386 protein-coding genes, 3 rRNA genes, 7 pseudogenes and 2 riboswitches (2 of these 398 only partly in view) are annotated in these 461,373 nt (G+C 70.0%); of the genes and pseudogenes, 195 read left to right on the plus strand and 201 right to left on the minus strand.

Annotated elements, in window-relative coordinates; all coding sequences use genetic code 11:
- Window positions 1-543: the 3' portion of an NAD(P)-binding domain-containing protein gene (locus OG588_RS06200; RefSeq protein WP_405946402.1), read on the plus strand. The gene continues 534 nt to the left of window position 1, outside the view; only the last 543 of its 1,077 coding nucleotides appear in the window; its start codon lies off the left edge, out of view; it ends in the stop codon at window positions 541-543.
- A gap of 209 nt (window positions 544-752) precedes the next feature.
- On the opposite strand, the gene mltG is transcribed toward OG588_RS06200, so the two are convergent.
- Together mltG and OG588_RS06210 are read right to left on the minus strand one after the other, a co-directional pair.
- On the minus strand, window positions 753-1,610 hold the full coding sequence (gene mltG / locus OG588_RS06205) for an endolytic transglycosylase MltG (protein ID WP_405946403.1): 858 nt from the start codon (window positions 1,608-1,610) through the stop codon (window positions 753-755).
- Window positions 1,611-1,653: 43 nt separating this feature from the next.
- Complete coding sequence (locus tag OG588_RS06210; protein WP_405946404.1) at window positions 1,654-3,456, minus strand: ABC transporter ATP-binding protein; 1,803 nt, start codon at window positions 3,454-3,456, stop codon at window positions 1,654-1,656.
- Between the two features lie 130 nt (window positions 3,457-3,586).
- Here OG588_RS06210 and OG588_RS06215 point away from each other — a divergent pair, with 130 nt between their 5' ends.
- Entirely contained in the window at window positions 3,587-4,087 is a 501-nt protein-coding gene (locus tag OG588_RS06215; RefSeq protein ID WP_405946405.1) for a MarR family winged helix-turn-helix transcriptional regulator, read from the plus strand.
- A gap of 36 nt (window positions 4,088-4,123) precedes the next feature.
- On the opposite strand, the gene OG588_RS06220 is transcribed toward OG588_RS06215, so the two are convergent.
- The gene (locus OG588_RS06220; RefSeq protein WP_405946406.1) at window positions 4,124-4,762 is read right to left on the minus strand and encodes an HD domain-containing protein; all 639 of its coding nucleotides are present in this window, start codon (window positions 4,760-4,762) and stop codon (window positions 4,124-4,126) included.
- Window positions 4,763-4,892: 130 nt separating this feature from the next.
- Here OG588_RS06220 and OG588_RS06225 point away from each other — a divergent pair, with 130 nt between their 5' ends.
- Window positions 4,893-5,885, plus strand: coding sequence for a GlxA family transcriptional regulator (locus OG588_RS06225; protein ID WP_405946407.1), 993 nt, complete (start codon window positions 4,893-4,895; stop codon window positions 5,883-5,885).
- 43 nt (window positions 5,886-5,928) lie between these two features.
- Here OG588_RS06225 and OG588_RS06230 read toward each other — a convergent pair whose 3' ends face one another.
- Complete coding sequence (locus tag OG588_RS06230; protein ID WP_405946408.1) at window positions 5,929-6,612, minus strand: TetR family transcriptional regulator; 684 nt, start codon at window positions 6,610-6,612, stop codon at window positions 5,929-5,931.
- Between the two features lie 83 nt (window positions 6,613-6,695).
- Between OG588_RS06230 and OG588_RS06235 the strand changes: the two genes are divergently transcribed.
- Window positions 6,696-7,559, plus strand: a complete 864-nt coding sequence (locus OG588_RS06235; RefSeq protein ID WP_405946409.1) for an SDR family NAD(P)-dependent oxidoreductase — start codon at window positions 6,696-6,698, stop codon at window positions 7,557-7,559.
- Between the two features lie 98 nt (window positions 7,560-7,657).
- Here OG588_RS06235 and OG588_RS06240 read toward each other — a convergent pair whose 3' ends face one another.
- The 3 genes from OG588_RS06240 to OG588_RS06250 form a co-directional block, all read right to left on the minus strand.
- Window positions 7,658-9,043, minus strand: coding sequence for a cation:dicarboxylate symporter family transporter (locus OG588_RS06240; RefSeq protein WP_405946410.1), 1,386 nt, complete (start codon window positions 9,041-9,043; stop codon window positions 7,658-7,660).
- A 174-nt stretch (window positions 9,044-9,217) separates the two neighbouring features.
- Window positions 9,218-10,852 carry a peptide-N4-asparagine amidase gene (locus tag OG588_RS06245; RefSeq protein WP_405946411.1) on the minus strand — a complete coding sequence of 545 codons (1,635 nt, stop codon included), beginning with the start codon at window positions 10,850-10,852 and terminating at the stop codon, window positions 9,218-9,220.
- Window positions 10,853-10,862: 10 nt separating this feature from the next.
- The gene (locus OG588_RS06250; protein ID WP_405946412.1) at window positions 10,863-11,624 is read right to left on the minus strand and encodes a L,D-transpeptidase family protein; all 762 of its coding nucleotides are present in this window, start codon (window positions 11,622-11,624) and stop codon (window positions 10,863-10,865) included.
- 227 nt (window positions 11,625-11,851) lie between these two features.
- On the opposite strand from OG588_RS06250, the gene OG588_RS06255 reads away from it, so the two are divergent.
- The 4 genes from OG588_RS06255 (at window position 11,852) to OG588_RS06270 (ending at window position 16,771) form a co-directional block, all read left to right on the plus strand.
- Window positions 11,852-13,780: an ABC transporter ATP-binding protein gene (locus OG588_RS06255; RefSeq protein WP_405946413.1), complete on the plus strand. Its 1,929-nt coding sequence runs from the start codon at window positions 11,852-11,854 to the stop codon at window positions 13,778-13,780.
- The gene (locus OG588_RS06260; RefSeq protein ID WP_405946414.1) at window positions 13,777-15,558 is read left to right on the plus strand and encodes an ABC transporter ATP-binding protein; all 1,782 of its coding nucleotides are present in this window, start codon (window positions 13,777-13,779) and stop codon (window positions 15,556-15,558) included. Before OG588_RS06255 ends, OG588_RS06260 begins: the two co-directional genes overlap by 4 nt.
- A gap of 412 nt (window positions 15,559-15,970) precedes the next feature.
- On the plus strand, window positions 15,971-16,447 hold the full coding sequence (locus tag OG588_RS06265) for a DUF5709 domain-containing protein (RefSeq protein ID WP_019062674.1): 477 nt from the start codon (window positions 15,971-15,973) through the stop codon (window positions 16,445-16,447).
- A gap of 51 nt (window positions 16,448-16,498) precedes the next feature.
- Window positions 16,499-16,771 (plus strand): type B 50S ribosomal protein L31, encoded by a 273-nt coding sequence (locus OG588_RS06270; RefSeq protein ID WP_366498596.1) that lies wholly within the window; start codon window positions 16,499-16,501, stop codon window positions 16,769-16,771.
- Window positions 16,772-16,857: 86 nt separating this feature from the next.
- Here the strand turns inward: OG588_RS06270 and OG588_RS06275 are convergent, their stop codons facing one another.
- Window positions 16,858-17,649, minus strand: coding sequence for a metal-dependent hydrolase (locus OG588_RS06275; RefSeq protein ID WP_033278306.1), 792 nt, complete (start codon window positions 17,647-17,649; stop codon window positions 16,858-16,860).
- A 145-nt stretch (window positions 17,650-17,794) separates the two neighbouring features.
- Between OG588_RS06275 and OG588_RS06280 the strand changes: the two genes are divergently transcribed.
- Window positions 17,795-20,308, plus strand: coding sequence for a DUF3516 domain-containing protein (locus tag OG588_RS06280; RefSeq protein ID WP_405946415.1), 2,514 nt, complete (start codon window positions 17,795-17,797; stop codon window positions 20,306-20,308).
- A gap of 19 nt (window positions 20,309-20,327) precedes the next feature.
- On the plus strand, window positions 20,328-21,191 hold the full coding sequence (locus OG588_RS06285) for an acyl-CoA thioesterase (RefSeq protein ID WP_405946416.1): 864 nt from the start codon (window positions 20,328-20,330) through the stop codon (window positions 21,189-21,191).
- Between the two features lie 61 nt (window positions 21,192-21,252).
- On the opposite strand, the gene OG588_RS06290 is transcribed toward OG588_RS06285, so the two are convergent.
- Both OG588_RS06290 and OG588_RS06295 read right to left on the minus strand, forming a co-directional pair.
- Entirely contained in the window at window positions 21,253-22,239 is a 987-nt protein-coding gene (locus OG588_RS06290; RefSeq protein ID WP_405946417.1) for a DUF6397 family protein, read from the minus strand.
- A gap of 126 nt (window positions 22,240-22,365) precedes the next feature.
- Window positions 22,366-22,779: a roadblock/LC7 domain-containing protein gene (locus OG588_RS06295; protein ID WP_019062680.1), complete on the minus strand. Its 414-nt coding sequence runs from the start codon at window positions 22,777-22,779 to the stop codon at window positions 22,366-22,368.
- A gap of 92 nt (window positions 22,780-22,871) precedes the next feature.
- Here OG588_RS06295 and OG588_RS06300 point away from each other — a divergent pair, with 92 nt between their 5' ends.
- Window positions 22,872-23,300 carry a PPOX class F420-dependent oxidoreductase gene (locus OG588_RS06300; RefSeq protein WP_019062681.1) on the plus strand — a complete coding sequence of 143 codons (429 nt, stop codon included), beginning with the start codon at window positions 22,872-22,874 and terminating at the stop codon, window positions 23,298-23,300.
- A gap of 10 nt (window positions 23,301-23,310) precedes the next feature.
- Here the strand turns inward: OG588_RS06300 and OG588_RS06305 are convergent, their stop codons facing one another.
- The 5 genes from OG588_RS06305 to OG588_RS06325 form a co-directional block, all read right to left on the minus strand.
- Complete coding sequence (locus OG588_RS06305; protein ID WP_019062682.1) at window positions 23,311-23,916, minus strand: ATP/GTP-binding protein; 606 nt, start codon at window positions 23,914-23,916, stop codon at window positions 23,311-23,313.
- A 182-nt stretch (window positions 23,917-24,098) separates the two neighbouring features.
- Window positions 24,099-24,512, minus strand: a complete 414-nt coding sequence (locus OG588_RS06310; protein WP_398850922.1) for a DUF742 domain-containing protein — start codon at window positions 24,510-24,512, stop codon at window positions 24,099-24,101.
- Between the two features lie 22 nt (window positions 24,513-24,534).
- The gene (locus tag OG588_RS06315; RefSeq protein ID WP_019062684.1) at window positions 24,535-24,972 is read right to left on the minus strand and encodes a roadblock/LC7 domain-containing protein; all 438 of its coding nucleotides are present in this window, start codon (window positions 24,970-24,972) and stop codon (window positions 24,535-24,537) included.
- Window positions 24,969-27,494 (minus strand): nitrate- and nitrite sensing domain-containing protein, encoded by a 2,526-nt coding sequence (locus OG588_RS06320; RefSeq protein ID WP_405946418.1) that lies wholly within the window; start codon window positions 27,492-27,494, stop codon window positions 24,969-24,971. Before OG588_RS06320 ends, OG588_RS06315 begins: the two co-directional genes overlap by 4 nt.
- A gap of 50 nt (window positions 27,495-27,544) precedes the next feature.
- Window positions 27,545-28,318, minus strand: coding sequence for an MHYT domain-containing protein (locus tag OG588_RS06325; protein ID WP_405946419.1), 774 nt, complete (start codon window positions 28,316-28,318; stop codon window positions 27,545-27,547).
- A 152-nt stretch (window positions 28,319-28,470) separates the two neighbouring features.
- Between OG588_RS06325 and OG588_RS06330 the strand changes: the two genes are divergently transcribed.
- From OG588_RS06330 to OG588_RS06340, 3 genes are all read left to right on the plus strand, one after another.
- Window positions 28,471-29,070, plus strand: coding sequence for a class I SAM-dependent methyltransferase (locus OG588_RS06330; RefSeq protein ID WP_405946420.1), 600 nt, complete (start codon window positions 28,471-28,473; stop codon window positions 29,068-29,070).
- A gap of 257 nt (window positions 29,071-29,327) precedes the next feature.
- Window positions 29,328-29,624 (plus strand): hypothetical protein, encoded by a 297-nt coding sequence (locus tag OG588_RS06335; RefSeq protein ID WP_393045968.1) that lies wholly within the window; start codon window positions 29,328-29,330, stop codon window positions 29,622-29,624.
- 135 nt (window positions 29,625-29,759) lie between these two features.
- Entirely contained in the window at window positions 29,760-30,746 is a 987-nt protein-coding gene (locus tag OG588_RS06340; protein ID WP_405946421.1) for a hypothetical protein, read from the plus strand.
- Window positions 30,747-31,083: 337 nt separating this feature from the next.
- Here OG588_RS06340 and OG588_RS06345 read toward each other — a convergent pair whose 3' ends face one another.
- Window positions 31,084-31,266, minus strand: coding sequence for a hypothetical protein (locus OG588_RS06345; protein ID WP_019062690.1), 183 nt, complete (start codon window positions 31,264-31,266; stop codon window positions 31,084-31,086).
- Window positions 31,267-31,399: 133 nt separating this feature from the next.
- On the minus strand, window positions 31,400-32,464 hold the full coding sequence (locus OG588_RS06350; RefSeq protein ID WP_405946422.1) for a fatty acid desaturase family protein: 1,065 nt from the start codon (window positions 32,462-32,464) through the stop codon (window positions 31,400-31,402).
- 376 nt (window positions 32,465-32,840) lie between these two features.
- On the opposite strand from OG588_RS06350, the gene rox reads away from it, so the two are divergent.
- Window positions 32,841-34,265 carry a rifampin monooxygenase gene (rox, locus tag OG588_RS06355; RefSeq protein ID WP_405953061.1) on the plus strand — a complete coding sequence of 475 codons (1,425 nt, stop codon included), beginning with the start codon at window positions 32,841-32,843 and terminating at the stop codon, window positions 34,263-34,265.
- Here rox and OG588_RS06360 read toward each other — a convergent pair.
- Together OG588_RS06360 and OG588_RS06365 are read right to left on the minus strand one after the other, a co-directional pair.
- The gene (locus OG588_RS06360) at window positions 34,262-34,639 is read right to left on the minus strand and encodes a sterol carrier protein domain-containing protein (protein ID WP_405946423.1); all 378 of its coding nucleotides are present in this window, start codon (window positions 34,637-34,639) and stop codon (window positions 34,262-34,264) included. The two genes, rox and OG588_RS06360, sit on opposite strands and share 4 nt — an antisense overlap.
- A gap of 101 nt (window positions 34,640-34,740) precedes the next feature.
- Window positions 34,741-35,319 (minus strand): annotated as a pseudogene (locus OG588_RS06365) (GNAT family N-acetyltransferase); the annotation flags it as partial.
- Window positions 35,320-35,553: 234 nt separating this feature from the next.
- Between OG588_RS06365 and OG588_RS06370 the strand changes: the two are divergent.
- Complete coding sequence (locus tag OG588_RS06370) at window positions 35,554-36,900, plus strand: esterase-like activity of phytase family protein (protein WP_405946424.1); 1,347 nt, start codon at window positions 35,554-35,556, stop codon at window positions 36,898-36,900.
- Between the two features lie 23 nt (window positions 36,901-36,923).
- Here OG588_RS06370 and OG588_RS06375 read toward each other — a convergent pair whose 3' ends face one another.
- Together OG588_RS06375 and xylA are read right to left on the minus strand one after the other, a co-directional pair.
- Window positions 36,924-37,379 carry a hypothetical protein gene (locus OG588_RS06375; RefSeq protein WP_405946425.1) on the minus strand — a complete coding sequence of 152 codons (456 nt, stop codon included), beginning with the start codon at window positions 37,377-37,379 and terminating at the stop codon, window positions 36,924-36,926.
- A 138-nt stretch (window positions 37,380-37,517) separates the two neighbouring features.
- Window positions 37,518-38,684: a xylose isomerase gene (xylA, locus tag OG588_RS06380; RefSeq protein WP_033278292.1), complete on the minus strand. Its 1,167-nt coding sequence runs from the start codon at window positions 38,682-38,684 to the stop codon at window positions 37,518-37,520.
- 187 nt (window positions 38,685-38,871) lie between these two features.
- Here xylA and xylB point away from each other — a divergent pair, with 187 nt between their 5' ends.
- The 7 genes from xylB to OG588_RS06415 all read left to right on the plus strand — a co-directional run bounded on the left by xylB (window position 38,872) and on the right by OG588_RS06415 (window position 48,301).
- Complete coding sequence (gene xylB / locus OG588_RS06385) at window positions 38,872-40,317, plus strand: xylulokinase (RefSeq protein WP_405946426.1); 1,446 nt, start codon at window positions 38,872-38,874, stop codon at window positions 40,315-40,317.
- Between the two features lie 28 nt (window positions 40,318-40,345).
- Window positions 40,346-41,602 (plus strand): ROK family protein, encoded by a 1,257-nt coding sequence (locus tag OG588_RS06390; protein WP_405946427.1) that lies wholly within the window; start codon window positions 40,346-40,348, stop codon window positions 41,600-41,602.
- A 189-nt stretch (window positions 41,603-41,791) separates the two neighbouring features.
- Entirely contained in the window at window positions 41,792-43,276 is a 1,485-nt protein-coding gene (locus tag OG588_RS06395) for an APC family permease (RefSeq protein WP_405946428.1), read from the plus strand.
- Window positions 43,273-44,286: an acetamidase/formamidase family protein gene (locus tag OG588_RS06400; protein WP_405946429.1), complete on the plus strand. Its 1,014-nt coding sequence runs from the start codon at window positions 43,273-43,275 to the stop codon at window positions 44,284-44,286. Before OG588_RS06395 ends, OG588_RS06400 begins: the two co-directional genes overlap by 4 nt.
- 67 nt (window positions 44,287-44,353) lie before the next feature.
- The gene (locus OG588_RS06405) at window positions 44,354-44,953 is read left to right on the plus strand and encodes an N-acetylmuramoyl-L-alanine amidase (RefSeq protein ID WP_405946430.1); all 600 of its coding nucleotides are present in this window, start codon (window positions 44,354-44,356) and stop codon (window positions 44,951-44,953) included.
- A 207-nt stretch (window positions 44,954-45,160) separates the two neighbouring features.
- Entirely contained in the window at window positions 45,161-46,438 is a 1,278-nt protein-coding gene (locus OG588_RS06410) for a GAF domain-containing protein (protein WP_405946431.1), read from the plus strand.
- A gap of 339 nt (window positions 46,439-46,777) precedes the next feature.
- Window positions 46,778-48,301, plus strand: a complete 1,524-nt coding sequence (locus tag OG588_RS06415; protein ID WP_405946432.1) for an aldehyde dehydrogenase family protein — start codon at window positions 46,778-46,780, stop codon at window positions 48,299-48,301.
- 163 nt (window positions 48,302-48,464) lie between these two features.
- Here OG588_RS06415 and OG588_RS06420 read toward each other — a convergent pair whose 3' ends face one another.
- The 3 genes from OG588_RS06420 to add form a co-directional block, all read right to left on the minus strand.
- Entirely contained in the window at window positions 48,465-48,980 is a 516-nt protein-coding gene (locus OG588_RS06420; protein ID WP_405946433.1) for a hypothetical protein, read from the minus strand.
- A gap of 199 nt (window positions 48,981-49,179) precedes the next feature.
- Entirely contained in the window at window positions 49,180-49,950 is a 771-nt protein-coding gene (locus tag OG588_RS06425) for a transposase family protein (RefSeq protein ID WP_405946434.1), read from the minus strand.
- 86 nt (window positions 49,951-50,036) lie between these two features.
- Complete coding sequence (gene add / locus OG588_RS06430) at window positions 50,037-51,074, minus strand: adenosine deaminase (protein ID WP_405946435.1); 1,038 nt, start codon at window positions 51,072-51,074, stop codon at window positions 50,037-50,039.
- A gap of 58 nt (window positions 51,075-51,132) precedes the next feature.
- Here add and OG588_RS06435 point away from each other — a divergent pair, with 58 nt between their 5' ends.
- Entirely contained in the window at window positions 51,133-51,900 is a 768-nt protein-coding gene (locus OG588_RS06435; protein ID WP_405946436.1) for a transposase, read from the plus strand.
- 100 nt (window positions 51,901-52,000) lie between these two features.
- Window positions 52,001-52,771, plus strand: a complete 771-nt coding sequence (locus tag OG588_RS06440; protein ID WP_405946434.1) for a transposase family protein — start codon at window positions 52,001-52,003, stop codon at window positions 52,769-52,771.
- An 80-nt stretch (window positions 52,772-52,851) separates the two neighbouring features.
- On the opposite strand, the gene OG588_RS06445 is transcribed toward OG588_RS06440, so the two are convergent.
- The 7 genes from OG588_RS06445 to OG588_RS06475 all read right to left on the minus strand — a co-directional run bounded on the left by OG588_RS06445 (window position 52,852) and on the right by OG588_RS06475 (window position 61,667).
- Window positions 52,852-53,511, minus strand: coding sequence for a class I SAM-dependent methyltransferase (locus OG588_RS06445; protein WP_405946437.1), 660 nt, complete (start codon window positions 53,509-53,511; stop codon window positions 52,852-52,854).
- A gap of 153 nt (window positions 53,512-53,664) precedes the next feature.
- Complete coding sequence (locus tag OG588_RS06450) at window positions 53,665-55,533, minus strand: RICIN domain-containing protein (RefSeq protein WP_405946438.1); 1,869 nt, start codon at window positions 55,531-55,533, stop codon at window positions 53,665-53,667.
- 54 nt (window positions 55,534-55,587) lie between these two features.
- Window positions 55,588-57,342, minus strand: a complete 1,755-nt coding sequence (locus OG588_RS06455) for an amylo-alpha-1,6-glucosidase (protein WP_405946439.1) — start codon at window positions 57,340-57,342, stop codon at window positions 55,588-55,590.
- Between the two features lie 85 nt (window positions 57,343-57,427).
- Window positions 57,428-58,267, minus strand: coding sequence for a carbohydrate ABC transporter permease (locus OG588_RS06460; protein WP_405946440.1), 840 nt, complete (start codon window positions 58,265-58,267; stop codon window positions 57,428-57,430).
- A complete protein-coding gene (locus OG588_RS06465) occupies window positions 58,264-59,235 on the minus strand; it encodes a carbohydrate ABC transporter permease (protein WP_405946441.1) in 972 nt (323 codons plus the stop codon). The genes OG588_RS06460 and OG588_RS06465 overlap by 4 nt, the downstream gene beginning before the upstream one ends.
- Before the next feature lie 20 nt (window positions 59,236-59,255).
- Window positions 59,256-60,503 (minus strand): extracellular solute-binding protein, encoded by a 1,248-nt coding sequence (locus tag OG588_RS06470; protein ID WP_405946442.1) that lies wholly within the window; start codon window positions 60,501-60,503, stop codon window positions 59,256-59,258.
- Between the two features lie 132 nt (window positions 60,504-60,635).
- The gene (locus OG588_RS06475) at window positions 60,636-61,667 is read right to left on the minus strand and encodes a LacI family DNA-binding transcriptional regulator (RefSeq protein ID WP_405946443.1); all 1,032 of its coding nucleotides are present in this window, start codon (window positions 61,665-61,667) and stop codon (window positions 60,636-60,638) included.
- Between the two features lie 298 nt (window positions 61,668-61,965).
- Here OG588_RS06475 and OG588_RS06480 point away from each other — a divergent pair, with 298 nt between their 5' ends.
- Complete coding sequence (locus OG588_RS06480) at window positions 61,966-64,638, plus strand: cellulosome protein (protein ID WP_405946444.1); 2,673 nt, start codon at window positions 61,966-61,968, stop codon at window positions 64,636-64,638.
- 74 nt (window positions 64,639-64,712) lie between these two features.
- On the opposite strand, the gene OG588_RS06485 is transcribed toward OG588_RS06480, so the two are convergent.
- The gene (locus OG588_RS06485) at window positions 64,713-65,555 is read right to left on the minus strand and encodes a dienelactone hydrolase family protein (protein WP_405953062.1); all 843 of its coding nucleotides are present in this window, start codon (window positions 65,553-65,555) and stop codon (window positions 64,713-64,715) included.
- A gap of 49 nt (window positions 65,556-65,604) precedes the next feature.
- Window positions 65,605-66,258 (minus strand): Tat pathway signal sequence domain protein, encoded by a 654-nt coding sequence (locus OG588_RS06490; protein WP_405946445.1) that lies wholly within the window; start codon window positions 66,256-66,258, stop codon window positions 65,605-65,607.
- 301 nt (window positions 66,259-66,559) lie between these two features.
- On the opposite strand from OG588_RS06490, the gene OG588_RS06495 reads away from it, so the two are divergent.
- The gene (locus OG588_RS06495) at window positions 66,560-67,261 is read left to right on the plus strand and encodes a TetR/AcrR family transcriptional regulator (RefSeq protein WP_405946446.1); all 702 of its coding nucleotides are present in this window, start codon (window positions 66,560-66,562) and stop codon (window positions 67,259-67,261) included.
- A gap of 31 nt (window positions 67,262-67,292) precedes the next feature.
- Here the strand turns inward: OG588_RS06495 and OG588_RS06500 are convergent, their stop codons facing one another.
- The 14 genes from OG588_RS06500 to OG588_RS06565 form a co-directional block, all read right to left on the minus strand.
- Complete coding sequence (locus OG588_RS06500) at window positions 67,293-68,069, minus strand: endo alpha-1,4 polygalactosaminidase (protein WP_405946447.1); 777 nt, start codon at window positions 68,067-68,069, stop codon at window positions 67,293-67,295.
- Window positions 68,066-68,728 carry a spherulation-specific family 4 protein gene (locus OG588_RS06505; protein ID WP_405946448.1) on the minus strand — a complete coding sequence of 221 codons (663 nt, stop codon included), beginning with the start codon at window positions 68,726-68,728 and terminating at the stop codon, window positions 68,066-68,068. The genes OG588_RS06500 and OG588_RS06505 overlap by 4 nt, the downstream gene beginning before the upstream one ends.
- Window positions 68,725-69,624: an NAD-dependent epimerase/dehydratase family protein gene (locus tag OG588_RS06510; RefSeq protein ID WP_405946449.1), complete on the minus strand. Its 900-nt coding sequence runs from the start codon at window positions 69,622-69,624 to the stop codon at window positions 68,725-68,727. The genes OG588_RS06505 and OG588_RS06510 overlap by 4 nt, the downstream gene beginning before the upstream one ends.
- 7 nt (window positions 69,625-69,631) lie before the next feature.
- Window positions 69,632-70,345 (minus strand): NDP-sugar synthase, encoded by a 714-nt coding sequence (locus tag OG588_RS06515; RefSeq protein WP_405946450.1) that lies wholly within the window; start codon window positions 70,343-70,345, stop codon window positions 69,632-69,634.
- Between the two features lie 52 nt (window positions 70,346-70,397).
- Window positions 70,398-71,399, minus strand: a complete 1,002-nt coding sequence (locus OG588_RS06520; RefSeq protein ID WP_405946451.1) for a GDP-mannose 4,6-dehydratase — start codon at window positions 71,397-71,399, stop codon at window positions 70,398-70,400.
- A 70-nt stretch (window positions 71,400-71,469) separates the two neighbouring features.
- The gene (locus OG588_RS06525; protein WP_405946452.1) at window positions 71,470-72,888 is read right to left on the minus strand and encodes a hypothetical protein; all 1,419 of its coding nucleotides are present in this window, start codon (window positions 72,886-72,888) and stop codon (window positions 71,470-71,472) included.
- On the minus strand, window positions 72,885-74,387 hold the full coding sequence (pelF, locus tag OG588_RS06530; protein WP_405946453.1) for a GT4 family glycosyltransferase PelF: 1,503 nt from the start codon (window positions 74,385-74,387) through the stop codon (window positions 72,885-72,887). The genes OG588_RS06525 and pelF overlap by 4 nt, the downstream gene beginning before the upstream one ends.
- An 85-nt stretch (window positions 74,388-74,472) precedes the next feature.
- Entirely contained in the window at window positions 74,473-76,599 is a 2,127-nt protein-coding gene (locus OG588_RS06535; protein ID WP_405946454.1) for a hypothetical protein, read from the minus strand.
- A 475-nt stretch (window positions 76,600-77,074) separates the two neighbouring features.
- On the minus strand, window positions 77,075-78,313 hold the full coding sequence (locus OG588_RS06540; RefSeq protein WP_405946455.1) for a PucR family transcriptional regulator: 1,239 nt from the start codon (window positions 78,311-78,313) through the stop codon (window positions 77,075-77,077).
- 131 nt (window positions 78,314-78,444) lie between these two features.
- A complete protein-coding gene (locus OG588_RS06545) occupies window positions 78,445-79,446 on the minus strand; it encodes an alpha/beta hydrolase (RefSeq protein ID WP_405946456.1) in 1,002 nt (333 codons plus the stop codon).
- A gap of 42 nt (window positions 79,447-79,488) precedes the next feature.
- A complete protein-coding gene (locus OG588_RS06550; RefSeq protein WP_405946457.1) occupies window positions 79,489-83,556 on the minus strand; it encodes a beta-ketoacyl synthase N-terminal-like domain-containing protein in 4,068 nt (1,355 codons plus the stop codon).
- On the minus strand, window positions 83,553-85,355 hold the full coding sequence (locus tag OG588_RS06555; protein ID WP_405946458.1) for a fatty acyl-AMP ligase: 1,803 nt from the start codon (window positions 85,353-85,355) through the stop codon (window positions 83,553-83,555). Before OG588_RS06555 ends, OG588_RS06550 begins: the two co-directional genes overlap by 4 nt.
- A 66-nt stretch (window positions 85,356-85,421) precedes the next feature.
- Window positions 85,422-87,029, minus strand: coding sequence for an acyl-CoA carboxylase subunit beta (locus OG588_RS06560; protein WP_405946459.1), 1,608 nt, complete (start codon window positions 87,027-87,029; stop codon window positions 85,422-85,424).
- A gap of 326 nt (window positions 87,030-87,355) precedes the next feature.
- Window positions 87,356-87,727, minus strand: a complete 372-nt coding sequence (locus tag OG588_RS06565; protein WP_405946460.1) for a winged helix-turn-helix transcriptional regulator — start codon at window positions 87,725-87,727, stop codon at window positions 87,356-87,358.
- 105 nt (window positions 87,728-87,832) lie between these two features.
- On the opposite strand from OG588_RS06565, the gene OG588_RS06570 reads away from it, so the two are divergent.
- The gene (locus OG588_RS06570; protein ID WP_405946461.1) at window positions 87,833-88,201 is read left to right on the plus strand and encodes a DoxX family protein; all 369 of its coding nucleotides are present in this window, start codon (window positions 87,833-87,835) and stop codon (window positions 88,199-88,201) included.
- A 256-nt stretch (window positions 88,202-88,457) separates the two neighbouring features.
- Here OG588_RS06570 and OG588_RS06575 read toward each other — a convergent pair whose 3' ends face one another.
- Window positions 88,458-88,646: a hypothetical protein gene (locus OG588_RS06575; RefSeq protein ID WP_405946462.1), complete on the minus strand. Its 189-nt coding sequence runs from the start codon at window positions 88,644-88,646 to the stop codon at window positions 88,458-88,460.
- Window positions 88,647-89,227: 581 nt separating this feature from the next.
- Here OG588_RS06575 and OG588_RS06580 point away from each other — a divergent pair.
- Complete coding sequence (locus OG588_RS06580; RefSeq protein ID WP_405946463.1) at window positions 89,228-90,577, plus strand: hypothetical protein; 1,350 nt, start codon at window positions 89,228-89,230, stop codon at window positions 90,575-90,577.
- A gap of 26 nt (window positions 90,578-90,603) precedes the next feature.
- Window positions 90,604-90,780 (plus strand): response regulator transcription factor, encoded by a 177-nt coding sequence (locus tag OG588_RS06585; protein WP_405946464.1) that lies wholly within the window; start codon window positions 90,604-90,606, stop codon window positions 90,778-90,780.
- Window positions 90,781-90,927: 147 nt separating this feature from the next.
- Here the strand turns inward: OG588_RS06585 and OG588_RS06590 are convergent, their stop codons facing one another.
- Both OG588_RS06590 and OG588_RS06595 read right to left on the minus strand, forming a co-directional pair.
- The gene (locus OG588_RS06590) at window positions 90,928-92,073 is read right to left on the minus strand and encodes an FAD-dependent oxidoreductase (protein WP_405946465.1); all 1,146 of its coding nucleotides are present in this window, start codon (window positions 92,071-92,073) and stop codon (window positions 90,928-90,930) included.
- Between the two features lie 64 nt (window positions 92,074-92,137).
- Window positions 92,138-93,688 carry an MDR family MFS transporter gene (locus OG588_RS06595; protein WP_405946466.1) on the minus strand — a complete coding sequence of 517 codons (1,551 nt, stop codon included), beginning with the start codon at window positions 93,686-93,688 and terminating at the stop codon, window positions 92,138-92,140.
- A 150-nt stretch (window positions 93,689-93,838) separates the two neighbouring features.
- Here OG588_RS06595 and OG588_RS06600 point away from each other — a divergent pair, with 150 nt between their 5' ends.
- Window positions 93,839-94,453, plus strand: a complete 615-nt coding sequence (locus tag OG588_RS06600; RefSeq protein WP_405946467.1) for a TetR/AcrR family transcriptional regulator — start codon at window positions 93,839-93,841, stop codon at window positions 94,451-94,453.
- Window positions 94,454-94,821: 368 nt separating this feature from the next.
- Here OG588_RS06600 and OG588_RS06605 read toward each other — a convergent pair whose 3' ends face one another.
- Window positions 94,822-95,322 carry a MarR family transcriptional regulator gene (locus OG588_RS06605; RefSeq protein WP_405953063.1) on the minus strand — a complete coding sequence of 167 codons (501 nt, stop codon included), beginning with the start codon at window positions 95,320-95,322 and terminating at the stop codon, window positions 94,822-94,824.
- Between the two features lie 452 nt (window positions 95,323-95,774).
- Here OG588_RS06605 and OG588_RS06610 point away from each other — a divergent pair, with 452 nt between their 5' ends.
- Entirely contained in the window at window positions 95,775-96,689 is a 915-nt protein-coding gene (locus OG588_RS06610; RefSeq protein WP_405946468.1) for a helix-turn-helix domain-containing protein, read from the plus strand.
- Between the two features lie 25 nt (window positions 96,690-96,714).
- On the opposite strand, the gene OG588_RS06615 is transcribed toward OG588_RS06610, so the two are convergent.
- Window positions 96,715-96,954 carry a hypothetical protein gene (locus OG588_RS06615; protein WP_405953413.1) on the minus strand — a complete coding sequence of 80 codons (240 nt, stop codon included), beginning with the start codon at window positions 96,952-96,954 and terminating at the stop codon, window positions 96,715-96,717.
- Between OG588_RS06615 and OG588_RS06620 the strand changes: the two are divergent.
- The 15 genes and pseudogenes from OG588_RS06620 to OG588_RS06690 form a co-directional block, all read left to right on the plus strand.
- Window positions 96,847-97,601: pseudogene (locus OG588_RS06620) on the plus strand (Mu transposase domain-containing protein); the annotation flags it as partial. The gene OG588_RS06615 and the pseudogene OG588_RS06620 sit on opposite strands and share 108 nt — an antisense overlap.
- 253 nt (window positions 97,602-97,854) lie before the next feature.
- Window positions 97,855-98,421, plus strand: coding sequence for a GNAT family N-acetyltransferase (locus tag OG588_RS06625; protein WP_405946469.1), 567 nt, complete (start codon window positions 97,855-97,857; stop codon window positions 98,419-98,421).
- 31 nt (window positions 98,422-98,452) lie between these two features.
- Window positions 98,453-98,994 (plus strand): annotated as a pseudogene (locus OG588_RS06630) (winged helix-turn-helix domain-containing protein).
- Window positions 98,919-99,521: a transposase gene (locus OG588_RS06635; protein ID WP_405946470.1), complete on the plus strand. Its 603-nt coding sequence runs from the start codon at window positions 98,919-98,921 to the stop codon at window positions 99,519-99,521. Before OG588_RS06630 ends, OG588_RS06635 begins: the two are co-directional and overlap by 76 nt.
- An 828-nt stretch (window positions 99,522-100,349) precedes the next feature.
- Window positions 100,350-101,576 carry a cytochrome P450 gene (locus OG588_RS06640; RefSeq protein ID WP_405946471.1) on the plus strand — a complete coding sequence of 409 codons (1,227 nt, stop codon included), beginning with the start codon at window positions 100,350-100,352 and terminating at the stop codon, window positions 101,574-101,576.
- Window positions 101,573-101,767, plus strand: coding sequence for a ferredoxin (locus OG588_RS06645; protein ID WP_405946472.1), 195 nt, complete (start codon window positions 101,573-101,575; stop codon window positions 101,765-101,767). The genes OG588_RS06640 and OG588_RS06645 overlap by 4 nt, the downstream gene beginning before the upstream one ends.
- 1,031 nt (window positions 101,768-102,798) lie before the next feature.
- Entirely contained in the window at window positions 102,799-104,280 is a 1,482-nt protein-coding gene (locus OG588_RS06650; protein WP_405946473.1) for an NAD(P)/FAD-dependent oxidoreductase, read from the plus strand.
- Between the two features lie 330 nt (window positions 104,281-104,610).
- Window positions 104,611-105,513: an aminotransferase class I/II-fold pyridoxal phosphate-dependent enzyme gene (locus OG588_RS06655; protein ID WP_405946474.1), complete on the plus strand. Its 903-nt coding sequence runs from the start codon at window positions 104,611-104,613 to the stop codon at window positions 105,511-105,513.
- 42 nt (window positions 105,514-105,555) lie between these two features.
- The gene (locus OG588_RS06660) at window positions 105,556-106,638 is read left to right on the plus strand and encodes a cupin domain-containing protein (RefSeq protein WP_405946475.1); all 1,083 of its coding nucleotides are present in this window, start codon (window positions 105,556-105,558) and stop codon (window positions 106,636-106,638) included.
- A gap of 26 nt (window positions 106,639-106,664) precedes the next feature.
- Window positions 106,665-108,515 carry a pyridoxal phosphate-dependent decarboxylase family protein gene (locus OG588_RS06665; RefSeq protein ID WP_405946476.1) on the plus strand — a complete coding sequence of 617 codons (1,851 nt, stop codon included), beginning with the start codon at window positions 106,665-106,667 and terminating at the stop codon, window positions 108,513-108,515.
- A 74-nt stretch (window positions 108,516-108,589) separates the two neighbouring features.
- Window positions 108,590-109,420, plus strand: a complete 831-nt coding sequence (locus tag OG588_RS06670; RefSeq protein WP_405946477.1) for a methyltransferase domain-containing protein — start codon at window positions 108,590-108,592, stop codon at window positions 109,418-109,420.
- A gap of 62 nt (window positions 109,421-109,482) precedes the next feature.
- Window positions 109,483-109,676: pseudogene (locus OG588_RS06675) on the plus strand (IS5/IS1182 family transposase); the annotation flags it as partial.
- A 218-nt stretch (window positions 109,677-109,894) separates the two neighbouring features.
- Window positions 109,895-111,373 (plus strand): APC family permease, encoded by a 1,479-nt coding sequence (locus tag OG588_RS06680; RefSeq protein WP_405946478.1) that lies wholly within the window; start codon window positions 109,895-109,897, stop codon window positions 111,371-111,373.
- Window positions 111,374-111,870: 497 nt separating this feature from the next.
- Entirely contained in the window at window positions 111,871-113,091 is a 1,221-nt protein-coding gene (locus tag OG588_RS06685) for a metallophosphoesterase (protein ID WP_405946479.1), read from the plus strand.
- A 181-nt stretch (window positions 113,092-113,272) separates the two neighbouring features.
- Window positions 113,273-113,800: a hypothetical protein gene (locus OG588_RS06690; RefSeq protein ID WP_405946480.1), complete on the plus strand. Its 528-nt coding sequence runs from the start codon at window positions 113,273-113,275 to the stop codon at window positions 113,798-113,800.
- Window positions 113,801-113,855: 55 nt separating this feature from the next.
- Here the strand turns inward: OG588_RS06690 and OG588_RS06695 are convergent, their stop codons facing one another.
- Window positions 113,856-114,542: a DUF2848 domain-containing protein gene (locus OG588_RS06695; RefSeq protein ID WP_405946481.1), complete on the minus strand. Its 687-nt coding sequence runs from the start codon at window positions 114,540-114,542 to the stop codon at window positions 113,856-113,858.
- 160 nt (window positions 114,543-114,702) lie between these two features.
- On the opposite strand from OG588_RS06695, the gene OG588_RS06700 reads away from it, so the two are divergent.
- From OG588_RS06700 to OG588_RS06710, 3 genes are read left to right on the plus strand one after another with little or no spacing between them, the layout of a single operon-like run.
- Window positions 114,703-116,094 (plus strand): MFS transporter, encoded by a 1,392-nt coding sequence (locus OG588_RS06700; RefSeq protein WP_405946482.1) that lies wholly within the window; start codon window positions 114,703-114,705, stop codon window positions 116,092-116,094.
- A 48-nt stretch (window positions 116,095-116,142) separates the two neighbouring features.
- Window positions 116,143-116,934 (plus strand): carbon-nitrogen hydrolase family protein, encoded by a 792-nt coding sequence (locus OG588_RS06705; RefSeq protein ID WP_405946483.1) that lies wholly within the window; start codon window positions 116,143-116,145, stop codon window positions 116,932-116,934.
- Window positions 116,931-117,260, plus strand: a complete 330-nt coding sequence (locus tag OG588_RS06710; RefSeq protein WP_405946484.1) for a cupin domain-containing protein — start codon at window positions 116,931-116,933, stop codon at window positions 117,258-117,260. Before OG588_RS06705 ends, OG588_RS06710 begins: the two co-directional genes overlap by 4 nt.
- A 16-nt stretch (window positions 117,261-117,276) precedes the next feature.
- Here OG588_RS06710 and OG588_RS06715 read toward each other — a convergent pair whose 3' ends face one another.
- Window positions 117,277-117,903 (minus strand): GntR family transcriptional regulator, encoded by a 627-nt coding sequence (locus OG588_RS06715; protein WP_366094213.1) that lies wholly within the window; start codon window positions 117,901-117,903, stop codon window positions 117,277-117,279.
- Between the two features lie 247 nt (window positions 117,904-118,150).
- On the opposite strand from OG588_RS06715, the gene OG588_RS06720 reads away from it, so the two are divergent.
- Entirely contained in the window at window positions 118,151-118,645 is a 495-nt protein-coding gene (locus tag OG588_RS06720; RefSeq protein ID WP_405946485.1) for a peptidylprolyl isomerase, read from the plus strand.
- Between the two features lie 87 nt (window positions 118,646-118,732).
- On the opposite strand, the gene OG588_RS06725 is transcribed toward OG588_RS06720, so the two are convergent.
- The 5 genes from OG588_RS06725 to OG588_RS06745 all read right to left on the minus strand — a co-directional run bounded on the left by OG588_RS06725 (window position 118,733) and on the right by OG588_RS06745 (window position 123,741).
- Window positions 118,733-119,782 carry an alpha/beta fold hydrolase gene (locus tag OG588_RS06725; RefSeq protein WP_405946486.1) on the minus strand — a complete coding sequence of 350 codons (1,050 nt, stop codon included), beginning with the start codon at window positions 119,780-119,782 and terminating at the stop codon, window positions 118,733-118,735.
- Window positions 119,783-119,840: 58 nt separating this feature from the next.
- The gene (locus tag OG588_RS06730; RefSeq protein ID WP_405946487.1) at window positions 119,841-120,698 is read right to left on the minus strand and encodes an alpha/beta fold hydrolase; all 858 of its coding nucleotides are present in this window, start codon (window positions 120,696-120,698) and stop codon (window positions 119,841-119,843) included.
- Window positions 120,699-120,739: 41 nt separating this feature from the next.
- A complete protein-coding gene (locus tag OG588_RS06735) occupies window positions 120,740-121,918 on the minus strand; it encodes a DUF5624 domain-containing protein (RefSeq protein WP_405946488.1) in 1,179 nt (392 codons plus the stop codon).
- 42 nt (window positions 121,919-121,960) lie between these two features.
- The gene (locus OG588_RS06740; RefSeq protein WP_405946489.1) at window positions 121,961-123,067 is read right to left on the minus strand and encodes a hypothetical protein; all 1,107 of its coding nucleotides are present in this window, start codon (window positions 123,065-123,067) and stop codon (window positions 121,961-121,963) included.
- Between the two features lie 65 nt (window positions 123,068-123,132).
- Window positions 123,133-123,741 carry a TetR/AcrR family transcriptional regulator gene (locus OG588_RS06745; protein ID WP_405946490.1) on the minus strand — a complete coding sequence of 203 codons (609 nt, stop codon included), beginning with the start codon at window positions 123,739-123,741 and terminating at the stop codon, window positions 123,133-123,135.
- A gap of 260 nt (window positions 123,742-124,001) precedes the next feature.
- Here OG588_RS06745 and OG588_RS06750 point away from each other — a divergent pair, with 260 nt between their 5' ends.
- A complete protein-coding gene (locus OG588_RS06750) occupies window positions 124,002-124,361 on the plus strand; it encodes a DUF779 domain-containing protein (RefSeq protein WP_405856789.1) in 360 nt (119 codons plus the stop codon).
- Window positions 124,362-124,523: 162 nt separating this feature from the next.
- The gene (locus OG588_RS06755; protein WP_405946491.1) at window positions 124,524-125,675 is read left to right on the plus strand and encodes a phosphodiester glycosidase family protein; all 1,152 of its coding nucleotides are present in this window, start codon (window positions 124,524-124,526) and stop codon (window positions 125,673-125,675) included.
- Between the two features lie 2 nt (window positions 125,676-125,677).
- Here the strand turns inward: OG588_RS06755 and OG588_RS06760 are convergent, their stop codons facing one another.
- The 6 genes from OG588_RS06760 to OG588_RS06785 all read right to left on the minus strand — a co-directional run bounded on the left by OG588_RS06760 (window position 125,678) and on the right by OG588_RS06785 (window position 131,081).
- Window positions 125,678-125,872 carry a hypothetical protein gene (locus OG588_RS06760; RefSeq protein WP_026150825.1) on the minus strand — a complete coding sequence of 65 codons (195 nt, stop codon included), beginning with the start codon at window positions 125,870-125,872 and terminating at the stop codon, window positions 125,678-125,680.
- A gap of 140 nt (window positions 125,873-126,012) precedes the next feature.
- Window positions 126,013-126,876 carry a phosphatidylinositol-specific phospholipase C/glycerophosphodiester phosphodiesterase family protein gene (locus tag OG588_RS06765; RefSeq protein ID WP_405946492.1) on the minus strand — a complete coding sequence of 288 codons (864 nt, stop codon included), beginning with the start codon at window positions 126,874-126,876 and terminating at the stop codon, window positions 126,013-126,015.
- Window positions 126,877-127,058: 182 nt separating this feature from the next.
- Window positions 127,059-128,132, minus strand: coding sequence for an acyl-CoA dehydrogenase family protein (locus OG588_RS06770; protein ID WP_405946493.1), 1,074 nt, complete (start codon window positions 128,130-128,132; stop codon window positions 127,059-127,061).
- A complete protein-coding gene (locus OG588_RS06775) occupies window positions 128,129-129,334 on the minus strand; it encodes an acyl-CoA dehydrogenase family protein (protein WP_405946494.1) in 1,206 nt (401 codons plus the stop codon). The genes OG588_RS06770 and OG588_RS06775 overlap by 4 nt, the downstream gene beginning before the upstream one ends.
- Window positions 129,331-130,308: an NADPH:quinone oxidoreductase family protein gene (locus OG588_RS06780; protein WP_317773482.1), complete on the minus strand. Its 978-nt coding sequence runs from the start codon at window positions 130,306-130,308 to the stop codon at window positions 129,331-129,333. The genes OG588_RS06775 and OG588_RS06780 overlap by 4 nt, the downstream gene beginning before the upstream one ends.
- A 191-nt stretch (window positions 130,309-130,499) precedes the next feature.
- Window positions 130,500-131,081 carry a helix-turn-helix domain-containing protein gene (locus tag OG588_RS06785; protein ID WP_405946495.1) on the minus strand — a complete coding sequence of 194 codons (582 nt, stop codon included), beginning with the start codon at window positions 131,079-131,081 and terminating at the stop codon, window positions 130,500-130,502.
- Window positions 131,082-131,127: 46 nt separating this feature from the next.
- On the opposite strand from OG588_RS06785, the gene OG588_RS06790 reads away from it, so the two are divergent.
- The 9 genes from OG588_RS06790 to OG588_RS06830 all read left to right on the plus strand — a co-directional run bounded on the left by OG588_RS06790 (window position 131,128) and on the right by OG588_RS06830 (window position 139,618).
- A complete protein-coding gene (locus tag OG588_RS06790) occupies window positions 131,128-132,090 on the plus strand; it encodes an NAD(P)/FAD-dependent oxidoreductase (protein WP_405946496.1) in 963 nt (320 codons plus the stop codon).
- A gap of 29 nt (window positions 132,091-132,119) precedes the next feature.
- Window positions 132,120-133,658 carry an ATP-dependent DNA ligase gene (locus tag OG588_RS06795; protein ID WP_405946497.1) on the plus strand — a complete coding sequence of 513 codons (1,539 nt, stop codon included), beginning with the start codon at window positions 132,120-132,122 and terminating at the stop codon, window positions 133,656-133,658.
- Window positions 133,655-134,131 (plus strand): NUDIX domain-containing protein, encoded by a 477-nt coding sequence (locus tag OG588_RS06800; protein WP_405946498.1) that lies wholly within the window; start codon window positions 133,655-133,657, stop codon window positions 134,129-134,131. The genes OG588_RS06795 and OG588_RS06800 overlap by 4 nt, the downstream gene beginning before the upstream one ends.
- Window positions 134,132-134,212: 81 nt before the next feature.
- The gene (locus tag OG588_RS06805; RefSeq protein WP_405946499.1) at window positions 134,213-135,598 is read left to right on the plus strand and encodes an NADP-dependent succinic semialdehyde dehydrogenase; all 1,386 of its coding nucleotides are present in this window, start codon (window positions 134,213-134,215) and stop codon (window positions 135,596-135,598) included.
- Window positions 135,599-135,623: 25 nt separating this feature from the next.
- Window positions 135,624-135,860, plus strand: a complete 237-nt coding sequence (locus OG588_RS06810; RefSeq protein ID WP_366094196.1) for a DUF6213 family protein — start codon at window positions 135,624-135,626, stop codon at window positions 135,858-135,860.
- A 263-nt stretch (window positions 135,861-136,123) separates the two neighbouring features.
- Window positions 136,124-137,188, plus strand: a complete 1,065-nt coding sequence (locus OG588_RS06815) for a type III polyketide synthase (protein WP_366094195.1) — start codon at window positions 136,124-136,126, stop codon at window positions 137,186-137,188.
- A gap of 7 nt (window positions 137,189-137,195) precedes the next feature.
- Window positions 137,196-138,410 carry a cytochrome P450 gene (locus tag OG588_RS06820; RefSeq protein ID WP_405946500.1) on the plus strand — a complete coding sequence of 405 codons (1,215 nt, stop codon included), beginning with the start codon at window positions 137,196-137,198 and terminating at the stop codon, window positions 138,408-138,410.
- A 7-nt stretch (window positions 138,411-138,417) separates the two neighbouring features.
- On the plus strand, window positions 138,418-138,939 hold the full coding sequence (locus OG588_RS06825; protein WP_317773475.1) for a cupin domain-containing protein: 522 nt from the start codon (window positions 138,418-138,420) through the stop codon (window positions 138,937-138,939).
- A gap of 61 nt (window positions 138,940-139,000) precedes the next feature.
- Complete coding sequence (locus tag OG588_RS06830; protein ID WP_405946501.1) at window positions 139,001-139,618, plus strand: GNAT family N-acetyltransferase; 618 nt, start codon at window positions 139,001-139,003, stop codon at window positions 139,616-139,618.
- Here OG588_RS06830 and OG588_RS06835 read toward each other — a convergent pair.
- Window positions 139,615-140,844, minus strand: coding sequence for an acyl-CoA dehydrogenase family protein (locus OG588_RS06835; RefSeq protein WP_393049134.1), 1,230 nt, complete (start codon window positions 140,842-140,844; stop codon window positions 139,615-139,617). The genes OG588_RS06830 and OG588_RS06835 overlap by 4 nt on opposite strands.
- Window positions 140,845-141,014: 170 nt before the next feature.
- Here OG588_RS06835 and OG588_RS06840 point away from each other — a divergent pair, with 170 nt between their 5' ends.
- The 4 genes and pseudogenes from OG588_RS06840 to OG588_RS06855 all read left to right on the plus strand — a co-directional run bounded on the left by OG588_RS06840 (window position 141,015) and on the right by OG588_RS06855 (window position 144,352).
- Entirely contained in the window at window positions 141,015-141,659 is a 645-nt protein-coding gene (locus OG588_RS06840) for a TetR family transcriptional regulator (protein WP_019070916.1), read from the plus strand.
- Window positions 141,660-141,913: 254 nt separating this feature from the next.
- Complete coding sequence (locus OG588_RS06845) at window positions 141,914-142,303, plus strand: VOC family protein (RefSeq protein WP_405946502.1); 390 nt, start codon at window positions 141,914-141,916, stop codon at window positions 142,301-142,303.
- A 272-nt stretch (window positions 142,304-142,575) separates the two neighbouring features.
- Window positions 142,576-142,899 carry a hypothetical protein gene (locus OG588_RS06850; protein ID WP_238575850.1) on the plus strand — a complete coding sequence of 108 codons (324 nt, stop codon included), beginning with the start codon at window positions 142,576-142,578 and terminating at the stop codon, window positions 142,897-142,899.
- 218 nt (window positions 142,900-143,117) lie between these two features.
- A pseudogene (locus OG588_RS06855) lies at window positions 143,118-144,352 on the plus strand (IS701 family transposase).
- Between the two features lie 33 nt (window positions 144,353-144,385).
- Here OG588_RS06855 and def read toward each other — a convergent pair.
- Complete coding sequence (gene def / locus OG588_RS06860) at window positions 144,386-144,931, minus strand: peptide deformylase (protein WP_405946503.1); 546 nt, start codon at window positions 144,929-144,931, stop codon at window positions 144,386-144,388.
- A 154-nt stretch (window positions 144,932-145,085) separates the two neighbouring features.
- Between def and OG588_RS06865 the strand changes: the two genes are divergently transcribed.
- From OG588_RS06865 to OG588_RS06895, 7 genes are all read left to right on the plus strand, one after another.
- Window positions 145,086-146,324, plus strand: coding sequence for a MurT ligase domain-containing protein (locus OG588_RS06865; RefSeq protein WP_405946504.1), 1,239 nt, complete (start codon window positions 145,086-145,088; stop codon window positions 146,322-146,324).
- 21 nt (window positions 146,325-146,345) lie between these two features.
- Window positions 146,346-147,074: a type 1 glutamine amidotransferase gene (locus OG588_RS06870; protein WP_033278256.1), complete on the plus strand. Its 729-nt coding sequence runs from the start codon at window positions 146,346-146,348 to the stop codon at window positions 147,072-147,074.
- A gap of 190 nt (window positions 147,075-147,264) precedes the next feature.
- Complete coding sequence (locus OG588_RS06875) at window positions 147,265-148,290, plus strand: 6-phosphofructokinase (protein WP_405946505.1); 1,026 nt, start codon at window positions 147,265-147,267, stop codon at window positions 148,288-148,290.
- 163 nt (window positions 148,291-148,453) lie between these two features.
- Entirely contained in the window at window positions 148,454-149,404 is a 951-nt protein-coding gene (locus OG588_RS06880) for a cytochrome c oxidase assembly protein (protein WP_405946506.1), read from the plus strand.
- A gap of 117 nt (window positions 149,405-149,521) precedes the next feature.
- Window positions 149,522-150,829, plus strand: a complete 1,308-nt coding sequence (locus OG588_RS06885) for a DUF6777 domain-containing protein (protein WP_405946507.1) — start codon at window positions 149,522-149,524, stop codon at window positions 150,827-150,829.
- A 24-nt stretch (window positions 150,830-150,853) separates the two neighbouring features.
- Window positions 150,854-152,701 carry a protein kinase domain-containing protein gene (locus tag OG588_RS06890; protein WP_405946508.1) on the plus strand — a complete coding sequence of 616 codons (1,848 nt, stop codon included), beginning with the start codon at window positions 150,854-150,856 and terminating at the stop codon, window positions 152,699-152,701.
- 13 nt (window positions 152,702-152,714) lie between these two features.
- Window positions 152,715-152,873: a hypothetical protein gene (locus OG588_RS06895; RefSeq protein WP_019059551.1), complete on the plus strand. Its 159-nt coding sequence runs from the start codon at window positions 152,715-152,717 to the stop codon at window positions 152,871-152,873.
- 6 nt (window positions 152,874-152,879) lie between these two features.
- Here OG588_RS06895 and OG588_RS06900 read toward each other — a convergent pair whose 3' ends face one another.
- The 4 genes from OG588_RS06900 to OG588_RS06915 form a co-directional block, all read right to left on the minus strand.
- The gene (locus tag OG588_RS06900; protein ID WP_405946509.1) at window positions 152,880-154,085 is read right to left on the minus strand and encodes a sensor histidine kinase; all 1,206 of its coding nucleotides are present in this window, start codon (window positions 154,083-154,085) and stop codon (window positions 152,880-152,882) included.
- 67 nt (window positions 154,086-154,152) lie between these two features.
- On the minus strand, window positions 154,153-155,865 hold the full coding sequence (locus OG588_RS06905) for a cation acetate symporter (RefSeq protein ID WP_405946510.1): 1,713 nt from the start codon (window positions 155,863-155,865) through the stop codon (window positions 154,153-154,155).
- Between the two features lie 4 nt (window positions 155,866-155,869).
- Window positions 155,870-156,229, minus strand: a complete 360-nt coding sequence (locus OG588_RS06910; protein ID WP_405953064.1) for a hypothetical protein — start codon at window positions 156,227-156,229, stop codon at window positions 155,870-155,872.
- Between the two features lie 2 nt (window positions 156,230-156,231).
- Entirely contained in the window at window positions 156,232-156,981 is a 750-nt protein-coding gene (locus tag OG588_RS06915; RefSeq protein WP_405946511.1) for a LytR/AlgR family response regulator transcription factor, read from the minus strand.
- Window positions 156,982-157,058: 77 nt separating this feature from the next.
- Between OG588_RS06915 and OG588_RS06920 the strand changes: the two genes are divergently transcribed.
- The 3 genes from OG588_RS06920 to rocD all read left to right on the plus strand — a co-directional run bounded on the left by OG588_RS06920 (window position 157,059) and on the right by rocD (window position 159,721).
- Window positions 157,059-157,562, plus strand: a complete 504-nt coding sequence (locus OG588_RS06920; protein WP_366094184.1) for an Lrp/AsnC family transcriptional regulator — start codon at window positions 157,059-157,061, stop codon at window positions 157,560-157,562.
- A 123-nt stretch (window positions 157,563-157,685) separates the two neighbouring features.
- Window positions 157,686-158,498, plus strand: a complete 813-nt coding sequence (gene ddaH / locus OG588_RS06925; RefSeq protein WP_405946512.1) for a dimethylargininase — start codon at window positions 157,686-157,688, stop codon at window positions 158,496-158,498.
- The gene (gene rocD / locus OG588_RS06930; protein ID WP_405946513.1) at window positions 158,495-159,721 is read left to right on the plus strand and encodes an ornithine--oxo-acid transaminase; all 1,227 of its coding nucleotides are present in this window, start codon (window positions 158,495-158,497) and stop codon (window positions 159,719-159,721) included. The genes ddaH and rocD overlap by 4 nt, the downstream gene beginning before the upstream one ends.
- A 237-nt stretch (window positions 159,722-159,958) precedes the next feature.
- Here rocD and OG588_RS06935 read toward each other — a convergent pair whose 3' ends face one another.
- Window positions 159,959-160,198 (minus strand): hypothetical protein, encoded by a 240-nt coding sequence (locus OG588_RS06935; RefSeq protein ID WP_405946514.1) that lies wholly within the window; start codon window positions 160,196-160,198, stop codon window positions 159,959-159,961.
- Between the two features lie 459 nt (window positions 160,199-160,657).
- On the opposite strand from OG588_RS06935, the gene OG588_RS06940 reads away from it, so the two are divergent.
- The 4 genes from OG588_RS06940 to OG588_RS06955 all read left to right on the plus strand — a co-directional run bounded on the left by OG588_RS06940 (window position 160,658) and on the right by OG588_RS06955 (window position 166,183).
- A complete protein-coding gene (locus tag OG588_RS06940; RefSeq protein WP_405946515.1) occupies window positions 160,658-161,959 on the plus strand; it encodes an EfeM/EfeO family lipoprotein in 1,302 nt (433 codons plus the stop codon).
- The gene (efeB, locus tag OG588_RS06945) at window positions 161,956-163,176 is read left to right on the plus strand and encodes an iron uptake transporter deferrochelatase/peroxidase subunit (RefSeq protein ID WP_405946516.1); all 1,221 of its coding nucleotides are present in this window, start codon (window positions 161,956-161,958) and stop codon (window positions 163,174-163,176) included. The genes OG588_RS06940 and efeB overlap by 4 nt, the downstream gene beginning before the upstream one ends.
- 205 nt (window positions 163,177-163,381) lie before the next feature.
- Window positions 163,382-165,259: a phospholipase C gene (locus OG588_RS06950; protein WP_405946517.1), complete on the plus strand. Its 1,878-nt coding sequence runs from the start codon at window positions 163,382-163,384 to the stop codon at window positions 165,257-165,259.
- A 204-nt stretch (window positions 165,260-165,463) separates the two neighbouring features.
- Window positions 165,464-166,183, plus strand: a complete 720-nt coding sequence (locus OG588_RS06955; RefSeq protein ID WP_405946518.1) for a lysophospholipid acyltransferase family protein — start codon at window positions 165,464-165,466, stop codon at window positions 166,181-166,183.
- Window positions 166,184-166,291: 108 nt separating this feature from the next.
- Here OG588_RS06955 and OG588_RS06960 read toward each other — a convergent pair whose 3' ends face one another.
- The 8 genes from OG588_RS06960 to OG588_RS06995 form a co-directional block, all read right to left on the minus strand.
- Complete coding sequence (locus OG588_RS06960; RefSeq protein WP_405953065.1) at window positions 166,292-167,872, minus strand: alpha/beta hydrolase; 1,581 nt, start codon at window positions 167,870-167,872, stop codon at window positions 166,292-166,294.
- Window positions 167,873-168,036: 164 nt separating this feature from the next.
- Window positions 168,037-168,804: an urease accessory protein UreD gene (locus OG588_RS06965; protein WP_405946519.1), complete on the minus strand. Its 768-nt coding sequence runs from the start codon at window positions 168,802-168,804 to the stop codon at window positions 168,037-168,039.
- The gene (gene ureG, locus OG588_RS06970; protein WP_366094174.1) at window positions 168,792-169,469 is read right to left on the minus strand and encodes an urease accessory protein UreG; all 678 of its coding nucleotides are present in this window, start codon (window positions 169,467-169,469) and stop codon (window positions 168,792-168,794) included. Before ureG ends, OG588_RS06965 begins: the two co-directional genes overlap by 13 nt.
- A 195-nt stretch (window positions 169,470-169,664) precedes the next feature.
- Entirely contained in the window at window positions 169,665-170,339 is a 675-nt protein-coding gene (locus OG588_RS06975; protein WP_405946520.1) for an urease accessory protein UreF, read from the minus strand.
- Window positions 170,339-172,060 (minus strand): urease subunit alpha, encoded by a 1,722-nt coding sequence (locus OG588_RS06980; RefSeq protein WP_405946521.1) that lies wholly within the window; start codon window positions 172,058-172,060, stop codon window positions 170,339-170,341. The genes OG588_RS06975 and OG588_RS06980 overlap by 1 nt, the downstream gene beginning before the upstream one ends.
- Entirely contained in the window at window positions 172,053-172,364 is a 312-nt protein-coding gene (locus OG588_RS06985; protein ID WP_019059532.1) for an urease subunit beta, read from the minus strand. Before OG588_RS06985 ends, OG588_RS06980 begins: the two co-directional genes overlap by 8 nt.
- A 9-nt stretch (window positions 172,365-172,373) precedes the next feature.
- Window positions 172,374-172,676, minus strand: coding sequence for an urease subunit gamma (locus OG588_RS06990; RefSeq protein WP_393045786.1), 303 nt, complete (start codon window positions 172,674-172,676; stop codon window positions 172,374-172,376).
- Window positions 172,677-172,986: 310 nt separating this feature from the next.
- Window positions 172,987-173,265: a type II toxin-antitoxin system Phd/YefM family antitoxin gene (locus OG588_RS06995; protein ID WP_019059530.1), complete on the minus strand. Its 279-nt coding sequence runs from the start codon at window positions 173,263-173,265 to the stop codon at window positions 172,987-172,989.
- Between the two features lie 92 nt (window positions 173,266-173,357).
- Between OG588_RS06995 and OG588_RS07000 the strand changes: the two genes are divergently transcribed.
- From OG588_RS07000 to OG588_RS07010, 3 genes are all read left to right on the plus strand, one after another.
- The gene (locus OG588_RS07000; protein ID WP_405946522.1) at window positions 173,358-173,993 is read left to right on the plus strand and encodes an ATP-dependent Clp protease proteolytic subunit; all 636 of its coding nucleotides are present in this window, start codon (window positions 173,358-173,360) and stop codon (window positions 173,991-173,993) included.
- A gap of 7 nt (window positions 173,994-174,000) precedes the next feature.
- On the plus strand, window positions 174,001-174,309 hold the full coding sequence (locus OG588_RS07005) for a hypothetical protein (protein WP_019059528.1): 309 nt from the start codon (window positions 174,001-174,003) through the stop codon (window positions 174,307-174,309).
- 372 nt (window positions 174,310-174,681) lie between these two features.
- A riboswitch (cyclic di-AMP (ydaO/yuaA leader) is annotated at window positions 174,682-174,861 on the plus strand.
- A gap of 3 nt (window positions 174,862-174,864) precedes the next feature.
- Entirely contained in the window at window positions 174,865-175,338 is a 474-nt protein-coding gene (locus tag OG588_RS07010; RefSeq protein WP_405946523.1) for a C40 family peptidase, read from the plus strand.
- A gap of 91 nt (window positions 175,339-175,429) precedes the next feature.
- On the opposite strand, the gene OG588_RS07015 is transcribed toward OG588_RS07010, so the two are convergent.
- Window positions 175,430-175,888, minus strand: a complete 459-nt coding sequence (locus tag OG588_RS07015; RefSeq protein WP_405946524.1) for an ATP-binding protein — start codon at window positions 175,886-175,888, stop codon at window positions 175,430-175,432.
- A gap of 212 nt (window positions 175,889-176,100) precedes the next feature.
- Here OG588_RS07015 and OG588_RS07020 point away from each other — a divergent pair, with 212 nt between their 5' ends.
- Window positions 176,101-176,970, plus strand: a complete 870-nt coding sequence (locus OG588_RS07020) for a helix-turn-helix domain-containing protein (protein ID WP_405946525.1) — start codon at window positions 176,101-176,103, stop codon at window positions 176,968-176,970.
- 9 nt (window positions 176,971-176,979) lie between these two features.
- Complete coding sequence (locus OG588_RS07025) at window positions 176,980-177,213, plus strand: DUF397 domain-containing protein (RefSeq protein ID WP_026150819.1); 234 nt, start codon at window positions 176,980-176,982, stop codon at window positions 177,211-177,213.
- 41 nt (window positions 177,214-177,254) lie between these two features.
- Here OG588_RS07025 and OG588_RS07030 read toward each other — a convergent pair whose 3' ends face one another.
- Window positions 177,255-178,382: an 8-amino-7-oxononanoate synthase gene (locus OG588_RS07030; protein ID WP_405946526.1), complete on the minus strand. Its 1,128-nt coding sequence runs from the start codon at window positions 178,380-178,382 to the stop codon at window positions 177,255-177,257.
- Window positions 178,383-178,528: 146 nt separating this feature from the next.
- On the opposite strand from OG588_RS07030, the gene bioB reads away from it, so the two are divergent.
- The 4 genes from bioB to OG588_RS07050 all read left to right on the plus strand — a co-directional run bounded on the left by bioB (window position 178,529) and on the right by OG588_RS07050 (window position 182,438).
- The gene (bioB, locus tag OG588_RS07035) at window positions 178,529-179,749 is read left to right on the plus strand and encodes a biotin synthase BioB (RefSeq protein ID WP_405946527.1); all 1,221 of its coding nucleotides are present in this window, start codon (window positions 178,529-178,531) and stop codon (window positions 179,747-179,749) included.
- Window positions 179,742-181,034 (plus strand): adenosylmethionine--8-amino-7-oxononanoate transaminase, encoded by a 1,293-nt coding sequence (locus OG588_RS07040; RefSeq protein WP_405946528.1) that lies wholly within the window; start codon window positions 179,742-179,744, stop codon window positions 181,032-181,034. The genes bioB and OG588_RS07040 overlap by 8 nt, the downstream gene beginning before the upstream one ends.
- Before the next feature lies 1 nt (window position 181,035).
- The gene (gene bioD, locus OG588_RS07045; protein ID WP_405946529.1) at window positions 181,036-181,776 is read left to right on the plus strand and encodes a dethiobiotin synthase; all 741 of its coding nucleotides are present in this window, start codon (window positions 181,036-181,038) and stop codon (window positions 181,774-181,776) included.
- A 158-nt stretch (window positions 181,777-181,934) separates the two neighbouring features.
- Window positions 181,935-182,438 carry a DinB family protein gene (locus OG588_RS07050; protein WP_405946530.1) on the plus strand — a complete coding sequence of 168 codons (504 nt, stop codon included), beginning with the start codon at window positions 181,935-181,937 and terminating at the stop codon, window positions 182,436-182,438.
- Window positions 182,439-182,570: 132 nt separating this feature from the next.
- Here OG588_RS07050 and OG588_RS07055 read toward each other — a convergent pair whose 3' ends face one another.
- Entirely contained in the window at window positions 182,571-184,841 is a 2,271-nt protein-coding gene (locus tag OG588_RS07055; protein WP_405946531.1) for a LuxR C-terminal-related transcriptional regulator, read from the minus strand.
- A 115-nt stretch (window positions 184,842-184,956) separates the two neighbouring features.
- Here OG588_RS07055 and OG588_RS07060 point away from each other — a divergent pair, with 115 nt between their 5' ends.
- Window positions 184,957-185,643 carry an esterase/lipase family protein gene (locus OG588_RS07060; protein WP_405946532.1) on the plus strand — a complete coding sequence of 229 codons (687 nt, stop codon included), beginning with the start codon at window positions 184,957-184,959 and terminating at the stop codon, window positions 185,641-185,643.
- 94 nt (window positions 185,644-185,737) lie between these two features.
- Window positions 185,738-186,433 carry a class I SAM-dependent methyltransferase gene (locus OG588_RS07065; protein WP_405946533.1) on the plus strand — a complete coding sequence of 232 codons (696 nt, stop codon included), beginning with the start codon at window positions 185,738-185,740 and terminating at the stop codon, window positions 186,431-186,433.
- On the opposite strand, the gene OG588_RS07070 is transcribed toward OG588_RS07065, so the two are convergent.
- Both OG588_RS07070 and OG588_RS07075 read right to left on the minus strand, forming a co-directional pair.
- Window positions 186,434-186,808, minus strand: a complete 375-nt coding sequence (locus OG588_RS07070; RefSeq protein ID WP_019059515.1) for a hypothetical protein — start codon at window positions 186,806-186,808, stop codon at window positions 186,434-186,436.
- A gap of 4 nt (window positions 186,809-186,812) precedes the next feature.
- The gene (locus tag OG588_RS07075; RefSeq protein WP_019059514.1) at window positions 186,813-187,052 is read right to left on the minus strand and encodes a hypothetical protein; all 240 of its coding nucleotides are present in this window, start codon (window positions 187,050-187,052) and stop codon (window positions 186,813-186,815) included.
- Between the two features lie 219 nt (window positions 187,053-187,271).
- On the opposite strand from OG588_RS07075, the gene OG588_RS07080 reads away from it, so the two are divergent.
- From OG588_RS07080 to OG588_RS07115, 8 genes are all read left to right on the plus strand, one after another.
- Window positions 187,272-188,162, plus strand: a complete 891-nt coding sequence (locus OG588_RS07080; protein WP_405946534.1) for an ABC transporter ATP-binding protein — start codon at window positions 187,272-187,274, stop codon at window positions 188,160-188,162.
- A 4-nt stretch (window positions 188,163-188,166) separates the two neighbouring features.
- Window positions 188,167-190,737, plus strand: a complete 2,571-nt coding sequence (locus OG588_RS07085; RefSeq protein WP_405946535.1) for an ABC transporter permease — start codon at window positions 188,167-188,169, stop codon at window positions 190,735-190,737.
- Window positions 190,738-190,803: 66 nt separating this feature from the next.
- A complete protein-coding gene (locus tag OG588_RS07090; protein WP_405946536.1) occupies window positions 190,804-191,715 on the plus strand; it encodes an LLM class F420-dependent oxidoreductase in 912 nt (303 codons plus the stop codon).
- On the plus strand, window positions 191,708-192,133 hold the full coding sequence (locus OG588_RS07095) for a GNAT family N-acetyltransferase (RefSeq protein WP_405946537.1): 426 nt from the start codon (window positions 191,708-191,710) through the stop codon (window positions 192,131-192,133). The genes OG588_RS07090 and OG588_RS07095 overlap by 8 nt, the downstream gene beginning before the upstream one ends.
- A 149-nt stretch (window positions 192,134-192,282) precedes the next feature.
- Window positions 192,283-193,653: a hemolysin family protein gene (locus OG588_RS07100; protein WP_405946538.1), complete on the plus strand. Its 1,371-nt coding sequence runs from the start codon at window positions 192,283-192,285 to the stop codon at window positions 193,651-193,653.
- Window positions 193,650-194,663 (plus strand): hemolysin family protein, encoded by a 1,014-nt coding sequence (locus tag OG588_RS07105; RefSeq protein ID WP_405946539.1) that lies wholly within the window; start codon window positions 193,650-193,652, stop codon window positions 194,661-194,663. Before OG588_RS07100 ends, OG588_RS07105 begins: the two co-directional genes overlap by 4 nt.
- Before the next feature lie 611 nt (window positions 194,664-195,274).
- Window positions 195,275-196,057: an SGNH/GDSL hydrolase family protein gene (locus OG588_RS07110; protein ID WP_317775195.1), complete on the plus strand. Its 783-nt coding sequence runs from the start codon at window positions 195,275-195,277 to the stop codon at window positions 196,055-196,057.
- Between the two features lie 6 nt (window positions 196,058-196,063).
- Window positions 196,064-196,414, plus strand: coding sequence for a DUF4326 domain-containing protein (locus OG588_RS07115; RefSeq protein ID WP_405946540.1), 351 nt, complete (start codon window positions 196,064-196,066; stop codon window positions 196,412-196,414).
- 106 nt (window positions 196,415-196,520) lie between these two features.
- Here OG588_RS07115 and OG588_RS07120 read toward each other — a convergent pair whose 3' ends face one another.
- Complete coding sequence (locus OG588_RS07120; protein ID WP_405946541.1) at window positions 196,521-197,078, minus strand: hypothetical protein; 558 nt, start codon at window positions 197,076-197,078, stop codon at window positions 196,521-196,523.
- 66 nt (window positions 197,079-197,144) lie between these two features.
- Window positions 197,145-197,753: a hypothetical protein gene (locus OG588_RS07125; RefSeq protein ID WP_405946542.1), complete on the minus strand. Its 609-nt coding sequence runs from the start codon at window positions 197,751-197,753 to the stop codon at window positions 197,145-197,147.
- A 280-nt stretch (window positions 197,754-198,033) separates the two neighbouring features.
- On the opposite strand from OG588_RS07125, the gene purB reads away from it, so the two are divergent.
- Together purB and mug are read left to right on the plus strand one after the other, a co-directional pair.
- Window positions 198,034-199,476, plus strand: coding sequence for an adenylosuccinate lyase (purB, locus tag OG588_RS07130; RefSeq protein WP_405946543.1), 1,443 nt, complete (start codon window positions 198,034-198,036; stop codon window positions 199,474-199,476).
- Window positions 199,473-200,018, plus strand: a complete 546-nt coding sequence (mug, locus tag OG588_RS07135; RefSeq protein WP_405953066.1) for a G/U mismatch-specific DNA glycosylase — start codon at window positions 199,473-199,475, stop codon at window positions 200,016-200,018. The genes purB and mug overlap by 4 nt, the downstream gene beginning before the upstream one ends.
- A gap of 4 nt (window positions 200,019-200,022) precedes the next feature.
- Here the strand turns inward: mug and OG588_RS07140 are convergent, their stop codons facing one another.
- The 3 genes from OG588_RS07140 to OG588_RS07150 form a co-directional block, all read right to left on the minus strand.
- Window positions 200,023-200,466 carry a hypothetical protein gene (locus OG588_RS07140; RefSeq protein WP_405946544.1) on the minus strand — a complete coding sequence of 148 codons (444 nt, stop codon included), beginning with the start codon at window positions 200,464-200,466 and terminating at the stop codon, window positions 200,023-200,025.
- Window positions 200,467-200,547: 81 nt separating this feature from the next.
- Window positions 200,548-201,270, minus strand: coding sequence for an ABC transporter permease (locus OG588_RS07145; RefSeq protein ID WP_405946545.1), 723 nt, complete (start codon window positions 201,268-201,270; stop codon window positions 200,548-200,550).
- A 2-nt stretch (window positions 201,271-201,272) separates the two neighbouring features.
- A complete protein-coding gene (locus OG588_RS07150) occupies window positions 201,273-202,193 on the minus strand; it encodes an ATP-binding cassette domain-containing protein (protein WP_405946546.1) in 921 nt (306 codons plus the stop codon).
- A 108-nt stretch (window positions 202,194-202,301) separates the two neighbouring features.
- On the opposite strand from OG588_RS07150, the gene OG588_RS07155 reads away from it, so the two are divergent.
- The 3 genes from OG588_RS07155 to OG588_RS07165 all read left to right on the plus strand — a co-directional run bounded on the left by OG588_RS07155 (window position 202,302) and on the right by OG588_RS07165 (window position 205,387).
- Entirely contained in the window at window positions 202,302-203,456 is a 1,155-nt protein-coding gene (locus OG588_RS07155; protein WP_405946547.1) for a sensor histidine kinase, read from the plus strand.
- Between the two features lie 14 nt (window positions 203,457-203,470).
- Entirely contained in the window at window positions 203,471-204,133 is a 663-nt protein-coding gene (locus OG588_RS07160; RefSeq protein ID WP_405946548.1) for a response regulator, read from the plus strand.
- Between the two features lie 99 nt (window positions 204,134-204,232).
- The gene (locus OG588_RS07165; RefSeq protein ID WP_019059496.1) at window positions 204,233-205,387 is read left to right on the plus strand and encodes an ROK family transcriptional regulator; all 1,155 of its coding nucleotides are present in this window, start codon (window positions 204,233-204,235) and stop codon (window positions 205,385-205,387) included.
- 223 nt (window positions 205,388-205,610) lie between these two features.
- Here the strand turns inward: OG588_RS07165 and OG588_RS07170 are convergent, their stop codons facing one another.
- Together OG588_RS07170 and OG588_RS07175 are read right to left on the minus strand one after the other, a co-directional pair.
- Window positions 205,611-206,372 (minus strand): GntR family transcriptional regulator, encoded by a 762-nt coding sequence (locus OG588_RS07170; RefSeq protein ID WP_405946549.1) that lies wholly within the window; start codon window positions 206,370-206,372, stop codon window positions 205,611-205,613.
- 239 nt (window positions 206,373-206,611) lie between these two features.
- Window positions 206,612-207,496 (minus strand): RNA polymerase sigma-70 factor, encoded by an 885-nt coding sequence (locus OG588_RS07175; RefSeq protein WP_405946550.1) that lies wholly within the window; start codon window positions 207,494-207,496, stop codon window positions 206,612-206,614.
- A gap of 159 nt (window positions 207,497-207,655) precedes the next feature.
- On the opposite strand from OG588_RS07175, the gene OG588_RS07180 reads away from it, so the two are divergent.
- Entirely contained in the window at window positions 207,656-208,486 is an 831-nt protein-coding gene (locus tag OG588_RS07180; RefSeq protein WP_405946551.1) for an alpha/beta fold hydrolase, read from the plus strand.
- A gap of 45 nt (window positions 208,487-208,531) precedes the next feature.
- Here OG588_RS07180 and OG588_RS07185 read toward each other — a convergent pair.
- Window positions 208,532-209,434: pseudogene (locus tag OG588_RS07185) on the minus strand (DMT family transporter); the annotation flags it as partial.
- On the opposite strand from OG588_RS07185, the gene OG588_RS07190 reads away from it, so the two are divergent.
- From OG588_RS07190 to OG588_RS07210, 5 genes are all read left to right on the plus strand, one after another.
- The gene (locus tag OG588_RS07190; protein ID WP_405946552.1) at window positions 209,425-210,909 is read left to right on the plus strand and encodes a PLP-dependent aminotransferase family protein; all 1,485 of its coding nucleotides are present in this window, start codon (window positions 209,425-209,427) and stop codon (window positions 210,907-210,909) included. The pseudogene OG588_RS07185 and the gene OG588_RS07190 sit on opposite strands and share 10 nt — an antisense overlap.
- 135 nt (window positions 210,910-211,044) lie before the next feature.
- Window positions 211,045-212,628, plus strand: a complete 1,584-nt coding sequence (locus OG588_RS07195; protein ID WP_405946553.1) for an alkaline phosphatase D family protein — start codon at window positions 211,045-211,047, stop codon at window positions 212,626-212,628.
- A 141-nt stretch (window positions 212,629-212,769) separates the two neighbouring features.
- Window positions 212,770-214,197, plus strand: a complete 1,428-nt coding sequence (locus OG588_RS07200) for an SWIM zinc finger family protein (RefSeq protein WP_405946554.1) — start codon at window positions 212,770-212,772, stop codon at window positions 214,195-214,197.
- Window positions 214,194-216,857, plus strand: coding sequence for a DUF6493 family protein (locus tag OG588_RS07205; RefSeq protein WP_405946555.1), 2,664 nt, complete (start codon window positions 214,194-214,196; stop codon window positions 216,855-216,857). Before OG588_RS07200 ends, OG588_RS07205 begins: the two co-directional genes overlap by 4 nt.
- 144 nt (window positions 216,858-217,001) lie before the next feature.
- Entirely contained in the window at window positions 217,002-218,525 is a 1,524-nt protein-coding gene (locus OG588_RS07210; protein WP_405946556.1) for a GNAT family N-acetyltransferase, read from the plus strand.
- Here the strand turns inward: OG588_RS07210 and OG588_RS07215 are convergent.
- On the minus strand, window positions 218,494-219,741 hold the full coding sequence (locus OG588_RS07215; RefSeq protein WP_405946557.1) for a trans-sulfuration enzyme family protein: 1,248 nt from the start codon (window positions 219,739-219,741) through the stop codon (window positions 218,494-218,496). The genes OG588_RS07210 and OG588_RS07215 overlap by 32 nt on opposite strands.
- A gap of 60 nt (window positions 219,742-219,801) precedes the next feature.
- Between OG588_RS07215 and OG588_RS07220 the strand changes: the two genes are divergently transcribed.
- Both OG588_RS07220 and OG588_RS07225 read left to right on the plus strand, forming a co-directional pair.
- Window positions 219,802-220,296, plus strand: coding sequence for an Lrp/AsnC family transcriptional regulator (locus OG588_RS07220; RefSeq protein ID WP_398997977.1), 495 nt, complete (start codon window positions 219,802-219,804; stop codon window positions 220,294-220,296).
- A gap of 33 nt (window positions 220,297-220,329) precedes the next feature.
- Window positions 220,330-222,021 carry a DUF885 domain-containing protein gene (locus OG588_RS07225; RefSeq protein ID WP_405946558.1) on the plus strand — a complete coding sequence of 564 codons (1,692 nt, stop codon included), beginning with the start codon at window positions 220,330-220,332 and terminating at the stop codon, window positions 222,019-222,021.
- A gap of 146 nt (window positions 222,022-222,167) precedes the next feature.
- On the opposite strand, the gene OG588_RS07230 is transcribed toward OG588_RS07225, so the two are convergent.
- Window positions 222,168-222,686: an immunity 21 family protein gene (locus OG588_RS07230; RefSeq protein WP_405946559.1), complete on the minus strand. Its 519-nt coding sequence runs from the start codon at window positions 222,684-222,686 to the stop codon at window positions 222,168-222,170.
- A 118-nt stretch (window positions 222,687-222,804) separates the two neighbouring features.
- The gene (locus tag OG588_RS07235; RefSeq protein ID WP_405946560.1) at window positions 222,805-223,284 is read right to left on the minus strand and encodes a rhodanese-like domain-containing protein; all 480 of its coding nucleotides are present in this window, start codon (window positions 223,282-223,284) and stop codon (window positions 222,805-222,807) included.
- 141 nt (window positions 223,285-223,425) lie between these two features.
- Here OG588_RS07235 and OG588_RS07240 point away from each other — a divergent pair, with 141 nt between their 5' ends.
- On the plus strand, window positions 223,426-223,881 hold the full coding sequence (locus OG588_RS07240) for an Lrp/AsnC family transcriptional regulator (protein WP_405946561.1): 456 nt from the start codon (window positions 223,426-223,428) through the stop codon (window positions 223,879-223,881).
- A 38-nt stretch (window positions 223,882-223,919) separates the two neighbouring features.
- Here OG588_RS07240 and OG588_RS07245 read toward each other — a convergent pair whose 3' ends face one another.
- The 3 genes from OG588_RS07245 to OG588_RS07255 all read right to left on the minus strand — a co-directional run bounded on the left by OG588_RS07245 (window position 223,920) and on the right by OG588_RS07255 (window position 229,085).
- Window positions 223,920-226,910 (minus strand): AAA family ATPase, encoded by a 2,991-nt coding sequence (locus tag OG588_RS07245; protein ID WP_405946562.1) that lies wholly within the window; start codon window positions 226,908-226,910, stop codon window positions 223,920-223,922.
- A gap of 31 nt (window positions 226,911-226,941) precedes the next feature.
- Complete coding sequence (locus OG588_RS07250) at window positions 226,942-228,105, minus strand: exonuclease SbcCD subunit D (RefSeq protein ID WP_405946563.1); 1,164 nt, start codon at window positions 228,103-228,105, stop codon at window positions 226,942-226,944.
- Window positions 228,106-228,302: 197 nt separating this feature from the next.
- Entirely contained in the window at window positions 228,303-229,085 is a 783-nt protein-coding gene (locus OG588_RS07255) for an ArsR/SmtB family transcription factor (protein WP_405946564.1), read from the minus strand.
- A gap of 63 nt (window positions 229,086-229,148) precedes the next feature.
- Between OG588_RS07255 and OG588_RS07260 the strand changes: the two genes are divergently transcribed.
- Both OG588_RS07260 and OG588_RS07265 read left to right on the plus strand, forming a co-directional pair.
- Complete coding sequence (locus OG588_RS07260) at window positions 229,149-230,663, plus strand: MFS transporter (protein WP_405946565.1); 1,515 nt, start codon at window positions 229,149-229,151, stop codon at window positions 230,661-230,663.
- 241 nt (window positions 230,664-230,904) lie between these two features.
- Window positions 230,905-232,860 (plus strand): protein kinase domain-containing protein, encoded by a 1,956-nt coding sequence (locus tag OG588_RS07265; RefSeq protein WP_405946566.1) that lies wholly within the window; start codon window positions 230,905-230,907, stop codon window positions 232,858-232,860.
- A 24-nt stretch (window positions 232,861-232,884) separates the two neighbouring features.
- Here OG588_RS07265 and OG588_RS07270 read toward each other — a convergent pair whose 3' ends face one another.
- Window positions 232,885-233,511 (minus strand): YigZ family protein, encoded by a 627-nt coding sequence (locus OG588_RS07270; protein WP_405946567.1) that lies wholly within the window; start codon window positions 233,509-233,511, stop codon window positions 232,885-232,887.
- 125 nt (window positions 233,512-233,636) lie between these two features.
- Between OG588_RS07270 and OG588_RS07275 the strand changes: the two genes are divergently transcribed.
- Window positions 233,637-235,622 (plus strand): amino acid transporter, encoded by a 1,986-nt coding sequence (locus OG588_RS07275; protein ID WP_405946568.1) that lies wholly within the window; start codon window positions 233,637-233,639, stop codon window positions 235,620-235,622.
- Window positions 235,623-235,726: 104 nt separating this feature from the next.
- A complete protein-coding gene (locus OG588_RS07280) occupies window positions 235,727-235,978 on the plus strand; it encodes a hypothetical protein (RefSeq protein WP_405946569.1) in 252 nt (83 codons plus the stop codon).
- A gap of 65 nt (window positions 235,979-236,043) precedes the next feature.
- Here OG588_RS07280 and OG588_RS07285 read toward each other — a convergent pair whose 3' ends face one another.
- Both OG588_RS07285 and OG588_RS07290 read right to left on the minus strand, forming a co-directional pair.
- A complete protein-coding gene (locus tag OG588_RS07285) occupies window positions 236,044-236,586 on the minus strand; it encodes a SixA phosphatase family protein (protein WP_405946570.1) in 543 nt (180 codons plus the stop codon).
- Window positions 236,583-237,347, minus strand: a complete 765-nt coding sequence (locus OG588_RS07290) for a hypothetical protein (protein WP_405946571.1) — start codon at window positions 237,345-237,347, stop codon at window positions 236,583-236,585. Before OG588_RS07290 ends, OG588_RS07285 begins: the two co-directional genes overlap by 4 nt.
- 181 nt (window positions 237,348-237,528) lie before the next feature.
- Here OG588_RS07290 and OG588_RS07295 point away from each other — a divergent pair, with 181 nt between their 5' ends.
- On the plus strand, window positions 237,529-238,350 hold the full coding sequence (locus tag OG588_RS07295; RefSeq protein WP_405946572.1) for a carboxypeptidase regulatory-like domain-containing protein: 822 nt from the start codon (window positions 237,529-237,531) through the stop codon (window positions 238,348-238,350).
- A gap of 1 nt (window position 238,351) precedes the next feature.
- On the opposite strand, the gene OG588_RS07300 is transcribed toward OG588_RS07295, so the two are convergent.
- Complete coding sequence (locus tag OG588_RS07300) at window positions 238,352-239,230, minus strand: alpha/beta fold hydrolase (protein ID WP_405946573.1); 879 nt, start codon at window positions 239,228-239,230, stop codon at window positions 238,352-238,354.
- 161 nt (window positions 239,231-239,391) lie between these two features.
- Between OG588_RS07300 and OG588_RS07305 the strand changes: the two genes are divergently transcribed.
- The gene (locus OG588_RS07305) at window positions 239,392-241,371 is read left to right on the plus strand and encodes a BTAD domain-containing putative transcriptional regulator (RefSeq protein ID WP_405946574.1); all 1,980 of its coding nucleotides are present in this window, start codon (window positions 239,392-239,394) and stop codon (window positions 241,369-241,371) included.
- A gap of 13 nt (window positions 241,372-241,384) precedes the next feature.
- Here OG588_RS07305 and OG588_RS07310 read toward each other — a convergent pair whose 3' ends face one another.
- On the minus strand, window positions 241,385-243,343 hold the full coding sequence (locus tag OG588_RS07310) for a hypothetical protein (protein WP_405946575.1): 1,959 nt from the start codon (window positions 243,341-243,343) through the stop codon (window positions 241,385-241,387).
- 193 nt (window positions 243,344-243,536) lie between these two features.
- Between OG588_RS07310 and OG588_RS07315 the strand changes: the two genes are divergently transcribed.
- The 5 genes from OG588_RS07315 (at window position 243,537) to OG588_RS07335 (ending at window position 250,186) form a co-directional block, all read left to right on the plus strand.
- Window positions 243,537-244,532: a LacI family DNA-binding transcriptional regulator gene (locus OG588_RS07315; protein WP_405946576.1), complete on the plus strand. Its 996-nt coding sequence runs from the start codon at window positions 243,537-243,539 to the stop codon at window positions 244,530-244,532.
- A gap of 202 nt (window positions 244,533-244,734) precedes the next feature.
- Complete coding sequence (locus OG588_RS07320) at window positions 244,735-246,579, plus strand: right-handed parallel beta-helix repeat-containing protein (protein ID WP_405946577.1); 1,845 nt, start codon at window positions 244,735-244,737, stop codon at window positions 246,577-246,579.
- A gap of 81 nt (window positions 246,580-246,660) precedes the next feature.
- Window positions 246,661-247,080 (plus strand): CoA-binding protein, encoded by a 420-nt coding sequence (locus OG588_RS07325; protein WP_405946578.1) that lies wholly within the window; start codon window positions 246,661-246,663, stop codon window positions 247,078-247,080.
- Window positions 247,081-247,240: 160 nt separating this feature from the next.
- The gene (locus OG588_RS07330) at window positions 247,241-248,878 is read left to right on the plus strand and encodes an APC family permease (protein WP_405946579.1); all 1,638 of its coding nucleotides are present in this window, start codon (window positions 247,241-247,243) and stop codon (window positions 248,876-248,878) included.
- 84 nt (window positions 248,879-248,962) lie between these two features.
- The gene (locus OG588_RS07335; RefSeq protein ID WP_405946580.1) at window positions 248,963-250,186 is read left to right on the plus strand and encodes a 4-hydroxybenzoate 3-monooxygenase; all 1,224 of its coding nucleotides are present in this window, start codon (window positions 248,963-248,965) and stop codon (window positions 250,184-250,186) included.
- A gap of 40 nt (window positions 250,187-250,226) precedes the next feature.
- Here OG588_RS07335 and OG588_RS07340 read toward each other — a convergent pair whose 3' ends face one another.
- On the minus strand, window positions 250,227-250,586 hold the full coding sequence (locus OG588_RS07340; protein WP_405946581.1) for an ArsR/SmtB family transcription factor: 360 nt from the start codon (window positions 250,584-250,586) through the stop codon (window positions 250,227-250,229).
- Window positions 250,587-250,645: 59 nt separating this feature from the next.
- On the opposite strand from OG588_RS07340, the gene OG588_RS07345 reads away from it, so the two are divergent.
- Window positions 250,646-251,779, plus strand: a complete 1,134-nt coding sequence (locus tag OG588_RS07345) for a cation diffusion facilitator family transporter (RefSeq protein ID WP_405946582.1) — start codon at window positions 250,646-250,648, stop codon at window positions 251,777-251,779.
- Between the two features lie 24 nt (window positions 251,780-251,803).
- Here OG588_RS07345 and OG588_RS07350 read toward each other — a convergent pair whose 3' ends face one another.
- Together OG588_RS07350 and OG588_RS07355 are read right to left on the minus strand one after the other, a co-directional pair.
- Window positions 251,804-252,361: a YbaK/EbsC family protein gene (locus OG588_RS07350; protein WP_405946583.1), complete on the minus strand. Its 558-nt coding sequence runs from the start codon at window positions 252,359-252,361 to the stop codon at window positions 251,804-251,806.
- 31 nt (window positions 252,362-252,392) lie between these two features.
- Complete coding sequence (locus OG588_RS07355) at window positions 252,393-252,977, minus strand: helix-turn-helix domain-containing protein (protein ID WP_398851767.1); 585 nt, start codon at window positions 252,975-252,977, stop codon at window positions 252,393-252,395.
- A 116-nt stretch (window positions 252,978-253,093) separates the two neighbouring features.
- Between OG588_RS07355 and OG588_RS07360 the strand changes: the two genes are divergently transcribed.
- A complete protein-coding gene (locus tag OG588_RS07360; protein WP_405946584.1) occupies window positions 253,094-253,951 on the plus strand; it encodes an EamA family transporter in 858 nt (285 codons plus the stop codon).
- 386 nt (window positions 253,952-254,337) lie between these two features.
- Here the strand turns inward: OG588_RS07360 and OG588_RS07365 are convergent, their stop codons facing one another.
- A complete protein-coding gene (locus tag OG588_RS07365; RefSeq protein WP_405946585.1) occupies window positions 254,338-255,135 on the minus strand; it encodes an acyltransferase in 798 nt (265 codons plus the stop codon).
- A gap of 108 nt (window positions 255,136-255,243) precedes the next feature.
- Here OG588_RS07365 and OG588_RS07370 point away from each other — a divergent pair, with 108 nt between their 5' ends.
- Entirely contained in the window at window positions 255,244-255,771 is a 528-nt protein-coding gene (locus OG588_RS07370) for a gamma carbonic anhydrase family protein (protein ID WP_405946586.1), read from the plus strand.
- Window positions 255,772-255,835: 64 nt separating this feature from the next.
- On the opposite strand, the gene OG588_RS07375 is transcribed toward OG588_RS07370, so the two are convergent.
- Window positions 255,836-256,480 carry a DedA family protein gene (locus OG588_RS07375; protein ID WP_405946587.1) on the minus strand — a complete coding sequence of 215 codons (645 nt, stop codon included), beginning with the start codon at window positions 256,478-256,480 and terminating at the stop codon, window positions 255,836-255,838.
- Window positions 256,481-256,751: 271 nt separating this feature from the next.
- On the opposite strand from OG588_RS07375, the gene OG588_RS07380 reads away from it, so the two are divergent.
- The 3 genes from OG588_RS07380 to OG588_RS07390 all read left to right on the plus strand — a co-directional run bounded on the left by OG588_RS07380 (window position 256,752) and on the right by OG588_RS07390 (window position 261,502).
- Window positions 256,752-258,461, plus strand: a complete 1,710-nt coding sequence (locus OG588_RS07380) for an ABC transporter ATP-binding protein (RefSeq protein ID WP_405946588.1) — start codon at window positions 256,752-256,754, stop codon at window positions 258,459-258,461.
- Window positions 258,458-260,347, plus strand: a complete 1,890-nt coding sequence (locus OG588_RS07385; RefSeq protein WP_405946589.1) for an ABC transporter ATP-binding protein — start codon at window positions 258,458-258,460, stop codon at window positions 260,345-260,347. The genes OG588_RS07380 and OG588_RS07385 overlap by 4 nt, the downstream gene beginning before the upstream one ends.
- Window positions 260,348-260,425: 78 nt before the next feature.
- Window positions 260,426-261,502: an iron-siderophore ABC transporter substrate-binding protein gene (locus OG588_RS07390; protein ID WP_398851754.1), complete on the plus strand. Its 1,077-nt coding sequence runs from the start codon at window positions 260,426-260,428 to the stop codon at window positions 261,500-261,502.
- A 62-nt stretch (window positions 261,503-261,564) separates the two neighbouring features.
- On the opposite strand, the gene OG588_RS07395 is transcribed toward OG588_RS07390, so the two are convergent.
- Window positions 261,565-261,774: an MbtH family protein gene (locus tag OG588_RS07395; protein ID WP_266869299.1), complete on the minus strand. Its 210-nt coding sequence runs from the start codon at window positions 261,772-261,774 to the stop codon at window positions 261,565-261,567.
- Between the two features lie 65 nt (window positions 261,775-261,839).
- Window positions 261,840-283,802, minus strand: coding sequence for a non-ribosomal peptide synthase/polyketide synthase (locus tag OG588_RS07400; RefSeq protein ID WP_405946590.1), 21,963 nt, complete (start codon window positions 283,800-283,802; stop codon window positions 261,840-261,842).
- A gap of 235 nt (window positions 283,803-284,037) precedes the next feature.
- Between OG588_RS07400 and OG588_RS07405 the strand changes: the two genes are divergently transcribed.
- From OG588_RS07405 to OG588_RS07415, 3 genes are read left to right on the plus strand one after another with little or no spacing between them, the layout of a single operon-like run.
- On the plus strand, window positions 284,038-285,078 hold the full coding sequence (locus OG588_RS07405; RefSeq protein WP_266869321.1) for an iron ABC transporter permease: 1,041 nt from the start codon (window positions 284,038-284,040) through the stop codon (window positions 285,076-285,078).
- The gene (locus OG588_RS07410; protein ID WP_405946591.1) at window positions 285,075-286,157 is read left to right on the plus strand and encodes a FecCD family ABC transporter permease; all 1,083 of its coding nucleotides are present in this window, start codon (window positions 285,075-285,077) and stop codon (window positions 286,155-286,157) included. Before OG588_RS07405 ends, OG588_RS07410 begins: the two co-directional genes overlap by 4 nt.
- A gap of 4 nt (window positions 286,158-286,161) precedes the next feature.
- On the plus strand, window positions 286,162-287,046 hold the full coding sequence (locus OG588_RS07415) for an ABC transporter ATP-binding protein (RefSeq protein ID WP_366094083.1): 885 nt from the start codon (window positions 286,162-286,164) through the stop codon (window positions 287,044-287,046).
- Between the two features lie 86 nt (window positions 287,047-287,132).
- On the opposite strand, the gene OG588_RS07420 is transcribed toward OG588_RS07415, so the two are convergent.
- Window positions 287,133-288,086 carry a methionyl-tRNA formyltransferase gene (locus tag OG588_RS07420; RefSeq protein WP_405946592.1) on the minus strand — a complete coding sequence of 318 codons (954 nt, stop codon included), beginning with the start codon at window positions 288,084-288,086 and terminating at the stop codon, window positions 287,133-287,135.
- 83 nt (window positions 288,087-288,169) lie between these two features.
- On the opposite strand from OG588_RS07420, the gene OG588_RS07425 reads away from it, so the two are divergent.
- Window positions 288,170-289,492 carry a lysine N(6)-hydroxylase/L-ornithine N(5)-oxygenase family protein gene (locus OG588_RS07425; RefSeq protein ID WP_405946593.1) on the plus strand — a complete coding sequence of 441 codons (1,323 nt, stop codon included), beginning with the start codon at window positions 288,170-288,172 and terminating at the stop codon, window positions 289,490-289,492.
- Between the two features lie 92 nt (window positions 289,493-289,584).
- Here OG588_RS07425 and OG588_RS07430 read toward each other — a convergent pair whose 3' ends face one another.
- The 4 genes from OG588_RS07430 to OG588_RS07445 form a co-directional block, all read right to left on the minus strand.
- On the minus strand, window positions 289,585-290,265 hold the full coding sequence (locus OG588_RS07430; protein WP_405946594.1) for an isochorismatase family protein: 681 nt from the start codon (window positions 290,263-290,265) through the stop codon (window positions 289,585-289,587).
- A 61-nt stretch (window positions 290,266-290,326) separates the two neighbouring features.
- Window positions 290,327-291,820, minus strand: a complete 1,494-nt coding sequence (locus OG588_RS07435) for an amidohydrolase (protein WP_405946595.1) — start codon at window positions 291,818-291,820, stop codon at window positions 290,327-290,329.
- A 94-nt stretch (window positions 291,821-291,914) separates the two neighbouring features.
- On the minus strand, window positions 291,915-294,392 hold the full coding sequence (locus OG588_RS07440; RefSeq protein ID WP_405946596.1) for a beta-glucosidase: 2,478 nt from the start codon (window positions 294,390-294,392) through the stop codon (window positions 291,915-291,917).
- A 266-nt stretch (window positions 294,393-294,658) separates the two neighbouring features.
- Window positions 294,659-296,416: an RICIN domain-containing protein gene (locus OG588_RS07445; protein ID WP_405953067.1), complete on the minus strand. Its 1,758-nt coding sequence runs from the start codon at window positions 296,414-296,416 to the stop codon at window positions 294,659-294,661.
- A 478-nt stretch (window positions 296,417-296,894) separates the two neighbouring features.
- On the opposite strand from OG588_RS07445, the gene galU reads away from it, so the two are divergent.
- Window positions 296,895-297,893, plus strand: coding sequence for a UTP--glucose-1-phosphate uridylyltransferase GalU (gene galU, locus OG588_RS07450; protein ID WP_405946597.1), 999 nt, complete (start codon window positions 296,895-296,897; stop codon window positions 297,891-297,893).
- A gap of 97 nt (window positions 297,894-297,990) precedes the next feature.
- Here the strand turns inward: galU and OG588_RS07455 are convergent, their stop codons facing one another.
- A complete protein-coding gene (locus tag OG588_RS07455; RefSeq protein ID WP_405953068.1) occupies window positions 297,991-298,428 on the minus strand; it encodes a DUF4442 domain-containing protein in 438 nt (145 codons plus the stop codon).
- Window positions 298,429-298,581: 153 nt separating this feature from the next.
- Here OG588_RS07455 and OG588_RS07460 point away from each other — a divergent pair, with 153 nt between their 5' ends.
- Both OG588_RS07460 and OG588_RS07465 read left to right on the plus strand, forming a co-directional pair.
- Window positions 298,582-299,598 (plus strand): hypothetical protein, encoded by a 1,017-nt coding sequence (locus tag OG588_RS07460; RefSeq protein ID WP_405946598.1) that lies wholly within the window; start codon window positions 298,582-298,584, stop codon window positions 299,596-299,598.
- A gap of 95 nt (window positions 299,599-299,693) precedes the next feature.
- Window positions 299,694-301,040 carry an MFS transporter gene (locus OG588_RS07465; RefSeq protein WP_405946599.1) on the plus strand — a complete coding sequence of 449 codons (1,347 nt, stop codon included), beginning with the start codon at window positions 299,694-299,696 and terminating at the stop codon, window positions 301,038-301,040.
- On the opposite strand, the gene OG588_RS07470 is transcribed toward OG588_RS07465, so the two are convergent.
- The 4 genes from OG588_RS07470 to OG588_RS07485 all read right to left on the minus strand — a co-directional run bounded on the left by OG588_RS07470 (window position 301,002) and on the right by OG588_RS07485 (window position 305,224).
- Window positions 301,002-301,847, minus strand: a complete 846-nt coding sequence (locus OG588_RS07470; RefSeq protein ID WP_405953069.1) for a spermidine synthase — start codon at window positions 301,845-301,847, stop codon at window positions 301,002-301,004. The two genes, OG588_RS07465 and OG588_RS07470, sit on opposite strands and share 39 nt — an antisense overlap.
- Window positions 301,848-301,959: 112 nt before the next feature.
- Window positions 301,960-302,796, minus strand: coding sequence for a patatin-like phospholipase family protein (locus OG588_RS07475; RefSeq protein ID WP_405946600.1), 837 nt, complete (start codon window positions 302,794-302,796; stop codon window positions 301,960-301,962).
- Window positions 302,797-302,989: 193 nt separating this feature from the next.
- The gene (gene tuf / locus OG588_RS07480) at window positions 302,990-304,159 is read right to left on the minus strand and encodes an elongation factor Tu (protein WP_405946601.1); all 1,170 of its coding nucleotides are present in this window, start codon (window positions 304,157-304,159) and stop codon (window positions 302,990-302,992) included.
- 345 nt (window positions 304,160-304,504) lie between these two features.
- Window positions 304,505-305,224: a DNA alkylation repair protein gene (locus tag OG588_RS07485; protein ID WP_405946602.1), complete on the minus strand. Its 720-nt coding sequence runs from the start codon at window positions 305,222-305,224 to the stop codon at window positions 304,505-304,507.
- Window positions 305,225-305,274: 50 nt separating this feature from the next.
- Between OG588_RS07485 and OG588_RS07490 the strand changes: the two genes are divergently transcribed.
- The gene (locus OG588_RS07490) at window positions 305,275-306,141 is read left to right on the plus strand and encodes a TVP38/TMEM64 family protein (RefSeq protein ID WP_405946603.1); all 867 of its coding nucleotides are present in this window, start codon (window positions 305,275-305,277) and stop codon (window positions 306,139-306,141) included.
- A 4-nt stretch (window positions 306,142-306,145) separates the two neighbouring features.
- On the opposite strand, the gene OG588_RS07495 is transcribed toward OG588_RS07490, so the two are convergent.
- The gene (locus OG588_RS07495) at window positions 306,146-307,330 is read right to left on the minus strand and encodes a thiolase family protein (protein ID WP_405946604.1); all 1,185 of its coding nucleotides are present in this window, start codon (window positions 307,328-307,330) and stop codon (window positions 306,146-306,148) included.
- 129 nt (window positions 307,331-307,459) lie between these two features.
- Between OG588_RS07495 and OG588_RS07500 the strand changes: the two genes are divergently transcribed.
- Window positions 307,460-307,951 carry a winged helix-turn-helix transcriptional regulator gene (locus tag OG588_RS07500; protein ID WP_405946605.1) on the plus strand — a complete coding sequence of 164 codons (492 nt, stop codon included), beginning with the start codon at window positions 307,460-307,462 and terminating at the stop codon, window positions 307,949-307,951.
- Window positions 307,952-307,960: 9 nt separating this feature from the next.
- Here the strand turns inward: OG588_RS07500 and OG588_RS07505 are convergent, their stop codons facing one another.
- Genes OG588_RS07505 through OG588_RS07515 form a run of 3 tightly spaced genes read right to left on the minus strand, consistent with a single transcriptional unit; the run spans window position 307,961 to window position 310,877 of the window.
- Entirely contained in the window at window positions 307,961-308,713 is a 753-nt protein-coding gene (locus OG588_RS07505; RefSeq protein ID WP_405946606.1) for a cupin domain-containing protein, read from the minus strand.
- Window positions 308,710-309,642, minus strand: a complete 933-nt coding sequence (locus OG588_RS07510) for a PmoA family protein (RefSeq protein ID WP_405946607.1) — start codon at window positions 309,640-309,642, stop codon at window positions 308,710-308,712. The genes OG588_RS07505 and OG588_RS07510 overlap by 4 nt, the downstream gene beginning before the upstream one ends.
- On the minus strand, window positions 309,639-310,877 hold the full coding sequence (locus OG588_RS07515) for a Gfo/Idh/MocA family protein (protein WP_405946608.1): 1,239 nt from the start codon (window positions 310,875-310,877) through the stop codon (window positions 309,639-309,641). Before OG588_RS07515 ends, OG588_RS07510 begins: the two co-directional genes overlap by 4 nt.
- Before the next feature lie 318 nt (window positions 310,878-311,195).
- Here OG588_RS07515 and OG588_RS07520 point away from each other — a divergent pair, with 318 nt between their 5' ends.
- The 3 genes from OG588_RS07520 (at window position 311,196) to OG588_RS07530 (ending at window position 312,944) form a co-directional block, all read left to right on the plus strand.
- A complete protein-coding gene (locus tag OG588_RS07520; RefSeq protein ID WP_405946609.1) occupies window positions 311,196-312,071 on the plus strand; it encodes an undecaprenyl-diphosphate phosphatase in 876 nt (291 codons plus the stop codon).
- 53 nt (window positions 312,072-312,124) lie between these two features.
- Window positions 312,125-312,655 carry a DUF1877 family protein gene (locus OG588_RS07525; RefSeq protein WP_405946610.1) on the plus strand — a complete coding sequence of 177 codons (531 nt, stop codon included), beginning with the start codon at window positions 312,125-312,127 and terminating at the stop codon, window positions 312,653-312,655.
- Window positions 312,656-312,764: 109 nt separating this feature from the next.
- Window positions 312,765-312,944, plus strand: a complete 180-nt coding sequence (locus OG588_RS07530; protein ID WP_366094064.1) for a hypothetical protein — start codon at window positions 312,765-312,767, stop codon at window positions 312,942-312,944.
- Between the two features lie 35 nt (window positions 312,945-312,979).
- Here OG588_RS07530 and OG588_RS07535 read toward each other — a convergent pair whose 3' ends face one another.
- The gene (locus OG588_RS07535; protein ID WP_405946611.1) at window positions 312,980-313,720 is read right to left on the minus strand and encodes an SDR family NAD(P)-dependent oxidoreductase; all 741 of its coding nucleotides are present in this window, start codon (window positions 313,718-313,720) and stop codon (window positions 312,980-312,982) included.
- A 92-nt stretch (window positions 313,721-313,812) separates the two neighbouring features.
- Between OG588_RS07535 and OG588_RS07540 the strand changes: the two genes are divergently transcribed.
- The gene (locus tag OG588_RS07540) at window positions 313,813-314,316 is read left to right on the plus strand and encodes a nuclear transport factor 2 family protein (protein ID WP_405946612.1); all 504 of its coding nucleotides are present in this window, start codon (window positions 313,813-313,815) and stop codon (window positions 314,314-314,316) included.
- Between the two features lie 77 nt (window positions 314,317-314,393).
- Window positions 314,394-315,968, plus strand: a complete 1,575-nt coding sequence (gene lnt, locus OG588_RS07545) for an apolipoprotein N-acyltransferase (RefSeq protein WP_405946613.1) — start codon at window positions 314,394-314,396, stop codon at window positions 315,966-315,968.
- On the opposite strand, the gene OG588_RS07550 is transcribed toward lnt, so the two are convergent.
- The gene (locus OG588_RS07550) at window positions 315,886-316,797 is read right to left on the minus strand and encodes a Gfo/Idh/MocA family protein (RefSeq protein ID WP_405946614.1); all 912 of its coding nucleotides are present in this window, start codon (window positions 316,795-316,797) and stop codon (window positions 315,886-315,888) included. The genes lnt and OG588_RS07550 overlap by 83 nt on opposite strands.
- 106 nt (window positions 316,798-316,903) lie before the next feature.
- Between OG588_RS07550 and OG588_RS07555 the strand changes: the two genes are divergently transcribed.
- Both OG588_RS07555 and OG588_RS07560 read left to right on the plus strand, forming a co-directional pair.
- Entirely contained in the window at window positions 316,904-317,416 is a 513-nt protein-coding gene (locus OG588_RS07555) for a DinB family protein (RefSeq protein ID WP_405946615.1), read from the plus strand.
- 144 nt (window positions 317,417-317,560) lie between these two features.
- Complete coding sequence (locus tag OG588_RS07560; RefSeq protein WP_405946616.1) at window positions 317,561-318,049, plus strand: hypothetical protein; 489 nt, start codon at window positions 317,561-317,563, stop codon at window positions 318,047-318,049.
- 63 nt (window positions 318,050-318,112) lie between these two features.
- Here OG588_RS07560 and OG588_RS07565 read toward each other — a convergent pair whose 3' ends face one another.
- The 7 genes from OG588_RS07565 to OG588_RS07595 all read right to left on the minus strand — a co-directional run bounded on the left by OG588_RS07565 (window position 318,113) and on the right by OG588_RS07595 (window position 324,210).
- On the minus strand, window positions 318,113-318,670 hold the full coding sequence (locus tag OG588_RS07565) for a hypothetical protein (protein WP_405946617.1): 558 nt from the start codon (window positions 318,668-318,670) through the stop codon (window positions 318,113-318,115).
- A 101-nt stretch (window positions 318,671-318,771) separates the two neighbouring features.
- Window positions 318,772-319,455: a uracil-DNA glycosylase gene (gene ung / locus OG588_RS07570; RefSeq protein WP_405946618.1), complete on the minus strand. Its 684-nt coding sequence runs from the start codon at window positions 319,453-319,455 to the stop codon at window positions 318,772-318,774.
- Window positions 319,456-319,567: 112 nt separating this feature from the next.
- Entirely contained in the window at window positions 319,568-321,142 is a 1,575-nt protein-coding gene (locus OG588_RS07575; RefSeq protein WP_405946619.1) for an ABC transporter substrate-binding protein, read from the minus strand.
- 199 nt (window positions 321,143-321,341) lie between these two features.
- On the minus strand, window positions 321,342-322,103 hold the full coding sequence (locus OG588_RS07580) for an SDR family oxidoreductase (protein WP_405946620.1): 762 nt from the start codon (window positions 322,101-322,103) through the stop codon (window positions 321,342-321,344).
- A 39-nt stretch (window positions 322,104-322,142) separates the two neighbouring features.
- Window positions 322,143-322,904 carry a 3-oxoacyl-ACP reductase FabG gene (fabG, locus tag OG588_RS07585; RefSeq protein WP_329245464.1) on the minus strand — a complete coding sequence of 254 codons (762 nt, stop codon included), beginning with the start codon at window positions 322,902-322,904 and terminating at the stop codon, window positions 322,143-322,145.
- 140 nt (window positions 322,905-323,044) lie between these two features.
- Entirely contained in the window at window positions 323,045-323,461 is a 417-nt protein-coding gene (locus OG588_RS07590; RefSeq protein WP_405946621.1) for a DUF3037 domain-containing protein, read from the minus strand.
- On the minus strand, window positions 323,458-324,210 hold the full coding sequence (locus OG588_RS07595) for a HipA family kinase (protein WP_405946622.1): 753 nt from the start codon (window positions 324,208-324,210) through the stop codon (window positions 323,458-323,460). Before OG588_RS07595 ends, OG588_RS07590 begins: the two co-directional genes overlap by 4 nt.
- A gap of 297 nt (window positions 324,211-324,507) precedes the next feature.
- On the opposite strand from OG588_RS07595, the gene OG588_RS07600 reads away from it, so the two are divergent.
- The 4 genes from OG588_RS07600 to OG588_RS07615 are packed head-to-tail and all read left to right on the plus strand — an operon-like array spanning window position 324,508 to window position 329,599.
- Window positions 324,508-325,770, plus strand: a complete 1,263-nt coding sequence (locus OG588_RS07600; protein ID WP_405946623.1) for an ATP-grasp domain-containing protein — start codon at window positions 324,508-324,510, stop codon at window positions 325,768-325,770.
- 52 nt (window positions 325,771-325,822) lie between these two features.
- Complete coding sequence (locus OG588_RS07605) at window positions 325,823-327,073, plus strand: hypothetical protein (protein ID WP_405946624.1); 1,251 nt, start codon at window positions 325,823-325,825, stop codon at window positions 327,071-327,073.
- Entirely contained in the window at window positions 327,070-328,332 is a 1,263-nt protein-coding gene (locus OG588_RS07610) for an MFS transporter (protein WP_405946625.1), read from the plus strand. The genes OG588_RS07605 and OG588_RS07610 overlap by 4 nt, the downstream gene beginning before the upstream one ends.
- Complete coding sequence (locus tag OG588_RS07615) at window positions 328,310-329,599, plus strand: amidase family protein (protein WP_405946626.1); 1,290 nt, start codon at window positions 328,310-328,312, stop codon at window positions 329,597-329,599. Before OG588_RS07610 ends, OG588_RS07615 begins: the two co-directional genes overlap by 23 nt.
- Here the strand turns inward: OG588_RS07615 and OG588_RS07620 are convergent.
- A complete protein-coding gene (locus tag OG588_RS07620) occupies window positions 329,572-330,504 on the minus strand; it encodes a diiron oxygenase (protein ID WP_405946627.1) in 933 nt (310 codons plus the stop codon). The genes OG588_RS07615 and OG588_RS07620 overlap by 28 nt on opposite strands.
- Before the next feature lie 190 nt (window positions 330,505-330,694).
- Here OG588_RS07620 and OG588_RS07625 point away from each other — a divergent pair, with 190 nt between their 5' ends.
- Complete coding sequence (locus tag OG588_RS07625; RefSeq protein WP_405946628.1) at window positions 330,695-331,417, plus strand: class I SAM-dependent methyltransferase; 723 nt, start codon at window positions 330,695-330,697, stop codon at window positions 331,415-331,417.
- Window positions 331,418-331,439: 22 nt separating this feature from the next.
- Here the strand turns inward: OG588_RS07625 and OG588_RS07630 are convergent, their stop codons facing one another.
- The 7 genes from OG588_RS07630 to OG588_RS07660 all read right to left on the minus strand — a co-directional run bounded on the left by OG588_RS07630 (window position 331,440) and on the right by OG588_RS07660 (window position 338,364).
- Window positions 331,440-332,909 carry an aldehyde dehydrogenase family protein gene (locus OG588_RS07630; protein WP_405946629.1) on the minus strand — a complete coding sequence of 490 codons (1,470 nt, stop codon included), beginning with the start codon at window positions 332,907-332,909 and terminating at the stop codon, window positions 331,440-331,442.
- Window positions 332,893-333,834, minus strand: coding sequence for an isocitrate lyase/phosphoenolpyruvate mutase family protein (locus OG588_RS07635; RefSeq protein ID WP_405946630.1), 942 nt, complete (start codon window positions 333,832-333,834; stop codon window positions 332,893-332,895). Before OG588_RS07635 ends, OG588_RS07630 begins: the two co-directional genes overlap by 17 nt.
- Before the next feature lie 96 nt (window positions 333,835-333,930).
- The gene (locus tag OG588_RS07640; RefSeq protein WP_405946631.1) at window positions 333,931-334,473 is read right to left on the minus strand and encodes a thiamine pyrophosphate-dependent enzyme; all 543 of its coding nucleotides are present in this window, start codon (window positions 334,471-334,473) and stop codon (window positions 333,931-333,933) included.
- A complete protein-coding gene (locus OG588_RS07645; RefSeq protein WP_405946632.1) occupies window positions 334,473-334,988 on the minus strand; it encodes a hypothetical protein in 516 nt (171 codons plus the stop codon). Before OG588_RS07645 ends, OG588_RS07640 begins: the two co-directional genes overlap by 1 nt.
- Window positions 334,985-335,680 (minus strand): CDP-alcohol phosphatidyltransferase family protein, encoded by a 696-nt coding sequence (locus OG588_RS07650; RefSeq protein ID WP_405946633.1) that lies wholly within the window; start codon window positions 335,678-335,680, stop codon window positions 334,985-334,987. The genes OG588_RS07645 and OG588_RS07650 overlap by 4 nt, the downstream gene beginning before the upstream one ends.
- On the minus strand, window positions 335,677-337,605 hold the full coding sequence (gene asnB, locus OG588_RS07655) for an asparagine synthase (glutamine-hydrolyzing) (protein ID WP_405946634.1): 1,929 nt from the start codon (window positions 337,603-337,605) through the stop codon (window positions 335,677-335,679). Before asnB ends, OG588_RS07650 begins: the two co-directional genes overlap by 4 nt.
- Before the next feature lie 51 nt (window positions 337,606-337,656).
- A complete protein-coding gene (locus OG588_RS07660) occupies window positions 337,657-338,364 on the minus strand; it encodes an NTP transferase domain-containing protein (RefSeq protein WP_405946635.1) in 708 nt (235 codons plus the stop codon).
- A gap of 595 nt (window positions 338,365-338,959) precedes the next feature.
- Here OG588_RS07660 and OG588_RS07665 point away from each other — a divergent pair.
- Window positions 338,960-340,390 (plus strand): alkaline phosphatase family protein, encoded by a 1,431-nt coding sequence (locus OG588_RS07665; RefSeq protein ID WP_405946636.1) that lies wholly within the window; start codon window positions 338,960-338,962, stop codon window positions 340,388-340,390.
- Between the two features lie 125 nt (window positions 340,391-340,515).
- Here the strand turns inward: OG588_RS07665 and OG588_RS07670 are convergent, their stop codons facing one another.
- Window positions 340,516-342,222 carry an MFS transporter gene (locus OG588_RS07670; RefSeq protein WP_405946637.1) on the minus strand — a complete coding sequence of 569 codons (1,707 nt, stop codon included), beginning with the start codon at window positions 342,220-342,222 and terminating at the stop codon, window positions 340,516-340,518.
- Between the two features lie 331 nt (window positions 342,223-342,553).
- Here OG588_RS07670 and OG588_RS07675 point away from each other — a divergent pair, with 331 nt between their 5' ends.
- A complete protein-coding gene (locus tag OG588_RS07675) occupies window positions 342,554-343,030 on the plus strand; it encodes a Rieske (2Fe-2S) protein (protein WP_019059407.1) in 477 nt (158 codons plus the stop codon).
- 3 nt (window positions 343,031-343,033) lie between these two features.
- On the opposite strand, the gene OG588_RS07680 is transcribed toward OG588_RS07675, so the two are convergent.
- The gene (locus OG588_RS07680) at window positions 343,034-343,675 is read right to left on the minus strand and encodes a cysteine hydrolase (RefSeq protein ID WP_405946638.1); all 642 of its coding nucleotides are present in this window, start codon (window positions 343,673-343,675) and stop codon (window positions 343,034-343,036) included.
- A 151-nt stretch (window positions 343,676-343,826) separates the two neighbouring features.
- Between OG588_RS07680 and OG588_RS07685 the strand changes: the two genes are divergently transcribed.
- Window positions 343,827-344,294: a pyridoxamine 5'-phosphate oxidase family protein gene (locus tag OG588_RS07685; protein ID WP_026150808.1), complete on the plus strand. Its 468-nt coding sequence runs from the start codon at window positions 343,827-343,829 to the stop codon at window positions 344,292-344,294.
- Between the two features lie 23 nt (window positions 344,295-344,317).
- Here OG588_RS07685 and OG588_RS07690 read toward each other — a convergent pair whose 3' ends face one another.
- On the minus strand, window positions 344,318-345,220 hold the full coding sequence (locus OG588_RS07690) for a LysR family transcriptional regulator (RefSeq protein ID WP_405946639.1): 903 nt from the start codon (window positions 345,218-345,220) through the stop codon (window positions 344,318-344,320).
- A gap of 74 nt (window positions 345,221-345,294) precedes the next feature.
- On the opposite strand from OG588_RS07690, the gene OG588_RS07695 reads away from it, so the two are divergent.
- Window positions 345,295-346,245 carry a DMT family transporter gene (locus OG588_RS07695; RefSeq protein WP_405946640.1) on the plus strand — a complete coding sequence of 317 codons (951 nt, stop codon included), beginning with the start codon at window positions 345,295-345,297 and terminating at the stop codon, window positions 346,243-346,245.
- 39 nt (window positions 346,246-346,284) lie between these two features.
- Here OG588_RS07695 and OG588_RS07700 read toward each other — a convergent pair whose 3' ends face one another.
- The gene (locus OG588_RS07700) at window positions 346,285-347,616 is read right to left on the minus strand and encodes an aminotransferase class I/II-fold pyridoxal phosphate-dependent enzyme (RefSeq protein WP_405946641.1); all 1,332 of its coding nucleotides are present in this window, start codon (window positions 347,614-347,616) and stop codon (window positions 346,285-346,287) included.
- A gap of 94 nt (window positions 347,617-347,710) precedes the next feature.
- On the opposite strand from OG588_RS07700, the gene OG588_RS07705 reads away from it, so the two are divergent.
- Window positions 347,711-348,397, plus strand: a complete 687-nt coding sequence (locus OG588_RS07705) for a pyridoxamine 5'-phosphate oxidase family protein (RefSeq protein ID WP_405946642.1) — start codon at window positions 347,711-347,713, stop codon at window positions 348,395-348,397.
- The gene (locus OG588_RS07710) at window positions 348,397-349,032 is read left to right on the plus strand and encodes an FMN-binding negative transcriptional regulator (protein WP_405946643.1); all 636 of its coding nucleotides are present in this window, start codon (window positions 348,397-348,399) and stop codon (window positions 349,030-349,032) included. Before OG588_RS07705 ends, OG588_RS07710 begins: the two co-directional genes overlap by 1 nt.
- 39 nt (window positions 349,033-349,071) lie before the next feature.
- Here the strand turns inward: OG588_RS07710 and OG588_RS07715 are convergent, their stop codons facing one another.
- Window positions 349,072-350,019 (minus strand): DMT family transporter, encoded by a 948-nt coding sequence (locus OG588_RS07715; RefSeq protein WP_405946644.1) that lies wholly within the window; start codon window positions 350,017-350,019, stop codon window positions 349,072-349,074.
- Between the two features lie 287 nt (window positions 350,020-350,306).
- Here OG588_RS07715 and OG588_RS07720 point away from each other — a divergent pair, with 287 nt between their 5' ends.
- Both OG588_RS07720 and OG588_RS07725 read left to right on the plus strand, forming a co-directional pair.
- The gene (locus tag OG588_RS07720) at window positions 350,307-350,783 is read left to right on the plus strand and encodes a carboxymuconolactone decarboxylase family protein (protein ID WP_405946645.1); all 477 of its coding nucleotides are present in this window, start codon (window positions 350,307-350,309) and stop codon (window positions 350,781-350,783) included.
- A gap of 35 nt (window positions 350,784-350,818) precedes the next feature.
- Window positions 350,819-351,742, plus strand: coding sequence for an RNA polymerase sigma-70 factor (locus OG588_RS07725; RefSeq protein ID WP_405946646.1), 924 nt, complete (start codon window positions 350,819-350,821; stop codon window positions 351,740-351,742).
- A gap of 445 nt (window positions 351,743-352,187) precedes the next feature.
- Here the strand turns inward: OG588_RS07725 and OG588_RS07730 are convergent, their stop codons facing one another.
- Together OG588_RS07730 and OG588_RS07735 are read right to left on the minus strand one after the other, a co-directional pair.
- On the minus strand, window positions 352,188-353,198 hold the full coding sequence (locus tag OG588_RS07730; protein WP_405946647.1) for an EamA family transporter: 1,011 nt from the start codon (window positions 353,196-353,198) through the stop codon (window positions 352,188-352,190).
- Between the two features lie 61 nt (window positions 353,199-353,259).
- Complete coding sequence (locus OG588_RS07735) at window positions 353,260-353,811, minus strand: Clp protease N-terminal domain-containing protein (protein WP_405946648.1); 552 nt, start codon at window positions 353,809-353,811, stop codon at window positions 353,260-353,262.
- 219 nt (window positions 353,812-354,030) lie between these two features.
- Here OG588_RS07735 and OG588_RS07740 point away from each other — a divergent pair, with 219 nt between their 5' ends.
- The gene (locus OG588_RS07740; RefSeq protein WP_106971117.1) at window positions 354,031-354,198 is read left to right on the plus strand and encodes a hypothetical protein; all 168 of its coding nucleotides are present in this window, start codon (window positions 354,031-354,033) and stop codon (window positions 354,196-354,198) included.
- A 131-nt stretch (window positions 354,199-354,329) separates the two neighbouring features.
- Window positions 354,330-354,758: an SRPBCC family protein gene (locus OG588_RS07745; protein WP_393045521.1), complete on the plus strand. Its 429-nt coding sequence runs from the start codon at window positions 354,330-354,332 to the stop codon at window positions 354,756-354,758.
- Window positions 354,759-354,866: 108 nt separating this feature from the next.
- On the opposite strand, the gene OG588_RS07750 is transcribed toward OG588_RS07745, so the two are convergent.
- From OG588_RS07750 to OG588_RS07760, 3 genes are all read right to left on the minus strand, one after another.
- Window positions 354,867-355,514, minus strand: a complete 648-nt coding sequence (locus tag OG588_RS07750; RefSeq protein WP_405946649.1) for a PadR family transcriptional regulator — start codon at window positions 355,512-355,514, stop codon at window positions 354,867-354,869.
- A gap of 126 nt (window positions 355,515-355,640) precedes the next feature.
- Window positions 355,641-356,669 (minus strand): alcohol dehydrogenase catalytic domain-containing protein, encoded by a 1,029-nt coding sequence (locus tag OG588_RS07755; protein WP_405946650.1) that lies wholly within the window; start codon window positions 356,667-356,669, stop codon window positions 355,641-355,643.
- 45 nt (window positions 356,670-356,714) lie between these two features.
- The gene (locus OG588_RS07760) at window positions 356,715-357,692 is read right to left on the minus strand and encodes an aldo/keto reductase (protein ID WP_405946651.1); all 978 of its coding nucleotides are present in this window, start codon (window positions 357,690-357,692) and stop codon (window positions 356,715-356,717) included.
- A gap of 217 nt (window positions 357,693-357,909) precedes the next feature.
- Here OG588_RS07760 and OG588_RS07765 point away from each other — a divergent pair, with 217 nt between their 5' ends.
- The 3 genes from OG588_RS07765 to OG588_RS07775 all read left to right on the plus strand — a co-directional run bounded on the left by OG588_RS07765 (window position 357,910) and on the right by OG588_RS07775 (window position 360,375).
- Window positions 357,910-358,791 (plus strand): helix-turn-helix transcriptional regulator, encoded by an 882-nt coding sequence (locus OG588_RS07765; RefSeq protein WP_405946652.1) that lies wholly within the window; start codon window positions 357,910-357,912, stop codon window positions 358,789-358,791.
- 37 nt (window positions 358,792-358,828) lie between these two features.
- Window positions 358,829-359,494, plus strand: coding sequence for a class I SAM-dependent methyltransferase (locus tag OG588_RS07770; protein ID WP_405946653.1), 666 nt, complete (start codon window positions 358,829-358,831; stop codon window positions 359,492-359,494).
- Between the two features lie 71 nt (window positions 359,495-359,565).
- The gene (locus tag OG588_RS07775; RefSeq protein ID WP_405946654.1) at window positions 359,566-360,375 is read left to right on the plus strand and encodes a PhzF family phenazine biosynthesis protein; all 810 of its coding nucleotides are present in this window, start codon (window positions 359,566-359,568) and stop codon (window positions 360,373-360,375) included.
- 28 nt (window positions 360,376-360,403) lie between these two features.
- Here the strand turns inward: OG588_RS07775 and OG588_RS07780 are convergent, their stop codons facing one another.
- The gene (locus OG588_RS07780; RefSeq protein ID WP_019059387.1) at window positions 360,404-361,204 is read right to left on the minus strand and encodes a CPBP family intramembrane glutamic endopeptidase; all 801 of its coding nucleotides are present in this window, start codon (window positions 361,202-361,204) and stop codon (window positions 360,404-360,406) included.
- 186 nt (window positions 361,205-361,390) lie between these two features.
- Between OG588_RS07780 and OG588_RS07785 the strand changes: the two genes are divergently transcribed.
- Window positions 361,391-363,178, plus strand: coding sequence for a substrate-binding and VWA domain-containing protein (locus OG588_RS07785; RefSeq protein ID WP_405946655.1), 1,788 nt, complete (start codon window positions 361,391-361,393; stop codon window positions 363,176-363,178).
- Window positions 363,179-363,241: 63 nt separating this feature from the next.
- On the opposite strand, the gene OG588_RS07790 is transcribed toward OG588_RS07785, so the two are convergent.
- On the minus strand, window positions 363,242-364,759 hold the full coding sequence (locus tag OG588_RS07790; protein ID WP_405946656.1) for a glutamate-cysteine ligase family protein: 1,518 nt from the start codon (window positions 364,757-364,759) through the stop codon (window positions 363,242-363,244).
- A gap of 542 nt (window positions 364,760-365,301) precedes the next feature.
- Here OG588_RS07790 and OG588_RS07795 point away from each other — a divergent pair.
- Both OG588_RS07795 and OG588_RS07800 read left to right on the plus strand, forming a co-directional pair.
- Window positions 365,302-365,886 carry a hypothetical protein gene (locus OG588_RS07795; RefSeq protein WP_405946657.1) on the plus strand — a complete coding sequence of 195 codons (585 nt, stop codon included), beginning with the start codon at window positions 365,302-365,304 and terminating at the stop codon, window positions 365,884-365,886.
- Between the two features lie 283 nt (window positions 365,887-366,169).
- Complete coding sequence (locus OG588_RS07800; RefSeq protein WP_033283380.1) at window positions 366,170-366,361, plus strand: DUF5999 family protein; 192 nt, start codon at window positions 366,170-366,172, stop codon at window positions 366,359-366,361.
- A 92-nt stretch (window positions 366,362-366,453) separates the two neighbouring features.
- On the opposite strand, the gene OG588_RS07805 is transcribed toward OG588_RS07800, so the two are convergent.
- From OG588_RS07805 to OG588_RS07845, 9 genes are all read right to left on the minus strand, one after another.
- Window positions 366,454-367,905 (minus strand): glycoside hydrolase family 43 protein, encoded by a 1,452-nt coding sequence (locus OG588_RS07805; RefSeq protein WP_405946658.1) that lies wholly within the window; start codon window positions 367,903-367,905, stop codon window positions 366,454-366,456.
- Window positions 367,906-367,962: 57 nt separating this feature from the next.
- A complete protein-coding gene (locus tag OG588_RS07810; RefSeq protein WP_405946659.1) occupies window positions 367,963-370,509 on the minus strand; it encodes an ATP-binding protein in 2,547 nt (848 codons plus the stop codon).
- A gap of 1 nt (window position 370,510) precedes the next feature.
- Window positions 370,511-371,194 (minus strand): response regulator, encoded by a 684-nt coding sequence (locus tag OG588_RS07815; RefSeq protein WP_405946660.1) that lies wholly within the window; start codon window positions 371,192-371,194, stop codon window positions 370,511-370,513.
- A 100-nt stretch (window positions 371,195-371,294) separates the two neighbouring features.
- On the minus strand, window positions 371,295-371,963 hold the full coding sequence (locus OG588_RS07820; RefSeq protein ID WP_405946661.1) for a potassium-transporting ATPase subunit C: 669 nt from the start codon (window positions 371,961-371,963) through the stop codon (window positions 371,295-371,297).
- A gap of 6 nt (window positions 371,964-371,969) precedes the next feature.
- A complete protein-coding gene (gene kdpB, locus OG588_RS07825; protein ID WP_405946662.1) occupies window positions 371,970-374,066 on the minus strand; it encodes a potassium-transporting ATPase subunit KdpB in 2,097 nt (698 codons plus the stop codon).
- A 56-nt stretch (window positions 374,067-374,122) separates the two neighbouring features.
- Window positions 374,123-375,787: a potassium-transporting ATPase subunit KdpA gene (kdpA, locus tag OG588_RS07830; RefSeq protein WP_405946663.1), complete on the minus strand. Its 1,665-nt coding sequence runs from the start codon at window positions 375,785-375,787 to the stop codon at window positions 374,123-374,125.
- 7 nt (window positions 375,788-375,794) lie between these two features.
- Window positions 375,795-375,884, minus strand: a complete 90-nt coding sequence (gene kdpF, locus OG588_RS07835) for a K(+)-transporting ATPase subunit F (protein WP_016434100.1) — start codon at window positions 375,882-375,884, stop codon at window positions 375,795-375,797.
- On the minus strand, window positions 375,881-376,066 hold the full coding sequence (locus OG588_RS07840) for a hypothetical protein (RefSeq protein WP_405946664.1): 186 nt from the start codon (window positions 376,064-376,066) through the stop codon (window positions 375,881-375,883). Before OG588_RS07840 ends, kdpF begins: the two co-directional genes overlap by 4 nt.
- A 62-nt stretch (window positions 376,067-376,128) precedes the next feature.
- Window positions 376,129-377,961, minus strand: coding sequence for an APC family permease (locus OG588_RS07845; RefSeq protein ID WP_405946665.1), 1,833 nt, complete (start codon window positions 377,959-377,961; stop codon window positions 376,129-376,131).
- 260 nt (window positions 377,962-378,221) lie between these two features.
- On the opposite strand from OG588_RS07845, the gene OG588_RS07850 reads away from it, so the two are divergent.
- Window positions 378,222-378,737, plus strand: a complete 516-nt coding sequence (locus OG588_RS07850; protein WP_405946666.1) for a hypothetical protein — start codon at window positions 378,222-378,224, stop codon at window positions 378,735-378,737.
- On the opposite strand, the gene OG588_RS07855 is transcribed toward OG588_RS07850, so the two are convergent.
- Window positions 378,715-381,228 carry an ATP-binding protein gene (locus OG588_RS07855; RefSeq protein WP_405946667.1) on the minus strand — a complete coding sequence of 838 codons (2,514 nt, stop codon included), beginning with the start codon at window positions 381,226-381,228 and terminating at the stop codon, window positions 378,715-378,717. The genes OG588_RS07850 and OG588_RS07855 overlap by 23 nt on opposite strands.
- 183 nt (window positions 381,229-381,411) lie before the next feature.
- Between OG588_RS07855 and OG588_RS07860 the strand changes: the two genes are divergently transcribed.
- The 3 genes from OG588_RS07860 to OG588_RS07870 all read left to right on the plus strand — a co-directional run bounded on the left by OG588_RS07860 (window position 381,412) and on the right by OG588_RS07870 (window position 386,159).
- A complete protein-coding gene (locus OG588_RS07860; RefSeq protein WP_405946668.1) occupies window positions 381,412-382,986 on the plus strand; it encodes a Na+/H+ antiporter in 1,575 nt (524 codons plus the stop codon).
- A 543-nt stretch (window positions 382,987-383,529) separates the two neighbouring features.
- The gene (locus OG588_RS07865; RefSeq protein ID WP_405946669.1) at window positions 383,530-385,485 is read left to right on the plus strand and encodes an amino acid transporter; all 1,956 of its coding nucleotides are present in this window, start codon (window positions 383,530-383,532) and stop codon (window positions 385,483-385,485) included.
- 152 nt (window positions 385,486-385,637) lie between these two features.
- Window positions 385,638-386,159: a hypothetical protein gene (locus tag OG588_RS07870; protein WP_405946670.1), complete on the plus strand. Its 522-nt coding sequence runs from the start codon at window positions 385,638-385,640 to the stop codon at window positions 386,157-386,159.
- On the opposite strand, the gene OG588_RS07875 is transcribed toward OG588_RS07870, so the two are convergent.
- Window positions 386,137-386,727 carry a DUF1707 domain-containing protein gene (locus OG588_RS07875; protein WP_405946671.1) on the minus strand — a complete coding sequence of 197 codons (591 nt, stop codon included), beginning with the start codon at window positions 386,725-386,727 and terminating at the stop codon, window positions 386,137-386,139. The genes OG588_RS07870 and OG588_RS07875 overlap by 23 nt on opposite strands.
- Window positions 386,728-386,824: 97 nt before the next feature.
- Between OG588_RS07875 and OG588_RS07880 the strand changes: the two genes are divergently transcribed.
- The gene (locus OG588_RS07880) at window positions 386,825-387,220 is read left to right on the plus strand and encodes a molybdopterin-binding protein (RefSeq protein WP_019059368.1); all 396 of its coding nucleotides are present in this window, start codon (window positions 386,825-386,827) and stop codon (window positions 387,218-387,220) included.
- A gap of 55 nt (window positions 387,221-387,275) precedes the next feature.
- On the opposite strand, the gene OG588_RS07885 is transcribed toward OG588_RS07880, so the two are convergent.
- From OG588_RS07885 to OG588_RS07895, 3 genes are all read right to left on the minus strand, one after another.
- On the minus strand, window positions 387,276-388,436 hold the full coding sequence (locus OG588_RS07885) for an NAD-dependent formate dehydrogenase (RefSeq protein WP_019059367.1): 1,161 nt from the start codon (window positions 388,434-388,436) through the stop codon (window positions 387,276-387,278).
- A gap of 104 nt (window positions 388,437-388,540) precedes the next feature.
- Window positions 388,541-389,473: a LysR substrate-binding domain-containing protein gene (locus OG588_RS07890; RefSeq protein WP_405946672.1), complete on the minus strand. Its 933-nt coding sequence runs from the start codon at window positions 389,471-389,473 to the stop codon at window positions 388,541-388,543.
- A gap of 42 nt (window positions 389,474-389,515) precedes the next feature.
- Window positions 389,516-391,003 carry a helix-turn-helix domain-containing protein gene (locus OG588_RS07895; RefSeq protein WP_405946673.1) on the minus strand — a complete coding sequence of 496 codons (1,488 nt, stop codon included), beginning with the start codon at window positions 391,001-391,003 and terminating at the stop codon, window positions 389,516-389,518.
- A gap of 180 nt (window positions 391,004-391,183) precedes the next feature.
- Between OG588_RS07895 and OG588_RS07900 the strand changes: the two genes are divergently transcribed.
- Both OG588_RS07900 and OG588_RS07905 read left to right on the plus strand, forming a co-directional pair.
- Window positions 391,184-392,005 (plus strand): FAD binding domain-containing protein, encoded by an 822-nt coding sequence (locus tag OG588_RS07900; protein ID WP_405946674.1) that lies wholly within the window; start codon window positions 391,184-391,186, stop codon window positions 392,003-392,005.
- The gene (locus OG588_RS07905) at window positions 392,002-394,743 is read left to right on the plus strand and encodes a molybdopterin-dependent oxidoreductase (protein ID WP_405946675.1); all 2,742 of its coding nucleotides are present in this window, start codon (window positions 392,002-392,004) and stop codon (window positions 394,741-394,743) included. The genes OG588_RS07900 and OG588_RS07905 overlap by 4 nt, the downstream gene beginning before the upstream one ends.
- On the opposite strand, the gene OG588_RS07910 is transcribed toward OG588_RS07905, so the two are convergent.
- Window positions 394,658-395,146, minus strand: a complete 489-nt coding sequence (locus tag OG588_RS07910; protein WP_405946676.1) for a molybdopterin-dependent oxidoreductase — start codon at window positions 395,144-395,146, stop codon at window positions 394,658-394,660. The genes OG588_RS07905 and OG588_RS07910 overlap by 86 nt on opposite strands.
- A gap of 219 nt (window positions 395,147-395,365) precedes the next feature.
- Here OG588_RS07910 and modA point away from each other — a divergent pair, with 219 nt between their 5' ends.
- Genes modA through OG588_RS07925 form a run of 3 tightly spaced genes read left to right on the plus strand, consistent with a single transcriptional unit; the run spans window position 395,366 to window position 398,149 of the window.
- Window positions 395,366-396,187 carry a molybdate ABC transporter substrate-binding protein gene (gene modA / locus OG588_RS07915; RefSeq protein ID WP_405946677.1) on the plus strand — a complete coding sequence of 274 codons (822 nt, stop codon included), beginning with the start codon at window positions 395,366-395,368 and terminating at the stop codon, window positions 396,185-396,187.
- Window positions 396,184-397,041 carry a molybdate ABC transporter permease subunit gene (gene modB, locus OG588_RS07920; protein ID WP_366497349.1) on the plus strand — a complete coding sequence of 286 codons (858 nt, stop codon included), beginning with the start codon at window positions 396,184-396,186 and terminating at the stop codon, window positions 397,039-397,041. The genes modA and modB overlap by 4 nt, the downstream gene beginning before the upstream one ends.
- A gap of 34 nt (window positions 397,042-397,075) precedes the next feature.
- Entirely contained in the window at window positions 397,076-398,149 is a 1,074-nt protein-coding gene (locus OG588_RS07925; protein ID WP_405946678.1) for an ABC transporter ATP-binding protein, read from the plus strand.
- A 98-nt stretch (window positions 398,150-398,247) separates the two neighbouring features.
- On the opposite strand, the gene gcvP is transcribed toward OG588_RS07925, so the two are convergent.
- A complete protein-coding gene (gene gcvP / locus OG588_RS07930; protein ID WP_405946679.1) occupies window positions 398,248-401,133 on the minus strand; it encodes an aminomethyl-transferring glycine dehydrogenase in 2,886 nt (961 codons plus the stop codon).
- 187 nt (window positions 401,134-401,320) lie between these two features.
- Window positions 401,321-401,416, minus strand: a riboswitch (glycine riboswitch).
- Between the two features lie 114 nt (window positions 401,417-401,530).
- Here gcvP and OG588_RS07935 point away from each other — a divergent pair.
- The gene (locus OG588_RS07935; protein WP_398854946.1) at window positions 401,531-401,902 is read left to right on the plus strand and encodes a PRC-barrel domain-containing protein; all 372 of its coding nucleotides are present in this window, start codon (window positions 401,531-401,533) and stop codon (window positions 401,900-401,902) included.
- A 341-nt stretch (window positions 401,903-402,243) separates the two neighbouring features.
- On the opposite strand, the pseudogene OG588_RS07940 reads toward OG588_RS07935, so the two are convergent.
- From OG588_RS07940 to OG588_RS08000, 13 genes and pseudogenes are all read right to left on the minus strand, one after another.
- Window positions 402,244-403,629, minus strand: a pseudogene (locus OG588_RS07940) (DNA polymerase IV); the annotation flags it as partial.
- A gap of 57 nt (window positions 403,630-403,686) precedes the next feature.
- A complete protein-coding gene (locus OG588_RS07945; RefSeq protein ID WP_078622975.1) occupies window positions 403,687-404,331 on the minus strand; it encodes a MerR family transcriptional regulator in 645 nt (214 codons plus the stop codon).
- A 215-nt stretch (window positions 404,332-404,546) separates the two neighbouring features.
- Window positions 404,547-405,020, minus strand: coding sequence for a bifunctional nuclease family protein (locus tag OG588_RS07950; protein ID WP_006123076.1), 474 nt, complete (start codon window positions 405,018-405,020; stop codon window positions 404,547-404,549).
- Between the two features lie 85 nt (window positions 405,021-405,105).
- Window positions 405,106-405,846 carry a MerR family transcriptional regulator gene (locus tag OG588_RS07955; RefSeq protein WP_398854942.1) on the minus strand — a complete coding sequence of 247 codons (741 nt, stop codon included), beginning with the start codon at window positions 405,844-405,846 and terminating at the stop codon, window positions 405,106-405,108.
- 43 nt (window positions 405,847-405,889) lie between these two features.
- On the minus strand, window positions 405,890-406,771 hold the full coding sequence (locus OG588_RS07960; protein ID WP_078622974.1) for an FHA domain-containing protein: 882 nt from the start codon (window positions 406,769-406,771) through the stop codon (window positions 405,890-405,892).
- A 61-nt stretch (window positions 406,772-406,832) separates the two neighbouring features.
- The gene (locus OG588_RS07965; RefSeq protein WP_405946680.1) at window positions 406,833-407,669 is read right to left on the minus strand and encodes a DUF881 domain-containing protein; all 837 of its coding nucleotides are present in this window, start codon (window positions 407,667-407,669) and stop codon (window positions 406,833-406,835) included.
- Between the two features lie 5 nt (window positions 407,670-407,674).
- Window positions 407,675-408,007, minus strand: a complete 333-nt coding sequence (locus OG588_RS07970; protein ID WP_019059351.1) for a small basic family protein — start codon at window positions 408,005-408,007, stop codon at window positions 407,675-407,677.
- A complete protein-coding gene (locus tag OG588_RS07975) occupies window positions 408,004-408,840 on the minus strand; it encodes a DUF881 domain-containing protein (protein WP_405953070.1) in 837 nt (278 codons plus the stop codon). Before OG588_RS07975 ends, OG588_RS07970 begins: the two co-directional genes overlap by 4 nt.
- A gap of 167 nt (window positions 408,841-409,007) precedes the next feature.
- Window positions 409,008-411,503: a sugar phosphate nucleotidyltransferase gene (locus OG588_RS07980; protein ID WP_405946681.1), complete on the minus strand. Its 2,496-nt coding sequence runs from the start codon at window positions 411,501-411,503 to the stop codon at window positions 409,008-409,010.
- A gap of 114 nt (window positions 411,504-411,617) precedes the next feature.
- Window positions 411,618-412,226: a CDP-alcohol phosphatidyltransferase family protein gene (locus OG588_RS07985; protein WP_019059348.1), complete on the minus strand. Its 609-nt coding sequence runs from the start codon at window positions 412,224-412,226 to the stop codon at window positions 411,618-411,620.
- Between the two features lie 110 nt (window positions 412,227-412,336).
- Window positions 412,337-412,453 (minus strand): 5S ribosomal RNA (rrf, locus tag OG588_RS07990).
- A 92-nt stretch (window positions 412,454-412,545) separates the two neighbouring features.
- Window positions 412,546-415,668 (minus strand): 23S ribosomal RNA (locus OG588_RS07995).
- A gap of 315 nt (window positions 415,669-415,983) precedes the next feature.
- Window positions 415,984-417,511 (minus strand): 16S ribosomal RNA (locus tag OG588_RS08000).
- Together the 16S, 23S and 5S rRNA genes form the textbook arrangement of a ribosomal RNA operon.
- Before the next feature lie 567 nt (window positions 417,512-418,078).
- On the opposite strand from OG588_RS08000, the gene OG588_RS08005 reads away from it, so the two are divergent.
- Both OG588_RS08005 and ptsP read left to right on the plus strand, forming a co-directional pair.
- Window positions 418,079-418,528, plus strand: coding sequence for a PTS glucose transporter subunit IIA (locus OG588_RS08005; protein WP_405946682.1), 450 nt, complete (start codon window positions 418,079-418,081; stop codon window positions 418,526-418,528).
- A 79-nt stretch (window positions 418,529-418,607) separates the two neighbouring features.
- Window positions 418,608-420,278 (plus strand): phosphoenolpyruvate--protein phosphotransferase, encoded by a 1,671-nt coding sequence (gene ptsP, locus OG588_RS08010; RefSeq protein ID WP_405946683.1) that lies wholly within the window; start codon window positions 418,608-418,610, stop codon window positions 420,276-420,278.
- 71 nt (window positions 420,279-420,349) lie between these two features.
- On the opposite strand, the gene OG588_RS08015 is transcribed toward ptsP, so the two are convergent.
- Window positions 420,350-421,246 (minus strand): hypothetical protein, encoded by an 897-nt coding sequence (locus tag OG588_RS08015; RefSeq protein WP_405946684.1) that lies wholly within the window; start codon window positions 421,244-421,246, stop codon window positions 420,350-420,352.
- A gap of 22 nt (window positions 421,247-421,268) precedes the next feature.
- Complete coding sequence (locus tag OG588_RS08020; RefSeq protein ID WP_405946685.1) at window positions 421,269-422,477, minus strand: MFS transporter; 1,209 nt, start codon at window positions 422,475-422,477, stop codon at window positions 421,269-421,271.
- A gap of 111 nt (window positions 422,478-422,588) precedes the next feature.
- Here OG588_RS08020 and OG588_RS08025 point away from each other — a divergent pair, with 111 nt between their 5' ends.
- On the plus strand, window positions 422,589-423,914 hold the full coding sequence (locus tag OG588_RS08025) for an aminotransferase class I/II-fold pyridoxal phosphate-dependent enzyme (protein ID WP_405946686.1): 1,326 nt from the start codon (window positions 422,589-422,591) through the stop codon (window positions 423,912-423,914).
- 21 nt (window positions 423,915-423,935) lie between these two features.
- Here OG588_RS08025 and OG588_RS08030 read toward each other — a convergent pair whose 3' ends face one another.
- Window positions 423,936-425,903, minus strand: coding sequence for an acetoacetate--CoA ligase (locus OG588_RS08030; protein ID WP_405946687.1), 1,968 nt, complete (start codon window positions 425,901-425,903; stop codon window positions 423,936-423,938).
- A 213-nt stretch (window positions 425,904-426,116) separates the two neighbouring features.
- Between OG588_RS08030 and OG588_RS08035 the strand changes: the two genes are divergently transcribed.
- The gene (locus OG588_RS08035) at window positions 426,117-428,483 is read left to right on the plus strand and encodes a TIM-barrel domain-containing protein (RefSeq protein ID WP_405946688.1); all 2,367 of its coding nucleotides are present in this window, start codon (window positions 426,117-426,119) and stop codon (window positions 428,481-428,483) included.
- Window positions 428,484-428,485: 2 nt separating this feature from the next.
- Here the strand turns inward: OG588_RS08035 and OG588_RS08040 are convergent, their stop codons facing one another.
- On the minus strand, window positions 428,486-429,022 hold the full coding sequence (locus tag OG588_RS08040; RefSeq protein ID WP_366097343.1) for an NUDIX domain-containing protein: 537 nt from the start codon (window positions 429,020-429,022) through the stop codon (window positions 428,486-428,488).
- A gap of 235 nt (window positions 429,023-429,257) precedes the next feature.
- Between OG588_RS08040 and OG588_RS08045 the strand changes: the two genes are divergently transcribed.
- The 5 genes from OG588_RS08045 (at window position 429,258) to glpK (ending at window position 435,288) form a co-directional block, all read left to right on the plus strand.
- Window positions 429,258-429,683: a Zn-ribbon domain-containing OB-fold protein gene (locus tag OG588_RS08045; protein ID WP_405946689.1), complete on the plus strand. Its 426-nt coding sequence runs from the start codon at window positions 429,258-429,260 to the stop codon at window positions 429,681-429,683.
- Window positions 429,680-430,870 carry a lipid-transfer protein gene (locus OG588_RS08050; protein WP_405946690.1) on the plus strand — a complete coding sequence of 397 codons (1,191 nt, stop codon included), beginning with the start codon at window positions 429,680-429,682 and terminating at the stop codon, window positions 430,868-430,870. The genes OG588_RS08045 and OG588_RS08050 overlap by 4 nt, the downstream gene beginning before the upstream one ends.
- 100 nt (window positions 430,871-430,970) lie before the next feature.
- Window positions 430,971-432,623 carry an EAL domain-containing protein gene (locus OG588_RS08055; protein WP_405946691.1) on the plus strand — a complete coding sequence of 551 codons (1,653 nt, stop codon included), beginning with the start codon at window positions 430,971-430,973 and terminating at the stop codon, window positions 432,621-432,623.
- 336 nt (window positions 432,624-432,959) lie between these two features.
- Complete coding sequence (locus OG588_RS08060) at window positions 432,960-433,685, plus strand: MIP/aquaporin family protein (protein ID WP_405946692.1); 726 nt, start codon at window positions 432,960-432,962, stop codon at window positions 433,683-433,685.
- A 91-nt stretch (window positions 433,686-433,776) separates the two neighbouring features.
- Window positions 433,777-435,288 carry a glycerol kinase GlpK gene (glpK, locus tag OG588_RS08065; protein WP_019059637.1) on the plus strand — a complete coding sequence of 504 codons (1,512 nt, stop codon included), beginning with the start codon at window positions 433,777-433,779 and terminating at the stop codon, window positions 435,286-435,288.
- A gap of 101 nt (window positions 435,289-435,389) precedes the next feature.
- On the opposite strand, the gene OG588_RS08070 is transcribed toward glpK, so the two are convergent.
- Genes OG588_RS08070 through OG588_RS08085 form a run of 4 tightly spaced genes read right to left on the minus strand, consistent with a single transcriptional unit; the run spans window position 435,390 to window position 439,732 of the window.
- Window positions 435,390-435,995 (minus strand): ATP/GTP-binding protein, encoded by a 606-nt coding sequence (locus tag OG588_RS08070; RefSeq protein WP_366097347.1) that lies wholly within the window; start codon window positions 435,993-435,995, stop codon window positions 435,390-435,392.
- 48 nt (window positions 435,996-436,043) lie between these two features.
- On the minus strand, window positions 436,044-436,439 hold the full coding sequence (locus OG588_RS08075) for a DUF742 domain-containing protein (protein ID WP_393049457.1): 396 nt from the start codon (window positions 436,437-436,439) through the stop codon (window positions 436,044-436,046).
- A gap of 9 nt (window positions 436,440-436,448) precedes the next feature.
- Window positions 436,449-436,880, minus strand: coding sequence for a roadblock/LC7 domain-containing protein (locus OG588_RS08080; protein WP_019059640.1), 432 nt, complete (start codon window positions 436,878-436,880; stop codon window positions 436,449-436,451).
- Window positions 436,877-439,732: a nitrate- and nitrite sensing domain-containing protein gene (locus OG588_RS08085; RefSeq protein ID WP_405946693.1), complete on the minus strand. Its 2,856-nt coding sequence runs from the start codon at window positions 439,730-439,732 to the stop codon at window positions 436,877-436,879. The genes OG588_RS08080 and OG588_RS08085 overlap by 4 nt, the downstream gene beginning before the upstream one ends.
- Window positions 439,733-440,150: 418 nt before the next feature.
- Here OG588_RS08085 and OG588_RS08090 point away from each other — a divergent pair, with 418 nt between their 5' ends.
- Window positions 440,151-440,753: a hypothetical protein gene (locus OG588_RS08090; protein ID WP_405946694.1), complete on the plus strand. Its 603-nt coding sequence runs from the start codon at window positions 440,151-440,153 to the stop codon at window positions 440,751-440,753.
- Between the two features lie 37 nt (window positions 440,754-440,790).
- Here the strand turns inward: OG588_RS08090 and OG588_RS08095 are convergent, their stop codons facing one another.
- The 4 genes from OG588_RS08095 to OG588_RS08110 all read right to left on the minus strand — a co-directional run bounded on the left by OG588_RS08095 (window position 440,791) and on the right by OG588_RS08110 (window position 449,079).
- Window positions 440,791-445,680, minus strand: coding sequence for a hypothetical protein (locus tag OG588_RS08095; RefSeq protein WP_405946695.1), 4,890 nt, complete (start codon window positions 445,678-445,680; stop codon window positions 440,791-440,793).
- Window positions 445,681-445,729: 49 nt separating this feature from the next.
- The gene (locus OG588_RS08100) at window positions 445,730-446,608 is read right to left on the minus strand and encodes a hypothetical protein (RefSeq protein ID WP_405946696.1); all 879 of its coding nucleotides are present in this window, start codon (window positions 446,606-446,608) and stop codon (window positions 445,730-445,732) included.
- Window positions 446,609-446,744: 136 nt separating this feature from the next.
- The gene (locus tag OG588_RS08105; RefSeq protein ID WP_365309568.1) at window positions 446,745-448,271 is read right to left on the minus strand and encodes a hypothetical protein; all 1,527 of its coding nucleotides are present in this window, start codon (window positions 448,269-448,271) and stop codon (window positions 446,745-446,747) included.
- Between the two features lie 100 nt (window positions 448,272-448,371).
- A complete protein-coding gene (locus OG588_RS08110; protein ID WP_405946697.1) occupies window positions 448,372-449,079 on the minus strand; it encodes a GntR family transcriptional regulator in 708 nt (235 codons plus the stop codon).
- Window positions 449,080-449,248: 169 nt separating this feature from the next.
- Here OG588_RS08110 and OG588_RS08115 point away from each other — a divergent pair, with 169 nt between their 5' ends.
- Genes OG588_RS08115 through OG588_RS08135 form a run of 5 tightly spaced genes read left to right on the plus strand, consistent with a single transcriptional unit; the run spans window position 449,249 to window position 453,631 of the window.
- Entirely contained in the window at window positions 449,249-450,568 is a 1,320-nt protein-coding gene (locus tag OG588_RS08115) for an MFS transporter (protein ID WP_405946698.1), read from the plus strand.
- Window positions 450,565-451,386, plus strand: coding sequence for a putative hydro-lyase (locus OG588_RS08120; RefSeq protein WP_266869995.1), 822 nt, complete (start codon window positions 450,565-450,567; stop codon window positions 451,384-451,386). The genes OG588_RS08115 and OG588_RS08120 overlap by 4 nt, the downstream gene beginning before the upstream one ends.
- 12 nt (window positions 451,387-451,398) lie before the next feature.
- Entirely contained in the window at window positions 451,399-452,151 is a 753-nt protein-coding gene (locus tag OG588_RS08125; protein ID WP_405953071.1) for a LamB/YcsF family protein, read from the plus strand.
- Window positions 452,148-452,765: an allophanate hydrolase subunit 1 gene (locus OG588_RS08130; RefSeq protein WP_405946699.1), complete on the plus strand. Its 618-nt coding sequence runs from the start codon at window positions 452,148-452,150 to the stop codon at window positions 452,763-452,765. The genes OG588_RS08125 and OG588_RS08130 overlap by 4 nt, the downstream gene beginning before the upstream one ends.
- Window positions 452,762-453,631, plus strand: coding sequence for a biotin-dependent carboxyltransferase family protein (locus OG588_RS08135; protein WP_405946700.1), 870 nt, complete (start codon window positions 452,762-452,764; stop codon window positions 453,629-453,631). The genes OG588_RS08130 and OG588_RS08135 overlap by 4 nt, the downstream gene beginning before the upstream one ends.
- A gap of 14 nt (window positions 453,632-453,645) precedes the next feature.
- Here the strand turns inward: OG588_RS08135 and OG588_RS08140 are convergent, their stop codons facing one another.
- From OG588_RS08140 to OG588_RS08160, 5 genes are all read right to left on the minus strand, one after another.
- Window positions 453,646-454,506 (minus strand): SGNH/GDSL hydrolase family protein, encoded by an 861-nt coding sequence (locus tag OG588_RS08140; RefSeq protein ID WP_405946701.1) that lies wholly within the window; start codon window positions 454,504-454,506, stop codon window positions 453,646-453,648.
- Window positions 454,503-455,666, minus strand: a complete 1,164-nt coding sequence (locus OG588_RS08145) for a glycosyltransferase (protein WP_405946702.1) — start codon at window positions 455,664-455,666, stop codon at window positions 454,503-454,505. Before OG588_RS08145 ends, OG588_RS08140 begins: the two co-directional genes overlap by 4 nt.
- The gene (locus OG588_RS08150; protein ID WP_405946703.1) at window positions 455,663-456,790 is read right to left on the minus strand and encodes a glycosyltransferase family 4 protein; all 1,128 of its coding nucleotides are present in this window, start codon (window positions 456,788-456,790) and stop codon (window positions 455,663-455,665) included. The genes OG588_RS08145 and OG588_RS08150 overlap by 4 nt, the downstream gene beginning before the upstream one ends.
- Window positions 456,791-456,929: 139 nt before the next feature.
- Window positions 456,930-458,348, minus strand: a complete 1,419-nt coding sequence (locus OG588_RS08155) for a HEAT repeat domain-containing protein (RefSeq protein WP_405946704.1) — start codon at window positions 458,346-458,348, stop codon at window positions 456,930-456,932.
- A gap of 337 nt (window positions 458,349-458,685) precedes the next feature.
- A complete protein-coding gene (locus tag OG588_RS08160; RefSeq protein WP_405946705.1) occupies window positions 458,686-459,078 on the minus strand; it encodes an ankyrin repeat domain-containing protein in 393 nt (130 codons plus the stop codon).
- A 256-nt stretch (window positions 459,079-459,334) separates the two neighbouring features.
- On the opposite strand from OG588_RS08160, the gene OG588_RS08165 reads away from it, so the two are divergent.
- Window positions 459,335-459,529, plus strand: coding sequence for a hypothetical protein (locus OG588_RS08165; protein ID WP_019059657.1), 195 nt, complete (start codon window positions 459,335-459,337; stop codon window positions 459,527-459,529).
- 34 nt (window positions 459,530-459,563) lie between these two features.
- Window positions 459,564-461,141: a hypothetical protein gene (locus OG588_RS08170; RefSeq protein ID WP_405946706.1), complete on the plus strand. Its 1,578-nt coding sequence runs from the start codon at window positions 459,564-459,566 to the stop codon at window positions 461,139-461,141.
- Window positions 461,142-461,200: 59 nt separating this feature from the next.
- On the opposite strand, the gene OG588_RS08175 is transcribed toward OG588_RS08170, so the two are convergent.
- Window positions 461,201-461,373 carry the end of a PLP-dependent aminotransferase family protein gene (locus tag OG588_RS08175; RefSeq protein WP_405946707.1) on the minus strand. The gene runs 1,330 nt beyond the window's last position, so the window shows 173 of its 1,503 coding nt (coding positions 1,331-1,503); the start codon falls outside the window, past its right edge; its stop codon occupies window positions 461,201-461,203.

Raw genomic sequence — 461,373 nt, forward strand, 5'->3', positions numbered from 1 at the left:
GGCGCGTCCGGCACGCAGCACCTGATGGAGCTCGCTCCGTACGCCGCCGCGACGACGTGGGTGACCCGGCGTCCGCCGGTTTTCCGCGAGGGTCCCTTCAGCGAGGACGTGGGCCGGGCTGCCGTCGCGCTGGTGGAGGAGCGGGTACGGCAGGGGCTGCCGCCGAAGAGTGTCGTCTCCGTGACCGGGCTGCCGCTGAACGACGCGATCCGGCAGGCGATCACGGACGGGGTACTGGACCGCCGACCGATGTTCGACCGGATCACGCCGACCGGGGTGGACTGGAACGACGGCCGCCATGTGGACGCCGATGTCATCCTCTGGGCAACCGGATTCCGCGCCGCGATCGACCACCTGGCACCCCTGAAGCTCCGCGAGCCGGGTGGCGGCATCCGCGTCGAGGGAACCCGTGCGGTCGCCGACCCGCGTGTCCACCTCGTGGGCTACGGGCCTTCTGCGAGCACCATCGGCGCGAACCGGGCGGGGCGCGCGGCTGTGCGGGACATCAGGCGGCTGTTGGCCGGGGAGACGGTCGCCGCCTGAAGCTGTCCCGGCCCGTCACTTCACGGGGCGGCCGTCAGCATCCTCGCCGACGACGCGCCCACCGTCGCTCCCCCGAGGGCCCACCTCGCCGGTTACCAGCCACCCGCCCGCACCGTTACCGCAGGGTGTGACCTCGTACCGGGGGGCATCAGGCGACGGGGCGGCCGGAGAGCCGGTCGCCCCGTCGCCTGGTGTCGTCCCTGACGCAGTCACTTCGTCGGCTGGGCGCTGTTCTTCTGAGCGGCGTTCTTCTGGGCGGCGTTGAATTCGGCGACGTTGCGCTGGTGTTCCTCGTAGGTGGCCGCGAAGCGGGTGTCGCCGGGCTTGACCGTGACGAAGTAGAGCCAGTCGCCCGGGGGCGGGTTGATCGCGGCGCGCATCGCGTCCTCGCCCGGGTTGTCGATCGGGGTGGGCGGCAGGCCCATGCGCTGGTAGGAGTTGTAGGGGCTGTCGAGCCGGGTGTCGCTGCTGGTGGTCTTCAACGTGGCGCGGTTCAGTGCGTAGTTGATGGTCGAGTCCATCTGGAGCGGCATGCCGCGTTCGAGGCGGTTGAAGATGACCCGCGCCACCTTTCCCATGTCCGCCTTGGAGGCCGCCTCGGCCTGCACGATGCTCGCGATGGTGACCGCCTGGTAGACGTTCATCGCGTTGCGCTGGGCGCCGGCGGCGACCGGGGCGCCGTTGAACTTCTGGTTGGCGGTGTTGACCATGAAGGACAGCAGCGACTCGGGTGTCGCCTTCTCCTTCAGCGGATACGTCGCCGGGAAGAGATAGCCCTCGGGGTTGCCCTCCGCATCGTTCGGCAGCTTCAGGCCGGCTTTCGCGATCGACTTCTTGGTGGTCCCGACCGGCAGCGTGAGGACCTTGTCCACGGCTTCGTAGATCTGGCCCGAGCGCCAGCCCTCCGGGATCACCAGCGAGGTGGGGCGTGTGTCCCCCTCGCTCTCCAGGCTCAGCAGCGGCACCGCCACGGCGGTGCCGGCCACGACGGCCCCCGTCGCGATGAGGGCGACCCGGCCCCTGCGGGTCAGTCGAATCGTGCTCCGTGGCGGAGTGTTCATCTGCATGCGGGCACGGTAACCCGCACATCGTCACAAACCCGGCATATCTTCAGCTTGTCGGTTCCAGTTGGGCATCCCGGCGTACGAGAGCCGCGTACCGCCCGTCCTGGTCGAGCAGTTCCTCGTGCGTGCCCCGCTCCGCGATCTGCCCGGAGTCGAGGACCACTATCTGGTCGGCGCTCCGGATCGTGGACAGCCGGTGGGCGATGGTGAGCGTGGTGCGGTTGGCCGACAGGGCGTCGATGGCGTCCTGGACGGCCGCTTCGGTGCGGTTGTCCAGCGCGCTGGTCGCCTCGTCCAGGATGAGGACGGGCGGGTCGCGCAGGATGGTGCGGGCGATGGCCAGGCGCTGCTTCTCACCACCGGAGAACCGGTGTCCGCGCTCGCCGACGACCGTGTCGTACCCGTCGGGCAGGCCCGCGATGTGCTCGTGGATCTGCGCCGCGCGCGCCGCCGTGTACAGCTCCTCGTCGGTGGCGTCCGGCTTGGCGAAGCGGAGGTTGTCGGCGACCGAGGCGTGGAAGAGGTACGTCTCCTGGGAGACGACGCCGACGGCACGCGCGAGCGTGTCGAAGTCCAGGTCGCGGACATCGACCCCGTCGAGGGTGACCCGGCCGCCGGTCACGTCGTAGAGCCGGGGCACGAGATAGCCGAGGGTCGACTTTCCGGCGCCGGTCGGGCCGACGATCGCGAGGCTGTTGCCCGCCGGGACGGTGATGTCGATGCCGTCGAGGATCGCCCCGCTCTTGTCGTCGTAGTGGAACTCGACGTCCTCGAAGCGGACTTCGCCCTTGATGCTGTCGAGGTGGACCGGGTTCTCGCGCTCGGTGATGTCGATCGGCAGGTCGAGGTACTCGAAGATGCGGGCGAAGAGCGCCAGCGAGGTCTGGATCTGGACGCCGGTCGACAGCAGGCTGACGGCCGGGCGGAACAGGCCCTGCTGGAGCGAGACGAAGGCGACGATCGTGCCGATCGAGGCGTCCGGGCCACCCAGGTGAAGGGTCATGCCGGCTGCCCAGTAGATCACGGCGGGCATCGCGGCCATCACGATCGAGATGACGGACATGCGCCAGCGCCCGGCCATGTTCGACCGGACTTCGAGGTCGACCAGGCCCTCGGACTCCTCGGCGAAGGACCGGGTGAGGGAATCGGAGCGGCCCATGGTGCGGCCGAGCAGAATGCCGCTGACGGACAGCGACTCGGTGACCGTGGCGGCCATCTCGGCCATCTGCCGCTGACGCTGGGTGGCGATCTTCTTGCGCTCGTTGCCGACGCGGCGGCTGATCCACACGAAGACCGGGAGCAGCAGCAGCGAGACGACGGTCAGCCGCCAGTCCAGAGCGATCATCGCGATGATCGTGGCGACCACGCTGGTCAGGTTCGAGACCAGGGAGGTGGCCGTGGAGGTGACGGTGGCCTGCATGCCGCCGATGTCGTTGGCTATGCGGGACTGGACCTCGCCGGTGCGGGTCCGGGTGAAGAAGGCGAGCGACATGCGTTGCAGTCGGCCGTAGACCGCTGTGCGCAGGTCGTGCATGACGCGCTGGCCGACCGTCGTGGAGATCAGGGTCTGCAGCACGCCGAAGATGCTGGTCAGGACGGCGCTCAGGATCATGCCGAGCGCGAGCAGGCTCAGCAGGCCGGTGCGGTTCTGCGGGATGGCGACGTCCAGCGTCTCCTTCAGCAGGAACGGGGTCGCCACGGTGACCAGGGACGCGGCGCCGACCAGGAGGCCGACGACCGCGAGCCGGGCGCGGTAGGGCTTGAAGAGCTTGAGGATGCGGCGCACCTGCCGGGGTTGGTCGGTCGAGGCGCCGGGGGACGGTGTCCAGTTGATGTCGTCGCGGGGCATGGTCTCCTACGGATGGTGAGGCGATCAGGACTGGTCAAGTGCTCAGAACTCGTGGAGCGATGAGACCTGATGGAGCATAGCTCATTGTTACCTATACTCACAATGCACAAGGTCCTGATATTGTTCCCGTATGACCACCCCCGATTCCGACGGCCTGCTCGCGGATCAGCTGCTGCGGCTCACCCGCCGGGTGCAGCGCATCCAGAAGCGCCACCTGGAGCATCGCGACCTCGGCATCACCCCCGCCCAGTCCCGGCTGCTGCGCACCCTCGCGCACTTCGACTCCCCGCCGCGCATGGCCGACCTCGCCGAGCGGCTCGAGGTGGTGCCGCGCGCCGTGACGACGCTGGTCGACGGCCTGGAGGCGAGCGGCAAGGTGCGGAGGGTGCCCGATCCGTCCAACCGGCGGGTCATCCGGATCGAGATCACGGACGACGGCCGGAAGGCACTGCAGGAGTTGCGGGGTGCGCGGCGGGGCGCGGCACACGAGATTCTGGCGCCGCTGACGAATGTGGAGCGCGAGGTGTTGCGGGGGTTGCTGGACACCTTGGTGGACGGGCCGACCGGTGCGCACGAGGGACATGAGCATGCGGCGCAAGGGCAGGGGCCCAGGCACGGGCACTCCTGCTGACCCGCGCCGCCGTTCCCTCCAGAAGCCGGACTCTCCTCACTCGGGCCAGTTCGAGTCCTTGATGCGCTCGACGAAGTCGCCGCGTACGAAACCGGGCACGAAGTGCTCCAGCACATCCGCCTTGATGTTGCCGAAGGTGGTCTCGGGGCGGTCCTTGATGCCCTCGGTGAAGGCGGCGAGGATCCCGTTCTTGAAGTCCGGGCGGGGATGCGCCGCCACGACGGCCGCGCGCTCCTCGTCGGAGACGGCGTCGTAGCCGATGCCCACGACGTCCAGTGAGACACCCCGGTTGACCAGGGCGATCTCGGCCGACATGTGCAACGGGATCTCCTGTGTGGTGTGCAGGGCGATGCTCGCCCAGACCCGGTCGGCCGGCTCACCGGTGATGCCGTGGGAGTGCAGGAACCGGCGGGCCTCGTCGGCGCCGTCGATCTCGAAGCGCTGGTCGGTGCGGCGGAACTTCTCGGTGAGCCCGAGATCGTGGAACATCGCGGCCACGTAGAGCAGTTCGGGGTCGTATCCGAGCCCCTGCTCCCGGCCGCGCAGGGCTCCCCACAGGAACACCCGCCGGGAGTGGTCGAACAGCAATGGCGTCGCCGCCTCGCGGACCAGCTCGGTCGCCTCCCGCACCAGGGCGGTGTCCGGGATCTCCACGCCTGCGATCACTTCACTCATCGTTCTTGCCTCTCCTGGATGCCGTTGGATGCCGTATGCCTCCAGGATCGTCAGCGGCGTACGCTGGAGCCATGTCCTCACAGCCAGGAAAACCACAGATTCGGACATGGCTCCAGGCATGGCCTCAGGCATGGCTTCGGACGCGGCTTCCGGCATGACGCATCGGGTCGGATTCATCGTCTTCGACGGCGTGACCATGCTCGATGTCAGCGGCCCCGCCGAGGTGCTGCACCAGTCGGGCAAGCTGGGGCATCCCTACGAGCTGGTGCTGGTCTCGCCCCACGGCGGCGCGGTCACCGCGTCCAACGGGCTGACGCTGACAGGCACGGTGACCGCGGGCGATGCCGGACCGGTCGACACCGTCGTGGTCGCCGGAGGGGACCGGCTGGCCCAACAGCCCATCGAGGATGAGCTGTTGACCGCGACCCGCACCCTCACCGACAACACCGCCCGGGTCACGTCCGTCTGCACGGGCGCCTTCGTCCTCGCCCAACTCGGCCTGCTGGACGGCCGATCGGCCACGACCCACTGGCGGCAGGCCGAGACGCTGGCCCGCCGTTACCCCCTCGTGCGCGTCGAGCCGGACGCCATCCACATCCGCGACGGGCACTTCGTCACCTCGGCGGGCATCAGCGCCGGGATCGATCTGGCGCTCGCCCTCGTCGAGGACGATCACGGCGCGGACGTGGCCAGGGACATCGCGCGCGAGTTGGTCGTCTTCATGCAACGCCCGGGCGGGCAGTCCCAGTTCTCCGCCGCGACCGCCACCCCACCACCGCGCACCGATCCGCTACGGTCGCTGGTCGCCTCGGTGTTGGCCGACCCGGCCGCCGACCACAGCCTCCCCACGATGGCGGCGACCGTGGCAGTCAGCCCCCGCCACCTGACACGCCTCTTCCGTACCGAACTCGGTACCACGCCCGCCCGTTGGGTCGAACAGGTCCGTCTCGACCGCGCCCAACATCTCCTCCTCGAAGGCCACAGCGTCACCTCCGCGGCGCACCACAGCGGGCTCGGCACCGACGAGACCCTGCGGCGCGCCTTCGCCCGCCACCTGGACACGACACCGACGCACTACCGCAGCCGGTTCGCCAGTACGCGCGGCCAGACGTCCATGCCGTGAGCCGTGGCCTACCGGCTTCAACTCACGCCGGCCCTGCCTCGACTCACACCTGGGCGGGAGGCTGTGTTGGCGTCGCAGCAGCGCGCAGCCCGGTCAGCAACGCGGCCAGGATGCGCGTCAGTTGGGGTTCGACGTCGACCAGTGCGTGCACCAACTCGGGGCGGGATTCGTAGAGCGTGCGCAGGCGGGTCCCGGGGGCGGCCATCTGCAACAGCGCCCCGGCCATGCTCGTCGCCGTGGCGATCACATCGACGGCCGCACGCCCGGCGATCGCGAGTATCCGGCACAACTCGGTTGCCAGCGAAGCGACTACGCCGAGTACGACCGTCTTGAACTCGTACACCGAGTCGAGCGAGACGTTGCGTTCCAGGTTCAACGGCGCCTGAGCGAGCAGATCGCAGAAGAACGGCCGCGCAACGAGGGTCTGCGCGATGACGGCGGCGACCGCGTCGGAATCCCCGTCGGCGACTTCGCTCAACCGCACCCGAAGCTCCGCCGACCAGTCCTCCCAGCCTTCGGCGGTCAGCGCCAGGAAGATCTGCTCACGGGTCTCGAAGTACCGAAGCATCGCGGACTTGTGCATGCCCACGGCGGCGGCGATGTCCGTGAGGGTGACCTCGCGCACACTGCGTTCGGCGCCGAGGGACCGGGCGGCGTCGAGGATCGCCCGCTCGCGCTGCTGTTTGGCCGCCGCGCTGCGGGCGCGCTGGGGACTGGGCGTGCTCATGACCCAGAGCGTAGCGCAACTTGGTTGCATTAATTTAGCGCAACAGGGTTGCACTAATAACGAAACGGTGTTTTGCTAGCTGCATGACTCAGACATGGTTCATCACCGGTTCGTCCCGCGGCTTCGGCCGCAACCTCGCCGTCGCGGCCCTGGAGGCCGGCGACCGCGTCGTCGCCACGGCCCGCAAGCCGGAGCAGCTCGACGACCTCGTGGAGAAGTACGGCGACGACGTACTCCCCGTCGCGCTCGACGTCACCGACCGGGCAGCCGCGACGACGGCTCTACAGGCGGGGGTTGACCGCTTCGGCACGATCGACGTGGTCGTCAACAACGCCGGATACGCCAATCTCTCCCCGGTCGAGACGACGCCCGAGGACGACTTCCGCCGACAGTTCGACACCAACTTCTGGGGCGTCTACAACGTCTCGACGGCGGCACTCCCGTTCCTGAAGGCGCAGGGCGCGGGCACGGTCGTACAGTTCTCGTCCGTCGGCGGCCGGGTCGGCGGGAATCCCGGGCTCGGCTCGTACCAGGCGGCGAAGTTCGCGGTCGACGGCTTCACGCGCGTGCTCGCGGCCGAGACGGCGCCGTTCGGCATCAGGTACCTCGTCGTGGAACCGGGCGGCTTCGCGACCGACTGGGCCGGATCGTCGATGCAGATCCCGGAGGTTCCGCCGGAGTACGACGAGACAGTCGGCGCGGTGATCCGCCTCTTCGACGGTCCCGTGACCGCCGCGGGCGACCCGAAGCGGGCCGGGGAGATCCTGGTCCGGCTCGTCAAGCAGCCGAACCTGCCCTCCCATCTCCTCCTGGGTGTCATCGCGGTCGAGATGGCGCAGAGCTACTCACGCGACCAGATCGCCCAGGCGGCCACATGGGAGACGGTGAGCCGCTCGGCCGACTTCGACCAGGCCTACCCGGTCGACCTCATAGACACCGAGGCGTAGGAAACCGCCCCACCCGGGTCACCGAAAAACGGGCCGCGACTCCCCCACCGTAGAAACGGAGCAGAAGCCGCAGCCCGCCACGACGAACCGACTCACCCTCAACTGGCCTCGGGGGCAGTCTCCTTGACGCGCTGCGCGGGGATCTCCGCCTCTTCCGGCACACTCTCCCCTTCTACGGCTTCTTCTACGTCCGTGATCTCGCCGTCGAGGACCTTCTTGGCCCGCTCGATGTCGAGGGCGCCCTCCCAGCGGGAGACCGCGAAGACGGCGACGCAGTTGCCGAGGAGGTTGGTGACGACGCGCATCGAGTCCATGATGCGGTCCACGCCGAGGAGCAGGGCGACCGCGCCGGCCGGGATCGCACCCAGCGAGGAGGCGGTCGCGGACAGGGCGAGGAAGGCCGAACCGGGGATGCCGGCCATGCCCTTGCTGGTGAGCATGAGCACCAGGATCACGGTGATCTGCTGGCCGAGGCTGAGGTCGACGCCGACGGCCTGGGCGATGAACAGCGTGCCGATGGAGAGGTACAGCGAAGCACCGTCGAGGTTGAAGGAGTAGCCGGTGGGCAGCACCAGACCGACCGCGTCGTCCCGGGCGCCGGCCTTGCGCAGCTTCTGCATCACGCGCGGCATGACGGACTCGGTGGAGGCGGTGCCGAGCGCGAGGAGCATCTCCTCGCGGATGTAGCGGAGGAACTTCCACAGGCTGAGCCCGGTGACCATGCGCAGGGCGACGGCGAGCACCACGAGGAAGAGCGCCGCGGCGACGTAGCAGAGGATGATCAGCTTGGCGTAGGTCTTGATGACGCCGAGCCCGTACTGGCCGACCAGGACGGCCATCGCGCCGAAGACGGCGAGCGGGGCGAGCCGCATGACGAAGCCGACGATCGCGAAGATGATCTCCTGCGCCTGCTCGATCGCGGGCAGGACCTGCGGCACCTTGGTGTGGCCGAGGTGGAGCAGCGCGGCGCCCACCAGGCAGGCCAGGATGAGGACTTGGAGCAGGGAGTTCTCGGCGAAGGCGCCGATGAAGCTGGTGGGCAGCGCGTTGACGATGAACTCGGTCGTCGACGGCAGCGCGGCGCCGCCCGTCTTCGCGTCCACCGCCGAGGTGTTGAGCGTGGAGGGGTCGACGTGCATCCCGGAGCCGGGCTGGACGACGTTGGCGAGGACCAGCCCGATGATCAGCGCCGCGGTGCTCGCGACCTCGAACCAGATCAGCGCCTTGAGGCCGATCCGGCCGAAGGCCTTGAGGTCACCGGCCTTGGCGATGCCGACGACGACCACGCAGAACACGAGCGGCGAGATGATCGTCTTGATGAGCCGGGTGAATCCGTCGCCGAGCGGCTGGAGGTCCGTGGCCACGTCGGGCCACAGCTTTCCGACCAGGATTCCGAGGACGAGCGCGCAGGCGACCTGCGCGAAGAGTGAGGTACGCAGTATGCGTGCGACGCGTCGCGGCAGAGGCGGGACGGACGGCGGCACGGGCACTCCTTGAGGGGGGACGGTCGTTCGCGGAAGCCGATGGGGGGCGACTTCTGCGATACGGAAAGCGGCTTCCGAGTGGACACTTTGAAGCCGTTGTTGATCGCCCGGAAAACCTCCGTGTGACGGCCGTGTAAATCACACATCTGAGTGACGCATCGCACGCACAGCAGGTCAGCAGCCGCTGCGGTCCTCGGTGAGCACCCCCTGTGCGGTGCTCAGCGAACGGTCGTAGCAGCCGCCCGAGCCGTACAGCCGGTAGCGCTCACTCGATGTCCCGACCGCGTGCCGCTGGTCGCGGGGCACGTTCAGCGTGTAGGTCGCGTCCCCGGCGTAGGTGTCGTCGAGCCGCGACCATCCGGTCCGCCGTCCGTCCCGCGTGTCGACGACCGCCGCCCGGTCGCCAAGTGTGAGTACGGTACGCAGCCGGTCGTCCGTCCCGATCGTCGTCGCGCCGTTCATCGTGTACGTCCGGTGCGTGGCCGTCGTCCGGGCCGGTCCACGTCCGTCGACGGTCACCGACTCGTCGTCCGTCCAGGTCGCGTCGAGCCCGTCCATGTTCTCGCCGTCGATCCAACGGTGTACGGAGGTGTTCGCCAGCGTCCGGTCGACGGTGGTCCGCACCCGGCCGTGCGAGGTGTCGACGTACCCGGCGGTGGTCAGCCGGTGGCCCGCGTCGGTGTCCACGCGTTCCTCCGAACCGGGCGTGTACGTCGAGGAGTTGTTGAGCTCGCCCGCCCGGTCGAGGGTGAGTTTTCCGGTCACGTGGGCGCGCTGCGCGTCCTGCCAGACGAGCACGTTCACCGGCGCACTCCAACCGCTCTGCCCCTCGGGCACGCCCACGACGGAGACGTCGATGTGGTGCGGGCGGCCGTCGTTGAGGAGTCCGGCGAAGGGTGTGAGGTCGTATTCGATCGGCTTGACGGCGCGCGGGCCGGGAATGACGTACCAGAGGAAGGGGTCGGACCAGCCGCCGGTCCACACGTTCGGGAACGGGGCGGCGATTCCGGCGAGTTGGCCGTCGACCTTGATCTGCACCTCGCGGTAGGGGCCCTTGTCGGCCTGGCAGGAGTACGGCGCCGAGTCGGGCACCGCGAGATACCAGAACTCCTCGCAGCCGCCGCCGGATCCGGTGGCGTACACCTCGGCGACGATGCGTTCGGTGTTGCGCGGGGTGGTGAGGGTCGAGTCGGCGGCGAGGGTGAGGACGCGGTCGGGGGTCTGCGCCGCGGCCGGTCTGCCCTCGTAGAACGTCAGCGTGGCCTTGACGCCGATGACTCCGGTGTACGTGTCGTCGACGACGTTGCCGATGAGCATCTCGACGTCCTGCGCGGTGCGGAAGGTGGCGCTGTAGCGGGTGACGTCCTTCTCTACGGACCAGGCGATGCCGTCGGGGGACGGCTCCGGCGTCGACGTACGGAGGATCTCGACCCCGCCGACATGCAGATAGCCGAGTCGGTCGTACTGCCGTCCCTTGACCGTGCCGTCCAGGCGCAGCACGACCTTGCTCCAGTGGTCGCCGCAGGCCTTGGGCGGTGTGTAAGTGCCCTTGTACGGGGTGAAGTCGCGGAACTCGGTGTCGGCGAGGGTGACTTGGCAGGACTTCGTCGCGGGCTTGGCGATCGGCGGGGCGGCGGTGAGGGGATCGTGCCAGTCGGTGCCGAACTCGGCGGGGACGTCGGCGACTTGGGTTTTCGCGTCGACCGCTCGGGGCTTTGCGTCGGCCGCTTGTGCGGGGCTCACCCCGAGGAGGGTGCTCGCCAGGAGGGTCGCCCCGGCGAGCATGGACATGACTATCCGGTTTCTCATGGGCGGTGTTCTACCCCTTGAGGTCCGCCCTGTCCCCCATCAGCACCACGGGATGCCGGTCCGGGTCCAGCGTGCGCAGCAGATACTCCATCGCCTCTTTGGACAGGCTGACGCAGGCCGACGTACCGCTGCCGTGGTCCAGATGCAGCCAGATCCCGCCACCCTTGTCCTCGCCCTCGGGCTGCTCCGCGTCGTCGGGCGGGGTGCCGGGGACGCGGTTGTAGTCGATGGCGATGACGTAGTCGAAGTCGTGCCAGTGCGACTCGTCCCAGTCGCGCGGCGCCTCGTACGACTCGTCCTGGGAGTACGGGAGTGCGGTGCCGGGGTCGTCGAGCACACCGCCCGCGGCGGTCAGCGTGAACACGCCGACGGGGCTGCGCTTGTCGCCGAGGTGGTGGTCGGTGGTCCAGCCCAGCTTGCCGTTGTGCGCGGGCCAACTGGCGGTCCGGGACCAGGTGTTGCCGTCCTTGGTGAACAGGACGGCGGTGGAGTCCGGGGAGTCCTTGCCGTTGCCGTAGACCGTGAGGACCTGGCCGGTGTGGGCGGGGACGGCGCGCTGGAGCCGGTCGCCGACGTCCGGGATGCGGGTCGGGTCCGGGGCCGCGGTGGTGGTGACCGGTCTCGGGTGGGTCGCCTGTGCGCCGGGTCTTCCTTCCCAGCCGCCGGAGTGTCCGGTGTGCGCGCTGCCGCACGCGGACAGGGTCGTCATCGTCAGGAGGGAACCGAGAGCCGCCATCGCGACCGTCGCACGTCGTGTGCCGCCACTCTGCATCGGGCCATGGTCACATCGCATTCGGCGGCATTGCGTGAGGTCACGGACATCTCGCCCCTGATGGGTGAACGCCGGTTCTGACCCCTGGCAGGGAAAACCGCTTGCTTCCGACCACGCTGCGACGCGAACCTTTCACGGTTTGTTGCCGCGTTCCGCTCGCGGTCCGTCGCCGCGCTCCGCGGTTCCCTCCTCCCCCTTCCCGCCTGAACAAGAGCCACTGGGACGTCATGCAGATTCAAGACCTTCCGTATCCCGACCCGGGTGTGCCGGACGCGCGCTCGGGGCCCCGATTCCTGTGGTGGCTCGGCCGGAATCAGCTCGGTGGACAGTTCAAGTCCCTGGCCTGGGGGCTGCTGCACTTCGTGTCCGTCTCCGCGCTGCCGTTCTGTGTGGGGTTCGCCGTGCAGGCCGTGGTCGACCGCTCGGGGAGTCGGCTGGCCCTGACCGGCGGGCTGATGGTGCTGTGCGGGGCGGGCATCGCCGTGGGCGACACCTTCCTGCACCGGGCCGCCGTCACCAACTGGATCACGGCCGCCGCCCGCGTCCAGCAACTGCTGGCCCGCCAGGCGGCCCACCTCGGCTCGGCGCTGACCCGGCGGGTCGCCGCCGGTGAGGTCGTGGCCGTGTCGACGGGTGACGTCGAGAAGATCGGCTGGTTCGTCGAGGCGCTGTCCCGCTTCCTGGCCGCCGCGCTGACGATCGTCATCGTGTGCGTCGGGCTGTTCGTGTACCAGCCCGCGCTCGGTGTCGTCGTCGCCGTGGGGGTGCCCTTGCTGGCGGTCTCCGTGCTGCCGCTGCTGCCCCGCGCCACCCGGCGCGCCGACGTGCAGCGCGAGAAGGCGGGCCGCGCCACCGAACTCGCCTCCGACACCGTCGCCGGACTGCGGGTGCTGCGCGGGATCGGCGGCGAGGAACTGTTCCTCGACCGCTACCGCCGCGCCTCCCAGGAGGTACGCCACGCGGCCGTGCGCAGTGCCCGGATGTGGGCGGTCATCTCCGCGATCCAGGTGCTGATGCCGGGGCTGCTGCTGATCGCGATCGTCTGGCACGGCGTGCGGCTGGCCCGCGAGGGACGGATCACCGTCGGCGAACTGGTCACCGTCTACAGCGCGGTGATGGTCATGTCCTACCCGCTGCGGCACTTCGAGGAGATCGCCATGGCGTACTCCTTCTCCCGGCCCTCGGCCAAACGCGCCGCGCACGTGCTGTCCCTGGAGCGGGTCACCGACACCGGGGGAACGCGCGCGGCCGAGGCTCCCGCCGGGGATCTGTACGACCCGGACACCGGTCTGCTGGCCCCCTCCGGCCGGCTCACCGCCGTGGTGTGCGGCGACCCCGACGTGGCCGGGCGGCTGGCGGAACGCCTCGGCGGGCACCCCGCCGAGGAGGGCGTCTCCGTGCTCCTGGACGGCGTACCGCTCGACGAACTCCCTCTCGACTCGGCGCGCACCGCCGTCCTCGTGCAGGACAAGGACCCGGTGCTGCTGTCCGGTTCGCTGCGCGAGCTGCTCGATGTGCCCTCCTCGGGTGCGGTCGGCGCGGAGGAGGCGCTGGCCGCCGCGCAATGCGGGGACGTGCTGGTGGCGCTCACGCAGGGGTCGCTCGACGCCGAGGACCCGATGGACGCCCGCATCACCGAACGCGGACGTTCGCTGTCGGGCGGACAGCGCCAACGACTCGCCCTGGCGCGGTCGTTGATCACGGACCCGGAGGTCCTCGTCCTGGACGAGCCGACGTCCGCCGTCGACTCCCACACCGAGGCCCGGATCGCCGATGGCGTACGGGAGTTGCGGACCGGCCGGACCACGGTGGTGTTCACCTCCTCGCCCCTGCTCCTGGACCACGCGGACCGGGTCGTGCTGGTGCACGAGGGCGCGGTGGTGGCAGTCGGCGCCCACCGCGAACTGCTGCGGAGCGAGCCCCGGTACCGGGCCGTGGTGACGCGGGAGACGGAGGAGGAGTCCGCGTCACGTGATGAACAGGCCGTGCTGCGGAGCGAGTTGGGATCCCGCGATGCTCCGCTCCGGGGTGCCGCGGAACACGACGAGGGTCCCCTCCGGGGTGCCTCGGACGACGACGATGCCTCCCTGCGAGGTGCCCTGGACGACGAAGCCGCTCTGCGGAGCGCACTGGAAGAAATCGAGGAGAGCGCATGATCGGCGTGGCGCCCCCGGCCTACGACCCGGCGGCCCCGACCACGGCGAACACCCTGCCGGTCGGCGCCCCCGCGACCGTACGTGCCTACGTGTCCGAACTGTTCCAGCGGCATCGCCGTGCCTTCCTCCTTCTCGTCGCCGTGAACACGGTCGCCGTGGTCGCCTCGATGGTGGGCCCCTATCTGCTCGGCGATCTCGTCGAGCGGGTGTCGGACGGAGCGGGGGAACTTCATCTCGGTCTGACCATCGGGGTGTTCGTGGTCGCGCTCGCCGTCCAGGCCCTGTTCATCCGGCAGGTGCGATTGCGGGGCGCGATGCTCGGCGAGCACATGCTGGCCGACCTGCGCGAGGACTTCCTCGTACGGTCGGTCGGACTGCCCCCGGGTGTGCTGGAACGGGCGGGCACCGGCGACCTCCTGTCCCGCATCACCACCGACATCGACCGGCTCGCCAACGCGATGCGGGAGGCCGTGCCGCAACTGGCGATCGGTGTGGTGTGGGCGGTGCTGCTGCTCGGCGGTCTGGTCGTCACCGTGCCGGAACTGGCGCCCGCCGTGCTGATCGCGGTGCCGGTCCTGGTGATCGGCTGCCGCTGGTACTTCAAGCGCGCACCGGCCGGCTACCGCTCCGAGGCCGCCGGGTACGCGGCCGTGGCCGCGGCCCTCGCCGAGACCGTGGACGCCGGCCGGACCGTCGAGGCGCACCGTCTCGGCGACCGGCGGATCGCCCTCTCGGAGCGCCGCGTCAAGGAGTGGACCGCCTGGGAGAACTACACGCTCTGGCTGCGGTCGGTGCTGTTCCCGGTCATCAACGTCACCCATGTCACGGTGCTCTGCTCGGTCCTGATACTCGGCGGGGTGTTCGTCCTGCGGGGCTGGATCGATGTGGGCGAACTGACGACGGGTGCCCTGATCGCGCAGATGCTCGTCGACCCGGTGAACCTGATCCTGCGCTGGTACGACGAGCTCCAGGTCGCCCAGGTCTCGCTGGCCCGGCTGGTCGGCGTCCGCGACATCGAGCCCGACGCCGGGGACGCCGGTCTGTCCCCCGAGGGCCGGGACGTGCACGCGGACCGGGTGCACTTCGGCTACCTCGAGGGCGTCGACGTGCTCCGCAAGGTGTCCCTGGAGGTCGCGCCCGGTACCCGGCTGGCCCTGGTCGGCCCCTCGGGCGCGGGCAAGTCCACCCTGGGCAGGCTGCTCGCCGGAATCTACGCACCCCGGGACGGCCGAATCACCCTCGGCGGCGCCGAACTCTCCCGGATGACAGCGGAACACGTGCGCTCCCATGTGGCCCTCGTCAACCAGGAGCACCACGTCTTCGTGGGCTCCCTGCGCGACAACCTCCTGCTCGCCCGGACCGACGCGACCGACGCCGAGCTGTGGGCGGCGCTGGGCGCGGTCGACGCGGACGGGTGGGGGCGGGCACTGGACGACGGTCTGGACACCGAGGTCGGCTCGGGCGGGCTCGCGCTCACTCCGGCCCAGGCCCAGCAGATCGCGCTGGCCCGGCTGGTGCTGGCCGACCCGCACACGCTGGTCCTGGACGAGGCGACCTCGCTTCTCGACCCGCGTGCGGCCCGGCACCTCGAACGCTCCCTGGCCCGCGTCCTCGACGGCCGCACCGTCGTCGCGATCGCCCACCGTCTGCACACCGCCCACGACGCGGACGTCATCGCCGTCGTCGAGAACGGGCGGATCAGCGAATTGGGGAGCCATGACGAGTTGGTTGCGGCGGAGGGGGCGTACGCGGCGCTGTGGCAGTCGTGGCACGGGTAGCTCCGCTGGTCGAGCGGTGACTGGGGTGCGGGGCGGTGGGGCGGTGGTCGGGGATGGACGTGACTGGCCTGCGGGCCGGTGGGAACCTGCGGGCCGGTGGGGGCTGGTCGCGCCCACGCGGCGGAGCCGCACATGTCACAGCCCCGCGCCCCCTTCGGGGCGCCTTGTCGCGCCGGAACCGGATGCGTTCCGGGGTTGGTGAGAAGGGATATGGCTGGGGATGTGCCCGCCCCGGCCAAGGCTGTGCCGTTGCGCGGTGGGGAAAAGGGGTGGAAGGCTGGGGAGCGGCACCGGTTCGGGAAGTGCCCGGGGACCATGTGGTTCGCGCCGGGCGTCGCCTGTGCCCCGCACAGCGGCGCCCCGCCGCCGAGCGCGGTGAGAACGGGCCGGTCCCCACCACCTGGAGGTACCCGTGAACAGCGTCGACGGATGGGGAGACGATGTCTACCAGCCCGACGGATCCGAGGTGCAGGACGACGCGGGTCTGCTCGACGCGGAGGACACCCTGGTGGCCGACGGTGTCGAGGACCCCCTCGACCGCGGTTGGTCCCCACCGGACCGCCCCTGGGCGGTGGAACGCGACGACGTGACGGCGGCTGGGCGCGAGCACGGCGAGACGCTCGACCAGCGGCTCGCCGAGGAGGTCCCGGATCTCGCCGTGTCCGACGGCGACGGCCTCGGCGACTCCGAGGACACCGACGGCGAACTCCGGGACATCGAGGTCGGTGACGTCCGCTCCGGTCGGCTCGTGGCGCCCGACGAAGGGGCGCACGAGGACGAGGAGAGCGGCCTGATCGCCACGGACGTGGGCATCGACGGTGCCGCCGCCTCCGCCGAGGAGGCCGCGATGCACATCGTCGACGAGGACGAGGACTCCCTGTACGGCTGAGTTCGCCGCCCCTTCGCCGTCCACCGCACCATCGCCGCAGAAGGAGCAGCCATGCAGCAGGACAAGCAGCCCGACTACCACCCCGTGGTCTTCCGGGACCGCGCCGCCGGATACGCCTTCCTGACCCGGTCCACCGCGACCAGCGACCGGACCATCGAGTGGGACGACGGAGAGACCTACCCGGTCGTGGACGTGGAGATCTCCTCGGAGAGCCACCCCTTCTACACCGGCAAGGCACGGACGGTGGACACGGAGGGCCGCATCGCCCAGTTCGAGCGGCGCTACGGCGGCGGCGAGGCGGGCCAGGGTTCCGGCGGGGCGTGAGCCGGCACGGGGATGTGCGTAGGCGCAGGGGTGCGCACGAGTACTGAAGTGTGCGCGAGCGCCGACGCCGCAACTGAAGGCGGGCCTCAGATCACGTTGAGCGCCGCCGCGCAGCCCACTCCCCCGAGCAGTATGAACACCGGCATCAGCACCTTGAGCTCGATCCAGCTGCCCGCGCGGAACCGCATCACCTTCGGCGGGCCGATCGGGTACCAGCGCTTGCGGCCCAGCGGGATCGGCCACAGGATCGGGCAGCCGGAGACGGTCAGCGCGTCCCCGATGTCGTGCACCAGCGCACCCAGCACGACCGGCAGTCCCAGCCACAGGTACTGGTGCTGGTCCGTGAACAGCCAGTCCGAACCGTTGCCCGGCTTGTCCAGCACTCCGGCGAGGATCCACGCGCTGGTCGCCGCCAGCAGCCACACCAGGATGTCGCTGCTGGAGCCGCGGGCCGCCCGCCACAGCAGACCCTCGATGGCCAGCACCATGTGCACGAAGAGGATCGCCAGCACTCCCCAGCGACCGCCCAGGATCGCTACGCCCGCACTCCCCGCCCCGATCAGGACCGCCCAGAGCCAGGTGTGGGTGAGCGTGCGGTGCCCGCCGGAGCGGCGCGGGTCGCCCTGCTTCCTGGTCCCCTTGTAGACGGCGTACGAGAGCTTGTCGACGACCTCGCACACGGTCCGGGAAACGGGTCCGAAGGCCCGGGAGATGGTCGCCGCCTTGTGGTCGAGGTCCGGGGCGAGCGCGGCGCCGGCGCAGATCAGGGCGCCGACCAGGATCACCGGCCAGGGCATCGGATGCCCGGCCGCGGCAGTCGCCGCTCCGACGCCGAGCCAGGCCGCCGCTCCCGACAGTGAGTGTGCTGGTCCCATCATGGCCGTTCCCCGCCCCATTCCTCTTACGCCGCCGGTCAGTTGCTCGGGCGCCCTGACACTCTGTCGGCGACACAGCGTAGCGGTAGCGATCTTCGTCTCCGCAGCCGATTCCCCCATCGGCCACGGCGCCAGGCAAGATGGGGTCGTGACCCTCATCGACCAGTTGCCGCCGACCGCAGATCCAGACGCCCTCTACGAAGCCTTCGAGTCGTGGGCCACGGAGCGCGGTCTCACGCTCTACCCCCATCAGGAGGAGGCGCTGATCGAGGTGGTCTCCGGTGCGAACGTGATCGTGTCGACGCCCACCGGCTCCGGCAAGAGCATGATCGCCGCCGGTGCGCACTTCGCCGCGCTGGCCCGGGACGAGGTCACCTTCTACACCGCCCCGATCAAGGCGCTGGTCTCGGAGAAGTTCTTCGAGCTGTGCAAGATGTTCGGCACCGAGAACGTCGGCATGCTGACCGGCGACGCGTCCGTCAACTCCGACGCGCCCATCATCTGCTGCACCGCGGAGGTCCTCGCGTCGATCGCGCTGCGGGACGGCAAGCACGCGGACGTCGGCCAGGTCGTCATGGACGAGTTCCACTTCTACGCGGAGGCGGACCGCGGCTGGGCCTGGCAGATCCCGATCCTGGAGCTGCCGCAGGCGCAGTTCATCCTGATGTCGGCCACGCTCGGCGACGTCGCGATGTTCGAGAAGGACCTCACCCGGCGTACCGGACGTCCTACTTCGGTGGTCCGCTCGGCGACCCGGCCGGTGCCGCTGTCCTACGAGTACAAGCTGACCCCGCTCACCGAGACGCTGACCGAGCTGCTGGAGACCAGGCAGGCGCCGGTCTACATCGTGCACTTCACCCAGGCGCAGGCCGTGGAGCGGGCGCAGGCGCTGATGAGCATCAACATGAGCTCGCGCGAGGAGAAGGACCAGATCGCCGAGCTGATCGGCAACTTCCGCTTCACCACCAAGTTCGGCCGCAATCTCTCCCGTTACGTACGGCACGGCATCGGTGTGCACCACGCCGGCATGCTGCCCAAGTACCGGCGGCTGGTGGAGAAGCTCGCGCAGGCGGGCCTGTTGAAGGTCATCTGCGGTACGGACACGCTCGGGGTGGGCGTCAACGTGCCCATCCGCACCGTGCTGTTCACGGCGCTGGCCAAGTACGACGGCATCCGGGTGCGCACGCTGCGCGCCCGTGAGTTCCACCAGATCGCGGGCCGCGCCGGACGCGCCGGCTTCGACACGGCCGGTCTCGTGGTCGCACAGGCACCGGAGCACGTCGTCGAGAACGAGAAGGCCCTCGCCAAGGCGGGCGACGACCCGAAGAAGCGCCGGAAGGTCGTCCGCAAGAAGGCGCCCGAGGGCTTCGTCGGGTGGACGGAAGGCACCTTCGAGAAGCTCATCACCTCCGACCCGGAGCCGCTGACGTCCCGGTTCCGCGTCACGCACACGATGCTGCTGTCGGTGATCGCCCGCCCCGGCAACGCCTTCGACGCGATGCGGCATCTGCTGGAGGACAACCACGAGCCGCGCAAGCAGCAGCTGCGGCACATCCGGCGGGCGATCGCCATCTACCGCTCGCTCCTGGACGGCGGCATCGTCGAGAAGCTCGACACCCCGGACGCCGAGGGCCGCATCGTGCGCCTCACGGTCGACCTGCAGCAGGACTTCGCCCTGAACCAGCCGCTGTCGACCTTCGCGCTCGCCGCGTTCGAGCTGCTGGACCCCGAATCGCCGTCGTACGCGCTGGACATGGTGTCCGTCGTCGAGTCCACGCTGGACGACCCCCGCCAGATTCTGGCCGCCCAGCAGAACAAGGCGCGCGGCGAGGCCGTGGCCGCGATGAAGGCGGACGGCGTCGAGTACGAGGACCGCATGGAGCGCCTCCAGGACGTGAGCTACCCCAAGCCGCTGGAGGAGTTGCTCTTCCACGCGTACAACACGTACCGCAAGAGCCACCCGTGGGTCGGCGACCACCCGCTGTCCCCGAAGTCCGTGATCCGCGACATGTACGAACGGGCCATGTCCTTCACGGAGTTGACCTCCTACTATGAGCTGGCCCGCACCGAGGGCATCGTGCTGCGCTACCTCGCCGGCGCCTTCAAGGCCCTCGACCACACCGTCCCCGACGACCTCAAGTCCGAGGACCTGCAGGATCTGATCGCCTGGCTCGGCGAGATGGTGCGCCAGGTCGACTCCAGCCTGCTGGACGAGTGGGAGCAGCTGGCCAACCCGGCGGAGATGACCGCCGAGGAGGCCCAGGAGAAGGCCGACCAGGTCAAGCCGGTCACCGCGAACGCGCGCGCCTTCCGGGTCCTGGTGCGCAACGCGATGTTCCGCCGCGTGGAGCTCGCCGCCCTCGACCACGTCTCGGAGTTGGGCGAGTTGGACGCCGAGGCGGGCTGGGACGCGGACGCCTGGGGCGAGGCGATGGACAAGTACTGGGACGAGTACGAGGACCTCGGCACCGGCCCCGACGCCCGCGGGCCCAAGCTCCTGCTCATCGAGGAGGAGCCGCAGCACGGCCTGTGGCGCGTTCGGCAGATTTTCGCCGACCCGAACGGCGATCATGACTGGGGCATCAGCGCGGAGATCGATCTCGCGGCCTCCGACGAGGAGAGCCGTGCGGTCGTCCGCGTCACCGCCGTCGGCCAGCTGTGAGCACAGGAGAATCCCACCCATGACGAACCCGGCAGAGCGGCTCGTCGACCTGCTCGACCTGGAGCAGATCGAGGTCAACATCTTCCGTGGCCGCAGCCCGCACGAGTCGCTGCAGCGGGTCTTCGGCGGCCAGGTGGCGGGCCAGGCGCTGGTCGCTGCGGGGCGCACCACGGAGGGCGACCGGCCGGTGCACTCGCTGCACGCGTACTTCCTGCGCCCGGGCCGACCGGGCGTGCCGATCGTGTACCAGGTCGAGCGGGTGCGGGACGGGCGGTCGTTCACCACCCGTCGGGTCACCGGCGTGCAGCAGGGCCGCACGATCTTCAATCTCACCGCCTCCTTTCACAAGCCTGAGCAAGGTCCCTTCGAGCACCAGCTGCCGACCCGCGAGGTCCCGGACCCGGAGTCCCTGCCGAATGTGTCGGAGGAGGTCCGGGCCCATCTGGGCGTGTTGCCAGAGCAGTTGGAGCGGATGGCGCGCCGTCAGCCCTTCGACATCCGGTACGCGGACGGGCTGCGCTGGAGCGCCGAGGAGATCAAGGACGCCGAGCCGCGCAGCGCGGTGTGGATGCGCGCGGTCGGGCCGCTCGGCGACGATCCGCTGGTGCACACCTGCGCGCTGACGTACGCCAGCGACATGACGCTCCTGGACGCCGTCCGGATCCCCGTCGAACCCCTGTGGGGACCGCGGAACTTCGACATGGCATCACTGGACCACGCCATGTGGTTCCACCGGCCGTTCCGCGCGGACGAGTGGTTCCTCTACGACCAGGAGTCCCCGATCGCGGCGGGCGGCCGCGGTCTGGCCCGCGGGCGCATCTACGACCTGGAGGGACGCCTGCTGGTCTCGGTCGTCCAGGAAGGGCTGTTCAGAGCGCTGTAGCCGGTGGATGGGCGCTGCGGTTGCGGAATGCGCACCACAGTTGGTGGGCGCGCGCTGCGGCTCACGCGTTTCTGCGGCGCAGCCAGCCCATCATGCCGCGTGATCGCTCGGGCTCCGGCGCGGATTCCGGCGCAGGCTCGGGCGGGTGCTCGGTCAGGATCGGCGGTGGTCCGACGGGTTCGGCGGTCGGCGGCGATCCGGCCGGTTCAGCCGTCGGTCGTGGGACGGCCGGTTGTGCGGTCGGCCGTGGTGCGGTCAGTTCGGCTGTCGGTCGTGGTGCGGGGCGGTGGCGGCGTGCCTCGTCCAGCACCTGGGTCAGATCCGCCCGCAGCCAGCTGATCTCGTCCGGGTCCTCCGCCGTCATGATGCGCTCGGCGATGTGTGCGGCGGGCGAGCCGGGAGCCCCGTGGGCCGGCGGGTCCGGCCGGAAGCGGTTCAAGTGGGCCCGCTCGTACGGGTCCTGGACGATTTCCGCGATCTGGACGGGGTCGAGCAGCGCGGCCAGGGCACCGGCGCGCTCCCACGGGCCGTCGGCCTGGCGGAGCAGGAACCCGAGATGCCGTCCGCGCCAGTTGCGGGGCCGTAGATCCAGGCCGGCCTGCAGTTGGTCCCTCAGTCCCTCGGGTGTGCGGCCGTTCAGCAGCGAGGTGTGGTTCTTGTCGGCCGCGAACTGCCGTAGTTCTTCGGCGAGATAGAGCCAGACCACGGCCCGGTAGCGGTTGACGTAGAACCTCACCGGCACCACCAGGCCCAGTCGGGCGAAGCGGGTGAACCTGGCGGAGGTGACCTCCATGAGGGCCGCGCCGTCCGTGGTGCCCACGGTCTTGACGCTTTCCAGGAGCGTTTCGGGGAATCCGTCCGCCGTGCGCAGTCGGTCGATCTCGGCGCGGCTGACGCGGCGGCCGCCGCCTCCTTCGTCGGGCGCGGTGCGGATGCGTCCGAGATGTACGGCGAGGTCGAACTCACCGCGCTTGAGCCCCAGTTCTCGTGCCGCGCGACTGGGCGTGCACGAGAGGTCGGACGGTTTGGTGATGGTGTTTCCTGCCATGGTCGATCTCCCCCGCGGAGTCCATTGCTCACGCTGTGTGCGCTTGTGATGAACAAACCGTAACCGGTTCGGCGGATCTCGTGGCGGGCCTGTGGATAACTCTGCGGAGGCCAGAGAAGTCGCAGGTCAGAGGTCTGTGACGGGGGTCCGCTCGGGCTGCCGTGCGTCCACGCCGAGGTGCTCGCCGACGCGGTTGACGAGGAGTGTCATCTCGTAGGCGATCTGGCCGATGTCCGCGTCCGCGCCGCTGAGGACGCACAGACAGCTGCCGCTGCCCGCGGCGGTGACGAACAGGACGGCGTCGTCGAACTCGATCATCGTCTGCCGCACGCCGCCCGCGCCGAAGTGGCGTCCCGAGCCCTTGGCCAGGCTGTGCAGTCCGGAGGAGACGGCGGCGAGGTGTTCGGCGTCCTCGCGGCGCAGCCCTGTGCTCGCGCCCGTCACCAGTCCGTCGTTGGAGAGGACCAGGGCGTGGCGTACGTGCTCGACACGCTCGGTCAGATCGTCAAGCAGCCAGCTCAGTCCCTGGTTCTGCGCCATGTTCCGGCCTCCCCGTGTCGCCTCTCCCCCTGGCCGGAGGATCTCCCGTCAGCCTTCCCCACCTCCGTCGCCCGGGCAAGGAGGATAGGGGCATGGCACAGAAGATGACCGACGAGGAGTGGCGGGCGTTCGTCTCGCACGGCACGCGCACCGGCAAGCTGTCGACCGTTCGCGCCGATGGGAGCCCCCATGTGGCACCGATCTGGTTCCTGCTGGACGGAGACGATGTGGTGTTCAACACCGCGAAGGAAACGGTAAAAGGGCGCAATCTTGCCCGTGACGGGCGAGTCGCCCTGTGCGTGGATGACGATCGGCCGCCGTTCGACTTCGTGGTGCTGCAGGGGCGCGCCGCGTTGTCGGAGGAGCCGGGCGAACTCCGGTACTGGGCCGCGCGGATCGGGGCCCGCTACATGGGCGAGGAGCGCGCCGAGGAGTTCGGTGCCCGCAACGGGGTGCCGGGCGAACTCCTCGTCCGCGTCACGGTCGACAAGGTCCTGGCGCAGAAGGGCATTTCGGAGTGAGACGCCCCTGTCAGCCCACCGAGTCGAGCATCCGGGCGGTGTGCATCCGCCCGGCGTACTCGACGAGCCGGATCAGCACCTCCTTCCCGGAGTCGCGGTCGCGGGCGTCACAGAGGACCACGGGCGTTCCCTGGTCGAGGTCCAACGCGCGGGAGACGTCACGGGCGCCGTAACTGCGGGCACCCGTGAAGCAGTTGACGGCCACCACGAACGGGATGTGCCGGTGCTCGAAGTAGTCGACCGCGGGGAAGCAGTCCTCGAGGCGCCGGGTGTCCGCGAGGACGACGGCGCCAAGCGCCCCCTGTGACAGCTCGTCCCACAGGAACCAGAAACGGTCCTGGCCCGGCGTGCCGAACAGGTAGAGGGAGAGGCCGGACCTGATGGTGATGCGGCCGAAGTCCATGGCGACGGTCGTCGTGACCTTCTGGTCCACGCCGTCGGTGTCGTCGACCAACTGACCGGCCTCGCTGAGCAGTTCCTCGGTGCGCAGCGGCCTGATCTCGCTGACCGCGCCCACCATGGTGGTCTTGCCCACGCCGAATCCGCCGGCGACCAGGATCTTCAACGCCAGGGCGGTCGTCTCGCCGTCCTCGGCGTCGGAGTGCTCGGAGACCATCGATCACTTCTCTCGGGAGTGCCGGCAACGCTCGACGTCCGTGGATACGCATCTTGGCAAGTGCGGCCTCCCCCTGGGCGGTTGGACCGCTATTTGCCCGATGTGACCGTCTCGCACCCGTTCGGTGAGCGAAAGGGTGCACAAGTCGGCGTCGTACGCGTTCGAGTGGTTCTGAAGTTTCTTCACAGTGCCCGTAGTCCCTCGATCACCTCGCGCAGAATCCGTTCGTCGGGCAGCTGCGCGGGCGGCACCGGACGGCTGACGGTGACGCAGCCGAGCTCCAGGAGGTCGCCCAGGAGCACCCTGACCACCCCCAGCGGAAGGTCCGCTCCGGCGGCTAGTTCGGCGACGGACTGCGTTTCGGGGCGGCACAGATCGATGAGGGCCCGGTGTTCCGGTCCGAGCCCGGTGTCGTCGTCGAAGTCGGGTGCGCCCACGTCCAGTGTGACGAGCGCGATCAGGTCGAAACGCACTCCTGTAGGGCCTGATTTGGTACGTCCGCCCGTCATGGCGTAGGGGCGGACGAGTGGTCCGGCTTCCTGGTCGTACCACTGGCTGCCCGGCTCTTGTTGGGCGCCGGTCGTGTCCTCGGTCATCGGAGCGGATCGCCCTCTCGCCTCATCCGGCTGCGGGCGGCCGCGCACCGACGCGCGGCGGCGTGTAGAGGTGCTCGCCGACACGCTTGACCAGCCGTGCCATCTCGTACGCCACCAGCCCTATGTCGGCCGTGACGGCGGTGAGGACGGCGAGGCAGGAGCCGTCTCCGGCCGCGGCCACGAACAGGAAGCCGTCGTCCATCTCGACCATGGTCTGCCGTACTCCGCCGGCTCCGAAGTGCCGTCCCGCGCCCTTGGCCAGGCTGTGGAATCCGGAGGCGACCGCGGCGAGGTGTTCCGCGTCCTCGCGCTTGAGGTCGGTCGACGCGCCGACGGCGAGGCCGTCGTTGGACAGCACCACGACATGCCGTACTTCGCTCACGCGCAGCACCAAGTCGTCCAGCAGCCAGTCGAGTTCACCGGACCGCTGGGCGGCCCTCATGCTCGGGTCCTGGATCACGCGGGGTCTCCTTCGCTGCTGTCGCTGCCCGTTGCGGGGCCTGGGGTGGCACCACGGCCCGGTTGCCTGCCGCCGCCGCGCGTCCAGCCTTCGCGGTAGGCCGCCATCCGGTCCCGTACGACCTCCGGGGTGCGGTGCTCGTCGCGTGCGGCGGCCGGTGCCTGTTCCCGTTCCGCGGTGGGCTGCTCGCGGAGTTGGGGGGCGAGGTTCGCCTGGCGTACGCGGCGTGGGAGGTCGTCGCTCCCTTCGGTCCCTTCGGTGTCCTCGGGGGGACGGTGCAGTCGCAAGGTGGTTACTCCGGGAGGCGGGGTGTCGTTGGCCGACTCCGCCGCGGCCCGTGGGGAGACCGCCAGGGCGGGTCGGTCGGCCGGGGCCGGGACGGACTCCTGGTGCTGGGGCGCGGTGGGCACGCGCGCGTACTCGCGCTCCACGGCCCGCTCCCCGTCCTCGACCGCCGCGCGCGGGGCACGTTCCGCCGCTCCGCCGTGCAGCAGCGCCGTCGGCAGCAGGACGACCGCCGTCGTACCGCCGTAGGGCGAGGTCCGTAGGTGCACCTTGATGCCGTGGCGGGCGGCGAGCCTGCTGACCACGAAGAGGCCGAGCCGGTCGCTGTCGAAGAGGTCGAGGGCCTCCGACTGCTCGATGCGGCGGTTGGCGTCGCCCAGGGACTCCTTGCCCATACCGAGGCCCCTGTCCTCGACCTCGACGGCGTAGCCGTTGCCTACGGGTTCACCCGTGACCCTCACGCGTGTGTGCGGCGGCGAGAACTGGGCGGCGTTCTCCACGATCTCGGCGAGCAGGTGCGTGAGGTCGGCGACGGCGGCGCCGACGACGGACGCCTCGGGGAGTTGGCGTACCTCCACGCGCGCGTAGTCCTCGACCTCGGAGACGGCCGCGCGGACGACGTTGGTCAGGGAGACCGGCATGCGCCAGGCCCGGCCGGGTGCCGCTCCGGAGAGGATGATCAGGCTCTCGGCGTGCCGTCGCATACGGGTGGTGAGGTGGTCGAGACGGAACAGGTCACTCAGTTCGTTCGGGTCCTCGGAGCGGCGTTCCATGCTGTCCAGAAGGCTGAGTTGGCGGTGCACCAGGACCTGGCTGCGGCGGGCGAGGTTGACGAAGACCCCGGAGATGCCGCTGGCGAGTTCGGCGCGTTCGACGGCGGCGCGCAGGGCGGCGCGGTGCACGGTACCGAGGGCTTCGGTGACCTGTCCGATCTCGTCCTCCGAGGGCGACCCGGGCGGGGCCTCCGCCCTGACGTCGATCTCCTCCCCCGCACGCAACCTCCGCATGGCCTCGGGGAGTTTGTGGCGGGCGATCCCCAGGGCGTCGTTGCGCAGGCTCACGAGTTCGACGACGAGGCCGCGTCCGATGCGCACCGAGATGACGAGCGACGCGATGACGGCGGCGAGACCGAGCAGGACCGCGGCACCGGCGGCGGTGAGCAGCCCTCGGGTGAACGGATCGGCGCGGTCCGCGACTCCGCTGCCCGCGTCCGACTCGATGGTGCGCATGCCGGCCTGCACGCGTGCGTGCGCGTTGTTCCAGGTCGTCTCCGGAGCCGCGGCGATCGCCCGGGTACCCGAGCTGGTGGCGAGGACCTTGTCCTCGACGGTGCCGACCGCGGTGTAGGCGCTGGTGTCGGCGAGGTTCTGCCAGGCGGTACCTTCCGAGCCGGTCAGGTCCGCGACGGCGGAGTCGGTGAGGGTACGTCGGGTGTCGACGGCGCCGGTGAACAGTCTGAGCCGCTCCCCGTCGAGCCTGCCGTCAAGACGGGCGCCGGCGAGCATCACGTCCTCCTGGGACAGCGATTCCCCGGCCCGGGAGAATTCGAGGAGCACGCGCGCGTCGGATCCGAGGTCGGCGTCCTGGATTCCGGTGAGTGCCCCGCCCACGGCGAAGGCCGTCGCGATGGTCTTCGTGTACTGCCCGTAGGTCTCGTCCCATCCCGCGCGGTGACCGAGCACGTCGGCCCGCAGTGACCGCAGTTGCTCGGCTCCGGAGACGAAGGTCTTCAGTCGTCGGGCGACTCCGGCCGGCAGTTCCTCGCCGTCGGCAACGGTGTTGTCGTCGCCCAGCCGCAACCGTGCGACCGCCCGGTCCGTGCTCGCCGCCAGCTTCTTCAGGTCACCGCTCTGCTCGGCATCGGGGTCGGTCGCGTAGCGCACGGCGGCCGACCGCTCGTCCTGCAGAGCCGCGACGGCCGCCGCGACCGGGCTGCGCACCGCGGAGTCCACACGCTGCAACTGCCGTAGCCGGGAGACGTCCTGGGCGGTGCTGACGGTGGCGTACGCCCACAGGGCGAGCAGGGAGACGACCGGCACCATCAGGAGGCAGACGATCTTGGCTCGTACGGTGCGGGGACGCATCCGCCAGCGTCCCGCGCGCGGGGGTATGTCCTCCGACGGGGCGTCGAGGGGCTCGTCGAAGAGTTCGTCGGCGGGTGGTCCGGCGTGCGCGCGACGACCGCGCACGGGCGGCGTCTCGGCGCCGGCTCTCGGGGTCCTACGGGGGTTACGCATGGCCTCCTCGCTCGGAAGTGGTCCTCAGGGGCGTGCTTGCGCGGGCCGGGCTAGCGGGCGACGCTCTCGACCGGCCGCTGGGCCGAGGCGGTTGCCTCGCGTTCTCCCGTGGTCGGCGACAGTGCGACGAACGCCGAGGTCAGGAACAGGTAGGACCCGAGGCCTACGGCCAGCGGGAAGATGAACTGCATTGCCGTGGCACCCGGCAGGACCGCGCCGGAGGGGGTGACGTGGACGCGCACCGCGAACATGCCGGTGTAGTGCATGCTGCTGACGGCCGCTCCCATGACGAGGGAGGCGGCGGTCACCGCGACGGGCGACTTGATGTTGAGGGCCGCCCACAGGGCCGCTGTCGCCGCGACGACGGCGATGAGCACGGAGAGCCCGACGAGCATCGGGTCGTAGCTCACGTCGCCGTGCAACCGCATCGCCGCCATGCCCAGGTAGTGCATGCTCGCGACGCCCAGTCCGGTGGTCAGACCGCCGAGGAAGAGCGCGCGGCCCCGGTCGCGGCCGTAGCCGACCGCGAAGACACCCGCGCAGACGACGACCATGGCGACGAGGAGGCTGAGCACGGTCAGTGGCACGTCGTACCGAATGTCGGTGCCGCTGACGCCGAAGCCGAGCATGGCCACGAAGTGCATGGTCCAGATGCCGGTGCCGAGCGCGGAGGCCGCGGTGACGAGCCAGTTGCGGCGCGACCGGCCGGTGGCGCCGAGCGCGCGGACGGTGCAGCGCAGCCCAAGTGCGGAGCCCATGCAGGCCATCACGTACGACAGCGCGGGGGTCAGCCAGCCGAAGGTGGCGTGGTCCAGGTGTCCCATGACCAGGGGACGCTAGTAGGGGCACGGGTGCACAAAGGGGGCGCATTTCGAAAGGTGTTGCAATGTGACACAGAGAGGTACCTGAACGACCGGGTCACGCTCGAACATGTGCACCGAAGCGTCATCCGTGTCGGTGAGGGATCATGCCGAACATGAGCGACGACCACACACACGTCCAGGAGTTCTTCGGTGCACGCGCCGCCGACTGGGACAGCCGCTTTCCCGACGACGGCCCCACCTACGCCGCCGCGGTCGCCGAACTCGGGCTGCGCGCGGGAGACCGGGTGCTCGACGCGGGCTGCGGGACGGGACGCGCGCTGCCGCCACTCCGTGCGGCCGTGGGGCGGTCCGGAGTGGTCGTCGGGGCCGATCTCACCCCCGCCATGCTGGAGGCCGCCGTACGGGCCGGACGCGGCCGCGACGGGTGTCTGCTGCTCGCCGACGTCGCCGCGCTGCCGCTGCGGTCGGAGTCGCTCGACGCCGTGTTCGCCGCGGGCCTGATCGCGCACCTGCCCCAACCGGAGGAGAATCTGCGGGAGTTGGCACGGGTCGTGCGCCCTGGCGGCTCACTGGCCCTGTTCCACCCGATCGGCCGGGCGGCGCTCGCCGCGCGTCAGGGACGCCAGATCACACCGGACGACCTGCGCGCGGAGCCCAATCTCGGTCCGCTGCTTGCCGGTTCGGGGTGGCTCATGACGTCGTACGCCGACGAGGACGCCTGCTTCCTGGCACTGGCCGTGCGCGAGAGCTGAGCCCGCGCGCCACCCGGGAGTTGGACGGTGCCTTCCGGCGCGGCAGCCTCACCATCTCGCGGGCTGCGAGCCGGGCCGAACTGACCTGACTCCGCGCCACGTTGGTCTCACTCGACGGCTCACGCGTTTGCGCGCGGGGCGCTCTACGCGCTTCACCGCAACGTTCCTCTTCTGTCGCCGCAACTCCAACTCTACGTTGGGTAGCAGTAGATGAACGGTCAGCGACAGAAAACCACGCAGGGGGAAGGGTGGTCAGCATGTTCGACAGGCCCCGCAAGACCTTCGCCAGATTTCTCACCTCCACGCGCGCGGCGGCGAGCAGCGCCCCGCAAGGACGCCCGCACAATCTCTTCGAGGCCGCCGCCGTCTATGTGTCGGCCCGCGCGGAGGACGATCAGGACCGGATCGACGAAGCCGCGGGCTGGGTGTCGCCGGAGGCGCTCTCCTTCGGGGTGAGCGAGCTGGCGTGCCGGGCCGTCGTCGCGCTCGCGAGGGAGCGTGACGAGTCGCCGCGGACGGTGGCTCGTGCGCTTCTTGGGCTCCCCGCGGCCTGACAGTTCGGGTTACCGGTGGTCATTTCGCCCTGTCCAGACGGAAAACTGCAGCTCCGGGTGTACTTGGGAGTCGTGACAAGGGGCTTCCGCGCACACTAGGGTGCGCGCGATTGGACGAATGATGGGGAGGCTGGGATGGCCGACACGGACGAAGAGGCCGTCGCCGCCGATGACGATGCGCTCTATGTGCTCACGGCGGTGCTGCTGACGCCGGCGAAGTTCCCGAGTGTGCTGGGCGACGACTACCCGGAGGCCTGTGCGGCGCTCGGTATGGCGCCGCTCGCCGACGGGTACGGCCTGGTGATCGGCCAGGACGGCGACGGGGCACGGTGGACGGTCGTCATCGACGACGTGTCGCTGGTCGCGGTCGCCATCGCGTCCTGGGACTGCGGCATGGAGTACGACCTGTCGCCGAGCGAGCGCACGGTGGTCGCCGCCCTCCCTGGCTGGCCGCTCGCGGTCGCCGTCGCGGCTCCCAATGTGCCCCCGCCGCACGACCCGCACCCCGACCTCGTGGACCGGCCGCCGCTGGCTCCGCCGGACACGACCATCTGGGGTCCGGCCCAACGACGGCTGGGCGCGGATGAGATCGCGCTGCAGTGGGCCATGTGGCGGGAGCAGATCGACGACTCGACCTTCTCGGCACAGGAGGCGCAGGGGCCGCAGAAGGCTCAGGACGGGGCAGGCGACGCGTCGAAGACGGACGAGGCTGCCTCAGACACCACCCAGGAGGACGCCACCCTCGCCACCCCGGTCACCTCCGCCGTCGCGTCCGAGACGGACGGGACGCCGTCGGACGACAACGCCTCGGACAGCACCTCCGCGGGCGGCACCGGGGAAGGCCCTCAGACGGGCCACAGCGGGATCCGCCGCGTGCTGACGGAGGTCCGCGCGTACGTCGACACCCCGCCGCCCCTGGGCCGCGTCAGATCGTCCTTCGCTGCGGGCGACGCACGCACACTGCGGGCCGACGGCCCCGGCTGGTCTTTGGTGGCCCGGACCGACGACATAGCGTTCGTCCTGCTCGACGACGAGCCCGGTGAGGTACTGCCGGTGGGCCGGGGCCCCGAACTGCCCGGCCTCCTGGAAGCACTCGACAAGCTGGCCGTACGGCCGAGTTGATCCCCTTGGGCGCGGATCCGGGCATGCGGGATCCTTGGTCCGGGGTCCAGTCGGCAAGATCCGACCAGGCTGAGCGAGCGGAGCCTGAACGGCCGCATCCGGCCGATGCGAACAGGGCTCTACGCACGCATGGTCGTGTGCTGTCCACTGGGCACGCGTGCCCAGTGCCCCCGCCGGTAGCCGTCCCGGGACGGCTACGGAACTTCACCCTCCTCGGTTCATGGACGGTGCTCGGCCGAGCACCGTCCACAGGGCTGTTGTCGGCAGTCCCGCGAACGGTGCTGTGCCGTGATCCGCCCTTGCGCGCCGGGCGGGAACACGGTCCGGCATGGGTGCGTCAGCGGCCGATCTCCTTGCCCGCCACGCGGCGCAGCCGACGCCGCTGCGAGGGGTCCAGTGTGAGATAGGCGGCCGTCGGCACTCCCACGACGATCAGGAATGCGACCCACCAGGGCAGCCAGATCAACAGGATCAGTCCGACCGCCACTCCTCCTACGGCGATCTTCGCGCTCTTCGACATATGTCGCCTCCTCCGCGGCCGCAGCCGCTCTCTGTTCTGAAAACGGGTCCGCGCTCCCCACAGTTCCGGATCGCGACCCTGAGACATCCCTGAGGCGCTTCCCCTACTGGTACCCGGGTCGTCGGCTGCTCCGTCACTCCGTCCACTCCATGCGCAGCGGCTCTCCCACCTCGTGGAGGTGGCGCAGGGCCTGCCGGTAGGAGTCGACGAGCCCGGTCTCCACGTAGGGGATACCCACATCCTGACAGTGGGCGCACACCAGGGGTTGTGCGAGGTGCAGATTGGGTCGCGGCATGCTCGGGAAAAGGTGGTGTTCGATCTGGTGGTTGAGGCCGCCGAGGAACCAGTCGGTCAGGACGCCGCGACGGATGTTCCGCGAAGTGAGGACCTGGCGGCGGAGATGGCCCCACCGTTCGCCGTTGGGGTCCGGCATCTCCATGCCCTTGTGGTTGGGCGCGAAGGCGAGGCCGAGGTGCAGGCCGAACAGGGTCTGGTGGAGCGCGGCGAACGCGAGCGCCTTCCCCGGGGACATCGAAATGAGCAGCAGCGTCGCGTAGACCACGACATGGCTCACCAGAAGAGCACCTTCGACGGCCCGCTCGCGACGGGGCTGGCGCCGCAGATCCTGGAAACCGTGAACCTTCAGGGCGACGCCTTCGAGCAGGGTGAGCGGGAAGAACAACCACGCCTGGTTGCGGGTGAGCCAACGCCGGAAGCCTGAGCGGTCCTTGGCCTGCTCGCCGGTGAAGACGAGGACGTCGGCGACGACGTCCGGGTCCTTGTCGATGTGATTAGGGTTGGCGTGGTGGCGGTTGTGCTTGTCGTTCCACCAGGAGTAGCTCATCCCCAGCAACAAGTTGCCGTGGATCAGGCCGATGAGGCGGTTGGCGCCTTTCCCGCCGGCGATCTGGGAGTGGCCCGCGTCGTGGCCTATGAAGGCCGTGCGAGCACCGAACACGGCGAGCAGCGGGGCCAGAAGCAGCGTCAGCCAGGAGTCGCCGATCAGGACGATGCCCGTGACGATGGCGCCCAGCGCAAGGGTGTTGGCGGCGATACAGCGGGCGTACCAGGCATACCGCCGCTCCAGTAGGCCTCTGCCCTTGACCGTGCGCAGGAGGGGCGCGAACTCGCTTCCTGGGGGCGCCGCGACGGCATCCCCCGGATCATGTGCGCCGACGACTGCGGTGGGCTGGGACATGTCCGGTCTCCGGCTCTCTCAGGCAACGGGCTGACCTGAGCAAACGTACGAATCGGTGACCGGTCGCGACCATGGCGGCACCCCCCGTGTCCCTACGGGGGTCAGCCGGGTCCTCACAGGGGGGTTGACGACACCCTCACCGACCCGGTCCCCGGAGGCCGGGCTTACGGAGAAGTGCCCGGAAAAACACGATGACAAGGAGCTCATCCACTCCTTGCCACACCCAAGGTATAGCCCACCGGGGGGCTTGCGGCAAGGCCCTGGGCGTCCCTCAGAATGGCCGACCAAGGCCCGGACCTGGGGAAACGAAAGATCCGCGAAGCACAGTCCCGCCGAGCGGGCGACCGGAAACCAATCTCGTTGGATGGACGTTCTGATGATTGACGTGATCGTGGTCGGCGGCGGACCGACCGGATTGATGCTGGCCTGCGAGTTGCGGCTGCACGGCGTGCACGTGGTCGTGCTGGAGAAGTTGACCGAGCCGACCGGGGAGTCCCGCGGGCAGGGCCTGCACGCGCGCAGTGTCGAGATCATGGACCAGCGCGGCCTCCTCGACCGGTTCCTCGCGGTCAGTGAGAAGTTCCAGGCGGGCGGTCTCTTCGGAGGCATCGTCAAGCCGTGGCCGGATCGGTCCGACACGGCTCACCCGTACGGCGTCGCCACCCCGCAGCCGGTCACGGAGCGGCTGTTGGAGGAGCGTGCCGTCGAACTCGGCACCGAGATCCGGCGCGGTTGCGAAGTGGTCGGGTTGAGTCAGGCCGAGGACGGGGTGACCATCGGGCTGGCGGGCGGCTCGCAGTTGCGTTCGCGCTACGTCGTCGGATGCGACGGCGGCCGCAGTGCCGTGCGCAAACTCCTCGGTGTCGGTTTCCCCGGCGAGCCCGCGACGGTCGAGACACTGCTGGGCGAGATGGAGGTGGCCGAGGATCCTGCCACGATTGCCGCGGTCGTCGAGGAAGTCCGCAAGACCCAACTGCGGTTCGGCCTCAGCTCGGGCGAGAACGGCGTGTACCGCGTCATCGTGCCCGCCGACGGCGTTGCCGAGGACCGTGCGACCGCGCCGACCCTCGACGACTTCAAGCAGCGGCTACGGGCCGTCGCGGGCACCGACTTCGGCGTGCACTCGCCGCGTTGGCTGTCCCGGTTCGGCGACGCCACCCGGCAGGCCGAGCGCTACCGGGTCGACCGGGTCCTGCTGGCCGGCGACGCGGCACACATCCATCCGCCGACCGGCGGACAGGGGCTCAACCTCGGTGTGCAGGACGCGTTCAACCTCGGTTGGAAGCTGGCGGCCACGGTCAACGGCTGGGCTCCGGAAGGGTTGTTGGACAGTTACCACACCGAACGACACCCCGTGGGCGCCCGGGTGATCGACAACACACGCGCGCAGATCACGCTCCTGGGGACCGGCCCGGGTGCGACCGCACTGCGGGAACTGTTCTCGACACTGATGGACTTCGAGGAGGTGAACCGGTATGTCACCGAGATGATCACCGCGGTCGGGATCCGCTACGACTTCGGCGAGGGACATGACCTGTTCGGCCGACGGCTGCGCGACGTGAGGCTGAAGCAGGGACGCCTCTACGAGTTGATGCGCACCGGCCAAGGACTCCTGCTCGACCAGACCGGCAAGCTCTCGGTCGCGGGGTGGACGGATCGCGTCGACTACGTAGTCGACGTCAGCGAGGAACTGGACGCACCCGCGGTACTTCTCCGGCCGGACGGCCACGTGGCGTGGGTCGGTGACGACCAGGAGGACCTGTTCAGTCGGCTCCCCCGGTGGTTCGGCGCCGCCCACTAGGCGCTTCCCCACCCGCTGTCGTCAGTACGCAGGGAACGCCCAGCCTCCCGGGTAGAACGGCTCCCGGTCCGCCAGAACGGCTCCGGGTCCGCGCGGAACGCCGCCGTCGCCCGGGACAGGGCTCCGGCTCGCAGCTCCTCGACGAGACCGGCCCCGGCGAGGGACGCGAGCGTGGTGCCGCCGAGGAAGGCCGCTCCGAGTCCGGCCGCCGTCAGCCGCAGGTCGGTCGGAGCGCGGGTCCGTACGCAAACGGCGGCGTCTTGGTCGGCCTCCAACCGGTAACGGCCCGTGTTCCAGGGGCAGAAGGCGTCCTCGACATCGAGGACGAGATCCAGCGTCCCCGCGTAACGCCGTGCCGCCGGCGCTCGGTCCACGCCGGCCAGGCGAACCCAGAGGCGATCGACCGGCGCGACAGCACGGCACGCGGATCGGTCAGCAGGTGCGCCAGCGGCTCGTCCACCGCCCCCTCGTACTCGATCCAGGAGACCAGGTCGATACCGGCCAGGAAGCGCCACAGGGCGGCGTACGCCTGCCGGGAGGCGTTCGCCAACTCGACGGACCTATAGCGCGTTCCCGTCGTCTCCTGACGCGTCCTGCTTGATCCGGTAGAGGGCGTATCCCGTCGTCCGGCCGCCCGCGTCGTGGTGCAGCGCGAAACGCGACGCGCTCGCGTCTCCGTGTTCCTCCGGGCAGCTAGGTCCATCGGACGTCCCAGGAGTCGGATGGTTCCGTCGCCGAAGTCGGTTCCGGGACGGAAGCGGACAGCGCGATTGTCGCAGCGGAGGCGTGCTCCTTGGGTGGCCGGGCCGTATCCGTAGCGACCGTAGATGACGGCTTCGGAGGGGTGGAGTGCCGCGATCGGCTCGGTGCCGGACGTGTGCAGGTCGGTGAGTTGTCTGCGCATCAGCGACGTGAGGATGCCGCGTCGGCGGTGGGTCGGAGTGGCCGGTGCGGGGCCGTCGAACGCGGCCATGGTGCGGGGCAGTTCGGGCGCGGCTCGCTCGTGGGCCAGTTGTTCGTCGGACAGGTCGCTTCCGTAGGTGCCGGCGATCATGCGGGCCCAGGTCTCGAACTCGTGCTCGGTGGCCGGGCGGACGGGTAGGGATCGTCCACGGCCCCTGTGTAGCCGACAGCGCCACAGGACGCGATCGAATTACGGTCGGCTCCTCGCAGACACCACGCCCGCCCGACAAGCGGCCGACACCTTGGATTCACCTCGCCGTCGAGCACCGTTCCTCATGACGCCCAACTCTGGCCGCTGTCAGCGAACTTGTCCTCAGGAGGCCCGATGTCCCCGCACGACCTCGTCCGACGCCGCGTCCGTCGTCCCGTCGCGGTGGGTGTGCCGCTCGCCGTGGTGGTCGCCCTCGTGGCGGCCGGTACGGCCGCTGGAGCCCCCGCGAAGGCCGAGGCCGCCCATGTCACGCGGACGGCGACGCTCGGCGACATCCCGCTCGGCGCGTTCAGCAACGCGCTGCTGCCCGGGACGGTGGACAACGACCGGGGAGTGAACCTCGGCGGTATCGGCAGCGACATCTACCCGGCCGGCCGCAAGGGCGAGTTCTGGACGATCACCGACCGCGGGCCCAACGGCCAGATCAAGGTCGCCGGGACGAAGCGCCGTACGTTCCCCGTGCCCGGTTTCGACCCGGCGATCGTGAAGATCCGTGTCTCCGGGGACACCGTGAAGGTCCTGGACGCCATCCCGATCACCACGTCCTCCGGGAAGGCCGTCACCGGGCTGTCGAACCAGCAAGGACGCGACGAGGCGCCGTACTCCTACGACGCGCAGACCGCACTGTCGTACAACCCGAACGGGCTGGACACAGAAGGCATCGTGCGGGCTGGGGACGGCTCCTTCTGGCTCGTCGACGAATACGGGCCCTCCTTGGTGCATGTCTCCGCGCGCGGGAAGGTACTCACGCGGTACGTGCCCAAGGGGCTGCACCTGACCGGTGCCGACTACCCGGTGGTGGAGGCGCTGCCTGCCGTCCTGCTGCACCGGAAGATCAACCGCGGCTTCGAGGGGCTCGCCCAACTGCCCGGCGGTGACCTGGTGATGGCCCTGCAGAGCCCGCTGTCGCTGCCGGACGGGGACGCCGGGGACGCGTCGCTCAACACCCGCCTGCTGCGCTTCTCGACGAAGAAGAAGGCGGTCGCGGCGGAGTACGCGTACCGCTTCGACCCGGTGAACGTGGTCGACCCCAGCGAGGACGACACCTCCGAGCTCAAGATCTCCTCGGTGGTCGCCGTGGGCGACGACCGGCTGCTCGTCGAGGAGCGCACCGACAAGGCGGCCCGGCTCCAACTGGTCCAGCTGGGGCGCAAGTCGAACATCCTCGGCGGTCGCTACGACGACGACACGACGTCCCCGTCGCTGGAGCAGCTCGACGACCCGGCCGCCACGGGTGTCCCGGTGCTGGCCAAGAAGCTGGTCGTCGATCTGGGGACCGTCTCCGGGGTGCCGCAGAAGATCGAGGGCGTCGCGCGCGTGGATCACGACACGCTCGCCCTGATCAATGACAACGACTTCGGGATGACGGACGGCGCGGGCGCGTTCGACGCGCAGGGGCGGTTGGTCGACAGCGGCATCGAGACGACGCTGGTGTACCTGAAGCTGCCGCACGGCATCTGAGTCCGCGTCGACTCCTGTGGCAGTCAGCCGAACAGGGACGGGAGCAGGGACTCGACGTCGCTGGGAACCTCGCTCGGCAGCTCCGAGGGGAAGTTCGACGGCAGCGCGGTCGGGAGCTTGGTCTGCAGGCTGGTGGGGAGTTTCGTCGGGAGGGTGAGGGACGGGCTGCGGCTCGCGCCCGAACTGCTCTCGGCGGGCGCCTTCTTGTCCGGTGAGTCGTGCCCCCCGGAGGCCATCAGCACGACGGCTGCGACGGCCCCGGCTGCCACGATCACGGCGAGCAGGACGAACAGCGGACGGGGGCGCCTGCGGGGAGGCGGTCCGTAGTCCCCGTAGTCACCTCCTGATCCGTACCCGAAGTCTTCGGGAGGTGGTCCGAAGCCGCCTCCCTGAGGCGGGGCGGCGTCCGGTGGCCCGGGCGGTCGAGGCGGTACGGGCGGCATGGCCATACCGTCAAGGGTCGCCTTCGTGGAGGTCATGGCGCGACCCCCGCGCGGTGGTTGATACGGGCTCATGCCATGGATCGCATGATTCCGGAGCATTCCGCGCGGGGGTCGGTCACGATCGACAACTCACGGACACCGACGGGCTCGTGAGTGACGCACGCGTGCGTGCGGTCAGCCGCGTGCTCCCAGGAGGTGGTCCATGGCGAGCTGGTCGAGCTGCTCGAAGGCCATCCCGCGCTGGGCGGCCGCCTCGATGTCGAAGTCCTCGAAGGCCGAGCGGTCCGCGAGCAGAGACTTGAGGCCGTCCGCCGCGGTCTGCTGCGCCAGCTCGTCCAGACGCGAGGCGCGCAGCGCCTCCTGGACCACCGGGTCGGCGCGGAACGCGGCCGAACGCTCCTTGAGGATCAGGTAGTTGCGCATGCAGCCGGCCGCCGACGCCCACACACCGTCGAGGTCCTCGGTGCGCGGCGGCTTGAAGTCGAAGTGCTTCGGGCCGGCGTAACCGGCGCTCTCCAGGAGGTCGACCAGCCAGAAGGCGGCACGCAGGTCGCCGTTGCCGAAGCGCAGGTCCTGGTCGTACTTGATGCCGGACTGGCCGTTGAGGTCGATGTGGAAGAGCTTGCCCGCCCACAGGGCCTGGGCGATGCCGTGCGGGAAGTTGAGCCCGGCCATCTGCTCGTGGCCGACCTCCGGGTTGACGCCGTAGAGCTCCGGGCGCTCCAGGCGCTCGATGAACGCCAGGGCGTGGCCGACGGTGGGGAGCAGGATGTCGCCGCGGGGCTCGTTCGGCTTGGGCTCGATCGCGAACTTGATGCTGTAGCCCTGGTCGGTGACGTACTCGCCGAGGAGGTCGAAGGCCTCCTTCATGCGGTCGAGGGCGACTCGGACGTCCTTGGCGGCACCGGACTCGGCGCCCTCACGGCCGCCCCAGGCGACGTAGGTCTCGGCGCCGAGCTCGACCGCGAGGTCGATGTTGCGGATCGTCTTGCGCAGGGCGTAGCGGCGCACGTCGCGGTCGTTGGCGGTGAACGCGCCGTCCTTGAAGACCGGGTGCGTGAAGAGGTTCGTGGTCGCCATCGGCACCTTCATGCCGGTCGCGTCGAGGGCCTCACGGAAGCGCTTGATGTGCGACTCGCGCTCGGTGTCCGAGGACCCGAAGGGGATCAGGTCGTCGTCGTGGAAGGTCACACCGTGGGCGCCGAGCTCGGACAGACGCTGCACCGTCTCGACCGGGTCGAGGGCACGGCGGGTGGCGTCGCCGAACGGGTCCCTTCCCTGCCAGCCGACGGTCCAAAGGCCGAAGGTGAACCTGTCCTCGGGGGTGGGCTGGTAGTTCATGACGCGGCTCCTTGTTGCTTCGCTGCGACTATTTCGTCATGGCGGTTTACAAATTAGTATGCACACGCAGCTCTGGGAAGGGACAAGGTGTCCCTGAAGGAGTGGGGTACGGGTCACCGCACCCCGGACAGCCTTGAGAACACCAGGTCAGAGCCCGCAGAGCCGCGGAAAAAACAGGGAGAGCCCGATGTCAGCAGCCGAGGGTCCGCTCGTCGTCGGCGTGGACACGTCCACCCAGTCCACGAAGGCGCTGGTCGTCGATGTGTCCACCGGACGGATCGTCGCGAGCGGCCAGGCGCCGCACACCGTCACCTCGGGGGCGGGCCGCGAGAGCGACCCCCGCCAGTGGTGGGACGCCCTGTGCGAGGCCCTGCGCCAGTGCGGGGACGCGGCCCACGAGGCGGCGGCCGTGTCGATCGGCGGCCAGCAGCACGGCCTGGTCACCCTGGACGCCCAGGGCGAGCCGGTACGCCCGGCGCTGCTGTGGAACGACGTGCGCTCCGCGCCGCAGGCCCGCCGGCTGATCGAGGAACTGGGCGGCCCGAAGGCCTGGGCCGAGCGCACCGGCAGCGTGCCCGGAGCCTCCTTCACGGTCACCAAGTGGGCCTGGCTCGCCGAGCACGAGCCGGAGGCGGTGCGCGCCACGGCGGCCGTACGTCTCCCCCACGACTACCTCACCGAGCGGCTCACCGGACAGGGCACGACCGACCGGGGCGATGCCTCCGGCACCGGCTGGTGGGCCTCCGGAACCGAGTTGTACGACGAGGAGATCCTCCGGCATGTCGGGCTAGACCCGGCGCTGCTGCCCCGGGTGGTGCGGCCGGGCGAGGTGGCGGGGACGGTGCGCGATGGCCACGACCTGCCGTTCTCCAAGGGCACGTTGGTCGCGCCGGGCACCGGCGACAACGCGGCCGCCGCCCTGGGTCTCGGGCTCCGCCCCGGCGTCCCCGTGCTCAGCCTCGGCACGTCGGGCACCGTGTACGCGGTCTCGAAGCACCGGCCCGCGGACCCCTCCGGCACGGTCGCGGGCTTCGCCGACGCGCACGGCGACTGGCTGCCCCTGGCCTGCACCCTGAACTGCACGCTCGCCGTCGACCGGGTCGCGGCCCTGCTGGGCCTGGACCGGGAAGCCGTGGAACCCGGCACCTCGGTCACGCTGCTCCCGTACCTGGACGGCGAGCGCACCCCGAACCTCCCCAACGCCTCGGGCCTGCTGCACGGCCTGCGCCACGACACCACCGGCGGTCAGCTCCTCCAGGCCGCCTACGACGGCGCCGTGCACGCCCTGCTGGGCGCGCTCGACCTGGTCCTCGACGAGGACGCCGACCGCACCACGCCCCTGCTGCTGATCGGCGGTGGCGCCCGGGGCACGGCCTGGCAGGAGACCGTACGGCGACTGTCGGGGCGCCCGGTCCAGGTGCCGGAGGCGAAGGAGCTGGTCGCGCTCGGTGCCGCCGCGCAGGCCGCCGGGCTGCTGACCGGCGAGGATCCGGCCGCGGTGGCCCGGCGCTGGAACACGGCCGCCGGGCCGGTGCTGGACGCCGTGGAGCGCGACGAGGCGACGCTGGCCAGGATCTCCGGGGTACTCTCCGACGCGGCTCCGCTGCTCGAACGGGGGCCGGACGCCCGTTGACGCACACCGACCGAGGACTGACGGAGGCATGACCGCACCGCTGCACGAGGCGCACCCCGCCGGGTCCGGGCGTGCCCTGCCCGACACCCAGCAGGGCATGCGCCGGCGCAACCTTGCGCGCGTGATGCACACGGTCAGCGCCGAGGGCCCGCTCTCGCGCGCGGCCGTGGCCTCGCGCATCGGGCTGACCCGTGCGGCGGTGTCGACACTGGTGGACGAGCTGATCCGGTCGGGGCTCCTCGAAGAGCTGGGCCCCGAGCGGCCCGGCCGGGTGGGCCGCCCCGGATCCGCGCTCGCCGTCAGCGGGCGCGGTCCGGCCGGGATCGGCGCGGAGATCGGAGTCGACCATCTCGCGGTCTGCGCGGTCGATCTGCGCGGCGAGATACGCGCGCGTGCCGTACGGCACGGCGTGAACCGCGGCCGCTCCCCCGAGCCGGTGCTCACGGAACTCACGGCGCTGGTACGGCAGGTCGTCGCCGAGGCGGACGCGGAGGGCCTGTGGCCGGCCGGGCTCGCGGTCGCCGTGCCCGGTCTGGTGGCACGCGACGGCCGTACGGTCGTCCGCGCCCCGAACCTTGACTGGCACGACATAGATCTCGGCGCCCTGCTGCCCGCCGAACTCCCGCCGACTGTGGACAACGAGGCCAATTTCGGCGGGCTCGCCGAACTCTGGCTGGGCCGGACCACTCCACGCGACTTCCTGCATGTGTCGGCCGAGATCGGCATCGGCGCCGCGGTCGTGGTCGACGGGGGGCTGCTGCGCGGAACCCGGGGATTCGCGGGCGAGTTGGGGCATGTCCCGGTGCGTCCGGACGGGCCGGAGTGCGCGTGCGGCGGGCGGGGATGCCTCGAACAGTACGCGGGGGAAGAGGCGGTGCTGCGCGCCTCCGGTCTGGAGCCCGGCGCGGACCGGGTCGGTCTGCTCGCGACACGTGCCGCCGACGGCGACCAGGCGGTACGGCGTGCCCTGCACGACGCCGGTACGGCGCTCGGCATCGCGCTCACCGGCGCGGTCAACCTGCTCGATCCGCAGCTGGTGGTGCTGGGGGGCGCGCTGTCCGGGCTCGCGCCCTGGCTACTGCCGTCGCTGGAGGCCGAGTTGGCGCGGCGCACGGCGGGGCCCGCCTGTCCGGTGTCGGTGTCGCGGCTGGGGCCGGAGGGTCCGCTGCTGGGGGCCGCGCACTCGGTAGTGCGGGCCGTCCTCGACGACCCGGCGGCGGTGGCCGAACGGGCTGGGGGAATCGTGGCCGGCCGAGCCGGGGACATCGCGGCCGAACAGGCCTGAAACACCGCCGAGTTCACCCGGTCGAGTGATCGAGTTATCCACAGTTCCGCCGTCGTCCACGGAAGCACGGCACGCCCTACTGCCCAACCTGCAAGCGCCGTACCGTGATTCACGCGAGGCGCAGCCGTCGGGTCGTGACGACGGTGTACCGATACCGGTGTGAACACGGGTGGACGAGGGGGGATTCACGTGTCGGGGGAGACAGTTCAGGGGCTGCGGCGGGATGCCGTCGGGCTGCGTGAGGTGCTGTTCCAAAGCGTCACGGCAATGGCACCGGCGGCCGCGGTCGCCGCGTCGATCCCGTCGGGCGCGGCCTTCGCGGGTGGCAGTCTGCCGCTGTCGGTGCTGATCGCTCTGGTGGCCTGCCTGTTCACCGCGTCCTGCGTGGCCGAGCTCGCGCGGGAGTTGCCTGCCGCCGGCTCAGTGGCCACCTACGCGGCACAGGGACTGCATCCGGCAATCGGCTTCCTGGTCGGCTGGGGCTACGTCTTCGTGGAGGCGCTGATCCCACCCCTTCTGCTCCTCCAACTCGGCTTCACCACGGCGGGCACCCTGCACCAGGAGTGGTCCTCGTATCCGGAGAGCCTGTGGTGGCCGTGGACGCTCGCGGGTGCCGCGATCATCGCGGCGGCGGGCTGGTTCGGCGCGCGTGCCTCGGCCCGCTTCGGCACGGTCCTCGGGGTCTTCGAGATCCTCGTCTTCCTGGTGTTCGCCGTCTGGCTGATCGCCAAGGCAGGTGCGAACAACACCCTCTCGGTGTTCGGCACTTCGCACACCGGCAAGGACTATTCGGGGCTCGGCGGAGTCTTCGCCGGCTCTGTCTACACGGTGCTCGCGTTCGCCGGGTTCGAGGCCGCCGCACCGCTCGCCGAGGAGACACGGGACCCGCGCCGGACGATGCACCGCGCGGTGCTCGGCGCGGCCCTCGGGATCGGCCTGTTCTACGTGCTGACGACCTACGCCATGACGGTGTACTTCGGGCCCGACCGCTTCAGCGGATTCGGCGCCTCCGGTACCGCGTCATGGGAGGGAGTGGCACGCGCGTCGTTCGGACTCTTCTGGGTGCTGGTGTTCCTCGCCGTGGTCAACTCGACGATCGCCAACGCCAACGCGTGCGCCACCGTCTCGACCCGCACCGCCTTCGCCCTGGCCCGCATCCGGGTACTCCCCCGCATCCTCGCCACACTGCACCCACGCCACCGCTCCCCCGTCGCCGGAATCGCCGTGCAGACCGTCGTCGCGGTGGGAGCCGTACTGGGTCTCGGTTTCGGCTACGACCCGGTGACGGCGTTCCTCCTCCTGGCCACGGTGATCGTCACGGTCGTCATCGCCGTCTACATCGTCGTGAACCTGGCCTGCGCGGGCTACTTCCTGCGCCGCAGACGCGAGTTGCTCAAGCCGGTCCGGCACCTGCTGGTCCCGCTCCTCGGGATCGTCGCGTTCGTCCCCGCCCTGCTCACCGCGGCAGGCCTCCCGGCCTTCGACTTCGTGACCGAACTGACCGCTCCCGTGTCCTACGCCGGTCCGGTCGTCGGCATCTGGATGGCGGCCGGGGTGGTAGTCCTGCTCGTTCTGCTACGGCGCCACCCCGAGCGAATAGCCGAAACCGCCCGTGTCCATCTCAACGAAACCGTCTCCACCGGTCATCCGCAGAACGGAGCAGTACAGCCATGAACGACCCCCGGATCCTGACGGTGCGACCCGAACCGGGCGAGTACGCCTGGACGTTCGGCGGCGCCCCGCCCGTGGCGCGCATCGCGCCCGGCACCGTCCTCGACCTGTATACGGAGGACTGTTTCGCCGGACGGGTGCGCTCCGAGAAGGACCTGGTGTCCGAGGTGTGCGAGTTCCCGTTCCTCAACCCGCAGACCGGCCCCTTCCATGTGGAGGGCGCGGAACCGGGCGACACGGTCGCCGTGCACTTCGTGTCGATCGAACCTGCCCGGGACTGGGCCGCCTCGACCACGGTTCCCCTCTTCGGCGCGCTCACCTCGACCCACACCACGGCGACGCTGCAACCACCGCTCCCGGAGACCGTCTGGATCTGGCAGTTGGACCGGACCCGCCGCACGGCGTTGTTCCGCGCGCGGGACAACGACATCGAGATCGAGCTGCCTCTCGACCCGATGCACGGCACGGTGGGCGTGGCCCCCGCCAATCTGGAGGTGCGTTCGGCGCTGGTGCCCGACGCACACGGCGGGAACATGGACACGCCCGAGATGCGGGCCGGCGTCACCTGCTACCTCGGGGTGAACGTGGAGGGCGCGCTGCTCAGCCTCGGCGACGGGCATGCCCGTCAGGGTGAGGGCGAGACCTGTGGAGTCGCCGTCGAGTGCGCGATGAACACCGTGGTGATCGTGGAGCTGCTCAAGGGGGTCGCCACGCCCTGGCCGCGCATCGAGTCGGACACTCACATCATCTCGACGGGTTCGGCACGCCCGCTGGAGGACGCGTTCCGGATCTCCCAGCTCGACCTGGTGCGTTGGCTGGTGCGCGACTACGGGTTCAGCGAGCTGGACGCCTACCAGTTCGCAACTCAGGCGGTCGAGTCGCCGTTGGCCAATGTGTGCGACACCAACTACACCTGTGTGGCGAAGATCCGGAAGGAATGGCTGCCCGCGCGTGAGACGCATCGCGGACTGCACGCGCGGCTGCGTGAGACCGCGGCGGCATTCCGGCACTGAGAGCCCGCCGCTCACCCCGAACACCCCTGACCCGAACACCCCGAACGCCCCTGAAAGGCAACCCGCAGTGGACCGCTCAAGACCGCTCCCCAGCAGGCGGCGCATCCTCAAGGGTGCCGCGCTGGCCGCCGTACCGTACGCGTTACTTCCCGACCCACAGGCCGGCGCGCAGACCCAGGCCGTCGACTATCCGGGGGCCGAGTGGCAGCCGGCGAGCACCTCCAACTACACGGCGTCCAACCGCCCCAGCACCTATCCCCTCGACTACGTGATCATCCACGTCACACAGGAGACGTATCCCAACACCCTGTCCATCTTCCAGAATCCGCAGAAGAAAGTGTCCGCGCACTACCTCGTGCGATCGGCCGACGGGCATGTGGCGCAGTGTGTGCGGGAGGCCGACGTCGCCTGGCACGCGGGGAACTGGGACTACAACACGCGCAGTATCGGCATCGAGCACGAGGGCTGGGTGGATCAACCCGATTGGTTCACCGACGCGTTGTACGAGCAGTCGGCCAAGCTGACGGCGGCTACCTGCGCGAAGTACGGGCTCCCGAAGGACCGCGCGCACATCATCGGGCACTACGAGGTGCCGGGCACCGACCACACCGACCCGGGGCCGAACTGGGACTGGACGCGTTACATAAGGATGGTCAATTTCGCCTGAGCCGAGGTGGATCCGGGCCGGTTCCGAGTCTGTTCCGAGCGCGATGGGGTTCGTTCGGGTCGGCCCCGGTCGAAACGGTTGTCCGGATCCGTCTGCGGAGTAACGATGTGCGCAGCCGTCGCGGCGCCGTATCGCTGTCGTGTCGCCGCGGTATCGCCGCCATATCGTCGTCGTATCGTCGCTGGATCGACCTCAGGGGAGGCCGAGTTGACCGATCCGTGGGTGGCCCTGGAGCCGGGGGCCGACCCTGCCGAGCGGGTGCGGGTGCTGCGCCGGGCGCACGAGACGTTCGCCGTGGCGGGTACGGTGCCGCAGCCGGTGCGGTCGGTGGTGGCCGATTCCTGGCGGCGTTCCGCGCGGGCCGGTGTCGGTCCCGAGGGCACGGCGAGTGTGGAGCTGACGGACGGTGACCTGGGTCTCTACCGCGCGGAGCATCCGCTGGCGCGGGTGATGCCGCTGATACGGGAGTTGGTGGGCACGTTCGCGGCGGACGGCGAGCATCTGCTGGCGGTGTGCGACGCGCAGGGCAGGCTGTTGTGGGTCGAGGGTGATCCGGCGACCCGGCGCAAGGCGAGCTTGATGAACTTCGTGCCGGGTGCGCGCTGGGCGGAGAGCGCGGTCGGGACGAACGCGCCGGGTACGGCGGTCGCCGTGGACCGGCCGGTGCAGGTGTTCGCGGCCGAGCACTTCATCCGGCGGGTGCAGCCGTGGACGTGCGCGGCGGCTCCGGTGCACGATCCGCGCACGGGACGGGTGCTCGGTGCCGTGGACATCACCGGCGGGAACGGACTGGCGCATCCGCACAGTCTGGGCTTCGTGCAGGCGGTGGCGCGGGCCGCCGAGTCCCAACTGGCGCTGCTCGCCCCGGAGCAGACGTATGCCGACGGGCCCGAGCTGACGGCGCTGGGCCGGGACGAGGCCCAACTGTGCCTCCACGGGCGCAAGATGAGGCTGAGCCGCCGCCACAGCGAGATCCTGGTACTGCTGGCCCGCCATCCCGAGGGGCTGACCGGCGACGAGTTGCTGTGCGCGCTGTACGAGGACGAGTCGGTGCCGCCGGTGACGTTGCGGGCCGAACTGGCGCGGCTGCGGCGACTGTTGGGCCCGGACCTGCTCGCCTCGCGTCCTTATCGGCTCACGTCACCGGTCGAGTCCGACGTGGCGATCGTAGAGCGGCGCCTGGAAGGGGGCGCGGTCACGGGAGCGGCGAGTGCATACACGGGTCCGTTGTTGCCCGGTTCGCAGGCACCGGCGGTGGTCCGGCTCAGGACCCGCCTGGCCGACGGCCTCCGTACGGCGCTGATCGCCCGTCGCGACCCCGACCTGCTGGCGGACTGGGCGCACGCGCCGTGGGGCGAGGACGACCTCGACGTCTGGCGGGCGCTCGCGGCGATACGGCCGACGGCACCGGTGCGTTCCCGACTCGACGCGCTGGAGTCCGAGCTGGCGGCACCGGCCGCGCGGTCGCACCGGGTGGGTCGCTGACGTAACTCGGGCTCGGCTCAGGGCACTTGGGGCACGGCCTGCCCTCCGGCTCCCGGCGCCCGGCTCCCGGCCCCCGGCCGACCTTTCGGCTTCCGCCCTCCGGCTCCTGGCTTCCGCTTTCCCGTTTCCCGTTTCCCGTTTCCCGTTTCCCGTTTCCCGTCTCCCCCTTCCGCGCTCCGGCTTCTGCCCTCCGACACCGGGCTCCCGCCCCCGGCACCCCAGCACCCGCGCACCCCGGCACCCCAACTCCCGCGCAACGTACATGCAACGTCCCGCCCCCTAGCCTCGCGCCGAGAGCTGCCCAATGGCGGGCAGCGCTGTTCCGGGAGGCAGACCAGGATGACCCGTTACGCGGCACCCGGCACCGAGGGCGCGATCGTCTCCTACCAGGCGCGCTACGACCACTTCATCGGCGGCGAGTACATGCCGCCGGCTCGCGGGCAGTACTTCGAGAACCCGTCCCCGGTGAACGGGCAGCCGTTCACGGAGATCGCACGCGGCACCGCGGAGGACGTGGAGCGGGCGCTGGACGCGGCGCACGCGGCGGCGCCGGGCTGGGGACGGACGTCGGTGACCGAGCGTTCCGACATCCTGCTCAAGATCGCCGACCGGATGGAGGCGAACCTGGAGCCGCTCGCGGTCGCGGAGAGCTGGGAGAACGGCAAGCCGGTCCGCGAGACACTCGCCGCCGACATCCCGCTCGCCATCGACCACTTCCGTTACTTCGCGGGGGCGATCCGCGCGCAGGAAGGTTCACTGGGCGAGGTCGACGACGACACGGTGGCGTACCACTTCCACGAGCCGCTCGGTGTCGTGGCGCAGATCATCCCGTGGAACTTCCCCATCCTGATGGCGACTTGGAAGCTGGCGCCGGCGCTCGCGGCGGGCAACGCGGTCGTCCTCAAGCCGGCCGAGCAGACCCCGGCGTCCATCCACTACTGGATGAGCCTGATCGCGGACCTGTTGCCGCCGGGCGTGGTGAACATCGTCAACGGCTTCGGAGTCGAGGCGGGCAAGCCGCTCGCGTCCAGCCCGCGCGTGGCGAAGGTCGCGTTCACCGGCGAGACCACGACAGGGCGGCTGATCATGCAGTACGCCTCCGAGAACATCAAGCCGGTCACGCTGGAACTCGGCGGCAAGTCGCCGAACATCTTCTTCGACGACGTGTCGTCGGCGCGCGACGACTTCCTCGACAAGGCGCTCGAAGGCTTCACGATGTTCGCGCTCAACCAGGGCGAGGTGTGCACCTGCCCGTCCCGGGCGCTCATCCAGCGCGGCCACTACGCCGACTTCCTCCAAGCGGCCGTCGCCCGCACCGAGTTGATCAAGCCGGGCCACCCGCTCGACACGGACACGATGATCGGCGCCCAGGCCTCCAACGACCAGTTGGAGAAGATCCTCTCCTATCTGGACATCGGCCGGCAGGAGGGCGCGAAGATCCTCACGGGCGGCGAACGACTCGACTACGACGGCGAGTTGAAGGGCGGCTACTACGTCCAGCCGACGATCTTCGAGGGCGACAACCGGATGCGGATCTTCCAGGAGGAGATCTTCGGGCCGGTGGTCTCGGTGACGTCGTTCGACGACTTCGACGACGCGATCAAGCTCGCCAACGACACGCTGTACGGCCTCGGGGCGGGCGTGTGGACCCGGGACATCAACACGGCATACCGCGCGGGCCGGGCGATCCAGGCGGGCCGGGTGTGGACGAACTGCTACCACGCGTACCCCGCGCACGCGGCGTTCGGCGGCTACAAGCAGTCCGGCATCGGTCGCGAGAACCACAAGATGATGCTGGACCACTACCAGCAGACCAAGAATCTGCTGGTGTCGTACTCGCCGAAGAAGCTGGGCTTCTTCTAGGCGCACGAGAAAAGGCGCCTGACGTGGGTCTTCACCCGTCAGGCGCCTTTCCGCTCAACACGTTCTCGACCAAGGCCGGCTTGCGTGCTAACTCCCAATTTCTCCCACTGCTGCACCCCTCCTGACCAGTGCCTCCGGACCAGTCACGGACCAAACCCTCGGTTCAGCCCTCGGGTGCGTCACCTTGGCTGACGCGCTGCCACTCGTTCATGGACTGCTCGATGAGCCGGTTCGCCTGCTCTCGAAGGCCGTCGAGGAACTTGGCGTAGTGGCGGAAAAGAACCTCGATGCTCTGGCCGGCGCGGCGGGCGCATTCGGCCGGGTCCACTCCGGAGTAGAGCCAGAACGAAATACCGGCGTGCCGGAGATCGTAAGGTCGCTTGGCCAGGCGAGAAGTGCGCTCGGTACGAGTCAGAGCGTGCTCCCGAGCCCGCGCCCACGTTATACCGTATGCGGCAGCGTCCACGTAGTTGCCAGCCTGGTTCCGGAAGAGTCGGCCGTCGGGTGCCACGTCGAACCGTTTCACATGGGAACGCAGCATGCGTACGAATTGCGGCGGGATAGGAACGGGCCGCGTCGCGCTTGCCGCGCGACGCTTAAGCGAGTGCACCTCGTGCACCTCACCGTCGTCGGTCCACTCCTTGCCAGACGTGACAACCCCGCCCGAGAGGTTGAGCATCCCCCATCCAGTCTTCGGCAGGTAGCATTGATCGATCCGAAGATGGATTACCTCGGCTGGCCGCATAGCCGCGAAGTACATGCAGCCGAAGAACGCTTCAAGATGAGGGCCCCGCCCACGCTGGCGAGCAACGGCGTCTAAAGGGTGTTGCACAAGGCCGTGTTCGGGCAGGCCAGAGTGGGTGAGCACAGTCTTCTGGTCATGATGCGTGGGCGAGGTTGTGCATGTGGGCGACGGCTTGGACCGCGTGATGGAGGCCGTCGCCGTGCTGTCGGCAGTCGCGGAGGATCTTGTAGTTCTTCAGGCGGCCGATGACGTGTTCCACGCGGGCGCGGACCTTGCGGTGGGCGGCGTTGTCGTCCTCCTCGCCCGGGAGCAGAGCCCGTCCGGGGCGTTTGCGGTGCGGTACCGCCATGGCGCAGTTGAGGTAGGCGCCGTCGCCGAGCACCGTCACGCCCTCACAGTGTCGGCTCAGCCCGGACGCACGCCAGGCGTGGGCGTCCGCCGTCGTGCCCGGCACCGGTCGTGCTGCCGCGATCACCAGCCGCGTGTCCGCGTCCACGACGACCTGCACGTTCGCCGAGAACCGGTAGTTGCGGCTGGATGCGGCCACCGACCGGTCGCGGAGCGGGATCAGCGTGCCGTCCACGATCCACATGCGTTCCGGGGCATCGGCCGGGCGGGAGACGGGCTCGATCGCGAGCAGCGGTCCCAGTCGTTGGATGACCCGGCACACGGTGGAGGAGGAGACACCGAACAGCGGGCCCAGCTGCCGCATCGTCAGATTGGTGCGGTAGTACACCGCGACCACCAGCACCCGCTCGGCCAGCGGCAGCGACCATGGCCGGCCCCGCAGGGTGCCGTTACCGCCCCGCTCCCGCACCACTTTCAACAGACGCGCGAACTGCGTCACTTGCAGCCCGGTGAATGTCTCCACCCACACCCGTTCGGCCCTCAACACCCCTGCCATACACCGGAGATGCCCAGTTCACGGCCTTGTGCAACACCCTTTAAAGGTTGTCCCGTAATCTCTGGCTGGTTGTCCCAGACGGCGTCCTATGGTGCGGCGGCCGACATGCTTGTTGGGTTGGGAGGCGTAGTTGCCTGGCCCGGGATGTCCAGCCATGCGCCGATGCGGGTGACTGCGTCTTCCACGGTGGCGCGCGGGGCGCCGGAGGCTTCGAGCGAGGTACGGGCCACGGCGGCGAGTTGGGGGTCGGTGAGGGCGAGCGCCGTGCGGGCTGTTTCGTACTCCTGCAGCAGACCCGGACCGAACAGGAGAGGGTCGTCGGCGTTGAGGGTGCACCGGACGCCTGCTTGCAGGAGCCGCGCCAGGGGGTGCGCAGACAGGGATGCGACGACCCCGAGGGCGACGTTGGAGGTGGGGCAGACGTCGAGGACTATGCCTTCCGCGGCCAGGCGGGCAAGAAGAGCCGGGTCTTCGACTGCCCGTACGCCGTGAGCGATCCGTCGGGCGCCGAGTACGTCGAGTGCGGCGCGCACGCCGGCCGGGCCGGCAAATTCCCCTGCATGCGGGGCGGGAATCAGCCCGGCATCGCGGGCAATGGCGAACGCCTCAGCGAACGGCTCAGGGGCGTGGCGGGCCTCATCTCCGGCCAGGCCGAAGCCGACCACCCCATTGTCTGATCGTCTAACCGCCAGGCGGGCGGCCTCGACCGCTTCCGACGGGTCCGCGTTGCGTCGGGCGAACACCAGGATGCCGAAGCCGATGCCCAGCGGCGCGCCCGCGCGGCGGCCCTCGTCGATCACCTCGTCCAGGACGTCGAGCGCGGCGTCCGGATCGCCCTCATAGGTCAGGGGGTTCAAGTGCGGCTCGATCCATACCGCTCCGTCCGCGGCGGCGTCCTCGACCACCTCGCGTACCAGCCGCAGAAGGTTCCTGCGCGGGCCCTCGCGCACCACCCGGGCAGCGGCGCCGTACAAAGCGCCGAAGTCCTCAAACGAGGTGAAGCCGTTTGAATCTGGCGGTCGTACGCCACGCTCGCCTGCCAGCTCCGCGAGCGTGGCGGGACGCATCGCACCTTCGAGATGCAGATGGAGATGGGCCTTCGGCAGATGGTCCAGGCTTCGCATGGCACCTAACTCTATGGCTACCCTCTTGACGGCCGTTGGGAGATGCAACCATCACTGCGTGGCTGATGTGATCACGGCGTCGGTGCCGTCATGGATAGAGCCCTTCACGGGTCTGACCCCGCGCTGCTTCGCCAAGCTGGTAGCCGAGGTTCGACGCGAGCAGGCTGCGGATCAACAGCGCGGGCGTCCCTGGAGTCTGCCGCTGGAGGACCGTGTTCTGCTGGTGACGGCGTACTGGCGCACGAACTTGACGATGCGACAGCTGGCTCCGTTGTTCGGAATTTCGAAGTCGGCCGCAGACCGGATCATCGACCACCTCGGTCCACTGTTGGCGCTCCGGCAGCGAAGACGGTTCCGTAAGGACACTGTGCTCATCGTGGACGGGACCTTGGTGCCGACCCGCGACCGCACGGTCGCCGAGCAGTCCAAGAACTATCGCTACTCCACAGCCCACCAGGTCGTTATCGACGCCGACACCCGCTTGGTCGTCGTGGTCGGCCGACCCTTGCCCGGTAATCGACACGACTCCCGTGGTTGGGAAGAGTCCGGAGCCAAGGCTGCCGTCGGTACCACCATGACGATCGCCGACGGCGGCTACCAGGTGACCGGCCTGGTCATCCCACACCGACGCGAAAAGGGAAGCGACCTGCCGACCTGGAAGGAGGAACACAACCGCTCACACAAACGAGTTCGCGCCCGCGTCGAGCACACCTTCGCCCGAATGAAGGGCTGGAAGATCTTGCGTGACTGTCGCCTCAAGGGCGACGGCGTCCACCTCGCCATGCTCGGCATCGCCCGTTTGCGCAACCTCGTCCTCGGCGGATAGACAGCGAACAGCCGGTCCCGTCCGCACCAACTCGAAGATCACTTACGGGACAACCTTTAAAGGGTGTTGCACAAGGCCGTGAACTGGGCATCTCCGGTGTATGGCAGGGGTGTTGAGGGCCGAACGGGTGTGGGTGGAGACATTCACCGGGCTGCAAGTGACGCAGTTCGCGCGTCTGTTGAAAGTGGTGCGGGAGCGGGGCGGTAACGGCACCCTGCGGGGCCGGCCATGGTCGCTGCCGCTGGCCGAGCGGGTGCTGGTGGTCGCGGTGTACTACCGCACCAATCTGACGATGCGGCAGCTGGGCCCGCTGTTCGGTGTCTCCTCCTCCACCGTGTGCCGGGTCATCCAACGACTGGGACCGCTGCTCGCGATCGAGCCCGTCTCCCGCCCGGCCGATGCCCCGGAACGCATGTGGATCGTGGACGGCACGCTGATCCCGCTCCGCGACCGGTCGGTGGCCGCATCCAGCCGCAACTACCGGTTCTCGGCGAACGTGCAGGTCGTCGTGGACGCGGACACGCGGCTGGTGATCGCGGCAGCACGACCGGTGCCGGGCACGACGGCGGACGCCCACGCCTGGCGTGCGTCCGGGCTGAGCCGACACTGTGAGGGCGTGACGGTGCTCGGCGACGGCGCCTACCTCAACTGCGCCATGGCGGTACCGCACCGCAAACGCCCCGGACGGGCTCTGCTCCCGGGCGAGGAGGACGACAACGCCGCCCACCGCAAGGTCCGCGCCCGCGTGGAACACGTCATCGGCCGCCTGAAGAACTACAAGATCCTCCGCGACTGCCGACAGCACGGCGACGGCCTCCATCACGCGGTCCAAGCCGTCGCCCACATGCACAACCTCGCCCACGCATCATGACCAGAAGACTGTGCTCACCCACTCTGGCCTGCCCGAACACGGCCTTGTGCAACACCCCTTAAGGGCTGTCCCGTAACCCCTCAGGCGGGCACCTCGGCCGAGACGAACAGAAAGTTAGGCAGGCGGACGTAACTGTCGATCGCCGGAGTAGCGGACTGTGCCGCTGCTGCTACGGCAGGGTCGAGCCCTGGTTCGGCGACCTCACGCAGGCGGCAGCCGAGGGAGGCGAGTTCGTTGAGGTATACCGAGAGTGGTCGGTGGAAATCAGATGCGGCGGGCCCGACGATCTCGTACTCCTCCAGGTACCGCTGTACTTGATATGCGTTGTGTTCCTGCCAGGTGCTCAGCAGTTGCTCGAAGGCGGGGTGAACCAGAGCGAAGACGAACAGGCCGCCCGGGCGCACCGTTTCCACGCAGGCGCGCATCGCCGGCTTCCAGTCGGGGATCGCCATCAGGACCATGCTGCACACCACCGCGTCGAAGGGGGCACCCAGGTCGGGCAGCCGTGTCAGATCTGCCTGGACGTAGGTGACTCCCTGCTTCAGCTCGGCTTCCCTCTCGCGGGCGAAGGAGCACATCACGTCCGTCGGTTCGACTCCTACCACCTGCGCTCCGCGCCCGGCGAGGATGCGGCTGAAATACCCGTTGCCGCAACCTGCGTCCAGCAGCCGCTGGCCACGGTGACGGGGGCGTCGCGACGGGACGCGGTTGTGGTCGTCATGGCCTATCACTATACACATGATGTATACGTTCAGTTTATAGTCGCCGAACCGGGGGCGGGTTCGACTCGAAGGAGGTGCCGTCGCGCGGTGTGGCGGATCAGGATCCGTTCCGCTCGAACGATGCGGAGAGGCAGGTGAATCGCCTCTCCGCATCGTCATTCGTGGCGGCGGTCAGTTCTTGCCGAGCAACCTCCAGATCTGGTTCTTCTTGGTGCTCAATACGCTCGCCGCGTCGCAGGTCCACTGGTGGATCAGCGCGCCGGCGGTGGTCGAGACGCCGGTGACGTCGACGCACTTGCCGCTGTGGACTGCGACGAGTTGGTAGTCGTGGCTGTTGCCGAGCGCGGTGACGGGGTTGAGGGTGAACTGCTGGTTGGTGGCGCCGTTGCAGGTGTACTGGATGACGGCGGCGCCGTCAGTGGTGGAGGCGCCCGAGACGTCCAGGCACTTGCCGCTCAGCTGGTTGACGACCGTATAGGTGTTGGTCGTGCCGCTCACCGGCTTGAGGTCGAGCATCTGCTGGTAGCCGCCCTCGCAGTAGTACTGCTGGTACTGCGTGCCATTGGCGGTGCTGACTCCGGTGTCGTCCAGGCACTGGCCGCTGTTCTGGCTGACGGCGACCGTGGAGACAGTGGTGTTGGACGGGGGCAGCAGGGTGACGGTGTAGCCGTCCTTGGCGTTCGTCCACGGCAGGCTCACCGAGGCAGCGTTGCCGCTGACCGTGAGGGTGGTGTCGGCGATGGTCTCAGGGCCGGTCACGGCGGCCCCGCTGTTGTACGGGATGCGCTGGACGACGGCGCGGACCTGACTGTTCGTCACGACGGACGTGGTGTTGAGCCCGGTCAGATTGACCGTGACAGTCCCGGTGTTGCCGCTGCTGCCGAGCAACACCTTGGCGTTGCCGGCCGAGTTGTCCTTGGTGGCCAGGCCGTCAGTACCCGTACCGGCGGTGAGCTTGACGATGTTGCCGGTCTGGGAACCGTAGTAGCGGTACATGAACCACTCGCCGAGCGGCAGGTACTGGCCCGCGCTGTTCTTGGTGAGCAGGTTGGCCTCGTTGTCGTGCAGGGCGGTACCAGAGGCCCAGTTGCCGCGCAGGCCGTCGGCACCGGCCCGCTCCAGGCGGCCGATGAACCAGGCGCCGCCGCCCGGGGACTGCATGGACAGGGTGGCGTACTCGTTGATCTGGTAGGCGCGGGTGTTGGTCAACCCGGCTGCCGCGAGGGTGGAGTTGGCGCGGCCGACATCGGTGGCGGGGTCACCGGGTTCGTCGTGCCAGCTGTAGATGTCGGGGGCGACGTTGTTCGCCTTGACGTAGGTCAGATACGTCGTCCACCAGCCGTTGGAGGAGTTGGGCTGGCCCGCGATGCTCGGCCCGACGATGAGCTGGGCCGGGAAGGCGGCGCGCACCTTGGCGTAGAAGCGCGACCACATCTGCAGGTACTGCGTCTGCGAGGCGCCCCAGAAGCCGCTGCCGTCGGGCTCGTTCCACAGGTCCCACTGGACCGTCATGTTGTTGGCCTTGACGTCACTGATGAGCTGGGCGACGAAGGCGTCGAACTGTGTCCAGTCGCCGTTGTCGCCGGGCCAGCCCTGGCTGGTGGTGCCGTCGGCGCCCCACAGGTCGTGCGGGAGGAGGACGAAGGTGCCGCCGAGGGCGGCGGTCCGCTTGTACTGGGCGAGAGTTGAGGCCCAGCGGGTCTGGTAGTCGGCGAGGCTGGTGGCGTAGCCGCCGGTGTTGAGCTGGGCGCCCCCGGCCCGCATGAAGTGCCACTTGATGTCGGTGAAGAAGTGGTCCTGCGGCAGTGACCCGTCCGGGGTCATCCCGTAGATCATCCCGGAGGCGTGGTAGGTGGGGGCGCCGCCGGCGGTGGAGAAGTCGACGGTGACGGAGGTGTCGGCGGCATGGGCCGTGGTCGCGGGGAGCGTGAGGGCCGCGAAGGAGGCGAGGATCGCCGCGGCAACGGCGGTCCTGCGGCCTCTCGGAGCGGCTGGTCTGCCGGTGCGTCCCGCTGGGGAACGGAATCGAGGTATGCGCATGTGCGGGTCTCCCGAAAGGGGTGCTTCCTGGGCGCGGCTCGCCCAGGGGGTCTGTCAGCCGACGGCCTCCGCGGCCTCGGCGCGCCTCAGCTCGTGGGCCTCGGCGAGGAGGAGGTAACTGCTGGCGGTCCAGGTGTAGGCGCGGTCGCGCAGGCCCACGCCGGTGAGGGCGTCGAAGTTCTCCGCGAAACCCGAGGTCTCGCACAGCGCCCGGAAACGGGAGCTGATCTCGTCCGCGAGACGGTCGTGGCCGGCGCGGCGCAGACCGTCCTCGATCAGGACGGTGGACGGGGCCCAGATCGGTCCGCGCCAGTAGCCGTCGCCCAAGTAGTGCGGTGAGGTGGCCAGTTCGGTGGCGAGGCCGTGCGCAGTGAGGTGGGCCTCGATGCGGTCGGCCAGCGCGTCACCGATGTGCTCGGGCAGGTGCTCGCCGAGCACGACGGGCATCAGGTCGAGCAGGCTGGAGCTGGTCCAGGTGGCCCCGCTGTGTGCCGAGCGGGCGACGAACCGGTCGCCGGTCCACAGCTCGTCGAACAGCGCCGCCTGCGTCGCGTCGGCCGTCCGGGTCCACCTGAGGGTTTCGTCCGGCAGCCCCAATTCCCCTGCCAGTAAGGCGAGTTCGCGCAGTTGGAGGATGAGGAAGGCGGCCAGGTCGGCGCTGACGATCACCCGCTCGGGGTCGAAGGTGGTGGCGTTGTCCCAGCCGCTGTCGTTGCCGTGCTGGTAGTGCGGGAGGGCGGCGCCGGGTGCGCGCCGCATGGTGAGCCAGAAGTCCGTCCAGCGGGCCAGCCGGTCGTAGATCTCGGTCAACTCGGCCTCGCCGAGCGGCTCTTGCAACCGTCTGCGCAGGTGGCGCAGCGCCCAGCCGTGGATGGGGGGCTTGACGAAGTTGTAGAGGATCTCCGAGTGGGTCACCGAGTCGGGGAGCGCGCCGGTCTCGTCCTGGTGGTCGAAGGGCAGCGAGAACTGGTCCAGGGCAAGCCCGGGTGAACCGGGCGCCAGGGCAAGGGCGTTGAAGCAGTGGTCCCAGCTCCACACCTTGTCCATCCAGTGCTTCGACATCAGCACCGCGGGCCGGGTGACGAAGCCGCGCGGCCGGACGGTCGCGGACCACAGCACGTAGGCGGCGAGTTCCGCAGCAGGGGTCCTGGATGAACGCCAGGGCGCGACGGTGTCGACGAAGGAGGAGAAGGCGCCGTGCGTGGCGTCCACGACCTGGCCGAAGGACGCCGCGGACGCGTACGGGCGGCGGGCGGTCTCGTACTCCTCGACCGCGACCTCCCAGGCCGCGCCGGCCTCGGCACCGATCGTGACACCTCGCTCGGCGCTGCCCAGGTTCTCTGTGCCGGACGTCTCCGTCACGGTCCCGGCCAGCACGGTGACGCGGTAGCGCCGACCCGTCTCGTACGAGGTGAACACATAGGCCCCGGTGCCGGGTTCGGGGTAGAAGTAGGTGCCACTGAACGGAGTCAGCGTGGCCGCCGCCGCGCCGATGTGGAGGCCCAGCCCGTCACCGCGCAGCCGTACGGTGTCCGGCGACTCGTAGGCGAGATCGATGCGGCCATCAACACCGGCCCAGCTGAGCAGGCTCGGTGTCGCGTGCGGCCCGGTGTGGGCGCGGTCGCCGGTGGTCGTGTCGAGCGGGACCAGACGCAGCACGGCGTGCATGCCGTTCTGGTGCGAGACGAGGTGCAGGTCTTCGGCGTACGTCTTCTCCGCCACCACGGGTGAGATGCCGAACCATGACCCGCTCGTGCTGAACGGGATGTCGTGGACGGAGAAGGCCGGGCCGGACGGGGCGGCGGTCATGCAGCGTGACTCGTTTCTGGAGCAGGGGTGATCGGCACGTGGGCAGGAGTGATCGGCACACGGACGAGCGGGAATCAGGGGGACGTCAGTCCTTGACGGCGCCCGCGGTGACGCCGGCGGCGACGTAGCGCTGGGCGAGGAGGAGGATCACCGTGGCGGGCAGCGAGGCCACGACGGCGGTGGCCATGATGGCGTTCCACTGTTGGTTGTTGTTGCCGATGTAGTGGTAGATGCCGAGGGTGATCGGCTCGTGTGCGCCGCCGTTGGCGAGGGTGCTGGCGAAGACGAAGTCGGACCAGGACCACAGGAACGCGAACAGCGACACCGTGACGACGGCATTGCGGCTCATCGGCAGCACGATCGACCAGAAGGTGCGCACGGGCCCGGCGCCGTCCGTCTTCGCGGCCTGGAGGAGCTCGCCGGGGATGCCGGACATGAACGCGGTGAAGATCAGCACGGCGAATGGCACCGCCAGCGTGGAGTCGGCGACGATCAGGCCGGGCACCGACTGGAGCAGGCCGAGGCTGAGGTAGATGGCGTAGAAGCCCATCGCCATGATGATGCCGGGGATCATCTGGGCGACCAGGAAGAGGAAGCTAAGGACGCCGCCGCCGCGCGGGCGGAGTTTGGCGAGTGCGTAGCCCGCGGGCGCTGCCAGTGCCACGGTGAGGACCACGGTGCCCAGGCCGATGACGAGGCTGGTGCCGAGGTAGGGCAACTGCTGGTCCAGGACGGCTCGGTAGCCCTCCAGGGTGCCGTGCAGGGGGATCAGGTCCGGTGGGCTCTTGCGCATGTCCTGGTCGCGGGTGAAGGACACGTTGAGCATCCAGTAGACCGGGAAGAGCATCACCGCGGTGAACAGGACGCCGATGGCCGTCTGCCACCACGTGCGGTTGGTGCGTCGGTTGATGACAGTGCCGCTCATGACAGTGCCTGCTTCCGCTGGACCCGGACGTAGACCAGGCCGAACACCAGGGCGGCGACCACCAGCAGGTTCCCTACGGCCGCTCCCGGGCCGAAGGCCGGCAACAGGTTGCCGAAGCCGAGTTGATAGGACCAGGTGGCGAAGGTGGTGGAGGAGTCGGCCGGGCCGCCCTTGGTCATGATCCAGATGATGTCGAAGACCTTGAGTGTGTAGACGAGACCGAGGAGAAGGGTGATCGCGGACACCGGGCGCAGCAGCGGGAAGGTGATGCGCCAGAACCGCTGCCAGGCGTTCGCGCCGTCCAGGGCGGCCGCTTCGTAGAGGCTCGTGGGGATGGACTGGAGGCCGCTGTGCAGGACCACCAGGTTGAACGGGACGCCGATCCAGATGTTCGCGATGATCACCGAGGCGAGCGACCAGCCCGGTGCGGTCAGCCAGTTGACCGGTCCGATGCCGACGGCGTGCAGTACGGCGTTGACGACACCGGAGTCGCTGTTGAGCATCCACGACCAGGTGGACGCCGACACGATCAGCGGCAGCAGCCACGGTACGAGGAAGAGGGCCCGCAGGGTCGCGGAGAGCCGGAAGCGCTGGTTGAAGAAGACCGCGAGGGCCAGGCCGATGGCGTACTGGAAGACCAGACACACGGTGGTGAAGACCACGGTGTGGAGCAGGGCCGGGGCGAAGGTCGGATCGTCCAGGACCGTGCGGTAGTTGGCGAAGCCTGTGAAGGGTGCGTCGCCCTGGACGAAGGACCGGACCGTGTAGTTGCGCAGGCTCAGGTCGATGTTGCGGTAGAGCGGATAGGCGTAGAAGAGGACGAGGTAGAGGGTCACCGGGGTCAGGAAGCCCCAGGCGGCCCACTGCTGGGAGGTGGGGCGACGCCGTGCCCGGGGCGGTGCGGTGGAGGCCGCACCGCTGTGGTGGCGCACGGGCCGCCGTTGTGGCACTTGGGTCATGTGACTCATCAACTGGCCCTGGTCTCTGGTTATTTGACGGCCGACTGAGCGGCGGACAGCGCGTCCTTCGGCGACTTCGAACCGCTCAGCGCGGACTGGACCGCCTTCCACAACTGCTCCGAGATCTTCGGGTACTTGGTGCCCAGGTCGTCGCTGGTACGCCCCTTGGCCGCCTTGACCGCGTCGACCCAGGGCTTCAACTCGGCGTTCGCGGCGACCTGTTTGTCCTGGACCTCGGTGGTGGGAGCGACGTAGGACAGTGTGGTGTCGGTGTTGAGGAGGTTGTCGGTGCTGGTCAGGCAGGTCACGATCTTCTGTGATGTCGCATAGCGGTCGGTCTTGCCCTGGACCGGGATGGTGACGAACTCGCCGCCGGTCGGGGCCGCCGCGTTGCCGCCGTCGGCGGCCGGGACGGGGACGACCCCGTACTCGAAGCCGGCCTTCTTGGCGTTGGCGAGCTGCCAGGTGCCGTTCTCGCTGAACGCGTAGTCGCCGGTCGCGAACTCCTGCCAGCTGGTGGTCTGGGTGTTGTTGAGGACCGAGTTGGGGGCGTAGCCGTCTTTCAGCCAGTCCTTCCACAGCGTCAGCGCGGAGACGGCCTTGTCCGAGTCGAGAGCGGTCAGTTGGGCGCCCGATCCCCAGTACCAGGGCAGGAACTGGAAGGTACCCTCCTCCGTGCCGATCGCGGAGAACGTGATGCCCTTCTTGCCGGCCCTCTTGACCTTCGCGAGCGCGGAGGTCAGCGACGCCCAGTCCTTGACCGTGGCTATGTCCACCCCGGCCTGCTTCAGCACCGCCTTGTTGTAGTAGAGGGCGAGAGTGTTGGCGCCGATCGGCATGCCGTAGGTCTTGCCGCCCGCCTGTCCGGCGGCGAGAAGGTTGGGGTTGACCTTCGAGGTGTCCAGCTTGTTGTCCTCGGTGGTGGTGAGGACGCCGGCCTCGGCCAGGGTCGAGACCACCGGGTTGTCGACGATGAGGACGTCCGCGGAGTTGTCCTGCTGGGCGGCCAGCAGTGCCTTGTTCGCCAGGTCGCTGGTGTCGAACGCGGTCCGCTTGATCTTCACCCCGGCCTTGGTGCCGCAGCTGTCGAGCAGCTTCGCCCACGCGGAGGTCTTGTCGAACTGCGGGTACGGGTCCCAGATCGTGTAGGTCCCGCTGTCCGCGGCCTTGGTGCCGGTGCTGCCCGAACCAGAGGAACAGGCGGTGGCGGTGCCCGCGACGGCGAGGACCGTCACGGTCGCGGCGGTGAGGCGGAGTCGTCTGAGGGAGCTGTGCATTGCGCGTTCCTTCGTTTTTGGCACGGGTGTGCCGAGGCGGGTGACGAGGGGGAAGCGGGCATGCCGAACAGCCACGGTGAGGGGGGAGTACGCCCGTGAAGCGTGATCAGAAAGTGGTGTCGGGGGTCGTGGTCAGCGCGCTTCGGTGGACGGCGTACCGGTGCCGGGCCCCGTGCTGGCACGGAGCGAGATCGGCGGTGCGAGCAGGTGGTGCCGGGGCGGCGCGTCGGGCTGGTCGATCCGCTCGACGAGGAGATCGACGGCGTGTCGGCCCATCTCCTCCGCCGGTACGTCCGCCGCGGTGAGCTGCGGGGTCACCGTCTCAGCCCACCTGGCTGCCACGACTCCGGCGACGGAGAAGTCGCGCGGTACATGACGGCCGGCCTGGGCCAGTCCGCGGTACAGGCCGCCGAGCGCGGCCTCGTTGAGGGTGACCAAGGCCGTCGTGGCCGGGTCGTCGTGCAGGATCTGTTCCAGACACGCCTGGCCGGACGCGGCGTCGTCCCCGCAGCAGTACGTCCGGACGGTGAGCCCGCGCTCGGCCGCGGCCTTGGTGAAGCCGTCCAACCCGCGGTGGGCGGACTCGTAGCCGGCCCGCAGGAGTTGCTCGGGCCGGTTGACGAAGGCGACCCTGCGGTGACCGAGGTCCGCGAGGTGGTGGACGCACGCCGCCGCCAGCGCGGTGTGGTCCAGGCCGACCCACCAGGTGCCCTCGGGGTGCGCGGTCCGGCCGATGGCGACGGAGGGGAAGTCGAGGGCGGCCAGGTGATCGACCCGGTCGTCCTCCAGTCTGATCTCCATCAGGATCGCGCCGTCGACCCGCCGCTCCCCCAGCATCCGCTGGAACGAGCGGTCGCTGTCGACACCGCTGGGAGACAGCAGTACGTCGTAGTCCTGGGCGGCGGCCGCCTCCACCACGCTGCCGATGAAGTCGAGTTGCATACCGGTGTAGTGGTTGCCGGCCGGCGGGAAGACCAGGCCGATCGTGTTGGTCCGGCCGTTGGCCAGTGCGCGGGCGCTGGCGTTGGGCCGGTAGCCCAGCTCGTCGATGACGCGCTGGATCTTCCGGCGGGTCTCCTCCGACACCGGGCGCTTACCGCTCAGCGCGACGGACACGGTGCTCCGCGAGACACCGGCCCGCCGGGCGATCTCACCGATGTTCACGGGCACTCCTAGGTCGAACCGGTTCGATGTTGCCAGAGCGCGACCACCGGTCATCGAACCGGTTCGCGTGAAGTGAAGGTAGGAACAACCCCGGGGGCTGTCAACACCTCTCACCGCATCTTCTCGTAACTCCCCTGGAACCCAGGGTGAGCTGACAGAACTCCCGCGTCAGAGGTATTGCCGCCGGATTTCCGCGGTGCTAGCTTCCCGGGCCAGCACTATCGAACCGGTTCGACAACACTCGTCCGGTGTCCGCACCCGCATGGAAACCACGGAGACCACAGTGCGACGAAGACGAATGAGAACGTCGAGAGCCGGCGCCGCGGTGGCGGCCATCCTCGCCACCCTGCTCGCCGCCCCTTCCGTCGGCACCGCTCACGCGGCGGACGCGGAACGGCTCGTCATCGACACGGCCGCCGACACCGGCGCCTTCCATGGCGGTGCCGCCGGCTCCCTGTACGGGATCTACGGCGATGGGGCACCCAGCCGCAACCTCATCGAGGGCATGCACCTGCAGACCGTGTCCACCAAAGCGCAGGACGGCCCCCAGCACCCCGGGGCGGACGCCCTGGAGGTCCTGCCGCCGCTCGTCGACTCGGGCGGCAAGGACGTCTACATCTACATGACCGACATCTACCGCGGGTTCCCGTACCAGTGGCCGGGCACGACCGGCCCCGAGCGACTCGCGGACTTCAAGGCGAAGATCAAGAAGCAGGTCGACCAGGTCAGGACGATGGGCGACTACAAGGACCACGTCGTCTACGTCCCCTTCAACGAGCCCGAGGGGAACATGTTCGGCTCGGGCTCGTGGAGCTACAACAACGTCTCCTGGCTCAACGACCCGCAGTACTTCTTCGCGGCCTGGAAAGAGGTCTACCACCTCATCAAGGACGAGGACCCGGACGCCAGGATCGCGGGCCCGAACACCTCGGTCCTCTACGACCAGGTCAAGGGCTTCCTGCGGTACGCCAAGGCCAACGACGTCGTCCCGGACGTGATGACCTGGCACGAACTGTCCTCGCCCGCCGCGGTCCGCACGAACGTGACCAAGTACCGGCAGTGGGAGAAGGACGCGGGGATCGGCCCCCTGCCGATCAACGTCAACGAGTACGGCCACAACTACCACCTCTCCGTGCCCGGCCAGGTCGTCCAGTGGGTCTCCGCCATCGAGGAGTCCAAGATCGACGCGGACCTGGCCTACTGGAACATCGACGGCAACCTCAACGATTCGGCCGTCGACGCCAACCGGGGCAACGGCCAGTGGTGGCTGTTCAACGCCTACGGCCAGATGTCCGGCCACACTGTGCAGGTGACCGCCCCGCACGCCAACCAGCAGTACACCCTCCAGGGTGTGGCGACGGTCGACCCGAAGAAGAAGCAGTCCCGGGTGCTGTTCGGCGGCAAGAGCGGTGACGCCGATGTCGTCTTCCAGAACATCGACCCCAAGCTGTTCGGCACGAGGGTGCACGCCACCGTGCAGGAGATCCCGTGGACCGGGCAGGTCGGCGACTCGGCGCAGCCGCTGCGGCTCGCGGACCAGGAGGTCGCCGTCGGCGAGGACGGCTCGGTGACCCTGCCGATGACCGGCATGAACGAGATGTCCGCCTACCAGGTCATCCTCTCTCCCGGCGGCCACGGCGGGAAGTCGGCTCAACCTTCGGTCAGTTGGCGTGGGACGTACGAGGCGGAGGACGCCACCTACACCGGCAAGGGTTACTCCAAGAACGGGCCCGAGGGCACACCCTCGAACGTGGGCGGGTTCGCGACCTCCGGCACCTACAACGTGGGCGGTCTGCGTACCGGTTCCGACGGTGTGCTGGGCTTCGACGTCGACGTCCCGAAGGACGGCCCGTACGACCTCAGTGTCTTCGCCAACTCCTACAACCTGTACGGCCTGGTGCAGGAACAGGGCCCCACGAACGTCTTCCTTCGCGTCGACGGCACGGACCCGAAGGAACTGCTCCTGCCGCTCGGCTACAAGTGGGTGGTCTGGGGACACACGGACACCACCGTGCAGCTGACCGCCGGCCGGCACCGGATCACGCTGGCGGCGCAGGACGCGGACCTGGGCGTCACCAAGGGCGACGCGATCATCGACAAGATCGACCTGGCGCTGCGCGACAAGAACGTGACCAGCCCCGCGATCTACGAGGCCGAGTACGCCACTCTCGCCGGGACTCGACCGCAGTACACGTACCGGGGCGCCTCGGGACCGGGCGCCGTACCACTGTCCAAGGGCGCGTCCGCGAGCTTCTGGGTCTACTCCCCCACCGACAGTGAAGCGACCCTCTCGGTCGACCAACTAGGCGGTGGCCGGGCGGAGTTGTCCCTCAACGGCGAGAAGCTGGGTGTTGCCAGGGCAGGCCACGGGAAGAAGGGCACCGACGTGGTGCGGGCGTTCCTGTCCGGTGGCATCAACAAGGTCACCGTGACCGGCGCCTCCCATGGAGTCGTACTGGACCGGCTCCGGGTCGCACCTGCCGCCAACTCATCGGCAACGAAGGTGTACCAGGCCGAGGACGGCACGCCGAGCGGGGCCGCCAAGGTCACCGACACGTACACGTTCGCCGACGGCGGCAAGGCGGTCACCGGCATCGGAGACGGCAAGGCGAACGCCCTCACCGTCGACGTCTTCGCCAAGCGGGCCGGGAGGCACGCGGTGACCATCCGCTACTCCAACGCCGAGCAGGCACCGGCCACGCACTACAACCCCGACCCGATCACCCGCCATGCCGACCTCTCGGTCAACGGCGGACCGGCGAAGCGGGTGCTGTTCCCGACCACCTTCCACTTCAACGCCTTCCGCGAGCTGACCGTCCCGGTGACGCTGAAGAAGGGAACCAATCAACTCACCTTCACAGCCGAAGAGTTGCCCGACTTCGACGGCGACACCTACAACCCGTACGACCAACGGTCCCCGTACGCACCGGTGATCGACCAGATCGCGGTCACCCCTCTGTCGGAGAGGTAGTCGCTGGAGACATGGGGGCGCGGCAGGCACGGGTGGCCGTCAGGGCCCGTACCTGCCGCGCTCTCCGGGGAGGCCTACATCGGGCAGGTGTTCTGGAAGGCAACGGTGTTGGCGTCGTTGGGAGTTGGGCAGATGAACTGGTCGTAGCGGGTGTCGTTGTCGACGAAGCGTTTGAGCCAGACGATGCTGTACTCGGCGACCGTGGTGTTCGGGCTGGCGAAGGTGAAGTGGTCGGCGTTCCTGAGCTCGATGAACGCCTTGTCGTGGTCGTTCGTCAGGGCGTTGTAGGCGGGCAGGGTGAAGGTGTCGACCGGGGCGACGGTGTCCCCGTCGGCGCCGAAGATCATGGTGGGCACGGTGATCTGGTCGCCGACGTTGACGACGTCCCAGGGCGCCAGCGCGATGGCCGCCTTGAGCGACGGGGAGCTCGCCGCGCTCTCCAGCGTGCCGCCGCCGCCCATCGACCAGCCCATCACGGCCGTCCGGGTGGGGTCGATCTCGTTCTTCACCGCGCTCTTGGTCGTCAAGTAGCTGAGCGCGGCGAGCTGTTGGTTGCTGCGGTCGGTCGGGAAGTCCCACAGCGCGTTGCTGTCCAGGGTCATCACCACGAAGCCCTGGGAGGCGAGCCGGGGCCCGTACCAGGCGATCTCCGCCTGCGGGGCGACGAAGCCCGGCATGATGACGACGGCGCCGAAGGTCCCCTGGCTGGTGTCGGTGGGGAAATAGATGGTGCCGTTGTTGAAGCCCGAGCCACTGCCCGAGGGGACGACGACCGAGGCGACGGTGAACGGGCCGGTCTCGGCGGTGACGCTGGCCTGGGTCGGGGCCGGGCCGCGCTGGTAGGGGTTGCCGGCGGCGGCCTGGGCGGGGGCGATGAAGGCGAGGGCGATCGAGGCGACGATCGCGAGGATCGCCATGAGCGCTCGGGGGCGGAGCAGTTTCACGGGAGTCCTCCCGGACGGGCTGTCAGTTGACGTAGATGGCGGGGGCGCCGCTGACACTGCTGTCGACCACGGGGGCGTAGGTCGCCGTGAAGTAGCCGTTGCCCGCGCACAGCACCGAGCCGGAGAACTTGGTGAACGCCTGGTTGGTGAAGGCCAGGCTGGTGGCGCTGTTGGAACTCACCGCGGAGAGGCTGGGCGCCCGGTAGACGCAGGTGATGGAGCCCAGCAGGGTGGAGAGCACCACCGTGGTCTGGATCGTGCTGCCCGAGGCCGGGGTCACGGTGACGGTGCCGTCGGAGGAGGCGGCGGTGCTGTAGGGCAGGTTGTTGACGGTGATGCTCCGCACCCCGGTGACGCCGAGGACGTTGCTCGTGCAGCCGCTGAATGTCTGGACGGTCGCGGACTCGGTGGCGGTGCCCGGGGCGGCGGGGTTGTCCGTCACCGTGGCGGAGAGCGTCGAACCGGTGCAGGTGATGCCGGATGTGCCGCCGCTGCTGGTGGCGAGGGTGGCATTGGTGCCGCTTGCCAGCGAGGCGGTGAGTACGTCGCCGACGGAGACGGCGTTGCCGGCGGCACTGCCGTAGGTGAGCACGGCGCTGTCCGCCGCGGCAGTGGTGGCGGGGAGGAAGGCCAGGGCCGCCAGGGCGGCGAGGACGGAAACGGTGTATCTGCGCATGCGGGGTCCTCAGACATGGAAGTGGGTGGCGAGGACGGGTCGCTGCCCCCGGCTCGGGGGTGAAGGCTGCGACCCGCGCAGGGCGGTTCCCCGACTGCGGGAACCACCGGACCGGTGCGCGTCCCCGACCTGACGTCGGGAGCGCGAGGGCACTTGTTGGCGGCCTTGCGGGTACGTGACACTGACGGCTCCGACGGCGTCCCGCCGCAGGTCCGCGCAAGAAGAAAACCTGTGAGAGTTGTAAACCTGACGGGTATTCAAGTCAATACAATGCGCGGAAGTTCGCGAGGAAGGACGTGGAATGGCGACAGGCCCGTCGGTGCCGCCCGCGCTCGTGCTGCCCGGTACCCGCATGGCACGCGACCCGGAGCGCTCGCTGCGGCGAGGGCCCCGCCGCACCTCCCCCGAGGTGGTCGCCGCCAACCAGCGCGACCGGCTGCTCGACGGCTTCGTGCGCACCGTCGCCCAGGTCGGCTACGCACACACCCGGGTCAGCGACATCTGCCAGGCCGCGGGCGTCACCAGGCCGGTCTTCTACGACCTCTTCAAGGGCAAGGAGGACGCCTTCCTCGCCGCCCACCGGTACGGCACGACCATGGTCATCGGCGCCATGGAGGAGGCCCACGCCAAGGCCCCGGACTGGCCGAGCGCGGTGCGTGCCGGGCTCGGCGCGCTGCTCGGCATACTCGCCGACGCGCCCGCGTTCGCGGTCATGGCCATCGTGGAGATCGACGCGGTCGGCCCCGCCGGATGGGAGGCACGCGAGGCGCTCCTGACCCGCTTCCGGGACTTCTTCACCGACCTGCCGAAGACAGAACTCCCCATCCCCACCGAGGAGTTGATCGACACGGTGGTCGGCGGGGTGTACTCCGCGATCTACCGCCGGATCGCCGCCGACCGGACCGCCGAGCTGCCCGGCCTGCTGCCCGGCCTGACCTACTCCGTGCTGGCCCCGTTCCTCGGTCCGGAACGCGCCGCCGCCCGCCTGACCCCGGACGCCTGATCCGAGGAACCTGTTCGCTTTCGCACCCGCTTCAGCACGGCTTGCGCCACACCCCGAGTTCCAGTTTCTTCTGCATCGACGACAGTTTCAGCCGCCGCGACTCGGCGCAGAAACGGCCCGTCGGCACGGCGTACTCGACATGGAACACCGCCTTGTCGGCCGCGATGAACGGGGTGAGTTCCGCGCACTCCTCGTACTGGGCGCACTCCTCGTTGACCGCGAAGTCGAAGTCGGGCAGGAGCTGGTGGATCTGCGGGAGGTCGTTCTTCAGGCCTACGGACAGGCCGCGTTCGTGCGCGATCGACGCGATCATCCGGTTGTAGCGGAGCTGGTCGGCGGCGGTGAGCGGGAAACCGGTGTCGTTGTTGTAGCCCTCCACCAGGTCCGGTTCCACCGCGTCGAAGCCCTTGTCGCGGCACATGTCGAACCGCCGTTCCATAATCGGCCGCAGTACGGACAACTCGCGGATGTCCAGCCAGCGTTCGCCCGCCCAGCCGTTCTCCTCGCCGAGCACCGACCGGGGGAAGTCGGCCTTGTCGGGCCGGAAGTTCTCCCACGCGCCGACGTTGACGTAACAGATGACCTTGCGGCCGTCGCGGTGCAGCCGGGCCACGTCCGCCGCCGCGTTCTCGAAGCCGTCGATGTCGTAGACGGGCACGTCCACCGACGGGTCCACCCTGCTGTCGAGCTGCCACTGCCAGGCCAGCCCGGGTTGGGGCTGCCAGCGGCTCCCTTCCGACTCCGTGCCGGAACAGCCCGCCAGTGCCAGGGTCAGCGCCAACAGGATCACTCGTGCCGTGTACTTCATCGATCCGTTCCGGTCAGTGCGGGCGTCAACTCGGCCCAGGGGTTGGGTAGTTCGCCGGTCACGGGTCCGCTGACCCCGGCGCCCCGCTCACGCGCGGTGCGCACCGCGAGCGGCACCAGCACCTCGGGGACGCCGTAGACGAGATGGCACAGTCGCTCGGGCGGCAGGCGCATGGCCCATGACGGGCGGCTGAACACCGAGACATACGTCGACCAGTGGCCCTCAAAGGTGACGGTCAGGTCGGCCAAGCGGGCGTAGCCACGCGCCGGATACATCCCGGGGTTGAGGACCACCGTCCCCGCGCCCAGTTTGCGCAGCGTTCGCACCAGCCGCCGGCAGCGGGGCAGCGCGTGCCGCGTCGTGGTCACCCGGTCGAGGAAGCAGCCGTCGACCCCGTACCACTCCTGGTGCCGGCGCAGGTCCACCGCGACCTCGGCCTGTGCGCGCAGCCCGTAGTCGGTGTCGACGTAGCCGAGCAGCCGCGCGCCTGCCCCCCTGAGCGCCCCGGCCGCCGCGGTGAACGCGGGGTCGGGGCGCTCGCCGGGCCCGTTCGCGGGGTTGAGGATCACGCCGTAGGTGCGCCCGGCCGCCTGGATCAACCGGTGCCAGGCGCCCGGGTCTTCGGCGGGGTGCACATACAGCGGAACGAGCAGGCTCACGGTGAGCCGTCGGCTTTCCACAGCGAGGCGAGCGCCTCGTCGAGGGCGTGGAGGGGGCGCCAGCCCAGGGCCTCCTCCGCGGCGCCGATCGCGGAACACTGCCACGACACCTCGCCCGAGCGGATCGAGCCTCCGCCCTCCGCGTTCTCTTCCATTCGGCCCCGGAAACCGGCCAACTCCGCGAGGCCGTGCACAAGTTCGCGCACCGGGACGACCCGGCCGGAGCCGATGTTCAGCACCGGTAACAGCGGTTTGGAGGCGGTGACCGCGAATTCGACCGCCCACGCCACATCGCGTACGTCCACGAAGTCGCGGTGGGCGGAGAGGTCACCGAGCCGCAGCACCGTGTCGGGGCCGCGGCCGGCCTGCCGCAGCAGCGCGGTGATACGGCCCGGCAGCCCGACGGTCGGCGCTCCGGGGCCCACCGGATTACCCACCCGCAGCACCACCGAGTCAAGCCCGGACGAGGTGACTACGAGCGTGCCCGCCAGTTTGGTCGCCCCGTACGGGCCGACCGGGCGGGTCGCGGCGGACTCCGTCACCGGGTTGCCCGGCTCACCCGGCCCGTACTCGGCGGCCGAGCCCAGGTGCACCAGCCGGGCCGCCGGGGCCCCCTCCCGCAGCGCGGCGCAAAGTACCGCCGGGCCACGGGTGTTGAGCTCGGCGAGGGTCACCGCGTCGCCGCCGGTCGCGCCCACGCAGTTGACCACCGCGTCGGGCGCGACCGAGGCCAGGGTCTTGGCCAGCTCCTCCGGACGGACGGAGGCGAGGTCGACCTCGTGGTCCGCGTCGGGAGAGCGGCCGGCCCGGAGGACCTGCGCACCCCGCAGGGTGCGCAGCCGTTCGGCGACATGGGCTCCGAGGTAGCCAGTGGAACCCAGGACAAGGATGCGCATGGGGTGCTCAGGCCCCCTTGAGGAGATGGGACTTGCGGGAGGTGAACTCGGCGTTGGCCCGGTCGTAGTCGTCGGGTCGGCCGATGTCGAGCCAGTAGCCCCCGAAGTCGTAGGCGTGCGGCTGGTTCTGATCCCGTATCAGGTCCAGGACCAGCTCGTCGAAGCCCAGTGGCAGCCCAGGCGTGTAGCCGTCCAAGGTGTCGCGGGAGACGCCGTAGACGCCCATGGAGACGCGGTAGTCGATGCTCGGCTTCTCGGTGAAGGCGGTCACCCTCGACAGGTCGGTGGTCAGCACCCCGAAGTCGATGTGCACCTTGCGGGCATACGTGGCGATGGTCAGCGGTGCCCCGGACTCCTCGTGCGTGTGCAGCATGTCCGCGTAGTCGAGGTCGGTCAGGACGTCGCCGTTCATCACGAGGAACGTCTCCGGCAGCTTCTCGCGCAAGGTGAGCAGCGGGCCCAGGGTGCCCAACGGGCTTTCCTCGGTGGCGTAGTCGATGTCCATGCCCCAGGCGGAGCCGGAGCCGACGTAGGCGCGGATGATCTCGCCCAAGTGGCCGATGGCGATGGTGACATGGGTGAAGCCGGCCGTTGCCAACTGGCGCAGCACGATCTCCAGGATGGCGTGCTGGTCGCCGATGGGGACGAGCGGCTTGGGCAGCGCCGTGGTGTACGGCCGCAGCCGGACACCCTTGCCTCCCGCCAGGATCACCGCATGCATGGGACTCCTCCTTCGTGAGATTGGTGGGGTTCGTGAGGGCGGTGCCGACGGGTCAGATGTTGTAGATGCCGGTCTTGTACCGGGCGAGGTTGGCCGGGTCGCGGAAGAACTCCACGGTGTGCGCAAGCCCTTCCTCCAGGGTGTGCGCGGGCTGCCAGCCGGTCGCGGCGGTGAGCCGGCTCGCGTCCGCGACCAGCCGCATCACCTCGGAGTTGGCGGGTCTGATGCGCGCGGTGTCCTCGCGCATGTCGAGGGCGGTGTCCATCACCTTGCCGATCAGCGCGACCAGGTCACCGACCGAGATCTCCTCGCCGGCACCGGAGTTGAAGGTGCGGCCCACCACCTGCTCGGCGGGTGCGGTGCCGACGGCCAGGAACGCCTGCGCGGTGTCCTTGACGTAGGTGAAGTCCCGGGTGGGGCGCAGGTCGCCGAGGGTGATCGTCCGTTCCCCGGCGGCCACTTGGCCGATGACGGTCGGGATGACGGCCCGCATCGACTGGCGCGGCCCGAAGGTGTTGAAGGGCCGCAGTGTCACCACGGGCGTCGCGAAGCTCGCGTGGTAACTGTCGGCCAGCCGGTCACCGCCCGCCTTCGAAGCGGCGTACGGGGACTGGGTGTTGATGGGGTGGTACTCGGTGATCGGCACCGTCTGGGCGGTGCCGTAGGTCTCGCTGGTGGACGTGTGCACCAGCCGGGGCGTGCCCAACGCGCGCACGGCTTCCAGCACGTTGAGGGTGCCGGTGACGTTGGTGTCCACGTAACTGTGCGGCGCCTGGTAGGAGTACGGGATCGCGATCAGCGCGGCCAAGTGGTAGGCGGTGTCGGCGCCTTCGAGGAGACCGCGGACCGAGCCGGGGTCGCGGACATCGCCGAGGACGATCTCCACCTGGTCGAGGACGTCCGGGTGCAGGGTCTCCAACCAGCCGTAGGAGGAGAAGGAGTTGTACTGGGCCATGGCTCGTACCCGGTGCCCGGAGGCGACCAGCGCCTCGGTGAGATGGGAGCCGATGAACCCCTCGGCTCCGGTGACGGCGGCGAGTGGTGCGGAGGTCAACTCTGTTGTCCTTCCGATGAGTTGATGTGTGTGGGGGGGTGGAACGGCGAACGGGTGTGGCGCGGGCCGCCTACGCGTGGGGCGCGGGACGGCCGAGCAGCCACAGCACGGACACCGACAGACACAGCGCGGCGGCTGCGCTGCACAGGGTGAGCGCGGCGACCGGGCCCGGCGACAGGTCGAAGAGCGTCACCGCCCCGGCGCCTCCCGCCGCGGTGAGAGAGACGAGCGCCGACAACCAGGCCGCCCCGAACGCCTGGAGCAGCAGGGCGGTCCACAGGGCTGCCCCGAGCGCGAGCAGCGCGACCGGTCCGACGCCGGTGAGCAGGGCCGCCGGCCACAGCGGCAGCAGATAGCCGAGCAGACAGAGCGTCAGGTTGTCGGCCGTGCGCAGCAGGAACCCGCCCGGTGTCGTGGCGGCGCGCAGTGCGGCCACCGACAGACCGCGGTAGCGGTACAGCAGCCACTCCGCGGGCCCCATGCTGACGGTCAGCACGATCACCGCGTACGGCTCCTGGCGCGCCTCCAGCAGCACCAGCACCGCGGCCGCCAGCCCGAACAGGCCGTACGGCAGGGAGGACAGCACGCGCGGCCGGGCCGCGCCGGGCACGGCGGGCGCTGCGAGGGGTTCCCTGAGTGCCCAGACGGTCACGAAGAACGTGGCCACCACGGCCAGCGTCGGCAGTTCGGCCCTCGCGAGGTCGCCCGGCTCCCACCAGGGCAGTACGGCGGCCCCGGCGATCAGCGGGGAGAGTGCGGCCAGCAGCAGCCGCTCGCGGGCCAGCACCAGGAGCACCCCGGCCGCCGCCAGATACGTCGACTGCGCTGCCGCGGCGAGGAGCAGCGGCCCGCTGTGGGCGAGCGGTGCGGCCGCCGCGGTGGCCACCAGTGCTCCGAGGGGCGCACCGGCCATGAGGGTACGGGCGCCTTCCCGCCGCCCGGTCGCCATCCGTAGGTGGGCGCGGTGCCCGAGCGCCTGGCCCCAGGCCCAGGAGATCAGCCCCGCCACGATCAGCGCGGAGGCGTGCCCCCTCGCGTTCCACAGCGGTGCGGTGAGCAGGTACGCGAGGCCCGGCAGGGCGAACAGCACCCCCCGCAGCAGACAGCGCACGGTGTCCGGACGCCATGGGTCGTCCGTCGGGGCCGGTTCCGGGAAGGTCCGCGGCACCTGCTCGTACAGCGCGGCGGCGAGCGAGAACAGGCTGGGATGGCCGTACCGTTCCCTGACCATCGGCGCCGTCAGGCCCTCCGCCTCCAGGAGAGCGGCCACTTCGTACGGGTGGACGGCGGGTCCGATCCGGTCGGCGAGTTCGGCGGCGAGCCAGCTGACCGCCTCCTGGTCGGGGCCGTGCCAGGGCAGTCGGATGGTGAGTGTGGAGTCGTCGACGGCCCAGCGCGGCCGGCGGCGTGGCGGATGGATGTCCGAGAGCCGCAGCATCAGCGTGTCCTGCTGGGAACCGCCCGGTTCCAGGGACATCGGCCCGCTCATCCGGCGACCGCGACGAGGTGTTCCGCCGGGACCGGTATGCGCTCGGACTCCCTTTGCAGCGTGGGCAGTTCGCGATAGATGGCGCGGAAGGTGTCGATGGTGTGGCGCAGCGTGAACCGGTCGATCACCCGTAGCCGCGCCGCCTCGCCCATCGCCCGGCGGCGCTCCGGGTCGCCCAGGAGTTCCAGCGCCGCCGCGGCCATCGAGGCGGGGTCGCGCGGTGGCACCACGAATCCGGTGTCGCCGACCGCCTCCCGCACTCCGCCCACATCGGTGGAGATGGTCGCCCGCCCGCAGGACATGGCCTCGATCAGGGTGAACGGGAAGCCCTCGCTGATGCTGGACAGCATCACGACATTGCCGGCCGCGTAGGCGTCCTGGATGTCGTCGACACGGCCCTCGAAGGTGACGGCGTCGGCGTGCCCGAGCGTGGCGGCCAGCGCCTCGCAGCGCTCCCGGTACGCCTCGCCGCCGCGCGGCGTGCCACCGAACAACCGCAGCCGGGCGTAAGGGAGTTGGGCCCGCACCAACGCGAAGGCGCGGATGAGGGTCTCCAGGTCCTTGATCGGGTCGACCCGGCCGGCCCAGCTGAGGGTGAACCCCTGCGGCTCGGGGCCGGCGGGGGGAAAGGCCGTGGGGTCCACGCCGTTGTAGACCGTACGGATCGACTCCGGTGCCGCGCCGCCCTGCTCCTCCCACACCCGGTTGTACCGGTTGCCGGGGGTGATCAGCGCGGCCCGCCGGTAGCTCTCCTGCGCCAGCAGCCGGAAGAAGCCGAGCAGGACCGCCTTCACCGGCCAGCGATAGGGCGCGATGCGGTAACCCAGATAGCGCTCGCGCAGATAGACGCCGTGCTCCGTCAGCAGCAGGGGCACACCGTGCTGGTCGAGTGCCGCGAGGCCCGGCAGGGTGGCGAGACCTCCGCTGACCGCGTGCGTGACACCGGTGCGCGGGAGCGGTACGGCCAGCGGGCGCAGGGCGTGTTCCAGGAGGGAGGTCGCGGTGAGCGCGTCGTGCAGGCTCGGGACGGCCTCGCGCACGGCGAGTCCCGGCCGGTTCCACACCGAGGTGAGGATCGCGATCGCCTTGTCTCCGCGCAGGAAGGCGCTGAGTGTCCGGCCCGTCGCCGCCCGGGCCAGCGCGTAGAGGGCGTGCGGGAAGCGGGCCTCGGCGCGCGGGTCGAGCAGGGCGGTGAGGAACTCCTCGTAGGCGTCGCCCAGTTGGGCGCGGGCGCTCCACCGGGGCTCGCGGCCCGCGGGCGGGTCGCCCCACATGGGCACGGACAGGACCCGCGAGACATGCGGGGGCAGCTCCCAGACGAGCGGTTCGCGTCCGGTGCCGGTGACGGCGATGACGTCGAAGTCGATCTCGGGCATGCCCTGGACGAGTTGGTCGCACCAGACGCTCACGCCACCGTGGCTGTGCGGGTAGGTGCCTTCGGTGAGCAGGGTGACGCGTACCCCGCTGCTGGGGCGTCGCGCGTCGTAGGGAACGTACATCGATGGGCTCCACGGCCGAGGTGTGGGGGTGGTTCCCGCCCGGTGCGCCCCGGGGGGCGGCGCACCGGGCGGTCCTGTACGCGGTTCAGTTGGCCGCGGTGTCCGCGACCTGCTCGGTGACGTCCGCGGGGACGCGGGTGGCCGGGGCGGGCTTCGTCGCCGTGAGACTCCCGGAGGAGGTGACGGCGGCCGTGGCCGTGGCGGAGGCCGGGAGAGTGAGGGTGACCGGGAGGCCGTTGGAGATGTTCCAGCCGGAGAGCCTGCCCGCGTACGCCGTGCCGACGGTGACGCCGCCCGCAGTGGTCCCGACCGGCGCGGAGCCGTTGACCGCGAGCCCGAACGGCGCCTGGATGGTGACCGCGTTGCCGATGCGGTAGGCGGTCACCTGGCCGGCCCTGAGTGCGGTCTGCCAGGCGATCCTGCGCTGGAGTTCGATGCCGATGTCCTCCATCCGCAGGTTCACCAAGGGGGTGTTGTCCGCGAACAGGGCCCGGTAGCCGTCGACGACACCGTTGAGGACCGGGTAGGCGAGGCGGTCCTCGGTGAGGTTCGACTGGTGGATGAAGTGCGGCTTGGGGTCGCCCGAGAGCACGTGCCCGAGCACGGCGCGGGTCTCCAGCGGCACGATGTAACTGGTGTACCCGGTGGCCGTGTTGAGGGGTGCCGGCAGGCAGGTGCTGGTGGCCGGGTTGTCCTCGCAGATGCCGCTGCCGCCCTGGGCGCGCTTGGTGTAGATCCAGTTGTACTCGTCGACCTGCTCGGCGGCGCGGCCCGCGTTGTAGAAGACGTTGACGGGGTAGCGCGGGACGGTGAGGGCGGGGCCGAGCTGACGCTGGGCGGGCTCACGGGAGTTGTCCGAGCCGAGCGAGGTGATGCCGTTCAGGCTGAGGGCGAGGGCCAGGTTGGGGTTGTCGACCGGCTGCTGCGGCAGCACCTTCATGCCGGAGTGCTCGCCGGTGACCAACTCCTTGGTGTTCAGCGGCAGTCCGTTGGTCTGGCCCCAGGCGCGGTTGGTGGCGATCTCGTTGGAGATGTCGGCCGTGCTGACCCACTTGATGGCGGTGCCCACGGTGTCGCACTTCCACGGCACCACGGTGATGTTCTGCACACAGCCCAGGAAGGCGTGGGTGTAGGTGTGGTTGATCCAGCGGAACTGGGTCTTCTTGGCGAGGAGCGCATCGGCCAGTGGGTCCGCGCCGTTGTTGTCGGCGCGCTGGTCGACGGTGCCGACCGCGTTGTAGGCCAGGTCCAGGGTGAGGCCCTGCCGGGTCTCCCAGTCGGTGGCGTAGGTGACATCCGCGGGGGCCATGCGGATCGGGTCGGGGGTGGCGTTCGGGTCGGTGCAGTCGACGTCGCCGGGCGTGCAGTTGAGGGTGCTGTTCCAGCGGTCGTCGGACGCGAACACGTCGTCCACGTGCACGGCGAAGTAGTTGCGGGTGGAGCCGAGATGGACCCCTCCGGTCATCCATTCCACGATGCCGCGGGCCAGCAGCCGGAACTGCTGCTGGTACTGGTTGTAGACGAAGGTGACGACCAGTTCGCGCCGTCCGTCGTGCCGGTACTCCCCCACAAGCGAACCCCGCGTCGACTTCCCGGGGATCGGGGCGTCCACGTACGGCGTGAAGTCGGCGCCCGCCGCGGGGGTCGACAGGTAGGCGTAACTCTCGTTCACCGCCGGGTCGTTGTTCTCGAAGGGGACCGGGCCGTCGAGGTAGCCGAAGGCGCTCGCCTTGCCGGCGGTGGTCACCGTGGCCTGTACGCCGTCGACGGTGCCGGAGTAGCCGCCCTGGGCGGCGTCCTGCAGTCCGGCAGCCGGGCGGGCGTAGGTGTACGCGTCGACCTGGGGGATCGCGTACGTCTGCTCGTAGGCCGCGAGCGCCGCCATCTCGGCCGAACCGGCCGCGAACGGGTTGTCGTTGGGCAGGACGACGGACTGGAACTTGGCGCGCGGTACGCCGAGCACGGTGTCCGCGAGGAAGGCCGCGTTGATGGTCGGCCGGCCGGCCGCGGTGAGGTCTATCTCGGTGTAGGGCGTGCCGGCGGTGTCGAGTTCCGCCGTGATGGCGTCGATCGCCGGTCCTCCGTCACTCACCACGAGAACCCGCAGGTCCACTCGGGGTACAGGGGCGGCGTGCGCCGTACCGACGGGGAGGCCGAGCGCGGCGATGAGCGCGCCCGCCGTCAGTGCGGCAGTGCGTGTGGTCCGCTTCATGCGGTGAAGTTCCCTCTCCGGGCATGGGGGGTGAGTACGGCTCTCGGGGAGCGGGCGTACTGCCTAGCGGAACGCCGGCAGCCCGCGAAGGGGTCGGCCGTAACCGCTTTCTGGTGCGCCAATGTAGTGGAGAGTCTGTGCACCTCTTGTGTCTGCCTTGTGAACCGTGGCGCAAAATCGCGGGTGCTCAATGGATTGACCGGAAACCAATTCGGACGTTTTCACTTCGGGGGTGCCGACAGGACGGGATGGACTCGAGGATTCGAATGCAGGTCAGCGCGCCATTCCACGGTCGGGAAACCCCGACGACCTCACTCGCCGAATACCATTGGTCCATACCGCAAAAGAGTGTCTGGAACCGGCTTAACACTTGCCTCGATAAAGCCCTGAACAGCAGAAACGGCCCGTCGGATGAACCGACGGGCCGTCACGAGAGATAGCTGCCAGGAATGCAAAAAATGGCGAACGGAGTTAGTCAGTCGCGTGACAAAGGCGAGCCCGGTTTTTGTTCGCCTGTGAGTAACGGGCGAGCTGATTCCGATGCGAAGGCGGAATTCGCCCGCAGGGCCAGTTCCAGTTCGAAACGGGTCTCTGAATCCTGTAGGGACTCGCCGAACAGTTTCTCCAACTGACGCATGCGATAACGCACCGTCTGCGGATGGATGTGCAGTCGCAGGGCGGTGCTGTTGACACTGCTCTCACACTGCAGCCAGGCCAATAACGTCTCCGCCAGCCGGTCGCGCTGTGGCGCCGGGATTCCGGCCAGCGGCGCCAGGACCCGGTGCGACAGCGCCCGGACCAACGGTTCGTCCGCGTAGAGGATCAGCGTCGTGAGGTGGTCGGCGCACCGGAGCACGCCCTCGCCCGGCAGGACACCGCGCCGCATGAGCGAGAGGGCTCGGGCGGCCAGGCGTAAGGAGTCCGCGGTCTGCGAGAGCGGGACCGTCGGCCCGACCGCGGCGGGCCGGCCCCGCAGCGCCGAGGCGAGAGCGTGTCCACGCGAGGAGCCGGGCACGTCCGGGTCCGGGATGACCAGGCGCGCCGGGCGGGCGGTCATGTCCGCCAACACCGCGGTGGGCAGCAGCAGTTCGTCACCCTGCTGCTGCTCGGTGCCGCCCACCGCTATGACGGCGGCCCGCTGCGGCAGGGGCCAGCTCGCGGTGCGGGCGAGTTCCGCGACGGCCTCCGCGGAGGCGGGCGGATCGGCGAACAGCAGGTCCAGCAGGCGCATACGGCGCCGTTGCAACTCGCCCGTGCTGCGCAGCTGAGCCTCGGTGTGGCCTTCCGTGGCCGCCTGCATGATCTCGTGCATATGAGTGAAGCCCGCGTCCGCGAGTGCGGCCACCTCGCTCGAATCCAACTCAAGCTCCTCGGCGGCTTTCATCATCCGTCGCCAGGCGGCCCGTCCGCCGAGCCGGAGCGCGGCCTGCAGCACTTCGAGGCCGCGTCCTTCGCCGGCTTCGCCACGCCCGATCGCCTGGTAGGTGTGGACGACGTGTCCCCCCTCCCGGCCGGTGTCGGCGATGCGGTCCACGAAGAGGGTCAGGGCCTGACGGACTCCGGCTCTGATCGTCCGCACGTAGGCGTCATCGGCCGGTCTTGTGTACTCGGGCACCTGAAGCTGTACCTCGCGCGCCACCTCCGCGGCTATGTCATCGAGATGGGGGCGCAGAAATTCTGCCAGTCGCTGAGGAACGGCGACGAAAGGATCCATGTGGCGTGCTCCTACCGCTCGGTCAAGGCGGTCCGAACGCCGACGATATCCCCCGCCGAACTCCGTTGGCCTGTACGCGAGTTACAAGGCGGAGCTTCGATTTTGTCCGTGCGTGACAAACCCGGTACGGGTCAGGCCGGCAGCCCGAGCGCACCGGCGAGAACCGGCCACGAGGTGGCGAACTCCCGCTTCCAGTCGCTCCATTGGTGTCCGCCGCCCTGATACAGGTGCTGGGTGGCCGGGACGCCCAGTTGCCCGAGTGCGGTGACGAAGCTCTGTGTGGAGGGTGCCACCAGACTTTCCAGGACCCCGGGCAGCAGAGAGCCGATGCCGCTGCTGATGAGCTGCGCGAGCGCGAGGATGGTGCCGAGCCCTCCGTTGAGACTGCCGCTGCCGACGGAGACGTAGAGCGCGGTGCCGCGCAGTGCGCTCGCGTGCGTCAGGGGGTTGAAGTCCTGCCAGGTGGCGGAGTTGAGCGTCGGGTCGCCCCACAGCGACAGGGGGTTGAGGCTCTCCCGTCCCACGATCGCCTCGATGATCGTCGGCATCGTCGTCGTGGTGGTGTCGGGGATGCCGCTGTACGACGCGGCGGCCACGAACGTTCCCGGGTGGCGGGCCGCGTGTGCCATGGCGCCGTATCCGCCGGTCGAGACCCCGGCGACGGCCTGCACGGTGGAGGCCCGGTATCCGGCGCGCAGGATCGCCGGGACCTCCTGGTGCTGGAAGGTCTCGTAGTCGAGGCCGGTCTGCCAGCGGGTGGGGATGCCGGTGGGCCCGCCGTCCGGCATGGCGACGATCAGGTCCCGGTCCGCGGTGAACGCCTCGATGTCGGTCTCACGGGTCCACGAGTTGTAGTCGTCGTGCGCGCCGTGCAGCAGATGGAGCACCGGCCAAGTGCGGCTCGGCTGGGCGGCGTACGAGGTCGGCAGGATGATCCGCACGGGCGCGGTGCGGCCCAGTGCGGCGGAGGGGACGCCCAAGTCGTAGGTGCGGGGCCCCAGTTGGGTGACGGTGACGTCGGCGGCCGAGGCTCTCCAGGCCCCGGTGAGCACGCCCGCGACACCGAGTGCGGCGGCCTTGGCGACGGTGCGACGGGACAGACCTTGGCGGGGAACGGACGGACGGTCGGACATGGCGGGCGGCTCCTTGTGAAGTGACGTCGGGGAGCTGGGTGTTCAGCCGAGCACCCGGTTGAGGTGATCGGCGATCGCCTGGGCGTGCGGCGGGTCGAGGAGCGACAGGTGGTGTCCGGGGATGCGGACGACCTCCAGGTCCGGGCACAACTCGTCCCAGCCGAGGGCGTCGTCCGTGCGCTCGTACGCCGGGTCGCGCACCGTGTGCGGGGCGGGCTCGGTGGCGCGGTAGAGGATCACCCGGCCGTCGTAGGACCAGGGGGTGTGCGCCTCGCCGGTCCGCAGGTCCAGGTAGGAGGCGCGCTGGTGACGGAGCGCGGCGGGCGGGATGTCTGCGACCGAACTCAGAGTCTCCAGTACCAGGTCGATCCGGCCCCGGTCGTCGAGACCGGCCAACTCCAAGTAGGGCAGCTCTAGTTGTACGTCGTAGGTGCGGGAGGCGTACGCGGCGAATCCCTCGAAGTGCTCTCGCGCCACGTCCCATGCCGTCCGTCCGAGCGGTCGGGGCAGCGGACGTACGGCGTCGATGAGCACCACCGCCTCAGGGGGTGCGAACTCGGCGGCAAGCAGCCGGGCGGTCTCCTGGGCGACGAACCCGCCGAACGACCATCCGCCGATCCAGTAGCGACCGTCGGGCCACGCCTTCCGGATCGCCTCCGCGCACAGCCTCGCCTTCTCGGCGACGGTGTCCGCCTCCTCGACACGGTCCAGCCCGTACACCGGCATGTCCGGTGCCAACAGCCCGGCGAGCGGCCGGTAGACGTCCGGGGTACCGCCAGCCGCGTGGGCCAGGATCAGCGGAGGGCGGTCGCCTGCCGGGCGCAGCGCACGCAAGGGATACGGCACGCGTCGGCCGGCCCGGACGGACACGATCGCAGCGGGCGGGGACCGGAGTTCCGACTGATCGTGGTGTGCGGCGTGGGTGATCGCGTCGGCGGCCGACTGGACGGTGTCGGCCCGCATCAGGTCGCGCGTCGAGGGCGCGGCGCCGAACTCGCGCTCTACGGCTGCGCGCAGGCGGACGATCATGAGCGAGTCGAGGCCGAGGTCGGTGAGCGGGGTGTCGGGGGTGATCCGCTCCGGCAAGTGGCCTGCGACGGCGGCGATATGGCGGATGAGCCGCTCGGTGACAGTGCCGTCGACGGCCAACGGGACTGGCCCGGACGGCAGTTCAGGGAGTCCGCGCCCGCCGTCCGGGAGAGGCTGCTCGGCCGTCCACCAGTGGCGGGTGTGGCGCCAGGTCGGGAGGGGGACGTCGATGACCTCGCCGTGCGGGTGGAGGAGGCGGGTCGGGAGGGGGTGGCCTGCGGCGTACAGGGCGGCCAGTTGGAGGCGGAAGGTGAGGGCGGGTTCGTTGCCTCTGCGCAGGGTGGGCAGGTGGAGGGCGTCGGGCAGGGTCTCGGCGAGGGCGTGCAGGAGCACGGGGTGCGGGGAGATCTCGATGAACGCGGTGTGCCCGTCGACCGCGGCGGCGGCCAGCGCACCGGCGAGCCGGACCGGACGGCGCAGGTTCTCCGCCCAGTGCCCGGCGTCGAAGACACACGGTCGGGTCGGGTCGTCGTGGACGGTGGAGTAGACCCGGACGGTGCCGCCGCTCCGGCCGCCGATCCCGCCGAGGGCGGCGGTCAGTTCGGGCAGCAGCGGTTCGACCTGGGGCGAGTGCCCGGCGCCCCGGACGGGCATGGTGCGGGTTTCGCGGCCTTGCGCGGCGAGATGCTCGACGAACCGCGCGACGGCGGCTGCCTCGCCGGTGACGATCTTCTGTGCGGGCGACGAGTCCACGGCGAGGTGCACACCGGGGAACTCCCGTTCCAGGTCGCCGAGTTCGTCGTCGGTCAGGTCCACGACGGCCATCGATCCGCCGCTCAGTGTGGCGAGGAGCCGGGACCGTACGGCGATGACGCGGGCGCCGTCGGCGGGGTCGAGCGCCCCGGCGACGACGGCCGCCGCGACCTCGCCCATGGAGTGTCCGATGACGGCGGCGGGTTCGACGCCGTAGGAGCGCCAGAGTTCGGCGAGTGCCAACTGGGTTCCGTAGAGGAGAGGTTGGGTGGTCTCCACCTGTCGTAGGTCGTCGTCCGTGCAGTCGTCGAGGAGTTCGTACAGGGAGATGCCGCACGCGGCGGCGAGCACCGGTTCCAGTTTCTCCACGGCGGCGGCGAACGCGGGCTCGCGGACGAGGAGTTGACGTCCCATCGCGGCCCACTGGGTGCCGTAGCCGGAGAAGACCCAGACCGGGCCGGGGGCGAGTCGGTCCCGGTCGCCGGTGCTGACGCGCGGGTGGGGGTGGCCGGCCGCCAGCGCGCGCAGTGCGGTGGTGAGGGCGTTGCGGTCGTGGGCGACGACGGCCGCGCGGGCGGGGCCGCGGCCGGTGCGTCCGCCGAGTGTGCGCCCGATGTCCTGGAGCCGGGCGGCGCTCCCGGCGGGTGTGTCGAGCCAGTCGGCGAGTCCGGCGGCGGTGTCCCGGACCCGGGCCGGGTCGGCGTCGCTGAGCTGCAACAGGCCGATGGAACCGTGGGTGTTGATGGCGCGCTCGGCAAGCCGGCTGGGCTGCCACTCCTCCAGTACGGCGTGCGCGTTGGTGCCGCCGAAGCCGAAGGCGGAGACTCCGGCGGTCGCGGTTCCGCCGTAGCGGGGCCAGGGTTCGGGTTCGGTGACCACCCGCAGTCGCTCGTCGTCGAGGGCGGGCCGGGCGCAGTGCAACGAGCCGGGGATGATGCCGTGGTGGAGTGCGAGGACTGTTTTGACCAGCCCTGCGACTCCGGCGGCTGCCTCCAGGTGGCCGAGGTTGCTCTTGACCGAGCCGAGTAACAGCGGCTGGTCCGGGTGGCGATCGCGACCCAGTATGTCGGCCAGCGCACCCGCTTCGATGGGGTCGCCGAGGGGCGTGCCGGTGCCGTGCGCCTCGACGTAGTCCACGGTCGCCGGATCGAGGCCGGCTCGCGCATAGGCCGCTTCGAGGAGAGCGCGCTGGGCCGTCGGGTTGGGTGCCATGAGGCCGTTGGAGCGGCCGTCGGAGTTGACGGTGGTGGCCGTGATGACGGCGAGGACCCGGTCGTCGTCGCGCAGCGCGTCGCTGAACCGCTTGAGCACCACCACGGCGCAGCCCTCGGCACGGCCGATGCCGTCGGCGGACTGGGAGAACGGTTTGCAGCGGCCGTCGGGCGCCAGGGCTCCGGCGCGGCCGAACGCGACGGTGACGGCGGGTGAGAGCAGCACGTTGGTCCCGGCGACAAGTGCCGTGTCGCATTCGCCGCCGCGCAATGCGGTGCAGGCCTGGTGGACGGCGACGAGTGAGGAGGAGCAGGCGGTGTCGACGGCGATGCTCGGGCCGCGCAGGTCGTACACGTAGCTGAGCCTGCCCGCCGAGACCGAGGTGGCGGCTCCGGTGGTCGCCCAGGGGTCGACGGTCGCCGGGTCGGCGCCGGTGAGGTGGCCGTAGTCGTGGGCCGAGATGCCGACGAAGACGCCGGTCGCGGTTCCCGCCAGAGACGCGGCGGGGATGGCCGCGTGATCGAGGGCTTCCTGGGTGACTTCCAGCAGCATGCGCTGCTGCGGGTCCATCGCGTCGGCCTCGCGCGGGGAGATGTGGAAGAAGGTGGAGTCGAACCCGGTGAGGGTGGTGTCGTCGAGGTATCCGCCCCAGATGTTGGCGTCCGGCGGGACCTGCGTGGCGAAGTCCCGCCAGCGTCCCTCGGGCACCCGGCCTATGGCGTCGGCGCCCTCGACGAGCAGCCGCCAGTAGTCACCGGGTCCGCGCACACCGCCGGGGAGGCGACAGCCGACGCCGACCACGGCGACCGGTTCGTCGTCGTCGACGGCAATCTCCCGGGGAACGAACGCGGTCTCCGGGACGGGCTCCAGGCTGTTACTGAGCAGAGCGACCAGACCGTCGACGGTGGACGTCTCCCACAGCAGGGTCGGGGGCAGTTCCCGGCCGAGTGCGTGGGAGAGCTCCGCGGCGACCACGACCGCGTCGCGGGAGGACATCCCGAGCTCGGCCAGCGGCCGGTCCACGGCGATGTCCGCCTCGGGAACCCCGGACCAGTGGGCGATCCGTTCGACGACCAGGCGCCGCAGGTCGGCGGAGTCGGCCGGGATCGCGCTCATTCCGTGCCTCCCTCGGGGCGGTCGTAGGAACCGTCGAGGAAGCGCGCGCGGGTCAGCGTGCGGGAGATCTTGCCGCTGGAGGTGCGGGGCACTGTGCCGGGTGGGAGGAGCAGCACGTCGGCCAGTCGCAGGCCGTGCCGGGCGGAGACGGCGGCGCGCACGGCGGTGGCGACCTCCTTGGGGTCACGGGCCGGTGCGTCCAGACCGCGTACATGCTCCGCGACGATCACGGCGCCCTCCGCCGCGATGGTGGCCCCGGCGCCGGGGACGTGCCCGGCGGGCACCGCGAAGGCCGCCAGACGGTCGGGGCGTATCGCCAGGTGGGCAGCTTGTGCGGTGTTCTCGATGTCCTGCGGGTAGTGGTTGCGTCCGTCGACGATGATCAGGTCCTTCAGGCGCCCGGTGACGAGGAGTTGACCGTCGAGGACCGTGCCGAGGTCGCCGGTGCGCAGCCAGGGGCCGGGAGTGTGCGCGAGTCGGGCCTGGAAGGTCTTGCGGGTCTGCGGGCCGCGCTCCAGGTAGCCACGCCCGATGTTGGGTCCCTGCACCCAGATCTCGCCCACCTCCCCCGCGGGCAGGACGGTGGCGGTGGCGGGGTCGACGATGCGTACCGCCTGGCCGACGGGTTCACCGCAGGCGGCGAGCAGAACCGCGGCGGGGTCATCGGGTGGGACGGGCAGGGCCTTGCCTGCCGCCAGTGCCTCGCGGTCCAGGGCGTATCGGCGCAGCGGCTGTCCGGGCCGGTGGGCGCTGACGAAGACGGTGGCTTCGGCGAGACCGTAGGACGGGCAGTGGACGTCGGCCGAAAGGCCCTGTCCGGCGAAGGCCGCGCCGAACCGATCGGCGGTTTCGGGCCGCACGGGTTCACTGCCGTTGATGAGCGCGGCGATCCGGTCCAGCCGTAACCCGGCCTTGTCCTCCTCGGCGACGACGGCCGCGCAGTAGTCGTACGCGAAGTTCGGTGCCGCGCTGAGGGCGTTGGGGTGCTCGGACAGCAACTGCAGCCAGCGGGCGGGCCGTTGGAGGAAGGCGAGGGGATCCATCAGGACGGACAGCAGTCCGCGCACGACGGGAGTGGCGACGCTGAGCACCAGTCCCATGTCGTGGTAGAGCGGCAGCCAGCCGACCATGGTGAGACGGCGGTCGTCGGCGCCGTACGCGGTGAGCGCCTGGCCGGCGTTGGCGACGACGTTCGCGTGCGAGATCTCAACGCCGGTGGGGAACCGGGTCGATCCGGAGCTGTACTGGAGGTAGGCGGTCGACTGTTCGTCCAGAGCGGGAGGCTGCCACGCGTCGGCCTGGTCGTCGGAGACGAAGTCCGTGACGATCAGCCGGTGACGCAGGCCGTGCGCGTCCAAGAAGGTGCCTACGGTCTCGGCCGCGGCGCTGGTGGTGAGTACGGCCGAGGGCTGCGCGTCGTCCAGGACTCCGGCCAGGCGGTCGCCGTGTCCGGGCAGATCGGGGGTGAACATCGGTACGGCGACGGTGCCGGCGGTCAGCGCGGCGAGAAAGCCGATGACGTATTCGGTGCCCTGGGGACAGAGAACGGCGACGCGTTCGCCGGGGGCCACGGTGTCCGCGAGCCGGGCGGCGACCGCCCGGGTCCGTACGTCGACGCGCTGCCAGGTGAGGGTGCGGTGGCTGCCCCGTAACCCGGACGAAGAGTGGTCGACGAAGGTGAACGCCGGTCGGATGGGGGCGTGTTGGGCCCAGTGCGCGAGGTAGGCGGGGAGCGTGGTCGGGCGGTCCGGCGCTGCTGAGGTTGTGCCGGGGGCGTGCGGAAGGGCGTGCGCGGGCATGGGGGAACTCCTCACGTCACAAGTGGTGTCCCCGTCCGGAGCGATGCGGTCAGGGCTTCGCGTCACTCACAGCGGGATGTTGCCGTGTCGCCGGTCGGGGACGGCGGCACGTTTGGTGCGCAGTGTGTGCAGGGCCCGGGTGATGTGCGCCCGGGTGGTGCTCGGTGCGATGACGGCGTCGATGTAGCCGCGCGCGGCGGCCGCGTAGGGGGTGGCCCAGGCCGTCTCGTACTCCGCCACGAGCTTCGCCCTCAGGTCCGCCGCGGTCCGCTCGCCGACCGCGGCCGCCGCGGCGAGTTCACGGCGGTGCAGGACGGTGACCGCGCCCTCGGACCCCATCACGGCGATCCTGGCGCTGGGCCAGGCGAGGTTGACATCGGCTCCCAGGTGCTTGGAGCCCATGACCGCGTATCCGCCGCCGTAGGCCTTGCGGACCACGACGGTGACCTTGGGGACGGTGGCCTCGGCGTAGGCGTACAGCAGCTTGGCGCCGCGCCGGATGATCCCCGTCTGTTCTTGTTGAGTCCCCGAGAGGTAGCCGGGAACGTCGGCGAAGGTCAGCAGCGGGATGCCGAACGCGTCGCAGAACCGCACGAACCGCGCGGCCTTCTCGGAGGCGTCGATGTCGAGCGCACCGGCGCTGTGCAGCGGCTGGTTGGCGACGACGCCGACGGAACGGCCCTCGATCCGGGCCAGCGCGCAGAGGATGTTGGGCGCGAACAGCTCGTGCACCTGGAGCAGTTCACCGTCGTCGACGACCGTGCGCAGGATCTCGCGCATGTCGTACGCCGTCTCGGGCCGGTCGGGGATGAGACCGTCCAGGCGCAGGTCGTCGGGGGTGGGTTCGAGGGTGCGGGGTGTCAAGGCGTACTCGGGCGGGCTGTCGCGGTTGTTCGCCGGAAGGTAGCCGAGCAGGACCCGGACGAGGTCCAGGGCGTCGTCCTCGTCCTCGGCGAGGAAGTGGGCGTTGCCGTTCCCGGAGCTGCTGGCGCGAGCACCACCAAGCTCCTCGGCCGTCGTACGCTCCCCCGTCACGGCCTCGATGACGTCCGGGCCGGTGACGAACATGTGCGAGGTGCCGTCGACCATCACGGTGAAGTCGGTCATGGCCGGCGAATAGGCGGCACCGCCCGCGCACGGGCCCATGATCACGGAGATCTGCGGGATGACCCCCGAGGCCTGGACGTTGCGGTGGGCCAGTTCGGCGTAGAGCGCGAGCGAGGAGACGCCCTCCTGGATGCGGGCGCCACCGGAATCGTTGAGGCCGATGATGGGGCACCCTGTCTTCAGGGCCAGGTCCATCGTGCTGACGACCTTCTCCCCGCACGCCTCGCCCATGCTGCCGCCGTAGACGGTGGCGTCCTGCGCGAAGACACACACCGGGCGCCCGCCGACGGTGCCTGAGCCAGTGACCACACCGTCGCCGTACGCCGCGTCATCGGGGCCGCTGCGGGCGCGTACCAGCGCGCCGGTCTCGACGAAGGATCCCCGGTCCAGCAATCGGGCGACGCGTTCACGGGCCGTGAGCCGGCCCCGGGCCGTCTGCCGGGCGACGGCTGACGCGGAGCCACCCGCGAGGGCTCGCTCCTGTCGGGCGGCGAGGTCCGCAAGACGTGCCGCCGTTGTACGCGCGACGGGCGCGGGTAATCCCAGGGTTTCCGCGGTCGAGGTCACAGCCACCTCCTTCGGGGGTTGCGAGCATGGCAGCTCCGCGAGGTGCGGTCTTCCTTTCCGCCGGCAATGTGAAGTTGTTGAGTGGTCTGGGGGTCCGCGTTCATAGAGGGACTACAAACGGACTGTGGTCTCTCGGTCCGGCCACAGTCACGATGGCGCGTCCGCGACCGAGCGCAGGCACTGTTGCCGGGGCCGGAGCAGTCCTGGCAGGCGACGGAGGCGTCCGCCCGTGAACTGGACGCAGAGCTGCCGCATCCACTGTCCGAAGTCGTCATCGCCGCCACAAACGTGCTGCGGCGCAAGCCACTTGGAGATCGGATCAAGGACTACTTACAGGACCTACGATTGGCATTGATGTGCTCGTGGTTGGCCATCGCCCACTCGGCGAGCGCCATCACCAGCGGCACCAGCGTGCGGCCCAACTCGGTCAACTCGTACTCGACCCGAGGCGGTACCTCGGCGTAGGCGGTGCGCACGAGCAGACCGTCCTCGACCAGGTTTTTGAGCGTGAGCGTCAGCATCCGCTGCGAGATGCCGGCAACGGCCTGCTCCAGCTCACCGAACCGCAGCGGGTCGGCACGCAGGGTGCCGATCACCAGCAGGCTCCACTTGTCGCCGATCCGGTCCAGTACCTCGCGGACCGCGCCGCCGTCCCGGATCCGCAGCGGGCTGTCGGCCTTGCGTGTGACCTTCGCCATACCTGAACCTCCTTCCTGGACACATACATCGATGTGCCTTTTGTGGCCGACCCCATGCGCACAGACCATCAGGCCACGCACAAGTGCCAACGATTGGGGAATACGGTGAACGTCGCACTGTGGACCGTCCAGGGCCTGCTCGCACTGGTCTACCTCGCCGCGGGCGGGCTCAAGGTCGTACGGCCGCGCGAGCAGTTGGTCGCGTCGGGCAACTTCGACTGGATGAAGGACTCGTCGGACACCGCGGTGAAGGCGGTCGGCCTGGTGGAGATCCTCGGCGCGCTCGGCGTGATCCTGCCCTGGCTGACCGGGATCGCCCCGATCCTCACCCCAATAGCCGCGACCGGTCTGGGCGTCGTGCAGATCGGCGCGCTCCGGGTGCACCTGGTCCGCAACGAACGCCGACCGTTGCCCGCCAACGTGCTCCTGCTGCTGCTCGCCGCCTTCGCCGCGGTCGGCCGCTTCCTGGGCTGACCGGTCGTTCCAGTGCGTCCCACCAGTTCCGCGTTGCTGACGATGTCGGTCAGCCGTCCGGCCGGATGGTCGGTCGCTGCGGGTGGCCGCGACCAGCTCGGTGGTGGTGCCGGCAGCAAGGCGTCGCTGCCCAAGGGCAGTTACGAACTCGGCACGTCCTGCGTCGGCAGCGACCGCGACGACGCCGTCGTCGGCGGTCACGGTATGCAGGGGCACCGCCCGGAGGATCGCTCCGGTCGGTGCCCCTGCGTGTCAGTCAGTCGCGCTGTTCCCGAGAGCCGAAGACCGATCGGATCACGGCGTTTCCACGGCGCCGTTTGTGCCAGTCGCTGCGGATGTCGAAGATCTCCTTCTCCAACGCCGCGTCCTGCGACTCGTCCGCCCAGACGACCGCCATCTCCTCGATCAGTTGAGGCGTGTCCTCGTCCGCGGCCCCAGAAGTCATCGGCCCTGAGCTGGTCAACCGCTGTGCTTCTTGGGTCCTCGCTGATGTAGAACGCCCAGGAGTCATTGATCTCGGCTGCGAGCAGCAGATACGACCCCTCGTACTCGCCTGCGGTGATCCGACCGACCCTGCCGTCCTCCGGCCAGGACTCACGGTCTATCGGTATAGTCCCCACCGCCAGATCCTCACATGGTCCCCGGTAGGCGCGCTGCCCCTTCGACCGCATTCTGGCACCGTTCTTCGCTACCCCTCGGACAGCCCGCGGCCGGTCCACATCCGCCCCGCGAGCCAAGCGGTGGAACGGGTGGCCCTGATGTTGGCACCGGCGACGTTGAGCCTTGTGCCATGCGGGCGACGCGCGCCTCGACCAGCGTGCGTCGAGTGTTTCCTGGAGTGCGCTCCCAGCGAGCGTCCATGTACTCCCGGGCCACCTCATACCACGTGGTCCGCTGGCGCAGCGCGCGCAGCTCCGACGTCGGCAGTCCCGTCTTCGGGTCGAACGGCTCACCGTCGCGCGCGGCGGTGATGAGCTTCGCTTTGCGGCTCTCCGCGAGGCCCTTAAAGCCCGTAACACGATCTTGTTGAAGTGTCCTGGCACCGACCTGGTCGGTGTGCTGACTGACGCCGCCGAGGCATGCATGCTCAGCGGCGACTCCGCCCGCGGCATCGAGCACGCCACCGCCGGGCTGGCGACGGTGGACGAGCGGCGCGACCCCGAGCGGGCCGGCCTGCTCCTTGAGCACCGGGGCAGGCTTCGGCACCGGCTGGACACCACCGATGTCACCGACTGGGAACGTGCCGTGGAACTGCTTCCTCCCGGCAGTTCCCAGCGGGGTCGGCTGCTCGGCGTGCTGGCGATGGGTCTTCTGCCCGAGGTGGACCGGGCCCGCGCGCCGTTCCAGGAGGCGCTTGCCATCGGCCGGGCCACCGGTGACGCCACGGTCACCGTTCGCGGGCTGCTGAGCGTCGGATCGATGACCGGCGACTTCGGAATGCTGACCGAGGCCCGCGCGCTCGCCGAACGGCTCGACAGCAGCGACCTGTTGATGACCGTGCCCATGTACGAGGCCATGCTGCACACCAGGGCGCGCGACCACCATCGCACCGTCGAGGTCGCGGGCGACGGGATCCGCCTCGCCCGCCGGTACGGTCTCGGCCGCAGCCGTGGGGCCGAACTCGCCCGCTACGCGGGAAGCGGCCTGATCCTGGCCGGGCGGTGGGACGAGGCGACCGCCGTGCTGGAAGAGGGCCTCCGGGCGGACGCGCCACCCCAGTCGCGGCGGGCTCTGCGTACCCTCGTCGGCCAGCTGTCGCTGCTGCGCGGTGACTTGGCGGCGGCTGCCGAGGCCACGGCGGCCACGGAGAGCTCCGGCAGTGGAAGCCTGTTCCCCCGCCATCAGTTGCTGTGCCTGCTCGCCGTCGCCCAGGGCGACCCCGAGCGGGCCGACCTGCTCCTGGACCGGGCGCTGACCGACCCGGCGCTCACCCGGATCCACAGCTGCGACGCCCGGCCGGTCCTGGTCGCCGACGCCCTGGTGCAGCGGTCCCGGCTGTCCGCACGCGCCGGCCGGGAACTGCGGGAACGGGTCACTGCCAGGCAGGCCCAACTCGCCGCGGTCGACGCCGCGCTGGGCGTCGACGGGGTACTCGACCGGGCCTGGCGGACCATGCTCCGGGCGCTGATCGAGGACGACGGCTGGGACCACGCGGTGGACTCCTGGCGCCGACTGCGGCAGCCGTACGAGCTGGCGCTGTGCCTGTTCCACGGCGCGCACACCCTGCTGGCCGCGGGCGACTGGCCGCGGGCGACCGGCCCGGCGCGACGGCCCGCCTCAGGGAGGCCGCCCGGTTGGCCGAAGAGCTGCGCGCCGCACCGCTCGCCCGGCAGATCACGCGGCTCCTACGGCCACGGCCTGCCCAGGACGGGCTGACGGAACGTGAGCTTGAGGTGCTCCGGTTGATCGCCGAAGGGCTGAGCAACCGGCGGATCGCCGCGCGGCTGCACATCTCGCCGAGCACGGCGGGTGTGCACGTGTCCCACATCCTGACGAAGCTGGGCGCGGCGACGCGCACCGAGGCCGCGGCCGTCGCCTTCCGTGCGGGGCTGGCCGGGTCGGGCCCCGACGAGAGGTGACGAAGGGGCAGGTCTCCCATCACGGCTCCGTGGGCGCGGGCCGGTCCCCCGCGAACACCGTTGCCGCACCGGACTCGCGGGCCGAGCCTGTCCCCCGGTCGGAGGGCAGCCTCGGCACGGCGAGGGTGAAGTGGACGGCTCGGCGGGTCAGTTGCTGTCGTCGGTGGCGAAGTCGGGCAGTTCGGTGGACAGCAGTTGCTCGGCACCGTTGTCGAGGAGCTGCTGCATCTCCTGGGAGCGGGGCAGCATCGTCTTCTCGTAGGCGTGGACGGCGTCGTCGATGCTGTGGTGGTTCGCGATGGCGAGGGCGAGTTCGCAGGCGTCGAGCATGGCGAGGTTGACGCCGACGCCGAGCGGGGGCATGAGGTGGGCGGCGTCGCCGAGCAGGGTGACGGTGGGGTTGTGCTCCCAGGTGTGCGGGACGGGAAGGGCGTGGATGGGGCGGTCCACGTAGCGGCCGTCGTTGTCGGCGATCAGTCGGCGCAGGCGCGGCGACCAGTCGCGGTACTGGTCGAGGAGGAAGGCGCGGATGCCGTCGGTGTCCTGGGCGGTCAGGCCCTGGGCGGTGATCCAGTCGACGGGGACGCGCTGAATGGCGTAGACGCGGATGTGGTCGCCACTGCTGCGCTGGGCGAACAGACCGCGGTCGCCGTCGGCCGCGGCGGCGCTGCCCTGGCCGACGAGTTCGGCGATGTCGGGGTGCCGGATCTCGACGTCGTCGAACCAGGCTTCGAGGAAGCTGACGCCGCTGTAGCGGGGGGTGGCCGGGGAGATGGCTGCCCGGACCTTGGACCAGGCGCCGTCGGCGCCGATGACGAGGTCGGCTTCGATCGTGGTGCCGTCGGTGAAGTGCAGTTGGCGGGGCCCTTCTGCGGGGCCGTCGACGGACCGAAGGGTGTGTCCCCAGTGCACGGTGCCGGGCTGGAGCGAGTCGAGGAGGAGGTCGCGCAACTGCCCGCGGTCGATTTCCGGCTTGAAGCTTTCGCCTTCTTCGGGGACGTGGTGGAAGAGGAGCGTGCCTGCCGCGTCCATCTGGCGCGACTCCTGGCCCTCGGCGCGGGACAGCCGGAAGAACTCCTCCAGCAGGCCGGCTTCGCGCAGGGCGATCTGGCCGTTGTCCTCGTGCAGGTCGAGGGTGCCGCCCTGGTTGCGGACGTCGGGACCGGTCTCGCGGTCGTGGACGGTGACGGTGATGCCGTGTCGCTGGAGGATGCGGGCGCAGGTCAGGCCGCCGGGGCCAGCGCCGATGATCGCGATGCGGGGGGTGGGGGTGGTGTTGGTCGTGGTGCTCATGGTGGTGCTCCGTTCGTTTCGCGCGGCGCTGTGCCGCCGTGTGTGTGGGGGGGGCGTGGTGGTGTCAGGTCGCGGCGCTGACTGCCGTGTTGCCCGTGTCGCCCGTGGTGTCGGCGGTTGCGGGGGCGCCGGCCGCCTTCAGCGGGACTTCGATGACGAACAGCGCGGCGAGGAAGGCGAGGGCGCACAGGATCGCGCCGGTGAGGAAGATGTGGCCGGTGCCGGCGGCGACCGCGTCGAGGTAGGCGTCCTTGACGCCCGCGGGAAGCTTCTGCGGAGCGTTCGCGCCCGCGTCGCTGCCGCCGGTGCCCGGCAGGTGTGACCGGGTGGCGCGGGTGAACAGTGAGCCGAAGACGGCGACGCCGAGCGAGCCGCCCAGGGTGCGGAAGAGGTTGACCGAGCTCATGGCGGCGCCCATGTCCCGCAGCGCGACGCTGTTCTGCGCGATGGTCGAGGCCATCTGCAGCGTGAAGCCCAGGCCGATGCCGACGAGCACCATGTACAGGCCGGTCAGGAGGCGCGAGGTGTCGGTGTGCATGATGGCCAGCAGTCCGAGGCCGACGGTCAGGAACGCGGTGCCGACGACGGGGAAGACCTTGTACCTGCCGGTGGCGGACATGACCTTGCCGGCGAGGGTGGACACGATCACGACGGGGATCATCATCGGCAGCATCAACAGCCCGGAGTTGGTGGCCGACGCGCCCTGCACGGTCTGCTGGAACAGCGGCAGGTAGAGGCCACCGCCGAACATGACCACACCGGCGACCAGGATCATGGCCATCGCCAGCGGGTAGTTGCGGTGACTGGTGAACACGCACAGCGGCAGCAGCGGTTCATCGACCCACCGCTCCACCCGGATGAACAGGGCCAGCCCGATCACGGCCGCGGCGCCGAGAGCCAGGATCTGCCAGGAACCCCACGCGTAGGTGCTGCCCGCCCAGGTGGCGGCCAGGACGACGGAGGTGATGGCGATGGTCAGCAGACCGATGCCGAGCCAGTCGAACTTCGCCTTGATGCGCTGGACGGGTATGTGCAGCATCAGCGCCAGCCACACCAGGGCGACCAGACCGAGCGGCAGGTTGATGTAGAAGGCCCAGCGCCAGTCCCAGTGGCCGGTGACGAATCCGCCGAGCAGCGGGCCGCCGATGGTGCCGATCGCCATGACGGAGGCGGTCATGCCTTGGTACTTGCCGCGCTCCCGCGGCGGCACCAGCACACCGATGAGGGCGAAGGCCCCCGCACCGATACCGCCGGCGCCGACGCCCTGCACGATACGGAAGGCGATCAACTCGCCCATGGACTGGGCCGCCCCGCACAGGGCCGAGCCGACGACGAACACGGCGATCGACGCCAGATACGTGCTCTTACGGCCGACCAGGTCGCCGAGCTTGCCCCACACCGGGGTGGTCACGGCGGTAACGAGCGTGTAGGCCGTCACGACCCAGGAGATGTGCTCCAGGCCGCCCAGGTCGCCGACGATCGTGGGCATCGCGGTGCTGACGACCATGTTGTCGAGCATCGACAGCAGCATCGCGAGCATGACGCCGAGCAGAACCCAGCGCACGTTCTTCGGTACGGCCGACTCGGCGGAGGGGAGAGAAACAGTCGCGGACATGGCTGATCACTCCTTTCAGACAGGAGGGGACGCGAGGGGAAGGAGGCGGGGCGGTGATCCGCACGCCGCCACTCCAGAAGAGCACACCGACTAAATAAGTGCAACCGATGCACTTTTGCATCCGGTCAACCGAAGGGTAAGGTTGTAGGCATGCCCGACACAGACACCACCCCGGCCCCGGCGGCACCGATCGGGCGCCGCGAGCGCAAGAAGGCCGCCACCCGCCAGGCCATCGCCGACGCCGCCCTGCATCTGTTCCTGGAGCGCGGATACGACGATGTGGGCATCCGCGAGATCGCGGACGCCGCCGACGTGTCCACCACCACGCTGTTCAAGCACTTCCCGGTCAAGGAAGCCCTCGTGTTCGACGAGGACGCCGAACAGGAGGCACGCCTGCTCGCCGCGGTACGCGAGCGGCCTCAGGGCCGGTCGATCCCCGCGGCACTGCGCGAACACGCACTGCACCACCGCATGGGCGCCACAGGCGGTGACGCCCACTTCGCCGCGTTCTTCGACCTGGTCAACAGCACCCCGGCGCTGCGCGACTACGTCCAGGCCATGTGGTTGCGCCACACCAACGCCCTGGCTCGCACCATCGCCGAGGAGAGCGGCCTGCCGGCGGACGATCCCACTTGCGCCGCCTTGGCCCACTTCGCCCTCGAAGCCCCTCGCGCGGCCCACGGCCACGACGATCCGCGCCAGGTCATCACCCGCGCCTTCGACCTGCTCGAAAACGGCTGGCACGCACCCGCCTCCGGCCGATGAGCGGCGTCACCGGCAGGCACTCCGCCCGGCCCGGACCGGGTCCCACCCGGAGGGCCGACCGGTGAGCCATTCGGCCGACAGCGCTCGGGCCGCACCGGCCACGACGTAGGCGCCGCCGCCACTGGCAACGACACCGTGCCGTCGACCACCGTTGCGAACGCCCGCTCGGCCAGGGCTCATAGGGACACCGGGCCGGTCTGCGCCAGGGGCAGGATCGAGAAGCCGAAGACAGGATTGGCGGCGGGCCCCAGCACCTCGCCCGGTTCAAGTCGGAACGAAGGAACCGGAGCGCGACGAAGCCCGCCGGACCACCGCATCGCGAAAAAGGACGACAGGCAGGCCCAGGACGCCCACACACGCCACCCCGATCAGGCATCCCGCCCGCCGTCGCCGATCGAGGGTCGGGCCAGCCGCCGCGTCGCCTCCGACTGCCGGCGTGCCGCCTCCTTCATGAAGGACGCGACCACCTCCAGTTGATCGTTCGTGTACTGCTCGCACAACTCCCGAAGTGAACCGACCAGGTCGTCGAAGTAGTGCATGTTGCTGGCCGCGAACTCCTGGTTGAAGTGCAGCACCACCTTCCGGCCGTCCTCGGGGTGCGGGGCCTTTCGGAGAGCCCCTTCGCCCTCCAGGCGGCCGACCAGGGCGGTCACTGAAGCAGGCTTGAGGGCCAGGTGACGGGCGAGTTCACCAGCCGTGCCGGAAGGTGATGGAAGGTGGTGGACTCGGGAACCCTCACGCCTCTGGCACGTGCGGCCTGTTTGGCCAGAGCTCCAACAGCCCCCGGAATCGCCGCAGTCCCGACCAGCGACGCGGATCCAAGACCGTCGCCGACCACCCCCTGCCGCAGCACACCGACTAGGCAGCACAGTGCCGACCAACGACCCTCATAGCATCAGGCGCCCACCACCTTCACCCGTACACCGGATCAGGCGACACCACAGACGCTGACGCGACGGCAGAAGCCCCGGAGCGGTGCACGATCTGGGCAAGGTCCTGCTGTTCGTAGGGCTGCTGCGGCCCGGGAACGCCCATTCCGACACCGCCGCCGACCACATCAAAGCCGCGAACCTCTCAGGTATTTTTAATTCACAACAGGTTTACTTGCCGCGAGGTAACCATATGCGGGCGATGAGATGGGGTGACTTTTCCATCCGATTTAATTCGTTCACGCAGGCCCGAAAGATGGCCGAAAATCGACTTCATATCATTGGCTGCATATCGAAATGATTACTTCCTTGAAAGTTGGATTACGTAAGAAAGTAAGTAAGCGAGTAAGTAAGAAAACAGGCTGAGCCTGCTCATTGGGGGGTGGCCCTCCGTGGTCAATCCTGAGAAGTTTCCCTTCCTTGCCGGCGAGCATTCTTACGGCAGTTATCTACACATGCCGATATCGCACATGGAAATGAATTCCACTAGTGCCGATGGACTTGAAGTGACGACCGTGGACTGCGGACCCGCCGCTATCAGGTTCGAGAATTGCTCTAGCGACCCCATCGCATCGCCACAATGCGTCATCTTTTACATGCTGTCGGGTACCGCATTCACGGTCCACGAGGGACGTTGTACGGAAATCGATGCGGGCACGCTGATTGTCACCGATGACTGTGCCGACTTCTCGTTTGACGCGCCGGGCGTCTCGCGCCTGCTCATCCTCCGCTTCGTGGGAGAGATGATGGACAGAATGCCAGCCGCACACCGGGGGTCCTTCCGCGTGGTACGCAGGACCGAGGAGTCACAGGCGGGATCGCTGTTATTTCCCCTCCTCAGAACTCTGGCCACGGAAATTTGGAACAGCGACGGTGAACTCGGTCCCGGCCTGGAGCATATCGTTAGCTTTCTCGGTATGTTCATGGCGAGAATCGCCTACGCCGAGGTGGGCGACTACCACCCCGTCGGCAGCGTCCCCCTCTTGACCGATGTGAAGGAATCCATCGAAAGGCAGCTCGGCCTTTTCGGGGTCGATCCGGCAACACTTGCGGCCGAGCATCACATATCAGTGCGGCAGCTGCACCGGCTGTTCGAACCTACCGGCGAGAGTGTCATGCATTACATAAAACGCCGGCGTCTGGAGGGTTTCGCGCACGACCTTGTCGATCCAGATCTGCGGCACAAGAAAATAAGTGAACTGGCCGCCGCCTGGGGCATGCCGGACTCAGCGATGCTCAGCAAGAATTTCCGGTCCGCCTACGGTGTGCCACCTCGGGAATATCGCAAAAAACACTGCCCCGAATGAGCTGGCGACAGTCGGACCTCGACGGTCAGTGGAACTGCGCCGCCTCGGTGGGCTCCGTCAATGCCACGGTGCTACCGCCCGGATTCGCCACAGTGCTGACCAGATCGAAACAGCTGGTGGGCACTTCGTGCTGGTGACGGATCGCGGTGTAGCCCTCAGGTTCGGCGGCAAATCCCTGTTCCTTCGGAACGAGAAGACGGTCACCACCGATCACATCGCCGGGATCGCGGTCCGCAACTCGGAGATCGTCGAGGTCGCCCGACACTACGGCACGACCATACGCACCTGCTTGCCCACGACCCCCGAGACGAAGGACGGTTCCGAGGCGACGGTCCGCGTCGCGAAGGCCGACCTGGTTCAGAGGGACGTCAACCTGCGCGAGCACTACAGGACCTTCGGCGAGCTGAAGGCGGCCTACCGCGCGTTCTGCGACGAGGTCAACTCCCGCACCGACCGGGCGACTCGGCGTGAGCCGGTCGAGCGGCTCGCCAAGGAACAGCAGCGGCTGCCCCCACTGCCGAGGAGATCGTTCACCACAGCGTTCTGCACCTCCCGGCGGGTGAACTGGGAGTTCACGGTCTCGGTCGAAGGGGTCCATTACTCCGTTCCGCACGAACTGATCGACAACCGGGTCTGGGCCCGGTTCCACCGCGACGAAGTGAACGTCACCACGGTCGGTGAGAACTGATCCACCCACGAGGCCGCCCGCCGCCGCGGCCAGCCGGGCGCCCCGGTCCCGGACGACGCCCCATACCCACGGCGGGAGAACAGGGACAACGGCTGCACCCCGAAGACCACTTCGGCAGAGGAGGTGACCTTCTTCCAGCTCGATCCCGGTGCGGCATCCTGTCAGCCGAGGCCGGCGGGGTCCGCCGCATCAAGGCGAAGACGGCCGAGGCCGTCGCCCTGTCAGGCCACCTGGCCGATCACCTCGCACCCGGACAACCTGAACGAGAGCAGCGCGCTCAAGCTCAACAAGTTCCTGTCCCGGTCTCCCGAACTAGAGATCTTTAATGGTGCGGGTTACTTCGGGTCGTGACGGGATGGTGTCCCGGCGGGTGGTGTAGGCCGTGAGGATCTGTGCAGCGGGTCTGGCGTGGACTTGGACCGTAGGGTTCGACATATCCGATCGACACCCTGATCTTGATCAGGTTGGCTGGGTGGCATGCGAGAGCTGCGAACCGATCGTCTTCTGCTCCGCCGGTGGCGGGAGTCCGACCTCGGGCCGTGGGCGGCTATGAACGCCGATCCTGAAGTCCGAGAACACCTGGGAGCACTGCTGACGCGGGAGCAAAGCGATGCAGCGGTGGCACTCATGCAGACGGAGTTTGACGAGCGAGGTTTTGGGTGGTGGGCGCTCGAAGCGCGGGAGACTGGTGAGTTCATCGGCCGTGTCGGCTTGGACGAGGTGGGCGAGGACATGCCGTTCGCGGGGGTGGATATCGGTTGGCGGTTGATGCGTTCGACGTGGGGTCACGGTTACGCCACCGAGGCCGCCCTGGCCTGCCTGGCTTTCGGCTTCGAGGCCCTCGCGCTGCCGGAATTGGTGGCGTTGACGACTGTCCACAACCTTCGTTCCCAGGCAGTGATGCGGCGGATCGGCATGACCCGGGATCCAGCCGACGACTTCGAGGATCCGAGCGTGCCCGAGGGGTCGCTTCGCCAGTGTGTGCTGTACCGGATCCTGCGAGATGCTCACGACTTGCACCACGGGGCAAGGCACGACCCGTGACGGTCGTCGTGGGCCGCGCTATGCCGGGAGAATGAGGTATCCCGATGGCGGTGGACTGACGGCCGAGGAACGGGCTCGGCGTGAGCAAGTCCGGCTCGCTGCCGCTGACCTGATCGAGGCCGGGGCCAGTGACCGGAAGGTGGCCCGACGGTTCAGAGTGACCCGGATGTCGGCGAACCGCTGGCGGCGGGCGGTAGCTTCAGGGGGGCGGCAGGCCCTGGCCTCCAAGGGGCCCGGCGGCGCCCGCTGCAAGCTCGATGCGGGACAACTCCGTGTTCTGGAGACGATGTTGGATGCTGGCCCGGCCGCCTCTGGCTGGAGTGACCAGTGCTGGACGCTGGCCCGGATCGCCGAGATCGTGCGCCGCCGGTTCGGCGTCGAGTACACCCTGGCCGGGCTGGACCGCTGCTGCATCGCATCGGCTGGAGCGTGCAGGTCCCCTCCCGTAAGGCCACCCAGCGCGATGAGGAGAAGATCGCTGCCTGGAGGGATGAGCAGTGGCCCGTCGTAAAGAGACGGCGGCGGACCTGGGCGCCTGGATCTGTTTCGAGGACGAGGCCGGCCAGGGGCTGAGGCCGCCCAAAGGGCGAACCTGGGGCCGACGCGGCCACACACCCGTCGTGCGGGTCACCGCCGCGGGCACCAAGCGGGTCTCGATGGCGGCGCTGATCTGCACCAGGCCCGGCCGCCGGTCCCGGCTGATCTACCGCATCCATCTTGACCGCGGCCCGGCGAAGGGGCGGCGCAAGGGCTTCACCGAGACCGACTACGCCCGCCTGCTCGACGCCGCACACCAGCAACTCGGCGGCCCGATCGTCCTGGTCTGGGACAATCTGAACACCCACGTCAGCCGCACCATGCGGCAGCTGATCGACGCCCGATTATGGCTGACCGTCTACCAACTGCCGCCGTACGCACCAGAGTTCAACCTGGTCGAGGGCATCTGGTCACACCTGAAACGGTCCCTGGCCAACCTCACCAAACACAACCTCGATCAGCTCACCGCGCTGGTGAAGACCCGGCTCAAACGGATGCAGTACCGACCCGGCCTCATCGAAGGACTCACCGCCAAGACCGGCCTCGACTTCCAACCGCCGTAACCCCAGCCATTGAAGATCTCTAGCCGCGTGCGTCCGCTCCTTCGCCGCGATGATGACCGAGCGAGATGGCCGTTGCTCCACATTTGCACAAAAGTGGGGGCGAAGCCATCGGCCCGTCGCATCTCCCGCAAGGGCACCTTGAACATCAAGGACCTGGGCAAGCTTCGCTAAATCGTCAAGCAGACCTTGGTCCTGCTTCACCAGTTCAAACGCCTGGCCGTGCGGTGGGAAAGATGGCTCAATCTGCACGACGTGCAGCTCTCCATCGCCTGCGGCCTCATCTCCTGCAGACGCCTCAAGAAAGCCCGCCCATGATCGTATTACGAGCTCTGTGCCGTCTCATTCCACGCTTTCAGCCGGTCCCGCGCGGCCTTTGGCGCGTCACCCCGGGAGGACCGAGCTACTGCGCCGGCCGCACTCAACGACCGGAACCACCGCCGACTCCGGTGACGTGGCACCTACCGACAGAAAATTGCGCACTGGATGACAAGTATCAGGAAAAATAACCTGACACCATACACGGAGCAGACGCGATTTGATCTTTCGAATAACTGCGACCGGACCGGCGGAATTGAACGAGCCGCACAACTCGCGTCCAGGATCGCTTCCTGTGCGGCAGAGCGCGACCTGTCGGCAAAAAACTTCATGGACTGTTCCGAGGCGCTCGACGTCCTTGCAGACGCCAGATTCATTTCCATCCGGATCGCTGACCAAGACTCCGCGACGGCGAAACTGCAAGACGCTCATATCGCCGTGACACCCGAGTCAGAGGGTTGGCACAACTGATTTCTCTCTGCCCCATTCGCATTCGCAGGAAGGCGAACACACGTGACCGAAGAGAATGTTACTCCGTTCACCCCCCACAATGCGGGTAACGTGGCCGATCCTGACGACTCTCTCGAAGCCGCGCGCCGCGATTGCCCAGTTAGTCAAGTCAGTGATGTCCTGTTCGTCGTGACCTCCGACAAGGATGTCCGTGCGATGTTCAAGGATAGCGCCGCCTTTTCGAACAGGGGGAACTTCACAATTGGCCGCGAAGATCGGAATCACGCATTTCCTGGTATTACGAACCTCGACCCGCCAGTGCACACGGAACTGCGGTCGAGGCTTCTTCGGAGCATGGCTCCCAAGAAGTTGCGATCACTCGGTCCACACGTCGCCCGAGTCATAGCGAGGGCGCTGGACGCGCTGCCACCCTCCGGCGAAGTGGAACTCCACAAGGACTACATATCGCACATCCCGTCGGCCGTTACGTACTCCATGATCGGCCTTCCAGAGGAGTATTGGTCCGAGGTCGAGGTTCTGGCGGACGCACTGGTCGAGGCGGTCCCTGCGCCCGAGACGAGTATGCCGGAATACGACAGACTGATGGAACTGATGGGTCAGGTGGTGCGCGATCGGCGCAAACATCCCGAGCACCGCCGGGACGACATCCTGGACAATCTCTGTTTCGCTACTCCGGGGGAACGCGAGATGGAAGACCTTGAGGTCATCATGCACTTGAGGCAGCTCTTCGCGGCTGCGACGGACACAACCCGTGCGTTGATTGCGAATTGCATCTACCGGCTCTTGGAGCATGGCGACTGGGCGCGCATCGTTGCCGACCGATCGCTGCTCAAAAACGCAATCGAAGAGTCTCTACGGTTCGACTCTCCAGCGCAGTTCATGACGCGATCCGTAGTACGGGACACCGTCATCGGCGAGTGTCCAGTGACCGTTGGTCACAAGGCTTACCTCAGCATCCAATCAGCCAATCACGACGAGGCTTCCTGGGGACCGACAGCTCGTCGGTTCGATATCACCCGACAAGTTGCCGTGCAACATGTCGCCTTTGGACGCGGTATTCACAGTTGCCTCGGTGCGCCGCTGGCCCGCATGGAAACGTATATGGCGATCGACGCCCTCATGAATCATTATCCGCGCATGACTGCTGGCCGCCGAGCGACGTGGGAGAAGTGCGAAGGGCTGCTTCTGAGGCGCCCGAAGGAAGTATGGGTCCAACTTGTGCAGGAAATGCCCGTGACCGGCACCAACACTGGGAAGACGGCTGAATGAAGCGGGTCGTACTGGACCGTGTCAAATGCGAAGGACACGGCATGTGTGAAGTTGCTGCACCGGCTTACTTCGAGCTTGATGATGAAGGTGAACTGTCGGTACTGGAGCCGCAGGTCAGCACTGATGATGAATCGCGGGTCCAGGAAGCGGTTCGAAGTTGCCCGGTCGGTGCTCTGAAACTCAAAGCATGAGACCGAGGGAGGTAATGATTGTCGGCGCTTCCGTCGCCGGCGTCAGGCGTGCTCGTACACTGCGCGATGAGTGGTATGACGGGCGATTACGACTCCTTGATGCGGAAGCTGCGCCATCGTCGATGAACAGCGGCTCTGGTCCAACCTCTCGGAACTGCGGACAAAGTCGTTTTCATCGCCATCAGCGCGGGATGATCCGGGCCAAGAGCTCCCGTGCCACTCGCCCCGCACCCGAGACCGACCGAGCCGCTGAAGGTTCTGATGTAGGCGGTGATGTCTGCGGCCGAACCCTCCATACCGACCTCGCCCCCGACGCCCTGGAGAGGGCGATCGCTGGTTCAGCCGGTGCCGCCTCCACCGCGAACTCGGCCGCATAGCACCCACCGAACACGAGGCCGCCCACCACCTCGCGGCCGAACCTCCTGGGTCACTCCAGGAAACCGGCTGACTCAGTCGCCACGAAACCCAGGGCTTGACATTCCGTCCCCGGCGACGACGGATCGGCAGGTCGCGCTGGGGCGTAGCCAGTGCTGCGACGATCGTCACTGCGCGCAGCGTCTCGGTCTGCCAGGTGCATCGCCTGATCAGTACGCGCTGACTGGAGGGCGCCCGGCACGATCTGGCCGATGCACGGTTTCGTCACCAGTCGATCAGCGCGATCACGGAGCGCTGGGGAATGGGCAATGCCGCGAAGTTCAGTCGGATGTTCCGTGCGACCTTTGGCGCGTCACCGCGGGAGGACCGGACTACCGCGCCGGACGCCCTCGACGACCGGAACCACCGCCGACTCCGGTGACGTGGCACCTACCGACAGAAAATTACGCACGGGATGACAAGTATCAGGAAAAATAACCTGACACCATACACGGAGCAGACGCGATCTGGTGTTTCAAATAACCGCGACCGGATTAGCGAGTGAATTGCGCAACCTCGACCGGTCCGGCGCATGCATCGTTGCGGTGCCCTGCGGGGCAGTTTGATTCTGTCGTTCTACCACTTCCGGGAGATGCCTTATGGCCGCTCGAAGTAGCATGGATATCGCCGTCGTAGGGAATGGCGTACTCGGACTGTCGATCGCTGTCGAAATCGCACGCCGGGCACCGAAGCTCAAAATTGCGGTAATCGGCCCTCCGGGACGGACCCTCGCAGCGTCCATGGCAGCCGGCGCAATGCTGAATTGCTTCGCCGAGGTGACAAAATACACCCATCAACATCCCGCTGCCGAAGCCAAATTCGCCATCGCACGCCAAGCGCTCGACGAGTGGCCCGCGTGGCTGGACCGACTCTGCGACGACGCCGGACACAAGGCCACGGCCCTGCGCACCTCGCGAACCGAGGGTACGTTCGTGCTGCTCAGTGGCAGGTCGGGGTACCTTGCCCAGGACAACTTCCAGGCCATGCGCGCAGCGCTCGTCAAGTACAACGAGCCGCACGAGCAGGTCGACCCCCAGGACATCGAGGGCCTGGATCCCAGCCCCAGCGCACGCCCCTCGCACGCCGTGCACCTGCCCCGCGAAGGGGCCATCGACGCACGGGCCGTCGTCGCCGCGCTGGAGGCAGCGGCACGCCGCCACGGCGTCCACATTCTTCCCGCCACGGTGCAGTCCCTCCTGGCCGACGCCGACACAGTCGCCGGCGTGCGGTTCGCCGACGGCAGCACGCTCACGGCCGACACAGTCATCCTCGCGGCGGGAAGCACGAGCAGCGCTCTCGCCGACAGTGTCCTGCCTCCCGGCGAGACCCCACCCATGCTGCACGGCAACGGTCTGTCACTGCTCACCCGGCGCACTGCCCCCCACCGCGCCCGCGAGGTACTACGCACACCCATTCGCGCCGGATCATGCGGCCTCCACCTCGTGCCCCTGGCCGGAGAAGACCAGGAGTACATCGGCGCCAACAACATGGTCACTCTCCATCCGGCACACGGGCCCGGGGTCGGCGACGGCCATGCGTTCCTACGCCAGATATGCGAGCACCTCGACCAGAAGATCGCGTCCTCGCAGGTCACCCAATGGCTGCACGGAGCGCGCCCGATGCCCCTGGACTGCTTCCCCCTGATCGGTGAGAGCAGCCTCCGCGGGCTCCACTTCGCCACCGGAACCTATCGGGACGGATTCCACTGCTCACCGGTCATCGCCCGCCACGTCACCGATACCGTCCTGAACCAGGCCGCCACCAACCCGAACTTCGACTGGTTCACCCCGAAACGCCTGCCGATCCAGACAATGACCGTCGAGGAAGCCATCGCGGAATTTGCTTCGCACGAAGTGGATGCCGCCTACGAATACGACCTGGCTCTCCCCTTCTGGCTCGACAGCGAAACGGTCGCTCAGCACTCGAAGCAGCGGGCCCGACGAGTTCATGAAGAGCTGGACGAACTCGTTGCTCTGCCTCCGGACAACCTCATGGCTCTCCAGGGCCTTACCGCCTCGGAAGGTCTGGCCGACTTGCGCCTTTACCTACACGCGGCGCGTGCTTACCACCAGAAACCCGCACAGGCCACGGCAGTTTAGCCCCTCCTCGTAAAGGGAGGCTCGGGGTGCTCCACTTTCGCGCCGCCGCCCCCCGTGCCCTGCTGCACGTCGCCATGGTCGACGACCGCTTCCACACGGCCGGCCCGCCCAGCGCTACGTCGCCGACCTGCGCCGCAACAAGTCGACTAAACTCCAAGACCCCGTAAAGGTAGCGGACCAGTGCGAGAATGTATTCAGTCCTTGGGATTGCCAGGCCCTTCAGGGCGGCGCCCCGAAGACTCTGGGTTCATCAATCTTCGATTCAATGAGAATCCTTTCGGCGGGCAATACCTTCGCTACCCCGAGCACTCACCAGATTTCCTTGCTCCCGTGTATCTGCGCGCACTGGAAATCCTCGATCCGACTACCGAAGGCAGCGTATATCGTCCCTCAGAAGCGGATGCGGTGATCACTCGGGGTGCCACGGAAGCGCTGGATCTGGTACTGCGGGCACTTTTTGAACCGGGGAAGGACGCCGTGGCGGTCACGTGGCCAAGCTTCGGCTTCTTCGAGCGACTCGCAACACTGCACAACGTCGCACAATATCGTGTGGCACTCGGCGGAGCTCGGTACGACCGATTGGATATCGATCGCCTGCTGTCGCTTCCGGTGAAAGGGATTTTCCTCTGTGACCCCAACAACCCGACCAGTACCTGTCTGGACGCCGACGACCTGGACTGCTTGCTGGATCGCTTTGACGGGGTCGTCATCATCGACGAGACCTATTCCGAGTTCAGCGCTCGACCTTCACATCGGCACAAGCTGGACGCCCACCCAAACCTGATCTCGGTGCGGTCGATGTCAAAAGCCCTGGGCATGGCAAATCTACGGCTCGGAGCATTGTTCGGAGGACCTGCCAGCCTTGACGCAGTGCGTAAGGTTCGACCGCCCTTCCCCATCCCGAGCCTGGTCACCGGGGCCGCCACAGCGGAACTTTCCCAACCCGCACAACTCGCGTCCAGGATCGCTTCCTGTGTGGCAGAACGCGACCGGTTGGCGAAAAACCTCACGGACTGTCCTGAAGTGCTCGACGTCTTTGCAGACGCCGGATTCATTTCCATCCGGATCGCTGACCAAGACTCCGTGACGGCGAAACTGCAAGACGCTCATATCGCCGTGACACTCGAGCCAGAAGGTTGGCGCAACCATCTGCGCATCTCCGTCGGATCCCCGTCCGAGAACGCGCGGTTGCTTTCTGCTCTCCAACGGAACGCTCAACGCAACACCCCCTGATTTCCCTCTGTCCCATTCGCGTTCACAGGAAGGTGAACACACGTGACCGAACAACTCGCCATCGATGAAAAGCAGTTGGACACCGCGGTCCTGACCGTCTCACGCAACGACATCCGACAGATTTCCTCCGTCATGGTCGAGGGCAATGCCCACCATCTCGGAGAGCAGCGGGACTTCCGGCGGAACGACCTTCTGGCCAACTTTCTTCCAGAAACAGGCCGCCTTTCAGTCGCCTGGGTACGCCTTGCCGACGGTGAGCAACTGGACGTCCACCAACATCCGATCAAGTCGATGATCATTGTCTGCAAGGGCTCGGTCCGACTCCTCGGGGACAGGGAGCAGGAGCTGACCGAGGGGGACACCGTCGCGGTTCCCCCGGGCGCCCGGCACGGGTTCGTGACCAGGCCGGGTGAAGAGTTCTGCGGACTCTCGGTGCAATTCGAGGGAGGCGGGCTCTACGAGAACGAACGTGTGCCACGAGTCAAGTTCGGCGGGGCCCCCGCACCACTGGCCGAACTGGAAGAATACAACGCCGAGCGGCTGCGCAAATTCAGCGAGCACCCCTTCTTCGACCTGTTCGACGGCGGCCATGTGGGACGAGACCGCGAAATGCGCGACCGCTTCGTATCCGCTCTCTACGTCTGGTCCGTCTACTTCCAGCGCATGCTCTATGCACGGCAGGCGACCTGCGCCGATCCAATGTTGCGTGAGGTGTACGCAGGCCATCTGCGCGAGGAGTTCGGACACGACCGCCTGCTCAAGGAAAGGCACGGCGTCAGCGACACGGTTTACGACCCCATTCTGGAAGCCGTCGGCAACTGGTTCGTGATGCAAATGCACGGAACAGACGAGGCGTCGAAGATCGTCATCGTTCACATGGCCGTCGAGACGTGCTGTCAGGTGTTCGGCGAACGCACCGGCGTGGCCTTCACCGAGGAAGACACAGCCAGCACCTCTTACTTCGATCTCCATTCCGAAGTGGACGAGGATCACCGGGAACTGGGCCGTGACTACCTCAGGGGGCTGTCTGCCGCGCAATTCCCGCAGCTCATGCAGGTCTGCACCCAGGCATGGGACCAGATCGATCTGCTCTTCGATCGCATCTCCGCTCACATGGTGCGCTGACGGGACAACGTGGGAAAGGAGGGCCAATGCGGCACACGCACTCGGGTGGCGGACTGTTTCCGCACCCGGAGAACCGCGACATGTTCACGAACCTGCTGGGGCAAGTCATCGACGACTACTACCGGTGGCACGCGCAGTGTGCGGAAGCTGCCGCACCGGCTCTCATCGACCCCACGCACGAGACCGTGGCGGACCGCACCGCGGGGCCGGCGGGGGAAATGGATGCCGTCGCGAGCCTGGTGCGCGAGTTGTCCGGGCGACTCGCGCACCAGGCGACGCCGTTCCCCTCGCCGTTGTATCTGGCCCACATGACGCCAGACGTCCCCATAGCGGCAAGCCTCGCTTACCTCTGCGCGATGCTCTACAACCCCAACAACGTCACACCGGAGACCGCTCCGGTGACCACCGAGCTGGAACACGAGGTCTCCGAAGACCTCTGCCGCCTGATCGGCTACCAGCCCGGCACCGGGTGGGCTCACCTGTCATCGGGAGGCAGCACGGCCAACTTCGAGGCCATGTGGATCGCCCGCAACCTGCGCAGCCTGCCCTCCGCAGCCGCGGCCCACCCCGCCGCAGCCGGCCTCGTCTCCGGTCGCTCCCCCTTGGTGCTCGCCAACATGCCAGTGCCCCAAATGCTGGATCTCGTCGAGTGCCTCTCCGCACGCGGGCTTCTCTCCGAGGTGGGGCGGTTGGCCGCCGAGCAGCGGCGGGAGGCGAACACATCAGGCACGCTGCTGCTCGCCCGCAGCGCGCACTACACATGGGACAGGTGCGCCGACCTGCTCGGGTTGGGCCCCGCCGATGTGGAGAAGATGGAACTGACGCCGACACACAGGGTGGACGTGCAGGCACTCGGCAGGCGAGTACGCGCCCTGTTGGCGAACGGGCAGCCGATCCTGGCCGTGGTGGCGATGTGCGGCAGCAGCGGAGAAGGCGCGGTCGACGACCTCGACGCCATCCTGCGGTTGCGGGCCGATTGTGAGCGGCGTTTCGGCGCATCGTTCTACGTCCATGTCGATGCCGCCTTCGGCGGATACTGCCGCACCCTGTGGCTGCAACCCGACGGCACGATGGCTCCTTTCGAGGACCGGCCGTTGGACGGGAGCGGCGCCCGCATGAAGCCAGAGGTCCACGCCGCTTTCCGTGCGATGCCCCTCGCCGATTCGGTCACTGTGGACCCCCACAAGAGCGGCCACAGCCCTTATCCCGGAGGCGGCTTGGTGTTTCGTGACAGGCGAGCCGTCTCCCTCGTGGCCCGGGAGTCGATGTACTTCGGTCAGGGGAACGGCAGTCGCCTCCCCTTCGGTCCACACACGCTCGAAGGGGGTCGCCCTGGAGCGGCGGCTGCCGCCGTATGGGCTGCCCACCGACAGATCGGGCTGCATTCCCAGGGCTACGGCCGATTGCTGGGCGGCTGCATCGCGACGGCTCAGAGACTGCACAAGCGGTTCTCCGTGGCCCGGCGGGCAGGGCCAACCGCTAGCTACGACATGGATTCCGAGGTCATCAGCTGCTTCGCCCCGGACCTGAACATCCTCAATCTGTCCGTCGGACCGCTGGACAGCGAATGCCAGCGCGTCCCCAGAGGCGCCTTCGGCCGCTTGGCACTCGACTCGATCCTTGCCGAGGCGGCCAGTGAACCGCTGACCAGCCTCTACGTGTCAGGAAACACCCTCAGCAGCCGTCCACAGCCCGGACGAGTGGAGCAGGTGATGCGGTTGTGCACGATGAAAGAGCTCGGGCCGGTGGCCTTGGACGTCGTTGAGCGACAGTTGCGAGCTGCCGTTTCCCGGTCCGTGGCCAAGGTGGGTACTGATGGTGCCGCCGCCCAACCGGTCTCCGTTCCTGCTGCTCAACCTGGGGTTGACCCGTTCTGACGGACAGGGTCGTTGAGTGTGATCAGGCCACGTGAGGCATGGCTGTTTCGTATCCCTCCAGCGAAGGAGTGGAAGTGACCACTGCACACACTGACAGCAGTGACAGGCACTCAGAAGTCAGCTGGGACCCGCAGTTGTACCTGCGTTTCCCGGAACACCGGATGCGCCCGGCGCTGGAGCTGCTGGGCCGCGTTTCGTTCGACGCGTCTCCCGCGGTTGTGTACGACCTCGGGTGCGGCCCAGGGACGCTCACGCGCGTGTTGACCGAACGCTTCCCCGACGCAGAGGTTCACGGCGTCGACAGCTCCCCGGAGATGTTGCGGACCGCGGCCGAGGCCGCGCCCTCGGCATCTCTGCACCGGGCGGAGATCAGCTCTTGGCGCCCACAGCACCGTCCCGATCTGGTGTTTGCCAATTCGCTGTTCCACCTGGTCCCCAACCACGGTGACATCCTGCGGCGCATGGTCCGCGGCCTCGCTCCCCGCGGCGTCCTGGCGGCACAGATGCCGGTGTTCCACCGGACGCCCTGGTTCCGGCTGATGACACAAACGCTGGAGGACGGTGGGCGGGGCGGTACGCCGCTGGGCGCCCCCGGTCTGCGTCGGACGCTGTACCGCCGGCACACGGTGGATGCGATGGGCTACTACGACCTGCTGGCCGGCCCGAACGCGGAAGTGGACATCTGGAGCACTGAGTATCTACACATCCTGGACGGTCCCGATCCGGTGTGGGCCTGGGTCGAGGCCGCTGGGTTGCGGCCCGTCATCGACGGACTGACCTCTGCCGAGTTCACTGCGTTTCGTAGCGCCTACCTGGAACGGCTACGCGCGGCTTACCCATCCCTGCCGGACGGTCGCACTCTCTTTCCTTTCCAGCGGCTCTTCCTCGTCATTCACCGCTCCTGAACTTCGATCCACAGGATGAATTCTGATCACGAGCGTCGGGCGGGTCCTGGATGGAGCAACGAGGTGCACGCATGGGTCCGAACCCCGTGAACCGAGGCAGGCCGGGTTCCAAGATGCACATCCGGTCGGACGCGAACGGCCTGCCCCTCCTCGTCGGCGTCCCGGCCGGCAACACCCACGACAGCGAAGGGCACAGCCCATGGTCGAGGGTCACCCAACGGGACACGTCCCGCACAGGGGTCGTCGCTTCAAACCCCCGGTGAACGACCAGGGCGACGCCGCCGGGTGATCGAACGGACTGTGATCCGATTTCCTACGTGGTGAGGCGGAGGAGTCGCTTGTAGCAGCAGACGGCTGCCGCCCTGTCGGGCTAACCCGCCGAAGCGGGGCGTCTCGCCAAAGGCCGACAGCGAGGGGTCCTTCGGCACACGGTCCCCGCCACTTCTGTCTCTACTCACAGGACAAGGTCACGGCATGAGTGACGAAACCGCTTTCAAGCCGCCGGAGGCAGCCTCCGGCATCGGCGCCCTCGAAGGGGCGAGCCCCCTGTTCCAAGGGCGCATGGGTGTCATAGAGGTCGCCTTCACCGTCCTGGCCTTCGCGGCTCCCCTTGCCAGCGTTGTGGGCGTAATACCGCTGGTCATCGGCTCCGCCGGTGCAGGAGCGCCGCTCGCCTTCGTCGCGGCGACCCTGGTGCTCGTTGTCTTCTCCGTCGGCTATACCACGATGAGCCGATACCTCCCTAAACCCGGCGCGTTCTACGCCTACATCACCGCCGGTCTGGGCCGGGTGGTCGGGATGGCCGCGAGTCTCCTCGCTGTCCTCGGGTATTTCATGATCGGTGTGGGCGCCTCCCTCTTCTTCGGGATCGTCGCCAACGACATGGTCGTCAACTCGTTCGGCGGCCCGTCGTCACCCTGGTGGTCATACTCGCTGGCTCTCGTCGTGGTCGTCGGGGTCTTCGGATACTTCCGGATCGGCCTGTCCGTCAAAGTGCTGTCGCTGGCGATGGTGCTGGAGATCGTGGTGGTCCTGATCTTCGACCTGGCTGTCGCCATCCAAGGGGGACCGGAGGGACCCTCGCTCACCCCGTTCGCCTTTGGCTCCTTCAGGTCAGGAGCGGTGGGGGTCGCCATGCTCTTCGCCGTGATCACCTTCATAGGTTTCGAGGCCACGGCGATCTTCCGTGAGGAGACCAAGGATCCGCAGCGGACGATCCCCCGGGCGACCTATCTGGCCGTGCTCTCCATGGGTGTCTTCTACATCGTCGTCACGTGGCTGCTCGTGGTCGCCTACGGCACGGCACATGCTGGGCACGTGGCCAGTACCAACCCGCCGGGCATGTTCTCGGACGCCATGGGGCGGTTCGTAGGAACATGGGCACGGGATGTGATCTCGGTGCTGGTGGTGACCTCTGTGTTCGCAGGGGTGCTTTCGTGTCAGAACATCATCGCCCGATACGGGCACTCCTTGGGCACCGACCGGGCGTTGCCGTCGTCCCTCGGCCGCGTGCACCCGCGTCACGGGTCGCCATACGTAAGTTCCCTCATGGTGAGCGCCATCTTCGTCATCGCTGTACTCGCGTTCACCGGCAGCGATCCGGCGACGGCGTATGCCTGGCTAACCGGGGCCGGTGGCTTCCCCATCCTGGTGCTCATGTTCCTGACCAGCCTGGCCGTTCTCGTGTTCTTCCACCGGACGCGCGGGAAGCTCGATGACTCGACGCGTTGGCACACCGTGATCGCTCCCGCGCTGGCCACAGTGGCCCTGGGCGTGGCGCTCTACTTGGCCTTCACCAATTTCGTCCTCCTGACCGGAGGTAACCGCGGGACGGCAGTCACCTTGCAGGTGGTCGTCTGGGTGGTCTTCCTCGCCGGCCTCGTCCTCGCCCTGGTGTTCCGGTCGCGGCGTCCGGACGTATATGCACGGATCGGCCGACAGTCGATCACCTGATCTGGCCCTCAGGTGCCCAGGGCCACACCGCACCCGCTACTGCAACAAGAAAGGCCGTCATACATGTGCGGCCTGCGCACCCAGGCCCTGATATTCGGCATCCGCGAGGATCTCCATGAACGGACCGTCAGCCAGGAGATCTCACCTCCGACCTGACGGCGACGGTACGGCTCAGGCTCCGCCGTCTGCTGGAGCAGGCCCCCGGCACCGCCGTGGAACTCCGGCGCCTCGTCGACGAGTTCGCCCCGCCGCCCCGTCCGGCACGGTGCACAACAGCATCACCGGTGGCACGCAACACGGTCCGGTGATCCAGGGTCACACTTTCACCAACCTCACATTCCACACCCGCGACGGACTGCAGCCCTGACCCACTCCGCTCGCCGTCCCGCGGAGAACCCTTCGCTCCGCGGGGCCGCACCCGTGAACGCCCGTCCGGACAGCCCGAGGGCGACCGGATACAGTGCGCGAGACCCGCAGCCTGGTGAGAGAGGGGAAGCGTGACCGACGCCAGCGACACCCGGCCCGCCGACGGTGAAGTGCAGACTCCGCGGCGAAGCCCACTGCACCGCCTGATGCGCTACCTCCCCCTGATCGCCCCCGTCCTGCTGTGGGCCGTGCCCTGCGGGGTACTCCTGTACACCGGCCAGCACTGGCCGCTGCCCGTCGCACTGGCCGGCACCGCCCTGTTCGTCCTCGGCCTCGTCGCCATGCCGCTCGCGATGGGACGCGGCCACGGCCGTCGCCAGCAGGACTGGGCGGCGATCATCGGTGACACGCTGCTGGGCGCCAGTTGGGTGCTGTTCACCTGGTCCGTCCTGCTCGGCGTCCTGCTGCGGCTCGCCCTGACCCTGGCCGGCGTCGGCGACGGCCAGGACCGGGCCCGCATCGTCACCTGGACGATCCTCGCCACCACCGCCGTACTGCTCGCCTGGGGCTACGCCGAAGCCCGCCGCGTGCCGCGCGTGCGCCGCCTCGACGTACAACTCCCGCGGCTGGGCGCCGGGTTGGACGGCACTCGCGTCGCCCTCATCACCGACACCCACTACGGCCCGCTCGACCGCGCCCGCTGGTCGGCGCGGGTGTGCGACACGGTGAACACCCTGGAAGCCGACCTGGTCTGCCACACCGGCGACATCGCGGACGGCACGGCCGAACGCCGCCGCGCCCAGGCCGTCCCCCTCGGTACCGTGCGGGCCACCCAGGCCCGGGTCTACGTCACCGGCAATCACGAGTACTACAGCGAGGCCCAGGGCTGGGTCGACCTGATGGACGAGTTGGGCTGGGAACCGCTGCGCAACCGCCATGTGCTGATAGAACGCGGCGGCGACACCCTCGTGGTCGCCGGCGTGGACGATGTCACCGCGGAGTCCTCCGGCCTGCCGGGCCACCGCGCCCACCTCGCCGGAGCCCTGAACGGCGCCGACCCGGACCTGCCTGTCCTGCTCCTGGCGCACCAGCCCAAGTTCGTCGACCGGGCGGCAGCCGCCGGCATCGACCTCCAGCTCTCCGGCCACACCCACGGCGGCCAGATCTGGCCCTTCCACCACCTGGTCCGGCTCGACCAGCCCGCCCTCGCCGGCCTCAGCAGGCACGGCACCCGCACGCTCCTCTACACCAGCCGCGGAACCGGCTTCTGGGGCCCACCGTTCCGTGTCTTCGCCCCCAGCGAGATCACCCTGCTCGTGCTCCGCTCCCCCGGCCCGCCCGCCTCGCCGTAGCACTGGGCGCCGGCGGATCAAGAACCGCCTGGTGTCGTGCTCCCCGAGCAAACCGGGCTTCTTCCAGGCCAAGTCCGTCAAGCGGGCCGTTTGCTCGATGTGCGTACGAGGGACGCCTACCCGACGGCCGAAATCGAAGGATCACCTGTGCCCCGGCCTTGATGTGACGGAAGATCCCCGTATGACTCAACATCAGAACGACCCGGCGCCGACGACCGGCGCGGCCGACTCCTACCTGGCGGGACTCCGCGAACGGCTCGCCGCGGACGGGTCGGTGGTGACCGGGACCACCTGGCGCGACCGCCCGGTGACGATAGGCAGCAGATCGGACCGGAAGGCCCGGTGGTTCGGCACCAAGGCGGAACTGTTCGTCCTGGCCGCCACGGTGCCCGAGGTCGACCAGGCCCTGCTGACCGAGTTCACCGGATGGGCCCTGGAGTACGCGAAGAACCTGCGGGGCGGGCTGGCCGGCGCCCGCAACGCCGCGCTGATCCTGCCCGCCCTGGTCACCGGCAACGCCCAGCCGGCCGCGCGGACGTGGGCCGCCAAGGACGCCCGGGTCCTTGGAACGTCCCTGATAGGGCGGCCCGTCACGGTGGAGACGACGGGATCGGGAGTCACCCGCGTCACGATGTACCGGGGCAGGAGCATGTACGGCGGGATGTTCACGGGGCACGTCCTGGAGAAAGCGGCGCTGTACTTCCCCTAGCAACTCCCTCGCCCCGTCAGCGACCCCCAACTCCCTCACCCTCACCCTCGCCTCGTCAGCCGATGGGCTCCGGCATCGGCCGGACGTCGTAGGCGAGGCCGATGACGTCCCCGCCCGCCGGGTCGGCCAGCTCGACGCGCCAGCTGTCGGCGAACTGGTCGACGCCGGGGGCCATGGGGATGGTGCCGGAGATCAGGACGGTCCCGGGGATCAGGTCGCCTCGGGAGCGCAGGACGTCGACCCAGTAGCCCGGGGTGAGGAGTTCGGCCAGCGTGCCGGTCTGGATCTCGGTCTCCGCGCCGGAGTGACCGACCCACGCACGCAAGGTGATCTCGTCGATACGGGACTCCACATCGGCCAGCCGCCAGGCGCGGCGGGCGAGAACGTCGGGGCCGGCGTTCTTGCTCCACGCCACCCCGTGCACCTCCAGCTCGCGGTCGGTGTGATCGCAGGCGGCGGTCAGCAGCAGCTCCCCGCCCTCCGCGACGACCAGCGCCCACTCCGCCTCGCCGGAAGTGCGGCCGTGCTGGACCGCGACGCGCTCGGTCTGCTGGGCGAGGTACGGGGACACGGGGTAGAGCGCGGGCGTCACGGACGGGCCCGGCACACCCAGCTCGGCGAGTTCCGCGACATGCGCGGCGACATCGTCCTGGCTGCGCCCGGCGTACCCGGCGTTGAGGACCTGGACGACGTCGACCTCGCGCGTCGATCCATCGGGCAGTTCGAAGGTCAGCACGGACATGAGGGCACTCCCAGGGATCGGGGAACAGGGAACGGGCACCGGTGAGGGGCCCGCGGAACCTGATTTCTCCACGGTTAACTTCCGGCGCAGGGCTTGCGCATACGACCTGTATACAAGAAGTATGCCGGAAGGTCGATGTCCCCGAGCAAGGATGGGCCCCATGCACGACACCCCGAAGAGCGACGCCGTCGCCCCGCGGAGCGACACCGACGCCGCGCTAAGCGACACCGCGGCGAAGCGCTCCGGCGTCCGCCGCGCCTTCGTCGCCAGCCTCACCGGCACGGCCCTGGAGTGGTACGACTTCGCCGTCTACTCCGCCGCCGCGGCCCTCGTCTTCGGCGATCTCTTCTTCCCCTCCGAGGACCCCCTCACCGGCACACTCCTGGCGTTCTCCACCTACGCGGTCGGCTACCTCTCCCGCCCCCTCGGCGGCTTCGTCTTCGGCCGCCTCGGCGATGTGATCGGCCGCAAGAAGGTACTGATCGCCACCCTCGTCCTGATCGGCGTGGCCACTTTCCTGATCGGCCTGCTGCCCGCCTACGGCACGATCGGCGTGGCCGCGCCCATCGCCCTGGTCGTGCTGCGCTTCGCCCAGGGCGTCGGCGTGGGCGGCGAGTGGGGCGGCGCCGTCCTGCTGTCCAGCGAGTTCGGCGACTCCCGCCGCCGGGGCTTCTACGCCTCCGCCGCCCAGGTCGGCCCGCCCGCCGGCAACCTGCTCGCCAACGGTGTGCTGGCCGCCCTCGGCGCCCTGCTGACCGAGGCGCAGTTCGAGTCATGGGGCTGGCGGGTCGCGTTCCTGCTGTCCGGTGTACTGGTCGGCTTCGGGCTGTGGATCCGGGCCAAGCTGGAGGAGACCCCGGTCTTCAAGGCGATGGAGGCCGAACAGTCCCGCCCCCAGACCCCGATCCGCGAGGTCTTCACCACCCAGCCCCGCGCCCTCACCGCCGCGATCCTGTGCCGGGTCGGCCCCGACGTCCTCTACGCGATGTTCACCGTCTTCGTGCTGACGTACGCCACCCAGGAACTCGACATGTCCCGCGGCTCCGCCCTCGCCGCCGTCCTCATCGGCTCCTCGGTCCAGGTCTTCCTGATGCCCCTGGCCGGCGCCCTCTCCGACCGCGTCAACAGGCGCCTGCTGTACGGCGTTTCAGCGATCGCCGCCGCGGTGTGGCCGTTCGTGTTCTTCCCGATGGCCGCAGGCGGCTCCTGGCTGCCGCTCGCCGCCGGAGTCCTCGTCGCCCTGGTGATCCACTGCTGCCTCTACGGCCCCCAGGCCGCCTTCATCGCCGAGCAGTTCTCGCCCCGCCTGCGCTACACCGGCTCCTCGCTGGCCTACACCCTGGCCGGGCTCATCGGCGGCGCCATCGCCCCGCTCCTCTTCACCACCCTGCTGAGCGCCTACGACAGCTGGGTACCGCTGGCCCTGTACATCGCCCTCGCCTCCACGATCTCCCTGGTGGGCGTCATGCTGGGCCGCAACCCCGAGGCCGCCGTGGACGAGGACGCACAACTCGCCGCACCGAAGACCCCGGTCACGGCAGACCTCCACTGACAACGCCCGCACCACACCACCCCGCCCCGGACAAGGAGTCACCGCGCCATGCGGATCGCCCTCAGCCAGCTCACCACCGGCCCCGACCCCGACAAGAACCTGCGCCTCGTCGAGGAGTGGACGCGCCGCGCGGCGGACGCCGGAGCCCGCGTCGTCGTCTTCCCGGAGGCGTCGATGGCCTGCTTCGGCACACCGCTGACCCCGCTCGCCCAGCCCCTCGACGGATCCTGGGCCGACGGCGTCCGCGAGATCGCCCGCTCGACCGGCACGGTCGTCGTCGCCGGCATGTTCACCCCGGCCGACGAGGGCCGGGTGACCAACACCCTGCTGGCCACCGGCCCCGGCGTCGAGGAGTCGTACGACAAGATCCATCTCTACGACGCCTTCGGCTTCCGCGAGTCCGAGAGCGTGGCCCCGGGTTCGCGCCCCGCCGTGATCGACGTGGACGGGGTCCGGCTGGGCCTGGCCACCTGCTACGACGTCCGCTTCCCCGAGCTGTTCCGGGCGCATGCCGACGCCGGGGCGGTGGGAACCCTGTTGGCGGCCTCCTGGGGTGCCGGGCCCGGCAAGCTCGACCAGTGGGAGCTGCTGGTGCGGGCCCGTGCGCTGGACGCCACCGTGTGGGTCGCCGCCGTCGGCCAGGCCGACCCCGGCACCCCTCCGGGCCCCGCGCCGACCGGCATCGGGCACAGCCTGGTGGTCGGCCCGGACGGGACCGTACGGGCCTCCCTCGGCGCCGAGCCGGAGCTGCTGGTGACGGACCTGGACGTCGAGGAGGTCGGCGCGGTCCGCGAGAAGACGTCCGTACTGGCGAACCGGCGACCGGAGGTGTGGCGATGAGCGGACCCGAGCTGGAGTTCCACCGCCCCGACGGGCCCTGGGTCGGCGCCGGACCCGGCGTCGAGGAGTGCGTGCTGGCCGAGGACCCCGAGAGCGGCAGACGCACCGCGCTCGTCCGGTGGGCGCCGGGCACGGACTCCTCGGCCGCGGGCGTGGCCCTCCACGACCTATGGGAGGAGGTCTATCTCGTCGAGGGAGCGATGCACGACCTGACGCTGGACCGCACCTTCACGGCGGGCATGTACGCCTGCCGTCCGCCGGGCATGCCGCACGGGCCGTGGACCTCGGCGGACGGCGTGACGATGCTCGTGATCACGTATCCCTGACTCCCGCGGAGTGGCCTCAGCCGTCGAGGAGCACCTTGAGGGTCGACTGCAGGTGGTGGTCGATGGCCGCGCACGCCGCCCGCGCGTCACCGGCGGCGAGGGCGTCCACGATGGCCTCGTGCTCGTCGAGCACGGCCTTCTGCCGGCCCTGCTGGTTGAAGACGGCGACCACTCCGGCGCGGACCTGGCGGCTGCGCAGACCGTCGTAGTGCCGGTCCAGAAGGGTGTTTCCCACGGCCGACACCAGGGACGCGTGGAACTGGTGGTCCACGGCGATGAACTCGTGGGCCTCCTCGGCGCCGGTGAGCGCGCGCTGCTGTTCCAGCAGGGAGCGCAGCTCCTCCAGGGGCACCCGCTCGGCCGCGACGAGCCGCTCGGCGGCGTACCGCTCGACCAGGCCGCGCAGCTCCATCAGCTCCCGGACCTCGCGCCCCGTCAGGGGGGCGACCCGGGCGCCGCGCTTGGGCACGAGCTCGACCAGGTCCTCCGCGGCGAGCATCAGCAGCGCCTCGCGGATGGGGGTGCGGGAGACACCGATACGATCGGCGAGCTCCTGCTCCGACAGGAACGCCCCCTGCATCTCGGGGTCCGTCAGTACGGTGTCCTTGAGATATGCGTAGGCCTTCTCCCGACCGGACGCCACGGCAACCCCCAGACATCGCATACAATTTGTATACAGACGCTATCACGCGCGTTCCGGCCCGACAGAGCCGGAAGGCGGCTCCCGGCACCCCGCCGCCGGAAGCCGGCGCCGACGCAAGAGCTCTGCTCTGTGGATAGAGTTCGACGGACTGGACTCCGATCAGAGCCCTTTGACGTAACGGCCTGGCGTACGGCACACGGCCACGCCGGGCAGAGGGTGCAACACACCGAAAGTGACAGAATTGACCATGAGCAACGTCTACTTCGACATCACCATCGACGGTGCCCCCGCAGGCCGCATCGTCTTCAACCTCTTCGACGAGGTCGTCCCGAAGACCGCCCGCAACTTCCGCGAGCTGGCCACCGGGCAGAACGGTTTCGGCTACGCCGGTTCCGGCTTCCACCGCGTCATCCCGCAGTTCATGCTGCAGGGCGGTGACTTCACCAACCACAACGGCACCGGTGGCAAGAGCATCTACGGCGAGAAGTTCGCGGACGAGAACTTCACCCTGAAGCACGACCGCCCGTACCTGCTGTCGATGGCGAACGCCGGCCGCAACACCAACGGCTCGCAGTTCTTCGTCACCACCGTCGTCACCTCGTGGCTCGACGGCAAGCACGTCGTCTTCGGCGAGGCCGTCGAGGGCACGGAGATCATCGACAAGATCGAGTCCCTGGGCTCGCAGTCGGGCTCCACCAAGGCGAAGATCGAGATCGCCGCGTCCGGCGTCGTCGAGAGCTGAACCCGACCCGTTTCCGGTCGTGACGGCGGGCCCCAGGGATGTCACATCCCCGGGGCCCGCGGTATGTCCGGGTCCCGGCGCACGCCCTCAGCCGCGCAGGGTCCGGCGCAGGAAGTCCGTGATCAGGTCCATCGTGCGGCGGGTCGACCAGGGCAGCCCGACCTCCTCGTCGTCGAGGACGGCCATGTCGCCGTGACCGGCGCCGAGGAGGACGACGCGGGTCGAGTCGGCGCCGTGCGCGCGCAGGGCCTCGTGCAGGATCAGCGTCTGGCTGGGCGAGACGATCGGGTCGGCGGTGCCGTGCAGGAGCAGGAAGGCGGGCAGCGCCTGCGCGGAGTCGAGGTGGCTGATCGGGTTCGCCTCGGCGGCGGCCTGCGGGGCGTCGGCCAACGTCGCGCCACTGGTACGGCCGTTGACGAACATGGCGGCGATGTTGTCCGCCCCCTCGAACGATGCCTGGGTCACCGGGTCGAAGTCGGCCGCGATCGTGGTCAGATCCGAGGCGCCGAAGTTGTCGACCACGGCCTGGACGGCGGCGTCGGGGTCCGTCGTCGCGGGATCGAGCAGTGACCGGCCGCCGAGTGCCCCGGTCATCGCGACCAGGTAGCCCCCGGCCGACTCGCCCCACAGCGCGACGCGCCGCGTGTCGATGCCGTACTCGTCGGCGTGGGCGCGGAGGTGGCGCAGCGCGTTCTGCACGTCGGCGACGGCCTCGCGGAAGGTGGTGCCCTGGGGGATGGTGCGGTACTCGATGCTGGCGACCGCGAATCCCGCCTCCGCCACATAGGCCCTGGTCTCCGGGGCCAATTCCTTCCTGGAGATCATGAAACCGCCGCCGGGGACGTAGAGCACGAGCGGCGCGGGTTCGTCCGTGTCGGGGACCAGCAGATCCATCCGCAGCGGGACCGGGTTGCCGTCGGCGTCCTGCGGAGTCGCGTACACGATGTCGTGCCGCTCGGAGAGCTTTCGCGCGCCAAGGGTGATCTGGGGCTCGCCCGTGGGGTCTACGACGATGCTGGTGCTGGTGTCGCTCGCCGCCACCGACGTGGCGTAGGCGAGGACGTCCCGGGGCTGCGGCGGGGCCGGTGATGCGGGGTCGGCGGCGAACTCGGCGCGCGGGGTGGTGGGTTCGGGCATGGTGTCACGTCCTTGAGGGGGGCCGGGAAGGTCTGGAGTGGGGATCCGTGGGGCGCCGTCAGCTGGCCAGGAAGGAGTGCAGGAGGCTGTTGACCAGCTCCGGGCGGGTGGCGAAGGCGAAGTGGTCCGCGCCGGGCAGCTCGGCCAGCCGGGCGCGGGCGATGGTGGTGCGCAGGTACAGGGAGACTCCACTGGGCACCTCCTGCCCGATGGTGCTCGTCATCAGGAGGGTGGGCGCCTCGATGTCCGGGAGCAGGGCCCGGTCGTCGTCCAGGGAGATGTCCTCGAAGAAACCGAGCAGGGTCCGTACGCCCGCGTCGCGGCTCATCTCCCGGAACCAGGCGCCGAGTTCGGCCGCACGGGCGGCGTCCACGTCGGCGAAGACGACCTCGGGGTCGAGCACGGCGTCGGTGATGCCCTCAATGCCGCCCTCGGCCGCCGCGTCGGTGAAGTGGGCGATGCCCTTCTCGTCGAAGCCGTAGGGCCAGTCGGCGGAGCGGCGGAACTTGGGCGAGCCGTTGATGACCGCCAACTTGCCCACGAGGTGCGGGTGTTCGGCGGCGAAGCGCAGCGCGACGTGTCCCGCGGAGGCGAAGCCGACGAGCAACGGGGCCGCGAGTCCCAGGTGTTGGATCAGCGCCGCGAGGTCGGCGACGTACAGGGCGGTGACACCTGTTACGTGGGGCGGGAGCTTGCTGGAGGCGCCGTAGCCGCGCAGGTCGAGGAAGACGTTGCGGGCCCGGGTGTCGAAGAACTCCCGCTGCGCCGCCCAGGATCGGGAGTCGAGCGGCAGGCCGTGCACCCAGACGATCACCGGTGCGGCGGGGTCGGTCAGGCCGGTCTCGTGGTACGCGATACGGCCGTCCGGTACGTCGAGGTGGCGGGCTCGGTCGAGGCTGAGAGGGGTCGCGGGCATGACGGGGTCTCTCCCGGAAGGTGTGCGCGGGTCTGCGCGGTCTACAGGTCGGTGGGATACGTGACGCCGTCCAGGCCGGGGACGACGACCTTGGCAGGGTCGTTGCCGGCCTCGACGAGTTGGCGTACGGCGAAGTCGGTGACGCAGCCGGAGAGCAGCTGGCGTGGGTCCTCCAGGACCATGCGCAGCCGGGTGGTCATGGCCCGCCAGTCGTCGGGGCCGTGGATCACCGGCATCTCGCTGATCTCCGTGACGGCGAGGTCCGCCACGTCGGGAGCCGTCAACTGCCCGGCGGCGTAACGGGGATAGCCGTCGAACATCACCTCCCCCAGTTCCACGGTGGCGCGGGTGTTGAACCAGATCCGGCGCAACGGCTCCTCCAGCGCGGCGACTTCCGTCAGGTCGCCGTCGACGGGGGTCGCGAAGGTCGGGGCGTGCGGCGCCATGTAGACCCGCTCCAAGGGCAGTTGGTACTCGGAGGCGCCCAGGATCATGGTGGCCACGCTGGAGGTGTTCCAGGTGACGCCCGCGGTGGGGCGGCCCTGCCGGCCGGCGATCACGACCATCGCGCGGGCCCAGTCGATCTTCTGGGTGCCGAACCAGCGCAGGATGCGATGGGAAATGTCCAGACCGGTGAGGAAGAACGTCGCGACCATCATCTGGTTGACCGGGACGGGTAGTTGGGCGTCGAGTCCTCCGCCTTCCAGGTAATCCTCGCGCAGGGTACGGGAGTTGAGGTAGGTCTCGTCGGCCAGGGCGGCGCGCAGATAGCGGGCGGTGACCGCGCACGCGTAGTCGACCATGTCGGCGATCGCCTGCTCGCGGCCCCGGTACGCCTCCACGGCGATGGTCTCGCGCCACAGCGCGGCGCTGTTGGCGGCGCGGGAGCGCTCGACCTCGCGCAGCAGCCGCTCGGCCTCGGCGCGCCAGCCGAAGTCGGCGTACCTTTCGCGGAGTTGAACGAGGGTGGCCACGGCGGGGCCGAGATGCGAGACGCCGGCCAGTTCCTTGAAGCCGCGGGTGGAGAGGCGGAAGCCTTCGACGGTGGGCGGCCGACCGTCGCCGGGGTAGAGGGCGAAGTCGGCGCTGGTGGCCACGATCAGCGGGTCGGCGCTGCCGTGCTCGACGGCGGCCCGGGTGAGGTGCGAGCCGATGCTGCCGGGCCCGGCGGTGTAGGTGGTGAACAGGTCGACGAGTTCGGGGCTTTGGTGGGACGGCATCGGCGGATCCTTTCTCCGGCGCGGGTAGAGCAGAGCCCCGGACTACTCGAAGCGATACAGCACAGTCCGGGCCGCGAAACGGACGTCCGCGCTGAGGCTGTTGCTGACGGCGACCAGCAGGCCACCGTCGCGGCCGCGCAGCACGGCGGCGTCGGTGGCGCCCGTGGTCGGGAAGGACTGCACGGAGATGAGGCGCCCGTCCGCGAACCGGTAGAGCTCGGAGTCCAGCGCGGTGACGGGCTCGGCCTGGGTGCCGAGGATGAAGTTGACGCGTACGACGTACAGCCCGTGCTCGGTGTCGAGGACGGCGAACTCGCGCGCCCCGAGCCCGTCGAGCATCTGGTGTTCGACGAAGCGTTCCCCGTCCCACCGCAGCAGCCGGGACGGGCTCGCCAGACAGGCGACCAGGAGGTAGGTCTCACCCCGCGCGTCGGTGAAGTGGGCGAAGGCGCGGCCGTGTTGGGGCGCGAGGTCCTGGACGTGCTCGAACTTCTCGCCGTTCCAGCGCAGCAGCACCGAGGGGCGCACATGGTCGGCGTAGGCGAGGAAGTGCTCGCCGTCGAGGTCGAAGGCGTGCCAGTTGTAGCCCCAGAGCGCGTCGACGTCCTGGAGCGCGGTGAAGCGGGTTCCGTCCCAGGCGTAGATGCGGGAGGGCTGGTTCTCGTCCTCGTGGCCCGGGACGGTCACGCCCTGGGCGAGCGCCAGGAAGTGCCGCTCGCCGATGGCGAAGTGGCGCCACTGCTTGGCCGCGAAGCCCAAGATGCTCTGGAAGGGCGTGAATTGGGTCCCGTCCCACTCGAAGACCGTGGAGTCGGTGGTGTATTCGTAGGGCCCCTTGCCCGAGCGGATGTCGGCCACGGCCAGGAACGCGCGCTCGCCGATCCGGAAGAACTCCGCGTCCTCGCCGCCGGGCGCCGGCAGGGTCTGGAAGGGCTCGTAGGTGTCGGTGCCCTCGGCCCGGCGCAGCAGGAGCAGTTCGGTGTCGCTGTCCCCGCCGTTCATGCCGGCCGGGGTCCCGGGGATGTCGTAGGCGAGTTGGGGGATCGCCAGCAGGTGCATGCCGTCGAGCTCGAAGGGCTCCACGGCCCGCGCCCCGGATGTGGGCAGCGCGCCTACCTCGGTCAGGCGGGGTGTGTGGGTGCCGGACATGTGGTTCCTCAATTCCGTTTCCGTGTACGTCCGTTTCCGTGTACGGCGGCGGGGGCGTGTCCTGACTAGCGAGGCGGGTCGGGCCGCAGCAGGCCGTGCGCCGCCAACCGGGTCAGCGCCTCGACCGCCGCGTCGCCCTCCGCCTCGGTCTCCGGCGGGGCCACGACCTGACAGAAACGCTCGATCATGGAGACGACCGCGAGCGCGGTCAGTCGTGCGTCCGCATCCGGAGCGGCGAGCCGACGTGCCTCCGCCACATGTGCGGTCCAGACAGTGACGTGGCGCGCCCGCATCCCGTCCCAGTGCGCGGCGAACTCCGCGCTGACCAGCGAGGCCTCGTATATGGCGGTCATCTCCGCGCGGTGGTCGCAGTAGATGTCCCAGTAGGCGCGCACGTGCCCGCGGATGTCGTCGATCCCGTCGAGGACATGCCCTTCCCCGGACTGCTCGACCACGCGCTCGCGCAGGGCGGCGGCGAAATCGTCCGCTATCGAGCGCAGCAGGTCGTCCTTGTCGGTGAAGTACCGGTAGAAGATGCCGGCCGACTTGCCCGCCTCGGCGGTGATGTCGCCGATCTTCGTCGACAGGTAACCCTGGCGCGCTATCACCCTCAGGGCGGCGGCCTTGAGCTCGGCCGCGGAGCGCTCGCCCTTGGACGTGGCGGTTGCGGGCATGGGTCCTCCGACGCTCTCGTCAGTAGAAAAATGAATCTGAATTCAGTTTTAGTTGCATCCGCGTACTTGTCAACCCGAGCGGACTCCGAGCTGGGCCGGACAGGAACCCGACGAGGGATCCGACGAGGAACTCGAAGAGGGACCCCGGAGAGGGACGCAACCCTCTCGCAACCTTGCGTGTGATGTGCTGCCCCACCGCTGGTGCGCCGGGTCACCACACCCCGCGCACCACCCGCATCCGGCTCCCTGGGACGGCTGACATGGACGACAACACCCCGCGCGTCGAACTCACCCCCGCCGCAGCCGACCTGCTGCGCCAACTCCACTCCCAGCACGGCCCGTTGATGTTCCACCAGTCCGGCGGCTGCTGCGACGGCAGTGCGCCCATGTGCTTCCCGGAGGGCGAGTTCCGCACCGGTGGTTCGGACGTGCTGCTCGCCGAGCTGGTGGTCGAGGGCGTGCCGGAGCCCGTGACGTTCTGGATCTCGCGCAGCCAGAACGAGGTCTGGAGCCATACCCGGCTGATCGTGGACGTCGTAGCAGGGCGCGGCAGCGGTTTCTCGTTGGAGGCACCCGAGGGGGTGCGTTTTCTCACTCGTTCCCGTGTAGTCGGCGCCTAGCAGCCCCGCCGGTCATCGCCATCTGCTGCACTTCCCCTGAGACTTGAGAGAGTTGACGAGACATCAGGGGATCCTGTGACGCACCGTCAAAAACGTTTAAGAGCAGGCAGATTCGTACTCACACATCTCACGGCACTCGGCGCACTGGCCGGTGCGGCCCTGGTGGGGGCGGCACCGGCCGGCGCCGTGCCGGACACCACTCAGCTCGCGCCGGGCGTCGCCTACCGGCAGTTCGACATCACGGCGGCCAAGGGTGTGACCCACGCCCATGTGGTCGTCGTGGACCTGCGCACCGCCCATGTGCGCGTCAACCTGCTGTACCCGGGTGCGGTGGCGGCCCGGGAGCCCGTCTCCGAACTGGCCGACTCGGCGGGCGCCGTCGCGGGCGTCAACGGCGACTTCTTCAACATCACCGAGACCCAGCACCCGGGCGTCGAGGCCACCGGCTCCACCGACGGACCGGCGATCGCGAGCGGCGTAGCGCTCAAGGCGGCGGTGCCGGACGGCCAGCGCTTCGGGCCCGAACTGCCTCCCGGCACGAACACCCGGAACGTGCTCGGCGTGGGCGTCGACCGCGTGGCCCGGCTGGACGGCCTCACCCTCAAGGGGACGGTCGACACCCCGCAGGGCAGGCTGCCACTCGGCGGGTTCAACCAGTACGCGCTGCCGGAGAACTCCGTCGGTGCGTTCACCACACAGTGGGGCAGCGTCTCCCGGGTGCGTGCCACATGTGGCACGGACACGAACCGGGCCGGCGCTTGTAGTGCCGACACCTATGAGGTGACCGTCCGCGGGGGTCGCGTCGTGTCGGCGTCCAACACGCCCGGCAGGGGTGCCATCGCCGCGGGCACCACCGTTCTCGTCGGCCGTGAGGCGGGTGCGCAGCGACTGCGGAAGCTGGACACCGGCCAGCGGGTCCAGGTGAAGCACCGTCTCGTGGCGTCGAGGTCCGGAGTTCCGTACCGCTTCGCCCTCGGCGGCTACCCCGTCCTGCGCAACGGCCGGCCGCTGGCCGGCCTCGACAACACGACCTCGGCCGTCCGCACCGCCGTGGGGATCGCCGACCACGGCCACCGTCTGCTGCTGTTCGCGACGGACGGCGCGGTCGCCTACCGCAGTGGCCTCACGATCGCCGAAGTCGCCACCCAGATGCGGAAGTTGGGCTCGACCGACGCCTTCAGTCTGGACGGCGGCGGCTCGACGACCCTGGTCGCCCGCGCACCCGGCGCGAGCGCCGTCACGGTACGGAACCATCCCAGCGGCGGCGCCGAGCGTCCCGTACCGAACGGCATCGGGGTCTTCTCAACCCGCTGACCTCATGGATGCAGTCCGCTCACCAGATCCGCGGTGGCCGTCAGGCCGCTGTGGATCGTGGGCGCCATGCTGGTGCTCGCCATGAAGAACCCGAGCAGTGCGCAGACCAGCGCGTGGGAGAGCTTCAGCCCGCCGCTGCGCATGAAGATCACCGCAAGGATCAGGAGCAGCAGCACCACAGAGATGGAAATCGCCATCGTCACCCTCCTCCGCCACGCCGCCACGTCTGGTTCGCGGCGTTCGGCCGCAAGTGTGGCGTAGCGGAGGGTTCGTCCGGGCTACTGACGTGTCCCCCGAACGTGTGGTGTCAGCACGTGTGCCGTCACCACATGTGGTGTCACGCCGTGCGGTGCGCGTCCAGGAACGCTTCCAGTCCTGCCAGGTCGTCGGTGTTGAGGAAGTCCACACCGGCGGCGAAGAGTTCGCCCCAGAGCGCGTCGCGGGCGGGGCCCGCCACGTCCGGGGTGTTCCAGAACCGCACGGTCTGCCCGGCCGCGTGCGCCCGCGCGACGATCGAGCGCAGCTTCTGCCGCTCGGCGTCGGGGAAGGTGCCGGTACCGAGCCAGGTGAAGTTGGCCTGCCAGTCGTCGCTGATGAGCGAGATGAAGGAGGCGGGCGCCGAGCTGCCGAGGTCGGCGAGCCGGCCGTCGTAGAAGGCGCGGCGTGCGGTCTGTGCCTCCATCGGTGTCCGGGCCGCGCGGTCGCCGGAGATGACGTTGGTGACGGCGCCAGGGTGGACGCGTCCGTGGGCGTGGGTCGTGAACAGGTGCTTGTAGCGCAGGAGATGGCGGTCGAGTTCGAGGTACGTCGAGGAGCCCTCGGTCTTGATGTCGATCAGGAGCTGGAGCGGATGGCGCCAACCCCGGTACACCGAGCCGTGGTTGGCCTTCACCAGCGCGGAGAGCGGGTCGAGGTAGAGGGATTCGAGGGTGCGGCTCGGGTCGAGTTCGGAGGCGTCGTGACCGATGAGGAGTTGGTCGCCGACGAGGAAGATGTCGGCCTCGACGCTGCCGAAGCGGTGGTCGAGGGCGTCGAAGAGCGGGCGCGGGTGCTCGTAGTCGTTGTGGGCGTGGGCGCGCCACAACGGCCGCTTGCGGTGTCCTTGTTCGCCGGCGAAGGCGCTGCCCGCGGGCGGGGCGAGGACAGCCGCGAGGGTGGCGCCGAGCCCGGTGAGAGCTCTGCGACGGGTGATGAGGGCCATGGTGTTCCTCCGTGTGGGGCGGGCCAGAACCACAGGGAGTATGAGGCTGCGAGGACTCCAACGAACCTGTACATGCCAGGAGTTGGCCGGACCGCCCTCGCTTGTTCACTCCTTCGGCGGGGGCGCACGGAAAAGCCCGCCCCAGGTGGGACGGGCTTTCCGCGGACTTCACCTCATGGCGCTCAGGGTGCGCGCAGGTCGACCAGTTCGGCCAGTGCCTCACGGTGGGCGCCCGCGGTGCCGTAGGCGATCGAGTCGGCCTTGGCCCGCTTCAGGTAGAGGTGGGCCGGGTGCTCCCACGTCATGCCGATGCCACCGTGCAACTGCACGGCCTCCTCGGCCGCGTGGACGGCGACGGCCGCCGCGTAGGCCTGCGCGACGGCGACTGCCACATCGGCGTCCTCGCCCGTCGCGAGGGCGTCGGCCGCATTGCGCGCGGCGGCGCGCAGGCTGACGACCTCCAGCCACAGCTGGGCAAGCCGGTGCTTGAGCGCCTGGAACCCGCCGACGGGCCGGTTGAACTGCTTGCGCTCCTTGAGATACCGGACTGTCTCCGTCAACGTCCAGTCGGCGACGCCCAGTTGCTCGGACGCGAGCAGCCCGGCCCCGGCCCGCAGCGCACGCCGTACGGCGGGTTCGGCGTCCCCGATCCGCCGCGCCGCGGCCCCGTCGAACACCACGCGTGCCAACGGCCGCGTCAGGTCCAGCGACACCTGCGGTACGACGGTCACGGCGCCCGCATCGACGGCGTACAGCCCGCCGTCCTCGCCCGGCACCAGCAGCACATCGGCGGCGGCCGCGTCCGCGATCCCGGTCAACTCCCCGTACAGGGAACCGTTTTCGTGCCGTACTGCCTTGTAGGCACCGCCCGGAGCGACGCTCAGGGAGACGGCGAGGGCGCCGATCTTCCGCCCCGACGCCAGCTCGGCGAGGAGATCCTCGGCATCGCACGCGAGGAGTGCCTCGGTGGCGACGACCGCGCTGGTGAGGTACGGGACGGGGGCGACCGCGCGACCCAACTCCTCCAGCACGACGGCGACTTCACGGTGCGTGGCGCCCTGGCCGCCCTTCTCCTCGGGCACCAGGAGACCGGCGAGGCCCATGCCGTCGGCGAGGGACTTCCACAGCGAGAGGTCGTGCGGGGCGTCCGACTCGGCGCGCGCGATGACACTCGCCGCGTCGCAGTGGTCGGTGAGCAGGTCCCGGACGGCGGCGCGCAGCGCCTCTTCCTCCTCCGAGTAGAGCAGATCCGTCATCGGGCGAGGTCCTTCCAGGCGACGTCCTTGTCGGTGCGCGGCTCGGCCGGGAGGCCCAGGACGCGCTCGGCGACGATGTTCAGCAGGACCTCGCTGGTCCCGCCCTCGATGCTGTTGCCCTTGGAGCGGAGGTAGCGGTAGCCGGCGTCGCGGCCGGTGAAGTCGACCAGTTCCGGGCGGCGCATGGTCCAGTCGTCGTACAACAGGCCTTCCTCGCCCCGGAGTTCGACCTCCAGGCCGCTGATCTCCTGGTTGAGGCGGGCGAAGGCGAGCTTCATGCCAGCGCCTTCGTGGCCGGGCTGGCCCGCCACGAGCTGCTGGCGCAGCCGCTCGCCGGAGAGCCGGGCGGCCTCGGCCTCGACCCAGAGTTTCAGGAGGCGCTGGTGGAGGTCGTGTGTGCGCAACTCCGGCCGTTCGCGCCAAGTCCTGCTGACCGGGCCGATCATGCCGCCCTCGCGCGGGATGCGCATGCCGCCGATGGAGACGCGCTCGTTCATGAGGGTGGTCTGCGCGACCCGCCAGCCGTCGCCGATCTCGCCGAGGCGATGGGCGTCGGGGATACGGACGTTGGTGAGGAAGACCTCGTTGAACTCGGCCTCGCCGGTGATCTGGCGCAACGGCCTGACCTCGACGCCGGGGTCGGTCATGTCGCAGATGAAGTAGGTGATGCCCGCGTGCTTGGGCACGCCCGGGTCGGTACGCGCGATGAGGATGGCCCAGCGGGCGAGATGGGCGCTGGAGGTCCACACCTTCTGCCCGTTGACGACCCACTCGTCGCCCTCACGGACGGCACGCGTACCGAGCGCGGCCAGGTCGGACCCGGCACCCGGCTCGCTGAAGAGCTGGCACCAGACCTCCTCGCCCACCCAAAGCGGCCTGAGGAAGCGCTGCTTCTGCTTCTCGGTGCCGAAGCGGAGAACGGTCGGCGCGGCCATGCCGAGGCCGATACCGATCCGGCGCGGGTCGTTGTCGGGGGCGCCCGCGGCCGCCAACTCGGCGTCCACGACGGCCTGGAGAGCACGCGGGGCACCCAGTCCGCCGAGGCCCTCGGGGTAGTGCACCCACGCGAGCCCCGCGTCGAAACGGGCCTTGAGGAAGTCGAGCGGGTCGGTCTCCAGCGGTGGGTGCGCGGTCAGCAACTCCTGGGTGCGGCGGCGCAGTTCGGCCGCGGCCGAGTCCGCTCCCGTGGTCTCCTCGCTCATACGGCGGCTCCGTTCTCCAAGGACGGTACGACGACGACCCGGCCGGTGGTGACACCGTCGCCGACCCGCTGCACGGCGGCGGCAGCGCCGCTCAGCGGGACGCGCTCGCTCACCAGCGGTTTGATGGCGCCGCGTGCGGCCAGTTCGGTCAACTGCTCGTGGCAGTCCAGGATCAGCTTCGGGTTCTTGATGGCGTACAGGCCCCAATGCAGTCCCAGGATCGAGTAGTTCTTCACCAGGGCGTGGTTGAGGCCGGGGCTGGGGATCGTCCCGCTCGCGAAGCCCACGACGACGATCCGGCCCTCGAAGGCGACGACCTTCGTGGACTGTGTGTAGGCGTCGCCACCGACCGGGTCGAAGATCACGTCGGCACCGCGCCCCCCGGTGGCCGCCTTGACGGCCGCGACGACGTCCTCGGTCCGCCGGTCGATCACTACGTCGCAGCCCAACTCCCGTGCCACGACCGCCTTTTCGGCACCGCCGACGACACCGATGACGGTGGCGCCGGCCGCCTTGCCGAGCTGTACGGCCGCGCTGCCGACACCACCGGCGGCGGCGTGCACGAGCAGGGTCTCGCCCGCTTCCAGGTGGGCGCGCTGGTGGAGAGCGAACCAGCCCGTCTGGTAGCCGATGTGGAGTGCGGCGGCCTCGGCGTCGTCCAGCGAGTCGGGGGCGGGCAGCAGACCGGCGGCGTCCGCGACGGCGTACTCGGCGAAACCGCCGTACGGCAGTGCGGGGTTGGCGATCACGCGGCGGCCGTCCTCGGTCTCGCCGCAGATCTCCACGCCGGGGGTGAACGGGAGCGGGGGCTTGACCTGGTAGTGGCCTCGGCACATCAGGACGTCGGGGAAGTTGATGTTCGCGGCGCGTACCTTCAGCAGGACCTGGCCCGCACCGGGTGTCGGCTGCTGCACCTCCTCCAGGCGCATCGCCTCACTCGGCTCGCCGTTCTGGTGCACTTGCCATGCCTGCATGCGGGGCCTCCACGGGACTGCTCTGTCTGACCGGGGTCGATTGCATACTAAGCGGTCGCTTGCCGATCAGGGAACCGTCGGGTTCGTCACGGTCCGGTGGGTGCGGGTAGTTCTTTCGGCGCGGGCCGGTGGGGGCTTGTCGCGCAGTTCCCCGCGCCCCTAAAAAGGGGCGCTCCAGGGGGCGGAATTTTTCACTGGTCCCTCTTTGGCCTTGCCCTTACGTGCATCCGCTCCCCCTGCGGGCCGAACAGGCTCAGGAATTCCACTGGGCCCTCGCCCGTCGAGCCGAACCAGTGCGGGACGCGCGTGTCGAACTCGGCGGCCTCCCCCGGCCCTAGCACCACGTCGTGCTCGCCGAGCAGGAGACGCAGGCGCCCGGACATCACATACAGCCACTCGTAGCCCTCATGCGTGCGCAGATCCGGCTCGACCTTCCGCTGCGGTTCCAGGACCTTGTATGCCTGGAGGCCGCCCGGCTGGCGGGTCAGGGGCCAGTGGGTGCGGCCACCTCTGACGATCGGCTCGGCGCGTACGCGGGGGTCACGGACCGCCGGGGCTCCGACCAGTTCGTCCAGGGGCACCTGGTGAGCCCGCGCGATCGGCAGCAGCAGCTCCAGGCTGGGCTTGCGCAGCCCGGACTCCAGCCGCGAGAGGGTGCTCACCGAGATCCCGGTCGCCTCCGAGAGACCCGCGAGCGTCGCGCCCTTCTCCTTGCGGATCCGTCGCAGCCTCGGGCCGACCTCCGCGAGTACGTCGTCCGTGTCGTCGTTCATGACCGATATTGCAGTTTCGGCAAAGGCATTTGTCAATACGGCAGAGATGGGGCGACTTTCGGGGGTGGAGGTGGTCACCGTGACCGACACATACGAAGTGATCGTCATCGGCGGAGGCACTGCCGGTCTGTCCGCCGCGCTGGTCCTGGGCCGGGCCCGGCGCCGCACACTTGTGATCGACGCGGGCGAGCCGCGCAACGCGCCCGCCGCGCACATGCAGGGCTATCTGTCCCGGGACGGCATGTCCCCCGCCGAGTTCCTCGCCCTCGGTCGCGAGGAGATCGCGCGCTACGGCGTCGACCTCGTCCGGGACCGTGCGGTGGACGTCACGAAGGGCGAGGACTTCGCCGTAGCGCTGGCGAGCGGGGAGACCGTGCACGCACGCCGACTCGTGATCGCCACCGGTCTCAAGGACGAACTGCCCACCGTCCCCGGAGTCGCCGAGCGCTTCGGGCGGGATGTGATCCACTGCCCGTACTGCCACGGCTGGGAGGTCCGTGACCAGGCCTTCGGTGTGCTCGCGACGACGCCGATGAGCGTGCACCAGGCGCTGATGGTCTCGCAGTGGTCCAAGGACGTGACCCTGTTCCTGCACACGGTCACCGAGTCCGAGCTGACGGACGACGACCTGCGCAGGCTGGCCGCGGCCGGGGTAGCCGTGGTGCCCGGTGAAGTCGCGGAACTGGTCGTCGAGGACGACCGGCTCACCGGCGTCCGTCTCACGGACGGAACCACGCACCCCCGCGAAGCCGTGTTCGTCGCACCTCGACCTATCCCGCAGACCGGCCTCCTGGAGAAGCTGGGCGCCGAGCTGCAGGAGACCCCGTTCGGCGCGTACCCCGTGGTCGACCCGACGGGCCTGACGACCGTGCCCGGGGTGTGGGCCGTCGGCAACGCGATGGGCTTCGGGGAGCAGGTCGTGAACGCGGCCTCCGCCGGTTACCGCGCGGGCGCCACGATCAACGGGGAGCTGCTGATGACCGACCTCGACGCCGTCGTCCGGGTGTAGACGGCCCGGCTCCGTTGCACGATGGCTGCATGCTGCTGACCCGGCTCGCGCATGTGTCCCAGGAAGTCGCCGCCACCTCGGCGCGGTCCCGGAAGATCGCTCTGCTCGCGGAGCTCTTCCGGGACGCGGAGGCGGACGACGTCCCGATCGTCATCCCGTATCTGGCGGGGCGCCTCCCCCAGGACCGCCTCGGCATCGGCTGGAAGGTACTGAGCCGGCCGGTCGAACCGGCATCGGAACCCACCCTCACCGTGCGCGAGGTGGACGCCCGCCTCACCGCCCTCGGCATAGTGTCGGGCCCGGGTTCGCAGGCCGAACGCGCCAGCCTGGTGGGCGAGTTGATGGGCGCGGCCACTGCCGACGAGCAGCGCTTCCTGTTCGGCCTGATCACCGGCGAGGTCCGGCAGGGCGCGCTGGACGCGGTCGCCGTGGAGGGACTGGCCGAGGCAACTGGCGCGCCAGCAAAGGATGTTCGGCGGGCCGTGATGCTGGCGGGTTCACTCCAGATGGTGGCCGAGGCCCTGCTCGCCGACGGTCCCGCCTCCCTCGACCGCTTCCAACTGACCGTGGGCCGCCCGGTCCTGCCGATGCTCGCGCACAGCGCCTCCTCCGTCGCCGAGGCGGTCGAGAAGCTGGGCGCCTGCGCGGTCGAGGAAAAGCTCGACGGCATCCGCGTCCAGGTCCACCGCGACGGCGATGTCGTACGGCTCTACACCCGCACCCTCGACGACATCACCGACCGCCTGCCCGAACTCACCGCCGCAGCCCTGGAGTTGAGAGGCGAGCGGTTCATCCTGGACGGTGAGGTCATCTCTTTCGACGCCGACGGACGGCCGCGTTCCTTCCAGGAGACAGCGGGGCGGGTCGGCTCCCGGGTGGACGTGGCCACGGCCGCCGAGACGGTGCCCGTCTCCCCCGTGTTCTTCGACGCGGTGTCCGTCGACGGCCGGGACCTGCTCGACCTCCCGTTCGCCGAACGGCACGCGGAACTGGCCCAGTTGGTGCCCGAACCGATGCGCGTCCGCCGGACTCTCGTCTCCGGCCCCGAGGACATCCCGACGGCGGAGGCCTTCCTCGCAGAGACGTTGAAGCGCGGCCACGAGGGGGTCGTAGTAAAAGGGCTCGACGCCCCCTACAACGCGGGCCGCCGGGGCGCCTCTTGGCTGAAGGTGAAGCCCGTCCACACCCTGGACCTGGTCGTCCTGGCCGCCGAGTGGGGCCACGGTCGCCGCACCGGCAAGCTCTCCAACCTCCATTTGGGCGCCCGGAGTTCGGACGGTTCCTTCGCGATGCTCGGCAAGACCTTCAAGGGCATGACCGACGCCGTGCTGACCTGGCAGACCGAGCGCCTCCAGGAGCTGGCCGTGGAGAGCGACGGCCACGTGGTGACCGTACGGCCCGAACTCGTCGTAGAAATCGCGTATGACGGACTACAGAAGTCGACCCGCTATCCGGCAGGTGTCACTCTGCGGTTCGCGCGGGTCGTGCGGTATCGGGAGGACAAGCGGGCGGAGGAGGCGGACTCGGTGGAGACGTTGTTGGCGGCGCATCCGGAGGTGAAGCCGTGAGTGGGGACGCGAGGGGGAAACGGAGCGCCGGGCTGTTGTTGTACCGGCACACCGATCGTGAGCTGGAGGTGTTGCTCGGCCATATGGGCGGACCGTTCTTCGCTCGGCGGGACGCCGGGGCGTGGGGTGTGCCCAAGGGTGAGTACGAACCCGACGAGACCGCCTGGGACGCGGCCCGGCGTGAGTTCCAGGAGGAGTTGGGGCTCGCGCCGCCCGAGGGCGAGGCGATCGCGCTCGGCGAGGTGCGGCAGACCAACGGGAAGGTCGTCACAGCCTGGGCGATCGAGGCGGATCTGGACCCGGCGGCCATGGTTCCGGGCACCTTCCGGATGGAGTGGCCGCCGAAGTCGGGGCGGTTCCAGGAGTTCCCTGAGCTGGACCGGGTGGAGTGGCTGAGCCTCGAACGGGCGCGGGAGGTCATCATCACGGCGCAGGCCACGTTTCTCGACCGGCTGGTGGAGCACTCGGGCTGAGCGAGCGCGACATGCGTACGCGTTGCGGTCCCCCGCGCCGCGCGGGAAGGTCGAAGCACAGCCCGCTCCAGGAGGTCAGCCATGCCCATCGCGACGGTCAACCCGGCCAACGGCGAGACGCTCAAGACGTACGAGGCCATGGGTGACGAGGAGATCGAGCGCCGGCTCCAGCTCGCGGAGGCCACGTTCCGCACCTACCGGACGTCCACCTTCGCCGAGCGCGCCCGGCTCATGCACCGGGCCGCCGATCTTCTCGACGAGGACCAGCAGGACATCGGCCGGATCATGACCACCGAGATGGGCAAGCCGGTCAAGCAGGCCCGCGCGGAGGCGGCCAAGTGCGCGAAGTCGATGCGCTGGTACGCCGACCACGCCGAGGAACTCCTCGCCGACGAGCAGCCGGCCGCGGCGGACGTCAAGGACTCGGGTGGCTCACGGGCGTCGGTCCGCTACCGGCCGCTGGGTCCCGTCCTCGCCGTGATGCCGTGGAACTTCCCGCTCTGGCAGGTGATCCGCTTCGCCGCGCCCGCGCTGATGGCGGGCAACGTCGGTCTGCTCAAGCACGCGTCGAACGTCCCGCAGACCGCCCTCTACCTGGAGGACCTGTTCCACCGCGCGGGCTTTCCCGAGGGCGCTTTCCAGACCCTCCTCGTCGGCTCCGGCGCGATCGAGGAGATCCTGCGCGACGAGCGGGTGAAGGCGGCCACCCTCACCGGCAGCGAACCGGCCGGGCGGGCGGTCGCGTCCGTCGCCGGGGACATGGTCAAGAAGACCGTGCTGGAGCTGGGCGGCAGCGACCCGTACGTCGTCATGCCGTCCGCCGACATCGACCGGGCCGCGCAGATCGCGGTGACGGCACGTGTGCAGAACAACGGGCAGTCGTGCATCGCCGCGAAGCGGTTCATCGTGCACACGGATGTCTTCGACGCGTTCACCGAGCGGTTCGTGGCGGGGATGAAGGCGCTCACGGTCGGTGATCCGCTGGAGGAGGAGACCGAGGTCGGACCGGTCGCGAGCGAGCAGGGCCGTAGCGATCTGGAGGAACTCGTCGACGACGCGGTGGAGAGCGGCGCGACCGTGCTGTGCGGTGGTGAGCGGCCGGACGGGCCCGGCTGGTTCTACCCGCCGACCGTCCTCACCGACATCACCCGCGAGATGCGGATCCACCGCGAGGAGACGTTCGGACCCGTCGCCACGCTGTACCGGGTCGGCGACCTCGACGAGGCCGTCCTCCTCGCCAACGACACGCCGTTCGGGCTGAGTTCCAACGTGTGGACGCGGGACGAGGCGGAGGTCGAGCGGTTCGTACGGGACCTGGAGGCAGGTGGGGTGTTCTTCAACGGGATGACCGCGTCGCATCCGGCGTTCCCGTTCGGCGGGGTGAAGCGGTCCGGGTACGGGCGGGAGCTGTCGGGGCACGGAATCCGCGAGTTCTGCAACATCACCACGGTATGGCACGGAGCGTGAGCGTTACGCGGCTACGATCCCCTCTGTGAACCGCGAAGTGACTCTGCCTCTGATCGTCGACGACCGCGGGACCCTGCAGGTGGCTGCCGCCGATGTCAGCAAGCTTTTGCGTACCGTGGGTGGGCGGTGGCTGCATCTTGTCGAGGCCGGGGATGAAGGGCTCGACGAGGACACAGTTGCCGCTTTGACCATTGAGCTGGCGAAGCTTGCCGACCGGATTGACGTTGCTTGCATTGCGCATAGCAGTGGGGGCGGCTCGTAGTTTGCTGAGTGGCGGGCCCGCTGTGGCTGGTCGCGCAGTTCCCCGCACCCCTAGGGGTCCGGCTGAACGGCGTCTGAAAGCTCTGGCCCCTGCCCTTTCACAGGAATTACTGATCCGGTCTTTATGAGCGGGTCCCTGAATTGGAGTAGTCCACCGCGAGATCGTCGTCCTCCCGGGTGATCGTGGGTGCACCACCCTCTGAGGTGAACCACCTTCTGACCGGCGGGCGAAGGCCTTCCGGAAGGCGAAAGCAGGGACGGTTCATGGCGACTTTGTGCAAGCCCTCGGTGTCGGTTCCCGAGTACGTGATCACGATGGAGGAGACGCTGGAGCTGGCGCGCTCCCGTCACGCGGACCACCCCAACCTGCCGCTGGCCCTCCGGCTGATCGAGAACACCGGTGTGCGCACCCGGCACATCGTGCAGCCCATCGAGGAGACCCTGAAGCACCCCGGGTTCGAGGACCGCAACAGGATCTACACGGCCGAGGCGAAGGCCCGGGTCCCGTCGGTCGTGCAGCGCGCGCTCGACGAGGCGGAGCTGCTCACCACCGACATCGACGTGATCATCTACGTCTCCTGCACGGGCTTCATGATGCCCTCGCTCACGGCCTGGCTGATCAACGAGATGGCGTTCGACGCCACCACCCGCCAGATCCCCATAGCCCAGCTGGGCTGCGCGGCCGGCGGCGCCGCCATCAACCGGGCGCACGACTTCTGCACGGCCTACCCGGACGCCAACGCACTCATCGTCGCCTGCGAGTTCTGCTCGCTGTGCTACCAGCCGACCGACCTCGGCATCGGCTCCCTGCTCTCCAACGGCCTGTTCGGCGACGGCATCGCCGCGGCCGTGGTGCGCGGGCGCGGCGGCACGGGCATCCAGCTGGAGCGCAACGGGTCGTACCTGATCCCCAAGACCGAAGAGTGGATCATGTACGACGTCCGGGCCACCGGATTCCACTTCCTGCTGGACAAGCGGGTGCCGGCCACCATGGAGCCCCTCGCGCCGGCGCTCCAGGACCTCGCGGGACTGCACGGCTGGGACGCGGCCGACCTGGACTTCTACATAGTCCACGCGGGCGGACCCCGAATACTGGACGACCTGAGCAAGTTCCTCCAGGTCGATCCGCACGCGTTCCGGTTCAGCCGGGCCACCCTCACCGAGTACGGCAACATCGCCAGCGCCGTCGTCCTGGACGCGCTGCGCCGGCTCTTCGACGAGGGCGGCGCGGAAGACCGGGCGCGCGGGCTGCTCGCCGGGTTCGGACCCGGTATCACCGCCGAGATGGCCCTGGGCCGCTGGCACAGCGACGACCGAGAGACGGCTTGAGTACGGCATGACTGAAGAGACGCTCACCGAGACCCTGCCCCCGGTCCGGCCCTGGCCGGCCCTCGATCTGACCGGGGTGGACTTCGACCCGGTCCTCGCCAAGCTGATGCGGGAGGGTCCGGTCAACCGGATCAAGCTGCCCAACGGCGAGGGCTGGGCGTGGCTGGTCACCCGGCACGACGACGTGCGGATGGTCACCAACGATCCCCGGTTCAGCCGCGAGGCGGTGATGGACCAGCCGGTGACCCGGCTCGCCCCGCACTTCATCCCGGCCCGCGGCGCGGTCGGGTTCCTCGACCCGCCGGACCACACGCGGCTACGGCGCTCGGTCGCCCCGGCGTTCACGGCGCGCGGGGTGGAGCGGGTGCGGGAGCAATCCCGGCTGCTGCTCGACGAGTTGATCGACGGGCTGCTCCAGCACGGACCGCCCGCCGATCTCACCGAGACCGTGCTGAGCCCCTTCCCCATCGCGGTGATCTGCGAGCTGATGGGCGTCCCGGCCGCCGACCGGCACGGTATGCACACCTGGACGCAGCTCATCCTGTCCTCCTCGCACGGCGCCAAGGTCAGCGAGCAGGCGAAGCAGGAGATGGGCGCCTACTTCGGCGATCTCATCGGTCTGCGGGAGGGCAACGACGGCGAGGACGTCGCCTCGCTGCTCGGTGCCGCCGTGGGCCGGGAGGAGATCACGCTGGAGGAGGCGGTCGGGCTAGCGGTGCTGCTGCAGATCGGCGGCGAGGCGGTCACCAACAACAGCGGCCAGATGTTCTACCTGCTGCTGACCCGCCCGGATCTGGTCGAACGGCTGCGCGCGGAGCCGGAGTTGAGGCCCCAGGCCATCGACGAGCTGCTGCGCTACATCCCACACCGCAACGCGGTCGGGCTGTCCCGGATCGCCATGGAGGACGTGGAGATCCGCGGGGTACGGATGCGGGCGGGCGACCCGGTGTACGTGTCGTACCTGGCCGCGAACCGGGACCCTGACGTGTTCCCGGACCCGGACCGGATCGACTTCACCCGCAGCCCCAACCCGCACGTGTCCTTCGGCTTCGGCCCGCACTTCTGCCCCGGCAACATGCTGGCGCGACTGGAGTCCGAGCTGCTGGTGGACGCGCTGCTGGACCGGCTGCCGGGGCTGCGGCTCGCGGTTCCGGCCGACGAAGTCCCGTTCAAGAAGGGCGCGTTGATCCGCGGGCCCGAGGCGCTGCCGGTGACGTGGTGAGGTGTCGATGACGGCGACGGAGGGGTTGCTGGTGCCGCCGGGTCACGGCCGGGTCGTCCAGACACCCGCGCAGCACGTGACGTTCAAGGTGACCGGCTCGCACTCCCGGACCGCGTCGACCTTCGAGGTGGTGGTGCCGCCGGGGTTCGATGTCGGGGCCCATGTGCACACCCGTAGCGAGGAGTTGTTCTACGTGCTCGAAGGCGAGCTGGATGTCCTCGCCTTCGAGCCGCGGATCCGTACCCCGGACAACTGGCAGCGCTGGGAGTCGAGTTCAGGATCCCGGGTGGTACGGGCGACACCGGGGACAGTGATCGTCGTACCGCCCGGGTGTCCGCACGCGTTCTCGAACCCGACGGAGACGGCGGCGAAGATGTTCTTCCAGGCGTCTCCGCCGCCGGATCACGAGCGGTATTTCGAGGAGCTGTTGGAGATTCTCGGGAGCGGGGGGCCGCCGGATCATGCGGCCATCGAGGAGTTGCGGGGGCGGTACGACATCGAGCAGCTGACGCCCCTCAAGCACCGTTGACCCTTCGACGCGGCCGGTAATCGAGTTGATCGGCGCCGAGCGGGTCGACTAAGAACAGGCCATGCTACGAGGAACCAAAATCGCGCTCCGGGCCCGGCACGAGTCGGATGTCCCGGTCCTGCACGCCGAGTTGTACGACGACGTGGCGACGAGATCGCGCGTGGACTCACGGCCCTGGCGCCCCGTCTCGCCGGGCTCCGAGGCTTCGCCCTTCGCGGTCACCGAACCTGACGACGATGCCGCCCCCTTCGCTGTCGTCTCCCTCGACAACGACGAGTTGGCGGGGACCGCGGGGCTGTGGGGCATCGACACCCACAACAGGAGCGCCCACTTGGGCATGTCGCTGCGACCGGGTTTCCGTGGCCGCGGACTCGCCGTCGACGTCGTCGAAGTGCTGTGCACCTACGGCTTCACCGTCCGCGGCCTGCACCGGCTCCAGTTGGAGACCCTGGCCGACAACACGGCGATGATCCGGGCCGCCTCCCGCGCCGGGTTCGTCCAGGAGGGGAGGCTCCGCCGCGCGGCGTGGGTCAACGGCGAGTTCATCGACGAGGTGATCCTCGGGTTGCTCGCCGAGGAGTGGAGTTCCGGTGCGCACCAGCGCCCTGAAGGGGCGCGGGGAACTGCGCGACCAGCCCCCACCGGCCCGCAGATCACCACGGCTCCAGCCGAGCGCTAGCGAATCGGCATCCCAGACAACGTCCGCGCAATCACCAGCCGCTGAATCTCACTCGTCCCCTCGAAAATCGTGTAGATCGCGGCATCTCGGTGCATCCGCTCAACTGGATACTCACGGGTGTAACCATTCCCGCCCAGGATCTGAATCGCCTGCCCGGTGACCTTCTTCGCCGTCTCACTCGCGAACAGCTTCGACATCGACCCCTCGGCCGCCGTGAACTGCTTGCCGTTGACCGCCATCCAGGATGCCCGCCACACGAGCAGCCGCGCCGCGTCGATGGACGTACGCATGTCGGCGAGCTGGAAGGCGACACCCTGGTTGTCGATGATCGGGCGGCCGAACTGCTCGCGGGTCATCGCGTAGTCGAGGGCGACCTCGTACGCGGCCCGGGCCGTGCCCACCGCCATCGCGCCGACCGCGGGGCGCGACGCCTCGAACGTGGCCATCGCGGCGTTCTTCACGCGCTCGCCGCCGCCGGCCTTCGCGCGCTCACGGGCGCGGGCGAGGCGCTCGTCGAGCTTCTCCTTGCCGCCGAGCAGGCAGGAACCGGGGATGCGCACGTCCTCCAGGACGACCTCGGCGGTGTGCGAGGCGCGGATGCCGTGCTTCTTGAACTTCTGGCCCTGGGACAGACCCGGCGTGCCCGAGGGGACGATGAAGGAGGCGTGGCCCTTGGAGCCGAGTTCCGCGTCGACGACCGCGACGACGACGTGGACGTTGGCGATACCGCCGTTGGTCGCCCAGGTCTTGGTGCCGTTGAGCACCCACTCGTCCTTGGCCTCGTCGTACACGGCACGCGTGCGCATGGAGGCCACGTCGGAGCCGGCGTCGGGCTCGGAGGAGCAGAAGGCGGCGACCTTCACGTCGTTGGCGTCGCCGTACATCTGGGGAATCCAGGTACCGATCTGCTCCTCGGTGCCGTTGGCGAGGACGCCGACCGCGGCGAGACCGGTGCCGACTATGGAGAGGGCTATGCCCGCGTCGCCCCAGAACAGCTCCTCCATCGCCATCGGGATGCCGAGGCCGGTGGGGTCGAAGTACTGCTGGGCGTAGAAGTCCAGGGAGTAGATGCCGACCTTCGCGGCCTCCTGGATGACCGGCCAGGGAGTCTCCTCACGCTCATCCCATTCGGCGGCGGCGGGGCGGATGACGTCGGCGGCGAAGCCGTGCAGCCAGTCCCGCACCTCCTTCTGTTCGTCGTTGAGTTCCATGGTGAACTCGGCCATGACTCCTCCAGCAGCGCACTAGCATGTTACTTGCGGTAACGACAGAGTCTGTTACCGACGGGTAGGAAAGTCAACTCCCGATGACCACTCGGCAGCCCGTTCGAGGCGTTGGGGCCATTGAGTGTTAGTTTGCGCAGGCGTCACCGATTCAGCACGGGTGGGGAGAGCTCATGGACACCACGCAGCGGACCGATCAGCAGAGGTCCGCCGACCGCCGACGGCGCGAGTTGTTGGAGGCCGCGGACAGAGTGGTGCTGCGTGATGGTCCGCAGGCCTCGATGAACGCGATCGCCGCGGAAGCGGGTATTACGAAGCCGATTCTGTACCGGCACTTCGGGGACAAGGGTGGACTCTACGCGGCCCTTGCCAAGCGGCATACCGATGCCCTGTTGTCCTCGTTGCGGGCCGCGTTGGATGCGCCTGCGGAGCGGCGGGAGCGGGTTGAGGCGACGCTCGATACGTACCTCGCCGCGATCGAGGCTCTTCCTCAGGTGTATCGGTTCCTGATGCATCCCGTGGAGGGTGGGCAGACCGCTGACCAGGGGTTCGACACGGGGAATCACTCGGTTCCGCTGCTTCGGCGTATGGGCGAGGAGTTGGCTCAGGTCATCGAGGAGCGGGTTGACCTTGGGCCCAACAGCCAGCAGCTGGCTCGGGTGTGGGGGCATGGGATCGTCGGGATGATGCACGCGGCCGGGGACTGGTGGCTGGGTGAACGGCCTTGTTCCCGGGCTGAGTTGGTGCGGAGTCTGGCTGACCTGTTGTGGGGGCGGTTGGCTGCCGCCGGGGACAAGGTTGGCGGGCCGGGGTTTTAGCCGGTTGCCTTCCGGGTGCGCGTCCGGCGGGAGCTGGTCGCGCAGTTCCCCGCGCCCCTTAAAAACCTTCGCTCGCCGGTGCTGACACAGCCCCGCGCCCCTAATACTCCAGCTGTAGATCGCGATCTTGCTGTCCTGTGCCTCGCGCCTTGAGTGGATACCGCCGAAGTCTGACTGCAGGGCAGCTCGCTCATCGAAGTCTGATTTCCGCTGGTCACAGCCGCTGCTGAGCGCCCGTTTGAGAGGACCGGGGCATGGCGGACTCATCTCTGCAGATCAATGCCCTCATCGTCGATGCCACAGACCCCGAGCGGCTCGCTGCGTTCTGGTCCGAACTGCTCGGCAGGCCGGTCGTGGGACGTATGGGCCCATACGTGTGGCTGCGGCGGGAGAACGGCCTGGGTCTGGGTTTTCAGCGAACTGCCGAACCCAAGTCGAGCAAAAACCGGATGCACTTCGACGTCACCTCTCCCGATCCCGCCGCCGAGCAGCAACGGATCGAGATGCTCGGAGGGCACAGGCTGGAGCAGTACGCCGGCGGTGGGTTCCTGGTGATGGCGGACCCCGAGGGCAATGAGTTCTGCATCATCCCTGAGGGCCCCTTCGAGCTCGACGACGAGGGGCGCGCGAACTACCTCGGCTGATGGTCGAACTTCGATGGCACAGGACCCTTGCTGGTCGGGGCCAGTCTGCGAACGGGTACGGCAGCTGTCCGTTCTCACAGAAGCCAGTCCCTGTCTCATCCAATCCAGTCGGGATACGGCTGGCTTCTCCGTCTCCCCCAGCGCGGGAATGGTGCCCGACGCCCGGTACTCATGGGTGGCGATCGCGGGGGGACGCATTGAGCATGTGTGCTCAGGGGAGTTGAGTACGCGACCGGATCACCACACGCGGGGCGATGCGCTGGGATGAGGACATGAACCCCGCTCCGCAGCCCGGCGCAGCGCGCGTCGTCACCAGATGGTCCGTCGCCGGACTCGTCCTGCTCGTGCCGACCGTCGTCGTCGCGTGGATCGCCGTACTCAGCACCTATCGCGGCGGCCGCTGCCTGACGTACGGCGAGCAGTGCTCGACGGTCCCGGGCGAGGCCCTCTACGGCTGCTTCTGGGGCGCCCTCGCGGCCGGTCTTCTGGCACTGGTGTGGCCCCGAGCCAGGTGGACGGGCGCCAGGGTGGGGGTCGTCCTGCTGCAGTGGGGCGCTCAGATCACGCTGGGCGCGCTCATCCTCAGTGGCGCGTGACGTCCCCCTCCGCAGGCCACGCCGATGGCCCGTGTGCTCTCACCGAAACCAGTCGGCGTGGCCCGACTCGTGTCGACTGGATTGGATGAGACTGCGACTGACTTCGTTGAGAACAGACAGCCGCCGTTGATCATCGGTGTGTGAAGACAGAAGATCAGACGGCGGCCGCGGGCCACAGCATAGATCCCGGCCGCTGGCAGGAGACGTTCGAGGTCCTGATGGGCCGTATCGCGGGAAGGTTCGTCCGGGTGGAACCACGGCGCCGGGCACGGGCGTTCGTGCTCGGATTGTTGTCTGACCTGCCGCGCAAGAACTGCTGGACGCTCGCCGAGTACGTCGGGGACGCGAACCCGTACGGCTTGCAGCACCTGCTGTCGAGGGCCCAGTGGGACGCTGACGCGGTACGCGACGACATCCGCGGCTTCGTCGTCGGGCAACTGCACGACACCGCGGCGGTGCTGGTCGTCGACGAGACCGGTGACCTCAAGAAGGGCACCGCCACGGTCGGTGTGCAGCGCCAGTACACCGGGACCGCAGGACGCATCGAGAACAGCCAGGTCGCCGTCTATCTCGCCTACTCCACCCGGCGCGGACACGCGGCGATCGACCGGGAACTGTACGTCCCCCGTTCCTGGATCGAGGACACGGCCCGCTGCAAGGCCGCCGGGATACCCGACACTGTCGGCTTGCCACGAAGCCCGCACTCGCCGCTCGCATGATCGGCCGCGCCCTGCACGCTGGCGTCCCCGCGTCCTGGGTAGCCGGCGACGAGGTCTACGGGGGCAACCCGCACCTGCGGACCGCACTCGAGCAACGGCAAGTCGGTTACGTACTCGCCGTTGCCCGTGACCACCAGATCGCCACCCACGCAGGCAAGTTCCGCGCCGACACCCTGGTCAAGAGGCTGCCGAGGCGGGCCTGGCAGAAACTCTCCGCCGGAGCCGGAACCAAGGGCCACCGCTTTTGCGACTGGGCCCTGGCAGACATCGCCGACGACCGGCCCGGCCACCACCAGCTGCTCGTGCGCCGCAACCGGCGCACCGGTGAACTCGCCTTCTACTGCTGCTATTCGGCCACCCATGTATCGCTGTCCACCCTGGTGCAGGTCGCCGGACGCAGATGGACGGTTGAGGAGACCTTCCAGTCCGGCAAGGGCCTCGCCGGACTGGACGAACACCAGGTCAGACGCTGGACGTCCTGGCACCGCTGGGTCACTCTCGCGATGCTCGTCCATGCTTTCCTCGCTGTCGTCCGCGCCGACGAACACGCCCGCCATCCCGGGCCGGACGAGCTGATACCGCTCACCTGCAACGAGATCCAGCGCCTGTTCAACGCGCTTGTCGTCCGGCTCGTCCACGACACTGCCCACCGGCTCCTCTGGTCCCAATGGCGACGCCGCCACCAGGCTCGATCCCAGACCAGCCACTACCAGCAACAAGCCGCTCAGGCATGAAGATCGCGATCTGCAACTGGAGTACTAAAAGCGTCACCCTGACCCATGCCAAGAGGCTCGGCTCACTTGTCGCATCAAGCGGTTGTGGCGCCAGCCCGTCACGCGGTCCGCGTAGACCGTGCCCTCCACGTGGTCGCACTCGTGCTGCAAGCACCGTGCGAACCAACCGGTGCCGTGCACGGTCATGGGTTCTCCCGCCACCGTGAAACCCTCGACCACCGCGTGGTCGTAGCGCTCCGTTCCCGCCTCCAGGCCCGGCAGGGACAGACACCCCTCCGGTCCCCGCAACACCACACCGTCCGTCTCCACCAGGCGTGGGTTGACCACATGGCCGAGGTGGCGGGTGTCCTCGTCGTCGGGGCAGTCGTAGACGAAGACCCGTAGGGATTCGCCTACTTGGTTCGCGGCGAGGCCGACCCCCTGGGCCGCGTACATCGTCGCGAACAAGTCCTCGACGAGGCGGGCGAGTTCCGGGCCGAAGTCTGTTACTTCCGCGCAGGAGGTGTGAAGCAATGGGTCGCCGAGCAGGGTGAGGGGGCGGACTCGCCCGTGGGCGCCCGGGATGGAGCCGTATCGCATGGCCGCAAGGGTACGGTTCTCTACGGCGCACGCCCGCCGCGAGGGGTTCGCGGTGCCGCGGTTCGGGCACCGATAAGGATCTCGATAGGCTGAGGTCCACACCACGTTGCCGGAGGCAGAGGCGCGGCGCGTACGCAAGGAGGATCGAGAACTGATGGCAGGCAACTCGGACCCGCTCACGCCGCGGGCCAAGCTGGCCGTGACGGCGGGCAAGGCGGTCGCGGCGGCATCGCGTGCCGCGGGGCGGGGCAGCGGATCGGTGATCGGCGGCCGAGTGGCACTCAAACTCGACCCCGACCTGCTCGCCCGGCTCGCACAGAACCTGGACGTGACGCTCGTCTCGGCCACCAACGGCAAGACCACGACGACGCGTTTGATCGCCGAGGCCCTCGGGGCCGCCGGAGAAGTCGTCTCGAACGCGCTCGGTGCCAACATGCCCGCCGGTATCACCTCGGCGCTGGCCGGCGGCTCGGCCGCCAAGTTCGGTGTCATCGAGGTCGACGAGAAGTACCTCGCCGGCGTCGCCCGTGACACCGACCCCAAGTGCATCGCCCTGCTCAACCTCTCCCGCGACCAGTTGGACCGCGCGGCCGAGACCCGCATGCTCGCGGAGAACTGGCGTGAGGGGCTGTCGGGTTCCAAGGCCGTCGTCGTCGCCAATGCCGACGACCCGTTGGTCGTGTGGGCCGCTTCCTCCTCCCCCAACGTGATCTGGGTCGCCGCCGGGCAGATGTGGAAGGACGACGCCTGGTCCTGCCCGTCCTGCGGTGGCGTGATGCAGCGGCCCGGTGACGACTGGTTCTGTGGCGAGTGCGGCTTCCGGCGGCCTACGCCGAGTTGGGCGCTCTCCGGGGATCATGTGCTTGATCCGCACGGCTCCGCCTGGCCCATTCACCTCCAGCTGCCGGGGCGCGCCAACAAGGCCAACGCCGCCTCCTCGGCCGCCGTCGCCGCCGTGTTCGGGGTGCCGCCGCAGGTCGCCCTGGAGCGCATGTACCGGGTGCAGGCCGTCGCCGGACGCTATGACGTCGTCCAGTTCATGCAGCGCGACCTGCGGCTGCTGCTGGCGAAGAACCCGGCGGGCTGGCTCGAAACGTTCAGCCTGATCGATCCGCCGCCGACCCCGGTGATCCTCTCGGTGAACGCGCGCGGCGCCGACGGCACCGACACCTCGTGGCTGTGGGACGTCGACTACACCCGACTGACCGGCCACCCCATCTTCGTCGTGGGCGACCGCAAGCTGGACCTCGCGGTCCGACTGGAAGTGGCGGGCCAACACTTCCAGGTCTGCGACAACCTCGACCAGGCCGTGCAGCAGGCGCCGCCCGGCCGCATCGAGGTCATCGCGAACTACACCGCGTTCCAAGACCTGCGCCGCCGCGTCGGCAACTGAGACTCAGAGGACGAATTGACCATGAGCGACAACCAGCTGCGTCTGGTGTGGATCTACCCGGACCTGCTGAGCACCTACGGCGACCAGGGCAACGCCCTGGTCGTGGAACGCCGGGCGCGGCAGCGCGGCCTCGACGTGGCCCGGCTGGACGTGCGCAGCGACCAGCCCATCCCGACCTCGGGCGACATCTACCTGATCGGCGGCGGCGAGGACCGCCCGCAGCGGCTCGCGGCGGAGCGACTGCGCCGTGACGGCGGCCTGCACCGGGCGGTCGGCAACGGCGCGATCGTCTTCTCGGTGTGCGCCGGCTACCAGATCCTCGGCCACGAGTTCATCAACGACCTCGGCCAGCGCGAGCCCGGCCTCGGCCTGCTCGACGTGGTGTCGACCCGCGGCGAGGGTGAGCGGTGCGTCGGTGACGTCCTCGGCGACATCGACGCGCGCCTGGGCCTGCCCCAGCTGACCGGCTTCGAGAACCACCAGGGCGTCACCCATCTCGGCCCCACCGCCCGCCCGTTCGCGCAGGTACGGCTCGGCAAGGGCAACGGCACGGGCGACGGCACGGAGGGCGCGTACAACGACACCGTGTTCGGGACGTACATGCACGGGCCCGTACTCGCCCGCAACCCGCTGATCGCGGACCTGCTGCTGAAGCTGGCCCTCGATGTGAACGCGCTGCCGCCGATCGACGACCGCTGGTACGAGGCGCTCCGCAACGAGCGCATCACCGCAGCTCAGCAGCCTGCCTGACCCTGCTGTCCAGCTCCTCTTCGGATACCGGCAACCAGCCCGTCTGACGGCTCGTCCGCGCAGGTGAGCGGGGTCGTCCAGCAGGCGGACGCACGCTACGACCCCGCCCCCTTCTGCCGCTAGGGTGGCGGGGTTCATACCGGACAACGTGGTCCGGTCCCGGTCCACGTCGAGAAGGTTCTTTCGGGCTATGCGCATTGGTGTCCTCACGTCCGGCGGCGACTGCCCCGGCCTGAACGCCGTCATCCGGTCCGTCGTGCACCGCGCCGTCGTCGACCACGGCGACGAGGTCATCGGCTTCCGGGACGGCTGGAAGGGCCTCCTGGAGTGCGACTACCTCAAGCTCGACCTCGACGCGGTGAGCGGCATCCTCGCTCGCGGCGGCACCATCCTCGGTTCCTCCCGCGTCCAGCCCTCCCAGCTCCGGGACGGCGTCGAGCGGGCCCGAGGGCATGTCGAGGAGCTCGGCCTCGACGCGATCATCCCGATCGGCGGCGAGGGCACACTCAAGGCTGCCAAGCTGATGTACGACGCCGGTCTCCCGATCGTCGGCGTCCCCAAGACCATCGACAACGACATCGCCGTCACGGACGTCACCTTCGGCTTCGACACGGCGGTCGGTGTCGCGACGGAAGCGCTCGACCGGCTCAAGACGACCGCCGAGTCCCACCAGCGCGTCCTCGTCGTGGAGGTCATGGGCCGCCACACCGGCTGGATCGCGCTCCACTCCGGCATGGCGGCCGGCGCGCACGCCATCGTCGTACCTGAACGGCCCTTCGACATCGAGGAGTTGGCCGCCCGCGTCGGCGAACGCTTCGAGGCGGGCAAGCGGTTCGCGATAGTGGTTGCGGCGGAGGGCGCCAAGCCGCGTGCGGGGTCCATGGACTTCGACGAGGGCAAGAAGGACGTCTACGGCCATGAGCGCTTCGCGGGGATCGCACGGCAGCTGTCCATCGAGCTGGAGGAGCGGCTCGGCAAGGAAGCGCGGCCGGTGATTCTTGGGCATGTGCAGCGTGGGGGGACTCCGACCGCGTATGACCGTGTGCTTGCCACTCGGTTTGGGTGGCATGCGGTGGAGGCCGCGCATCGGGGGGAGTTCGGGAAGATGACCGCGCTTCAGGGGACCGACATCGTGATGGTGTCGTTGGCCGATGCGGTGGAGACGTTGAAGACGGTTCCTGCTGATCGGTATGAAGAGGCTGAGTGCGTTCTCTGAGCGGTCTCCGGTAGTTCGTCGGGTGCGGGTCGTGGGGGCTGGTTGCGCAGTTCCCCGCGCCCTTAGGTAGGACCACTTGCCCCCAGTCGTAGAAGTGACCGGGGGCAGTTCTACTCTGGTGCGGACAGACAACGCACAACCCCCACGAATCAGGAGCCGTTCGATGGATCACGGCGGGCACGGTATGACCATGGATCTGCCGCCGTTCACCTTTGCGCGCGGGCTTGAGTGGTCGGCCGACCCGTTCTTCCTGATCGCCTGCCTGCTCGGGCTCGGGCTGTACGGGTGGGGGGTCGTGCGGTTGCGGCGGCGGGGGGACTCGTGGCCTGTGGGGCGGACGATCTCTTTCGTCATCGGTGTGCTGACCATCGGGCTGGTGATGTGCACCAAGCTCAATGACTACGGCATGGTCATGTTCAGCGTGCACATGGTGCAGCACATGGTCATCAGCATGTTGACGCCGATCCTGTTGCTGCTCGGCGCTCCGGTCACCCTGGCCCTGCGTGCGCTGCCTCCGGCGGCCCGGGGGCGCAAGGGGCCCCGTGAGCTGCTGTTGATGTTCCTGCACAGCCGGTACATGAAGATCATCACGCATCCGGTGTTCACGATCCCGCTGTTCATCGCGAGCCTGTACGCGCTGTACTTCACGCCGATCTTCGATTTCCTGATGGGGTCGAAGACCGGGCACATCGCGATGATGGTGCACTTCCTCGCCGTGGGTGTGGTGTTCTTCTGGCCGATCATGGGTGTGGACCCGGGGCCGAGTCGGCCCGGTTATCTGATGCGCATGTTGGAGCTGTTCGCCGGGATGCCGTTCCACGCGTTCTTCGGCATCGCGTTGATGATGGCGTCCGAGCCGATGGTCGAGACGTTCAAGAACCCGCCCGCCTCGCTCGGCATCGACGCGCTCTCCGATCAGAACGCGGCCGGCGGTATCGCCTGGGCGTTCAGCGAGGTCCCGTCCGTGCTGGTGCTGATCGCCCTGCTGTTCCAGTGGTACAGCTCGGAACAGCGGCAGGCCAAGCGGCAGGACCGGGCCGCCGACCGGGACGGCGACAAGGAACTCGCGGCGTACAACGCCTATTTGGCCTCATTGAACGCACGAGGCAATTGAACACATGCGGCAACTGAGCGGCAATTTCGTTCAGTAGCATAAAGCGCGTTGGGGTAACCGCCACCGGGGGGAGCGGTAATGACAATTCGCGCAGTTGTGCAAAGGACCGGAATTTCGGTGATCCGCAGGATCGCCGTGCTGCTCGTCTGCGTCCTGGTCGTGAGTGGATGCGGTGGAAGCGCACACGCGTTCGCCGTGAAGGCCGTCGCCACCGGAGTTCCGTCGCTCGCGCCTTTCTTCGACGAGAAACAGGGACTGGGGCAGGACGCCGTGGTGCGTTCGCTGCCGGTGCAGGGCACGTTGCAGCAAGGGGACACACCCGGTCTGTACGGCGGCACCAAGAAGCCGACCGTCTGTGACGTGGCGAAGCTCAAGAGGTTTCTGACCGATCCCGCGAACCACCAGAAGGCGGTCGCGTGGTCGGGTGTGCTGGGTATCACCACGGACCAGATACCGGCCTATCTGGATCGGCTCACACCCGTACTCCTCCGTCACGACACTCTCGTACAGAACCACGACTACAAAAAGGGAAAGGCCACGCCCTACAACTCTCTTCTCCAGGCGGGAATCGCGATTCTCGTCGACGAGCAGGGGGAACCCGCCGCGAAGTGCTCGTGCGGAAATCCGCTGCGGCCCTTCAAGGGCGACGCGAGTCGGATTTCCGTCAAGTTCGCCGACGGCAACAAGAAGTGGAGCGGATACAAGGCGTCCTCGGTCGTGGCCGTGCGTCCGGCCGCGCAGAGGATGGGGCGGCTCGTCCTCGTCGACATCGGTGATCCCGACCGCGGTATCGAGCGTCCGATCGGCACGGCCGGCAAGCACGACACCGCCTTCGACACCCGGCAGCGGCACGCCGTACCGGACCTGACCGGGGCGACGTTCGGGCAGGCCCGGCAGCAACTGGTGAGCAGCGGGCTGGCCGTCGGGTACAGCGGGAGCGCGCCGCCGTCCGACGACTCGAAGGTCACCGCGACCGATCCGCCGGCCGGGACCGAGCTGCGGTTCGGGGAGTATGTGCGGCTGAGCGTGGCCGGTGGGACGAGTGGCGGCGCTCCTTCCACTCCCCCGAGTCCGACGACCTCCGAGCCGACGACTTCCGGACCGACCCTGAGCCCGCCGACCTCCACGGCGCCACCATCCACGTCCACGCCTGCGCCGCCCACCTCCTCGCCCCCGCCCTCGTCGCCACCCCCGTCCTCGCCCGCGATCAAACCCCCGCCGCCGAGCAGTTCACCGTCCGGCAGTTCTCCTACGCCCGACTCGCCCACGGTGGTCACCGACCCGCCCTCGGCGAGCACACCGGTCACCAGCAGCGCCCCGGTGACGAGCGCTCCCGTGACCACCAGCACCTCCGTGACGAGCCGCGCCCCGGTCACCGGCGACCCGGTGACCGGCACGCCCACCCTCACCGCCACCGAGACGTGACGCGGACCCGGAAGGAGCCTCCGGATGCCACAGGGATCGCCGACCTCGGGCGTGGGCCGGGTCATCGCCGGTCGTTATCTCCTGCTGAACCGGCTGGGCAGTGGCGGAATGGGACATGTGTGGCTCGCACATGACCAGCGGCTGGCCTGTGAAGTCGCGCTCAAGGAGATCGTGTTCAGCAACCCGGCCTACGCCGAGGCCGAGCGGGAGGCCCGGGTCGCGCGGGCCCGGGCCGAGGCGCGGAACGCGGCGGGGCTGCGCGGGCACCCCCATGTGGTGACCGTCCATGACGTGCTGGAGCACGAGGGGCTGCCGTGGATCGTCATGGAGTACGTGGCGGACGCCGTCGACCTGCGCGACATGGTCGGCCGGCACGGTTCGCTGGCCCCCGCGGAGTGCGCCCGCATCGGGCTCGCCGTACTCGACGCGCTGACCGCCGGACACCAGCGGGGCGTGATGCACCGGGACGTGAAACCGGCGAACATCCTGCTCGCGCCGGACCGCACCGGTTCGCCGTACGCCCGCGTCCTGCTCACCGACTACGGCATCTCGGTGCAGCCGGACGCCGGGGAGACGCGGTACACGCTGACGTCCGTGCTCGTCGGTACGGCGGGATATCTGGCGCCGGAGCGGGCCACGGGCGGGCCGCCGACCGCCGCGGCCGACCTGTTCTCACTGGGCTGCACGCTCTACCACGCCGTCGAGGGCCACGGCCCCTTCGTCCGCGAGACCCCGCTCGCCGAGATCACCGCGGTGGTCATGGAGGACCCGCTGCCTCCGGTCCGCGCGGGCGCCCTGGCTCCGGTGCTCCACGCGATGCTGGAGAAGGATCCGCTACGGCGGATTCCGGCGGCGGAGGCCGAGGCGGCGCTGGCGCGGATCGTGACGCCGCAGACGGACCCGGGGGCGGGGTCGTACGCCCGGACGCAGACCGACCTGGGCTCGCCGTCGCCGTGGGAGGGGCAGGCGGTTCCGGAGCCGGCGCCTTTCGTCGCCGGGCCGGCTCCCTCGCACTCCCCCAGCGGCCGGCGCCGGCGCCCGCGCTCCCGCCTTCTGCGGCCCGTCCTCGCGTGCCTGCTCGGGCTCGTCCTCGCCCTGGGCGGCGTCTGGTACGCCATGGCCCACCAGCCACCCGGCGACACCACCGACACGGGCAAGGACAGCCCGCCATACGGCACGGCCATCGGGCTCGCCGCGCCGCTCAAGGACGGGGACTGTGTCACCGCCGACTGGCCCGGCGGGAAGCGGTTCGACGGGACACCCCGGCTCGCCCTCGACCCCACGTGCCGCAACTCGATACCCGACGGTCAGGTGATGGCGTTCGTGTCCACGGCCTCTGCCGGCGAGGCGCGCAAGGTCGGGGCGGACCGGTGTGCGCAGCGGACGCAGGAGATGCGGGAGAAGCTCGCGGACGTACGGGGCTTCGCCGTCGTACCGACCGACGCGGGTTTCGCGGCCGCCGGGCATCGCACCGCGTGTCTGGTGCTGGGCGCGCACGGGCCGGTCTACGGGCCTCTCGGCAGCCACCGGGCCATGGGGTCGCGTTTCGCGGACACGTCGACCATGCAGAAGCGGGACTGTCTTGACGTGCCCTCGGACCGGGCCGCGAGCCTGGTCTCCTGCGCGGGCAAGCACGATCAGGTGGTGCTCGGGTTCACCCGGTTGGGCGTGGGCGTCACGCCGGCCCAGGCCCGTACGCGGTCGGACGCTGCGTGCGCCCGGGACGTGCCGCCGGCCGACTACGGCTTCGATCCTTCGGTGTACGAGGCCGCCTCCTGGACGAGTCAGGGACCGTGGAAGTCGGGCACACATTTCGTCGTGTGCGCCGTTCGGAAGCAGAACGGGGGCACCATGGAGGGGACCGAACCATGAGGAGGGTGTTGCGATGCCCGGTTCCACGAAGACCATGGGGGTGATCACCGTCGGCGGTCTGGTGGTGGTGACGGCCTACACGGTGGCGCTCGGCAGTAACGGCTGGCTGTGGTTCGGCTGGGTCGTGCTCGGGCTGATCACCCTCGGGATGGCCGCCACGCGCAGCACCTGACGGCCGCTACGGCTCACTCCGCCGGCTCGCCGAGTGCACGCCCGGCTGGTACTTCGGCAGCCGGGCGGTGATCTTCATGCCCGCTCCTACGGCGGTCTCGATGACGAGGCCGTAGTCGTCGCCGTAGACCTGGCGGAGCCGGTCGTCGACGTTGGACAGGCCGATGCCGCCCGAGGGGCTGACCTCGCCCGCCAGGATGCGGCGCAGCAGGTCGGGATCCATGCCGGTGCCGTCGTCCTCGATGACGACGAGTGCCTCGGCGCCCGCGTCCTGTGCGGTGATGCTGATGTGGCTCTTGTCGGCCTTGCCCTCCAGGCCGTGTTTGACGGCGTTCTCGACGAGCGGTTGCAGGCAGAGGAACGGGAGCGCGACCGGCAGTACTTCGGGGGCGATCTGCAGGGTGACCGAGAGGCGCTCACCGAAGCGCGCCCGGACGAGTGCCAAGTAGTGGTCGATGGCGTGGAGTTCGTCGGCGAGGGTCGTGAAGTCGCCGTGCCTGCGGAACGAGTAGCGGGTGAAGTCGGCGAATTCCAGGAGCAGTTCACGGGCGCGCTCCGGGTCGGTGCGGACGAACGAGGCGATCACCGCGAGCGAGTTGAAGATGAAGTGCGGGGAGATCTGGGCCCGAAGTGCCTTGATCTCGGCCTCGATCAGGCGGGTGCGGGACTGGTCCAGATCCGCCAACTCAAGCTGTACGGAGACCCAGCGGGCGACCTCTCCGGCGGCCCGGACGAGGACGGCGGACTCGCGCGGGGCGCAAGCGACCAGCGCGCCGTGGACCCGGTCGTCGACGGTGAGCGGGGCGACCACCGCCCAGCGCAACGGGCAGTCGGGGGCGTAGCAGGTGAGCCGGAACGCCTCGCCGCGGCCGGTCTCCAGGGGGCCCGCGAGGCGTTCCATGATCTCGGCGCGGTGGTGGTCGCCGATGCCGTCCCAGGCGAGGACCTGCTTCTGGTCGGTCAGGCAGAGCGCGTCGGTGCCGAGCAGCGTACGCAGTCTGCGGGCCGAGCGGCGGGCTGTCTCCCCGGTGAGGCCGGCGCGCAGCGGGGGTGCGGCGAGGGACGCTGTGTGCAGGGTCTGGAAGGTGGCGTGCTCGACGGGGGTGCCGAGCCCGCCGAGGCTCTCGTGCCGCGCGGTGCGCCGCCCGAGCCAGAAGCCGGCGGTGAGCAGGGGGAGTACGGCGACGCAGAGGCCGGCCAGGAATCCGCTCATGTGGCCGTCTCCGTAGGGCAGTTGGGCGATCCGTTCACGGTGTCGCGAAGGCTCCCTTTGGTTTTCGTCACGCCTTCACCTCCGCCCGCAGTTCCTCCGGCAGATGGAACCGGGCCAGGATCGCCGCCGTCCCCGTCGGCACCCGGCCCGGGGTCGCCAGCGACACCAGCACCATCGTGAGGAACCCCAGCGGCACCGACCAGAGCGCGGGCCAGGCGAGCAGGGCGTGCAGCGGGCCCGTGCCCGGGAAGCCCGCCATGGTCGCGGCCACCGCGACGAACGCCGACCCGCCGCCGACCAGCATCCCGGCCGCCGCACCGGGCGGGGTGAGCCGGGTCCACCAGATGCCGAGGACCAGCAACGGGCAGAAGGAGGACGCCGACACCGCGAACGCGAGTCCCACGGCGTCGGCGACGGGCAGCCCGCCGACCAGCACGCTCGCCACCAGCGGTACGACCATGGCGAGGACCGTGCCGAGCCTGAAGTGCCGTACCCCGCGCGACGGAAGCACGTCCTGGGTGAGGACCCCGGCCACGGCCATGGTCAGCCCCGACGCGGTGGACAGGAACGCGGCGAAGGCGCCGCCCGCGACCAGCGCGCCGAGCAGATCGCCGCCGACTCCGCCGATCATGCGGTCGGGCAGCAGGAGTACGGCCGCGTCGGCGTCGCCGGTGAGGGTGAGTTCGGGGGTGTACAGGCGTCCGAGGGCGCCGTAGACGGGCGGGAGGAGGTAGAAGGCGCCGATCAGGCCGAGGACGGCGACCGTGGTGCGGCGGGCGGCGACTCCGTGCGGGCTGGTGTAGAAGCGGACGACGACGTGCGGGAGGCCCATGGTGCCGAGGAAGGTGGCCAGGATGAGGCCGTACGTCGCGTACAGCGGGCGTTCCTCGCGGCTCGCGGCCAGCGAGGTCGACATGCCGCCGTTGGTGCCGCGGTCGGCGACGGGCACCGGTGCGCCCTTGGCGAAGGTGAGGCGGGTGCCGCGTTCGATGTGGTGGGTGCCGGTGGGGAGTTGGAGCTTCGTCGCGTCGTGTACGTGGCCGTCGACCTTGCCGGTGACCGTGACCGTGAGGGGTCCGTCGATCCTGAGGTCGAGCGTCTCGTCGACCCGAACTGCCCGCTGTTCACGGAACGTTGCCGGTTCCTCGAAGGCGCGTCGGGGTGCTCCGTCGCTCTGCCAGGCGAGGACCAGGAAGAGGGCGGGGACGAGCAGCGCGGTGAGCTTCAGCCAGTACTGGAAGGCCTGCACGAAGGTGATGCTGCGCATGCCGCCGGCCGCGACGGTGGCGACGACCACGACGGCGACGATCAGGCCGCCGAGTGAGTCGGGCGCGCCGGTGAGGACGGTCAACGTCAGCCCCGCGCCCTGGAGTTGGGGCAGCAGGTACAGCCAGCCGACCCCGACGACGAAGGCTCCCGCGAGGCGTCGTACGGCGTGCGAGGCGAGGCGGGCCTCGGCGAAGTCGGGGAGGGTGTAGGCGCCGGAGCGGCGCAGCGGGGCGGCGACGAACAGCAGGAGCACCAGATATCCGGCGGTGTAGCCGACCGGGTACCAGAGCATGTCGGGGCCCTGGACCAGGACCAGTCCCGCGATGCCCAGGAACGAGGCGGCGGAGAGGTATTCGCCGCTGATCGCGGCCGCGTTGAGGCGGGGGCCGACCGTGCGGGAGGCGACGTAGAAGTCGGAGGTGGTGCGGGAGATGCGCAGGCCGAAGGCGCCGACGAGGACCGTGGCCACGACGACGAGGGCCACCGCCGGTACCGCGTAACTGGAGTTCACCGGGTCAGCGGTCCTCGACGAGGCGGACGAAGTCGCGTTCGTTGCGTTCGGCGCGGCGCACGTACCAGAGGGCGAGGAGGACGAGTGGGGCGTAGAGGCAGAAGCCGAGGACCAGCCATTCGAGGCGGTGGGAGTCGGGGGTCGCCGCGAAGACGAGGGGCAGCGGGCCGACCAGGAGGACCAGGACCCCGAACACCGTTAGGGCGGCGCGGAGTTGGGTGCGCATGAGGGAGCGGACGTAGGTGTGGCCGAGGGTGGTCTGTTCGTCGATCTCGGTGCGGGGGCGGGAGTAGCCCGAGGCACGGCGGGTGCGGCGGAGCGGGCCGGTGACGACAACCCTGCGTTCGGTGGGGTCTTGGGGCATCGTCATGATCTCCGCATCAGCAGGTCCCGCAGTTCGCGGGTGTGGCGGCGGCTGACCTGGAGTTCCTCGCCGCCCACGAGAACGCTCACCGTCCCTGCGTCCAGGCGGAGTTCGCCGATGTGGCGGAGGGCGACGAGGTGGCGGCGGTGGATGCGGACGAAGCCGCGGGCGCGCCAGCGATCCTCCAGGGTGGACAGCGGGATGCGGACGAGATGGCTGCCCCGGTCGGTGTGCAGGCGGGCGTAGTCGCCCTGGGCCTCGACGTGGGTGATGTCGTCGACGGTCACGAAGCGCGTGACGCCGCCGAGTTCGACGGCGATGTGGTCGGGGTCGGGTTCGTGCACGGGTATCCGCGGTGCGGAGCCGCCGAGTTCGGCGGCCCGGCGCACGGCCTCGGCGAGCCGTTCCTTGCGGACGGGCTTCAGGACGTAGTCAACTGCCTTGAGATCGAAGGCCTGTACGGCGAAGTCCTCGTGCGCGGTGACGAACACGACGAGCGGCGGCTGCGCGAATCCCGTCAGCAGCCGTGCCATGTCGAGGCCGTCGAGGCCGGGCATCTGGATGTCCAGGAACACCACGTCGATGGCTTCCGGTCCGTCCGGGCCCGATTCCAGGGCCCTGTTGATGCGGCGCAGCGCCTCGGTCGCGTCGCCCGCGCCCTCCGCGCTGCCGATGCGTGGATCGGCGTTGAGCAGGTACAGCAACTCCTCCAGCGAGGGGCGTTCGTCGTCGACGGCGAGGGCGCGCAGCATGAACGTGGAGTCTAGGAGCAATTCGTACGCCTGGACATGTGCCGGGCGTGGACGTTCGCGCTGGATACAGTGCGGGCATGAGCAGCAGGACCACTCCGTTCGACGATCTCGACCGCAAGATCATCACCGCGTTGATGGCGAACGCCAGGACCAGTTTCGCCGAGATCGGCGCGGCCATCGGGCTGTCCTCGACGGCGGTGAAGCGGCGCGTGGACCGGTTGCGCGAGACGGGTGTGATCACCGGGTTCACGGCGACGGTGCAACCGTCCGCGCTCGGCTGGCGCACGGAGGCGTACGTGGAGGTGTACTGCGAGGGCGCCGCGCCCCCCAGGCGGCTCGCGGAGGTGGTGCGCAACCATCCGGAGATCACGGCGGCGATGACGGTGACCGGGGGCGCGGACGCGCTGCTGCACGTACGGGCGACGGATGTGGACCACTTCGAGGAGGTCCTGGAGCGCATCCGGCAGGAGCCGTTCATCCGGAAGACGATCAGCGTGATGGTGCTGTCCCACCTCCTCCCGGAAAGCCCGGAGGCGGGCGCCACCCACCCCGCACCGGAGAGCGCACCAGACGTGCGCTGAAGCCGCCAAAGACGCAGCATTCCTGCGCAGACACGCAGCCTTCATCGCTTGTCGCGCGTATTGGTCTCTTCCTACCGTGGTGTCAACCCCAGTCGTCATCAAAGGAAGCGGAGGGACCCCTCTGTGCCCGACACCCGTGTGCGGCGCCGGCGGCGCTTTCTCGTCTGCGAACCCAGACACTTCGCCGTGCAGTACGCGATCAATCCCTGGATGCATCCCGATGCCCAGGTCGACGTGGACCTCGCCCAGGAGCAGTGGCAGACGCTGATCAGCGCCTACCGCTCCCACGGCCACACCGTGGACACCCTGACCCCGGTGGCCGGCCTCCCGGACATGGTCTTCGCCGCGAACTCGGCGGTCGTCGTCGACGGCCGCGTCTTCGGCTCCCTCTTCCACGCGCCCGAGCGGCGTCCCGAGTCCATCCACTACGACACGTGGTTCAAGGCGGCGGGCTACGACGTCTACCGCCCCGAGTCCGTGAGCGAGGGCGAGGGCGACCTGATCCCGACCGGCCGCTATGTGCTGGCCGGCACCGGCTTCCGTACGACCCGCGAGGCCCATCGCGAGGTGCAGGAGTTCTTCGGCGTCCCGGTGATCAGCCTGACGCTGATCGACCCGTACTTCTACCATCTGGACACGGCGCTGTTCGTGCTCGACGAGGACAACATCTGCTACTACCCGGACGCGTTCTCGCCGGGTAGCCGCGAGGTGCTGGCGCGACTGTTCCCCGACGCGGTGCTCGCGACCCGTGAGGACGCGATGACATTCGGCCTCAACTCCGTGTCGGACGGCCTGCACGTCTTCATCGCGCCCCAGGCCGAGGCACTGGCCTCGCGCCTCGCCGACCACGGTTACGTCCCCGTCCCCGTCGACCTGTCGGAGTTCCACAAAGCCGGCGGCGGCATCAAGTGCTGCACCCAGGAGATCCGCTCATGACCGCACCCGCCAGTGCCCGTACGTCCGCCGACCTCATCCGCGCCGAGGAGCCGGTCCTCGCGCACAACTACCACCCGCTGCCGGTGGTCGTCGCCCGCGCCGAGGGCACCTGGGTGGAGGACGTCGAGGGCCGCCGCTACCTCGACATGCTCGCGGGCTACTCGGCCCTCAACTTCGGTCACCGACACCCGGTGTTGATCGAGGCCGCCCACCGCCAGCTCGACCAGCTGACCCTCACCTCCCGCGCCTTCCACAACGACAAGCTCGCCGAATTCGCCGAGCGGCTCGCGGAGTTGACCGGGCTCGACATGGTGCTGCCGATGAACACCGGCGCGGAGGCGGTCGAGAGCGGCATCAAGGTGGCCCGCAAATGGGCCTACGACGTGAAGGGCGTCCCGGCCGACCAGGCGACCATCGTCGTCGCGGCGGAGAACTTCCACGGCCGTACGACGACGATCGTCAGCTTCTCGACGGACGAGACGGCGCGGGCGGGCTTCGGTCCCTTCACTCCCGGTTTCCGGATCGTGCCGTACAACGACCTCGCCGCGCTGGAGGCGGCGGTCGACGAGACGACGGCGGCGGTACTGATCGAGCCCATCCAGGGCGAGGCCGGGGTGATCATTCCGGACGCGGGCTATCTGGCCGGTGTGCGTGAACTGACCCGCCGCAAGGGCTGCTTGTTCATCGCCGACGAGATCCAGTCGGGGCTGGGCCGCACGGGCCGCACGCTCGCGGTCGAGCACGAGGGTGTCGTGCCGGACGTACTCCTGCTCGGCAAGGCGCTGGGCGGTGGGATCGTGCCGGTGTCGGCGGTGGTCGCGCGCCGAGAGGTACTGGGGGTACTGCGCCCGGGCGAGCACGGTTCGACGTTCGGCGGCAACCCGCTCGCCGCGGCGGTCGGCACGGCGGTCGTCGAACTCCTGGAGACCGGTGAATTCCAGCGCAGGGCAACGGAGTTGGGTGTCGTGCTGCGCGACGGACTGACCGAGCTGGTCGGCAAGGGCGTGGTCGGTTTCCGCGCGCGGGGCCTGTGGGCGGGCGTCGACGTCGACCCGGCGATCGGCACGGGGCGCGAGATCAGCGAACGGCTCATGCGCGGGGGCGTGTTGGCCAAGGACACCCACGGCTCGACGATTCGACTGGCGCCGCCGCTGACCATCACGGCGGACGAACTCCGGTCGGCCTTGGGCACGTTGGAGAAGGTGCTGACGCAAGGGGCGTGAGTCCGCGCGAGCTGTCGGGGTTGGCTGGATCGACGGACGGGGGTCGGTGGTCGGTCCAGCCAGGCCCGCAGGGAGGCGGGTAACTCCCCTGCGGCAGCGTCCACTTACCGGCCGCGCTCTGCTCCGCAGGAAGGCACTGGCCCGAGAAACGTGAGGTGTGGGGCTCGGCTGGATCCACGCACGGAGGTCGGTCCAGCCGCGCCCGCCGGGATACGCGTAACTCCCGTACGACAGCGGCTACTTACCCGCAGCGCCCTGCTCCGCAGGAGTACCGGTACCGGTACCGCTGTCGGCCAGAGCGGCCTGGGCGAGGAGGCGGCGGGCCAGGTCGCGGGCCTCGGCGACGGTCAGTGAGGCCCAGAGTCCGGGCTCGCCGCGCACGACCGGGCCCACGTCCAGGGTGACCCGGCTGATCGGCCGTTCCGGGATCGCCAACAGCAGTCGCTTCACCGCGACCTGTCGGCCGCAAGTAGTCACCAACGGTGCTTCACCTGACGGCGGGAGCGGCTCCTGCCCTGACCGATTCATCTCCTCCACGACCCTTCCCTGAGTACCCGGCGAGGTATCAGGAGCAGCGCCGAGCGGGCCCGGGTTGTTCCCGGGGACCGGCTGTCGCCACCCGTTCGGTCCGACGGCGACGGGTGCCCACGCCCTTGCACCACTCGCAGCACTCGCAGCACTCACAGCACTCACAGCACTCACAGCACTCACAGGGAGCGTCGACCTCGGTCTCACCGCAGACCCCGACCGGCCGTAGCCCACCGTGCACCCCTGCACACCGCACCGTGGCGGTCACGGACCGTCCGGTGAACCCCGGGCGAATTCTCGCCCGCCCTCCGGTCAGAACAGAGTCAAGGGACGCGGTGGGGGCCATAGCGCCCTCATAAGATCGCTGGTACCGCCATCTTTCGTACGACTCCCCTCTGGAGGCCCGGCGTGCCCGAAACCGCGCGCGGCGCCGAAGCCGATGCCGAGCCCGGTCCGACACCGGCCTCGGAGCTGACCCCGCCCACACCCGAACCCCGTACCGACCAGCCCCGTACCTCCCGCCGCCGCACCGTGCTGCTCGCGGCCGGTGCCCTGGTCGCCGTAGCGGCGGTGGGAGCCGGAGTGCTCACGGCCCGCGGCGCCGGATCGGACGGAAAGGCCACCGCTGCCGCCGGCGGGCTCCCGCACACCACCGTCGAGGTCGCGACCTCCGGGTGCGGGAGTGGCTGGACGCACCCGCAGGCCGGCCACCAGGTCTTCGAGCTGCACAACACGTCCAGTACGGCGGCCGAGGTGTATCTGACCGACGCGAAGACCGGTGCGGTCTACGGCGAGGTCGAAGGGCTGGCGCCGGGGACCGTCCGGCCGCTCGGAGTCACCCTCGGGAACGGGTCGTACGCCTTCAAGTGTCTGCCCGACGACGCCGACGCCGTGAGCGGACCCACCGTGCGGATCACCGGCTCGAAGGTGAAAAGCGGACCGGCCGCTGTGCCGATCACCCAGCAGGAGCTGATCCCGCCGACGCTCGCCTACCAGAAGTGGATTCAGGCCCGAACCGTCGAACTCGCCCGGAAGACCGACGTGTTGCGGGCCGCCGTCGATCGAGGTGACCTCGCCGCCGCCCGGAAGGCCTGGCTGCCCGCGCATCTCGTCTATGAGCGGATGGGCGCCGCCTACGGCACGTTCGGCGACTCCGACGGGGCGATCAACGGCACCACGGCCGGGCTCGCTGACGGGGTGCACGACGCCGGGTTCACCGGGTTCCACCGGGTCGAGTACGGGCTGTGGCACGGCGAGTCGGCGAGCGGGCTGCGCGGTCCCGCCGATCAACTCGCCAAGGACGTCCACGCGTTGGAGACCAGCTGGCCCGCCCAGCGGATGGATCCGGCCGACACCGGTCTGCGTGCGCACGAGATCCTGGAGAACACCGTGCAGTTCGAGCTGACCGGCCGCACCGACTACGGCAGCGGGACCAATCTGGCCACCGCCCGCGCCAATCTCGACGGCACCCGCGTGCTGCTCGGATACCTGGGCCCGCTGCTGAGGACGCGTGACGCGGGGTTCGCTGAACTCGGCGACTGGATGGACCGGGCGCAGCACACCCTGGACGGCCTCGACCGCTCCGGAAAGTGGACACCGCTCTCCCAACTCTCGCGTCCGCAGCGGGAGAAGGTCGACGCCGACCTCGGTGGACTGGTCGAGCGGCTGGCCGACGTGGCCGCCCTCACGGACGTACGGAGGACCGCGTGAAGCGCGGATACGAGGTGGGCCGCCGGGGTTTCCTGGCGAGTGCGGCAGCTGTGGCCGGTGGCGGTCTTGTCGCCGCCGATCGCGGTGCCGCCGCGGCTGCCGTGCAGACGCCGGCCACGACCGTCCCCTTCCACGGAGTTCATCAGGCCGGGATCGTCACCCCGGCGCAGCGCGCCACGGCGTTCGTGTCCTTCGACACCACTGCCGAGGACAAGTCCGAACTCACCGACCTGCTCAGGACGTTGACCGACCGGGCCCGTTTCCTGACCGCCGGTGGCAGCCCGGCCGACCTGGGCATCACCGCCCCGCCCGCCGATTCGGGCACGCTCGGCCCGGACCTCCCCGCCGACCGGCTGAGCGTCACGGTCGGCGTCGGGGCGTCCCTCTTCGACGAGCGCTATGGGCTCGCGAAGCTCACACCCCGTCGGCTGACCGCGATGCCGTCGTTCCCCGACGACGATCTCAACTCCGCCTGGTGTCACGGCGATCTGAGCGTGCAGTTCTGCGCCGACAGCGCGGACACCGTGCTGCACGCGCTGCGCGATGTCACCCGGCACACGCGCGGCGGGCTCCAAGTGCGGTGGCGGACGGACGGGTTCATCAGTCCGCCGCGTCCCTCGGGCACCCCGCGCAACCACCTCGGCTTCAAGGACGGCATCGCCAACCCGGAGGTGACCGACGCGCGCGCGATGAACGACCTTGTGTGGGTGGGCAGTAGCGGCGGCGAACCGGACTGGGCGACCGGCGGCAGCTATCAAGTCGTAAGACTCATACGGATGTTGGTGGAGTTCTGGGACCGGGTCTCGATCACCGAGCAGGAGCGGATGTTCGGCCGCGCCCGGGACACCGGCGCCCCGCTGGACGGGCGGCACGAGAAGGACACCCCGAACTTCGCGCAGGACCCGCAGGGCGATGTGATCCCGCTCGACAGCCACATCCGGCTCGCCAACCCGCGCACCACGCAGAGCGCGGACCAGCGCATCCTACGTCGCGGCTACAACTACGACCGGGGCATGGACAGCAACGGCAACCTCGACATGGGGCTGCTGTTCTGCTGCTACCAGCAGGACCTGGCCCGGCAGTTCGAGAACGTGCAGAAGCGGCTGGCCGGTGAACCGCTGGTCGACTACATCTCGCCGTACGGCGGCGGCTACTTCTTCGCGCTGCCCGGGGTGCGGGACGCGTCCGACTGGCTGGGGCGCACCCTGCTGACCTGAGGCACCTCAGACTCGCGACAGCGCCGATCTGAGACACGGGTCAAGAACAGGCCAACAGACCATGAGAATTTCCTGACCGGACATTCGCTCTCACGTCATTGCCGCTCCCCCGCCCCGCCGTCACCATTGCCCAGGCTACGGCGGTAGGTGCCACGGCCATGGACGGTGTGGCAGCAGAACCACTGCTCCCGGAAGGCGAGACAGCATGATCGGCAAAGGAAGAAACCCCGGTGCACGGCGCCGGTTGACGCGCGTGGGCGCCCTGCTCGGCGCCGCGGCCCTGGCCACCGCGGGCGGGGCGGTCCCCGCGTCGGCGGCCTCGAACGGCCATCAGCCCTCGGGCGGCACGCACACCTCGACGCCGATCAAGCACGTGGTCGTGATCTACGACGAGAACATCTCGTTCGACCACTACTTCGCCACCTACCCCCAGGCCGCGAACACCGACGGCACGAAGTTCAAGGCCGCGGCGCACACGCCGAAGGCCGACAACCTGCTCAACGCCGGGCTGCTGAAGAAGAACCCGAACCTCTACACGCCGACGCGGCTGAGCAGTTCGCAGGCGATGACCTGCGACCAGAACCACTCCTACGGCCCCGAGCAGTACGCGGCCAACGGCGGCAAGGCCGACAAGTACGTCGAGAACACCGAGGTCAACAAGTGCACGGGCCTCTTCGGTGAGCCCGGCCTGGTGATGGACTACTACGACGGCAACACCGTCACGGGCATGTGGAACTACGCCCAGCAGTACGCCCTCAACGACCGTTCGTTCAGCTCGAATTACGGTCCCTCGACGCCCGGCGCGCTGAACCTGATATCGGGTCAGACGCACGGCGTGATCTCCGTCGACCCTGCCTCCGGCACCGAGAACCCGAAGCAGACGACGACCCCGGACTCGTACGCCGTGGTCTCCCCGAACGCCAAGGGTGTCGGCACGGTCATCAACGACCCCGACCCTGCCTTCGACGACTGCTCCGACAAGGACCACACCGCGACCAGCGCGCTCGCGGAGATGCAGGGCAAGAACATCGGTGACCTGCTCAACTCCAAGAACGTGAGCTGGGGTTGGTTCCAGGGCGGCTTCCGGCCCAGCACCGCGTGGGACGGCAAGAGCGGTGACTACGCGCAGTGCGCCGGCACCACCCACACCAACGTGGGCGGCGCGGCGTCGGAGGACTACAGCGCGCACCACGAGCCGTTCGAGTACTACAAGTCGACGTCGAACCCGCACCACTTGGCGCCGAAGTCCGTCGCCGAGATCGGGCACAACGGCCGGGCGAACCACAACTACGACCTGACCGACTTCGACGCCGCGCTGAAGGCCGACAACCTTCCGGCGGTGAGCTTCCTGAAGGCGGCCGAGTACCAGGACGGGCACGCCGGTTACTCGGACCCGACCGACGAGCAGAATTTCCTGATCAAGGAGATCAACGCCCTTCAGAAGTCGCCCGAGTGGAAGTCGACGGCGGTCGTGCTCGCCTACGACGACTCCGACGGCTGGTACGACCACGTCTCCGCGAAGGTGCTCAACGGCTCGAAGGACTCGACCGTCGGCTCCAACAGCAAGGCCACGGACAGCCCGGCCTGCCAGGCGGGTCCGGCCGCGAAGGGCGGTTACGCGGACCGCTGCGGTCCCGGTACCCGGCAGCCGCTGCTGGTCATCTCGCCGTACAGCAAGGTCAACAAGATCGACCACACCGCCACCGAGCAGGCGTCGATCACGCAGTTCATCGAGGACAACTGGCACACCGGCCGCATCGGTGACGCATCCTTCGACCAGCGGGCCGGCACCCTCGGCGGCATGTTCGACTTCCGGCACCCCAACAACAAGCAGGTGCTGCTGAACGCGAACGGCTCGGTGAAGTCGGTGAAGCGGATCCCGCACTACACGCAGACGTCGTCGACGGCCACGAAGGCCCCGTACCCGGCGTACGTCCAGGACCTGAAGGCGCAGAACGTCGCCGCCAGCAGCGACTCCTCCACGGCTCTGCCGGTCGCGATCGGCGCCGGTCTGCTCACGGCGGTGGGAGCGACCACGGCGTTCGCCGTGTACCGCCGCAGGACGCGTACCGCGTCCCTGTAAGTCACCGTGAACGGGGGCTGGTTGGCCCCGTACCGAGGGCGGCGAGGATGATCTCCTCGCCGCCCTCGGTCGTGTCGGCGGCGACCTGATCGCCCCGGTTCCGCCCAGCGGCACCTGCCCCTACACTGGCAGCTCACGAGGTACCGGGTGACCTGCGAGAACAGGTCGGTCGAGCCGACCCGCCGGAGTGAGGAGCGACCCCCCTTGTTCTACTACCTCCTGAAATACGTCATTCTGGGGCCTTTGCTCCGGCTGACCTTCCGCCCCCGGATCGAGGGCCTGGAGCACATACCGGAGGAGGGCCCGGCGATCGTCGCCGGCAACCATCTGTCGTTCGCCGACCACTTCCTGTTGCCGGCGGTCCTCAAGCGCCGGATCACCTTCCTCGCCAAGGCCGAGTACTTCACCGGCCCCGGCATCCGCGGCCGTCTCACCGCGACCTTCTTCCGCAGCGCGGGCCAGATCCCGGTCGACCGCTCCGGCAAGGAGGCGGGTCAGGCCGCGATCCGCGAGGGCCTCGGCGTCCTGAGCAAGGACGAGCTGCTCGGCATCTACCCGGAGGGCACCCGCTCCCACGACGGCCGCCTCTACAAGGGCAAGGTCGGCGTCGCGGTCATGGCGCTGACGGCCCAGGTCCCGGTCATCCCCTGCGCGATGATCGGCACCTTCGAGGCCCAGCCCCCCGGCAAGGTCATCCCCAACATCCACCCCGTGACGATCCGCTTCGGCAAGCCCCTCGACTTCTCCCGCTACGAGGGCATGGAGAACGAGAAGGCGATCCTGCGCGCCGTCACCGACGAGATCATGTACGCGATCCTCATGCTCTCCGAGCAGGAGTACGTCGACCAGTACGCGGCCGTCGCCAAGGCGGAGCAGGCGGCCGCGGCGAAGGAACGCAAGTTCCCGCGCCTGCCGCTGAGTTGAGACCCCGAGAGTCCTGAGTCGATGTGAGTGAGGGGCGGCCGGTTCTGAACCGGCCGCCCCTCACCACGTACAACTACTGCCTACGACTTGCTGTTTACGACGTGCTGCTTACGGCACCGGCGTCGCGTGCGGGGTGCACGTGAAGTCGGCCTTGTCGAGCTTGCCGGTCAACAGGTAGGCGTCGACACGGGAGTTGATGCACGGGTTGACCAGACCGGTCACACCGTGCGAACCGGCGTCCTTCTCGGTGATGAGCCGGGAGCCCTTGAAGCTCTTGTGCAGGACGACCGCGCCCTCGTACGGCGTGGCGGCGTCGCGCTGCGACTGCACGATGAGGACGGGCGGCAGACCCTTGCCGGTCTTGACCTTGACCGGGGACTGCTGCTTGACGGGCCAGGTGGCGCACGGCAGGTTCATCCAGGCGTTGGACCAGGTCAAGAACGGGTACTTCTTGTTGAGCGCCGTGTTGTCCTTGTCCCACTTCGCCCAGCTGGTGGGCCACTTGGCGTCGGTGCACTCGACGGCCGTGTAGACGGCGTTGCCGTTCTCCGAGGAGATGTTGCCCGCAGTGTCCGACATGTCGGGCGAGGCCGCGTCGATCAGCGGCTGGGGGTCACCGGCGACGTACTTGCTGAACGCGGTGGCGACCGGCACCCACGAGGAGTCGTAGTACGGGGCGCCCTGGAAGAAGCCGAGCAGCTCGGCCGGACCGACGACCCCGCCGAGCGGGCTCTTCTTGGCGGTGGCGCGCAGCTGGAGCCACTTGGCCTGGACGGCGGCACGGGTGGTGCCGAGGTGGAAGGCCGCGTCGTTCTTGGCGACCCAGTCCTCCCAGTCCTTCCAGCGGCCCTCGAAGGCGACGTCCTGGCCCAGGTTGGCCTCGTACCAGATGTTGTCCTGCGCCGGGTTGACGACGCTGTCGACGATCATGCGGCGGAGGTGGCTCGGGAACAGGGTGCCGTAGACGGCGCCGAGGTAGGTGCCGTAGGAGACGCCCAGGTAGTTGAGCTTCTTCTCGCCGAGGGCGGCGCGGATGACGTCGAGGTCGCGCGCGGTGTTCGGCGTGGTCATCTGCGCGAGCATGGTGCGGCCGGTGCGCTTGGCGCAGCCGTCGGCGTACTCACGGGCCAACTTGCGCTGGGCGTTCTTGTCGGCGGTGCTGTCCGGTACCGGGTCCGCCTTGGGCGCCTTCACGAACTCCTGCGGGTCGATACAGGAGATGGGCGCCGAGTGGCCGACACCGCGCGGGTCGAAGCCCACGAAGTCGTACGCCTTGGACGTGTTGACCCACAGCGGGTTCTTGGTGGTGACCCGGAGCGGGAAGCGCATTCCGGAGCCGCCCGGCCCGCCGGGGTTGTAGACGAGCGCGCCCTGGCGCTCCGCCGCGGTGCCGGTGCTGACCGCACGGTCGACGGCGAGTTTGATCTTCTTGCCGTTCGGCTTGGTGTAGTCGATCGGCACGGTGACCCAGCCGCACTGGACCGGCTTCGCGAAGCCCCAGTCGGTGGGGCAGTCCTGCCAGTCGATCCCGGCCTTGGCGGCGCGGGCGGCGGTGAGCGCGGCGCCCTGGGCCGCCGCGCGGTCCTGCCCGTACCCGGCGCTCTGGTTGGTCTGCGCGTTGGCCGCGGGTGCCACCACGGCGCCGGCTATCAGTGCCGCCGCCGCGAATCCGGCCGAACCGAACGCCATCACCCGGCTCTTCGGTTTGTTGTGCCTCAAGTGGGCCCCTCCCCGTACATCGTTGCGAAATGGTCTCGGAGGATCCTCGCGGCTGTGAGCCGTCTGAGAACAGAGGCGGTTGACCTTCTTTACCAATCCGATAAGCGGAAACGACCGTCCCGCTCAGCGGATACTCACCCGAGGAACGCCAACGCCTCGTCCAATACCCGCCGCAGCCGCAGCGCGTCGGAGGCGATCGCGCTCACCAGCACGGCGGGCCCGGCGAGCGGCACGAGGCTCGCACACTCCCCCACCATGCGCGCCGCGACCGGCTCCTGGCTGAACTCCGGCCGTACGACGACGAGTTGCCCCACAGCGCGATGCCCGCCGAGCACGGCGGGCCCGTCCCAGCCACCCGGCGCCCCCGGCCCACAGGCCAACTCCTGATCAAGCACGGTACGCCCAGCAACCTTTACTGAGAGCCGACTGGTGAGCCGCCCCGGCTCCTCCCCCACCCGCCCGAGCACCTGTTCCTCACGCAGCACGAGCCGGGCGGATCCGGCGAGGTCGACACGCGTAGTCACCCGCAGATCACTACCTTGCACGGAGATCAACTGCTCGGGCAACCAGTGCAGTTCACCACCCTCGGCGACGTCGATCCGCACGTCGTACCGTGACTCGCCCTTCGCCTGCCCCGGCAGCGCGATGGTCGCGGCAGCGGACCCGACCCGCAACCGAGCCCCCCGCTCGACACCCGCCTCGACGGCGAAGTGATCCCCGCCGAGCGGCCCGCTCATGGCCCCGACCAGCATGACCCGAGCCTCGGACCCACTCGCCCGAGTCCGCCGCAACGCGAGCGGCCCGTCCCCCTCCAGCACGGGCAGCGCGGTACCGCCCCGCCCGTCGTCCCGGGCCACGATCCGCGCGGTGGCCCGCACCCCGGTCACGATCACGCCGTCCACGCGGCGAGCCGCTCCCGCACCCAGCGGGCGACCTCGCCGACCCCCGCCTCTGTCCTCAACGACTGGAACACGACGGGCAGTTCGGCCCGCTGAGCCTTGGCATCGGCGGCCATCCGCCCCAGATCGGACCCGACGTACGGCGCGAGGTCGGTCTTGTTGACCACGAGCAGGTCAGCCGTGGTCACCCCGGGCCCGCCCTTGCGCGGAATGTCGTCCCCACCGGCCACGTCGATCACAAAGATCTGCGCGTCGACGAGCCCCTTGGAGAAGGTGGCGGTGAGGTTGTCCCCACCCGACTCGACGAGGATGAGATCCAACGGCCCGACCTCGTCCTCCAAGTCCTCGACGGCTTCGAGGTTGGCGGAGATATCGTCCCGAATGGCGGTGTGCGGACAGGCCCCCGTCTCCACGGCGGTGATCCGCTCGGGCGGCAACACAGCCTCCCGCAACAGGAATTCGGCGTCCTCGCGGGTGTAGATGTCGTTGGTGACGACAGCGAGGGACAGCTCGTCCCGCAGGGCCCGGCAGAGCGCGGCGACGGTGGCGGTCTTCCCGGACCCGACGGGCCCACCGAGCCCGATCCGCAGGGCGCGGTGGGTTCCGTCGGGGCGGTGCGCGTCGGCACTGACGGCGGCGGGGCCGTCGTGGGTGTGGTCGAGATGCATGGGGCGGCTCCTAGGTCAGCTGGGGCGGCGTCGGTTTTCAACTGGGCCGGCACCACTTGGCCCGTCCGGCGTTTGAGGACGAGGCCGTCCAGGCCGATCGGGGGTCCAGGGGGCGGAGCCCCCGGGGAACGGGGTCGAAGGGGCAGCGCCCCTGGAGGATGGGACGGGTAGGGGCGGCGGGGGCGAGGAAATCCCCTACGACGCGAACAACCGCACAGCCCAAGCTGCATGTGCCTCCGCCCCGATCTCCAGGAACGGCGCGGACGCACAAGGAAGTTCATCAACCCCCTCGGCAAGAACCCGCCGCCCCGCCTCCACCGCCCGATCGGCGACAAGGTCCAACTCCGGCGCCAACCGGGCCAGTACGGCCGTAGCGTCGAAGGGGTCCAGGCTCAGCAACCGCACCGTCGCGGACGCCGGCCCACTCACACTCTCGTAGGCCGCGCAGTACGCCGCATCCTCCGCCCCCAGCCCGGCCGACCGAGCCACCAGCCCCAACACCACCGGCTGATGCGCCCCCTTGGGGAACTCCCGTGCGAGGGCGTCGAGTTCAGCGGACGGCCAGGTGGCCCGAGCGGCCCGCATCAACTGCCGCCCCAGCCTCCGCGAGGCCACCCGCAACGCGGGCGACGGAGTCCGCGCATCGACAGCGAGGTCCAACTCCCCCGGATCGGCACCGAGTACGGCCGCAGCGGCCACCGCGGCGGACACGAGACCGGCCGTATGCAACCGCCCCCGGCAGAACTCACCAAGAGTGGCCGCGCCGGTGACGCGCCCGGCCTTGACGGCGGCTTCCGCCCCGCCGGAGTGCGCATGCCCCCCGGCGGGAAAGCGCCCGTCGGCCAGAACCAGCAATGCTCCCCTGGACATCAGAAGAGGAAGTACCGCTGGGCCATGGGCAGTTCGGCCGCCGGAGTTGCCTCGACGAGCTCCCCGTCGATGTGCACGGCGAAGCTGTCGGGGTCGACCTGGACGCGAGGCCGGGCATCGTTCTCCCGCATGTCCGCCTTGGTGACCCCACGCGTGGACTCGATGGCGATGAACTTCTTGCCGAGGTCGAGCCGTTCGGGAAGTCCGTCCTCGATCGCCAACGGTGCGACGAAGTTGAAGGAGTTGGCGGCCGGTGCCCGTCCGATCGCGCCGAACATCGGCCGCGGCAGGATGGGTTGAGGTGTCGGGATGGACGCGTTGGCATCGCCCATCTGCGCGTAGGCGATCTGCCCGCCCTTGATGACGAGGTGCGGCTTGACACCGAAGAACGCCGGCTCCCACAGCACGAGGTCGGCGAGCTTGCCGGTCTCGACGGAACCGATCTCGCGGGCGAGGCCCTGCGCGAGGGCGGGGTTGATCGTGTACTTGGCGATGTAGCGCCGGACACGGTGGTTGTCCGCGCGCCCGTCACCCGGCAGCGCACCCCGCCGCCGCTTCATCACATGCGCCGTCTGCCAGGTCCGCATGATGACCTCGCCGACCCGCCCCATCGCCTGCGCGTCGGAGGAGATGATCGAGATGGCGCCGAGGTCGTGGAGGATGTCCTCCGCGCCGATGGTCGAGGGACGGATGCGGGACTCGGCGAAGGCCAGGTCCTCGGGGACCGCCGGGTTGAGGTGGTGGCACACCATCAGCATGTCGAGGTGTTCCTCGGCGGTGTTGACGGTGTAGGGCCGGGTCGGGTTGGTGGAGCTGGGCAGCACGTGCGGCTCGGAGACCACGGTCATGATGTCCGGCGCGTGCCCGCCGCCCGCACCCTCGGTGTGGTACGCGTGGATACCGCGTCCGGCGATCGCGGCGAGGGTGTCACCGACGAACCCGGCCTCGTTCAACGTGTCGGTGTGGATGGCGACCTGGACGCCCGTGCGGTCGGCGACGGTGAGCGAGGCGTCGATGACGGCCGGGGTCGAGCCCCAGTCCTCATGCAGCTTCAGCCCCAGCGCTCCCCCTCGGATCTGGGACATCATCGCGTCGTGCGAGACGGTGTTGCCCTTGCCGAGGAAGCCGATGTTGAGCGGGTACTGCTCCATCGCCGCCATCATCCGGGCGAGATGCCACGGCCCGGGCGTCACGGTGGTCGCCTTGGAACCCTCGGCCGGTCCGGTACCGCCGCCGACCAGCGTGGTGACCCCGGCGGAGAGCGCCTCGTCGGCGATCTGCGGGCAGATGAAGTGGACGTGCGCGTCGACGGCGCCGGAGGTGAGGATGCGTCCGTTGCCGGCGATGACCTCGGTCTCGGGGCCGATCACCAGGTCGGGGTGGATGCCGTCCATGGTGTCGGGGTTGCCGGCCTTGCCGATGCCGGTGATACGGCCGTCGCGGATGCCGACGTCGGCCTTGACGATGCCCCAGTGGTCGACGATCACGGCACCGGTGATGACGGTGTCGGGGGTGCCCTCCGCGCGGGAGGCACGCGCCTGGCCCATCGACTCGCGGATGACCTTGCCGCCGCCGAACACGGCCTCGTCACCGGCGAGTCCGGGACCGCCGCTGCGGTCCTCCTCGATCTCGATCAACAGATCGGTGTCGGCGAGCCGGATCCGGTCGCCGGTGGTCGGCCCGAACAGGTCCGCGTACGCGGCACGGGAGATCTCAGGCATCGAGGGCACCTCCGGTCTCCCCGCGCAGTCCGGGCACGATCCGGGCGCCGACCAGCGGGACGAGTTCGACGTCGACGGGGATCCCCGGCTCGAAGCGCACGGCGGTACCGGCGGCGACGTTGAGCCGCTGCCCGCGCGCGGCGGCGCGGTCGAACTCGAGGCCGGGGTTGGCCTCGGCGAAGTGGTAGTGGGAGCCGACCTGGACGGGCCGGTCGGCGGCGTTGAGGACGGTCATCCGTGTGACCTCGCGGCCCGCGTTGTAGACGATCGGGTCGTCCGCGAACAGGATCTCGCCGGGAATCATCGAGGCCTCCTACACGATCGGGTCGTGGACGGTGACGAGCTTGGTGCCGTCCGGGAAGGTCGCCTCGACCTGTACGTCGTGGATCATCTCGGGGATGCCCACCATGACGTCGTCCCTGGTGAGCAGCTTGCGCCCGGAGGACATCAGCTCGGCGACGGTCCGGCCGTCACGGGCGCCTTCGAGGATGTGCGACGTGATGAGGGCGACCGCCTCGGGGTGGTTCAGCTTCACACCACGGGCGCGGCGCTTCTCGGCCACGTCGGCCGCCACATGGATCAGCAGCCTCTCTTGCTCGTGCGGGGTCAGTTGCACGTCCCACCTCACAGTCCTCGCTCCGGACCGTGCGGGGTCCGGCTGCCGCCTAAACGCTCCGCTCGGAGTGCGGGACGTCTTCCGAAGGTCCGTCGTGGCTGGTCGCGCAGTTCCCCGCGCCCCTTCGGGGCGCTGCCGAACCGCAACGGACTTCGCCGGACCCGCTCAGCCTCCAGAGCAAAGTCCCTGGTGGCGTGGATCGGCAGGCTAGTTGGACGGCGTTTCAAGCAAGTTAACCGAGCTGTGATCAGGACAATCACATCTACGCCCGTAGAGCGGTCCCGCACACGACCCCTCGCGCGACCTCCCGCTACGAGGGATTCGAGCCCCGGTGTTCGGCCGCGATACCGAACCGCTGGTGTTCGCGAGGAGCGGACGCGACCTCACGCACGGCGGAGACGGCACTGATCACCCGCTCCTCACCGGCCCGGTCCAGCTCATTCAGTCGTTCCAGGTCAGCGGCAGAGACAAGGGCGACGAGCGGCTTCCCGTGCCGTGTCACGACAACGCGCTCGGCGCCGTACACCACCCGGTTGATCAGGTCGGCGAGCTCAGCCCTGGCTTGCGTCACCGGAATCTCGTAGGCCATGAGCCCATCATACGTTCCATACGTCCTGTACATTTTGTACAGAGCAAGCCAGAGCAGAGGCCAGCCAGCGCCAGCCAGTGAGGGACTACGCCATGACCCGACCGTCCGCCCGCCACGTCCTGCCCGAGTTCACCGAGCGCACCAGCGCCGGCCACCGGACCCTCGACCCGTACTCGAAGCTGCTGGAGGAGCGGATCGTCTTCCTCGGGACGCCGATCGACGACATCTCGGCGAACGATGTGATGGCCCAGTTCATGCACCTCGAGTACCAGGCACCGGACCGGGACATCTCGCTGTACATCAACTCGCCCGGCGGATCGTCCACCGCGATGTCGGCGATCTACGACACGTTGCGGTTCGTCACGTGTGACGTGGAGACGGTCTGCCTCGGCCAGGCCGGCACCTCCGCGGCGGTGCTGCTGGCGGCGGGCACGCCGGGCAAGCGGTCGGCGCTGCCGGGTGCGCGGGTGGTGCTCCACCAGCCCTCGTTCCCCGAGCCGATCCAGGGTCAGGCGAGTGATCTCGCCATCCAGGCCGAGGAGTTGGCGCGTACGCGGGTCCAACTGGAGGCGCTGCTCGCCCTGCACACGGGCCGGACGGTGGAGCAGGTGAGCGCGGACATCGAGCGGGACCGGATCATGGACGCCCAACAGGCCCTGGAATACGGCTTGGTGGACCGGATCGTGGCCACCCGCAAGACCTCGCTCACCGAGCCGGGCGGGGAGTGAGCCGACGATGCTGCCGCCGGAGCTGCCGCCACTCCCCGCGTTGACGCGCGCCGAGGGCGAGTTGATCGACCGTTACCTCGATGTGGCCGACCTGCTGGGCCGTATCAACCCCGCGCATCACGGGGACACCTACCGTGGCCTGAGGGCCGCTCAGGCGCTGGTGGCCAAGGCCACTCAATTGCGGGACGCGCTGGAGCTGATGCATCAGCGGGGCGAGACCGAGCTGCACGCTCCCACGCTTGCGCGGGCGCTGCGCGTGCTGGACGGGGAGCGCCGCACGGCCCGCGTCACCATCCCCGCGCCCTCCGACAGTTGAGGGACGCGGAGCCGTCCCGGGCGGACGCGTCTCGCCGAAGGCGCGTCCGGGGCCGAGTCGAAACGGACCAAACGGCGTACCCCCGTTCGGAGTAGACAACCCTCCTTCGACAAGGCCGTTGGGGTTGCGCAACGCGCGTAGTCCAGTGGGGGCGGTGAGGTGTTCCGACGCTGGTCCGGGGGCATTTGACCGCTTCGACATCTATTCGAACATCTCGGTGTCCACCCGAACGGGTGAGTGGTGAGTAACCCCACAAATCCCCGATTCCATTGGGATTTTCAGACATCAATAGGTCAAGATCCCTGTCTGACGACAAGACCCCGCCGCAGCGGCGGGGCGATCCGGGCGGACGCCGAGTCCTGCCGCCGCCCGGATGACAGGTCGACAGGATTGCATCGGCAGGAGTGGAGGACCCAAGCACGACGGGTCGCCGGGACGGTCACGCCATGACCGGGTCGAGCAGCCCTTGGGGTGAAGCCGCGTCAGCGGCCGGGCAACTTCGCCAGCCCGAATCCGACAGGTCATCCTTCACAGGCGGCTGACGAAGGGTTGCGCATGACTGCGCTCAATCGTGTCCCGTCGCTGATGGTCAGGGCCGGTACGGCCTCGGCTTTTGCCATCGCCGCTGTTGGCGGTTCCGTCGTGATACCGGGCGTCGCAGCCGACGCCGCGGCCGCGACACCCGCGACGAAGGCACTCCAGGTCGCGGCGTCCAAGAAGGGCGCTCCGTACAGGTACGGGGCCACCGGACCGGGCCGCTTCGACTGCTCCGGGCTCACGCTGTACTCGTACAAGAAGGCAGGCAAGAAACTGCCCCGTACGGCGGCCCAGCAGTACAACAAGTCCCACCACATCTCGGCCAAGAGCCGCAAGGCCGGGGACCTCGTGTTCTTCCACTCGGGCTCCAGCGTCTACCACGTCGGCATCTACGCCGGTAAGGGAAAGATCTGGCACGCCCCGAAGACCGGGGACGTGGTGAGGCTGCAGAAGATCTGGACCAAGAGCGTCTGGTACGGCCGGGTCAGCTAGGACCTGTCCGAATCTCCATCTCCCGAGGGGGTGGCGGCCACCTGACAGGCCGCCACCCCCTCGGGTGTCCAGGGACGTTCACCACGCTGCTCTACGGCTCCTGCTGGCCCGCCGCGGTCACCGGTCGGGCCGGTACCGTCCAGGGGACCTCTACGGAGACCGTCTTGCCGCCCTCCAGGGTGGGCCGGACCTTGAGTTTGCCGCCGCACTCCGCGGTCAGCCAGCGGATGATCACCATGCCCCGGCCGTTGTCCTGCTGGACGGCGGCCGGCAGGCGTTTCGGGAAGCGGGGATGGCTGTCGGTGACCCCGATGCGCAGCCGTTCGTCACGCTCCAGCTCGATGTCCACCGTGAAGGTGGGTGACTGCCCGAAGGTGTGCTGTACGGCGTTGGTGGCGAGTTCCGACACGATGAGGCGGATGGTGTCGGCGGCCTCCGTGTCGGCCGGCAGGCCCCATTCGGCCAGGGTCCCGACGACATAGGTGCGGGCGGCGGACACCGAGGCGGGATCGCTCGGCAGAGTGACGGATGCTTCCAGATGGTCTGCCATGGCGCGGTCGTCCCTTTCCCGCGGGACCGGTGTCCGACACGGAGCGGATGGTTCGAGTACGGTCCCGGACTGGTGCTTCTTCGCCAGACTGCCATTACGGCGCCGTTAACGGTGGCGATCCACCAAGATATGCATATATCTGTCGCTCGAAGCGGTGAACTCTGCGACCCCAGACCGTATTTGGGCGGCTCGGAAGGAGTAAGGAGAAACCCATGCAGTACGGTCCCGCGGTGCGCCGCCGGAAACTGGGCGCCGAACTCCGCACCCTGCGTGCGGAGGCGGGGCTCACCAGCGGTGAGGCGGCCCGGCTGGTCGGCTGGCACCAGTCGAAGGTGAGCCGCATCGAGACCGGCGCGAGTGGCGTGAAACCGCCCGACGTCCGGTTACTCCTGGACGCCTACCAGGTCGGCGACCCACAACTTCGGGACATGCTCCTCGTGTTGGCCGGCTCCGACGACGGCGGCGGCCGGCACCACTGGTGGCACGCGTATCGCGGTGTACTGCCGCCCGCCTACCGGGACTTCATCAGCCTGGAGTCACAGGCCAGCACGATCCGCACCCTGGAGACCTCAGTGGTCCCCGGACTGCTGCAGACGCCCGAGTACGCCCGCGCGGTGACCAGGGCCGCCGTGGGCGGCCTCGACAACGACGGCCCCGACCGGCTCGACGCGCTGGTGCAAGTACGGCTGGCCAGGCAGGACATCCTGCGCGCGGACCCCCCGCTGGACCTGAGCGTGGTCCTCGACGAAGCCGTGCTGCGGCGGGAGGTCGGCGGGCCCGGGGTGATGGCACGTCAGCTGGACCGGCTGACGGAGGCGGCCCACCTGCCCCAAGTGAGGCTTCAGGTACTGCCGTTCGCCGCAGGAGCACACATCGGCATCACCGGCCCTTTCGTAATCTTCTCCTTTCCGAGCACTTCTGATCTGGACGTGGTTGTTCTAGACCATTTGACGAGTAGCCTCTACCTCGAACGGAAAGAAGACCTAGAGGCCTACAGCGAGGCCTTCAAGACCCTTCAGTTCCACGCCCTTTCGCCCGAGGATTCGTTGGATTACATCGCCGGGATAGGTGACGGCGCGTAAGGAGGCACCATGTCTGCACTGCCTCGGAACGTACCTTCCAGTTCTGACAGCTCTGATCTGTCCGGTGTGCGGTGGCTGCGCAGCAGCTACAGCACGGGAGCGAACAACTGCGTCGAGGCGGCTCGTCCGCGCTCAGGCCCCCGCGCGGGGCTGCTCGCCGTACGCGACTCGAAGGACCCGCAAGGACCCGCCCTGCTCTTCTCCCCCGCGAGCTGGACGGGCTTCCTCGCCACGTTCCACTGACAGTTCCGCCCGTCAGCGACGCACGGCCGTGTAACGCCGACTCATGGTCGCGTCTCGCCGATCACATGTACAGCGCGTTCGATCTCGGCCCCGGAGAGGTCCGCTCGGGCGGTCAGCCTGAGCCGTGAGATGCCGTCGGGCACGGAAGGAGGACGGAAGCAGCCCACGGCCAGCCCTGCCGTACGGCAGTCGGCCGCCCATCGCACGGCCGCCTCCGGGGACGGCGCACGCACCGACACCACGGCGGCGTCCGGACGTACCGCTTCCAGACCCGCGGCGGTGAGACGCGCGTGCAGCTCACTCGCCACGGCGCGGGCCCGGGCGGCCCGCTCGGGTTCGCGCCGCAGCAGGGTGAGCGCCGCCAGCGCCGCACCGGCCGCCGCGGGCGCCAGCCCCGTGTCGAAGATGAACGTCCGCGCCGCGTTGACCAGATGGTCGATGACGCGGGCCGGCCCGAGCACGGCACCGCCCTGACTCCCGAGCGACTTGGACAACGTGACCGTCACGACCACGTCCGCACTCCCCGCGAGTCCCGCCGCGTACGGCGCCCCGCGCCCCCCGTCGCCCAGCACCCCGAGCCCGTGCGCGTCGTCGAGCAGCAACCCGGCCCCGAACTCCCGGCACGCCTCGGCGAGCGCCCCCACCGGCGCCGCGTCCCCGTCCACGGAGAACACCGAGTCGGACACGACCAGGGCCTGCCCGTCATGCGTCCGCAGCGCCTTGCGCACCCCGTCCGGGTCGGCATGCCCTACGACCTGGGTCGCACCCCGCGCCAACCGGCAGCCGTCGATGAGCGAGGCGTGGTTGCCCGCGTCGGAGACGATCAGCGAGCCGTGCGGGGCGAGCGTGGTGACCGCGGCGAGGTTGGCCGCGTAGCCGGAGGAGAAGACGAGGGCGGCCTCGAACCCGGTGAACTCGGCCAGCTCGCGCTCCAGTTGGGCATGCAACTCGGTCGTACCGGTGACGAGCCGCGACCCGGTGGACCCCCCGCCCCAGGTCCGCGCCGCATCGGCGGCCCCCTCGACGACCTCGGGATGATGGGCGAGCCCCAGGTAGTCGTTGCTCGCGAGATCGAGGAGCGGCGAGTCGGCGGCCCGGGGCCGCAGCGTCCGTACGAGCCCGGCGCGACGGCGCTGCTCCGCCTGCTCGTCGATCCAGCCGAACGCCATGGTTCCTCCGGGCTTTTGTAGGCAGTGCACAGACACTAATCGGACGACGAGCCCCCCATGGTGTGGTGATACCCACATGCCCAGCCCCAGGTCTTGTTCGTTCTCTCCTTGGCCGCGGGCGGTCCCGTAGGACAGGATCGGATCTCATGGACCTGCTGAACACGCTCGTGGACAAGGGGCTTCGGCGCGAGCTGCCGACCCGCGCGGAAGCTCTCGCCGTCCTCGCCACCTCGGACGACGACCTGCTGGATGTCGTGGCCGCGGCCGGAAAGGTGCGCCGGCACTGGTTCGGCCGACGGGTGAAGCTCAACTACCTCGTCAACCTGAAGTCCGGCCTGTGCCCCGAGGACTGCTCGTACTGCTCGCAGCGGCTCGGTTCCAAGGCCGAGATCCTGAAGTACACGTGGCTGAAACCCGACGCTGCCTCGAAGGCCGCGGCGGCCGGTGTGGCGGGAGGCGCCAAGCGTGTCTGCCTGGTGGCCTCCGGTCGGGGTCCGACCGACCGGGACGTGGACCGGGTCGCGGGCACCATCAAGGCGATCAAGGACCAGAACGAGGGCGTCGAGGTGTGCGCGTGCCTCGGCCTGCTCTCCGACGGCCAGGCGGACCGGCTGCGCGAGGCCGGCGCGGACGCCTACAACCACAACCTCAACACGTCCGAGTCGACGTACGGCGACATCACCACCACCCACACCTACGCCGACCGCGTCGACACCGTGCAGAAGGCGCACGCGGCGGGCCTGTCCGCCTGCTCGGGCCTGATCGCCGGCATGGGCGAGACGGACGAGGACCTGATCGACGTCGTCTTCTCCCTCCGCGACCTCGACCCGGACTCGGTGCCGGTGAACTTCCTGATCCCGATGGAGGGCACCCCGCTCGCCGCCGAGTGGCACCTCACCCCGCAGCGGTGTCTGCGCATCCTCGCGATGGTCCGCTTCGTCTGCCCGGACGTCGAGGTCCGCATCGCGGGCGGCCGTGAGGTCCACCTGCGCACGATGCAGCCCCTCGCCCTGAACCTCGCCAACTCGATCTTCCTCGGCGACTACCTGACGTCCGAGGGCCAGGCAGGCCACGCCGACCTGGAGATGATCGCGGACGCGGGCTTCGAGGTGGAGGGCGCGGGCGAGGTGACGCTGCCGCAGCACCGGGCGACGGTGTCGGCGGGCGGCTGCGGGTCTCACGAGGGCGCGGGCTGCGGATCACACGAAGGTGCCGGCTGCGGCGGGCACGAGGGCGCCGCAGTCTCCGGTTCCGCTCCCGCTGCCGCGTCTACGTCGGCTCCCGTGCCGCAGGTCGACGAGGTCCGCCGGGACCTGGTCTCCGTACGCCGTCGAGGTGCCGGAACGGACATCGCGCCCAATGCCTGACCCGATCGGCCACCTGCCCGTCCCGGAGCTGCTGGAACTGGACCGGCGGCACGTCTGGCATCCGTACGGTCCGATGCCCGGCCGGGTCGACCCGCTCGTCGTGGAGTCGGCGAGCGGGGTACGGCTCCGACTGGCGGACGGCGGGGGCGAGTTGGTCGACGGGATGTCGTCCTGGTGGTCGGCGATCCACGGCTACAACCACCCCGTGCTCAACGAGGCCGCGCAGGAACAGCTCGGCCGGATGAGCCACGTCATGTTCGGCGGGCTCACGCACGAGCCCGCCGTACGCCTGGCGAAGCTCCTTGTCGACATGTCACCCGACGGCCTGGAACACGTCTTCCTCGCCGACTCGGGCTCGGTGTCGGTCGAGGTGGCGGTGAAGATGTGCCTCCAGTACTGGCGCTCGCTCGGCCGCCCCGCGAAACAGCGCCTGCTGACCTGGCGCGGCGGCTACCACGGCGACACCTGGCAGCCGATGTCGGTGTGCGACCCCGAGGGCGGGATGCACGAGCTGTGGTCAGGGGTTCTGCCCCGGCAGGTGTTCGCCGACGCGCCCCCGACGGAGTACGAGGAGTCCTACGCCGACCAGCTGCGCGAGCTCATCGGTCGGCATGCTCACGAACTGGCCGCGGTGATCGTGGAGCCGGTGGTGCAGGGTGCGGGCGGGATGCGGTTCCACTCCCCCGCGTATCTGCGGGTGCTGCGCGAGGCGTGCGACGCGCACGACGTGCTGCTGGTGTTCGACGAGATCGCGACGGGCTTCGGCCGCACGGGCGCGCTGTTCGCGGCGGACCACGCGGCGGTGACACCGGACGTGATGTGCGTGGGCAAGGCGCTGACCGGCGGCTATATGACGATGGCGGCCACGCTCTGCACGTCACGCGTGGCCGAGGGCATCTCGCAGGGCGAGGTACCGATCCTGGCCCACGGCCCGACCTTCATGGCCAACCCGCTGGCGGCGGCCGTCGCCTGCGCCTCGCTCGAACTCCTCCTGAACCAGGACTGGTTGACGGAGATCAAGCGCATCGAGGCAGGCCTACGGGAGGGCCTGGCCCCAGCGTCGCAGCTGCCCGGCGTCCAGGACGTCCGCGTCCTCGGCGCCATCGGCGTGGTCCAGCTCGACCACGCCGTCGACATGAAGGCCGCCACGGACGCGGCCGTACGCGAGGGCGTGTGGCTACGGCCGTTCCGCGACCTCGTCTACACGATGCCGCCGTACGTCACGGGCGACGCCGACCTGGCTCGGATCACCCGCGCGGTGTGCGCGGCGGCGCGGGAGGGATGACATGCCGGTACTGGTGATCACGGGCACGGGCACGGAGGTCGGCAAGACGGTCACCACGGCCGCGGTCGCAGCGGCGGCGCTCGCAGCCGGCCGCACGGTGGCCGTCCTGAAGGCCGCCCAGACGGGTCTACGGCCGGAGGAGCGCGGGGACGCCGACGAGGTCGCGAGGCTCGCGGGTGCCGTGACGGCGACCGAACTCGCCCGATATCCAGAGCCGTTGGCACCGGGCACGGCGGCGCGCAGGGCCGGTATGGCTCCGGTACGCCCGCACGAAGTGGCGGAAGCGGCCCAGAAGTTGGCCACCGAGCACGACCTGGTGCTGGTCGAGGGCGCGGGCGGGCTGCTCGTACGGTTCGACGCGGAGGGCGGCACGCTGGCGGACGCGGCGCGGTTGCTGGGGGCGCCGGTCCTGGTGGTGGCGTCGGCGGGCCTCGGCACCCTGAACACGACGGAACTGACGGCCCGTGAACTCCGCTCCCGGGGACTTGACTTGCTGGGCGTGGTGATCGGCAGCTGGCCCAACTCACCTGACCTGGCGTCGCGTTGCAATGTGGCCGACCTGCCGGAGGTAGCGGGGGCACCGCTGCTCGGGGCGCTGCCGGAGGGGGCGGGGGCACTCGCGCCGTCCGACTTCCGTGCGGCGGCGCCTAGTTGGGTGGCGCCGCGGCTTGACGGGGTGTGGGATGCGGAGGGGTTTCGGGGGCGGGAAGCGGCGATCTCCTGGGACGGCGGCGCGTCTTAGGGTCCGCATCGGCGAACGGCTGGTCGCCAGGCCGGTCGGTCGACCAGGGGGAACGTAAGCGAAGCACGGCGGAGCGCCGGGCTGTCTCGGGCGTGGATCGGTGTCCACTTCGCGGTCCTGGGTGCCCTTGCAGGCCGGGCCCTTGACATGATCACTCGGTGACGGACTACCAGCGGACAGAACCTTCAAAGGTGGCCGACGACCGAATGTCGCTCACTTCGTTCCTCGACTACCAGCGCGCCACCTTGGCCATGAAATGCCAGGGGTTGAACGCCGACCAGCTGAAACGGCGAGCCGTTCCGACCTCAGGTCTGACTCTCCTCGGCCTCGTCCGGCACGCGGCCGAGGTGGAGACCAGCTGGTTCCGTTTCGTGCTGAACCAAGAGCAGCTCAAGCCCCGATGGCCTGCGGTCGATGGCGTCTACGGAGAGTTCCTTGTGTCCGACGCAGACGTCGACGAGTCATTCACGCTCTGGCTAGAGGCGTGCGAGCGATCCCGCGCCGTCACGGACTCCTTCGAGTCCCTTGAGGACACGGTGGCGTTTCGGGGCGAGGCCATCTCGCTGCGCTATGTCCTGACGCACATGATCGAGGAGTACGCGCGTCACAACGGCCATGCCGACCTGCTGCGCGAAGCGATCGACGGGGTGGTCGGCGAGTAGAACGGCGGGCGGGCCGGACCTGTGGAAGCCACCGATCCGGCCCGCTGCAAGTGCGAGATGATCGCACGATGGCTGGTGTGATCACGGCGCCGGAGCCGGCAACGCCGCCACCTCGATCCGACGCGGTCCCGTCTACGAGGCCTCCCCCTCCGCCAGCAGCCGTACCAGTTCGATCCGCGACCGGATGCCCAACCGGCTGAAGACACCCCGTAGATGATGGTCGATCGTGCGCGGGCTGAGGGCGAGGCGGACCGCGATCTCGCGGTTGGTGGCGCCGTCGGCGGCCATGCGGGCGACCATCAGTTGCTGGGCGGTCAGGCAGGTTGTGGGGGCTCCCGGTGTGGGAAGGGCAGTCGCGCCGACCGGTGTGCCGAGAGCGCGGAGTTCGGCTCGGGCCTGGGCGGCGCAGTGCGGGGCGCCGAAGGACTCGAAGGCCTCCAGCGAGGTGTGCAGGCGGTCGCGGGCCTCGGTGCGGCGGCGCAGTCGGCGCAGGGCGCCGCCGAACAGCAGCTCGGTGCGGGCCCGTTCGAAGTCGCGGGTGCCGCGTGCGTGGAGGTCGAGGGCGATGCGGTAGTGCTCGACCGCTTCGTCACCGGGCGCGAGCAGGGCCCGGCAGCGGGCGCTGAGGGCGAGGTCGTCGGGGCTGCGTACGGCACGTGCCCAGCGGTCGTAGTCGGCGTGTGCGGCGCGGGCGATACGGGTGTCGCCGCTACGGACGGCGGCCTCGACGTAGTGCGGGGTGGCCAGGTGCCGGATCGCCCGGTGGCCGTGGCCCGGCCCGAACCCGGCGAGCGCGCGCAGCCGGGCCGCCGCGGCGGCGAAACGGCCGCTGCTGAGATCGAGGTAGGCGAGTGCCCATTGCGCGAGGGCGGCCGGTAGGCCCAGGCCTCGGCCCAGGGCGTACGAGCGGGCCGCAGCGGCACGTTCCCGGCAGACGTCGCCGTCCCCCGTGAGCGCCGCGAACATGGCGAGCGCTGCTTGTAGATGGCAGGCGCCGTTGTCCTGGCCGGTCGCGTGGGCCTGCCACAGGGCGTCCGCCGTGGCCGTCTCGGCGGCCCTCGGATGCCCGGTCCAGAACTCGGCGTACGCCCGGAACTCCATCGCCTGCGCCACGACCACGGTCGCGCCCCGCGCTCTCGCCGAGGCCGCCGCCCGCACGGTGGCGGTGGTGGCGCGGGTGTGGTCGCCGAGCATCAGCGCGGCGATCCCGGCATGGATGAGGAGGGTGGGGTCACCCCCGGGCCCGCATCTCCCGGCGGCGGCCTTGAGCAGATCCCGCGCGTCCTCGTACCGCCCCTCGAAAGCCGCGGCCAGTCCCCCGAGCGTTCCGTGCGGCACGATCCCGACCCGGGAGGCGACGGCCGCCGCCTCCCGACACCGTCTCAGGTCCCCGGTGTATATGGCGGCTTCGGTGGCGCGGGCGAGGAGGTGAACGGCGTGGTCGGGGGCGGGAGTTCGGGGTACGGCGACCGTGCTGGGTTCCTCGGTCGACCCGGGCGCCGGTCTCAAGTCGGCGCCGGATTCGGCCAGTTCCCGTCGCGCCACGGCTGTCAGCAGCGCGTCGAAAGACTCCGCCGCGTTGCCCGCCCGCAGCGCGAACACCCCGTTCAACGCGTCGCTGTCCGTCGCGGCGGCGAGTCTTCGCGCCCGGTCGCCCTCGCCGGACTGCCAGGCGTCACCGGCGGCGCGGTTGAGGAGGCGGGACTGTTCGCGGGGGTCACTGGAAAGGGCTGCCGCGCGTTCCACCAGGGCGCAGGCGAGGGCGTGTTCACCCGTGTCCCGCGCTTTCTGCGCCGCTGTACGGAGTTCCGCCGTGAGCCGCACGCTGGGGCCGAGCGCGCCCGCGCCCCGGTGCCAGGAACGTCGCGGTGTCTCACCCTCGGCGCGCAACACCCGTGCCAGCAACCGGTGTACGTCCCGCCGGTCCGCCGGAGACCCGGTCTCGTACGCGGCGATTCTCGTCCACGCGTCGCGGAACACCACCCCGCCGGCCGTCGCGTGCGCGACCCCTGCAGTCTCGGCGGCTTCGAGGGGCCGGGTGTCGAGCCGGGCCGCCGCGACGGCACGCAGGAAGGCGTGGGTGGCGACCGGGTACTGGTCCGCCGCCGCGAGCAGCAACAGCAGACGCGTGTCGTCGGGCAGGGCACGGATCGCCCTGCGGTACCGGGCGAGCAACTCCGGTGCCAGGGACGCCGGTTCGGTCGGGAGGGGGTCGAGGCCCGCGGCCTGGCGTGGGGTCAGGCGCGGGAGGAGTTCGGCGGCGGCGCGCGGGTCGCCGTAGACCGCGCGCAGCAGCCGGATGCGGACCCCTTCGGGGAGCGCGGGGTCGAAGGTTCGCCCGGTGTCGGTGCGCGACGGGGGCGAAGTGCGGTCTAGGGAAGTGGGGTTCACCGGAGTCAGCACACAACTGACGTTACTGGCGAGTTAATTCACCCGTAAAGACCGGCGATTTCGCCGATGCGGCGCGCGTAGACCCGCGCCGACACTCCTGACAACCCCACCCGTATCAGGAGGCATCATGCAGCGCCGCAAGCGTCGCATCGCCACGGCTCTGTCGGCCGTGACCACCTCGCTCCTTCTGTCACTCTCCCTGGCCTCGACGCCCGCTCACGCGGCGAGCCACAACCCGATCGTGTTCGTGCACGGTCTGAGCAGCGACTCCACCAGCTGGGACGACTGGATCGCGGACTTCGAGGCGGACGGCTACTCGTCCTCCGAGCTGTACGCGATCTCGTACGACTGGACGAAGTCGAACGTCACGACCGCTTCGACGCTCTCGACCTACATCAAGTCCGTCCTCGCCAGCACCGGCGCCTCGAAGGTCGACCTGGTGGTCCACTCCATGGGTGCGCTCAACAGCCGCTACTACCTCAAGAACCTCGGCGGGACCTCGTACGTCGACGACTTCGTGTCGGTCGCCGGGGTGAACCACGGGACGAGCATCGCCTCGCTCTGCGGCTGGCTGTACACGTCCTGCAAGGAGATGCAGACGGGGAGTTCCTTCCTCACCGCGCTCAACTCGGGTGACGAGACGCCCGGCAGCGTGTCGTACGCGGCCTACTGGTCGGACTGCGACGCGGCGATCGACCCGGACACCTCGGCCGAGCTGAGCGGGGCGACCAATGTCGACGTCGGGTGCATCTCGCACACCGACATGAACAACGACCACGGCGTCTACGAGCAGGTGCGGGACTTCATCTCCTGACCGGCCCGGGGCGGCAGCGGGGGTGGTCAAGGGCGGCAAGGGGGACAATCCCGGTAGAGACCGGCTTCGGCCCGGTCCGGTCCGGGAGGTCGTCATGCCGCTCAGGTCCGCAGGCTCCGGCACGGTTGGCGCTGTGCCGCGGGACGCCGTCCACCACCCGCTGTTCGCCCGTTACTACGCCCGTTTCAGTGTGAGCGCCGAGTCGCGGTTCGGCCTGGCCGGGATGCGGGACCGGCTGCTCGCCGGGCTCTCCGGGCGGGTGATCGAGATCGGGGCCGGGAACGGCCTGAACTTCGCGCACTATCCGAGCGCCGTCTCGGAAGTCGTCGCGATCGAGCCCGAGCGGACTCTGCGGCAGCTGGCCGTGGAGTCCGCGCTCCGTTCCGAGGTGCCCGTCGACGTGGTGCCGGGTGCGGCGGAGAAGCTGCCCGTCAAGAGTGAGGCCTTCGACGCGGTCGTGCTGTCTCTGGTGCTGTGCAGCGTGCGCGATGTGCCACGGGCGCTCGCGGAGACACGGCGGGTGCTACGGCCCGGCGGAGTCGTACGGTTCTTCGAGCACGGCCGGGGCGGCGGGCCCGCGATGGCGTTCACCCAGCGCGCCCTGGACCGCACGCTGTGGCCACCGCTGAACGGCGGCTGCCATCTGGCCCGCGACCCGGTCGCCGCGCTGCGCGACGCCGGGTTCGAACTCGGGCCGTACCGGCGGGTGTTGATCCCCGAGAAGGGGCCCACGCTGCCGACCTCCTACTGCGTCCTGGGTACCGCGTGGCGCCCTGACGCCGAAGAGTGATCACAGGCTCCACTGTCGCAGTTCGCGCGCGATGTCGTCGACCGACGCCTCGCCGCTCTTGACCAACCGGGCCAGATCGCGGACCTGTTCGGGCGAGGTGACGACCTTCAGGCCACTGGCGACGAGGTAGGCGTATGCGACAGCGGAGGCGAAGAGGGCGTTCGAGCGCTCCAACGCGGGGACGTGGATGAGGAGTTGGAGTAAGGCGGCAGCGCGGGCGTGCGGGCTGTCGTAGACGGGGACGTCGAATATGTCGGCCTGGTGGCGTGCGACGGCGGCGACGAGCGCGCCCCAGTCGGTGACCTGGGGGTCTCCGGGTGTGTTGTGTTCGGCGAGCATCAGCAGCCAGGCGAGATCGATCCTGAGGTTGTTCAAGGGATCAGCGGCGACCTTCGCGGGTGCTCGACCCGTCGGCACCGAACTCGTCGGCGAAGACGGACTCGTACTGCTTCATGAAGTCGGCCGCGGCCTCGACGAACGTGTGGCCGACTTCGCCGGTGTCCTGTCTGACCAGCTCTTCTATGTAGCGGTTGACGCTCATGCCACGCGCCAGGGCACGTTCACGCGCCGCGCGGGCGGTGCCCTCGTCCACGCGTACGTTCAGCTGGGTCTTCGCCATACCTAGACGCTAGCGCCGGATCGCTAGCACCGGCAAGGGCTGCCGGTGGGCGGACGGCGGGGGTGGAGAGTGCCCCTTACACCGGTATCGGGGGCCCGACCTGGGGTGGAGACCGTCTCGGTCGCACGGGGGATATCGAGTGTGCGGCGCGTCACACTAGGCTCGGCCCGGAGTACGGAGTCGGCACGTCCACCAGTGCGGGAATCCGAGGGGGCTGTCTTGTCCACATCTACTGCGGAGCACGCGCCAGGCCAGGCCGCGGCCGGCGGGATCGCGGCCCGCGCCCGCAAGCTCACCAAGGCGTACGGCTCGGGCGAGACGGCCGTGCTCGCCCTGGACTCGGTGGACGTGGACATCGCGCGGGGCCGTTTCACCGCGGTCATGGGCCCTTCGGGCTCGGGAAAGTCCACGCTGATGCACTGCCTGGCGGGACTCGACACCGTCTCGGCCGGACAGGTGTGGCTCGGCGACACCGAGATCACGGGGCTGAAGGACCGCGAGCTGACGCGGCTGCGCCGGGACCGGATCGGGTTCATGTTCCAGTCGTTCAACCTCATCCCGACCCTGAACGCGGCCGAGAACATCACCCTGCCCATGGACATCGCCGGGCAGAAGCCGGACCAGAAGTGGCTGGACCAGGTCATCGACTCGCTCGGGCTGCGGGACCGGCTGAAGCACCGGCCGTCCCAGCTGTCCGGGGGCCAGCAGCAGCGCGTGGCCTGCGCGCGGGCGCTCGCCTCCCGCCCCGAGCTGATCTTCGCGGACGAGCCGACCGGCAACCTCGACTCACGGGCGGGCCTCGAAGTACTCGGCTTCCTGCGCAATGCCGTGGACGATCTCGGGCAGACCGTGGTCATGGTCACCCACGACCCGGGCGCCGCAGCCCACTCCGACCTGGTGATCTTCCTCGGGGACGGGCGGATCGTGGACGAGATGGAGCGACCGACGGCGGAGGGGGTGCTGGAGCGGATGCGCCTCTTTTCTGGGGGAAACCCCCAGACCCCCGGGTTCGACCCGACGCGGGCCCCATTCGACGGCCCCGGCCCCGGTACCAGCCCTGGACCCGGTTCCTCCGATGACATGCCCGACGTAACCCTCGACAAGGACTGAACCCGTGCTGAAGGCGACCCTCCGGAGCTTCCTCGCGCACAAGGGACGGCTGCTGCTCTCGGCGCTCGCCGTCGTGCTGTCGGTGGCGTTCGTGGCCGGCAGCCTGATCTTCTCCGACACGGTGACGCGCACCTTCGACCGGCTTTTCGCGTCCACCTCCGCCGATGTGACCGTCGAGCCGAAGCAGGACCTCAAGTCCTCGGTGCCCACCGGCGCGACCGAGACCGTGCCCGCCGCGCTGGCCGGGCAGGTGGCGAAGGTGGCCGGGGTCGCCGCGACCCACGCGGACGTGTCCGTCGAGAACATCGTGGTCGTCGACAGCAAGAACAAGTCCGTCGGCCCGACCACGGGCGCCCCCACCATCGCCACCGACTGGTACCTCACCGACCGCAGCCCGGTGAGACTGACCTCGGGGCACGCCCCACAGGGCGCCAGTGAAGCACTCCTCGACGCGGACACCGCCGACAACAAGCACGTGAAGATCGGCGACACGCTGACCGTGCAGGCACAGCCCGGCAGCTTCAAGGTCCGGATCGTCGGCATCGCCACCTTCACCACCACCAACCCCGGCGCCGCGCTGGTCTTCCTCGACCCCGCCACCGCGAAGGACCAGTTGCTCGGCGCACCCGACCGCGCCACGAGCATCTCGGTGGACGCGGCGAAGGGTGTCGACGACGCCGTACTCAAGCAGCGGGTGACCGCCGCGATCGACTCCTCCGGTACGTACGACATCAGGACCGCCGACGAGCAGGCGAAGTCGGCCGCCGCCGGTCTGGGCGGCTTCCTCGACGTGATCAAGTACGTGATGTTGGGCTTCGCCGGCATCGCGGTCCTCGTCGGCATCTTCCTGATCGTCAACACGTTCTCGATGCTGATCGCCCAACGCACCCGCGAACTGGGCCTGTTGCGCGCCCTGGGCGCCGACCGGAAGCAGGTGCGGCGCTCGGTGCTCACCGAGGCGCTGCTGCTCGGGCTGGTGGGCTCGACTCTCGGTCTGGCGGCCGGAATCGGGCTCGCGGCCGGGCTGATCAAGCTGATGACCGCGTTCGGGATGAACCTCAAGACCACGGAGATGGTGGTCGGTTGGCCGACTCCGGTGGCGGCCTACGTGGTTGGTGTGGGCGTCACGTTCGTCGCCGCGTACCTCCCGGCCCGGCGCGCTGCGACCGTCTCCCCGATGGCGGCCCTCGCGGACGCCGAAGTCGCGGGCGTGGGGCGGCCGTTGAGGGTGCGTGCGGTCGTTGGTTCGATCGTCGGGGCGATCGGGGTGGCCGCGCTGGCGGGCTGCGCCGCCGCGACGAGCACGGCCTCGTCCTCCTCCCTCCTGGGCCTCGGCATCGTCCTCACGCTGATCGCGACCGTGATCGCGGGCCCGCTGCTGGTCCGCCCGATGATCCGGGTGCTGGGCGGCGCCTTCCCCGCCCTGTTCGGTTCGGTCGGCCGGATGAGCCAACGCAACGCCCTGCGCAATCCGCGCCGTACGGGCGCCACCGCGGCGGCCCTGATGGTGGGGCTGGCCCTGGTCGGCGGTATGTCGGTGGCGAGCGCGTCCATGTCCAAGTCCTTCGACCAGCAGATCGACAAGACCCTGGGCGCCGACTTCGTGATCCAGAACGGCAACTTCCTGCCGTTCTCCAAGGAGGTCACGGACCATGTGCGCGCCACCCAGGGCGTCGGTCTCGTCGTACGGGCCCGCTTCGCGCCCCTCGCGGTCCGACTGCCGGACGGCAGGCGGGTGGAGACGACAGCCGCCGGTTACGACACCCCGCTCGACGACGTCGCCCACATCAAGTACGCGCAGGGCAGCACCAGTTCGGCACTCAGCGCCGGGCACCTCGCCATGGACGTCGACTTCGCGAAGAAGCACGGCGTACGGATCGGCAGTGTGCTCCCCGTCGAGTTCCCGGGCGGCCGCACCACGAAGCTGACGGTGGGCGCCCTGAGCGATCAGGGTTCCTCGGGCGGGTTCGGGACGCAGGGCGGGCTGTTCTTCGGGATCGCCACGGTCGAGAAGTACGTCCCGAACGGCCAGGACTCCTCGCTGTACGTGAACGCCGCCTCCGGTACGGGCGCCGACCAGCTCCGCAAGTCCCTTGAGACGACGCTGAAGCCCTATCCGCAGGTCCAGGTCCGCGACCAGGCCGACTACAAGAAACTGGTCCACGACCAGATCGCCGTACTGCTCTATCTCGTGTACGCGCTGCTCGGCCTTGCCATCGTCATCGCGGTGCTCGGCGTGGTCAACACCCTTGCCCTGTCGGTCGTGGAGCGCACCCGGGAGATCGGCCTGCTGCGCGCGATCGGACTCGGGCGGCGCCAACTGCGGCGGATGATCCGGCTGGAGTCGGTGGTGATCGCCGTGTTCGGCGCGGTGCTGGGGCTCGGTCTTGGCCTGGTGTGGGGCGTCTGCGCGCAACAGGTCCTGGCGCTGCAAGGCATGACGGCGCTCGCGATCCCGTGGACCACGATCGTCGCGGTGGTGGTCGGCTCGGCGGTGGTCGGCATCGTGGCGGCCCTGCTCCCGGCGCTCCGCGCGTCCCGGATGAACGTGCTGGCGGCGATCGCGCACGAGTGATGGAATCGCGACAGCGACTCACACCATGTGACGCTCGGTCAGGTCACCTGCCTGCGAGGAGAGTTCATGCCGCGCCCGTTCCGCTTCGGGGTCAGCCTGCTCACGTCCGCGCCCGCCGCCGAGTGGCACACCAGATGCCGCCGGGCCGAGGAACTCGGCTACGACGTGATCCTGGTCCCCGATCATCTGGGCATGGTCGCACCGTTCCCGGCGCTGGTCGCGGCGGCGGAGGCGACCGAGCGGCCACGGGTGGGCACGTTCGTGCTCAACGCGGGCTTCTGGAACCCGACTCTGCTGGCCCGCGAGGTGACGACGACCCACGACCTGACCGGCGGACGCCTCGAACTCGGGCTCGGCACCGGCTACGTACAGGCGGAGCACGACACGGCCGGCCTGCCCTTCGGCTCGCCGGGTGAGCGCATCGACCATCTGCGGCGCACCATCGCGGAGTTGGGGCGGCTGCTGGACGCCGCCGAGTGCCGGGTACCGCTGCTCCTCGGCGGCAACGGCGACCGCATGCTGCGCCTGACCGCCGAGCACGCGGACATCGCGGCGTTCGCGGGCGCGAGCCTGGAACCTGGCAGTACGACGGGCAGGCTGGCGCCGGTCGACGCCGCCGAGTTCGGCCAACGCGTCGCCCGGTACCGGGAGTTCGCGACCGACCGCGAAGAGCCCGCCGAACTCAACCTCCTGATCCAGCTGGTGGCCGTGACGGACGACCCCGCGAGCGCACTCCAGCCGCTGCTGGACCGCCGACCGGACCTGTCCCTGGAGCACGTGCTGGACCTGCCCGTCTTCCTGGTCGGCACCCTGGACGAGATCACCGCGAAGGTGCGCGGGCTGCGCGACCGGTACGGTTTCTCGTATCTCACCGTGCTGGAGCCGTACATGGAGGCGTTCGCACCGGTGGCCGCGGAATTGCGCCGAAACCCACTGGTTACACCCGCCGTTCCTCTGCTTGGCTCGCCCCATGAGTGATCTTCAAATCCGTAGCGCGACCCTCCCCGACATCGACGCCGTCCTGACCTTCTGGCGCGAGGCCGCCGAAGGCACGAGCATCAGCGACGACCGCGACGGCGTGGCCCGGCTCATCGACAGGGATCCCGACGCACTGATCCTCGCGGAACGCGACGGACGGCTCGTCGGGTCAGTGATCGCCGGTTTCGACGGCTGGCGCTGTCACCTCTACCGGCTGGCCGTGCACCCGGAGCACCGCCGCCAGGGCATCGGCTCTGCACTGCTCACGGCGGCCGAGGAGCGGTTCGTGGCGCTGGGCGGGCGGCGCGGGGACGCGATGGTGCTGGAGCGCAACGAGACCGGACAGCATGCGTGGCGCGCGGCGGGGTACGCACCCGAGGAACAGTGGCGGCGCTGGGTGAAGCATCTCACCACCTGATCACTTTGCTGATCCTTTACTATTGGCGGACGACTCGTAGTTCCAGAACTCCACGAAAGGTGTGAGCGTCCGCCCATGGGCGAGCCTCCCAGTACGCGACATCGCGCGAACCTCCCTGCCCTGTCCGATCATGGGACGGAGGTGACCCGATGACCGAAGTGCTTCTGCTGCTGGTGGCGATCCTGCTCTCGCTCCTCTGCGGTGCCTTCGTCGCGGCCGAGTTCTCGCTGACCACCGTCGAGCGCGGTGAGCTGGAGCGTGCGGTCGAGCGCGGCGAGCGGGGCGCCGCGGGTGCCCTGAAGGCCGTACGGAATCTGACGTTCCAGCTCTCCGGGGCGCAGCTCGGCATCACCGTCACCAATCTGGTCGTCGGCATGCTCTCCGAGCCGTCGATCGCCGCGCTGATCTCGGGCCCGCTGGAATCGCTGGGCATCTCGCACTCCGCGTCGAAGTCCGTCGCGCTGGTGCTGGGTACGGCGCTGTCGACGGTGTTCCTGATGGTCGTCGGCGAGCTGGTGCCGAAGAACTGGGCGATCTCGTCGCCGCTCAGCGTGGCGAAGCGGGTGGGGAACGCGCAGCGCTGGTTCAGTGCCGCGTTCCGCCCGTTCATCAGCCATCTGAACAACACGGCCAACCATGTGGTGCGGGCCTTCGGTCTGGAGCCGGCCGAGGAGCTGGCCTCCGCGCGCGGGCCGCAGGAGCTGGCCGCGCTGGCCCGGCACTCCGCCAGGGAGGGCGCCCTGGAGCCGGACACCGCCGAGCTGTTCGTACGGACGCTCAACCTCGCCGACCTCACCGCGGAGAACGTGATGACGCCCCGCGTCCAGGTCGTCGCCCTCGACGCCCAGGCGACGTGCGAGGACGTGGCGAACGCGACCCGGGCGACCGGGCTGTCCCGGTTCCCGGTCTACCGCGGCAACCTCGACGAGGTCGTCGGCACGGTCCACATCAAGGACGTCCTGGCGGTACCGGCCGACCGACGGGCCCGCTTCCCCCTCGCCGAGGTGATGCGCGAACCCCTCCTCGTCCCGGAGTCCCTCACCGTGGACCGCCTCCTGGACCGGCTGTCCGGCAAGCGCACGATGGCGGTCGTCATCGACGAGTACGGAGGGACGGCCGGGGTCGCGACCCTGGAGGACATCGTCGAGGAGGTCGTAGGAGAGGTACGGGACGAGCACGATCCGCACGAGACGCCCGACCTGGCTCCGGCCGGGGCGGACGACGACGGCCGGACGCTGTACTCGGCGGACGGCGCCGCCCGGATGGACCAGCTCGCGCGCGTGGGACTGCGGGCGCCGGAGGGGCCGTACGAGACGCTGGCCGGGCTGGCGGCAAATGAGCTGGGGCGGATTCCGGAGGTCGGGGACGTCGTCGAGGTCGCCGGGTGGCGGATCGACGTGGTGGACGCGTCCGGGCGGCGGGCCGCACGGCTGTTGCTGCACGCGCCGCTCGACGAAGCCGATTCCGGCTCCGGCTCCGATTCCGGATCCGGTTCCGACTCCGCCAAGGGGGAGCTGTGACCGCCGTACAACTGCTGATCGGGTTGGCGACGCTGGTCGTCAACGCCTTCTTCGTGGCCGCCGAGTTCGCGCTGATCTCGGTGCGCCGCAGCCAGATCGAGCCGTACGCCGAGGAGGGCGACCGGCGGGCCAAGAGCGTGCTGTGGGGTCTGCAGCACGTGTCGGCGCTGATGGCCGCGGCCCAACTCGGCATCACGCTCTGCACGTTGGTGCTCGGCATCGTCGCGGAACCGGCGATCGCGCATCTGCTGGAGCCGGTGTTCCACGCGGTCGGCGTCCCGGAAAGCGCGGGTCACGCGGTGTCCTTCGTGATCGCGCTGGCCGCGGCGACCTATCTGCACATGCTGCTCGGCGAGATGGTGCCGAAGAACATCGCCCTGGCCGAGCCGGTGCGCAGCGCGCTGGTCCTCGGACCGCCGCTGGTGACGCTGTCGCGGGCGCTGCGTCCGGTGATCTTCACGATCAACGCGTTCGCCAACACCCTGCTCAAGCTGCTCCGGGTCGAGGTCAAGGACGAGGTCACGGCGTCCTTCTCGGACGCCGAACTCGCCCGGATCGTAAGGGACTCCGGTGAGGCGGGCCTCATCGACGAACGGGCCCTGGAACGGCTCAACGACGCCCTGGAGCTGGGCAGGCGGCCCGTGCGCGATGTCGTACTCCCCCTCGAACGCGTCGACTACGTGGTCGCCGGCATCACCCCGGCCGAGCTGGAGGTGCTGTCGGCCGAGTCCGGTTTCTCCCGCTTCCCGGTGGTGGACGACGAGCGCCGGATCATCGGCTACCTCCACGTCAAGGACGCGCTGGACGCCTCACCGCACGACGAACCGTTCAGGGTCGAGGACATGCGGTCCATCGCGAACGTGAAGGAGGACACACCCCTGGACGACGTCCTCACCGCGATGCGCAGCAGCCGTACGCATCTCGCGGCGGTGCTGGACGAGGAGGGGCGGCTGACCGGGTTGGTGACCATGGAGGACGTACTGCGGGAGCTGTTCGGGCAGCGGGCGTAGGGCGGGGCGGGGGGACCGGCGAACGCCGGGCGGGTACCAGCGGAAGCCGGGCGGGTACTGGTAGCGGGCGGGTGGGTACTGGTGGCGGCCGGGCACGCGTGGCTTCGAGGCCGCCAGCCGCGGCTTGGGGGGCGGGCGGGCGCTGGCGGCAGCCAGGCGGACGCGGCTTGGAGGACCGGCGGGCGCCGGTGGAAGGCCGGCGGGCGCCGGTGGAAGGCCGGCGGGCGGCCGGAGGCCGGGCAGGCGCTGGTGGAGGCCGGGTGCGGGTGGGGCGAAGCCGTCGGACGGCAGGGAGGTCACCGTGGCGTGGTTGTGCACGGACGGCGACTGTGGCGGAGGCTGCACGTCCTGCGGAGCGGCCCACTGTCCGGGGGCGGGCTGCTTGGAGGACCAGCAGGCGCTGGTGAAGGCCGGGCGCGCGGCTTGGAGGACCGGCGGGCGCCGGTCGAAGGCCGACGCTCACGGCTGGAAGCCAGGCGGTCACGGCTGGAAGCGAGGCCGGCGCCGGTGGAGGCCGGCGGGCGTGGCTTCGAAGCCGGACGGGTGCTGGTGGCGGCCGGTGGAGGCCGACCTACCGGCGGGTATGGACGCGGGATATCATCTTCGTCGCCATGCAGACGAATCCCACGCACACCAGCCTGGTCGCGATCGGCGACTCCTTCACCGAGGGCATGTCGGACCTGCTCCCGGACGGTACGTACCGGGGCTGGGCCGATCTCCTCGCCGGGCGGATGGCCGCCCGGACGCCCGGCTTCCGGTACGCCAACCTCGCCGTGCGCGGCAAGCTGATCGCGCAGATCGTCGAGGAGCAGGTCGGCCCGGCCGCCGCCATGCAGCCCGATGTGATCACGCTGGTGGGCGGCCTGAACGACACCCTGCGCCCCAAGTGCGACATGGGCCGCGTCCGCGCTCTCCTGGAAGAGGCAGTCGAACGCCTCACCCCGGCCTGCAAGCACCTGGTGCTGATGCGCAGCCCCGGCCGCCAGGGCCCGGTCCTGGAACGCTTCCGCCCCCGCATGGAGGAGCTCTTCGCCTGCGTCGACGACCTCGCCGCCCGCCACGGCGCCCTCGTCGTCGACCTGTACGGCGCCCCCTCGCTCGGCGACCCGCGCGCGTGGGACGTCGATCGCCTCCACCTCACGGATGAGGGCCACCGCCGCGTCGCCGAGGCAGTCTGGCAGACCCTCGGCTACGAACCCGAGGACCCGGAGTGGCGCACCCCGATGCCCCCGACCCCGCCCCCGAACTGGACCGCCCGCCGCGTCGAGGACGCCCGCTTCACCCGCCAGTACCTCCTCCCCTGGATCGGCCGCCGCCTCACCGGCCGCTCCTCCGGCGACGGCCTCTCCCCGAAACGCCCGGACCTGCTTCCCTACGAGGGCCCGGCGGCGTAACTCCCCATGACCACGCGGGTGATCAACGTCAGGGGCCACATCCACGAGTACGGCCCCCGCCTCGAACTCGCCCCGAAGGACATCGTCTACGTCGGCCGCCGCTGGACTCTCGGCGGCTGGGACCTCCCCCGCCACCCGCTCTACAACCCCTTCGCCTACGACACCCCCACGCGCCGCCGGGACGGCACGCGCGCGGAGGTGATGGCGAAGTACCGGGCGTATCTGCTGGGGCGGCCTGATCTGCTGGAGCTGGTGCCGGCGTTGCGGGGGCGGGCGCTGGCTTGTTGGTGTGCGCCGTTGGTCTGTCATGCGGGGGTGCTGGCGGAGCTTGCCGACGGTGGGGACTGCGGGCCATGACGTGAGTCCCGTGGCCGGAGATCCCGGCCGTGACATGGGGCTGAAGACGGCCCCACCCGGGATGGCCCAGGAGCGGGGCCGTGTTGTTCACCCGACACGCGGGGCCTCACACCCCCTGGACCGAGACGTCCGTGATCTCCACTGACACCTTCGTGCCCGCTGAAGCAGTACTGATCACGGACGGCGTGTAGTTCAGGTTCGTCTCGTCCGACAACTCGGCCGTCTCGATGACCGGGCCGGACTCATCGCCGTGGATCTCGTAGGTGATCTCGTACACGGCGTCGGGATCGATCTCCTCGCTGTCTCCCAGATACGTCAGGTCCGGCTCGACCGTCACGTTGCAGCCGGCCGACCCGAAGCAGTGTTGGGCGGTGGTCTTGAGCCCGATCGCGAAACTGTCGGCGTCGACTTCGCTGTACGTCGGCTCCGGAGTTGGCTGCTCCGCAGGGACGGCGTCCGCGTCGGGTGCGTTCGACTCGGCGGTGGCAGCCGGTTTGCTCTCGCCGACCCCGGACTGCACGACCACGACGCCGGTCGCCACGATGGCGGCGATGACTGCGACGGCCGAGCCGATGATGACGAGGTTGGTGCGCGGCTTCTTCGCCGGTGGCGGCGGTTCGTTCGGCGGCATCGCCGGCATCGGCGGCACGCTGCTGTCGGTCATGGTCCCCCCAGGGATAGTCGTTCCGTTCGTGTTCCGGCGCGAACACCCTCGCGCCCGCGGAAACGGTTACGACCACCCCCCGGTGAAGTTGCTGCTCAGCTGCGCGTTGCAGATGTTGTAGCCGCCGGACGCGTGGCCCTTCTTCGTCCTTCCGTCCGCGGTGACCGAGCAGTTGATGTCTCCGGAGCCCTGGAGCTGGGCGTGCACGTCGTAGTACAGGGCGTCCTTGTCGAGGGTCAGCGTCGCCTCGAAACTGCCGTCCTTGAACGTGCCCTTACGCGTGTCCGAGTCGGAGCCGTAGCCGATGTCGAGACCGCCGAGGGCACCGGCGGGCGCGGTGCCCCACACCTTGAAGACGACCTTGCCGTCGGTGGCGTCCTTCTTGGTGTCGTTCTTCTTCGTATCGGCGGCCTTGTCGGAACTCTTGCCGGCGGGCGCCGCGCTCTTCGCGTTTCCGCTGCCGCTGGAGTCGTTGTTGCTGCTGCCGCCTCCGATGGCGGCGACGACGACGAGGATGACGACGAACAGACCGACGATGCCGAGGCAGCCGAGGCCGACGACCTTCCCGACCGAGCGCTTCTTCGGGGGCTGCGGCTGGAACGGGGGCTGCCCGTAAGGCTGTTGACCGTTGCCCCAACCGGGCTGCTGTGACGGGTAGGGCGGCTGGTTGCTCATGTGTCCCCCTGAGGTGCTCGCTGATGAATGCGAGATGTGTGACTTGTAAAGACGGCGTACGGTTTCCGCCTACTGGGGGTAATCACCCCATCGGGTCGGAGGCGGACGTGCGGTCTCGGGGGCGATGCCGATGGGGACTGACCTCTACGGTCGACCTCTCACACCCGGCTCGCGATCACACACATCTCGCGGCCGCCCGCCCGGAGCGTCCTTGACCTGGGATCTCCGGACCGAACTGACGGTCCGGACCCCTCAAGGACGCCGGGTAAACTCCGTACACGTGACTTCCGCTGCCGCCAAGCCCCGCATCCCGAACGTCCTCGCCGGACGTTACGCCTCCACCGAGCTCGCCACGCTCTGGTCCCCCGAGCAGAAGGTGAAGCTGGAGCGGCAGCTCTGGCTCGCTGTGCTGCGGGCCCAGAAGGACCTCGGGATCGAGGTGCCGGACGGCGCGATCGCTGACTACGAGCGGGTGCTCGACCAGGTCGACCTGGCCTCGATCGCCGAGCGCGAGAAGGTCACGCGGCACGACGTGAAGGCGCGGATCGAGGAGTTCAACGACCTCGCCGGGCACGAGCAGGTGCACAAGGGCATGACGTCCCGGGATCTGACGGAGAACGTCGAGCAGTTGCAGATCCGGCTCTCGCTGGAGCTGATGCGCGACCGTACGGTGGCCGTTCTGGCGCGTCTCGGCAAGCTGGCCGGTGAGTACGGCGAGCTGGTCATGGCCGGCCGCTCGCACAACGTGGCCGCGCAGGCCACCACGCTCGGCAAGCGTTTCGCAACCGCCGCCGACGAGCTGCTTGTCGCCTACGGCCGGGTCGAGGAGCTGCTTGGTCGTTATCCGCTGCGCGGCATCAAGGGGCCGGTGGGCACGGCGCAGGACATGCTCGACCTGCTCGGCGGCGACGCGGCGAAGCTCGCGGAGCTGGAGCAGCGGATCGCCTCCCACCTGGGCTTCTCGCAGGCGTTCACCTCGGTCGGCCAGGTGTACCCGCGCTCGCTGGACTACGAGGTCGTGACCGCGCTGGTGCAGGTCGCGGCGGCGCCCTCCTCGCTGGCGAAGACGATCCGGCTCATGGCCGGGCACGAGCTGGTCACCGAGGGCTTCAAGCCGGGGCAGGTCGGCTCCTCCGCGATGCCGCACAAGATGAACACCCGCTCCTGCGAGCGCGTCAACGGCCTCATGGTCATCCTGCGCGGCTACGCCTCGATGACCGGCGAGCTGGCGGGCGACCAGTGGAACGAGGGCGATGTCTCCTGCTCGGTGGTACGCCGGGTGGCCCTCCCCGACGCGTTCTTCGCGCTCGACGGGCTGCTGGAGACGTTCCTGACCGTGCTCGACGAGTTCGGCGCGTTCCCGGCCGTCGTGGCGCGTGAGCTGGACCGCTATCTGCCGTTCCTCGCGACGACCAAGGTGCTGATGGCCGCGGTCCGCGCGGGTGTCGGCCGCGAGGTCGCGCACGAGGCCATCAAGGAGAACGCCGTCGCCTCCGCCCTTGCGATGCGTGAGCAGGGCGCCGAGCGCAACAAGCTGCTGGACAAGCTCGCCGCCGACGAGCGGATCCCGCTGGACCGCGCCCAGTTGGACGCGCTGATGGCCGACAAGCTGTCCTTCACGGGTGCCGCGGCCGACCAGGTCGCCGTCGTCGTCGCCCGCGTCGAGGAGCTCGCGAAGCAGCACCCGGAGGCCGCGGGTTACACCCCGGGGGCGATCCTCTGACCCGCTTCACCCAGGCCGAGCTGGAGGCCGCCCGCGACCGTCTCGTACCGGACGTCGTCGCGGACGGCCTCGGCGTGCTGTTCTGCGGCATCAACCCCGGTCTGATGACGGCCGCCACGGGCCACCACTTCGCCCGTCCCGGCAACCGCTTCTGGCCCGTGCTGCACCTGTCCGGGTTCACGCCTAGGCTCATGAAGCCCGCGGAACAAGGGGAGTTGCTGTCCTATGGGCTCGGCATCACGAACGTGGTGGCACGGGCGACGGCTCGGGCCGACGAGCTGAGCCCGGAGGAGTACCGCGAGGGCGGCCAGCTCCTCGCGTCGAGGCTGACGGGGTGGAAGCCGCGCTGGCTGGCCGTCCTCGGGGTGACCGCGTACCGGGCCGCCTTCGACGACCGCAAGGCCCAAGTGGGGCCGCAGGAGCGGATGTTCGGGGACACGCGCGTGTGGGTGCTGCCCAATCCGAGCGGGCTGAACGCGCATTGGACCGCGGCGACGATGGCCGAGGAGTTCGGGCGGCTGCGGGTCGCCGCGCAGGACTAGAGCGTCATGGTGGGTCCATCTCCGTTACGACGGCCAGGAGTTGGAACGGGAGCTCCTTGTCCCACTGGGACACGCCGAGGGCGATCCATCGGCCGGTCTCCGGCGACTTCCACAGGTGTACGTCCGGCACGTGCGCGCTGAGCGAGGCCCAGGGCTCCGGTATGTCCTCGCCGTCCTGCGACCCCTCGAACGCGCTCTCCAGGCCGATGACTTGGGGCGGACTCCAGCGTTCGATCAGCCGCTCGCCGAGTCCGTCCCGGTCGATCTCGTACTGTGCCTCGGTCCCCTCCCGCTCCGTCCCGTCGTCCTCCCAGAAGTCGCCGCTCGTCTGTAGTTCGGCGATGTGATAGCCGGGCCCTCCCGTGCCCACGTCCGTCCTGCGTTGCTCCGCGGGGAAGTCCCGGGTGCACAGCAGGTCGATCGTCGCCAGCGAGTGCGTGATGTTCATGCCTCCAGTGAACCGGCTCCCACTGACAATGGGCGGAGCATCAGGCCCCGCGCAGGGGCAAACGTTCCGGCACTTCCGGGGTCAGGCGTCCCGGCGCCGCACACTCCACGCCCCCGCCGCCAGCGCCGCCGCAGTCCACAGCGCCGTCACCCCGAGTCCGGTCCACGGCCCCATCGCGCCGTCCCAGGTCTCGTGCAGCGCCACCTGGCCGGCCCGGTCGGGCAGCAGGTCCGCGAGGTCGCTCGACGCGTCGCCGACCACGAAGGACACGATCAGCAGGAACGGGATGACGATGCTCAGCGTCGCCACTCCGCTGCGCAGCACCGCCGTGAGACCGGCCGCGAGCAACGCCATCAGCGTGAGATAGACGGCGCAGCCGACCACGCCGCGCACCTGCTCCGCCCAGCCGAGCCCGTCGGCCTCGGCGCCCAGCACTGCCTTGCCGACCGCCAGCGTCACCACTCCGGTGACCAGGCCGACGGCGAACACGGGCACGGCGATCGCCGTCGCCTTCGCCGCGAACCAGCGCCCCCGGTGCGGCACCGCGGCCAGCGACAGCCGTAGTGCTCCGCCCTGGAACTCGGAGGACACGGCGGTCGTGCCGAAGGCGATCGCCGCGATCTGGCCGAAGGCCACACCGAAGAAGACCGCGAACAGCGGGTCGAAGTCGTCGCCGCCGGTGTCGGACGCGGCGAGTGCGGAGAAGAGCGTCGTCAGCAAGACGATCACGGCGAGGGCCGCGGCCTGTGAGCGCAGGGTTCGGATCTTGATCCACTCGGAGTGGAACACGGGCGTGAACGCCATGGTCAGGCCTCCTGGCTCTGTGCGGTGAACTCGGTCTCGGTGGACGTCAGATCGAGGTAGGCCTGCTCCAACGTGCCCTCGGCGGCGGTCAGTTCAAGGATCGGTACGCCGGCGGCGGACAACAGGGTGCCGATCTCCTCCACGCGTGCGTGCGTCACGGTCCAGTGCCCGTCCTCCTGCTCCACGGCGTCGAGACCGTGCCCGGCGAGTGTGCTCTTGAGGGCGCCGGCGTCCGTCGTACGGATGCGTACGTGGGGTTGCACGCGCGCGTCGATGAAGTCCCGCATCGGAGTGTCGGCGAGGAGTCGGCCGCGGCCGAGGACCACGAGGTGGTCGGCGAAGGACGCGGTCTCGTTCATGAGGTGGCTGGAGACCAGGACCGTGCGGCCCTCCGCCGCCAGTCGGCGCAGCAACTCCCGGATCCAGACGATGCCTTCGGGGTCGAGGCCGTTCGACGGCTCATCCAGCAGGACGACTTCGGGATCGCCCAGGAGGGCACCGGCGATACCCAGCCGCTGACGCATGCCCAGGGAGTACGTCTTCACCCGGTGCCGCGCGACCGACGCGAGTCCCGTCTCCTCCAGCACCGCGTCGGCCCGGGCGACCGGGATGCGGTTGCTCGCCGCCAGGGCGCGCAGATGGTCGCGGGCGGTACGGGAGCCGTGCGCGGCCTGCGCGTCGAGCAGGGCGCCCACGTGGCGCAGCGGCTCGGTGAGCGCGGCGTAGGGGCGGCCGCCGACGGTGGCGGTTCCGGAGGTTGGGCGGTCGAGGCCGAGGACGAGGCGCATGGTGGTGGACTTTCCGGCGCCGTTGGGGCCGAGGAATCCGGTGACCTTGCCGGGGCGGACGTCGAAGGTGACGTGGTCCACGGCCCGCCGGGTGCCGTACTCCTTGGTGAGGTCTCGTACGTCGATGCTGGTCATGGTCAACAGCCTCGCCGTTCAAGGGAGTTGGGGCCTCCCCCGCCGGTGGAGATCGTCTCCCCCGCCCGGGGGAGGCCGATTGTCGGTGCCGACTGTCACGATGTCGGAATGGCCCGCTTCCTGCGCCCGCTGCTCCGGGGGACGACGTATACGCGTCTGCTGCACCTCTGGGTGCCGATGTTGATCGTCAGCGTGTGGCTCTTCGTCAGCCCGGAGACGCCTTACGCACCCGCGCTCGCGTTGATCCCCGTCGCTCTGATCCCAGCGGTGCGGATGGGCGAGGGCGTGCAGGCGCGGCTGCTGCTGACGCCTGGCGACCGGGACTCGGGGATCTCCGAGGCGCCGTCGGCGACCTGGCGGGACCGGGGCCGCACCTTGTTGTGGCTGGAGGCGCGGATGGCGCTGGGGTGGGTGGTGGCGCCCGCGACCGTCTGGGGACCACTCCTGTCCGTCGCCCTCGTCGGGCTGGCGATGGGACATGTGCCGGACGACGTCCCGGTGCTCAGCAGTGCTCAGCCGCACTGGGGATACGCCCTCCTGGCACCGCTTCCCCTCATCGCGTTCTACGGCCTGGTGGTCGGCCTCGGCGAGTTGGCCACGCTGCTGGCCCGGAAGTTGCTCGGCCCCTCCCGCGCGGAGCAGCTCGCCGCTCTGGAAGAACGCACCGAGCAACTGCTGGAACGCAACCGCATCGCACGGGAGTTGCACGACTCCATCGGGCACGCTCTGACGGTGGCCGTCGTGCAGGCGGGCGCCGCCCGTGCGGCGGGCGACCCGGAGTTCACCGAGCGGGCGCTGGGTGCCATCGAGGAGACCGGTCGGGCGGCACTGGAGGATCTGGAGCGGGTGTTGGGCGTGCTGCGGGAGGCGGAGCGGCCGGTGAGCGGCCGGCCGACGCTGGTGGACGCCGACCGGCTGTTGGAGTCGGCGCGGGCCTCCGGGGCGAAGGTCGACGCGGAGGTGACCGGGCCGTTGGAGACGGTGTCGGGGCCGGTCTCCCGGGAGGGGTACCGGATTCTGCAGGAGGCGCTGACCAATGTGCTGCGGCACGCGGGGTCCGTCCCCGTGCGGGTCCGTATCCGGGTCGCCGACGACACCCTCGATCTGGAGGTCCGAAATCCACTGACGGCGGCGATACCGGGCCCGGGTCAGGGCAGTGGGCTGCGGGGCATACGCGAGCGTGCCGCGCTGCTCGGCGGGCGGGCGCACACGGGGCCGGACGAGGGTGACTGGCAGGTGCACGCGGAGCTGCCGCTGGGCTGATCTACGCTGACCGAATGCCGGTCACCGTTCTCCTGGTCGATGACGAACCCCTCGTACGCGCGGGTCTGCGGGCCGTGTTGGAGGCGCAGCCGGACATCGAGGTGGTCGGTGAGGCCGCCGACGGGGCGGCGGTGATCCCGCTGGTACGGAAGCTGCGGCCGGACGTGGTCGCCATGGACGTGCGGATGCCCCTCCTGGACGGCATCGAGGCCACGCGCGCGGTGCTGCGCACGGTCGACGACCCGCCGAAGATCCTGGTCATCACGACCTTCGAGAACGACGAGTACGTGTACGAGGCGCTGCGCGCCGGTGCCGCCGGGTTCCTGCTGAAGCGGGCCCGGCCGGCCGAGATCGTGCACGCGGTGCGGCTGGTGGCAGAGGGCGATTCGCTGCTTTTCCCGGCCTCCGTACGGCAGTTGGCCGCCGAGTACGGCGACGACGGCGGGAACCGGGCGGCGCGCGCGGTGATGGAGCGGGCCCAGCTGACCGAGCGTGAGGCCGAGGTGCTGCGGCTGATGGCGCGGGGTCTGTCGAACGCGGAGATCGCCGCCCGGCTGGTCGTCGGGACCGAGACGGTGAAGTCCCATGTGAGCGCCGTACTGGCGAAGCTGGGGGCGCGGGACCGTACGCAGGCGGTGATCGCGGCGTACGAGTCGGGGTTCGTGGCGCTGGGGTGATTCCGTGGGGCGGACGGGTCGGGGGCGCCCGGCACTCGCCGGGGTCCGCCGCGCCGAGTACGATCCGCCCAACACGCGCACGAGCTGGGAGGACAGACCTTGGCGGGGCTGACCGGCGGGGACCCCTCGCTGCTGCGGAGGATCAACTCCGCAGTGGTGTTGCACGCGTTGCGTGCCACGGACTGCGCCACGCTGACGGAGATCACCCGGGTGACCGGTCTGTCCCGGCCGACCGTCGAGGGCGTCGTCGAGGGACTGATGGACGCCGGGCTGGTCGTCGAGAAGGCGGCCGACGAGAGCGTTGTACGGCGGCAGGGGCGGCCCGCGCGACGGTTCAGGTTCCGGGCCGAGGCCGGGCATCTGCTGGGCCTGGAGATCGGCGCACATCGCGTCGCCGTGCTTCTCGCCGACCTGGACGGGCGGGTGCTCGGCGCGATCGCCAAGGACGTCGACGAGACGGCTTCGGCGGACGAGCGCCTGGAGCGGCTGCGGACGGCGGTCGCCGAGTTGCTGCGCCGGGCCGGGGTCGCCCGCGGTTCGCTGCGGGCGGTGGGCGTCGCCACGCCGGGCATCGTCGAGGCGGACGGCACCGTACGGTTGGGCACGGCGTTGCCCCAGTGGACGGGGCTGCACCTGGGCGAGCGGTTGAGCCGTTCCTTCAAGTGCCCTGTTCTCGTCGAGAACGATGCCAACGCGGCGGCGGTCGCCGAGCACTGGAAGGGTGCGGCCACCGAGTCCGACGACATGGTGATGGTGCTGGCCGGGTTGAGTCCGGGTGCGGGTTCGTTGATCGGAGGGCGGCTGCATCGGGGGTATCGGGGGGCTGCCGGTGAGATCGGCGCGCTGCATCTGCTGGGGCGGGATGTGACTCCGGAGACGTTGCTCTCCACCACGGACGAGCCGCTGCATCCGTTGGACGAGCAGGCGGTTGCGCAGGTATTCGCGCTGGCGCGGGACGGTGACCAGCGGGCGATGGCGGCTGTCGATCGGTTCATCCAGCGCCTTGTGCACGATGTCGCCGCGTTGGTGCTGGCGCTCGATCCTGAGTTGGTCGTCGTGGGTGGGTGGGCTGCCGGGTTGGACGGTGTACTGGAGCCGTTGCGGCGGGAGTTGGCTCGGTATTGCCTGCGGCCGCCAAAGGTTGCCCTGTCGTTGCTCGGCGAGGCTGCTGCGGCAACTGGGGCGTTGCGGTTGGCTCTTGACCATGTCGAGGAGCAGCTGTTCGCGGTGGAGGGCACGGTGACGCGGCGCTAGCTCGGCCGGGGTGGTCGTGTGCCGAGTGCGGGTTCGTAGTGGCCGGGCCTCCATGGTTGTCTTTCGACTGCGGCGCCGTTGGGGCTGAGCGCGCAGTTCCCCGCGCCCCTCAGGGGCGCTGCCGTGCCCGGCATCGAGAACACTCCCTGCACGCCCAGCACGTAGAACGCGTAGCGCCCCGGGTGGAGTTCCCGGGGCGCGACGCGTTCAGCCGTAACTGCGTTCAGGAGGCCTGGCGTTCTGGGCCGTGGTGGATTTCTACGTTGCCGGAGTCGGCGAAGGTCAGGCGGCAGGTGTCCGCGCGGTAGGTCGCGACGGAGACCGCCGCGGTGCGGCCCTCGGCGAAGAAGCGGGTCGTGACGACGAGGACCGGCGCCCCGGGGAGGCGGTCCAGTTCCTTGGCGTCGTCCGCGCGGGCCGAGCCGAGTTCTACGGCGCGGTCCTGGCCCTCCAGTTCGAGGCGCTGCAACTCGCGCAGGACGGCACGCGCGCGTGCCGTCGCGGACGGAGCGTCTATGGCGGAGAGGTCGGGCACCGACGACTCCGGGATGTAGAGAAGTTCGGCGGCGACCGGCTGGCCGTGGCTCACCCGGGAGCGCCGCACAGTGTGGACCAGTTCCTCGGAACCGGTCTCCAGGACGTCCGCGACGGCGGCCGGCGGGGCCGCCAGGACACAGTCGACGGACTGCCAGGCGTCCTCCCCGGCGCCCGGCCAGGCGTGCTGCTCGGTGCCGACGGCGACCCCCACGCGCGGCGGCGCGACGGTCGTACCGACTCCGCGGCGGCGCTGTAGCCGGCCTTCCAGTTCGAGTTGTTCCAGAGCCTGCCGGAGCGTGGCCCGGGCGACGCCGAAGCGGGCCGCCAGGTCTCGCTCGTTGGGCAGGATCTCGCCCACGGAGAACTCGGAGTCCAGTGCCTCACTCAGCACGGTCTTGAGATGCCAGTACTTCGGTTCCGGCACCGATTCCAACTGCGTGGTCCCCACCCTGTCCTCCGCAATCGCCGTGTTCCGGCGGCGTTTTAGCGCCCTTGTTTATTAAAGGTTGTTTCACTTATCTGCGACCATAGGACGGCCCCCACCCTTGGTCAAGACCAATCCTCCATGTCATATGCAACCCACAGTGGCTGTGCCGCAGAGCGTTCACAGGGCGTTCGTACTGGGTGTTCTTCGTGACGTAACAGCAAAGCCCCCGTCGCGAAACGGGGGCTGTGTGCGGGCAGCGGCTAAGCGGAAGCCAGTGATCGAAGCTTGTCGGGGTTGCGGACGATGTAGACGGACCGGATGCGTCCGGCGGATACGTCCACCTGGAAGACACTGTCGGGCATGTCACCCGAAAGGATCAGTACCGCGGGTCCGCCGTTGAGCTCCAGGAAGCGGAACGACATCTCCGGGATCCCCTTCCCGGCGACGGCGACCAGGAAGCGGCCCACATTGTCGGCGGTCTCCAGGATCCGCAGCGGCGCCTTGGACTTGCCGCCGCTGTCGCCGATCAGACGGACGTCCGGGGCGAGCATCTCCATGAGGCCCGCCAGGTCGCCCTCGGCCGCCGCGGCGAGGAACCGCTCGGTGAGTTCGCGGCGCTGGGCGGGGTCGACCTCGTAGCGCGGGCGCCCTTCGTCGACGTGTTTGCGGGCCCGTCCGGCGAGTTGGCGCACGGCCGGCTCGCTCCGGTCCAGCATGGCCGCGATGTCGGCGTGCGGGTAACCGAACGCCTCCCTGAGGACGAACACGGCGCGCTCCACCGGGGACAGCGACTCCAGGACGACGAGTACCGCGAGGGAGACGGAGTCGGCGAGGACGGCGCGCTCCACGGTGTCGGGGACGGTGTCCCCGAAGTCGGTGACGTAGGGCTCGGGCAGCCAAGGGCCTACGTAGGCCTCGCCACGCGCCTTGACCTGGCGGAGTCGGTCGATCGCGAGGCGGGTGGTGATGCGTACCAGGTAGGCGCGCGGTTCGCGGACCTCGGCATGGTCGGCGGCGGACCAGCGCAGCCAGGCCTCCTGGACCACGTCCTCGGCGTCGGCCACCCGCCCGAGCATGCGGTAGGCGACCCCCATGAGGACGGGGCGGTGCTCTTCGAAGACATCGGTCGGGGTGTCGGTGGTCACCACCTCATCCCACGCGTTGGGAGCCGCGCTGTCCAGCAGAAACCCGTAGGCCCTCAAGGTCCCCGACACTTGGGGCTACCGGTCAGTAGCAGTTGCTGACAAGCTGTCTACACGGCCTGTACGGCGTCTGCCAGCGTGTCCCAGACGAGGAGCATCCCCATGTCCGCCACCGTCTCCTTCCCGGTGCCCACTCCGCAGGGCCCGAAGACCGTGACCGTGTCCTACGCGCGCGTGGGTCGCGGTGAGCCGCTGCTCCTGCTGCACGGCATAGGCCACCACCGGCAGGCCTGGGACCCGGTGGTGGACATCCTCGCGACCGAGCGCGATGTGATCGCCGTGGATCTGCCCGGGTTCGGCGCCTCCCCCGCGCTCCCGGATGGGCTGGCGTACGACCTGACCACGACGGCCGCGGTGTTCAGGGCCTTCTGCGAGACGCTGGAGCTCGACCGTCCGCACGCGGCGGGCAACTCGCTCGGCGGTCTGATGGCTCTGGAGCTCGGCCGCGAGAAGGTCGTACGGTCCGTCACCGCCCTCTCCCCCGCCGGATTCTGGTCCCAGGCCGAGCGCCGCTACGCCTTCGCCGTGCTGCTCACCATGCGGCGGATCGCTCGCGGCATGCCGCTCCCGCTGGTCGAGAAACTGGCGCGCACGGTGGTCGGCCGTACCGCGCTCACCAGCACCATCTACGCCCGCCCGGGCCGCCGTTCACCCGAAGCCGTGGTCGCCGAGACGCTCGCGCTGGTCAACGCCCCCGGGTTCGACGACACGCTCCGGGCCGGTACGAGCGTCCTGTTCACCGACGACATCCCCGGCATCCCGGTCACCGTGGCCTGGGGCACCCAGGACCGGCTGCTGCTGCGCCGCCAGGGCGTCCGCGCCAAGCAGATGATCCCCCGCTCCCGGCTGGTGCGGCTGCCCGGCTGCGGGCACTGTCCGATGAACGACGACCCGGCCCTGGTCGCGCGCGTCATCCTCGACGGCAGCCGCTGACCTGCGCGGCAGCAGCCCCAACGCGCCCGATCCCAGGGCGACTCCGGCACCCACGAGGGCGCTGCCGGCGGCCTGGGCGGCCCCGTAGGAGCCCGTTCCGACGAGCGGCGCGGTAGCGGCGGCGGCGACCGGGATGAGGCCGGAGAAGAGCGTGGCGCGCTCCGCGCCGATCCGCTGCACGCCCATGTACCAGCACACGAAGCCGACGACCGTGACGACCGCCGCCTGCCACAGCAGGGCGGCGGCCTCGGTGCCGTCGGGGCGCCGCAGCCAGGCGGTTCCGTCGAGGACCAGCCCGGCCGTCGCCGCCTCGACCGCGGCGAGACCGCACACGGTGGCCGACAGCAATCGCGGTCCCAGGGGCCGCAGTACGGGGACCGCGAGCACCGCGAAGCCCACCTCGCCCGCGAGTGCGCACCCGGAGAACGCGATTCCGGCGCCGTCCGTACGGCCCCACCCCTGGACCGTGAACGCGCCGACGGCGACGAGTGACGCCCCGTAGAGCACGATCCGTCGTGGACGGCGTCCCTCCAGGAGAGGGACGAGGATCGCGACCGCTACGGGAGCGCAGCCCACGAAGACGCCGGGGACGGCCGGTTCAGCGCTGCGTTCGGCGGCGATGACGGCCAGGTTGAAGCCGACCATGCCGACGGCCGCGAGGAGCGCGAGACGGGCCCATTGGCGTGGCGTGAGCCCCCGTAGGCGGGCCGTCGCGACCTTGCCGGCGAACGGGAGGAGGAGCAGGCAGGCGAGGCCGTAGCGCAGGAACTGGCCGCCCGCGTACGGGTAGTGGCCCAGGACGCTGTTCGCGGTGAAGGACGCGCCGACGAGGACGCAGGCGAAGGCGGCGAGCGGGGCGCCGCGGGCGGTGCCGGCCGTGGTGGCGTTCATGGCAGCGACGCTAGGGAGACCGACGGTCCGGTTTAAGGTCCACTTCCATGACGTCATCGCGGACCAATCCGGAAGGGCCGGCCAGTCCGGAAGGGCCCGTCGATCCGGAGGGGCCGACCGATCCGGAGGGCCTGACGGGTTCCGCCGCCTGGGAGTTGCTGCTGCCCGCGGCCTCCGCACCGGCACGCGCGCGTGGCCGCTCGCTTCAGGCCGCGCTGCGCGAGGCGGTGCGTTCGGGGCGACTCGCGCCGGACACCCGGCTGCCGTCGAGCCGCGACCTGGCGACCGACCTCGGGGTGTCGCGGGGGCTGGTCACGGAGGCGTACGAGCAGCTGACGGCGGAGGGTTATCTGCGCAGCGGCCGGGGTGCGGGCACCTGGGTGGGTGGTGCCGTACGGGCGGCGCGGCCACGCGCGCGTGACCTCGCGCCGCGCTCCCCCGGCGCCCGGGCCGACTTCGTGCCCGGCACGCCGGATCTGTCACTGTTCCCGCGCGCGGCCTGGGCCGCGGCGCAGCGCGGTGTGCTGGCGGAGATGCCGCACGACGTGCTCGGTTATCCCGATCCGCGCGGGCTGCCGCGCTTGCGTACGGCTCTCGCGGAACTCCTCGCACGGCGCCGGGGTGTGGTCGCCGACCCGGAGCGGCTGATCGTGGTCTCCGGAGTGGCGCAGGCTACGACGCTGCTCGGATTCGTGCTCCACGCGCGCGGGACACGCACCGTCGGCGTCGAGGACCCGGGCAGTCCCCAGCACGGCGCCCTGTACGCCTCGGCGGGCGTCGGCACCCTACCGCTGCCCCTGGACGAGGAGGGTCTCGCGGTCGGGCCACTACGGGCGTCGGGTGTACGGGCCGTAGTGACCACACCCGCCCATCAGTTCCCCACCGGCATCGCCTACTCCGCGCAGCGACGGGCCCAACTCCTGGACTGGGCACGGTCGGTGGACGGTCTGGTCGTCGAGGACGACTACGACGGCGACTTCCGCTACGACCGGGCCCCCGTGGGCGCGCTCCAGGGCCTCGACCCGGAGCATGTCGCCTACGCGGGCTCGGTCAGCAAGTCCCTCGCCCCGGGGCTGCGGCTCGGCTGGCTGCTGGTCCCCGAGTCCCTCGCCGACGAGGTCGTCGAGCGCAAGCGGACCATGGACCTCGGCCACCCGACCCTCGACCAGGCGCTGTTCGCCCGCTTCCTCGAACGCGGCGACTACGACCGCCAGTTGCGCCGCTGCCAGCGCGCCTACCGGCAGCGCCGCGACGCCCTCGTCACCGCCCTGGAGGAGCATTTCCCGGGAGCCCAGGTGACCGGGATCGCGGCGGGACTGCACGTCATCGCCGAACTGCCGTTGAAGTACGGCCCGCAGGAGCACTTCCTGGAACGCGCGGCCTCCGCCGGTGTCGCGGTGCGCCCGCTCACCGCGTACGCCCACGAGCGCGTGGACGACGCGGTCGTACGGCTGGTCCTGGGGTACGCGCAACTGTCTCCCGGACGGATTCGTGCGGGCATACGTCTGATGGCCGGCGCCATACGCCCGTAGGGAGTCTCTGGTGTCGCACGCGGGCCCCATGTCACCGCGTTCCGTTGTTCACCTGTGGTTTCCGTGCGCGCTGTGGCGCACCAGTAGTTGTGGCAGTGCACCCTGACCGCATCCCGTCCGTGGAGGCGCAACCCCATGTCACCTCGTCCGTTCCCCGCCCGCCGTAGCGTTCTGCGCGGCACCCTGGCCGCGTCGGCGGCCCTGACCGTGCCCGTCACCCTCGGTGCGGCGCCCGCTCTCGCGCTGTCCGGACGGCCCAAGGCGGGGTGGGGCGTGCAGGCGGGGGACGTGACCTCCGACTCCGGGCTCGTGTGGGTGCGTTCGGACCGCCCGGCCCGGATGATCGTGGAGACCTCGGCCACCGAGTCGTTCCGCAATCCGCACCGGTGGCACGGCCCGCTGCTCGGCGCGGGCACGGACTTCACCGGTACCACGCGGCTGCGCGGGCTGCCCTCGGGGGAGCAGATCCACTACCGGGTCCTGCTCGCCGACCCCGACGACCCACGCCGTACCGGCGAGCCGGTCGCCGGTACGTTCCGTACGGTGCCGACCGGGCGGCGCGGTGTGCGCTTCCTGTGGTCCGGCGACCTGGCGGGGCAGGGCTGGGGCATCAACCCGGACCTCGGCGGCTACCGGATCTACGACGCCATGGGGAAGCTCGACCCGGACTTCTTCCTGTGCAGCGGCGACAACATCTACGCCGACGGTCCGATCACGGCGACCCAGGCCCTGCCCGACGGCAGCCTCTACCGGAACGTCACCACGGAGGAGAAGGCCAAGGTCGCCGAGACCCTGGCCGAGTTCCGCGGGAACTTCCGCTACAACCTGCTCGACGAGAACCTCAAACGCTTCAACGCCCAGGTCCCGTCGATCATCCAGTGGGACGACCACGAGGTACGCAACAACTGGTACCCGGGCGAGGTGATCGCCGCCTCCGACACCCGCTACACGGAGAAGAACGTCGATGTCATGGCGGTGCGCGCCCGGCGTGCGTTCAGTGAGTACTTCCCGATCTCGACGCTGCGGCCGGGCGCGAAGGAGGGCCGGGTCCAGCGTGTGATGCGGCACGGTCCGCTGCTCGACGTGTTCGTCCTGGACATGCGGACCTACCGCAACGCCAACTCGCCCGACAAGCAGACCGTGGACCCGCAGGGCATCCTCGGCCGCGAGCAACTGGATTGGCTCAAGCGGGAGTTGACCCGCTCGCGTGCGGTGTGGAAGGTGATCGCCGCCGACATGCCGCTCGGTCTGGTCGTGCCGGACGCCACCGAGGGCAAGGCGAACATCGAGGCGGTCGCGCAGGGCGACCCGCGTGCGCCGCTCGGGCGCGAGCTGCAGATCGCCGAGCTGCTGCGGTACATCAAGCACCGGCGGATCACCGGCACCGTGTGGCTGACGGCCGACGTGCACCACACCTCCGCGCAGCACTACCAGCCCTCGCGGGCCGCGTTCACCGACTTCGAGCCGTTCTGGGAGTTCGTCTCCGGTCCGCTGAACGCGGGTGCCTTCCCGGCCAGTGCCCTCGACAACACCTTCGGTCCCGAGCGGGTGTTCGTGAAGGCGCCGACCGCGCAGAACGTGTCGCCGGCCGAGGGCTACCAGTTCTTCGGCGAGGTCGACATCGACGGCCACAGCGGGGAGTTGACGGTGCGTCTGCGGGAACAGGACGGCACCGTGCTGTTCACCAAGACCCTTCAGCCGGGACGGGTCGGCCAGTAACTCCACTACCCTCATACATGGGCCGCGCACCGGCGTCATCCCCCGGTGCGCGGCGTTCGTCGCGGTGCCCCAACACCCGCCCACTGACCGCGTTTTCGCAGGTCAGGGCCGATTGTCAGTGGTGGCCTCTACGGTTTTTCCATGACGCGATCTTTGCAGGCCGTGACCTATCGCCGACCCTCCGTGCTGGAGTCGTCGGCGGGTGAGCGGCGCCTCGGCCTTGAGACCTCACAGGGTGCGACTCCTTCGGGTGTCACCGACCATCCGCGCTTCTTCGCGGGCTTCCTGACCTCTCCTCAGGTGGCCGCGGCGGCGCTGCTGGCGGTGGCCGACGTGGCGGCCACGCGGTACTACCAGCGCCAACTGCCCGCCTCGCTCGACCCGGTGGTGACGGCGGGTGGCGACCGGCTGCGCTTCGAGTCCTTCTCGGGCTGCGGCGGGGTGTACGCGCGGCTGGACGTCCTCGGCCCCGGACTCGACGGCGACGAGGTGGGACACGGCACGACGAACGTCGACGTCAACAACCCGCTGCGTGAGGCCCTGTCCCGGATCGGCACGGACGATCCGCTCCATCTCCGGGTCGGGCCCGAGGAGTTGGCCGTGACCACGCTGGACGGCCCGGTGCTGGAGAAGAAGGTGCCGCTCCCGGATCGATGGCTGCGCGGCTTCGCGGAGGCCCAGGTCATAGCGGCCGGCTTCGACCTGCGGGCCGAACTGCCCGCGGCGGAGGCGGTCCGGTTCCTGCGCTCCCTCCCGAAGAGCGGAGCGCGCGGCACCACGAGCGGCCCTCGCTGGGTCGTACCGGCGGGCCGCGGCCTGCGCCCGACCACCCGCCCCGTACCGGGCGCGGTGTGCCTCCCGGGCCCGGAGCGCCTGATCGCACTCCAGCGGGTCCTGCGCCACGCGACGGCCCTGCGGATCTACGGCCCCTCCGTCATCGGCGCCGGTGCCACGGCCAGTGCTTGGGAGGCCGTACTGCCGGGCATGCGGCTCACGCTCACGCTGTCGCCGGACGCGTCGCGCGGATTCTCCGGCGAGGGCGGCGTCCTGGACGCGCTCACCGCCGACGAGGCGGGCGAGGACGCGGAGTTGATCTCCGTGCTGCTGGCCTGGGAGCCTCGTATCGACGTCGCCGACATGGCCGCGTCCTCGGGACTCACCCCGGAGCGGGTCCGCGCCGCGCTGACCAGGCTCGGCACTTCGGGGCGCGTCGGCTACGACACGGCGGAGGCGGCCTACTTCCACCGTGAACTCCCCTACGACGCGCAGCGCGTGGAGCGTCACAATCCGCGGCTGCGCTCGGCCCGCGCGCTGGTGGCCGCGGGGGCGGTGACCCTGGAGGGCGCGATCGGCACGGTGACCGCCGAGGACGGCCATGTGCACCGGGTGCGGGACGAGGCGGGGGTGCTGAGTTGCAGCTGCGTGTGGTGGGCGAAGTACCGGGGCGGACGCGGGCCGTGCAAGCACGCGCTGGCGGTGCGGATGGTGCGGCGGGGCGTCGCGGCGGAACAGGACACACAGCAGAACACGAAGCAGGACATGGTGCGGGTCGACGGGGGTGTGCGATGAGTTCGCTGATGGAAGCGGTGCGGGCGGGCCGGACGGCCGAGGCGGTGGGGCTGCTGGACGGGTTGACGGACGCCGAACGGCGGGTGTTTCTCCCGGAGTTGAAGGAACTCCGCAAGGAGCTGCGCAAGGCGCCGTGGGACGAGGCGTCCCGTCGCGCCTATCCGGCTCTGCACGCGGCCGGGGCCGCCTGTGAGACGGGGGCGGCAGCCGTGGCTACCTGGATCGCCGCCACCGACATGCGCTGGTCGCAGTCGTCCCCGGCGCTGCTGATCCACATCCTGGGCGACCGCGACACCGCCTGGCTCGCCGACGTGACGCACCGCCTCGCCGGACGCCCGGCCTCCACCGACGTGCCGTATGAGCTGATGGCCGGTCTGGTACGACTCTCCGGCTGTCCGGTGCCGACGACGGACGCCTATGTGCGGGGCTGGGTGGAGCACATCAGCCACCTGCGGCAGCTCGGAAACACCCTGCTCGACCGCCTGCGCACGGATCCGCATCTCGCGGAGCTGGTGGACGCGGTCTTCGAGACGGAGGACATCGGCAGCCCGCTGGAGTGGGCCTCGACCGATGGGCCGAACAGCTGGGTCGACGCGCTCGCCCAGCTCACCACCGAAGGCGTCCTGGACCGCAAGCGCACGGTGGACGCGTGCGTGGCCCGGCTGCTGCGGGGCGGTACGACCCTCGACAACCGGGTGTTCCTGCGCGTGTTGAAGGCCCTCGCCCTGACCCGCGAGGAGGAGCGGGAGCGGATCGCCGACTGGCTGGCGCTGGCGTCGGACGCGGTACCCACTGTGGCCTCGCATGCCCAGTCGGTGCTCGGTTCCCTGGCTCTGGACGGGGAGGTGACGCCGCGTCGGCTGGCGGAGATGTCGGACGCCGTACTGTTCCGGCCCGAGAAGAAGCTCGTCCGGGCTCAACTCGTGCTGTTGGGGAAGGTGTTGGCGCGGGACGCGTCGGCCGCCGACGAGGTACTGCCCGCCCTCGCCCAGGCTTTCGGGCACGAGGACGCGGACGTACAGGAGCGGGCGCTGAAGCTGGTCGAGCGGCACCTCAAGAAGGTCCGGTCCCCCGAGGTGCGAGCTGAACTCGCCGTAGCGGCGGACCAGTTGATCCCCACCTTGCGCGCTCGCGCGGTCGAGACGCTGGGTGCGGCGCCGGTGGCGGCGGCATCCACGGTGTACGAGGAGGCGCTCCCGCCGGCACCGGAGGCGGCGCGCCTCGCACCGGCGCCCGAGTCGGCGGTCGAACTCGCCGAGGAACTGGGGGTGTTGCTGGCGACCGAGGGGGACGTGGCGACGTTCGAGCGTGCGCTGGACGGACTCGTCCGCCATGCGTACCGGGACCGGGACGCCCTGCTGGAGGCGTTGGGGCCGGTGGTCGCGCGCCGCTGGTGGGACAGTGCCGAGCCCGGGCACGGCCGGCGTGCGGACGACCACTTCAGCAGGTCGCACCACAGCTTCGGCAGCGCGTCGTACGGGTTCGACCTCCTGCTGGCCACCCTCCTGGACAAGGTCCGCACCGTCACACTCCACGAAGGGGTGCAGCACGGCCATCGGGGCCGGGAGTGCGGGCACAGCGCGCTGACGCGGGCCTTCGACGCCCGGGTGTGGGAGGTGGCGTACCGGCTCCGTGCGGAGCCGCTGCCGTTCCTGTTGTCGACGCCGAGTTGGAGCACGGGGCTGCTGGAGCCGGGGGAGTTGGTGGACCGGCTGGACGCGTACCGGCGCCTGGGCGCGCGGGTCTCGGAGGCCGACTTCGCGCAGGCGCTGCTGCGGGTGCGCCGCGAGGACCGGGCGGCGGCAGCCGCTGCCGCCGAGCGGGCGGAGGCGCTCGCCACGGCGGAGGGCACCCGGCTCGCGCGCTGGCTGACCTCCGAGAGCCCTACTCTGCCCCTGAGCAGGCGGCGGACGGCCGGGGCGCGCGTCGTGGTGGAGTTGGGTGAACTCCTTGATCTGCAGGAGGACTTCCCGGCGGAGTTCCGCGCACTGGGCAAGCCGGTGACCGCCTACGGCGACCGCTGGTACTGCTACCACTGGACCCAGGACGTGCAGCGGCACTGGCTCGCGATACTTCCCGAGCGTCGCGAACTGGTGGCGGCACGGCTGGTGCGGGACGTGTCCACCGCCGCGCTGGACGACACCCGCGGCGCGGCCGCCGTACTCCCCCTGCTGGCCGAGTCCGAAGGGTTGGCGGGTCAGGCCACGCACCTGTGTCTGGCGTACGGACTCGGCGCGCGGCATCCCCAGGACCGGCTCGCCGCCGTAGACGCGTTGCTGGTGCTCGCGGCGCGGGGACAGTTGGACGCGGCTCGGCTGGGTGCGGATCTCGGGGAGCTGGTGCGGAGCGGGGCCGTGAAGCCGTCGCGGCTCGCCGAGTCGGTGCGGACAGGGGCAGCGACCGGGGCGAACGCGACCATCTGGGGGATCCTCCGGCACACCCTCACCGCACTGCTCGCCGACCTGGACGGCGACGCCAAGCCCGCCCACGCGCGGGCACTCGGAGACCTCCTCACCGTGGCCGCCGAGTGCGCGGAGCGGTCGGGGGCGCGGGGTGAACTGCCGCATCTGGCGCAGACGGCGGCCCGGGGCGGCTCGTCCCGGCTGGTCACTCAGGCACGTCGGCTGCGCAGTGCGCTGGTGGAGGGGTTGGCCGCATGACGTAGGGCGACAGGGCTGACCTCCGGTGCACCGCACTCACCAAAAGAACGGCAAAAGGTACAGAACGATCCTTTTACCCGTAGGTCACAGAGCGTTCGTGATCACGCAACACCCTTCCTTCACAGTGGATGCATGAGTCGAGACATGTCTGATGTGACGCGCGCGAGGCACGGGCGTCCGGTGCACCACTGGCGGCGGGATCTGGTGGAGCTGGCCGCGCTGTTCACGGCGGTCGCGGTGGCGGACGTCGTGGCGGATCTGGTGGGGCACGGGCCCGACGGTCCGGTGCTGCTGGCGATCTCCGCGCTGGCGTTGATCGCCACGGCGGGGTTCCACACATGGTGGTCACGCCGCCACGGCCATGCGCCGCCGACGGGCGATACCGGTGCCCGGCCGGCCGCGGAGACGCGGCGGACCGGGCCGACCGGATCATCCGAGTCGAAGTCGAAGTCCGCGTCGAAGCCCGTATCGAAGTCCACGTCCAAGGCCGTATGCGAGGCCGTATCCAAGAGCACGTCCACGTCCGAGTCCGCGCCGTCGTCCGCGACAGCCGACCCCGTCGCCGCGCCGGCCGCGCTGTGGCGGATGCGGACGACGGTGCAGGACGCGCCGGGATCGCTGGCGGTGTTGTGCACGGCACTGGCCGGTCAGCAGGTCGACATCCTGAGCCTGCAGACGCATCCGCTGGCCGAGGGCACGGTGGACGAGTTCCTGCTGCGGGCGCCGGCCGAGGTCGCGGCGTCCGAGATCACCCGGGCGGTGGCGTCGGCCGGCGGTTCGGGCACCTGGATCGAGCGGGCCGACGCCCACGACCTGGTGGACGCGCCCACCCGCGTCCTGGGCCTGGCCACCCGGACGGCCCTGGACGCGGCCGAACTGCCGTTGGCACTGCGGCAGTTGCTGGGCCGGTGCACCATCCGTTCGCTGCCCGCCAACGTTGTCGCCGGCAAGGGGCGCGAGCCGGAGTCGGTGCCGGTGGAGGGGGCGTTGGAGGACACGGTCATGCGACTGCGGGCGCCGGAAGGCGGAGTGATCACAGTGGAGCGGGCGTATCTGCCGTTCACACCCACCGAGTTCGCCCGGGCGCGGGCGCTGGTCGAGCTGGACGCCCGACTCGGTCCGCGCATCCCGCGCAGCCAGGACGTGCTGACGCTGCCCGAGGGCAACGCGATCACCGTGCGGCGCGCGGACACCGGCGATCTGGACGCGGCGCGGGAGATGCACGAGCGGTGCTCGGCGCGGACGCTCGGTATGCGCTATCACGGGCCGGTCGGTGACGCCGACCGGTATCTCAACCACCTGCTCTCTCCGCGCTTCGGGCGCACGCTCGCGGTGCAGACGGCGTCGGGGCGGATCGTCGGGCTCGGGCACTTGTTGTGGGACGGGGACGAGACGGAGGTCGCGCTGCTTGTCGAGGACGACTGGCAGCGGCGGGGTATCGGGAGTGAGTTGTTGGGGCGGCTGGTGGGGATGGCTGTCGAGGCGGGGTGCGAGAGCGTGTATGCGGTGACGCAGGCGTCCAACACGGGGATGGTGGCGGCGATGCGGGGGCTTGAGCTGCCGCTCGACTATCAGATCGAGGAGGGGACGCTGGTCGTCACTGCTCGGCTGGGTGCGGCCGTGGGAGTTGCGGAGGTTACGGAGTTCGGGAGGGCCGAAGCGCCGTAACAGTTGCGGTTCGGTTGACGGGCGCGGGTGCGTTGTGGCTGGTCGCGCAGTTCCCCGCGCCCCTCGAGACGGGCGCAAGCGCCCTGTCCAAATCCGACCACAGGTCCTCTACGTCCTCCAGTCCCACCGACAGCCTCAGCAAGCTGTCGCTCACGCCCGAACCCCTCCTGTCCTCCTCGGTCACCACCCGATGGCTGATCGACGCCGGATGTTGGATCAGGGTGTCCACGCTGCCCAGGCTCACCGCCGGGGTGATCAGGCGGACTCCCGCGATGACTTCGTGGGGGTCGCCGTGGACCTCGAAGGCGATCATCGCGCCGCCGATGCGCGGGTAGTGGACGCGGGCCACACGCGGGTCGGCCGTGAGGCGGCGGGCGAGTTCGGCGGCGGTGACGGAGGCGGCCCGCACCCGTACCGGCAGGGTCGCGAGGCCGCGCAGGAGCAGGTAGCCGGCCAGCGGGTGCAGTACGCCGCCGGTCGCGAAGCGGATCTGGCGCAGCGCCCCGGCGAACTCCTCGTCGCAGGCCACCACGCCCCCCATCACATCGCCGTGCCCGCCGAGGTACTTGGTGGCGCTGTGCAGGACGATGCGCGCGCCGTGTTCGGCGGGACGTTGCAGGACCGGGGTGGCGAAGGTGTTGTCCACGAGGAGCGGTACCGAGCCGCAGGAGTGGGCGACCGCGCGCAGGTCCAGTTCGGCCAGGGTCGGGTTGGCCGGGGACTCGACGATGACCAGACCGGTGTCGGCACGCAGCGCGTCGGCGATACCGGCCGGGTCGGTCCAGGTCACCTCGGAGCCGAGCAGCCCGGCGGTGAGCAGGTGGTCGCTGCTGCCGTAGAGGGGTCGTACCGCCACCACGTGCCGCAGACCCGCCGCGGCCCGCGCCAGGAGTACGGCGGTCAGGGCCGCCATGCCGCTGGCGAACGCCACCGCGCTCTCGGTGCCTTCGAGGCGGGCGAGGGCGGTCTCGAAACGGGCGACGGTCGGGTTGCCGACGCGGCCGTAGACGGGCTGGCCGTCGGGTTCGGCGCCGGTGGCGGCGAAGGCGTCGACGCGGGCGGCCTCGCCACGGCTGTCGTACGACGGGTAGGTGGTCGACAGGTCGATCGGCGCGGCGTGCAGGCCCTGCCGGGCGAGGTCGTCACGGCCTGCGTGCACGGCTTCGGTGGCCAGGGCTCGGGGGGCTGGGGAGAAGCGCGGGCTCGTTGTTTCCATGGCGGCAAGGGTGAACATCGGGCGGGATCGATGGCTGATGGTCCGTGTTACGTTCGATGAATGACCGAATCTGTCGTACTGGATCCGGTGGATCTCCATCTGCTGCGGTTGCTGCAGAACGACGCCCGGGCGACGTATCGCGAGCTCGCGGCGCAGGTGGGGGTCGCGCCGTCGACGTGTCTGGACCGGGTGGCGCGGCTGCGCCGGGCCGGGGTGATCCTCGGGCATCAACTGCGGCTTGATCCCGCCAAGTTGGGGCGTGGGCTGGAGGCGTTGCTGTCGGTGCAGGTGCGGCCGCATCGGCGGGAGTTGGTGGGGCCGTTCGTGGAGCGGATCCGGGCGTTGCCGGAGTCGCGGACCGTGTTCCATCTGACCGGTCCCGACGACTATGTCGTCCATGTGGCCGTCGCGGACATGGCGGATCTGCAGCGGCTGGTCCTGGACGAGTTCACATCGCAGCGCGAAGTGGCCCGTGTGGAGACCCGGCTGATCTTCCAGCAGTGGGACTGCGGGCCCTTGCTACCGCTTGCCACGCCCGTAGCTGAATCGGGGTGACGCGGAGAAGTTCCGCGTATGAGGATGGTCCCCATGTCGCAGACCAACACTCCGCTGCCCCGGCAGGTCGCCGACGCCTACGTCGACGACCTCATCGCCCTCGACCCGGTCACCGGTACGTATCTCGGCGTGAAGGAGAGTTCGAGCCGCCTGCCCGATCTCTCCCCCGCAGGTCAGGAACGACTCGCGGAGCTTCAGCGGGCGACCCTCGCGAAGCTCGACGAGGCAGAGCGCCGGCCCGGCGCGGACAGTGACAGCGAGCGCCGTTGCGCGCGCCTGCTGCGCGAGCGGCTCAGCGCCGAACTCGCCGTGCACGAGGCCGAGGAGGGCCTGCGCGCGGTCGGCAACATGGCCACGCCCGCGCACTCGGTGCGCGAGGTGTTCACGGTGACGCCGACCGAGACCGACGAGGACTGGACGGCGATCGCCGAGCGGCTGCGTGCGGTGCCGACCGCGCTGGCGGGTTACCGCGAGTCCCTCCAACTGGGCCTGGACCACAAGCTGTTCGCGGGTCCGCGCCCGACCGACACCTTCATCGGTCAGCTCACCGAGTGGTCGGACACGGACGGCCAGGGGCGCGGCTGGTTCGAGGACTTCGCCTCGGCGGGCCCCGACTCCCTGCGCGCCGAGCTGGACGAGGCCGCCCGTGCGGCGACCGCGGCCGTGGTGGAACTGCGGGACTGGATGCGCGAGGTGTACGCGCCGGCCATCGAAAGCGCGCCGAACACGGTGGGCCGGGAACGGTACGCGCGCTGGTCTCGCTACTTCAACGGTACGGACCTCGATCTCGACGAGGCGTACGCGTACGGCTGGTCCGAGTACCACCGGCTGCTCGCCGAGATGAAGCGGGAGGCCGAGAAGATCCTGCCCGGCGCCGCGACCCCGTGGGTGGCGCTCGCGCACCTCGACGAGCACGGCCGGCACATCGAGGGCGTCGAAGAGGTCCGCGTGTGGCTGCAGGGCGTGATGGACAAGGCGATCGAGGATCTGGACGGCACGCACTTCGAACTCGCCGAGCGGGTACGGAAGGTGGAGTCGTGCATCGCCCCTGCGGGCGGCGCGGCGGCGCCGTACTACACACCGCCGTCGGAGGACTTCTCGCGTCCGGGCCGCACCTGGTTGCCGACGATGGGCCGCACCCGGTTCCCGGTCTACGATCTCGTGTCGACCTGGTACCACGAGGGCGTCCCCGGTCATCACCTCCAGCTCGCCCAGTGGACGCATGTCGCCGGGAACCTCTCCCGCTACCAGGCCACCGTGGGCGGGGTCAGCGCCAACGCCGAGGGCTGGGCGCTGTACGCGGAGCGGCTGATGGACGAGCTGGGCTTCCTGGAGGACGCGGAGCAGCGGCTCGGCTATCTCGACGCGCAGATGATGCGGGCCGCCCGGGTCATCGTCGACATCGGCATGCATCTGGAGCTGGAGATCCCGGCGGACTCACCGTTCCACCCCGGTGAGTTGTGGACGCCGGAGCTGGCCCAGGAGTTCTTCGGCGCGCACAGCAGTCGTCCGGCGGACTTCGTGGAGAGCGAACTGACCCGCTACCTCACGATCCCCGGCCAGGCCATCGGCTACAAACTCGGCGAGCGCGCCTGGCTGTTGGGCCGCGAGAACGCACGGCAGCGGTACGGCGACGCCTTCGACCTGAAGGCCTGGCACATGGCCGCACTGTCGCAGGGTTCGCTGGGGCTGGACGACCTGGTGGACGAGCTGTCGCAGCTCTGACGCACCTCCGACGCAGGTGACACACCTCCGACGTAAGTGACGCATCGGCGGCCGGGTCCGGAAGTTCGGGACCCGGCCGCCGAGAACTCCCCTCACTCTGCGGTCAGTTCGGAACGCAGCCGCCCGCAACTCCCCTCACCGCACGATCAGTTCGGGAGCCGCCGCAACTGAACAAGCCCCAGCCACGTCTCCGGACCCGGCTGGGCCTGCCCCGCGCGGACCGCGTAACGCCCCGGCTCCAGGTCGACCTTCAGATGTTCCGTGCCCTCCGACTCCCGCCCGGGCCACGCCGAGTCGAACAGGACGACCGGGCCGGGTACGTCCCACTGCACCTCGTTCTCCCAGGTCGCGCCGGCGAGCGCGGCGGGGAGGCCGGCCAGCACCTCGTCCTCGGAGTTCGCGGCACACCAGCGTACGAACGTGCCGTGTTCCGGCAGGAAGGCGGTCGACGCGGGATCCTCGCCCAGGACCAGCGCCGCGCTGTCCCCCACGGGCAGCAGGCCCGCGTATCCACCGACCTCGCACGCCCGGTCGTAGTCCGAGGCCAGCTCATCGCCGTCGGCTCCGGCCCAGAACGGCAGCACCGTCTCCGGCACCGCTATGAGCGGCCCGCCGCCCGACTCCACCCACTGCACCGCCGTACCCGGCTCCGCGTAATGCGCCATGGGCAGAACCTACACGCACAGCCATCCCACATGTTCGTGGTTCGGGAGACCCGAGCATAGGCAGTCGGCGTACGAACTCGCCTTCCAGGATGCCCAGTTGAAGGACATCCGTCAGCAGTCAGCAGCCGCAGTCGGCCGCGCCCACCGGTGCCGTCAACGAATCGGTCGCACCCCGCTCACGTCCCTCCCACGTCTCGAACTCGAAGCCCTCACGCACCCAGTACTCGAAGCCCCCGAGCATCTCCTTGACCTGGTACCCGAGTTCGGCGAGCGCGAGGGCGGCCCGGGTGGCGCCGTTGCAGCCCGGACCCCAGCAATAGGTCACGACCGGCACGGACTTGTCGAGGAGATCCTCGGCCCGCGCCGGGATGAGCGCCGTGGGGAGGTGGACCGCTCCGGGAACGTGGCCCTGGTCCCACGACTCGGTGGAGCGTGAGTCGAGGACGGCGAAACCGGGATCCCCGCCGGTCGCCAGCGCGGCGGCCACGTCGGAGACGTCGGCGTGGAAGGCGAGGCTCGCGCGGAAGTGGGCGGCGGCTGCCGCGGGCGCGGCGGGCGCGACCCGCAGAACAGGGTTGACGACGGCACTGCTGCTCATGGTCCGGCCTTTCACCGAGGTGTCCCGGGGGTCCCGAGGTGTCCTTGCGCCAAAAATCTACGGTCGCGGACCAGCCCACTGAAGGGGCGATCCCCGGCGTACCTCTTGATCCGCCGGGGATTCCCCTGCTATTCCTCGGGCATGACCGTGCATTCCGCTTACACCCCGGACGCCACCGACTGGCGCATTCTCGAAGTCCTCCAGCGGGAGGGCCGGGCCAGTTTCGCCGAGCTGGCGCGGGCCGTGTCCATGTCCGCGAGCGCGGTCACCGAGCGGGTGCGGCGACTGGAGGAGGTCGGGGTGATCCAGGGATACGCGGCGGTCGTGGACCCGGAGCGGCTGGGCCTGCCGATCCTGGCGTTCGTGCGGCTGCGTTATCCGAACGGCAACTACAAGCCCTTCCACGACCTGGTCGCCGCGACGCCGGAGATCCTGGAGGCGCATCACATCACGGGCGACGACTGCTTCATGATCAAGGTCGCGGCCCGTTCGATGCGCCACCTGGAGGAGGTGTCGGGGAGGATCGGCGCCCTGGGCTCGGTCACCACCAGCGTCGTCTACTCCTCACCACTCCCCCGCCGCCCCCTGGGCCACTGACGTCACTGATCTCGCTGATCTCACCGACCTGACCGACCTCACTGACCGCGCTGCCGTACGGCCGACCCGTCCCGCCCCTTCACGACCTCCAGCTGCGCGTGGATCCGCCGCCGCAGATCGGCGACATGGCTGACGATGCCGACGCTGCGGTCCCGTTCGCGCAGGGAGTCGAGGACGTCGAGGACCTCGTCGAGGGTCTGCTCGTCGAGGCTGCCGAAGCCCTCGTCGATGAAGAGCGTGTCGAGCCGGACCCCGCCGGCCTCGTCGGTGACCACGTCCGCGAGCCCGAGCGCGAGGGCGAGCGACGCGAAGAACGTCTCACCGCCGGACAGCGTCGCCGTGTCCCGCTCCCGCCCGGTCCACGCGTCGACGACATGCAACCCGAGTCCGCTACGGCCACGCCCGGCCCGGTCGTCGGAGTGCACGAGGGTGTACCGCCCGGACGACATCCGCTGCAGCCGTACGGTCGCGGCGGCGGCGACCTGTTCCAGGCGGGCGGCGAGGACGTACGACTCCAGCCGCATCCGGCGTTCGTTGTCGGCCGAGGTGCCGGCGGTGAGGGAGGCGAGGCGGGCCACCCGGTCGTACTCCTCGCGCAGCGGGGCGAGTTGACGTGCCCCGGCGGCCGATCGGGCGGAGAGCCGGTCGAGTTCGGCACAGCGCCGGCCCGCCGCGTCGCGCGCGGAGGCCGCGTCCCGGGTCCGCCGGTCGGCCGCGGTCGCGGCACGCTCCGCCACATCCAGATCGGCGGGCGCCTGCTGCGCGGCTGCCGCTGTGTCGGTCTCCGCCAGGACGGCCCGTACGGCGGCCTCCTCCGACTGCCAGGCGTCCAGGCGCCGTTGGAGTTCACGATGGGCGGTGTCGTCGAGGAGGGCGTCCCCCGCCGCCTGCGGGGTGTCGAACCCGGCGCGGAACGCGGCGTCGGCGAGCCGGGCGTCCGCGTCCTTGAGTCGCTGCGCGGTGTCCTCGGCGGCACGAACGGCCTCGGCCGCGTCGGTGAGCAGCGCGGCCTGCCGCTCCAGTTGGGCGGCGCGCGCGGCCACACTGTCGGCGGTACCCCTGGACTGCGCCAACTCGCCCTCCAGGGAGGACCGTTCGCGGTCAAGGGTGTCGCGCAGGGTGGTACGGGAGGCGGCCCGGACCGCGGCCTGCTGCTGGATCTTGGTCCGCCGCTCGCACTCCTGCTCGGCCTGGCGCAGCTCCTCGGTGACGGGATGCAGCCAGGACGCGTCCCGGCGTGCCTGCTCGTAGAGCCGCCCCAACTCCGCGACCTCGTCGGCGAGTTGACCGGTCGGCGTGTCCCCCGCCTCGGCGGTGGCAGCGGCCAGTGCTTCCCGTACGACGCCCAGGCGCCGCTCGGCCTCGGTGCGCTGGTCCTCGGCGCGCTGGTGGGCGGTGAGGGCCTGTTCCTCCGTCGCACGGTCGACGTGTCCGGCGGATTTGCGTGCGGGGGCGGGGTGTTCGGTGGCTCCACAGACGGCGCAGGGTGCGTCGTCGGTGAGATGGGCGGCGAGTTCGGCGGCGATGCCGTTGAGTCGCTGTTCCTTGAGGTCGAGCCAGTGGGCGCGGGCCGTCAATGCATGTTCGGTGCAGGCGAGCACTCGCTGCTGGGCGTCCTCGGTGTCACCGGCGAACTGGTCCCGCTGCCGGGCCGCCCCGAGGCGCCGCTCGGCGGGCTCGCGTTGCACGCCGAGCTGTTCGGCCCTGGTGGTGGCTTCCTGCGCCGACTCGATCCGCGTCTGAAGTCCCGCGCGGGTCGTGTCCCACTCGGCGAGCCAGGCCTCGGCCTCCTGCCGTACGTCCTCGTCGGCGCGCTCCTGCCGGTCCAACTCGGCGCGCTCCACGCCGAGTTCGGTGAGGCGCTGCTCGGCGCGGCGGGCCGACTCGAGTCCGCCCAGTTCCTCGGCGGCCCGGCGGGCGGCGGCAACCAGCCCAGCCGCACCGGCGCCCGCGAAGGTGTCCGGCAACAGGTCCCGCGCGCGTGACTCGGCCCGGGCGGCGTCCCGGTGCTCGGTGTCGGCGGCCTCCCGCAGCTCCAGCGCCGGCGCCACCGCCTCCGCCTTCCGGGCCCGCTCCATCCGCGCCTGCGCCTGCCGATAGCCGTCGACCCGCTGCTCCATGAGCGTGGCCCGCTCCCGCGCCTGCGTGAACCGCAGTTGCAGGCGCGCCAGTTCACGCACGTCGGCAAGCTCGCGATCGGCGGCGGCCTGGGCGGACTCGGCGGCGGTGAGTCCACTGCGCGCGACGGCGAGTTGTTCGCGTGCGGTGCTGCGGGCGACGGCCGCCGCGCTCAACACCGCGTCGGCGAGGCCGGGTTCGCCCGGGGCGAGGTCCGGCAGCTCCATGGCGTCGCCGGCGGCCTGCTGCATGCGGTGCGCGTCGGCCAGCAACTCGGCGTCGCCCTCGCGGACTTGGGCCTCGGTGGCACGGCGTCGATCGGCGAGCCGCTTCTCGACCTCGGCGAAGCGGTGGGTGTCGAAGAGCCGGCCGAGCAGCTTGCCGCGCGCCTCGGCGTCGGAGCGCAGGAAGCGCGCGAACTCGCCCTGGGGCAACAGCACGACCTGGCAGAACTGCTCCCGGCTCATGCCGAGCAGCTGGGTGATCTCCTCGCCGATCTCCTGGTGCGAGCGGCTGAGGTCCTTCCAGGCGCCGGCGCTCGCGTCGTACTCGCGCAGCCAGCTCTGTGCCTTGTCCAGGGTGCTGCCGGTGCCGCGCTTCTTGGGGCGTTCCATCGGCGGCTGCCGGGTCAGCTCCAACCGCCGCCCGGCGACGGTCAGTTCGAGCCGCACCTCGGTGCGGGTGCCGGCCGCCGCGTGGTCGCTGCGCAGCGTCATGCCCTGACCGGACTGGCGGACACCGGGCACCGAGCCGTAGAGCGCGTAGCACACGGCGTCGAGGACGGAGGTCTTGCCGGCGCCGGTCGGCCCGTGCAGGAGGAACAGCCCGGCGGAGGACAGTTCGTCGAAGTCGACGGTCTGGGAGCCGCCGAAGGGCCCGAAGGCGGTGATGTCGAGCCGGTGCAGCCTCATCGGTGACCCCTTGTTCCCGCGTGCCGCACGTTCACGGCGTCACCTCCCGTACGACCGCGTCCGCGCGCACCGCGTCGAACGCCTCCTGGAGCACGGCCTGTTCGTCCTCGTCGGGACCGGCGCCGCGGACGTGGGCCACGAAGTCGTCGGCGATCTCGCGATCGTCGCGGCCCGCGAGGCGCCGGGCGTAGGACACGTCGGGGTCGTCGGGGCCGCGCTCGGGGTCGAAGACGAGGCTGAGTGTGTGGGGGAAGCGCTCGGTGAGCCGGGCCATGGGGTCGGCCGGGCGCACCGGGTCGGTGAGTGTCGCCTCGACCCACGCGTCCTCGTGCCGCGCGAGGTCGGGGTCGTCGAGGAGGTGCTCCAACGTGCCCCGGATCCGGGCCAGTTCGCGTGGTACCGGGCAGTCGAGGCGCTCGGCGGTGACGGCTCCGTCGGCGTCCAGGTCGATGAGCCACATGCTCTTGCGGTGGTCGGCCTCGGAGAAGGAGTACGGGAGGGGGGAGCCCGAGTAGCGGACGCGTTCGGTGATGGTCTGGGAGCCGTGCAGGTGGCCCAGCGCGACGTAGGAGACGCCGTCGAAGACACCGGACGGTACGGCGGCGACTCCGCCGACGGTGATGTCCCGTTCGCTGTCGCTGGCCTCGCCGCCGGTGACGAAGGCGTGCGCGAGGACCACGGAGCGGGTGCCGGGCGCGCGGCCGGCGAGATCGGCGCGGACGCGGTCCATGGCGGCGGCGAGGACGGTCTCATGGCCGGCCTTCTCCACCCCGAACTCGGCCTTCACCAGGGCGGGTTCAAGGTAGGGCAGCCCGTAGAAGGCCACGTCGCCGTACGCGTCCGGGATCACCACGGGCGTCCCGCAGGCCGCCGGTTCGGTGCGCAGGTGGATGCCCGCGCGGTCGATCAGACCGGCGCCGACGCCGAGACGGCGGGCCGAGTCGTGGTTCCCGGAGATCATCACCGTGGGCACACCCAGGTCGGCGAGCCGGTGCAGGGTGTCGTCGAACAGCTCGACCGCGGCCAGCGGTGGCACCGCCCGGTCGTACACGTCTCCCGACACGACCACCGCGTCCACGGCGTGCTCGCGCACGGTGGTGACGAGGTGGCTCACGAAGTCGGCCTGGGCGCCGAGCATGTTCACGCGGTGGAACGCCCGGCCCAGGTGCCAGTCGGAGGTGTGCAGAATTCTCATGAAACGACTCGGACCCGCACGTTCACCCCTACTGCGCCTCTGAAATCAGCACGAACCAGCACAGGGCTCGCCGTCAACGCCCGCCACGCTAACGCATCCCGCCCTCTGGTCCACCACTAACCTCGTGCCGGGCAGGCCGAGGCGGTCCCGCCCGACGCGGACTTACGGGTCGCGGAGTGCGCGGTACCGCGCCGGGCTCAGTCGGCGACCTCGATCCCGAAGGCGTCCCGCACCCCGTCCTTGCCGGCGTCGGTGAGATGGACCACGCGCGGCGAGACGCCGTACCGCAGCCAGTCCAGGGCGAAGAACCGGGCAGCCAGCCCGGCTCCCAACGCACCGGCGAGATGATGGCGCCGCTCGCTCCAGTCGACGCAGTAGCGCACCACGGGGCGCCGCCCCCGGACCAGTTCGTCCACGTCGATGCCGAACCCGGTGAACCGCTCGGTGCCGCGGGCGGTCAAGTGGTACGTCGTCTGCCTGCCGTAGGAGGCGGGCTGGTCGGGCCGGGCGGCGGAGTCGCTCTTCTCCCGCCGCAGCAGCCCCTGGTCGACGAACGCGCCCATGAGCCCGACACCCACTGAACCCGCGAGGTGGTCGTAGCAGGTGCGCGACCTCCGCAGCGCGTTGTTCCGGCTGTGGGCGCGCAGGGTGGTGACCGGCCTGGGGTCGGGAGGCGCGATGACGGCCAGCGCTTCCAGAGCCGCGGCGACGTCCGGGCCGGCCAGCCGGAAGTAGCGGTGCCGTCCCGAGTGCTCGGCCCGCACGAACCCCGCCTCGGCCAGGTGCGCGAGGTGCACGCTCGCCGTCGGCACGCTGACCCCTCCTTCGGCGGCGAGGACCGTGACCCCCAGCGGACGGCCGTCGGACAGGGCCTTGAGCATCAGCGCCCGGGAGGGACTGGCCAGCAGGCGGGCGGCGCGGGCCAGTTCGGGCTCCGTCCGGTCCGTGGCTCGGTCTGTGACTTCTGAGGCCTCGTCCATACCCTCAAGGCTACAAGCACACTTTGGCGGCCGGCTAAGTGTCGGGAGTCGAGGATTACCGGCATGAGTAGTACGACAACCGGAACGAAAGCGGCGGACGCCGTATCGCCCGCCGAGACCGAGGGACTGTCATGGCCCCCGCTCATCGCCCTCAGCCTGGGCTATTTCCTGGTCATGCTGGACGTCACCGTCGTCACCGTCGCCGTCCCCGCCATCCGTGACTCGGTGGGTGCCAGTGCCTCGGCGATGGCCTGGGTCGTCGACGGATACAGCGCCGTCTTCGGCGGCCTGCTGCTCATGGGCGGCGGCTTCGGCGACCGGCTCGGACACCGGAAGGTGTTCCTCAGCGGTCTCGGCGTCTTCGCCCTGGCGTCGATCGGCTGCGCCTTGGCCACCACTCCGGCCACGCTCGTCGCCTCGCGGCTCGCGCAGGGTGCCGGCGGCGCCCTGCTGGTGCCCACCTCGCTGGCCCTGCTGACCGCCTCCTACCCGGTTCCGGCGGTGCGCGCCAAAGCCCTGGGGATCTGGGCCGGCATCTCCGGCATCGCGTTCGCGGCCGGCCCCCTCGTGGGCGGTCTGCTGGTGGCGGGCCTGACCTGGCGCGCCGCCTTCTGGATCAACGTTCCCATCGCACTGCTGGCCGTCTGGCTGACCCGCAGGAATGTTCCCTCGCCCACCGGCCGGGCAGGAGCACGCGGTCTGGACCCGGTCGGCCAGGTCCTGGGCATCGTCGCCGTGATGGGGCTGGCCGCCGCGCTCAACGAGGCCGGCACCAAAGGCTGGACCTCGCCGGTGGTGCTGGGCGCCGGTGCCCTCGCCCTGCTCGCGCTCGTCCTGTTCGTCCTGGCCGAGCGGCGCATGGAGGCCCGTGGCATCGAGACGAAGCCGCCGCTGCTGCCGCTGTCGCTCTTCCGGTCGCCCGGCTTCTCCTCCACCGCCGCGGTGGGCGTCCTGCTCAACCTGGGCTACTACGGCATGCTCTACCTGTCCACGCTCTACCTGCAGAACGAGCGCGGCTACGACGCGCTCGGCGCCGGTCTCGCCCTGCTGCCGACGGTGTGCACGGCCGTCGTCGCGGCTCCGCTCTCCGGCCGCCTGACCGCGCGCTACGGCCCGTACGTGCCGATGACCGGGGCCCTGCTGCTCGGCTCGGTCGGGTTCGTGGGCTGGCTGCTCGCCGGTTCGGACACCCCTTACTGGGCGCTGTTGCCCGCGCTGATCGCGACGGGCCTCGCCACCCCCAGCACGGTTCCGGCGGCGACGGCCGCCATCGTGCAGGCCGCCCCCGCGCAGAACGCCGGCGTGGCGTCGGCGGTGTTCAACGTGGCACGCCAGGTCGGCAACTCGCTCGGTGTCGCTCTGTTCGCCTCCCTCATCGCGGGCCGCGGGGACCTGGTCTCCGGCCTGCACATCTCGGCGCTCATCGCCTCGGGCGCGTTCTTCGTCGCGGCGTTGCTCGCCCTGTCCTCCTGGCGGAACGCAAAGGCGCGCGCCGGTGCCGGCCAGACCTTCACCGGCGCGGGCAACTTCATCGCCCTGAACTCCGCTCACGCAGCGGGAGTCGACGACAGGCAGTGACAGGCTGAAGGTCCGGTCCGCCTCCTGAACGGGCGCGCGGTTCCCGGCGGCAGTCCGGGGCCGCCGGGAACCGCGCCCACTCGCTGTGGGAAAGACCCAACTCCCCTGTTCCACACACCTGCTGCGCTAATCTCTCACGTCACACGCACCACGCGAGAGACACAGGGTCCCCATGCCAGTCGAGTACCGCGGTCGGTCCGAAACGATGGCCTACGCGGCAGCGGGGATGGAACCGCCTCCCGTGGTACCGCTGCGGAAGAACGATCCCCGGCAGGCGGGCCCGTACCGGCTGCTGTCGGTGCTCGGCAGCGGCGGGATGGGCCGGGTCTATCTGGGCCGCGACGCCACCGGCGCCACGGGCCCGGCCGCCGTCAAGGTGATCCGGCCCGAGTACGCGGAGGACCCGCTGTTCCGCAGGCGTTTCGAGCGCGAGGTCGGCGCGCTGGACCGGATCCAAGGGGCGCACATCGTAAGGCTGTTGGGGAGCGGCTGCGACGAGGACCTGGTGTGGGTCGCCACCGAGTACATACCCGGGCCCACGCTCGCCGAGCTGGTCGACGCGCGTGGGCCGGTCGACGCGGCGGCGGCCTGGCGGTTGCTGGCCGACGTGGGGCGGGCGATCGAGGCGATCTGGCGCGCGGGGATCGTGCACCGCGACCTCAAGCCGTCCAACGTCATCCTGGGTGCCGACGGCGCCCGCGTCATCGACTTCGGCGTCGTCCAGGCCGGCGACGGCACCTCGATCACCGCCACGGGCCAGAACGTGGGCACCCCCGCCTACATGTCCCCGGAGCAGGTGCGCGGCCAGGAGGTGACGGCCGCCTCCGACGTCTTCTCGCTGGCCTCCACGCTCTCCTACGCCGTCGCCGGGGAGGCGCCGTTCGGCGAGGGCACCGGCGTCGACGTACTGCACCGGGTGGCGTTCGACCCGCCCCGGGAGGACGTCCTCGACAAGGTCGCGGGCGTCGACCCGGCACTGGCCGTGTTCATCCGCACCTGCCTGGAGAAGGACCCCGAGCTACGGCCGCCACCCGAGGCGGTGTTCACGACCGCCATCGGGCACCAGCTGGCCGCACCGGTCGGCGAACCGCCCCGGGTTCCCTCGCGGCGCAGGCCCTCCCCCGCCGAACGCTTCGACCGGCTCGAAGGGGTGCAAGGGCTGGATGGGCTGGATGGGCTGGATGGGCCGGCAGGACGCGAACGGCCCACCGCAGCGCCCCCGGCCCCGCCCGCCGCCCCCGGGAAACACGCGAACCCCGCCGGGAGACACGGCAACACCCTGGGAAAACGCGGCAAGTTGATCGTGGCCGCCATCGCCGCGGCGGCCCTCCTCATCGCCGGCAGCATCACCGCGACGCTGCTCCTGCTGCGGCACAACACCCCCGGGACGCCGCCCGGCGCCCTGCCGAACACGCCCCCGGCGGCCGCCGCACCGGGGAACTCGCCCTCGGCGCCCGGCAGTTCGCCGAGCGCGGCGGCCTCGAAGGGCGGGACGTCGCAGAGCCCGTCGGCCGCGCCGGCCACCCGCGATCCCGCGGACCTCGACATCCGGCTCTCCTCCTGTGTCGCCGAACTCGCGTCGCACTCCCACGGCGACTGCGTCAAGGCCCTCCAACTCCTCCTTGCCGGTTACGGGTTGCACGTCACGGTCGACGGCGACTACACCACGGAGACGGTCGCCGCGGTGAAGGTCTTCCAGGCCGAGGCCGGCACCACCCCGAGCGGCACGGTCGATCCGCAGACCGCGACGCTGCTGTACGGCACGCCACGCGGGGCGGTCCAGTCCGGTTCGGTGACCGTCACCGAGAGCGTCCATACCGTGGATGTCGCCCGATGCCTCGACGTCCACGCGGGCGCGGTGCAGGTGTGGGGATGCGATGGCACGGCGGCCCAGAAATGGGCGCTGTACCGCGTGCCCGGCCATGTGTCCCAGTTCCTCGTGGTCAATGAGGGCACCCACTACTGCCTGGACGCCGACGCCGACACGGTCGGCCGGAACTTCTCGAAGATCCGTGCCAGGAGCTGCGACGGGCTGAGCGCGCAACGGTGGCAAGTGGGCAGCGCCGGGACCCTGGTCAGCGTTCCGGACGGTTTCTGTCTGGACGCGGAGGCCTCCGGGTCGGGGAAGGACGGCCAGACCGTCCAGACCTTCGGCTGCGCGGGCAGCTCCAACCAGGTCTGGAACTGGGGTCCCTGACACAGCGTCAGGGACGTTCGGCGCTCACGCGTCCCCGTACGCCTCGCCGCCCAGCTCCAACTCCGCGGTCCCCGCCGTCGCGTCGGCCAGCCACGCCCGGAAGGCGTCCACATCGGCGTCCGGCAGGCCGATCTCGATGGTGACCTCCTCGCCGTAGCGGACGTCCCGTACCTCGCGGCCGGTGGCGTGCAGGTCGTTCTGGATCTTGCCGGCGCGTTGGTGGTCGACGGTCACCGTGGCGAGGCGGAAGCGGCGGCGGGTGATCGTGCCGAGGGTGTCGAGGGCCTCGCCGACCGAGCCGCCGTAGGCCCGGATCAGGCCGCCCGCGCCGAGCTTGACGCCGCCGTAGTAGCGGGTGACGACGGCGACGACGTATCGCATGTCGCGGCGCAGCAGCATGTGGAGCATGGGGACGCCCGCTGTGCCGCCGGGTTCGCCGTCGTCGCTCGCCTTCTGGATCGCGGCGTCGGCGCCGATGACGTAGGCGAAGCAGTTGTGGGTGGCGTCCGTGTGTTCCTTGCGGACGCGGGCGATGACGGCCTGGGCCTCCTGTTCGGTGGCCGCCGGGGCGAGGGCGCACAGGAAGCGGGAGCGGTTGACCTCGGTCTCGTGCACGCCCGGGCGGGCCACTGTGCGGTACTCGTCCTGCATCCGGCCAGCCTATGCGCAGGGCCGGGGGTCGCCCCCGGTCCGGGTGCGGGTGACGATGTGGTGGATACTCGCTCCTCGTTGCCCGGGCCCCGGGCACGGTCGTCCGATCGCAGGGAGTTCTCAGCATGGCCGGCGCGCAGGTGGACCCGACGGAGAGCACCGAGTCCGGGGATCCCGAGTCCGCCGCGGAGCGCTGCCGGGCCTGGCTCCTGGACGGGCTGAGCGAGCAGAGCGCCCGGCATCCGGGCCCGCACGCCACCCCGAACCCGGAGCACGAGGGTCACCGCTGGTGGCGCGTCATGTGCCTGACCGGCGTCGACTACTTCTCCACGCTGGGCTACCAGCCGGGCATCGCCGCCCTCGCGGCCGGACTGCTCTCCCCGTTGGCGACCGTCGTACTGATCGGGCTGACGCTGCTCGGAGCGTTGCCGGTCTACCGGCGGGTGGCGCACGAGTCGCCGCACGGCGAGGGGTCGATCGCCATGCTGGAACGGCTGCTGCCGTGGTGGTCGGGGAAGATCTTCGTCCTGGTGCTGCTGGGCTTCGCGGCGACGGACTTCATGATCACGGTCACCCTGTCGGCGGCGGACGCGGCGGCACACGTCGTGGAGAACCCGTTCGCGCCAGGCTGGCTGCACGGCGAGAACACCTGGATCACCCTGGCGCTCGTCGGCGCGCTGGGCGCGGTCTTCCTGAAGGGGTTCCGAGAGGCCATCGGGATCGCCGTGGTGCTGGTGGGCGTGTATCTCTCGCTCAACGTGGTGGTCCTCGCGGTGTCCGCCTGGGAGGTGCTGAGTCATCCGGTGAAGATCGGCGACTGGACGGACGCGATGACGGCCGCGCACTCCTCGCCGCTCGCGATGGTCGGGGTCGCGCTGCTCGTGTTCCCGAAACTCGCGCTCGGCATGTCCGGCTTCGAGACCGGCGTGGCGGTGATGCCGCAGGTCAAGGGTGATCCGACGGACACGTACGAGAAGCCGACGGGCCGGATCCGCGAGACCCGCAGGCTGCTCACCACGGCCGCCGTGATCATGTCCGGTTTCCTGCTGCTGTCCAGCCTGGCGACGACGATCCTGATCCCGCAGAGCGCGTTCAAGACGGGCGGCCCGGCGAACGGCCGCGCGCTCGCCTATCTCGCGCACGAGCATCTGGGTCAGGTCTTCGGCACGTTCTACGACGTCTCGACGATCGCGATCCTGTGGTTCGCGGGCGCCTCCGCGCTCGCCGGGCTGCTGAACCTCGTACCGCGCTATCTGCCGCGCTACGGCATGGCGCCGGAGTGGACGCGGGCGGTGCGCCCCCTGGTGCTGGTCTTCATGGTGACGGCGATCGTCATCACCCTGTGGTTTCACGCGAGCGTCGACGCGCAGAGCGGTGCGTACGCGACGGGTGTGCTGGTTCTGATGCTGTCGGCGGCCTTCGCGTCCACAGTCACCGTGCACAAGCGGGGTCACCGGAAGGCCACGCTCGGCTTCGGGGTGATCACCGCCGTGTTCGCGTACACGCTCGTCACGAACGTCATCGAACGGCCCGACGGCATCAAGATCGCGGGCATCTTCATCGTCCTCATCCTGGTGACGTCGTTCGGTTCGCGGGTGCACCGCGCCTTCGAACTCCGCGCCGTGGAAGTCACGTTCGACGACACCGCGGCCTGCTTCATCGACGAGGCGGCAGAGCACGGGCCACTGCGGCTGATCGCGAACGAGCCGCAGGAACACAGCAGGCGGGAGTACCGCGCCAAGGAGTACAGCCAGCGCGAGGAGACCCATATCCCGGACGGCGGGCCGGTGTTGTTCCTGGAGGTGTTCCTCCACAACTCCTCGGACTTCTCGGCGGACATCTCCGTGCACGGCGACGAGAAGTACGGCGTACGCCGACTCCGCATCGAGGGACCGACGGTGCCCAACGCGATCGCCGCCGTCCTCCTCTCCCTCCGCGACCGCACCGGCAAGGTCCCCCACGCCTACTTCACCTGGACCGAGGGCAACCCGGTCAGCCACCTGATCCGCTTCCTCGTCTTCGGCGACGGCGAGGTCGCCCCGGTCACCCGCGAGGTACTGCGCCGCGCGGAACCGGCCCCGGAGCGACGGCCACGCGTGCACGTCGGGTGAACGGCCGGTCGTGGCCCGGTAAAAGGTCTCAGCAGGCTTGGTTCTTCGACGGCGACGTGGACAACCAGATGGCCGTCCTCCGAGAGCACCGGATACTTGCCGGCATGTCCCTTACTCCAGATGATGAGATCCGCAGCCGCGAGGAGCTGTCCGCTTTCGTCCGCAAGCTGCACCAGGACTTTCTGCAGCAAGGCGATACGTGGGAGAACAACACACTCGCCACCTTCCTGGAAGCCCTCGCCGCGTGGGTGCACGACTCCCCAGGCTGGTATCAGAACCTCGGCAAAGAGCTTCCAGCAGGCGGTGACTGGACCTTCCTCGCCCACGCGCTCCAAGCAGCCGTGGTCTACGAGTAGCCAGGGGCCGACTCCCCTCGGCTCTCCTCGCGAGTTCCTCCAAGTCCCTTAGACACAGCCCCACTTCACGTCTTCTTGCCCCTAGGTACGGTCACGCCCGTCAGCAGGGCCGTGCCCGGGGCGAGGTCCCGCCAGGTGTTGCCGTGCCAGGCCAGGACCGCGATCGCCGAGGTCGGGAACTTCGCGCGGACCTCGTCGAGCGCGTCGTCGAGGCTGTCGCCGGCGAGCTCGAGGACCAGGTCCTCCAGGCCGGGGTTGTGCCCGATCAGGAGCAACGTCTCGACCTCGGGCGGTACTTGGTGGACGGCGTCGAGGAGTTCCGGTACGTCGGCCGCGTACAGGCTCGGCTCGTACCGGACCGGCGGTGGGGTGCCCCACTCGGCGGACGCCAACTCCCAGGTCTGGCGGGCCCGTACGGCCGTGGAGCACAGGGCGAGGTCCGGCAGGGAGTCGGTCTCGGCGAGTGCGATGCCCGCGGCCGGGGCGTCGCGGCGCCCGCGCGGGGCGAGGGGGCGCTGGTGGTCGGGAACTCCCTCCGGCCAGGCGGACTTGGCGTGCCGCAGCACGACCAGGCGGCGCAGCGGGCGGGCACCGGCGCGGGCGTTCACGCCAACGACCCGATGTCACGGGTGAGTTCGAGCCCGAGGAGCCGGTCGGCGTAGGCGTACGTCTCGAAGCGGGCGCCGTCGGGCAGGTCGGGCCAGGTCTCCACCCGGCGCAGCACCCGCAGCACCTCGGGCACGTCCAGGTCGTCCTCCCAGGCCGTCCGCAGCTCCGCGCGCACCTCGTCGGGCACCGGCCGCGAGGGCTGCCGCGCCCAGTCGGCGACCGAGCCACGCCAGTGCGCCAGCGTCCCCCGCGCCTCCTCCAGTACCTCCGCGTCGAGCCGTACCGGCAGGTCACGGGGGTGTGAGAGCAGGGCGAGACGGAGCGCGGCCGGGTCGGAGAGGTCCGGGGCGGAGGTCGTGGGCGCATCGGCGGGGGCTACGGCCACCAGGACTCCCCCGGTCGGCTCGGCGCCCTCGGCCGCCACATGGAGGACCTGGGCCTCGCCGAGTCCGGAGCCGAGGTCTCCGCCGTCCTCGAAGGGCCGTATGCCCAATGCCCTTGCCGCGGCCCGGAGTTCGGGCTGCTCGTGCTCGCCGGTGAGCAGTGACCAGACGGGGGTGCCGCCGAGTTCGAGGGCGCGTACGAGGAGATCGGAGAGGAGGAGGACTCGTAGTGTCGTGGGAGTCAGGCCCGACGCATGCGCCTCGACCCTGGTCAGGCCACGGCGGGCGGGGGCGGCTTCGACGGACTCGCCGGTTCGGGCGTCGGTGATGCGCAGCACGGCCTGAGCGTAGGCGGGCGGAGGGCCGTACGCATGCATGTTCGCTCTGTTCCGGACGAGCCGACGGGATTCACCCCGGTCTGTCCGGCGTGCCGGGGTGCGCGAGCCCGCCCGCGTTCACCCGTTCGCCCATCCCGCCTTTCGCCGAGGCCGGTGGGGCGTGTGGGGTGGGAGATGCCCCGACCAGCACCCCGGACGAGACGACCCCCGGAGACTCCCGATGACCGACCGCGTGTTCCCCTGCCGACCCTCGTCGCCGACGCCCCTCCAACGGCGGCTGGTCCTCCTGGCCGCCGCGCTCATCGCCGGTACGGCGCTCCTCCCGCCCGGTATCGCCGCCGCCGCGCCGCTCCGCACCGACTCCTGGGAGGCCTCCGTACGGGCGCTGGGCGGTGGGGCGACCATCGTGCCGGGGCGGTCCGGGCTGGTGCGGATCAGCGGGTACAAGGGTGCCGCCCTGCCGGCCGGGTCCTCGCTGCGGCTGACCGCGCCCGTCGGGGCCCGGGTCACGGAGACGCCGCTCGCCGACGCCGGGGGGTTCCAGGGCTCGGTGACCGCCGACGGTACGAGCGGCTCGTACACGTATGTGCGCGACTCGGCTTCCGGTTCGTGGAAGGACGGCGGCTATCCGTTCGTCCTCACCGTGGACGAACGGGCGGTGCCGGGGACGCGGCTGCCCGGGTGCGCCGTCGTGCTGACCGACGCGGGTGGAGCGCGCCGGGCGTCCGGCAGTTGCGCCGTGACCGTCGGCATGCCCGGGCCGACGCTGACCGAACCGGCGGGCGGCACTTTCGTGTCCGGTGCGGCGCGGCTCGCCGGGACCTCCTATCCGGGGGCGCGAGTGAGTGTCGTGGACGCCACCGAGCACAAGGTCTGCGCGGGTGTCGCCCGCATCGACGGCACCTGGTCGTGCACACCGGACACCCCGCTGCCGGCCGGCGCCAACCGGCTGCACGCGAGTGCCGTGTTCAACGGGGTGTCGGCGGTCGGCGAGGACGTCGACTTCACGGTGACCGCGCATGAACCGGACGCGGCCCACTGATTCATCCCGCGAGCAGCTCCCGCAGTGTCTTCGCCACGACGGCCGGGTCCTCCTCCGCCATGAAGTGGCCGCAGGTCACGGTCGCGTGCCGCAGGTCCGGTGCCCAGGCGCTCCACAGTGCCGCCGCGTCGAAGCCGAGCGCGGCGCCCCAGTCCTGCTGGAGGACGGCGACCGGCATCCGCAGCCGGTTGCCGGTGTCGCGGTCGACCCGGTCGTGGGTGACGTCGATGCCGGCGGAGGCGCGGTAGTCGGCCACGATCGAGGGGACCGCGGCGCGGCAGGCGTCGAGGTAGGCGGCGCGGAGGTCGGCGGGGATCGCGGACGGGTCGTCGGTCCAGAGGTCGAGGAAGTGACCGAAGAACGCGTCGGGCGCGGCGGCGATCAACTGCTCGGGCAGGCCCGGCGGTTGGGCCATCAGGTAGAGGTGAAAGCCGACGGCGGCGGTGACGCCGCGCAGCACGTCCCACATGTCCAGGGTGGGGAGTACGTCGAGGCAGGCGAGGTGGGTGATCGTGCCGGGATGGTCGAGTCCGGCACGGAAGGCGACCAGCGCGCCGCGGTCGTGCCCGGCGAGCGCGAAACGGTCGTGGCCGAGCGCCTGGGCGAGGGCGACGACGTCCGCGGCCATGGTGCGCTTGGCGTAGCCGGAGCCGTCGGTCTCGGCGGGCTTGTCGCTCGCCCCGTAGCCGCGCAGGTCGGGGCAGATCACCGTGTGGTCGGCCGCGAGGTCGGCGGCGACATGGCGCCACATGAGGTGGGTCTGCGGGAAGCCGTGCAGCAGCACGATCGGGCTGCCGGAGCCGGACACGGCCGCGTTCAGGGAGACTCCGTCCGCGACGGGGACGCGGTGGTAGGTGAAGCCGGGGATGGTCGATGGCATGGAGCGCTCTTCCTTCGTGCGGTCGTGACGGGTGTTCGGGCGGTCCTGGCGGGGTTTCGTGGAGTCGTGCCGGATGCCTCCGAGCCTGCCGCGCCCCGATGAGCATCGAGTGAGCGCGCTACCGTGACCTGGGGCGATGCCTCGGAAAGGGGTGGTCGGCGATGGAGGTCGGGTTCGGGGTGCTGGGGCCGGTGGCGGCCTGGGACGGTGCCGGGAACGCGATCGCGCTGAAGGGGCCGCGGCACCGGGCGGTGCTGGCCCGGCTGCTCGTCGCCCGGCGTCGGGTCGTACCGGTCGGGCGTCTGGTCGAGGATCTGTGGGCGGACCGTACGGAGCCGCCCGCCGACGCGGTGGGCGCGGTCCGCACCTTCGTGGCCGCGCTGCGCCGGGCCCTGGAACCGGAGCGCCCACCGCGAACTCCGGCCCGGCTGCTGGTCACCGAGGGCCCGGGATACGCGCTGCGCGCCGGGCCCGGGGCCGTGGACGCCTGGCGGTTCGAGCGGGCGGTGACCGACGCTGCGACCCTGCCGGCCCTGGATGCGCTCAACCGGCTGGAGGAGGCGCTGAGTTGGTGGCGGGGCCCGGCCTACGCCGACTTCGGCGACGCAGCCTGGGCCCGCGCGGAACGCTCCCGGCTCGCCGAGCTCCGGCTGCACGCCGTCGAGCGCCGGGCCGAGGCCCAACTCGCCCTGGGCCGGGCCGCCGTGGCGGTGCCCGACCTGGACGCCCACGTGGCCGAGCACCCGTGGCGCGAGGACGCCTGGCGCCTGCTGGCCCTGGCCCTCTACCGCACCGGCCGCCAGGGCGACGCGCTCGCGGTGCTGCGCCGGGCGCGCACCCTTCTCGTGGAACAACTCGGCACGGATCCGGGCCCGGCGCTGCGCCGTCTGGAGGCGGACGTCCTGGACCATGCCCCGCATCTGGACCCCGGTCCCGGTGATCCGGCGGAACAGGTGTGGGCGCAGGCGGCCGCCGCCTACGACCGGACGGTGGCACCCGGCGCCCGTGCCCGCCTGGAGTCGACGGTGGGCCTCCTCCGCGATCTCGCGGTGACCGGAGGCGGCGGCCTGGAGGCGGCCCGTCGGCACCGCACTGCGGCGATCACGGCGGCGCGGGATCTGGGCGACCCGGAACTCACCGCCCGTGTGATCGGCGGCTACGACGTCCCCGCGATCTGGACCCGCGTCGACGACCCGCACCAGGCGGCGGACACGGTGGCCGCGGCCGAGCACACCCTGGCCGCACTCCCACCGGACGCCCAACTCACGTCACGGGCCCGCCTGTTGGCCACGATCGCCCTGGAGTCACGCGGCACCCGCTCCGCACGTGGACTCCAGGCCGCCCGTCAGGCGGAGGACATCGCCCGCAGGCTGAACGACCCCGCGCTCCTGGCCTTCGCCCTCAACGGCACGTTCATGCAGACCTTCCACCGCGCGGGCCTGGCCCCGCAACGGGACGAGATCGGCGCCGAGTTGGTCGCCCTGTCGGCCCGGCACGGCCTGGTCACCTACGAGGTGCTTGGGCATCTCGTACGGCTCCAGTCCCGCAGCGCCCTCGCGGACTTCGCCGGAGCCGACGCCCACGCGACGGCGGCGGACCGGCTGGCGGACCGTCATGAACTGCCGCTGGTGGGCGTGTTCACCCAGTGGTACCGGGTCCTACGACGCACCTCGACCGGCAGTCCGCATCCCTCCGAGGTGGCAACCGCCTACCAGGACGCGGCACTTCGGCTGGACGGGGCCGGTATGCCCGGGCTGGAGCGCGGGCTGCTGCCGCTGGCCCTGTTGTGCCTGCGGCTGCGGAGCGGGCAGCCCGCCCAGACCGACGAGCACATCGACTGGGGACCGTACGCACCATGGGCCCGCCCGCTGGTACTGCTGGCCCACGACCGTCCCACCGAGGCCCGGGCGGCGCTGAGTTCGCTCCCGGACCCGCCCCGCGATCTCCTCTTCGAGGCCCTGTGGTGCCTGGCCGCCCGTGCGGCTCTCGCCGTGGGCGACCGGGGCACGATGGAGCGCGCTCTCGCCGAACTGACGCCCGCCGCAGCCGAGTTGGCCGGGGCGGGCAGCAGCCTGCTCACCCTGGGCCCGGTCGCGCAGTACCTCGACAGCCTCGCCGTCGCGCTACGGAGCCCTCGGTGAGCCGGTGTTCGCGTCAGTCCGCCACCTGCACGACCGCCGTCGCCCCCGCCCGTACCGTCGGCGTCGCGTACGTGTAGGTCACGCCGTTGACCACCTTGGTGCGCACGTGTTGCTGGACGCCGTTGATCTTGATCTTCTTGTGGACGCCGGGGAAGCGGGCCTCCCAACTGTAGGAGCCCTTGCGGGAGTTGTTCGTCAGGGTGGTCCTGGTCGCGCCGTCGTGGCGGACGGTGACCGTGCCGGTGCCGATGGGGACGTCGGCCGCCTGGAGCCACTTCATGCCGGACGGGAGCTGGGACTGGGTGGTCACCTTGTGGTCGGGCGCGTCCGGGGTGATGCCCATCAGGCCCTGGACGGTCTGGCTGACCAGGGTGAACGACACCTCGGGGTAGTCGCCGTTGGGGCCCTGGCTGGAGTTGATGTGCTGGATCTCCCGCTCGCCGTAGATCTTCTTCATCCACTGCCAGGCGGTGTCGGCGCGGTTGTTCTTGAAGAACATGTCGGGGAGGTAGGTCGTCGACTCGATGTTGGGCGAGCCGTCCGGGCCCAACTCCTGCGCCTGGATGTAGTCGAGGTACGCATCGTTGCGCGGGCCGGGGTCGATGATCTGCTTCATCGGCATGAAGACGCTGTTCTCCTTGCCCCAGCCGGTGACCGGGGTGCCGGAGGTGGTGTACGCGCGGACCATGTCGGCGCCGCTGCCGGTGCCGCTCCAGTCGTCGTTGAAGTACGTCTGCAGGTCGGCGGCGCGCTTGTCGTACGTCTTGGCGAGTTCGGTGTCGCCCTTGCCGTGGGCGAGGACGGCCATCGCCAGGTACGCCTGGTACTCGGAGGCGATGCCGTCCCCGGCCTCGGCGAGACCGTCGCCGTCCTGCTCGTTGTAGCTGGCGGCACCCTGGAAGATGCCCTGGCCCGTGCCCTCGGCGACCTTCACCTTGCCGTTGTCCTTGGCGGAGTTGTGCAGGTCGATGAACTGCTCGGTGGCGTGCCGGTAGAAGTCCCACAGCACCGGGTCGTCGACATATCTGCGGTCACCGGTCCAGAGGTAGGCCTGGGCCGCCTTCTCGACGAGTTCGAAGGTGGCCGGCACCTCGCGGACGAAATTGTCCGGGCTCTTGTAGTCGATGCTCAGGTAGGTCTTCGCGTCGAAGTTGAGAGACCACACCGGGAAGTACTTGTGCTCGGCGGTGGCCGACGCCGCGTACGAGCGGAGCATCGTCTCGTTCTCGGCGTCGAGGCCGATGAGGTGGGCGCCGGCGAGCTGGTGGGTCATGTCGCGGGAGTAGTAGGCGCTGCGGTTGGCGTATCCGGCCCAGTAGGTGGGCTCGTACGTCGCACTGCCGGTGCCGCCGGTCTGGTACTCGTCGACGTTCACCGGGCCCACGGTGCCCGGGAGTTGGACCCAGCTGTTGGCCTTCTTCTGGGCCCAGTCGAACATCGCGACGACCTCGGGGTCGGACGAGGTCACCTTCGGATCGGCGGATGCGGCGGGCGAGATCATCAGGTCGTCGGCGTTGACCCAGGCACTGCCGGAGCCGAACTCGATCTGGAGCCGGTCGCCGGTCCTCAGCGCGACGTCGCTGATGGTGTACCGGGCGTAGCCGGGGTGCTGCGGCAGCGTGATCGTCTGGACGGTCTCGCCGTTGCGCCGGATCGTGTACGTGCCGCCGGTGCCGGCGCTGCCGATCCACGCGGAGAAGTCGTAACTCCCGTTCCTGGGCGCGACGACGGTCAGCTGGGCGCTCTTGCCGGCTCCGGCGTCGAGGTAGAGGAAGCGTTCGCCGCCGTGCCTGTTGCCGGTGCCGACGCCGGCCCCCGAGGTGAAGGTCCAGCCCGTGCCGCCGTTCTCGAACCCCGGGTCCGGGATGGCGAGTTGGGGGCGGGGAGTGGCGGACGCGGTGGCCGACAGAGCGGGAGCCATCGGGGCGAGCAGGGCAACAGCGGTGAGCAGCATGAGCCTTGAGGGCTTCATCGGTTCTCCCGGTCTTCGGTCACTGCGGGGTGGGGGCCGCGTGGTGGCCGGAAAGCTAGCAGGGGCGGAAGTGGGGATTCAATGGTCATGCGCGAGAAACATGGAAGACACGCACTTCTGCTGCTACTTTGCACGGCAGGATGTGTTGAAAGTTTTCATCAGCTTCTTGCAAGTCCGGCTCGAAGGGAACCGTATGAAGGTCGGCATCACCGAGGTCGCGGAGCGGGCGCGGGTGAGCGAGGCCACGGTCAGCCGGGTCATCAACCGGCGTCAGGGCGTGTCCCGCAAGACCCGCGAGGCGGTCGAGCAGGCGATGGCCGACCTGGGCTACGAGCGCCAGACCCGGGGTCAACTTGTCGCGGTCGTCACCGAGTTGGTCTCCAACCCGTTCTTCGCCGATGTCGCCGAGCGCATCGAGTCCGTGCTCGCCCCGCACGGTCTGAAGACGGTCCTGTGCCCGTGCTTCCCGGGCGGGGTACAGGAGTTGGACTTCGTGACCTCGCTCGCCGACCGGGGCGTCGCCGCCGTGGTGTTCCTCTCGGCCAGCAACACCCTTGAGGGCGCGGACCCTTCGGCGTACGAACTGCTGCGGTCCCGCAGGATCCCGTTCGTCGGGATCAACGGTCGGTTCGAGGGGGTGAGCGAGGCGCCGGTCTTCTCCACGGACGACCTGCTCGCCGCCGAACTCGCCGTCGACCATCTGCACCGGCTCGGTCACCGCCGTATCGGCATGGCGTCGGGCCCGCTCGGCAACCGCCCCGCCGACCGCCGCGTCAGCGGCTTCGTCGCCTCGCTGGCCAGACGCGGTGTCGAGGACCCGGAGCAGTGGGTGGTCCGGCAGTCGTACACCGTCGAGGGCGGCCAGTCCGCCGCGATCTCGCTGCTCGGCCGGGGGGCTACGGCGATCGTCGCGGCGAGCGACTACATGGCGCTGGGCGCGATCCGGGGCGCGCGGCGACAGGGGTACGACGTACCGGGTGACGTGTCGGTGGTCGGCTACGACGGTTCCATGATCATGGACTTCGTCGATCCGCCGCTCACCACGGTCCGCCAGCCGGCCGACCGGCTGGCCTCGGAAGCGGGCCGCAGTGTTCTCGCCCTGGTCGGCAACCGCGATGTCCCCGTCGGCGAACTCCTCTTCGACCCGGAGCTGGTGATCCGCGCGAGCACGGGGGCGCCGAAGGCGTGAGGCGGAGGAGGGCATGAACCGGGTCCCCCTCGCTCGTCCGGACCATTGACCTAGAGGTCGGATCTAAGGACACTCCAGTCGGAGATCCGACCGGGCGATCGGCGGCAACTCCCCCTATTCATCGGGTGTTTCGCGACTCATGGTCGTGCATCATGAATGCTCCGGAGGGGCTATGTCTCGGTCTCGGTTCATGTTTGTCGGGGTGGCGCTCGCGCTGCTCGTGGGCGGCGGCGGTCCTGTCGCCGCCGCGCAGAGAACGACGCCGGTGGCGGTGGTCGACGTGGACGCGTACGGCGCCGACCCCACCGGCCGGACGGACTCCACGCCCGCCGTCGTCGCGGCGATACGGCACGCCAAGAGCGTCGATCACGGCCGGGCGGTCAGGATCGAGTTCTCGAAGGGGACCTACCAGCTCTACCCCGAGCGGGCCGAGACGCGGGAGCTGTACGTCTCCAACACCGTTGGCGCGGACCAGCGTTACCGGGACAAGAAGATCGGGCTGCTCATCGAGGACATGCACGACGTCACCGTCGACGGCGGCGGCGCGAAGCTCGTCTACCACGGGTTGCAGACGGCGTTCGCGTCGATCCGCTCGACGAATGTGACCTTCCAGAACTTCTCGTTCGACTACGCGGCGCCCGAGGTCATCGACGCGACCGTGGCCACCGCCGGTGTCACCGACGGCGCCGACGCGCACGCCTACCGTGTCCTGAAGATCCCGGCCGGCAGCCCGTACGAGGTGAACGGCACGCACATCACCTGGCTCGGCGAGAAGAGCCCGGCCACCGGACAGCCGTACTGGCAGGGTGTCGACGGACTTCAGTACACCCAGATCCACGACCCCAAGGCGCAGCGGACCTGGCGCGGGGACAACCCGCTCTTCAACGACGTCTCCTCCGTCACCGACCTCGGCGACCGCCGGATCCGGATCGACTACAGCACCGCGACGCAGCCGACGGACGCCGGGCTCGTCTACCAGATGCGGCTGATCGAGCGGACGGAACCGGGCGCCTTCATCTGGCAGTCCAAGAACGTCACGATGCGCTCGATGAACGCCTACTACCTCCAATCCTTCGGTGTGGTGGGCCAGTTCAGCGAGAACATCTCCATCGACAAGGTGAACTTCGCACCCGATCCGAAGTCCGGCCGGTCGACGGCCTCGTTCGCGGACTTCGTGCAGATGTCCGGCGTCAAGGGCAAGGTCTCCATCACCCGGAGCCTCTTCGACGGCCCGCACGACGACCCGATCAACATCCACGGCACGTACCTGGAGGTCGTCGGGCAGCCCGGGCCGAACACGCTCACCCTCGCCTACGAGCACCCGCAGACCGCCGGGTTCCCGCAGTTCGCTCCCGGTGACGAGGTCGAGTTCACCACCAAGCGCACGATGACCCCGGTGGCGAACCCGCACGCGAAAGTCACGGCGGTCGACGGACCCAGCGGCATGGACCACGACAAGCCGCTGACCACCATGACCGTCGCGTTCGACCGCCCGGTCCCGGCCGGGGTCGAGATCGGCGGCACGGTCGTCGAGAACATCACGGCCACCCCGTCGGTCGTCATCACCGGCAACACGTTCCGCAACGTACCGACGCGCGGCATCCTGGTCACCACCCGCAAGCCCGTCCTGATCGCCGGCAACCGCTTCGACGCGATGTCCATGGCCAGCATCTACGTCTCGGCCGACGCCTACCAGTGGTACGAGTCGGGACCGGTCGCCGACCTCACGATCCGCGACAACTCCTTCACGCGCCCGACCGGCCCGGTCATCTTCGTGGAACCGACCAACCAGGTCGTCGACCCGGCGAACCCGGTGCACCACAACATCAAGGTCGAGCACAACTCCTTCGACATCGGCGACGTGACGGTCGTCAACGCCAAGAGCGTCGGCGGCTTCACCTTCACCGGCAACACGGTCCACCGCCTCGCCGGACCGGGCGAACCGCCGTACACCTCCCCGCTGTTCGTCTTCCACGGCAGCACGGGCATCAAGATCGCCCACAACCACTACGACAAGGGCCTCAACACGTCCGTGGTCGAGGACTGAGCGAGGGACCGAGGAATCACGGCACTCCGCCCGCTGTTGTCCCGGACGGCAGCGGGCGCACGATTCCCAAGGAGGCAGAGCGTGTACGGCGACTCAGCAACGATCCGCAAGATCCTCACCGAGACCGGTGACACCTGGGCGGTCGTGGGTCTCTCCTCGAACCGGTCCCGCGCGGCGTACGGCGTCGCGGAGGTGCTGCGGCGTTTCGGCAAGCGCGTCGTCCCCGTCCACCCCAAGGCGGAGACGGTGCACGGCGAGCAGGGCTACGCCTCCCTCTCCGACATCCCCTTCGAGGTGGACGTGGTGGACGTCTTCGTCAACAGCGACCTCGCCGGCCCGGTCGCCGACGAGGCGGTAACCAAGGGCGCGAAGGCCGTCTGGTTCCAGCTCGGGGTGATCGACGAGTCCGCGTACGACCGGACCCGGGCGGCGGGCCTGGAGATGGTGATGGACCGGTGCCCGGCGATCGAGATCCCGGCCCTCGGCCGCAGCTCGGGCTGACAGGGTAAGAAGGCACCGTAAGAAGCCTGTGAGCATGACAAAGAAGGTCTCGAAGCCGAGTCAAATTTCAGGCAACAGACTTCTGTAAATATTCATTCATTCCTAGCCTGAGGCCTCCCGACCGTTAAGCATGCGTGCTGACTTCGAGAGGCCCCTTGACATGGTGAGCGTTGACCAGTCCGTTCCGGAGGCCACCAAGGATCCGAGCGGTTTGCGGAGGGACGTCGGCCTGATCGGGCTGATGTGGGCGTCGGTGGGCTCGATCATCGGATCCGGGTGGTTGTACGGCGCGCACGACGCGGCCATCCAGGCCGGTCCCTCGGCGATCATCTCGTGGGTGATCGGCGCGATCGCGATCGTCCTGCTGGCGCTGGTGCACGCCGAGCTCGGCGGCATGTTCCCGGTGGCGGGCGGTACGGCCCGCTACCCGCACTACGCGTTCGGCGGCCTGGCCGGCATGTCGTTCGGCTGGTTCTCCTGGCTGCAGGCCGCGACCGTGGCGCCGATCGAGGTCGAGGCCATGATCGGCTACGCCGGTCACTGGTCGTGGGCGAAGCACTTCCAGCACGCCGACAAGACCCTGACGACGAGCGGTCTGCTCGTGGCGGTCGTGCTCATGGCGGTCTTCGTCGGGGTGAACTTCTTCGGTGTACGGGTGCTGGCGCACACCAACAGCGCCGCGACCTGGTGGAAGATCGCCGTTCCGCTCGGCGCGATCTTCGTCGTGGCCGTGGGCAACTTCCACCCGGCCAACTTCCACTCGGAGAGCTTCGCGCCGTTCGGTGCCAAGGGCGTGCTCACCGCGATCAGCACCAGCGGCATCATCTTCGCGCTGCTCGGCTTCGAGCAGGCCATCCAGCTGGCGGGTGAGAGCCGCAACCCGAAGCGGGACCTGCCGCGCGCCACGCTCGGCTCGGTCGCGATCGGTGCCGTCATCTACGTCCTGCTCCAGATCGTGTTCATCGCCGCACTGCCGCACGCCGCCTTCGCGAACGGCTGGGCGCACCTCGCGTTCAAGGGCGACAGCGGCCCGTGGGCCGGCCTCGCGACCGTGGTGGGCCTCGGCTGGCTGGCCGTGGTCCTCTACCTCGACGCGATCATCTCCCCCGGCGGCACCGGCCTGATCTACACCACGGCGACCTCGCGGGTCTCCTACGGCCTGGCGAAGAACGGTTACGCCCCCAAGATCTTCGCGAAGACCGACGCACGCGGTGTGCCGTGGTTCGGCCTCATCATGTCCTTCGTGACCGGCGTGATCTGCTTCCTGCCGTTCCCCAGCTGGCACAAGCTGGTGGGTTTCATCACCTCGGCGAGCGTGCTGATGTACGCGGGCGCCCCGCTGGCGTACGGCGTCTTCGCCGACAAGCTGCCGCGCCTGGAACGCCCGTACCGGCTACCGGCCGGCAAGGTGATCTCCCCGCTGTCGTTCGTGGTCGCCAACCTGATCATCTACTGGGCCGGCTGGGACACCCTGTGGCGGCTCGGCGTCGCCATCATCCTCGGCTACCTGCTGCTCGGCACCTACGCCTGGTACGCCACGGCCAGCGAGGCACCCGACGCGCCCCGGCTGGACTTCCGGGCCGCGCAGTGGCTGCCGGTCTACCTGGTGGGCATGGGCGTGATCTCGTGGCAGGGCGGCTTCGGCGGCCAGGGCAACATCCCGCTGTGGTGGGACATCCTGCTCATCGCGGTCTTCTCGATCGGCATCTACTACTGGGCCAGGGCGACCTCGTCCACGGTCGAGGACATCGAGCGCAGCATCGACGAGGTCGTCATCACGGACGCACCCGCGCACTGACCCGACCCCTCCCCCGCCAAAATCCGAACCGGCCGCCCCCAGGCGGCCGGTTTTCGATTGTCCGCACACCGTCATAATGGCCCGGTGACCTCCGCCTCCCCCCACCCCAACTCCACGCCCCCACAACGCTTTCCGGTCGTCGTCGTGGGCGCCGGTCCCGCCGGGCTCACCATCGGCAACATCCTGCGCGCGGCCGGGATCGACTGCCTGGTGCTGGAGACCGAGACCAGGGAGTTCATCGAGCAGCGGCCCCGGGCCGGCGTCATCGAGGAGTGGGCCGTGCGCGGGCTGGAGCAACGGGGGCTCGCCGAGAACCTGTTGGCGCGGGCGCAGCGGCACACCCAGTGCGAGTTCCGCTTCGGCGGGCAGCGCCACCGGCTGTCGTACACCGAGCTGACGGGGCATCACCACTACGTCTATCCACAGCCGTTGCTGGTGACCGACCTGGTGCGGGAGTACGCGGACGTGCGGGGCGGCGCGATCCGTTTCGGCGTCCAGGACGTCCAGCTGCACGACCTCGACACCGACCGCCCGGCGGTGTCGTACACCGACCCGGAGACCGGTCAACGGCAGCTCGTGCAGGGCGACTTCGTAGCGGGCTGCGACGGTGCGCGCGGGGTGACGCGGGCCGCACTGCCGCCGGAGCGGGCGCGGATCGCGCGGCACGACTACGGCATTGGGTGGCTCGCACTGCTCGCGGAGGCGCCGCCGTCCTCGGACTGCGTCATGTTCGGCGTCCATCCGCGCGGTTTCGCCGGGCACATGGCGCGCAGCCCCGAGGTCACCCGCTACTACCTCGAATGCCCGCCCGGCGACGACCCCGACAACTGGCCGGACGACCGCGTCTGGGCCGAGCTCCAGCACCGGCTCGCCGCGACCGGCGCCCCGCCGCTGACCGAGGGCCGGCTGATCGAGAAGCGCGTGCTCGACATGCACAACTACGTTGTCGAGCCCATGGTGTTCGGCCGTCTCTACCTCGCCGGTGACGCGGCCCACCTCACCGCGCCCATCGCCGCGAAGGGCATGAACCTCGCCCTGCACGACGCGTTCCTGCTCGGCGACGCGCTCGTCGCGTATGTCACGAAGGGCGACTCGACGGGCCTGGGCGGCTATTCGGAGGCCTGCTTGAGCCGGGTGTGGGAGTACCAGGAGTTCTCCCAGTGGCTCTCCGAGGTGTACCACGGCACCTCGTCCGGCGACCTGTACCGCGCGGGCACCACCCTCGCCCGACTCCGCCGCGTCTTCGCATCACCTTCCGCCGGCCTCGCGTTCGCGGAGAGCTACCTGGGCAAGGACCCCAACTCCTGAGGTATGGCCGTCAGTTGTACGGCTGCCCGTTGTGCGGCGGTCAGTCGTGCGGCGGGCGGTCGGTGAGCCGGTGGTCCGCCACGTTCAACGCCTCGTCGACCAGCCGCCGTAGATGACCGTCGCTCAACGCGTAGATCACCCGGCGGCCGTCCTTGCGCGTGGTCACCAAGCCCGCGAGGCGCAACCGCGCCAGGTGCTGGCTGACCGCGGGGCGGGCCGCGTCGCAGGCCTCCGTGAGGGTGCTGACGTCGGACTCTCCTGACGTCAGGGCGTGCAGGAGGGTCAGGCGGGTGCGGTCGCCGAGGAGGGCCAGGAGTTCGGCGGCCAGCGCGAACTGTTCCTCGCCGGGGGTGCGCGGGTGCGCATCGTGCGCAGGTGATAGGTGCATGCGTGCGCTCATACGCACATAATGGTCCCGTGGGCGCCGTCCGTCCACCCGCGCACCGGAAGGGGACCCACGTGAGCGACCAGCACCACCACGAGCACGAGCACGAGCACGCGCACCCGCACCCGCACCCGCACCCGCACCCGCACCCGCACCCGCACCCGCACCCGCAAGACGACCACGGTCACGACCACCCGCACCCCCATGACCACTCCCCCACCGACATCCGTCACCGCCTCGGCCACCTCCTCACCCCGCACTCCCACGAGACCGCCGACAAGCTCGACTCCGCCCTGGAGTCCTCGGCCCGCGGGATGCGCGCGCTCTGGGTCTCGCTCGCGGTGCTCGGGGTGACGGCGCTGGTGCAGGCGGTCGTGGTGGTCGTCTCCGGGTCGGTCGCGCTGCTCGGCGACACGGTGCACAACGCGGCCGACGCGCTGACCGCCGTACCGCTCGGCATCGCCTTCGTCCTCGGCCGCCGGGCCGCCACCCGCCGCTTCACGTACGGCTACGGGCGCGCCGAGGATCTGGCCGGTATCGCGATCGTGCTGACGATCGCCGCGTCCGCCGCCTTCGCGGCCTGGGCCGCGGTGGACCGGCTGCTCGATCCGCGTCCCATGACCCACGTCCCGGTGGTCGCCGTCGCGGCGCTCGTCGGGTTCGTGGGCAACGAGTGGGTGGCCCGGTACCGGATGCGGGTCGGCCGGGAGATCGGGTCGGCCGCGCTGGTCGCCGACGGACTCCACGCCCGGACCGACGGGTTCACCTCGCTGGCCGTGCTGGCCGGGGCCGGCGGCTCGGCGCTGGGCTGGCAACTCGCCGACCCCATCGTGGGGTTGGCGATCACGGCCGCGATCACGCTGGTCCTGCGGGACGCGGCGCGGGAGGTGTTCCGGCGTGTGATGGACGCCGTCGACCCCGACCTGGTGGATCGGGCCGAGCACGCCGTGCGGGAGGTCCAAGGGGTGCGCGGGGTGGGCGAGTTGAGGCTGCGCTGGATCGGGCACCGGCTGCGCGCCGAGGTCGCGGTGGTGGTGGACGGGGAGGCGACGGTACGGCAGGCCCACGCCGTCGCCGTGGCGGCGGAGCATGCGCTGCTGCACGCGGTGCCGCGGCTCACGGCCGCCCTGGTGCACGCCGACCCGGCGCCGGTGCCCGGCGAGGCGGACCCGCATGGGGAGTTGGCCCACCACCACGCCATGACGTGAGGCCGGTTTTCCACGGCTTGGGGGTCAGGCGACGCCCAGGCCCTCCAGAACCACCGCGCCCGGAAGTTCCGCGAACGCCTTGCCGGGGACCAGGAGTTTGCCGCGACGGCGTCCGCTGCCGACCAGGACGTAGGGCAGGTCGACGACGGCCGAGTCCACCAACACCGGCCAGTCGGCGGGGAGTCCGACGGGGGTGATGCCGCCGTACTCCATGCCGGTCTCGCCGGTCGCGGTGTCCATCGACGCGAACGAGGCCTTGCGGGCGCCGAGTTGGCGGCGGACGACGCCGTTCACGTCGACGCGGGTGGTGGACAGGACCACGCACGCGGCCAGCATGGTCTCGCCGCCGCGCTTTCCGGCCACCACCACACAGTTCGCGGCCTGCTCCAGCAGCTCCTGGCCGTAGCGCTCGACGAAGGTGGCGGTGTCGGCCCACTCCGGGTCCGTGTCGACGTAGACCAACTGGTCGGCGGGGACGCTGCCGTGCCAGGCGCGCACGGCGTCGGCGACCGGGCGGGTCAGTTCGTCGAGGCAGTCGGGGGCCGGGGCGGCGTGTTCGAAGTGTCCGATGGGTGCGTGCATGACGGCACGCTAACAGGCGCCGGGCGGCCGCTCACGGGGTGTCTCCACGCACGGGCGGGACCGACACCGTCATCATCATCTCCACCGGGACCTCGCCCCGATTCCCGTACGTGTGGGCGGTGTTGGCCTCGAAGGTGGCGCTCGCGCCGGCCGGGACGACATGGTCCTCGCCGTCCACGGTGAGGGTCAGCTCGCCGGTGAGGACATGGAGCATCTCGACCGTGCCGGTGGGGTGCGGCTCCGAGGGGCTGGCCTCCCCCGGCATCAGCCGCCAGTCCCACATCTCCAGTGGTCCGGGGGCCTCGGTGCCGGCGAGGAGGCGGTTGTAGCTGCCGGCGTCGGTGTGCCAGAGCCGTACCGCGCGCTCGGCGGGGACGATACGGACCTTCGGGCCCTGTTCGTAGTCGAGCAGGGTGGTGATGCTGACGCCGAGGGCGTCGCCGATCTTGACGACCGTGCCGATGCTGGGATTGGTGCGGGCCTGCTCGATCTGGATGAGCATGCCCCGGCTGACAGCGGCCCGGGCGGCGAGCACGTCCAGGGTGAAGCCGCGCACCGAGCGCCAGTGCTTGACGTTACGAGCCAGGGACTGGGTCAGCAGGTCGAGGTCCGACACGTTCCGTCCATACCTTCAGGTCAATATTGTGGATGACAGAGTTCAGTTCAGTGAACTACGGTGTGATGCACCCGATCGTTCAGCGAACTGCACCGAACTGTACTGCGAGGCACCCCGTGACAGCATTCTTCGCCCTGGCCACCAGCCTCCTGTGGGGAGTGGCCGACTTCGGCGGCGGACTGCTGACCAGGCGGACCCCGGCGCTGACGGTGGTCGTGGTCTCGCAGGGGATCGCGGCGGCCGTGCTCGGCGCGGTCGTGGTGGCCACCGGGGGCTGGAGCGAGGCCGGGCCGCAGCTGTGGTTCGCGTTCGCGGCGGGGGTGGTGGGGCCGGTCGCGCTGTTCAGTTTCTACAAGGCGCTCGCGCTGGGTCCGATGGGCGTCGTCTCGCCGCTCGCGACGCTGAGCGTGGCTGTACCGGTCGGGGTGGGGCTCTTCCTCGGCGAGCGGCCCGGCCTGATGCAGGCGGCGGGGATCGCGGTCGCCGTCACCGGGGTCGTCCTCGCGGGCGGCCCCCAGTTGCGGGGCGCGCCCGTCCAACGGCAGACGATCCTCCTGACCCTGATCGCCGCGCTCGGCTTCGGCACGGTGTTCGCACTGATCGCGGAGGCGTCCAGCAGCGTGACCGGCCTCTTCCTCGCGCTGTTCGTGCAGCGCGTGACGAACGTCGCCACGGGTGGCGCCGCGCTCTACGTCTCCGTACGGCGGGGCGGGGTCGCGCTTCCGGAGGCCGGGTTCCCCTGGGGTTCGCTGCCGGCGCTGGCCTTCGTGGGGCTGGCCGATGTGGCGGCCAACGGGACGTATTCGATCGCCGCGCAGCATGGGCCGGTGACGGTGGCGGCGGTGCTCGCGTCGCTGTATCCAGTGGTCACCGCGCTGGCCGCGCGCGGGTTTCTGAGTGAGCGGCTGCGGGTGATTCAGGCGGCGGGGGCGGGGTTGGCGCTGGTGGGGACGTTGTTGCTGGCTACGGGGTGAGGGGGCGGGGGCAGAGGTTTACGCGGGGCGGCAGCGGGGCCGGCAGGGGCGTCGGGTGGCGAGTGGCGTTGGGTGCGGGGCTGCGCGCAGAGCGACGACCGGTGCCGGGGGCCGGGAGAAACGTCGGACGGCGAGCGGCGACGGGTGCCGGGCTGCGCGCAGAGCGACGACCGGTGCCAGGGGCCGGGAGAAACGTCGGACGGCGAGCGGCGACGGGTGCCGGGCCGCGCGCAGAGCGACGGCTGACGCCGGAGGCGGAGAGGGACGTCGAGTGGCGAGCGGCGTCGGGTGCCGAGGCTCGTCTCGACATGAGTGCCGGGTCAGGCCTCCGGACAGGTGCCGTCAGGCTTCCGGACAGGTGCCGTCAGGCTTCCGGACAGGTGCCGTCAGGCTTCCGCGTCCAGCTCCGCGAGGTGGGCGATCGCGTTCTCGTCCAGTTCTGCGAGCCGGGTCGCGCCTTCCTCGTCCAGGCCTGCCAGTGCGCGGAGTTGATCCGGGGTCACGTCCGCGGGGATCGGCACCGGTGCCGGGGTGCGGAGCGGCGGCTGCCAGCCCTCGGTGGGGGTCCAGCGGCGTACGACCCGTGCGGGCGCCCCCGCCACCACGGCGTGGTCGGGCACCGTGCCGCGGACCACCGCACCGGCCGCCACCACCACGTTCCGGCCGATGCGCGCGCCCGGCAGGATCACCGCGCCGGTGCCGATCCAGCAGCCGGGGCCGATCTCGACGGGTTCCATGCGCGGCCACTGCTTGCCGATGGGCTCGTGCGGGTCGTCGTAGGAATGGTTCGTGGACGTGACGTAGACGTACGGGCCGAAGTAGCAGTCGCTGCCGATGGTCACCGTCGTGTCGGCGATGACGTGGCTGCCGCGGCCGAGGACCACACCGTCGCCCAGGCTCAGGATCGGGTCGGGGCCGAGGTCGAGGTCCGGCATCAGGCCTGCCGTGAGGGTGACCTGCTCGCCGACGATGCAGTGGGAACCCAGGTGGATCCAGGGTTCACCGAAGACCGTGCCCAGCGGGAAGGCGAGCCGGGTGGCTTCGCCGATGGAGCCGAAGTGGAAACGGCCGGGGTTCTTCGCTGTCACCGAGCCGGTGCGCTGCACCCAGGCCCAGCCCGCGTGGACGGCGCGCTGCGCGAGGTGGCTCCGCCATTTTGAGAACGTGTTCTTGCGGTTGGGCACCCGGCCACGGTACTCAGCGGGAGCCTGGGCCATGAGGTCTGGCCGCTGTGATCTTCGCCCCACCGATGTCGTACCGTGCGGGTGTCTCCGACGGTTAGGGAGGGTCTTATGACGCACAGGGCGTTGATCGTGGGTATTGGTGGGCGGGAGCCGAAGGTCGACGAGTCGGCGTTCATTGCTCCTACGGCGTCCGTGATCGGGGATGTGACGCTGTCCGCGGGGGCGAGTGTCTGGTACGGGGCGGTCCTGCGCGGTGACGTCGAGCGGATCTCGGTGGGCGCGAGCAGCAACATCCAGGACAACTGCACGCTGCATGCGGATCCGGGGTTTCCGGTGAGTGTGGGTGAGCGGGTTTCTGTCGGGCACAACGCCGTTGTGCATGGGGCGACCGTTGAGGACGACTGTCTTATTGGGATGGGGGCTACGGTGCTCAACGGGGCGGTGATAGGGGCGGGTTCGCTTGTTGCGGCTCAGGCGTTGGTGCCGCAGGGGATGGTTGTGCCGCCGGGGTCACTGGTCGCCGGGGTGCCTGCGAAGGTGCGGCGTGAGTTGAGCGGTGAGGAGCGGGAGGAGTTGACCCTCAACGGGACCATGTATGCGGAGTTGGCCAAGGCGCATAAGGGGGTGCATGAGTAGACCGTTGGCGGGTGCGGGTGCGTCGTGGCTTGTCGCGCAGTTCCCCGCGCCCCTTCAGGGCGCCTTACTCGGCCGCGCTTACTGGTTCGGGTTCGTTCTTCTCGGCCGACATTTTCTGGGCCCTGCGCTTTACCAGGAGCATTGAAGCCAGGCCCACCAGTACCGCTGCCGCCAAGCCGAAGTACGAGAAGCGCTTGAGCCAGTCCTCGGCCACGATTCCCACGTAGTAGACGACCGCTGTGGTGCCGCCGGCCCAGATGATTCCGCCGAGGACGTTGGCGATCAGGAACTTCCAGTAGGGCATGTGGAGTACGCCTGCCAGGGGGCCGGCGAAGATGCGGAGGAGGGCGATGAAGCGGCCGAAGAACACGGCCCACATGCCCCACTTCTCGAAGGACCGTTCCGCGGTGGCCACATGGCCTTCGCTGAAGTGTCGGGGGAACTTGTTCGCGAGCCAGGCCAGCAGGGGGCGTCCGCCCTTGCGGCCGATCGCGTAACCGATGGAGTCGCCGATCACCGCACCCAGACTCGCGCAGGCGCCCAGGATGATCGGGTTGATGCCCGAGTGCTGGGAGGAGAGCAGTGCCGCCGAGACCAGGACGATCTCGCCCGGCAGCGGGATGCCCAGGCTCTCCACCCCGATGACGAGTGCCACCACGGCGTAGACGGCCACCGCCGGAACCGAGTCGAGCCATTCCTGGACGTGCAACGCCGGTCCTCCTGAATGCGCGGACTGTCTGTCTTGCCGGCGTGCGCCTCGAACACATGGGGCGCACCCAGGAAGCCTACCGCTCGGCATCCGACGGCAACGCCCCTTGGGCGAGCGCTCGGACGGCGGCTCGGACGACGGCTCGGAGGTCCCTCTGCCGACCGCATCGCAACCGCTCCGTTACGTCCCAGGCGGACCGAAAGGGCATCGATTACCCGAGATTCACTTAGAGTAGCCTTGCCTAAGTTGGCCGGTTTCCGGAGGGTGGCTGGTGGGAGCAGGGGAACTGTCGGGGCGGGACGTCTGGACGCGCTCGGTCAAGGGACAGATACGGCGCGTCGCACTCGGCTCGGCGCTCGGAAGCGTGCACCAACTGGGGGAAGCCCTGGTGCCGGTGCTCATCGGTGTCGTCATCGACCAGGCCGTCGCCGGGCAGAACGCCGGACGTCTGGCGCTCTGGCTCGGCGTGCTGGCCGTCATGTACGTGACGCTGTCATGGAGTTTCCGGCTGGGCGCCAAGGCTGGTGAGCGCAGTGCCGAAGAGGCCGCGCACACCCTGCGGTTGGCGATCGTGGGGCGGGTGCTCGACGCCCGTGGCGGTGCCGAGGAAGGGCGGCTGCCCGGGGAACTCGCCAACGTCGCCACCGAGGACGCCAAGCGGGTCGGCGCGGTCAACATGGCGTTGATGGCCGGGGTTTGGGCCTTCGCGGGGGTCGCGGTGAGCGCGGTCGCGCTGCTGCTGACCTCCGTGACGCTCGGACTGATCGTGTTGCTGGGTACGCCCGTTCTGCTGTGGCTGGGGCATCTGCTGAGCAAGCCGTTGGAGCGCCGCAGCGAGGCCGAGCAGGACAAGGCCGCTCATGCGTCGGGCGTGGCCGCCGACCTGGTGGCCGGGCTGCGGGTGCTGAAGGGGCTCGGTGCGCAGGGCGCCGCCGTCGAGCGGTATCGCCGGACCAGTCGTATCTCCCTTGCCGCCACGCTGCGTTCGGCGCGTGCCGAGTCCTGGCAGACGGGGCTCGTACTCGCGCTCACCGGTGGGTTCATCGCGCTGATCGCTCTCGTGGGCGGTCGGCTGGCGCTCAACGGGTCGATGACTCTGGGGCAGTTGGTGTCGGCGGTGGGGCTCGCGCTGTTCCTGCTGGGGCCGTTGGAGACCTTCGCCTGGGTCAACGCCGAGCTGGCGCAGGGCCGTGCCTCGGCCGCGCGCGTCGCCGAGGTGCTGGCCACCGGGCCCGCCGTCGCCGACGGTGACGACCCGGTCGCCGAACCCGTGCGCGGGGAACTGCGACTGCGTGGCGTACGGCTCGGCGGGCTCGACGGCGTCGATCTCGTCTTGCCCGCCGGGCAGTTGACCGGCATCGCGGTGACGGACCCGGCCAGTGCCGAGGCCCTGTTGCGGTGTCTTGGTCGGGAGACCGATCCGGAGTCGGGGTCTGTCGAGCTGGACGGCGTGCCCCTGACTCGGCTCGATCCGGCGGGACTTCGAGCCGCTGTCCTGGTCGCCGCCCATGACGCGGCGCTGTTCGAGGGCTCGTTGGCGGCGAACGTGACGCCGGAGGACGGCTCTCAGGACGGCGCGGCCGGTCTCCTCACCGAGCGTGCCATGGTCGCCGCCCGCGCCGACGAGGTCGCCGACTCGCTGCCGCACGGCACCGCGACCGGTGTGGGTGAGGGTGGGCGTTCCCTGTCGGGCGGGCAGCGTCAACGAGTTTTGCTGGCAAGGGCGTTGCGTGCCGAGCCGCCCGTCCTGGTCGTGCACGATCCGACCACCGCCGTCGACACGGTGACCGAGGGGCGCATCGCCGAGGGCCTGCGCGAGTTCCGGCAGGGCCGCACCACCATCGTGGTGACCAACAGCCCCGCCCTGCTCGCGGTCACCGACCACGTGATCCTCCTCGACGCCGGCCGGGTCGGCGCCGAGGGCACCCACGCGGACCTCGTACGGACCGACGCGACCTACCGGACGGCGGTGCTGGCATGACGACCGGAGCCGAGAGGATGGAAACGGGACGGACGGAAGCGGGACTGGTGGACGCCGAGCTGACGGAGCCGGGACTGGTGGACGCCGAGCGGGCCGACACGCACGAGGCGGACTCCGACCGCACCCTCCTCCCCACCGCCACCCCCGCCCGCACTCGCGCCGCGGTGCGTGAACTGCTGCGCCCGCAGCGGGGGTTGGCCGCCGCCGGGTTCGGGCTGATGGTGCTCGCCACGGCCGTCGGACTGCTCACCCAGCCGCTGCTGGGCCATATCGTGGACGTCGTCACCGAGCACCGCTCCCCCGACGCGCTCACCTTCCCGGTGGTCGCGCTGGCCGGAGTCGCGCTCGTCCAGGGCGTGACCACCGCGCTCGGCATGTCCTTGGTGTCGCGGCTCGGGGAGACCGCCCTCGCGCGGCTCCGCGAACTGTTCGTCGAGCGTGCCCTGTCGCTCCCGCTGGACCGGGTGGAGAAGGCCGGCTCCGGTGACCTCAGCTCCCGTGTCACCCGCGATGTTTCACGGGTCGCCGACGCGGTGCGCGGGGCGCTGCCCGAACTGGCGCGGTCCGCGCTGTCGATCGTGCTGACGCTGGGCGCGCTCGCCCTGCTGGACTGGCGGTTCCTGATCGCCGCGCTGATCGCCGTGCCGGTGCAGGCGCACACCGCCCGCTGGTATGTGCGCAACGCCGTTCCCCTGTACGCCAAGGAGCGCATCGCCACCGGGACCCAGCAGCAGCAGTTGCTGGACACCATCGGCGGGGCGCGGACCGTACGGGCGTACCGGCTGCAGAAGGACCACACCCGGCGGGTCACCGAACGCTCGCGCTCGGCCGTCGAACTGACCATGAGCGGCGTGCAGTTGATGCTCCGCTTCTACAGCCGGCTGCACATCGCCGAGTATCTGGGGCTGTCCGCGGTCCTGGTCACCGGGTATCTGCTGGTGCGCGACGGTTCCGCGTCGGTCGGTACGGCCACCGCGGCCGCGCTGTACTTCGCGAGTCTCTTCGGGCCGGTCAACACCGCGCTGGTGCTGCTGGACGACGCCCAGTCGGCAACGGCCGGTCTGGCACGGCTCGTTGGCGTGGTGGACGAGCCCGCGCCCGTGGTCGCCGACCGCGCGGACGACCGTACGACCGCCGCCGGTCCCCCGTCCGTGACACTGACCGGGGTCTCCCACGCCTATGTGCCGGGCCGCCCGGTGCTGCACGACGTCGACCTGGAGATACGGCCCAAGGAGCGGGTCGCGCTGGTCGGTACGACCGGCGCGGGCAAGACGACGCTCGCCAAGCTGGTCGCGGGGCTGCACCGCCCGCAGTCGGGCCGGATCGACGTCGGCGGCGCCGAACCGGACGAGGCCGGTCACCTGGTCGGGCTGGTCACGCAGGAGGTGCACGTCTTCGCCGGGCCGCTCGTCGAGGATCTGCGGCTGGCCCGCCCGGACGCGCACACCGAGGAACTCCGGGAGGCGCTCGACACGGTGGGCGCGCTCGGCTGGGTCGAGGCGTTGCCGGAGGGCCTGGACACCGTCGTCGGTGACGGCGGTCATCGGCTCACCGCCGACCGTGCGCAGCAACTCGCCCTGGCCCGGCTCCTGTTGGCGGATCCACCGGTCGTCGTACTCGACGAAGCCACGGCGGAGGCGGGCAGTTCGGGTGCGCGGCAGCTCGACGAGGCCGCCGAACAGGCCCTGCGCGGCCGTACCGCACTGGTCGTCGCGCACCGGCTCAGTCAGGCCGCCGCCGCGGACCGGGTGATCGTGCTGAGCGAGGGCCGGGTCGTGGAGAACGGCACGCACGACGAACTCCTCGGCGCCCAGGGCGAGTACGCCGCCCTGTGGCACGCCTGGTCCGACAGCCGCTCCGCCGAGACCGCGCCCGACGCCCACTAGCCCCCCGCTGAAGACCTCCCCCCGCGAAGACCTGTCACCCCCCGCCGAACCCACCGCGACGAACAGAAGGATCATCCGATGCCCCGCGCCACCAGAGCTTCCCGGCTGTCCGGCCTGCTCGCCTCCGTAATCCTGCTGGCCGTCACGGCGGTCGGCTGCGGTTCCTCCAACTCCGACTCCACGTCGTCCAGTTCGAACACGTCGGGGTCGGGGGCCAAGGCCTCCGCGGACGCCTTCCCTGTGACGATCGCCCACAAGTTCGGCAGTACAACGATCAAGTCCGAGCCCAAGCGGATCGTCACCGTCGGCCTCACCGACCAGGACGCCGTCCTCGCCCTGGGCAAGGTGCCGGTCGGGACGACCGAGTGGCTCGGCGGCTACAAGGGCGCCATCGGCCCTTGGGCGCAGGACAAGTTGGGCAGCGCCGCGGCGCCGACCGTCCTCAAGGACACCGGCACCGGCCCGCAGGTGGAGAAGATCGCGGCCCTGAAGCCCGATCTGATCCTCGCCGTCTACTCGGGTCTGACGAAGGCGCAGTACCAGAGCCTGTCGCAGTTCGCGCCGGTCGTCGCACAGCCCAAGGAATACAACGACTACGGCGTGCCGTGGCAGCAGCAGACCGAGGAGATCGGCAAGGCGCTGGGCAAGGCCGACGAGGCCAAGACCCTGGTGTCGGGCGTCGAGGCCAAGTTCACGGCGGCCAAGAAGGCGAACCCCGCCTTCGCCGACGCGACGGCCGTCATGGCCACCCCGTACGAGGGCGTGTTCGTCTACGGCAGCCAGGACCCGCGCTCCCGGCTCCTGTCCGATCTGGGCTTCTCGCTCCCGGCGGGCCTCGACAAGGTCATCGGTGACACGTTCGGCGCCAACATCAGCAAGGAACGCTACGACCTCCTCGACCAGAAGGTCGCCGTGTGGATCGTCCCCGACACCACCACGGCCGTCACCAAGCTGCACAACGACAAGATCTACGGCGACCTCAACGTGGTGAAGCAGGGCCGCGAGGTCTTCATCAAGGAGACCAGCGACTACGGCAACGCCGTATCCCTGTCCACGGTGTTGAGCATCCCCTACGTCCTGGACCGCATGGTGCCGCAGCTCGCGGCGGCGGTGGACGGCAAGACCTCGACGAAGGTGGAGCAGCCGGCGTCCTGACCCACGGAACGTGAAAGGGGGGCGGGTCCGAGGTAGTTCGGACCCGCCCCCCTTTCGTGTGCTCAGACCCCGTCGACCTCGACCAGGCTCTTCGGCCTCATGTCCGTCCAGTTGGCCTCGATGTGGTCGAGGCACTCCTGCCGCGCGGCCGGTCCGTACGCGACCGTCCAGCCCGCCGGTACGTCCACGAAGTCGGGCCAAAGGCTGTGCTGGCCCTCGTCGTTGACGAGGACGGAGTAGACGCCTTCGGGGTTCTCGAACGGGTTGCTCATGTCGGGGGTTCCTTGCCTCTCTGATGCGGTCGGGTGAGTGAGTCGGTCGGGTAAGTCCGGTGGGGTCAGGGCTTGTTGAGTACGGCCGCTCGTCGTACGACCGCCTCCAGTGCACGGAACCAGGTGCGGGCCAGGTCCCGTACCTGTTCCTCGGTGAGGAGTTCGGCGGCGTACGCCCAGTGGGCGTTCAACTCCGGGCCCTCGGGGCGGTCTTCGGTGATGGCGTTGAGGGTCAGGGCGTGGGACATCGGCTGGCCGGGGTCGGCGTCGAGGTCGGCGGCATCGTCCTCGGGGGCGTAGGACCAGTCGGCCGACGCCGGGCGGTCGAAGCGGCCCATGTAGTTGAACTCGATCTGCGGCTCGCCGAGTTGAGCGAGACGCGCGCCCGTCCCAGGGTTGAGGTGGCGCAGCAGGCCGTGTCCGATACCGGCGGTGGGCAGGGCGGCGAGGTGCTCGCGGACCCGGGCCAGGGCCGCGTCCAGCGCGGGCCCATCCGTGACGGCGTCCGCCAACTCGTCCTCGCCCGGGTCGAGTCGTACAGGTACGACGCTGGTGAACCAGCCGACCGTACGGGACAGGTCGGCGTCGCCCGCGAGTTGCTCCTCACGGCCGTGGCCCTCCACGTCCACCAACACCGGTCCGCCACCCCGCCGTTCGGCACCCAGGGTGCGGGTGCGCCAGTCACCGACCGCCAATGCGAACGCGGTGAGCAGTACGTCGTTGACGGTGGCTCCGAACGCGGCCGGGGCCCGGCTCAGCAGCGGGCCCGTGACGTCGGCGGGCAGGGACACGGAGACGTACCGGGTGGTGGCGACCGTGTCCCGGGCCGGGTCGAGCGGGCGGGGCAGCGGGAGTTCGGCGCCCTCGGCGAGAGTGGAGGTCCACCACGGCAGTTCGTCCTCGGTGGCGGGGTCGGTGGCGCGGGTTCCGAGGAGTCGGGACCAGCGGCCGAACGACAGCTCCACGGGGGCGAGTTCGGGCGTACGACCACCCCTGACCGCCGCCCAGGCGGTGGCCAGGTCGGGCAGCAGGACGCGCCAGGAGACGCCGTCGATCACCAAGTGGTGGACGAGGATGAGGAGTCGGCCTGGCTGTCCGGGTCCGGCGTCGAACCAGACCGCCCGCACCATCGCCCCGGCGTCCGGGTCGAGCCCGGACCGGGCCGTCCCGGCGTGGCGGGAGATGGCCGCGCGCAGTTCGTCGTCGTCCGCCCCGCGCACGTCGACGCGGGTGAGCCAGGTGCTGACGTCGGTGTCCCGCGCGGCCGGTACTCGCAGCAACCACTCGGGATCGCGGACGAGTTGGGCCCGCAGCATGGCATGCCGGTCGGCGAGTGCCTTGAGCACCGTCAGCAGGCTCGGTTCGGTCAGGTCGGCCGGGGTCTGGACCAGGGCCGCCTGATGGTAGGCGGCGATCGGGCCGCCGCGCTCCAGCAGGCCGCGCATGATCGGGGTGAGCGGGACGGTGCCGGTCCCGTCGTCGTGCACGGCCTGCCGTTCGTCGGCGTCGAGCGGGACGGCAACCGCCGCGAGGGCGGCGACGGTTCGGTGCTGGAAGACCTGCCGGGGCGTGACCCGCAGCCCACCGGCGCGGGCCCGGGCGACGAGTTGCATGGCGACGATGCTGTCACCGCCGAAGGTGAAGAAGTCGTCGTCCGTGCCGACTGCCTCGGCGGGTAGCCCGAGGGCGTCCGCGAACAGGTCGCGCAGGGTGCGCTCGGTGTCGTTCTCGGGGGCCCGGCCGCCGCCCTGGGCGGTGAAGTCCGGGGCGGGCAGGGCGGATCGGTCGAGCTTGCCGTTCGACAGCAGCGGCAACTGGTCGAGGACGACCACGGCGGCCGGGACCATGTAGTCGGGCAGTGCGGAGGCGGCGTGGGCGCGGAGTTCGGTCCCGTCCGCCGCGTCGGCGACGACGTAGGCGATCAACTGCCGGATGCCGGGCCGGTGTTCGCGGGCCACGACCACGCTCTGCGTGACGGCCGGGTGGGTGTCCAACGCGGCCTCGATCTCGGCGAGTTCGATGCGGTAGCCGCGGATCTTGACCTGGTCGTCGGTGCGTCCGGCGAACTCGAGGAGGCCGTCCTCCGTCCAGCGGGCCATGTCTCCGGTGCGGTACATGCGCTCACCGGGCTTGGTGGCGTACGGGTCGGCGACGAAGCGTTCGGCGGTGAGTTCGGGCCGGCCGAGGTAACCGCGGGCCAGGCCCGGTCCCGACAGGTACAACTCCCCTGTGACGCCGGGCGGTACGGGGCGCAGGGCGGTGTCGAGGACGTAGGCGCGGGACTCGTGAACCGGCCGTCCGACGACCGGGGTGGCGCTGTCGCGGACCCGGCCGACGAGCGCGTCGACGGTGGCCTCGGTGGGGCCGTACAGGTTGAACGCCTCGGTGTCCTGAAGTGCGGCCAGCCGCGCCCACAGCGACTCGGGTACGGCCTCGCCGCCGAAGCCGACCACGGAGAGCGGGCAGTCGCCCTCGTCCCCGATCAGGCCGCTGTCCGCCATCTGCGCGAGCAGGGACGGGGTGACCTCGATGAAGTCGATGCCCCGGTCGCGGATGAACGCGGCGAGGAGTTCGGGGTCGCGGCGGGTCTCGTCGTCGGCGATGTGCAGCGCGTGTCCGTCAAGGAGCCACAACTGCGGTTGCCAGGAGGCGTCGAAGGAGAACGACCAGGCGTGCCCGACCCGCAGGCGCCGCAGTCCGGTGCGCCGCTTGGCGACCTCGTGCAGGTCGTGGCGATGGCTGTGGAAGAGGTTGGCGATGCCTCGCTGGGTGACGACGACGCCCTTGGGGCGGCCGGTGGAGCCCGAGGTGTAGATGACGTAGGCGGGGTGGTCGGGGTCGGGGGCGACGGGTTCGACCTCCGGCAGTCCGTCGGTCGGGGCGTCAAGTCGCAGTACGGGGACGGTGGTTGTGGGGAGCGTGGCGGCCGTTTCCGCCGTGGCCAGTATCAGCGCGGGGCGGGCGTCGTCGAGCATGCCGGTCAGGCGGGACTCGGGGAGGTCGGGGTCGAGGGGCAGATAGGCGGCGCCCGCCTTCATCACGGCGAGGATCGCGGCGATGTGGTCGGCGGTGCGGGGCAGTGCGAGGGCCACGATCCGCTCGGGTCCTACGCCGTGTCCGGCGAGGACGCGGGCCAACTGGTCCGTGCGCGCGTCGAGTTCGGCGAACGTCCACGTCGTACGGCCGTCGGTGACGGCGACCGCACCGGGGTCGGCGGCGGCCTGCGCGACGAACAACGCCGGTACGGTGCCGAGCCGTTCGGCCTCCGGTGCGGGCAGCGCGGTGTCGTTCCAGGTCTCCAGGACCGTGTACCGCTCGACCGGGTCGAGCAGGTCGAGTCGGCCGACGGGACGGTCGGGCTCGGCCGCCATGCCCGTGAGGAGGGCGGTCATGGCGTCCGTGATCCGTCGTACGACGGCCGGTTGGAAGAGGTCGGACCTGAACTCGGCGGTGAGCCGCAGCCGTTCGGCGGGCTCGATCGCCCAAGCGAACGGGTAGTGGGTGGAGTCCTCGTGGTCCCGGACAGTGACGCGCGGCCCGTCGCCGCCCTCCTCGTCGGCGGGGACCGGGTACGACTCGAACACCACGAGGGTGTCGAAGAGTTCACCGAGTCCGGCGGCGCGCTGGATGTCGGCGAGGCCGAGGTGCTGGTGGGCGATGAGCCGGGACTGCTCGTCCTGGAGCCGGTCCAACAGCGCGGCCGTGCTCTCCTCCGGGCGGACCCGTACCCGTACGGGGATGGTGTTGATGAACAGGCCGATCATCGACTCGGCACCGGCCAGCTCGGGCGAACGCCCGGCGACGGTGGCACCGAACACCACGTCGTCCCGTCCGGTGAGCCGCCCGAGCAACACGCCCCAGGCGGCCTGCACAAGGGTGTTGACGGTGACGCCCTGGCGGCGCGCGAACGCCTCCAGCTCCGCCGTGCGGTCCGGGTCCAACTCCACGGTGTGGGTGGACGGTACGACGGCGGCACGGTCGGGGTCGACGGGCGCGAGGCGCGTCGGCTCCGCCAGACCGCCGAGGGCCTCGGCCCACGCGGCGGTGGAGACGGCCGGGTCCTGGGCGGCCAGCAGCCGCAGGTGCTCACGGTACGGGGCGGGCGCGGCCGGCGTGCGGCCCTCGTAGCGCGCCCACAGTTCGGCGGTGAGCAGCGGCAACGACCAGCCGTCCAGCAGGAGATGCTGGTGCGAGAGCACGAGCCGGTGCCGGTCCGGACCGAGCCGGGCCAGCAACAGCCGGAGCAGCGGCGGCCGTTCGGGGTCGAAGCGGCGCCGCTCCTGGACGAGTAGGCGCTCCCACTCCTCGGGGTCATCAGCCAGGTCGAGCTGCCGCCAGGGCAGGACGGCCGTGCGCGGTACGACGGCGACAGGCCGTCCGGAGGACAGGTGCCGGAAGCCGCTGCGCAGGTTCTCGTGCGCGTCGAGCACGGACTGGGCCGCGGTGTGCAACCGGTCGGCGTCCAGGAGGCCTTCGAGGTCGTAGGAGACCTGGACGGTGTACACGTCCGGTCCGTCGTCGCCGGAGTCGAGGGCGGCGTGGAAGAGCAGGCCGGCCTGGAGCGGGGAGACGGGGAGGACTTCGGTTCCGGCGGGCAGGGCGGCGAGTTCGGCGCGTTCGTCGGACGTGAGGTCGAGCAGGGTGACCTCGTCGTCGCGCTCGGCGGCGGCCGTGGCGGCGGTGACGGTGGCGAGCCCGGCTGCCGACTTGTGGCGGAACACGTCACGCGGGCTGAAGGTGAGCCCGGCCGCGCGGGCACGGGCGACCAGCTGCATGGCGACGATGCTGTCGCCGCCGAGGGAGAAGAAGTCGTCCTCGACACCGACGCGTTCGAGACCGAGCACGTCCGCGACGAGGGCGCAGAGGGTCTCCTCCAGCGGTGTGCGCGGGCGGGTGTCGGTGACCTCTGCCGCGAAGTCGGGGGCGGGCAGGGCACGTCGGTCGAGCTTGCCGTTGGGGGTGAGCGGGAGGGCGTCGAGGGTGACGACGGCCGACGGAACCATGTGGTCGGGCAGCGACCGGGCGGTGTGGGCCCGGAGTTCGGCGGAGTCCGCTGTCTCGCTGCTCGGTACGACGTACGCGACGAGGCGTTCGTCCCGCAGCACGACAGTGGCGTGCGCGACGCTCTCGTGGGCGGCCAACACGCTCTCGATCTCGCCGAGTTCGATACGGAACCCGCGCAGCTTGACCTGGTCGTCGGCGCGGCCCAGGTACTCCAGTTCGCCGTCCCGGGTCCAGCGGGCCAGGTCACCGGTGCGGTACATCCGGGCGCCGGGCTCGGTGGCGTACGGGTCGGCGACGAAGCGTTCGGCGGTCAGGGCGGATCGGCCCAGGTAGCCGCGCGCCAACTGCACGCCCGCCAGGTACAGTTCGCCGGCCACACCGGGCGGTACGGGGCACAGTCCGGCGTCGAGGACATAGGTGCGGGTGTTCCACACCGGGCGGCCGATCGGCACGGTGGCCGAGTCGGTGGGTACCTCGTGGGCGGTGACGTCGACAGATGCCTCGGTCGGGCCGTAGAGGTTGTGGAGGCGACTGCCCGGCAGGACCTGGTGGCAGCGGGCGGCCAGTTGGGCGGGCAACGCCTCGCCGCTGCACATCACTTGGAGCAGCTCAGTGCAGTGGGCGGCGGCAGGCTCGTCGAGGAAGGCGCGGAGCATCGACGGCACGAAGTGGGCCGTGGTGATGTGCTGACGTCGGATCAGTTCGGCGAGGTAGACCGGGTCCTGGTGGCCTTCCGGGCGGGCCACGACGAGCGTGGCGCCGGTGATGAGCGGCCAGAAGAACTCCCACACCGACACGTCGAACCCGGCCGGGGTCTTCTGCAACACCCGGTCGTCCTCGTCGAGGCGGTAGGTGTCCTGCATCCACAACAGGCGGTTGGTGATGCCCTGGTGGGGGACGGTGACGCCCTTGGGACGGCCGGTCGAGCCCGAGGTGTAGATGACGTAGGCGGGGTGGCGTGGGTCGTGGGTGGTGGGCAGCGGCGCGTACGCCGGGTGGTCGGGCGTGCCGTGCGCGTCCACCGTGACGGTGGGTACATCGCTGTCCGGGAGGGTGACGCCCTCGGTGGTGATCAGGCAGACCGGGCGGGCGTCGCCAAGCGTGTAGGCGAGCCGTTCGGTCGGGTAGCCGGTGTCGAGGGGCAGGTAGGCGGCGCCCGCTCGGTGGACCGCGAGGAGGGACACCACGAGGGCGAGGGAGCGGGGCAGCGCGACGGCGACGACGGCCTCGGCCTGCGCTCCGTGCGCGGCCAGCGCGTGGGCCAACTTCTCTACCCGCAGGTCGAGTTCGGCGTAGGTGAGGGAGGTGTCCTCGAAGACGATCGCCGTGGCCTCGGGGGTGCGGGCGACCTGGGCGCGGAAGAGTTCCGGCAGGGTGAGGTCGGGGACGGTGCGTGCGGTGTCGTTCCAGTTGGTGAGGACGAGGGCGCGTTCGTCGTCGCGCAGGACGTCGAGCGTGCCGATGCGCCGGTCGGGGTCGGTGGCGATCTGGGTCAGCAGCAACTCCAGGCGCTGGGCGAGGAGTTCGGCGGTCGACTCGTCGAAGAGGTCGGCGCTGTACTCGATCCAGCACCGCATCCCGTCCGCGCCCTGCTCGACGAAGTCGAAGCTGAGGTCGAACTTGGCGCCCTGCTGGCCGAGTTCCTCACGGCGTGCGGTCAAGCCGGACAGGGCAGGCGTGGCGCCCTCGTCGTCGAGGTGGACGACCATCACCTGGAACAGCGGATGCCGGGCCAGTGAACGGGTCGGGTTGACCGCCTCCACCAGGCGCTCGAAGGGCAGGTCCTGGTGTTCGTAGGCGGCGAGGTCGGTGTCCCGGACGCGGGCGAGCAGATCGGCGAACGTGGGGTCGCCGGACAGATCGGTGCGCAGGACAAGGGTGTTGACGAAGAAGCCGACCAGGTCTTCGAGGTGTTCGTCGCCGCGCCCGGAGATGGGTGCGCCGAGCGGGATGTCGTCCCCGGCCCCGAGCCGGTGCAGCAGCGCGGCGACGGCGGCCTGGGTGACCATGAACATACTCACGCCGTGGCGGCGGGCCAACGCCCGCAGTCGACGGGTCCGTTCGGGGTCGAGGGTCAGTCCGACGGCACCACCCTGGTGGCTGCTCTCCAGCGGGCGGGGGCGGTCGGTGGGCAGCGCCAGCTCGTCCGGCAGACCAGCCAATGCAGTCTGCCAGTAGGCGAGTTGGCGGGACTGGCGGCTGTCCGGGGCGTCGGGGTCGCCGAGCGCCTCGCGGTGCCAGAGGGCGTAGTCGGCGTACTGCACCGGCAGCGGCGCCCACGCGGGTGCCCGTGCCTCGCGGCGGGCCTCGTAGGCCGTGGCCAGGTCGCGCCACAGCGGGCCGTCGGACCACTGGTCGCCGGCGATGTGGTGCAGCACCAGCAGCAGGACGTGCTCGTCCTCGCTCACCTCGAACAGGTGGGCGCGGAGCGGGAGTTCGCGGTCGATGTCGAAGCCGCGCGCGGCGGCCTCGGCGAGGCGGTCGGGCAGTTCGGTGTCCGTGACGCGGCTGTGGTGGAGGGGCACGGTGGCCTGGTCCAGCACGACCTGGCGCGGGCGGCCGTCCCGCTCGGGGAAGACCGTGCGCAGGCTCTCGTGTCGTACGGCGACGTCGTCCAGCGCGGCGGCCAGCGCGTCCCGGTCGAGCGCGCCGGTCAGGCGCCAGGCGGCCGGGATGTTGTACGTGGCTCCCGGGCCCTCGATGCGGTGCAGGAGCCAGAGTCGCTGTTGGGCGTAGGAGAGCGGGAGTTCGTCGGACCGCTCGGCCGGGACGAGGGCGGGCAGTCCGCCGGCTCGGTCGTCCAGGCGGGCCGCGAGGAGCGCGGGTGTGGACGCCTCGAAGACGGTACGGACGGTGAGGTCGGCGCCAAGTACCTTGCGGACGCGGCTGACCAGGCGCATGGCGAGCAGTGAGTGACCGCCGAGGGTGAAGAAGTCGTCGTCGGCGCCGACGCGTTCGAGGCCGAGGACGTCTCCGAAGAGTCCGGCGAGGATCTCCTCGCGCGGGCTGCGGGGCGCGTTGCCGGCGTCTGTGGCGGTCGTGAAGTCGGGGGCGGGCAGGGCGGCGCGGTCGAGCTTGCCGTTGGGGGTGAGGGGCAGGGCGCTGAGGGTGACGAAGGCGGCGGGGACCATGTGGGCGGGGAGAGCGGCGGCCGTGTGGGTCCGCAACGTGCTCAAGTCGACCGGTCCGCCGTCCCCGGCCGGGACCATGTACGCCACCAGGCGCTGTTCCCGGACCACGACAACGGCGTGTGCGACGGACGGGTGCGCGGTCAACGCGCCCTCGATCTCGCCCGGTTCGACGCGGAAGCCCCGTACCTTCACCTGGTCGTCGGTGCGGCCCAGGTACTCGATCGTGCCGTCGGCGTTCCAGCGGGCCAGGTCGCCGGTGCGGTACATACGGGTGCCCGGGGCGCCGTACGGGTCGGCGACGAACCGCTCGGCGGTCAGGCCGGGCCGATCGAGGTAGCCGCGTGCGAGCTGAACGCCCGCGAGGTACAACTCGCCCGGGACGCCGGGCGGGACGGGGCGCAGGCCCGCGTCGAGGACGTAGGTGCGGGTGTTCCACACCGGGCGGCCGATCGGGACGCTCGTCGCGTCCGGGCCGATCTCCACGGCCGTCACGTCGACCGAAGCCTCGGTCGGGCCGTAGAGGTTGTGGAGTTCGGCGGTGGTCAGGACCTCGTGGAAACGGTGGGTGAGGGCGACAGGCAGGGCCTCGCCGCTGCACATAACGCGGCGGAGGCCGGTGCAGTCGGCCACCGAGGGCTCCTCCAGGAAGAATTGGAGCATGGAGGGCACGAAGTGGACGGTGGTGACGTCCTGTTCGCGGATCAGCCGGGCCAAGTAGGCGGGGTCGCGGTGTCCTTCGGGGCGGGCGACGACCAGCGTGGCGCCGGTGATCAGCGGCCAGAAGAACTCCCACACCGACACGTCGAAGCTCGACGGCGTCTTCTGCAGCACCCGGTCCGCGGCCGTGAGACCGTACGCGTCCTGCATCCACAGCAGGCGGTTGACGATGCCCTGGTGCGGGACGACGACGCCCTTGGGGCGGCCGGTGGAGCCCGAGGTGTAGATGACGTACGCGGGGCTCGACGGATCGTAGGACGTGGGGAGTTGGCCTTCGGGACCGGTCGGCAGGGTGTCGCGGATGACGTACACCGGGCGGGCGTCCTCGACCATCAGGGCGAGGCGGTCCTCCGGGTAGTCGGGGTCGAGCGGGAGATAGGCGGCTCCGGCTCGGTGTACGGCGAGCAGGGCTACGACGAGTTCGAGTGAGCGTGGGAGGGCTACGGCGACGGTCTCCTCGGGACCTGCGCCGAGCGCGGCCAACACCCCTGCTGTGCGCTCGACTTGAGCGTCCAGTTCCGCGTAGGTCAGCGACTGCCCCTCGAAGACGAGCGCCGTGGCGTCCGGCGTGCGGGCGATCTGGGCCCGGAAGAGTTCCGCGAGGGTGGTGGCCGGGACCGGGTGGTCGGTGGTGTTCCACTCGGCCAGGACCAGCGCGCGTTCGGCGTCCGCCAGGAGGTCGAAGTCCCTTACCGCGCGGTCGGGTTCGGCCGCCGCGTGGTCCAGGAGGCGGGCCATGCGTGCGGCGATCCGCTCCGCCGTCCCGTGGTCGAAGAGGTCGGTCGCGTACTCCAGGAGCAGGACCACCCGGTCACTGCCCGTCTCGTCGACGAAGGTGAAGTGGAGGTCGAACTTCGCCATGCCGGTGTCCATGTCGAACCACTCGGTCGCGAGGCCGAGCACGTCCGGGTCGCCGTCGGGGCGGTGGTGGTAGCCGAGCATGACCTGGAAGAGCGGGTTGCGGCCGGCCACGCGGGGCGGGTTGAGGGCCTCCACGACCCGGTCGAAGGGCAGGTCCTGGTACTCGAAGGCGGCGAGGGACGATTCCCTTACCCGGCCCAGGAGTTCACGGAACGTCAGCTCGTCGCCGGACACATCGGTGCGCAGCACCAGGGTGTTGACGAAGAAGCCCACCAGGTCGGCGAGTGCCTCGTCGGTGCGGCCCGCGATGGGGGCGCCGAGGGGGATGTCGTCGCCCGCGCCGAGCCGGTTCAGCAGGGCGGCGGTGGCCGCCTGGAACAGCATGAACATGCTGGTGCCGGTGGCGCCGGAGAGGTCGCGCAGGGCGTGGCCGGTGGCGGTGGGCAGTTCCAGGCGGACCTTGCCGCCGTTGCCGGTCGGTTCGGCGGGGCGCGGTCGGTCGGCGGGCAGGGCGAGTTCCTCGGGCAGGCCGCGCAACGCGTCTGTCCAGTGGGCGAGTTGGGCCTCGCCGGTGCGGGCGAGGAGGTCGTCCTGCCAGAGGGTGTAGTCGGCGTACTGCACCGGCAGCGGTGCCCACTCGGGTGCCCGTCCCTCGCGGCGGGCCGCGTAGGCGGTGTCGAGGTCGGCGAGGAAGGGGCGGTCGGACCACTCGTCGGTGGTGATGTGGTGCAGGACGACGGCGACCACGTGCTCGTCCGCGCCGAGCCTGAACACCTCGCAGCGCAAAGGGAGTTCGGTGGTCAGGTCGAAGGAGCGGCGCTGGGCGGACTCGATCAGCGCGGGCAGTTCGTCCTCGGTGCAGTCGACGACCGTGGCGATGGGATGGGCGTCGGCGGCCGGGATGATCCGCTGGTACGGCTCGCCCTCGTGGGTCGGGAACACCGTCCGCAGCGCCTCGTGCCGTCCGGCGACGTCCCGTAGAGCGGCGGCCAGGGCCTCGGTGTCGAGGGTGCCGCGCAGCCGGAAGACCAGCGGGAAGTTGTAGGCGACTCCGCTGCCGGTGATCTCTTCGACGAGCAACAGCCGTCGCTGGGCGGCCGACAGCGGGATGCGGGCGGGTCGGTCGGTGACGGGGGTGACCGCCGGGCGGGCCGGGCTCGCCGTGTCCGCACGGCCCGCGAGGAGGGCGGGTGTGGGTGCCTCGAAGAGGTCGCGGATGGCGAGTTCGGCGCCGAGTTCGGTGCGGGCGCGGCTGACCAGCCGGGTGGCGAGGAGTGAATGGCCGCCCAGGTCGAAGAAGTTGTCCTCGGCGCCGACCTCCGGCAGCCCCAGCACCTCGGCGAACAGGCGGCAGAGCACCTCTTCCTGCGGAGTGCGCGGGCCACGTCCGCCGCCGAGGGCGACGGCGGGTTCTGCGTCGGGCAGGGCGCGGACGTCGAGCTTGCCGTTGGCGTTCATGGGCAGGCCGTCGACGGTGACGAAGGCCGACGGGACCATGTAGTCGGGCAGTTCACGGCCCAGGTCCGCACGCAGCCGGCGTACCAGCGCGCTCGCCTCGCGGGCGGCGGTGGGGTCGTTGGCGTAAGGATCCGTGCCGCCGCCGGGGCGGAACAGGCCGCCGGTGACGCGTAGCTCGGCGGACTTCAGGAACACAGCGTCGTAGGTCCCGGTCTCCCCCGACCAGGTCGTCAGCACCCGGTAACCGGCCGCCGTACCGAGTTCGTGCAGATGCTCGGGGTCGACGCCCGACTCGGTCGTACGGCCGTCGGGGATGCCGGTGAAGCGGAGCGCCTCGGGCCGATCGCCACGCGGGCGTTCGCCGGCCACCCCGGTTGCGGACCAGCTGCCGGCCAGGAGTTGACCGATCGCCTCGGCCGACGACCAGTCGCCGCGCAGGAGTTCGCCGATGGTGTTGCCGGTGGCCCAGTCGACGGACGGGATGCTGTCCAGACGTACGTCCGGGTCATCGGCGTAGAGGACGACGTCGTAGCGGTGGCGGGACAGTTCGTTGTGGTGGTGGGCGCGCTTGGTGCGCAGGTCGACGCCGTAGCCGAGGGTGGTGAAGTAGTCGGGGTCTACGAGGAGTTCCTTCTCCAGGCGCAGGCCGCGTTCCACCGCCCGCTCCAGGTCCGCTTCGGCGGTGCCCCGGGTGCGCTGGATCTCGGTGTGGAAGGTGCCGGCGAGGCGCAGGTTGCGGACGTCGCCGACGAACAGGGCGCCGCCGGGCGCGAGCAGTTCCATCGCGCCGTGCAGCACGGCGGTCAGGTGGTCGATGCTCGGGAAGTACTGGATGACGGAGTTGATGACGATCGTGTCGAAGTAGGCGAACGGCAGACCGCTCAGATCCTCGGCCGGGCGGCAGCGCAGTTCGACCTTGGAGGCGAGGGCGGGGTCGCGCCGGACCTCTTCGCCGATCTTGCGGATGACGGGCGCGGCGAAGTCGGTTGCCCAGTACGCCTCGCTGTCCGGGGCGAGCCGGGACAGCAACAGGCCTGATCCGACGCCGATTTCGAGGATGCGGCGGGGCTTGAGGGAGCCGATGCGGGCGAGGGTGGCCTCCCGCCACTCGTGCATCTCCTCGAAGGGGATGGGCTGTCCGTCGTAGGAGCTGTCCCAGCCGTCGTACTGCTCGGTGAAGACGGCGGTGCCGATCTCCTCGTACTCGTCCGAGTAGATCTCCTGCCACTCCCCCACCTGCGCGGCCTCGGCGGCGGTGCGTTCGGCCGAGTCGGCGCCGGAGGGCACGACGTAGCCGACGAGGCGTTCGTCGCGGACGACGACGGCGGCCTGGGCGACCAACGGGTGGCGGCTGAGGGCGGTTTCGATCTCGCCGGGTTCGATGCGATAGCCGCGGATCTTGACCTGGTCGTCGGTGCGGCCGAGGAAGTCGAGGTTGCCGTCGGGGTTGCGGCGGACCAAGTCGCCAGTGCGGTACATGCGTTCGCCGGGTTCGCCGAACGGGTCGGCGACGAAGCGTTCGGCGGTCAGCGAGGGGCGGTCCAAGTAGCCGCGGGCCAGGCCGATTCCGGCGATGTACAGCTCGCCGGGGACACCGTCGGGCACCGGGCGCAGCCAGGCGTCGAGGATGTGGGCGCGGGTGCCGCGGATGGGCTTGCCGACGGTCGGGGTGTCGCTGTCCAGGGTGCCGCCACCGAGGGTGTTGATGGTGTACTCGGTCGGCCCGTACAGGTTGTAGCCGTACGTCCCCTCGGTGTCGCGCAGCGCCGTCCACACCGTCTCGGGGACGGCCTCGCCGCCGAGCAGGACCAGCGGCGGGACGTGGCCCTCCAACAGGCCCTGTTCGATGAGGAGTCGGGCGTAGGTGGGGGTGACGTTGACGACGTCGACGCGGTGCCGTTCGCAGTAGGCGACCAGTGCCTCGGCGTCACGCCTCAACTCCTCGTCGCAGACGTGCACTTCGTGGCCCTCGACGAGCCACAGCAGCTCTTCCCACGACATGTCGAAGGCGAAGGACACGGTGTGCGCGATGCGCAGCCGTCGCCCGCCGGCCGAGGCGATGGCGGGTTCGAAGATCTCCTTCTGGTGGTTCAACTGCATGTTCGTCAGGCCCCGGTAGGGGGTGACGACGCCCTTGGGGCGGCCGGTGGAGCCGGAGGTGTAGATGACGTAGGCGGGGTGTTCGAGGCTGAAGCGGCGGCGGACCGGAGCGTCCGACTGGCCCGCCAACTCCCCCTTGATCTGGGGGTCGTCGAGCAGGACTCGGGCCATCTCGCCGTCCAGCGTGGCGGATACGGCCGTGGTGCTGAGCAGGAGGAGCGGGCGGGCGTCGGCCAGCATCAGGGAGAGGCGGTCGGCCGGGTGGTCCAACTCCAGGGGCAGGTAAGCAGCTCCGGTGCGCAGGACCGCGAAGAGTGCGACCACCATGTCGAGGGAGCGCGGCAGGGCGAGGGCGACGACCCGCTCAGGGCCCGCGCCCTGGTCGATCAGCAGCCGGGCCAACCGGTTTACGGCCACGTCGAGTTCGGCGTACGTCATGCTGCGCTCACCGAAGACGAGGGCCCGCTCGTCCGGGGTGCGTTCGGCCTGCGCGGCCAGCAGGTCGGCGATGGTGTCCTCGGGGTCGGGGACACGGCTGGCCGCCGACTCCCGCCGTAGCGCCGCGTATTCGGCGGGCAGGAGCGGGTCCAGGGAGCCGACCGGGGCCGTGAGGTCGGCTGTGAGGCGGTCGACGAGCAGGGCGAATCGGTCAAGGAGGGCCTGGGCGCTGTCGGTTGGGACGAGGTCGGGGCGGTGGGTGAGGGTGACGGCGATCTCGCGACCGGGGGTGATGACGAGGTTGGCCGGGTAGTGGGTGGCGTCGACGTTGGCGACGGCCGTGGCGCCGTGCCGGGTCTTCAGGTCCGCCAACCGCTCCTCGGTGTCGTTGTTGCGCAGCACGAACAGCGTGTCGAAGAGCTTGCGGTGGCCCGTCTCGGCCTGGAGCACACCGAGGCTGAGGTGCTCGTACGGCATGAGGTCGAGGCGCTCGCCCTGGATGCGGCGGAGCAGGTCGAGGACCGGCTCGGCGGGGTCGAGGGCGATCCGGGTCGGGACGGTGTTGAGGAACAGGCCGATGATGTTGCCGACGTCGGGGACCTCGCTGGGGCGTCCGGCGACGGTCGTGCCGAACACGACGTCGGCGCGGCCGGTCGCGGAGGCGAGGGTGAGTCCCCAGGCCGCGTTGAGGATCGTGTTGAGGGTCAGGCCGTGGGCCGGGGCCAACTCGCGGAGCCGGTCGCCGAGTTCGGCGGACAGGTGTACGTCGAGCTGGTCGGGGATGACGGGATCGAGGCCGTCGGTGGCGGCGGGCGCGAGCAGCGTCGGCTCGTCGAGACCGGCGAGCGCGGTGCGCCAGGCGGCCGTGGCGACCGAGTCGTCCTGCTCCTCCAGCCAGGTCAGGTAGTCGCGGTAACTGCCCGGCTCGGGCAGGGCGTTGGCGTCGCCGCCCGTCTCGTAGAGGGCGAACAGCTCGTCGAGGAACAGCCACGCCGACCAGCCGTCCCAGAGGATCAGGTGACGGCCGATGACGAGCCGGTCGCCGCGCTCCGCGCCGAGGCGCAGGAGAAGGAGCCGGAAGAGCGGGGGTGCGGACAGATCGAAGCGGCGGTTGCGTTCGGCGTCCGTCAACTCCCGTAGCAGAACGTCCTGTTCGGCTGGGGGGAGGAGGGAGAGGTCGACCTCTTCGAGGGGGATGTCCGGGTCCTCGACGATGAACTGCACCGGCTGGTCGAGGCCGTCGCTGGTGAAGCCCGCGCGCAGGCCGGGGTTGCGGTCGAGGAGGGTGCGGACGGCGGCGCGCAGCCGGGTGGTGTCGAGACGGGTCGCGAAGTCGAAGGTCTCGTGGACGGTGTAGACGTCCAACGCGCCCTCGTCGTAAGCCGAGTGGAAGAACAGACCCTCCTGGAGGGGGGCCAGCGGCCATACGTCGGCGACCTCCGCCGGGGCGGCGACGGCGCGGACGCGGGCGTGTTCGGCATCGGTGAGGGTGAATACGTCTGCGGCGGCCGGGACCACAACGGCCGTGGGAGTGGCCGCCGTTGCGAGGGCGGCCGGGGTGCGGTGTGTGAACACGTCGCGCGGGCTCAGGTCCAGGCCGGCCGCGCGGGCCCGGCTGGCTACGCCGATGGAGCTGATGCTGTCTCCGCCGAGCCGGAAGAAGTCGTCGTCCGGTCCCGCGTCCTCGATACCGAGGACGGCCGCGAAGATGTCGGTGAGCTGCTGCTCCAACGGCCCTGCGGGCGAACGGCGTTCGGCGCGTTCCGTCTCGGGGGCGGGCAACGCGGCCTGGTCCAACTTGCCGCTCGGGGTGAGCGGGAGGTCGGCGAGGACGACGTACGCCTCGGGGACCAGGGGCGCGGGCAGCACGTCCGCGAGGGCGGCGCGCAGGTCGGCGGGGTCGAGCGTGACTCCGGATGACGGCACCGCGTAGGCGACGAGGCGCTGGTCGCGGATGACGACGGCACCCCGCGCCACTGCGGGGATTCGCGTCAACTCGGCCTCGATCTCGCCGAGTTCGACCCGGTTCCCGCGGAGTTTGACCTGGCGGTCGGTGCGGCCGAGGTAGTCGATCGTGCCGTCGGGGCGGCGGCGTACGAGGTCGCCGGTGCGGTACATGCGGGCGCCGGGTTCGGTGGCATACGGGTCGGCTACGAAGCGGTCGGCGGTGAGCGCGGGGCGCCGGTGGTAGCCGCGGGCCAGCTGGACGCCGGTCAGGTACAGCTCGCCGGGGACGCCGTCGGGGACCGGGCGCAGGCACGAATCGAGCACGCGCAGGCCGGTGTTCCACACGGGTCGGCCGATGGGCACGGTGGTGTCGGGCGCGCCGTCGTAGGCGTGGTGGGTCACGTCCACGGCGGCCTCGGTGGGGCCGTAGAGGTTGTGCAGCGGGACGCCGGTCAGCTCGTGCCAGCGGTGGGCGGCGGACCCGGACAGGGCCTCGCCGCTGCTGAAGACGCGGCGCAGGCTGGCCGCCCACGCGGGGTCGGCGGTGACCTCGTCGGAGGCGAGGAACGCCTCCAGCATCGACGGCACGAAGTGCATCGTCGTGACGCCCTCGGCCTGGATCAGGCGGGCCAGATAGGCGGGGTCGCGGTGTCCGTCAGGAGCGGCGAGGACGACTGCGGCGCCCTCGCACAGCGCCCAGAAGAACTCCCATACGCTCACGTCGAAACTGGACGGCGTTTTCTGCAACACCCGGTCGTCGGCCGTGAGTTCGTACGCGCCCTGCATCCACGCCAGCCGGTTGCCGATGGCGCGGTGGGTGACGACGACGCCCTTGGGGCGGCCGGTGGAGCCGGAGGTGTAGATGAGGTAGGCGGGGTCGTCGGGGTGGGCGGGGTCCGGAGTCCCGCCGAACAGAGCTTCGTCGCCCTCCGCGTCCACGCGCAGCACGTCCAGGCCTTCGACCGACGGCAGCCGGTCCGCGTCCCGTTCCGTCGTGACGACCGTCGTCGCCCCCGAGTCGGCCAGCATGTACGCGAGCCGCTCGGCCGGATAGTCCAGGTCGAGGGGCAGATAGGCGGCCCCCGACTTCAGGACACCCAGCAGCGCCACCATCAGCTCCGCCGAGCGGGGTACGGCGACGGCGACGAACCGCTCCCGGCCTGCACCCTTGGCCCGCAGGCGTGCGGCCAACTCCTCGGCTCGCGCGTGCAGTTCGGCGTAGGTGAGCGTGGTCGTGCCGTCGTGGACGACAGCCGTCGCGTCCGGAGTGCGCGCGACCTGCGCGGCGAACGCGGCGGCGAGCGTGCTGGCCGGAACCGGCCGCGTCTCCCCCGCCGGGTGGGCGTCCGCCAGCTCCTCCGGAGTCAGCAGGTCGAGGTCGGCGACGCGGGCGCCGGGGTCGTCCGCCAGCGCGTGCAGGATGAGGGTGAGCCGGTCGGCGAGGGACTGCACGGCGTCGGCGTCGAGACGGCGGGCGTGGTGCTTGAGGCGCAGGTCGAGGCGGCGGCCGGGCTTGACGATGAGGGCCAGGGGGTAGTGCACGGCGTCGTGGAAGGCGTGGCCCGCCACCGCGATCGTGCCGGTGCGGTCGGTGATGCCCGGGGCGCCTTCGCCGCCGGGATAGTTCTCGAACACCACGAGGGTGTCGAAGAGTTCACCGTCGCCCGCGTGCCCGGTGGCGCGCTGGATGTCGGCGAGGCCGAGGTGCTGGTGGTCGAGAAGCGCGCTCTGCTCGTCCTGGAGTCGGTCCAGCAGTCCGCCCAGGGTGTCGCCCGGAGCCCAACGCAGCCGGGTGGGCAGGGTGTTGATGAACAGGCCGATCATCGACTCGATGCCGTCGACCGCGGCGTCGCGTCCGGCGACCGTGGTGCCGAACAGCACGTCCTCGCGGCCCGTCATCCGGCCGACGAGCAGACCCCAGGCACCCTGGACGAGCGTGCCGAGGGTGACTCCGCGTTCCCGGGCGCGGGCGGCGAGACGCGAGGTGATCCGCTCGGTCAACTCCACGCGGATCTGGGCGGGTTCGACGGGTCCGGCAGGCGCGGGGGGCTCCACCAGTCGGGTGGGCTCGTCGACCCCGGCGAGGGAGTCGCTCCAAGCGGCGCGGGCTGCCTCTCGGTCGGCGCCGGCGATGCGGCGGAGGTAGCCGCGGTAGGGGGCGACTTCGGGGAGGGGGGTCGGGTTCTCGCCGTAGAGGGCGAGCAGTTCGCGGTGCAGGACCGGCAAGGACCAGCCGTCCGCGACGATGTGATGGAACGTCAGGACCAGACGGCTGCGGTCCTCGCCGAAGCGGATGAGGGCGCAGCGGATCAGCGGCGGACGGGCGAGGTCGAAGCGGTGGGCGCGTTCGTCGGCGGCGACCGCCTCGGCGAGGGTGCGGCGGACCGTGGCATCGTCCTGCGCGGACAAGTCGACCTCGTGCCAGGGCAGTTCGAGGCCGGACGCGATGAGTTGGACCGGGCGGCCGGTGGGCGTCTGGCGGAAGCAGGCGCGCAGCGGGGCGTGCCGGTCGACGAGTCGTTGGGCGGCCTCGCGCAGCAGGGTGCCGTCGACCGGTCCGGACAGCTCGATGACCTGCTGCACGACATATGCGTCGAGTTCGGCGCCGTCCACGAGCGCGTGGAAGAAGAAGCCTTCCTGGAGCGGGCCGAGGGGGAGCACTTCCTCGACGGTGACGGGGAACTCGCCCTGAACAGCCACGAGTTCGTCATCGCTCAGCGTCTGCCACGGGGTGGTGTCGAGATCGTCGGCCGTCCCGGTGCGGGCGACCGTGGCGAGTTCGGCGACCGTGCGGTGGCGGAAGACGTCTCGCGGGGTGAGTTCCAGGCCTGCCCGGCGGGCCAGGATGAGGAGTTGGACGGCCACGATGCTGTCGCCGCCGAGCGCGAAGAAGTCGTCGTCGACGCCGACCGAGGGCACCTTGAGCGCCCGTGCGTACAGATCGCACAGCAGCTGCTCGCGAGCCGTCTCGGGCGCCCGGCCCGCGCTCAGCACGCGGGTGAGGTCCGGGACGGGCAGCGCGGCGGCGTCGAGCTTGCCGCTCGGGGTGACGGGCAACCGGTCCAGCGGGACGAACGCGGCCGGGACCATGTAGTCCGGCAGGTACTCGGTGGCGTGTGTCCGCAGCGTCGACATCAGGGCGTTGACGTTGCGGAAGGGGGCGGGACGGTTGGTGAGCGGGTGACCGGCTCCCGGGCGGTACCGCACGAGGACCTGCACGTCGCCTTCGGGGGCGAACACGGCGTCCAGGCTGCCGTCCTCGGCGTCCCCGTTCCAGGTGAGCGCCACCTCGTAGCCGTGCCGCGCGGCGGTCTCGTACAGGGCCTCCGGGTCGACACCGTACGGTCCGGCGGCCGGCCTGCTGCTGTCGTCGAGGGTGTCGAGCGCGGCGAGGTCGTCGGCGAGGCGGGAGTTGGGGATACCCGTGATCCGCAACTGGTCCGGCCGTTCGGTGAGCAGCTCGTCCAGCGCCTGGACCGAACCGAGCGTGGGCCAGGGCGACTCGGGCATCACCTCGGCGGCGTCCGGCTGCGATCGGAGCACAACGTCGTAGCGGTAGCGGGTGAGTTCGTTGTGGTGGGTGCCGCGCTTGACGCGGATGTCGGCGGTGAGGCCGTCGAGGCTCGTGAAGTAGTCGGGGTCGACCAGGAGTTCGCCCTCCCAGGCGACGGCCCGGTCCACCGCGGCGCGCAAGGCTTCCTTGTCACCGTCCGCCTCCTCGTCCAGTACCCGTCCGCTCTCGACGGCCGCGCTCAAGGTGCGCAGCAGCCGCAGGTTGCGTACGTCGCCGACGAACACCGCGCCGCCGGGGGCGAGAAGAGCGGCCGCGTCACGGAGTACGCCCGTCAGGTAGTCCCCACCGGGGAAGTACTGGATGACGGAGTTCACGACGATCGTGTCGAAGTGGCCTTCGGGCAGACCGGTGAGGTCGTGCGCGGGGCGGGCCAACAGGGTGACGCGGTCAGCTAGTTCGGGGACGGCGGACACCTGGGCGTCCAGGGCGCGTACGGCTTCCTCGGAGAGGTCGGTGCCCCAGTACTCGGCGCAGTCCGGGGCGAGTCGGGACAGCAACAGACCGCTGCCGACGCCGATTTCCAGGATGCGCCGGGGTCGTAGCGCGCGGATGCGGTCGAGGGTTCCTTCGCGCCACTCGCGCATGTCCGCGAGGGGGATCGGAAGGCCGTCGTACATGCTGTTCCAGCCGGCGAAGTTCTCCTCGAAACCGTCCGATCCGGCGGCGGAGTAGAGGAGTTCGTGCAGGTCCTTCCAGTCCGCGACCCCCTCGTCCGGGCTCGCCTCGGTGTCCAGCGAGGGCACGACGTAGGCGGCGAGGCGGCGTTCGCCGGGGCGGTCCTCGCGGACGACGACGGCGGCCTGGTCGACGGACGGGTGGGAGCGCAGGACGGACTCGATCTCACCCGGCTCGATGCGGAAGCCGCGGATCTTCACCTGGGTGTCGACGCGGCCGTGGAACTCCAGTCGGCCGTCCGCCTTCCAGCGGACCAAGTCACCGGTGCGGTAAAGGCGTTCGCCGGGTGCGGCGGTCATGTCGGCGGGGGCGGCGACGAAGCGTTCAGCGGTGAGGGCGGGGCGGCCGAGGTAGCCGCGGGCCAGGCCGGCGCCGCCGAGGTAGAGCTCTCCGGTGACTCCGGCGGGGACCGGGCGCAGGCGGTCGTCGAGGACGTAGGCGCGGGTACCGGGGTCGGGGACGCCGATGGGCACGATGGTGCCGGCCGGGGTGTCCGGGTCGCACAGGCCCAGGGTGGAGTTGGTGGTGGCCTCGGTCGGGCCGTAGGCGTTGAACATCATCCGGCCGCGCGCGTACCGGCCGACCAGCTCGGGCGAGACGCGTTCCGTGCCCGCCAACAGGGTGGCCTCAGGCGGGAGTTGGACGTCCTCGGGCATGGCGGCGAGCAGCGCGGGCGGCAGGATCATGAAGGTGATGCCGTGCTCGTTCGCGTAGTCCGCGAGGGGTGCGCCGGGGACGCGGCGGTCGGCGGGGACGACGACCAGGCGGCCGCCGGAGAGCAGGCCGAGGCAGAGGTCCCAGAACGCGACGTCGAAGCTGGGCGAGGCGAACTGGAGGACCCGGCTGTGCGGGCCGATGCCGAAGCGTTCCTGCTGGGTGGCGACGAGTTTCGCGACGCCCGCGTGGGAGAGGACCGTGCCCTTGGGACGGCCGGTGGAGCCGGAGGTGTAGATGACGTAGGCCGCGTGCGCCGTCGTCAACTCGTCGGCGGTGGAAGGGCCTTGGGCCGGGTATACGGCCAGCTCGGCGACCGTCTCGGGGGCGTCGAGGACCAGCGGGTCGAGGTCCGGCGGGAGGTCGGGGGCGATCTCGGCGGTGGTGACGAGGCAGACCGGGCGGGCGTCGGCGAGCATGTACGCGATGCGGTCGGCCGGGTAGTCGGTGTCGACCGGCAGATAGGCCGCGCCCGACTTCAGGACGGCGACCTCGGCCACGATCATGTCCGCCGAGCGCGGTACCGCGAGCGCCACGACCTGCTCGGGACCCGCACCCCGAGCCACCAGGGCGTGCGCCAACTTGGCGGCGCGGGCGTCGAGTTCGGCGTAGGTGAGGCGGACGTCCTCGTGGATGAGGGCGATCTCGTGCGGGCGGGCGGCGACCTGGTCGGCGAACATGCGGGGCCAGGTGAGCGCCGGGACGTCGTGCTCGGTGTCGTTCCAACCGCGCAGGATGCGGTGGCGTTCGTCCGTGCCGAGGAGTTCGAGGTCGGCGACCGGGGTGTCCGGGCGGGCTATGGCGTCGGCGAGGAGCGTGGCGTAGTGGCCGAGGATCAGGTCGACGGTGGCGGGCGAGAAGAGGTCGGTGCGGTAGTCGGCCGTCACCTCGCCGTCGGCCTCTCCCCCGTCCTCTCCCTCGGTCACGGTCAGGGCCAGGTCCAGTGGGCCGCTCTCGTCCCAGGAGTTGGGCCCGAAGCCCGTGGCGCACAACAGGCCGCCGCCGCGGAAGGGTTCGGGGGCGAGCAGTCGTAGCAGCTCGGTGGTCGGCAGGTGGTGGGCGGCGGTCTCCGCGCGTACGGCCTCGATCTGGTCGCGGAGTTGGGAGAACGGGGTGTCGCCGTCGATGGTGACGCGCAGCGGGAGGCCGTCGTGGGCCACTGCCGTCTCGGTGGCCGTCGTACCGCCGTAGCGGTGCAACAGGGCGACGAAAGCGGTGAGTTGGGTGGCCTCGTCGGCTGTCACGGCGAGGACCGTCGCGCGTTGCTCGCGGGAGACCGCTCCCTCCGCGCGTGGCGGACGGGGGAAGTCCAGCGGCAGGGACGTCTCCGGTACCGGTGACGCGAACCGCCGTCGCCAGAAGTCGTTCGTCGCCGTTACCTGTGCCGAAGAAAGCGTGTTGCCCGCCACAGCTGCCCGTGCCTCCCAATGCGTGTGGGACGGCTCAGCGGAGCCGCGACCGCTCGCATAGTAAGGTAAGCATTGCCTTACTTGATAGACCCACCCCGGAACCCCAGGTCCATGTCACAGCCGCTGAGGTTATGCTCACCTAAGCTGCCGGCGGGGCCGTCCGGTGGTCCGCCAACAGGGCTCCAGAGCACGGAAGATGACCCGGCAACGCCCCGGTGGCACCACGGAAGACGACATGGAGACCGGCAAAGTGGCTTCAGGCAGAAGGCTTCGCACCACGGTGCTGGTGACACTGGTCGTCGCCCTCCTCGTCCTGCTGTCACTGCTGTCGATCGCCCTGGGCGCGCTCAGCGTCCCGCTCGACCAGGTCGTGCGCTCGGTGCTGGGCCATCCGCCCAGCCGCCTCGTCGACAACGTCATCTGGTCGGTGCGCGTGCCCCGCACCCTGCTCGGTCTGACGACGGGCGCCGCGCTCGGTCTGTCCGGCGCGCTGATGCAGGCCCTGACCCGAAATCCGCTCGCGGACCCGGGAATTCTCGGGGTGAGCGCGGGGGCGTCCTTCGCGATCGTCGTGGCGGTCGGGGTGTTCGGGGTGGCCTCGCTGTACGGCTATGTGTGGTTCGCGTTCGGCGGGGCGCTCGTCGCGAGTGTCGTGGTCTTCTTCCTGGGGCGGCTGGGCGGGTCCGGGGCCACACCGGTGAAACTGGCGCTCGCCGGGGTCGCGATCACCGCGCTGCTCCAGTCGTTCACCAGCGCCATCGTCCTCACCGACCAGGACGCGCTCGACCGCTACCGCTTCTGGTCGGCCGGCACCCTCGCCGACCAGGACTCCGGCGAGCTGGTGCGCATCCTGCCCTTCCTCGCCGTGGGCGCCGTACTGGCCCTGTCCCTCGCTCCCGCCCTCAACAGCATGGCCCTCGGCGACGACGTGGCCGCCTCGCTGGGACGGCGGCTCGGTCTGGTACGGCTCCAAGGGGTCACCGCCGTCGTGCTGTTGACCGGCGCGTCCGTCGCCGTCATCGGTCCCGTGGTCTTCCTCGGTCTGGTCGTCCCACACATCGCGCGGGTCCTCGCGCAGTACGCCGGGATCGGCCCCGACTACCGGTGGCTGCTGCCGCTGTCCGCCGCGCTCGCGCCCGTGCTGCTGCTGTCCGCCGACATCCTGGGCCGGATGGTGGACCGCCCGACCGAGATCCAGGCCGGTGTCCTCGTCGCCTTCCTCGGCGGCCCGTTCTTCATCGTCCTGGTCCGCCGCCGGAAGCTCGCGGAGGTATGAGCGTGCCCTCACCCGTTGTCGCTCCCCCGCGTGCCGCCCTGGGCAACCGGCCGTTCCGGCTGACCGTGCCCCCGGTGTCCGGTGTGCTGCGTTCGCGCCTGCTGCTCACGGGAGTCGGCGTCACGCTCGGCGCGTTCCTGCTGTTCTGCTGGGGCCTGACCATCGGCGACTATCCCGTGGCCTTCACGGATGTCATCCGCGCGCTCTGGGGTTCGGGCGACGCGGGCACGGTCATCGTCGTCCAGGACCTACGGCTGCCCCGCGCTCTCGTCGGGCTGCTGGTCGGCGTCGCGTTCGGGGTCTCCGGGGCGGTGTTCCAGACGATGACCCGCAATCCGCTGGCCAGCCCCGACATGATCGGGCTCACCGAGGGCGCCGGAACTGCCGTCGTGGCGGCGGTAGTTCTCGGCTGGACCGGCGGACTCGGGCTGTCCACGCTGGGGTTGCTCGGCGCGCTGGCCACCGCGCTGCTCGTGTACGCGCTGGCATGGAAGGGCGGGGCCACCGGGTACCGCATCATCCTCGTCGGCATCGGGGTCTCCTGGATCTGCTCCAGTGCCACCAACTTCCTTGTGGCGCGCGGCAATCGCTTCGAGGCGGAGGCGGCGCTCGGCTGGCTGGTCGGCAACCTCAACGGCCGGACCTGGAACCAGGTGGACTCCCTGGCCATCGCCCTGGCCGTGCTGCTGCCGATCACCCTGGGCATGGGCCGCTGGATGCGCACGCTCATGCTCGGCGACGACGTGGCCGCCGGACTCGGCACACCCGTCCAACCCGTGCGGCTGGCACTGCTGTTGGCGGGGGTGGGCCTGGTCGCCTTCGGTACGGCGGCTGCCGGTCCGGTGGCGTTCGTCGCGCTGGCCTGTCCGCAGATCGCCCAGCGGCTGGCGGGCACCTCGTCGCCGCCCCCGCTCGTCTCCGGTCTCACCGGCGCGCTCGTCGTCCTCGGCTCCGATCTCCTCGCCCGCGAGGCGATCCCGGGGACGGAACTGCCGGTCGGGATCGTCACCGGCGCCCTCGGCGCGCCGGTCCTGCTGTGGCTGCTCATCCGCGCCAACCGCGCGGGCTCTGGAGGCTGATCGCATGTCGACCACTGACCCGCGCACCCCGCGGACATCAGAAGCACCGGCCCCGGGGCCCGAGTTGCGGGCACGTGATCTTCATCTCGCCTACGACGGACGGCCCGTGGTCGAGAACCTGAACCTGACCGTGCCGACCGGCCGGATCACAGCCATCGTCGGCGCCAACGCCTGCGGGAAATCAACCCTGTTGCGGGCGCTCGCCCGGCTACTGGCCCCGCGCCAGGGGGTTGTGGAGCTGGACGGCGTCGCGCTGCGCTCCGTCCCCACCCGCGAACTCGCCCGCAAACTGGGCATCTTGCCGCAGACGCCGGTGGCGCCGGAGGGCCTGACCGTGCTCGATCTGGTCGGCCGGGGCCGTTCCCCGCACCAGACCTGGTGGCGGCAGTGGTCGGCGGCCGACGAGGAAGCCGTGCACGCGGCCCTCGAAGCGACCAGCCTCACCGACCTCGCCGAGCGCCCGGTCGACGAACTCTCCGGCGGCCAGCGGCAACGCGCGTGGATCGCCATGGCCGTCGCCCAGGGCACCCCGATCCTGCTCCTCGACGAGCCGACCACCTATCTCGACCTCGCCCACCAGATCGACGTACTCGACCTGATCACGGACCTCAACCGGCGCGAGGGCCGCACGATCGTGATGGTCCTGCACGACCTCAACCAGGCCTGCCGGTACGCCGATCACGTCATCGCCATGAAGGCCGGCCGCATCGTCGCCGAGGGCGCGCCCGCCGATGTCGTCACCGAGGCGACCGTCGAGGACGTCTTCGACCTGCGCTGCCGGATTACGCCCGACCCGGTCAGCGGCACGCCGTTGGTGATCCCGCTGGGGCGACACCACCACGACGGCAACTCCCCGGCCGGGCAGCCGGGTGTCTCCGAAAAAGTGTGACACTTTCGCGAGAAGTGTCACACTTTTCCGAACCCCCTACCCCCGCCCCACCCCCGAAGTCCGCCGGCCGACGTGGGGCCGACCGATCACGGTCGGGACGTCAAGTACCCGCCCATCGTGCGGAAGTAGTCGCCGGCCGCGTACTCGGTGCCGTCGTCGGTGCGCACCCGGCGCACCAACAGCCCCTGGCTGCGCCCGGTGTGGGCCTCGGGGCCGGCCACGATGACCACGCCGTCGCCCTCGCGGATGAAGATCCGGCCCGGGGTGCCGCCGTAGCGTCCCTCCGAGACGGCCGTGGAGACGATCCTGAGCCGCTCGCCGCGGTGGAAGGCGTACGCGTTCGGGTACGGGTCCGACTGGGCCCGTACGAGGCGCTCCAGGCGTTCCGCGGGCCAACTCCAGTCGATGCGGCTGTCCTCGGCCGAGCGCTTGTGGAAGAAGCTGGCGCGGCCGCGGTCCTGCGGGACCCACTGTCCGGCGTCGCGGCCGGAGGCGATCAGGTCGAGCGACTCGCGCACGATGGGTGCGATGAGGTCGACGGTCCGGTGGAACAGGTCGGTCGCCGTGTCGGTGGGTCCGACCGGTACCGAGCGCTGGATCAGGACGTCCCCGGCGTCGAGTTCGCCGTTCATGCGGTGCGCGGTGACGCCGACGCGCGGCTCGCCGTTGATGAGCGCCCAGATGATCGGCGAGAAGCCCGCGTACGACGGCAGCAGCGAGTCGTGGACGTTGAGGGTGCCGTGCGGCGGGAGGTCGAACAGCTCCGGCGGCAGCCAGGTGCGCCAGTTGTTGGCGACGATGATGTCCGGCCGCGCTTCCCGTACGGCGTCGAGGAGTTCGGCGTCGTCGGGGCGGTTGCGCAGCAGGACGGGGACGTCGTGCTTCTCGGCGAGTTCGGCGACGCTGTCGTCCCAGATCTTCTCGTAGGCATGCTCACTTTTCGGGTGGGTGACGACGAGAACGACCTCGTGGTCGGAGTCCAGCAACGCCTGCAGCGTGCGGTGACCCCAGGTCTGATAGCCGAGCATGACGACCCGCATGACGGTCCTTCCCTTCAACGACTCATTGCAAGGTTAGCCTTACCTTATCTAGCATTGGGCTGCCTGAGGGAGGCGATGCCACGGTGAAGTCACCGCTACTGGATTCCGAAGTGGTCCACGACATACTCGGAATCGGATTCGGTCCGTCAAATCTCGCTCTGTCCATAGCGGTTGAGGAGCACAACAAGAGCCTTCCGGCAGACAGCCGTCTCAACGCCCTGTTCCTGGAACGCCAGCCGCGCTTCGGCTGGCACCGGGGCATGCTGATCGACGACGCCACCATGCAGGTGTCGTTCCTCAAAGACCTGGTCACGCTGCGGAATCCGACCAGCGACTACAGCTTCCTCTGCTTCCTGCGCGAGCAGGGCAGACTGATCGACTTCCTGAACCAGAAGACCCTGTTCCCGCTGCGCGTGGAGTTCCACGAGTACTTCGAGTGGGCGGCCGAGCGGGTCTCCCACCTGGTCTCCTACGGCAGCGAGGTCGTCGCCGTCGACCCGGTGCGCGGCGACGACGGCGAGATCACCTACTTCGACGTCACCAGCCGCGACCCTGCGGGTTCCGGTACGACGATCACCCGCCGGGCGCGCAACATCAGCGTGGCGATGGGACTTGAGCCACACGTTCCGCCGGGTCTCGAACTGGCCGAACGGATCTGGCACAACAGCGAGTTGATCCCCCGCGCGACCGCACTCGCCGACGCGGGCAAGCCGGTGCAGCGGGCCGTGGTGCTCGGCGCCGGGCAGAGCGCCGCCGAGGCGGTGGACTATCTGCACCGCACCTTCCCGGACGCCGAGGTGTGCTCGGTGTTCGCCAAGTACGGCTACACCCCGGCCGACGACAGCCCGTTCGCGAACCGCATCTTCGACCCGGAGGCGGTGGACGTCTACTTCTCGGCCCCGTCCGAGGTCAAGCAGTCGCTCATCGACTACCACCGCTCGACCAACTACTCCGTGGTCGACATGGAGTTGATCGAGGCCCTGTACGCCACCGCGTACCGGGAGAAGGTGGCCGGACGGGAACGGCTGCGCTTCCTCAACGTCTCCCGGATCCGCGCCGTCGACCCCGCGTCCGACGGCGGTCTCGACATCGCCGTGGAATTCCTGCCCACCGGCGAGAAGCAGGTGCTGTCCGCCGATGTGCTGGTCCTCGCCACCGGTTACCGGCCCCGGGACCTGAGTTCGCTGCTCGGCGAGGCGGCGAAGCTCTGCCTGCGGGACGACGGCGACGAGGTCCGCGTCGGCCGGGACCACCGGGTCGAGACGGTCCCCGAGGTCACCGCGGGCCTCTACCTCCAGGGCGGCACCGAGCACACCCACGGTCTGACCAGCACGCTGCTGTCGACGGTCGCGGTACGCGCGGAGGAGATCCACCGGTCGGTGCAGGGAGCGAAGTTGCTCGTCTGACGCCGTATGAACTCCCCGGGCCCGGAGGGTACGGTCCCTTCCGGGCCCGGGGTTCTGTCTGTGCCTGCCGGCCGCCGCTGGTCAAACCTCGGTCACCTCGGCGGCGTTGAGGGCCGACCACCTTCGCGGTGTCTAGGACCGGGTCCGCCGAACACGTCCGCCACGCCTCGTACGGTCCTGACCGCCCCGCAGGTCGCGGCGATCCAGTCCATCGCCATCCGGTGATCGTCGTGCGCCCGGTCGGCGACCGCGTCCGCGACGACGAACGGTTCCATGTCCTGCATCCACGCGTCGGCCGCCGTCAGCAGCACCTGGGTGCGCGCGAACACCCCGACCATCACCGGCTGGTCGCGGCCCAACTCCGCGAGCCTGCGCCGCAGCCGGGTCCCGGCAAAGGCGCTGAACCGCTTCGCGACCAGCACGCTGTCGCCGACCTGCGGCCGGATCGCGTCCACGACGCCACGGGAGTCCTCGCTGCCGGGCAGGCGTGGATGCCCGAAGCTGGACTCCCGGCCGTCCGGTTCCCGCTCGGCGGTCTTGAGGGTGTACAGGACGGGGATGCCGGCCGCCCGCGCCGACTCCGTCAACAGGCCCACTCCGGCGAGGAGTTCACCGACCGGCGCGGAGGACTCCCGCAGAACGTGCAGGAAGTGGTTCTGGACGTTCAGGACCACCAGCGCCGCGCGCCCCGGGTCGATGGCCCAGCCCGTCCGGTCCGGGGGCAGCGCGGCGGGGCCGGGCATGACGTACGGGATCATGTCGGATGTCGGCATATACGCGTCGGCCTCTCACCGGTCGTCGGTCGTCGTGGGGAAGGGTGAGCGCGGCAGCGGCTCAGTAAGTCCCATGCGTCCAGCGGCCGTTCGTCATCGTGGCGTGCACGGGCATCGCGCGCAGGGTGTCCGGATCGGCGTCCAGGGGGTCCGCGTCGACGACCACCAGGTCGGCCGGGTCGCCGACGCGGATGAGCCGGCGTCCGCGGGCCGCCGCGACCAACGCGTCCGGTACGGACAGGCGTTGCTCCGGATGCCAGGCGGGGCGTTCGTCGTCGGTGCGGTTGACGGCGGCCGCGATGGCGAGCCAGGGGTCGAGCGGTGAGACGGGAGCGTCCGAGCCGAACTCCAGCCGGGCCCCGGCGGCGAGCAGGTCACCGTAGGGGAAGGCGCGCTCGGTGCGTCCGGCCCAGTGCCGGTCCGCCACGTCACGGTCGTCGGTCGCATGCCGGGGCTGCACGCCCGCCGTGACCCCCAACTGGGCGAATCGCGGGAGGTCTTGAGGACTGAGCAACTGCGCGTGCTCGATCCGGCCGCGGCAGCGCACCGCCTCGAAGGCGTCCAGGGCAACGGTGTTGGCACGGTCGCCGATGGCGTGCACGGCGGGTTCGATGCCGTGCGCGGAGGCGTGCCGCATGAGCCGTACGAGCTCGCCAGGGGCCGTCTCCTCGATGCCGTGGGCGCCGTCCGTGTCCTCAAGTCCCGGGTAGGGGTCACGGCACAGGGCCGTACGGGTGTTGAGCGAACCGTCCGTGAAGAGCTTCAGCGGCCCCACCCGGACCAGGCTCCCGTCCGCGCCGACGGCGTCCCCCGTACGCAGCCCACGCTTGACCGCCGCGTCCAGGTAACTCGGGTACACCGCGGCCGACACCCGTACGGCGGGCCGGAATCGGGCCGAACGCCGTTCCCAGTCCGCGACCGTGTCGCCGAACTGGAAGTCGATGACGCCGGTGACCCCGCGCGCGGCGGCGGCCCGGCAGGCGTCCTCGATCCAGCCGTCGACCACGTCGTCCGGCGCCGCGGGGAGCGCGGAGAGAACCTCGTGGGCCTCGTGTTCCCTGATCAGGCCGGTGGGGTGGTCGCCTCGGCCGACGAGGGCGAGGCAGGCGGAGTTGAGCCACGCGGCATGCAGATCGGCGCTGACCAGAGCGACCGGCCGATCGGGCAACACCGCGTCCAGCAGCGCCTTGTGCGGGGCATCGGCCCACAGCCCGTCCCGGAACCCGTACCCGTAGAGCACCGCGCCGTCGGCCGCCCCGGCCCGCTCCCGGACGAGGTCGGCGACGGCCTGTGCGGACACCGTCCCGGCGAGGTCGAGACGGTGCCGGGCGCTCGCCCACTCCGCCAGGTGGACGTGGGCGTCCCAGAGGCCGGGGAGCAACACCCGCCCGTCGAGGTCGAGTTGACGCCCACCGTCGACCTCGGCGCCGGAGCCCGCGTCCGTCTCCGGTACGACGTGAGTGATCCGGCCGTCCGCCACCCGCACCCGGGCGAGCGGCCCACCGGCACCGAGCCGCACCCGGGTGAGAGTCAGAGCGCTGGGGTTGTCCGCCATAAGGGCCTCCAGGGGAATGCCGAGAGCACTCCTCCAACGATTCCACCAAGTTAAGTAAGGCTTACCTTACCTTGTGGACCGTGCCCTCCGCTGCTTACTTCACGTCGACGCTCGTCCGCACCCGCAGATCCCCCGCCGAAGCCCCCACCCACACAGCCCGCCGCCCGCTCCCGAGCACCCACGCGTGCCGCTTCGTGTCCCACGACGACAAAGTACGCGCATCGACATGCACGGTAACCCGCCGCCGCTCCCCGCCGCGCAGCGCGAGCCGCCGATAGCCGCCCAACACCCGTACCGCCTGGTCGAGTTGGAGTTCCGGCGAGCGGCCGACGTACACCTGAGGAACGGCCACGCCCGCCCGTCGGCCGGTGTTGCGGACCGTGAAGGTGACGTCGAGCCCGTGTCCGTTCCACCGCGCCGACGCGTCCTCGTAGGAGAAGGAGGTGTACGACAGCCCGTGGCCGAAGGGGTAGAGGGGCCGGACGCCCTCCGCGTCGTACCAGCGGTAGCCCACGTGGATGCCTTCCGAGTACTCCTCGATGCCGTTCACACCGGGGTAGCGGAGCGGGTCCCCGGCGACCGGGTGGTGGGTGTCGTCGACCGGGAACGACTGGGTGAGCCGACCGCCGGGGTCGCAGTCGCCGAAGAGGACGGCGGTCGTGGCGGCGGCGCCTTCCTGGCCCGGGTAGTACATCTGGAGGACCGCGCCGGTGCACGCCAGCCATGGCATCGACGTGGAGGACGAGGTGTTGAGGACCACCGTGGTGTGCGGGTTCGCGGCCGTCACCGCGTCGATCAAGTCGGCCTGGTTTCCCGGGAGTTCGAGGGTGGTGCGGTCGACGCCCTCGGTGGCGTCCTCGTAGGCGAACAGGACGACAGCGCGGGCGGCGCGTGCCGCGGTGACCGCCTCGGCGACGTCCTGGGCGCGGGTCTCGCCGGTGATGCGCCGCAGCCGGAACAGCAGTCCCGCGTCGCCGCCCTCGGCGGTGATCTTCAGGGTGTGGGCGCCCTTGGCGAGGGTGAGGGTCTTGCGGCGGACGGAGAGGCCGTCGGGGTCGGCCGAGACCAGGCCGCCGGAGAAGTACTCGCCGTATCCGGCCGCGAGCGGGAACAACTCCTCGCCGTCCAGGAGGACTTTGGGGCGGGCAGTGGGGGCGGAGGAGAAGTGCAGGACGAACGTCCACTCGTCGGACCCGGTCACGGTGAGCGAGCCGTCGTACTCCCAGGTCCCGCCCGCCTCCACCCGCTGACCCTCGCTGTCGAAGGCGGGCGTGAGCGAGGACGCGGGGATGGCCTTGCCGAACAGGTCCTCGCCGAGCGCGTAGGTCACCCGGGTCCGCGCACCGGCCCGCGCCTTGATCGCGTCGAGCGGGCTGTCCGCGTGATCCGGTACGACATGCGCGCTGCCGCCGCCGCTCACGAAGGGCAGGGTGCCGGTCGGGCCGATCACCGCGATGGTGCCGCCGCTGGTCAGCGGGAGGGTGCGGTTCTCGTTGCGGAGCAGGGTCGCGCCGGCCTTGGCGACCTCCAGCGCTACGGCCGCGCCCGCCTTCGCGTCGCGGGCGGGACGCGGCGGCACTCTGCCGTCGAGGAGCCCGAACCGGTCCATGACCCCGAGGATCCGGCGCACCGCGCGGTCGACATACCGCTCGGGCAAACTCCCGTTCTGCACGGCCGACTTGAGGGGCGCGCCGAAGTAAGTCCCGTCCGGCATCTCCATGTCGAGGCCGGCGGTGATCGCGGCGACGGTGCTGTGCGCGGCGAACCAGTCGGTCATCACCCAGCCCTCGAAGCCCCATCGGCCACGCAGGATGTCGGTGAGGAGGGTCTTGTTCTCGCAGGCGAAGGTGCCGTTGACCTTGTTGTAGGCGCCCATCACCGCGCCGGTGCCGGCGCCGACGGCCGCTTCGAAACCGCGCAACTCGATCTCGTGCATGGTCTGTTCGTCGACCCGCACGTCGATGGAGCCGCGGTCCTTCTCCTGGTTGTTCATCGCGAAGTGCTTGACGGTCGCGATGAGTCCCTCGCCCTGGATGCCCTGGATCTCGGCGGCGACCAGGTCACCGGCGAGCAGCGGATCCTCGCTGAGGGTCTCGAAGTTTCGGCCCGCGTACGGGGTGCGGATGAGGTTGACCATCGGGGAGAGCAGGACGTCCTGGCCCAGCGCGCGACCCTCGCGGCCGACGACCTGGCCGTAGCGGCGGGCGAGTTCGGGGTCGAAGGCGGAGGCGAGCAGGACGGGCGCAGGGAGGGCGGTGGCGTGTGCGGTGACGCGGACGCCGGCCGGTCCGTCGGTGAGCCGGAGCGGCGGGATCTTCAGGCGCGGGACGCCGGGGATGTAACCGGCCTGGCCGAGCGAGTTCGGGTCGGTGGCGCCGTGCAGGAGGGAGATCTTCTCGTCGAGGGTGAGCTTCGCCAGGAGTCCTTCGACGCGGGGGCCGGCGCCCGCCTCGGGTCTGGCCTGCGCGTAGGCGTGCGACGGGGAGACGAGTCCGGTGGTGGCCGCGCTGGCCACCGCGATCGCGCCGCCCAGCAGTCGCAGGGCGGATCGGCGGGACACGGTGTCGGTCATGAGCCGTCACTCCTTCGTCCTTCGGTGTGCGGGCACGACGTCGTGGACCGCAGATGCGTCTCGGCACCCGGTCCGCGTTCGGCATCCGAACGCACCACGCGTCCCTACCGACTTGACGTCCCGTCAGGCACCACTGGCGCGGCGGGAAAACTATGACCGTCACTGACTCGTGTCAATGACATGCACAGGAATCGGCGGGGCGGCGACAAGAACCGAAGGGTGAAAGAGCTGCGGGGCCACCCGCGTGGGGTGACCCCGCGGGTGGCTCAGTGAAGGGACGGGACGAGGGACGGTACGAGGGAGGTGACGGTGTCCACGACAGCCGCGACAACCGTCGTCAGCGGTTGCACGGCGTCGACGCCGCCACCGCCGGATCCGGCACCCGAAGGCTCGGGTTCCGGCGCCGGTTCGTCGCAGCAGGCGACCTGGGCGGCGCGGGGCGCGTACCGCGGGTCGCCCTGTTGCGGAACGTCCGTGGGAAGCGACTGCGGCACGTCTCCCTGGGGCGCCCCCTCGGGCGAACCGGGCACCGTCGCCGCGCCACTCCCCGGCGTCCCGCTCTTCCCGTCCGCCTCCCCCTTTCCGTCCGGTTCGCCCTGCTTCACCCGCGCGTCGACGCCGGATTCCAGCGCCCACCGCTGCCCGGCCGACCCGTCCCGGTCCGTCACCACGACCCGCGCCCCGGCCTTCGCGCTCGCGGGAGCGACGGCCAGCCCCTGGCTCCAGCGGAGCAGGAACTCGCCGCGCACCGTCAGGTCGTAGTGCACCTCGCCCGCGTGCACCAGGCAGCCGTCGAGAGTGACCGTGCGCGCGGTGGTGTCGGTGTCGAGGCAGAGCCCCGGGTCGGTGAGGCTGCGCAGCAGACCGTCCTGGTCGTACGACCACTGCTGGGACCCGGCGGTCGAGCAGGCCGCCATGGTGACGACTGCGCCGGACCGCACCTGGCCGCCCGGGATGTCGAGGCACAGGCCGGAGGCGAGGCTGCGCAGGACGCCCTGCTGGACGACTCCCGCGATTCCCCCGTCGGCGCCGGCGGCGGACGCGGAAGCGGCGGAACCGTCGGACGAGGGCGCCCCGACAGGGCTCGGGCGGGTCGAACTGCCACTGGCCGCACCCCAAGTGACGTGTGGATCAGGCGAGTTGCCCCCTTCGGTCCATCCCTTGGTGGCGAGCACGGTCGCGAGCAGGGCGAGGGAGGTCAGGCCCACGCCCACGAGCGCGACCTTGGGGTGCCTGCGCGGGAAGGCCAACCGACCGTCGGGCGTGGGGCGGTGGCGGCCCATCGGACGGCGGGCGGCGCGGGCCGTGGACTCGGGGGTCTCACGGCCGGGCCGCGAGTCGAGGTAGCGGCGGGCGCCCCAGCCGAGGACGGTCTCGGCGAGCAGCACTTCGAGGCCGCCCTCGAAATGGCTCAACTGCTCCGCGGCGAAACGGCAGTAGCGGCACGTCATGAGATGCCGTTGCACATCGGGCAACAGACTGCCGCCGCGGCGGATCGGGACGTCGAGGAGTCGGTTGTAGTGACGGCATTCCGCGGTGGGCGCGAGTTCCCTATGGGCACGTGCACAGCCCTGTCGGAATTGCTCTCGCGCCTGGTCCAGCGCGGCGGTCGCGGTGACCTCGTCCACGCCCAGCAGACCGGCCGGTACGGATATGGGTTCGGCCTCGACCTCGGTGTGCCACAGCAGGCATTGGGAGGCACCGGAGAGTGCGCCGAAAGCACGTTCCGCGAGCTTCCGCCTTTCCGAGGTGCCGGGCCTCGCCGCGCGTAGACCTCGGGCACCGGTGGGCTTACGAAGTTCCGGCAAGTAGGCGGCAATTCGCTCCTCCGCCGCCCACTTCTTCACCATCTCCCTTACCGCTACAAGGAGTTGGGGACGCAGCGCGCCGCCGGTCGCCCGCCCCGCCAGTACCTGGTGGAAGGCGGCGCTGGCCACCATGGACGCCGAACTCTCGGCGGAGGCAAGACAGATGACCGCATATTCGCTTGTCGCCTGCCAGTGACGTGCCAGCAGCAGTGCCATGGCACGGGTACCCGCCGCCTTATCGCCGAGTTGCGCCACGAGATTGCGGTCGGACTCCCCCGGGGTCGATCCGGGGCGGGGCGGGAACGGCGGGCGTGGGGGGTAGGGGGATTGCACGGAACCATTTCCTTCCAAGCCGCAGGACGGCACACCGAATGTCCGCCCTCGGAAAGCAGGTGCTTGATTGGTGCATACCTATGAGATGTCAGAAGGCGCCGGAAGGGACGCTGACCATTGCCTTCCGGTGTCTACTGACAGCCGGTCTCACGGGGTGGCTCACACTCGCACAAGCGGCTGACAGGAAACAAGGAGTTCGAGTGACCGATGTTCAAAACGCAGCGAATTCAGATTGGTTACCGCCGGTATCCACAGGCGTCTCCACCAAATCTCCAACTCCCGGGCGAACTAAGGGCGGCACACAGGGAACTCCGAAGTTTCTCTCGGGGTGCTCTCATCGCCGTGGGCCACCATGGGCCGCATGATCGCCCCCCACTCCTCAGCCACCCCCGTATCCGCCCCCGCCCCCACGGTCCGCAAGGCGGTCGTACCGGCCGCCGGGCTCGGCACGCGGTTCCTGCCCGCGACGAAGGCGACGCCGAAGGAGATGCTCCCGGTCGTCGACAAGCCCGCGATCCAGTACGTCGTCGAGGAGGCCGCGGCGGCCGGGCTCGACGACATCCTGATGGTCACCGGCCGGCACAAGCGCGCCATCGAGGACCACTTCGACCACGCCTTCGAACTCGAACAGGCGCTGGCCGCCAAGGGCGACACCGTGCGCCTGGACGCCGTACGCGATCCCGCGCGCCTCGCCGACATCCACCACATCCGCCAGGGCGACCCGCTCGGCCTCGGACACGCGGTGCTCTGCGCCCGCCACCACGTCGGCGACCAGCCGTTCGCCGTCCTCCTCGGCGACGACCTGATCGACCCGCGCGAGACCCTGCTCAGCCAGATGCTGGACGTCCGCGAGCGGTACGCGGGCAGCGTGGTCGCCCTGATGGAAGTCCCTGAGGAATCAGTCCACTTGTACGGCTGCGCGGCCGTGGAGCCGACCGGCGAGGAGGGTGTCGTACGCGTCACCGGCCTGGTCGAGAAGCCGTCCCGCGAGGACGCCCCGAGCCGGTACGCCGTCATCGGCCGCTACGTCCTCGACCCCGCGATCTTCCCCACCCTGGAGCGCACCCCGCCCGGCCGCGGCGGCGAGATCCAACTCACCGACGCCCTCCAGGAGTTGGCCACCGAAGGCACCGTCCACGGAGTCGTCTTCAAGGGCCTGCGCTACGACACCGGCGACAAGGCCGACTACCTGCGCACAGTGGTCCGGCTGGCCTGCGACCGCGACGACCTGGGGCCCGAATTCGTCGCGTGGCTCAAGGAGTTCGTGGCGGGGCTGGAGAGCGGACAGGCCGCCGAGAGCGACGGGAACGGCGGGAGTAGCAAGGCCGGCGGGAGTGAGGGCGCGCGGATCGCGGCCTGAAGCACACCCGCACCACGCACACGGGGGCCCGGTCATCCATAGCCGATGACCGGGCCCCCGTAACGAAGTTGAGCCGAGCTGAGCCGAGTTGAGCTGATCAGCCGTTCGGCCGGAGTGTCCAGGTGACCGTCATCTCGCCAGTCACCGCGCCGTCCTCGCGCTGGATGGCGACGGTGACCGGGAACTCGGGGCGCCGGCCCGCGTCGAGTTCGGCGACGACGTCGGCGGCGGGGCGGCCCAGGGTCGCGGTCGCCTTCACCGGACCGAGGGCGATCTTCTTGAACGCGATCTCGGCGTTGACCGGGAGCGGCACGGCCCTCGAGAGCTGGTCGCCGAAGGCGGCGAGCACGATCGCACCGCTGGCGGACTCGCCGAGGGTGAACATCGCGCCGGCGTGCGGCCCGCCGACGTGGTTGCGGTACTCGCTCTGGTCCGGCAGGGACAGCACGGCCCGCTCCGGGCTGGTCTCCAGGTACTCCAGGTTCAGCGTGCGAACCATCGGCACCGTGGCGGCCAGCAACTCGCCTATGGACATCTGATCTGCGCTCATGAAGGGCATGTTACTCACGGGTAGCCAAGTCTGGCCAGATGTGTGCGCCCGCACACACCCGTCATGCTTCAACTTGGTACGACCCTGACAAGGGGCGGTGACCCAACCGTGTCCGACGCCGCACTAGGGTTACTGCCCATGTGGCCAGGACAGCAGCCGCCCGGGGGCGAGCAGAACCCGCAGAACAACCCGTACCAGCAGCCGGGGTACCAACAGCCGAATCCGTATCAGCAGCCCGGCTACCAGCAGCCCAATCCCTATGGGCAGCAACCGCAGTGGGGCCCGCAGGGCCCGGCAGGTGGACCGCAGCCGCCGCAGGGCGGGGGTGGCGGGAACCGGACGAAACTGGTCGCGATCATCGCCGCCACGGCCGTCGTCGTGGCCGCGGGTGTGACCGGTTATCTGGTCCTGGGCGGCGACAAGGACGACAAGGCGGACGGCGGCAAGGACACGTCGAGCCAGTCGCCGTCGGCGTCCGCGGACCCGAGTGCAGCGTCCTCCGGTTCGGACGACAACCCGCGCGGCAACGAGACCGAGAAGCCGACGATCGCGGGCTGGAAGGTCGTCGTCAACCAGAAGTACGGCACCGCCTTCGACGTCCCCGCCACCTGGGAGGTCGGCAAGCCGGGCACCTTCACCTTCTTCGAGGACGAGGTGAAGGGCGACGGCTCCCCGTACATCGGCTTCTCGGCGCCCGCCTACCTGAAGCAGAACTATTGCGAGTCCGACGACAACAAGGACGGCACGAAGGAGACCTCGTCGCTGGCATCGAGCGGCACCAAGGGCGAGGACGGCGCGAAGGACACCGCGAGCACCGCGCGCGGTGACGCGGCGGCGTTCGCGTTCGGCGGGTACACGGACCAGAAGGACTCGTCGAAGAAGTACCTGAAGATCGGCACGGCGAAGTCGTACACGACGAAGTCGGGTGTCGCGGGCAGCGTCGCGACCTCGTACACGTCCGGCGTCCCGAAGTCCGGCAAGTGCTCCTCCGACGGCAAGGCGACGTCGTTCGCCTTCAAGAACTCGGCGGGCGACTTCGTCTCCTGGACGCTCTACGGCGCGAAGGGTGTGAGCGAGGAGATCCCCGACGCCACGATCCAGCAGATCCTGAGCACCGTACGACTGCACGGGGACCCGACGGGCAGCACGAGCTGACGCTGTGTCTGTCGGCCCTTGGTGGTTGACCGTTCGGCTCGATTCCGACGGCAATCCGTTTGGCGGGGTGTGGCGTGGGCGGCGATAGTCGGCCGGTGACCGTCGCCCCCGCCCCCACCCCTCGTCGGCCGCGCCGACCCGACTGGGCGGGCCGCAACTACACGCTGCTGACCGCCGCCGCGGTGGCGACCGGTCTCGGTGGCAACGGCGCGCTGATCGCCGCCGCGTTCGCGGTGCTGGACGCGGGCGGCGACAGCGGTGACGTGGGTCTGGTGGCCGCTTCGCGCACGCTGCCGCTGGTGTTGTTCCTGCTGATCGGCGGCGCGATCTCGGACCGGGTGCCCCGGCACCACGTCATGGTCGCGGCCAACGCGCTGAGCTGTGTGTCGCAGGCGGCCTTCGCGGTGCTCGTCCTCACCGGCGAGCCGCGCATCTGGCAGATGATGCTGCTGACCGCGCTCGGCGGAACCGGCCAGGCGTTCTTCGGCCCGGCGGCCGAGGGCATGCTGATGTCCACGGTGAGCGGCGAACAGGCGGGCCGGGCGTTCGCGGTGTTCCGGATGGCGATGCAGGGCGCGTCGTTGGGCGGCGCGGCGCTCGGCGGCGCGCTGGTCGCGGCGGTCGGCCCGGGGTGGGTGCTCGCGGTGGACGCGGCGGCGTTCGCGGTGGCCGGCGGACTCCGCTCCTTCCTCGACGTGAGCCACATCGCGCCGCGCGCACCGGGCGGCGGCATGCTCGCCGATCTCCGGGACGGCTGGCGGGAGTTCATCGGCCGCCCGTGGCTGTGGTCCATCGTCGTGGCGTTCTCCATCGCCAACGCGGTGGTCGGCGCGGCGGACGCGGTCTACGGCCCGCTCGTCGCCCGCGACAGCCTCGGCGGCGCGGGTCCGTGGGGCCTGGCCCTGGCCGCGTTCGGCGCGGGCACGGTCGCCGGCGCCCTCCTGATGACCCGCTGGAAACCCCGCCGCCTGCTCCTCGCGGGCATGCTCGGCATCTTCCCCCTGGCTCTCCCGTCCGCCGCCCTCGCGGTACCGGTCCCGATCGGAGTCCTCTTCGCGGTGATGTTCGTCGCGGGTGCGACGGTGGAGGTGTTCGGGGTGAGCTGGATGACCGCACTCCACCAGGAGATCCCCGAGGAAAAACTCTCCAGGATCTCGGCCTACGACTGGTTCGGCTCGATCGCGCTGATGCCGCTCGCCGCAGCGGCGGCAGGCCCCACGGAATCGGCCTTCGGGCGTACGGCGGCGCTGTGGGGATGCGCGGCTCTGGTCACGGTGGTCACAGGGGCGGTGCTGTGCGTGCCGGAGGTACGGAACCTGCGGCGACACACCGGATCGGTGCCTGAGGAGAAAAAAGAGGAGAAGGAAGAGAAAGAGGCGAAGCCGGAACCGGCCGCGAACGGATCAGCCGATGCCGAACGCTCCGTCGGGGGGCTCGGGTGACGGAACGGCGTCCTCGTCCCGGACCGCCCGCGCCCCGCCGATGAACTCCCGCAGCGCGGCCCCGTGTTCGAGCCGCGCCGGAAACGCGTCCGAGGCCACGAGCCGGGTCACGGCCACCGTGTCGACCGGGCGGTGGGCGGCGACGAGCACCGCGTTGCCGAAGCGGCGTCCGCGCAGTACGGCCGGTTCCGCGATCAGCGCCAGCTCCTTGAACACCGAACCGAACGTGGCGAGTTGGGCCCGCAGGAAGGTGAAGGGAGCGGCATCCGCGAGGTTGGCGAGGTAGACGCCGTCGGCACGCAGGACCCGCTCGGCTTCCCGGGCGTACGCCACGGACGTGAGGTGCGCCGGAACCCGTGAACCGCCGAAGACATCGGCGACGATCACGTCCGCCGAACCGTCCGGCGCCGCCTCCAGCCAGGCGCGGGCATCGGCGCCGTGCACGGTGACACCGGCGCCCTCCGGCAACGGCACGTGCTCGGTGACCAGCTCCAGCAGCCCCCGGTCGGCCTCGACCACGTCCTGCCGCGAACCGGGCCGGGTCGCCGCCACGTACCGGGGCAACGTGAACGCCCCGCCACCCAGGTGCAGCACGTCCAGCGGGCGCCCCGGTTCCGCGAGGGTGTCCAGCACATGCCCGAGCCGCCGCGTGTACTCGAACTCCAGGTGGGTCGGCTCGTCCAGGTCGACGTAGGACTGCGGTGCCCCGTCGACGGTCAGCAACCAGGCCCGCTCCCGGTCGACGTCGGGCATGAGTTTCGCGGTCCCGTGATCAACGTCCCGGGTCACGGGTATCGGCTCGTTCACGGGTAGTGGCTCGTTCACGGTTCCATTGTGCCGGGCCTGCGGCGGCGGTGGACTTGGGCGGGGTGGACTTGGGCGGCGGTGGACTTGGGCGGGGATTCGTTGGGTCGGCCCGTCAAGACCCCCAGACCTCCCCCACCTCCCCCACATGCGCCGCCGCCTGTTCCCGCCCCGCCCGCGCCGCAGCCGCCCGCACCGACGGGTCGAGCGGATTGCGGCCGAACGCCTGCTTCGCTTCCGGGGACGGCGAGACGACGACCGCGCGGGCGCCCTGCTCGACCAGTCGCCGGGTCTGGGCCGACGGAGACACCAGAGGACCGCCCCCGAGGGTTATCGGCGCGAGGACGACGACCTGGTCGTACCCCTCGGCGAGCTGCGCGTTGGCCGCCGAGTGGATACCGCCGTCGATCCAGCGACGGTCCTCGATCGTGACCGGCGGCCACACGCCAGGGACCGCACAGCTGGCGGCCACGGCGTCGCCGAGCGGCACCCCGCTGCCCTTGTCGAAGACCCTCAACTCACCCGTCACCGTGTCGACGGCCGTGATGTGCAACGCGCGGTCGGGCCACTCCGGTGAGACGAGCCGGGTCTCGATCGCGGCGCGCCGGGCCGCCGCGGCGGGTGTCCTGGCGGCGAGCGCCATACGGCCGATCTTCCGCCCGTACGCCTCGGGGGTACGCGAGGTCACCGTCGCCCAGGCATAGCGGAGCAGCAGGCTGATACCGAGTCGACCGGGGATCTCGCCCTCGGGGGCGGCGAGTTGACGCTCGTAGACCTCCTTGAGCGTGCCGGCCCGCAGCTGGGCACCGACCGTCGAACCCGCCGACGTGCCGATCACGACATCGGCGTCGCTGAGATCGACGCCGGACTCGCCCAGCCCGTACAGCACCCCGGCCATCCAGCCGATCCCGCTGCTGCCCCCGCCACCGAGTACAACTGCCTTGCCCGCCATGGTGTCTCCGCCTTCCCCACGCCTCGCCACAACTGCCGCCGCGATCAAGTCTTGCGCACGCCACTGACAATCACGGTTACGAGCCCCTGACCTGGGCCGCAGAGGACAGTTCGCCCTGGAACGCACAGGGGTGCCCGCCCCCGAAGGGACGGGCACCCACTCCACTCAACCCACTCCACTCAACCGACGCCGCTCAACCCACCTCCGTCACCGTCCCGGCCCCCACCGTCCGCCCGCCCTCGCGGATCGCGAAGCCGAGCCCCGGCTCCAACGGGACCTCACGGCCCAGCTCGACCGACATGGTGACGGTGTCCCCCGGCCTCGCGATCGCCGTCTCGCCGAGGTCGATGTCACCGACCACGTCCGCGGTGCGGATGTAGAACTGCGGCCGGTAGCCGGTCGACACGGCGGTCGTACGGCCGCCCTCGCGGGCCGACAGGACGTACACCTGCGCCGAGAAACGGCGGCTGGGGACGACGCTGCCGGGCGCCGCGACGATGTGCCCGCGGCGGACCGCGTCGCGTGGGACACCGCGCAGCAGCAGCGCCACGTTGTCGCCTGCCTGGGCCTCCGCCATGGGCTTGCCGAAGGTCTCCAGGCCGGTGACCACCGTGTCGACGGCGGCCCCGAGCACTTCGATCCGGTCGCCCACCCGGACCGTGCCGCGCTCGATCGCACCGGTGACGACGGTCCCGCGCCCGGTGATCGTGAGCACGTTCTCGACCGGCAACAGGAACGGCGCGTCCAGATACCGCTCGGGCATGGGCACATACGTGTCCACGGCGTCGAGCAGCGCGTCGATCGACGCCGCCCAACGGGGGTCCCCCTCAAGGGCCTTGAGGCCGGACACCCGCACGACGGGCACGGAGTCGCCGCCGTAGCCGTTCGCGGTGAGCAGTTCGCGGACCTCCAGCTCGACCAGGTCGGTGAGCTCGTCGTCGCCCGCGTCGGCCTTGTTGAGCGCGACCACGATGTGGTCGACGCCCACCTGCCGGGCGAGCAGCACGTGTTCGGCGGTCTGCGGCATGATCCCGTCGAGCGCGGAGACGACGAGGATTGCCCCGTCGAGCTGCGCGGCCCCGGTGACCATGTTCTTGACGTAGTCGGCGTGGCCCGGCATGTCCACGTGCGCGTAGTGCCGGGTGTCGGTCTCGTACTCGACGTGCGCGATGTTGATGGTGATGCCGCGCGCGGCCTCCTCCGGCGCCCGGTCGATCCGGTCGAACGGTACGAAGGTGGACGCGCCGCGCTCGGCGAGGACCTTGGTGATGGCGGCGGTCAGGGTGGTCTTGCCGTGGTCGACGTGGCCCATCGTGCCGATGTTCAGATGCGGTTTCGTGCGGACGTATGCCGTTTTGGACATGGCGGTACCTCGAAGCCTCTCCAGAGGTGAAAAGCCCAGTGGTGCAAAACGGGACCCCGAGGACTCGCCGACCCTCCCCCTGCGGGGTCCGCCGGACGATCCGGAGAGGGTCAGCTTCGGGCGCCGTCGACTGCGGCGAGGAGAACGGGATCGAGCACGGGAACGGCAGCCTTCGGAGCATCCGCGACCGCGGATGCTGCGTGGTGGAAGGCGAACCGGAACATGGCTCCGATCATTGCCGACGCTTTGCCCTGCGTCGAACGATTTATGAGGGCGCTTGATCTACGAGGACACGGGAGTTCAGGCCCCGATGTTCTTCAGTGCTGATTCTTCAGGGCTGATTCTTCAGGGCTGATTCTTCAGGGCCTCGCGCACCGACAGCGGCGCGAACCGCCCCTTCTCCCGGGCCAGGAAGCCGCGTACCGCCTCCGGGTCCGTCTTGGCGTACTCGCGCAGGCACCAGCCGATCGCCTTGCGGATGAAGAAGTCCGGGTGCCCGGACTGGCGCAGGCAGTACGCGAAGAGGCGTTCGGTGTCGGTGCGCTCCTTGTAGCGCAGTTGGTGGAGAAGGGCCGTACGGGCCACCCACAGGTCCTCGTCCGCGATCCACGCGTCCATGTCCGTCGCCAGCTTCGGATCGGCGGCGACCAGGCCTCCCACTACGTGGGAGGCGAGTGCGTCGACGGTGTCCCACCAGGGGACCGTCGAGACGAGGTGACGGGCGAGCGGCAGGAAGCCGGACGTGCAGTGCCTCACATGGCGGCGCAGGTAGTCCACCGCGAAGTACTGGTACTCGCGCTCCGGCAGTTCCCAGCAGCGCAGGGCGATCGCGGTGCAGTCGGTCTCGTCGGGGCGGGGTGTGCCCTCCAGGACCGTGCGGGACAACGCCCTGCGTACGGGTGTGGTGAGGCCCAGGAAGGGCGCGATGTCCTTCATGTACGCCCGCATGGGCACGGCCCGCTCCGGGTCGGCCGCGGCGGCGTACGTGGCCGTGAGCCGATCCAGCACGGTGTCCGCGAGAACGCTGCCCGGTACCCGCGCGGTGCCCGCACCTGTGACGCTCATGAGACGAACCATACGGCGATCACATACACAGGTCGGTTAGTGTCGCCGACATGCTCGCCGATGCCGCCACCAACTCTGGGGGCACCTGCTCTGGGGGCACCGTCAAGGCCACTCCCCAGGCCACCGCCCAGACCGCTGCTCACATCAATGGCACGGAGCTCGCCGCAGTCGTGGCCGTCCCCGCGGCCATGCCCGTCGCGCTTCTGCTGCCCGTCGCGCCCTTGCTGCCCGTCACCCCGGCCGGCTTCGCCGCGCGCTGCACGAGAGCCCTGCTCTCGCCGTGGTCGCGGCTGTCGCTGCTGCTCGTGCTGCTCGCCGGGGCGGCGTCGACCGTGCTGCTCTTCCACCCGCAGAGACTGCTCTCCGACGGCTGGCCGCCCCAACTCGGCGGCGCCATGGCCGCGTTGGTGTTCGCGGCGGCGTACGGCCTGTGCAGCGTGGCGTTCGTACCGCGCCCCCTGCTGAATCTCGCGGCGGGTGCGCTGTTCGGCTCGCAGCTGGGCACCGGCGCGGCACTGGCGGGCACGGTGCTCGGCGCCGGGATCTCCTTCGGCCTGGGCCGGGTGCTGGGCCAGGACGCCCTGCGCCCGCTGCTGCGGGGCCGGTGGCTGAAGGCCGCGGACGGCCAGCTCAGCCGGCACGGCTTCCGCTCGATGCTGGCGGCGCGACTCTTCCCGGGACTGCCGTTCTGGGGCGTGAACTACTGCGCGGCCGTCTCCCGTATGCGCTGGACGCCGTTCCTGCTCGCGACGGCGCTCGGCTCGATCCCGAACACCGCCGCGTACGTCGTCGCCGGCGCCCGCGCCTCCAGCCCGACCTCGCCGGCCTTCCTGATCGCGATGGCCTGCATCGCCCTGCCTGCCCTGGGCGGCGCGGTGGTGGCCTGGCGCAAGCGCCACCACCTGCGAGCCCAGTGAGGGATCAGACCGCCTCAAGAATCATCGCGTTGGCGAGACCCCCCGCCTCGCACATCGTCTGCAGCCCGTAACGCGCCCCCCGGTCCCGCATCGCGTGCACCAGCGTGGTCGTCAGCCGCGTACCGCTCGCCCCGAGCGGATGCCCGATCGCGATGGCCCCACCGTGCACGTTGACCTTGGCGAGATCCGCACCCGTCTCCTGCTGCCAGGCCAACACAACACTGGAGAACGCCTCGTTGACCTCGAACAGGTCGATGTCGTCGAGGGTGAGCGAGGCCCGGCGCAGCACCTTCTCGGTGGCCGGGATGACACCGGTGAGCATGAGGAGCGGGTCGGAACCGGTCACCGCGAAGCTGTGCAGCCGCGCGAGCGGGCGCAGTCCGAGACGGGCCGCCGTCTCGCTGGACGTGATGAGCACGGCGGAGGCTCCGTCATTGATGGGGCTGGAATTGCCGGCGGTGATGTTCCACTCGATCTGCGGGAAGCGCTCGGCGTACGTCGCGTCGTAGAAGGCGGGCTTGAGACCGCCGAGGATCTCGGTGGTGCTGCCGGGCCGTACGCACTCGTCGCGCGAGGCGCCCGCCAGGGGTGTCACCTGGGCGTCGAACAGTCCCGCGTCCCAGGCGGTGGCCGCCTTCTGGTGCGAGGAGACCGCGAAGGCGTCCAACTGGTCCCGTGTCATCGACCACTTGGAGGCGATGAGTTCGGCGCTGATGCCCTGCGGGACGAGGCCCTCCGGGTAGCGCCCGGCGACACCGGGGCCGAAGGGGTCGGTGCCGGGCAGCACGCTCGACCCCATCGGCACGCGCCCCATGGACTCCACTCCGCAGGCCACGACCAGGTCGTACGCCCCGGAGATCACGCCCTGCGCCGCGAAGTGCACGGCCTGCTGGGACGAGCCGCACTGGCGGTCCACGGTGGTCGCGGGCACCGACTCCGGGAATCCGGCCGCCAGCACGGCCTGCCGGGTGATGTTGGCGGCCTGCTCACCGACCTGGGTGACCGTCCCGCCGATGACGTCGTCGATGATCTCCGGGTCGATCCCGGTGCGCTCGACGAGGGTGCGCAGGGTGTGCGAGAGGAGTTCGACGGGGTGGACCTGGGCGAGGGAGCCGTTCGGCTTGCCCCTACCTACGGGCGTGCGTACGGCTTCGACGATCACTGCGTCACGCGCAATTTTTACAGACATCGTGCGGGCCTCCACAACGATCAAGGGAACAGCAACCAGAGCTACTAGCGAGTAGGAAATCCAAACTCACCATAGTCCCGTCGGTTGGAAAATCAAACCCACTCGTGAATCGCCCCTAGACTGGGCACCATGGCCGCCCCCAAAGACAAGCCCACCCCCAAAGACCCGCGCCCCTGCTCCATCGCCGACGCCCTCGCACTCGTCGGCGAGAAGTACTCCCTGCTCGTCCTAAGGGAGGTGTGCCTCGGAAACCGCCGCTTCGACCAGCTGGTCCGCAACATCGGCGCCCCGCGCGACGTCCTGGCCACCCGGCTGCGCCGCCTCGTCGACGCCGGGATCCTCACCCGGCGGACGTACAGCGAGCACCCGCAGCGCTTCGAGTACCGGCCCACGGAGGCGGGCCTCGAACTGGAGCCGGTCCTGATGACCCTCATGGCGTGGGGCGACCGGCATCTTCGAAGGGATCAGCTCGACCGCCCCATGGTGATCGAGCACATCTGCGGCAATGAGCTCGTCCCCGCCGTCACCTGCACGGCCTGCGGCGCCCCGGTCCACCACCAGGACCTGACGGCCCACCCGCAGACACCCGGCTGGACGGTGACGGGCCCAACCGCAGCCTGAGACCCAGACCTACTGCCCCTTGTAGACGTCCAACCGCCCGCACATCCCGAACTTCCCATACGCGGACGGCTGTTCGGCCCGTACCGCGGCATCGGCGAGGTGCGAGAAGTCACCCTGTTCCAGCCGGTCGAGCTGCTCCCCCGTAGCCGTAGCAGCGGCCCGCGCCCCCCGCTCCCAGCGCTCGCGCCACTCCCCCAGCCGGGGTCGTACCAGCGCGGCGGCGGCCCGGTGGAACGCGGCCAGCGCTTCCGGACCCGCCGCACCCTCCGCCGCGCGCAGCGCCCGGTAGCCCTCCAGGGCGAGGTCGCGCCGGGCCCGGGCGACCCGTTCCTGCTCCGCCTCGGGCGCGTCGGCCGGGATCACGGTGGCGGCGGCGTACGTCTCCGGGTCGGTGAGGTACCGCGGGGGCAGCGTGAGCACCGCGTCCCCAGCCTCGGGCAAGCCGCTGTTCTGCATGAGGACGGTGATGCGCAGGTCGCCCTCGTTGACGAGCCGGTGGATGGTGCCCGGCGTGAACCAGGCGACCGTTCCGGCCGCGAGCGGCGTCACCTTGTACCCGGAGGTCGTGAGCGTCTGCACCGCACCTCGGCCGCCGGTGACGACGTACCCCTCCGAACAGGTCAGGTGCATATGGGGAGTTCCGCCGCACACCCCGGCGTCTATTTCGGCATCGACCTCGGCGGGCCAGTCGTAGACGGACAGATGCGAGACGGCGACCCCGCCCGGCAACCCGGAGAAACCCCCCACGGACCCTGCACTCACCACGGCCGCGCCTCCAGGTACTTGGCGATCTCCTCCCGCTCCCACGCCCCGTCGGCCACGACGACCCGGTAGCGCCGGGTGAGCGTGTCGCCGGGGTCGAGCACCAGCTCGTCGTAGAAGGCGTACGAGGGGGCGATTCCCGCGAACGGCTCGTTGCGTACGAACCAGTGATCGGGGTGGGTGCCCTGGGCGCCGGACTCGTCGTTCTCGGGGGCGTGGGCGAAGACGATCGTCGCGTGGCCGTCGGTGCCGTCGTGCTCGCCGGAGACGGCAAGCCAGGGGCCCTGGGAGCCCATCAGCTCGGGGCCCTCGCCGTCGGGGCCGATGATCCGGCCGTCACGGAAGGCGCGCGGGCCGCGCCAGAAGAGGCCGGTGTAGCCCGCCGCCTCACGCCCGTGGGTGGTCGGGCTGCCGAACAGCAGGGGCTCGTCGCGGCGGTTCGTCACGGCGCTCGTCCAGGTCAGCGCCCACGAACCGGACTCCGAGTCCGTGTCCACATCGTGCACCTCGATCCGGCGCTGCTCGTCGGCCCAGAGTTCACCGCTGTACGGATGCCAGGTCAGCCGTTCGGCGATGACGAGACGGTCGTCGTCCGCATCGATCTCGTCGAAGCCGACATGGGTCATCGACCCGACCCGCTCCGGGAGTTGGAGATACCCCTCGCCGTGCACGTATGTGTTGCCGCCCCACAGGTTCTGGCCCGACAGATGCGAGGCGGTGAACTGCAGCCCCTTGTGCCAGCGGTGGTCGTTGGGCCGGTAGTCCGTGACGACGTCACCGGCCAGCGTCCTGATCGGGTGGAGGTACGGCTTCGGCGCCTCCCAGGCGGCCTCGGGCCGGTACACATAGCTGAACAGCTCGACGCCGGTGGCCGGTTCGGTCACCGTGATGCGGTCCCCGTGGGCATGGACGATACGCAGGCCGGTCACGCCGACACCTCCTCGCGCGCCACAGGCGCCCAGCCGGGGGCGCCGCCGTGCAGCGCCGTGTAATAGGGGTCTCCGGGGCCGATCTCGCCGGCCCGCACGGTCGTGTCCGTGAACGCCGACTTGTAGAGCGCGGTGATCAGCTCCAGGCTGGTGCGCCCGTCCGCGCCGCTGCTGCGCGGCCGTTCGCCGGCCCGCATGCTGACGACGAGTTCGCGCAACTGCTCCAGGTGCGAACTCGGCACGTCCGGCCCGAAGTCCTGCCAGGCGGCGACCTCCTCGCCCGACACGTCCGGGGCGGGGGTGATGCGCCAGTTGTCGTTGCTGTGCCCGTACAGGTGGGTGAGTTCGACGGTGGCGCGCTCGCAGTCGATGCGGATACGGCTGACCTCGTCGGGGCTCAGCACGCTGTTCACGACGGTCGCCATCGCGCCGTTCTCGAAGCGGACGAGCGCGGTCGAGACGTCCTCGGTCTCCACGTCGTGGACGAGCCGCCCGGCCATGGCCTTCACCTCGCTCCACGGCCCGAGCAGATCGAGCAGCAGATCCATCTGGTGGATGCCGTGTCCCATCGCGGGACCGCCGCCCTCGGTCTCCCAACGCCCGCGCCAGGGCACGGCGTAGTAAGCGGTGTCGCGGTACCAGGTGGTCTGGCAGTGCGCCACGAGCGGCCGCCCCATCGCCTGCTCGGCGAGCAGCCGCCGCACATGCCGCGAGCCCGACCCGAAACGATGCTGAAAGACGATCGAGGCGAACGGCCCACCGGCCGTGCCCTTTCCTGGCCCCCCTTCCGCGCCCCCTTCCGCACCCTCCGCGCCTTCTTCTTTCGCCGCGCCTTCTTCTTTCTCCACGGCGTCGAAGTCGGCCAGCGTCGGCACCGGCGGCTTCTCGCACCAGACCCAGGCGCCGGCCCGCAGCGCGGCGATCGTCTGCGCGCGGTGCAGGGTGGGCGGGGTGCAGATGGTGACGAGGTCGGGCCGCTGTTCCCGGAGCATCTGCTCCAGGTCGGTGTAGGCGTGCGGGATCCCGGCCTCGGAGCAGAAGGACTCGACCGACTTGGCATCGATGTCAACGGCCGCGACGACCTCGGTCTCGCCCTCCTCGGCGAGCCGGGCGAGCGCGGGAAAATGGGAACCCCGGCCGATGGCACCGGCGCCGACCACGGCGGCCCTGATGCGTCGGCCGATGAGCGGCGGCAAGGGCTGGAACGCCCCGGGGTCGGTGGCTTGTGTGGACATGGGCGTGATCAGCACTCCTCCGGGGACAGCGAGCGCATGCAGCAAGCGCTTTCCTCCGCTGCAACGTATGCGCCGCCCCCGCAGCAGGTCAACACCGCGAACCCGGAGTCGTCGGACCACTCGTGAAACCTCTGTGTGCGGGGGCACGCAACCGCCCTGAAACCTCTGGCCCGGAGTCGCGGGACCGCCGTGAAACCCCTGTGTCCGGCCTGTCACACCGGGACGCTACGCTGCCCCTCACACACACTCGTTCACCGCGCGCGGCGTTTTGGTGTGTCCTTTGCCCCTCCTCGATCAGCACTTGGACGCCGTAACTCCATGTCTTGGTTTGAATCCCTCATCCTCGGACTCGTCCAGGGGCTGACCGAGTTCCTCCCCGTCTCCTCCAGCGCGCATCTGCGGCTGACGGCGGCCTTCTCCGGCTGGGAGGACCCGGGCGCCGCCTTCACGGCGATCACCCAGCTCGGCACGGAGGCGGCGGTGCTGATCTACTTCCGCCAAGATGTCGGGCGCATTCTCGCCGCGTGGTTCCGGTCGCTCACCAACAAGGAGATGCGGCGCGATCACGACGCCCAGATGGGCTGGCTGGTGATCGTCGGCTCCATCCCGATCGGCGTGCTCGGCGTGACGCTCAAGGACCAGATCGAGGGGCCGTTCCGCGATCTGCGCATCACCGCCACCATGCTGATCGTGATGGGCATCGTCATCGGCATCGCCGACCGCCTCGCGGCCCGCGACGAGAACGGCGGCCGGCACCGCGCCCCCAAGCAGCGCAAGACCCTGCTGGACCTCAACACCAAGGACGGCCTGCTCTACGGCCTCTGCCAGGCGATGGCGCTGGTCCCCGGCGTCTCCCGCTCGGGCGCGACCATCAGCGGCGGCTTGTTCATGGGCTACACCCGTGAGGCGGCGGCCCGTTACTCCTTCCTCCTCGCCATGCCGGCCGTACTGGCCTCGGGCGCCTTCGAGTTGAAGGACGCGGCAGAGGGGGGTCATGTCGCGTGGGGACCGACGATGTTCGCGACGGTGATCGCGTTCGTGGTCGGATACGCGGTCATCGCCTGGTTCATGAAGTTCATCTCGCACAAGAGCTTCATGCCGTTCGTCTACTACCGCATCGTCCTCGGCATCGTCATCATCGCGCTGGTGACGGCGGGCGCGCTGAGCCCGCACGCGGCGGAGTCGGCGGGCTGAGCCCACGCCATCGGCGACGTCGGAATGGCCGCGAGCTGGGGCGGAGCGGAGGGGTGGACCAACTCATGGCGCTGACCCAGCAGTTCGCGCGTGTGACGTCCGAGTATCTCGACCGCTGCCGCGCTTCGGCCCTCACCAAGTCCGGGGCATCCCCCGGCTGGGACCCGCCGGTCGGCGATCTGCTCGACACGGGATGGGCGCTGTGGGGCCTCATCCGCTACTGCCGCTCGACCGGTGCCACTCCGGGCGTGGTCGCCCTGCTCGACCGGGCCGTCTCGGGCGATCCCGACGGAAACGTGGGATTCCTGGACCACGACGAGGTGTACGACGGTTTCGGCGATCCGCCTCGACTGCTCGCCTCTGCCGCGGTCGCCGACATCTCCGCCGCGCTGGACCGTCTCCAACTCGGCGACCTGCTCGCGGACATGCCGACGTCCGCCGAAGTCGCGGCCGTTGTTTGTGGGTTCGGCCCCGGGTTCGACATCGACGTACGGGAACATCTGGCCGAACACTTCGTCGCCCTGCGGGAGTTCTATCGAACCGCCGCACGTCACACCCAGTGCGTCGTCACGTGGGTCGACTGAGCGTCCGACCCGCACGGGATACCGGGGTCGCCCCGCCCGTGACCAACCCCATACGGTCTGCGTAGCCGTCCGGTAGCGCAGTGTCAGTCCTTGCCCCTAGGCTGTTCACATGTCCCCCGATTCCGTGGCCCCTGGTTCCGTGCGGTCTGCTTCCGATGTGAACGAGCAGATCCGGGCACTCTGGCTGCGTGCGGGCGGCTCGCTCTCCACCCAAGAGCGCGAGGAATACGAGCTGTTGGTGGTCGAGTGGGCCAAGGCGATACGCGACGAGGTCATCGCGGCGGCCTGAACGGCACATCACAGCCGAGCCGTACCGGCCCGGGCTCACCGCCCGCCCGACACCCGCACCACCGTCCCCGTCGCGTAGGACGCCTCCGGCGACATCAACCAGGCGATGGCAGCGGCGACTTCCTCGGGCCGGCCGGCGCGGCGCAGCGGAATCGAGGCCGCCAACCGCTCGGGGCGCTCCGGGTCGCCCGACCTCGCGTGGATCTCCGTGTCGATGACGCCCGGCGCGACCGCGTTGACGCGGATGCCGTCGGGGCCGAGTTCTTTGGCGAGGCCGAGCGTGAGGGCGTCGACGGCGGCCTTCGTCGCGGCGTAGTGGACGTAGTCGCCGGGGCTGCCGAGGGTGGCGGCGGCGGACGAGATGTTCACGATGACGCCGTTTCCGCGTGCCGTCATGACCCGCGCGGCACGGCGTGAACACAGCAGTGTGCCCAGGAGGTTGACCTCGACGATCCGGCGCAGGTCTGCGGGGTCGCTGTCGGCGAGGCGACCGAACGGGCCGGTCACCCCGGCGTTGTTGACCAGGCCGGTGACCGGGCCGAGTTGCTCCTCGGCCACCGTGAAGAGCCGCTCCACGTCCGCCTCGACGGAGGTGTCCGCCCGTACGCAGACCGAACGGGCACCGGCCCGCCGTACCGCCTCCGCGACATCCTCGGCGGCCTGCTCGTCCTGGAGGTAGCCCACCGCCACGTCGTGCCCGTCCTCCGCGAGCCGTCGACAGGTCGCGGCGCCGATCCCCCGGCTGCCCCCGGTGACGACCGTGACAAGACGTTTCATCAGCACTCCTCGCGACGACGACCACTCAATGTTCCCCACCTTGTATCCGCGTCCCCCTTGGCGCGACACCCTCCGTAGCCAACACTGAGCCGATGACGCAGCGTGTGGAACTGGCGATTGTGATGGACCGGCTGGCCGTGGACGAAGTGATCACCGAATACGCGGTGGCGGTGGACGACGGCGACTGGGGGGCGTACCGGAAGCTGTTCGCCCCGGACGGGCGAGCCGACTACCGGTCCGCCGGAGGGATCGAGGGGAACGCGGAACAGATCGCCGAGTGGCTCGCGGAGAGCATGAAGTTGTTCCCGATGCGACAACATCTGATCGTCAACCGGCGGATCCGCTTCGGAGCCCTGGACCAGCACACCGACGACACCGCCCGGGTCCAGGCGGACTACGTCAATCCGATGCGCTTCGCCAAGGACGAGGCCAGGGCAGACGACGGCGACGGCTCCACCGCTCCCGACTTCGTGTGCGGCGGGCGGTACGCCTTCGGGCTGCTGCGGACGGACGAAGGCTGGCGGCTGACCGAGGTCGTCGTGGAGGAGAAGTGGCGGCGCCTTCCCGAACGGCGCCCGGAAGCCGTGGTCAACTGATACGACCGGTTCGGCGTCCGCTGTCCGGGATCGACCACGGCGCGCACACCGGAGCCACCAGCGGGTAGGGGGTTCACATGAAGAACTTCGGCGACTGGCTCGTCTCCCCCTGGCGGCGTTCCCTGCTCGCCGTGTTCGCCGGCGCCCTGCCCGTGTTCGCGTTCCCCGCGCCGTCCCTGTGGTGGTTCGCCTACGTCGCGCTCGTCCCCTGGATCCTGCTGACGCGCTCGGCGCCGACCGGGCGGCGGGCGGTGTACGACGGCTGGTTCGGGGGGCTCGGGTTCATGCTGGCCGTGCACAGCTGGCTGGTGCCGAGCCTGAGCGTGTTCATCGTGGTCATCGCGGGGCTGCTCGGCGCGCTGTGGGCGCCGTGGGGCTGGCTGGTGCGCCGCTTCCTAGGTGGCGTGCCGTCGCCCCGGCGGGGCGGTGCCGCGCTGCTCGTCCTGCCCTCGGGCTGGCTGATGGTCGAACTCGTGCGGTCCTGGCAGGGGTTGGGCGGCCCCTGGGGGCTGCTCGGCTCCACCCAGTGGCAGGTGGAACCGGCGCTGCGGCTCGCGTCCGTCGGTGGTGTGTGGCTGCTGAGCTTCCTGGTGGTGGCCGTCAATGTCGCGGTCGCTGTGCTGGTCGCGGTCCGCGCGGTGCGGCTGCCAGCCGTGGCCGGGCTTCTCGTCACCGCCGCCGTGACCTCGGCGGCCTGGGTGTGGTCGCCGCGCCCCGACATCGACGGCCACGTCCGGATCGCCGTCGTACAGCCAGGGATCATCGACGGCGACGAGAGCGGCACCCGGCGCTTCGACCGCGAGGAACAGCTGACCCGCCAACTGGCCGGTCAGGACGTCGACTTGATCGCCTGGGGCGAGAGCAGCGTCAGCTTCGACCTCACCAAGCGGCCCGATCTCGCCCGCCGTATCGCCGCCCTCTCCAAGGAGACCGGCGCCGACATCCTGGTCAACGTGGACGCCGAGCGCTCCGACAAGCCCGGCATCTACAAGAGCTCGATCCTGGTCGGCCCCAGCGGCCTCACCGGCGACCGCTACGACAAGATGCGGCTCGTTCCCTTCGGCGAGTACATCCCGTTCCGCTCGCTGCTCGGCTGGGCGACCTCGGTCGGCAAGGCGGCGGGCGTGGACCGAAGGCACGGCACCGAGCAGGTCGTGATGAACGCGGGGCACGGGCTGCGCATCGGTCCGCTGATCTGCTTCGAGACCGCGTTCCCCGACATGAGCCGCCATCTCGCCCAGGACGGCGCGGACGTCCTCCTCGCCCAGTCGTCCACCTCGTCGTTCCAGCACAGCTGGGCCCCCGAGCAGCACGCCACCCTCGCCGCCCTGCGCGCCGCCGAGACCGGCCGCCCGATGGTCCACGCCACCCTGACCGGCGTCTCCGCCGTCTACGGCCCGAGCGGACAGCGCATCGGATCATGGCTCGGCACGAACAAGAGCACGACCCAGGTCTACGACGTCCCGCTCGCGCACGGCGTCACGCCGTACGTCCGCTACGGCGCCTGGCCGGTGGGTATGGCGCTGCTGATCCTCGCGGCCATGTGCGCCGGCGAGGGGCTACAGGCGCTCAGGCTGCGGCGGACCGGTCCGCGACCGCTCGTACCACCCGCTCGCACAGTTCGTGAGTCGCCAGCGCGTCCCGGGCGCTGAGCACCTTTCCGGCGCGTACGGCGTCCAGGAAGGTGAGCACCACCTGCTCGATGCCGCGCTGCCGGGCCACCGGGACCCAGTCCCCGCGGCGCCGTATGGTCGGCTGGCCCTTGTGGTCGACGACCTCGGCGAGGTTGAGGACCTGACGCTTGGTGTCCTGGCCCGAGACCTCCAGGATCTCCTCCACCGAGCCGCTGAGCCGGTTCATCACCCCGAGCGCGGTGAAGCCGTCGCCGGAGAGCTGGAGCACGAGGTGGTGCAGCAGTCCGTCCTGGACGCGGGCGCGCACGGTGACGTCCTCGACCGGGCCCGGCACCAGGAACCGCAGGGTGTCCACGATGTGGATGAAGTCGTCCAGGATCATCGCGCGCGGCTCCTCGGGGAGCCCGATCCGGTTCTTCTGCATGAGGATCAACTCGCGCGGGTGGTCGACGCACTGCGCGTACCCGGGGGCGTAGCGGCGGTTGAAGCCGACGGCGAGCGACACGGTCCGCTCCTCCGCGAGCCGCACCAGCCGTTCGGAGTCGGCGAGTTCGTAGGCGAGGGGCTTGTCGACGTATGTCGGTACGCCCGCCTCCAGAAGCCGGGTGACGATCTCGGGGTGGACGGCCGTGGGCGCGTGCACGAACGCGGCGTCGAGGCCCTGGGCGAGGAGCGCGTCGAGGTCCGTGTGCCGCTGGTCCGCCGGGAGGTGGAGGCCGTCCGCGACCCGGGCGAGCGTGGCGGGGGTGCGCGTCTGCAGATGCAGCTCGACCCCGGGCAGCCCGCCGAGAACCGGCAGATAGGCCTTCTGCGCGATGTCACCGAGCCCGATGCAGCCGACCTTCACGGAGTCCCCTAACGCTCGCCGAGCGGTACCTCCTGTACCTGCTCAGAAGCATACGGCGGGGGAATAACCGCTGGTGCGGGCGGTCGGAGCAGGCGAGGATGCGGGCATGACCATCGAGCGCAGCGAACCCGGGACCACGGCCGACGAACGCACCATGCTGGAGGGCTGGCTGAAGTACCACCGGGACACCCTCGCCTGGAAGTGCGAGGGGCTGACCGACGAACAGCTGAGGACCGCTTCCGTGGAGCCGTCCACGCTGTCGCTCATGGGCCTGGTGCGGCACATGGCCGAGGTGGAGCGGGGCTGGTTCCGCAAGGTCATGGCGGACGAGCAGGTGGGCCCGATCTACTACACCGACGAGGACCCGGACGGCGAGTTCCATCTCACCGAGGCGGACACCTGGGCGGAGGCGTACGCCACCTGGCAGGCCGAGATCGAGGCGGCGAACGCGCACACGGCCCGGTTCACCCTGGACGACGTCTCCCTGGCCAAGCACCGGCGCACCGGCGAGCACTTCAACCTGCGCTGGATCTACACCCACATGATCGAGGAGTACGCCCGGCACAACGGCCACGCCGACCTGCTCCGCGAGCGGATCGACGGCAACACCGGTGACTGACACCGGCGACTGACGTCACGTCACCCGTCGCTCGTCACCCGGAGCAGGCGCGCGCCGTCCGTAAGGGGGCGGAGATCACCCGTGTGGGGCATCATCCGCCCGTCCGCTGTCCCAAACGGGGCCGGAACCAGCAGAGTTGCGCGGGTGCATCGAACGACGACCACCGCAACGCTCCTGGTCACCGTGGCTGTCTCGGCCCTCTCCGGCTGTGTGACGGTCCAGCGACCGGCGGCCCCCGCTCCCCCGGCCGTACCGTCCCACGCGTCGGTGCCGCGCCCGGACGGCAGCGCGGAGCCGCAGGTCGTACAGGCCCCGGCGCGGGAGGCGCTGGAACTCATCGACCCGTCCCACCGCCCGAAACCCGCCGCGCATCCGCCGCACCGCGCACCGGTCCAGCCCCCGAAGGCGGCCCAGGCACCGGTCCCCCGCTCACCCCAGCACCCTCACCCGTATCCCCACCCCCATCCGCACCCGAAGCCGTACCATCCCCGGCAGCCGGGCGCGGACATTCCGGACGTGGTGAAGTCGGTGCCCAAGACCACGCAGGACGTCTGCGCCCTGGGCAAGAAGTACGGCGGCTGGCAGTCGGACAGCCCGCAGTCGGTCATCTGCGGCCAGACGTACGGCCGTTGAGGCGAGGGGACTCCGGGACCACTGCCACCACCCGGACCCCAGGAACCCTGTCCCGACCGGGCCCTACGGCCGCTGTCTCGGCGGCCCCCAGCTCTCGCCCCCGCCCGCGCCCCCGTCACCCAGCCGCAGCTCCAGCCGGCCGATCGCGGCCCGCACCCCGTTGCCGTAGCCGTCGTCGGCGAGGACGGTGCAGGCGTCACGGGCGCGGCGGATGTGGGTGCGGGCGGCGTCCGGGCGGTCGAGCTTCACATAGTCGGCGGCGAGGTTGAGGTGCAGGGAGGGGTAGAAGGCGCGGATCGCGATCGCCCCCTCCTGACCGACGTTCCCGGAGTCTTCGGCCTCCCCGGGGATTCCGGTGTTCCGCCCGTCCGTCAGCTCGTCCGCCGCCGACAACGCCCTTAGGTCCCAGGCCAGTTCATCGGTCGGGTCGTCCTGGGTGTCGGCCAGGTAGTGGGCGAGTGTGCAGCGGTGCAGCGGGTCGCCGCCCTCGCCCAGCTCCGCCCACAGGCCCAGCAGCCGCTCCCGGGCCTCCTCGCGGTCGCCGCCGTGGTGCAGCATGACGACCTGTCCGATCCGCGTCAGCACAGCGTCCGGCGCCGCCTGCTCCTGTCGCTCCGCCACCGCGTCCTCCGCACTCGCCAGCCACCCTGGCTGTCTCCATCGACGCTAACCGGCGGCACTGACAATCCCCGTCAGGCGGCCCCGGACCGGCCCGGGTGGGGTCAGCCCAGGTTCGGGATGCGCCAGTCGATCGCGGTGTGGCCCTGCTTCGCGACGGCCTCGTCGATCTGGGTGAACGGGTGGGAGCCGAAGAACTTCTTGGCCGACAGCGGGGAGGGGTGCGCGCCCTTGACCACCACGTGGCGCTCCTCGTCGATCAGGGGGAGCTTCTTCTGCGCGTAGTTCCCCCACAGGACGAAGACCGCCGGGTCGGGGCGGTCGGCCACCGCGCGGATCACCGCGTCCGTGAACTTCTCCCAGCCCTTGCCCTTGTGCGAGTTCGCCTCGCCGGAGCGGACCGTGAGCACCGCGTTGAGCAGCAGGACGCCCTGCTGGGCCCACGGCATCAGATAGCCGTTGTCCGGGATCGGGAGGTCCAGCTCCTCCTTCATCTCCTTGTAGATGTTCCGCAGGGAGGGCGGGGTCCTCACCCCGGGGCGGACCGAGAAGCACAGGCCGTGGCCCTGGCCCTCGCCGTGGTACGGGTCCTGGCCGAGGACCAGCACCTTCACCTGGTCGTACGGCGTCGCCTCCAGCGCGGCGAAGACCTCCTCGCGCGGCGGGTAGACCGGGCCCTTCGCGCGCTCCTCCTCGACGAACTCGGTCAGCTCCTTGAAGTAGGGCTGCTGAAGCTCGTCGCCCAGGACCCCGCGCCAGGACTCGGGGAGCATGGAGATGTCGGTCACGTCAACTTCCTTACCGTGTGCGGCAACTGCGATGAGGGGCGACCACGCGATGCGGTCACTGCCATGCCCAGAACCTACAGGCGGCCACTGACAACGGGTGCCAAGAGCCCTGTCACCAGCTGGTCTTGCGGTACAGCTCCCACATCATCATGATCGTCGACGGGTCCAGGGCCTGCTCCCCGCCGGAGACGTCCTCGCTCGCGGCCACGTACTGCCGGCCCTGCCACAACGGCAGCAGCCGCGCGTCGTCCACCAGGACCTGCTGGGCGTCCTCGAACTCCTTGACCACGTCGGCCCGGTCGCTCTCCTGGCGGGACTCGGGCAGCAGTACGTCGGTGATCCTGGTCGACGGGTAGGGCGTACCGAGCGCGTTCTGCTGCCCCACGAACGGCGCGATGAAGTTGTCGGCGTCGGGGAAGTCCGGGGACCAGCCGCGCCCGAACACCGGGTACTCACCCTTCTGGTAGCCCGTCACGTACGTCTTCCAGGGGCGGCTCTTCAGGGTGATCGTGAAGAGCCCGGAGTCGTCCAACTGCCGCTTCAGTTCCCTGAATTCGAGGGCGGTCTCGGAGCCGTAGCGGTCGCTCGTGTACCAGAGGGTGAGCGGGACGCGCTGTTTGATGCCCGCGTCGGTGAGGAGCTTGTGGGCCTTGGGGACGCTGGGGTCTCCGAAGTCGTCGAAGAAGGGGGTGGTGTGGCCGGTGAGGCCCTTGGGGACCATCGAGTAGAGCGGGTCCACGGTGTCGCGGTAGATCTTGTGGGTGATCGCCCCGCGGTCGACGAGCTGGGCGACGGCCTTGCGGACGGCGAGGTTCCCGGCCCACTTGTCCTTGGGGTTGAACACCAGGTAGTTGATGTCGGTGCCGGAGCCGTCGACCAGTTGCAGGCTCTTGGAGGCGCGGCCCTGGAGGGCGATGATGTCGTCGGCGGCGAGGCCGCGGTAGGTGACGTCGATCTTCCCGTCCCGCAGCGCCTTGACCATGGTGGCGGAGTCCTGGAAGTAGCGGATCGTCACCGCGCTGTTCTCGCGCCGGGCGAAGCCCTTGTAGTGGTCGTTCTTGGCGAGTCGGGCCTGTTTCCCGTCGTCGTACGACTTCAGTGTGTACGGCCCGGAGCCGAAGACCTTGCCGTCCTTGCGCAGGGAGTGCGCGGGGTAGTCGTCGGGGTCGACGATCGACATGGCCGGGGTGGCGAGCACGAACGGGAAGGTGGCGTCGGGCTTGTTGAGGTGGAAGACCACCTCGCGGTCGCCGAGCACCTGCACCCGGTCGAGGCTGCCCAGCAGGCCGGCGGGTCCGCCCGACACGTTGATCTGCCTGATGCGGTCGATGGAGTGCTTGACGGCGCTGGCGTCGAGGGTGTCGCCGTCGGCGAACTTCATGTCCGCGCGGAGTTCGCAGCGGTACGTCGTGTTCGAACCGTCCGTGAACCCGCACTTGGCGGCGTCCGGCTCTGGCGCGGTCGCGCCGGACGGGTAGGCCAGCAGCGTCTGGTAGATGTTGCGGAACAGCTCCCAGGAGCCGTCCCAGGAGGCGGCCGGATCGAGTGTGCTGGGGGCGCTGGTGGTCCCGACGACGATGGCTCCCCGGTCGTCGGGATTCTCGTCCGAGAACACACCGCATCCGGCCACCAGGGATATCGACGCGATCGCCGTGCCTGCCCGCAGGCCTCGGTTCCGGGTGAACACACGCACGCTCCTCGATCCGCCGTACCAAGGGTCGGCAGACCGTACCGCAGTTCCGCGGCCCGAAAAGGTGGTTCGGGAGGGGCTGTTGAGCAGCGTTTTTATGACGACGTTGTCATTCGGCTGTGCGCGTTTTATGTCCTGACACGGGCGCCGATTCCGTCAAGGGAACAGCAAAGAGATCGGCGCCCGGGCGGATCGGTCAGCCGACTCCGGCGTTCAGGAGGATGCCGCCGTCGACGACGAGGGTCTGGCCGGTGATCCAGTCGGACTGGTCCGAGGTGAGGAACGCGGCGGTACCGCCGATGTCGGACGGCACGCCGAGCCGGGCCAGCGGGTAGGAGGCGGCGGCCTCCGCCTCGCGGCCCTCGTACAGGGCGGCGGCGAACTTGGTCTTCACGACCGCCGGGGCGATCGAGTTGACCCGTACGCCGGGCGCGAACTCGTGCGCCAGCTGGAGCGTCAGGTTGATCATCGCGGCCTTGCTGACGCCGTACGCGCCGATGAACGGCGAGGCGGAGACACCGGCGAGGGAGGCGATGTTGACGATGGCGCCGCCGTTGTCCTTCTGCCAGGCGTGCCAGGTCTTCTGGGCGAAGCCGAGCGCCGAGACGACGTTGGTCTCGAAGACCTTGCGGGCGACGTTGAGGTCGAGGTCGGCGATGGGGCCGAACACCGGGTTCGTACCGGCGTTGTTGACCAGGAAGTCGACGCGGCCGAAGGCCTCCATCGTGCGCTCGACGACGACGGTCTGGTGGGCCTCGTCGTGGGCCTTGCCGGCGACGCCGATGACGCGCTCGGCGCCGAGGGCCTCGACGGCCTCCTTGAGGGCGTCCTCGCTGCGGCCGGTGATGCAGACCCGGTCGCCGCGGGCGAGCAGCGCCTCGGCGACGCCGTAGCCGATGCCGCGGCTGGCGCCGGTGATGACGGCGACCTTGCCGGAGAGTTCAGGCAGTTCAGTCATGGTTTCCCGCGTTCCCGTGTTCCTGTGTTCCTGTGTTCCCTAGTTGAGCGGTCCGCCGGCGACGTACAGCACCTGGCCGGAGACGAACCCGGCCGCCTCGTTGGTGAAGAAGGCGACGGCGTTGGCGATGTCGTCGGGCTCGCCGACGCGCTGCACCGGGATCTGGGTGGCGGCAGCGGCCTTGAAGTCGTCGAAGCCCATGCCCACGCGGGCGGCGGTCGCGGCGGTCATGTCGGTGGCGATGAAGCCGGGGGCGACCGCGTTGGCCGTGACGCCGAACTTGCCGAGCTCGATGGCGAGGGTCTTGGTGAAGCCCTGGAGACCGGCCTTGGCGGCGGAGTAGTTGGCCTGGCCGCGGTTGCCGAGGGCGGAGGACGAGGAGAGGTTGACGATCCGGCCGAAGCCCGCGTCGACCATGTGCTTCTGGACGGCCTTGGTCATCAGGAACGAGCCGCGCAGGTGCACGCCGAGGACGGTGTCCCAGTCGGCGACGCTCATCTTGAAGAGCAGGTTGTCGCGGAGCACGCCCGCATTGTTGACGAGGATCGTCGGCGCGCCCAGCTCGGCGACGATCCGCGTGATCGCGGCCTCGACCTGCGCCTCGTCGGAGACGTCGGCGCCGACCGCGAGGGCCTTGCCGCCGGCCGCGGTGATCTTCTCCACGGTGTCCTTGCAGGCGGCCTCGTCGAGGTCGATCACGGCGACCGCACGGCCCTCGGCCGCGAGGCGTACGGCGGTGGCGGCGCCGATGCCCCGCGCCCCGCCGGTGACAATCGCGACCCGCTGCTCAGTGGTGGACATTGCTGGTTCTCCTCGCCCTTGAGAATCTCTCGCCCTTGAAACACGGCCCGCCGGTGAGCGACCGCTTAGTACCTTCGGCAGTCGTGACGCTAGAAGCCCTGGCACTCGGTGTCAACGTGCGCGCGGCCAGGTGTGATCCATTACCTCACCAGCAGGTCCAGCAGGCGCTCCGCCTCGGCCGCCGGATCGACGGTGAGCCCGGTGTGCACGGGCCCCGGCTGCACCACCGTGGACCGCGGCGCGATCAGCCACCGGAACCGCCGCCCGGCATCGTCCACCGCCGCCTGCCCGGCCGCCTCCCCGCCCGCGCACACACCCTCCACGGCGCCGAGCGCGGCCTTGATTCCGGCCACGTCGGCCGCCGGGTCGAGAGCGAGCAGCCTCGCCTCGTCCAGATGGGTGCGGGCACCGACGTAGGACTGGGCGCGGCAGTAGACGAGGACCCCGGCGTTGACGCACTCGCCGCGCTCGATGCGCGGTACGACCCTCAGGAGGGCGTACTCGAATACGTCGCGGGTGTTCGCCTCGCTCGGGCGGATGATGTGGCGCTCGGTCACTGGAGTCCCTTGATGCGTTCGTGGAGGAAGGGCACGCGCGCGAGGAGGGGTGCCGCGTACGCCTCACGGAGGAGGTCCGGGGTGTCGAAACCGGGTTCGCCGGTCAGCCAGGCGTCGGGGATCTCGGCGGTGACTTCCGCGAGGAGTTCCTCGGTGACCTGCGGTGCCAGGTCTACGGCCGCGGTCGCGACGTCCGGTGCGAAGCGGGCAAGGGCGTGGTCGGCGGCGTCGTAGGGGCGGGCCGCGGAGGTCTGGGCGCCGGGCCAGTTGTGGTGCCAGATCATGGTGGCGCCGTGGTCGATGAGCCACAGGTCGCCGTGCCACATCAGCAGGTTGGGGTTGCGCCAGGAGCGGTCGACGTTGTTGACGAGGGCGTCGAACCAGACGATGCGGCCGGCCTCCTCGGGGCTCACCGGGAAGGCGAGCGGGTCGAAGCCGAGCGCGCCGGACAGGAAGTCCATGCCGAGGTTGGTGCCGCCGCTGGACTTGAGCAGTTCCTGGACCTGCTGGTCGGGTTCGCCGAGGCCGAGCACGGGGTCGAGGTCGAGGGTCACCAGGCGGGGCACCCTGAACCCCAGCCGCCGGGCCAACTCCCCCACGACGACCTCGGCGACGAGCGTCTTGCGGCCCTGCCCCGCGCCGCTGAACTTCATGACGTACGTCCCGAAGTCGTCGCCCTCGACGAGCCCGGGCAGCGAGCCGCCCTCACGCAGGGGTGTGATGTAGCGGGTCGCGATCACTTCCTTCATGAAGTGAGCATAGTGATCGAGCGTGATCACCGGCCAAGAGCGCCCGAGTGTCCGCGCCTGCCTCACCACCGACGCTCCGCAGCCGCCGAGGTCCACGATTTCAACCCGCACCTGACCAGACAACGGCCAAGAAAAGGAATGTAAAACCTTGTCAACCAAGGGAATGTGAAACAACGTCAATTCTCCTCGGCCGCTGGTCATACCTCTCGCACAACAAGGAATAGCGCAGTGTTCACCCGATCTTTCCTGGGTACGGTGACGCGCAGGTTGCCACATATGCGCGAGAGGAGATCCGCTGTGCGGAAAACTGTGTGTCTGGTCGAATCGCCGCGAACGGGTGCGGGGCAGGACGCCGCTCGGAGTCTGGCGAACTGGGGATACCGGACGGTGATCCTGGTCGACCGGCCGGAGAAACTGGACCAGTTTCTGCTGGACGACTATCGGGACATCGGGACGAGCATTGTCGGGTGCGACACCTCGTCGGCATCCGCGATCGCCGAAGCGGCGCGCGAAATCGCGGGAGACGACCTCGCGGGGGTGACCTCCGTGTACGAGTACTTCGTCGCGGTCGCCGCGGAAGCCGCCGCCGCGTTGCATCTGCCGGGCCCCGCGCCGGAAGCCGTGCACCGGTGCAGGTCGAAAGCGGGCATTCGGTCCGCGTGTGACTCCGCGCCCGGTCTGAATCCGCGTTATGAACTCGTGCACGACGTGGCGGGAGCGTTATCCGCCGCCGAGAAGACGGGCTATCCGGTCGTCGTCAAACCCGTCGGCCTGACCGGCAGCGTATTCGTCCGGCGGTGCGACGACGCGTCGGAGGTGGCACGAGTAAGTGGACACATCCTCGGCACCCGCAGCTACCTCGGTGTCGAGATGGACCCGACGGTGGTGGTCGAGGAGTATCTGGCCGGCCCGGAGTACTCGGTGGAGGCGTTCGACGGCCGCGGCCTGGGCATCACCGCGAAGACGAGCGGACCGCTGCCCTACTTCGTCGAGCTGGCCCATCAGTTTCCGGCCACCGTGGAGCCGGGCCTGGCGGCGCTGATCGTCGAGACCGCCGAGCGCGGGCTCCGGGCCGTCGGTCTCGACTGGGGTCCTGCGCACGTCGAGGTGAAGTTCGCCGACCGGGAGCAGCGGATTCCGCGGTTGATCGAGGTCAACCCCCGGGTCGGCGGTGACCGGGTACCGGAACTGGTCCGGCTCGCCACCGGCATCGACCTGACGGCGCGGCACATGGCCGCGGTCGTCGGCAGGCCGTGGCCGGAGTCGTCCGCCGCCGCGGCACCGGCCGCCGCGATCCGGTTCGTCGCGATGCCGGACACCGGCGAGCTGGCCTCGATCGACGGGGTCGAGGACGCCCGGCGCGGCGCCGGGGTGACCGAGGTGCACATCAAGAACCGGATCGGCGATGTGTACCGCTCGCACGGCTCCAACCGCGACCGGATCGCACACGTCATCGCCACCGGCCCGAACGCCGATGACGCGCTCAAGAACGCCACGAGCGCCGCCGACGAGTTGCGGTTCGGCTGGAAGCCGATCGAGGGCGACGCCGAATACGTGTGAGCCCGGGAGAAACACTCCGTCCTTTTGCACACGCCCGAGGAGCGCAGCAATCGTGAAGGTACTCATTCTCAACCGGTTCTCACTCGCCCGCGTTGATTACCGTAAGTGGGCCCGCCCGTCGGACGAGCTGTATCTGATCACCAGCAGTGATGCGGTCTCCGCCGACGAGACCGCCCGCAAGAACGAACTGGCCGGATTCGCGCACACCGAGATCGTCGACGACTACGCCGATTCGGCGCTGCCGGAATACCTGGCGCATCGGCTGCACGATCGGCACGCGTTCGGAAAGCTGCTGGCCATGTCGGAGTTCGACCTTCTCCGGGCCGGTCGGCTCCGTGACGCCTGGGGTATTTCCGGTCAGTCGCAGGCCGAGGCGTCATTGTTCCGCGACAAGATACGCATGAAAGACGTGTTGGCCGAATCCGGTGTCAGGATCGCCGCTTACCGGACCGTCGACGATGTCACCGACCTCGTTCGCGCGGCCCGCGAACTCGGATTCCCGCTCGTGGTCAAACCCCGGCTGGGCGCCGCCTCGGTGGGCGTGACCCTCATCGAGAACGACACGGATCTGGACACTTTCCTCACCCGGAACCCGCTGTCCGTCGGGGACGCTCCGGCCAACCTCATGGCGGAGTCCTTCGTCTCCCACGCGTTGTTCCACATCGACGGGATCGTCGACTCCGGTGAGGTGAAGGTCTGTTGGCCCTCCGAACAGACCACGTCATGTCTGGAGATCACCCAGGGCGCGGTCTGTCTCAGCACCTTCCTCGACGCCGACGATCCCCGGCTGCCGGCCTTGCGGGACATGACCGTCCGCGCGGTCGAGGCTCTCGGCATCGAGGAGACCGCGCTGTTCCACGCGGAGATCTTCGCGTCGGCGGACGGCTTCGTGTTCAACGAGGTCGGGTGCCGGGTCGGCGGGGCCAAGATCCGCGACCAGTTGGAGCACGGCTTCGACGTCGACCCCATCGAGTGGTTCGCCCGCGCCTACCTCGGCAACCCGCTCCACCACACCCTCCGGTCAACGCCCGTACGGCAGACCGGATACGCGCTCGTGCCCCCGCGACCCGGCCTCGTCGAAGCGCTCGGCGAGCTCCAACTGCCCGCGTCCATCACGCTGTTCGAACCGAAGGTCGGCCCCGGTGACGTGATGTCACGACCCACGTCGAGCACCTCCGCGATCGCCTCGTTCGTGGCGGTCGGCGCGACGCAGGCGGACGTGGTCCGTGACCTCGACACCGCTGTCGCCGCCCTGCGTTCGGTACTGGTCGTCCGGGAGCTCCCGGCAGAGTCCGACCGGTGACGGCACCGACTCCCGCCCCCGCGCTGCATCGTGACGCCACGATCCTGGGCTTCGTCGCCGCCCGGGCACTGGCGATCCTGGGCGACCAGACGGTGACGTTCTTCGTCCCGATCGCGGTGTACGGGGCGACGCAGCAGGTCACGTCGTCGGGCATCGCGTTCCTGGTGCAGTGGCTGCCCCGGATCCTGTCGATGCCGGTCTCGGGCGCCTACGTCGACCGCTTCCGCGCCCGGCGGCAACTCGTGGTGGTCGACCTCGCCCGGGTCGCGATGCTGCTGCTGGCCGCGGTCACCGGTTCGCTGCCGTTGCTGGTGGTCGCCGGTGGCGCGGCCACGCTGCTGAACGGGCACTCCACCATCGCGGTGGAGAGCATCCTCGGCCGCCAGGTCGCCCGGGACCGCTACCCGCAGACCCAGGCGAGATTCCAGGCCGCACAGCAACTCGTGACGGTCGCGGGCCCCGCTCTCGGCGGCATGTTGCTCGGCGTCCTGCCGGTCGACGCGGGTCTGGGCGTCATCGCCGCGATCTTCCTGGTCGCCGGGGTGTGGACGGGGCTGTGCTTCCACGCCCTGGACCGGGTGGTGGTCGAAACGGGCGGCGAGAAGCTGTTCCGCCGCCTCGGCACCGGTTTCTCCACGGTGTTCGGCAGCCGCCCGATCCTCTCGCTGATCGCGGTCACCCTCGGCGTCAACCTCACCGCGAGCCTGGTCCTGGCGTCGCTCCCCGCGATCATCATCGGCGACCTCGGCCAATCCGAGCCGACCGTAGGGCTGTTGGCGGCGACAGCGACGGTGGTCAGCTTCCTCGCCGCCCTCCTGACCGCTCCGATCGCCAAGAGACGCGAGGTCGACGTCTTCCTCTGGCCCGTCGCCCTCCTCCTCGTGACCGGCGCCCTGTGCATGATCCTCGCCCACGACGTCATGGTCATGGGCATCGGCTACGGCTGCTGGAGCGCCGGCGTGACGGTCTTCACGATCTGGATGCGCACCTGGCGTATCCGGGTGATCCCGACCGAGCAACTCGGGGCCACGCTGGGGGTGTTCTCCTCGATGATCCTGGCGTCGGCACCACTGGCCGGAGTCATCTTGGCCACGGCGGGCGGCAGTTGGGACCCCCGGACCATCCTGGCTGTCGTCGCCGTCGTCAGCCTCGTAGTGGCACCCGTGTCCCTGGTGGTGTTCCGACGCCAGGTGCGGCCCCCGGTCGTGCCACCGGCACCGCGAATACCATCGGGGCATGGACATGGTTTTCGGTCGTGATCTCGTTTCCGAAACCGGGGCACACGCGGACGTGGCCCGGAACATCCAGACCTCTCTGAAGAGAATCACCGAAACGGATTCCGCAGTCGAGGCATTCGAAGAGGAACCGGACAGGGAAGCCCGGCTGGCCCCGATACCCACAGACAATTCCGGGCCACTGCGCGGGGCCACCCTGGGCGTCAAGGACATCTTCGCCGTCGACGGCCTGCCCACCACGGGCGGTTCGGCGCTCGACCCGGGCGAGTTCACGGGCCCCGAGGCATCCGCGGTCACTCTGCTACGGCGGGCCGGCGCCGTGGTCGTAGGAAAAACAAAGACCGCGGAATTCGCCTGCGTACATCCACCATCGACCCGAAACCCGCACGACCTGCGGCGCACACCCGGCGGTTCCAGCAGCGGTTCCGCGGCGGCCGTGGCGACCGGAGCCGTAGGCCTGGCGGTGGGGACGCAGACGATCGGCTCGGTGATACGGCCGGCGTCCTACTGCGGTGTCGCGGGTTTCAAGTCGACGCAGGGCAGCGTCTCTTTGGACGGGGTCATTCCCTGCGCCCGGAGTTATGACTCGTTCGGGCTTTTCGCCACGTCCGTGTCCGGTCTCGCACTCGGCGCTTCGGTGTTCTTCGAGGACGAGCACCCCATCGGCGGGAAACCCGTCGTGGCCGTGCCCGCCCGTGAATATCTGACGCTGGCCACCGAAACGACGAACGAGGTGTTCGGCGCCGCGGTGCGTGATCTCGCCGCGGCCGGTCTCGACATCGTGCACACGGACCTGGCGACCGACATGGCCGTTTTCTCCAAGACTCAGTCGGTCATTTTCGCCGCCGAATTCGCGCAGGCCCACGAGGATCGCTTCCGTCGGTACGGGAACCTGCTCGGCGCGGGGACCACGGAGGTGATCCGGCGAGGGCTCGGTTTTTCGGAGCGTGAGTACGCGGACGCCGTCGGTGAATTGGCCGAACAGCGCTCCGCCTTCGACGCCAGGATGGATCAGGAGGGCCTCGACCTTGTCGTGGCGCCGGCCGCGACCGATGTGGCGCCGCTTGGCCTTTCGTCCACCGGCAGCCCGGTGATGAGTCTGCCCTGGAGCCACTTCGGCCTGCCCTGCGTGACGATCCCCTTGCCGCGAGGCATCGGGGAGTTGCCCCTCGGACTCCAGCTGGTGGGGCGCCGTCACACAGACATGCGGCTGCTCGGTTGGGCCGGCGAAATCGCCGCCACCATCGGTCAGTTGACGGATCGTCAGCCGGGCAGCAGGCCGCGAGTCTGAGCCTCGTACCGGGCGCCGGGATCGTCGAACGCCTCGATCTCCCGGAGGTATCCGAGGAGCTTCGAGGCGGTCGCGCGGTTGTAGTCGGCCTGGGTCCGCTCGCTGAACGTCTCGGCGAGTACCTGACGCACCGCGTCGGGCTTGAGTCCGTAGCCGCCGAGTTCGGTTCCGATGGACGGCACGTCGGGACGGAGGAACACGTCGATGAGTTCGGGGAAGAGCCGTGCGGAGAAGGCGCGTTCCGCATGGTTCAGGGAGGCCCATAAATAGGTCAGGTAAGAGGCGAAGTAGGCGTGGTGCCGGCCTTCGTCCACCGCGTGGTCGTGCAGGGTGTCGACAACGGCTCCCGACACCTCGCGGGACTTCGATATCTCCGTCAGGGACGCGGTGATGAGTGTTTCCGAGACGATGGTGAAAAGCAGGTCGATGAAGCCCGCCTTGGCCGGATCGTGCTTCTCCTTGAGTGCCGCCAACCGGCGCAGGAAGTACGGCTCTTCGTCGACCTCTGGTGCGATGCCCGTGCGCGCCTGTACTTGCCGCATCAGGTCGACGGAGAAGTATCCGTGGTAGGCCTCGTCGCAGTAGATCTTCAGGGCGTCGAAGCGCATCTGATCCGGGATCGGCACCTGTATGTTGCCCTGCGAGATGCCGAGGACGACGTAGTTGACCACCATGAACTCCAGCTTCGAAGTGAAGTGGAGGTAGCGGTAGAGCTGTTGGGCCAGCAGTCTGCGGAACAGTTCGGGGCGGAGTTCGGCGACGAGTTCGTGCTTCGCGACCGGGACCAGATCCGCGGGGAAGAGGTCGCCGGCGTCGTCGGAAAGCGTGCGGCGCGGACTGGACCGTACGGAGGCGCGACGGTCCCAGTTCGCGAATGGGGTGCGGTAGTCGGGGAGTTTGGCCAATGAATCGTCAAGTTTCGCCGACGAATCGTCGGCCTGTGCTTGGTTGCGTGTTAACTGGCTGATTGGGCAGAATGCAGCAGCCGCACAGCCCGTGAAAAGTCCGACAGTACCGCACATTCTCGATTCTCCTGGAGTTCGTATTCTGAGTTCTGGGGGATTTCGGGGCACTATCCGAGAGGTGAAGCACCGCATGACGACGCAGCCCGGTCGGTGGGCCGAGGAAGAGTTCAAGACCGTCACCGAGGAGCAGTTGGCCGAGCAGTTGGCGTACTACTCGAGTCGTGCGGGGGAATACGACGACTGGTGGCTACGGCGGGGATCCTTCGACAAGGGCGAGGCCGCGAACGAGGTCTGGTTCCGCGAGGCGGAGCTCGTCCGATCCGTACTGCACTCGGTCGAGCTCGGCGCCGACGTTCTCGAACTCGCCCCCGGTACGGGCACTTGGAGCGTTCACCTCGCCCCGCGCGCCCGGAACCTCCTGCTGGTCGACGGGTCGGCCGAGATGCTCGCGCAGAACCCGGTGGCCAAGGAGGAACAGGTCCGGACCGAGATCGCGGACCTGTTCACCTGGGAGACCGACGAGCGGTTCGACGCGATCGTGTTCACTTTCTGGATCTCGCATGTCCCGCGCGAACGGCTCCGTCCTTTCTTCCGTTCGCTGGGGAGTTGGCTACGGCCCGGCGGTCGGCTGTTCTTCGTCGACGATCTGCCGCTCGCGACCACCGAACCGCATGTGGACGGCGCGGCCGGGCAGACCATGACGCGTCGGCTCAACAGTGGTGAGAGCGCGACCATCGTCAAGAACTTCTACCCGGCCGCCGAACTCGTCGCCGCCGCCGATGAGTTCGGAATCGATCTGGAAGTGCGGGAGAGCGAGACGTACTTCCAGTACGGCACCGGCCGCAGGCGCTGAGTCGCGGGTCGCGGCGGAGTGGTCAGCCGACACCGATCGTCGCCGTTCTGAGTTCGGTGAAGAACTCGATCGCGTCGTCGGCGCACTCCGCCGGGCCCACCTGGGACTCCTTGGTCCCGATGTGCGGCATGTGCGGAAACGCGCCCACGCCAGGCCGGTTGACGTGCAGCATGCCGGCCTCGGCCTCGGTGAGGAACCGGCCGATGAGCGGCAGGCTGGCCGTGAACAGGGTGGCCGACATGCCGTACCGGACGGAGTTGTTGATGGCCACGGCCTCGTCGAAGTCACGGCAGCGCAGGACCACCAGGATCGGGCCGAACACCTCGGTGTTGGCCAGCGGCGCGTCCGCGGCGATTCCGGTGAGTACCGTCGGGGCCATGAAGTAGCCGCCGTCCTCGGTGACCACCGCGGTCCCACCGGTGACGAGTTGGGCGCCCTCGTGCACGGCCGCGGACACGGCGTCCAGGCAGCGTTCGAGGGCGGCGCTGTTGATCAGCGGACCGAGATCGGTCCCTGGATCGTCCGGGCGGCCCACCCGTAGCGCGTTCGCGCGGGCCGCCAGCAGTTCGACGAACTGCTCGAAGACGTCGTCCTGGACGATGGCCCGGCTGGTCGCGGAACACCGCTGACCGGCCTGCCCGAAGGCGCCGTGCGCGACGGCGTGGGCCGCCTTCTCCAGATCGGCGTCCGCCAGTACAACTACCGCGTTTTTCCCGCCCATTTCGAGCTGGGTCCGGGTGAGCGACGCGGCGGCGGCTGCCTGGACACGGCGGCCGACGTCGACGCTCCCGGTGAAGGACACCCCTTTGACCAGGGCGTGTTCGACGAGGGCGGCCCCGGTCGGGCCGTCTCCGTGCACGAGGTTGACCACACCGGCCGGAACTCCCGCCTCATGGGCCAGAGTTACCAGCCGCTGTGCGGTGAACGGGGCCAGCGGTGACGGCTTCAGCACCACCGTGCAGCCGGCCACCAGGGCGGGGGCCAGCTTCCACACCGGGATGGCCAGCGGGAAGTTCCACGGCGTGATGAGCCCGACGACGCCGATCGGGTGGCGTGTGGTGGAGCTCCAGGTGTCCGGGCTGTCGGACGGCAGCGTCCGGCCCCCGAGCCGTCGGCCCAGCCCGGCTGCGAACCGGACGATCTCGATCGACCGGGCCACCTCCGCGTCCGCCTCCGCCCCGGTCTTGCCGTGTTCCGCGGTGATCAGCCGGGCCAGTTCGGCACGGTCCCGCTCCATCAGCGCGGCCAGCCGGTGGACGAGGTCCGCGCGGGCGATGGATCCCAACCTCCGCCACTCCGGGAGCTGTTCGTGTGCCGTCCTGACCGCGCTGTCGACAACTCCCCGGTCCGCGACGGGAATCCGGCCTAAGGACGTACCCGGCCGGGCGGGGTTCACTTTCTCCAACAGGGCACCGACCTGGAGGTGTTGGCCGCCGACGAGGTGTGCGCCCGGCTGGATGCGGTCGGTCCGCACATCAACGCTCGACGACATCAGCGTTCCTCCGCTCTTCCCGGGCGCCGTTCAGGATCTGCTTGGCCACGCCCTGGCCGATCGACTCGAACCGGTCCTCGGCGGAGAGCAGTGCGGCCACGTCCTGGTACTTGAACACATCGCCCAGCGGCGCCAGTTGGTTCTCCACGGGGGCTGCCGTGCCCTCGGCGAGGATGGACCCGAGTATGCGGCGGACCGAGGTGATGGCACCCCGCAGACCCTGGTTGGCGTAGATCGCGAGCGAGGCTCCGCCGGCCCTCAGCTCCTCCATCGTCACGCTGTTGTACGTCGTCGGGACGACCACGATCGGCAGCTCGCCGTCGTAGGCGGCGCAGAACGAGTAGATCTCGTCCGGTGTGGTGCGCTTGGAGTGGATCAACAGGGCGTCCGCGCCCGCGAGTTCGTACGCCTCGGCCCGGCGCAGGGCTTCGTCCAGGCCGTAGCCGGAGATGAACGCCTCGATGCGGGCGATGATGACGAAGTCCTCGGTGACACGTGTCGCCACCGCGGCGGCGATCTTGCCCGCGAAGTCCTCGATGGGGACGAGGGCCTGGTTGCCGGCGACGAAGCTGTTGAGCTTGGGGAAGGTCTTGTCCTCGATGCAGACGCCCTGGACCCCGGCGGCCTCGTAACTGCGCACCATGTGGACGACGTTGCCGATGCCGCCGAATCCGGAGTCGCAGTCCGCGAGGACCGGGACGGACACCTTCTCGACCATCGCCCGGGCCACGGCGAGGCATTCGTTCATGCTGAGGATGTTGGCGTCGGGGACGCCCAGCGAGGCGGAGATCTCCAGCCCGCTCGCCCAGACCACGTCGAAGCCCGCCTGCTCGACGAGTTGAGCGGTCAGCGGGTTGTGGGCGCCGGCCGCTTTGGCGAGGTCGGCGTCGTGCAGCAGGGCGCGCAGGGACTTTACCGGTGACATTGATGTTCTCCCTTGCGGAGATGGGGTGACCGAGCGGCGACGTCTTGGCCGAACGGTGGTTGATGGGCCGGGCGCTGAATTCCGGCTGAGCGCCTGTTACTTGGCCGCGAGGAGGTGGGTGAAGCGCTCGCGCAGCTCGTGCGGGGTGTGCGCGACGCGGCGGCCGACGGGCTCGCTGCGCGGCCGGACCTTCGCGTGGACGAAGGCGGGGAAGGCGTCGATCGCCGCCCAGTCGATGTCCGGTGTGTGCACGGAGATCGCCCGGCGATAGCCGAAGGCCAGTGCGGCGGAGACGGGGTCCTCGAACGGCACCGTGCGCTGGCCGCCGGTGCTGCCGTGGACACCGTTGTCGAGTACGACGTGGAGCAGCCGTGCCCCGGTCGCCCCGACGCTCAGCATGCCGCCGGTGTTCATGGCCAGCGAGCCGTCACCGTCGAGTACCACGACCGGCCGGCCGGGATCGGCCAGGGCGACTCCGACGCCGACGGGAGCGGCCATGCCCATGGAGCCGACGAGATAGAAATTCCCGTCGCGGTCCTGGAAGTTGAACAGGTCGCGGGAGATGTGCCCGCAGGTCGAGATCACCGCGGCGGTGGGGAACGCCGTCAACACCGAGCGGAACATGTCCTCGTACTGCATCAGACCCCCGAGGTGATCAGGACGGCCACCGCGCGGTTGCCGTCGTCGTGGAGGTCCACCGCGGCGTCGATCGCCCGGGCGGGGTCTTCCGGGTCCAGGAGCACATGCCCGATTCCTACGGCGTCGAGGACACGGAGCAGTTCGCGGCCGATGATGTCGTGCTCGACGGCGTCCGTGTCGTCGAAGCCGCGCCAACTCAGCAGCACCAGTGGGTTGATGCCGTAGATCTGGGTGAGCGAGGTGAAGGAGTTCAGGCTGTAGCCGAGCCCGGAGTTCTGCATCAGGACGAACGGGGTCCGGCCGCCGAGCCGGGCGCCGACCGCGATGCCGACAGCGGTGTCCTCACGTGGCGCGGGGACATAGGTCAGCCCCAACTCGCTTGTGGTGTCGGGCGATTCGAGGTGCCGGAACAGGCCGGTCAGGAGGGAGCAGGGCACTCCTGTGGCGAAGTCGAAGCTGTGCGCGGCGAGTTGTTCCAGGGTGCGGAGCGCGACGTCCGTCGCCACCTGGGTCATGACCCGATTCCCTGGGCCGCGTAGCCGAAGAGGACGGCGGTCAGCGCGAAGCAGAGAACCAGAAATCCCTTGAGATAACGCCCGCGGAGTTTCGGTACCGTGAAAGGCGCGACATTCAGGATCGCGACCGCGAATCCGGCCGCCGCGGCGCCGCCGATCGCGGCGCCCGGCGCCAGTGCCCAGAGGACGAGCAGCACAAGGGCGACCACCACCGGGTTGTAGAAGATCGGCATCCCCGAGAATTTCCCCCCGTCGAGTCCGTAGACGTTGAAATAGGCGAGCCGGGTGACGCCGGCGACGACTATCAGGGCGGCCGGGATCAGCAGGAACGCATTCCAGTTCCCCACCGCGAGGACCAGTACGGCCGGTCCGACACCGCTGCAGACGGCGTCCGCCAACGAGTCCAGCTGGAGTCCCAGCGAGGACATGTACGCGGGCCGGTTCTTGGTGCTTCGGGCGATCGGCCCGTCGAAGCAGTCCAGGATGACCGCGATCACCCCCATCGCGGCGGATAACTGGAGCCGTCCCTGTGCGGCGAAGTAGATGCCGAGAAGGCCGCTCACCACACCGGCGATGGTGCAGAGGTTCGCCCAGTCCGCCAATAAGGAGAGGATCGTCGGATTGTCCCGACCGGCTGGATCAGTCGGCTTGGTCGGTTCGGCCAGCTCGGCCTGGGCGTTCTGCTGAGTCATGCGTCCACCACGTTCTGCAGCCAGAGTTCGACGTTCATGTACATCCAGACCTTCTTTCCGTAGAAGTCGTGATCCAGGTTCTGTGGATTCGACAGGAACTGTTCCATCCGGCGTGGATCGAATATCCCGCGCCGGGTCGCGAGCGGGTCGAGGAGGATGTCCTTGGCCTCGTCGAGCATTCCGGCCCGCATCCAGTCGTCCAGCGGTGTGGGAAAGCCCATCTTCTTGCGCTGGGTCAGTTCGCGGGGCAGATAGCGCTCGGCGAGCTTCCGCAGCAGGGTCTTCGTCGTGTCCAGGCTCTCGGAGGCGTCGAAGGCGGGCGTGGAGACGGAACGGAACTGGGACCAGCGGCTGTTCCAGCGCATTTTGTATTTGACCGGCATCCGGACGAACGTCTCGATGAGTTCCGCGTCCACGAAGGGAACGCGTCCTTCGAGGCTGGCCGCCATGCCGATGGTGTCGACCTTGTCGAGGATCGCGCCGATGTGCAGGTGCTGGAAAGCGTGCAGCACCGAGTCGTAGGGGTTGCCCTTCCGCGAGCGGCCGAAGGATGCCTCGAACGGATACCGGGTGGCGCGATCGCCGTTGAGAATCGCTCGGGATTCGGCGGTGAAGAGTTCGTTCTTCTCCTCGAACGGCACCCAGTTGTAGACGCGGTAGAAGTGTTCGAGGTGGCTTCGTACATCGAGATTGGCCAGTACGGAGGTCTGGCTGGGACCGCGTCCGGAGATTATTCGTTCGACCGCGTCTGCGGGAAGTATTTTCCGTAGGGCGCCGATTTTCTTCCAGTCCAACGGCGATCGCATGACGCGTCCATAGCCGCCGAACAGTTCGTCCGCGCCGTCGCCGGAAAGGGCCACGGTGACGTCGTGTTTCATGAGCTTGGACAGCTCCAGGACGGCGATCTCCTGAGGAATGCTCAGGGGGGCGTCCCGGTGCCGGATGAGCGGCACCAGACCCTTGCGGTAGTCCTCGTGGCCTACGACGAGGTGCTGATGCTCGGCGCCGACCTCCCTGGCGACGGCCTCGGCGAACCTGCCCTCGTCGTACGCGCCGTCGCCGTACCCCACCGAGAAGGTCTTGATGGGCCGGTCGCTCATTCTGGCCATCATGGCCACGATCAGGCTGGAGTCGAGCCCGCCGCTGAGGTAGGCGCCCAGGGGCACTTCGGACACCATGCAGCGGCGGATCGACTGCTCCAGCAGGTGGTCGGCGCGGTCCAGCCAGTCCGCCTCGGAGGTGGTCCGGTCGATGTCCGGGACCGGAAGGCTCCAGTACTGACGGACCTTGATCTCGGTGCCCTTGACAGTGAGCACATGGCCGGGGAGGACCTTTTCGATGCCGTCGAAATAGCTCACTCCCCATACCGGCTGTCGGAAGGTCAGATAGCTCGATATGCCGTCCAGGCTGGGCACCCGGCGGAATTCGGGGTGCGCGAAGATGGACTTCATCTCCGAGCCGAACAGGAACTGCGCACCGACCTGTGCCCAGTAGAGCGGCTTGATACCCAGCCGGTCCCGCGCGAGGGTCAGTGTTCCCGTGCGCGGATCATGGATCCCGAAGGCGAACATTCCCACGAGTTCGTCCACGACCCGCTCGCCCCATTGCAGGTATCCCCTCAGGATGGACTCGGTGTCGCTCGTCGTCCGAAACCGGTGGCCAAGCCCCTCCAAACGGGCACGCAGTTCACGGTAGTTGTAGATTTCGCCGTTGAAGACGAGGGCCACACCGCTGTGCTCGTCCGTCATCGGCTGGTGTCCGTGCGGCACGTCGATGACGCTGAGCCGCTGGAAACCTAACCCGATCGGACCGTCGATGTGCAGGCCGTTTTCGTCGGGACCGCGATGGACCAGGCACTCGGTCATCATTTTGAGCAGGTCGGTCTGGTCGAAATTCCGTCCGTCGGTCTGGAAAACGCCTGCCACGCCACACATTGCCGTTTCCTCCCTTTTGTGGACTGCTCGAAACTCTATGAGCTACTCGAAGCGTTCCTTCGCGAGCAGATAGTCGTCCTCGTCGTCGATCTCGGCCCATTCGTCGGTCTTGGCATCGACGAAAGAGACCGGGACGGCCTTGCTGACCTCGGTCATGACCGAGGTGAAGTAGGCGTCCGTGCCACGGCCGGCGGTCATTTCCGCGACGACGGCATCGGCGAGCAGGTCGGCCGCTGCACTGGTCGCGCTCAGGAATCCCACGTAGTTCCCGTCCGCGTCGGCCGGAGCGATGTAGTTTCCCATGTCCACGCTTCCGTCGTACGCGCGACGCACCCGCATGGTGCCGGTCAGTCTCGTGGAGAGGTCGACCAGCAGATGGATTCCGGCCAGCCCGTCCCACAGATCCGCCATGGCCTGATCGGACACGACGACGTCACCGAAGAGCACGGCACAGTCGTGGCCACGCAGCAGCTGGGCGTGGGTAGCGAGTGTCCAGAGGTTATTGGTGCTTTCGAAGTCCGGATAGTAATGCAGAGTCGCACGGGCGCCGACTTCTTGGGCGATCTGTTCGGCTTCGTGGCCGACTATGACATGAACATCAGTGACGCCGTTCAGACCGAGTTGGTTCAGCACCCGGGATATCAGTGTCTCTCCGTCGATCCGGATCAGACACTTCGGCTGCCCTTCGGTTATGCCCCTGGCTCGGGTACCCCGGCCGGCGCAGAGCAGGATTGCACGACGATACGTCATTACTTCTCCTCGGAGCACAACACGTTCCGCAACGCTTCAACACCGTACGGATCGGTCACGTCCAAGTGAAGCTTGACTAACTTAAATATGTCCGACGATTGCTTATGCATTGCAAAGAGCTCGCCAATGTACTGAACGTGAGTTTTTCTTTGCGGTGGCATGGGGGATTTCGGAGAGTCAGCCGCGCGTAATAAATCGTCGCGCTGCGTGATCGGCGCTGGACAGGAGGGCGGCGGCACGTGCGGTCGGTGGCACGCTCGCGCGCCGTGGCCCCTGTTTATGTCCGCAAAGAGGTAGTTGAGCCTCCGCTTACGGGGAGGTCGCCCCGTATTGACGTCCGGACCTCGCGCCAAGCTCAGGCAACGGCGGAACAACGGCCGTGCAACACCGGTCACGGCTTGGCCAACCCCTGCCCGAGCTTTGAGCACTTGTTCACCACAGGTCCTCTCCCAACTCGCCTGTCGGCCAAGGAAGATGATCGCGCGGACAGGGTCTGCCACCGGGACCGTCACGGCCCGCTGCTCGGGCGTGACCCACAGCGATGGCACGGAAAATTTCCCGCCGCGAACTGACGCATCCTCAAGAAGGGGCAATCATGGCCGAGTTAACGCGCCGTAGACTCCTGGGATCGGCCGCGGGCGCGCTGGGCGGCGCCGCGGCGTTCTCCGTCCTCCCGCCGAGCATCCAGCAGGCTGTCGCGGCCGGACCGGTGAAGGGTTCGCTCGACGACATCGAGCATGTCGTCCTGCTGATGCAGGAGAACCGGTCGTTCGACCACTACTTCGGCACGCTGTCCGGTGTGCGCGGCTTCGCCGACCCGGACGCGCTCAGGCTCGACTCCGGCAGGTCCGTGTTCTACCAGCCGGACGCGGTGAACCCGAAGGGGTATCTGCTCCCCTTCCACCTCGACACCCACACCTCCAGCGCGCAGGCCATCCCGTCCACCAGCCACGCCTGGGACGTGCAGCACTCCGCCTGGAACAACGGCAAGATGGACAACTGGCTGCCGGCCCACCGCGCCGCCGACGGCACCGACGGCCCCTATGTGATGGGCTATTACGACCGGCGGGACATTCCGTTCCAGTTCGCTCTCGCCGACGCCTTCACCGTCTGCGATGCCTACCACTGCTCGGTGCTCGGCCCGACCTGGCCGAACCGGATGATGTGGATGACGGGCACCATCGACCCGGGCGGCACCCAGGGCGGCCCCGTCACCAGCAACGTGGTGCCGCCGACGCCGTTCCGCTGGACGACGTATGCGGAGCGGCTTCAGGCGGCCGGGATCAGCTGGAAGTCGTACCACGAGGAGGACGACGCGTTCGGCTGCAACGTCCTGGTGCAGTTCCAGGCGTTCGCGGACTCCAAGCCGGGCTCGGACCTGTACGAGCGTGCCGTACGCCCCATGCCCGCGGGCACGTTCGAGGACGACGCCCGCAACGACCGTCTCCCGGCGGTGTCCTGGATCATCCCGACGAGCCTGACCTCCGAGCACCCGGACTATCTCCCGGCGGCCGGCGCGGAGTGGGTCGCGTCGAAGATCGAGGCCGTGGCCTCGAACCCGAGGCTGTGGAAGAAGACGGCCTTCATCCTCAACTACGACGAGAACGACGGCCTGTTCGACCACGTCGTGCCACCGACCGCGCCCGCGGGTACAGCGAACGAGTACGTCGGCGGCCTGCCGGTCGGTGCCGGGTTCCGGGTCCCGGCGATTCTCATCTCGCCCTGGACCGTGGGTGGTTGGGTGGCCACGGAGACCTTCGACCACACCTCGGTCCTCCAGTTCCTGGAGCGGTGGACGGGGGTGGAGGAGCCGAACATCAGCGACTGGCGCCGGGACACCTTCGGCGACCTCACCTCCGCGTTCCGCTTCCGCGACGCCCGTCCGCGCCCACCGAGGCTGCCGCAGGACACGGCGGAGCAGTTGGAGAAGGCGAAGGAGGAGGTGGCGACATTGCCGGCCCCGACCCTGCCCGGCGCCGACCAGTCCTTCCCCCAGCAGGAGAAGGGACGTAGGCCGCAGGTGTGAGCGGCGGCTGAGGTCTGCCGGTACCCGGTGACGGGAGAGCGGTGAGGGCAAGCCCTTCCGCGCTCCCGTCACCGGAGCCTCCCGTGGCCCAACAAGTGGTGCCCCGGCGACAGTTGACGCGCCGATCAGGCCTCGCTGGTGGCAAGCGCGGCCAACTCCCGGTCCACGGCGTCCTGGTGGACCCTGGCGTCCTCGCGGGCCTTCTTCGGGCTCCAGCGGCCGGCCATCACGAACACGAAGGGCAGGAAGAGGACTTGGCCGCCCACACAGATCCACCACCAGGTGCGCCACTCCCCGGGACCGTTCTTCACGGCCTTCTGCACCTCCGGCCCGTGCTCCTTGAGCACCTTGAGCTGCGGCTGTGCCTTCTGTACGACGGCGAGGTCGGCGGCGCCGACCTCCTTGACCGCTTGGGCGGCCAGGGCGGGGGGCGTCGTGGTCGGCGTGTACTTGCCCAGTTCGGCGAAGAGTTGGGGGTGCGCGTCGACGATGGCGAGTGCCGGGGCGGCCTGTTTCGTCGCGGCCGCCACCTCGGCGCCGTGCTCGACGAGCGGGGTGACGGAGGTGACGAGCACCGGGATGAACGCGGCCGACACGGCGACCACTATGCGTACCGTCCAGCCCCAGACCGCGAGCCCTGCGGCGGTCGCGGCCGGGTTCCGCTTCTCCACGGTCTCGGTGAAGCTCGCCATCCACGGCGCGTAGGCGACCCCGCTGAACACACCGATCGCGACGAACAGCCAGGCGAAGGTGTAGTAGCCGGTCGTCGCGTGGGTCGCCAGGGAGGCGAAGATCGCGGTCGCCACAATCGCACCGATCCCGCCGACGATCATGAAGGGCTTGCGCACCAGCAGCCGGTCGGAAAGCAGGCCTGCCACGATCAGCGCGAGGGCGTTCGCGGCCCAGTACCAGTTGGCCAGGCCGTTGGTGCGCTGCTCGCTGTAGCCGAAGGTGGTCGAGAAGTAGACGACGAAGTTGCCGACGGCTGCGTAGTAGAGCAGCAGGAAGACGGCGATCGCGAAGGCGGAGCCGAGGATGTCCAGGCGCAGCATCTGGCGCCACTCACCGCGCCGTACCGCCTCGGTGTCCAGTCCCTTGGCGCGGGCCTCGACCAGGGCCCGGTCGCGCAGGCTGACCATGATCTGGTCGCGCAGCCCCGGCGACAGCTCGCGCAGGGCGATCAGGGTGATGACGAACACGACCAGCCCGGCCGCCCCGGAGTAGCGCAGCTCGTCCTGCCAGCCGGCGGTGTCGAGCGTGCTGCTGGTGACCGAGGTGACGACCAGGCTGCCGATGACCGGGCCCATCGTCCAGTAGCCCATCGCGGTGGCACGGCCGAGCTGCGGTGAGAAGTCGCGGATCAGCGCCGGGGTCGCGACCAACACGATGCCCTCGATGAAGCTCACGACGGCGAACAGCACCAAGTAGGCCGTCTTGTCACCCGCGTTGGGCAGTCCGAAGAAGACGAGGAGCGCGGCGACCAGCAGTCCGTAGACCACGAGGTTGGCCCGTCCCCAGCGGTCCGCGAGGCCGGCCACCAGGGAGGCGAAGGCCCCGATCGCGTTGCCGATGACCGAGACCCACACGAAGTAGCGGTAGGTCATGTCGAAGTGGGTGATGATCGACGTCGCCACCGCGTACTGGATGTAGAGCATGTAGTAGAGCACGACGGTCGTGACCACCACGATCGCCAGGTACGACATGCGTCGCCCGGTGGCCGGATACGCCGCCAGGTCGCGGCGGTACAGCCGGGTGAGCGAGCCGCGAGCGCCGGTGCCGAACGCGGCGGCACCGGGGCCTCGCGTGTCGGAAGGTGCGGAGGCGGAGGGCATACGACTCCCTTTGGAACGTGCGGGGACGAAGGGGGCGGTGGGAGGTGGGGGCTCCTTCCGTTCCGGCGGAGGCTAGTACCGACCAGTCGGTACGGCTAGATGTGCGACACGACTTCCTTGGACGTCGCCGCGGGTTGCCCGCGCCTGTTACTGGGGGCTGTTACAGGTGCCTGATCAGGCCTTATACACGGCCGACAGCTGACCGACAGGGACGTTTTACGTCTTCCTGATCTCGATAAGGCCAAGCTCTCGACACCGTCTGAACGACGGTCACCCGCACCTCGTACCCCTTTGCACACCCACGAATGCTTCCCATGGAAGGAACGTCAGCATGACCAGCGAATCGTTCGAACCCGTTACGGCGCCGTCCCGTCGCACCGCGTTGGCGGCGGTCGGCGCGGCGGGACTCGCCGTCGCGCTGACCGCGTGCTCGTCCAGCGACGACTCGTCGTCGGACTCCTCGGACACGTCCAGCTCCAGCAGCACGTCCGGCTCGACCACTGCCCAGGGCGACGCGGGCGGCACCGAACTGGCGAAAACCACCGACATCCCCGAGGGCGGCGGCAAGATCTTCGCCAGCCAGGGCGTGGTGGTCACCCAGCCGACGGCGGGCACGTACAAGGCGTTCTCGTCGAAGTGCACCCACCAGGGCTGTGCGGTGAGCAGCATCAGCAACGGCGTCATCGTCTGTCCGTGCCACAAGAGCGAGTTCTCCGTCACGGACGGCAGCGTGAAGAAGGGTCCCGCGACCACGGCGCTGCCCGCCGAGCAGATCACCGTGTCCGGGGACTCCATCACGCTGGCGTGACGATCACCCTCGGCGCGGTCGTTTGAGACAGCCCAGCACCTCGTCCGTGGTCGCGACCGTAGCGACCAATGCGAGGGTGTTGCGGATCATCGCGGGGGTGTAGTCAGCGGGCACCCCCGCGATGGCGTCCCTGGGGACGACGACGGTGTAGCCGCGGTTGACGGCGTCGAACACCGCGTTGGGTATGGCCACGTTGGCCGAGACGCCGGTGACGATCAGCGTGCGGCAGCCCAAGTTGCGTAACAGCGCGTCGACTTCGGTGCCCTGGATCGGCGACAGACCGTGCAGCCGTCGTACGACGAAGTCCTCGTCGGCGACCTCGATCGGGGGTGCCACGCGTACCGCCGTGGTGCCCGACAGCTGTTGCACGGGGAGGCGTTCGGCGGCGCGGAACAGCCGGGCGTTGCGGTTCGCGCCCCGGCCGTCGGGCCGGCGCTCGGCGACGGCATGGATCACCTGCACCCCGCCCTCGTGCGCGGCGGCGACCAGGCGGGCCACGTTGGCGAGCGCGCCAGACTGGCGTGCGGCGAGGGCGAGTTCGGGCAGTGCGCTGTCCGGGCCGACCACCCCCTGTTGACATTCGACGGTCAGCAGCGCAGTGCTCACCGTGTCGAGGATCTCACTGAGTTGTGCGTGCGACGGCATGGCTCTCCCTTGTCGTCGACGGCCGGGGCGGGCGACAGTAACGAGCATCGCGTGCGGAGGGAAGACGGCCGACGCTTCTCCGGCCCCGCTTCTGACGCAGCGTCAGAAGCGGCTGCCCGCCGCTCGCCCAGCCGTAGCCGAAGGGGATCGCATGACCGCCACTCAGCGTCGAGGCCGGAAGATCATGATGACACCCGAGGAACTGGACGAGTTCCTCGCCACCGAGCGCACCTGCCGCGTCGCGACCGCCTCCGCGGACGGGGCCCCGCACGTCAGCCCGCTCTGGTTCGTCTGGGACGGCACCTCGCTCTGGCTGTACTCGATCACGCGCAGCAAACGCTGGGCGGACCTGCGCCGCGACCCGCGCGTCGCGGTGGTGATCGACGGCGGGCACGCCTACGACGAGTTGCGGGGCGTCGAGCTGTCCGGGACCGTCGAGTTCGTCGGCGAGGCCCCGCGCACGGGCGAGCCGCATCCCGAACTAGTCGCCGTGGAGAAGCTGTTCGCGCAGAAGAACTTCGGCCTGGACGCGATGCCGTACGACGGCCGGCACGCGTGGATACGGCTGACGCCGGACACGCTGGCCTCCTGGGACTTCCGCAAGTTGGCGGCGCTGTAGGCGAGTTGCTCCCGGGCGGGCGCTCAGCCGACGGTCTCGGCCGCCGCCCGCAGCGCCTCGACCGCCGCGCGGATGGACGGGCGGCGGTCGGCGTCGGCACGCCAGACGACATAGACATGGCGGCGCACCCGCTGCTTCAGGGGGACGGTGACGACTCCGGCGGGCATCGGGTTGCGGCCCAGCAGGGGGACGACGCACACGCCCAACCCGGCGGCGACCAGGCCCAGTTGGGTGTGTGTCTCGGCGGCGCGGTGACCGATGATCGGTTCGATGCCGCGGGAGCGCAGGGTGAACATCAGCCACTCGTGGCAGAACTCGCCCTCGGCCCAGGTGATCCACTCGTCCTCGGCGAACTCGCCGAGGTCCACCTCGGCGCGCCCGGCCAGCGGATGGCCGGCCGGCAGCGCCACGTCGGCCGGGTCGTCCAGGATCGGCGCCTTCACCAGGCCGTCCGGCAGCGGCATCGGCTTGTTGTACCAGTCGAGGACGACCGCGAGATCGAGAAAGCCGCGCACGACGCCCGCGATGCCGCGCTCCGGCTCCTGTTCCGTGGAGCGGACGCGCAGCGCGGGATGCTGGGCGCGCAGGGCGGCGAGCGCGGTGGGGAACAGGCCGCGGGCGGCGGTCGGGAACGCGGAGATCCTCAACTCGCCGACCACCTGCCCGCGTTGGGCCTCCAGGTCGGCCTGGGCCAGCTCCACCTGGGACAGGATGCGCCCCGCGTGCTCCGCGAGCAGCCGGCCGGCGTCGGTGAGCCGTACCCCCCGCCCGTTCTTCGCGAGGAGCTGCTGCCCGACCTCCCGCTCCAGCTTGGCCATCTGCTGCGACACGGCCGAGGTCGTCACATGCAGCCCCTCGGCGGCACCGCTGACCGAGCCGTGCCGGGCGAGGGCGTCCAGGGTGCGCAGGCGCTCCAGGTTCAACATGTAAGCGATACTACGAGATAGCTGGCGCGGAATCTCGCTTGTGCTACGAGGTAAGGGCCAGGATCTTGGTACCCATGACCAGCGCCGCGACCACCGCCGCCGCCCGGAAGCAGGCCCGGGACACCACCACGCCCCTCCCCCGCCGCACCCTCGACTGGCGGCTGCGGTTCGGGGCGCTCTCCCTCGTCTGGGGCTTCAGCTTCCTGCTCATCAAGGTGGGCACCCATGGCTACGCACCCTTCCAAGTCACCTTCGGGCGGCTGCTGTTCGGGACGGTGGTGCTAGCGGCGGCGATGGCGGTGAAGCGGGAGCGGCTGCCGCGCGGCGCGCGCGTCTGGGCCCACCTCACGGTCGGCGCGTTCTTGCTCAATGCCCTGCCGTTCTCCCTCTTCGCCTATTCCGAGCTGACGATCCCGTCCACGCTCGCGGGCATCTGCAACGCGACCTCGCCGCTGTGGGGCATGGCGCTGTCCCTGGTCGCCCTCTCCGAGGACCGCCCGACCCGCGTCCGCGTGGCCGGTCTGGGCCTCGGCTTCCTGGGCGTCCTCACCGTCCTGGGCGCCTGGCAGGGCTTCAGCGGCCTGGACGCCAGAGGCACGGCGATGGCCCTGCTGGCCTCGCTCAGCTATCCGATCGGCTGGATCTACGTCCGCCGCACACTGGCGGGCACCGGCGCGTCGCATCTCTCGCTGACGGGCGCCCAGTTACTCCTGGCCACCCTCCAACTGGCCGCGATTACCTCGCTGTTCACGTCCGTGCCGACCCACTTCCCGCTCCTCCCCCTGCTGGCGATCGCCGCACTGGGCACCCTGGGCACGGGCCTCGCCTTCCTCGTCCAGTACGGCCTGGTCGCCGAAGTCGGCCCCACGACCGCCCAGATGGTCACGTACTTCATCCCGGTCATCGCCACGGCGGCGGGCGTCGCGATCCTGGGCGAGTCGCTGACCTGGTCGACTCCGGTCGGGGCGGTGATCGTGCTGGCGGGGGCGGGACTTACGCAGGTGCGGCCGAGAGAGAACCGTTAGCCGTCGGGCCGTAGGGCCGTAGGCGCCCGGGAACCGGTGTCATACGTAACCGCGAACCGGTGCCGGGCCGCTGGCCGATGCGATCGCCTCCGCCAGCGGTCCGACCTCGTCGGCGGTCAGCGTCGAGACGGTGACGCGGATGCCGGGCGGTGCGCTCAGGCGGAAGCGGGCGCCGGGGGCCACGGCCCAACCGGCGTGGAGGAGACGGGCGACCGCGCCGGTCTCCTCCGGTACCGGGATCCACACGTTCAGGCCACTGGTGCCGTGGGCCGCGACCCCGCGTTCGGCGAGCGCGGCGATCAGCGCGTCCCGGCGGGCGCCGTACGCGGCCGCCACCGCCGGTGCGTCGACTGCGCCGTCGGCCCACAGCCGGGCCACGGCCCGCTGGGTGATGCGGCTGACCCAGCCCGGACCCAGTCGTTGGCGGCCACGGACGCGGTCGAGGGTGACGGCGTCGCCGGTGAGCACGGCGAGCCGTAGATCGGGGCCGTAGGCCTTGGCGACCGAGCGGACGAAGGCCCAGGTGTGGGTGGTTCCGGCCAGGGGGTGCAGGGGCTGGTCGACGATGCCGTGGCCGTGGTCGTCCTCGATCAGCAGGGTCTCCGGGTGGCGGCGGAGCACGGAACGCAAGGCACGCGCGCGCGGGGCGCTCACCACGGCTCCGGTGGGGTTCTGCGCGCGGTCGGTGACGATCAACGCCCGCGCGCCGGACTCCAGTGCGGCGCGCACGTCGTCGGGGAGCGGCCCCTCATCGTCGACACCGACGGGGGTCACACGCAGCCCGAGCGCCGGTACGAGGTCGAGCAGGCTGCCCCACCCCGGGTCTTCCACGGCGACGGTGTCCCCCGGCTTCAGATGCGCGGCCAGGACCCGCTCGATGGCGTCCAGCGAGCCGGAGGTGACGGCCACCGGACCGGCGGGCACCCCGTCCGCGTCCAGTTCGGCCCGGGCGATGCGCGCCAGCTCCGGTTCGACCGGGGCGTCGCCGTACATGACCGGTTCGCGGTCGGACTGTTCGGCGGCGAAGGTGAACGCCCTTGCCAGGGAGGGCAGTTGTGCCGGATCCGGGTTGCCGTGGGAGACGTCGCGCACCCCCGCCGGCACGTCCACCCGGATGTGTTCACGCCCGGTCGTGGCCGGCTTGGGCCGCACCCGGCTGCCCCGGCGCCCGGCGGTCTCGATGACCCCGCGCTCCCGCAGCGTGCGGTACGCGGCAGCGACCGTGTTCGGGTTCACCCCCAGCTCGACCGCCAACTCCCGCATGGGCGGGAGCAGTTGACCAGGCTCCAGCTCCCCCGAACCCACCGCGCGCTCGACGTCCGCCGCAATGTCTGCTGCACGTCGCCCCTCGATCCGATATCCTCCTAGCACAAAGCACACTATGCACTAGTGCAATATGAATGACAACCCGGCACCACCACACTCCGGACCACCCCGGACCGCAAGCAGACCATGGGAGAGCACCATGCAGGGGACCACCGCGCAGCCGACGTCACCGCCCGCCGCCTACACGCCGACCGACCGGACCGTCCCCACCCGCTCCGCGGACCGGGCGTCGTACGACAAGGACCTCGTCCACGCGATACTCGACGCGGCCTACGTCTGCCACCTCGGCTTCGTGCGCGACGGCGCGCCGGTCGTGCTGCCGACGCTGTACGGGCGGGTCGGCGAGCGGCTGTACGTGCACGGTTCGACGGGTGCGCGCCCGCTGCGGATGACCGGGCAGGCCGACCCTGGGCTGCCGGTGTGCCTGACGGTCACGCACGTCGACGGCCTGGTGCTGGCCCGTTCCGCGTTCCACCACTCGATCAACTACCGCTCCGTGGTGGTGCACGGCATCGCCCACCAGGTGACGGACCCGGAGGAAAAGCGGACGGCGCTGGACGCACTGGTCGACCACGTCGTACCCGGCCGGTCGGCGGACTCGCGGCCCGCCAACAAGAAGGAACTCGCCGCCACCATGGTGATCCGCCTCGACCTCGACCAGGTCTCCGCCAAGCTCCGCACCGGCGGCGCGAACGACGACCCCGAGGACCTGGACCTACCGCACTGGGCCGGCGTGGTCCCCCTCCGGCCCGCCTACGGAGCCCCGCTCCCGAACGACGACCTGGCCCCAGGTACCGAACTCCCCTCCTACTTGGCCGCGTTGTAATGCTCATCCACCCTTGGGACGCACCCCAGGACGACACCGAGTGGCAACACTGGCTCACCGCCCACGACTTCGGCCAACTGGCGGTCAACGGCCCGTCCGGCGAACCCCCGTTCGTCCAGGCCCTCCACTTCGCCTACGACCCCGGGCGCGGCGAGGCGATCACCCATCTCGCCCGCCCCAACCCCCTGTTGCCCGCGTTGGAGGCGGCCCCGCAGGTGGTCCTGAGCGTCGTCGACGACTACGTCTACGTCCCCGGCCCCTGGCAGGCGGAACCGGACGGCCCGGCCGAGCACGGCGTACCGACCAGCTTCTACGCGGCGGTCCAACTCCGGTGCACCGCCCACCTGGTGGACGACCCCGCCGAGAAGGCGACCCTGCTCAACCGCCAGATCGGCCACTTCCAGCCCGAGGGCGGCTCCTCGACGGTCGCCGCGGGCGAGGCGCCGTACGGACGGCTGTTGTCCGGTATCCGGGTGGTACGGCTCGAAGTGACCGGCGTACGGGCGAAGTTCAAGTACGCGGGCAAGCGGTCGACCGAGATCCAGGACCGTATCGCGGAGCGGCTCGTGGAGCGGGGCGGTCCTCGGGACGGGGTGGCTCGGGAGCATCTGGTACGGCGGCGGCGCGAGGGATGAGGAGCGGAACTCCCTTTGCTCAAGGGCTTGTTCGTCGATTCACACAAGGGCTTGTTCGTCGGTCGCCGCCGTGCTCGCCTCCGTCACCGCGAGGCCCGCGACCGAGGCGAGCATCACCAGGGTGCCGGCCAGAGTGGTGAGGGTGAGCCGTTCGCCGAGCAGGGCGACGGCGAGGACGGCCGCGCTCACCGGTTCGAGGAGCATGATCACGGAGACGGTGGCGGACCGTACGACGGCCGCCGCCGCGAAGTAGAGCGCATAGGCGAGGGCTGTGGGGACCGTCGCGATGTACCCGAGGAGCCACAGGATCCGGCCCGGCTGGACGGTGTGCGGTACCAGCCCCTCGGCCAGGGCGAACGGCAGCAGACACAGGCTGGTGACCGCGAACGTCCCAACTGCCTTTGCGGACGCGTCGGTTGTGCCGTCGCGGCCCCAGCGTCGGGTCAACAGGGTCATGGCCGAGCCGCCCGCCGCCGACACGAGCGCGAGCAGGACGCCCGACGGACGTACGGTCGCGGCCGGGCCCAGGGACAGCACGGCGAGCGCGGTGAGCGCGCCGCCCACCGCGACCGCGCCGCCGGCGCCGAGCCGCTCGCCCAGGACCGGCCGGGCGCCGAGCGCGACGAGGACGGGTCCGGCACCGAGCGCGACGACCGTCGCCACGGCGAGTCCGGTGGCCGCCACGGCCGCGAAGTAGGCCGTCTGGAAGACGGCCAGTCCGACGCCGGTCGTCGCCGTCCGCAGCACCTTGCGGCGGAGGGGTTCGGATACGGCGGTGGAGCTGGCCCGCGACCGTCGAACGTGGTGGACGGCGAGCAGCACGACGAACCCGGCCGCGCAGCGCCAGAAGGACAGGGCGAGGGGGCCGAGGTCACTGGCCCGGTAGACGAGGGCGGCAGCCGCGCCCGCGGTGCCCCAGGCGACACCGGCGATGATCAGGTAGAGCAGGCCTCGCCCGACGGGCAGGCCGACAGCGGTGTTCGACACGAGTGGTCTCCGCAGAGGTGCAGAAGTGCGACGAGGAACCCCGGTCGGAGGGGTTCATGGACTTCGTCTGCGGGCAGCACCGTGCGGCCCGGCGGTGCCGGGCGTGGATTCCGGGGGCCCGCCTCAGGCGGCGGGCGGCGGAAGGACGAGCGCGTTCGCGTGCATGGCGGTCAATCTACGGGCCGGTGGGTGGGAGACGCAGGTCACTTTCGCCGATGTCACAGGGGGCCGGGCTGTCTCGTCTCGGGGGTGTAGCCACTGACGACCACAGCCCAGGAGGGCACATCATGGACGCACGACTGAACTACCTCTCCAGCCCGATCGCCGGCAAGGCCGCCAAGCAGTTCATGGCGGTGGGCAGGACGCTCAAGGGGTCGGCGTTGCCGGCCCTGACGCAGGAGCTGGTGGCGCTGCGCGTGAGCCAGATCAACGGCTGCGCCATCTGCATCGACATGCACACCAAGGAGGCCGGCGCGGCGGGCGAGACCTCGGTGCGGCTGAACCTGGTCGCGGCCTGGCGCGAAGCCACGGTCTTCACCGAGCCGGAGCGGGCCGCGCTGGAGCTGGCCGAGGAGGGGACCCGGGTCGCGGACGCGGCCGGCGGGGTGAGCGACGAGGTGTGGGCGCAGGCCGCCAAGCACTACGACGACGAGCAGCTCACCACGCTGGTCATCCTGGTCTCCTTCATGAACTCGGTGAACCGGCTGAACATCATCACGAGGCAGCCGTGCGCGGGCGACTATGAGCCCGGGATGTTCGGCTGAACGAAACAAATACCGGCGGGGGAAGGGGAATCGGCGTGAGCAAGGTCGAGGAGTTCGAGGAGCTGCGGCCACTGTTGTTCTCGATCGCCTATCGGATTCTGGGCAGTGTGGCCGAGGCCGAGGACGCGGTCCAGGAGACCTGGCTGCGGTTCGACGGCACGGCCACCCGGCCCACGTCGACGAAGGCCTTCCTGTCGGCCACGGTGACGCGGATCGCGATTGATGTGCTGCGTTCCGCTCGGGTACGGCGGGAGGAGTACGTCGGACCATGGTTCCCCGAGCCGCTGCTGAGCGACCCGTACCAGGATCCGGCGCGGTCCGTGGAGTTGGCCGACTCGGTGTCGATGGCGGCCCTTCTGCTGCTGGAGCAACTCAGCCCGCTGGAGCGGACGGTGTTCGTGCTGCGAGAGGTGTTCGCCTTCGGCTTCGAGGAGATTGCCACGACCGTGGGGCGTTCGGAGTCGGCGTGCCGGCAGTTGCTGGTACGGGCACGGCGGCACATGGCGGACGGGCGGCCCCGGTTCACCGCGGACCGGCGGGAACGGGAGGAGCTGGCGACGCGGTTCTTCGACGCGTTGAAGGACGGCGACGTGGGCGGACTGCGTGAACTCCTCGCCGCCGACGTGCAGTTCGTCGGTGACGGTGGCGGTAAGGCTCCGCAACTGGCCAAGGCCATCGCCGGGGCGGAGAACGTGGCCCGGGTGCTGGGCACGGTCTTCCCCTGGCTGATCCGCATCGACGTGTCCTGCGAACCGCACGAGGTCAACGGCCAGCCCGGCGCGCTCTTCCGGGACCGCGACGGGAAGGTGCTCCACGCTCTGGCCCTCGACGTGCTCGACGGTCGGATCCAGACCATCCGCGCGGTGATCAACCCCGACAAGCTCGGCCACCTCGGCCCGGTCGCCGACGCCTGGGCCGTAGATCGCGAACTGCGGCAGGCGCGTCGCGGGCCGAGCTGACGGAGGGGGACGGCGGGCCGGTGGCGGCGGGCCCGCGGGGCGATCGCGGCGGATGCGGGCCCTCGGGCGGTAAGCCGTGAGCCGCACGCCCATCGCGATGAGCGCCAGGACGGCGTGCGAGCGGCAGGCCGTGGGAGCCGGGACGGTTCGCGGCGGGCGGTAGGCGGCGGGCGCCGGAACGGCAGGCCGTGGGCAGTGGGCCCGCGAGCGGTCGTGGCGGACTGCGGGCCCGGTGGCCATAGGCGGTGAGTCGCGGGCCGATCGCAATGAGCGCCGGGACGGCGGGTGGGCGGCGGGCCGTCGGAGCCCGGACGGTAGGCGGCGGGCCCGCGGGCGGTGGGCCGGGGCGGTGGGCCGGGGCGGTAGGCAGCGGGCGCCGGGACGGCAGGTGGTGGCCGGCGGGATCACGGTCGGTGGGACGGTGGGACGACCCGTCGTGCGACGCTCAGGCGCTCGTCTCCCGGGCCGCCGGCTCGCGTTCCGGGCCGCCGGCGGCCACCGGTTCGCCGGAGCCCTTCGTGGGTGCGGAGGACTGGGCGATGAAGGCGCCGAGCAGGACCACCGCTCCCCCGGCGATCTGCGGTGCGGAAAGGTGTTCGCCGAGGAGGACCCAGGCCAGGACGGTCGCGATGACCGCTTCGAGGCAGGCCACGACGCCCGCGACCTGCGGGGAGAGGCGGCGGACGGAGACGACTCCGGTGACGTACGCCAGGACCGTGGCGATCAGGACGATCCAGGCGAGCAGGAGGGCGGCCGGGACCGGGGTGCCGTTCATGTGGGCGTCGCCCGCGAGGATCGACCAGTCCATGGTCCAGGGGCGGGCCACGGCGGTGAGGACGAGGGCGCCGACGAGCAGGCCGTACGCGATCACGCCGAGCGGGTCGGGGGACGCTTCGCCGGCGTCGCTGCCCTGGTCGGACAGGACGAAGTAGCCGACCTGGCAGCAGGCGGCGGCGAGCGCGAGCAGCAGTCCCACGGCGTCGAAGCTCAGGCCCGCCCACACCTCGACGACACAGGCGAGCCCGCCGGCCGCGAGGACCACACCGAGCGCGGCGGCCCGGGTGACCGGCCGCCGCTGCACGAACCGCACCCAGCCGAGCACGAGGGCGGGTGCGAGGTACTCCACGAGCAGGGCGACCCCGACGGGTATGCGGGAGATCGCGGCGAAGTAGCAGGCCTGGACACCGGCCACGGCGAGCAGCCCGAACCCGAGGAGCAGCGCGGGGCGACTGCGTACGAGCGCGCGGTGCCGTACGGCGAGGGGCAGCATCACGAGGGCCGCGCCGGCCACCCGCAGCCACACCACGTGCAGCGGGTCGAGCCCCGCCTCGATCAACGGCTTCGCCGCGACCCCGGATCCCCCGAAGGCCAACGCGGACCCGAGCGCCAGGCCCAGCCCGACACCCTTGCCACTGCCCCCTCCGGCCGCACTGCTCTCAGACGTATGCACGGGCACATGATGACAGGGGATGACAGGACCGTCACCCCTGTTGACACCTGTCTCAGAGCGTGGACCCTCAGCAGCCCGTCTCGGCACCCCTGACGTACTCCCCTGAGCGGCCCTCGATCCAGATCAGCACGTCGGGGAACTCGATGCCCGCGCGGTGGAGAACCTCGACCGCACGGGACTCGGGGTCCGCGACGATCGCGGCGAGAAGGTCGATGCCGCACGCCAGGCCGTCGCCGCGGAGTTCGGCGCGCTCGCAGGCGTACTCCAGGGCACCGGCGGCCAGGGGCGACCAGCCTTCCGTAGCCGGGATCACGGGGATCGCGCCGGAGTCCTCGACCGCGCCCTGCCAGCGGAGGCCGTAGCCGATGCTGCGCTGGACGAGGTAGCCGAGGAGTCGGGCGATCTGCGGGCCGTCGCCGAAGACGGCGCGCGCCTCGGGGTCCGACTCCAGGAGGCTGTGCAGCAGGTGGGCCGTGTCGATCTGGCGGTCCCCGTCCCGCAGGGCCCGGCGGCGCGCACCGGCGACCACCGCTGCCAGCTCTGCACTGAGCCTGGCATCGCTGTCCGCGCGGTGGATTCCCTGCTCGCGGGTCGACTGCCTGGGGATACGGGGTTGCACACTCTTACCCCATCAGTCCCCCGCATCGAGGGCATCCCCGGAGGGTTGCATTTCGGCGTCCCACACAGAGTGGACCCGGGCCGACGGAATCTCCTCCTTACGGATGAGATCACACCCCTTGACCTCGAGAGGCGCACACCTGCCCGCCGCGCGCCCCGTGCGCAACCGCGCTGCACCCGGCGTACGTCTTTTGCGAACGTGGAGAGCAGGTGCTGGCTGGTGGCTCTGCCGGCGGTCGACGGCAGGCAGTACGTGTACCGGGTGTACGCCCCGGAGGACGCACTGCTCGCCGACCTGTTCTGGGACGCGTGGCACTGCCACGACGAAAGCGCCCACCCGCGCGCGTGGGACCTGTTCGACGCGGCGGTGATACGAAGGGTGAGCTGAACCACGACGGGCGAGCCGAACCTGGCAAGTCAGCGCGGGCACACAATTTCTGACGGTTCATCAGTATTGAATGTTGCGCGCCCCGGGGCTACGTTCCGCGACACCGTAGCCCGATACGAAGAGGTGGTCGCATGGCCGAAATCAGCGCGGAGGCACGCATCGAGGCTCCGGCCGAGAAGGTGTGGGCACAACTCACGGACTGGTCCGCGTACGGCGAGTGGAACGCGACGCACACCAACTTCCCCAAGGGCGGTCCGGAGGTCCTCGCGGTGGGCGGGACCTTCCAGGAGAACATGAAGCTGATGGGCTTCCCGGCCGAAGTCGAGTGGACCATCGAGGAGTTGGAGCCGGCCCGCGTGCTGGCCATCCGCGGCAAGGGCCCGATGGCCGTGAACGTCGCCACCCGCTACACGCTCACGCCCGACGGCGACGCCACGACGGTCCGGATCGACGGCGAGTTCACGGGTGCGGCGGTGTCGTTGATGGCGGGCAAACTGAAGGACTCGGGTACGGCCGCCCTGAACGAGTCGCTGCGCAAACTGGCCGGGCTGGTGGCCTGAGGAAGGCGACGGGGCAGCGCAGGAACGGGAACGCGCACAGGGAAGGCGCCCCACGGAAGTCCCGTGGGGCGCCTTGGCCCGCTGTCTCTTCCGACCGCGCCGAGGACATCAGTCCTCGTCGGCCAGAATCAGGTACAGCTTCTTGCGGGCGTCGTTGATGACGGTCAGCGCCTTCTCGCGCTGCTCCTTGCTGCCGGTCTTCCAGACCTGGCCGAAGGCCTCCATCAGACCGAAGCCCGCCTGGCGGATCTCGGTGAGGGCCTCCCAGTCGACACCGCGGGAAGCCTCTTCCCAGGGTGCGTCCGGGCCCTCTTCGGCCGCGGTACGGCCGGCCTCGGTGAGCGCGAAGAGCTTCTTGCCGCCCTCCGACTCACTGACGATCAGGCCCTCGTCCTCCAGCAACTGCAGGGTGGGGTAGACCGAGCCGGGGCTCGGCTTCCACGCGCCGCCGCTGCGCTCGGCGATCTCCTGGATCATCTCGTAGCCGTGCATCGACCGGTCCTTGAGGAGGGCCAGGATCGACGCGCGTACGTCACCGCGCCGCGCCCTGCCGCCCCTCGGGCCGCCGCGCCCTCGTCCACCCCAGGGCCCGGGACCGAAGCCCGGTCCGAACCCGGGGCCGCCGGGCCCACCAGGGCCACCCGGCCCACCGGGACCGAAGGGCCCGAAAGCCCCACGCCGCCCCTCAGGGCCACCCCGGCCGCGCCGGAAGGGGCCTTCCTGTCCATGTCCACGCTCGAATCCGTGGGAACGCATCGCAATCACTCCATTCCATCGTTGATCTGTCGCGATGCGTCAACGATATATCGGGAGCGTTCGGATGGCAACCCCCTGTCGCCAGTGCCCTGCCGTACGCCGCGATGCCCCTGCGGGGACGCGAGGTCAGGGGGCGATGAGGGCCTTGAGGACCTGGCGGTCGGCCATGGCCCGGTACGCGTCCGGTGTCCGGTCCAGGGCGACGGTCCGGTCGAAGACGCGGCCGGGGGTGATCGTGCCGTCGAGGACCTCCGGCAGCAGTTGCTCGATATAGGCGCGTGCGGGGCTCGCGCCGCCGGTCAGAGTGATGTTGCGCATGAACTCGGCCCGGCCGAGCGGCCCCAGTTCGTACTGGGGGGCGCCCAGCCGGCTGATGGTGCCCCCGTCCAGGACCGCACCGAGGGCGGTGTCGAGTGCCTGGCGGGTACCGACGGCCTCGATGACCTTCTCCACGCCGCCGGTCAACTCGCGGATGTGGGCCAGGCCTTCTTCACCGCGCTCGGCGACCACGTCGGTGGCGCCGAAGTCGCGGCCCAGGTCCGTACGGGCTTCGTGGCGGCCGGCGAGCACGATCCGTTCGGCCCCGAGCCGCTTCGCGGCGATCACCGCGCACAGGCCGACCGCGCCGTCACCGACGACCAGCACCGTGTCGCCGCGGCCGACGCCCGCGGTGACGGCGCCATGGTGGCCGGTGGTCATCACGTCCGACAGCGACAGCAGCGAGGGCAGCAGCGCGGAGTCGGCGGCCACCGGCAGCTTCACCAGCGTGCCGTCCGCGTACGGGACGCGGACGGCCTCGCCCTGCCCGCCGTCCACGCCGTCGAATCCGTAGCGTCCGCCGTTGCGGCACGAGATGTGCAGGCCCTTGGCGCAGTAGTCGCAGGTGTTGTCGCTGTAGGTGAACGGTGCGAGGACGAGGTCGCCCGTCTTCAGCCCGGTCACTTCGGCGCCGGTCTCCTCCACGACGCCGAGGAACTCGTGTCCCATGGGGCGACCGGTGTCGGTGGCGGGCATCGCCTGGTAGGGCCACAGGTCGCTGCCGCACACGCAGGCGGCGACGACACGGACCACGGCGTCGGCGGGCTTCACGATCTTCGGGTCGGGCCGGTCCTCGACACGGACGTCTCCGGCTCCGTACATCACGGCTGCACGCATGAGAGGCACTGCTCCAAACGGGGGGATGCGGGGGGGTGCGGAAGGTCAGCGTTCGAGCAGGCGGGCCTGGGCCTCGGTGTGGGTGTCACCGGCGGCGGGCGGCAGGCTGCTGAGCCGGTCGAGCTGGTCGGCGGTCAGGGTGACGGCGTCGGCGGCGGTGTTCTCCTCGACCCGGGTGACGCGCTTGGTGCCGGGGATCGGGGCGATGTCGTCGCCCTGGGCGAGCAGCCAGGCCAGGGCGACCTGCGCGGGCGTGGCGCCGACCTCGTCGGCCAGGGCCTTGACCTCGTCGGCGAGCGCCAGGTTGCGCCGGAAGTTCTCGCCCGTGAAGCGCGGGTTGTCGCGCCGGAAGTCGTCCTTGTCGAGCTGGTCGAGGGAACGCACCGTGCCCGTGAGGAAGCCGCGGCCGAGCGGGGAGAACGGCACCAGGCCGATGTGCAGCTCCCGCAGCACGGGCAGGACGCGCTCCTCTAGGCCGCGGGTCCACAGGGAGTACTCGGACTGCACCGCGGTGACCGGCTGGACGGCGTGCGCACGCCGGATCGTGTCCGGGCCGGCCTCCGAGAGACCGAAGGCGCGCACCTTGCCCTCGGCGATCAGCTCGCCGACCGCTCCGGCGGTCTCCTCGATCGGCGTGTTCGGGTCGACCCGGTGCTGGTAGTACAGGTCGATGTGGTCGGTGCCCAGCCGCTTCAGGGAGCCTTCGACGGCGGTACGGATGTTCGCCGGGCTGGAGTCCACGTTCCAGGTGCCTGCTCCGCCGTGGGAGACCATGCCGAACTTGGTGGCCAGCACCACCTGGTCCCGGCGCCCCTTCAGCGCCCGACCGATCAACTCCTCGTTGGTGTACGGGCCGTAGATCTCGGCGGTGTCGATGAGCGTGACGCCCAGCTCCAGCGCGCGGTGCACGGTCCTGATCGACTCGGCGTCGTCGGTGCCGGAGCCGGAGTAGGCGTGGGACATTCCCATCGCGCCCAGGCCGATCCGGGAAACCTCCAGGTCACGCAGTTTGATGTAACGCATGTCGTCCTCTCCGCGTCGTGGCGCCGCCCGGTGCCTTCGCTCCCGCACTGCCCCGCAGGTCGTGCCTGCCGGGCCCCGGCGGGATCCGGGACGTCGGTGTCTTGCCCCTTCAGCTTCGCCCGGACGGGGCCCCCGTGGCAGGGCGGGATCTTCGGGGGTAATGACAGGACCCCCCTCCCACCTGCTCACCGGAGCGGGTGCGGGTGAGACTGGAGTCATGGCATCCGAGAGCGCGCACAGCGAGGGCGCCGAGCTGGGCCGCTATCTGCGCGCCCGCCGCACCCAGACCAGCCCCGCACACGTCGGCCTCACCGTCGGCGCCGGCATCCGCCGCACCCCCGGCCTGCGCCGCGAGGAGCTGGCCACCCTCTCCGGCATCAGCATCGACTACTACGTACGGCTCGAACGCGGCAAGGAGACCCGCCCCAGCCCCGCCGTCCTCGACGCGCTGGCCCGCGCCCTGCACATGGACGACCAGGAGCACCAGCACCTGCGCGAGCTCGCCGCCCGCGCCGCCCGCTACGCCCCCGAACCGCCACCCGCGCCCAGCCGCACCGTGCGCCCCCACCTCAAGCTGCTGCTCGCATCCCTGCGCCCGAACCCGGCGTTGGTCATCAGCCGCAGCATGGACGTGCTGGCCTGGAACCCCGGCGGTCTGGCCCTGTACGCGGGCCTGGCGGAATGGCCGGCCAAGCACCGCAACCTCGCCCGCTATCTCTTCCTGCACCCCGCGGCCCGTGACCTGTTCGCCGACAACTGGGACCGGCAGATCACCGGCTGCGTCGCCCGCCTGCGCGCCATCGCCGGCACCGCCCCGGACGCACCGGACCTCACCAACCTCGTCGGCGAACTGCTGCTGAAAAGCCCCGACTTCGCCGGGCTGTGGGAGCGCTACGAGGTGACCGGACGCAAGCCCGTGCAGAAGACGTTCCACCACCCCCAGGTCGGCACCCTCACCCTCACCTCGCAGTCCCTGCACATCGAAGGCACCCCCGGCCAGCGCATCGGCGTCTACACCGCGGAACCCGGCACCCCCGACCACGACGCCGTGCTCCTGCTCGACATGACCGCCGGCGTCCCGTCCCCCTCGACGCGGTGACCTGCGAGCGCGGACACCCTGCTCTAAAGTCGCCCGCGTGACCGAGCCCTCCTACCTCGCCGCGATCCGGAAGTCGTACGACACCGTCGCCGCCGACTACGCCCAACTCGTCAAGGACCCGGCGGAGTTGGACCCGCTTTCCCGCGCGATGCTGGCCGCGTTCGCCGAGACCGTGCGGGCGGCGGACCTCGGGCCGGTGGCGGACCTGGGGTGCGGGCCGGGCAAAGTCACCGCGTATCTCGCGGAGTTGGGGGTGCCCGTCTTCGGCGTCGACCTCTCCCCGAGGATGATCGAACTGGCCCGCCGCGCCCACCCGGACCTGACCTTCACCGTGGGCTCGATGACCGCACCGCCGATCGGGGACGAGGAACTCGGCGGCATCCTCGCCTACTACTCCACGCACCACACACCGCCCGACCAACTGCCCGTCGTCTTCGGGAAGTTCCACCGCACACTCGCCCCCGGCGGCCATCTGATGCTGGCCGGCCACGTCGGAGACGAGCAACTCCTGCGCCCGACACATGGGTACGGCGGCCACCTCGTCTCCTACGAGTCCCATCTGCTCCCGCCGGACCGGATCGCCGAGTTGCTCACCCGGGCCGGGCTCTCGCTCACCGCGCGCCTGGTGCTGGAGCCGGTCGAGGGTGCGAAGCGGACCCACGCCGTCTTCCTTGCCCGGAAACCGGAACGCCCCCGCCACTGAACCACCGAATCAGTCCACTGCCCCCGAATTGGCCTTGGTCTGCGGCTCCACTCAGCCCCTAGCGTCAAGGCATGCGGATTCGAATCGTCGACGCCTTCACCGACCGTCCCTTCGCCGGCAACCCGGCCGGCGTGCTGCTCCTCGACGCCTTCCCGGCCGACGACCGGCTTCAGCAGATCGCGATGGAGGTGAATCACGCCGAGACGGCGTTCGCGCAGCGGCTGCCCGAAGGCGGGGCCGCCGACTGGGCGTTGCGATGGTTCACGCCGACGACCGAGGTCGCGATGTGCGGGCACGCGACCCTCGCCACGGCCCATGTGCTGCACACCACCGGCGCCCACGAAGGGACCGTGCGGTTCGCAACGCGGAGTGGCGTGCTCGTCGCCACGCCGGGTGACGACGGGTCGATCACCCTGGACTTCCCGACCGCCCCGCTCACCGCCGTCGAGCTCCCCGACGGTGTCGCCGAGGCCCTGGGCGCCGAACCGCTGACCGCGTTCGACACCGGCCCGAACATCAACGACCTCGTCGTCGAACTCGCCGACGAGAAGACCGTCGTAGGACTCGCCCCGGACCTCAAGGCCCTCGCCGTCCGCTCCGAGCGCGGCATCATCGCCACCGCCCGGGCCGAAGACCCCACCCGGGGCTACGACTTCGTCTCCCGCTGCTTCTTCCCCAACGTCGGGATCGACGAGGACCCGGTCACCGGGAGCGCACACACGGCGCTGGCTCCCTACTGGTCCGGGCGTCTCGGGAGCACCGTCCTCACCGGGTTGCAGGCCTCCGCCCGCTCCGGTCTCGTCCGTACCGAACTCCGGGGCGACCGGACCCTGTTGACCGGTCACGCGGTCACGGTCATCGACGGCGAGCTACTCGCCTGAACCTCAAGACGCCTGCCCTGCCTGCGACTTACGCCGTCGGCAACCAGCCCACCTTCCCCGCCAGCAGCGCGTAGCCGACGAACGCCCCGATGTCGAGCAGGGAATGCGCCACCACCAGGGGACCTACGCGACCCCAACGCCGGTACAGGTACACGAACACCACGCCCATCACCATGTTGCCGACGAAGCCGCCGATGCCCTGGTAGAGGTGGTAGCTACCGCGCAGTACGGAACTGGCCACGAGCGCGGTGCCCGGCGTCCAGCCCAACTGGCCGAGCCTGCGCAGCAGATAGCCGACGACGATGACCTCTTCGAGGATCGCGTTCTGCATCGCGGAGAGGATCAGGACCGGGTACTTCCACCACACGTCGGGCAGCGCCTCCGGCACCACCGTGAGGTTGAAGCCGAGGCCGCGGGCGGACAGGTAGAAGGCGATGCCGGTGCTGCCGATGACCGCCGCGATCGCCGCCCCTCGGCCCAGGTCGGGCCAGGGCCGGGTGCGGTCGAAGCCGATCGTCCGCAGGCTCTCACCCTCCCTCAGGAGGAAGTGCGCGACGAGCGCGACGGGGACGAGCGCCGAGGCGATACCGAACAGCTGCCAGGCGAGATCCAGCCAGGGACGGCCCGGCGCGGCCGAGGCGTTGAGGGTGGCCGCCTGGTCCTTGAGACCCCCCGGTTTCGTGACCGATCCGACAAAACTGATCAGGGCTGACACACCACTCGCACCGAGCGAAAGCCCCAGAACGAGCAGCGCCTCGGACCGGAGAATCCGCCGCGTGGGCCGCTCCAGCGGAAAAGTTTCGGCCACCTGCCCTGCCTCCACCTGCACACCTGCCTTCAGTTCGGAAATCCCGCCTCATGCCCATCTTCGCCCCGCTAGGGTCTCGAAAGAACTTACGAAGATCGTGCGCGACAGGCCGTTGGGGGGACGGACGCGATTCGGGGTCGTACCTCCCCATGTCTGCCATACGGCCGCACACCGGCACGTGGTTCAACAGGGAGGGGCACCACCGTCATGGGACGTCACAGCTTGCCCGATCAGTACGGGGCGGGCGGCAGCGACCCCCGCCCTCGCGCGCGCCGCCGTACGGTGGCCATCGCCACGGTCCTCGTCCTGACCGTCGCGGGCGGTACCGCCGTGGCGGTGCAGAGCGGGTTGCTCTCCTTCGGTTCCTCCTGCAAGAAGGACGCGGTACGGCTGAAACTCGCCGCCTCCCCCGACATGGCTCCCGCCCTGCGCGCAGCCGCCGGACAGGCGCGCGACGAGGGCATCACGTCCGACGGGCAGTGTCTGAACATCTCGGTGACCGCCCAGGAGTCGTACAAGTTCGCGGACACCCTCAAGGCGGGCAAGCACCCGGACGTACAGGTGTGGGTGCCCGATTCGGAGCTGTGGGTGAACGAGGTCACGTCGGCCGCCGACGCCGACGCGACGGAGGTGACTCCCGCGGGCAACGTCGCCTCGACACCGGTCGGGGTGGCGATGGTCCCGGCCGCCGCGAAGTCGCTCGGGTGGCCGAAGAAGACGTACAGCTGGCTGGACCTGGCCGGTGCCACCCTCACGGACGACTCACTGCGGCTGGGCGCGGCGGACCCGGCGCGCAGCGCGACGGGGCTGCTGGCGCTCACGCAGTTGAGTACGGCCGCCGCGAAGGTCAAGGGCGGGGCGACGCAGGCCGCGGCGATGATGAAGACGTTGTCGCAGCGGACCTCGGACACCGACAGTCAGGTCCTGGACACCCTGCCGCGCAACTCGTCCGGCACCGAGCAGGGCAATCCGAAGCGCAACCAGGCGCTGGTCCTCAGCGAGCAGTCGGCGTTCGCGTACAACGCGTCGGCGGACAGCGACGGGAGCCTGGATCTCTTCTACCCGAAGGACGGCTCCCCTCGGCTCGACTACCCGTACAACCTGGTCGACCAGGAGCGGCTGACCACGGACCAGAGCCGGGCCGCGATCCGGTTCAATACGTATCTGAGCCGGCCCGCGCAACAGAAGCTCATGGAGAAGTACGGCTTCCGGACGGATGACGATGCCGCGCCGAAGGCCGTGGTCGCGAAGGCAGGTGGCGTCAGTCCGCAGCCGTACGCCGTGGCCGCGCCCGATCCCGCCTCCGACGCGGCGCTCCAAGAGGCCCTGGGTACTTGGACGATCACGGTGCAGAGCGCGCGGATCACCACGGTCGTGGACGCGTCCGCCTCGATGGCGGAGTCGGTGCCGGGGACCGGGCAGTCGCGCATGGACGTCACGAAGGCCTCGCTGCTCCAGGCGCTGGCCACGTTCACGCCCGAGGACGAGATCGGGCTGTGGGAGTTCTCGACGAAGCTCGACGGCGACAAGGACTACCGCGTCCTGGTGCCGACCGAGCGGCTCGGCGACCAGAAGGGCGACGGCACCCAACGGGACGCCCTGTCGGCGGCGTTCGGCTCGCTGAAGCCGGTGCCGAACGGCGCGACCGGGCTCTACGACACCACGCTCGCCGCGTACAAGGCGGCCACGTCGTCCTACGCGAAGGGGAAGTTCAACGCGCTGGTCATCCTGACCGACGGCGTCAACCAGGACCCGGGCAGCATCTCCCGCTCCACGCTCATCAAGCAGTTGCGGCAACTCGCCAGCCCTGAGCGGCCGGTGCCGCTCATCATGATCGGGGTGGGTCCGCAGGCCGACAAGGAGGAGGCCCGGCAGATCGCCGAGGCGACCGGCGGTTCGGGCCATGAGGTGACCAACCCGGCCCAGATCCAGTCGGTGATCCTCCAGGCCATCGTGGCGGCGGGCGCGTCGGGCGCATCGGCCAACGCGGGCTGAAACAGCCGCAGTTCAGCCGACTTGGTCAACGCGGGCTGAAACAGCGGCAGTTCACTCCCCACCTCACCCCAGCGGCACCGGCTCCGGCAGCCCCACCGGCCAGGTGTGGACCGGCTCCCCGAGGTGCATCAACTCGCTGTAGCGGCGGGTGGTCGCGGCCAGCGCGGCATCCCGCGCGAGGCCCTGCTCCAGGGCCCGGTGGAACGTGGCGGACTGCCAGGTCGCGCCGTTGGCCCGGCGCCGGCAGCGTTCGTCGATCACGCCCAAGTACAGGTCCCGGTCGGCCGGTTCGACCCCCCACGCGTCCAGCCCGGCCTCCGCGAGCGGCAGCAGTTCATCGCGTACGAGGGCCACCGCGTCGATCTCGGTGACGCCACCGAGGCGTCCGCGCCGGGGCCAGAGAAGCCGGGCGTCGATGCCGTGGCGGCACGCGGTGTCGAAGTTGGCGGCTGCCGCCTCGAAGGGCAACCGGGTCCACACCGGCCGCGACTCCTCGGCGAGGGCGCGGACGACGCCGTAGTAGAACGCGGTGTTGGCGATGACGTCGGTGACGGTGGGGCCGGCGGGCAGGACGCGGTTCTCGACGCGCAGGTGCGGGACGCCGTCGGCGATGCCGTAGACCGGGCGGTTCCAGCGGTACACCGTGCCGTTGTGCAGGACGAGTTCGGCGAGGGTGGGGATGCCGCCTGCGTCGAGGACTTCGAGGGGTTCCTCGTCGTCGTGGATCGGGAGCAGGGGCGGGAAGAAGCGCAGGTTCTCCTCGAAGAGGTCGTACGCCGACGTGACCCAGCGCTCGCCGAACCAGGTGCGGGGGCGGACGCCCTGCGCCTGGAGTTCGGGCGGGCGGGTGTCGGTGGCCTGCTGGAAGAGCGGAGGCCGGGACTCGTGCCACAGCTCGCGGCCGAACAGGAAGGGCGAGTTGGCGCCCACGGCGACCTGGACGGCGGCGACGGCCTGGGCCGCGTTCCACACGTCGGCGAAGCGGTCCGGGGTGACCTGGAGGTGCAACTGCACGGAGGTGCAGGCGGCTTCGGGCACGATGGAGCCCGAGGTGCAGGTGAGGTGCTCGACGCCGTCGATGTCGAGGAGGAAATCCTCGCCGCGGGCGGCCACGATCTGGTCGTTGAGCAGGGTGTACCGGTCGACCGCGGAGAGGTTCGAGGAGACCAGGTCGTCCCGGTCGAGCGTCGGCAGAATGCCGATCATCAGTATTCCGGCATCGACCTCGCCCGCTTTCCGATGGGCATATGCCAGTGACGTACGGATCTCCTCGGCGAGCCGGTCGAATACCCGGCCCTCCAATCGGTGTGGGGCAATGTTGACTTCCAGATTGAACATGGCGAGTTCTGTTTGGAAATCGCGGCTCGCGATACGTTCCAGAACCTCGCCATTCAGCATTCTCGGCATGCCGTCGGAGCCGACGAGGTTGAGTTCGATCTCCAGCCCCATGAGGTTCCTGGGGCGGTCGAACCGCTTCTCGGCCAGCAGCCGCTCCAGCACTGTCAGGCAGCGCCGCAGCTTGGCGCGGTAGCGCTGGCGGTCGGCGAGCTGGAACGGCCCCGCCACGATCTTCTCTCCCACGGTGCGTCACCTCCTCGTCCCACTCGTCCCCGGGTCAGGAAGGATGATGCCCAGACCTGGCGATCGATAACGTCCCCGCGGCGGCCCGGCGCCCGCTACTCTGGTCGAACGTGACCCGCGGCACATTCACGAGGCATGCGGCACATGCAGTTCCGCCCGCAGTTCCGCCCTCAATGAAGACCTCGTGAAAAACGCCGACGACAATTGGCCGACCGCATCGGTGCCATATCCACAGGTCATCGCCGTAGGGCCAGCTGCGAACCGGGATGATTCCCGCGAATCCCTGGCCGAATAGCCCCTTGTTGTTCATACAGGAAACGGTTAGACGAAACATCGTCTGAACACGTGTCGTATAAACTCCGCGAACAAGGCAGAAGGTTGGCGCCCCGGTCCTGGAACCTGCCGTCGAGGTGACGTGCGGCAGGCCGTACCCATGTCACAGAACCCGGCCCCGGCCTCCCTGACCCCGAGAGCTGACAGCGCCGTCCGCCCCCGCCCCGCCCTCGCGCCACCAGTGCCTGTCGAATGAGAGGCGACCCACCATGCCGCTGCATGTCCCCCCGGCTCCCGCGCCCGCCCTGCGCTCCGTTCTCACGGCACTCGGTTCCCCCACCGCAGTCCGCGAGGCCCGCACTCCGTCGCTGCGCGCGGCCCAGGGACCGGCAACACCCGAACTCCCGCTGCCCCTGCATGTGTTGGACCGAGTATCGGCAGACGGGACGGCCGTGACCCGGCTGGCCGGTTGGCGTTTCCTGATCCGCTGCGGGGACCGCGCGGTCGCCGCGGCCGAGACCATGCTGACCCCGGACGGCTGGGCGTTCTCGCACTTCTTCGAGGGCCCGTACATCGCTTCCACCGAGCGGGCGCTGCGCCAGGCCGAGAACATGAAGGACGCCCACCAGCCGCGTCTCCTGTCCGTGCCCGGCCTCTACATGCTCACGCTCTGGCTGCACGGCGACCTCACCGCGGACGGCGCCGGCGGCCACCCCGCCGCGTCCGATCTGCTGGTCCCGCTGGCCCCGGCGCCGCCCGGCATCGCGGCCCACCGTCCGCACCGGGTCGCCGAGTTGCTGCCGGTGCTCACCCATCGGGTGACTCCCGCGCCGCTGCTCGGTTCACCCGCCTGATTTCCCCCCGCCGTCACCCTCGTACCCCGTCATCGAATTCCCGGTGGCGGGGTACGATCGCGTTTCCGGCCCCCTTACGCTCGTAATGCTCGTACGAGCAGCAAAAAGCTCGTACGAGCCGGGAATTGGGATGAACCGTCCGCGCGGGTGAAGCGTCACTAACCTGTGAGAAGCGGTGCTGCTAAATCCCTGCGGATTGCCGTCCATGGGGCAACACTGGGTTCGGACCGACTCAACACCACGGGGGACGGACATGACCACAACAGAGCGAGAGATCCCACCAATGTGCAAGCACCAGCCACCGTGTCCCACGGCCGAATCCGCCGACCGGGAATCCGCCCGCCTCATGGCACACCACCCGGAACAGGGCTGGAGCCTGCTGTGCAACGGCGTTCTCCTGTTCGAGGACACCGGTGAGCTCCTGCCCGACGGGCAGATCATCGCGCCGCACCGCCAAGTGGTGACAGCCGCTTGAGCATTTCAGGGACATGAGGGGCCGGCCGCACACACGAGGTGCGCACCGGCCCCGACGCATTTCCGGGGTTGGTCACCCCGCGTAGTCGCCCGCTATCGGAGTGCCTCCTGGTAGTCGAACCAGTCGAAGGCCGCCTCCCCCTCGGCGACGTACATTCCGATCACCCGTCCGGTGAATCCCCCTGCCACTTGAGTGGACAGATAGCGTCCGTCCAACTCGGCCAGTTCTACGGCGCCTTCGGGACCCTCCACGGAGAACGTGAGGGTGTCGGGGCCGCGCGTGCCGACGTCGGCCGTGCTGATGTCGACGGCCAGGGTGAGCGGCCCCGGTTCCACCGCGCGCTCGGCGATCCGCTCCCGTACGGGACCGATCCGGACGACCACGCTCACCACTCCCCCGGCGACCTCGACGTCGTAGTGATGCGCCTCGTCCATGCGGACGGAGAGACCGGCGCGCCCCGAGCCGGGGTCGATCCGGACCGCCGCCCGGCAGTCGAGGTGCTGCTGTCGGCGTCCGAGGAACGCGGGGCCGGACCGCGCGTCCAGGGTCAGCCAGCCCGGACGGCGGGTCAGTGACCAGCTGTCGTCCGGTCTGCTGCGCGGCGAGACCCAGGAGAAGGCGAGGCTCGGGGCGTCGAAGTCGTCGCGCACCGGCGGGAGTTGGAAGGGGTGCCAGGTCGACGGGGCCTGGTGCTGTTCCTCGACCGGGCCCACCCTCGGCCAGCCGTCCACCCATTCCACCGGGGTCAGGAACGTCTCGCGGCCCAGCACGTGGAAGCCGGGGAACCAGCCCCGGGGCCGGGTGCCGAGCAGCACCATCCACCAGGTGCCGTCGGGGGCGGTGACCAGGTCGGCGTGACCGGTGCTCTGGATGGGGAGGTCGGTGCTGCGGTGGGAAAGGATCGGGTTGGCGGGGGCCGGTTCGTAGGGGCCGCGCGGGGAACGGGCGCGGGCGATCGAGACGCTGTGGCCGTGTGCGGTGCCGCCCTCGGCGATCATCAGGTACCACCAGTCGCCGACGCGGTAGAGATGCGGGGCCTCCGGGTGCTGGAGTCCGGTGCCGGACCAGATCGGGAGCGGGCCCTCCAGGACCTTGCCGGTCGCCGTATCGATGCGGGCCACTTTCACCCCGGCGACGGCACACCAGCAGTTGCCGTCCTCGTCCCAGGCCAGGTCGGGGTCGATGCCGGGTACGTCGACGAGGACCGGGTCCGACCAAGGGCCCTCGGGGCGGTCGGCGGTGACGAGGAAGGTGCCCTTGCCGCGCACGTCGGTGGTGATCAAGTAGAAGCGGCCGTCGTGGTGGCGGAGGGTCGGGGCGTAGATGCCGGCAGAGGCGGGGGTGTCGTCCGGGAGGTCCAACTGCCCTGGTCGGTCAAGGACGTTGCCGAGCTGGCGCCAGTGCACCAGGTCCCGGCTGTGGAAGAGCGGGACCCCGGGGAAGTACTCGAAGCTGGAGCACACGAGGTAGTAGTCCTCGCCGACCCGGCACACGCTGGGGTCGGGATGGAAACCGCCGATGACCGGGTTGTCGTACGTCCGCATCCGTCTCGGTCCCTCCGTCCGGCCCATTCTCGAAAGTTTCGGGCCGATTGGCGAACATTACGGAGCGGGACTGTAGGTGGAACCTTCGGCGGGGACAAGGTCCGGGGCGGGGGCGAGCTGGAGGCTGAGCACCATCGTGAGGCCGCCGCCCGGGGTGTCCTCGGCGCTGAGCGTGCCGCCGAGGGCCTCGGTGAAGCCGCGTGCGACCGCGAGGCCGAGGCCCACTCCGGCGCCGCGCGGGGCGTCGCCGTAGCGCTGGAAGGGTTCGAAGATGCGGTTCTTGGCCTCGTCGGGGACGCCGGGGCCGCGGTCGACCACGCGGATCTCGACGCGGTCGGCGATGGCACTCGCCTTGACCAGTACGGGAGTTGCGTCCGGGCTGTACTTGACGGCGTTCTCGACCAGGTTGGCCACAGCGCGTTCCAGGAGCCCGGGGTCCACGGCCACCATCGGCAGGGTCTCGGGGATGTCGAGTTCGACGCTGTCCTCGGGGACCCCGCCGAGCGACATCGGGACGACCTCGTCGAGGTCCACCTCGCGGATGATCGGGGTGACGGTGCCGGTCTGGAGGCGGGACATGTCGAGGAGGTTCCCGACGAGGTTGTCCAGGCGGTCGGCGCCGTCCTCGATGCCTGCCAGCAGCTCCGCCTGGTCCTCGTCCGACCAGGCGACGTCCTCGGAACGGAGGGAGGAGACGGCCGCCTTGATCCCGGCGAGCGGGGTCCGCAGGTCGTGACTCACGGCGGCGAGGAGTGCTGTGCGGATGCGGTTGCCCTCGGCCAACGCCCTTGCCTGGTCGGCCTCTTCGCGGAGGCGGCGGCGGTCCAGGACTACGGCAGCCTGTGCCGCGAAGGCGGCGAGGACGCGGCGGTCCTCGGCGGGCAGGACCCGGCCGGAGAGGGCGAGGGCCATGTGGTCGCCGACCGGTACGTCGACGTCCGCGTCCTCCGGGTTCTGGCAGGGGCGGGGGCCCACGCTGCCCGCGCAGGTCCAGGGTTCGACGTCGCTCGCGCGCTCCAGCAGGGCGGCGGACTCCATGCCGAAGGTCTCCCGGACCCGTTCCAGGAGCGCCTCCAGGCTGGTCTCGCCGCGCAGTACGTTGCCCGCGAGGAAGGAGAGGATCTCCGACTCGGCGCGAAGCCGGGCCGCTTGGTGCGTGCGACGGGCGGCCAGGTCGACCACCGACGCGACCGACACCGCGACGGCCACGAAGATCGCGATGGCCACGATGTTCTTGGGGTCGGCGATGGTGAAGGTGTGCACGGGCGGGGTGAAGTACCAGTTCAGGAGCAGCGATCCGACCGCCGCCGAGGCCAGTGCGGGGAAGAGTCCGCCGAGCAGGGCCGCCGCCACGGTGAGGGACAGGTACAGCAACATGTCGTTGGCCAGGCCGACTTCGGGGGCGACACCGCTCAACAGCCAGGTCAGCAGCAGGGGCCCGCCGATTCCGGCCAGCCAGCCCCAGACGATGCGGGCCCGCCCGAGCCGCGTGCCCCGGTTCACGGGCAGTCCGCGTCCCTTGCCCGCCTCGTCGTGGGTGATGAGGTGGACGTCGAGATCGGGGCCCGAGTCCCGGGCGACCGTAGAGCCGACGCCGGGCCCGAAGACGTACTGCCAGCCCTTGCGGCGGGAGACGCCGAGGACGATCTGGGTGGCGTTCACTCCGCGCGCGAAGTCCAGCAGGGCCACCGGGATGTCCTCGCCCACGACTTGGTGGAAGGTGCCGCCCAAGTCCTCGACCAGGGTGCGCTGTTGCGCCAGTTCCTTCGGGGACGCGGAGGTCAGGCCGTCGCTGCGGGAGATGTAGACCGCCAACACCTCACCGCCCGCGCCCTTTTCGGCAAGGCGCGCGGCCCGGCGGATGAGCGTGCGTCCTTCCGGACCGCCGGTGAGGCCGACGACGATCCGCTCGCGCGAGCCCCAGATCGCCGAGACGCGGTGTTCGCTGCGGTACTCCTGGAGGTAGGCGTCGACCCGGTCGGCGAGCCAGAGCAGCGCCAACTCCCGCAGGGCGGTGAGGTTTCCGGGCCGGAAGTAGTTCGACAGAGCCGCGTCGACCTTGTCCGGCTTGTAGATGTTGCCGTGGGCCATCCGGCGCCGTAGCGCGGGCGGTGACATGTCGACGAGTTCGATCTGGTCGGCGCGACGGACGACCTCGTCCGGGACGGTCTCCTGTTGCCGTACTCCGGTGATGGACTCGACGATGTCGCCCAGGGATTCCAGGTGTTGGATGTTGACGGTCGAGATCACGTCGATGCCCGCGGCGAGGAGTTCCTCGATGTCCTGCCAGCGCTTGGTGTTGCGGGAGCCGGGGATGTTGGTGTGCGGCAGTTCGTCGACGAGGGCGACTTCGGGGTGGCGGGCGAGGACCGCGTCGACGTCCATCTCGGTGAACTGCGTTTCCCTGTAGGCGAGTTCGCGGCGCGGGATCTCCTCCAGGCCGTGCAGCATCACCTCGGTGCGCGGCCTGTTGTGGTGTTCCACGAAGGCGACCACGCAGTCCGTGCCGCGCTCGATTCGGCGGTGTGCCTCGGACAGCATCGCGTACGTCTTGCCGACGCCCGGTGCCGCGCCGAGGTAGATCCGGAGCTTGCCGCGTCCCATGTCATCCTTCGAAGCGGTAGCCCATGCCGGGCTCGGTGATCAGATAGCGGGGGCTCGACGGGTCCCCCTCCAACTTCCGGCGCAACTGGGCCATGTAGACCCGGAGGTAGTTGGTCTTGTTGCTCTGGGACACCCCCCACACCTCCTGCAACAGGTACTTCTGTGTGACGAGGCGGCCCGGGTTGCTGATGAGGATCTCCAGCAGATGCCACTCAGTGGGGGTGAGCCGGATGTCGTGGCCGCCGCGGGTGGCGCGCTTGGCGAGCAGGTCGATGGTGAAGTCGTCGGTGGTGACCAGGGTGGTCGTCGGGGCGAGCGGCACGTCCTCCACGCGGCGGACCGCGGCCCGTAGCCGGGCGAGGAGTTCGTCCATGCTGAACGGCTTGGTGATGTAGTCGTCGGCGCCCGCGTCGAGCGCGGCGACCTTCTCGTCGGAGGCCTGCCGGGCCGACAGCACCAGGATCGGGACCCGGGTCCAGCCGCGCAGCGCCTTGATGACGTCGACGCCGTCCATGTCGGGCAGTCCGAGGTCGAGCATCACGACGTCCGGCTGTCGCGCGGCCGCGAGCCGGAGCGCGGTGGCTCCGTCGGGGGCCGCGTCGACGCCGTAATGGCGGGCCTGCATGTTGATCACGAGGGCCCGTACGAGCTGCGGGTCGTCCTCGACCACCAGCACCCGTGTCATGGGGGTGTGCCTTTCGTGTGGTCCCTGGCATGGCGGCGGGAGTCGGCGGCGCCGGGACCTCTCCCGGGCCGCCGACTCCCCTGCCGGTCGTGTAACGCCATCAGCTCTTCGTCACAAGGGACTTGAGCGCGATGTTGAGCTCCAGCACGTTCACGGTGGGCTCGCCGATGAAGCCGAGGGTGCGGCCGTCGGTGTGCTCGTCGACCAGCTTCTGCACCTGGGCGACGGACACGCCGTTCTTCTCGGCGATGCGGTGGACCTGGAGGTCCGCGTACGCCGGGGAGATGTCCGGGTCGAGTCCGGAGCCGGAGGACGTCACCGCGTCGGCGGGCACCTGGGACGCCTTGACCGTGTAGCCGGGCACCGAGTTGTCCTTGATGACGGCGGCCTTGGCATCCTTCACCTGCTGGAGGAGGACCTTGCTGTCGGCGGAGAGGTTGGTGGCGCCGGACAGGATCAACGAGTACTGCGTGTTGACGCTGTTGGTGCCGAGACCGTTCTGCGGGCGGCCCTGGAACCACTTCAGATCCGGGTCCGGGGTCTCCTGCCCCTTCTTCAACGGCAGGTTGTACGACTGCCCGATGAGGGACGAGCCGACGACCTTGCCGTCCGCCTTGATCTCCGAGCCGTTCGCCTTGCCGGGGAAGATCCCCTGAGCGATGCCGGTGACGACCAACGGGTAGATGACACCGGTCACCAGGGTCAGCACGAGCAGGGCGCGCAGGCCCGCCCAGAGCAACCGGGCTGTGTTGGATACCGAGTTGTTCATAACTGGTCAGCCGATTCCGGGGATGAGGGAGATGAGCAGGTCGATGATCTTGATGCCGATGAAGGGCGCGATCAGCCCGCCGATGCCGTAGATCGTCAGGTTGCGCCGCAGCATCTTGTCGGCGCTGACCGGCCGGTACTGCACACCCCGCAGGGAGAGCGGCACAAGCGCGATGATGACCAGCGCGTTGAAGATGACCGCCGACAGGATGGCGGAGTCCGGCGAGGACAGGCCCATCACGTTGAGCTTGTCCAGGCCCGGGTAGACGGCCGCGAACAGCGCCGGGATGATCGCGAAGTACTTCGCGACGTCGTTGGCGATCGAGAACGTCGTCAACGCGCCCCGGGTGATGAGGAGTTGTTTGCCGATCTCGACGATCTCGATGAGCTTGGTCGGGTTCGAGTCGAGGTCGACCATGTTGCCGGCCTCCTTCGCGGCCGACGTGCCGGTGTTCATCGCGACGCCGACGTCCGCCTGGGCCAGCGCGGGCGCGTCGTTCGTACCGTCACCGGTCATCGCGACCAGCTTGCCGCCTGCCTGCTCCCGCTTGATGAGGGCCATCTTGTCCTCGGGAGTGGCCTCCGCGAGGAAGTCGTCGACGCCCGCCTCCTCGGCGATCGCCTTGGCGGTCAGCGGGTTGTCACCCGTGATCATGACCGTCTTGATGCCCATGCGGCGCAGCTCGTCGAACCGCTCGCGCATACCCGCCTTGACGACGTCCTTGAGGTGGATGACGCCCAACACCCGTGCGCCGTCGGTGTCTTCGACCGCCACGAGCAGCGGGGTGCCGCCGGCCGCGGAGATCCGGTCGGTGAGCGCGCCGGCGTCCTCGGACACCTCGCCGCCCCGCTCGCGGACCCAGGTGACGACCGAACCGGCCGCGCCCTTGCGGATCTTGCGCCCGTCCACGTCCACGCCGGACATGCGGGTCTGCGCGGTGAAGGCGATCCACTCGGCGTGGGCCAACTCGCCCTGGTGGCGCTCCCGCAGACCGTACTTCTCCTTCGCCAGGACGACGATGGAACGGCCCTCGGGCGTCTCGTCGGCCAGCGAGGAGAGCTGGGCGGCGTCCGCCAGCTCGGCCTCGGTGGTACCGGTCACCGGCACGAACTCCGAGGCCTGCCGGTTGCCGAGCGTGATGGTGCCGGTCTTGTCGAGCAGCAGCGTCGAGACGTCACCGGCGGCCTCAACTGCCCTGCCGGACATGGCCAGTACGTTCCTCTGCACCAGCCGGTCCATGCCCGCGATGCCGATCGCGGACAGGAGCGCGCCGATCGTGGTCGGGATGAGGCAGACCAGGAGGGCCACCAGCACGATCATTGTGAGGTGGGTGCCCGCGTAGTCCGCGAACGGCGGCAGCGTGGCACAGGCGAGCAGGAAGACGATGGTGAGGGACGCCAACAGGATGTTCAGGGCGATCTCGTTCGGCGTCTTCTGCCGGGCGGCGCCCTCGACCAGGGCGATCATCCGGTCGATGAAGGTCTCGCCGGGCTTCGTCGTGATCTTGATGACGATGCGGTCGGAGAGGACCTTCGTACCGCCGGTGACGGCCGAGCGGTCACCGCCGGACTCACGGATGACGGGCGCGGACTCACCGGTGATAGCCGACTCGTCGACACTCGCGACGCCTTCTACGACATCGCCGTCGCCGGGGATGATGTCGCCTGCCTCGCACACCACCAGGTCGCCGATGCGGAGTTCGGTGCCGGGGACCTGCTCCTCGACGGTGCCGTTGAGCCGCCGGGCCACCGTGTCGGTCTTGGCCTTGCGCAGGGTGTCGGCCTGCGCCTTGCCGCGGCCCTCGGCGACGGCCTCCGCCAGGTTGGCGAAGATGACGGTCAGCCACAGCCAGGCGCTGATCGCCCAGCCGAACCAGTCGCCCGGGTCCTTGAAGGAGAAGATCGTGGTCAGCACGGACCCGATCCACACCACGAACATCACGGGCGACTTGACCATCACGCGCGGGTCGAGCTTGCGGCAGGCGTCGGGCAGGGACTTGATCAGCTGCTTCGGGTCGAACAGGCCCGCGCCGACCCGTCCCTCGTCCTTGTGACCGGTCGGCACATCGCTGTGCGGCGCCCGGGTCGGAGTGGCAGTGGACATCGAGTCCTCTTGGTTTTCTTGGTGTTCTTGGTTTTCTTGGTTGTCTACGCGGGTGGTCATGACGCCAGCCCCTCGGCCAGCGGGCCCAGCGCCAGCGCCGGGAAGTAGGTCAGACCGGTGATGATGAGGATCGCGCCCACCAACAGGCCGGTGAACAGCGGCTTTTCGGTGCGCAGGGTGCCTGCCGTGACCGGCACCGGCTTCTGCTCGGCGAGCGAACCGGCCAGGGCCAGCACGAACACCATCGGCAGGAAGCGGCCGAGCACCATCGCGAGCCCGAGCATCGTGTTGTACCAGTCGGTGTTCGCGTTCAGACCGGCGAACGCGGAGCCGTTGTTGTTGGCGGCGGAGGTGAAGGCGTACAGCACCTCGGAGAAGCCGTGCGCGCCGGAGTTCAGCATCGAGTGCGGCGGGGTCGGCAGCGCCATGGAGGCGGCCGCGAAGATCAGCACCAGGGCCGGGGTGATCAGGATGTAGCAGGCCGCGAGCTTCATCTCGCGGGTGCCGATCTTCTTCCCCAGGTACTCGGGTGTACGACCGACCATCAGTCCGGCGATGAACACCGCGATGACCGCCATGATCAGCATTCCGTACAGCCCGGAGCCGGTACCACCGGGTGCGATCTCGCCCAACTGCATGCCCAGGATGGTGATACCGCCGCCGAGACCGGTGAACGAGGAGTGGAAGGAGTCCACCGCACCCGTCGAGGTCAGCGTGGTCGACACCGCGAAGATCGAGGAGGCCCCGACACCGATCCGGGTCTCCTTGCCCTCCATCGCACCGCCGGCGGCCTGGAGCGCCGCGCCGTGGTGGGCGAACTCGGTCCACATCATCAGGGCGACGAAGCCGACCCAGATGGTGGCCATGGTGGCGAGGATCGCGTAGCCCTGCTTGATGGAGCCGACCATCACGCCGAAGGTGCGGGTCAGCGCGAACGGGATGACCAGCAGCAGGAAGATCTCGAAGAGGTTGGTGAAGGGCGTCGGGTTCTCGAAGGGATGGGCGGAGTTGGCGTTGAAGTAACCGCCACCGTTCGTGCCGACCTCCTTGATGGCCTCCTGCGAGGCGACCGCGCCGCCGTTCCACTGCTGGTGGCCCCCCATGAACTGCCCGACCTCATGGATGCCGGAGAAGTTCTGGATGGCGCCGCAGGCGACGAGTACGAGCGCGGCGACGACCGAGAGCGGCACCAGGATGCGGATGACGCCACGCACCAAGTCGGCCCAGAAGTTGCCGAGTTCACCGGTGCGCGAACGCGCGAAGCCGCGTACGAGAGCGACCGCGACGGCGATGCCGACGGCCGCGGAGACGAAGTTCTGCACGGCGAGCCCGGCGGTCTGCACGACGTGACCCATGGTCTGCTCGCCGTAGTACGACTGCCAGTTGGTGTTCGTCACGAAGGACACGGCCGTGTTGAACGACTGCGCCGGGTTGACCGAGGAGAAGCCCAGCGAGCCGGGCAGGATGCCCTGGATCCGCTGGAGCAGGTAGAGGAAGAGGACGCCGACCGCCGAGAAGGCGAGCACGCCGCGCAGGTACGCGGGCCAGCGCATCTCGGTGTTCGGGTCGGCACCGATGCCCTTGTAGATCCACTTCTCGACCCGCAGGTGCTTGTCGGAGGAGTAGACCTTGGCCATGTAGTTGCCGAGCGGGACGTAGGCGAGCGCCAGCGCCGCTATGAGCGCGATCAGCTGAAGCACACCGGCAAGGACGGGACCCATATCGCTCTCAGAACCTCTCCGGGAAGATCAGGGCGAGGACGAGATAGCCCAGCAGGGCGACGGCCACGACGAGGCCGACGATGTTCTCGGCGGTCACAGCTTCGTCACCCCCTTGGCGACGAGGGCCACCAACGCGAAGACCGCGATCGTGGTGACGACGAAGGCCAGATCGGCCATCGTGAGCTCCTGGAATGAGGTGCGAATGGAACGGACGCTTAGAGGTAACCGCGCCCGTGACCGGATATGGCCGCCGTTGACGGGTCCCTTACGGCGATGCATACGCCCTTGACGCGACTCTTACGGCGGGGCCGCGAACCGGGCGCGCGCACCGCGCCCGGGGATCAGAACAGCCGGAACCGCAGCCGGCAGATCACCGCGTCCGTGTCCCGCCTTACGGCATGGGCGACCACGGCCCCCCGCTGGTTCTGGAGCAGCCGCTGCCACAGCCGTACGGGCTCCACCTCCGCGATCAGGACGGTGACCCGGGTGTCCGGTTCCGTCGCCGAGACGTCCCGTACGTAGGCGGCGATGGGGCGACCCAACGAACGGCGCTCGCAGGCGAGTTGGACCAGGGGGACGCCGGGGTCCCATTGGGCCCAGGCGCGTTCCAGGGCGTGCAGGTTGGCGCGGTCCTCGGGGTCCGGGTAGCAGACCGTGACCGCGCGGACCTCGTCGCCGAGGGAGGCCGCGGCCGTCAGCGCCTCGGAGGTGAGCCGGGAGAGGGACGAGACCGGCACGATCACCACCGACCGGTCGCGGTGCGGGTGTTCGGGGATGCGGCCGAGGCCGAGCCGTTCGCCGATGTGCGCGTACGCGCGGTGCACGGTCTCGAAGGCGAGCACGAGCAGCGGCAGGGTGATCACGATCAGCCAGGCGCCGTCGTCGAACTTGCTCGCGGTGACGACGACCGTCGCGACGCCGGTGAGAACCGCGCCGAAGCCGTTCAGCAGGGCTTTTCCGCGCCACCCGGTGCCGCGTTCGCCGCGCCAGTGCCGGACCATGCCCACCTGGGCGACGGTGAAGCCGACGAAGACACCGATCGCGAAGAGCGGCACGAGGGTGTTGGTGTCGCCGCCGGAGAACACCAGCAGGGCCGCCGAGACCGCGGCCAGCGCGAGCACCCCGTGCCGGTGCACCTGGCGGTCGGCCTTGAGGGCGAAGACGTGCGGGAGGTAGTTGTCGCGGGCCAGCAGCTTCAGCAGGACCGGCAGCCCGCCGAACGACGTGTTCGCGGACAGGGCGAGCAGGATCATCGTCGCGAACTGGATGACGTAGAAAGCCCAGTTGTGGCCGAGGGAGGCGTCCGCGAGCTGGGCGAGGACGGTGACTCCCTGGACCGGCTGGAGGTGGAAGCGGGAGATCAGCACCGACAGGCCGATCAGCATCACGCCGAGCACCGCGCCGAGGGCGACCTCCGCGCGCTGGGCCCGTTTCACGCGGGGTGCGCGGAAGGAGGGCACGGCGTTGGCGATGGCCTCGACTCCGGTGAGGGCGCTGCATCCGGAGGCGAAGGCTTTCAGCAGGAGCAGTACGCCGACGCTTGTGGCGTTGTCGGTCATCACGGAAGCGCTGTTGACTCGGTTCACAGGTGCATCGCGAAACAGGCCGACCACAATGAGGACGAAGATCGAACCGATGAACACCACCGTCGGCACGATGAACACCCGTGCCGACTCGGCGATCCCGCGCAGGTTCACAGCTGTGAGCAGAGTCAACACGGCCAGACAGAGCCACAGCCGTTCACCGTAGAGCGACGGGAAAGCGGAGGTGAGCGCCGCGACTCCGGCAGTCACGGCGACCGCGACGTTCAGTACGTAGTCCAGCACCAGCGAGCCCGCCGCCACCAGGCTCGTCCGCGCACCCAGGTGGGTCTTCGCCACGGCGTAGGAGCCGCCGCCGTCCGGGAAGGCCGCGATGACCTGCCGGTACGACGCGACGAGCACCGCGAGCAGGGCGGCGATGGCGAGCGTGACCGGCAGCGTGAAGCCGAGCCCGTGCGCACCGGCGGCGGCCAGGACGAGGACGATCGCCTCGGGTCCGTACGCGACCGACGCCATGGCGTCCAGGGAGAGGGCGGCGAACCCGGCGAGGGCGGTGAGCCGGTGGCGTTCGCCGGTATCCGGGGGCTCCTCGTCGGCCGGTGTCTCACCCGGCTGGACAGTCAGAACGGTCATGCTGATGGCTCCTTCACGTACGGACGCGCGGTGACGGGAACGCGCGGGTGCGCTTCAGGTTCTGTCCCACCGCCGCCGGTTTCCCCTTCTCCTTGCGGCTTCTTCGCGCCGAACACGCGTTCCTTGACGCGAACTTGACGACGATGTGACCTGCGCGACCCGCCCTCCCCCGCTGCGGCGGCGTCAAGAAACGCGGGCCGCCCGTCAGAGTCGCGTCAAGGCCCGGCCGCCGTACGCCCGGAGTCCCTACCGTCGCCACCATGGGACGCCCCGACGACGCACACGCGCACGACCGGCGGTGGGCGCGGGACCTGCGCGACACGTTCCGCTGCGCGGGCGCGCTGCTCGGACTCCTGCTGCTCGTCGACCACTTCAGCGGGCGCTTCACGCTGTGGCGCGGCGCGCTCTGGCTCGCCCTCGCCGTACTGCTCTTCGTGGTGCTGTACCCGGCCCGGGTCCGGGCGGGCGAGGGCTGGCTGTCCGCACGCGGGCTACTGCGCGAACGACGCGTCCGCACGGACCGGCTGGTCTCCGTGCGCTGCCTGGACGGAGTCTCTCAACGGCTGGTGCTGCGGGACGAGTTGGGCAACCGGGTCGAGATCGACCCCGATGTGCTGGTGCACAACCCCGACCTGTGGCACCGCGTCTCCGAGGACTCCCGCCGGTCCATCGCCACCGGCACCCTCACCTGCGGGGCGACCGCACTGCGCCGCGTCGCGGAACGCGTCGAACGCGAGACCGCGGAGACCGTGTTCAAGGTGTCCGGCCTGGAGTAGCCACCGCTGTCGAGGCTGACGGGTCCGCCCATTCGGCCAGCGGAAGGGACACGACCATGGTCAGGCCGCCGCCCGGAGTGTCCTCGGGAGTGAGCGTCCCGTTCATCGCCTCGGTGAGCCCGCGCGCGAGCGCGAGACCCAGCCCGAGCCCGGTGGTGTTGTCCGTGTCGCCGAGCCGCTGAAAGGGCTCGAAGAGCCGCTCACGACCGGTAGTCGGCAACCCAGGCCCTCGATCCACGACCCTCAACTCCACCCGCCCGCCCAACGCACTGGCGGTGACCATGACCCGCCGCCCGGCCGGGGTGTGCCGGGCGGCGTTGCCGGCCAGGTTGGCGATCACGCGCTCCAGGAGCGGCGGATCCACGAGCACCGGCGGAATCGACTCCACGTCCCGCAGATCCACATCGGGCACGTCCGCGAGCGCCATCGGCAGCACCTCCTCCAGGCTCGTGGCCCGCAGATTCAGCGGGAGGACACCCGCCTCAAGCCGGCTCAGGTCGAGGAGGTTCTCCAGCAGCCGGTTCAGCTTGGCCATGGACTCGTCGGCGGTGGCGAGGAGTTCGTCCCGGTCCTCGTCCGAGAACTCCACATCCCGCCCGCGCAACGAGGTCACCGCCGCCCACCCCGCCGCGAGCGGCGTCCGCAGATCGTGCCCTACGGCCCGCAGCAGCGCGGTACGCAAGCGGTCGGCGGCCTTCACCGGCTCGATCTCGGCTGCCGCTTCGGCGAGTTGGGCCCGTTCGACGGCGGAACCGACGTGCGCGGCGAAGGCGGCGAGCACCCGCCGTTCCGAGGAGGACAGGGTGCGCCCGCGCAGCACGAGGAAGGCGCCGGGACCCGCGGGGACGGTCGTGACCCCGCTGCCGACTTCGTGGTCCGGTGGCTGGTCGACGAGTTCGGCCGAGTCGGTGCCGAAGGTCTCGCGCGTTCGCTCCAGCAGCGCCGGGATGGTCTGGCCGCCGCGCACGATGCTGCCCGCGAGGGAGGACATGGTCTCCGCCTCGGCGGTGGCACGCGCCGAACGCCGGGACAGCCGTAGCGAACGGTCGACGACGGCGGCCACGGTCGCCGCCACCACCGTGAACACCCCCAGCGCCAGAAGGGCGTTGGGGTCGTCCAGGGTGAACTGCCCGATGGGCGGGATGAACCAGTAGTTGAGCAGCAGCGAGGCCGTCACCGACGCGATGACGGCCGAGGTGACACCGCCTATGCAGGCGACCCCGACCACGGCGAGCAGGAACAGCAGGGCCTCGCTGGTGAGGTTGACCGTGTCGCGCACCTGGGCGAGACAGACGGTGAGCAGCACCGGCAGCACAAGTCCCGTCACGGGCCCGGCAATCAGCCGTGCAGTCGACAAGGTCCGCCGCCGGGACGGCAGCAGGGTGCCGCGTCCGGCGCGCTCGTGCGTGACTCGATGGACGTCGATGTCGCCGGACAGCTCGGTCACGGTCTCGCCCGTGCCGGGCCCGGTCAGGAACCTCTCCAGGCGACCCCGGCGGCTGGTGCCGAGGACGAGTTGGGTGGCGTTCTCGGTGCGGGCGAACTCGACGAGGGCGGTGGCGACACCGTCGCCGACCACCGAGTGGTAGCTGCCGCCCAGGTCCTCGACAAGCCTGCGCTGCCGGGCCAGCGAGGCGTGCGACACCCCGGCGGCGAGTCCGTCGCTGCGGGCCACGTGCACGGCGAGCAGGTCACCGCCGGCGGACCGGTCGGCGATACGGGCGGCGCGCCGGATGAGTGTGTCGCCCTCGGGGCCGCCGGTGAGCGCGACGACCACCCGTTCCCGGGTCTCCCACACCCCGCCGATCGCGTGCTCGGCACGATACGTGTGCAGGGCCTCGTCGACCCGGTCGGCGACCCACAGCAGCGCCAACTGCCGCAGCGCGGTGAGGTTTCCGGGCCGGAAGTAGTTGGCGAGGGCCGCGTCGATCTTCTCCGGTGTGTAGATGTTGCCGTGCGCCATGCGCCGCCGCAGCCCCTCGGGCGGCATGTCGATCAGCTCGATCTGCTGGGCGCGGCGCACGACGTCGTCGGGCACCGTCTCGTGCTGCGGCACCCCGGTGATCTTCTCGACGACGTCCTTGAGGGAGGCCAGATGCTGCACGTTGACGGCGGTGACGACGTCGATGCCGGCGGCGAGCAGCACGTCGATGTCCTGCCAGCGCTTGGCGTTGCGCCCGCCGCCGGGAACGTTGCTGTGCGCGAACTCGTCGACGACGGCGACCTCCGGGCGGCGCGCGAGCACCGCGGGGAGGTCCATCTCCTCGAAGTACCCACCCCGGTAAGCGCATTGGGCCCGCGCCACGACCTCCAGGCCGTCGAGCATCGCCTCGGTACGCGGACGCCCGTGGCACTCGGCGAAGCCCACCACCACATCGGCGCCCCGGGCGGCCCGGCGCCGGGCCTCGTCGAGCATGCGGTAGGTCTTGCCGACGCCCGGGGCCGCCCCGAGGTAGACCTTGAGCCGTCCGCGTCGCAGTACGTCGTTCATCGCCTCCCAGAGAAGCGCTCCGCAGGCTTCCGGGCAGGCTTCTTGATGCGTCCCTGGCGCCGCCCGCAAGGACGTTGACACTGTCTTGACGGTGCCGGGCCGGGTTAGGGTGAACGCGGTGTGCCGGGAAGTCTGGTCGGCGGGGAGTCCGCATGGGCTCGTCCAAGACCACAAGGGGACGGCATGCGCGGCGTCGGTACGGTTCTGGCACTCGTGGTACTGGCGACGCTGGTCGCGACGTTCGCCCGCCGCTGGCGGATCCCCGCCCCCTCCCTCCTCGTGGTCGCCGGTCTCGCCGTGGCCCTGCTGCCGGGCACCCCGTCGATCGAGATCAGCCCGGACGTGATCGGCCTGGTCGTCCTGCCGCCGCTCCTGTACGCCAGCGCCGAGGACATGTCGTGGCGCGAGCTGAAGGCGGTGTGGAAGCCGGTCGGGATCCTCGCGATCGGCCTGGTCCTCGCGTCGGCGGCGGCAGTCGGCTGGGTCGCCTCCACAGTGACCCCACTCTCCTGGCAGATGGCGCTCGTGCTCGGCGCGGTCCTGGCCAGCACCGACCCGGTCGCCGTCACCGCACTGGGCCGCCGCCTCGCCCTACCGCCCCGGGTCCAGGTCCTGGTCCAGGCGGAGTCCCTGTTCAACGACGCGACCTCATTGGTCCTGTTCCGGGTCGCGGTGAGCGTCGCCGTGGCCTCGGCGGCGGCCAACTGGGGTGCGGCGGGCGGGGAGTTCGTCGTCCTCGCGGGCGGCGGCACGGTCATCGGAGCGGCCGTGGCCTACGTCGTGACACTGATCCGGCGCCGCACCGAGGACCCGGTCCTGGAGACGGTGATCGCCCTGGTCACCCCGTACGCGGCCTACGTCCTGGCAGAGGGCGCCCACACCTCCGGCGTCACCTCGGTAGTGGTCGCCGGGGTCGTCCTCGGCGGTCGCGGCAATCGCCTCACCAACGCCCGCATCCGGCTCCAACTGCACGCGGTCTACGGCACGTTGGTGTTCCTGCTGGAGAGCGTGGTGTTCTCGCTCATCGGCCTTGCCCTGCCCGCGCAGGTGCGGGCGCTGTCCGACGGCGACCGCGCGTGGCCCCTGTACGCGCTCGCGGTGGCGGGCACCCTGATCGCCGTACGACTGCTGTGGCTGGCGCCCCTGTCGGCGGTGGTGCAGCGCAAGGGCGGGGTGCACAGGGTGAATTGGCGGGTGCCGATGGTTCTGACCTGGGCGGGCACCCGGGGTGTCCTCCCACTGGCGGCGGCCCTGTCGATCCCCGAAGTCACCAGGACGGGCGCCACGTTGACCGACCGCCCCCTCGTCCTGGTCCTCACCACGTCGGTCGTGGTCGTCACCCTCGTCGTCCAGGGCTTCACCCTCGCCCCGGTCGTCCGCCGCTCCGGCATCGCCCTGGAACCCGACCACACGGAACGCGAAGAGGCCTCCGCCCGCTGCCGGTTGGCCGACGCGGGCATCCGCCGCCTCGACGAACTCGCCGAGCTGGAGGCCGTACCGGACGTCGTCCTCGACCGCCTCCGCCGCGGCCTCAACGCCCGCCTGGACGACGCCCGCGACCGCCTCGCCGAGTCCAACGGCCACACCTCCCACACGGAGTCGGCCGACCTGGTCTACCGCCAACTCCGCCGCGACCTGATCGCCGTGGAAACGGTCGAACTACAGCGCCTCTACGACGACCACGCCATCAGCGACACGACCCGCAGGCGGCTCCAGCGGTCCTTGGACCTGGAGGAGGCGAGGCTGGCGGACGTGTGACTGCTCAGTGGAGATCGGCGGGCCGCGCCCGCAGCCCGAGAACGGCCGATGTCCCCATCCCGGCCCGCTGCACCCCCCTAGGGGCGCGGGGCTGTATCTGATGTGCGGCTACCGCCGCGCGGGCACGACCAGCCCCAACACCCCCGCCCGCATCCCCATCCCGCCCCCTGCCCCCCTAGGGGCGCGGGGAACTGCGCACCCAGCCACAACGCACCCGCACTCGCCACACAAGAGCACCCCCCGAGCTCCAAGGCGACGAGACACCAGCCCCTCTCAAGCCCCCACCCCCGTAACGCTGGGTATCCACCACCCCCAGCCACCCCCTCCCCACCCCCATACAGCCCAACGCACCCCCAACCAGCACCATCCCCCGCTTCCTGATGCGCCCCCTCCATCAACCCGGCCAGTCTTAACGCAAGATTGACGCCCAAGGCCCCCACATCCATGGGCCCACGCGTCACTCTCCGCTTACGCTGGTGCCGCCGTCCGCGTGATGGCCAGAGACCCCACGCTGACCCGCACCCGCACCTCAGGAGCACGCCGATGGCCACCACCGAACACCCTCCCAGTCGTATGCGCGCCTGGATGCTGGAGGGCCTGGCCGACATGGGCAAGGGCGGCACGCACGCCACGCAGGCCGCACCGGAACCGGAGCAGCACGTCCACCAGGGCCAGCGCTGGTGGCGGGTGATGTGCCTGACCGGCGTCGACTACTTCTCCACCCTCGGCTACCAGCCCGGCATCGCGGCCCTCGCGGCCGGACTCCTCTCCCCGGTCGCGACGATCGTGCTGGTGATCGTCACCCTGGCCGGTGCCCTCCCCGTGTACCGCCGGGTCGCCGAGGAGAGCCCGCACGGTGAAGGCTCCATCGCGATGCTGGAGCGGCTGCTGTCGTTCTGGAAGGGCAAGCTGTTCGTCCTGACCCTGCTCGGGTTCGCGGCGACGGACTTCCTGATCACGATCACCCTGTCGGCGGCGGACGCCTCCACCCACCTGGTGGAGAACCCGCACCTGACGAGCGTGCTGCACGACAAGCAGATGCTGATCACGCTGATCCTGGTGGCCCTGCTCGGCGCGGTGTTCCTCAAGGGCTTCATGGAGGCGATCGGCGTCGCCGTGTACCTGGTGGCGGCCTATCTCAGCCTCAACGTGGTCGTCGTGATCGTCGGCATGTGGCACGTGGCCACCGAGGGACATGTCGTCACCGACTGGACCAGCGCCCTGACCACCGAACACGGCAACGTCTTCGCGATGATCGGCGTGAGCCTGCTGGTCTTCCCCAAACTCGCCCTCGGCCTCTCCGGCTTCGAGACCGGCGTCGCCGTCATGCCGCACGTCGAGGGCGACCCGGACGACACCCACGACAACCCCAAGGGCCGTATCCGCGACACCAAGAAGCTGCTGACGACCGCCGCGCTCATCATGAGCGTGTTCCTGATCGCCACCAGCTTCATCACCACCGTGCTGATCCCGGAGAAGGAGTTCAAGGCGGGCGGCCAGGCAAACGGCCGCGCGCTCGCCTACCTCGCGCACGAGTACCTGGGCAACGCCTTCGGCACGGTCTACGACGTCTCCACCATCGCCATCCTGTGGTTCGCCGGCGCCTCCGCGATGGCCGGCCTGCTCAACCTCATGCCGCGCTACCTGCCCCGCTACGGCATGGCCCCGCACTGGGCCCGCGCGGTCCGCCCGATGGTGATCGTCTTCACGCTGGTCGCGTTCCTGGTCACCTGGATCTTCGACGCCAGCGTCGACGCCCAGGGCGGCGCCTACGCCACCGGCGTCCTGGTCCTGATGTCCTCGGCGGCGATCGCGGTGACCATCGCGGCCCGCCGCGCCCAGCAGCGCAACTGGACCGTCGTCTTCGGCATCGTCTCCGCGGTCCTGCTCTACGTCACGGTCGTGAACGTCATCGAACGCCCCGACGGTGTGAAGATCGGCGCCTGCTTCATCGCCGGCATCATCCTGGTCTCCCTGCTGTCCCGGCTGGCCCGCGCCTTCGAACTCCGCGTGACGAGCGTGCAGTTGGACCCCATGGCGGAACGATTCATCCGCGACGTGGCCAGCCGGAAGATCCGCTTCGTCGCCAACGAGCCCGACCGGCGCGACAAGGCGGAGTACCGGGAGAAGATCGAGCAGATCCGCAACGACAACGACATCCCCGGCGAGGACTTCGTGTTCGTCGAGGTGACGGTCCTCGACGCCTCCGAGTTCGAGGCGGGCCTGACGGTACGCGGCGAGGTCCTGCACGGCCGCTACCGGGTCCTGACCCTGGAGTCGTCCTCCATCCCGAACGCCCTGGCCGCGCTGATGCTCCACGTCCGCGACTCGACGGGCCGCATCCCCCACATGTACTTCGAGTGGACCGAGGGAAACCCGTTCGCCAACTTCCTCCGCTTCTTCCTCTTCGGCCAGGGCGAGGTCGCCCCGGTCACCCGCGAGGTACTCCGCGAGGCAGAACCGGACCGGACACGGCGGCCGCGCGTCCACACGGGCTGACGGCACACCGCGACCGCGTATGCACACCGGCCGGCCGTTCGCGCCCCCCGAGCCGACACCACCGTAAGAAGCACGACAAAATCCGGCACCGGTGTGTAAGAGCCCCGTCAGCGGCCCCCGCGGCGCGCCGTCCGCGGCCTACCGTCGGCCTCATGCAGCACAGCGCACCCCCATCGGACCCGGCCGGCGACCGCCACTGGCGTGGCGACGCCCGGCTCGCGGCGGGGTGTGCGCTCGGCTTCCTCGGTATGACCCTGCTGGTGGACTGGAACGCCGGAACCCTCACCCTGACCCGCGCGCTGCTGTGGTTCGCCCTGTCGGCGACGCTGCTCGCCGTCCTGCTGCCGCATCGCGTCACCGCGGGCCCCGGCTGGCTCACCGTGGACAGCCCGCTGCTGCGCCGCACGGTGCACACGGACGCGCTGACCGTCGTACGGCAGTACGGCGATGTCTCCGCGCGCCTGATCCTCCGGGACACGTACGGACAGTGGCTCGAACTCGACCCCCGAGTCCTGGTCGCCAACCCGCTGCTCTGGCACGAGCTGGACACGGGCATCCGGCACTCGATGGAGCGCGGCACGCTGCGCCAGGGCACCGATGTCCGGCGGCACCTGGGCCATCTGATCGACGACGAGACCGCGCGGTCGGTCCTCAGGGCGTCGGGGATTTCCTGACCGCGCGGCGCGTCCGGCGCACGCGGACCTTCCCGAAGCCCAGTTGCCCGACGATCTCTATCCGCAGCTCGACCGGAGCCCCGGCATCGACCGGCCCGCGCGTCTTGAGCTTGCTGTAGTTGAGCACCAGGGCATCGGTGTCCACCACGATGCCCGGCGGGAGCAGCAGCCGTAGCGAACCGAGGTGCATGTCCAGGTCGATGCGCAACGTGCCCTGGGTGATCACCGCCTCGGTGAAGTCGAGGGTCACATCGCCCAGGCGCGACCGGATCTCCAGCCGGCGCGGGACCACCCAGCCGTCACCGCGCCGCGTCGAGCCGCCGTTCTGCTCGATGCGGGCGACGTCCTTCACCTTGACCGGGGTCGTGCCCGCCACCACCGGCAGGTCGGCCGTCAGGACCGCCAACTCGCCCATCGTGCGGGCGGTCAGGGCGGCCTCGACGCGCTCGTCGAGTTCCTCGGCGGTCAGCCGTCCGTCGCCGGCCGCGCCGGTGAGCACGTCCACGACGCGGTCCCGGTCCGCGTGCGAGGCCCGCAACCCGGTCGTGCTCGTCAGCTCACCCGACATACCCTCACCCCGATCGACGGCCTGCGCTATATCGCGTTATACCCCAGAGCCAACCCCCCGTCCACCGGTTCACGTTTCTGCCCCTAGGGTGGCGCGTATGCAGTCCTACACAATCGGCCAGGCGGCGCGGCTGCTCGGCGTGAGCCCGGACACCGCGCGCCGGTGGGCGGACGCGGGCCGGGTGACGACCCACCGCGACGAGGGCGGGCGCCGTCTCATCGACGGGGTCGATCTGGCCGCGTTCTCGGTCGAGTTGGCGAAGGCGGGCGAAGTCGAGGAGGACCCTTCCTACACCTCGGTCCGCAACGCGTTCCCCGGCATCGTCACCGCGATCAAGCTCGGCGATGTCGCGGCCCAGGTCGAGATCCAGTCGGGCCCGCACCGGCTGGTCTCCCTGCTGACCCGCGAGGCCGTCGAGGAACTCGGCCTGGAGGTCGGCATGGAGGCCACCGCCCGCGTGAAGTCGACGAACGTGCACATCGACCGCGTGTGAGGCGTGCGGCGGCCCCGGCCGTCATCCGAGGACGCTGATCCCGTTCGTCACCGCGTCACTTGTTGACCGAGTAGGAGTGCGCGCCGGTACCGGCCAACGCGCCCCCGTCCACGATCAGATACTCGTCCCGGATCGGCCGCCCCGCGAAGAACGCCTCCAGGATCTCCCGCGTGCCCGCCGCGTACCGGGCCTGCGCCGACAGCGACGACCCGGAGATGTGCGGGGTCATCCCGTGGTGCGGCATGGTCCGCCACGGGTGGTCCGCCGGAGCGGGCTGCGGGAACCACACGTCACCGGCGTAACCCGCCAACTGCCCACTGCGCAGCGCCCGGTCGACGGCATCGCGGTCGACGATCTTCGCCCGCGCGGTGTTGATGAGATACGCGCCGCGCTTCATCTGCGCGAGCAGCTTGTCGCCGAACAGCCCCTCGGTCTCGGGGTGCAGCGGCGCGTTGATGGTGACCACGTCGCAGTGCGGCACCATGTCCTCGGCGCTCTCGTGCCAGGTCAGCCCCAACTCCCGTTCCACGTCCTCGGGAAGCCGGTGCCGGTCGGTGTAGTGCAGCTTGACGTCGAACGGCGCGAGCCGCCGCAGCACCGCGAGCCCGATCCGCCCGGCGGCGACCGTCCCGACGTGCATGCCTTCGAGGTCGTACGAACGGGCCACGCAGTCCGCGATGTTCCAGCCGCCGTCGAGCACCACCTGGTGGGACGGCAGGTAGTTGCGCACGAGGGACAGCGTCATCATCACGACGTGTTCGGCGACGCTGATGCTGTTGCAGTACGTCACCTCGGCGACCGTCACGCCGTGCGAGATCGCCGAGTCGAGGTCGACGTGGTCGGAGCCGATGCCGGCGGTGACGGCGAGCTTGAGGTTCTTGGCGGCGGCGATGCGCTCCGGGGTGAGGTACGCGGGCCAGAACGGCTGCGAGATCACGATGTCGGCGTCGACCAGTTCGCGGTCGAAGACCGAGCCCTCGCCGTCCTTGTCGGAGGTAACCACGAGGGTGTGTCCGGCCGCCTCCAGGTAGGCACGCAGGCCGAGTTCACCGGAGACGCTGCCGAGCAGCTGGCCCGGGGTGAAGTCGACCGCCTCGGGTGTGGGGGTGGTCTGGCCGCCCGGGTAGTGGTCGATCACGGGCAGGTCGTCGCGGGCGTAGGAGGTCGGGTATCCGTCGATCGGGTCGTCGTACAGGACGCAGAGAACCTTGGCCATGTCGCGGCTCCTCAACTCCGTTGTCGGAAGATGCACTTCACGATCCTCGGAGTCGATCGCCCTGGTCAAAGCGAACGTTGCTATGTCCAGATAGCCCGCTCCTATCAGCTGCCGCCACCCAGGTACGTGTGCAGCAAATCATCCAGCGCGTCCCGTACGCCCGCCTCCCTCGCCACCTTCAACAGCGCCTCCGCCAGCACCGATCGGGGCTCGCTGCGGGCCACGACCAGTCCGACCCGGGGCCCGTGCGCGGGCCCGTTCAGCGGGACCACCCGCATCCCCTCCGGTACGTCGAACATGTGCAGCCACGCGTGCGAGATCACGCTGGACCAACGCCCGCCGGGCAGCAGCGTGTACAGCCCGGCGACACTGTCCGACTCGATCGCGGGAGAGGCGGTCGCGCCCTCGGCGGCGAACGACTCGTCGATGATGCGGCGGTTGCGCATCCGCGAGTTGAGCAAGCAGAGGGGAAGGGTGGCCGCCTGGGCCCAACTGGCCTTGGAAACACCGGCAAGTGGCCCGTCGACCGGCGTGAGGAGGACGTACCGCTCCTCGTAGAGCGGGAAGCGACGGACGTTGCGCAGGGTGTCGTCGTCCAGGTACGTCATCGCCGCGTCCAGCTCGAACTCGGCGAGCCCCTGGGTGATGCCGACGGACGACAGCGACTCCAGGGCGACCCGGGCCCGGGGATGCCGTACGCAGAACGGGGTGGTCAGCAGCGAGGCAGCGGGCAGCGCGGTCGGCACCACGCCCAGCCGCAGCGTGCCGGTCAGTCCACCCCGCAGCGCCGACAACTCCTGGTGCAGCGCGTCCCGTTCGGCCAGGATGCGGTGCGCCCAGGCGAGCACCACCTCGCCCTCCGGAGTCAGCCCCTCGTACCGTCTGCCGCGCCGCACGATCGGCACGTCCAACTCGTGCTCCAGGCGCCGGATCGCGGCCGACAGCGAGGGCTGCGAGACATAGCAGGCCGCCGCGGCGCGCGCGAAGTGCCGCTCACGGGCGAGCGCGACCAGGTACTCCAGCTGACGCAGCAGCATGCCCACCCTCCCCGGGAACGATGGAACGCCGGAACGTGCAGGCTAAGCCGCATCCGTCCGGCACAACAGGGCCGCCCACAGGTCGAGTCGGTCGTAGAGGCGGGAGAGGTCGCGGCCGGTGAAGTGCTCGATGCGCCCGATCCGGTAGTGCACGGAGTTCACGTGCAGATGCAGTGCCTCCGCCGTCCGCGCCCAGGAACCGTCACAGGCCAGGAAGGTCTCCAGGGTCTCCAACAGGACGGCGTTGGAGCGCAGTTGGCCGAGGACGGTACGGCTGTAGGCGGTACGGACCTCGGCCGGAACACCGGTGAGCAGCGCGTCGAGTCCCGTGAGGGTGGAAGCGTCGGTGAGTGCGGAGCCTCCCACCTCAGCGGTGCTCCGCGCCGAGGCGAGTGCGTAACGCGCCTCCGCCAGCGCCCCGTTGAGCTCCTTCGCCGCGGCGACGGGCGCCCCGGTCCCGCCGTACAGCGGCACGGCGGCTTCTCCGGCGGCGACGAGCGGCCACACCTCGCTGAGCGCGTCGACCTCGCCCCGGGTGACGACCGCGAAGGCGGTACCGTCCGGCAGCCGCCCCACGGCGCCCTCCCCCGGCACCACGTGCGCGACCACCTCCGCCAACGCCCCCTCGGCGAGGCCGGCCCGCTGCGCCCCGGTCTCCGCGACGAGCACCCGATACGGCCCGTCGTCCGGCAACCCGCACGCCCGCAGCGCCGCCACCACGGCCGCACCGTCGCCGCCCTCCACGGCGAGCAACGCCCCCAACTCATCGGCCGTCTGCCGCTCTTCGGCCCGCGCCCGCACCCGCGCCTCCTGGCAACGCCCCAGCACGGAGGCCAGTTCGTGCACCATGCGCGGCGGCGCGTCGTCGGGGTCGGGAAGGTACAGATGCCACCGCTCGTACGGCGAGACCCCATCGGCGTCCACGGGCACGGCCTCCGCCAGCAGCGCGGCGGCCTTCTCCACCGGTATCGCGGAGGCCACCGCCGTCGCCGCGACCGTCCGCCCGGACGGCGTGAGGACATACGCGACGGCCCGTTCGAGGTGAGCGAAGGCGGTCGCGACGATCGCCTCGGGACCCGCCCCCTGCGCTGCCATCCGGCTCAGCCGCCCCCGCACGTTCTCCGGCAACGTGTGCCGGCGGCTCAGCTCGCCCCACCGCCCGAGGTACACGGTGTCGGTGATCGCGCGGAACATGATGTGCGCCGGTACGGCGGCCACCGGCAACCCGTGCCGCACACACGCCTCGACAAGATCGTCCGGCACCGAACCGTGCGTCTCCTCCCCCGCGAGCAGCGCGGCGGCCCCCGCACCGCGCAGCGCGGACACGAACCGCTCGGCCCGCCCGGGCCCGTCCTCGGCCGACCACCACACGAGCCCACTCAGCACGACCTCGTCCCGCCGCACGAACCGCGCGGGGTCCTCCAGGTCGGTCACGGTCACTCCGCTGATCTCCCGGGCCAGCTGGGCGTCCTCGGCCCACAGCAGGCGCAGGCCGAGGGACTCGTCCTGAAGAAGGTGTTCGACGTGCATGGTTCCGGCTCCTCGCATCTCGCATTCGCCAGGTGAATGCGAGTGATTGCATGGTAAGTGCAAGACCAATCGGCCGAAACGCCTCTTGGTCGATCCTCCAGTGTCCGGCCGTGGAACGTCGGCGTTTCCGTGCTGTGAACCAGTCGTCCCGACCCGCTCCGCGTTGCTTCACTGGCGGTCATGGACCTGAACACGGTGGCCGAGATCCTCGACGCCCGGCAGCCGACACCCTGGCGGCCGGGCGATGCCTGGCTCGGCGGCGGCACGTATCTCTTCTCCGAGCCGCAACCGCACCTGCGTCGCCTGGTGGACCTGAGTCGCACCGGCTGGACGCCCGTCGAACGGCACCCGGACGGCTCCCTGGAGATCGCCGCCACCTGCACGATCGCCCAACTCTCCCGTTTCGCGCAGGAGTTGACGACCACGGCGGCCCCGCTCTTCGAGCAGTGCTGCCGCGCCTTCCTCGCCTCCTTCAAGATCTGGAACATGGCGACGGTCGGCGGCAACCTCTGCAACGCCCTCCCCGCGGGCCCGATGATCTCCCTCACCGCCGCCCTGGACGCCGAGTGCCTCCTCCTGTCCCAGGACGGCCTACGCCGCCGGGTCCGCGTCGCCGACTTCGTGACCGGCGCGGGCCGCAAAGACCTGGCCGAGGGCGAACTCCTCCGCTCGATCACCGTCCCGGCCCGCGCCCTGACCTGCCGCACGGCCTTCCGCCAGGCCTCCCTCTACGGCCTCGGCCGCTCCGGAGTCCTGGTCATCGGCGCCCTGGACCCACTGGACGGCTCACTCGCGCTGACGATCACCGCGTCGACGGTCCGCCCGATCCGCCTGTGGTTCCCGCTCCCACCCGCGGCCGGGGAACTGCGCACGGCGATCGCCTCCGCCGTAGCGGACCACGAATGGTTCGACGACATCCACGGGCTGCCGGAATGGCGGGCGCACATGACGTTCCACTACGCGGAGGAGATCCGCCGGGAGCTGGGAGAGACGGCAGCATGAAGATCGAGATCAACGGCAGCTCCTTCACCGAGGACCCCCGCCCGGGTCAATGCCTGCGCACCTACCTCCGCGAGCGCGGCTGGTTCGGTGTGAAGAAGGGCTGCGACGCGGGCGACTGCGGCGCCTGCACGGTCCACGTCGACGGCGAACCGGTGCACAGCTGCCTCTACCCGGCCTTCCGCGCCGACGGCCGAGCGGTCACCACGGTCGAGGGCCTGGCCGCCGAGGACGGCGAGCTCCACCCGGTCCAGCGGAAGTTCCTGGACGCCCAGGGCTTCCAGTGCGGCTTCTGCACAGCCGGTTTCCTGATGACGACGGCCGCCCTGAACGAGGACCAACTCACCGACCTCCCCAGGGCGTTCAAGGGCAACCTGTGCCGCTGCACCGGCTACCGCGCCATCGAGGACGCGGTACGAGGCGTCTGCCACGCCGAGGCACCGGGCGCGGGCGAGGCGGTGGGCCGCAACCTCCCCGCCCCCGCAGGCCCCCAGGTGGTCACCGGCACCGCCCGCTACACCTTCGACATCGACGTCCCGGGCCTGCTCCACATGAAGCTCCTCCGCTCCCCGCACGCCCACGCCCGCATCACCACCATCGACACCACAGCGGCTCTCCAAGTCCCAGGCGTACAAGCCGTGTTCACCCACTACGACGCCCCGGAACGCCACTTCTCCACGGCCCGCCACGAACACCCCACCGAGGACCCGGACGACACCCGCGTCCTCGACGACACCGTCCGCCACATCGGCCAACGCGTCGCCGCCGTAGTCGCCGACAGCGAGGCCGCCGCCGAGGAGGGCTGCCGACGCATCGAGATGACCTACGAAATCCTGCCGTCGGTCCTCGACCCGGAGGAGGCGATGCGCCCCGGCGCCCCGGTCGTCCACGACAAGGACGCCACTACGGCCCGCATCTCCCGGCCGCAGAACAACGTCGTCGGCGAGGCACACGGCGAGATCGGCAGCGTGGAGACGGGCTTCGCGGAGGCCGACGCCGTCTACGAGGACACGTACCGCACCCAGCGTGTCCAACACGCGAGCCTGGAGACGCACGGCGCGGTGGCGTGGTTCGACGAGGACAACAGGCTTACGGTACGCACCAGTTCCCAGACCCCGTTCCTCACCCGCCGCGCCCTCTGCGCGCTGTACGACCTCCCCGAGGAACAGGTCCGGGTGGTCGCCGGCCGGGTGGGCGGCGGCTTCGGCGGCAAACAGGAGATGCTCGTCGAGGACATCGTCGCCCTCGCGGTCCTGCGCCTGCGCCGCCCGGTGAAACTGGAGTACACCCGAGCCGAACAGTTCTACGGCGCGACCACCCGCCACCCCTTCACGATCAACGTAAAGGCAGGCGCCCGCCGGAACGGCCAACTCACCGCACTCCACCTACGAGTTGTCTCCAACACCGGCGCCTACGGCAACCACGGCCCCGCCGTCATGTTCCACAGCGTCGGCGAGTCGATGGCCGTCTACCGCGCCCCGCACAAGAAGGTCGACGCCTTCTCCGTCTACACGCACACCGTCCCGGCGGGCGCCTTCCGGGGCTATGGCCTCGGCCAGGTGATGTTCGCCGTGGAGTCGGCCCTCGACGAACTTGCCCGCCAACTCGACCTGGACCCGCTGGAGTTCAAGGCGAAGAACATCATCGGCCCCGGCGAGCCGATGCTCTCCCCCGGCGGCGAGGAGGAGGACCTGCACATCGCGAGCTACGGCCTCGACCAGTGCATCGCCATAGTCCGACGAGCGCAGGCGGAGCCAGCGTCCCAACTCCCCCCGGACGGCTGGCTGGTGGGCGAGGGTACGGCCCTGGCGATGATCGCGACCGGCCCGCCCGGCGGCCATATCGCCGACGCGAAGGCGAGCCTCCTCCCCGACGGCGGCTTCGATCTCGCCGTAGGCACAGCGGAGTTCGGCAACGGCACGACCACGGTCCACCGCCAGATCGCGGCCGGCGAACTCGCCACCACCGTCGACCGGATCACCGTCCGCCAGTCCGACACGGATGTCGTACGCCATGACACGGGCGCCTTCGCCTCCACGGGCACGGTGGTGGCGGGCAAGGCGACTCTCCGCGCCTCCCGCGCCCTCGCCGACCAGCTGCTCGACTTCGCCGCCGCCCATCTGCAACTCCCGCGCACCGACTGCACGTTGGCCGAGGAAGCCGTACTGCACCCGGATGGCCGTCTCACCCTGAAGGAACTGCACGCGGCGGGTGCGGCGGTCGGGATGGAGTTCAGCGCCGACGGGCACTTCGGCGGGACGCCCCGCTCGGTGGCCTTCAACGCCCAGTGGTTCAGGGTCGCCGTGGACCCGGACACGGGCGAGATCCGCATCCTGCGCAGTGTGCACGCGGCGGACGCGGGCAAGGTGATGAACCCGATGCAGTGCCGGGGCCAGGTGGAGGGCGGGGTCGCCCAAGCCCTCGGCGCGACCCTCTTCGAGAACGTCCGCATCGACGAGCAGGGCACGGTCGAGACGGCCGCATTCCGCCGCTACCGGCTCCCGCAGTACGCGGACGTGCCGCGCACCGAGGTGCACTTCATGGAAACGGCGGACGCCATCGGCCCGTTGGGCGCCAAGTCGATGAGCGAGAGCCCCTTCAACCCGGTCGCGCCCGCCTTCGCCAACGCCCTGCGGGACGCGACAGGCGTCCGCTTCACCGAACTTCCGCTGACCCGAGACCGGGTGTGGCGGGCACTGGCCGAGTCGCCCCGTACTCCCCGTCCACCCGTATCGCCCTGATCCCACTGATGTGCCGGGCCCCGCAACGGTCCTGCGGAAGCACCAGTTGCGGTCCCGCACGGTCCAGCGGGGTGTCATCGATGCTCACGGCGAGCAGAACGGGGGCATGAGCGAAGTCGGGGTCGATCTCGGCCCAGGACAGCAGCGCGTGGTGCCCGTCCGCACCGCTGACCGCGATGAGGAAGCGCAGCCGGTCCTTGCGGCGGACGGGGTCGAAGCCGGGCCCGGCCGAGGACAGGACGTCGTAGAGCCGGGGTCCCGCGAAGCGGTGCACCTGGATGCCGCTGGTGGCGCACTCGAAGCTGACCCGGACCCGGTGCAGCGGCCAGTTCGACAGGTCGGGCACGGTCAGCCGGGTGGGTCGGGCGAGGTCCCCCGTCAGGTCGAGCTGCGCGAGCGTCACGAGCCATCACCTCCCGGAATGTGGTACCCGGACGGCACTCCCGTACAAACGCACATGCGCACCCCAGAAGCTAACAGTGCAGCTCATGCGATGCGACAGGAGACTTATGCCTTGCAAATGCGGCAGTATCATCGCGGCACGGCCGTTGCGGTCGTCCCAGGGCGCGACAACCCCTTTCATGAGCCCCTTTCATGAAGAGACCAGAGGAGTAGAACCGTGATGACCCGTTCCGCGCGTCGGACCCGCCGGACCCTGCAGGTTGCCGGGGCGGGAGCCGCCGCGCTGCTGGCCCTGAGCGCCTGCTCCTCCAGCGACGACTCGTCCTCCTCGAAGTCCGACTCCTCGGCGTCCGCGTCCCCGAAGATGTCCGGCACGGTCACCGTCTTCGCCGCCGCCTCGCTCCAGGAGTCGTTCACGACGCTGGGCAAGGAGTTCGAGAAGGCCAACCCGGGTACCAAGGTCACCTTCAACTTCGGCGGCAGCGACACCCTCGCCGCGAGCATCACCGGCGGCGCCCCGGCCGACGTGTTCGCCGCCGCGAGCCCGAAGACCATGGCGATCGTGACGGACAAAAAGGACGCGGTCGGCACGCCGGCCACCTTCGTCCGCAACCAGCTGGAGATCGCCACCCTGCCGGGCAACCCCGACAAGGTGACCTCCCTGAAGGACCTCACGAAGTCCTCCCTGAAGGTCGTGCTCTGCGACAAGACGGTGCCGTGCGGTGCGGCGGCCCAAAAGGCGCTGACGGCAAGCAAGTTGAAGCTCACCCCGGTGTCGTACGAGGCGGACGTCAAGAGCGCGCTGACGAAGGTGGAGCTGAAGGAGGCCGACGCTGCGGTCGTCTACAAGACCGATGTGAACGCCGCCGGCAGCAAGGTCCAGGGCGTGGAGTTCCCCGAGTCAGCCAACGCCATCAACGACTACCCGATCGTCCTCCTCAAGAACGCGCCCAACGCCGTCGCCGCCAAGGCGTTCATCGCGCTGGTGCAGTCCGCCGAGGGCCAGAAGGTGCTGTCCGCGGCAGGCTTCCTCAAGCCGTGACCCAACTCGACACCTCCGACGCCGCGGCCGAGACCCTCAAGGGCGGTCCGCGGCGTCGCCGCGTCCGGATGACAGGCCGCGGGGTACCACTCCCCCTCCTGATCCCCGCACTCGTAGGCCTGGCGTTCCTGCTCCTCCCCCTGATCGCCCTGCTGGTACGGGCCCCGTGGCGCTCCCTCCCATCGCAACTGACCAGCACGGAGGTCTGGCAGGCGCTCCAGCTCTCCCTGTTCAGCGCGACCGCGGCGACGGCTGTGAGCCTGGTCCTGGGCGTCCCGCTGGCCTGGGTACTGGCCCGCACGGAGTTCCCCGGCCGCGGCTTCCTCCGCGCGCTGGTGACACTCCCGCTAGTGCTGCCCCCGGTGGTGGGAGGCGTGGCGCTGCTCTTGGCCCTCGGCCGCAACGGCGTCGTAGGGCAATGGCTGGACTCATGGTTCGGCATCACGCTGCCTTTCACCACCACCGGTGTCGTGGTCGCCGAGGCCTTCGTGGCGATGCCGTTCCTGGTCATCAGCGTCGAGGGCACCCTGCGCGCCGCAGACCCCCGCTACGAGGAGGCGGCCCAAACGCTCGGCGCCTCCCGCTTCACGGCGTTCCGCCGGGTGACGCTCCCCCTGATCGCCCCGGGCATCGCGGCGGGCGCGGTCCTGGCCTGGGCCCGCGCACTGGGCGAGTTCGGCGCGACGATCACCTTCGCCGGCAACTTCCCCGGCCGCACCCAGACGATGCCGCTGGCGGTCTACTTGGCACTCCAGAACGACCCGGAGGCGGCCATCGCGTTGAGCCTGGTCCTGCTCGCCGTGTCGATCGCGGTCCTGGCCGGCCTACGGGACCGTTGGATGACCACGTCATGACGACACCATCCCCACCACGTTGGACGATCCCCTCATGACCGACACCACCGACGCCCAACTCACCGGCGCCCAGGGCCTGGACGCCCACCTCGTCGTGGACCGCGGCTCGTTCCGCCTCGACGTGGAACTGACCGCCGCGCCAGGAGACGTCGTAGCCCTGCTCGGCCCGAACGGTGCAGGCAAGACGACCGCGCTACGCGCGCTCGCGGGCCTGGTCCGCCTGACGGCCGGTCATCTACGGCTGGACGGCGCCGAGTTGGACCGCACGCCACCGGAGTCCCGCCCGGTAGGAGTGGTCTTCCAGGACTACCTGCTGTTCCCCCACCTGACCGCCCTCGACAACGTCGCCTTCGGCCCACGCTGCCAGGGGGCAACGAAGGCGGAGTCCCGCGCGGTGGCCGCCGAGTGGCTGGACCGCATGGGTCTCGCCGAGCACGCATCCGCCAAGCCCCGCAGACTCTCCGGAGGCCAGGCCCAACGCGTAGCCGTGGCACGGGCGTTGGCGACCCGCCCACGCCTGCTCCTCCTCGACGAACCCCTAGCCGCCCTGGACGCCCGCACCCGCCTGGACGTACGGGCCCAACTCCGGCGCCACCTGGCCGAGTTCGAGGCGGTCGCCGTCCTGGTCACCCACGACCCGCTGGACGCCATGGTGTTGGCCGACCGCCTGGTCGTGATCGAGCAGGGCACAATCGTCCAGGAGGGCACCCCCGCCGACATCGCCCGCCACCCGCGCACGGACTACATCGCCCAACTGGTCGGCCTCAACCTCTACAAGGGCCAGGCAGACGGCCACACGGTCACCCTCGACACGGGCCCCACGATCACGACCACGGAGGACCTACAGGGCGAGGTGTTCGTAGCGTTCCCGCCCAGCGGGGTCACCCTCTTCCGGAACCGCCCGACCGGCACCAGCGCCCGCAACCTCTGGCACTGCGAGGTAGGGGGCCTGGAAACCCACGGCGACCAGATTCGCGTAGACCTCACGGGCGAACTCCCCCTGGCCGCCGACCTCACGACGGTAGCGGCAGCGGAACTGGACCTGCACCAGGGTGCGTTGGTGTGGGTAACGGTGAAGGCAACCCAGACCCACGCATATCCCGCCTGAGTTGTCCCGCGCCCCAAAGGGGCGCGGGGAACTGCGCGACCAGCCACGACGAAGCCGCACACGAACGACGGCACATCGCGGCACGTCAAGCAGAACGCTCAGTCCTCGTACGCATCCAACGGCGGGCAAGAACACACCAGGTTCCGGTCACCAAAGGCCTGGTCGATCCGACGAACCGGCGGCCAGTACTTATCGGCAACGGACACACCGGCCGGGAACACAGCCTCCTCGCGCGTGTACGCGTGCTCCCACTCCCCACCGAGCGCGGCAGCGGTGTGCGGGGCGTTGCGCAACGGGTTGTCCTCACCCGGCCACTCCCCCGCACCGACCTTCTCGATCTCCCCACGAATCGCGATCATCGCCTCGCAGAACCGATCCAGCTCGATCAGATCCTCGGACTCGGTCGGCTCGATCATCAACGTCCCGGCCACCGGGAACGACATCGTCGGCGCATGGAACCCGTAGTCGATGAGCCGCTTCGCGATGTCATCGACACTGACACCCGTCGCCTTGCTGATCGGCCGCAGATCGATGATGCACTCGTGCGCGACAAGCCCACCGGGCCCGGTGTAGAGCACCGGGTAGTGCGGCTCAAGGCGCTTGGCAATGTAGTTGGCGCTGAGCACAGCCACCTGCGTGGCTCGCTTCAGCCCTTCCCCACCCATGAGCCGGACGTACGCCCAGGAGATCGGCAGGATCCCGGCGGAACCCCAAGGAGCCGCCGAGATCGGCCCAACTCCGGTCTCCGGCCCGGCCGCCGGCTGCAACGGGTGGTTCGGCAGATACGGCGCCAGATGCGCACGCACACCCACCGGCCCGACCCCCGGCCCACCCCCACCGTGCGGAATGCAGAACGTCTTGTGCAGATTCAGATGCGAGACATCCCCACCGAAGTGCCCCGGCTTGGCAAGCCCCACAAGGGCGTTGAGGTTGGCACCGTCGACGTAGACCTGCCCACCCGCCTCGTGCACCTGCGCACAGATGTCGGCGACGTGCTCCTCGAACACCCCGTGCGTGGACGGGTAAGTGATCATCAACACCGACAGTTCGTCGCGGTACTGCTCGATCTTCGCCCGCAGATCCTCGACGTCGATCTCACCGTCCTCGGCGGTCTTCACGACGACGACCTTCATCCCGGCCATCACGGCACTCGCGGCATTGGTCCCATGCGCGGACGACGGAATGAGGCAGACGGTCCGCTGCTCATCACCATTGGCCCGGTGATACCCGCGTACGGCGAGCAGCCCGGCCAACTCCCCCTGCGAACCGGCATTCGGCTGCAACGACACCTTGTCGTACCCGGTGACCTCGGCGAGCCGCTCCTCCAACTCCCGGATGAGCGTGAGGTATCCCTGCGCCTGCTCGGCGGGCGCGAAGGGGTGCAACTGCCCGAACTCGGGCCAGGTGACCGGCTCCATCTCGGTGGTCGCGTTGAGCTTCATGGTGCAGGAACCGAGCGGGATCATGCCCCGGTCGAGCGCGTAGTCCCGGTCGGCGAGCCGCCGCAGGTACCGCAGCATCGCGGTCTCGGAACGGTGGTCGCGGAAGACCGGGTGCGTGAGATAGGCATCGGTGCGCAGCAGCCCGGCGGGCAAGGTGTCCTCGGCCGCCACATCCAGCGCCTCAATGTCCCCATCCACCCCGAACGCGGTCCATACGGCGGCCAGTTGGGCACGCGTGGTGGTCTCGTCGCAGGCGATGGACACCTGGTCGGCGTCCACGAGATGGAGGTTAACCCCATCCTCACGGGCAGCGGCGACGACCTCGGCGGCCCGGCCCGGAACGCGCGCGGTCAGCGTGTCGAAGTAGCCGCCGTGCACGACCTCGACACCGCCGACGCAGAGCCCAGCCGCAAGGATCGTGGCGTACCGATGCGTCCTCCGCGCGATGCCCTTGAGCCCCTCGGGCCCGTGATAGACGGCGTACATGCCGGCCATCACCGCAAGCAGCACCTGAGCGGTACAGATGTTGCTGGTGGCCTTCTCGCGGCGGATGTGCTGCTCGCGCGTCTGCAGGGCGAGGCGGTAGGCCTTGTGCCCGTCGGCGTCGACGGACACGCCCACGAGCCGCCCGGGCAGGCTGCGCGCGAACTTCTCGCGCACGGCCATGTATCCGGCGTGCGGCCCGCCGAAGCCCATCGGCACCCCGAAGCGCTGCGTCGTACCGACCGCGATGTCCGCCCCCAACTCACCCGGCGACTTCAGCAACGTCAGCGCGAGCAGATCGGCGGCGACGGTGACGAGCGCACCGAGCGCGTGCGCCTGCTCGATCAGCGGCTTGATGTCGCGTACGGCACCGGAGGCGCCCGGGTACTGCACAAGCACGCCGTTGATCTCCCGCTCGGCGAGCTCGGCCGGGATGCCCTCGCTGAGGTCGGCGACGACGACCTCGACGCCGGCCGGCTCGGCACGCGTCTCGATCACGGCGATGGTCTGCGGCAACGCGTCGGCGTCGACCAGGAACAGCCCCTTCTTGTTCTTCCCCATGCGCCGCGACAACGCCACGGCCTCGGCGGCGGCCGTCCCCTCGTCGAGCAGGGAGGCACCGGAGGTGGGCAGCCCGGTCAGATCGGCGACCATGGTCTGGAAGTTGAGAAGGGCTTCGAGCCGCCCTTGCGAAATCTCCGGCTGATACGGCGTGTAGGCCGTGTACCAAGCCGGGTTCTCCATGACGTTGCGCAGGATCACGGGCGGGGTGAAGGTCCCGTAGTACCCGAGCCCGATCATGGAACCGAGGACCTCGTTGCGGTCCGCGAGGGAACGCAGCTCGGCCAGCACCTCGGCCTCGGTACGGGCGCCCGGCAGATCGAGAGCGTCGGCGTTCTTGATCACATCCGGGACGGCGGCGGCCGTGAGCTCGTCGAGCGAGCCGTAGCCGACCTGCGCGAGCATCTTGGCCCGCGCCTCCTGGTCGGGCCCGATGTGACGCTGCTCGAACGGGATGCCCTGTTCGAGCTCGGAGAGTGGAATGCGAGGGACAGTCATCAGGGAGGCCTCCTGGTCGGACACGACCTTCGAGGGCACCACGACAGTGGGGTGCCGGACGGCCTCCCCCTCTGTCATCTCAACCTGAGAGCTTCACCGGCCACCCGAAGGTCACCGGCTTTCACCGTCGGTGAGAGCGCAAGCCGTCGACACCATCAACGACACGCACCCTGCTTTCCAGAGTGACCTCGTCCGTGCGGTACGTGAGCCTGAGAGATTCCGGGGAGGATTTGCTCCTTCGGCGCCTCCGATGAAGTCTGGAGGACTCTCCCGCACGGGGTCAGCAGCCGTTCGCCAGCCTACCAGCGAGCGTTGAAGCCGAGCTTTCGAGTGGCCACCTTCCCCAATGTGCTCTTTTGTAGTGCTTACGGATGAGTTGCGACCAGGAGGAGGGCCCGTGCAGACCGATATCGATCCGCGCAACCTGATCGGCCGCAAGGCGTTCGACCGCACCGGCACCAAGATCGGCACGATCGACGAGGTCTACCTCGACGACGCGACCGGCGAGCCGGAGTGGGCGGCCATACGCACCGGCCTGTTCTCCAGAGACGCCTTCGTCCCCCTGGAGCCCAGCGAACTGATCGAAGGCACCCTCCACATCCCCTTCGACCGCTCCCTGATCAAGGACGCCCCCGACTTCGGAGTAGGCCGCCACCTCTCCCCGGACCAGGAACTCCAGCTCTACCACCACTACGGCCTCGACATCGGCCCACCCCCATCCCTCCCGGACCACGACTTCGGCAAACTCGCGGGCTCGGAAGACACCTGAGACAGCGCGGCACCCGGTTCATCACCGGCTCTTCGAATCTCCGGGGCCGTCGGCGAGGCGCCCTGAACTCCGGGACGCCGCGCAACCGACGACAACGACACGCCCTATGAGACACCAGACCCCGGCACCGCCCACGGCGTCGGCGCCACCGACCCAACCCCAGAATCTCGCACGACCGACTGCAACGACTCCCCCTGCGAGTCGTCAAGGCCCGGCCCCGCCGACGACATCGGCTCGACCGGTGGCTCGTCAGGTCCTCGACTCTCCGGTGGCGCCGATGCCACAGCCGGACCATCAGGACCCCTCGCAACCAACGACGACGGCTCGGCCAGCCCCTCGTCAGGCCCCCGCCCCGCCAACGGCATCACCACCCCCGGCGATTCACCCGACCCCCGCTCCACCAACGGCAACGGTTCCGCCGGCTCCAGCTCAGGATCGTCGGTCCGGAACGTCCGCACCCGTCCCGCCCCCGAATCCTCAGGCCTCTCAAACCGCACGGTGACCCTCCCCAGCCCGCTCCCCTGCACCCACCCGTGCCCGAAACCGGCGTGGTGCACATCGTGCCCAGCGGGCCAGCGCCTCTCCACAGGCGCCGCCTGCTCCTCCCCCCGCTCCTCCTCCGCGTGCTCCTCGTCAAGGAAGTCGGCCTGCTCCCCCGCCGCCTGCGCGAAGAGGTCCTCCTGCGTGTAGTCGGCGAGCCCGGAGACACCCACCCCCAGCAGCCGTACCCCGCCCGTGGTGTCCACGGAGTCCAGCAACCGGGCCGCCGCCTCCCGCACCACCCCCGGGTCGTCGGTGGGCCCACGCAGCGTCTCGGACCGGGTGAGCGTCGAGAAGTCGTACCGCCGCACCTTCAGCACGATGGTCCGCCCCGAGAGCCCGGCCGCCCGCAGCCGCCGCACACACCGGTCGGCCAGCCGCTGCACCTCCAGGCCCACCCGCACCCGGTCGTGGATGTCGACGTCGTACGTGTCCTCGACCGACACCGACTTCGTCTCCCGCTCGGCCACCACGGGCCGCTCGTCGTGCGCCAGCGCCATCGCGTACAACCCGTGCCCGTGTGCCTTGCCCACCAGCCGTACGAGCTCGTCCTCGCCCGCCTCGGCGATCTCGTCGACCGTGGTGATCCCGGCCCGCCGCAGATGATCACCCGTCGCCGGTCCGACCCCCGGCAGCGTGCGCACCGACAACGGCCCGAGCAACGCCCGCTCGGTCCCCGGCTCGATCAGCACGAGCCCGTCCGGCTTGGCCCGCTCGGAGGCGATCTTCGCGATCATCTTGGAAGCGGCGAGACCCACCGATCCCGTAAGCCCCGTGACCGCCCGTATGTCCGCCCGCAGCCGCTCCCCGGTCACCCGCGCCGACTCCGCGTCCCAGGCCGCTCCCCCGGCCTCCAGGTCCACGAACGCCTCGTCCAGACTCAGCGGCTCCACCAACGGCGACAACGCCCGCAGCAGCGCCATCACCTGCTCGCTGATCGACCGGTAGAACCCGAACCGCGGCACGAGATACGCGGCGTTCGGAGCGAGCCGCCGCGCCTGGGCCATGGGCATCGCCGAATTCACCCCGAAAACCCGCGCCTCGTACGACGCGGTGGCCACCACCCCGCGCGGCCCGAGCCCGCCCACCACGACGGCCTTCCCGCGCAGGCTCGGCTTGGACGCCTGCTCCGCCGAGGCGAAGAAGGCATCCATGTCGAGATGCAGGATCGTGGGCGCGGTTCTCACATCTCCGATGCTGCCCTACGCCACTGACAATGCCCCGCTACGGCTCCCGCCGGGCCCTCAGACGGCCCGATTGCGCCGCCTGGCCAGCTCGTCGGCGGGGTTGGACCCGACGAGCGTCTCGCCGGTGTCGATGCGCTCCCCGTGCAGCTGCGACAGGGCGCTCTCGACATCCCGCCACACGACCCCCACGGCGATCCCGAAGACCCCCTGGCCGCCCTGGAGCAGCGCGTGGACCTCGTCCGGCGACGTGCACTCGTAGACCGTCGCGCCGTCGCTCATCAGCGTCATGCGCTCCAGATCACGGAAGCCGCACTCCCGCAGGTGAAGAACGGCGCTGCGGATGTTCTGCAGCGACACACCCGTGTCGAGGAACCGCTTGACGATCTTCAGGACGACGACGTCCCGGAAGCTGTAGAGCCGCTGTGTCCCCGACCCGTGCGCGGGCCGCACGCTGGGCTCCACGAGCCCGGTACGCGCCCAGTAGTCCAGTTGCCGATAGGTGATGCCGGCCGCCGCACAGGCCGTGGGCCCCCGGTAGCCGATCTCCTCGGACGCCATGGACGTCGCCCCTCCGCTGCTCGGCACTGCCGCCGGCCGCTGCGGAATGCGATCGGCCGTACTGCCGTGAAGCGGGTACGGACCTCTGTCCCCGAAACTGCGTTCCGGGGCACCCCCAGCCGTACCGTCGCCGCTGCTTCTCACGCCGACCTCCGTCCTTGACCTGCCTTCTCGACGGTAGGCAGTCACCAGGGGTGCGTCAACGATCGCCACACTCGGCACGCCGAGTGATAATCACCCAAGGAGTGGTTTCCCGTGTCCCACCGCGGGGAAAGGCTAGCCGAATGCGCTCGCGGAGAGCCGCAGGACGCTCTCACACGCCGGTGGCAAATGCCAGCATTTTCTCGCCGACCCTCAGCTCACTGGCTGTTGGTCCCGAAGTCCTCGGGCGAGATCTGGTCGAGGAACTCGCGGAACTTCTCCACCTCGTCCTCCTGCTCGTCCGGGATCGCGATGCCCGCGTCGTCGAGCACACCGTCACTGCCGTAGATCGGCGTCCCGGTGCGCAGCGCCAGCGCTATGGCGTCGGACGGGCGGGCGCTCACCTCGACGCCGCTGGCGAAGACCAGCTCCGCATAGAAGACGCCCTCCCGCAGATCCGTGATGCGCACTTCGGTCAGCTCCTGGCCGACGGCCTCCAGCACGTCCTTGAACAGGTCGTGGGTCAGCGGTCGTGCGGGGGCCATGCCCTGCTGAGCGAAGGCGATCGCCGTCGCCTCCCCGGGCCCGATCCAGATGGGGAGGTAGCGGTCGCCTCCCACTTCACGCAGGAGCACGATCGGTTGGTTGGAGGGCATTTCGACCCGGACACCTACGACATCGAGCTCGTTCACACAGCAACCCTAGGCCGTGCCCGGGACGTTTGGGTAGTCGGGCCGAGATCGGGTGACCGATCAGGCAGTCACAGGGCCGCCCGTCTCAGGGCAGGCGTACACCCAGCGCGGTCTGCACCAGAGCCGCGTGCAGCTTCACCGTGAGCCCCGCCAGTTCCTTCGTACGGGCCTCCGCGTGGGCCCTGGTCTGCGGATTGCGGTGGCGCTTGAGCGGGGCGACCACCTGGTCGACGAGCCCGGCCTCACGGTCCGCGGCGGCCTTCATGGCGCGCAGATGCCGCGGCTCGATCCCGAACCGCCCGAGTTCGAGGACAAGTCCGGCCACGGTGACGGCTTCGGCGTCGTAAACGCCGTCCGGCAGCGGGGCGATGAGTCCGTACGACTCCCACTCGTCGAGTTCCTGCTCGCCGATCCCGACGGCGGCCAGCAGCTCGGTCCGCCCGATCCGGGCCGCCGTGGGCGCCTCCACGGGCTCCAGGCCGACCTCGCCGTCCCGCTGACGCCCCACCGTGGGCAAGGGCGCGGCCTCCCCGCGCTCCATGGCGTCGAGATGCTCGCGGATCACCTTGAGCGGCAGATAGTGGTCCCGCTGCATTCTCAGGACATGGCCGAGGCGCTCGACATCGGCGGGGCTGAACTTGCGGTACCCGGAAGGGGTCCGCTGCGGCTCGATGAGGCCCTCCGACTCCAGGAAACGGATCTTGGAGATGGTGACTTCGGGGAACTCGTCGCGCAGCACGTTCAGCACCGTGCCGATGCTCATCATCAGCCCAGTGTCCGCGGCGGCGGTACCGTGCCCGGCACCGCCGCTCGGTGTTTGAAGCATGGACCTTCCTGGGGGAATCCCCCGGACCCAGTCCGAGGGAGGGTCAGTAACCCCGCTGGCTCGCGTAGAACACCAGCCGGTACTTGCCGATCTGCACCTCGTCACCGTTCGCCAGCGAGACCGAGTCGATGCGCTCACGGTTGACGTACGTGCCGTTCAGGCTGCCGACGTCGGCGACCGTGAACGAACCGTCAGGAGCGCGCCGGAACTCCACATGACGGCGCGAGACCGTCACGTCGTCCAGGAAGATGTCGCTCTGCGGGTGACGACCGGCCGTGGTCAGCTCGCCGTCCAGCAGGAAGCGGCTGCCCGAGTTCGGACCACGACGCACCACCAACAGCGCCGAGCCCAACGGCAGGGCGTCGACAGCGGCCTGCGCCTCCGGGGAGAGCGTGGGCATCTGCGTCTGACCGGTCACTTCGGCGTCGTAGGCCTCAAGACCGGAGATGGAGATCGTGGACGTCGTCTCGGACGGACGCTCCGGGGTCGCGCCGGGGCGCAGCGGCGCACCGCAGTTGGAACAGAAGCGGCTGTTCTCCGCGTTGCGGTTACCGCACCTCGTACACACCAGGGCCGACATAGGGGAAAACCCTCCACCCGTACTTGAGGTTGACGGTTGCCCGAAACCTATGTCGCCGGACTGCGCAGGGTCAACCGACGGCGCGCCCTGGCCCGCGACCTGGTCGCGGAACAGCGGGCGCTGACCTTCTGCGTCCGGTTGTGCGCGATGGCGAGCGGTCTGGTTGTCGCTGACCTCTTTCGCACTCTTGCCGAACAACTTCGCAAACAACTTCACGGGCGATTCCCCTTGACCGAAACAGACCCGCCCGTGGGGCAGGACGAACCCTGATTGAACACACCGGTTGACCCGGACATCCTCACAACGTCCGTATCCACCAGACAGTTTCCACCACGCACCACCCAATCGGTGCGTCGACCCCCCGCAACCTCATGCCCTCGAACAACGGCCCCCATGCACCTGCGGTTCACCGGGAGGACGACCGAGCGTAGTCAGGCTGCTTCGCGGCCCGCAAGGCATCCACGACGATCTTGCTCGACCGCCCGACGGTAACGGTGGCCTGCTCCTTCTCGAGAGTCTGCACCACGCCTCCAGGGATGTTGAGCGCCGGTTCGAGATCCTGCGGCTTGCCGATGACCTTGAAACGATAGGGGGCGTTGATCTTGTTCCCGTCGACGCTCACGCTCTTGCCGGAGTCCGTCAGATACGTGTTGGCGACGACCCGTACGCCGTTCACCTGGATCGCCTCCGCGCCGGCCGCGCGCAACTCCTGGACCGCGTCGAGCAACATGTCCGCCTCGACCGTTCCCTTCGTGTCGTCGATGGTCATCGTGATGCCGGGTCCCTGCGCGGCCACGGTGCCCGCCAGAATGCCGAGTTGCTTCTCCTTCTCGGCCGTCTGCTTGCGGGCCTCCTCGGCCTGGTCGGAGCTGTTCTCCAGCTCGTCGCGCTGTTTCTGCAGACCCTGCTTCTCGTCTTCAAGACGCTGAGTACGGTCGTCCAGTTCATCGAGAATGCGCACAAGATCTTCCTGCCGTGCCCCACGCAGCGCGCTGTCACTGTTGCTGTTCGAGGCGACCTGCACCGCCAGCCCGAAACCGAGCCCGAACAGCAGCACGGCGACGATGAGTTGGGCCCGGCTCACACGTGGCGGCCACAGCCCTTGCACCAGCCGCTGCCGGCCGGTCGCGGCGGACGCCGCCCGCTCCTCCGGAATCGGCGCTTCCGAAGAAGCAGACGCCGATACCTCTTCGGGCAGTTCCCTGCGTAGCCGGTGTTCCGGCCGCTCGTCCTCGTTGCTCATCGACCTCACGCCCGGAAGACGTGCCGGCGAATGGCAGCCGCGTTGGAGAAGATCCGGATCCCGAGCACGACCACGACCCCCGTGGACAACTGGGCACCGACGCCCAACTTGTCGCCCAGGAACACGATCAGCGCGGCCACCACCACGTTCGACAGGAACGACACCACGAAGACCTTGTCGTCGAAGATCCCGTCGAGCATGGCCCGCAGCCCGCCGAAGACGGCATCGAGCGCCGCGACGACGGCGATCGGCAGATAGGGCTCTACGACCACCGGCACCTCAGGCCGGACCAGGATTCCGGCCACCACTCCCACGATGAGGCCCAGTACGGCGATCACGATGTGCCCTTCTCAGTTCTCGGCTGTGCTGTACGTACGATCACACTCGGCGCGGCGGGCAGCCGGAGATCGCTCTCCACGGCGATGGTCGCCCTGATGCCGTAGTTGTCTTCCAGGGCGTGCAGATAGAGCCCGTCGGCACCGTTCTGGAACCTGGTGCTCAGCCGTTGGCCGTCCCCCACCGCGAGCACCGTGTAGGGCGGCACCAGTGGCTTGTTGTCGACCAGTATCGCGTCGCCCGCGGCCCTGATCGCCGACAGCGCCGTCAGCCGCTGTCCGTTGATGGACACGGCCTCGGCCCCTGCCGCCCACAGTCCGTTGACGACGCGTTGCATGTCGCGGTCCCGCACCCGCCCGGTGTCGGAGAAGTCCGCGGTCTCACGCGGGTTGTCGCCCCCGCCGCTACTCGCTTCCTTCGCGTCGTCGACAACGAGCTTCACACCAGGGCCGTGCACCGCGGTGGCACCGGAAAGCATGCTCACCAGGTCCGCCTGGCCGCTGCCGCCACTCGTCTTGAGCGCCGCCCGCTGCCGCGCGCTCACGTCGTCGCGGAGGTCGTCGACAGTACCTTCCAGCTTGTCCGCCGACGAAGTCTCCTTGTCGATACGGTCGATCAGCTCCTGCCGCTCCTTGGCCACCACGGGGGCGGCTACACGCGCCTGTGCCGCGCCCACGGTCACGACGAGGGCCGCCAGCACCAGGCCGGCGGCGAGTCCGAGCTTCGCCCGGAGGGTCTTCGGCATGCCACTCTCGCCCGCGGCCTTCTTCCGGGCGGCCGCCTCGGCGTAACCGTCGTCGAGGCTGTGGTCCACGACATTGGTGAGCAGCGACATGGACGCGTCCAGCCGCGAAGGGCGCGTGGGTGTGCTCCGAACGGGGGGCTGCTGCGGCATGCCGCACATCGTCGCACGTGGTGGCCTGTACCTCCGAATGGCCCCACCGGCGTGCCGGACAGGCCCTCTTGGGGACACATGTCCGGCACGCGCGCGTGCTCCGTGTTTTACCGTCCGGCGCTGTCCACGACCGCCGACCACTCGTCCAACAGGGCCTGCGCGGAGGCGTCGTCGGGCCCTTCGGCCCACAGATGCGTGACCGCCTCGGCGACGTCGGGCAGCACCATCACCCAGCGCCCGTCGGTCTCCACGACCCGCACACCGTCCGTCGTATCGACAAAGCGATCGCCGGCCGCCTCAACAACCCGGCGCATCACAAGTCCCTTGACGGCCCAGGGAGTAGCCAGGTCCCGCTTCAGGACGTGCGCCCGCGGAATCCGCGCGTCGATCTGGCTCAGCGTCAACTGCGTCCGCGCCACCAGCCCGATGAGTCGTACGAAGGCTGCGGCGCCGTCGAAGACACTGCTGAACTCCGGAATGATGAACCCGGCCTTGCCGTCGCCTCCGAAGATGGTCGTCTCGTCCCGCCCGACCCTGGTCAGGTCGTCCGGCGAGGTCGTCGTCCACTCGACCTGGGTCCCGTGATACGCCGCCACCTGCTCGGCGATCCTCGTGGTGGTCACCGGCAGCGCCACTCGCCCGCTGCGCCGCTCCGCGGCCACCAGGTCGAGCATCACGAGCAGGGCCCGGTCGTCCTCGACGATCCGCCCCTTCTCGTCGACGAGCGAGAGCCGCTCACCGACAGGGTCGAACCGTACCCCGAACGCGGCCCGCGCGGAGGCCACGATCTCGCCGAGCCGCACCAGCCCCGACCGCCGCGTGTCCGCAGTCTCGGTCGGCCTCGACTCGTCGAGCCCGGGATTGATCGTCAGCGAGTCCACACCGAGCTTGCCGAGCAGACTGGGCAGCACGAGCCCGGCGCTGCCGTTCGACGCGTCCACCACGACCTTCAGACCGGAGTCGGCGATCCCGGTCGTGTCGACATTCCGCAGCAGGGACCCGGTGTACGAGTCGAAGACGCTGGCCGGAAAGTGCAGGTCCCCGATCTCACCGGGGAACGCACGCCGGTACTCCTGCCGCGCGAAAACCCTGTCCAGCTTGCGCTGACTCCCCTGCGAGAGGTCGGCGCCCTGACTGTCGAAGAACATGATGTCGACGGAGTCCGGCACACCAGGTGTGGTCCGGATCATGATCCCGCCGGCACTGCCCCGCGCGGTCTGCTGCCGGGCCACGGGCAGTGGAACATTCTCCAGGTCCCGTACGTCGATGGCGCTCGTCTGCAAGGCGGAGATCACCGCCCTCTTGAGCGCACGGGCGCCTCGGGAGTGGTCGCGGGCCGTGGTGACCGTGGACCCCTTCTTGAGGGTCGTGGCGTAGGCGCCGGCGAGGCGGACTACGAGCTCCGGCGTGATCTCCACGTTCAGGATCCCGGACACACCGCGCGCGCCGAAGAGGTGCGCCTGTCCTCTGTTCTCCCAGATGACCGACGTGTTGACGAAGGCGCCGGCTTCGATCGTCTTGAACGGGTAGACCCGCACATTGCCCTGAACGATCGATTCTTCACCGATCAGGCACTCGTCACCGATGACCGCGCCGTCCTCGATCCGGGCGGCGCGCATGATGTCGGTGTTCTTTCCGACGACACAGCCACGAAGGTTGCTGTGCTGACCCACGTACACGTTGTCGTGTACCACGGTCCTGTCCAGAAAAGCCCCGGCCTTCACGACGACGTTCGAACCGATGACGGTGTACTCACGGATTTCGGCGCCGGCCTCGACCTTGGCGTAGTCACCGATGTACAGCGGCCCGCGGAGAACCGCGTCGGGGTGCACCTCGGCACCCTCGGCCACCCATACACCGGGCGACAGCTCGAAGCCGTCGATCTCGACGTCGACCTTGCCCTCCAGGACATCGGCCTGCGCCTTCACATAGCTCTCGTGAGTGCCGACATCTTCCCAGTAGCCCTCGGCGATAAAGCCGTAGACCGGCTTGCCTTCCTTCATCAACTGCGGGAAGACATCGCCGGACCAGTCGATGGGAACGTCGGCCTCGACATAGTCGAATACCTCGGGTTCCATCACATAGATGCCCGTGTTCACCGTGTCCGAGAAGACCTGACCCCAGGTCGGCTTCTCGAGGAAACGCTCGACCTTTCCCTCTTCGTCGACGATGGTGATGCCGAATTCCAGCGGATTGGGCACCCGGGTCAGACAGACAGTGACCAGTGCGCCCTTTTCCTTGTGGAAATTGATCAGTTCGGTGAGGTCGAAGTCGGTCAGGGCATCGCCGGAGATGACGAGGAAGGCATCGTCCTTCAACGCCTCTTCGGCGTTCTTGACGCTTCCGGCGGTACCGAGTGGCTTCTCCTCATTGGCATACGAGAGCTCCATGCCGAGCTCTTCGCCGTCACCGAAGTAGTTCTTGACCAGCGAGGCCAGGAACTGCACGGTGACTACGGTCTCATTGAGCCCATGCCTTTTGAGCAGCCTGAGCACGTGCTCCATGATCGGTCGATTGACCACGGGCAACAGTGGCTTGGGCATGCTTGAGGTCATGGGGCGAAGGCGTGTGCCTTCGCCTCCGGCCATCACGACGGCCTTCATGTCGGAAGCGTCCTCCTCTGCGAGACGACGGTCTAGCCGACTTCACCAGTCCAGATTGTCCCGCACTTTTGCGCAACGGGCCATCGAGCGACTGTTACCGCCCAATCGGCAAGGTCAGTCGGCCATGGCGTCCGCACGCAGTAGGCGGCGGACTTGTACCACGTAGAGGACTCCTGCCCACCAGTAGAGCGTTGTACCCCATCCGGCGAACGCCCATCCGAAAATGGCTGCGAGTGAGGGGAGCCATCCACTTCCGTCACTGAGCAGCAGCAACGGGAAGGCGTACATCAGATTGAACGTAGCTGCCTTGCCCAGGAAGTTCACCTGCAGCGGCGGATAGCCGTGGCGCCTGAGGATGCCCACCACCACCAGCAGGACCAGTTCGCGCGCCAGCAGTGCGGCGGTCAACCAGATTGGCAGAATCTCGCGCCAGGTGAGCCCGACGAGAGTCGAGAGAATGTAGAGCCGGTCCGCGGCGGGATCAAGGAGCCGGCCGAGACTGCTGATCTGGTTCCACCGTCGCGCGAGCTTGCCGTCCAGGTAGTCGCTGATCCCGCTCAGCATCAGCACCAGAAGCGCCCAGCCGTCGCTCTCGGGGCCGCCGAACTCGGGCCTGAGGATCAACCACAGGAAGATGGGTACACCGACCAGGCGCGCCATGCTGAGGATGTTCGGGATGGTGAGCACCCGGTCTGTCTGGACGCGGGTCTCCTGGACCTCCACCCGGGGGCCTCCTGTGGGAAAACGAGCCAACGATTCCCCCTGACCTTACCCCAACGCAAAAAAGCTCTGGCTCTTGGGCTGCATGCCCAAGAGCCAGAGCTCTAAAAGGAGTTCGGCGGCGTCCTACTCTCCCACAGGGTCCCCCCTGCAGTACCATCGGCGCTGTAAGGCTTAGCTTCCGGGTTCGGAATGTAACCGGGCGTTTCCCTCACGCTATGACCACCGAAACACTATGAAACAGACAACCGCACCACACCCGGTGGCCCCGGGTATGGGGTTGTTCGTGGTTTCAGAACCAACACAGTGGACGCGAGCAACTGAGGACAAGCCCTCGGCCTATTAGTACCGGTCACCTCCAGCGGTTACCCGCCTTCCAGATCCGGCCTATCAACCCAGTCGTCTACTGGGAGCCTTAACCCATCTAGTGGGTGGGAACACTCATCTCGAAGCAGGCTTCCCGCTTAGATGCTTTCAGCGGTTATCCCTCCCGAACGTAGCCAACCAGCCATGCCCTTGGCAGAACAACTGGCACACCAGAGGTTCGTCCGTCCCGGTCCTCTCGTACTAGGGACAGCCCTTCTCAATGTTCCTGCGCGCGCAGCGGATAGGGACCGAACTGTCTCACGACGTTCTAAACCCAGCTCGCGTACCGCTTTAATGGGCGAACAGCCCAACCCTTGGGACCGACTCCAGCCCCAGGATGCGACGAGCCGACATCGAGGTGCCAAACCATCCCGTCGATATGGACTCTTGGGGAAGATCAGCCTGTTATCCCCGGGGTACCTTTTATCCGTTGAGCGACGGCGCTTCCACAAGCCACCGCCGGATCACTAGTCCCGACTTTCGTCCCTGCTCGACCCGTCGGTCTCACAGTCAAGCTCCCTTGTGCACTTACACTCAACACCTGATTGCCAACCAGGCTGAGGGAACCTTTGGGCGCCTCCGTTACTCTTTAGGAGGCAACCGCCCCAGTTAAACTACCCATCAGACACTGTCCCTGATCCGGATCACGGACCCAGGTTAGACATCCAGCACGACCAGACTGGTATTTCAACGACGACTCCACCTGAACTGGCGTCCAAGCTTCACAGTCTCCCAGCTATCCTACACAAGCCGAACCGAACACCAATATCAAACTGTAGTAAAGGTCCCGGGGTCTTTCCGTCCTGCTGCGCGAAACGAGCATCTTTACTCGTAGTGCAATTTCACCGGGCCTATGGTTGAGACAGTCGAGAAGTCGTTACGCCATTCGTGCAGGTCGGAACTTACCCGACAAGGAATTTCGCTACCTTAGGATGGTTATAGTTACCACCGCCGTTTACTGGCGCTTAAGTTCTCAGCTTCGCACACCCGAAAGTGCACTAACCGGTCCCCTTAACGTTCCAGCACCGGGCAGGCGTCAGTCCGTATACATCGCCTTACGGCTTCGCACGGACCTGTGTTTTTAGTAAACAGTCGCTTCTCGCTGGTCTCTGCGGCCACCCCCAGCTCACGGAGTAAATCCGATCACCGGTGATGGCCCCCCTTCTCCCGAAGTTACGGGGGCATTTTGCCGAGTTCCTTAACCATAGTTCACCCGAACGCCTCGGTATTCTCTACCTGACCACCTGAGTCGGTTTAGGGTACGGGCCGCCATGAAACTCGCTAGAGGCTTTTCTCGACAGCATAGGATCATCCACTTCACCACAATCGGCTCGGCATCAGGTCTCAGACTATGTGAGTGGCGGATTTGCCTACCACTCGTCCTACACCCTTACCCCGGGACAACCACCGCCCGGGATGGACTACCTTCCTGCGTCACCCCATCACTCACCTACTGCAGGTCTGGTCCGTCGGCTCCACCACTTTCCATTCCCCGAAGGGTCCGGAACGGCTTCACGGACTTAGCATCGCCTGGTTCAATGTTTGACGCTTCACAGCGGGTACCGGAATATCAACCGGTTATCCATCGACTACGCCTGTCGGCCTCGCCTTAGGTCCCGACTTACCCTGGGCAGATCAGCTTGACCCAGGAACCCTTAGTCAATCGGCGCACACGTTTCTCACGTGTGTATCGCTACTCATGCCTGCATTCTCACTCGTGAACCGTCCACCACTAGCTTCCGCTGCGGCTTCACCCGGCACACGACGCTCCCCTACCCATCCCAGCAGGCGTTGGCCCTATTGCTGAAATGACACGACTTCGGCGGTACGCTTGAGCCCCGCTACATTGTCGGCGCGGAATCACTAGACCAGTGAGCTATTACGCACTCTTTCAAGGGTGGCTGCTTCTAAGCCAACCTCCTGGTTGTCTCTGCGACTCCACATCCTTTCCCACTTAGCGTACGCTTAGGGGCCTTAGTCGATGCTCTGGGCTGTTTCCCTCTCGACCATGGAGCTTATCCCCCACAGTCTCACTGCCGTGCTCTCACTTACCGGCATTCGGAGTTTGGCTAAGGTCAGTAACCCGGTAGGGCCCATCGCCTATCCAGTGCTCTACCTCCGGCAAGAAACACACGACGCTGCACCTAAATGCATTTCGGGGAGAACCAGCTATCACGGAGTTTGATTGGCCTTTCACCCCTAACCACAGGTCATCCCCCAGGTTTTCAACCCTGGTGGGTTCGGTCCTCCACGAAGTCTTACCTCCGCTTCAACCTGCCCATGGCTAGATCACTCCGCTTCGGGTCTTGAGCGTGCTACTGAATCGCCCTATTCGGACTCGCTTTCGCTACGGCTTCCCCACACGGGTTAACCTCGCAACACACCGCAAACTCGCAGGCTCATTCTTCAAAAGGCACGCAGTCACGACGCATTGAGTAAACTCAATGCGCGACGCTCCCACGGCTTGTAGGCACACGGTTTCAGGTACTATTTCACTCCGCTCCCGCGGTACTTTTCACCATTCCCTCACGGTACTATCCGCTATCGGTCACCAGGGAATATTTAGGCTTAGCGGGTGGTCCCGCCAGATTCACACGGGATTTCTCGGGCCCCGTGCTACTTGGGTGTCTCTCAAACGAGCCGTTGATGTTTCGACTACGGGGGTCTTACCCTCTACGCCGGACCTTTCGCATGTCCTTCGCCTACATCAACGGTTTCTGACTCGTCTCACAGCCGGCAGACTGTGAAAGAGAGATCCCACAACCCCGTATACGCAACCCCTGCCGGGTCTCACACGCATACGGTTTGGCCTCATCCGGTTTCGCTCGCCACTACTCCCGGAATCACGGTTGTTTTCTCTTCCTGCGGGTACTGAGATGTTTCACTTCCCCGCGTTCCCTCCACATACCCTATGTGTTCAGGTATGGGTGACAGCCCATGACGACTGCCGGGTTTCCCCATTCGGAAACCCCCGGATCAAAGCCTGGTTGACGACTCCCCGGGGACTATCGTGGCCTCCCACGTCCTTCATCGGTTCCTGGTGCCAAGGCATCCACCGTGCGCCCTTAAAAACTTGGCCACAGATGCTCGCGTCCACTGTGCAGTTCTCAAACAACGACCAACCACCCATCACCCCCGGTCTGTACCGGAGTTCACTGGGGTCGGCACTGAAGGCAGCTTGTTACAGCCGTGCCCTCAGACACCCAACAGCGTGCCCGGCCCTGCCGCCACTCGAGGTCAGCTTTCCACGCTCCAAAGGAGCAGTACTTGCAGCCCGAGATGACGGACAGTGCCGAATAATCAACGTTCCACCCTTGAGCAACCACCGTCGAACGTGTGCCGACGTAATGGCCCTGGACCACTGAGCAAGCTCAGCAGCCTAGATGCTCCTTAGAAAGGAGGTGATCCAGCCGCACCTTCCGGTACGGCTACCTTGTTACGACTTCGTCCCAATCGCCAGTCCCACCTTCGACAGCTCCCTCCCCACAAGGGGGTTGGGCCACCGGCTTCGGGTGTTACCGACTTTCGTGACGTGACGGGCGGTGTGTACAAGGCCCGGGAACGTATTCACCGCAGCAATGCTGATCTGCGATTACTAGCAACTCCGACTTCATGGGGTCGAGTTGCAGACCCCAATCCGAACTGAGACCGGCTTTTTGAGATTCGCTCCACCTCACGGTATCGCAGCTCATTGTACCGGCCATTGTAGCACGTGTGCAGCCCAAGACATAAGGGGCATGATGACTTGACGTCGTCCCCACCTTCCTCCGAGTTGACCCCGGCGGTCTCCTGTGAGTCCCCGTCACCCCGAAGGGCACGCTGGCAACACAGGACAAGGGTTGCGCTCGTTGCGGGACTTAACCCAACATCTCACGACACGAGCTGACGACAGCCATGCACCACCTGTACACCGACCACAAGGGGGGCACTATCTCTAATGCTTTCCGGTGTATGTCAAGCCTTGGTAAGGTTCTTCGCGTTGCGTCGAATTAAGCCACATGCTCCGCTGCTTGTGCGGGCCCCCGTCAATTCCTTTGAGTTTTAGCCTTGCGGCCGTACTCCCCAGGCGGGGAACTTAATGCGTTAGCTGCGGCACCGACGACGTGGAATGTCGCCAACACCTAGTTCCCACCGTTTACGGCGTGGACTACCAGGGTATCTAATCCTGTTCGCTCCCCACGCTTTCGCTCCTCAGCGTCAGTAATGGCCCAGAGATCCGCCTTCGCCACCGGTGTTCCTCCTGATATCTGCGCATTTCACCGCTACACCAGGAATTCCGATCTCCCCTACCACACTCTAGCTAGCCCGTATCGAATGCAGACCCGGGGTTAAGCCCCGGGCTTTCACACCCGACGTGACAAGCCGCCTACGAGCTCTTTACGCCCAATAATTCCGGACAACGCTTGCGCCCTACGTATTACCGCGGCTGCTGGCACGTAGTTAGCCGGCGCTTCTTCTGCAGGTACCGTCACTTGCGCTTCTTCCCTGCTGAAAGAGGTTTACAACCCGAAGGCCGTCATCCCTCACGCGGCGTCGCTGCATCAGGCTTTCGCCCATTGTGCAATATTCCCCACTGCTGCCTCCCGTAGGAGTCTGGGCCGTGTCTCAGTCCCAGTGTGGCCGGTCGCCCTCTCAGGCCGGCTACCCGTCGTCGCCTTGGTGAGCCATTACCTCACCAACAAGCTGATAGGCCGCGGGCTCATCCTGCACCGCCGGAGCTTTTAACCCCCACACATGAGTGCAGGAGTATTATCCGGTATTAGACCCCGTTTCCAGGGCTTGTCCCAGAGTGCAGGGCAGATTGCCCACGTGTTACTCACCCGTTCGCCACTAATCCCCACCGAAGTGGTTCATCGTTCGACTTGCATGTGTTAAGCACGCCGCCAGCGTTCGTCCTGAGCCAGGATCAAACTCTCCGTGAATGTTTTCCCGTAATCGGGATCGCATACACGAGAGCGGAACAGTCAGGCGGAATAAGCCCGACCGTTCACAGCGTCCTCGCTGTATGTTTTCTTCAAAGGAACCTCGTCCCAACCATCAGATGATGACTGGAGACGGGGTATCAACATATCTGGCGTTGATTTTTGGCACGCTGTTGAGTTCTCAAGGAACGGACGCTTCCTTTGTACTCACCCTCTCGGGCTTTCCTCCGGGCTTCCCTTCGGTGTTCCAAACTCTATCAGTGTTTTTCCGGCCCCCTGACCACCGTCCTGCAGGCATGCAGAAGATGACCCCGGGATAGGATCTGACAAGTTGGGTGCTGCCAGGCCAAGCAAAGACGCTTGGTCGCGTCGCTCGGCCTCAAGCAGGAGTACGACTGTACATGCGGCCGTAGAGCAGGTGCAAATCGATTAGAGGTGTGGTCTAGACCACTAATCCGGACCTCTCGGGCGGAACCTGTACTACATATGACATACCCTGCTACTCAGTGTGCCGTCCGGGACAGACAGTGACGGCCCCATCACATTTCCACCCCTGGGAGGCTTCCCATGACCAGCGTGACGTCCCCTCTCGCAGGACGTGCCATCGGACTGACGGAGGTGCCGGATCCGGTCTTCGCCGGAGCCATGGTCGGCCCCGGCATGGCTATCGACCCCGTACGTGAGCCTTCCGAGGCCGTCTCCCCCGTGGACGGAGTCATCGTCTCCCTCCACCCGCACGCCTTCGTCGTCGTGGACGGTGAGGGACACGGCGTGCTGACGCACCTCGGAATCGACACCGTGCAGCTCAATGGCGAGGGCTTCGAGCTGCTCGTCAACAAGGGCGACAACGTGACCCGCGGCCAGGGCGTCGTGCGCTGGAACCCGGCCGCCGTGGAGGCCGCCGGCAAGTCCCCGGTGTGCCCGATCGTGGCTCTCGAAGCCACGGCCGAGGCTCTGTCCGGTCTCCGCGAGGACGGCGATGTGAAGGCCGGGGACAGTCTCTTCTCCTGGGAGTGACGTCAATGCCGTCGTCATGACGGTGAGCAGGACAACCACCGCGGCGGCGGGACCCGCCGCACTATCGGAGACGGGTGAGATGGAGACAACGCTGCGAGGCGTCGGTGTGAGCCACGGTGTGGCGATCGGCGAGGTTCGGCACATGGGGACGGCGGTTCTGGAACCGCCGGCCAAGCAGATTCCGGTGGAGGACGCGGAGCGTGAACAGGGGCGCGCCCGCCAAGCCGTGGACGCCGTGGCGGCCGACCTGATGGCGCGCGGCAATCTGGCGGGGGGCGAAGCCCAGGCGGTGCTCGAAGCGCAGGCCATGATGGCCCAGGACCCCGAGCTGATGGCGGACGTGGAACGGCGTATCGCGGTCGGCAGTACCGCAGAGCGGGCCGTGTACGACGCCTTCGCCGCCTACCGTGCTCTGCTGGCCGGTGCCGGTGAGTATCTCGCCGGTCGGGTGGCCGATCTCGATGACGTGCGGAACCGTATCGTCGCCCGCTTGCTCGGGGTGCCGATGCCGGGTGTTCCGGACAGCGACGAGCCGTACGTTCTTATTGCTCGTGACCTTGCGCCGGCCGATACCGCACTGTTGGACCCGACGCTGGTGCTCGGTTTTGTCACCGAGGAGGGCGGGCCGACCAGTCACAGCGCGATCCTGGCGCGGGCGCTCGGTGTGCCGGCCGTGGTGGCGCTGCCGGGGGCCGGGGAGTTGGCCGAGGGCACGGTGGTCGCCGTTGACGGCAGCACCGGCGAGATCTTCGTGAACCCGAGTGCCGAGAAGAAGGCGCAGCTGGAGGCTGCGGCCGCTGCGCGCAAGGCCGCTCTCTCCACCTCTACTGGTCCGGGTGCCACCTCCGATGGGCACAAGGTGCCGTTGCTGGCCAATATCGGCGGTCCTGCCGACCTGCCGGCCGCCTTGGAGGCGGGCGCCGAGGGTGTGGGGCTCTTCCGTACCGAGTTCCTTTTTCTGGACGACAGCAAGAACGCGCCGTCCGAGGAGAAGCAGGTCGAGGCCTACCGGCAGGTGCTCGAGGCGTTCCCCGAGGGACGTGTCGTCGTACGTGTGCTGGACGCGGGCGCGGACAAGCCGCTGGACTTCCTGACGCCGGCCGACGAGCCGAACCCTGCCCTGGGTGTGCGCGGTCTGCGGTCTCTGCTCGACCACCCGGACGTACTGCGTACCCAGCTGACGGCGCTCGCGAAGGCCTCCGAGGGCTTGCCCGTCTATCTGGAAGTCATGGCTCCGATGGTCGCGGACCGTGCGGACGCGAAGGCGTTCGCGGACGCGTGCCAGGAGGCCGGGCTGCGGGCCAAGTTCGGTGCGATGGTGGAGATTCCGTCGGCCGCGCTGCGGGCGCGCTCGATTCTGCAGGAGGTCGAGTTCCTGTCGCTGGGGACAAACGACCTCGCGCAGTACACCTTCGCCGCGGACCGTCAGGTGGGTGCGGTGTCCCGGCTGCAGGATCCGTGGCAGCCCGCGCTGCTCGACCTGGTGGCGATGTCCGCCGAGGGGGCGAAGGCCGAGGGCAAGAGCTGTGGTGTCTGCGGTGAGGCCGCGTCCGACCCGCTGCTGGCATGTGTGCTGACCGGTCTGGGGGTCACCTCCCTTTCCATGGGTGCGGCTTCGATTCCCTATGTGCGGACGACGTTGGCGAAGTACACGTTGGCGCAATGCGAGCGGGCCGCGCTGGCAGCGCGGGCCGCCGACAGTGCCGAGGAGGCGCGCGCGGCGGCTCAGGCGGTGCTGTCCGGCGAGTAGTTCGGGCGGGAAGCCGTCCGTCGGCTGTGGTTCAGGGGCGCCTCACCAGTGGTGGGGCGCCCCTGGCCTGTTCAGTGGTGGTGTCCTCCCGGGGGCTGCTCCAGGTCTCCGAGGTCGGGCGGTACGCAGTAGTCGACACCTGATTCCGGGGAGATCAGGTCGCCGGATTCGACGTCGGTGCAGTAGGCGTCGAAGACCTCGCCGGCGGTCAGGGCTTCCAGGCCGTCGCCGCGCAGGCGCCAGCCGTAGATGCAGTCGGTGGTGTCGGGGCTGGTGGTGCGCATGACGAGGCCGCCGGGGCTTCGGGTGGCGAGGCCGAGGGCGAGGATCGTGGTGAATTCGAGGGCCTCGGCGTCGTCCAGGTGAGTTGTTCCGTCCTCGTCCTGGTCGGCGTGGAGGACGGAGACGAGGGTTTCCGGTGGTCCTGAGACGCTGCAGACGAGGTGTCGGTTGCCGGGTCGGGCGGTGTCGAGGATGCGGACGAGGAGGCCGGAGGCTCGGGTGAAGGCCGCGCGGCCGATGTCCTCGCCGCAGGAGGCGCAGGTGCCGAGGCGGGCCAGGAGTGTGGTCGCGTACTCCCAGGTCGCCTGGCGGACGGCCTCGTCGACCAGGGCCGGTAGGAGGTCGGCCAGGGGCTGGCCCTCGTAGAGCATGGCGGGGCCGGTGGCGGCGAGTTCGGCCGTGAAGCGGGTGCGGCTCGACGGGGTGTCGGGATCGAGGCCGCTGTCGGCGCAGAACTCGGCGTATTCCTGCGGGTCGAAGAGGGCCACGCTGGTGTGGCTGCCCTGGGAGGCGCGGATCTTGAGGAGGGCCTCCACCTGCTGGAGGTAGGCGGTGTGGTCGTCGAAGGTGAAGCTGCGATAGCGCCTCATGGCGCGGAAGTCCTGCTCGTCGGTCAACAGGCCGATGGTGCCTGCGATTTCGCGGCGCAGAACGCGTCGCATGGTCTGGTGGTCGGTGTGTGCCATGTTTCCCCCTGTGCACGGTCGATCAATGCTCACTCACAGTAACTGGCGGCACTGACAACGGCGTCCGAGCGAGCGGTTCGCGGACCAGGCGGTGCTGAATCATGCAGGTCAGAGCGATGACCGTACCGAAGACGGTCCAGCCGAGGGGTCCGGTGGCGATGGCTGCGGTGACCGCGAGTGGGCCGATGCTGCGCTGGGTGGACTGGGCGAGTCCGTGCACGCCGAGGTAGGTGCCCTGCGCGGTGTCGGGTGCGAGGGCGACGGAGAGTTCCCACGAGATGGTGGCGTGCAGCATTTCCGCCATGGTGAAGGCGGCTGCCGACGCGGTGAGGAGCACCGTGGCGGTGGCGGCTCCGCCGGTCGCCGAGAGGGCCATGGTGGCGCCGCCCAGGGCGAAGGCGGCGGAGAGCGGTATGAGCAGGTTGCGGGTGGCGGCCGTCGTGGTGGCGAAGCGTGCCAAGGGGACGATGAGCGCCACCACCATCACGTTGTTGAGGACCATCAGCAGGGGTGCGAGGCCGTGCGGTGCGTCGCTGGCGTGGGCGATCCACAGCGGCAGGCCGACTTTGAAGACGGCGTCGTCGAGGAAGAGGACGGTTTCGGTCGCGACGTACGCGAGGTAGGTGCGGTCGCGCCAGGGGTTCGGTGGCTTGCTCGCGGAGGGCGCGTCCTTTGACGTCTTTACGGTGCGCTGCGGCGACGGGGGTTCGCCGCAGCGCATGGTGAGGGTCGCGACCGCGACGAAGGAGAGGGCGTCGCCGAGAAGGAGCCAGTGGTAGGCGGCGGTTGTGCCGAGGGCGAGTGCGGCCGCGGCGGTGAGACCGCCCAGGGCCCAGCCCGCGTTGGCGGCGGTTCGGCTGATGGCCTGGTAGCGGATGCGGTCCGGGCCCGCGACGCGGGTGGCGTAGAGCTTGGTGAGCACGTTGGCGGCGCGGTCCCCGAAGCCGCCGACGGCCGAGACGGTGATCAGCAGGACGTAGTTGTCCGTGGTGAGCAGGGCGAACGAGGCCAGGGCGCGCAGGAGTTGGAGGGCGACGAGGACGCGGGTGAGCGGAAACCGGTCGGCGAGGCGGCCGCCCAGGGGTGCGCCGGCGATGCCGATGGCTCCGGCGATCGCGGCGAGGGTGCCGACCTGGGCGATGGAGAGATGCGAGACGTAGGTGAAGTACAGGACGGACACGGAGGCCCACAGGCCGCTGCCGGTGCGGTCCACGAGGGCGATCGCGAGCATTCTGCGGCCGTCGCGCCCTCCAGGTATGCGTTTTGCCCGTACGGCTGCACCCCGCGTCGTAACCACTGCTCCCCCTTGCGTTGAATTATGTATTGATACATAGTGATCGACGTGGCAATACAATATGGGATCAGTGGTACGACGGCCAAGGGGATTGCCTCGTCCGTCGAACGGCGCGTGGCCGAGGGCGCGTTGGGGCCCGGTGCCGCGCTGCCTCCGGTGCGGCGGCTCGCGAATGAGCTCGGGGTGAGTCCGGGAACCGTCGCCACGGCGTACAAGGAGCTGCGGCAGCGGGGCATCGTGGTCACGCGCGGGCGGGGCGGGACCGTGGTCGCACAGGCTCCGGCGGTGGCGTCCCGGCGTCCGCCCCGAGTCCCGGACGGCTTGTGGGACTTGGCCGGTGGGCACCCCGATCCGGCGTTCCTGCCGGCCCTGGTGCCGCCCTCGCGGCTCTCCCCCGGTGCGCGGTCCCACCGGTCGATGCCTCGGCTGGCGCGCTTGGAGGAGGCCGTACGGAACTGGCTTCGGCCCGACGGTGTGCCCGTGGAGCACGTGACCTTCGCGCACGGTGCGCTGGATCTGATCGCGCGGCTGCTGTCCGTGGAGTTGCGGCCTGGGGACGCCGTGGCCATGGAGGATCCCGGGTATCACCATCTGCTGGATCTGGTCACGACGTTGGGGCTGCGCATGGTGCCTGTCGCCGTGGACGACGAGGGGATGCGTCCCGATGCCTTGCGTGCGGCACTGCGGGCGGGTGTACGCGCTGTGGTGTGCAGTCCCCGGGCGCAGAATCCGTACGGGGGTTGCTTCTCGGCCGCGCGCCGGGACGCGCTCGTCGAGGTACTCCGGGATGAGCCGGAGGTCCTGGTCGTGGAGAACGATCACGCGTCCGCCGTAGCGGCTGCTCCCCTGTGGTCGCTGGCCTCGGGTGGGCTGTCGCGTTGGGTGCATGTGCGGACCGTCAGCAAGTTCCTCGGGACCGACCTGCGGTGGGCCGCGGCGACCTGTGATCCGGTCACGTTGGCGCGGCACGACGGGCGGTTTCTGCTGACGTCCGGCTGGGTCAGTCATCTCCTCCAGGAGACCGTCCACGGGCTGATGACGGACGACGGCACGCGCGCGTTGGTGATGAACGCCCAGGAGGCTTACGCGTCGCGCCGGGAAGCCCTGCGCGAGGAGTTGGGCGGGCGGGGCATCGCGGCGCACGGGGCAAGCGGGATGAATCTCTGGGTGCCTGTGCGGGACGAGTCCGCTGTGGTCAACGGGTTGCGGTCGTACGGTTGGTGGGTCGCGGCGGGGGCGCGGTTTCGGTTGTCGTCCGAACCTGGCGTACGGATTTCCGTCGCCGAACTTGAGCCGGCGGACGCGGTGCGGCTGGCCTCGGACTTCGCCGCTGTGCTCGGCGAGGGCGAGTCCGAGGCCACCTATGGAGGGTGATCGACCTCTATGGGAGGCCGATCAGGCGCGTTTGCGGGCCAGCTCCTCGTAGAAGCTCAGCAGTCCGAGGTTGTCGATGGAGCCCGGGTTGACCGCCTTTTCCAACGGGGTGCCCTGGAGGAGGCGCTTGACCGGTACCTCGATGCGTTTCCCGGTGAGGGTGTGCGGGACGCCGGGCACCTCGATGACCTCGTCGGGTACGTGGCGTGGGGAGAGCTGTTCGCGGATCGTCTGCTTGATGCGGCCCAGGAGGGCGTCGTCGAGGACGGCTCCGGGGGCGAGGTGCACGAAGAGGGGCATCCAGTAGCCGCCGTCGGGCTGTTCGATGCCGATGACGAGGGATTCCTTGATCTCCGGGAGCCGTTCGACCGCTTCGTAGATGTCGGCCGAACCCATGCGCACGCCTTGCCGGTTGAGCGTGGAGTCGGAGCGGCCGTGGATGACGACGGAGCCTCGGGAGGTGACGGTGATCCAGTCGCCGTGCCGCCACACTCCGGGGTAGGTGTCGAAGTAGCTGTCGTGGTAGCGGGTTCCTTCGGGGTCGTTCCAGAAGTAGATCGGCATGGACGGCATGGGGTTGGTGACCACGAGCTCGCCGACCTCGTCGACCAGGGGTTCGCCGTTCGGGTTCCAGGACTGGAGATCGGTGCCGAGACCGGGGGCCTGGAGTTCGCCGATGTACACCGGGAGGGTCGGTACGGCTCCTGCGAAGCAGGAGCAGACGTCCGTGCCGCCGCTGACCGAGGCGATCCACAAGTCATCGCGGACCTCGTCGTGCAGCCAGCGGAACCCGTCCGGGGGCAGGGGTGATCCGGTGGTGGCGACGCACTTCACCTTGGAGAGGTCGAAGTCCCGGGCCGGGTGCACGCCGGCCTTGCGGCAGGCCATGACGTACGCGGCCGAGGTGCCGTAGAGGGTCGCCCCGGTGCGTTCCGCGATGCGCCACTGGGCGGCCGTATCGGGGTACCCGGGGCTGCCGTCGTAGAGGACGATCGTCGTGCCCGTCAGGAGGCCGGAGACGAGGAAGTTCCACATCATCCAGCCGGTGGACGTGTACCAGAAGAAGCGGTCCTCGGGGCCCAGGTCGCAGTGCAGGCCGAGTTGTTTGAGGTGCTCTACGAGGATGCCGCCCTGGGACTGGACGATGGCCTTGGGGAGGCCGGTCGTGCCGGAGGAGTAGAGCACCCACAGGGGGTGCTCGAAGGGGACCTCTTCGAAGACTGGCTCCACGTCCGCCGAGGTCAGGGACGACCACTCCAGGGCGCCTTCAGGGGCGTCGGTTCCCAGGAGGGGGATGTGGACCACCGCGCGCAGGGTGGGCAGTTCGCGGCGGAGTTCGGCGACCGTGTCGCGGCGGTCGTGCTCCTTGCCGCCGTAGCGGTAGCCGTCGACGGTGAACAGGACGACGGGTTCGACCTGTTGGAAGCGGTCGAGGACGCTGCGGGCGCCGAAGTCGGGGGCGCAGGACGTCCAGACGGCGCCCACGGCGGCTGTGGCGAGCAGGGCGACGACGGCCTGCGGGATGTTCGGCAGGTAGCCGCTGACGCGGTCTCCGGGGCGCACGCCGAGGGTGCGGAGTTCGGCGGCCAGGGAGCCGACCTGGCGGCGCAGCTCGGCCCAGGTGACGGGGCTCGGCTCGTGGGTCTCGTCGACGTACAGGAGGGCCGGTTCGTCGGCGCGGGTCGCCGCCGCGCGCAGGGCGTGCTCGGCGTAGTTGAGGGTCGCTCCGGGGAACCAGTGCGCGCCGGGCATCGAGCGGTCGCCGAGCACGCGCGCGTAGGGGGTCGAGAAGCGGACGCCGAACCACTCGGTGACGGCCTGCCAGAACGTGTCCAGTTCGTCGACGGACCAGCGGTGCAGTGCCGTGTAGCCGCCGTCGGAGGGGGCTCCGTGGTGTTCGGCCGCCCAGGACTGGAACCCGGTGACCTGTGCCTGGGCGATGCGTTCCGGATCTGGCTGCCAAAGCGGCAGGGGGTTCGCGGTCGACATGGGGCGGCTCCCGGGACTGTGCGCGTCGTGTGCGTCGGCGCGCACGGGCGGGGGTGTGCGCGTGACGCGGCTGACACGGACGATGCCATGTGATCGACTTCTGCACCAGGGCACGCCCCACATAGTCCGTGTCGTGAAGATGTGGTCCCACCACGGGTGAACGGCAGTTGAACGACACGGATATCCGGGGCCTGTAATGGCAGGGTGAGCAGCATGGACGGTCGTGACCTGGTGCGTTCGGTGAAGGTGGTCGGTTCGACGGGGGCGGCGCAGGGGTTGCGTACCGTACGGGCCGCATGGCGCAGGAGGCGTGCCGACGCCACCGGGCTGCCCACGCGGGGTGCCGAGCGGGCGCGGGTGCCCGGGCCGGTGCGGGAGGCGGAGCCGGGGCCCGGTGGCGGGGTCATCCGGTTCAGCCGCTCCGAGCTGCGCATCACCGTCGCCGTGAACGGGGCCGTCTTCTGGGGCTGGGACGGGGCCGGTCCCGAGCCGTCGTACGCGCTCGGCGGGCGGTGTCCCGAGCCGGATCCCCGGGCGCTCCTGGAGCCGGACAAGGACGGCGGCTGGCGAGTCGTGGCGGAGCGCGTGACGGTCGCCGTGTCGCGGCACGGCGCGGTCGAGGTGCGTACGCCCGGTGGTGTGACGCTGCGCCGGGATCTGCCGCCACGCTGGTGGGAGCCGGTGGGTGGCGGCACGGCTCGCTGGATGCAGCGGTCGGAGGTGGCGGCGGACGCCCGGTTCTTCGGGCTCGGCGGGCGCGCGTCGGGGCCCCGGCTGCGCGACGGGACGTACCGGCTGTGGAACACCGACCCGGGGCACGCTTTCGCGCCGGGTGACGATCCGCTGTACATCACCATGCCCATGCAGTTGGTGGTCGCCGACGCCGCCACACATCTGGTGTTCCACGACACCTCCTGGGACGGCACGGTGACGCTGCGGGAGGGCGAGGAGGGTGCCGGTTCCGGGCACGACCGGGCCGGGGCGTCCGAGCTGCGGATGGACGGGGGGCCGCTGCGGTGCTGGGTGGTGGTGGGCACTCCCGCGCGCGTGCTGCACGCCTGGGTCTCGCTCACCGGCGCTCCCGCGCTGCCGCCGGCCTGGGCGCTGGGTCACCATCACGCGCGGTGGGGCTTCGGCAGTGAGCAGGAGGTGCGGCGGATCGTCGCCGGCTACCAGGAGCGCGATCTGCCGCTGGACGCCGTCCATTTGGACATCGACCACTACGACGAGCACCAGGTGTTCACCGTCGACCAGGGGCACTTCCCGAAGCTGCCGGTGCTCGCCGAGGAGTTGCGCCGGGACGGCATCCGGCTGGTGTCGATCGTCGACCCCGCGGTGAAGGCCGAGCCGGGAAACGCCGTCTACGACAGCGGGATGGCCGAGGACGCCTTCGTACGGGACGCGTCGGGGCGGCTGGTGCGGGGAGTCGTATGGCCCGGGGAGGCCGTTTTCCCGGACTTCACCCACGCGCGTGTGCGGCAGTGGTGGGGCGGGCTCTACCAGGAGCGGCTCGCTCAGGGGTTCGCGGGTTTCTGGCACGACATGAACGAGCCGACGTCCTTCGCCGCCTTCGGGGAGTCGACGCTGCCGCGTTCGGCCCGGCACGACCTGGACGGGCGGGGCGGTGACCATCGTGAGGCGCACAACGTGTACGCGCTGTGCATGGCCAGCGCGGCCTACGAGGCGCTGCGCGAACTGGCCCCCCAGGAGCGGCCGTTCCTCTTCTCGCGCTCCGGGTGGGCCGGGATGCAGGCCTACGGGGGCACCTGGTCCGGCGATGTGGCCACCGGCTGGCCGGGGTTGCGGGCCTCGTTGTCGCTGGTCATGGGGCTCGGGCTGTGCGGGGTGCCGTACTCGGGTCCGGACGTGGGCGGCTTCGACGGGAGTCCCTCGCCCGAGCTGTATCTGCGCTGGTTCCAACTCGGCGCGTATCTGCCGCTGTTCCGCACCCATGCGAGTCTGCGTGCGGGGCGTCGGGAGCCCTGGGAGTTCGGTGCCGACGTCCTGGAGCACGCGCGCGTGGCGCTCGTCGAACGGCGACGGCTGCTGCCGTACTTCATGACGCTGGCGCATCTGGCCCGGCGGACCGGAGCACCCTACGTGCGGCCCCTGTGGTGGGGCGTGCCGGAGGATCGCGCGCTACGGGACTGCGAGGACGCCTTCCTGCTGGGCGACTGTCTCCTGGTGGCGCCGGTGCTCGTTCCGGGGTCGGACCGGCGTGCCGTGCAGTTGCCCAGAGGGCGCTGGTACGACACGGAGACGGAGCGGGCCTACGAGGGGCCGGCCCAGATTCTGGTCGACGCCCCGTTGTCGCGGATTCCGGTGCTCGCGCGCGCGGGTGCCGTGCTGCCGGTGCGGGGCGCGGACGGGGAGTTGGAGCTGGAGGTGTGGGCGCCCGCCCGTGGCCGGACCGGGGGCGGGCTGGTGGTGCCGGATGCGGGCGACGGGTGGGACGAGCCGGAGATCGAGCGGTACGTCGCCCGCTGGGAGGGCCGGCGGGTGGTCGTGGAGCGGGAGTTGGAGGACGGCGTGAGCGCGCCGTCCTACCCGGTGCGGGTGCGCGGGCTCGGTGCGGGCTGAGCTCAGATGTACCGGCCTTCGAACCAGGCCCTGACGGCGACGGAGTGCAGCGGGAAGGCGAGTTCCTCCGGCCGGCGCAGGAGGTGCCAGCCCTCCGTCTCATCGGTGGCGACGGACTTGGGCAGTCCCTCGACCGGGCGCTCGGGGAGGACTCCGAAGAGCAGGAGATGCCCGTCGGGCGAGCTGATGGCGTCGACGAGCCGTACGTCGCGGCTCGCGGCCTCGATGCCCGTCTCCTCCCTGAGTTCGCGGACGAGGGCCTGCCGCCAGTCCTCGCGGTCGTCGACGTAACCGCCCGGCAGGGCGACGCCTCCGCGCGCGGGGGACACGGTTCGGGTGATGACGACCAGGGCGGTGCCCTTCGTGTCATACACGGGCTGGAGTGCGACGGCTACGGGCAGCGGGTTGCGGTACGCGACGGTGCCGCAGGCCGGGCAGGTGCGTGGCCAGCCGGAGACGCCCTCTCCGTAGGGCGATCCGCAGCTCGAACAGTGGCTGTTCGGCCCGGAGTTGGGGACGGAGGCTTGAGTTTCGGACACCCGGCGGACTGTATCCGATCAAGCGGAGGGCGTCTTTCCGGGGGCCGCGTGCGTAAACGAGAAACGGCCGGAACCACCCCCGTGGGCCCCGGCCGTCCCTCCCGATACGACGACGCCGTAAGTGGCTCGATGGTTCACCGAAACGCCCTGCTCATTTTCCGTTGCCCGTGGCACACTTCTGACGTTCCGTCAGATCCAGTGCTGTGGAGGGACGTTGTCACGGACACGCACACCTGTGGTCACCGATTGGTTCACCGGCGACGGGGACGACTTCCGACTGCTCGGCACGCGTTGCTCGGCGTGTGCCTCGGTCTTCTTCCCGCGTGAGGACGGCCACTGCCGCAATCCGGCCTGCGGGGGCGGCGAGTTGGCCGAGGTCCCACTGTCGCGGCGCGGCCGGGTCTGGTCCTACACGGACAGCCGGTACCGGCCACCGTCACCGTATGTGACCGATCCGGAACTTCCGTGGGAACCGTACGCGTTGATCGCTGTGGAGCTGGAGTCCGAGCGGATCGTGGTGCTGGGGCAGGCGGTTCCCGGGATCACCGTCGCCGATCTGACGGTGGGCATGGAGGTGGAGGTCGTCCCCGGTGTGCTCAGCGAGGACGCAGAGACGACCTGGACGACCTGGCACTGGCGGCCTACGGGGGTGACGGCATGACGGCGGACGTGGCGGTGCTCGGCGCGGGCATGCACCCCTGGGGGAAGTGGGGGCGCGGGTTCGTCGAGTACGGGACGGCGGCAGCCCGGGCAGCGCTCGCCGACGCCGGGCTGGAGTGGCGGGACGTCGGCTCGATCGTCGGCGCGGACACGGTGCGTGGCGGATATCCCGGGTATGTGGCGGGCGCGACGTTCGCGAAGGCGCTGGGCTGGCAGGGCGCCCGGGTGGCGAGCGTGTACGCGGCGTGCGCGTCCGGGGCGCAGGCCGTCAACGCCGCGCGGGCGCAGATCCTTTCGGGGCTCGCGGACGTGGTGCTGGTCGTGGGCGCCGACGCCGCGCCCAAGGGGTTCTTCCGGCCGGCCGGCGGGGAGCGGCACGACGATCCGGACTGGCTGCGCTTCCGGGTCCTCGGGGCGACGAATCCGACGTACTTCGGGCTGTACGCGCGCAGGCGGATGGCCCTCTACGGGGACACCCCGGAGGACTTCGCCCAGGTGAAGGTGAAGAACGCCGCCCTGGGTGCGCTGAATCCGTACGCGCGCTACCGCAAGCAGGTCTCCGCCGAGGAGGTCGCCGCCTCCGCGGTGGTCGCCGATCCGCTGCGGCTGCTGGACATCTGCGCCACCTCGGACGGCGGGGCCGCCCTGGTGCTGTCCAGCATGGAGTTCGCGCGCCGGCACGGGGCGGCGGACCCGGTGCGAATCCGCGCGGTGTCCACGGTGACGCCGCACTATCCCAACACGGTGCTTGACCTCCCGGACATCGCCACGGACTCCGCGGCGGCGGTGCCACCGCCGGACGAGACCTTCCGGGCGTCGATCGCCCGCGCGGCCTACGAGGAGGCGGGCGTCGGCCCTGAGGACCTCTCCCTGGCCGAGGTGTACGACCTTTCCACCGCCCTGGAGTTGCAGTGGTACGAGGACCTGGGGCTGTGCGGCGAGGGCGAGGGCGCCAAGCTGCTGCGGGAGGGCGCGACGGCCCTGGGCGGGCGCATACCCGTGAACGCGAGCGGTGGGCTGGCCTCCTTCGGGGAGGCGGTTCCGGCGCAGGCGATCGCCCAGGTCTGCGAGCTGACCTGGCAGTTGAGGGGCGACGCGGGTGACCGGCAGGTCGCGGGGGCGCGGGTGGGACTCACCGCGAACCAGGGGCTGTTCGGACACGGGTCGGCGGTACTCGCCGTGCGGTGAGCGGCGGCGGGCCACGCACGCGGTGTGATCGGCCCGCGAGGCTGCGTGAACGTCTTATGAACTGGGCCTGGGCGTACGCCGGTAGCGTCATCATGCTGCCGTGCGCTCCTCCACGGACACTCTCCGTTTCGCCTTCCAGCCGGTGGTCAATCTGACCACCGGTGGGGTCGCGGGGCTGGAGATCCTCGTCCGCCCGGAGACCGGGGACATCCTGGCCGAGGCCCGCCGCGACCCCGAACTCGACGGCAGGCTCGCCGTGTTGGCGGTCCGCGCCGCCGCGCGCAAGGAGACGCTGCTGCCGCTGCACATCAATGTGTTCGCCGGCACCCTCGCCGACCTCGGCGGGCTCACCCAGCTGCACAGCGCGGTGCGCGAGGCGGGACGGCTCCCGTGGGAAGTCACGATCGACATCGGCCCGCCGTACACGCACGTGCCCCAACGGGCGCTCCTGGAGGCGGTGTCCGAGCTGCGCGGCCAGGGGTTCCGGATCTGCGCGGACGGCGTCGGCGACGGTGACGTACCCCTGCGGCTGCTCACGGATCTCGCCCCCGACCTGGTGAAGCTCGACGCGTCGCTGCTGGAGCGGCCGGCAGCGGTGCGGGCGATGCGGACCCTGTGCGAGCAGTTGGGCGCCCTGCTGTCCGTGGAGGGCGTCGAGACCGAGGCGCAGTGCGCGACCGCGCGGTCGGCCGGAGTGCAGCTGGCGCAGGGCGAGTTGTTCGCGCCGGCGACCCGGGTTCCCGCGGTGGACGTATACGTTCCGCCTCGTGCCCCCGGTCTCGCGACGACACCGCCGTCGGGGCCGTGGGTGCGGGAGTTCGTCCGGCCGGCCGCGCTGTTGCCCGACACCGCGTCCGCCGGTCAGGTGCGGGCGCTGCTGACCGGCTCGCCGGACGTGTCCGGGGTGGTGCTCGTGGACCGGGACGGGGTGCCGGTCCGGTCGGTGCACCGGTCCCGCTTCCTGCTGTCCATGTCAGGGCGCTACGGGCATGCCCTGTACGCCGACCGGCCCGCCGCCAGGCTCGGCGACGTACCGCGGACGGTCGGCGTCGACGCCACCGCCTGGGAGGTCCTGGACGTGGTCGCGGTCGGGGACCGGGACCGTACGTCGGACGACGTCGCGGTGGTCGACCGGTACGGACGGTGCGTGGGCGTCGTACGACTCGCTGATCTGGTGCGGACGTTGGCGGAGACGCGGGTGGAGGAGGCCGCGGGGCTCAATCCGCTGACCAGGCTGCCCGGCTCGGACGCGATCACCGGTGAGGTGGACCGGCGGATCGTGGACGGGCGGGCGTTCGCACTGAGTTGGCTGGATGTCGACCACTTCAAGCAGGTCAACGACGGGGCCGGCTTCGCGGCGGGCGACGAGTTGATCCGCTCGGTGGGGCGGGCGCTGCACCGGGCGACGATCGGGCACACGCGCGTGGGGCACATCGGCGGGGACGACTTCCTGGTGCTCACCGATCCGGAGGGGCTGGATCCGCTGGCCGCCGCCGTGCTCGACGTGCCCTGGACCGCGGGCGACAGGGCCGTGACGCTGTCCCTGGCCACCGTCCTGTGCCTGCCCGGCAGGGTGACCGACCACCGGCAGGCGGCCGCGTGTCTGGCGCCGCTGAAGAAGGCGGCGAAGGCGCTGGACGGCACGAGTTGGGTGCTGGGCCGGGCGGAGCGGGGCGAGTACGAGATCCTGCGCGGATCGCATGTGACGCCCGCACAGGCCCCCCGCACGACCACGGAGTCCCCCGGGCGCTGAGCGCGGCCCGGAGGCTCCCTACGGGGCGTGAGGGGCCATCAGGACGGGTGTCACCGTTGCCGTCCGCGACCTTGACGCTCCACAGGCGCCGGTGAACACTTCCCGGTGTCGGTCGACATCGCCGTACATTCTCGGCGTACCAGGCACTGCGCCGCGCTGGCTCCGCCTGCGCTCAGGCCCACTTCCCACGGGCGATCTCGGCTGCGACGGCACGCTCGTCACGGACGCCGGGCGGGGCTCGGGACCCTCCCTGCCTTCGGCTGAAGTCGCCAAGGGAACCGCACCCTGCACGGAGGACCGGGGCCGACCGTCCCGGGCGAGGGCCTAGGAGCCGCCATGAGCAATGGAGACATATTCCTCGGTGAGGTCATCGGCACCGCGATCCTGATCCTCTTCGGCGCCGGAGTGGTCGCCGCCGTCGTACTCAACTACTCGAAGGCGAAGGACAGCGGCTGGATCGTCATCGCGTTCGGCTGGGGCTTCGGCGTGATGGCCGGGGCGTACACCGCAGCGCCACTGTCCGGCGCACATCTCAATCCGGCGGTGACGATCGGCATAGCGATCGACACCGGAAAGTGGGACAAAGTACCCATTTACATCGCCGGGCAGATGGTCGGCGCGATGCTCGGTGCGGTCCTGTGCTGGCTGGTCTACTACGCGCAGTTCCAGGCCAACGCCGAGGAGGAGATGGCCCAGCCCACGCTCGGGATCTTCTCCACCACGCCCACGATCCGCAATGTCGTGGCGAACCTGATGACGGAGATCATCGCGACCATCGGTCTGGTGCTGCCGCTCCTGGCCTTCGGACTCACCAAGGGACTCGGTGAGTCCGGCACCACGATCCTGATGGTCTCGTTCCTGGTGGTCGGCATCGGTCTGTCGCTCGGCGGTCCCACCGGGTACGCCATCAACCCGGCCCGTGACCTGGGCCCGCGCATCGTCCACGCACTGCTCCCGATCCCGAACAAGGGCACCTCGGACTGGAGTTACGCGTGGATCCCGGTGGTGGGACCGCTGATCGGCGGAGCACTCGCCGGAGTCATCTTCAACGCAGCCTTCTGACAGCAGTGTTCGACCAGTCTGCCGAGAACAGCCCTCCGAAGGACGGGAGCAGTCCTCCGAAGGAACCGAAGGACACGACAAAGGGGTCGTCATGACGGACAAGTTCGTCGCCGCAATCGACCAGGGCACCACCTCCAGCCGCTGCATCATCTTCAACCACGACGGCGCGATCGTCGCCGTCGACCAGCGCGAACACCGCCAGATCTTCCTCCAGCCGGGCTGGGTGGAGCACGACGCCACCGAGATCTGGTCCAAGGTGCAGGCGGTGGTCGCCGGGGCGATCGCCAAGGCCGGACTGCGCGCCGACCAGATCAGCGCGCTCGGCATCACCAACCAGCGCGAGACGACGGTCCTTTGGGACCGCGCCACCGGCAAACCCGTGCACAACGCCATCGTGTGGCAGGACACGCGCACCGCGGCCCTGTGCAAGCAACTGGGCGGCTCGGACGGGCCGGACCGGTTCCGCGAACAGACCGGGCTGCCGCTCGCCAGCTACTTCTCCGGCCCCAAGGCGGCCTGGCTGCTCGACAACGTGCCCGGCCTCAGGGACCGCGCCGAACGCGGCGAGATCGCCTTCGGCACGATCGACTCCTGGCTGATCTGGAACCTCACCGGCGGCACCGACGGCGGCAAACACGTCACCGACGTGACCAACGCCGGGCGCACCATGCTGATGAACCTGGAGACCCTCCAGTGGGACCCGTCCATCCTGGCCGCGATGAATGTCCCCGAGGCGATCCTCCCCGAGATCAAGTCCTCGGCCGAGGTCTACGGCACCGCGGTCGGCCAACTCGCGGGCGTGCCCGTGGCGTCGGCCCTGGGCGACCAGCAGGCGGCCGTGTTCGGGCAGGCCTGCTACGACGTGGGCACGGCCAAGAACACCTACGGCACGGGCAGCTTCCTGCTGCTCAACACCGGGAACCGGCCGGTGCCTTCGAAGAACGGGCTCCTCACGACGATGGGCTACAAGATCGGCAGTGAGGCACCGGTCTACTGCCTGGAGGGATCAATAGCCATAACGGGCGCCCTCGTTCAGTGGTTCCGCGACCAACTCGGCATCATCCGCAACGCCGACGAGATCGAGAGCCTGGCCGCGGGCGTCGACGACAACGGCGGCGCCTACATCGTGCCCGCGTTCTCCGGCCTGTTCGCCCCCTACTGGCGCTCCGACGCGCGCGGAGTCATCACCGGGCTCACCCGGTACGTCACGAAGGCGCACCTCGCGCGCGCGGTGCTGGAGGCGACGAGCTGGCAGACGCGTGAGGTCGTGGACGCCATGTTCCAGGACTCCGGGGTGCAGATCACCACCCTGAAGGTGGACGGCGGCATGACCAAGAACAACCTGCTGATGCAGCACCAGGCGGACGTCCTCGACGTACCGGTGATCCGGCCCAAGGTCTCCGAGACGACCTGCCTGGGCGCCGCCTACGCGGCCGGACTCGCCACCGGGGTGTGGAACGACCTGGACGAGCTCAAGTCGCACTGGCAGAAGGACGTCGAGTGGACGCCCTCCATGGAGTCGTCGGTGCGGGACCGCGAGTACCACAACTGGCGCAAGGCGGTGGAGAAGAGCTTCGGCTGGCAGGAGGACGGCGACAACTAGGCACGGCGCGTACGTCGTTCACGAGGCACGCGCGTGTGCGTGTCGTTCCGCGAGCTGCGGCCCGTACCCCGGTCGGCGGGGGTACGGGCCGCGCCCGCGCCTCAGCTGGTGACGCTCTGGCGGCGCTTCGCGCCGTAGGCCATCGCGTGCTGGACGACCTCGATGAGGACCTCCTTGACCGACGACCGGTCGCGGGCGTCGCAGAGCATGAGGGGGACGTCCTCGTCGAGGTCGAGGGCCTGGCGGACGGCGTCGACCGGGTAACGGTCGGAGCCCTCGAAGCAGTTGACGCCTACGACGAAGGGGATGGAGCGCCGCTCGAAGTAGTCGAGGGCGGCGAAGCAGTCCTCAAGGCGGCGGGTGTCGGCGAGCACGACGGCGCCCAGCGAGCCCTCGGAGAGCTCGTCCCACATGAACCAGAACCGCTCCTGCCCCGGCGTACCGAAGAGGTACAGCACCAGGTCCTCGCGCAGGGTGATACGGCCGAAGTCCATGGCCACGGTGGTGGTGTGCTTGCCCTCCACCCCGCTGGTGTCGTCGACCGGACGCCCTGCCTCGGTGAGCAGTTCCTCCGTGCGCAATGGCCTGATCTCGCTGACCGCGCCGACGAGGGTGGTCTTGCCCACGCCGAAGCCGCCGGCCACCAGGATCTTGAGCGTGACGGGCTCGACCGGAGGCTTGCCTCGCTCAGTACGCCCGAAGATCATCGGTCTTTTCTCCTGCTTGATGGGGTAAGGGGCCGTGACTCGCGCCGCTCACAGGGCCCGGAGGCCGGAGATCACGTCGCGCAGAATACTCTCGTCCACCAGCTCGGCCGGGGGTACGGGACGTGACACATGGACGAGTTCCCCGTCCACGAGATCGCCGATGAGAACCCGTATCACCCCGATGGGCAGGTCGAGTTCGGCGGCGAGTTCGGCGACCGACTGCGGGGCGTCACGGCAGAGACCGACGATGTCCACGTGCTCCGGGGACAGCGTCTGGTCAGCTTCCGAATCGTCCTCCTGGGACTCCGCGATCACCACCGCGATGAGGTCGAGGCGGTGCTGGGCCGGACTGGTGGTGCGGCCGCGCGTCATCGCGTACGGCCTGACGACCGGTCCGGCCTCGTCGTCGAACCAGTGGCTTCTTCCCTGACCGTCTCCGCTCATGTCACTTCACTACCCGCCGGAGGACAGGTCGGTGCGCGGGGCGGCCCCCAGATGCACACCGACCCGCTTCACGAGCAAGGTCATCTCGTAGGCGACCTGTCCGACGTCCGAGTCGGCGTCCGCGAGGACGGCGAGACAGCTGCCGTCGCCGGCGGCCGTCACGAACAGGAAGGCCTCGTCGAGTTCGACGACCGTCTGCCGCACACTGCCCGCCTCGAAGTGGCGGCCGACGCCCTTGGCGAGGCTGTGGAAGCCGGAGGCCACGGCGGCCAGGTGTTCGCTGTCCTCGCGGGTCAGATCCTGGGACACGCCGGTGGCGAGGCCGTCGCCGGAGAGCACGATGGCCTTGCGGATGCTGGCGACCCGCTCGACGAGGTCGTCGAGGAGCCAGTTCAGCCCGCGTTGGTCGGTGCTGTGGCCGGTCGCCTTCGGTGCGGTCATCGACCGTCCCCCTTAGTTCCTTGTGCTGTGCCGCCTTGGACGTCGTCGCCCTCGGCGTTCTCCTCGCGGCCGCGCTGCCAGCCGCGCTGGAGCGAGGCCATACGGCTGCGCACCTCGTCGGCGTCGCGTTCGGCGACCTCCGCTGGGCTCGCGGCGCGCCGATCGGGGTCCTGTTTCAGTTGCGGGGCCAGGTTGGCCTGACGTACGCGTCTGGGCAGCGCGCCCACGTCGGGCCCGGTCCGGCCCTGCGGAGTGTCGGAATCAGGAGCACCGGACGCGATCTCGGCGCGCCGGGTGCGCCTGGGGAGGGCGGGGGTCTCGGGCGGCTCTCCCGATCCGCGCCCCGGGTAGGCCTGGGCCGGCGCGGACTCGGCGCGCCCACCGGGCACGTCGGTACGGCGGCGTAGCGGCGTGTCACCGCGACGCCGGGCCGGGAGCGGTGCGGGGCCGTCCGTCTCGGATCCGCCCGAAGTCGAGGCCATGGAGGGACCGTCGAAATCGACGTCTCCGGAGTCCCCCATTTCGCGCCGCGAGCGCTGCTCGACAACCGGGCGTCCATGGGAGCTCACGAGCTTGGGCGTACGGCGCCGGGGCAGCGGAAGCGGGTCGCTGTGACCGTCCGCGTCGGCCCCGCGCGGTCCGTCGTGGGGCTCGGAAACCTGCTGACGAGGTTCTACGGGGCGTACGGGACCCAGGTCGTCCCGGTGGGCGGAGGAGCGGCGCGGGCGGAAGATTCCGCCGCGCTCGCCGTCCTCGTCGTCGAGCGTGTTCGGGAAGCCTTCGAGGGTGTCCAGGTCGACGGGGGCTTCCAGTTCGACCGGGCCGTCCAGGAGCGCGGGCGGCAGACCGGGCAGCTTCACGGGCACCTGGGAGAGCGCGGAGCGGTGGCTCTCCTCCAGCTCGGCCTCCTTCGTGGGCCGGGGCCGGTCGAGGCGGAAGCCGATGCCGTTGGTGTCCGGGTCCTCGTCGCTCAGCAGGGCGTCGGGGATGAACACGACAGCGGTGGTGCCCCCGTACGGGGAGGGCTGGAGCGAGACACGGACGTTCTGCCGCTGGGCGAGCCGGCTGACCACGAAGAGGCCGAGGCGGTCGGTGTCGGAGAGCTCGAACTCCGGTGTCTCGGCGAGCCGGAGATTGGCGTCCAGGAGTGCCTCGGCCGCCATGCCGAGTCCGCGGTCGTGGATCTCCAGGGTGAAGCCGTTGGCGACCCGCTCCCCGACGACCTGGACGGCGGTGTGCGGCGGGGAGAACACCGTGGCGTTCTCCAGGAGTTCGGCCACCAGGTGGGTGAGGTCCGCCACGGCAGGGCCGGTGACGGCGATGCGCGGCAGCCTGCGGACCTCGATGCGCTCGTAGTCCTCGACCTCGGCGACGGCCGCGCGGACGATGTCCATGAGCTGGACCGGTTTGCGCCACTGCCGGGACGGGGCCGCCCCGGAGAGGATCACCAGGCCCTCGGCGTGGCGGCGCATCCGGGTGGTCAGGTGGTCGAGGCGGAACAGGTCGGCGAGTTCGTCGGTGTCCTCGGTCCTGCGCTCCATGGTGTCGAGCAGGGTGAGCTGCTTGTGCAGCAGGACCTGGCTGCGCCGGGCGAGGTTGACGAAGACGTCGGAGACACCGGAGCGCAACTCGGCCTGTTTGACGGCGGCTTCGACGGCGGCGCGCTGCAGGGTGTTGAGGGCCTGGCCGACGTCGCCGATCTCGTTCCTGTCGTACTCCAGGCGTGGGACCTCGGTCTCCACGTCGACCACTTCGCCGACCGACAGACGGCGCATCACGCTGGGCAGCCGGACGCCGGACGCCTCGTGGGCGTCCAGGCGCAGTTGACGCAGGTCGCGGATGAGGCCACGGCCGATGCGCACGGACAGGAAGACCGAGAACAGAAGGGCGATCAGACCGAGGACACCGGCGACGGCCGCCTTGAGGATGACGCTGATCGCGACGGGGCGGACGCGGTCCTGGTAGCGGTCGTTGGCCTGGTCGTCGAGGGTGCCGAGCTTGTCCAGCACGGCGCCGGCCGCGGTGTTCCAGGTCTGCGCGGTGACGTTGCGGGGCGTGCCGGACGTGGTCGAGGCGGCCGCCTGTTCGGCCACGCGCAGCGGGGCGCTGGCCGCGTTCTTCCAGAAGCGTTCGAAGTGGCCGCGTTCCGAGGAGGGCAGCAGCGGCAGGTTGACGTCGTACATCAGGGTGCGCTGGGCGACCAGGTCGGAGATGTCGCGGGTCTCGTCCCGGGTGAGCTCGCCGACAATCAGGGAGGAGCCGAGCAGGGCGTCCTCACGGGAGAGGAACTCCCGCGCGCGGGCGAGGTTCACGAGGGCGCGGTACTGCTTGTCCATCTCGACGTTGTCGACGACATGGAGGTTGGACAGCAGCACGTAGCACGGGTCGACCAGGTGGTTGTAGAGGTCGAGGGCCTGGGCGCGGCTCACGGTGCCGTCCTCGACGCTGCGCCGCAGGGACTGGAGACCGTCGAAGGCGTCGAGGACCGCGGTGACGCGACTGTCGGTGGCCTGCCCCATCGCGTCGCGTACGTCCGGGTTCTCGGCGTTCTTGCGGATCTTGGCGACGGCCTTGTCGGTGGCGGCGCGGCTGCGCTTGAGGTCGCCGAGCCCGTCGGCGGCGCGCGGGTCGGCGAGGTAGACGAGCGACTGCCTGCGTTCCTGCTGGATGACGCGGACGGTGTCCTCGGTGGGATAGCCGATCTTCTCGACGACCGACGACACGTTGAACAGGTCTCCGGCGGCGCGGCCGGTGAGGACCGTGGCGAACGCCCAGATCGCGGTCAGGGACACGAGCGGCACGAGAAGGAGCGCCACGATCTTCCGGCGGATGGACTTCCCGCGAAAGCGCATGGCCTCCCCCAGCTGGACCCCCGCCGGCCGGGGGTACACATGTACGTCAACAAACGGCGCGAGCCTACTACTGACACAGAGGTAACTCGAAGAGCTGTCCGGAGCGTGAACTTCCGTAACAGCGATCGGACATGGGGAGGTGTCGGGTCATTGCGGGAGATTGCCGCCCCGATATCCCCCGGATCACCACACCCCATCCGATCGGTCCACTTGGCCAGTTGGCCGGAATTTTTCGTTCGTTGGGAATCTTCGTGGCATGTTGTTCGTCTTTCTCTACGGGACATGGGTGCGGAACCGGCCACACGAGCCGCATCCGCCCCCGGGCGGCGTAAAACAGGGCAGGCCGGGCACCCACTGGGGAGCCGGAGTCTTCGGACTCCGGGGCGAGTGGTGTACCGGCGGTGGGGAGGACACGTTGATGGGCACGGCGGAGCGGCAAGAGGCGCTTGAGGACGGCGTGGCGGCGCGGTCGACGGCGCAGCGGCGCCGTGAGGCACCGGATCGCGACATCGCGGCGGACGGTGGCATGACGACGGGCGGCGGCGAGAGCCCGAGGGGCTCGGACGAGCCCGCGGCGGCGGAATTCGAGGAGCGCGGCTCTGCTCGCGCGGCAGCGCAACAGCAGGAGTACTACCGGCAGTTGTGGATCGAGGAGCCCGCGCGTCGACGCAGGCTGCCCGATCCGGTGCGTACGGCGGCCGTGCGGGCGGTGCTCATCATCGCCGTGACGCTGATCCAGGCGACGGTTGCCTTCCTGTGCACGATGGCCGGGTCCTGGCTGGCGTTCCCGATGGTGATCAGCAGCGTGGTCAGCACGGTGGTGGCCACCTGGGGCGCCGTCGACGTCTGGGTGACCCGCCAGATGTGGAACCAGCGCAATGGCGTGATCTCGGAGCCCAGCAGCACGGCAAGGGCCCTCCGCCGCGAGCGGCGTCGGGCCCAGCGTCAGACGCGGTCCAGTGAGCGGGCCCAGGAGCGGATAGCCCGCAAGGGTGGCGCCGGGCAGCTGTCGCACTCCTGAGGCTCGGCAACGGACGGTTCACCTACCGGCAGTTCTCCTACGGAGCGGTCGGCGCGGGGCGCTTGAACATCCGGGTCGCCGTGATCTCGCTGTGCACCGACTCACCTTCTCCGGCAGGGGCCTGTTGCGGCAGGCCCGGCCGGAGGTGCTCCTCCACGCTGATGTACTTGAGGCCCGCCCTCAGGTCGGCGTCGTTGCGCAGCCGGATGACCAGCGGGAACTCGGCCAGTGCCGTCGTGTCGAACAGGCCGGTGGTGTACAGGAGTTGGACACCGAGCGCGTCGGACACGGCGCGCTGAAGCTCCAGCAGGTAGGTCGCGTTGGCCCGCCCGATGGGGTTGTCGAGGAAGAGCGTGCCGGCGTGCCGGTGCTTGTCGCGGCCCCGGTCGTTCGAGCGCAGCGCGGCCATCGTGCAGTACAGGGCGATGGCGGCGGTGAGCAGCTGGCCGCCGGAGAACACATCGCCCATCTGCCCGACGGGCACCCGCTCGGCGCGCAGTACGGCGTCCGGCTTGAGGATCTCGACGGCGACGCCCTTGGGCTCTAGGGCTGCCCCAACTCCCCGCAGCAGCAGGGACATTCCGTCGCGCCGCATGTCGGAGTTCTTCTTCACGGCGGCTCGGGTCGCCTCGTCCACGACCACACCGAGCCGCTCGGTGAGCGTGGCCTGGTCGGGCTCCTCGAAGCGGATCCGCAGGAACTCCTGCCCGGACCACTCGCCGAGCCCCTCGGGCAGCCGGGACAGCCGCTGCGCGGACCGCAGGGTCGCCAGCGCCGAATCGACGAGCCCCCGGAGCCGGTCCACGATCGAGTCGCGGTTGCGCTCCAGCTGCGCCAACTCGTCGGTGAGGACCCGGAGTCGGGGCGCGAAGGCGTCGGCCCACTTCTGCGCGTGCTCGGGCAGCGCGGACGCGGGCAGCTCACGGATCTGCTGCCGCGCGGGGGTCCGTACCTGCTCGTAGCGCGTGGAGTTGGCGTGCCGCACGAGCACATCGCTCGCCTCGCGTACGGCGGCCTCGGCGGCGGACAGGTCGGTGGCGCAGCCGCGCAGCGAGCGGCGGGCCTCGGCAGCGGAGTGCCGGGCCTCCTCCACGCTGCCCGGATACGGCTCGGGCTCCTCCTGCTCCTCGTCCGAGGAGTGCTCGCGCATCAGGTCCCGGAGCATCGCGGCCGTCTCGTCGAAACCGCCGGCCCCGTCCTCAGCGGCGCGGTGGGCGTCGAGGAGCTCGGCGTGCGCCGCGCGGGCCTGGCCCAACGCGTCCGTGCGGGAGCCGAGTTCGGCCGTCGCCGTGCGCAGCAGGGCCTGGGCGTGCTCGGCGTCGCGCGGGACGAGTTCCTCGGTCAGCTCGGTGTGTGCCTCGCCGTCCTCGGGCGCGTGCCGCTCGGCTTCGCCGCGCAGCCGCCCGAGCTGCTCGCTCGCGGTCGACACCCGGGTCTCCAGCACCTGTACCAGCTCTTCGGCCCGCGCCGCGGCGGCCTGCCGGGACGGTCCGTCGGAGCCGTCGGGTGACTCCAGCAACTGCGCCGCCCGTGTGCGGACCTTGTTGCTGAGCCGGTCCAACTCCGCGATCGCCGCGCTCTCGTCGCTCTCCGCCCGCGCCTGCTCGGCCCGCAGGTCGGCGCCGACGCCGACCTTCTCGTAGAGCTGCGAGGCGGCCCGGTAGGCCTCACGGAGGGCGGGCAGCGAGGGCTTGGGGGCGTCCGGGTCGTCTTCCGGTACGTCGTCGGGGGCGCCCGCGATCTCGGAGCGCTCGGCGCGCAGCGCACGGGCCGTGCGGCGGGCGTCGTCGGCGGCACGCTGGGCGGCGCGGCGGTCCTCGTCGGCAGCTCGCGCGCGCTCCAGGCAGGACTGGGCGCGGGCCTCCGACTCGGCTGCCTCGTCGGCGAGTTCACGCAGTTTGACCTGCCAACCGGCGCGTTCCCGCAGCCGGAAGGCGAGTCCGGCGAGGGCGTCGGCGGCGCGCCGGGCCTTCTGCGCGGCCTCCTGCCGCTCGTCGCGCACCTGGGCGGCCTCGGCGGCGGCTTCGTCCGCCTCGGCCCGCACGGTCCGCGCCTCACTGAGCTCGGCCTCGGCCTCCTCGGCGAACGCGCGCGTGTCCCGCGCGGCCTGCGCCAGCTCGACCAGCCGCCCGCTCGGACACCCGGTGCGCCAGGACGCGAGCCGCGCCGCCAGCTCCCGGTCCTTGCCGAGCCGCGCGGCGAGCGTACGGATCTCCTCGTCCCGCTGCCCCGCCCGCGCACGCAGCGCCTGCCGCTCCTCGTCGGCGGCTTGCTCGTCGTGCATGGCCGGGTTCGGCGGGACGAGGAATACGTCGGAAGAGGGGCTGGTCTGCGCGTCGGGCGCCGGAGTCGGGGCGAGGAGGGCGGCGGCCGTACCGACGGCCACGGCGGAACGGGGCAGCAGGGCCGCGTCGTTGAGGGCCTCGCGGGCACGCGCGTGCGCGGCCGGATCGGTGATGATCACGCCGTCGACCAGCTCGGGCCGAGCGGCCAGAACGCGCGCGTGGTCGGTGGGGTCGACGGCCTGGGCGAGATAACGCCAGCCGGGCAGGGCCGGGATCCCGTGCTCGCCGAGGTACTCGACGGTGGCCAGCACGTCCGGGCCCGGCGGCAGCAGTCCGCCGTCACCGAGCGCCCCGAGGATACGGGAGTCGTCGGCGGCGGCGGTGCGCAGGTCGAAGAGGTTCCGCTCGGAGGAGGAGACCCCGCCGTCGAGCAGCTCGCGCAACTCGTCGGCGAAGCGGTCGAGTTCCTCGGGGGTGAGGGGGCCTTCGGCGAGGGGGCGGGAGGGCTTGGTGGTGCCGGGGTGAGCAACGGGGGTGGCGGAACGGCCGCTTGTGGCAAGGCTGTTGACTGAAGCGACGTTCGCTGAGGCGCCGGTACGCGCGTCCGACTCGGCACCATCACCGTTACCGGCGGCACCCGAGCGCGCTCCCGCGACGCCCTCGGCACCCTGGCCCGCGTTGTCGACGCCCCCGTCGGCCGCGCGCCCACCGGCCGCACCACGCGGCACGGGCACACCACCGGCACCACCGGCACCACCGGCACCACCGGCACCACCGGCACCACCGGCACCACCGGCACCAGGCAAGCTGAGCAGCTCCGCCAGCCGCTCCTCCCCCGCCAGCCCCTCGGCAAGGCGCCGCTCCGCGTCATAGGTCCGCTCGGCGGCAGTCGCCGCGTCGGACGCGCGTGCTGCCGTCAACTCAGCGCGGGACTCGGCGGAAGCAGCCTCGCGGGCATGCTCGGAGGCCCGGCGCGATGCCTCGCGCGCGGTGTCCCAGGAGGCCACGGCGGTCTTCTCGGCGTCGCTCGCGGCGAGGGCCGCGCGGGCCGGATCGGCGTCGGGGGCGCTGTCGTCGAGCCAACCGGCGCGCACCGCCTCGGCGGTCTCCTGCTCGACCTCGGACAGGCGCTGACGCAGATGCCCGACCTCGCTGCGGGCGCGCTGCGCCTCGGTGGCGGCGGAGGTCGCGTCCCGATGCGAGGTCTCGCCGACCTCCTGGAGCGCGGCGGAGCGTTCCTCGCCCTCGTTGGCGAGGTTCTCGGCGCTCTCGGCGGCCGAGTGCAGGGCCCGTACGAGATCGACGGCGGCCTTGGCGCGGGCGGCGAGCGCCGGGGCGGCGTCCCGCTCGGCCTCGCGGATCGCGACGGCCACGCGCGCGGAGCGGTCGGCGGCGGCACGGTGCCGTAGCACCGCCTCGGCGGCCTGCCAGGCGGCGTGCAGGGTGCGGGCGTCGGCCAGTTCGCGCTTCTGCGCGGCGGCGGACTTCTCCATCGTGGCGAGCGCCAACGAGGCGTGCTGGTAAGCCAGTTCGGCGGCGATGAGTGCGCTGCGCTCCCGCGCTCCCTCGGCGTGCGTGACGGCGTACGCGGCGGCGGTGACCCGCTGGGCGAGGTCGGCGGCCCGCACCCGCTCCTGCGCGCCCCGCGCGGACAGCCGTCGCGCCAAGGTACGCGTACGTCGCTCGGCGCCGGCGTGGATGTCACGCGCGCGTGCCCGTGCCTCCGCGGCCTCGACGATCCGGCCGAGCAGGTCCACGGAGCCTGCCGTGAAGTCCCGCTCGGCGATCAACTCGGCCCGCCGCCCCAGCTTGTTGCCGAAGCCGCCGACCAGGTCGGCGAGACCGTCGGTGTCCCTGGTGTCGGTGACCGCGCGGAGCAGCAGGTCCGTGAAGTCGGAGTCCTTCTTGACGGCGAAGAGACCGGCGGCCTCACCCTCGTCGGCGTTCATCTCCCGCTGGTAGCGGAAGAGTTCGGGGTCGAGGCCGAGGTCTCCGAGGTGCTCGATCCAGCGGTCGTGGATCTCCTCCCAGTGCACTTCGAGGTGCGGATACGCCTTACCCGCCTCGGTGATGGCGTCCCGGAAGCCCTTCATGGTGCGCCGGCGGCCCTGCGCGCCGGACGCGCCCTCGACAGGCGCACGTACGGAAGTGGCCTCGGCGACAGGGAGGTTGTCCAGGCTCAGTCCCGGCCCGGGCCGGAACGAGTACCAGGCCTCGGCGAACTTCCGCGGGTCGTTGGAGACTTGGCGCCCCCGCCACTCGCTGACCTTGCCGACCACCACGCACTCGCCGGTCAGCGTGTGCTGCCACTCCAGGGCGACATGCCCGCAGTCGTCCGCGAGAAGGAACTTGCGCAGCACACCGGAGCTCGCGCCGCCAAGGGTGTTGCGATGTCCCGGCAGCATCACGGAGAAGATCAGCTTGAGCAGGACGGACTTGCCGCCGCCGTTCTCCAGGAAGAGCACACCGGCGGGCGCGGGGCGGCGCGGCGGCCCGACGGGCTCGTCCTCGAAGAACTCCGCCTGAGTGGGCGCGGGGTCGGGCACGGGCTGGCCCACGCCTCGCAGGTCAAGCACGGTGTCGGCGTAACGCGCACCGGCGGGCCCGATGGAGTAGAGGCGGACCCGGGACAGCTCGTACATGGCGGACTCTCGTCGTAAGTCTTCGGCAGGTGGGGGGAGTTGAGGAACCTCAGGAGTGGAACGGCAGCCCGGCGTCGGCCACCAGCTCCAGATCCTCGGTGTCCTCGGCGGGCATCAGGCTGGCGGTGCCGTCGGTCACCGGGACGACGCCCAGCTCCAACAGCTCGGCCATGGCGGCACTTCCGGCCATGTCACGCACCTGGAGCTGATAACGGGCGGTCGTGCGATAGGTCCCGCCGTTGTCGTCGCCGGTGCGCTGCAGGAACCCGGAGTCGGTGAGAAAGGCGGCGGCCTTACCAACAATCCCGGTGGTCGAACCGGCCAGTCTCCGGGCGTCCTTGGTGGCTCCGGTGGCACTGCGTCTGACCCAGATCCGCCAGGCGGCCTCCAGCTCGGGCGCATCGGTGGCCGGGTCGGTGTTCATGCCCTGCTCGTCGGCCCGCTCCTCCAACCGCCGACAGGCCTGCCGTACGAAGGCGTCGACCCCGTTGACCGTGACGCGCCCGATGTACCCGTCGTCGGCAAGATCCTCGGGCCGCGGAAACGCCATGGCGGCCACGGCGAGATGCGCGAGCCCATGCAGGAACCGATCCCCGGAGTCGGCGGCCGTACGCCGCGCGTAGTCCCCCATGCGGACGGCGAACACCGAGTCCTCGGCGGCGGTTACGGCCATTCCCGCACGCGGAGACACCTCCAGGACGACCAGCCCAAGCCCAGCAGCCACGGCATCGGCGAGCCGGGCGAACGGCGAATCCTCGCGGTATCGGCGGAGCAACTCCGCGTACTCCTGATCCCGCGCGGGCTGCAGTTTCGGCTGCAACCCAAACGCAACGAGCCGAGCGGCGTCGGCAGCATCGGCAGGCGTGACCGCAGCACTCACCGCCGGGGCGGCGGCCTCCGGCTCACTCCATTCGACATGCTCACTCACGACGACAACTCCTTGAACTTGAAAACGAGGGCGAGGTCAAGCGCCCCGAAAGGGGCGCGGGGCTGTGACATTTGCGGCTCCGCCGCATGGGCGCGACCAGCCACAACGGGCGCGCACCCAAAAAACGACAGACCCATCACGCCGCCTCACTCCGCCCCGCAGCCATCCCCACCGCGTCCAAAAGAGCCATCCCCACAATCAGATCGGCCCCACCGAACTCCGGATCATCCAGCTCGACCCCGTCATCCACAGCGAACAACAACTTCGGCTCCCCCTGCCGATAAGCCGTACCAACAGGCGGACTAGCCGCATGCACAGCCAACAAAGCCACCAGATAAGGAAGTTCGGGATCCCGCCGCCGCGCATCCGCAAGCAACCCCGACAACCTCCGAGGCGCATCCGCAGGCAGATCAAGCAACTCCATGGCCGCAGCCAGTTGCTCCTCGCTGAACCGACTGTCATCCGGCGTGGCAATGAGATCCGGCTCAGGCATCTCCGCACCGAGATGCTCCCGCTCGGCAGGCGGCGTCAGCAGTATGTCGACAAGATCCCCCACCCGAACGGACACCGGCGTACGCAACCCGGTCCCCCGAGCGAAGAACGCGTCAGTGACCCGGATCGCCTGCTCCAACGGCAACGGCAGAACAGGCGAAACAAGATGCCCGTAGAGGTCGATCCCCGAGGTGGTCATAGGCGTCGCGAAGGCCTGCCGATCCTGCTCCGCACGGAACAGCGGCCCAGCCTCCAGAAGACGCGACTGAAGCTGCGTGTGCCGCCGAATGCAGTCCTTCACGATGTCGACCAACTCGGCCGCCCGCCGCTTCTGTTCGGCGTCCTCGGACTCGTCACGGGCCTTGCGGATATTGGTCAGGATCGCGTTCTCGTGGCGATACCGATCAGCAACGTGATCGAGGGCCTCGGCGATCATGTCCGGCACGGAGTTGAGCCAGTCCACCGCACGGACGTTGCGCCGCGTGGCGTCCAGCGCGCGCCGGAGCGTCTCCGAGTACTGCACGGTCCGGTACCGAGCCTGCTCCGCGGCAAGCTGCGCGTCGGCGAGCCGACCACGGCTGATCAGCACCTCCAGCTTCACCTCGGCGGCGATCTGCGCACTGGTGACGTCGGTGTCGAGCGCGCCCACCAGGACGTTGACAGCCTCGTCGGTCGTCCGGAGGTAGACGCTGCCGCCGTAGCCGGGGACCTCCTCGATCAGCTTGAAATCGTAGTCGCGGCGCACATACGTGCCGTCCTGGGCGAACGTGCCGTAGACCGTGCGGAAGCCGCGGTCGACGCTGCCGACGTTGATCAGGTTCTCCAGGACCCAGCGGGCCACGCGCTCGTGCTCGACGACGGGGCGCTGCGGGGCCTGGGCGGCGATGCGCGGGATGAGCCTGGCCACTATCTGGTCGTGGTCCGCTCCGGTGTCGAAGTCCATGTTGAGGGTGACCAGGTCGATGGCGGCGAGGGCGACTTCCGCCATGCCGTAGACCGAGTACTCACCGGCGAGATTCGCCTTGCGTGCGTCGAGGTCGTGCAGCGGCGCGGTGCAGGCGAGCGCGCGCAGTCGCCGCGCCAGTCCCTCGTCGGCGGCCGGGCCCGGGGCGGGGCGCGGCCCCGCGCTGAACTGGGGCGGAACGCTGTCCGTCGATGCAGGCGAAGTCACGTTGCACAGACTAGGTCCTCGGTCTGACAACGACCCAAACGACGCAGAAGCGACTACCGCCTCAGCCGCGTGTGCGAGTCGGCCGAGCGCCGTGCCGTCTTCAGTCGGGCGCCGTGCCGTCCTCGCCGACCCGGTTCCGGTACGCGTCGACGACCCGTTCCAGCGAGTCGTCGAGGTAGACCGCGAGCAGTTTCTCGGCCTCGGCGGGGTTGTTCGCCTGGAGGGCCTGGAGGATCAGTCGGTTGCGCTGGAGGTACGGCTCGTGGAGCGCCTTCGGGTCGTCCACGAGGTGGAAGGCGAGCCTGAGTTCGGCGAAGACGCTGCGCATCAGCTCGTCCGTGCGGGCGCTGCCGGCGAGGGCGACGAGTTCCCGGTGGAAGTGGATATTGGCCGTACCCACTCCTTTCCAGTCATCTTCGACGGACGCCAACTGCCCTTCGGTGACGGCCGAGGCGAGCTGTTCGAGGGCGTACGGCGGCTCGCCCAGCCCCCGGACGACGGCGCACTCGACGAGGCGGCGGGTGCGGTAGATGTCCTCGACGTCCTCGACGGACAGGACCCGGACGAAGACGCCCCGGTTCAACTCGTGGACGAGCAGCCGCTCATGGGTGAGCAGCCGGAACGCCTCGCGGAGTGTGTTGCGCGACACACCGAGCGCCCCGCCGATGCTGTCCTCCGAGAGCCGGGTTCCCGGCGGGAAATAGCCCTCCGCGATACGGCTCCTGAGGATGTCCGAGACGCGTTCCGCGGTGCTCGTACGGCCCAGGAGGGCGCGGTCGTCGGCCAGTCCCGCCAGCTGCTCTGCCATGCCCGGAATTCAACCGCAGATACAAGAACGAAACAACATGGGTATTGAGGGATCGTTCAACGATCCTCTACCTTTCTCGGCAAGGCGCCACCGCTCACCCCGGCGCCGACGGCTTCCGCACAGCCCTGCTCACTCCCAGCACCCTCCGTCCTCCTTCTGCGAGGTGCCCATGAGCACGACCCCTCCACCTCAGGCCCTGAACACCGGCGCACAGCCCGGCGCGGACGAACTCACCACCGACGACGGCGCGTTGGCCTGGCTGCGCGCGCTCGGTCCGAACGGCCGCCGCGCCTTCGCCGGCGCGTTCGGCGGCTACGGCCTGGACTCCTACGACTACTTCACGCTGCCGCTGAGCATGGTCGCGCTGGCCGCGTACTTCGGCCTGGACAGCGGCCAGACCGGCCTGTTCACCACGGTCACGCTGGTCGTCTCCGCGGTCGGGGGCGCCATCGCGGGCGTCTTCGCCGACCGGGTCGGCCGCGTCAAGGCTCTGATGATCACGGTGGTCACGTACGCCGTCTTCACGGTGGCCTGCGGCTTCGCGCCCAACTACGAGACCCTGCTGGTCTTCCGCGCCCTCCAGGGCCTCGGTTTCGGCGGTGAGTGGGCGGTCGGCGCGATCCTGGTCGCCGAGTACGCGAGCCCCAAGCACCGCGGCCGTACGCTCGGCGCGGTCCAGAGTTCCTGGGCCGTGGGCTGGGCGCTGGCGGCGGTCGTCTACACCCTGGTCTTCTCGTTCCTCGGCGACGACCTGGCCTGGCGAGTGATGTTCTGGACCGGCGCGCTGCCCGCGCTGCTGGTGATCTGGGTGCGGCGCCGGGTGCACGACTCCCCCGAGGCCACGGCCACCCGTGAGCAGAACCCCCAGAAGGGCTCCTTCGCGGCGATCTTCAAGCCCGGCACGGCCGACGCACCGGGCCTGCTGCGCACGACGGTCTTCGCGGGACTGCTCTCCACCGGCGTCCAGGGCGGCTACTACACCCTCGCCACCTGGGTACCGACGTACCTGAAGACGGAGCGCGGCCTGTCGGTCGTCGGCACCGGCGGCTATCTGACCTTCCTGATCTCCGGCGCCTTCCTGGGCTATCTGACCGGCGGCTACCTCACCGACGTGCTGGGCCGTAAGCGCAACATCTGGCTCTTCGCACTGCTATCGGCGGTCTGCATCCTGGCGTACACGCACATCCCCAGCGGCGCCAACACCCTTCTCCTGGTGCTCGGTTTCCCGCTCGGGTTCTGCATGTCGGCGATCTTCAGCGGCTTCGGCTCGTACCTGAGCGAGCTGTATCCGACGGCGGTGCGCGGCACGGGGCAGGGCTTCACGTACAACACCGGCCGCGCGGTGGGCGCCGTCTTCCCGACCCTGGTGGGCTTCCTGGCCGACAGTTGGGGTGTGGGCGGAGCGCTCGTCTTCGGGGCCATCGGTTACGGCATCGCGGCGCTGGCGCTCTTCGGACTGCCGGAGACCCGTGGAAAGGAACTGGCGTGAATCGCACGGAAGACCGCCCCCTGACGCTCGTCGACGAGCACGCGCACGCGTGGAGCCCGCGTTCCGCCCGGGCCCGCTTCCGGGCCGGGCTGTCGGGTCCCACGGCCGGGGTCGCGGCGGGCCACACCCAGGTCAACCTGATCTCGGTGCCCGCCGACTGGGCCTACGACATGCTGCTGTTCTGCCAGCGCAACCCGAAGCCCTGTCCGGTGCTCGACGTCACGGACGCGGGCTCCTGGGAGACGGTTCTCGCCGACGGCGCGGACCTGCGCACCGATCTGCCGCGCTACCGGGTGTGGCGGGACGGCGAGTTGACGGACGAGCCGACGGACGTGCGCGCGTACTGGCGCGACGACCTGGTGTCGTTCCTGATCGGCTGCAGCTTCACTTTCGAGTGGTCGCTGAGCGAGGCGGGCGTCCCGATCCGGCACATCGAGCAGGGCCGCAACGTCCCGATGTACGTGACCGGCCGCCCGTGCCGCCCGGCGGGGCGGCTGCACGGCCCGATGGTGGTGTCGATGCGCCCGGTGCCTCCGGAGCATCTGGCGACCGCGATCCGGGAGACCGCGCTGCTCCCGGCGGTGCACGGCAGCCCCGTACACTGCGGCGATCCTTCGGGGCTCGGCATCGAGGACCTCGGCCGGCCGGACTTCGGTGATCCGGTGGACGCCGCGCCGGACGACATCCCGGTGTTCTGGGCCTGCGGAGTGACCCCGCAGGCCGCGGTGATGGCGTCCCGCCCGCCGTTCGCGATCACCCATGCGCCGGGCCAGATGTTCGTCACCGATGCCCGCGACGAGCAGTACCGCGTCGCCTGACCAGGAGAGATGATGATCGATCTGAACGCCGACCTCGGCGAGGGCTTCGGCCGCTGGCATCTCACCGACGACGAACAGCTGTTGTCCGTCGTCACCAGCGCCAACGTGGCCTGCGGCTTCCACGCCGGGGACCCGGTCACCATGCGGCGGGTGTGCGAGCTCGCGGCCGAGCGCGGTGTCCGGGTCGGCGCACAGGTGTCCTACCGGGATCTGGCGGGGTTCGGGCGGCGCGCGATGGACGTGCCGTCCGCCGAGCTGGCGGCCGAAGTGGCCTACCAGATCGGCGCCTTGGAGGTGTTCGCCCGCGCGGCGGGCACGCGCGTGTCGTACGTCAAGCCGCACGGGGCGCTCTACAACCGGATCGTGCACGACCGGGAGCAGGCCGCCGCGGTGATCGAGGGCGTGCTCCTGGCCGACGCCTCGCTGCCCGTCCTCGGGCTGCCGGGCTCGGTCGTGCTCGACCTGGCCGCGAAGGCCGGGCTGCCGGCCGTCACGGAGGCGTTCGCGGACCGCGCGTACACCGACGAGGGCACACTCGTGCCGCGCGGCCGGGTCGGCGCCGTGGTCACCGACCCCGAGGCCGTCGTGGAGCGCTCGCTGAGCCTGGCCCGCTCCGGGACGGTCGACGCGCTCTCCGGGGCGCGTATCGAGGTACGGGCCCGCTCCCTGTGCCTGCACGGGGACACACCCGGCGCGGTCGACCTGGCCCGCAGGGTCCGCGAGCGGCTCCTGGAGTCGGGTGTCCGGGTGGAGGCCTTCGCGTGAGGGCCCTGCCCGTCGGCGACGACGCGCTGCTCGTCGAGGTCGCCTCCGGGGAGGAGGCCCAGGCCGTCCACGCGGAGCTGCTGCGGCGCCGCGCGGAGGGCCTGCTCAGCGTCCGCGAGATCGTCCCCGCCGCCCGCACGGTCCTCCTCGACGGCCTCACCGACCCGGCCCGGCTGGCCTCCGAACTCACGACCTCCGACGTACCCCCCGCTCCCCCACGCGCGCGTGAGGTGGTCGAGCTCCCGGTGCGCTACGACGGCCCGGACCTCGCCGATGTCGCCGCTCTGTGGAACATCCCCGAGCGGGAGGTGGCCCGCATCCACGCGGCCACCGAATTCCGCGTCGCCTTCTGCGGGTTCGCCCCCGGCTTCGGCTACCTCACCGGCCTCCCGGCCCGCTACGACGTCCCGCGCCGGGCCACCCCGCGCACGGCCGTCCACGCTGGCGCCGTCGGCCTGGCGGGCCCGTACACCGGCGTGTATCCCCGTTCCTCGCCCGGCGGTTGGCAGCTCGTCGGCACGACGGACGCGGTCCTGTGGGACACCGCACGCGAACCGGCCGCGCTGCTGTCGCCGGGGACGCGCGTGCGCTTCGTCCCGGTGGCGGACGTATGACGGACAGCGCCTTCGCCGTCGTACGGGCCGGGGCCCTGACCACCGTGCAGGACCTGGGACGGCCCGGGCACGCGCACCTGGGGGTGCCGCGTTCCGGGGCGCTCGACGGGCCCGCGGCGGCGCTCGTCAACCGGCTGGTCGGCAATCCCCCCGAAGCGGCCGTCCTGGAGACGACCCTCAACGGCTGTGCCGTACGGCTTCGTTCAACGATCCTCGTGGCCGTCGGCGGTGCCCCCTGCCCGGTCACGGTGGACGGACGGCCGGTCGCCTGGGGAGCACCCGTGCACGTGCCCGCCGGGGCGCTCCTGGACATCGGGACGGCCGCCTCCGGAGTGCGGTCCTACGTCGCCTTCGCCGGTGGGGTCGGGGTCGAGCCGGTGCTCGGCAGCCGTTCCACGGACCTGCTGTCGGGGCTCGGTCCGGCGCCGCTCACGAACGGCGCCATACTGCCGCTGGGTTCCCCGATGAGCCTCCACGCGCGCGTGGACGTCGCCCCGCAACCGCGCCCCCCGGTCGAACTCGTCCTGCGGGTGACCCTGGGGCCCCGCGACGACTGGTTCACCCCGGAGGCCGTACGCACGTTCACCTCACGCGCCTACCGAGTGTCCTCGGCGAGCAACCGCATCGGTCTGCGCACCGAGGGGCCGGCCCTGGAGCGGTCCCTTACCGGTGAACTCCCCAGTGAGGGCATGGTCCTTGGTGCCGTCCAGGTTCCACCGGACGGCCGCCCGGTGGTGTTCCTCGCCGACCATCCGACCACCGGTGGCTATCCGGTGATCGCCGTCGTCCGCCCCTCGGACCTCCCGGCGGCCGCGCAGGCGGTGCCCGGGACCCCGGTCCGTTTCGTGGCCGTACGGCGCCGCTGAAGCCCCTGGAGGCCCTATGCCGCGTCCGGTTGCTCCTGCTGCACCGACAGCGAGGCCAGCGCCACCGACACGGCGTGGGACGCGCTCAGGTCGAGGCGCGCGCTGGTGCCCCGCGCGCGGTGGCGCATCTCGTCGGCGGCCAGCCTCAGGAGCTGCGGCAGCAGGTCGGTGCAGCGGCGGGCCACCCACCCGGTGCCCGCGGTCGCCAGCCACAGCAGACTGGCCGACCTGGTGGGCGCCGGGAACTCGGGCTCGGGCGAGGGCGCGACCCCCGAGGCCACGCCCTCCTCGGTGAGCAACGCATGGAAACGCAGCGCCAGTTGGCGGTGTCCGCGCTCCCCGGGGTGCAGCCGGTCCGCGCTCCAGATCGCACGGTCCATGATCCACGCACCCTCGGCCGCGTGCAGATGCACGGCCCCGTACCGCTCGGAGAGCGCGTGCACCACGGTGTTCACCGCCCGCTGGCGTCGGGCCAGCGGCCGAGCCAGTGCGCCCGGGAGGCCGAGCATCGCGCCCGGATCGGGCAGACAGGCCGTGAGGAGGGTCACGCCCAGCGCCGTGAAGGCGGCGTAGACCTCGTCGAGGCGGGCGGCCACGGCCTGGATGTCGAAGGTGCAGCGCAGGGTGTCGTTGACGCCTATGACGACCGACACGACGTCCGGGTTCAGGGCGAGCCCGGCGGGGGTCTGCCGTTCCAGCACGTCCCGCGACTGCGCCCCGCTGACCGCCAGGTTCGTGAACTCCACGACCCCTTCGGGCTGTTCGGCCAGCCCGTCGGCGAGCAGCGCGGCCCAACCGCGCCAGGCCTCGCCGACGGGATCGCCCACGCCCTCGGTGAGCGAGTCACCGAGGGCGACGAAACGGACCGTTCTCATGCCACGCCTCCGGGCACGAACCGCCGTACCGGAACATCCGCGTCGTGGGCCGCGAGGAACGCGTCGACCGCCGTGTGCCAGCCGAAACACTCGGCACGCGCACGTGCGGTCTCCCGCCGCTCCGCCTCGGGGCGTTCGAGGAGCATGTCCACGGCGTCCGCGAAGGCCCGCCCGTTGTCCGCGGCCGTGGCACCGGCGGAGCCGATGACCTCGGGCAGTGCGGACGAGGCGCTGGCCACCACGGGCGTGCCGCAGGCCATGGCCTCCAGCGCGGCGAGCCCGAAGGTCTCGGCGGGCCCGGGTGCCAGGCACACGTCGGCTGAGGCCTGGAGCGCGCCGAGCAGCCGCCGGTCGGAGACGTGCCCGAGGAAGGTGACCGGCAACCCGCGCTCCCGCGCCCGCTGTTCGAGCCGGGCCCGCAGCGGCCCGTCCCCGGCGACCACGAGGACCGCCCGCCGTCCGCGCCGTAGCAACGCCTCCAGGGCGTCGAGCGCCGTGCCGGGCTTCTTCTCCACGGAGAGCCTGGTGCAGGTCACCAGCAGAACCTGGTCCACGCGCGCGTACTCCGCGCGCAGCACCGGGTCCCGCAGTGCCGGCCGGCGCCCCACCAGGTCGACGCCCAGGGGAGCCCGTACGACATTGCGGGCGCCGATACGGACGAACTCCCGCTCGGCGAACTCGGTGGTGCACACCACACGCGCGTAGGTGTGCGCCGTACGGACGTTGAGGGCGTCGGCGGTGCGCCGGGACAGGTTCTCCGACAGGCCCCAGGTGCGCAGGACGCCGTCGGCGGTCTCGTGCGACACCATCACGGCGGGGACGCGGGCCCGCCTGGCCCATTTGCCGGTCCAGCGCAGGGTCGTACGGTCGGAGACCTCCAGACGGTCGGGGGCGAGGTGTTCCAGGAGGCCGGCCACGCGCCGCTTGTCGGCGAGGACGCGGTAGCCGCCGGTACCGGGCAGCAGCGGCCCGGGCAGGGTGATGACCCGGCCCTGCTCGGTCTCACGGTCGGTGTGACGCTCGCCGGGCACGATGAGGACCGGATCGTGCCCGGCCTCCTTGAAGCCCTTGCCCAGCTCGCGCAGGGCGGTGCGCAGCCCCCCGGAGGAGGGGGCCACGAAGTTGGCGAGGCGGACGATCCGCAGCGCGGCGGTGTTCATGCCGCCACCACCACCTTGCGCGCGGCGAGGACATCCCCGTAGTGCGCGATCAGTTGGTCGCCGACGGCCGCCCAGGTGCGGCCCTCGACCATGGCCCGCGCGGCGCTGCCGTACTCCGCGCGCAGTGCGGGATCGGCGGCCAGGGTCCGCACGGCGTCCGTCACGGCGGCCTCGTCGCGGGGCGGGAAGAGGAACCCGGTGCGCCCGTGGGCGACCAGGTCGAGCGGGCCGCCGGCGGCGGGCGCGACGACGGGGACGCCGCTGGCCATGGCTTCCTGGACGGTCTGACAGAAGGTCTCAAAAGGTCCGGTGTGCACGAATATGTCCAACGAGGCGAAGATACGGGCGAGCTCGTCCCCGGTACGCCGACCGAGGAAGACCGCGCCCGGCAGCGCCTCGTCGAGGTGCGGCCGACTGGGCCCGTCGCCGACGACCACGACACGGACGCCCGGGAGTCCGCAGGTTCCGGCGAGGAGTTCGATCTGCTTCTCGGGGGCGAGCCGGCCGACGTAGCCGACGAGCAGTTCGCCGTTCGGGGCGAGTTCGCGGCGCAGCGCCTCGTCCCGGTACTCGGGGCGGAAACGCTCGGTGTCGACGCCACGAGGCCAGAGCCTGACCCGGGGCACGCCGTGTGCCTCCAGGTCGCCCAGGGCCGCGCTGGAGGGCGCGAGGGTGCGGTCGGCGGCGGCGTGCACGGAGCGGATCCGCCGCCAGGCGGTGGCCTCGCCCGCACCGACGTACGTACGGGCGTATCCGGCGAGGTCGGTCTGGTAGACGGCGACGGCGGGGATGCCGAGCCGCGCGGCGGCGGCCATGCCGCGGACGCCGAGGATGAAGGGGCTGGCCAGGTGCACGATGTCCGCGCGATGTTCGGTGATGGCCGCGGCGACGCGTCGGCTGGGGAGGGCGACGCGGACCTGGGGGTAGCCCGGGAGCGGTAGGGAGGGGACACGGATGACGGGGCACGGCGACTCGGCGTCGGGCCCGGGGCCGGCCGAGGTGGCCGGCGCGACGACGAGCGGATGATGACCGCGATCCACGAGGTGCCGGGCGGTCTGGAGCGCGCAGTGGGCCACGCCGTTCACATCGGGGGGAAAGGATTCGGTCACGATGACGACACGCATACCCGTGTTCTCGCCGCGCTGGACGTGCCCGCGTCAACGTCGATCTATGCGAACGGTGAACGTCCCATGAGCGTTGCGCTGCACACCCGAGCAGGTCAGACGGCGTCCATGCGCGTCTGACCCGCGGGTCATCCCACGTTCACACTGCGGGGGCGTCGGGCCCGATCCGGCTCCGTACGGCTGTCTGGACTTCCGCTTCCTCGGCCGGGTCTGCGGCGAGCCTGCGGAGCTGCTCCACGACGCGGGCGTCGCCGGTCTCGGCGTGCCGCGCGGCGATCTCTCGGGTGGTCTCCTCGCAGTCCCAGAGGCACTCGACGGCGAAGCCTGCGGCGTAGGAGGGGTCGGTGGCGGCCAGGGCGCGGGCGGCCCGGCCGCGCAGATGGGACGAGGCCGTCTCCCGGTACACATGGCGCAGGACGGGTGCGGCGCAGACGATGCCGAGGCGTCCGGCGCCGTCGACGAGGGTCCAGAGGGTGGGGGCGTCGGGTCCTTCGCCCATGACAGCCTCCCTGAGGGCGCCGAGGACGAGGTCGCTGTCCTGGGCTCCGCCCCGGCAGGCGAGCATCCGTCCGGCGGCCGCGCCGAGCGGATCGGGTCGGCGGGCCCAGCCGCGGGCCCGGTCGACGGCGGCGACCGACCGCATCCGTTCGAAGGCGTCCACGGCGGCTTCCACGACGGGTGCCGGGCCGGCGGCCACCGCGCGTTCGATCAGTTGGAGGGCTTCGGGATCGTTGCTGTCGGCGAGATAGCGCAGGGCGGTGCAGCGGGCGCCCTCGCCGCCGTCCTTGGCGGCCTCGACGATCGCGGGCCGGTCCTCGGGGCCTGCCACCGCGGTGAGGCAGCGGGCGGCGGGGACGTGCAGCGCGGCGCCGCGTTCGAGGCCCTGTTGGGCCCATTCGAACACCGCTTGCACGCTCCACCCCGGACGGGGCCCGGTAGGTCGCATCTGGCGTTGCCAGAGGTCGAAGCAGCCGGCTTCCTGGGCGGCACGCACGCGCGTGGCGATCGATTCGCGTGGGTCATCGGCCCACAGCCGCCAGGGCCGGGGTTCGAAGGCGTCGCGCACGGCGGTGGCCAGTTCGGCCTCGCCCTCGGGGTCGGCCGGGAACCGTGCCAGCACGGGAGCGGCGAGGGCGCGCAGGCCCGCGTCGTCGTCCCGGAGCGCCAGCTCGTCGAGCGCCCAGGCCCAATTGGTCCCGGAGGCCGCGTACCTGCGCAGCAGGGCGAGCGCGTCCAGCCTGCCGTAGGAGGCGAGGTGCCCGAGGACGGCGAGCGCGAGGCCCGTACGTGACTCCTCGGTGTCGAGGACGTCCTCGGTGTCGAAGAGGTGGGCCTCGACGGCGTCCAGGTCGCCGTTCAGGTCGAGGTACAGACGGGCGTAGTACAGGGAGCGGTTCTCCACCTGCCAGTCGTGGCGGGGGTCGCGCAGCACACAGTGGTTCAGCGCCGCGAGTGCCTCGGCACGGGGGGCGGTGAGCGCGTGCAGTGTGCCGTCGCCGCGGCCCCGCTGAAGCAGGCCGAGCAGCGTACCGCTGGGCGCTATGACCGGATCGAACATGGGAAACAGCCTCACATCAAGCGTCGACGCAACCGGGGGACGTGCACTACCTGGCCGCGTGACAACACGTCGGGGCGCCCGCCGTTTCCTGCTTGCTGTAGACCATTTTCCTCTGCCTCTCGTAGGTGGCCCATGCGGGCCGCAACTACGGCCCGCGCGGTGCGGCAACACCTGCCCAGCCATCGCGTCCGTAAATCACGACGTCATGATGACCCGGCAGTTCTCGATGCCGCGACCGAAATTTCGGGCGGCGCCGTGCTGCCTTCCCCCGTTTTCCCCCGTTTTCCTTGTCGTACCAGGTCAGAAGGCCCGTCTTTGCTGCCGACGGGCCTTCGTGTCAGTGCGCGCCGAACAGCTCCAGCAGCTCGGCCTTGCCGAACATCCGGGCCGTGTCGACCGCCGACGGGGTGCCCGCGGCCGGATCGGCGCCGGCCTCCAGCAGGACTTCGATCACGTCTTGCTCGCCCTTGAAGACGGCTCCGGCGAGCGGAGTCTGGCCCCGGTCGTTGATCCGGTCGGCCTCGGCACCCCGCGCCAGCAGGGCCCGTACGGCCCCGGCGTGCCCGTGGTAGGCGGCGAGCATCACCAGGGAGTCACCGCGGTCATTGGTGAGGTTGGCCGGGACCCCCGCGTCCACATAAGCGACCAACGCCTCGGTCCCGCCCCGGCGGGCCAGATCGAAGATCTTGGTCGCGAACTCCACGACCTCGGGGTCGGGGGCTTCACTCATCGGCCTGACCGCCTCTCACTAGTACGGGTGAATCGCCAGCGTACTGGCTCCACAGACACATGACCGGCCCCCTCCGAGGCAAAGATCACCAAGGGGCCCAACACGGGTGAAACACCTGCTCAGAAGGCCCGAATGCGCTCCACCATCCGAGGGAAATTCGCCGAAATTCACCCACTTGCACCTTTTATCGTATGGATACATCCTGTGATCCTGGAACAACTCATGGTGACTGTCCCCACGAACCAGGAGAGCTCAAATGATCTTGTCCATGTCAGGCGTCGTCCTTCTCGGCATCATCGTCTTCCTCTTCTTCAAGAAGGACGGACTCAAGGCCTCCCACGCCCTGGTGGCCGCACTCTTCGGCTTCTACATGGCCAGCACGGCCATCGCGCCGAGCATCAAGGCAGGCGGCGAGAGCCTGGCGAGCCTCCTCGGCGGAATCAAGTTCTGACGTCCCCACCCGTACGGACCTTCAGGAGACAGCAGTGGCCCGGCGCCCCCTCCCCCGCATCCTGAGCAACGGCACCGCCCAGATCGCCCGGAGCCGGGAGCTGGCCCGGACGGCGGCCGACAGCGCCACCGATGTCCTCCATCCGCTGATCACGATCACCAAGGGTCTGCGTCGGCTGGCATCCGCCGGCCGGCGCAGATGGACCGACACCCCCAAGGACAAGCGCGGGCCGCTGCTTTTCCTGGTGGCCTCGGTGATCCTGGTCGTGGCTCTGGTGCCCTACGGCCCGCTGCTCGCCGCCATCACCCTGATGGCGGCGGCGGCATGGCACGGCCGCGATCGCACCCCGCCGGCGCCCGAAGGGCCCGACGAGTCCCAGACCCAGCGCCTCCAGTCCCTCTACGAGGCGCTGGTGCCCTACTTCTCGACCGCCGAGGACCCGGCTCCCCTGTTCGCCCACGGCGGCGACTGGGAGAAGGCCTTCCCCGCCTACGAGTTCGACGGCGCGGGCCGGATCTCCCATCTGGTCGTCCGCTATCCGGCGTACTTCACCGACGGCGAGGCCGACTCCCGCGCGCGGATCGAGCAGCTGCTCACCGCGAAGTCCGGCCGCAGCCGGGAGTACCACTTCGCGTGGGACGAGGAGGGCAACCAGCTCACGGTCGGCGTCCTCGCCCCGCTCCCCACCGACATCGCCGCCCAGCGCTTCGTCACCGCCCCCGGCGAGACCGTCCTGGGCTTCACCGACCCGACCCAGGTCCACCGCACCCTCCCCCTCACCCACGGCGAGGAACAGCGCGACGTCCCGCCGGTCGTCTGGCGCACCGGCATCCGCTCCACCGAGCCGAACCTCCTGGTCATGGGCCAGCCCGGCAGCGGCACCTCCACCCTCCTGCGCTCCATCGCTCTCCAGGCCCTCCAGTACGGCGACGTCCTGATCGTCGAGGGCGGCGGCACCGGCGAGTACGCGTGCCTCACCGGCCGGGACGGCGTCCTCGCCGTGGAGTGCGGCCTGTCCGGCGCGCTGGCCAGCCTGGAGTGGGCCGCCCACGAGACGGAACGCCGGCTGATCGCGGCCAACCGCGCCCGCCAGTCGGGCCACCCGGCACCGGACGACACCAGGCGCCCCCTGTGGATCATCCTGGACCGCCCGAGCGCCTTCGCCCACGTGGCGGCCGCCGACGGCTACAAGGACCCCCAGTCCCTGCTCCAGGTCCCCCTCCGACACGGCCGCGCGGCCAACGTCACCGTGGTGGTGGCCGACCAGTTCGACAGCGCGGACACCCTCAGCGACGCCGTACGACAGCACACACGCGCGCGTGTCGTCCTCGGCCCCGCCACCGCCGCCCAGCTGGAGGCGGTCCTCGGCGCTCCCCCGCACACCACGCCGATCGCCCAGGTCCCCCCGGGCCGCGGCTACGCCCGCCTCGGCAACGGCCCGGTGCACCGCCTCCAGGTCCCGGCGACCCCGGACCCGTACGACGACGCGACGAACGACGCGCACCGCCAGGCGGTCCTGGCCCTGCTCCCGCCGCGCACGACACCGGCGGACGCGGAGGAGACGATGGCGACGGAATCGGTGGTCGAGGCCGCGGTGGCGGAGACTTCGTAGAAGCCCGGTTCCGGCGCGGGCGGCCGGGAGTCGCCCGCACCGACCCCAGAGATACCTCGCTACGCCACGAACGTGCGCGGCGATTCGCCGCCGCCCCCGCTGACCCCGTTCTCCACCAGCCGGGCCGCCGCGGCCAGCCGTGCCGCCGCCTCCTCGGCCACCGCGCCGCCCACGGTGAACGGCAGTCGCACATACCCCTCGAAGGCGCCGTCGACACCGAACCGCGGCCCGG

Origin of the sequence: Streptomyces prunicolor, assembly GCF_045162825.1 — a bacterium.
GTDB lineage: Bacteria > Actinomycetota > Actinomycetes > Streptomycetales > Streptomycetaceae > Streptomyces > Streptomyces prunicolor.

Coding starts and splice junctions, on each gene's coding strand:
- OG588_RS06765 (WP_405946492.1), bottom strand. CDS start 126,876: ATGGCCCTCATCACCCGTCGCAGAGCTCTCACCGGGCTCGGCGCCACC.
- OG588_RS06790 (WP_405946496.1), top strand. CDS start 131,128: ATGGGGCGACTTTCGGGGGTGGAGGTGGTCACCGTGACCGACACATAC.
- OG588_RS07240 (WP_405946561.1), top strand. CDS start 223,426: ATGACCGTGCATTCCGCTTACACCCCGGACGCCACCGACTGGCGCATT.
- OG588_RS07705 (WP_405946642.1), top strand. CDS start 347,711: ATGCAGGGGACCACCGCGCAGCCGACGTCACCGCCCGCCGCCTACACG.
- OG588_RS07475 (WP_405946600.1), bottom strand. CDS start 302,796: ATGGCGGGCAAGGCAGTTGTACTCGGTGGCGGGGGCAGCAGCGGGATC.
- OG588_RS07075 (WP_019059514.1), bottom strand. CDS start 187,052: ATGGCGAAGACCCAGCTGAACGTACGCGTGGACGAGGGCACCGCCCGC.
- OG588_RS06960 (WP_405953065.1), bottom strand. CDS start 167,872: ATGGCGTTCGGTTCGGCCGGATTCGCGGCGGCGGCACTGATAGCCGGC.
- OG588_RS08145 (WP_405946702.1), bottom strand. CDS start 455,666: ATGAACACCGCCGCGCTGCGGATCGTCCGCCTCGCCAACTTCGTGGCC.
- OG588_RS06490 (WP_405946445.1), bottom strand. CDS start 66,258: ATGCGCAGATACACCGTTTCCGTCCTCGCCGCCCTGGCGGCCCTGGCC.
- OG588_RS06690 (WP_405946480.1), top strand. CDS start 113,273: ATGACTCAACATCAGAACGACCCGGCGCCGACGACCGGCGCGGCCGAC.
- OG588_RS06880 (WP_405946506.1), top strand. CDS start 148,454: ATGGATCACGGCGGGCACGGTATGACCATGGATCTGCCGCCGTTCACC.
- OG588_RS07535 (WP_405946611.1), bottom strand. CDS start 313,720: ATGAAACGTCTTGTCACGGTCGTCACCGGGGGCAGCCGGGGGATCGGC.
- OG588_RS06590 (WP_405946465.1), bottom strand. CDS start 92,073: ATGAGCACCACGACCAACACCACCCCCACCCCCCGCATCGCGATCATC.
- gcvP (WP_405946679.1), bottom strand. CDS start 401,133: ATGACTGTCCCTCGCATTCCACTCTCCGAGCTCGAACAGGGCATCCCG.
- OG588_RS06840 (WP_019070916.1), top strand. CDS start 141,015: ATGGACACCACGCAGCGGACCGATCAGCAGAGGTCCGCCGACCGCCGA.
- OG588_RS06455 (WP_405946439.1), bottom strand. CDS start 57,342: ATGACCGCCGCCCCGTCCGGCCCGGCCTTCTCCGTCCACGACATCCCG.
- OG588_RS06345 (WP_019062690.1), bottom strand. CDS start 31,266: ATGTCGAAGAGCGCGAAGATCGCCGTAGGAGGAGTGGCGGTCGGACTG.
- OG588_RS07065 (WP_405946533.1), top strand. CDS start 185,738: ATGCCGCTCAGGTCCGCAGGCTCCGGCACGGTTGGCGCTGTGCCGCGG.
- OG588_RS06695 (WP_405946481.1), bottom strand. CDS start 114,542: ATGTCCGTGCTGACCTTCGAACTGCCCGATGGATCGACGCGCGAGGTC.
- OG588_RS06425 (WP_405946434.1), bottom strand. CDS start 49,950: ATGGCAGGGGTGTTGAGGGCCGAACGGGTGTGGGTGGAGACATTCACC.
- OG588_RS07595 (WP_405946622.1), bottom strand. CDS start 324,210: ATGAAGGAAGTGATCGCGACCCGCTACATCACACCCCTGCGTGAGGGC.
- OG588_RS07150 (WP_405946546.1), bottom strand. CDS start 202,193: ATGACCAGCATCGACGTACGAGACCTCACCAAGGAGTACGGCACCCGG.
- OG588_RS06375 (WP_405946425.1), bottom strand. CDS start 37,379: ATGACCTCCACGAAGGCGACCCTTGACGGTATGGCCATGCCGCCCGTA.
- OG588_RS06500 (WP_405946447.1), bottom strand. CDS start 68,069: ATGAAGTACACGGCACGAGTGATCCTGTTGGCGCTGACCCTGGCACTG.
- OG588_RS07495 (WP_405946604.1), bottom strand. CDS start 307,330: ATGTCTGTAAAAATTGCGCGTGACGCAGTGATCGTCGAAGCCGTACGC.
- OG588_RS07040 (WP_405946528.1), top strand. CDS start 179,742: ATGCCTGACCCGATCGGCCACCTGCCCGTCCCGGAGCTGCTGGAACTG.
- OG588_RS07615 (WP_405946626.1), top strand. CDS start 328,310: ATGGACATGGTTTTCGGTCGTGATCTCGTTTCCGAAACCGGGGCACAC.
- OG588_RS07215 (WP_405946557.1), bottom strand. CDS start 219,741: ATGGAAACAACGAGCCCGCGCTTCTCCCCAGCCCCCCGAGCCCTGGCC.
- OG588_RS07635 (WP_405946630.1), bottom strand. CDS start 333,834: ATGTCACCGGTAAAGTCCCTGCGCGCCCTGCTGCACGACGCCGACCTC.
- glpK (WP_019059637.1), top strand. CDS start 433,777: ATGACGGACAAGTTCGTCGCCGCAATCGACCAGGGCACCACCTCCAGC.
- OG588_RS06330 (WP_405946420.1), top strand. CDS start 28,471: ATGAGCGACGACCACACACACGTCCAGGAGTTCTTCGGTGCACGCGCC.
- OG588_RS06825 (WP_317773475.1), top strand. CDS start 138,418: ATGACGGCGACGGAGGGGTTGCTGGTGCCGCCGGGTCACGGCCGGGTC.
- OG588_RS06460 (WP_405946440.1), bottom strand. CDS start 58,267: ATGAGCGGCACTGTCATCAACCGACGCACCAACCGCACGTGGTGGCAG.
- OG588_RS07280 (WP_405946569.1), top strand. CDS start 235,727: ATGTCCCTTACTCCAGATGATGAGATCCGCAGCCGCGAGGAGCTGTCC.
- OG588_RS06740 (WP_405946489.1), bottom strand. CDS start 123,067: ATGTCCGGCACCCACACACCCCGCCTGACCGAGGTAGGCGCGCTGCCC.
- OG588_RS06450 (WP_405946438.1), bottom strand. CDS start 55,533: ATGCGCATACCTCGATTCCGTTCCCCAGCGGGACGCACCGGCAGACCA.
- OG588_RS08080 (WP_019059640.1), bottom strand. CDS start 436,880: ATGACCGCACCGAAGGCGACCGGCCACAGCACCGACCAACGCGGGCTG.
- OG588_RS06210 (WP_405946404.1), bottom strand. CDS start 3,456: ATGCCCCGCGACGACATCAACTGGACACCGTCCCCCGGCGCCTCGACC.
- OG588_RS06510 (WP_405946449.1), bottom strand. CDS start 69,624: ATGCGCATCCTTGTCCTGGGTTCCACTGGCTACCTCGGAGCCCATGTC.
- OG588_RS07120 (WP_405946541.1), bottom strand. CDS start 197,078: ATGACCGACAGCAGCGTGCCGCCGATGCCGGCGATGCCGCCGAACGAA.
- OG588_RS06285 (WP_405946416.1), top strand. CDS start 20,328: ATGACGAACCCGGCAGAGCGGCTCGTCGACCTGCTCGACCTGGAGCAG.
- OG588_RS06445 (WP_405946437.1), bottom strand. CDS start 53,511: ATGTGTATAGTGATAGGCCATGACGACCACAACCGCGTCCCGTCGCGA.
- OG588_RS07760 (WP_405946651.1), bottom strand. CDS start 357,692: ATGCGTTACATCAAACTGCGTGACCTGGAGGTTTCCCGGATCGGCCTG.
- OG588_RS07410 (WP_405946591.1), top strand. CDS start 285,075: ATGAGCGTGCCCTCACCCGTTGTCGCTCCCCCGCGTGCCGCCCTGGGC.
- OG588_RS07275 (WP_405946568.1), top strand. CDS start 233,637: ATGGCCGGCGCGCAGGTGGACCCGACGGAGAGCACCGAGTCCGGGGAT.
- OG588_RS07530 (WP_366094064.1), top strand. CDS start 312,765: ATGTCCCCCGATTCCGTGGCCCCTGGTTCCGTGCGGTCTGCTTCCGAT.
- OG588_RS07795 (WP_405946657.1), top strand. CDS start 365,302: ATGCCGCTGCATGTCCCCCCGGCTCCCGCGCCCGCCCTGCGCTCCGTT.
- OG588_RS07245 (WP_405946562.1), bottom strand. CDS start 226,910: ATGAGGCTGCACCGGCTCGACATCACCGCCTTCGGGCCCTTCGGCGGC.
- OG588_RS07515 (WP_405946608.1), bottom strand. CDS start 310,877: ATGTCCACACAAGCCACCGACCCCGGGGCGTTCCAGCCCTTGCCGCCG.
- OG588_RS06745 (WP_405946490.1), bottom strand. CDS start 123,741: ATGCCCGCAACCGCCACGTCCAAGGGCGAGCGCTCCGCGGCCGAGCTC.
- OG588_RS06235 (WP_405946409.1), top strand. CDS start 6,696: ATGACTCAGACATGGTTCATCACCGGTTCGTCCCGCGGCTTCGGCCGC.
- OG588_RS06550 (WP_405946457.1), bottom strand. CDS start 83,556: ATGAGCGCGATCCCGGCCGACTCCGCCGACCTGCGGCGCCTGGTCGTC.
- OG588_RS06400 (WP_405946429.1), top strand. CDS start 43,273: ATGAACGACCCCCGGATCCTGACGGTGCGACCCGAACCGGGCGAGTAC.
- OG588_RS07205 (WP_405946555.1), top strand. CDS start 214,194: ATGAGTTCGCTGATGGAAGCGGTGCGGGCGGGCCGGACGGCCGAGGCG.
- OG588_RS07875 (WP_405946671.1), bottom strand. CDS start 386,727: ATGTCGGGTGAGCTGACGAGCACGACCGGGTTGCGGGCCTCGCACGCG.
- OG588_RS06830 (WP_405946501.1), top strand. CDS start 139,001: ATGCTACGAGGAACCAAAATCGCGCTCCGGGCCCGGCACGAGTCGGAT.
- OG588_RS07000 (WP_405946522.1), top strand. CDS start 173,358: ATGACCCGACCGTCCGCCCGCCACGTCCTGCCCGAGTTCACCGAGCGC.
- OG588_RS07190 (WP_405946552.1), top strand. CDS start 209,425: ATGACGTCATCGCGGACCAATCCGGAAGGGCCGGCCAGTCCGGAAGGG.
- OG588_RS06495 (WP_405946446.1), top strand. CDS start 66,560: ATGGCGACAGGCCCGTCGGTGCCGCCCGCGCTCGTGCTGCCCGGTACC.
- OG588_RS07520 (WP_405946609.1), top strand. CDS start 311,196: ATGTCTTGGTTTGAATCCCTCATCCTCGGACTCGTCCAGGGGCTGACC.
- OG588_RS06545 (WP_405946456.1), bottom strand. CDS start 79,446: ATGTCCGACCGTCCGTCCGTTCCCCGCCAAGGTCTGTCCCGTCGCACC.
- OG588_RS06320 (WP_405946418.1), bottom strand. CDS start 27,494: ATGCGTAACCCCCGTAGGACCCCGAGAGCCGGCGCCGAGACGCCGCCC.
- OG588_RS06730 (WP_405946487.1), bottom strand. CDS start 120,698: ATGCCCGCGACCCCTCTCAGCCTCGACCGAGCCCGCCACCTCGACGTA.
- OG588_RS06470 (WP_405946442.1), bottom strand. CDS start 60,503: ATGCACAGCTCCCTCAGACGACTCCGCCTCACCGCCGCGACCGTGACG.
- OG588_RS07905 (WP_405946675.1), top strand. CDS start 392,002: ATGAAGATCGAGATCAACGGCAGCTCCTTCACCGAGGACCCCCGCCCG.
- OG588_RS07010 (WP_405946523.1), top strand. CDS start 174,865: ATGACTGCGCTCAATCGTGTCCCGTCGCTGATGGTCAGGGCCGGTACG.
- OG588_RS07445 (WP_405953067.1), bottom strand. CDS start 296,416: ATGGCACTGCTGCTGGCACGTCACTGGCAGGCGACAAGCGAATATGCG.
- OG588_RS07815 (WP_405946660.1), bottom strand. CDS start 371,194: ATGACACGGGTGCTGGTGGTCGAGGACGACCCGCAGCTCGTACGGGCC.
- OG588_RS07225 (WP_405946558.1), top strand. CDS start 220,330: ATGTCGCAGACCAACACTCCGCTGCCCCGGCAGGTCGCCGACGCCTAC.
- OG588_RS07695 (WP_405946640.1), top strand. CDS start 345,295: ATGACCAGCGCCGCGACCACCGCCGCCGCCCGGAAGCAGGCCCGGGAC.
- OG588_RS07305 (WP_405946574.1), top strand. CDS start 239,392: ATGGAGGTCGGGTTCGGGGTGCTGGGGCCGGTGGCGGCCTGGGACGGT.
- OG588_RS06290 (WP_405946417.1), bottom strand. CDS start 22,239: ATGGCAGGAAACACCATCACCAAACCGTCCGACCTCTCGTGCACGCCC.
- OG588_RS07755 (WP_405946650.1), bottom strand. CDS start 356,669: ATGCGTGCAGCCGTGATGTACGGAGCCGGAGACGTCCGTGTCGAGGAC.
- OG588_RS07675 (WP_019059407.1), top strand. CDS start 342,554: ATGACCAGCGAATCGTTCGAACCCGTTACGGCGCCGTCCCGTCGCACC.
- OG588_RS06915 (WP_405946511.1), bottom strand. CDS start 156,981: ATGCTGCGCGCCCTCGCCGTCGACGACGAACGCCCCTCGCTGGAGGAG.
- OG588_RS08095 (WP_405946695.1), bottom strand. CDS start 445,680: ATGTACGAGCTGTCCCGGGTCCGCCTCTACTCCATCGGGCCCGCCGGT.
- rox (WP_405953061.1), top strand. CDS start 32,841: ATGATTGACGTGATCGTGGTCGGCGGCGGACCGACCGGATTGATGCTG.
- OG588_RS06340 (WP_405946421.1), top strand. CDS start 29,760: ATGGCCGACACGGACGAAGAGGCCGTCGCCGCCGATGACGATGCGCTC.
- OG588_RS08155 (WP_405946704.1), bottom strand. CDS start 458,348: ATGTTCGATCCGGTCATAGCGCCCAGCGGTACGCTGCTCGGCCTGCTT.
- OG588_RS06980 (WP_405946521.1), bottom strand. CDS start 172,060: ATGCCTGAGATCTCCCGTGCCGCGTACGCGGACCTGTTCGGGCCGACC.
- OG588_RS07870 (WP_405946670.1), top strand. CDS start 385,638: ATGCAGCACAGCGCACCCCCATCGGACCCGGCCGGCGACCGCCACTGG.
- OG588_RS08160 (WP_405946705.1), bottom strand. CDS start 459,078: ATGAGTGAAGCCCCCGACCCCGAGGTCGTGGAGTTCGCGACCAAGATC.
- OG588_RS06665 (WP_405946476.1), top strand. CDS start 106,665: ATGCGGCACACGCACTCGGGTGGCGGACTGTTTCCGCACCCGGAGAAC.
- galU (WP_405946597.1), top strand. CDS start 296,895: ATGATCGCCCCCCACTCCTCAGCCACCCCCGTATCCGCCCCCGCCCCC.
- OG588_RS07500 (WP_405946605.1), top strand. CDS start 307,460: ATGGCCGCCCCCAAAGACAAGCCCACCCCCAAAGACCCGCGCCCCTGC.
- OG588_RS07350 (WP_405946583.1), bottom strand. CDS start 252,361: ATGCACGCACCCATCGGACACTTCGAACACGCCGCCCCGGCCCCCGAC.
- OG588_RS07235 (WP_405946560.1), bottom strand. CDS start 223,284: ATGAGCAGCAGTGCCGTCGTCAACCCTGTTCTGCGGGTCGCGCCCGCC.
- OG588_RS06910 (WP_405953064.1), bottom strand. CDS start 156,229: ATGCCCCAAGACCCCACCGAACGCAGGGTTGTCGTCACCGGCCCGCTC.
- OG588_RS06875 (WP_405946505.1), top strand. CDS start 147,265: ATGCGCATTGGTGTCCTCACGTCCGGCGGCGACTGCCCCGGCCTGAAC.
- OG588_RS07295 (WP_405946572.1), top strand. CDS start 237,529: ATGACCGACCGCGTGTTCCCCTGCCGACCCTCGTCGCCGACGCCCCTC.
- OG588_RS08030 (WP_405946687.1), bottom strand. CDS start 425,903: ATGTCGACCGCGAACCCCCTGCCGCTTTGGCAGCCAGATCCGGAACGC.
- OG588_RS06985 (WP_019059532.1), bottom strand. CDS start 172,364: ATGATTCCCGGCGAGATCCTGTTCGCGGACGACCCGATCGTCTACAAC.
- OG588_RS07685 (WP_026150808.1), top strand. CDS start 343,827: ATGACCGCCACTCAGCGTCGAGGCCGGAAGATCATGATGACACCCGAG.
- ureG (WP_366094174.1), bottom strand. CDS start 169,469: ATGCATCTCGACCACACCCACGACGGCCCCGCCGCCGTCAGTGCCGAC.
- OG588_RS07865 (WP_405946669.1), top strand. CDS start 383,530: ATGGCCACCACCGAACACCCTCCCAGTCGTATGCGCGCCTGGATGCTG.
- OG588_RS07095 (WP_405946537.1), top strand. CDS start 191,708: ATGAGTGATCTTCAAATCCGTAGCGCGACCCTCCCCGACATCGACGCC.
- OG588_RS07805 (WP_405946658.1), bottom strand. CDS start 367,905: ATGCGGACGTACGACAACCCGGTCATCGGCGGTTTCCATCCCGACCCC.
- OG588_RS07750 (WP_405946649.1), bottom strand. CDS start 355,514: ATGCGTTCCCACGGATTCGAGCGTGGACATGGACAGGAAGGCCCCTTC.
- OG588_RS07030 (WP_405946526.1), bottom strand. CDS start 178,382: ATGGCGTTCGGCTGGATCGACGAGCAGGCGGAGCAGCGCCGTCGCGCC.
- OG588_RS08020 (WP_405946685.1), bottom strand. CDS start 422,477: ATGCTCGCGATCGCCCTCGTGGACCGCACCGGCAGCGGCCTGTGGGCC.
- OG588_RS07850 (WP_405946666.1), top strand. CDS start 378,222: ATGGGACGCCCCGACGACGCACACGCGCACGACCGGCGGTGGGCGCGG.
- OG588_RS08150 (WP_405946703.1), bottom strand. CDS start 456,790: ATGCGTGTCGTCATCGTGACCGAATCCTTTCCCCCCGATGTGAACGGC.
- OG588_RS07250 (WP_405946563.1), bottom strand. CDS start 228,105: ATGAGAATTCTGCACACCTCCGACTGGCACCTGGGCCGGGCGTTCCAC.
- OG588_RS08110 (WP_405946697.1), bottom strand. CDS start 449,079: ATGGCAGAGCAGCTGGCGGGACTGGCCGACGACCGCGCCCTCCTGGGC.
- OG588_RS07005 (WP_019059528.1), top strand. CDS start 174,001: ATGCTGCCGCCGGAGCTGCCGCCACTCCCCGCGTTGACGCGCGCCGAG.
- OG588_RS08140 (WP_405946701.1), bottom strand. CDS start 454,506: ATGAGAACGGTCCGTTTCGTCGCCCTCGGTGACTCGCTCACCGAGGGC.
- OG588_RS06650 (WP_405946473.1), top strand. CDS start 102,799: ATGGATATCGCCGTCGTAGGGAATGGCGTACTCGGACTGTCGATCGCT.
- OG588_RS07125 (WP_405946542.1), bottom strand. CDS start 197,753: ATGAGCAACCAGCCGCCCTACCCGTCACAGCAGCCCGGTTGGGGCAAC.
- OG588_RS07395 (WP_266869299.1), bottom strand. CDS start 261,774: ATGAGCAACCCGTTCGAGAACCCCGAAGGCGTCTACTCCGTCCTCGTC.
- OG588_RS07210 (WP_405946556.1), top strand. CDS start 217,002: ATGTCTGATGTGACGCGCGCGAGGCACGGGCGTCCGGTGCACCACTGG.
- kdpA (WP_405946663.1), bottom strand. CDS start 375,787: ATGGGTCCCGTCCTTGCCGGTGTGCTTCAGCTGATCGCGCTCATAGCG.
- OG588_RS07220 (WP_398997977.1), top strand. CDS start 219,802: ATGACCGAATCTGTCGTACTGGATCCGGTGGATCTCCATCTGCTGCGG.
- OG588_RS07975 (WP_405953070.1), bottom strand. CDS start 408,840: ATGTCGCTGCTCACCAATGTCGTGGACCACAGCCTCGACGACGGTTAC.
- OG588_RS07785 (WP_405946655.1), top strand. CDS start 361,391: ATGGGACGTCACAGCTTGCCCGATCAGTACGGGGCGGGCGGCAGCGAC.
- OG588_RS06845 (WP_405946502.1), top strand. CDS start 141,914: ATGGCGGACTCATCTCTGCAGATCAATGCCCTCATCGTCGATGCCACA.
- OG588_RS07625 (WP_405946628.1), top strand. CDS start 330,695: ATGACGACGCAGCCCGGTCGGTGGGCCGAGGAAGAGTTCAAGACCGTC.
- OG588_RS07650 (WP_405946633.1), bottom strand. CDS start 335,680: ATGACTCAGCAGAACGCCCAGGCCGAGCTGGCCGAACCGACCAAGCCG.
- OG588_RS06295 (WP_019062680.1), bottom strand. CDS start 22,779: ATGGCGCAGAACCAGGGACTGAGCTGGCTGCTTGACGATCTGACCGAG.
- OG588_RS07890 (WP_405946672.1), bottom strand. CDS start 389,473: ATGCTGCTGCGTCAGCTGGAGTACCTGGTCGCGCTCGCCCGTGAGCGG.
- OG588_RS07430 (WP_405946594.1), bottom strand. CDS start 290,265: ATGCCGACATCCGACATGATCCCGTACGTCATGCCCGGCCCCGCCGCG.
- OG588_RS07260 (WP_405946565.1), top strand. CDS start 229,149: ATGAGTAGTACGACAACCGGAACGAAAGCGGCGGACGCCGTATCGCCC.
- OG588_RS06335 (WP_393045968.1), top strand. CDS start 29,328: ATGTTCGACAGGCCCCGCAAGACCTTCGCCAGATTTCTCACCTCCACG.
- OG588_RS07385 (WP_405946589.1), top strand. CDS start 258,458: ATGACGACCGGAGCCGAGAGGATGGAAACGGGACGGACGGAAGCGGGA.
- OG588_RS07640 (WP_405946631.1), bottom strand. CDS start 334,473: ATGCAGTACGAGGACATGTTCCGCTCGGTGTTGACGGCGTTCCCCACC.
- OG588_RS07965 (WP_405946680.1), bottom strand. CDS start 407,669: ATGAGCAACGAGGACGAGCGGCCGGAACACCGGCTACGCAGGGAACTG.
- OG588_RS06780 (WP_317773482.1), bottom strand. CDS start 130,308: ATGCAGGCATGGCAAGTGCACCAGAACGGCGAGCCGAGTGAGGCGATG.
- ptsP (WP_405946683.1), top strand. CDS start 418,608: ATGGAGACAACGCTGCGAGGCGTCGGTGTGAGCCACGGTGTGGCGATC.
- OG588_RS08085 (WP_405946693.1), bottom strand. CDS start 439,732: ATGCGCTTTCGCGGGAAGTCCATCCGCCGGAAGATCGTGGCGCTCCTT.
- OG588_RS07090 (WP_405946536.1), top strand. CDS start 190,804: ATGCCGCGCCCGTTCCGCTTCGGGGTCAGCCTGCTCACGTCCGCGCCC.
- modA (WP_405946677.1), top strand. CDS start 395,366: ATGACCCGTTCCGCGCGTCGGACCCGCCGGACCCTGCAGGTTGCCGGG.
- OG588_RS06705 (WP_405946483.1), top strand. CDS start 116,143: ATGCGGATCGCCCTCAGCCAGCTCACCACCGGCCCCGACCCCGACAAG.
- OG588_RS07290 (WP_405946571.1), bottom strand. CDS start 237,347: ATGCATGCGTACGGCCCTCCGCCCGCCTACGCTCAGGCCGTGCTGCGC.
- mltG (WP_405946403.1), bottom strand. CDS start 1,610: ATGCAGATGAACACTCCGCCACGGAGCACGATTCGACTGACCCGCAGG.
- OG588_RS08135 (WP_405946700.1), top strand. CDS start 452,762: ATGACGGACAGCGCCTTCGCCGTCGTACGGGCCGGGGCCCTGACCACC.
- OG588_RS08035 (WP_405946688.1), top strand. CDS start 426,117: ATGGACGGTCGTGACCTGGTGCGTTCGGTGAAGGTGGTCGGTTCGACG.
- OG588_RS06305 (WP_019062682.1), bottom strand. CDS start 23,916: ATGGTCTCCGAGCACTCCGACGCCGAGGACGGCGAGACGACCGCCCTG.
- OG588_RS06270 (WP_366498596.1), top strand. CDS start 16,499: ATGCAGCAGGACAAGCAGCCCGACTACCACCCCGTGGTCTTCCGGGAC.
- OG588_RS07490 (WP_405946603.1), top strand. CDS start 305,275: ATGCTCGCCGATGCCGCCACCAACTCTGGGGGCACCTGCTCTGGGGGC.
- OG588_RS06245 (WP_405946411.1), bottom strand. CDS start 10,852: ATGAGAAACCGGATAGTCATGTCCATGCTCGCCGGGGCGACCCTCCTG.
- OG588_RS06710 (WP_405946484.1), top strand. CDS start 116,931: ATGAGCGGACCCGAGCTGGAGTTCCACCGCCCCGACGGGCCCTGGGTC.
- OG588_RS07660 (WP_405946635.1), bottom strand. CDS start 338,364: ATGACGTATCGTCGTGCAATCCTGCTCTGCGCCGGCCGGGGTACCCGA.
- OG588_RS06700 (WP_405946482.1), top strand. CDS start 114,703: ATGCACGACACCCCGAAGAGCGACGCCGTCGCCCCGCGGAGCGACACC.
- OG588_RS06215 (WP_405946405.1), top strand. CDS start 3,587: ATGACCACCCCCGATTCCGACGGCCTGCTCGCGGATCAGCTGCTGCGG.
- OG588_RS06850 (WP_238575850.1), top strand. CDS start 142,576: ATGAACCCCGCTCCGCAGCCCGGCGCAGCGCGCGTCGTCACCAGATGG.
- OG588_RS07895 (WP_405946673.1), bottom strand. CDS start 391,003: ATGCACGTCGAACACCTTCTTCAGGACGAGTCCCTCGGCCTGCGCCTG.
- OG588_RS07060 (WP_405946532.1), top strand. CDS start 184,957: ATGCAGCGCCGCAAGCGTCGCATCGCCACGGCTCTGTCGGCCGTGACC.
- OG588_RS07710 (WP_405946643.1), top strand. CDS start 348,397: ATGCTCATCCACCCTTGGGACGCACCCCAGGACGACACCGAGTGGCAA.
- OG588_RS08005 (WP_405946682.1), top strand. CDS start 418,079: ATGACCAGCGTGACGTCCCCTCTCGCAGGACGTGCCATCGGACTGACG.
- OG588_RS07840 (WP_405946664.1), bottom strand. CDS start 376,066: ATGCATCGCCGTAAGGGACCCGTCAACGGCGGCCATATCCGGTCACGG.
- OG588_RS07310 (WP_405946575.1), bottom strand. CDS start 243,343: ATGAAGCCCTCAAGGCTCATGCTGCTCACCGCTGTTGCCCTGCTCGCC.
- OG588_RS06760 (WP_026150825.1), bottom strand. CDS start 125,872: ATGGCGATTTCCATCTCTGTGGTGCTGCTGCTCCTGATCCTTGCGGTG.
- OG588_RS06225 (WP_405946407.1), top strand. CDS start 4,893: ATGGCTTCGGACGCGGCTTCCGGCATGACGCATCGGGTCGGATTCATC.
- OG588_RS07200 (WP_405946554.1), top strand. CDS start 212,770: ATGACGCGATCTTTGCAGGCCGTGACCTATCGCCGACCCTCCGTGCTG.
- OG588_RS06680 (WP_405946478.1), top strand. CDS start 109,895: ATGAGTGACGAAACCGCTTTCAAGCCGCCGGAGGCAGCCTCCGGCATC.
- OG588_RS06220 (WP_405946406.1), bottom strand. CDS start 4,762: ATGAGTGAAGTGATCGCAGGCGTGGAGATCCCGGACACCGCCCTGGTG.
- OG588_RS06325 (WP_405946419.1), bottom strand. CDS start 28,318: ATGGGACACCTGGACCACGCCACCTTCGGCTGGCTGACCCCCGCGCTG.
- OG588_RS06750 (WP_405856789.1), top strand. CDS start 124,002: ATGGACGACAACACCCCGCGCGTCGAACTCACCCCCGCCGCAGCCGAC.
- OG588_RS06865 (WP_405946504.1), top strand. CDS start 145,086: ATGGCAGGCAACTCGGACCCGCTCACGCCGCGGGCCAAGCTGGCCGTG.
- OG588_RS07315 (WP_405946576.1), top strand. CDS start 243,537: ATGAAGGTCGGCATCACCGAGGTCGCGGAGCGGGCGCGGGTGAGCGAG.
- pelF (WP_405946453.1), bottom strand. CDS start 74,387: ATGTACGTTCCCTACGACGCGCGACGCCCCAGCAGCGGGGTACGCGTC.
- OG588_RS06815 (WP_366094195.1), top strand. CDS start 136,124: ATGGCGACTTTGTGCAAGCCCTCGGTGTCGGTTCCCGAGTACGTGATC.
- OG588_RS07845 (WP_405946665.1), bottom strand. CDS start 377,961: ATGACCGTTCTGACTGTCCAGCCGGGTGAGACACCGGCCGACGAGGAG.
- OG588_RS07885 (WP_019059367.1), bottom strand. CDS start 388,436: ATGGCCAAGGTTCTCTGCGTCCTGTACGACGACCCGATCGACGGATAC.
- OG588_RS06770 (WP_405946493.1), bottom strand. CDS start 128,132: ATGACGGATCTGCTCTACTCGGAGGAGGAAGAGGCGCTGCGCGCCGCC.
- OG588_RS07115 (WP_405946540.1), top strand. CDS start 196,064: ATGACCACGCGGGTGATCAACGTCAGGGGCCACATCCACGAGTACGGC.
- OG588_RS07405 (WP_266869321.1), top strand. CDS start 284,038: ATGGAGACCGGCAAAGTGGCTTCAGGCAGAAGGCTTCGCACCACGGTG.
- OG588_RS07880 (WP_019059368.1), top strand. CDS start 386,825: ATGCAGTCCTACACAATCGGCCAGGCGGCGCGGCTGCTCGGCGTGAGC.
- OG588_RS06775 (WP_405946494.1), bottom strand. CDS start 129,334: ATGAGCGAGGAGACCACGGGAGCGGACTCGGCCGCGGCCGAACTGCGC.
- OG588_RS07765 (WP_405946652.1), top strand. CDS start 357,910: ATGGCATCCGAGAGCGCGCACAGCGAGGGCGCCGAGCTGGGCCGCTAT.
- OG588_RS07025 (WP_026150819.1), top strand. CDS start 176,980: ATGTCTGCACTGCCTCGGAACGTACCTTCCAGTTCTGACAGCTCTGAT.
- OG588_RS06255 (WP_405946413.1), top strand. CDS start 11,852: ATGCAGATTCAAGACCTTCCGTATCCCGACCCGGGTGTGCCGGACGCG.
- OG588_RS06975 (WP_405946520.1), bottom strand. CDS start 170,339: ATGTCCAGGGGAGCATTGCTGGTTCTGGCCGACGGGCGCTTTCCCGCC.
- OG588_RS06720 (WP_405946485.1), top strand. CDS start 118,151: ATGAGCAACGTCTACTTCGACATCACCATCGACGGTGCCCCCGCAGGC.
- lnt (WP_405946613.1), top strand. CDS start 314,394: ATGAAGAACTTCGGCGACTGGCTCGTCTCCCCCTGGCGGCGTTCCCTG.
- OG588_RS07415 (WP_366094083.1), top strand. CDS start 286,162: ATGTCGACCACTGACCCGCGCACCCCGCGGACATCAGAAGCACCGGCC.
- OG588_RS06805 (WP_405946499.1), top strand. CDS start 134,213: ATGCCCATCGCGACGGTCAACCCGGCCAACGGCGAGACGCTCAAGACG.
- OG588_RS07440 (WP_405946596.1), bottom strand. CDS start 294,392: ATGACCGACACCGTGTCCCGCCGATCCGCCCTGCGACTGCTGGGCGGC.
- OG588_RS07255 (WP_405946564.1), bottom strand. CDS start 229,085: ATGGACGAGGCCTCAGAAGTCACAGACCGAGCCACGGACCGGACGGAG.
- OG588_RS07800 (WP_033283380.1), top strand. CDS start 366,170: ATGTGCAAGCACCAGCCACCGTGTCCCACGGCCGAATCCGCCGACCGG.
- OG588_RS07460 (WP_405946598.1), top strand. CDS start 298,582: ATGTGGCCAGGACAGCAGCCGCCCGGGGGCGAGCAGAACCCGCAGAAC.
- OG588_RS06575 (WP_405946462.1), bottom strand. CDS start 88,646: ATGACTTCTGGGGCCGCGGACGAGGACACGCCTCAACTGATCGAGGAG.
- OG588_RS06795 (WP_405946497.1), top strand. CDS start 132,120: ATGCTGCTGACCCGGCTCGCGCATGTGTCCCAGGAAGTCGCCGCCACC.
- OG588_RS07720 (WP_405946645.1), top strand. CDS start 350,307: ATGGACGCACGACTGAACTACCTCTCCAGCCCGATCGCCGGCAAGGCC.
- OG588_RS08090 (WP_405946694.1), top strand. CDS start 440,151: ATGGGCACGGCGGAGCGGCAAGAGGCGCTTGAGGACGGCGTGGCGGCG.
- OG588_RS07300 (WP_405946573.1), bottom strand. CDS start 239,230: ATGCCATCGACCATCCCCGGCTTCACCTACCACCGCGTCCCCGTCGCG.
- OG588_RS07665 (WP_405946636.1), top strand. CDS start 338,960: ATGGCCGAGTTAACGCGCCGTAGACTCCTGGGATCGGCCGCGGGCGCG.
- OG588_RS07925 (WP_405946678.1), top strand. CDS start 397,076: ATGACCGACACCACCGACGCCCAACTCACCGGCGCCCAGGGCCTGGAC.
- OG588_RS06350 (WP_405946422.1), bottom strand. CDS start 32,464: ATGTCCCAGCCCACCGCAGTCGTCGGCGCACATGATCCGGGGGATGCC.
- OG588_RS06390 (WP_405946427.1), top strand. CDS start 40,346: ATGACCGCACCGCTGCACGAGGCGCACCCCGCCGGGTCCGGGCGTGCC.
- OG588_RS07195 (WP_405946553.1), top strand. CDS start 211,045: ATGTCACCTCGTCCGTTCCCCGCCCGCCGTAGCGTTCTGCGCGGCACC.
- OG588_RS07230 (WP_405946559.1), bottom strand. CDS start 222,686: ATGGCGCATTACGCGGAGCCGGGTACGGCGGTGCAGTGGGTGGAGTCG.
- OG588_RS07390 (WP_398851754.1), top strand. CDS start 260,426: ATGCCCCGCGCCACCAGAGCTTCCCGGCTGTCCGGCCTGCTCGCCTCC.
- xylB (WP_405946426.1), top strand. CDS start 38,872: ATGTCAGCAGCCGAGGGTCCGCTCGTCGTCGGCGTGGACACGTCCACC.
- OG588_RS06415 (WP_405946432.1), top strand. CDS start 46,778: ATGACCCGTTACGCGGCACCCGGCACCGAGGGCGCGATCGTCTCCTAC.
- OG588_RS06250 (WP_405946412.1), bottom strand. CDS start 11,624: ATGCAGAGTGGCGGCACACGACGTGCGACGGTCGCGATGGCGGCTCTC.
- OG588_RS08070 (WP_366097347.1), bottom strand. CDS start 435,995: ATGATCTTCGGGCGTACTGAGCGAGGCAAGCCTCCGGTCGAGCCCGTC.
- OG588_RS06625 (WP_405946469.1), top strand. CDS start 97,855: ATGCGAGAGCTGCGAACCGATCGTCTTCTGCTCCGCCGGTGGCGGGAG.
- OG588_RS07420 (WP_405946592.1), bottom strand. CDS start 288,086: ATGCGGGTCGTCATGCTCGGCTATCAGACCTGGGGTCACCGCACGCTG.
- OG588_RS06275 (WP_033278306.1), bottom strand. CDS start 17,649: ATGATGGGACCAGCACACTCACTGTCGGGAGCGGCGGCCTGGCTCGGC.
- OG588_RS07555 (WP_405946615.1), top strand. CDS start 316,904: ATGACCATCGAGCGCAGCGAACCCGGGACCACGGCCGACGAACGCACC.
- OG588_RS06465 (WP_405946441.1), bottom strand. CDS start 59,235: ATGAGTCACATGACCCAAGTGCCACAACGGCGGCCCGTGCGCCACCAC.
- OG588_RS06420 (WP_405946433.1), bottom strand. CDS start 48,980: ATGCTCAACCTCTCGGGCGGGGTTGTCACGTCTGGCAAGGAGTGGACC.
- OG588_RS06820 (WP_405946500.1), top strand. CDS start 137,196: ATGACTGAAGAGACGCTCACCGAGACCCTGCCCCCGGTCCGGCCCTGG.
- OG588_RS07775 (WP_405946654.1), top strand. CDS start 359,566: ATGCGGATTCGAATCGTCGACGCCTTCACCGACCGTCCCTTCGCCGGC.
- OG588_RS07110 (WP_317775195.1), top strand. CDS start 195,275: ATGCAGACGAATCCCACGCACACCAGCCTGGTCGCGATCGGCGACTCC.
- OG588_RS08165 (WP_019059657.1), top strand. CDS start 459,335: ATGATCTTGTCCATGTCAGGCGTCGTCCTTCTCGGCATCATCGTCTTC.
- OG588_RS07270 (WP_405946567.1), bottom strand. CDS start 233,511: ATGCAGGACGAGTACCGCACAGTGGCCCGCCCGGGCGTGCACGAGACC.
- OG588_RS06440 (WP_405946434.1), top strand. CDS start 52,001: ATGGCAGGGGTGTTGAGGGCCGAACGGGTGTGGGTGGAGACATTCACC.
- OG588_RS06870 (WP_033278256.1), top strand. CDS start 146,346: ATGAGCGACAACCAGCTGCGTCTGGTGTGGATCTACCCGGACCTGCTG.
- OG588_RS06260 (WP_405946414.1), top strand. CDS start 13,777: ATGATCGGCGTGGCGCCCCCGGCCTACGACCCGGCGGCCCCGACCACG.
- OG588_RS06835 (WP_393049134.1), bottom strand. CDS start 140,844: ATGGCCGAGTTCACCATGGAACTCAACGACGAACAGAAGGAGGTGCGG.
- OG588_RS06230 (WP_405946408.1), bottom strand. CDS start 6,612: ATGAGCACGCCCAGTCCCCAGCGCGCCCGCAGCGCGGCGGCCAAACAG.
- OG588_RS08115 (WP_405946698.1), top strand. CDS start 449,249: ATGAGCACGACCCCTCCACCTCAGGCCCTGAACACCGGCGCACAGCCC.
- kdpB (WP_405946662.1), bottom strand. CDS start 374,066: ATGTCCACTGCCACTCCGACCCGGGCGCCGCACAGCGATGTGCCGACC.
- OG588_RS07745 (WP_393045521.1), top strand. CDS start 354,330: ATGGCCGAAATCAGCGCGGAGGCACGCATCGAGGCTCCGGCCGAGAAG.
- OG588_RS06515 (WP_405946450.1), bottom strand. CDS start 70,345: ATGCATGCGGTGATCCTGGCGGGAGGCAAGGGTGTCCGGCTGCGGCCG.
- rocD (WP_405946513.1), top strand. CDS start 158,495: ATGACCGCACCCGCCAGTGCCCGTACGTCCGCCGACCTCATCCGCGCC.
- OG588_RS06725 (WP_405946486.1), bottom strand. CDS start 119,782: ATGCCCGAACCCACCACCCCGCGCGCCGAGTTCGCCGCCGACCCCGCA.
- add (WP_405946435.1), bottom strand. CDS start 51,074: ATGCGAAGCCTGGACCATCTGCCGAAGGCCCATCTCCATCTGCATCTC.
- OG588_RS06735 (WP_405946488.1), bottom strand. CDS start 121,918: ATGCCGTCCCACCAAAGCCCCGAACTCGTCGACCTGTTCACCACCTAC.
- OG588_RS06485 (WP_405953062.1), bottom strand. CDS start 65,555: ATGGCGATCCTCGCGATCGTCGCCTCGATCGCCCTCGCCTTCATCGCC.
- OG588_RS07330 (WP_405946579.1), top strand. CDS start 247,241: ATGGTGAGCGTTGACCAGTCCGTTCCGGAGGCCACCAAGGATCCGAGC.
- OG588_RS07020 (WP_405946525.1), top strand. CDS start 176,101: ATGCAGTACGGTCCCGCGGTGCGCCGCCGGAAACTGGGCGCCGAACTC.
- OG588_RS07015 (WP_405946524.1), bottom strand. CDS start 175,888: ATGGCAGACCATCTGGAAGCATCCGTCACTCTGCCGAGCGATCCCGCC.
- OG588_RS06895 (WP_019059551.1), top strand. CDS start 152,715: ATGCCCGGTTCCACGAAGACCATGGGGGTGATCACCGTCGGCGGTCTG.
- xylA (WP_033278292.1), bottom strand. CDS start 38,684: ATGAACTACCAGCCCACCCCCGAGGACAGGTTCACCTTCGGCCTTTGG.
- OG588_RS06310 (WP_398850922.1), bottom strand. CDS start 24,512: ATGACCGAGGACACGACCGGCGCCCAACAAGAGCCGGGCAGCCAGTGG.
- OG588_RS07145 (WP_405946545.1), bottom strand. CDS start 201,270: ATGGCGTTCACGCCCGTGTTCCACTCCGAGTGGATCAAGATCCGAACC.
- OG588_RS06300 (WP_019062681.1), top strand. CDS start 22,872: ATGGCACAGAAGATGACCGACGAGGAGTGGCGGGCGTTCGTCTCGCAC.
- OG588_RS07435 (WP_405946595.1), bottom strand. CDS start 291,820: ATGGCGGACAACCCCAGCGCTCTGACTCTCACCCGGGTGCGGCTCGGT.
- OG588_RS07370 (WP_405946586.1), top strand. CDS start 255,244: ATGACGCACAGGGCGTTGATCGTGGGTATTGGTGGGCGGGAGCCGAAG.
- bioB (WP_405946527.1), top strand. CDS start 178,529: ATGGACCTGCTGAACACGCTCGTGGACAAGGGGCTTCGGCGCGAGCTG.
- OG588_RS07140 (WP_405946544.1), bottom strand. CDS start 200,466: ATGAACATCACGCACTCGCTGGCGACGATCGACCTGCTGTGCACCCGG.
- OG588_RS06565 (WP_405946460.1), bottom strand. CDS start 87,727: ATGGCGAAGGTCACACGCAAGGCCGACAGCCCGCTGCGGATCCGGGAC.
- OG588_RS07810 (WP_405946659.1), bottom strand. CDS start 370,509: ATGGGACGCGGCAAGCTCCGGATCTACCTCGGCGCGGCACCGGGCGTC.
- OG588_RS07855 (WP_405946667.1), bottom strand. CDS start 381,228: ATGAACGACGTACTGCGACGCGGACGGCTCAAGGTCTACCTCGGGGCG.
- OG588_RS06480 (WP_405946444.1), top strand. CDS start 61,966: ATGAGAACGTCGAGAGCCGGCGCCGCGGTGGCGGCCATCCTCGCCACC.
- OG588_RS06525 (WP_405946452.1), bottom strand. CDS start 72,888: ATGAGCGGGCCGATGTCCCTGGAACCGGGCGGTTCCCAGCAGGACACG.
- OG588_RS06785 (WP_405946495.1), bottom strand. CDS start 131,081: ATGAACGACGACACGGACGACGTACTCGCGGAGGTCGGCCCGAGGCTG.
- OG588_RS06595 (WP_405946466.1), bottom strand. CDS start 93,688: ATGTCCGCGACTGTTTCTCTCCCCTCCGCCGAGTCGGCCGTACCGAAG.
- OG588_RS06995 (WP_019059530.1), bottom strand. CDS start 173,265: ATGGCCTACGAGATTCCGGTGACGCAAGCCAGGGCTGAGCTCGCCGAC.
- OG588_RS07690 (WP_405946639.1), bottom strand. CDS start 345,220: ATGTTGAACCTGGAGCGCCTGCGCACCCTGGACGCCCTCGCCCGGCAC.
- OG588_RS07180 (WP_405946551.1), top strand. CDS start 207,656: ATGTCCGCCACCGTCTCCTTCCCGGTGCCCACTCCGCAGGGCCCGAAG.
- OG588_RS07900 (WP_405946674.1), top strand. CDS start 391,184: ATGGACCTGAACACGGTGGCCGAGATCCTCGACGCCCGGCAGCCGACA.
- OG588_RS06920 (WP_366094184.1), top strand. CDS start 157,059: ATGAGCAGCAGGACCACTCCGTTCGACGATCTCGACCGCAAGATCATC.
- OG588_RS07630 (WP_405946629.1), bottom strand. CDS start 332,909: ATGTCGTCGAGCGTTGATGTGCGGACCGACCGCATCCAGCCGGGCGCA.
- OG588_RS06600 (WP_405946467.1), top strand. CDS start 93,839: ATGCCCGACACAGACACCACCCCGGCCCCGGCGGCACCGATCGGGCGC.
- OG588_RS07100 (WP_405946538.1), top strand. CDS start 192,283: ATGACCGAAGTGCTTCTGCTGCTGGTGGCGATCCTGCTCTCGCTCCTC.
- OG588_RS08075 (WP_393049457.1), bottom strand. CDS start 436,439: ATGAGCGGAGACGGTCAGGGAAGAAGCCACTGGTTCGACGACGAGGCC.
- OG588_RS07955 (WP_398854942.1), bottom strand. CDS start 405,846: ATGCTTCAAACACCGAGCGGCGGTGCCGGGCACGGTACCGCCGCCGCG.
- OG588_RS06370 (WP_405946424.1), top strand. CDS start 35,554: ATGTCCCCGCACGACCTCGTCCGACGCCGCGTCCGTCGTCCCGTCGCG.
- OG588_RS06555 (WP_405946458.1), bottom strand. CDS start 85,355: ATGCCCGCGCACGCCCTTCCGCACGCCCCCGGCACAACCTCAGCAGCG.
- OG588_RS08125 (WP_405953071.1), top strand. CDS start 451,399: ATGATCGATCTGAACGCCGACCTCGGCGAGGGCTTCGGCCGCTGGCAT.
- OG588_RS07580 (WP_405946620.1), bottom strand. CDS start 322,103: ATGACTGAACTGCCTGAACTCTCCGGCAAGGTCGCCGTCATCACCGGC.
- OG588_RS07455 (WP_405953068.1), bottom strand. CDS start 298,428: ATGTCCATAGGCGAGTTGCTGGCCGCCACGGTGCCGATGGTTCGCACG.
- def (WP_405946503.1), bottom strand. CDS start 144,931: ATGCGATACGGCTCCATCCCGGGCGCCCACGGGCGAGTCCGCCCCCTC.
- bioD (WP_405946529.1), top strand. CDS start 181,036: ATGCCGGTACTGGTGATCACGGGCACGGGCACGGAGGTCGGCAAGACG.
- OG588_RS07485 (WP_405946602.1), bottom strand. CDS start 305,224: ATGAGCGTCACAGGTGCGGGCACCGCGCGGGTACCGGGCAGCGTTCTC.
- OG588_RS07340 (WP_405946581.1), bottom strand. CDS start 250,586: ATGAGCGCACGCATGCACCTATCACCTGCGCACGATGCGCACCCGCGC.
- OG588_RS07540 (WP_405946612.1), top strand. CDS start 313,813: ATGACGCAGCGTGTGGAACTGGCGATTGTGATGGACCGGCTGGCCGTG.
- OG588_RS06540 (WP_405946455.1), bottom strand. CDS start 78,313: ATGGATCCTTTCGTCGCCGTTCCTCAGCGACTGGCAGAATTTCTGCGC.
- OG588_RS06950 (WP_405946517.1), top strand. CDS start 163,382: ATGATCGGCAAAGGAAGAAACCCCGGTGCACGGCGCCGGTTGACGCGC.
- OG588_RS07670 (WP_405946637.1), bottom strand. CDS start 342,222: ATGCCCTCCGCCTCCGCACCTTCCGACACGCGAGGCCCCGGTGCCGCC.
- OG588_RS07160 (WP_405946548.1), top strand. CDS start 203,471: ATGCCGGTCACCGTTCTCCTGGTCGATGACGAACCCCTCGTACGCGCG.
- OG588_RS07980 (WP_405946681.1), bottom strand. CDS start 411,503: ATGAAGGCCGTCGTGATGGCCGGAGGCGAAGGCACACGCCTTCGCCCC.
- tuf (WP_405946601.1), bottom strand. CDS start 304,159: ATGTCCAAAACGGCATACGTCCGCACGAAACCGCATCTGAACATCGGC.
- OG588_RS06645 (WP_405946472.1), top strand. CDS start 101,573: ATGAAGCGGGTCGTACTGGACCGTGTCAAATGCGAAGGACACGGCATG.
- OG588_RS07680 (WP_405946638.1), bottom strand. CDS start 343,675: ATGCCGTCGCACGCACAACTCAGTGAGATCCTCGACACGGTGAGCACT.
- OG588_RS07645 (WP_405946632.1), bottom strand. CDS start 334,988: ATGACCCAGGTGGCGACGGACGTCGCGCTCCGCACCCTGGAACAACTC.
- OG588_RS07860 (WP_405946668.1), top strand. CDS start 381,412: ATGCGCGGCGTCGGTACGGTTCTGGCACTCGTGGTACTGGCGACGCTG.
- OG588_RS07820 (WP_405946661.1), bottom strand. CDS start 371,963: ATGAACAACTCGGTATCCAACACAGCCCGGTTGCTCTGGGCGGGCCTG.
- OG588_RS06890 (WP_405946508.1), top strand. CDS start 150,854: ATGCCACAGGGATCGCCGACCTCGGGCGTGGGCCGGGTCATCGCCGGT.
- OG588_RS08015 (WP_405946684.1), bottom strand. CDS start 421,246: ATGGCACACACCGACCACCAGACCATGCGACGCGTTCTGCGCCGCGAA.
- OG588_RS07155 (WP_405946547.1), top strand. CDS start 202,302: ATGGCCCGCTTCCTGCGCCCGCTGCTCCGGGGGACGACGTATACGCGT.
- OG588_RS06535 (WP_405946454.1), bottom strand. CDS start 76,599: ATGAAGCGGACCACACGCACTGCCGCACTGACGGCGGGCGCGCTCATC.
- OG588_RS08050 (WP_405946690.1), top strand. CDS start 429,680: ATGACGGCGGACGTGGCGGTGCTCGGCGCGGGCATGCACCCCTGGGGG.
- OG588_RS06900 (WP_405946509.1), bottom strand. CDS start 154,085: ATGAGCGGATTCCTGGCCGGCCTCTGCGTCGCCGTACTCCCCCTGCTC.
- OG588_RS08060 (WP_405946692.1), top strand. CDS start 432,960: ATGAGCAATGGAGACATATTCCTCGGTGAGGTCATCGGCACCGCGATC.
- fabG (WP_329245464.1), bottom strand. CDS start 322,904: ATGTCCACCACTGAGCAGCGGGTCGCGATTGTCACCGGCGGGGCGCGG.